Genomic DNA, 455932 nt, shown 5'->3' on the forward strand with positions numbered 1-455932 from the left:
CTGGCCGCGCTGGCCGTGCTGCTGATCCTGCTGGGCGCGCTCGGCGCGACGATGCTCGTGCTGCAGGTCGGTGACCGGGTCGAGGCGATCCAGGTGACGGCGGACATCAAGCCCGGCGCGTCCATCACCGAGGACAACATCAAGGTCGTCATGGTCAACGACGACTCCGGCGCCCACTTCGTGCCCTGGGACCAGCGGGCGAGCCTGATGAAGCTCCAGGCCAAGTCCACGATCTACAGCGGCACCGTCGTCGTCGGCGAGATGTTCGGCGCCAAGGCGCAGATGCCCGAGGGCAAGGCGTCGGTCGGTCTGGCGCTCAAGGACGGCCAGTACTACGCGGACATCAAGAGCGGTGACACGGTCGCCGCGTACCGGGTCGGCACGAGCGGTTCCAGCTCCAGCAGCTCCGACTCGTCCGACAAGGACTCGTCGTCCTCCTCCTCCGGCAACGGGTTCATCGCCAACGCCTCGGTGGAGAACGTGAAGGGGGAGGGCGACGCCACCGTGAGCACCGGCGGCAAGTCCATCACCCTCCTCGTCGACGAAGGCGACGCGGCCGCCCTCGCCTCGGCCTCGTCCGCGGGCGAGGTCGCCCTCGTGCGCATCACCGCCAAGTAGAAGGCGACCGAAGAAGCCATGGCCCTCATCGCCCTCGCCGCCGACAAGGGTTCCCCCGGCGTCACCACCGCGGCCGTCGCCCTCGCGGCGGTCTGGCCGCGCCGCGTCCTGCTCGCCGAGACCGACCCGGCGGGCGGCGACCTGGTGTACCGGTCCGCCGCCGCGCACGGCGGACCGCTGAACCCGAACACCGGCATGCTGTCGATCGCCGCGACCGCCCGCCGCGGCCTCGTGCCCGACCAGCTCTGGGACCACGTGCAGCCGCTCAGCGGCGGCCTGGAGGTGCTGGTCGGACTCGGCATCGCCGAGCAGGCCGCCGGGCTCGCGGGCCTGTGGCCCACGCTCGGCCGGGCCTTCGCCTCCCTCGCCGACTCCCCGAACGCGCCCGCCGACGTCATCGCCGACTGCGGCCGCGTCAGCGGGGACTCCCCGGTGACCGAGCTGTTCCCGCACGCCGCCCTCGTCCTCCTGCTGTCCCGCACCGAGCCGGAGGCCATCGCCCGGGTCCGCGACCGTGCCGCCGCCCTGTCCAACAAGCTGCACGGCGGACCCCGCGGCGCGTCGAGCCTCGGCCTGCCGCTGGTCGGCGTCGTCCTCGTCGCCGACACCAACAACGCCGCCAAGCTCTCCGGCCAGGTCAACGACATGCTGGTGCACGCCCAGACCGGGGCCCGCGTGGTCGGCACGATCGCCGACGACCCGGCCGGGGCCGACCAGCTGGCCGGGCGCAGGCGCGGACGGCTGGAGAAGTCGCTGCTCATCCGCTCGGCCCGCAAGGTCGCCTCGGACCTGTACCAGCAGTTCGGCGCCGCCTGGTCCCTGCCCACCGGTCCCGGCGCCGCAGGTCACGCCGGTCCCGGCCCGGCGGGTCCGGCCGGCACGTCAGGCCACGCGGGGGCCGGCCGATGACCGCTGTCGACCACTCGTTGGTCAAGCGGTTCCGGCAGGACGCCGGTGACCGCATCGCCGAGCAGCGCCGCCAGGACCAGGCCGCCGGCGTGCCCCCGATGTCCACCGAGGACGAACGGCACTACGCCCGCGCCGTCATCGCGCAGATACTCGAGGAGTACGCCCGCGCCGAGATCAACGCCGGGCGCACGCCGCCGGACGCGGAGACCGAGGAGGCGTACGCGGCGGCCGTGCACGCCGCGCTGTTCGGCGTGGGGCGCCTCCAGCCGCTGCTCGACGACCCCGAGGTCGAGAACATCGACATCAACGGCTGCGACCACGTCTTCGTCGGCTACTCCGACGGGCGCGAGGTGCGCGGCGAGCCGGTCGCCGAGACCGACGAGGAACTCATCGAGCTGATCCAGATCCTCGGCGCCTACTCGGGCCTGTCCTCCCGCCCCTTCGACTCCGCCAACCCGCAGCTGGACCTCAGGCTGCCGGACGGTTCGCGTCTGTCGGCGGTCATGGACGTCGCCCGGCGCCCGGCGCTGTCCATCCGCCGCGCCCGCCTGGGCAAGGTCTTCATCTCCGACCTGGTCGGCAACGGCACCCTCACCCCCGAGCTGGGCCACTTCCTGGCCTGCGCGGTCCGGGCCCGCAAGAACATCATGATCGCGGGCGCCACCAACGCCGGCAAGACGACGCTGCTGCGTGCCCTCGCCAACGAGATCCCGCCGAACGAACGCCTGATCACCGTCGAGCGCGCGCTGGAGCTGGGCCTCGACACCTTCCCCGAACTCCACCCCAACGTCGTGGCGTTCGAGGAGCGGCTGCCCAACTCCGAGGGCCAGGGCGCCATCAGCATGGCCGAGCTGGTCCGCCGTTCCCTGCGCATGAACCCCTCCCGCGTCATCGTCGGCGAGGTGCTCGGCGACGAGATCGTCACCATGCTGAACGCGATGTCGCAGGGCAACGACGGCTCGCTCTCCACCATCCACGCCAACAGCTCGCACGAGGTCTTCAACCGCATCTCCACGTACGCCCTCCAGGCGGCCGAGCGGCTGCCGATCGAGGCCAGCCAGATGCTGGTGGCGGGCGCCGTCAACTTCGTTGTCTTCGTCCAGCGGCGCAACGACTTCCACAACGGCGGACGCCTCCAGCGCATGGTCACCTCGGTCCGCGAGGTCAACGGCGTGGACGGGCGCGTGCTGTCCAGCGAGGTGTTCGCCGAGACCGCCGACGGCCAGGTCGTCCCGCACGCCCCCATCGCCTGCCTGGAGGAACTCATCGCCTACGGCTACCGGCCCAACGGAACGTGGGGGTGAGGGGACGGATGGAGATGACGACCCCCACGACCCCCACGACCACCACGCTCGCGGCACTGGACTCGCTCGGCTCCATGGGCGGACTGTTCTCCACCACGGTCCTGTACGCCCTCGGCTGCGGTGTCGCCGTCGGTGGCGGCCTGGCCCTGTTCCTCGTCGCCGTACGCGGACTGCCCGCCAAGCCCGAGCACGAGAAGCGGCAGGCCAGTGAGCGCGTCAACGAGCTGATCCGCTGGGCGGGCCGGCGCGGCTCCGCCGCGGTCATCGTCGGTCTCGTCGTCCTGCTGCTGACCCGCTGGGCGGTGCTCGGCATCGCGGCCGGTGTCCTCGTCTTCTTCTGGGACCGCCTCTTCGGCGGCGCCGCGGAGGAACGCGCCGCCATGAAGCGGGTCGAGGCGCTCGCCTCCTGGACGGAGTCGCTGCGCGACACCATCGCGGGCGCGGTCGGCCTGGAGCAGGCCATCCCCGCCTCGGCCCGCGCCGCGGCCCCGGTCCTCCGTCCCCACCTGGACGCCCTCGTCGACCGGCTGCGCTCGCGCACCCCGCTGCCCGACGCGCTCCAGCACCTCGCCGACGAGATCGACGACGCGTCCGCCGACATCATCGTCGCGGCGCTGATCCTCAACGCGCGGCTGCGCGGCCCGGGTCTGCGGCAGGTGCTCGGCGCGCTCGCCAAGTCGGCGCGCGAGGAGGTCGACATGCGCCAGCGCGTGATGGCCCAGCGCGCCTCGACCCGCCGCTCCGTGCAGATCGTCGTCGCGGTGTCGGTGCTCTTCGTCCTCGGCCTGTCCATCTTCAACCGCGACTTCGTCGAGCCGTACAGCTCACCCGTCGGTCAGCTCGTACTGGCCTGCGTGTGCGGCCTGTTCGCCCTCGGCTTCTGGTGGATGCGCAAGCTGTCCACCATCGAGACGCCGGACCGCTTCCTGGTCCGCGACAGCGCCGACGTCCAGTTCGTCCGGCCCCGCACGCCGGGTCAGCCGGGTCAGCCGGGACAGCCCGTACAGCGCCTGCCGCAACCGGCTCAGCCGTCGGCGGCGTCTGGGGACGAGGGGGGACGACGATGAACCTGACCATGCCGGTCCTGGTCGGTGCCGTCATCGGCCTGGGGATCTACGCCCTGGTCCGTGCTCTGATGCCGAGCAGGCGCAGCCCGATCCAGCAGGTCGCGCGGATCGACGCGATGCGGGCGCGCGGGGCGGCGTACGAGTCCTCCTCGTCGCGCACGGCACAGAGCACCGGCCGTCTGGACTCGCTGCGCGCCCAGATCGGTGCCCGGGTCGCCGAGTTGTACCTGCAGCAGGGCTGGCAGCAGCGCTCGCTGCGGGCGGACCTGGCGGTCCTCGACCGGAGCTGGGAGAAGTTCCTGGCGACCAAGGTGCTGCTGGCCGTGGGCGGTCTGTTCTTCGGCCCGCTCCTGTTCGCCATCGTCTGGCAGCTGGGCTTCGGCGACAGCCCGGTCATCCCGGTGTGGCTGGCCCTGCTCTGCGCCGCGCTCTTCTTCTTCCTGCCCGACCTGGAAGTACGCCGGGACGCCGCCGACAAGCGCCGTGACCTGCGGCGCGTGATCGGCGCCTACCTGGACCTGGTCTCCATGAGCCTGGCCGGCGGCCGGGGTCTGCCGGAGGCCCTGATGGCGGCGGCGGAGGTGTCGGACGGCTGGGCGACCCACCGCATCCGCAACGCCCTGGCCGACGCGCGCATCACGGGCATCAGCCAGTGGCAGGCGCTGGGCCAGCTCGGCGAGGACCTGGGTGTCGAGGAGCTCAAGGACCTCTCCGCCTCGCTCGCCCTGGTGGCGGACGACGGCGCCAAGGTCCGCGAGTCCCTGGCCTCCCGTGCCGAGACCATGCGCCACCGCGAACTCGCCGAGATCGAGGGCAGCGCGGGTGAGAAGTCCCAGTCGATGCTCGTGGCCCAGCTCCTGCTGTGCGCCGGGTTCCTGGTGTTCCTGATCTACCCGGCGGCGATGCGGGTGTTTCAGGTGTGACTCAGCTCTGCCAGCTCCGAGCCGCTTCCAGAATCTGATTCGAGAGGACACATCACCATGAACGGACGGAACTTCCGCACCGGTATCCCGGCCGTGGACTTCCTGGTCACCTTCCTGCAGGGCCGTGTGCAGCGTGCCCGCTCCGGCGAACTCGACCGCGGTGCGTCCGCCGTCGAGTGGGTCATCATCTCGGCGGTCGTCGTCGCGATCGTCGGCGTCGTGGCCGCCATCATCAGCCAGGCGCTGGACAAGGGCGCCACCAAGGTCGGCGACTGCATCGAGGGCGCCGACGCGAGCGGCACCTGCTGAGGCCGAGCGGACGTACGGGGTACACGGGGATGCGGGCAAGCGTGCTCGGACGGGTGCGCCGCAGGGTGGAGGCCGCGCGTGCGGCGGCGGCCACCCGCGGCGATTCCGGCATGACCGCGATCGAGTTCGTGTTTCTCACGCCGGTCCTCTTCTTCATGATCTTCGCGACGGTGCAGTTCGGTCTGTACTTCTTCGCCGACCACGTGGCCCAGGCGGCGGCCCAGGCGGGCGCCCGCAAGGCCCGCGCGACGGCGCACGACCAGCCGGGCGGCTGGCGGGGCGAGGCGCGGGACGTGGTCGACAGCTACATCCGCCAACTGGGCCCCCAACTGGTCCTGGCCCCGGACGTGAAGACGCTCCAGCCCGAACAGGACACGGTCGGCGTGGAGATCACGGCCCGGGTCCCCACCGTGTTCCCCGGCCTGGACCTGACGGTGCACGCGCAGTCGATGGGACCGGTGGAACGCTTCGTGCAGGAGGGAGGGAACTAGATGGCCGCCGTCCGCTCCCGTACCCGGCCCTCCCCCCGGGCGGCCGGCTCCGGCGACCGGGGCCTGTCCACCATCGAGGTGGTGATCCTCGCCCCGGTGATGATCCTCTTCATCCTCGTCCTGGTGGGCTTCGGCCAGCTCGTCGAAGGCCGCGGCGCCCTGGACGGCGCGGCCCGGGACGCGGCTCGCGCGGGGTCGATCCAGAAGGACCACGGCACGGCGATGGCGGAGGCGAGGAAGGCGGCCCGGGCCGACCTGGCGGACGTCTGCTCCGGTCCGGTCTCCGTCGTCCAGAAGAGCGCGGGCTTCGAACCGGACACGCTCTTCACGGTCGAGGTGAGTTGCGAGGTGCGGGGCCTGTCGATGATCGGCCTCGACATCCCCACCACCCTCTCGGCGAGCTTCAGCTCCCCGCTGGACCCGTACCGGAGGACGGCGTGAGATCCCTCGTCAGCTCCCGTGCGCGCGCGTGGTCGGCGGACCGGACGGCCCACCTGGACGACCGCGGCTCCGGCGCCGGCGCGGTCATCATCTTCGCGCTGGTCTTCCTCGCTCTCTCGGCCTTCGTCATCGACGGCGGCATGTCCATCTCCAAGCGCGAACGCGCCGCGGACATCGCCGAACAGGCCGCCCGCTACGCCGCCCAGGACATCGACCGCGAGGCCCTCTACGACGACACGGGCGGCCCCGCCCCCATCAACTACGAGAACTGCGACGCCCGGGTCAAGGCATTCGCCGCCGAGATGAACCTGACCGGCGCCGACATCGCCGCGACCCACTGCGTGGCGGCCGACGCCGCACGCGTGCAGGTCGAGGTCCAGCTCACGTACTCCCCGGTCTTCACGGGGGCGTTCTACGGCGGCGCCGTGGTGGTCCACGGCCGGGCGGTGGCGGAGAACGAGGTGGGCTGACCGATGACGCTGCGACTGCGACCGCTGTCCTTCCCCACCAACGGAGGTACGACCCCCATGCGCACACGCACGACGACCGCGACCGCTGTCGCCGCCCTGACAACGGCGGTGGCCCTGCTGCTGACCGCCTGCGGCGGCTCGGACTCGGACGACTCGGGCAAGAACGAGATCGCGGGCGCGGACACGGGTTCTTCGGCACCGGCATCGCCGTCGCCGTCCGCGAGCGGGGACGGGGTGGACCGGCCCACGGTGCGACTGCCGGAGGGCGACAACCTGGTCTTCGACCCGGAGATCACCGGGGACACCAGGACGGATGCCGTACTGAAGGACAACGCGGAGTACCTCCGTGCCATCGACGAGGCGATCGGCAAGCAGGACCCCAAGTCCGAGACGGTGGGCTTCTACAGCAAGGACGCGGCCTACCTCGGCTCTGTGGAGTGGATCAGCGGCTTCGTCAAGGACGGTGTGACCGTCACAGGAACCGTCCGCTACTTCGATCGCAAGGTCACTTTCAGCAAGGACGGTTCGGCGGGGTTGGTCTACTGCGCCGACGAGTCCAAGGGCTACACCAAGGACACCAAGACCGGGAAGGTCAACGTCACCGAGGCGACCAAGCAGTCGTACGTCCTCTACAACGACCGCCTGAGGAAGAACGAGAAGGGGGTCTGGCAGACGACCAAGAGCAGTTCCGAGCGTGGAAGCGAGGCATGCCAGCCATGAACCGTGTCACCAGGACCACCGTCCTCGGCGCCGCCGTCTCACTCCTGATCACTTTGCAGGCCGCGCCACTCGCATGGGCGGACCGCACCACCTCGAGCGGCAACAGCAAAGACGCCGACGGCGGTCGCAGCGGCCGCAACATCTACGTGCAGACCAAGGTGCAGACGACCGTCAGCGGCAGCAGTCGCACCGCGAAGAGCGGCACGCTCACGTCGGCGAACAGCAACTGGACGCCTCCCGCCTGCTGGTACGAGCCCGCGTTCTCCCCCAAGGAGATCCAGGAGACCGTCAAGCTGTGGCGGGGACTCAACGGGTTGCCGTTCGTCGGTGATGTCGGAGACCTCGTCGGCGACCTGCTGGACAGCCGTTACAAGGACGGCAAACCATACAAGGACTACAACCTCGACAAGCAGGGCGAGGGAATGTTCTGGGCCGCCGCGGTCAACCCGAACCGCAAGGACGACCCCGAGGCCAGCGCCTGCGACAAGCCCCCGTTCTGGGTGGACAACGGCACGACCCCCGACGAGCCCCTCGCCGTGTCGCCGAAGGTACTCGCCGAGTACGCCTACGACGAACTCCCGGTCCCCGGCACGGAGATCGAGATGCGTCCGGCCGGGGCGACGAAGGTGAACCTGCCCACCTGGATCTGGCTGGACAAGGCGACGTTCAAGAAGATCTCGGTCACTGCAAGCCTCCCCGGCACCGGTCTCTCCGCCACGACCACTGCCGAACCCGTCTCCCTCCGCATCGACCCCGGCACGCGCGACGCCCGTACGTACCCGGCGTCGGGCGTCTGCCGGCTGAACGCCGACGGCAGCATCGGGGCGCCGTACACGGAGGGCAGGGCGAACGACACCCCGCCCTGCGGCGTCACCTACCTGCGCTCCTCCGGCTCCGGCGGCTCGTATCCCTTGCGGGCCACCGTCACCTGGAAGATCACGTGGACCAGCACCACGGGCGAGGGCGGCACCCTTCCCGACGGCACGTTCGGTGCCACGCGGGATGTGACGGTGCAGGAGATCCAGTCGGTGAACCGCTAGAACGCGGCACTCGGGTTCGGAATCGCCGAGTGGCGGCGCGGCGGACGAATGCGGGCGGTGGCGCTATGTGCCGCCGCCCTTTCCGCCCCGCTTGTCCTCCGTCTTCACTGCGTCGTTGACCTGCTTGGTCAGTTCGTCGTCGAGCTTCTTGAACTCGCGCACAACGGCGTCGGACATGCTGGCGAGGGCGTCGAGCTGCTGACTGATGTCCTCGCGGCCGTCCTCCCAGTTGGACTCGAAGTCGTCGAGGGCGTCGTTGACGCTGCCGTCGCCGATGTCGTCCTTGTAGGACTCGAAGAGTTTCTTCGTGTGGTTCAGCCGCGTCTTGAGCGACCGCAGCCGGCGCCCGTAGTCCTCCAGCTCGGTCAACGGCAGTGCGAGGTCGCTCTTGCCCTTGCCCATGGCCCGAAGCCCCCAACCTGTCAGACGAATCGGAAGGTGCTGGTCAGCGCGTCGAAGATGCCGTGGAACGCCTCGGCGAGATCCAGCACCGGGCTGGCTCCGGAGACGAGGACCGCCTGGTCGGCGGTTCCAGGCACGGGGATGTACGTCTGCGGCAGCACCATACGAAGGGTACGGCTGTCGCCCGGGGCGACGGGCACGCCCTCCACGCCGTACATCCGTGCAGCCGAGCCATTTCAGGGACGTCGACGGTCGTCACCTTGCGCCAGGCGTCGCCTTCGCGGCGTGCGGTGATCGTGCGTAGGCTCTCGGCGATGGCGCGTAGGTCGGCGACAGGGCGAGGCTCTGCTTGTTCTTGGCCCCCAGGACGGACACGGTGACGGTGGCCGAGAGGGGGACGCCGTCGAAGTTCTCGGCCATGCAGCCCAGGTGGAGGGCACCGGAGGTCACTTCCTTCGGTAGTCAATTCCCGTCACCTCTTCCAGGACGGAGAACAACGTGTCCTGGTCAAGCTGTGGCACAACATAGTCACGTGACCTGATGGTTTGAAGAAAGTCCGCCGGTAGAACCACATGGTAGGAGTCCACGTAGTGAGGCAAATCGAGGCGCCAGACCCAGTCCCCGTCGGTTTTCAAGGATGCGCCGCCTGTGATGGGAAAGCTGTCGGCGGACAGGACATCCAGTTCCGCTCCCATCTCGCTGAAAATATCGACCCCGTTGACGAGATAGTCGACAATGTCCGCTTCATCGGCTTCACCCACTGGGCGTACAAGGTCATGGATCGAAGACTCTCGTTCGATCCCCCAACTACAAGGTTGCTCTTGGAAGAAACCGGCAGTTCTGATCATTTCATTTCCTTGCTTTCCGACACTTACAGGATAGGTAGGAAGGTTCTCCAGCTTCCCTTGTTCATGTGGCGGGTGTGAATGGCCCGTCGCCGATCGGTGATGCTCCCGCCGCGTTGTTGGGTGCCTTTACTGTGATGCCAAGAATGTTGGCCATCTCCTGGGCGGGGGACAATGCCAACGGCTCCATCGGCACCCCCACAGCAAGGGCGATGCCGAACGCACACCTCCCTGCGGGATCACGTACCTGCGGGCGAGCGACGGCGGACCGTACCGGTTGAAGGCGTCGATCACTTGGGAGATCTCCTGGGAAGGTTCCGGCGGATCCCGCGGCGACCTGCCCGACGGCACCTTCGAGGCCGCGCAGGACGTGACCGTGCGGGAGGTCCAGGCCGTCAACCGGTAGGAACCGGTGGGGCAGTACGGCGGCTTCGCGGGCAAAGGGGGATGAAGGGGGCAGGAGTTGCAGTCCCCGTCCTTCGTGGCCTTCTCCGCCGTCGGTGCCAGTCCATAAGATCTCTGTAGGCTCGACGAGCCTCCCAGCGCTCACGCAGTTGATTCCTCCCGCACTCGACACAGGACACCCGCCATGCCGCGACGCCGCTCCACCAGCTCCTCCAGCTCGACGGCTCCCCCGGCACCCTCCGCTCCGCGGAACCGCACGCCGCAGCCGGTGCGGGTGCGGCGGCGGACGTTCGGGGACTTCGTCAAGGCGTTCCTGGCCCTCGTGGTGCTGCTCGTGCTGGTCGCGGGGGTGCCGCTGGCGCTGGCGACCCAGATCGGGTGGCCGTTCCCCGACGGTGCGCCCGGGCTCGACTGGCTCCAGCGTGAGATCACGGTCCACACGTTCTTGTCCATCCTCACCGTCGTCGTCTGGCTCGCCTGGGCGCAGTTCACCGCCTGCGTGCTCGTCGAGGTCAAGGCCGCGGTCTCCGGTGTCGGCGTGCCGGGGCGGGTGCCGGGGTCGGGGCCCAGTCAGCTCCTCGCCCGGCAGCTCGTCGCCGCCCTGCTGCTCGTCGGTGCCACCGCGGCGAGCCTCACGCCGGGGCTGTCGCAGCTCGGGCAGAGCCTGGAGGGGAACCAGAAGCCGGCCGTCGCCGCGGCCCAGCAGACGCCGGGACTCTTCGCCCAGCAGCAGGAGCAGGCCGCCGCCACCGCGGGTGCCCTCGCCGAGCAGGCCGGGCAGGCGGGGCAGGCCGCGGCCCGTGCCGACGGGGGCGCGGCCGCCGCGCACGGCGACACGAAGTACTACCGCATCCAGCCGCCCGAGGGGCGTCACCACGACTCCCTCTGGGAGGTGGCCGAACGGCACCTCGGTGACGGGCGGCGGTACAAGGAGATCTTCGAGCTCAACAAGGACCGCGTTCAGCCGGACGGGTCCCGGCTGTCGGAGGCCTCCCTCATCCGTCCCGGCTGGATCATGGAGATGCCCGGCGACGCCCGCGGCGGCGAGCTGGTCGAGATGCCCGACGAGGCGCCGAACGTCTCCGAGCAGGTGCAGCAGCAGATCAGCGACTACGCGAAGACCGGTGACCACGCCCAAGGCGGCGGAGCGCAAGGCGCTGGCGACGCCCAGGTCTCCCTGCCCGAGCAGCGGCCCGCACCCGCGCCCGCCAACCCGGTCACGCCCGCCACCCCCGTCCCCGGCACGGGGCAGGAGCACGCCACCCCCGCCGCCGGACAGGCCGAGGACTCCTTCGGGCTGCCCGAGGCACTGCTCGCCTCGCCCCTCCTCGCCGCCGGTCTCCTCGGTGCCCTCGGGCGCCGGCGCCGGCAGGCGCTGTGGCAGTCGGCGCTCGGCGCGGTCGGCGGACGGCGCGGCATGGAGCCGCCCACACCGACCGGAGACGCCCAGGACGTGCAGGACGCGCTGCTCGTCGGCGCCGACCCCGAGGGCGTACGCCTGCTCGACCGGTCGCTGCGCGGGCTGGCCGCCTCCCTCACCGCCGAGTCCCGCCCGCTGCCCGTCGTGTACGCGGCCTGGATGAGCGGCAACGGCGACCTGCACCTCCAGCTCGCCCAGCCCGCCGGGAAGCCGCCCGCGCCCTGGCAGCAGGGGCAGGACCAGACCTTCTGGATGCTGGCCCGCGCCGACGCCGAGGGGTACGAGGACGCGGAGACCGCCGCGCCCTACCCGGGGCTCGTCAGCCTCGGCACCATGGACGACTCCCGCCTGCTGCTCAACCTGGAGGCCGTGCCCGGCATCGTCTCGCTCAGCGGCACCGAGGCCGACCGGGCCGCCGTGTTCGCGTCGGTCGCCGCCGAGCTGGCCACCAACGGCTGGTCGGACCGCATGACCATCACCCTGGTCGGGTTCGGGGACGACCTCACCCCCCTCGCGCCGAACCGGATCCGTCACCTCGACGGGTTCGAGGACCTCTTCGAGACCATGTCCGCCGAGACCCGGCAGCGGCGCGGCGCGCTCGGCGCCGCCGGGCACGACTCCGTGCTCACCGGCCGTACCGGGCCCGCCCAGCACACGCGTTGGGCCCCGCACCTCGTCCTGTGCGCCGCCCAGCCCTCCGACGAACAGGCCGTGCAGCTCGCGGAGCTGGCCGCCGACGCGGGCCGGCTCGGCATCGGCTACCTCGTCGGCACCGGCGGCGCCGACCTGCCCGGCGCCGCCTGGGAGATGGAGATCACCGGCGAGGGACGGCTGCTCGCGCCGCTGCTCGGACTCGAACTGGACGCCCAGTCGCTGCCCGTCGCCCAGCGGCGTGCCGTCGTCGAGCTGTTCACCGACGCCGACCCGGACTCCGGCCCCGGCTCCGGTCCCGAGGGCGGCCCCGGGCGGACGGGCCACACCCCGCCGTTCCTCGTCGACATCAGCGAGCAGGGGCGGCCCGCCGTGTACGCCCGCCTCGTCGGACCGTACGAGATCATCGGCCTGGACGCGCCCGACGGCGAGCGCAGCGCCCTGCTCCACGAGGCGCTGGCGCTGCTCCTGCTGCACCGCGAGGGCGTCCACCCGCGCGTGCTGTCCTCCGCGCTGTGGCCGCGCGGCGTGACGGCGGACGTGCGCGACGCGCTGCTGGAGCGGCTGCGGGCCTGGCTCGGCACCGACCCCGACGGCACGCCGCGGCTGGCCGACGACGCCACCGGACGGCTCGTCCTCGCCAAGTCCGTCGTCTCCGACCTCGACGTACTGCGCTCCCTCTACTACGAGGCCACGCAGGGCCGGGGCGTCGACAGCCGCCAGGTGCGCGGGCGGCTGCTCACCGACGCGCTGGTGCTGGTGCGCGGGCCGCTGCTCGCCGACCGGCCCGAGGGCCGCTACCGCTGGCTCACCCACGAGATCGTCGACGCCCAGCTCCCGCTGCTCGTCGCGGACACCGGGCTGGCGCTCAGCGAGTTCCACCTGGAGAAGAACCGCGCGGAGAAGGCCATCGAGGCGCTGAACGCGGCCCTGCGCACCGCCCCCGCCGACGAGCGCCTGTGGCACGAACTGCTGCGCGCCACCCACACCACCGGCGACCCCGGCCGGCTGCGTGCCCTCGCCGCCGACCTCGTCGCACGCAGCGGGGCGCGCGGTGTGCCGCCGCGCACCGAGGCGCTGCTCGACGAACTGCTGCCGACCTGGCGCGAGGGCGTCGCCGCCGCCGGATGAGCATCGCGACCGGCCTCGACAGCGACCTCGTGGTCGTCCTCGTCGCCGCGCTCTGGGGCGCGGCCACGGGTGCGCTGCTGCCGCTTGCCGCCTACCGGTTCTCCGCCCCCTCCGGGGAGGCGTGGCGCGAGCGGTGTCCGGGCGGTCATCCCGTACGCGGCTGGCTCGGCCGGGCGCGGTGCGGACAGTGCGCGGCCGGCGAGTCCGGGCACTCCGGAGAGTTTGGTCGCTCTGAGCAGTCCGGTCACTCCGGCGAGTCCGGTCGCTCCGGGCAGCCCGGTCACTCCGGCGAGTCCGGTCACTCCGGGGAGTCCCACCGTCCCGGCCGGTCCGGCCGGGAGCCCGGTCAGCCCCGCCGGTCCGCCGACGCCCGCTACGGCCCCCGCACCGCACCCCTCGCCCTCGTCACCGCCCTGGTCTGTGCCGCCCTCGCCGCCGCCACCGGGACCCGGCCCGAGGTCGCCGTCTGGCTGCTGCTGGCGCCGGTCGGCGTGCTGCTGGCCGCCGTCGACCTGAAGGTGCGGCGGCTGCCCGACCCGCTCACCCTCCCGCTCGCCGGCGCCGCGCTCGTCCTGCTCGGCCTGGCCGCGCTCGTGCCCGAGCACGCGGGGGAGTGGAGCACCGCCCTGCTCGGCGCCCTCGTCCTCGGCGCGGGCTACCTCGTGCTGTTCCTGGTCAACCCCGCCGGCATGGGCTTCGGCGACGTCAAGCTGGCCCTCGCCGCCGGTGCCGCCCTCGGCTGGTACGGCTGGCCCACGCTGATGCTGGGCACCTTCGCCGGGTTCCTGCTCGGGGCGCTGTACGGCGGCGCCCTCCTCGTCGCCCGGCGCGCCGACCGCAAGACGGCCATCCCCTTCGGCCCGTTCCTCGTCGCGGGCGCCTTCCTCGGCATCCTGGCCGGGGCGTACGCGGCCTGACCGCTGGCGGGCGAAACGCCTGGCGTACGCTGGGCAGGTCCGCCCACCCGTCTCCCACCACCACCCTTGCACCGAGCGCTTCGCGCGCACCTACTGATCAACCCTTACGAACCTTGCGAAAGGGACGCCGGTGACCGAGAAGGCCGACCTTCAGCCCATCCTCGACCGCGCCGCCGCCGGTGGGCGGATCACCCCCGAAGAGGCGCTCGACCTGTACCGAGACGCCCCGCTGCACGCGCTGGGCGCCGCCGCCGACGCCGTACGCCGGCGCAAGTACGCCGGTACGGAGCACATCGCGACGTACATCATCGAGCGCAACATCAACTACACGAACGTGTGCGTCACGGCGTGCAAGTTCTGCGCCTTCTACGCCGCGCCCAAGGACACCAGGAAGGGCTGGACCCGCGACCTCGACGACATCCTGCGCCGCTGCGCGGAGACGATCGAGCTGGGCGGCACCCAGATCATGTTCCAGGGCGGCCACCACCCCGACTACGGCGTCGAGTACTACGAGAAGCACTTCGCCGCCATCAAGAAGGAGTTCCCCGAGCTGGTCATCCACAGCCTGGGGGCGAGCGAGGTCGAGCACATGGCGCGGATCTCGGGTGTCTCGGTCGAGGAGGCCATCACCCGCATCCACGCCGCCGGGCTCGACTCCTTCGCCGGTGCCGGAGCGGAGCTGCTGCCCGAGCGCCCGCGCAAGGCCATCGCGCCGCTGAAGGAGTCCGGCGAGCGCTGGCTGGAGATCATGGAGATCGCGCACAACCTGGGCGTCGAGTCGACCTCCACCATGCTCATGGGCACCGGCGAGACCAACGCCGAGCGCATCGAGCACCTGCGCATGATCCGGGACGTGCAGGACCGCACCGGCGGCTTCCGCGCCTTCATCCCGTACACCTACCAGCCCGAGAACAACCACCTGAAGGGCCGTACCCAGGCCACGCTCTTCGAGTACCTGCGGATGATCGCCATCGCCCGCGTGTTCCTGGACAACGTCGCCCACATCCAGGGCTCCTGGCTGACCACCGGCAAGGAGGTCGGCCAGCTCTCCCTGCACTACGGCGCCGACGACCTCGGCTCGATCATGCTGGAGGAGAACGTCGTCTCCTCCGCCGGTGCCAAGCACCGCTCCAACCGGATGGAGATCATCGACCTCATCCGGAAGGCGGGGCGCGTGCCCGCCCAGCGGGCCACCACCTACGAGCACCTGGTCGTGCACGACGACCCGGCCAACGACCCCGTCGACGAGCGGGTCGTCTCCCACATCTCGTCCACGGCGATCGAGGGCGGCACGGCCCACCCCGAGCTGAAGCTGCTCGCCTCCAACTGAGGCCGCCGTGCTGACGATCCACGTTGCCGACGCCTCGCCCGAGGCGGCCGTCGTGGTCGACGGCGCGCAGCTCGCCGCCGTCGGCCCGTACGAGGCGCTGGCCGCCGACCACCCGCGGGCGCGGGTGCGCCGGTGGCCCGGCATCCTGACGCCCGGACTGCTCAACCCGTACGGTCCGGAACTGCTGGAGCAGGCGTATCACCCCGACCCGCGCGAAGCGGACCGGCTGGGCACCGAGCCGCTCTTCGGGGAGCGCGCGCGAGCCCTCCTCGCCGCGAACCCGTCCGCGCGGGGCGCCAGCGCCCGCCGCGGGGTGCAGCGCATGCTGGCGCACGGCACGGTCGCCGTCGCCGGAGAGCTGCGGGGCCGTGCGGCCCTGGACGCGGTGCGCGGAGCGGGGCTCGCCCTGGCGGGGCGTCCGGCCGGCCTGCCCGGGCCCGCGTCCTTCTCGCCGGTGCCGCTGGTGCTGCTTCCCGCACTCGCTCCCGGGAAGCCCGCCCGGTTCGCGGTGTTCGACGTACCCGACCGGGCCGCGCTCGTGCGGGACGGCGCGTCCACGTGCGTGGCCACCGTCGTGGGCGGCCGCCTGGTCTACCGGGGGCGCTGAGCGCGCGGCCCGCGGGGCCCGTCCGACAGGACTACGCTCCGAACGCCGACCCGAACGCCCCGTCCTCCTGCTCCACGCCGCTGCACGTGGTGAGCGCGTCGGTGGCCGACGCGTCGTCGGCGCACTGCTTGTCCCGGAAGGCCGCCCACACCGACACCCAGGCGATGCCCTTCTCCGCGGCGAACGCGCGGACCTCGGCCGCGTCGTCGAGCGTGAACGTCTCCCCGGCGACGTCGTTGACGCCGAGCATCGAGGTGAGCGCCATGCCCCGCCAGGCGTCCGCGTCGGAGGTGCCGAAGACGGTGCGGAGCTGGGCGTGCGCGGCCTTCGCCGAGGCGAGGGCGTAGTCGCCCATGTCGTCCGTGTACGACTCGCCGTAGTTCATGGTCATGAGGTCGACCGTGGCGACCCGCACGCCGTGGTCGTTGGCGGACGCCAGCAGCGCCAGGGCGTCGGAGTCCAGGCCGGAGGGCATGACCGGGAGGGTGAAGGAGACCTCCAGGTCCTCCCGTTGCTCCTGGAGCAGCGCGATCGCCTCCGAGCGCAGGGCACGCGAGTCGGCGTCGGCCAGCTCGTCGCCCTCGATGTCGAAGTCGGCCCGCGTCGAACCGGCCGCGTCCAGGGCCGCCCCGTACGCCTTCGCCAGGGCCGGGGCGCTGTCGCAGGCCGCCGCCAGCTCGGTGCCGGAGGCGCCGCCGAAGGAGACGCGGACGGCGGCGCCGGACGCCGTGAGTTTCTGGACGCGGGAGGCGACGGAGGCGTCGTCGATGTCCTGGACGCCGTTCCAGCGAGGGGTGCAGCCGTCGTCCGCGCCGGACGCGACGACGAACGCCAGGTTGTACGCCGCCGGGGAGCCCGCCGTGTCGGCGGCGGAGGCGGTGGTGGCGCTGACGTAGGGGGCGTAGGCGGTGGCGGTGGCCGGTGTGGACGTCTCGGACGACTCGGACGGCGCGGCGGGGGACGCGTCGGCGCCGGTGTCGTGTCCCGCGCAGCCCGCGGTGGCCAGGGCCAGCAACAGGGCACACCCGGCTGCCGCGTTCCGGTGAACCCTCATGAGCGCACCCTCCCGTTCTCGTCGTCGGACCAGTGAAGGTGCCACGCCTTTCTGGGACTTCGCTGAGGAAAGAGCGCCGTTTCGTGCCGTCTGCCAGGAAGCGCACAGGAACGGCCGCTTTTCACCGGGATCTCTCAAGGAACTGCCAGTTCGCGACAGGCAAGGCTCCCTAACGTCCCGGGCATGCAATCCGAGCCTGCCACCGCCTCCCGAGTCGCCCCGCGCGATCGCCGCCGCAAACGCGGCAAAGGGTCCGCCGAGGGGCCCGTGTTCGTCGACAGCACCGGCCGCCGGGCCCGGCTGCTGCGCCGGATCGGGCTCCTGCTGGGCGCCGTGTGCGTCGGCTACACGGCCGTCCTCGGCCTGGCCTTCATGGGCGTCGGCATCTCGGTCAACCCGTCCTCGCTGCTGCCCTTCGGCGCCGGCGGCGGCGGCGGACCGGAGGGCGGTCCGGGTCCCGGGGGCGGCACGCGTCCGCAGGGCGGCGTCGCTCCCACCGGCGCCCCGCCGAGCCCCGGGCCCTCCCTTTCCCCCGGCGCGGTCACCGGCACCGCCGGTTCCGCCGCCCCCACCGCAGCCCTCACCGACCGACCGGACGCCCCCGCCTCATGACCACGCCCACCCCGCCCCCCGCCCCGCCCGCGCGGGGCCGCCGCCGTGCCCCGTCCCGCATGGAACGCGCGGCCGGCCGGGCCGCCGCACTGCAACGCCCGCGCGTCCTCCTCGCCCTGCTGCTCCTGCTCGCGCTGACCTGCGTGATGCTCCTCGACGGCTACCTGCGCGCGGAGGTCGGCGGCGACGAGCGCGTCCGCACCGGCGCCTCGGCCGGCGACGTCCCCGACGACGTGCTCGACGGCGGGCCGATCCTCACCTTCCCCGGCGGACGGGCCACCACCGTCTCCGTCCCCGACAAGACGATCGTGCTGACCTTCGACGACGGCCCGGACCCCACCTGGACCCCGCAGGTGCTGAAGATCCTCGACACGTACGACGTGCCCGGCACGTTCTTCCTGGTCGGCTCGATGGTCTCGCGCCACCCGGACATCGTGCGGAACATGGTCGAGCAGGGAAACGAGGTGGGCGTCCACACCTTCACCCACGTCGACCTCTCCTACCAGAGCACGGCGCGCGTCACCCGCGAGATCGAGCAGACCCAGCTCGCGCTGGCGGGCGCGGCCGGCATCACCACCACGCTGTTCCGTGCGCCGTACTCCTCCGAGACGGACGCCATCGACGACTACAGCTGGCCCGTCTACGAGAGCCTCGGCGCGGACGGCTACACCAGCGTCTTCGTCGACACCGACAGCGACGACTGGAAGCGGCCCGGCGTCTCGAAGATCGTCGAGTGGGCCACGCCGGAGGACGGCGAGGGCGCCTCCGTCCTCTTCCACGACGCCGGGGGCGAGCGGTCCCAGACGATCGAGGCGCTGCCGAAGTACATCGAGAAGATGAAGGCGAAGGGCTACACCTTCACCACCGTCAGCGGGGCCATGGCCGAGCAGCAGTCCCCACAGCCGCAACAGTCCCCACAGCCGCAGGAGTCGCAGCAGTCGCAGCCGGCACAGCAGTCCGGTGGCGGTCTCCAGGCCGCCCACCACCGGGCCACCGGCGCCACCCTCTACGAGGGCAAGGCACTGATCGCGGCCGTCGCCGTCGCCGAGTGGACGGTGCCGGCGCTGTCGGCCGGGCTGGTGGTCGTGGGCGTGGCCGTCATGGGCCGGTTCGCGATGATGCTGGTCCTCGCCCGCCGCCACCACCGGAAGCGCAACCGACGCCGCTTCGGCTGGGGCCCGCCCGTCACCGGGCCGGTCAGCGTGATCGTCCCGGCGTACAACGAGAAGGAGTGCATCGAGGCGACCCTGAGATCGCTGGCGCGCGGTACGCACCCCGTCGAGATCATCGTCGTGGACGACGGCTCGACGGACGGCACGGCGGAGATCGCCGAGTCCCTGGGGCTGCCCGGCGTCCGCGTCGTGCGCCAGGCCAACGCGGGCAAGCCCGCCGCCCTCAACAACGGCGTCCGGCACGCCCGGTACGACATCGTCGTGATGATGGACGGCGACACCGTCTTCGAGCCCGACACCGTACGGCACCTGGTGCAGCCCTTCGCCGACCCCTCCGTCGGCGCGGTCGCGGGCAACGCCAAGGTCGGCAACCGGCGCACCCTCATCGGCGCCTGGCAGCACATCGAGTACGTGATGGGCTTCAACCTCGACCGGCGCATGTACGACCTGCTGCGCTGCATGCCGACCATCCCCGGCGCGATCGGCGCCTTCCGGCGCGAGGCGGTGCTCCAGGTGGGCGGCATGAGCGACGACACCCTCGCCGAGGACACCGACCTCACCATCGCCCTGCACCGCGCGGGATGGCGGGTGGTCTACGAGGAGCACGCCCGGGCCTGGACGGAGGCGCCCGGGTCGCTCGGCCAGCTCTGGTCGCAGCGCTACCGCTGGTCCTACGGCACGATGCAGGCGCTGTGGAAGCACCGCCGGTCCCTGGCGGACAAGGGCCCCTCGGGCCGCTTCGGACGGGTCGGCATGCCGCTGGTGGTGCTCTTCCAGGTGGTCACACCGCTCTTCGCGCCGCTCATCGACGTGTTCACCGTCTACTCGATGCTCTTCGTCGACTTCCGCGCGGCGCTCCTGGCGTGGCTGGCGGTGCTGGGCGTGCAGGTGGTGTGCGCGGCGTACGCCTTCCGGCTCGACCGGGAGAAGTACCGGTACCTGCTGATGATGCCGCTCCAGCAGCTGGCGTACCGGCAGATGATGTACCTCGTCCTCATCCACTCCTGCGTCACCGCCCTGACCGGCGGGCGGCTGCGCTGGCAGAAGCTGAAACGGACGGGCGAGGTGGGGACGCCGGCGGGGTCCGGCTGATGGGGGCGCACAGCAAGGGCGCCGGGCGTGCCGGCGCCGCGCGTGCCGTGGGTACCGTGCGCGCCGAGGGGGGTGCGCCGGGGCGGGACCGGTACTTCGACACGCTGCGCGCCCTCGCCCTCGTCCGGGTCGTCGCGTACCACGCCTTCGGCTGGCCCTGGGCCGGGCTGGTCCTCCCCTCCATGGGGATCATGTTCGGCCTGGCGGGCACCCTGATGGCCCGCTCGCTGCGGCGGCCCGCGGGCGCGGTGCTGCGGAGCCGGCTGCGCCGCCTGCTGCCGCCGTTGTGGTGCTGGGGCCTGTTCGTGGTGGGCGCGATGCTGGTGCGCGGCTGGATGCCGGGGTGGCAGATCGTCTACTGGGTGGTGCCGCTCGGCGACCCGCCGGGCAGCGCCTGGGGCGAGCAGGCCTGGGAGATCCTCTGGTACCTGCGGACCTACCTCTGGTTCGTCCTGCTCTCCCCGCTGCTGCTGCGGGTCTTCCGGCTCGCGCCCGTGCCGGTGCTGCTGCTGTCCCTCGCGCCGATCGCCGTCCTGCAGTTCCTCTGGCAGCCGCCGGACGACCGCTTCGGCACGGGGCTGCTCGACCTGGCGACGTACCTCTTCTGCTGGGTGCTCGGCTTCGCCCACCGCGACGGCGTGCTGGGGCGGCTCAAGCCGGTCGCGGTCGTCGCCCTGTCGCTCGCGGCGCTCGTGTGCGGCGCCTGGTACGCCTTCGCGCACCGGGCCGAGTACGGCACCTACGACCTCGACGACATCCCCTTCGCGCAGGCCTTCTGGTCGGCCGGGTTCGTGACGCTGCTGATGTACTCCAAGGCGCGGCTCGGCATCGACTTCTCGGGGCTGGTCCGGCTGCGGCGGCTGGACCGGCTGGTGACGGTGTTCAACGCCCGCGCGGTGACGGTCTACCTCTGGCACGAGCTGGCCCTCGTCCTGGCCGTGCCGCTGATCGACCGGTTGTGGGACGTGCCCGCCTTCGCGGCGCACCTGCCGCTGGAGAGCCAGTGGTTCCTGCTGGGCGTGGGGTGGGTCCTGATCGCGGTGTTCGTGCTGCTGTTCGGGTGGGTGGAGGACGTCGCCGCGCGGAAGCGGCCCCGGCTGCTGCCCTGAGCCCGTCCGCCGTGCCGGCGGGGGGTGCTGCAACAATGGGCCCGTGACCCGCGCTTCCCTGAACAAGCAGCCGCACGAAGTCGCCTCGATGTTCGACCACGTCGCGGAACGGTACGACCTGACGAACGCCGTGCTCTCGCTCGGCCAGGACCGGGCGTGGCGCAAGGCGGTCGCGCAGGCCGTCGACGCCCGCCCGGCGCAGAAGGTCCTCGACCTGGCGGCCGGCACGGCGACCTCGTCCCTGCCCTTCGCCCGCACCGGCGCGTACGTCGTCCCCTGCGACTTCTCCCAGGGCATGCTCCAGGTCGGCAAGGAGCGGCACTCCTGGCTGCCGTTCACCGCGGGCGACGCGACCCGGCTGCCGTTCAGGGACGACGTCTTCGACGCCGTCACCATCTCCTTCGGGCTGCGCAACGTCCAGGACACGGACGCCGCGCTCCGCGAGATGTACCGGGTGACGCGGCCCGGCGGCCGGGTCGTCATCTGCGAGTTCTCGCACCCGACCTGGGCGCCGTTCCGCACCGTCTACACCGAGTACCTGATGCGCGCCCTGCCGCCGGTCGCCCGCGCGGTGTCGTCCAACCCCGACGCGTACGTCTACCTCGCCGAGTCCATCCGCGCCTGGCCCGACCAGGCGGCGCTCGCCCGGCGGCTGGGCGGGGCCGGCTGGTCCAGGGTGGCGTGGCGCAACCTGACGGGCGGCGTGGTGACACTGCACCGGGGGTTCAAGGCGGACTGAGGGCGCGCGGCCCGCTCGTGGGCCCGCTACGGGTGCAGGGAGAGGCGGTAGCAGTGGCCCCGCCGCTCGGAGGACGGGATCGTGAAGACCTCGCCGAGCCGCATGCCCAGGCGCTCGGTGACCGCGATGGACCGGGCGTTGCGCGCGTCGACCATCGCGACCACCTCCGGCACCCCGGCCGTCCGCAGCCGCTGCACGGTCTCCCGGGCCGCCGCCGTGACGTAGCCCTTCCCCCAGTGCCCGCGCCCGAGCCGCCAGCCGATCTCGATCTCCCCCTTGGGCCCCCAGTCCCCGGGCCACGGCTGGGCGCCGGTGAACCCTATGACCTGCCCCGAGGCGTCCACCATGGTCCACAGGCAGAAGCCGTGCTCGGCGTCGTGCCGGCGCTGGCGGGCGGTCAGCTCCTCGTAGACGGACAGCTCCGCGGAGCGCCCGCCGTGGAACTCCATGACGTCCGGGTCGTCGAAGATCCGGTGCCAGGCGACGGCGTCCTCGTCGGTGGGGACGCGCAACCGTACGGCGGGGAGAGGTCGCTTCACTGGGCAGCCCTTCAGCCGGGTGATCGGTGACGCTGAATAGACTGCCCATGACCAGTGCCGGTCGGCACGCAGATTCCGAACTTGGGGAGATCCCGCCGTGACCGTCGAGACTGAGCCGCTCTCCGAGAACACCGCCGACGTCATCGTCGTGGGCGCGGGGCCGGCCGGCTCCACCACCGCGTACCACCTGGCCAGGTCGGGACTCGACGTCCTGCTGCTGGAGAAGACCGCGTTCCCCAGGGAGAAGGTCTGCGGCGACGGCCTCACCCCGCGCGCGGTCAAGCAGCTCGTCGCCATGGGCATCGACATCTCCGAGGAGGCCGGCTGGCTGCGCAACAAGGGCCTGCGCATCATCGGCGGCGGCTCGCGCCTCCAGCTGGACTGGCCGGATTTGGCCTCCTTCCCCGACTACGGGCTCGTGCGCAAGCGCGACGACTTCGACGAGCAGCTCGCCCGGCAGGCCCAGAAGGCCGGCGCCCGGCTGCACGAGCGCTGCAACGTCGGCGCCCCGATCGTCGACGACCGCACCGGCCGCATCACCGGTGTGCACGCCAAGCTGGGCGAGGACAAGCGCGAGGTCACCTTCCACGCGCCGCTGGTCGTGGCCGCCGACGGCAACTCCACGCGGCTGTCCCTGGCGATGGGCCTGCACCGCCGCGAGGACCGCCCCATGGGCGTCGCGGTGCGCACGTACTTCACCTCGCCCCGCCACGACGACGACTACCTGGAGTCCTGGCTGGAACTGTGGGACCGGCGCGGCCCCCAGGACCGCCTGCTGCCCGGCTACGGCTGGATCTTCGGCATGGGCGACGGCACCTCGAACGTCGGCCTCGGCGTCCTCAACACCTCCGCCGCCTTCAAGGAACTGGACTGGCGCGAGATCCTCAAGGCCTGGTGCGCGTCCATGCCCGAGGACTGGGGCTACACCCCGGACAACATGACCGGCCCGATCCGCGGCGCCGCCCTGCCCATGGCTTTCAACCGCCAGCCCCACTACACCAAGGGCCTGCTCCTCGTCGGCGACGCCGGCGGCCTGGTGAACCCCTTCAACGGCGAGGGCATCGCCTACGCCATGGAGTCCGGCCAGATCGCCGCCGACGTCGTCGTCCAGGCCCACGCGCGGGCCACGCCGGCCCAGCGCGAAGTCGCCCTGCAGCGCTACCCGCGCGTCCTCAAGGACACCTACGGCGGCTACTACTCGCTGGGCCGGGCCTTCGTGAAGCTCATCGGCAACCCGAAGGTCATGCAGATCGCGACCCAGCGCGGCCTCACCCACCCGGTCCTGATGAAGTTCACCCTGAAGATGCTCGCCAACCTGACGGACCCGACGGGCGGCGACGCGATGGACCGCATCATCAACGGACTGAGCAAGGTCGCGCCGAAGGCCTGACCGCCGGCCCGCCCGGGCACGGACGGGGTCCGGGCACGGGTCCGGACTTGGATCCGGGCACGGGTCCGGGCGGGCTTCGTGGCCGGTCAGGCGGTGAAGGCCGCCGCGTTGGCGGAGCGGCGCGCGAAGACCGCCTCGCGCCGGTCCGCCGACTGCCGCAGCGCCGCCTTCCGCTCCCGGCCGGAGAGCCGGTCCAGGTAGACCTGCCCGTTCACGTGGTCGGTCTCGTGGGCGAGGCAGCGCGCGAAGTAGCCGGTGCCCTCGACGAGGAGCGGCGCACCGTCCTTGTCCAGGCCCCGCACGACGGCCCGGTCCGGCCGCGGTACGGACATGACGGCACCCGGCACCGACAGGCACCCCTCGCCCTCGTCGAGCAGCCGCCGCGCGGCCGGGTCGAGGGGCTCCAGGACCGGGTTGACGACGTGCCCGACATGTCGGACACCGTCGTCGTCCGGGCAGTCGTAGACGAACAGGCGCAGGTCGACGCCGACCTGATTGGCCGCCAGTCCGGCCCCCTCCGCGACGTACATCGTGCGGAACATGTCGTCGATGAGCGCGGCGAGGTCGGGCCCGAACTCCGTGACGTCCCGGCACGGCCGGTGCAGCACTCCCTCGCCGACCTCGGTGACGCGACGCACGGTGCCGCGCCCGGCCTCGGGCGCGAACGGGGGATAGGAGGCGGTGGGCCGCCCCTGGACGAACACACTCGGCATGACGCTCTCTCCTTCGGCTCGTGGACGGACCGGAGGAACCGGTCCGCGCCCGAGCATGCCAGGAGACGCCTTAGGGCCGGGAGATCCCGCGGGGCCGCAGCCCCCGAGCGGCTGCGGCCCCGCGTGCGGACATGTCCGCGTGGAACGTGAGGTGGTGCGGTGCGGGTTACAGCACGCGCACCGCGCCGCTCGGCGGATCGTACGAGAGCGGCTTCTGGACGACACCGGTGGAGGAGTTCTGCGCGCCGACGAACATGCCGCCGCCGACGTAGACACCGACGTGGTAGGCGCTGCCCGCGCCGCCCCAGTACAGGATGTCGCCCGGCTGGAGGTTGTCCAGCCCGACCTGGGTGCCGGCCGTCGACTGGGCCTGGGAGACGCGCGGGAGGCTGATGCCGACCTGCTTGAAGGCGGCCTGTACGAGACCCGAGCAGTCGTAGGCGGACGGGCCGGTGGCGCCGGAGACGTACGCCTTGCCGACCTGGGCCTGCACGAAGGAAACCACGGCGGCGGCCGAACCGGTGGCCGTGGACGTGCTGGTGCTCGTGCTGGTGCTGCTGCCGGCACCGGTGGAGGAGGAACCGGTGTCCGCGGAGGCGCTCAGGGTGGCGCGCTCGGCGGTGCGCGAGGCGCGCTCGGCGGCCTCCTTGCGCGCGGCCTCCTCGGCCTTCTTCTTGGCTTCCGCGGCCTTCTTCTTGGCCTCGGCGAGGTCCGCCTTGGCCTGCTTGGCGGCCTTCGCGGCCGCCGCGTCACGCTCGGCCTGCAGCTGGTAGCTCGCGGCCGCCTGCTGCGTGACGTCCGCGGACTGGGCGACCTGAGCGGCCAGGTCGGCCGTCAGGGTGGGCAGTTCGAGGGTCTGCGTCACCGGTTCGGCCGCGTGGGCCGCCCCCGACGCACCGGCCACTGCCAGGGTGCTGAGGACGCCACCGGCAACTCCGGTCCGCATCGCGATCGTCGACGCGCTGCGGCGGGGCTTCCGGTGGCTGCGTATGTGAGCGGTGTGGGACATAGGGACAACCGGTATCAGTAGCTCCTCCATACCTTCAAGAAACGTGTGCTGCGCCACAGTTGTTCAACCGACCCGTCGAATCCCGGGCGTGTCGCTCTTTATTGACGCCGTAACGGACATTGCGGACGGGCCGTAACCGGCCTGTGATCACGGCCTTTGATCGTTACGCCCGAATTGCCCCGCGCTTACCACTTGTTGGGACACTTGGCCAAGCCCGGTTCTCAGACACCTCTCATGAATGTGGCGCAGGTCACGGAACGGTTACTCCGTCGCACGCGTCCGCCGTGTGCGAGGCGGCTCGTCATCGCCCACCCCGTCACCCACGCGTCGCCCGCCCGTCGCTCGTGAACGCGCGCACGTGTCCACATCGCCCCTCGGGCCTCCCTCCGATGTGTGAACGCGCCCTCTATCAAGGGCGGGCGTCCAGCGCCAATTTGCATGCAAGGGAAGCATCTTGATATGGAGACGCCCTTCGTTGAGCCTCTCTGGCCAGGGACGACGAGCGAAATTGTCACCTCTGGTGATCAGGTGAACGCTTCCTGTGTGAAGATCACTGCTCATCCGACTTCATGATCGTTCGTCAGGTGGTGGAGATCACAAAGCTTGTGCGATACCCCGTGTCGCAGATCACAGAGCGTCGGGCATAGGATGCGAGGCAGTTGGGCTTGTGACCTGCTTCACATGTTCGCGATCTTCGTCGGGACGGGCGGGGCTCGTGGGGCTGTTGGGGCGGCTGTGAGTCCAGTGCAACCGCCAGCAGTCAGTGCCGACTGAGAGGAGCGAGGAGCGGTGAACGCGTATGCGCCCATCCTCGTACTGGGAGCCCTCGGGGCAGGCTTTGCGATCTTCTCCGTGGTGATGGCCACGCTGATCGGTCCGAAGCGGTACAACCGGGCGAAGCTCGAGGCCTACGAGTGCGGCATCGAGCCGACCCCCACGCCGGCCGGCGGCGGGCGCTTCCCCATCAAGTACTACCTGACGGCGATGCTCTTCATCATCTTCGATATCGAGATCGTCTTCCTCTACCCCTGGGCCGTCACCTTCGACGCCCTGGGGATTTTCGGGCTCGTGGAGATGCTGCTCTTCGTGCTCACCGTCTTCGTCGCGTACGCGTACGTATGGCGGCGCGGCGGCCTGGAATGGGACTGAGGGGCCTTTGACATGGGACTCGAAGAAAAACTGCCGAGCGGCTTCCTGCTGACCACCGTCGAGCAGGCCGCGGGCTGGGTGCGCAAGTCGTCCGTCTTCCCGGCCACGTTCGGCCTCGCCTGCTGCGCCATCGAGATGATGACCACCGGCGCCGGCCGCTACGACATGGCGCGCTTCGGCATGGAGGTCTTCCGCGGCTCGCCACGGCAGGCGGACCTGATGATCGTCGCGGGCCGGGTCAGCCAGAAGATGGCGCCGGTGCTGCGGCAGGTCTACGACCAGATGCCGAACCCGAAGTGGGTCATCTCCATGGGGGTCTGCGCCTCCTCGGGCGGCATGTTCAACAACTACGCCATCGTCCAGGGCGTCGACCACGTCGTCCCGGTCGACATCTACCTCCCCGGCTGTCCGCCTCGGCCCGAGATGCTGCTGGACGCCATCCTCAAGCTCCACCAGAAGATCCAGAGCTCCAAGCTCGGGGTGAACGCCGAGGAAGCGGCCCGCGAGGCGGAGGAGGCGGCGCTCAAGGCCCTGCCCACCATCGAGATGAAGGGGCTGCTGCGGTGAGTGACGCCCAGAACACCCCGGGTGACGCGAATGAGGTCAACCCCGAGAAGGACCTCTCCGCGGAGAACCTCCCCGGCCAGCGGGGCCAGGGCGGCGAGGAGATCCGCGTCCAGCGCGGCATGTTCGGCGCCAACAACGGCGGCGACACGTCCGGCTACGGCGGCCTGGTCCGCTCCGTCCGGCTCCCCGGGCCGGCGAGCAGGCCCTACGGCGGCTGGTTCGACGAGGTCGCCGACGAGTTGGAGGGCGCGCTGGAGGAGCAGGGACTGCTGCCCGAGAACGCCATCGGGAAGACGGTCGTCGACCGCGGCGAGCTGACCTTCCACATCGAGCGCGAGCACCTGGTCCGCGTCGCCCGCACCCTGCGCGACGACCCGGCGCTGCGCTTCGAACTGTGCACCGGCGTCAGCGGCGTCCACTACCCGCACGACAAGGGCCGCGAGCTGCACGCCGTCTACCACCTGCGCTCGATCACCCACAACCGGATGATCCGCCTCGAAGTCAGCGCGCCCGACGCCGACCCGCACATCCCGTCGCTGTTCTCGGTCTATCCGACGAACGACTGGCACGAGCGCGAGACGTACGACTTCTTCGGCATCGTCTTCGACGGTCACCCGGCCCTGACGCGGATCATGATGCCGGACGACTGGCAGGGCTTCCCGCAGCGCAAGGACTACCCCCTCGGCGGCATCCCCGTCGAGTACAAGGGCGCCCAGATCCCGGCTCCGGACCAGCGGAGGTCGTACTCGTGAGCACTTCGCACGCATCCCCTCGCGAGACCACCGAGGGCACCGTCTACACGGTCACCGGCGGCGACTGGGACGAGGTCGTCCAGTCCGCCGCCCGCGCCGACGACGAGCGCATCGTCGTCAACATGGGCCCGCAGCACCCGTCCACGCACGGCGTGCTCCGCCTCATCCTGGAGATCGACGGCGAGACGGTCACCGAGGCCCGCTGCGGCATCGGCTACCTGCACACCGGCATCGAGAAGAACCTCGAGTACCGGAACTGGACGCAGGGCACCACGTTCGTGACGCGCATGGACTACCTGACGCCGTTCTTCAACGAGACGGCGTACTGCCTGGGCGTGGAGAAGCTCCTCGGCATCGAGGACCAGATCCCCGACCGGGCCACGGTCGTCCGGGTCCTGCTGATGGAGCTGAACCGGCTCTCCTCGCACCTGGTGGCCATCGCCACCGGCGGCATGGAGCTGGGCGCCACCACGGTCATGATCTACGGCTTCCGCGACCGTGAACTGGTCCTCGACGTCTTCGAGCTGATCACCGGCCTGCGGATGAACCACGCGTTCGTCCGCCCGGGCGGGCTCGCCCAGGACCTGCCGCCCGGCGCGGTGGACCAGATGCGCGAGCTGGTGAAGAAGATGAAGAAGAACCTCCCGGAGTACGACAAGCTCTTCACCGGGAACCCCATCTTCAAGGCCCGCCTCCAGGACGTCGGCTACCTCGACCTGGCCGGCTGCATGGCCCTCGGCGCCACCGGCCCGATCCTCAGGTCCACCGGCCTCCCGCACGACCTGCGCAAGACCCAGCCGTACTGCGGATACGAGACCTACGACTTCGACGTCCCGACCGCCGACACCTGCGACTCCTACGGCCGCTTCCTGATCCGGCTGGAGGAGATGCGCCAGTCGCTGCGCATCATCGAGCAGTGCCTGGACCGGCTGGAGCCCGGCCCGGTCATGGTCGCCGACAAGAAGATCGCCTGGCCCGCCCAGCTCGCCCTGGGACCCGACGGCCTGGGCAACTCCCTCGACCACATCAAGAAGATCATGGGCACCTCCATGGAGGCCCTGATCCACCACTTCAAGCTGGTCACCGAGGGCTTCCGGGTACCGCCGGGACAGGCGTACACGGCGGTCGAGTCGCCCAAGGGCGAGCTCGGGGTGCACGTCGTCTCCGACGGCGGCACCCGCCCCTTCCGGGTCCACTTCCGCGACCCGTCCTTCACCAACCTGCAGGCCATGGCGGCGATGTGCGAGGGCGGCCAGGTCGCCGACGTCATCGTGGCCGTGGCGTCCATCGACCCCGTGATGGGAGGCGTCGACCGGTGACCACCTCTTCTTCGGAGCGGGGCGTCAGCCTGGGCATGCCGGAACTGCCCGCTCCCGCCTACCCGGACGACGTCCGGGCCCGGCTGGAGACCGACGCGCGCGAGATCGTCGCCCGCTACCCGGACTCCCGGTCCGCCCTCCTGCCGCTGCTGCACCTCGTGCAGTCGGAGGAGGGACACGTCACGCGCACGGGAATGCAGTTCTGCGCGGACGTGCTGGGCCTCACCACCGCCGAGGTCACCGCGGTCGCCACCTTCTACACCATGTACCGGCGCGGGCCGAGCGGCGACTACCAGGTCGGCGTGTGCACCAACACGCTGTGCGCCGTCATGGGCGGCGACGCCATCTTCGAGTCCCTCCAGGAGCACCTGGGCGTCGGCAACGGCGGGACGACCGAGGACGGCAAGGTCACCCTGGAGCACATCGAGTGCAACGCGGCCTGCGACTTCGCGCCGGTCGTGATGGTCAACTGGGAGTTCTTCGACAACCAGACCCCGGCGAGCGCCAAGGCCCTCGTCGACGACCTGCGCGCGGGACGGCCGGTGACGCCCACGCGCGGTGCACCGCTGTGCACCTTCAAGGAGACCGCCCGGATCCTGGCGGGCTTCCCCGACGAGCGGGACGGCGCCGTCGCGGCCGGCGGCAGCGCGGGTCCCGCCTCCCTGGCCGGGCTCAAGCTCGCCAAGGGCGAGGTGTCCGCCGCGCGTGTGGTGCACCCGCGGGACGGCGGGCCGCACGACGTCGGAGGGGACGTGCACGACCCGTCCCCCACGGAGCACCTCAGCTCGCACGACGCGCCGCAGGACACATCGGCATCCGACCCGGCCCACCCGGCAGGGCCCACCGCCGAGGAGGGGGAGTGATGACCGTGGCAGCCGAGATCAGGGGCAGCAGCCCGGAGAAGCTGCTCGCACCCGTGCTGTCGGCCTTCTGGGACGAGGACGAGTCGTGGACTCTCGACGTCTACCGGAGGCACGAGGGGTACGAAGGGCTCCGCAAGGCGCTGGCCATGGCGCCGGACGACCTGATCGCGTACGTCAAGGAGTCCGGTCTGCGCGGACGCGGCGGTGCCGGGTTCCCGACGGGGATGAAGTGGCAGTTCATTCCCCAGGGGGACGGCAAGCCTCACTATCTGGTTGTCAACGCCGACGAGTCGGAGCCGGGGACCTGCAAGGACATCCCGCTCCTCTTCGCGAACCCGCACAGCCTCATCGAGGGCATCGTCATCGCGTGTTACGCCATCAGGTCTTCGCATGCCTTCATCTACCTGCGTGGTGAAGTCGTCCCAGTGCTGCGACGGTTGCACGAGGCCGTGCGCGAGGCCTACGCGGCCGGCTTCCTCGGCGAGAACATCCTGGGCAGCGGACTCGACCTGACCCTCACCGTGCACGCGGGCGCGGGCGCGTACATCTGCGGTGAGGAGACCGCACTGCTCGACTCGCTCGAAGGCCGCCGGGGTCAACCGCGGCTCCGTCCCCCCTTCCCTGCCGTCGCGGGCCTCTACGCGTGCCCGACTGTGGTGAACAACGTCGAATCCATCGCTTCGGTTCCCGCGATCCTGAACAAGGGCAAGGACTGGTTCAGGTCGATGGGCAGCGAGAAGTCCCCGGGCTTCACGCTCTACTCGCTCAGCGGCCACGTCGCCGGACCCGGCCAGTACGAGGCCCCGCTCGGCATCACGCTGCGCCAGCTCCTCGACATGAGCGGCGGCATGCGCCCCGGCCACCGCCTCAAGTTCTGGACGCCCGGCGGCTCGTCGACGCCGATGTTCACCGACGAGCACCTCGACGTCCCCCTCGACTACGAAGGGGTGGGCGCCGCCGGTTCCATGCTCGGCACCAAGGCGCTCCAGTGCTTCGACGAGACGACCTGCGTCGTGCGGGCCGTCACCCGCTGGACCGAGTTCTACGCCCACGAGTCCTGCGGCAAGTGCACACCCTGCCGCGAAGGCACGTACTGGCTCGTGCAGTTGCTGCGCGACATCGAGGCCGGCAAGGGACAGATGTCCGACCTCGACAAGCTGAACGACATCGCCGACAACATCAACGGCAAGTCCTTCTGCGCCCTCGGCGACGGTGCCGCCTCGCCGATCTTCTCCTCGCTCAAGTACTTCCGCGAGGAGTACGAGGAGCACATCACGGGCCGCGGCTGCCCCTTCGACCCGGCCAAGTCGACGGCCTGGGCCGACCGCACGGAGGTGAAGGCATGACCGTGACCACCAATACTCCCTCGGGAGGGGGAGCGGCGGCGGTCCCGCCGGAGGATCTGGTCACCCTGACGATCGACGGCGCCGAGATCAGCGTGCCCAAGGGCACCCTGGTCATCCGGGCCGCCGAGCAGCTCGGCATCGAGATCCCCCGGTTCTGCGACCACCCCCTCCTCGACCCGGCCGGCGCGTGCCGCCAGTGCATCGTCGAGGTCGAGGGCCAGCGCAAGCCCATGGCGTCCTGCACCATCACCTGCACCGACGGGATGGTGGTGAAGACCCAGCTCACCTCGCCCGTCGCCGAGAAGGCCCAGCACGGTGTGATGGAGCTGCTGCTCATCAACCACCCGCTGGACTGCCCGGTCTGCGACAAGGGCGGCGAGTGCCCGCTGCAGAACCAGGCCATGTCGCACGGGCAGGCCGACTCCCGCTTCGACGGCAGGAAGCGGACCTACGAGAAGCCCGTGCCGGTCTCCACGCAGGTCCTGCTCGACCGCGAGCGCTGCGTGCTGTGCGCCCGCTGCACCCGGTTCTCCAACCAGATCGCGGGCGACCCGATGATCGAGCTGATCGAGCGGGGCGCGCTCCAGCAGGTCGGCACCGGAGAGGGCGACCCCTTCGAGTCGTACTTCTCCGGCAACACCATCCAGATCTGCCCGGTCGGCGCGCTCACCTCGGCCGCCTACCGCTTCCGCTCCCGCCCCTTCGACCTGATCTCCTCGCCGTCGGTGTGCGAGCACTGCTCCGGCGGCTGCGCGACCCGCACCGACCACCGGCGCGGCAAGGTCATGCGGCGCCTGGCGGCGGACGACCCCGAGGTCAACGAGGAGTGGATCTGCGACAAGGGGCGCTTCGGGTTCCGCTACGCCCAGCAGCGCGACCGGCTCACCACGCCGCTGGTGCGCAACGCCGAGGGCGAACTGGAGCCGGCCTCCTGGCCGGAGGCGCTGCAGATCGCCGCGCAGGGACTGCTCGCCTCCAGGGGCCGCACCGGCGTCCTGACCGGCGGGCGGCTCACCGTCGAGGACGCCTACGCCTACAGCAAGTTCGCGCGCGTGGCGCTCGACACCAACGACATCGACTTCCGCGCGCGCGTGCACAGCGCCGAGGAGGCCGACTTCCTGGCCGCCCGGATCGCCGGGCGCGGCCGTGACCTCGACGGCACCGGCGTCACCTACACGTCGCTGGAGAAGGCGCCCGCCGTCCTGCTGGTCGGCTTCGAGGCCGAGGAGGAGGCGCCCGGCGTCTTCCTCAGGCTGCGCAAGGCCTGGCGCAAGCACGGGCAGAAGGTCTTCTCGCTGGCCACGCACGCCACGCGGGGCCTGGAGAAGGCCGGCGGCACCCTGCTCCCCGCCGCCCCCGGCACCGAGACCGAGTGGCTGGACGCCCTCGCCAGCGGCGTCGGCCTGGAGGACGGCGGCACGCAGGCGGCCGAGGCCCTGCGTGCCGAGGGCGCGGTGATCGTCGTGGGCGAGCGGCTGGCGTCCGTGGCCGGCGGCCTCACCTCCGCCGTACGGACCGCCGCCGCCACCGGTGCCCGGCTGGTGTGGATCCCGCGCCGGGCCGGGGAGCGGGGCGCGATCGAGGCGGGCGCGCTGCCGTCGCTGCTGCCCGGCGGGCGTCCGGCGACCGATCCGCGCGCGCGTGAGGAGGTCGCCGCCCTGTGGGGCCTGGCCGACCTCCCGCACCGCTACGGCCGCGACACCGGCGAGATCGTCGAGGCCGCCGCCCGGGGCGAACTCCAGGCGCTGCTCGTGGCGGGCGTCGAGGTCGCCGACCTGCCCGACCCCACGCGCGCGCGTGCGGCGCTCGACGAGGCCGGGTTCGTGGTGTCGCTGGAGCTGCGGCCCAGCGAGGTCACCGAACGCGCCGACGTGGTCCTGCCCGTCGCCGCGGTCGCCGAGAAGCCCGGCACCTTCCTCAACTGGGAGGGCAGGGCACGCTTCTTCGAGGCCGCGCTCAAGCCCGACCAGATGACCCGTCCTACGGTGCCCGCCGACGCCCGCGTCCTGCAGATGCTGGCCGACGCCATGGACGTACACCTCGGTCTGCCGGATCTGCGCACCGCGCGCGCGGAGATCGACCGGCTCGGTGCCTGGGACGGGCCGCGGGCCGGGGAGCCGCTGCAGACCGCGAGCGCGCTGCCCCGGCCGGCCGCCGGAGAGGCCGTACTGGCCGGGCACCGGCTGCTGCTCGACCACGGGCTGCTCCAGCAGGGCGACGAGGCGCTGGCCGGCACCCGGCACGCCGCACGCGCGCGCGTGTCGGCCGCCACGGCCGCCGAGGCGGGCGTCAAGGACGGCGACGTGCTCGCCGTGACCGGTCCCGCCGGAGCCGTCTCCTTCCCGCTGCAGGTCACCGAGATGCCCGACCGGGTGGTCTGGCTGCCGCTGAACTCGGCCGGCACCGGCGTCGCCTCCGACGCCGGGGTGCTGCCCGGAACCCTCGTCCGCATCGGTCCGGCGACGCCCGAGGGCGCCGCCCCCAAGGAGGTGGAGGCATGAGCCCGTACCTCGCCGCTGAAGACCTGTCGATGTTCGGCACCGACCCCTGGTGGCTGGTGGTCGTCAAGGCGGTGTTCTGCTTCGCCTTCCTGATGGTGACCGTGCTGTTCTCCATCGTGTGGGAGCGCAAGGTCGTCGCCTGGATGCAGTTGCGCATCGGCCCGAACCGGCACGGTCCCTGGGGCATGCTCCAGTCGCTCGCCGACGGCATCAAACTGATGCTCAAGGAAGACGTCGTCGTCAAGCGGGCCGACAAGGCGGTGTACGTCCTCGCGCCGGTCGTGGCGGCCATCCCCGCCTTCATGGCGATCGCGGTGATCCCCTTCGGACCGGCCGGCAACGAGGTCTCGATCTTCGGCCACCGCACGGCCATGCAGCTGACCGACCTGCCGATCGCCATGCTGTTCATCCTGGCGGTCGCCTCGGTCGGCATCTACGGCATCGTGCTCGCCGGCTGGAGTTCCGGATCGACGTACCCGCTGCTCGGCGGACTGCGCTCCTGCGCGCAGATGATCTCCTACGAGATCGCGATGGGCGCCGCGTTCGCCTCGGTGTTCCTCTACTCCGGCTCCATGTCCACCTCGGAGATCGTCGCCCAGCAGACCGACCGCTGGTACATCGTGCTGCTGCCGGTGTCCTTCATCCTCTACATCGTCACGATGGTCGGCGAGACCAACCGCGCCCCCTTCGACATGCCCGAGTCCGAGGGCGACCTGGTGGGCGGCTTCAACACCGAGTACTCGTCGATCAAGTTCGCGATGTTCATGCTCGCCGAGTACGTGAACATGGTGACGGTCTCGGCGGTCGCCACCACGCTGTTCCTCGGCGGCTGGCGGGCCCCCTGGCCGATCAGCACCTTCTGGGAGGGCGCCAACCACGGCTGGTGGCCGCTGCTCTGGTTCGTGGTCAAGGTCCAGCTGCTGCTCTTCTTCTTCATCTGGCTGCGCGGCACCCTTCCCCGGGTCCGCTACGACCAGTTGATGAAGCTCGGCTGGAAGGTGCTCATCCCGGTCTCCCTGGTCTGGCTGATGCTGGTGGCGACCGTGCGGGCGCTCAGGAACGAGAACTACGGCTTCGGCGACATCGCCCTCTACATCGGCGGCGGCGTCCTGGTCCTGCTGCTGTTGTCCGTCCTCGCCGACCTGTACCGCGACAAGGGCGCGAAGGCCGCCGAACGGCCGGAGGAGACCGACGGCGCGTTCGACCCGATGGCCGGCGGATTCCCCGTGCCGCCGATGCCCGGACAGCAGGTGCCGCCGGTGCCCCGGCGCCGTCCCCGCCGTGAGCGGGAGCTGATTGTCAGTGGTGGGTCCGATACTCACAGTGACGGACCCGTGGGCGGATCTACGGATGGAAAGGAGGCGTCCGATGGCTGAGGAACACAAGGAGCACAGGGAAGACACGGAACAGGTGGATCCCAAGGGGACCGAACCCGGTTTCATGAACCCGGTGGCCGGCTTCGGCGTGACCTTCAAGGCCATGTTCAAGAAGCGGCTGACCGAGCAGTACCCGGAGCAGAAGAAGACCACCGCTCCGCGGTTCCACGGACGGCACCAGCTCAACCGCCATCCGGACGGCCTGGAGAAGTGCGTCGGCTGCGAGCTGTGCGCCTGGGCCTGTCCCGCCGACGCCATCTACGTCGAGGGCGCGGACAACACCGACGAGGAGCGCTACTCGCCGGGCGAGCGGTACGGCCGCGTCTACCAGATCAACTACGCCCGCTGCATCCTGTGCGGTCTGTGCATCGAGGCGTGCCCCACGCGCGCGCTGACGATGACCAACGAGTTCGAGCTGGCCGACTCCAGTCGCGCCAACCTCATCTTCACCAAGGACCAGTTGCTCGCCGGTCTCGAGGAGGGCATGGTCGACTCGCCCCACGCCATCTACCCGGGCATGGACGAGCAGGACTACTACCGGGGCCTGGTGACCGAGGCGGCGCCCGGCACGGTCCAGCAGGTCGCCCACTCCAAGGGGGAGGTCGTCCAGGAGGGCGACTCGACCTTCGGCGGGACCGAGCCGGCCTCGGAGGAGGTGATCCGTCGATGAGCGCGCAGCTCGCCGCCTACGCGACCTCCACCGGAGAGGCCGTCCAGTTCTGGATCCTCGGCACGGTGGCGGTGATCGGCGCCCTGTGCACCGTCTTCATGAAGAAGGCCGTGCACAGCGCGCTGTGCCTCGCCGGGACCATGATCGTCCTGGCGGTCTTCTACCTCGCCAACGGCGCCTACTTCCTCGGCATCGTGCAGATCGTCGTCTACACCGGCGCCATCATGATGCTGTTCCTGTTCGTGGTGATGCTCGTCGGCGTCACCGCGGCGGACTCGCTGAAGGAGACCATCAGGGGACAGCGCTGGCTGGCCCTGCTCTGCGGGCTCGGCTTCGGCATCCTGCTGCTGGCGGGCATCGGCAACGCCTCCCTCACGCAGTTCACCGGCCTCGGCCAGGCCAACGCCAACGGCAACGTGGAGGGCATCGCGTCCCTCATCTTCACCCGGTACGTCTTCGCCTTCGAGATCACCGGCGCGCTGCTGATCACGGCGGCCGTCGGCGCCATGGTGCTCACCCACCGCGAGCGCACCGAGCGCGCCCGGACCCAGCGCGAGCTGTCCGAGCAGCGCGTCCGCGACGGCGAGTACCTGCCGCCGCTGCCGGCGCCCGGCGTGTACGCCCGGCACAACGCGGTCGACATCGCGGGTCTGCTGCCCGACGGCACCCCGTCCGAGCTGACCGTCAGCAAGACGCTGCGCGAGCGGGGCCAGATCCGCGACGTCTCGATGGAGGCGCTGAACGACCTGAAGGCGCTGGAGCAGCGGGCCGAGGAGCGGCTGGAGCGCAAGGCCGTCGGCCCCGCGGGCTCCGGGCCGGGCGAGCGGCGGCCCGAGCAGCGGTCCGACTCGAAGAGGTCCGAGGAGGCGTCGAAGTGAATCCCGTCAACTACCTCTACCTCGCGGCCCTGTTGTTCACGATCGGCGCCACCGGCGTGCTGGTCCGGCGCAACGCGATCGTGGTCTTCATGTGCGTCGAGCTGATGCTCAACGCCTGCAACCTCGCGTTCGTCGCCTTCTCCCGGATGCACGGCAACCTGGACGGCCAGATCATCGCCTTCTTCACGATGGTCGTCGCCGCCGCGGAGGTCGTGGTGGGGCTCGCGATCATCGTGTCCCTGTTCCGTTCCCGCCACTCGGCCTCGGTCGACGACGCCAGCCTGATGAAGCTGTAAGGGGCTGAAACGTGGAGAACCTGATTGCGCTGCTGGTGGCGGCGCCCCTGCTCGGAGCTGTCGTCCTGCTGTGCGGGGGACGCCGGCTGGACGCGGTCGGCCACTGGATCGGCACCCTGCTGGCCGCCGTGTCCTTCGTGATCGGCGTCGTCCTCTTCGCCGACCTGCTCGGCAGTACCGCCGACGACCGCACCCTGACGCAGCACCTGTTCAGCTGGATCCCGGTGGAGGGATTCCAGGCCGACGTCGCCTTCCGGCTCGACCAGTTGTCGATGACGTTCGTCCTGCTGATCACCGGCGTCGGCTCGCTCATCCACCTGTACTCGGTCGCGTACATGGAGCACGACGAGCGGCGCCGCCGCTTCTTCGGCTACCTGAACCTGTTCCTCGCGGCGATGCTGATCCTCGTCCTCGCCGACAACTACCTGCTGCTGTACGTCGGCTGGGAGGGCGTCGGTCTCGCCTCCTACCTGCTGATCGGCTTCTGGCAGCACAAGCCCAGCGCCGCCACCGCCGCGAAGAAGGCCTTCCTGGTCAACCGCGTGGGCGACATGGGGCTGTCCATCGGCATCATGCTGATGTTCCTGTGGTTCGGCACCTTCGCCTTCGGGCCGGTGCTCGGGAGCGAGGGGCAGGCCGGACTCGCGGCCGGGGCGGACGAGGGCAAGCTCACCGCGATCGCCCTGATGCTGCTGCTCGCCGCGTGCGGCAAGTCCGCCCAGGTGCCGCTGCAGTCCTGGCTCGGCGACGCGATGGAGGGCCCGACCCCGGTCTCCGCCCTCATCCACGCCGCGACCATGGTGACGGCGGGCGTCTACCTGATCGTCCGCTCCGCCGCGGTCTTCAACGGCGCGCCCGACGCGCAGCTGGTGGTCACCATCGTCGGCGCGGTCACGCTGCTCTTCGGTGCGATCGTCGGTTGCGCCAAGGACGACATCAAGAAGGCGCTGGCCGGCTCGACCATGTCGCAGATCGGCTACATGGTGCTGGCCGCGGGCCTCGGCCCCATCGGCTACGTCTTCGCGATCATGCACCTGGTGACGCACGGCTTCTTCAAGGCCGGGCTGTTCCTCGGCGCGGGCTCCGTCATGCACGGCATGAACGACGAGGTCGACATGCGCCGTTACGGCGGACTGCGCAGGTACATGCCGGTCACCTTCGTCACCTTCGGCCTCGGCTACCTCGCCATCATCGGCTTCCCGGGCCTGTCCGGCTTCTTCTCCAAGGACAAGATCATCGAGGCGGCGTTCGCCAAGGGCGGCACCGAGGGCTGGATCCTCGGCGCCTGCGCCCTGCTGGGCGCGGCCATCACCGCGTACTACATGACGCGCGTGATGCTGATGACGTTCTTCGGCGAGGAGCGCTGGCGCAACGCGCCGACACCGTCGCCCGCGCAGCCCGACGTGGAGCCCGCCGCCGAGACCCGCGGCGCGTACGAGCCGCCGCACCCGCACGAGTCGCCGGGGCTCATGACGGTCCCGATGATCGTGCTGGCCGTCGGATCGGTCGCGGGCGGTGCCTTCTTCAGCATCGGCGACCGCTTCCTGCACTGGCTGGAGCCCGTCACCGGGCACAGCCACGGAGACTCGCCGATCAGCGCCGGAGCGGTCACCGGGGCGACGGTGGCCTGCATGGTCGTCGGCGTCGCCCTCGCCTGGGCGCAGTACGGGCGCCGCCCGGTTCCGGCCGTCGCCCCGCGCGGGTCGCTGCTCACCCGGGCCGCCCGGCGCGACCTGCTCCAGGACGACTTCAACCACGTCGTCCTGGTCCGCGGCGGCGAGCACCTCACGCGCTCCCTGGTCTACGTCGACCACACCCTGGTCGACGGAGTCGTCAACGGCACGGCGGCCTCGTTCGGCGGCCTGTCCGGGCGGATGCGCAAGCTGCAGAACGGCTTCGCGCGCTCGTACGCGGTCTCGATGTTCGGCGGTGCGGCGGTCCTGGTCGCCGCGACCCTGCTGATGAGGGCGGTCTGATACCGATGTCCTTTCCCCTGCTGACAGTCACGGCGGCCCTCCCGGCCGTCGGGGCGATCGCCACGGCAGCCGTGCCGGCCGCGCGACGCACCGTGGCCAAGTGGCTGGCGCTGCTGGTCTCGCTGGCCACGCTCGCGCTGGCGGTCACGGTGCTGGTCCGCTTCGACCCCGGCGGCGACCGCTACCAGCTCACCGAGTCCCACTCCTGGATCGCGGACTTCGGCGTCCGCTACGAACTGGGCGTGGACGGCATCGCGGTGGCGTTGATCGCGCTGACCGCCCTGCTGATCCCGTTCATCATCCTGGCGGGCTGGCACGACGCCGACCCGCTGGAGACCGGCAACAGCCGGTGGCGGCCGACGCAGGGCTTCTTCGCCCTGATCCTGGCCGTCGAGGCGATGGTGATCATCTCGTTCGAGGCCACCGACGTCTTCCTCTTCTACATCTTCTTCGAAGCCATGCTGATCCCGCTGTACTTCCTGATCGGCGGTTTCGGGGACCGGGCCCACGAGCACGGCGAGAAGACGGCGGCGACGCAGCGGTCGTACGCGGCGGTGAAGTTCCTCCTCTACAACCTGGCCGGCGGTCTGATCATGCTGGCCGCGGTGATCGGCCTCTACGTGGTCGCCGGGAACTTCTCGCTCACGGAGATCGCCGAGGCGCGGGCCAACGGTTCGCTGGACATGGCGACCAGCACCGAGCGCTGGCTCTTCCTCGGCTTCTTCTTCGCCTTCGCGGTGAAGGCGCCGCTGTTCCCGCTGCACACCTGGCTGCCCAACGCCATGGGGGAGTCGACCGCGCCGGTCGCCGTGCTCATCACGGCGGTCGTCGACAAGGTCGGCACCTTCGCGATGCTCCGCTTCTGCCTCCAGCTCTTCCCGGAGGCCAGCAAGTGGGCGACGCCGGTCATCCTGGTCCTGGCGGTGATCAGCATCATCTACGGCGCGCTGCTCGCGGTCGGCCAGCGCGACATCAAGCGGCTGATCGCCTACGCGTCGATCTCGCACTTCGGCTTCATCGTCATGGGCATCTTCGCGATGACCAGCCAGGGCCAGTCCGGCGCCACCCTGTACATGGTCAACCACGGCATCTCGACCGCGGTGCTCATGCTGATCGCCGGGTTCCTGATCTCGCGGCGCGGTTCGCGGCTCATCGCCGACTTCGGCGGCGTACAGAAGGTGGCCCCGGTCCTGGCCGGCACCTTCCTGATCGGCGGCCTGGCGACCCTGTCGCTGCCGGGCCTCGCGCCCTTCGTCAGCGAGTTCCTCGTCCTGGTCGGCACGTTCACCCGTTATCCGGTGATCGGCATCATCGCCACCCTCGGCATCGTCCTCGCCGCGCTCTACACCCTCGTCCTCTACCAGCGGACGATGACGGGCCCGGTGAAGGCCGAGGTGACCGGGATGCCGGACCTGCGGGTGCGCGAGCTGGTGGTCGTGGCGCCGCTGGTGGCGTTGCTGATCTTCCTCGGCGTCTTCCCGAAGCCCGTGACGGACATCGTCAACCCGGCGGTGAAGCAGACCATGTCCGACGTACACAAGACGGACCCCCAGCCTGAGGTGGAGGCGGCCAAGTGAGCGCAACAGCCGTCCACAGCCTGTGGACAACGGCGGCGACGGCGGCCGACCCGATCGCCAGGATCGACGCGCCGAAGATCGAGTACGGGCAGCTGTCGCCCGTCCTCATCGTCATCGGCGCGGCGATCATCGGGATCCTGGTCGAGGCCTTCGTGCCGCGCAGGTCCCGTTACCACGCCCAGATGTTCGTGTCCGCCGTCGCCCTGATCGCGGCGTTCGCCGCGGTCGTCGCGCTCGCGGCGCGCGGGTACGGGACGACCAAGGCCGGCATCACGGCGATGGGCGCCGTCGCCGTCGACGGCCCGGCCCTGTTCCTTCAGGGCACCATCCTGCTGACCAGCCTGGTCGGCCTGTTCACCTTCGCCGAGCGGCGCCTCGACCCGGAGCAGCACGGCACCCGCGTCGACTCCTTCGCCGCGCAGGCCGCGGCCGTGCCGGGCAGCGAGAGCGAGCAGAAGGCGGTCAAGGCGGGCTTCACCACCACGGAGGTGTTCCCGCTCCTGCTCTTCGCCGTCGTCGGCATGCTGGTCTTCCCGGCGGCCAACGACCTGCTGACGCTCTTCGTGGCCCTGGAGGTCTTCTCCCTCCCGCTGTACCTGCTGTGCGCGCTGGCCCGCCGCAAGCGGCTCATGTCGCAGGAGGCGGCGGTCAAGTACTTCCTGCTCGGCGCCTTCGCCTCCGCGTTCACCCTGTTCGGCATCGCCCTGCTCTACGGCTACGCGGGCTCGATGTCGTACGGCACGATCGCCCAGGTCGTCGACGGCACCGTGCAGAACGTCACCCCGGCGCTCGCGAACACCACGGGCAACGACGCGCTGCTGCTCGTCGGCTCCGCACTGGTCGTCATGGGCCTGCTCTTCAAGGTGGGCGCGGTGCCGTTCCACATGTGGACGCCGGACGTGTACCAGGGGGCGCCGACGCCGGTGACCGGCTTCATGGCGGCGGCGACCAAGGTGGCCGCCTTCGGCGCCCTGCTCCGCATCCTCTACGTCGTCCTGCCCGGCCTGCGCTGGGACTGGCGGCCGGTGATGTGGGGCGTGGCGATCGTCACGATGCTGGCCGGTGCGATCGTCGCCATCACGCAGACCGACATCAAGCGGCTGCTGGCGTACTCGTCGATCGCGCACGCGGGCTTCATCCTCGCCGGTGTCATCGCGACCACGCCGTCGGGCATCTCGTCCGTCCTCTTCTACCTGGCCGCGTACTCCTTCGTCACGATCGGCGCCTTCGCGGTCGTCACGCTGGTGCGCGACGCGGGCGGCGAGGCGACGCACCTGTCGAAGTGGGCCGGTCTGGGCCGCAGGTCACCGCTGGTGGCGGCGGTCTTCGCGGTCTTCCTGCTGGCCTTCGCCGGCATCCCGCTGACCTCCGGCTTCGCGGGCAAGTTCGCCGTGTTCAAGGCGGCGGCGGAGGGCGGCGCGGCCCCGCTGGTCGTGATCGGTGTGATCTCGTCGGCGATCGCGGCGTTCTTCTACATCCGGGTGATCGTGCTGATGTTCTTCAGCGAGCCCCGCCCCGAGGGCCCGACGGTCGCGGTGCCGTCCCCGCTGACGATGACGGCGATCGCCGTGGGCGTGGCGGTCACGGTGGTGCTCGGTGTGGCGCCGCAGTACTTCCTGGACCTGGCGGGTCAGGCGGGGGTGTTCGTGCGCTGACGCGGCGCTGCGCCTGCGCGTCCTCGCGGCTGTGGTCCGGCACCTCTTCGACGAGTGCCGGACCACAGCCGTTCGCGGGGAGGGGGACTACTCGCCGCCGCGGCGCGGTGTGACGTCGGTCGGTGGAGACGTCGGTCAGTGGAGAAGAGTCTGCGGACTCATGAGGACGGGGCTCCCGTCGAGGGTGGACGCCTTCGGCGCGACGCTCGTCAGTGCTCCCGTGGGACGGAGTCCCGCGGGTGCCATCAGACTGTCCGCCGGAAACGGGCAGGTCACCCGCGAACGTGTGAACGATCGTCGTGTCCTTGACGGGGGCCGGGCCGGGCAGCCTGTGGATAACTCCGGCGCCGTCGGCGCGGCCCCCTATCGTTGAGGCAGTGGTCGGGGCAGGACGGACCAGACGGACCAGACGGGCGAGGCAGCAGTACGGGGGCAAGGCGATGGGCGGGACGGGCGTGATCGGCGACATGGCAGAGACGACGCAGGTGAGGGACGGGGACAGCGAGGCGCTCGCCACCCTGCACCGGGTCTTCGGGTACGACGCCTTCCGCGGCGAGCAGGAGGCGATCGTCGAGCACGTGATCGCCGGTGGTGACGCCGTCGTGCTCATGCCGACCGGCGGCGGAAAGTCGCTGTGCTACCAGATCCCGTCCCTGGTCAGGCCCGGCACGGGCATCGTGGTGTCCCCGCTGATCGCGCTGATGCAGGACCAGGTGGACGCGCTGCGGGCCCTCGGTGTGCGCGCCGGGTTCATGAACTCCACGCAGGACTTCGACGAGCGGCGCGTGGTGGAGGCCGAGTACCTCGCGGGCGAGCTGGACCTGCTGTACCTGGCGCCCGAGAGACTGCGCCTGGACAGCACCCTCGACCTGCTCTCCCGCGGCAAGATCTCCCTCTTCGCCATCGACGAGGCGCACTGCGTCTCCCAGTGGGGCCACGACTTCCGGCCCGACTACCTCGCCCTGTCGCTGCTCGGCGAGCGCTGGCCGGACGTGCCGCGCCTGGCGCTCACGGCGACGGCCACCGACGCCACCCACCGCGAGATCACCGAGCGGCTGAACATGCCGGCGGCGCGGCACTTCGTGGCCAGCTTCGACCGCCCCAACATCCAGTACCGGATCGTGCCGAAGTCCGACCCCAAGAAGCAGCTTCTGAGCTTCCTGCGCGAGGAGCACCCTGGGGACGCGGGCATCGTGTACTGCCTCTCGCGCAACTCGGTCGAGAAGACCGCCGAGTTCCTCTCGCGCAACGGCGTCGAGGCGGTGCCCTACCACGCCGGCCTGGACGCGGGCACCCGTGCGGCGCACCAGTCGAGGTTCCTGCGCGAGGAGGGCCTGGTGGTCGTCGCGACCATCGCCTTCGGCATGGGCATCGACAAGCCGGACGTGCGGTTCGTCGCCCACCTGGACCTGCCCAAGTCGGTCGAGGGCTACTACCAGGAGACCGGACGCGCGGGGCGCGACGGCCTGCCCTCCACGGCCTGGATGGCGTACGGACTCAACGACGTCGTGCAGCAGCGCAAGCTGATCCAGCTCGGCGAGGGCGACGAGGCGTTCCGCCGCCGCGCCCAGTCCCACCTGGACGCCATGCTCGCCCTGTGCGAGACCGCCCGGTGCCGCCGCGGCCAGCTCCTGGCCTACTTCGGTCAGGACCCGGACGGGGCGGGGTGCGGCAACTGCGACACCTGCCTGACCCCGCCCGAGACCTGGGACGGCACGGTGGCCGCGCAGAAGGTGCTCTCGACGGTGGTGCGGCTGAAGCGGGAGCGCGGGCAGAAGTTCGGCGCCGGGCAGATCATCGACATCCTGCTGGGCAAGCGCACCGCCAAGGTGATCCAGTTCGACCACGACCAGCTCTCCGTGTTCGGCATCGGCGAGGAGCTGACCGAGGGCGAGTGGCGGGGAGCGGTCCGGCAGCTGCTGGCGCAGGGGCTGCTCGCGGTCGAGGGGGAGTACGGCACGCTGGTCCTGACCGAGACCAGCGGCGAGGTCCTGCGCCGGGAGCGCGAGGTGCCGCTGCGCAAGGAGCCCAAGAAGGCCGCCGCGGCCAGGCCGGCGGGCGGCGGCCGGGGCGAGCGCAAGGCGAAGGCGGCGGCGGCCGAGCTGCCGGCGGAGCTGGTCCCCGCCTTCGAGGCGCTGCGGGCCTGGCGTGCGGAACAGGCGCGCGAGCAGGGCGTCCCCGCGTACGTCATCTTCCACGACGCCACCCTCCGGGAGATCGTCACCGTGTGGCCCACCTCGGTCGGTCAGCTCGGCGGCATCAGCGGGGTCGGCGAGAAGAAGCTGGCGACGTACGGCGAGGGTGTGGTCGAGGTGCTGGCGGGACTGGAGGGACCGGCTGCCGCGGCGCCGTCCGCACCGGACCCGGCGACCGGCCCGGGCACCGGCACCGCCTCCCGCTCCGACGCGGACGACTGGCCGGAGCACGAGCCGGAGCCCGAGCCCGAGGACTGGATATAGGGGCGCCGGGGGCCTCTTCGCCCCTCCCCGGGGTCACCACGCGCCGCCCCAGCGGCACCCCCTGCCGCAGCCGGACCCCCGTCAGGTCAGTGCGGTCAGGCCCGGGGCGAAGGTGATCAGGAGGGGGAGGAGGGGGACAAGGGCCGCTGTCGCCGTGGTCAGGGCGCGGTGGCGGCGGGGCAGGCGCGGCCGGGGCTCCAGGAGGCGGTCGACCCGTTCGCCCAGGAGGCGGTGGCTGGAGGCGCAGGACAGGACCCCGCGGTGCTGGTTCAGCTCGATCAGGGCCAGCGCGGTGGTCAGGTGGCCGCAGCGCCGGGACGCGGTGTCGTCGGCCGACAGCTCGACCAGGCGGTGGGTCTGGTCGCAGAAGTGGGCGAAGAGCGGGACGCTCGGGAAGCCGGTGGCCAGCGCGGTCGACAGGTGCAGCAGCCAGTCGTGGCGGGCCCGGGCGTGGCCGCGCTCATGGGTGAGGACGGCGTCGAGCTGGTGGTCGGTGAGCCGGTGGAGGGCGCCGGTGGTGACGATGAGCTGGGGCGGACTGCCCGGCATCCACCAGGCGTCCGGGTACTCGTCCTCCAGGACCAGCAGGGGGCCGCGGGCGGCGGGGAGACCGGCGGGCAGGTCGGGGGCGCGTTCGCGCAGGTGGGCGCGGGAGCGGGCGCGGCGGCGGCGGGCCTCGACGAGTTCGCGGGCCAGCATGGCGGTCGTCCAGGCGGCACCGCCCGCCAGCAGAAGGGTGAGGACGGCGGCCCAGACCGGCCCGGCGGAGAGGTTGTACGCCGCGGTCACCGCGGGCGGTGCCGGGGCGAAGAGCTGGGCGCGGACGGTGCCGAAGACGGCGGTGGCGCCGAGCACGAGCGCCGTCAGACAGCACAGCAGCACGGTGGCGACCAGGCACTGCCACACCCACAGCGCGACCACGGGATCCCGCTCGGGCCACGCGGAACGGGTCAGCGCGCGGGGCACCGGCACCGCGGCGGTCACGGCGACGGCGAACAGCAGGAGCAGGCAGACGGTCATGCCACTGGCTCCGGATCCTGGTCGAAGGATGGGCGGCTCTGGCTGTACAGGGGCTGTGCTGTGCTCAGTCGGACGGTGCGCCGGGCCCCGGACCGTCCCGGCCCGCGGGCGCACACCGCCCGACGCCAGTATGACGGGGCCGGGCGGTGCGAGTCAGGTACCGGCGGGCACCGGATGCGGAATCCGGGACGTCCGTCAGGACTCCCGGCCGGCCACCCGGCCGGTGACCTCGCCCAGGCCCACCCGGACGCCGCCCGGTCCCGGTGCCCACGCCGAGAGGGTCACCACGTCCCCGTCCTCCAGGAACGTCCGCTTGCCGTCGGGGAGTTCCAACGGCTCGCGGCCGTTCCAGGTCAGCTCCAGCAGCGACCCCCGCTCCCGCTCGGCGGGGCCGCTCACCGTGCCCGAGCCGTAGAGGTCGCCGGTGCGCAGCGAGGCGCCGTTGACCGTCATGTGGGCCAACTGCTGGGCGGCCGTCCAGTACATGGTGGAGAACGGCGGCTCGGAGACGACATGCCCGTTGACGGCGACGGAGATCCGCAGGTCGTAGCCGCCGGGTTCGTCGTGGCCGCCGTCGGTGTCGTCCAGGTAGGGCAGCAGCGGGTGCGTGCGCTCGGGCGGTGCCACCCGCGCCTCCTCCAGGGCGTCCAGCGGGGTGATCCACGCCGACACCGACGTGGCGAAGGACTTGCCGAGGAAGGGGCCGAGGGGGACGTACTCCCAGGCCTGGATGTCGCGCGCCGACCAGTCGTTGAGCAGGCACAGCCCGAAGACGTGCTCGCGGAAGTCGCCGAGCGCCACCGGGCTGCCGAGTTCCGACGGCACGCCCACGACGAAGCCGACCTCGGCCTCGATGTCGAGGCGGACGGACGGGCCGAAGACGGGAGCGGCGTCGGACGGCGCCTTGCGCTGCCCCGACGGGCGGACGACGTCCGTGCCGGAGACGACGACCGTGCCGGAGCGGCCGTGGTAGCCGATCGGGAGGTGTTTCCAGTTCGGGGTGAGGGAGTCGGCGGCGTCGGGGCGGAAGATCCGGCCGACGTTCCTGGCGTGGTTCTCGGAGGCGTAGAAGTCGACGTAGTCGGCGACCTCGAAGGGCAGGTGCAGGGTCACCGACGACAGCGGGTGGAAGAGGGGTTCGAGAACCTCGCGGTGGGAGGGCACCGTCAGCCACGCCGTCAGCGCCCGCCGCACGTCCGACCAGGCGGTGCGCCCGGCGGCCAGCAGCGGGTTGAGGGTGGGCCGTGCGAGCAGGGACGCGTACGGCGAGCCGAGCGCGTGGGCCGCCGCGCCCGCGTCGAGGACGTGGTCGCCGAGCCGGACGCCCACCGTCCGCTCCCGTGAGCCGGGGATCGAGAACACGCCGTACGGAAGGTTGTGCGGGCCGAAGGGGTCGCCCTCGGGGACATCGAAGGGGGGCATCGGGTGCTGCCTCGCTTTCGTGCTCGCCATGTGCGCCGTGCGCGCTGTGTGTCGTGCGGGCCACGTTACGGGTGAGGCACCGGTCTTGGGCAGTGCGACCGGAGGCGGCGCCCGGCGCGGCCGGAGGAGGCGCCCGGCAGTGCGCGGTGCCGCTCACCGGCGCGGAAGCCCTGAGTGGCGCCAGCCGATGATGTGTCAGGTTGTGGGCACGATCGGGCGTCTGCGTGCATCCGCGGCCGGGTTCGAAGGCACTCGCTACGTCCTCGTTCGGAAGCGGTCGCCGGTGAGTCGGAAGGGTGCGGTGTCCGTATTCTCTGATCATGGACCGCACCGCATATGCACTCGTCGCCACCGACCTGGACGGCACGCTGCTCCGTGGCGACGACACCGTCTCCGACCGGTCGCTGGCCGCGCTGGCGCGGGCCGCCGGGGCGGGTGCGCGCCACCTGGTGGTGACGGGCCGGCCGGCTCCCCGGGTGCGTTCCCTGCTCGACCGCCTCGGCTGCACGGGGCTCGCGGTCTGCGGGCAGGGCGCGCAGGTGTACGACGCCGGCGCGCACCGCATGCTGTGGTCGGTCACCCTGGACCGGGAACTGGCCGAGACCGCGCTCGGCAAGATCGAGGCGGAGGTGGGCCAGGTGTCCGCCGCCGTCGACCAGGACGGCGTCGACGGGCTGACGCTCATCGAGCCGGGCTACCTGATGCCCCACCCCACTCTGCCCGCGGTGCGCGTCGAGCGGCGCGAGGAGCTGTGGGCCACGCCGATCAGCAAGGTCCTGCTGCGCCACCCCGAGCTGACCGACGACGAGTTGGCGGCGACGGCGCGCGCGGTGGTCGGTTCCCTCGCGACGGTCGCCATGTCGGGGCCCGGCACGGTCGAGCTCCAGCCGTGCGGCATCACCAAGGCGACGGGTCTGGCGCTGGCCGCCGAGCACCTGGGCCTGGAGCGGCGGCGGACGATCGCCTTCGGGGACATGCCCAACGACATCCCCATGTTCCAGTGGGCGGCCCACGGCGTCGCCATGGCCGGCGCCCACCCCGAGCTCAAGGCGGTGGCCGACGAGGTCACCACGACGAACGAGGACGACGGCGTGGCCGTCGTCCTCGAGCGGATCTTCGGTGTCTCCTAGCCGCGCCGGCGCGGCGGCGCGGCTCAGTACGCGCTGAAGACGTTGTCCATCGAGCCGTAGCGGTCGGCCGCGTAGTTGCAGGCGGCGGTGATGTTGGCGACCGGGTCGTACGGGTCCCAGGAGGTGCCGGGCACGTGGTACGCCTGGAAGGTCGGGTCGATCACCTGGAGCAGGCCCTTGGACGGGGTGCCGTTGACGGCGTTGATGTCCCAGTTGTTGATGGCGTACGGGTTGCCGGAGGACTCCCGCATGATGTTGCGGTGGATGCCGTCGTAGGTCCCGGGAATGCCGTGCTGCGCCATGATGGCGAGCGACTCGCGGATCCAGCCGTCGAGGTTGTTCGGGTACGTCGTCGCCGCCGTGGTGGTGGTCGTGGCGGCGGCCGGGGCGGCGGAGGCGGTGGTGGCGCCGATGAGCGGCAGCGCGAGCACCGCGGCACCGGTGCCGGCCACGGCGAGCTTGCGGGCGAGGCGGCCCGTGCGGGCGTGACGGTTCAGACCGTTGGCAGACATGCTGTGTCCCTCTCCTTACGCCTGCGAGGTGAGCTGTCGGGTTCGGGCGGGGAGGTGCCCGGCCGCGCCCTGACGGGTACGGCTTCACCCCGAGCCGCTCCGGTGGTGACCGGTGCGGCGACTTACCTGGGTCCCCCGCTCCTGCCGGCGAGTGTGTTGGGTGGATGACGGTGCGACGGGCGGTGGCAGGATTCGGCGTCCGCCCGACAGGCCGGGAACGTATGCGAGAGCACATGTCCGGAACAAGTGCAGGAATCACCCAACATGCTAGTTGACCTTGGTCTGGGGTGTTTGGGGCTCTTGATCCTTTGCGGTTGCCAAGCCTCAACTGGCTTGCGGGGCAAAGGGAGGGCACAGGTTGCGGCGAGGTTGCCCGCAGGCGGATCGGAGTGAGCCAACTCACGGGCCTCAACAAGCGCGGCAAAACGGGCATTAACCTCAATCAATCCCCAACCGGCCGCGGGTCGGGAGGGCTTCGGGTGTCGAGTGCGGGAGAGGGGGAAGCGGAGTGGGGGATGCGGCCGAGGGCGGGCCCGAGGGCGACTCCGGAGGTGGGTCCGTGGGTGACTCCGAAGGCGGGCCCGCAGGGCCGCCCGATGGGGGCCCGGGGGAGGGTTCGCGAGTGCCGGAGGGGGGCGTGGCGCGGAGTGTGGGCGCGCGCGTGGGTCGGGTGACGTTCTCGGAGTGCGCGCCGTTGTGGGGAGTGGTGGGATCTTGGACGGCGGCTTCCGGCCCGCTCGCCCCGTCCGGGGTGCCACTCGTCCGGTCCGGGGTCCGGCTCACCCCTCTGGCGATATCGATCAAAATCTGCTCATATCACCTGATCAAAAACATACCGTTCATGATCTGATACCGACCGGCCTGTAACCGTGGGCGCTAGCGGTGATCGAAACGTGACCGGATACGCTGACTTGAGTGGTGGCAGCGACCTATCGACAAACCAGGTAATCGCCAGTAGACACCAGCAGACAGGAGACCCCTCGTGACCGTCGTCGGGCCGTTCGGGCTGAGCGTGCGGGACCAGGCTCTGGAAGCCGATGTCCAGGCCGGATTGGTTGCTGTCGAGGAAGGGTTGCTTGAGGCAACCAAAAGCGAGGTGCCGTTCATCACGGAGGCCGCCCAGCACCTGGTGCGGGCCGGCGGCAAACGGTTCCGGCCGCTGCTGGTGATGCTCTCGGCCCAGTTCGGCGACCCCTACGCCCCCGGCATCGTGCCCTCGGCCGTGGTCGTGGAGCTGACCCACCTCGCCACGCTGTATCACGACGACGTGATGGACGAGGCCACCGTGCGGCGCGGGGTGCCCAGCGCGAACACCCGCTGGGGCAACTCGGTCGCGGTCCTCACCGGCGACTTCCTCTTCGCCCGCGCCTCGCAGATCCTCGCCGACCTCGGGCCCGAGGCCGTCCGCGTCCAGGCCCTCGCGTTCGAGCGGCTGGTCACCGGCCAGATCCTGGAGACGGCGGGACCGCAGGACGGCCGCGATCCGGTCGACCACTACCTGGACGTCCTGGGCGGCAAGACCGGCTCGCTGGTGGCGGTCTCCTGCCGTTTCGGCGCGATGATGTCCGGCGCCGACGAGACCGTGGTCGACGTGCTCACCCAGTACGGCGAGCGGCTCGGCGTCGCCTTCCAGCTCGCGGACGACGTCCTGGACATCGCCTCCGACTCCGACGAGTCCGGCAAGACGCCCGGCACGGACCTGCGCGAGGGCATCCCCACCCTGCCCGTACTGCGGCTGCGCGAGCGGGCGGCCCGGCTGGGGCTCGCCGAGGACGTCGCCCTGTGCGAACTGCTCGACTCCGACCTGAGCGACGACGCCCGACACGCCGAGGCGCTGCGCCTGCTGCGCGCCCACCCCGCGCTGGAGCAGGCGCGCAAGGACACCGTCCGGTACGCCAAGGATGCCCGCGCCGCGCTGGCCCCGCTGCGGGAGTGCGACGCGAAGGCCGCGCTGGTGGAGCTGTGCGACGCGGTGGTCCACCGCGCGGGGTGACCGCCGCCCCGTGCCGCCCGTCCCGCGCCCGCCCGGCCCCGCCCGTCCCGGCCCCGCCCGTCCCGTGCGCGCCCGCCCTCTGCCGTCCGCCGTGTGCCGTACTCCGGCCCCTACGGGCCGGAGGAGCCGCAGCCCCTCCGTGTCATCCCGCAGGAGTAGGCGGAGTTGAGCCCGCGGTCTGACGCCTGTGCGCCGGTGATTTGGTCAGATGGACACCACGGAAACACACCGATCCTCACCGATTCGGGTGAGAATGGCGGCTCACGGGTGAACGAGTGCGAGGTCGCGAGACAGCCGCCGCCGACGACGGAGGTAGGGCACACATGGCACCGATCGATTCCGACGACAACACGACCGCCGGGGAGGGCGAGGAGCTGCGTGCCGGACGGCGCAAGGCCGCGCGGTACGTCGTCCCGGTCGCGGTGATGGGGGTGGCGGCCGCGACGATCGGCCTCGTCCCGGCGCTCGCCGACTCCGGGGACCCCGACCTGCCGAAGATCACGGCGCAGCAGCTCATCGAGAAGATTGCCACGTCGGACGTCGAGCAGATGTCCGGCACGGTGCGCATCAACACCGACCTGGGCCTGCCGGACCTCGGTGGACTGGAGAGCGGCCTGCTCTCCGGCATGTCCGCGGGTCCCGGCTCCGGCGGGGACGGCGAGGGCTCCGCCGCCGACCCCTCGGCCAAGCTCACCGAGCTGGTGTCCGGCAGTCACACGCTGCGCGTCGCGGCCGACGGCCCCGACCGGCAGAAGCTGTCCCTGCTGGAGAACGCCGCCGAGTACAGCCTCGTCCACAACGGCGAGGACGTCTGGGGCTACGACAGCAAGTCCAACGAGGTCTACCACTCCACCGCCCCCGCGGACGAGGGGCGGCCGGGCAGGGGCACGCCGGACAAGGACGTGCCGGCCACTCCGAAGGACTTCGCCGAGCAGGCGCTCAAGGCGGTCGACGACACCACGTCCGTCACCGTCCGCGGCACCGCTCAGGTGGCCGGCCGGGACGCCTACCGCCTCGTCGTCGAGCCCAAGCAGGACGGTTCCACGGTCAGCGCGATCACCGTGGCCGTGGACGCCGAGACCGGCCTGCCGCTGAAGTTCACGCTGACCCCGGCGAGCGGCGGCGCCGCCGTGGTCGACGTGGGCTTCACCCAGGTCAGCTTCGCGAAGCCGGACGCGTCGACGTTCGACTTCACGCCGCCCGAGGGGGCGAAGGTCACCGAGAGCGACACGGGCGCCAAGGCTCCCGAGCACGGGCGCCCGGCCGGGGGCGACCTCGCCGGGGAGCTGGAGGGCCTCAAGGTGATCGGTGAGGGCTGGAACTCGATCGCCACCTTCGACACCGGCGCCCGGGGCGGCCTGCCCACGGGCTCCCCGGGCGGCGACCTCGGCGGCCTCGGCGGATTCCTCGGCTCCTTCGGCGACCAGGTCAAGGGCGACTTCGGCTCGGGCACGGTCTTCAAGACCCGCCTCGTCAACGCCCTGATCACCGACGACGGCAAGGTCTACGCCGGTGCGGTCACCAAGGACGCCCTGGTGAAGGCGGCCGACGCCGCGCGGTAGGACGTCCGCGGCACGCCACCCGCACAGCGCGGAAAAGCGGGACGAGGCGAACGCGGCGAACGAGGAGAACGAGGGAAACGAGGGAGCCGATGGCCGAACCGTCCGCCACGGGGCCGGAGCGCCCGGGCCGCGCACCGGAGCGGGAGCCCGCCCGGGAAGGCGGGGAGGACGCCGTCATCGCCACCCGCGGGCTCACCAAGCGCTACCGCGGTGGACAACTCGCCGTCGACGGTCTGGACCTCACCGTCCCGGCGGGCAGCGTCTTCGGCTTCCTCGGTCCCAACGGCTCCGGCAAGACCACCACCATCCGCATGCTGATGGGGCTGATCGAACCCACCTCGGGCAGCGCCCGGGTCCTCGGCCTGCCCATGCCGCGCGCGTCGCGCACCGTACTGCCCAGGGTCGGCGCCCTCATCGAGGGCCCGGCCCTGTACGGCTTCCTCTCCGGCCGGGACAACCTGCTGCGCTACGACGCCGCCGACCCGACGGCCGATCCGCGCACCCGGCGCGAGCGCGTCGCCGCGGCGCTGGACCGGGTGGGCCTCGCGGCGGCGGGCGGCAAGAAGGCGAAGGCGTACTCGCTCGGCATGAAGCAGCGGCTGGGCCTCGCCGCGGCGCTGCTCCAGCCGCGCCGCCTGCTCGTCCTGGACGAGCCGACCAACGGGCTCGACCCCCAGGGCATGCGCGAGATCCGCACCCTCGTGCGCGAACTGGCCTCCGACGGCACCACCGTCTTCCTCTCCTCCCACCTGCTGGACGAGATCGAGCAGGTGTGCACCCACGCCGCCGTGATGGCACAGGGGCGGCTGATCACCCAGGGCGCGGTCGCCGACCTGGCGGCCGGTGCACGCGGCCGGCTGGTGGTGACCACGCCGGACGCGGGCGACGCCGCCCGGGTGCTGAAGGAGCAGGGGGCCGCGGACGTGGTGGTCGACGAGGACCGGGTGACGGCGGAGCCGCCGGAGCGGGACCTCGCCGAGGTGAACGCGGCGCTGGTCGCGGCCCGTGTCCGGGTCCGCGGCTTCACCCTGGAACGGGCCTCGCTGGAGGACGCGTTCGTGGCGCTGACCGGGGAGGGTTTCGATGTCGCGGGCTGACGTGCGGGCGGAGACCGAGGGCGCGGCGCCGGGGCGGGGCGGGACGCGGTCCCCGAGCCCGCTGTGGTCCCTCGGGCTGCTCCGCAGCGAACTGCTGACCACCTTCCGGCGCTGGCGCACCCTCGCCCTGCTGGCCGTGCTCGCCGCCGTGCCGGTCCTGGTCGGCATCGCCGTACGGATCGAGACGGGCGACGGGTCCTCGCTCGGCGGCGGGGGCGGTGGCGGCGAGGGCCCGGCGTTCATCTCGCAGATCAGCAACAACGGGCTGTTCCTGGTCTTCACCGCGCTCGCCGCCACCCTCCCGTTCTTCCTGCCCATGGCCGTCGGCGTCGTCGCGGGCGACGCGATCGCCGGCGAGGCGAGCGCGGGCACGCTCCGCTACCTCCTGGTCGCCCCGGCGGGCCGCACCCGGCTGCTGCTCACCAAGTACGCCACGGTGATCGCCTTCTGCCTCGCCGCGACCCTGGTCGTCGCGGTCTCGGCGCTCGCGGTCGGCGCGCTGCTGTTCCCGGTCGGCGACCTGATCACCATCTCCGGCACCCGGATCGGCTACGCCGAGGGCCTGGGGCGGGCCCTGCTGATCGCCCTGGTGGTGGCCGCCTCGCTCGTCGGCGTCGCGGCCCTCGGCCTGTTCGTCTCCACCCTGACGGGCAGCGGCATCGCCGCGATGGCGACCACGGTCGGGCTGCTGATCACCGTCCAGATCCTCGACCAGATCCCCCAGCTCGACGCCCTCCAGCCGTACTTCTTCTCGCACTACTGGCTGTCCTTCGCCGACCTGATGCGCGAACCGGTCTACTGGGACGACCTGGTCAAGAACCTGGGCCTCCAGGCCCTCTACGCGGCGGTCTTCGGCTCGGCGGCCTGGGCGCGGTTCACGACCCGCGACATCACTGCGTGACGGCGGCGCGGACTCAGCGGGTCCGCCGCACCGACAGGCGCAGGGCGTCGTCGTCACCCCGCCGGACGAACAACGCCCCCTTGTCCAGCGCGGCGGCAGGCACCAGGGTGCCCCCGGGCAGTGCCTCGGGCGTCCCGGTGCCCTTCGGCACCACCACGCCCGTTCCGGAGCCCGTGGTGCCGTAAGCGGTGCCGTCGTCGGCGACGGCGGTGACCGTGACGCCCGGGCGGTCGCCCTCGGCGGCCAGGCACCGGCCCGTGCCCGCCCCGACGTCGAACAGGACCGGGCCGAGGCCCAGACGGGTGCCGTTCGGCGAGGCCACCGGCACGCTCGGCGTGTCCGGGCCGTCGTCGTCGCAGACGGTGCCGGCCAGCAGCCGGCCGCTCGCCAGGTCGTGCGCCGACCAGACGTAGCCGTCGGCGGAGTCGGCCGCGCGCCAGCGGGCGACGAACATCCCGTCGCGGACGCCGACGAGGGTGCCGTTCTGTTCCCCGTCGACGAACGTCCGGCCCGTCTCGACGCCCTCGGGCGCGATGTCCTCACCGCTCCAGCCGCCCGGCACCCGGATGCCGCCCGACTCACCGCCGACCACGGGCCCCTCGGGGGTGACGGCCACCACGGCGCTGCCGGCGCACATCGCCGAGTCGCAGTCGGGGATCAGCCCGGCGGGATCGTCGTACCGCGTCACGCGGCCGGTGCCCAGGTCCACGACGGCCCGGTGGTCGCCCGCCGACCGCCAGGAGAGCAGCAGCCCGACACCGCCGTCCCGGGCCTGGACCGACCCCTCCTGCGTGTTCACGGGGATCTGGACGTCATGGAGCGGGGCGACGGAGTCACCAGAGGCGTCCAGCGGGTAGACCCCGATCCGGACGGCCTCCTTCTCGTGGGAGAGGGCGCTGTCGGTCCGTTCGCCGACGGCCCACGCGGCCAGGTAGGTGCGGTCCCCCTGCCGTACGGCGGTCAGCCCTGGCGCTCCCGGGCTGCCGGGGGCGTCCGGGTCCGTCGCCGGCACCCGGTAGGCGGCGCTGGTCCAGCGCACCTTGCCCGTCGCCGCGTCCCGGACCCGGACCACGTAGCCGTCGGCGGAGGGCTCGACGTAGGCGACGGCGCCGCCGGCCGCGACGACCGGATCGGTCCCGGCAGAGGAGGGAACCCGGCCCGGTTCCGCGTCCCAGCCCCGGCCACCGTCGAAGGCGGGGGGCACGGAGAGCCGGGGAGTGGCGTGGCCGCCGTCCGAGCCCTGCCCCGCGTCGTCCCGCTTCCCGTCGTCGCCCGAGCCGCACCCGGTGAGCAGTACCGCGGCCAGGGCAGCCGCCAGTGCGGTCCTCGTGGTGCGCATGTTCCGTTCCTCCGTGATGGCTGGTCGTCAGGTACCCCGGACGCGGATGTGCCGGGCGGCACGGCCCTCGGCCGTCACCGGGCGGGCCCGCCGCCCCCGCCGGGGCGGGGCGGTCCGGGAAGCCGGGGCGGCGTTGCCGGACCACCGGTGGCCGGCCCGGACCCGGGCGCGGTGCCCGGGCCGGACGGTCTGCGGCCGGACTGGAGGCGGGCCGCGCCCGCGACCGGGTTGGTGCCCGCTCCGGCGGCCGGGGGCGTGGTGCCGGTCCGGGCCGCCGGAGCGTGGCCGGACTGCTCCGCGCGGTGCTTGGCCAGATGGGAGCCCTGGAGGGCGGTCGCCATGAAGCCGGCCGCCACGTTGCCGCTTTCCGGCGGTGCCGTCCTGCGGTCGACGACGGCCAGCCTGGCCATGTCCTTCTCGCTGAAGACGTTGCCGGGCAGCATCCGCGAGGCGGCCCCCGTCACGTCGACGGTGTGCTGCCGGTCGCCCGCCTGGAAGTGCAGCCGGTAGCCGAGGTACTGCTCGCTCTTGTCGAAGAGCAGCTCGCCCCTGACCTGGCCGCCCTGCTGCCGGGCCCAGGCGTCGAGGGTGTCCGCGGCCTGGGGCAGCCGGGCCACCCGGCCGAGACAGGCGACGTAGGCGTCCCCTTCGACGTCGCGCGCCTTGAGCCGGACACCGCCGTCAGGGGTGCGGACCGTCTCGACGGCGCCCAGCCGCTGATTGGGCACGGTGACCAAACGTCCGTTGCCGCCGAGTTCGGCGTCGTACTGCCGGCGCATCGCCAGGTACTGGGAGTCGTTGTGGAGGACCCACGGCGCCGCGGTGCCCACCATGGTCACGCGGGCGTTCGGGTTGCCCTCCAGGATGATCTCCGTGTTGGCGATGGCGCCGCCGCCGATGCCGGCGATCACCCAGTTGTCCGCGACCGTCGGGTCGTAGGCCCCGTCGCCGACCTCGTCCCCGAGCAGGACACGCCCGGGAGCCTCGGCGCTCGCCTGCTCCCATTTCGCGGTCGCCTCGACGGTCTCCCGGGCCCGGGCGGCCGTCGAATCGTCGCCGGCCGCCCGCAGCGCGGCGGCCACCGCCGGCTCGGCCAGGATGTCCAGGGCGGCGGCGGCCCGGCCCTGGCCCTCCGGAAGCGCGGCCAGCCGGTCCCTGGCCTGCAGCGCCTCGGGCGTGCCGACCGTGCCGAGGTGGTCCCCGAGCGCCCGGGCGGCCTCGGCCATCGTCGGCACCTGCCGGTTCACGCCCGGTATGACCTCGGGGGGAACGCCCGTGGCCACCAGCGGAGTGCCGACCACCTCGACGGTGACCGGGGGCGAGCCGTCCGCCGGGGCGATCTCGGCGAGCAGCCGCCCGTCCTCGGCGAGGTTCAGCGAGGCGCTCCCGTCGACGAGCGGGCCACGAGCGGCCGCGGTGTCCTCCCACAACTGGAGCGCCGCCAGCGAGACCCGGTCCTTCGGGTCCCCGAACTGGTACGGGTCCCAGCCGACCTCACGCAGGTGCCGCACCTGGTCGGCGGACTGCACGATGCCCTTGATGGGGTCCACGTGCCAGCGGCCCCGTGAGTCGACCAGCAGGACGTCGGGGTCGCGGCCCGCGAGCGCGGCCCCGCCGCCGATCATGACCTCACGCTGCGGGTAGCGGCCCTCGGGCAGACCTGCCGCCTCGGCCCGCAGTTCCTCCAGCGTCCTCAGTCCGGTCTCGGTGCGCCGCAGGGCCGCCTCGTCCCGGGCGGCGCCGAGCTGCTCCCGGGGAATCGGGGTGCCGTCGGGGCGCAGGCCGGGCAGCGGGAAGGCGGGGGCGGAGCCCAGCGGGGTGCCGTTCGCGCGGCTCTCCGCGACCCGGGCCCGGTGCTCCTGGAGCACCTGCGCGTCGGCGGGGGCCAACTGGTCGATGGGCCTGCCCAGTTCTCGCAGGGCACGCCGGGCGTCCGTCGTCAGGTGCTGCCCCACCGTGTCGGTGCGGATCGACACCGCGTACTGCTCCAGCGCCCGGGCGGCCGCGTCGTCGGCCGGCGCGCCGACCCGCAGGCCGGTGTGGTCGATCAACTGGGACAGCTCGCCGCGCGCCTCCTGACGCTGATGCGCGGTCAGTGTCCCGTCGTGCATGCGTTCCGTGAGGTAGTTCAGCTCGCCGACCCGGCCCAGATCCTCGTCGGACAGCCGCGGCCGCTCCGGCAGCGCGGCGCCGCGGCGCAGCATGTCGTCGGCGGCGGGCGCCTCGGCGCGCTCGGCACGGTCCCGCACGGAGAGCAGCTCGTTGATCTCGTGGCTCAGCGCACGGCCGACCTGCTCCGGCGCGATGCGGTCGGAGAGCTGGACGACGTGGTTGTCGGAGGCGGTGTTCACGAAGCTGCGCGCCACGGTGCGCTCGGGCAGCGACGCGGACTCCAGCCTGACGGTGAGGGTCCTGGCGTTGTCGTCGGCCAGCGAGAAGAAGCGACGCCCGTCCTCCTCGACGATGCCGTTCACCCGCAGCCGGTCGGCGTACAGCGCCTGGACCACCACGGGCAGGGCCGCCTCCGCCTCGGCGAGGACGCGCTCCTGCGAAGGCCGGATGCCGCTGTCCGCCCGGAAGCCGGTGCCGAGGACGTCCGTGGCCGTGATGACCCTCTCCTCGGGCCGTTCCCTCTCGTCGCCCTGGTTCACTGACGTCTCCCCCCTGCGCCTATGAGCCCCGTAGAATCCTGCCATGTTGATCGCTCGTTCGTTGCAAGAGGCGCACCTCTACATCGACCTCCACCCCTGTGCGTGCGGCGCCGATCAGTTCACGCGTGAGCACCGGCTGGAGGACCACGACGGCGCCCTGACCGCGGTCTTCGAGGGCACGTGCCCGCAGTGCGGGCGCACCCGCTCGTTCGAGTTCCGCATGGCGGACGAACTTCCCCCCGCGCCGCCCGCGTTCGGGGGCGAGGAGCCCTCGCGCATCGTCGACCCGGGCGAGTTCATGTGGGTCAGCGACGAGATCTCCACCGAAACCGGCTTGCGCCTGCTCAACACGGCGCCGGCCGAGCACCGGGCGATGCGCCCGGCGACGGCGTACGCGATCGCCGCGCTGGAGGAGGTCGCCAAGTTCCTTCCCCCGGGACAGGACCGTGTCCCCGAGGACCGCTTCGTCTCGGAGCGCGGGCGGGCCCTGTACGCCAAGGACCCCGAGCGGTTCACCCGGGAGGAGATCGGTGAGGCCCTCGGGCTGAAGCGGTCCATTCTCGCCGGTATCGACCACTTCAGTCCGCCGCGGGGCTGAGGTCCAGCAGCAGTGCCATGAGGCCGACCAGCGTGGCACTGCTGACGATCTCCCGGCGGGCGATCATCGCGCCGATCCGGGAGAGCGGTATCCACTCCAGCCGGTCCGACTCGTTGCGCTCGGTCGGGTCCCCGACGCGGACGGCGTCGTCCGTGCGGAAGACGAAGTGCCGGGCGTCGGTGATGCCGGCCGCGGGTTCCGCGTAGATCAGTTCCCGTACTGTCCCCGCACGCCATCCCGTCTCCTCCTCGAGTTCGCGCGCGGCCGCCCGCGGGGCCTCCTCGCCGTCCTCGACCAGTCCCATGGGCAGTTCCCACGCCCAGGTGTCCGTGACGAAGCGGTGGCGCCACATCATCAGCACCCGCCGCCGGCCGTCGACGGCCGCCGTCACGGCGACGTCGCGCAGTCTGACCACGTGGTAGTCGGTGCGGGTGCCGTCCGGCTGCTCGACGTCCAGTGCGCGCAGACCCACCCACGGGGTGTCGTGGATGACGCGTTCGGTGTGCACGGTCCAGCGCATGAGGTCCTCCTTGGTCTGTTCGCCAGGTGTGCGATGCCGCCCGCGGGCCCTTCAGCCGTCGTACGCCTCGACCGTCGGTGCCGCCTTGGCCCGGTGACCGCCCGGCCGGCACCCGGCGAACGGGCCGTTGGGGGCCCGGAGTTCGCTCATCACGGGGCCGAGGTGGTCCCGGTGCCAGACGGCCGGGCCCGAGGCGCCCGCCACCGGATCCGTGTACTCCTGCCAGGCCAGCCACAGGGCGTGCAGCCGGGCGACGGCCTCCAGGTGCTCCCACCAGCGCGGGCACCAGGGCTGCGCGGAGGTCACCTCCCGGCCGTAGACGGGGAGCAGCAGGTCGGAGACCCACAGGGCCAGACTCCGCATCTCTGCGGCGTACTCCTCGCCGTCGAGATAGAGGATGAAGGCCGGCGCCTGCGGCTGTTCCGGCGTGGGGTCCGTGTCGTGGGCGGGGGGCATGAGGGTCACGGAAAGGCCTTCTGTGCGGCTCGGGCGGTGATGGCTCTCACTTCGGCCTGGGCGGCGGCCTGGATGCGGTCGGCGCCGGGCTCCGCGTACCAGGGGCGCAGCCGGATCAGGGCCGGCCGGACGCCGGTGGCCAGCAGCAGTGCGGTGCCCTTGGGCAGGGCGCGGATGCGGTCGGCGGGCATGATGCGCTCCAGGCGGTAGGAGGTGGAGCGGGACCGTCCGTCCCTGCTGCGGGAGACGCTGACCGTCGACACGTCGTGCTCGCCGACCAGCCGGGAGACCTTCTCGACGAAGTCGGCGTCGTCCAGTCCGGCACCCAGCAGTTTGATGGTGGCGGCGCCCCACAGCGCGTCCATCCCGGCCTCGCCCCAGACCCGTACCCCCTGCCGGTAGCTCTGCAGCAGGGTGACGATGTTGATGCCGCGCGAGCCGAGGTGGGAGTAGAGGTCGGGCAGGTCGGAGATGCGGCAGACGTTGGCGGCCTCGTCCAGTACGGCCGTCATCGGCGGGTCGAGGCGGCCGCCCAGCCGCTCGGCGGCGACCACGCCCGCGCGCAGCACCGAGTCCGCCGCCGCCGCGATGACGCCCGCCGCCGAGCCGCCGCCGTCCTTCGAGAGCAGGTACAGGGTGTCGCGCGACAGCGCGTGCTGTTCCGGGCGGAACTGCGGCACCGCCGCGTCCGGCGTCACCCAGGCGGCGATGGCCGGGTCCAGCAGGCAGGCCACGCACTGGCGGGCCGTCTCGTAGATGCCGTCCCGGGTCTCGACGGCGCCCTGGACGGTGCCCTGCAACTGGTCGGCGAGGGCCGGCATGGCGGCGTCGCGCAGCAGGTCGACGGGGGTGCGGTCGGCCGGGTCGGCCAGCCAGGACAGGACGTCGACCACCCCGCGCCCGCCGCGGTTGGCCGCGTGGAAGAGTGCCGTGAGCGTGTTCTGTGCCGCCGAGATCCAGAAGTCGCGCTTGGACGCGTCGTCGTTGACCGCGCCGACGAAGTGCCCGGCCAGACGCCGGGCGCCCTCGATGGTGGCGGCGTCGGCCAGCATGTCCCACCACATGGCGCGTGGGGTGTGCGCGATGCCCTGGGGGTCGAACACCCATACCTGGCCGGTGCGTTCGCGCTCCGCCCGGGTGACGCTGTAGACGTCGGACTTGTTGGAGGTCAGCAGGACACTGCCCTGGGCGCGCAGCACGCGGGGCACGGCGATGCCGGTGGACTTGCCCGCACGCGGAGCCATCAGGTCCAGCTCGACGTCCTCGAAACTCGAGCGCAGTTCGGGGCCGTTCGGCTCCAGGTCGCCCAGCAGGTTGCCGGTCTCGTCGGGTTCGATCCTGGCGGCCTTGGACAGGGACGGGCGCAGTTCCCTGGCCCGGGCCGCGGCGCCCTTGGGCAGCAGTCCGGCCAGTTCCTTGCGGCCGGCGAGGCCGTCGGGGCGTCGGCCGCGGCCTCGTACCAGGATCACTCCTGTGACCACGAGGGCGGCGAACACGCCGAAGACCACCGCGATGCCGGCCGTCACGGCGCCGCTCGACGCGTGGGGCCACAGGGCCTCCGGGCCGTCCTGTGCCAGGGTGGCCAGGGTGGAGAGGGTGAACGGGGGCGGGTTCCAGCCGCCGCCGGCCAGTGCCGCGCCGAGCGTGCCGCCCAGCCAGGCGCCGGCGAAGACGCCACCGACGAGGACGGCCACGGCCGGGATGATCCACGGCAGCAGGTCGTCCCCGGTGCTGTGGCCCTTGCGCGGGGGGCGCGTGCTCATCCGGGTCCTTCCCCTTGCTTGGTGAGGTTCAGCTCGTTGCCGGTCCACCGGGTGTTGGTGTCGTGCAGGGCGCGCTCGGTGTCGGTGATGGACACCTTGATGGGGATGCCGGGGCGACCGCCGACCTTGATCAGGAAACGGCCCCGTCCGGGCGGCTCCTCGTTGATGCCGGTGCCCGCCCAGCCCGGCGGGGACGACCAGGAGGAGACCAGTTCGATCTCGCGTTCCGACATGCCGACGATCTCGCCCAGCTCCCGCATCTCCGTGCGCGGCAGCCCCGCGCACACCACCATGCCGGCCCGCTCCACGAAGCCGCGTGCCTTGGCCCGGTCGGCCTCGCTGCCCAGCGCCTCGGCGTCCTTGAGCGTGTGGGTGATCTTGGCGTCGCCGAGTCCGAGGGAGCGGTTGAGGCGGGTCAGGGCGTCGATCCGCTCGACGATGCCGGAGGCGGCGCGCAGCGGTCGCCACAGCTCGTCGAGAACCGTGAAGAACCAGCGCTGCGGAGCGAGCCCGGCGTCCGCGAGCGCGTGTGCGGCGGCCACCGTGCCGAGCCCGTCGGACCAGGCGGCGAGCATCGCCGCGGCGGTGAGCTGGGTGTCGGCCTCGCCGATGCGGGAGATGTCCACGCAGACGGCCGGCGACGCCGGGTCGATGCGCGTCGAGGTCTCGGTGGCGAAGGTGTCGCCGAGCGGACCGTCCAGGATGCCGAGCAGCGAGCGGTGCAGCGGGTCGACGGCTTCCTGGTAGCGGCCGATGTCGCCCCGGTCGAGCGTGACGGCGCGCACCCGGTCGGGGCCCTCGTCCAGGACCCGCAGCAGGTCGGGCAGCAGCGGGGCGCGACCGCGCTCGGTGCGGTCCACGAGGTGGTGCAGGCAGGCGGAGAGCACCGACTGCTCGTGGTCGTCCATGGGCCGGCCGCGCACGATGGTGATGAGCGCGGCGACCATGTTGAGCACCCGGCCGTGGGCCTCGGCGGCCAGGACCCGCCCGCGCTCGCCGCCGAGCCGTACCGCCGCCTCTCCCATGGCGCCCGGGTCGAGGACGTTGATGCCGCCGACGCCGCGCCCGATGGAGATCACCTGTCCGCCCAGGGCGCGCACGGTGTCCGCGTAGTCGGGCTTCAGGTCGCCGAGCACCAACGGGGTGACGCCGGTGGCAGTGAGGCCGATGAGCATCCGGTTGATCAGCGTCGACTTGCCCAGTCCCGGCATGCCGAGCATGAACAACGAGGGGTTGGAGATGTAGCGGGCCCGGGTGAACCAGGAGATGGGGTCGCCGCAGACCGTGGCACCGGTCTGCAGGTGCTGGCCGAGCGGCACGCCGGTCATGGGGGCGCCCGATCCGGCGGCGAACGGCCACAGCCCGCAGGCCTGCACGGTGGTCGCCCGCCACATCGCGGGCGGGTCCACATGGGCGACCTGGCCGCCACCGGGGCCCGGCCAACCGCGCGCGGGCACCATGGGTGCTCGGGGCGGTTGCTTCTGCTTGCTCACAGCGCCTCCCGGATCTGGTACGGAACGAGTGTGTGTTCCCAGGGCAGCAGTCCGACGGGCAGCGTGCAGGTGAACGCCGAGGCCTGCATCCGGTCGGCGGGGCGCAGCACGATGCGGGAGGACGCCTGGAGGTTGCGCATGGTGACGGCCGCGTCCTCCAGGTCCTGCTCGGAGTCGACCGTGACCGTCGCCATCAGCGAGAACTCCACGAGCCCCGCGCCGGACGCCTCTTCGGCCGCCGTCTGCTCGGCCGCCCGCACCTCGGAGCTGGCGCGGGCCTGCACCAGTCCACCGCGTGAGCCGGCCATGAAGTGGGCGGAGCGGCGGTCGGACTCGACGATGCGGGCGGAGGTCGCCGGGTCGATCGGGCGGTAGACCAGCGAGATCCGCTTGCGGCGGGTGCCCGCCGCGGGTTCCAGCAGGCCGCGCAGCACGCTGGAGCGGACGGTGCCGCGCGGTGCCAGCGTCAGCATCCAGGTGCGGGAGACACCGGAGTCGTGCTTGTACGCGTTCACGGTCTCGACGGCGGCCGCCGGTCCGGCATCGTCCCACTCGATGCCGGTCGAGGTGTGCTCGGCGCGGGTGCTGAGCACGTCGGGGGCGACCGCGGGGTCGTAGGCGACACGCACGATCTCGGCGAGCCGTTCCGCCGAGAGCGGGTACGCGGAGCCGCCGCCCGCGGCGATCAGGCCGGACAGCAGGCCGGGCAGCCGCATGGACAGGTCGGTGATGACGTCGTCGGTGCTGCGCTTGGGCCCGGCGGTCGGGCCGTAGGTGAGGGCGACGTAGGTGTGCATCTCCGACGAGGCGGCGGGGTAGCGCTCGACGACCTCCTCCATGACGGCACGGGCCGCGGCCGGGGCGTCGGGCGTGATGCGGGGGAGGACCTCGGCCGCGAGCCGGGTGCCGGTGTCCGGCGCGGTCTCCACCACGACCTGGGCGCCGCGCAGACCGGGTTCGTGGGAGAGCCGGGCCAGCCAGTCGCCCCAGGACGCCACCCAGATGTCCACCTGCTCGGGATCGACGAGCGAGCCGCCGTCCGGGTCGCAGCCGAGGACGAGTGTGTAGAGGTTGCGGCCCGGGTGGTGGAGCACGCCGAACGGCCGGTCGTAGGCGTCCCGGCCCTCGTGCATCTTGGTGCGGGCGAGGAGACCGGGGGGTTGGAAGCGGCCGCCGGGGCGCCGCGAGAGCGGTCCGGAGACGTACGTGGTCGAGCCGTTGGCCTTGCGCTTCATCCATCCGATCCGGACGGCGAGGACCTGGTAGACGTTGCGGCCGTCGGCGGTGCGCAGCGCCAGCGGGGCCAGGAAGATCCCCACCGGGACGAGTACGGCGACGGCGAGCATCAGGGAGACCAGTGAGGCCAGCAGCGCCACCAGGAGCCCGCCGAATGCGACGACGGTGCCGAGCAGGCCCAGCGGGCCAAGACCGGGGCGGCGCGGCCGCCGCCAGTTCCCGTAGGTGGGACGCGTCATGGCGTCGGTGGACATGGGTTTCCTTCTTCCGGCTTCTGCTGTGCGGGCTACGTGGTCGGGCGGACGGAACGGTGGGACGCAGGGCGGGTGCCGGGCCGGGAGGGCTTCCCGGCCCGGTCTCCGCGACAGCGGCCGGCTACTGGTTGTGGCCCTTCATTCCGTCGTTGTCGTCGAGGGAGTTGACGACTTCCGAGGCTGCGGCGATCTGGGTCTGTGCGACGACCGCGGCGGCCTGTGCGGCCAGCGCCACTCCTCCGGTGGCCGCTCCGGCAGCCGCGCCTCCCGCGGCACCGCCCGCGCCTCCGGCGGCACCGCCCGCACCTCCGGCGCCTCCTCCTGCTCCGGCTCCCCCGCCGCCCGCTCCGGCCCCGGCGGACGGGGAACCCTGCGGGGCCGCGGAGGAGCCGCCGGCGCCGCCGGTGCCTCCGCCGCCCCCGCCGCCCACGCTTCCGCCCGCGATGGCCACGGCGCCGCTGGCGAGGTTGTTGACGGCGTTGAGGGTGACCGTGCCGCCGGAGGTGCCGCCGAGTGCCGCGGTGGCCGGGACGATGAGCTTGAGCAGCGCGGGCAGGGCGAAGACCGCCAGGATCAGCATGCCCATGCCTGCGATGGTCCGGGTGAGGTCCTTGGTGCCCCGGGCATCCTGGGTCATCGCCGTCGCCGAGAAGATGATGAGCGCGGCGGCGGGTTTGTAGAGCAGCCAGGCGGCCAGCCAGCCGATGTGCTTCTTCCACCAGCCCTCGCCCCACCCGGTCATGGAGGCGGACGCGGCCAGCGGCAGGGTGCCGATCAGCATGATCATGACGCCGATGCGGATGTACATGAGGACGATCTGGACGAACGTCGACAGCATCACCAGCAGGCCGAAGACCAGCACGAGACCGGGCTGGCCCAGTGTCATCACGCCGAGCATCTCGGCGGCCTGGCCGCCCAGGTCGGACTTGGCGTAGACCTCCTCGGCGTAGGCGTCCGAGGCCCGCATCAGCGCCCCGGCGGCCGGGACGGCGATGGCCCCGGCGAGGAGGACCTTCCACATGCCCATGAACGCCATCTTCATCGACTGGCCCCGGCGGTCCAGGGCCATCCGGATCGCCGCCATCAGCAGCGAGGCCACGGCCACGTACCCGACCAGCCAGTTGAGTTCGCCCTGGATGGTGTTGATGGGACCGCCGGTCTCGCCGGCCTTGACGCCCAGCCACACTCCGTTGAGCGACTTCAGCACTTCGGACGCGGCCTCGCCGATGGCTTTGGCGAACACCTCGACCGCACCGCTGGTGACACCCTCGCCGATCTCGCCGAGGCCCCACTTCAGGCCCTCGCCCACACAGTCGTAGACCTTCCATGTGCAGGCCATGTCATGCCTCCCAGGTGACGAAGCCCTGGGTGCCACTCACCTGTGCCATGCCGGAGTACACCGAGCCGTCGGCACCGGGCACGATCTTCCAGTCGCCCTCGTGCCACCGCACGGTGACAGAGGCCGTGCCGTACACACCCGCGTTGGGTCCGCGGAGCAGGAGCATCACTGTCGCCTCTTCCTTGTTGTAGGCCAGGATCGAGAAGCCCGCGTAACCGCCGGCGTCGGCCTTGCCCGAGGTGGGCTTGTCCTCCTCCTGCGAGCGGCTGGAGACCAGCGCGTCGCGGGCCGGACCGGGGACGACCTGCCGTTCCATCACCTCACGCCAGCCCGGGTAGCTGAAGTGGTCCGTGATGGTCTGGGCGGCGAACACCGCGCCCATCGGGGTGTGCGCATAGCAGGACCAGACGGCGCCGTCGTAGGTCAGCGGCCCGGCGGTCTTGGAGACCGGCACGAGACCCGTTCCATTGGCCTTCCACTCGAAGTCCTTGGGAACGGTGGTCGGCCTGGCCTGGTCGCTGTCGTCGGTACGGCAGCCCGCGGGCCGGGCGTCCGGCTTCCCGCTGCCGACCGGCGTGGGCGTGGCCGGCGACGGTGTCGGACCGCCGTCGGCGCGGTCCGGCGTGCCGCCGCCGCTCATCAGCGCGATCAGGCCGATGATCAGCAGTGTCGCCAGGAACCCGGCCGACAGGATCCAGCCCCGCTGCTGCCAGAAGGGCTTCTCCCACTCCCCGCTGCCCCCTCGGGATCGACCGGGGTTCACCATGTCGGTACTTCTCTCTGTTGGGACGCGGGGCGCGTCAGCCGAAGACGAAGGTGACGACGGGGCCGGCCGTGGCCACCAGGACACAGCCGCCCAGCACCATGCCGAGGCGGCCCATGTGCTCCGAACCCTCGCCGCGGCGCATGGAGATGGCCATCATGGCGCCGGTGATCAGCACGCCGGCGACGCCGGCCGCGGTACCGGCCCAGGCGAGGATGCCGAGTACGGTGTCGACCTTGCCGGTGAGCGCGCCCGGAGCGTCGCGGGTGGGGTTCGGTACGTCACCGTCCGCCAGGACTATGGTCCCGTGGGCCTTGGCGACGAGCTTGTCCAACATGGTCTCTCCCCGAAGTGGTGGGCCTGACGGCCCATCAAATGACTGTTGACAGTGGCGGGTTCGGCCGGCACCGGTGCGGGCCGGTGGCGACGACGTGAGTCTCGTGATTCCCGTGGCGTTGCGCCATGCCGTGTGACGAATCAGCACCACGGTGTGACATGCACGTGGCATTCGAGACGGGAAGGTGTCCGTCCGCGGTGCCGGTCCGGTGCCGGTGCTGGTGCTGTTGCAGGAGCTGGTGCCGGTGCCGTCGTGCCGGCCCGTTGTCCGGTCATCCGGTCCCGTTCAGGAGGAACGACACGAGCGGTCCCGCGGAGGCGCCGATGACGCAGGCGCCCATCACCATCAGGAACTCCCGCAGGTGTTCCTCCACGTCGCCCGTCTTCACGGCGAGCGCCATGCGTGTTCCGACGATGATCAGTCCCGCGACACCGGCGCAGGTGACCAGCCAGGCCATCCAGCCCAGCACCGTGTCGAGCTCGCGGGTGACGTCCGCCCCGACGGCGAGTACGGCCGTCGCTCCAGTGCTCATCGGACACTCCTCATGACATGCGTACGGGTGGGGCGGCCAGCAGGGCGGCCAGCGCGGCCGTCTCCTTGGGCGCCGGAGCGTTCAGGTCCCCGGTGCGCCATGCCGGCGTCCAGGGCACGCGGTGCACGTCCGCCGCCGAGCCGATGACCTTGATGCGCTGGTGCAGCGACCGGGGCAGGCGCCCCGGCGCGTCCGCGACCAGCACCACGGCGACGAGCTCGAGGCCCGGCGGCTGCTCCCCGCGCCGGAACACGTCCAGGGCGCGGGACACCGCCTGAAGCCCGGCGGCGTGGGTGCGGCCGACCAGGAGCACGCCGTCGGGCTCTCCCCGCTCGGGCCGGGGCCACGTGCGACCGCCGTCCAGGCCGCCGAGGACGGCCGCGAGGGTGGACGTGCCCGCCCCTCCGTGCGCGCCGACCCAGGCCAGCGGCCGTGCCGGAGACGTCGCGCGGGGGTCCGCGGGGTCGTCCTGCGGTGGGGCGTTCCCGGCGAGGGGACCGCGGGTCCAAATCTCCGGCCCCATGGGCGCGTTGCTGGGCACCGCCAACTCTCCCCCCGTGTCGGTTCAGCGGAACACCGTGTGATCCTCGCCGATGGCGGAGGGGCTGGTAACACCCTGTGAGGCTCTGGGACGCATTCGTGACGAAGTGGTGACCTGGTCGGGCACCGCCTCCGGGGACACTCAATCAGTCGCTGTGCGAACGGAGTTGGACCCGAGGGGGGTTGATGTCGCAGAACGGGGGAAGCGCGGCAGCCTGGGTGATCGGTGGCTCGGTCGCCCTGGTGCTGACACCCGTGATCATGATGGTCGCGGTCAGCGGCGGCACGAGTGCCGCAGGCGGCGGCACCGGCACCGGGGTCGGCGGAGGCCTCAAGGGCGGCGCCGTGCCCGCGGCGTACGTTCCGTGGGTGCTCAAGGCCGGCGCCCTGTGCGACGTGATCAAACCGGCCGTCGTGGCCGCACAGATCGAGGCCGAGTCCGGCTGGAACCCGAACGCCGTGTCCCCGGTGGGCGCGGAGGGCCTGTCCCAGTTCATGCCGGGCACGTGGAAGACGTGGGGCCGCGACGACGACGGCAACGGTCGCGTGTCGCCCTACGACCCCGGCGACGCGATCATGGCGCAGGGCCGCTACGACTGCGCGCTCGCCAAGCAGGTCGACGGTTACAAGAAGCGGGGCGAGGCCTCCGGCGAGACGCTCGACCTGGCCCTGGCCGCGTACAACGCGGGTCCCGGAGCCGTCCAGGAGCACCACGGCATCCCGCCCTACACGGAGACGCGCAACTACGTCGCCCGCATCAAGTCGCTGATCCCCAAGTACGAGTCGGTCGACGACCCGCCCGGCAAGGTGCCACCGGGGCAGCGGATGGCGATGCCGCTGCGCGGCAACCCGCCCGTCACCTCGCCCTACGGCATGCGCTTCCACCCGATCCTGCACGTCAACAAGCTGCACACCGGCATCGACTTCGGCGCCGCGCAGGGCACGCCGTTCCTCGCGGCCCGGGACGGCAAGGTCACGTTCGCCGGCTGGTCCAACGGCTACGGCAACCGGGTGGTCATCTCGCACGGAACCATCGACGGCAAGGAGGTATCCACCACGTACAACCACATGTCCGCCTTCAGCGTCTCGGTGGGACAGCGCGTGAAGGTGGGCCAGCAGGTCGGTGCGGTGGGCTCCACGGGCTACTCGACCGGTCCGCACGCGCACTTCGAAGTGATGCAGAACGGCGACTACGTCGATCCCGCACCATGGCTGGGATTGAAGTGATGGCGCAGGTCAGGGGGGACACGATGAGAAGAGGCTCCGCACGGGTGGTCCGCAGGTCCGTGGCCACCGCGCTCACGGTGGCCACCGGCTTCGCCCTGCTCTCGGGGTGCGGCCTGTCCGACCACCGTGAGACCGGGCCCGGGGGCGGCGGCACCGGATCGGCGCAGCCGTCGATCGCCCCGAAGGCCCCGGTGCCGCCCGGAAAGCCGCTGGGAGCCGACGCGCACGTGCCCGACACCGGTGTCGTCGACGAGGACGACGCCACAGCGGTCTCCCTGGCCTGGGCGGAGACGACGTACGGCTACGACACCAAGTACGACACGAGTCCCCAGGACGCCGTGCTGCGCGGGGTCCGGTGGTGCACGGAGCGCAAGGCAGCGGCCGAGCGCCAGTACCGGCCCGCCGGTGGCCCGGGGAACGAGTGGATCACCTGGGCCCGCCACCGGGCCTGGACCACCGTGGACGTGAGCAGCGAACTCGAGGACGATGCTCCGCCGGACGGGGAACGGGTCGCCTACCGGTCCCTGGTCGTGTCCGGCACCGCCCACGGCCGGGACGGCTGGGAGGGCACCGGGCCCCGCCTGAACGCCTACGTCAAGCTGGTGCGCGCGGCGGTCGGCGAGCCGTGGCGCGTGGACGACGTGACGGTGGTCGAGGCGGCGACACCACCCGGGCCGAACACGTCGGCGTCCGCGAGTTCACCGTCCGACGATCCGAGGCAGTGAGGGAACCGATGCCCAGATTCAGTCGCAGCGAGAACAAGCGGCGGAAGGACCAGGCCGGACGGGAGCAGGCGCCGGCCTCTGGACTCAAGCCCATCGACGTGCGCGTCACCGCCGACGGGAGAGCCACCGTGGGCGGCCTGCCGGTCGTCGCGGGCGCCGGCGAGAGTGTCCAGAGCGCCGTGCTGGACTACCTCCACCGGCTGGTGCTCGCCACCGGTCACGCCGTCGCGGCCGCCGTGCACGACGAGCGGATCGGCTACCTCACGCCGGTCCGCGTCGAGGCGGACGGGTCCAGTTCCTTCGCCGGGGAGCCCGTCCCCCTGCCCCAGGACGTGGTGGCGGCCGCACAGGCCGTGGCCGAGGAACACGTCTCCGTGCACGCGCAGGCGGGCGGCGTGCCGGTGGCCGCGGCCGTGCCGGACGGGCGCCCGGGCGCGCGTGAGCAGCCTTCCACCATGCCGCTCACGGCGGTCCCGGCGTCGGCGCAGCCGGTCCGGGACAAGTCGACGAGGGCGCTGCGCGCGGTACCGGACCCGGCTCCCGGCGCACCGCTTTCCGCAGTGCCGGAGCCCGGACCCGCCTCGGCGACGACGCCGGTCCCGGCGCCCGGGACGAAGCCGGACCCGCGGTCCGGGGCGCCGGTCGACGTGCGGGCGGAAGGCCGTTCGGGGGCGCGGTCCGAGGTGCGGCCGTCCGGGCGCACGGCGCCGGTGGACCCGGCGCAGACGGACGTGAAGACCCCGTCCCTGCTGGCGGAGCCCGTCCAGCGGATCAACGAGGCTGTGCGCATGGGCCGGATCGAGTCAGCCGCCGGCATGGCGGAGCAGGCGATCGCCTCCGCGGTGCAGCGGCTGGGCGCCGAGCACCCGGAGGTGCTGCAACTCCGCGAACTCGCGGCATACATCGCCTACTTGGCGGGAGACGCGCACCGCTCCTTCGTGCTCTCCATGGCGCTCGCACGGGTCCGCCGGGGCAGCGACGACCAGGGCGCCTTCGGCAACGTGCTGAGCGCGGCGGCCGCCTGGCGGGCACTGCGGGACCCCGCGCTGGGAGTGTCCCTCGGACACGAACTGATCGCGCTGTGGGACGAGATGGCCGCATCCGGTGGTGCCGCCGCGGCCGACCCCTCCCAACTGGCCGCCGCACGTGCCCGGATGGGGCGCCTTGTCGAGCGAGCGCGTGGTGTCGCCGACGGCCGGAGGGGGACGGAGGGAACGCATGCGCAGGAACGGTGACCCCGCCCCGGGCCCGGGCGCGGGCCTTCCCCGGACGCCGTCCCCGCCGGGCCCCGCCGTGCGCCCGGGCCCGCCGGGGCGGTCCCGGGCGGAGGCTTCTCCCGCCGAGGTCCGGCACCGGAACCGTCGGCAGGAGGCGGCCCTGAGGCGCTCGCCGCGCCCCCGTGTCGAAGTGACGGTCAACGAACTCACCGGGATCGCGAGCTGGCGTACCGTCACGCCCGGCGGTGCGTTCCGGCACTCACGGGCGCGGGCGGCCGGCGGCAGCGGGGCGTCGCCCGGTGCGTCGCGGGCCTCGGCGGCGCGCTCGCCGGGCGGCGGCGCGCACGGGGCGCCCGCCCGGGGTGCCGCACCGATCCCCGTACGGCCCGCGGCCGTGCGCGCGGTCACGAGTACGGCGGGGGTGTCCGCCGGCGCGGACCGGCAGGGCGCGCAACTGGCGCAGACCGCCCAGCTCCGTTCGCAGGTCCAGGGCGACCTGTCCCGGGCGGCGCGCATGCCCCGGGCCGTGGCGGCGCGTCTCACCACTACCGTCCCGGCCCACCTCACCGCGCTTTCCGCGGCCCGTGCGCACACCCTCCACACGGCCTCCGGGACCTCCCGCCCCGCCTCACCGGCACCCCAGTCCCCGGCCCGTCGCGGCCCGTCAGGCCGCTGATCCGCCGGGCGTCCGCAGCGGGCGGGCGTTCCCGCCGGCGGCCTCCCCGCACCTGGAACGAGCCTGTGACACCCCGGTGACGCCAGAAGGGGGAGCGAGCGGCGAGACTCGACTGTAGGTGCACGACAGGCATGACAGGCTCTGGACGGCAGGGAACGGAAACCGCCGACGGAAGCCGCCGATGAGTGGGGGAACGATGTCTCGACTCGGCCGCGACAAGCAGCGGGAGCACGAGGGCGCCGAGCGCTCGCCCGATTCCGTGGCGACGCCGATCGACGTCCGCGTACCGGAGGGCGGCCCCGGCGTGCGCGGGGCCCGCGTCGACGGCTCACTGGTCGTCGCGGCGCCGGGCGAGGAGATCCAGAACGCCGTCCTGAACCGCCTCCACCGCCTCGCCCTCGCCGCCGGCCACCCGGTCCTCGCCACCATCCACGACCGGCGCCTCGGCTACTCCGTCCCCCTCCGGGTCGACCCGGACGGCTCCAGCCACCTCGCCGGGGACCCGGCACCGACGGAACCGGGATCGGTGGCCCCGGCACCGGCGGACCCGGCTCCGGTAGCCTCCGCACCGGCGGAACCGGGATCGGTGGCCCCGGCACCGGCGGACCCGGCTCCGGTGGCCTCCGCACCGGCGGACCCGCCGTCGGCGGCCCGGGCGTCGGCCGCTCCCGCGTCGGCGGCCCCGGCATCGATGGACCCTGCGTCGGCGGCCCCGGCACCGATGGACCCGGCATCGGTGGCCCCGGCCCCGGCATCCCCCGCACCGGCCGACCCCGAGGAGACCCCCGTGCGGCACGACCTGGCCACGCACGTCCTGCGCCTGGTGACCCCGGCCGGGGACGGTGTGCCCACGTTCACGCTTCGCGCCCTGCCGGAACCGGCCGGGGACGGTGTGCCGACGTTCACGCTCCGCGCCCTGCCGGAACCGGCCGGGGGGACGCCGCCCGGCACGGTGGCGCCGCCGACCGGTGTCTTCGGACCGCCGCCCGTCATGGACACCGGTACGGCCGGCGTCCCGGAGGACCCGGAGCCGCGGCCCATGCCCACCCCCGCGCCCCGGCCGACGCCAGCCGCCCCCGACCTCGGCCCCCGTCCCGACCCCTACGCCGACCCGGACCCCAAGCCCACCCCCGCCCGCGGCTTCGACGCCGTGGCCGAGGCCGTGCTCGGGGACGCGCCGCTCACGGCGCCGGGCGACGCGACCACCCCGGCGTTGCTCGCGGAGCCGACGGCCCGTATCAACGAGGCCGTCAAGGAGGGCCGTACGCAGGACGCGGCACGGCTCGCGGAGCACACGGCGGCGGAGGCGTCGGACACGCTGGGGCCGGAGCACCCCGAGGTGCTCCGGCTCCGGGAACTCACCGCGTACATCGCCTACTTGTCCGGCGACCCGGACCGTGCCTTCCGGCTCTCCCTGGACCTGGCCCGGATACACCGGCGTGCGGGCGACGCGGAGGCCGCCTACGGCAACGTGCAGAGTGCGGCGACCGCCTGGCGCGGCGTGCGCGACCCCGCCCGGGGCCTGGAACTGGGACACGACCTGGTCGGCCTGTGGGACGAACTCGCCGCCGAGGACGGCCCGGCCGCGGAGGAGGCCGAGGAACTGGAGTCCGTCCGCGCCCGCATGGGCCGCCTCACCGCACGAGCCCGCGTCGAGGCGGGCTGACCCGAACCCCGGGCGGCGGCCCGCAGCCGGTTCCTACCGCGACAGTTCCCAGACCGCGTACGCGATCGCGTCGCTGTTGCGGTCCAGGGCCGTGTCGTCGATGTTGGCCGTCGTGTCGCAGGACGAGTGGTAGCAGCGGTCGAACGGCTGGCCCACGGTGCCGCCCCACTTGGCCGCCTGCGCGGACGTCTTGCGGTAGTCCGCGCCGCTGAAGAGGCCGCCCACGGGGACGCCCGCGTTCTTGAAGGGGGCGTGGTCGGAGCGGCCGTCGCCCTCGGTCTCGATCTCCGTGGCGATGCCGAGGCCGGCGAAGTAGTCCTTGAACGTCTTCTCGATCGTCGGGTCGTCGTCGTAGACGAAGTAGCCGGGGTTGGGGGAGCCGATCATGTCGAAGTTCAGGTAGCCGCTGATCTTCGCGCGCTCGGCCGAGCCGAGGCTGTTGACGTAGGCGCGGGAGCCGACGAGCCCGAGTTCCTCCGCGCCCCACCAGGCGAAGCGCAGGTGCTTGGCCGGCTGGTAGCCGGACCGGGCGACGGCGAGCGCGGTCTCCAGGACGGCGGAGGAGCCGGAGCCGTTGTCGTTGATGCCGGGCCCGGAGGTGACGCTGTCCAAGTGTGACCCGGCCATGACAACCGTGTTCGCGTCACCGCCGGGCCAGTCGGCTATCAGGTTGTACCCGGTGCGGCCGGAGGCGGTGAACTGCTGGAGCCGGGTGGTGAACCCGGCCGCTTCCAGCTTGGCCTTCACGTAGTCGAGCGAGGCCTGGTAGCCGGCGCGGCCGTGGGCGCGGTTGCCGCCGTTCGCCGTGGCGATCGACTGCAACTGCGCCAGGTGCGCCTTGACGTTGGCTATCGGTATGTCGGGCGCGGCGGCGGCCGCCGGGCGGGCGGGGGCGGGGGCCGCGCCGGCGACCGAACCGCCGGTCACCAGTGTGGCGACGGCGACGGCGGCGGCCGTCAGCGCGCGTGCGGAAGGCAGGAGCTGCATGTGGGGGGCTCCGAATTCCTAGAGGGTCCCCCGGTGAGGGGACTCCGCAGTGAAATGGGGTGCCTGGATGGTGCGGGCGGGACTGACCGGCCGTCAAGACCGCTATTCGGCCACCGCGTCACGCATACCGGAAGCCCTCCCGCCCCCGCCCCGGACCGGGCCGTCCTCTAGTGGACGCAGAACTCGTTCCCCTCCGGGTCCGTCATCACCACCCACTCCCCGCCCGGTTCCTTCACCTGGCGCTGCACGTCCGCCCCCAGCGCCTGGAGCCGGGCGACCTCCTCCTTGCGCCGTCCGTCCGCCGCGTGCACGTCGAGGTGGAGCCGGTTCTTGCCGGTCTTGGCCTCCGGGACGCGCTGGAACAGCAGCCGCCGCCCGAGCCCGGTGCCGCTCTCCTCCTGGAACGGGTCGTCGGGGTGCCGCACGGCGGCCAGGTCGCGCCAGGCCCGGCGCCCGTGGGCCTCGACGGTCAGCTCCGCCGGTACCGCCCCGAAGCCCAGCAGTTTCTCGATGAGCGCGCTGTTGTCCTCCACCTCGTAGTGGAGGGCCGCGGCCCAGAACTCCGCCTGTGCGTGCGGTGCGGCGGCGTCGATGACGATTTTGAAGTGCAGCGGGGCAGGCTGCGAGGTCGATGTCATGTAACCACTTATACTGGTTTCATGAGCGAGCGGACAGGGGAATCGCCGAAACGGGCGCAGAAGCGGGAAGCGGCGAAGTCGTCGTCCCCGGGGCGTCCCCCCGGACTGACGCTGGTGTCCCGCGAGGGGAGGCCGTACCGCTTCGACCCGGGCGCGCTCTGCCTCGAACTGCTGCCGACCGGGGGACCCGGCGCCTTCGCGCGCTGGGAGGTGCTGCACGAGCCCGCCGACCTGGTGGCCTGGGCGGAGCGCAGCCGGCTGCCGGACGGTCTCGACCTGAGCGTGGACCGCGCGGACGTGGCACGGGCCAGGACCCTGCGCGACGCCCTCTTCCTCCTCACCGCCGACCGCGCCCACGGACGTGCGCTCCACCCCGGCCATCTGGACGCCGTCAACGCCGCGGCGGCCGAAGCCCCGCTGGTCACCCGCCTCGAACCGGACGGCAGCCGCGGCTGGGCCCCGGAAGCCACGGGCGCCGGCCTGCTGTCCACGGTGGCGCGCGACGCGATCGAGCTGTTCACCGGCCCGTACGCGGACCGCATCCGTGAGTGCGGCGCCCACAACTGCCGTCTGCTGTTCGTCGACACCTCACGCCCCGGCCGCCGCCGCTGGTGCGCGATGGAGCACTGCGGCAACCGGGAGAAGGTCCGGGCGCACCGTGCACGACAGGCGCCGGACGGGCGCTGACCCGGCGCCCCGCGGAGCTACGGCTTGACCGCCCCGACGTCGCGCTGCCCGGGCGTGCCGGGGGCGTCGGCCGCGTTCGAGGCGTCGGAGGGAGCGGAGGACGGGGAGGACGGGGAGGACGGGGAGGAAGGGGAAGAAGGGGAGGAGAGTGAGGCCGGCATGCCGGAGGCCACGATCCCCTGCTCCCGGGCGGCGGCGTCCCCCTTGGCCGGCGGTACGCCCGCGCCCGCCCGGTCCAGTTGCTCCCGCAGCGCCCGCGCGGTCCGGCGGGCCGTGCGCAGGGCGTCCCAGGTGAGCAGCGTCAGCGCCAGCCAGACCAGCCCGAAGCCGGCCCAGCGCTCGGGCGGCATGGCCTCCCCGAAGTACAGGACGCCGAGCACGAACTGGAAGACCGGCGCCAGGTACTGCAACAGCCCCAGCGTGGACAGGGGCACCCGGATCGCCGCCGCGCCGAAGCAGACCAGCGGGATCGCGGTGACGACGCCGGTCGCGGCGAGCAGGGCCGAGTGGCCGGGGCCCTCCGTGGTGAAGGTGGACTCGCCCTGGGAGCCGAGCCACAGCAGGTAGCCGAGGGCCGGCAGGAACTGGATCGCCGTCTCGGCGGCGAGCGACTCGACGCCGCCGAGGTTGACCTTCTTCTTCACCAGGCCGTACGTGGCGAAGGAGAAGGCGAGGCAGAGGGAGATCCACGGCGGCTGCCCGTAGCCGACGGTGAGGACGAGCACGGCGGCGAAGCCGGTGGCGACCGCCGCCCACTGCGCGGGCCGCAGCCGCTCCTTGAGCAGCAGCACGCCCATCGCGATGGTGACGAGCGGGTTGATGAAGTAGCCGAGCGAGGCCTCGACGACGTGGCCGCTGTTCACCGCCCAGATGTAGACGCCCCAGTTGACGGTGATGACGGCGGCGGCCACCGCCACCAGGGCGAGCCTGCGCGGCTGCCGCAGCAGCTCGCCGGCCCAGGCCCAGCGTCGTACGAAGAGCAGGGCGACGGCGACGAAGACGAGGGACCAGACCATCCGGTGGGCGAGGATCTCACCGGCCCCGGCGGGCTTGAGCAGCGGCCAGAACAGGGGGACGAGCCCCCACATCCCGTACGCCGCGATGCCGTTCAGCAGGCCTATGCGCTGCTCACTCCTGGACGACCCGGCCACGGGCACCTCCTTCTCGCACACGGCATGCCGGGGACGGGGAGGCATGCCAGGACGAAGGTAGCGCCGCACCCGGCCGCCTGTCATGCCCGTATCGCCATACGGTCATGACAGGCGGCGGGCCGAAAGGGCGGAGGTCAGCCCTTGAGTGCCGCGGCGACGGCCTCGGAGAGCGGCGTCGTCGGGCGGCCGGTCAGCCGGGACAGGTCGCCGGTGGAGACGACCAGTTCGCCCTTGGCGATGGAGGCGTCCACGCCCGCGAAGACGTCCGCGAGCGGACCGGGGACCCCGGCGCCGGTCAGGATGCCGGTGTAGGCCTCGACGGAGACGGGGGTGTAGACGATCTCCCGGCCCGTCTGCCGGCTCAGCTCGGCCGCGTACTCGGCGAAGCTCCACGCCTCGTCGCCGCCCAGCTCGTACGTGGCGTTCTCGTGTCCCTCGCCGGTCAGGACGGCGACGGCGGCGGCCGCGTAGTCGGCGCGGGAGGCGGAGGAGACCCGTCCGTCACCGGCCGCCTGGACCACGGCGCCGTGCTCCAGGACCGGGGCGAGCTGCTCGGTGTAGTTCTCGTGGTACCAGCCGTTGCGCAGCAGCACGTACGGCACGCCCGAGCCGGTCAGCACCGCCTCGGTGGCGCGGTGGTCGTCGGCGAGCGCCGCCTTGAGGCTCTCGGGGGCGCTGGTGTAGGCGAGCAGGGCGACCCCGGCCTTCTGGGCCGCGTCGATCACGACCGTGTGCTGCCGGACGCGGCCCTTGTCGAACTCGTTGCCGGAGACCAGCAGGACCCTGTCGCCGGCGGCGAACAGGCCGTCGAAGGTCTCGGGGGCGTTGTAGTCGGCGACCGCGATCCGTACTCCGAGGGCGGCGAGGTCGGCGGCCCTGTCGCGGTCCCGGACGACCGCGGTGACCTGGTCGGCCGGCACCTTCTCCAGCAGGTTCCGCACGACGTGGCGGCCGAGGTGTCCGGTGGCTCCGGTGACGACGATGCTCATGGTTTCAGTGCTCCTGGTGGGGGTCCGTTGTCACTAACCCTACGGGCTGCGCTAACCAATGGAAAGTGCCCACTTTGAAGTAAGTACTTACCCGCACGTAATCCACGGGGGTACGCCGGAGGGGCCCGGACGGAAGTCGTCCGGGCCCCTCCGGCGTACGGTGGACGGCGCTCTCGTCAGCCGACGACCGTCCAGGTGTCGTTGCCGGCGAGCAGCGCCGCGAGGTCCCCCTTGCCGTTCTGCTCGACGGCGGTGTCGAGCTGCTCCGACATGAGCGTGTCGTAGACCGGCCGCTCCACCGACCGCAGGACGCCGATCGGCGTGTGGTGCAGGGTGTCCGGGTCGGCGAGCCGGGAGAGCGCGAAGGCCGTGGTCGGGGACGCGGCATGGGCGTCGTGGACCAGGACGTCCGCCTCGTTGTCCGCGGTCACGGTGACGACCTCCAGGTCCCCGGTGCGCGGATCCCGTACGACACCCTTGGCACCGTCGGCGCCGAAACGGATCGGCTGCCCGTGCTCCAGCCGGATCACCGCCTCCTCGGCCCGCTGGTTGTCCTTGAGGGCGTCGAAGGCGCCGTCGTTGAAGATGTTGCAGTTCTGGTAGATCTCGATGAGGGCGGTGCCCGGGTGCTCGGCGGCCTGCCGCAGCACCTCCGTGAGGTGCTTGCGGTCCGAGTCGACGGTCCGGGCGACGAAGGACGCCTCCGCGCCGAGGGCCAGCGAGACCGGGTTGAACGGCGCGTCCAGCGAGCCCATCGGGGTCGACTTGGTGATCTTGCCGACCTCGGAGGTCGGCGAGTACTGGCCCTTCGTCAGGCCGTAGATCCGGTTGTTGAACAGCAGGATCTTGAGGTTGACGTTGCGGCGCAGCGCGTGGACGAGGTGGTTGCCGCCGATGGAGAGCGCGTCGCCGTCGCCGGTGACGACCCACACGCTCAGGTCCCGGCGCGAGGCGGCGAGCCCGGTGGCGATGGCGGGGGCGCGGCCGTGGATGGAGTGCATCCCGTAGGTGTTCATGTAGTACGGGAAACGGGAGGAGCAGCCGATGCCGGAGACGAAGACGATGTTCTCCTTCGCCAGGCCGAGCTGGGGCATGAAGCCCTGCACGGCGGCGAGGATCGCGTAGTCGCCGCAGCCGGGGCACCAGCGCACTTCCTGATCGGACTTGAAGTCCTTCATGGACTGCTTGCCCTCGGCCCTCGGGACGAGCTGGAGCAGTGCGTCGGTGTCAGCCATCGATGGCCTCCTTCAGGACCGTGGCGAGCTGTTCCGCCTTGAACGGCATGCCGTTGACCTGGTTGTACGACTGGGCGTCGACCAGGTACTTCGCCCGGATCAGGGTGGCGAGCTGGCCCAGGTTCATCTCCGGCACCACGACCTTGTCGAACCGCGCGAGCACCGCGCCGAGGTTGGCCGGGAAGGGGTTGAGGTGCCGCAGGTGGGCCTGGGCGATCTCCTCGCCGGCGGTGCGCAGCCGGCGCACGGCCGCGGTGATCGGGCCGTACGTCGAGCCCCAGCCCAGCACCAGCGTCCGTGCGCCGTCCGGGTCGTCGACCTCCAGGTCGGGGACGTCGATGCCGTCGACCTTGGCCTGCCGGGTGCGGACCATGAAGTCGTGGTTGGCCGGGTCGTAGGAGATGTTCCCGGTGCCGTCCTGCTTCTCGATGCCGCCGATCCGGTGTTCGAGCCCCGGCGTGCCCGGCACCGCCCAGGGCCGGGCGAGGGTGTGCGGGTCGCGCTTGTACGGCCAGAACACCTCGGTGCCGTCGTCCAGGGTGTGGTTCGGCCCCTGCGCGAACCGCACCGCCAGGTCCGGCAGCTCGTCCGGCTCGGGGATCCGCCACGGCTCGGAGCCGTTGGCGAGGTAGCCGTCGGAGAGCAGGAAGACCGGCGTGCGGTACGTCAGCGCGATCCGCGCGGCCTCCAGGGCGGCGTCGAAGCAGTCGGCGGGAGTGCGCGGGGCGACGACCGGGACCGGTGCCTCGCCGTTGCGCCCGTACATCGCCTGCAGCAGGTCGGCCTGCTCGGTCTTGGTCGGCAGACCGGTGGAGGGGCCGCCGCGCTGGATGTCCACCACCAGCAGCGGCAGTTCCAGGCTCACCGCCAGCCCGATCGTCTCGCTCTTGAGCGCCACGCCGGGGCCGCTCGTCGTCGTCACGGCCAGCGAACCGCCGAAGGCCGCGCCGAGCGCCGCGCCGATCCCGGCGATCTCGTCCTCGGCCTGGAACGTGCGCACGCCGAAGTTCTTGTGCCTGGAGAGTTCGTGCAGGATGTCCGAGGCCGGGGTGATCGGGTACGAGCCCAGGAAGAGCGGCAGGTCCGCCTGCCGGGAGGCGGCGATCAGACCGTAGGCCAGGGACAGGTTCCCGGAGATGTTGCGGTAGGTGCCGGGCGGGAACGCCGTCGCCGCCGGCGCCACCTCGTAGGAGACCGCGAAGTCCTCCGTGGTCTCGCCGAAGTTCCAGCCCGCCCGGTAGGCCGCGATGTTGGCGGCGGCGATGGCGGGCTTCTTGGCGAACTTCGACTTCAGGAACTTCTCCGTGCCCTCGGTGGGCCGGTGGTACATCCAGCTCAGCAGCCCGAGCGCGAACATGTTCTTGGAGCGCTCGGCCTCCTTGCGGCTGAGGTCGAACTCCGTGAGCGCCTCGACGGTCAGCGTCGTCAGCGGCACCGGATGCAGCCGGTAGCCGTCGAGGGAGCCGTCCTCCAGCGGGGAGGTGGCGTAGCCGACCTTCTGCATCGCCCGCTTGGTGAACTCGTCCGTGTTGACGATGATCTCCGCGCCGCGCGGCAGGTCGCCGACGTTCGCCTTCAGCGCGGCCGGGTTCATCGCCACCAGCACGTTGGGCGCGTCGCCCGGGGTGAGGATGTCGTGGTCGGCGAAGTGGAGCTGGAAGGACGAGACGCCGGGCAGGGTGCCGGCGGGTGCCCGGATCTCGGCCGGGAAGTTCGGCAGCGTCGACAGGTCGTTGCCGAACGACGCCGTTTCCGACGTGAATCGGTCGCCGGTGAGCTGCATCCCGTCGCCCGAGTCACCCGCGAACCTGATGATCACCCGGTCGAGCCGGCGGACGTCCTTCGCCCCGACCGGTTTGCGCTGCGCTCCCACGACGGTCTCGTCGGTACCGTCGGCCTGCTCCGCTGGGCTGCTGACCTGGCTGGTCACTTACTGGACCTCCCTCGGGACGGCTGTCCGGGGACTGGTCTCCCACCGACCGATCCCGGGATCAACCCTACGTCCGCACACCATGACTTCCGGTGGACATTCGGATGATGGACACGACGTTGAGACGGAGCGCGGCCCCGGAACTCCGGGGCTCGCGAGGCGTGGGCCGCCCGTGTCAGGAATTGAGATACGTGAGCACGGCGAGCACCCTTCGGTGGTCTCCGTCGCTCGGGGACAGGCCCAGCTTCATGAAGATGTTGCTGACGTGCTTCTCGACGGCGCCGTCGCTGACGACGAGCTGCCGGGCGATCGCCGAGTTGGTCCGGCCCTCGGCCATGAGGCCCAGCACCTCCCGCTCCCGGGGGGTGAGCCCCGCCAGCACGTCCTGCTTGCGGCTGCGCCCGAGCAACTGCGCGACCACCTCCGGGTCCAGCGCCGTACCGCCCTGCGCCACGCGCACCACGGCGTCCACGAACTCCCGTACCTCGGCCACGCGGTCCTTGAGCAGATAGCCGACGCCCCGGCTGGAACCGGCCAGCAGCTCCGTCGCGTACCGCTCCTCCACGTACTGCGACAGCACCAGCACGCCGAGCCCGGGATGCGCCTTGCGCAGCCGCACCGAGGCCCGCACCCCCTCGTCGGTGTGCGTCGGCGGCATCCGTACGTCCGCCACTACGACGTCGGGCAGCTCGCCCTGCGCGTCCAGCTCGGTGATGGTCTTGATCAGCGCCTCGGCGTCGCCGACACCGGCCACGACCTCGTGCCCGCGGTCGGTCAGCAACCGGGTCAGCCCCTCTCGGAGCAGCACTGAATCCTCGGCGATGACCACCCGCACCCTGTCCTCCACGATCTCGGCCCCCCACAGCCCGTGCACCTCGCGGTCCGCGCGGCCCGCGCCGCGGCCACGAACCGTCCGTGTGACGGGTCAAGCATCCCAGCATCCGGGGCCGGACGTCCTCAGGGCTCGGGAACTCCGGGAGACCGGCCCCGGTTCGGCCGTGCGACGGCCGGTTCTGGATCACGCCGTCCCGGCCCGGGGGAGGGGGCCGGGGGCGGCGCGGGCCGGTCGGCGGTGCGGGCGCCGCCTCCTGGGCGGGTGCCCGGCCCGCCCGGGGCAGCGCTGCGACCAGGTCCGGCGCCCGGGCCACGGAGTGAGCCCCGGCGCCGGGGCGGGGGCGGAGCCTGGGACGACATCGGGCTCAGGGGCGGGGACCCGGACCGAGGGATGCCGTCGGCCCCGTGACGGCGCCCGGCTCCGTGACGGAGCCGGGCGCCGCGTCGGTCAGACGGTGACCGGACGGGTCAGACGGTGACCGGATGGGTCAGACGATGACCGGGGCGGTCAGACGATGACCGCGTGGTCAGACGGTGGCCGGGTCGCTCCGCCAGGGCAGCTCCGCCGTGATCCGCGTCGGCCCCCCGGCCGGCGAGTCCACCACGAGGATCCCGTCCACCGCGTCGAGCCGCTCCGCCAGACCGGCCAGACCCGAACCGGCCGACGCGTTCGCACCGCCCACACCGTTGTCCACGACCTGGAGCATCAGCCGGTTCTCCACCCGCCACACCTCCACCGCGGCCCACGTGGCCCGGGCGTGCTTGCTGATGTTCTGGAGCAGCTCCGAGACCGTGAAGTAGGCGATGCCCTCGATCGCCGACGCCGGCCGCTCCGCCAGGTCGACCTCCACCCGCACCGGCACCGTGCAGCGCGAGGCGACCGCCGACAGCGCCGCGTCCAGCCCGCGGTCGGTGAGGACCGCGGGGTGGATGCCCCGAGCCAGGTCCCGCAGCTCCTGGAGCGCCGTCTTCACCTCGCCGTGGGCCTCGTCCACCATGACGGCCGCGGCCCGGGGGTCCTCCTTCAGCTTCTCCTTGGCCAGCCCCAGATCCATCGCGAGGTTGACGAGGCGGGCCTGCGCCCCGTCGTGCAGGTCGCGCTCGATGCGCCGCAGGTCGGCCGCGGCCGTGTCCACCACGACCCCCCGGTCCGACTCCAGCTCCACGACCCGCGTCGCCAGCCTCGACGGCCCGAGCAGCCCGTGCACCATGACCCGGTCCACCGTGGTCAGCGCCCGCACCAGCCACGGCGTGACCAGCGTGAACAGCAGCCCGATCAGCGCCGTCACGGTGATCTCGAACGGGTTGTCCAGGTAGATCCCGTGCGTCTCGTCGCCGTAGAGCTGGAGCCCGTCCTGACCGGTGTACATCGGGAACACCCAGAACCACAGCGGGTACGTCAGCATCGCCCACCCGGTCACCCAGAAGGTCACCGACACGGCGAAGGAGAAGACCGACCAGGGGAACTGCACGATCGCGTACAGCAGGCTCCGCCAGGAGGCGCCGCTCTTGAGCACCGCCCCCATCCAGCCCATCGCCCCCTGCTTCTTCATCCGCAGCGGCTCGGGGTCGGACATCCGCAGCCCCAGCAGGGCCCGCGCCCGCACCCGCTCCATCGCCCCGAAGCCCCGGCACCCGGCGAGCGCGGCGGCCAGCACCGGCACCCCCAGGAACGTCACGAGCAGGCCCGCTCCCAGCGACACCATCGTCACCGCGAACGTGAAGAGCAGGATGCCGATCGGCAGCCCCAGCAGCACGTAGCCGAACTCGCGCAGGCTCCGCGCCTCGAACGGTGCCCGCAGCCCCGCCGGCAGGCGGTGGCGCCGCGTGCCGGTGTCCCCGGGGAAGCCGGACCCGCTCCCGAGTCCGTAACTCTGTCCGTATTCCGTGGCCATCGGTGCCGTCCCTCTCCTCGTCGCCCTGCGGCTGCGCTGTCGTACCTCCACCCTCCTGGACCGCGCCGCCCCGGCCAATGGAGCCCGTCGGCGTCCGCGAAGGGGGGTTTTCCCTACCTCCCGGGCGCGGAGCCGGCCGCGTCGGCCGGCGTGCGGTCGCGCCACGGCAGCTCGGCCGTGATCGTCGTCGGTCCGCCCTCCGGCGAGTCGACGACGAAGAGGCCGTCGACGGCGGACAGCCGGTCGGCGAGGCCCTTCATCCCCGTGCCGCCGTCGAGGCGCGCGCCGCCCCGGCCGTCGTCCTCCACCTGTATGAGCAGCCGGTCGGACGACCGCCACACCTCCACGGCGGCCGACCTCGCCCCGCTGTGCTTGCTGACGTTCTGGAGCAGCTCCGAGACCGTGAAGTAGGCGATGCCCTCGATGGCGGGCGCGGGGCGCTCCGTCAGGTCGACGGTCACCTCGACCGGCACGGTGCAGCGGGAGGCGACCGAGGAGAGCGCCGCGTCCAGACCCCGGTCGGTGAGGACGGCGGGATGGATGCCGCGGGCCAGGTCCCGCAGCTCCTGCAGGGCCAGCTTCACCTCGCCGTGTGCCTCGTCGACCATGGCCGCCGCCGCGTCCGGGTCCTCCAGGAGCTTCTCCTTCGCCAGGCCGAGCCCCATGGCGAGGTTGACGAGGCGGGCCTGCGCCCCGTCGTGCAGGTCGCGCTCGATGCGCCGCAGGTCGGCCGCGGCCGTGTCCACCACGATCCCCCGGTCCGACTCCAGCTCGGCGATCCGCCGCTCCAGCTCGTCGGACGGCGACAGCAGCCCGCGCACCATCGCCCGGTCGACGTTGGCCATGCCCCGCGCCAGGAACGGCAGCACCGGCCACAGCACGAACAACGACGTCAGCGTGACGAGGAAGGTGGCGACGCCCCAGGGAAACCGGATGACGTCATACAGCACCGTGCGCCAGCCCACCGGGTCCTTCAGCGACATCCACAACTGTGCGAAGAAGCCGCGCCCGCCCAGCCGCGGCAGCGGACTCGGTTCGTCCACCCGCACCCCGAGCAGCGCCCGGGCCCGGGCCCGCTCCAGCTTCCCCAACTGCCGCGCGCCCAGCAGACCGGCCGCCAGCAGCGGGAGCCCGACCACCGTGACCGTCAGGCCGATGCCGACGGACAGCATCGTCACGACGTAGACGAAACCGAGCAGTGCCGCCGGGAGGTTCGCCAGCAGATGGGCGATCTCCTTCCAGGTGTGCCGGTCGTAGGCGAAACGGGCCGGCGGCGGGCGGTCGTCGGCCGCCGCGCCGGTGGTCCGGGCGCGGCTCGGGGTGGAGAGGCGTTCGGTCATACCCGTCAGCGTGCCGTGCGGCGCGGCACCGCGCCATGAGGTGGGCCGCCCGGCACGCACTGAGGAAAACCCCACCCCGCGTCTCAACCCGCGACGGGCTGCTTACCGTCTCTTTATCAGGCTCTAGACTCCCGTGCGTACGGATCGTCGGACGCCGCGTCCAGGACGGTCACGACGTTCACGACAGGGAGTGAGGGGCGCACGTGCCGGAACCGACCGTCGGCGACGCGACCGCCGGCGCCGTGACCACCGCCGATGCGACCGTCGGGCTCGCCGCGGACTACTTCCGGTCCTACTCGGTCGTCGGCCTGCTCGCCGTCGTCGGGGTGCTCTTCGTCGCCGTGGCCTTCGGCGCCGGACGCCTGCTGCGACCGGTGGTCCCGACCCCCGAGAAGCTGCTCACCTACGAGTGCGGCGTCGACCCCGTCGGAGAGGGCTGGGCGCACACCCAGGTCCGCTACTACGTCTACGCCTTCCTCTACGTCGTCTTCGCGGTCGACTCGATCTTCCTCTTCCCCTGGGCGACGGTCTTCGCCGACCCTGGTTACGGGGCCACGACCCTCGTGGAGATGTTCGTCTTCCTCGGGTTCCTCGCCGTGGGCCTGTTGTACGCATACAAGAAGGGCGTCCTGTCATGGACGTGAACCCCTCCGGTCCCGCACCCGCACCCGCTCCCGGGCCCGTGCCGCTGCCCGAGCCCAAGCGTCTGGGCACGCTCGCACGCCTCGCCCCGGAGCCGATGAAGGTCGTCCTGAACTGGGGCCGCCGCTACTCGCTCTGGGTCTTCAACTTCGGCCTCGCCTGCTGCGCGATCGAGTTCATCGCCGCGTCGATGGCCCGCCACGACTTCATCCGGCTCGGCGTCATCCCCTTCGCGCCGGGCCCGCGCCAGGCCGACCTGATGGTCGTCTCCGGCACGGTGACCGACAAGATGGCTCCGGCCGTCAAGCGCCTGTACGAGCAGATGCCCGAGCCGAAGTACGTCATCTCCTTCGGAGCCTGCTCCAACTGCGGCGGCCCCTACTGGGACTCCTACTCCGTGACGAAGGGCGTCGACCAGATCATCCCCGTCGACGTCTACGTCCCCGGCTGCCCGCCGCGTCCGGAGGCGCTGCTCCAGGGGATCCTCAAGCTCCAGGAGAAGATCGCGCGCGAGTCCCTGGGGGAGCGGTACGGCGCCTCGCCCCGGCCGTCGACGGCCGCGCTGCGCAGCGGGCTGGTGCGACCGCCCGCCCCGTCCTCCGACGCGGGGGAGGGGCGATGACCGCGGCCGGCTGGCTGCCCGCCGGCGCCGAGGAACTCTTCGGCCCGGACGCCACGGCGGAGGAGGCGTACGACCTCCTGACCGTCGACGTGCCGCCCGCCTCCTGGATCACCGCTCTGGAGACGGCGCGCGACCGCCTGGGCTGCACCTACTTCGACTGGCTGAGCGCGGTCGACGAACCGGGCACCGGGTTCCGCGTCGCCGCGCACGTCGCCGCGCTGGGACCCGTACGCCGGCTGCTGCTGCGCACGACCGTCCCGCACGAGGCCCCGGTCCTGCCCACCGCCGTGGGCGTGTACGCGGGCGCCGCCTGGCACGAACGCGAGACCCACGAGATGTTCGGGGTCGCCTTCGAGGACCACCCCGCCCTCGACCACCTGCTCCTGCCGGAGGGTTTCGAGGGCCACCCGCTGCGCAAGGACTTCGTCCTCGCCGCCCGCGTCGCCAAGGCCTGGCCCGGGGCCAAGGAGCCCGGCGAGTCCGAACACGGCGGCCCCCGTCGCCGCCAGATGCTGCCGCCGGGCGTCCCCGACCCCAACGAGTGGGGCCCGTCGAAGGGCCAGCTCCCTCCCGCTCCGGCCCGCGCGGGGCGGACGGCGGGGGAGCGCCCGGCCCGGCGTACCCGTACGGCGGCCGAGGCGTCGGCGGCGGTGTCGGCGCCGGGCGGCGAGGCCCCGGCCGCGCCGCGCCGCTCCCGTACGGCGGCCGAGGGCTCGGCCGGCCAGGCCGCCCCGGAGCCGCGCCCGCCCCGGCGTGCGCGCAGCGCGAGCCAGGGTTCCGCGTCCCAGCGGGCGGCCGGGCCGACGGACGCCTCGTCCCCCGCTCCGTCGACCGCCCCGACGGACGCATCGTCCACCGTCCCGACGGACGGGCCCGCCGCCGGTGCCACCGCCGCCGACGCCGCTGCCGGGCGGCGGGACGTCGGCGGTACCGCCCGCCCCCGGCGCAACCGGAGCGCGTCCCAGGGCTCGGCGAGCCGGCGGGAGGCACCGGAGTCCCGGCAGCAGGACGACGCGGGTTCCGGCGGCGCCCCCCGCAGCGGCGACGGGACCGGCACCCCGCCGGCGCCCGCCGAAAAACCGGCGCCGAAGCCGACGCCCTCGGCACCGCGCAGCCCGGACGCCCCGTGGCACCACGCCCGCCCGGCGTTCGACGAGCCCGGGGCCGCCCCCGAGGAGCCGGACGACGCCGAGGCGCCCGAGGCCCACCCGGACCCCGACACCGCCGACGACACCGACGTCCCCCGTGACCCCCCGAACCCCCCAGGAGGCCCGCAGTGAACGACGTGCTCGACGTCACCCTGCGCCTCCTGATCGTCTTCGTCGTCTTCCTCACCTTCCCCCTGATAGTCGGTCAGACGGAACACAAGGTGATGGCGCACATGCAGGGCCGCCTCGGCCCGATGTACGCGGGCGGCTTCCACGGCTGGGCCCAGCTCGTCGCGGACGGCGTGAAGTTCGCGCAGAAGGAGGACGTGGTCCCCGCCGACGCGGACCGCCGCATCTTCCAGCTCGCCCCGGCCGTGGCCCTGCTGCCGTACCTCCTCGTCCTTCTGGCCGTTCCCGTCGGTCCCGGGGAGGGCGCCGTCGGGCAGGTCGTCGACGCGGGCGTCTTCTTCGTCCTGGCCGTCATGGGCGTGGGCGTCCTCGGCTCGCTCATGGCCGGCTGGTCCTCGGCCAACAAGTTCTCCCTCCTCGGCGGCCTGCGCACCGCCGCCCAACTCCTCGCCTACGAACTCCCGATGCTGCTCACCGCCGCCTCCGTGGCGATGGCGGCCGGCACCGTCTCGCTCGTCGGCATCCTCGACGCCTTCGAGTGGTGGTGGCTGCCCTGGCAGATCGTCGGCGCGGTCGTCTTCTTCGTCGCCGGTCTGGCCGAGCTGCAGCGGCCCCCGTTCGACATGCCGGTCGCCGACTCGGAGATCATCTTCGGCGCCTACACCGAGTACACCGGCCTGCGCTTCGCCCTGTTCCTCCTCGCCGAGTACGCCGGGATCGTCGTCCTGTGCGGTCTGACCACCGTGCTCTTCCTGGGCGGCTGGCACGGCCCCTGGGGCGCCGACGGCCTGGGCTGGGTGTGGACCCTGCTCAAGGCGGCCGTCCTGGCCTTCGTCGTGATCTGGCTGCGCGTGACCTACCCCCGCCTGCGCGAGGACCAGCTCCAGAAACTGTCCTGGACGCTCCTCGTCCCCCTCTCCCTCGCCCAGATCGCCCTCACCGGCGTCGTCAAGGTGGTGATCCAGTAACCATGCCCCCCGTCCCCGGCTCCGGCCTGGCCAAGGGCCTGGCCGTCACCCTGCGCACGATGACGCGGAAGACCGTCACCGAGCAGTACCCGGACGCCCAGCCGGAACTGCCGCCCCGCACCCGCGGCGTGATCGGCCTGTTCGAGGAGAACTGCACGGTCTGCATGCTGTGCGCCCGCGAGTGCCCCGACTGGTGCATCTACATCGACTCCCACAAGGAGACGGTCCCGGCGGCCGCCCCCGGCGGACGCGAGCGCAGCCGCAACGTCCTCGACCGCTTCGCCATCGACTTCGCCCTGTGCATGTACTGCGGCATCTGCATCGAGGTCTGTCCTTTCGACGCCCTGTTCTGGTCCCCGGAGTTCGAGTACGCCGAGACCGACATCCGCGACCTCACCCACGAGCGCGACAAGCTGCGCGAGTGGATGTGGACCGTGCCGGCCCCGCCCGCCCTCGACCCCGGCGCGGAGGAGCCCAAGGAACTCGCCGCCGCCCGCAAGGCCGCCGACAGACTCGCCGCGCAGCAGCAGGCGGAGGACCGGACGGGGCAGGAGGACGGGTCATGACCCTCGCCGCCGCGTCCCACGGATTCCTGTCCCCGACCGGCGTGGAGATCGCCTTCCTCCTCGTCGGCCTCGTCACCTTCGGAGCCGCCGTCCTCACCGTCACCACCCGCCAACTCGTGCACGCGGCGCTGTGGCTGGTGGTGGCCCTCGGCGGCCTGGCCGTCGAATACCTGCTGCTCACCGCCGAGTTCATCGCCTGGGTCCAGGTCCTCATCTACGTCGGTGCCGTCGTCGTCCTCCTCCTGTTCGGCCTGATGCTCACCAGGGCACCCGTCGGCCGGTCCCCGGACGCCGACTCCGGCAACCGCTGGGCCGCCCTCACCGTGGCCGCGGCCTCCGCGGCGGCCCTGGTGTGGGTCGTCGTCGACGCCTTCCGCGCCACCTGGATCGACCTGGACGGCCCGGCCGCCGGCTCCACCGCCGTCACCGGGGCGAGCCTCTTCCAGAACTGGGTCCTGCCCTTCGAGGCCCTCTCCGTCCTCCTCCTCGCCGCCCTGGTCGGCGCCATCGTCCTGTCCCGCAGGGCCAAGGCGGAGCGCACCGCCGGCCCGCCCGCCGCCGGCCCGCCAGCCGCCCACGGTGCCGACAAGGGCGGTGTCCGCTGATGCACCTCGCCTATCCAGCCGTCCTGTCCGCCCTCCTCTTCTGCACCGGCCTCTACGGCGTCCTCGCCCGCCGCAACGCGATCCTCGTCCTGATGTCCGTCGAGCTGATGCTCAACGCCGTCAACCTCAACCTGGTCGCCTTCGACGTCTGGCTCAGCAAGGCCGCCGAGGAGACCCTGCACTCCGGCCAGGCCCTCACCCTGTTCACCATCGCCGTCGCGGCCGCCGAGATCGGCATCGGCCTGGCGATCGTCCTCGCCGTCCACCGCAACCGCGGCACCTCGGACATCGACCGGCTCCGCGACACCGCCGAGGGCCGCGAGCCGGACGGCCCCGACACCGACACCCTCGCGACCGGGGCGGCCGGCGAGAAGGCTGAGGCCACCGCGTGACCACGACCACCCTCGCCGTACTCGTCCCCCTCCTTCCCTTCCTCGGGGCAGCCGCGGGCCTCCTGCTGGGCCGGTCGGCGCCCGGATTCGTCCGTCCCCTCGCGGTCCTGCCCACGCTGGCGGCCCTCGTCCTCGCCGTCCTCGTCATGGCCCGCCAGGGCGGCGGCCGGGCCGTCGACGCCGTCACGGAACTGACGCCCACCGGCTCGGTCCCCGTCGAACTCGCCCTGCACATCGACGGCTTCGCCGCCCTCGTCGCCGTCCTGGTCGGCACCGTCGCCACCTGCGTGCAGATCTACTCGACGGGCTACCTGCGCGACGACCCGCGCTACGCCTCGTACGCCGCGCTCGTCTCCCTGTTCACCTCCGCCATGTTCCTCGTCGTCTACTCCGGCGACCTGATGGTGCTGCTCGTCGGCTGGGAAGTCATGGGCATCTGCTCGTACTTCCTGGTCGGCCACTACTGGGAGACCCCGGAGGCCCGCGCCGCCTCCCTCAAGGCCTTCCTGGTCACCAAGCTCGGCGACGTCCCCTTCCTGATCGGTCTGCTGGCGCTGGCCACCGAGGCGGGCTCCTTCCGCATCACCGAGATCCTCGGCGCGGTGGCCGGCGGATCGGTCGGCCACCCGACGGTGATCGCGCTGCTGCTCCTGGCCGGTGTGGCGGGCAAGTCCGCGCAGTTCCCGCTGCACACCTGGCTCCCCGACGCGATGGCGGGCCCGACGCCCGTCTCCGCGCTGATCCACGCGGCGACCATGGTCGCCGCCGGCGTGTACTTCGTCGCCCGGCTCCTTCCGCTCTTCGAGGCCTCGCGGGCCGCGATGGTCGTCCTCGCCGTCATGGCCGCCGTCACGATGGTCGGCTCCGCCCTCGCCGCCCTCGCCCAGGACGACATCAAACGCGTCCTGGCCTACTCGACGATCGGACAGCTCGGGTACATGACCGGCGCCCTCGCCACGGGCGACCGGGGCGCCGCCGTCTTCCACCTCCTGTCCCACGGCGCCTTCAAGGCGCTCCTGTTCCTGGCCGCCGGCGTGATCATTCACGCCGCCGGCACCAACTCGCTGGCCGCCATGTCCCGCATGCGGGGCCTGCGCGACCGTGTCCCGGACGCCTTCTGGACGATGACCGTGGCCCTGCTCGCGCTCGCCGCGATCCCGCCCTTCAGCGGCTTCTTCTCCAAGGAGTCCGTCCTCGGCGCCGCGGAGCACGTGGCCACCGGCCACACCGGGCACGCACCCGCCGCCGCGGGCTGGACCGTCCTCGTCGCCGCCCTGATCACGGCCCTGCTCACCGCCGCGTACGCGACCCGTCTGTGGCTGCTGGCCTTCCGCGGCACAGGTGCCGAGGCCCCCGACCACGGCCGGCAGCCGGTGGCCATGAACGCCGTGCTCTGGGTGCTCGCCGTCCCCTCACTCGCGCTGGGCGGACTCACCTTCCGGCTGCTGCCCGACTGGTTCGACGACAACGACCTCACCCCCGCCCTGACCACGTCCGTGCTCGGCACGGGAGTGGCCCTGGTGGGCGGCATCGTCACCTACGCCGCCTGGCGGCACACCACGGCGCTCGCGGACCGCACCCCGCTCGGCGCGGTCGCGGCCCACCCCGAGGGCGACGCCGCCCTGGTGGAGGCCGAGGTCATCGCCAGCCACCGGCCCGCCTACGGCAACCTCGCCTCTGCCCCCGACCCGTCCGACCCGGGACGGCTCCTGCTGGGCCCGGTGCACCGGCACGCGGCCGCCGGCTTCCACCTGGACGCGGTGTACTCGGCCCTCTTCGTCCGCCCGGTCCTGGCCGGAGCGAGCCTCGTCCGGTTCCTCGACCGGGAGGTCGTCGACACCTACGTCCGCGCGGCGGGCGCCCTGCCGAGGCTGCTCGGGGCCGCCGTACGACGTGCCCAGACCGGCAATGTGCAGACCTATGTGAGCGCGCTGCTCGCCGGCACCGTCGTCCTCGCGGTCGCCGCCGTCCTCGTCGCCACGGGAGCGTGAGCAGGCGTGATCGATATCAACGAGTCCGTGATGCGGGTCCTTCTCGCGTTCCTCGTCGTCGGCCCGCTCCTCGGTGCCGTCGCCGCCCTTCTGCCGGCCCCGCCCGGACTGAAGGGGAAGTCGCCCGAGCAGGCCGTGCTGCGGCACGGCGTCACCGTCACCGGCGCGGTCCTCGCCGCCGCGGTCGTCCTCGTCCTCGGCTTCGACCACGACCACCCGTCGAGGATGCAGGCGAGCACGGACATCAGCTGGATCCCCGCACTCGACGTGCGCATCCACCTCGGCATCGACGGCATCTCCCTCCCCCTCCTGGTCCTGACCGCGCTGCTGACCTTCCTCTGCGCGCTCTACTCGTACTCCAAGCAGCGACACGAGCCGACGCCGCGGGCCTCCGGGCCGAGCCCGAAGGCGTTCGTCGCGCTGCTGCTCGTCCTCGAGTCCGGCACCCTCGCCACCTTCGCCGTCCTCGACCTGATCCTCTTCTTCCTCGCCTTCGAGACGGTCCTCATCCCGATGTACTTCCTCATCGCCCGCTGGGGCGGCGCGGGACGGGCCGGGGCCGCCTGGAAGTTCATCCTCTTCACGCTCCTCGGCTCCGTCGTCATGCTGCTCGGCCTGCTCCTGATCGGGATCAAGGCGGGCACTTTCGACATGGTGGCACTCGCCACTGACAACGGCCGGTCGCTGACCACGTCCGTGCAGGTCACCGCCGTTCTGGCGATCGGGATCGGGCTCGCGGTGAAGACCCCGATGTGGCCGCTGCACAGCTGGCTGCCCGACGCCCACACCGCCGCGCCGACCGTCGGCTCGGTCCTGCTGGCCGGCGTCCTGCTCAAGATGGGTACGTACGGGTTCGTCCGCATCCTGCTGCCGGTGGCCCCGGACGGCTTCCGCACCTTCGCGCCCTACCTCGCCGCCTTCGCCGTCGTCGGCATCGTCTACGGCTCCCTGGCCTGCCTGGCCCTTGCCAGGAGAGGCGCGAAGGGCGACCTCAAGCGCCTCATCGCCTACTCCTCCGTCGGCCACATGGGCTTCGTCCTGCTCGGCATCGCGACCATGACACCGACCGGCGTCAACGGCGCCCTCTTCGCCAACATCGCCCACGGCCTGATCACCGGCCTGCTCTTCTTCGTGGTCGGCGCGCTCAAGGAGCGCACCGGCACCACCGACCTCGACACCCTCGCCGAGGAGTCCGGCCACGCCCTGTACGGCAAGGCTCCCCGGCTCGGCGGACTGCTCGCCTTCGCCGCGGTCGCCTCGCTGGGCCTGCCGGGGCTGGCCGGGTTCTGGGGGGAGATGCTCGCCCTGTTCGGTGCCTTCGACCCGCACGACGGCCTCAGCCGCCCCGCCTTCCTCACCTTCATGGCGATCGCCGCCTTCGGCACCCTGCTGACGGCCGCGTACATGCTGATCGTGGTCCGCCGCGTCTGCATGGGCGCGGTACGGCAGGACGCCCCGCAGCCGACGTTCGCCGACGTGCGCACGTACGAGTTCGCCGCCTGGACCCCGCTCGTCGCCCTCACCGTCGTCGCGGGACTGTGGCCCAGAACCCTGCTCGGGCTGACCGACCCGGCCGTGCAGCAGCTCCTCTCAGGAGGCACCCGATGAGCTTCCCGGCCCAGCCCCTGGCCCAGAGCGTCGTCCAGTCCGTCGACTGGCTCGCCATCGCGCCGCCCACCATCACGGCGGTCGTGGCACTCGTCGTCCTCGTCGCCGACCTGTTCGTCAAGGACGCCCGCAAGGGCCTGCTCGGCTGGATCTCGGTCGCCGGACTCGCGGCCGCCGCCCTCATGCTGCTGCCCCTGGTGAACGACGACCGCTCGACGTTCTGCCAGAGCGGAGAGGCCGGCGTCTGCAGCTACACCGCGGACACCTTCGCCCTCGCCATCCAGTTCCTGGTCCTCGGCGGCGCCCTGCTCACCGCCCTGCTGTCGGTCACCGCGGTGAAGGACGCCGACCGGCGGCTGCCCGAGGGCGAGTTCTGGTTCCTGCTGCTCTCCTCCGCGGCCGGCGCCGCCCTCCTGCCCGCCTCCCGCGACCTCGCGACCCTGATCGTCGCCCTGGAGGTCGCCTCCCTGCCCGCCTTCGCCCTCGTCGGCCTCCGGCAGGGCGACCGCAGGTCCTCCGAAGCGGCCCTGAAGTTCTTCCTGTCCTCGGTCACCGCGACCGCGGTCAGCCTCATGGGCATCAGCTTCCTCTACGCCACCACCGGCACCCTCTACCTCACCCAGGTGGCCGAGCGCATCCAGCACGTCGACGGGCAGTTCACCACCCTGGCCCAGACCGGCGTCGTCCTCACCCTCGTCGGCTTCGCCTTCAAGACGGCCGCCGTGCCCTTCCACTTCTGGGTGCCCGACACCTACGTGGGCGCACCCCTGCCGATCGCGGCCTACCTGTCCGTGATCGGCAAGGCGGTCGGCTTCTCGGGCCTCATCCTCGTCACCGTCGTCGCCCTGCCGTCCTACGCCGACGCCTGGGGCCCCGCGCTCGCGGCACTGGCCGCCCTGACCATGACCGTCGGCAACGTCGGCGCCCTCCGGCAGCAGGCCACGCGCGCGTACAGCGCGGTACGCCTGCTCGCGTGGTCGTCCGTCGGCCAGGCCGGCTACCTCCTGGTGCCGATCGCCGCCGCCGCGTACTCCGACGACCCCGAACGCTCGGTCGGCTCCACCGTCGCCTACGCGCTCATGTACGCGGCGGTGAACCTCGGAGCCTTCGCGGTGGCCGCCCTCGTGGGCCGCACCCGGGCCGCGAACCGTGTCGAGGACTACCGCGGCCTGTACGCGGCCAACCCCCTCACCGCCCTGCTCCTGGCCTTCTTCCTGCTCTGCCTCGCCGGACTGCCGCCCGGCGTCATCGGGCTCTTCGCCAAGGTCACGGTGTTCTCCGCGGCCGTCGACGCCGGACTCGGCTGGCTGGCCGTCGTCATGGCCGTCAACGTCGCGATCGCGCTCTTCTACTACCTCCAATGGACGGCACTGCTGTTCCGGGCACCCGAGGAGGCGACCGCCGGGCACCGTGTCCCGGCCCCCCTCACCGCCGCGATCACCGTGACAGCGGTGGTGGCCGTCGCCCTCTCCGGAGCGCCCCAGCTCATCCTGCGGTTCGCCGGCACCGGACTCTTCTGAGCGCCGCCGCCGGGCACGCGCGCGTACGGCACCCGGCCTCCACACGCGCGGGGAGCCCGCCACGGCGGTCACCCGTACGGCCCACACGCCCCGCGCGGGGCGCCGGGGAACTGGTGGCCCTCGCCTGGCGTTGACCAGTACGGAAGGGTCCACTGGACATGTCACCACGGCACCGGTGGCATCCGGAGACCAGGAAGCAACCACAGCGAGCGAGACCAGCAAGCAAAGGGTTCCCCTGCTGCACGACTTGGAGGGCGTACCGTGCACCGCCGGCACAACGGGCTCAGGACCGCAGTACTCCTCGGGGGACTGTCCGCGCTCATCATCGTCATCGGCAGCTTCTTCGGCCGAGCGGGGCTCGTCGTCGCCGTCCTCGTCGCCCTGGGCACCAACGCGTACGCGTACTGGAACAGCGACAAGCTCGCCCTCCGCGCGATGCGCGCCCGGCCGGTGAGCGAGTTCGAGGCCCCGGCGCTGTACCGCATGGTCCGCGAGCTCTCCACCCAGGCCCGCCAGCCGATGCCCCGCCTGTACATCTCGCCCACGGAGGCGCCGAACGCCTTCGCGACCGGCCGCAACCCGCGCAACGCGGCCGTGTGCTGCACCGAGGGCATCATGCGTCTGCTCGACGAGCGGGAGCTGCGCGGCGTCATCGGGCACGAGCTCAGCCACGTCTACAACCGGGACATCCTGATCTCCTCCGTCGCCGGTGCCCTCGCCTCCGTGATCATGTTCCTGGTCAACTTCGCCTGGCTCATCCCCGTCGGCCGGTCCAACGACGACGACGGACCCGGCCTGCTGGGCATGCTCCTCATCATGCTGCTCGGTCCGCTCGCCGCCACCGTCATCCAACTGGCCATCAGCCGCTCCCGGGAGTACGAGGCCGACGCCTCCGGCGCCCAGCTGACCGGCGACCCGCTCGCCCTGGCCGGCGCCCTGCGCAAGCTGGAACTGGGCACCAAGCAGCTCCCGCTCCCCCCGGAGCCCCGGCTCGAGACCGCCAGCCACATGATGATCGCCAACCCCTTCCGCCCGGGGCAGGGACTGTCCAAGATGTTCTCCACCCACCCGCCGATGGCGGAGCGAATCGCCCGGCTCGAAAACATGGCAGGTCGTCAGCAGTGAAGACCATCCTCAACGTCATCTGGCTCGTGCTCAGCGGCTTCTGGCTGTTCCTCGGCTACCTGTTCGCGGGCGCGCTGCTCTGCATCACGATCATCGGCATCCCCTTCGGCATAGCGGCCTTCCGCATCGGCGTCTACGCCCTGTGGCCCTTCGGGTACACGACGGTCGAGCGGCGCGACGCGGGAGCCCCCTCCTGCATCGGGAACGTGCTGTGGCTCGTCCTCGCCGGCTGGTGGCTGGCGCTCGGCCACATCGTCACCGGCATCGCGCTGTGCGTCACGATCATCGGCATCCCGCTCGGCATCGCCAACTTCAAGCTGATCCCCGTCTCGCTGCTCCCGATGGGCCGCGAGATCGTGCGCACGGACCAGCCCTTCACGGCGGGACCGACGCAGCGCACCGGTTGGTGACGAAGCGGTCGCCCGGGGCGGGAGCAATCCCGGCCCCGCCCCGGTGCCGTGTGCCCCGCCTGCCCCGCCCCGCCGACGGGCGCAACCACCCGGCCCGGTCGGAACGTCCTCTCCGGCAGAGGACATGAACATCACGGAGGAACTGGCCCGCAGCACTGGCACAGTGTGGGCACAGCGAGAAAGGGCAGGGTCACGGCATGACCGTCATCGGCTGGATCATCCTCGGACTGTTGGCCGGAGCCATCGCCAAGTTCCTGCTGCCGGGCCGCGACCCCGGCGGGATCGTCGGCACCACCCTCATCGGCATCGCCGGTGCGTTCATCGGCGGCTGGATTTCGGCCCGCTGGCTGGACCACCCGGTCAGCAAGGACTTCTACGACGGCGCGACCTGGGCCGCGGCGATCGGCGGTTCGCTGGTGCTCCTGGTCGCCTACCGGCTCCTGTTCGGCAACTCGCGCAACTGAACACACGGGCACCGGACGAAACAGAACGGGAGAGGGCGGACACCACAGGTGTCCGCCCTCTCCCGTTCTCTCCGCCGACGCGGCCCGCTCGCAGGCCCCGCGTCACCGGCTCAGCGCGTCACCGGCAGTGCCTCACCGGTAGTTCACGAACTGCAGAGCGAAGTCGAAGTCCTGGCCCTTCAGCAGCGAGATGACGGTCTGCAGGTCGTCCCGGCTCTTCGAGGAGACGCGCAGCTCGTCGCCCTGCACCTGGGCCTTCACACCCTTGGGCCCCTCATCGCGGATGATCTTGGCCACCTTCTTCGCGTTCTCCTGGGAGATGCCCTCCTCGATCGACGCGAAGATCTTGTACTCCTTGCCGGAGAGCTGCGGCTCGCCCGCGTCCAGAGCCTTGAGCGAGATGCCGCGCTTGATCAGCTTGGACTGGAAGACGTCGAGGATGGCGCTCACCCGGTCCTCGGAGTTGGCCTCCATGAGGATCTTCTCCCCGGACCACGAGATCGAGGCGCCCACACCCTTGAAGTCGTAGCGCTGCGAGATCTCCTTGGCGGCCTGGTTGAGGGCGTTGTCGACCTCCTGCCGCTCGACCTTCGAGACGATGTCGAAACTGGAGTCGGCCATGTCCTGTGGCTCCTTGTATCTGGGTGCGTGTCGGGCCGCGTATCGGCTCCGTACCGGCATACGTCGGCGGCCGCCGGGCCCGGCAGGGTCCTCGACCGCATCCGCCCAAGCCTAGCCACCCGGCGCTGCCCCGGCCGCGATCAATCGGGTGGCGAAGCACCCCTCCACATCGGGTATTGTTTACGTCGTTGCCACGGAGCACCGCCCCAAAGCGGTACGACGAGCAGCGAACCCCGGCGGTGTGCCCGAGCGGCCAAAGGGAGCAGACTGTAAATCTGCCGGCTCAGCCTTCCCAGGTTCGAATCCTGGCGCCGCCACACGGGAACGAAAGGGCCCCGTGACCTGCCCGAACAGCAGGTCACGGGGCCCTTCGTCATGAGTGGGTCCGTGGGCCGGGGGCGGCGGGGCAGACTGGGGTCATGGCCTCGTCCTCCCGCCGCAGAACCTGCCCCGAGTGCCGTCGCGAGATCGCCGTGGTCGCGGGGCGGTACGCGCGCCACGACCCGCCCGGCACACGGGGGAACGGCGAACTGGTGTCCTGTCCCGGTTCGCGCCGGCCGGCGCAACTGGGAGCGGTGCAGCCGTCCTTGGACGGGTACGTCGTCCCCGACTTCCCCGGACAGCTCCCCCTTTTCTGATTGCCGGCCCCCGCCCTCAGTTCCCGGCCACCGCCTTGACCGCCACCGACACGGGCGCCGAACCGCTGATCAGCTCCAGGGTCAGGCCGTTGGTGGCCGGGGTGTCGATCAGTTCCGCCAGGACGGCGGCGACGTCGTCGCGCGGGACCGGGCCCCGGCCGGTGCGCGCCTCCAGGCGTACGAGGCCCGTGCCCGCGTCGTCCGTCAGGGCGCCGGGGCGCAGGACCGTCCAGTCCAGGGCGTCCAGCGAGCTGACGTAGGCGTCGGCCTCGCCCTTGGCGCGCAGGTAGACGTCGAAGATCTCGTCCCCCTGGTGGCGGGGATCGGCGCCCATCGACGACACGATCAGGAAGCGCCGTACGCCCGCCCGGACCGCCGCGTCCGCGAAGAGGACCGCGGCCGCCTTGTCCACCGTGTCCTTGCGGGCCGCCCCGCTGCCGGGGCCCGCCCCCGCCGCGAAGACCGCCGCGTCGGCGCCCCGCAGCCGCTCCGCCACCTCGTCGACCGAGGCCGATTCCAGGTCCAGCACGACCGGTTCGGCGCCCGCCGCACGCAGGTCGTCGGCCTGCTCCGCCTTGCGGATGATGCCCGCCACCTCGTCACCGCGCCCGGCGAGCAACCGCTCCAGCCGCAGCGCGATCTGACCATGACCACCAGCGATGACAATGCGCATGTCTTCGACCGTACGCCCCGACGGCCGCCCCCGCCCCACGACTTCGCCCCCGGGCCCCGGCCGGCCCTCAGGCCGTGTCGCCGGGCCCGCCCTGTCCGCCGAGCCCGTCCGGCCGTCCGCGCCCGCTGCGCCCCTGCCGGGGCAGCCCCAGGTCGGGCGCGGTGCTGGAGTCGCCGTACTCCCGTACCGCGCTGGTCCGCGCCACCACGCGCCCCTGGTGCACGACGATCCGGCTGTACGCCAGCGACAGCGCGCCCGCCAGCCGGTCCCCGCGTACGGCGACGAGTTCGGCCGGGAAGCCCGCCTCCACCCGCACCTCGGGCAGGCCGAGGGCCGCCCGTGCCGCCGCGCTCACCGCGTCGTACGCCTCCCCGGGGCGCAGCCCGTGCCGTGAGGCCAGCAGGTACGCGGCCTCCAGGGGGTCGCCCCGCCCGACCGGGTTGGACACGTCCCGCAGCGCGCCGCTCCCCGCGGTGACCCGCACCCCGGCCGCCCGCAGCAGCCGTACCGGAGCCGTGCCGTCGGGGCGGTCGGAGGCCCCGCAGGCGCCCTGCGGCAGACAGACCACCGTCACCCCGGCCGCCGCGAGCTGGTCCGCGGCCCGGGAGACCACCTCGGCGGGGAGCCGGCCCAGGCCGTCGCAGGGGCCGACGGCCACCCCGGGCCGCAGCCCGCCCGCCATCGCCGCGAGCCGGGCCAGCCGCGCCGGGTCGGCGGCGTCCGTGTGCAGGTCGACCGGGCAGCCGTGCTCGGCGGCGACCTCCAGGACGGCCTCCACGTACCCCGTCGGATCGGGGTCGAGGTCCGGGCACCCGCCCACCACGTCCGCGCCCATCTTGACGGCGTCGCGCAGGATCGCCAGGCCGTCGGCACCGGCCACCCCGGTGAGCACCCGCGGCATCGCCACCGCGGTCAGCCCGGTGAGCCCGCGCAACGAGCGCCGGGTCCGCAGCACGGCGGTCAGCGCGCCGAGCCCGGCGACGTCGCCCACCCGCACGTGCGCCCGGAGCGCGGTGGCGCCGTGTCCGAGCTGGAGCAGGGCCGCCTCGGTGACCCGGCGCTGGACGTCCTCGGGGTCGTAGGAGACGGGGCCCGGGACGTCGGCCGTGAGCGCCGTGTCGGCGTGGACGTGCGGATCGGCGGGGGCGGGCAGGAGCAGGTAACCCCCCAGGTCCAGGTGACCGCCCGTCTCCGCCCGGCCGGCGGGGCCGGGCACGCGGTGTGGGGTCAGGCTGCCGGCCGTGCCCACCGCCTCGATACGCCCGCCGTGGAGCCGTACGTCCACGCTCCGGCCGTCGGCCAGCCGGGCCCCGGTGAGCAGGAGCGAGCCGCGGCCGGCGGAGCCCGAGGAGGAGGGCGAGTGGAAGGGCTGCGGCTGACTGTCGGGCATCGCGCTCTCCTCTGGGCTCGGGGCTGCGCAGTGGGGGACGCAAGATCACGCAGAGTGAGTCGAAGCCTAGGACGGTGATCAGCCCGTGGCGCGGAGGAGCGCAATAGTCGTACCGGCGCCGTCCGTCCCGTCTCAGCCCGTCCCGGCCCGTCCGGAAGCGGCCGGGACGGGACGGGGCAGGGTCGGCGAAACGGATTTGGGCGAACGGCGGGCGACCGTGTAATGTCTTCATCGCTCGCCCCAATAGCTCAGTCGGCAGAGCGTCTCCATGGTAAGGAGAAGGTCAACGGTTCGATTCCGTTTTGGGGCTCTGGTGTGAGAGGTTCCCGTCGCGAGGCGGGGCCCGATCGCATCACAGCGGTGTAGCTCAGTCGGTAGAGCAAGCGGCTCATAATCGCTGTGTCACCGGTTCAAGTCCGGTCACCGCTACTCTCAGTAGCCGATTGCGGGGTCGGTCCTTCAATCGGCTACTCTTTCCTGCGTTAATACCATCAATCCGTTCGTCAAGGAGCACTCACGTGGCTGCCACCGACGTCCGCCCGAAGATCACGCTGGCCTGCGTGGAGTGCAAGGAGCGGAACTACATCACCAAGAAGAACCGGCGTAACAACCCGGACCGACTGGAGATGAAGAAGCACTGCCCGCGTTGCAACGCGCACACCGCGCACCGCGAAACGCGATAAATCAGGCTCGTACACGAGGCCGTCCCCGAAACCTGGGGGCGGCCTCGTGTCGTTGTCACACGTACGAAGAGCAGTAGCAACAGCAGGAGGTTGCGAGGTCCATGGCGCTCGACCAGTCGTTCGTGGGGCGGAGTTACCCGCCCACCGCGCCCTATGAGGTGGGCCGGGAGAAGATCCGTGAATTCGCGGAGGCCGTGGGGGACGCCAATCCCGCGTACACCGACCCGGAGGCCGCGAAGGCGCTCGGTCACCCGGACGTGATCGCTCCGCCGACCTTCGTGTTCTCCATCACGTTCAAGGCGGCCAGTCAGGTCATCGCGGACCCGCAGCTCGGGCTGGACTACAGCCGGGTGGTGCACGGCGACCAGAAGTTCGCCTACGTCCGCCCGGTGCGGGCCGGTGACCGGCTCACCGTCACCTCGACCATCGAGGCGGTCAAGTCGATGGCCGGCAACGACATCCTGGACGTCCGCGGCGAGGTCCACGACGAGGCCGGGGAGCGCGTCGTGACCGCCTGGACCAAGCTCGTGGCCCGCGCGGCCGAGGAGGCCTGAGGACCCATGACGGAATCCGTGACGCGCCCCGTGCCGTCGAAGGTCGCCTACAGCGACGTCGAGGTCGGCACCGAACTGCCCGCGCAGAGTTTCCCCGTGGACCGCGCCACGCTCGTGCGGTACGCGGGTGCCTCCGGCGACTTCAACCCGATCCACTGGAACGAGAAGTTCGCCAAGGAGGTGGGCCTGCCGGACGTCATCGCGCACGGCATGTTCACCATGGCCGAGGCCATCCGCGTGGTCACCGACTGGACCGGCGACCCGGGCTCGGTCGTGGAGTACGGCGTCCGCTTCACCAGGCCCGTCGTCGTCCCCAACGACGACCGGGGTGCCGTGATCGAGGTCAGCGGCAAGGTGGCGGCCAAGCTCGACGACAACACCGTCCGCGTCGACCTCCTGGCCACCAGCGCGGGCCAGAAGGTCCTCGGCATGTCCCGGGCGGTCGTACGCCTGGCCTGACGGCCGCGGCGCCGCAGCCCGCGCTTCCCGCTGCGCCGGGCTGTCGGCGCCGTCTCGTAGTCTTGAGCGCGTGCAGGAACTCCACGACGCCCCCCTCGCCCCGCTGACCACCTTCCGTCTGGGCGGGCCCGCGACCCGGCTGGTCACGGCCACGACCGACGCCGAGGTGATCGCCGCCGTCCGCGAGGCCGACGACACCGGGACCCCGCTGCTGCTCATCGGCGGCGGGTCCAACCTGGTCATCGGCGACAAGGGCTTCGACGGCACCGCCCTGCACATCGCCACGCGCGGCTTCCGCCTCGACGGCACGACGCTCGAACTGGCCGCCGGCGAGATCTGGACCGACGCGGTCGCCCGCACCGTCGAGGCGGGCCTGGCGGGCGTCGAGTGCCTGGCCGGCATCCCCGGCTCGGCCGGCGCGACCCCGATCCAGAACGTCGGCGCGTACGGCCAGGAGGTCTCCGCCACGATCACCGAGGTCACGGCGTACGACCGCCGCAACCGTGAGACCGTCGCCCTCTCCAACGCCGACTGCGCCTTCTCCTACCGCCACAGCCGCTTCAAGGCCGAGCCCGAGCGGTACGTCGTGCTGCGGGTCCGCTTCGGGCTGGAGGACGCCGGGGGCCTCTCCGCGCCGCTGCGCTACGCCGAGACGGCCCGCGCCCTCGGCGTCGAGGCCGGCGACCGGGTGCCGCTGGCGACCGCACGGGAGACGGTGCTGAAGCTGCGGGCGGGGAAGGGGATGGTGCTGGACCCCTCGGACCACGACACCTGGTCGGCCGGGTCCTTCTTCACCAACCCGATCCTCACGGACGAGGAGTTCGCGGTGTTCCGCTCCCGCGTCGCCGAGCGTCTCGGTGACACCGCCGAGCCGCCCGCCTTCCCGGCCGGTGAGGGCCGCGTCAAGACCTCCGCGGCCTGGCTGATCGACAAGGCGGGCTTCACCAAGGGCTACGGTGCCGGTCCCGCGCGCATCTCCACCAAGCACACCCTCGCCCTGACCAACCGCGGTGAGGCGACCACGGAGGACCTGCTGGCGCTGGCCCGCGAGGTCGTCGCCGGCGTCCACGAGGCCTTCGGGGTGACGCTGGTCAACGAGCCGGTGACGGTGGGCGTCGCCCTCTAGGGCGGTGGCGCGTCCCGGCGTCGACCGGTGCCGCGGGGTGTGTGCGGGCGCGGGGAGAGCGCGGCCCGGCGCCGGCGGGGTGCCGCTGCGCCCACCCGTGCCGCCCCAGCGGCACGACTGCCCGCAGCTGGGGGGCGTGGCGACTGCCCGCAGCTGGCAGAGGGCGACGCGGCGGGGCAGCCGCGTACGGCGAGAAGGGGACGTGTCGGGGGGTGTCCGCCCGCAGCGGTTGGCGCGTCAACGGAGTCCACTTCTGTGGCCGACCGATTCCGCGCCGTTCCGAGGACGGACACCCCCCCCCGGCGCGGCCCCGACCCACCCACCACGCACGGCGCTACGCGCACCCCCACCCACCCCGCACAGGCGCCGCAGGCAATCGCACCCGCACCCCCACCGAACCCGCACCCCCACCGAACCGCACAGCCGCCGCAGGCCTACGCCGCGAGCCAGTCGTCCACCCCCGCCAGCAGCTCCGCCTTGGTCTTCTCCGGTGCCGCCGAGCCCCGTACCGACTGGCGTGCCAGTTCCGCCAGTTCCGCGTCCGTGAACCCGTGGTGCTCGCGCGCGATCTCGTACTGGGCCGCCAGCCGCGCCCCGAACAGCAGCGGATCGTCCGCGCCCAGCGCCATCGGCACCCCCGCCTCGAACAACTTCCGCAGCGGCACGTCCTCCGGCTTCTCGTACACGCCCAGCGCGACGTTCGACGCCGGGCACACCTCGCACGTCACCTGCCGGTCCGCCAGCCGCTTCAGCAGCCGCGGATCCTCCGCCGCCCGCACCCCGTGCCCGATCCGGTCCGCCTCCAGGTCGTCCAGGCAGTCCCGCACCGACGACGGCCCGGTCAGCTCACCCCCGTGCGGCGCGCTCAGCAGCCCCCCGTCCCGCGCGATCGCGAACGCCCGGTCGAAGTCCCGGGCCATACCGCGCCGTTCGTCGTTCGACAGCCCGAAGCCCACCACGCCCCGCTCCGCGTACCGCACCGCCAGCCGCGCCAGCGTCCGCGCGTCCAGCGGGTGCTTCATCCGGTTCGCGGCGACCAGCACCCGCATCCCGATCCCGGTGTCCCGCACCGTCGTCTCGACCGCGTCCAGGATGATCTCCAACGCCGGGATCAGCCCACCCAGCCGCGGCGCGTACGACGTCGGATCGACCTGGATCTCCAGCCACCCCGAGCCGTCCCGCAGATCCTCCTCCGCGGCCTCCCGCACCAGCCGCTGGATGTCCTCCGGCGTCTGCAGGCACGACCGCGCCGCGTCGTACAGCCGCTGGAAGCGGAACCAGCCCCGCTCGTCCGTCGCCCGCAGCTTCGGCGACTCCCCGCGGCCCAGCGCCTCGGTCAGCGCCTCGGGCAGCCGCACGCCGTGCTTGTCGGCCAGTTCCAGCAGGGTGGTGGGCCGCATCGACCCGGTGAAGTGCAGGTGGAGATGGGCCTTGGGCAGTTCAGAGACATCACGTACACGCTCCATTCCGTGATCCTGCCGTACGACACGCCCGGCCGGACAGCACTTTCCCCGTACGTGGTCTTGCTCGCACAAACAAACAGGGCCACCCCTCGACGTGGAGAGGTGGCCCCGCGAAGCGGACGCGGCCGTCAGTCCCGCGCCTCCGCCAGCAGCTTCTGGATCCGGCTCACGCCCTCGACGAGGTCCTCGTCCCCGAGCGCGTACGACAGCCGCAGGTACCCCGGCGTGCCGAACGCCTCGCCCGGCACCACCGCGACCTCGGCCTCCTCCAGGATGAGCGCGGCCAGCTCGACCGAGTCCTGCGGACGCTTGCCGCGGATCTCCTTGCCGAGCAGCGCCTTCACCGACGGGTAGGCGTAGAACGCGCCCTCCGGCTCGGGGCAGAGCACGCCGTCGATCTCGTTGAGCATCCGCACGATGGTCTGGCGGCGCCGGTCGAAGGCCTCGCGCATCTTCGCCACGGCGTCCAGGTCGCCGGAGACCGCGGCCAGCGCCGCCGCCTGGGAGACGTTGGACACGTTGGACGTCGCGTGCGACTGGAGGTTGGTCGCCGCCTTGACGACGTCCTTCGGGCCGATGACCCACCCGACCCGCCAGCCGGTCATGGCGTACGTCTTCGCCACGCCGTTGACCACGATGCACTTGTCGCGCAGCTCGGGCAGCAGCGCCGGCAGGGACACCGAGACGGCGTCGCCGTAGACGAGGTGCTCGTAGATCTCGTCGGTCAGCACCCACAGGCCGTGCTCGACGGCCCACGTGCCGATGGCCTCGGTCTCGGCCTCGCTGTACACGGCCCCCGTCGGGTTCGACGGCGACACGAAGAGGACGACCTTGGTCTTCTCGGTGCGCGCGGCCTCCAGCTGCTCCACCGTCACGCGGTAGCCGGTCGTCTCGTCGGCGACGACCTCGACCGGGACACCGCCGGCCAGCCGGATCGACTCCGGGTACGTCGTCCAGTACGGCGCCGGGACGATGACCTCGTCGCCCGGGTCGAGGATCGCGGCGAAGGCCTCGTAGATGGCCTGCTTGCCGCCGTTGGTGACGAGGATCTGCGACGGGTCGACCTCGTAGCCGGAGTCGCGCAGCGTCTTCGCGGCGATGGCGGCCTTCAGCTCGGGCAGCCCGCCCGCCGGCGTGTAGCGGTGGAACTTCGGGTTCTTGCACGCCTCGACGGCGGCGTCGACGATGTAGCCGGGCGTCGGGAAGTCGGGCTCGCCCGCGCCGAAGCCGATCACGGGACGCCCGGCGGCCTTGAGGGCCTTGGCCTTGGCGTCCACGGCGAGGGTCGCGGACTCGGAGATCGCGCCGACTCGGGCGGAGACCCGGCGCTCGGTGGGAGGGGTTGCAGCGCTCATGACCCCCATCGTTCCAGACCGGAAACCTCCCGGGCACAGGGGTTTCACGGACTGAACCGGACCGGTCCACGCCCTGAACGCCAGTCCGCTCCACGGCCTGAACATCAGTCCGGACGTGCTTTCTGTTCGACGCCCGGCCCGTGAGCACGTACACTCTCACCTCGTTGGCCTTCAGCGGCCGCGATCATCCGGTGCACACCAAGCACTCGGGCGGATGCGGTACGTTGGGGGACGAACAAAGGGTCGTAGCTCAATTGGTAGAGCACTGGTCTCCAAAACCAGCGGTTGGGGGTTCAAGTCCCTCCGGCCCTGCTACACACTCCATCGCCAGGATGTGTGCGCATGTACGTACAGCAATGCACCGCCGTGCGGCTCCAACCGGGCGCGGCACGGCCACGACCCGGAATCAGGTGAGGACGAGTGACGGACGCCGTGGGCTCCATCGACATGCCTGATGCCCAGGACGAGGCGCCGGACTCCAAGAAGAAGTCCCGCAAGGGCGGCAAACGAGGCAAGAAGGGCCCGCTCAAGCGGCTCGCGCTCTTCTACCGCCAGATCGTCGCGGAACTGCGCAAGGTCGTCTGGCCGAGTCGCAACCAGCTCACGACGTACACCACCGTGGTGATCATCTTCGTGGTCATCATGATCGGCCTGGTGACTCTGATTGACTATGGCTTCTCTCACGCCGCCAAGTACGTCTTCGGCTGAGTCGAGAGCGAAGGGCGCCGAGGTACCCGGCGCCCCTTTCGCGTGTTCCACCCCTATGTATCCAGGAAGAAGCAGCCACAGTGTCTGACCCGAACGTGAACGACGCCATCGAGCCGGTCGAGTCCGTCGAGGACGAGCTCGGCACCGTCGAGGGCGCCGACAACGAGGACACCGGGGCCTCCGCCGAGGCCGAGGCTGCCGACGACGCCGTCGTCGCCAAGGCGACGGAAACGGACGAGACGGACGAGGCGGACGCGGAAGCGGACGAGACCGCCGAGCCGGCCGCCGAGACCGATGCCGATGCCGAAGCCGGTGCGGACGAGGCCGAGGCCGAGGCCGACGAGCCCGATGTCGACCCGATCGAGAAGCTCCGCCAGGAGCTGCGCGTCCTGCCCGGCGAGTGGTACGTCATCCACACCTACGCCGGTTACGAGAACCGCGTGAAGACCAACCTCGAGCAGCGCGCCGTCTCGCTCAACGTCGAGGACTACATCTTCCAGGCCGAGGTGCCGCAGGAAGAGGTCGTCCAGATCAAGAACGGCGACCGCAAGACGATCCGGCAGAACAAGCTGCCCGGTTACGTCCTGGTCCGCATGGACCTCACCAACGAGTCGTGGGGCGTCGTCCGCAACACCCCCGGCGTCACCGGCTTCGTCGGCAACGCCTACGACCCGTACCCGCTGACGCTGGACGAGATCGTCAAGATGCTCGCCCCGGAGGCCGAGGAGAAGGCCGCCCGCGAGGCCGCCGAGGCCGAGGGCAAGCCCGCTCCGCAGCGCAAGGTCGAGGTCCAGGTCCTGGACTTCGAGGTCGGCGACTCGGTCACCGTCACCGACGGCCCGTTCGCGACGCTGCAGGCCACGATCAACGAGATCAACGCCGACTCGAAGAAGGTCAAGGGCCTCGTCGAGATCTTCGGCCGCGAGACCCCGGTCGAGCTGAGCTTCGACCAGATCCAGAAGAACTGACACCACTCCTTCTGGACGTACTGCTTCCGAGCAGGTCAGGCGGGCGTTCGCGCCCTGCCTGACCTGCTCGGTTTTTGGCCGCGCATCTATACCCGTTATCGTTGTGCGGTATGCCTGTGTCCGGGTAGCTCCCGAACGCGGGCAGGACCCGAATCGAAAGGACCCGGAGAGCTATGCCTCCCAAGAAGAAGAAGGTCACGGGGCTCATCAAGCTCCAGATCCAGGCCGGTGCCGCGAACCCGGCCCCGCCGGTCGGCCCCGCGCTGGGTCAGCACGGCGTCAACATCATGGAGTTCTGCAAGGCCTACAACGCCGCGACCGAGTCGCAGCGCGGCTGGGTCATCCCGGTGGAGATCACGGTCTACGAGGACCGCTCCTTCACCTTCATCACCAAGACGCCGCCGGCCGCCAAGATGATCCTCAAGGCCGCGGGCGTGGAGAAGGGCTCCGGCGAGCCGCACAAGACCAAGGTCGCGAAGATCACGCGTGACCAGGTCCGTGAGATCGCCACCACCAAGATGCCCGACCTCAACGCCAACGACCTGGACCAGGCGGAGAAGATCATCGCCGGTACCGCGCGTTCCATGGGCGTCACGGTCGAGGGCTGACCCTCCACCCCCGTAAGTCAAGCAGTAGTGGCAGGGCCTGCTCGGCCCGCACCACGACTCCTCAGAAGCCACAGGAGCAGTAGTGAGCAAGCGCAGCAAGTCTCTCCGCGCTGCGGACGCCAAGATCGACCGGGACAAGCTCTACGCCCCGCTCGAGGCCGTCCGTCTCGCCAAGGAGACCTCCACGAGCAAGTTCGACGGCACCGTCGAGGTTGCCTTCCGTCTGGGTGTCGACCCGCGCAAGGCCGACCAGATGGTCCGTGGCACCGTGAACCTCCCGCACGGCACCGGTAAGACCGCCCGGGTCCTGGTCTTCGCGACCGGTGACCGTGCCGAGGCCGCGCGTGCCGCGGGCGCCGACATCGTCGGCGCCGACGAACTGATCGACGAGGTGTCGAAGGGGCGTCTGGACTTCGACGCCGTCGTCGCCACCCCGGACCTCATGGGCAAGGTCGGCCGCCTCGGCCGCGTGCTCGGTCCCCGTGGTCTCATGCCGAACCCCAAGACCGGCACCGTGACCCCGGACGTCGCCAAGGCTGTCAACGACATCAAGGGCGGCAAGATCGAGTTCCGCGTCGACAAGCACTCGAACCTGCACTTCATCATCGGCAAGACGTCGTTCGACGACACCAAGCTGGTGGAGAACTACGGCGCGGCGCTGGAGGAGATCCTCCGTCTGAAGCCGTCCGCCGCCAAGGGCCGCTACATCAAGAAGGCCGCCATCAGCACCACGATGGGCCCCGGCATTCCGCTCGACTCCAACCGCACCCGCAACCTCCTCGTCGAGGAGGACCCGGCCGCGGTCTGAGCGAGCAGCTCGCCCCACCGGTTCAGGGGCCCCGCACCTTTCGAGGTGCGGGGCCCGTCCCTTTTTCCCCCGCCCTGGGTTAGCGTGCGGGCACCGGCCTCGCGCATGGGGCGCAGGAGCCGCACGGGGCGCAAGGGGTGGGCGGATGACGGGCACGAGGGCACGCCGTACGGTCGTCTCGGTCGTGGTGTCGGCCGTGCTGGCGTGCGGCACGGCGTGCACCGCCGGTGAGGGGCCCGCGCCCCGGCAGTCCGCCTCCGCGCCGCCGGGTCCGGCCGCGCGGACGTCCCGGCCGCCGGCTCTCACCGGTCCGTCGGCGGACGCCCTGCGGTCCGTCGAGCGGGCCACCGGACGGGCGGGTTCGGCCCGGGTGGAGTCCACGACCGTGATGGGCGGGGAGCTGTCCCTGGAGGCCGCGGGCGCCCTCGGCTGGCGCGACGACGGCCTCACCGGCACCCTGACGATCACCTACACGGGCGGAACGACCGCCGAGACCATGCGCAGCCTCGGCACCACCGCGATGGAGGCCCGCTACCTCCCCGACGCCTACTACGCCAGGATGGGCGACGAGTTCGCCGACCGGGTGGGCGGCCGGCACTGGATCAAGTACGTGTACGAGGACCTGGAGGACCTCGGCGGCGGGGCGGGCGCCGGGTTCGCCGACCAGATGCGCAAGACCACGCCCCACCAGGCGGTGAAGGCGCTGCTGACGGCGGAGGACGTGCGCAAGGTGGGCGAGGAGACGACGCGGGGTCGGCGCACCACGCACTGGTCCGGCACGGTGGGCGGGGAGACCGCCCAGACCGTCGACATCTGGGTCGACGACCGGAACCTGCTGGTCAAGAAGGTCGAGCGGGGACGGACGAAGACCGGGGAGCTGACCCAGACCGCCTACTACAGCGACTACGGCGTCCCGGTCTCCGCCCGGCGCCCGCCGGCCGGGGACACGGCGGACTTCAAGGAGCTGCTGGCGTCGCAGTCGGGCTGAGGCTCCCGCCGCCACGGAAATCACAAGATCGTTCGAACCGATTCGGTTACGCTCGCGTCCTTGTTGTGGAGAACTCCTGTGGAGCAGCGGTGGGTTTCCTGTGCCGCCCGCGCCCCTGTGCTCCCTGAATCCCGTGGGGGGATACCGATGAAGACGTCCGTACGTGTGCCCGTGGGCGCCGGCCTCGCCGCACTGCTGCTCGCCGCCGGGGCGGTGGGCTGTTCCAAGGAGGACAAGGCCTCCGAGTCCCCCGGGATGACCCCCGCGGCCGCCGTCGCCAAGGCCGCGAAGAACTCGGAGGAGATCGACTCCCTCCACTACCGCATGACCGGCAAGGTCCCCGTGGAGGGCCGGATCGAGGCGGAGGCGGAGATGCAGATCAAGCCGACGCTCGCGATGAGCATGAAGATGAAGGCGCTCGACCAGGGCGCCGACGGCACCGCGGAGATCCGGCTCGTCGACAAGGCCCTGTACCTCGGTGGCGGCCCCGAGGCGGCCAAGGAGATGGACGGCAAGAGCTGGATCAAGTTCGACCTGTCCGCGGGCGGCGCCGACGAGGAGCTGAACAAGCTGGGCGGCGCGTCCCAGGCCGAGAAGAACCCGGCCACGGAGTCCACCTTCCTCACCGGGGCCAAGGACGTCGAGAAGGTCGGCACCGAGACCGTCGACGGCGTGAAGACCACCCACTACAAGGGCACGGTCACCCTCGCCGACCTGGAGAAGACCATCGGGGACGAGGGCGAGGCCACCCGCAAGCAGCGGCAGAAGAGCCTCGAGCAGTACGAGAAGCTGGGCGTCGACAAGCTCAACATGGACATGTGGGTCGACGGCGACGACCGGACCAAGCAGTTCCGCATGCGGGCCGACGCGGAGCAGGGCCCGATGGACATCACCTTCACCTTCCTCGGCGTCAACGAGCCCGTGAAGGTCGCCGCGCCGCCGGCCGCGGAGGTCGCCGACCTGGCCGAGATGATGAAGGAGGCCCAGCAGGGCTGAGACGCCGCGCCCGGCCCGCCCGGGTCGCCGCGGGGGCGGATTTGCTCGACACTGCCCCGTTCACGTACGCTCTCCCAGAAGCCAAAGACCGCTGGTCGTTGCCGTGTGTTCGCAAGAGGACACGGTGGCCGAAGGATCCGCTGAACTGCGGACGACCCGCGCAGGTGACTGTGGATGAGCTCCCGGAAGTCCCCGCCCCGTGCGGATGACGATCGGTCGAGCCACGCCCCGTGCGCCTGCGCCGGGGCGTTTCGTTTTCCCCAGTCCTCCTTCGGGTCCGCGCGGTCAGAATCACCCGGAAGGAGGCCGAGGCTCTATGGCGACGCCCGAAAAGGCTGCCGCGGTTGCCGAGCTGACGGACAAGTTCCGCAGCTCCAACGCCGCCGTGCTGACCGAGTACCGCGGTCTCACCGTGGCGCAGCTCAAGACGCTGCGCCGGTCGCTCGGTGAGAACGCCCAGTACGCCGTGGTGAAGAACACGCTGACCAAGATTGCGGCCAACGAGGCCGGGATCACGCTCGACGACCAGCTCTTCGCTGGTCCGACGGCCGTCGCCTTCGTCACCGGTGACCCGGTGGAGTCGGCGAAGGGTCTGCGCGACTTCGCCAAGGACAACCCGAATCTCGTCATCAAGGGCGGTGTCCTTGACGGCAAGGCGATGACCGCCGACGAGATCAAGAAGCTTGCGGACCTCGAGTCCCGCGAGGTTCTGCTCTCCAAGCTGGCCGGTGCCTTCAAGGCGAAGCAGTCCCAGGCTGCCTCCGTCTTCCAGGCGCTGCCCTCGAAGCTCGTCCGCACCGTGGACGCGCTCCGTGCCAAGCAGGACGAGCAGGGCGGTGCCGAGTAACTCGGCTCGCTTTCTGATCCGGGCCGCCTGAGCGCGGCGCGGGTCGCAGCGGGCCGACGTACGCCCGCCACACCCCGTACATCCGGCACCTGCCGAATTAGTGGAAGGACCGCCATCATGGCGAAGCTCAGCCAGGACGACCTGCTCGCCCAGTTCGAGGAGATGACCCTCATCGAGCTCTCCGAGTTCGTGAAGGCCTTCGAGGAGAAGTTCGACGTCACCGCCGCCGCGGCCGCCCCGGTCGTCGTCGCCGGTGGCGGTGCCGCCGCCGGTGGCGCCGAGGCCGCCGAGGAGAAGGACGAGTTCGACGTCATCCTCACCGGTGCCGGCGACAAGAAGATCCAGGTCATCAAGGTCGTGCGCGAGCTGACCTCCCTGGGTCTGAAGGAGGCCAAGGACCTCGTGGACGGCGCCCCGAAGCCCGTCCTCGAGAAGGTCGCCAAGGACGCCGCGGACAAGGCCAAGGAGTCCCTCGAGGGCGCCGGCGCCTCCGTCGAGGTCAAGTAAGACCGCACCGGCACCACGGATCCGTCAGGGTCTGTAACGCCGTAGCACCGAGGAGCGATCATCCATCCGGGTGGTCGCTCTTCGGCGTATCCGGGGTCCGGCGGCGGCTGCCTTGCACCTGTGACGGTGGAGAGTAGGGTGATCTTCGTCGTGCCGTCTCCGGGGCCCTGAGAGCCGCTGGAGGCAACCGGTTCGGGCCAAGGGGGGCCTTGACGAACCGCACGCAGCGCGCAATTCTCAGGGCGTCGTCAAAGGATCCGAATCCGAGGCATGGATCGACGGCGAAGAGGGCAGTATCTGGGTGCGTTGAGGGCGAGGCCTTGCCGCACAGGTGGTGAGAACAACGAGGAGCGAACACGGTCCCCGAGAACCGCACTGGACATCAGTGGGCCAAGTGGCTACACTGACCCTTTGCGCTGCCTGTTAGCTGCCCCCTGCCCGTCACCAGGGGTCTGCCCTCGCCCGAGCACTGACGATCAGAGCCTGCCTGACCTGGCCTTTTAGCCACATCAGGCGCCCCCTGTCTCCGTGCAAGGAAGAGGGGCCGGTACGCGCGTAGTGAGTCCGAGCCCTCGGAAGGACCCCCTCTTGGCCGCCTCGCGCAATGCCTCGACCGCGAATACGAACAACGCTGCCAGCACCGCCCCGCTGCGCATCTCCTTTGCAAAGATCAAGGAGCCCCTCGAGGTTCCGAACCTCCTGGCGCTGCAAACCGAGAGCTTCGACTGGCTCCTCGGCAACGACGCCTGGAAGGCTCGCGTCGAGTCGGCTCTGGAGTCCGGTCAGGACGTCCCCACCAAGTCCGGTCTGGAGGAGATCTTCGAGGAGATCTCCCCGATCGAGGACTTCTCCGGGTCGATGTCGCTGACGTTCCGCGACCACCGTTTCGAGCCCCCGAAGAACAGCATCGACGAGTGCAAGGACCGCGACTTCACGTACGCGGCCCCGCTCTTCGTCACCGCCGAGTTCACCAACAACGAGACCGGCGAGATCAAGTCCCAGACGGTCTTCATGGGCGACTTCCCGCTCATGACCAACAAGGGCACCTTCGTCATCAACGGCACCGAGCGTGTCGTGGTCTCGCAGCTGGTCCGTTCGCCCGGCGTCTACTTCGACTCCTCCATCGACAAGACGTCCGACAAGGACATCTTCTCCGCCAAGATCATCCCGTCCCGGGGTGCCTGGCTGGAGATGGAGATCGACAAGCGCGACATGGTCGGTGTGCGCATCGACCGCAAGCGCAAGCAGTCCGTGACCGTCCTCCTCAAGGCCCTCGGCTGGACCACCGAGCAGATCCTCGAGGAGTTCGGCGAGTACGAGTCCATGCGCGCCACCCTGGAGAAGGACCACACCCAGGGCCAGGACGACGCGCTGCTCGACATCTACCGCAAGCTGCGTCCGGGCGAGCCCCCCACGCGTGAGGCCGCGCAGACGCTGCTCGAGAACCTCTACTTCAACCCGAAGCGCTACGACCTCGCCAAGGTCGGCCGCTACAAGGTGAACAAGAAGCTCGGCGCGGACGAGCCGCTGGACGCCGGCGTGCTCACCACCGACGACGTCATCGCCACCATCAAGTACCTGGTGAAGCTGCACGCCGGTGAGACCGAGACGGTCGGCGAGTCGGGCCGGGAGATCGTCGTCGAGACCGACGACATCGACCACTTCGGCAACCGCCGCATCCGCAACGTCGGCGAGCTGATCCAGAACCAGGTCCGCACGGGTCTCGCCCGTATGGAGCGCGTCGTGCGCGAGCGCATGACGACCCAGGACGTCGAGGCGATCACGCCGCAGACCCTGATCAACATCCGGCCGGTCGTCGCCTCCATCAAGGAGTTCTTCGGCACCAGCCAGCTGTCCCAGTTCATGGACCAGAACAACCCGCTGTCGGGGCTGACGCACAAGCGTCGTCTGAACGCCCTCGGCCCGGGTGGTCTCTCCCGTGAGCGGGCCGGCTTCGAGGTCCGCGACGTGCACCCGTCGCACTACGGCCGCATGTGCCCGATCGAGACGCCCGAAGGCCCGAACATCGGTCTGATCGGCTCGCTCGCCTCGTACGGCCGGATCAACCCGTTCGGCTTCATCGAGACGCCGTACCGCAAGGTCGTCGACGGCCAGGTCACCGACGAGGTGGACTACCTGACCGCCGACGAGGAGGACCGCTTCGTCATCGCGCAGGCCAACGCCACGCTCAACGACGACATGCGGTTCGCCGAGGGCCGCGTCCTGGTCCGCCGCCGCGGCGGCGAGGTCGACTACGTCCCCGGCGACGACGTCGACTACATGGACGTCTCGCCGCGCCAGATGGTGTCCGTCGCCACCGCGATGATCCCGTTCCTGGAGCACGACGACGCCAACCGTGCCCTCATGGGCGCGAACATGATGCGCCAGGCCGTGCCGCTCATCAAGAGCGAGTCCCCGCTCGTCGGCACCGGCATGGAGTACCGCTCCGCCGCCGACGCCGGTGACGTGGTCAAGGCCGAGAAGCCGGGTGTGGTCCAGGAGGTCTCCGCGGACTACATCACGACGACCAACGACGACGGCACGTACATCACGTACCGCCTGGCCAAGTTCTCCCGGTCCAACCAGGGCACCTCGGTCAACCAGAAGGTCATCGTCTCCGAGGGCGACCGCGTCATCGAGGGCCAGGTCCTCGCCGACGGTCCCGCCACCGAGAACGGCGAGATGGCGCTCGGCAAGAACCTGCTGGTCGCGTTCATGCCGTGGGAGGGTCACAACTACGAGGACGCGATCATCCTGTCGCAGCGCCTCGTGCAGGACGACGTCCTCTCCTCGATCCACATCGAGGAGCACGAGGTCGACGCCCGTGACACCAAGCTCGGCCCCGAGGAGATCACCCGGGACATCCCGAACGTCTCCGAGGAGGTCCTCGCCGACCTCGACGAGCGCGGCATCATCCGCATCGGTGCCGAGGTCGTCGCCGGCGACATCCTGGTCGGCAAGGTCACGCCCAAGGGCGAGACCGAGCTGACCCCGGAGGAGCGCCTGCTCCGTGCGATCTTCGGTGAGAAGGCCCGCGAGGTCCGCGACACCTCCCTGAAGGTCCCGCACGGCGAGATCGGCAAGGTCATCGGCGTCCGCGTCTTCGACCGTGAGGAGGGCGACGAGCTGCCGCCCGGCGTGAACCAGCTGGTCCGCGTCTACGTCGCGCAGAAGCGCAAGATCACCGACGGTGACAAGCTCGCCGGCCGCCACGGCAACAAGGGCGTCATCTCCAAGATCAACCCGATCGAGGACATGCCGTTCCTGGAGGACGGCACGCCCGTCGACATCATCCTGAACCCGCTGGGTGTCCCGTCCCGAATGAACCCGGGACAGGTCCTGGAGATCCACCTCGGCTGGCTCGCCAGCCGCGGCTGGGACGTCTCCGGCCTCGCGGAGGAGTGGGCGCAGCGCCTCCAGGCCATCGGCGCCGACAAGGTCGAGCCCGGCACCAACGTCGCCACCCCGGTCTTCGACGGTGCGCGCGAGGACGAGCTGGCCGGCCTGCTCCAGCACACCATCCCGAACCGCGACGGCGAGCGCATGGTGCTCCCCTCCGGCAAGGCGCGGCTGTTCGACGGCCGCAGCGGTGAGCCGTTCCCGGACCCGATCTCGGTCGGGTACATGTACATCCTCAAGCTCCACCACCTGGTCGACGACAAGCTGCACGCCCGTTCGACCGGCCCGTACTCGATGATCACCCAGCAGCCGCTGGGTGGTAAGGCCCAGTTCGGTGGCCAGCGCTTCGGTGAGATGGAGGTGTGGGCGCTGGAGGCTTACGGCGCCGCGTACGCCCTCCAGGAGCTGCTGACGATCAAGTCCGACGACGTGACCGGCCGCGTGAAGGTCTACGAGGCCATCGTCAAGGGCGAGAACATCCCTGAGCCCGGCATCCCCGAGTCCTTCAAGGTGCTCATCAAGGAGATGCAGTCCCTGTGCCTCAACGTGGAGGTGCTGTCCAGCGACGGCATGTCCATCGAGATGCGTGACACCGACGAGGACGTCTTCCGCGCTGCGGAGGAGCTCGGCATCGACCTGTCGCGGCGCGAGCCGAGCAGCGTCGAAGAGGTCTGACGGGAGTCAGGCGGGGCCTTCCACCCGAAGGCCCCGCCGATCCCGCGACCCCCGTTTCAGACCACAGACTTACAACCCTGAGAGGGATTGACGCATAGTGCTCGACGTCAACTTCTTCGACGAGCTCCGGATCGGTCTGGCCACCGCTGACGACATCCGTCAGTGGAGCCACGGCGAGGTCAAGAAGCCCGAGACCATCAACTACCGCACCCTCAAGCCCGAGAAGGACGGACTCTTCTGCGAGAAGATCTTCGGTCCGACCCGGGACTGGGAGTGCTACTGCGGCAAGTACAAGCGCGTCCGCTTCAAGGGCATCATCTGTGAGCGCTGCGGCGTCGAGGTCACTCGCGCCAAGGTGCGCCGTGAGCGGATGGGCCACATCGAGCTGGCCGCTCCCGTCACCCACATCTGGTACTTCAAGGGCGTCCCGTCGCGCCTGGGCTACCTGCTGGACCTGGCGCCGAAGGACCTCGAGAAGGTCATCTACTTCGCCGCGTACATGATCACCTTCGTGGACGAGGAGCGCCGCACGCGCGACCTGCCCTCGCTGGAGGCCCACGTCTCCGTCGAGCGCCAGCAGATCGAGCAGCGCCGCGACTCCGACCTGGAGGCCCGCGCCAAGAAGCTCGAGACGGACCTCGCCGAGCTGGAGGCCGAGGGCGCCAAGGCCGACGTGCGCCGCAAGGTGCGCGAGGGCGCCGAGCGCGAGATGAAGCAGCTGCGCGACCGCGCCCAGCGCGAGATCGACCGCCTCGACGAGGTGTGGAACCGGTTCAAGAACCTCAAGGTCCAGGACCTGGAGGGCGACGAGCTGCTCTACCGCGAGCTGCGCGACCGCTTCGGCACCTACTTCGACGGTTCGATGGGCGCCGCCGCGCTGCAGAAGCGCCTGGAGTCCTTCGACCTGGAGGAGGAGGCCGAGCGCCTCCGCGAGATCATCCGCACCGGCAAGGGCCAGAAGAAGACCCGTGCGCTCAAGCGCCTCAAGGTCGTCTCGGCGTTCCTGCAGACCAGCAACAGCCCCAAGGGCATGGTGCTCGACTGCGTGCCGGTCATCCCGCCGGACCTGCGTCCGATGGTGCAGCTCGACGGTGGCCGCTTCGCGACCTCCGACCTGAACGACCTGTACCGCCGTGTCATCAACCGCAACAACCGCCTGAAGCGGCTTCTCGACCTCGGCGCGCCCGAGATCATCGTGAACAACGAGAAGCGCATGCTCCAGGAGGCCGTCGACGCGCTCTTCGACAACGGCCGCCGCGGCCGCCCGGTCACGGGCCCCGGCAACCGTCCGCTGAAGTCGCTGTCCGACATGCTCAAGGGCAAGCAGGGCCGCTTCCGTCAGAACCTGCTCGGCAAGCGAGTCGACTACTCGGCGCGTTCCGTCATCGTCGTCGGCCCGCAGCTCAAGCTGCACCAGTGCGGTCTGCCCAAGGCCATGGCGCTGGAGCTCTTCAAGCCGTTCGTGATGAAGCGCCTGGTCGACCTGAACCACGCGCAGAACATCAAGTCGGCCAAGCGCATGGTCGAGCGCGGCCGCACGGTCGTGTACGACGTGCTCGAAGAGGTCATCGCGGAGCACCCGGTCCTGCTGAACCGCGCTCCCACCCTGCACCGCCTCGGCATCCAGGCCTTCGAGCCGCAGCTGGTCGAGGGCAAGGCCATCCAGATCCACCCGCTCGTGTGCACCGCGTTCAACGCGGACTTCGACGGTGACCAGATGGCCGTGCACCTGCCGCTGTCCGCGGAGGCGCAGGCCGAGGCCCGCATCCTGATGCTGTCCTCGAACAACATCCTCAAGCCGGCCGACGGCCGTCCGGTGACGATGCCGACCCAGGACATGGTCCTCGGTCTGTTCTTCCTCACCACCGACGGAGAGGGCCGCGACCTCAAGGGCGAGGGCCGTGCCTTCGGTTCCGCCGCCGAGGCGATCATGGCGTTCGACGCGGGCGACCTGTCGCTCCAGTCGAAGGTCGACATCCGCTTCCCGGTGGGCACCATCCCGCCCCGCGGCTGGGAGCCCCCGGCCCGCGAGGAGGGTGAGCCGGAGTGGCAGCAGGGCGACACCTTCACCCTGAAGACCACGCTGGGCCGCGCGCTCTTCAACGAGCTGCTGCCCGAGGACTACCCCTTCGTCGACTACGAGGTCGGCAAGAAGCAGCTCTCCGAGATCGTCAACGACCTCGCCGAGCGCTACCCGAAGGTCATCGTGGCGGCGACGCTCGACAACCTGAAGGCGGCCGGCTTCTTCTGGGCGACCCGTTCCGGCGTCACCGTGGCCATCTCCGACGTCGTCGTTCCCGAGGCGAAGAAGGAGATCGTCAAGGGCTACGAGGCGCAGGACGAGAAGGTCCAGAAGCAGTACGAGCGCGGTCTGATCACCAAGGACGAGCGCACGCAGGAGCTCATCGCGATCTGGACCAAGGCGACCAACGAGGTCGCCGAGGCGATGAACGACAACTTCCCGAAGACCAACCCGATCTTCATGATGGTGAACTCGGGTGCACGAGGCAACATGATGCAGATGCGTCAGATCGCCGGTATGCGTGGTCTGGTGTCGAACGCGAAGAACGAGACGATCCCGCGTCCGATCAAGGCGTCCTTCCGTGAGGGCCTGTCCGTGCTGGAGTACTTCATCTCCACGCACGGTGCCCGCAAGGGTCTGGCGGACACCGCTCTGCGTACCGCCGACTCGGGTTACCTCACGCGTCGTCTGGTCGACGTCTCCCAGGACGTCATCATTCGCGAGGAGGACTGCGGCACCGAGCGCGGTCTCAGGCTGCGGATCGCCGAGCGCGGCGCGGACGGCGTGCTGCGCAAGGCGGACGACGTCGAGACCAGCGTCTACGCCCGCATGCTCGCCGAGGACGTCGTCATCGACGGCAAGGTCATCGCGCCGGCCAACGTCGACCTCGGTGACGTGCTGATCGACGCCCTGGTCGCCCACGGCGTCGAGGAGGTCAAGACCCGCTCGATCCTGACCTGCGAGTCCCAGGTCGGCACCTGCGCCATGTGCTACGGCCGCTCGCTGGCCACCGGCAAGCTGGTCGACATCGGTGAGGCGGTCGGCATCATCGCCGCCCAGTCCATCGGTGAGCCCGGCACCCAGCTGACGATGCGTACCTTCCACACCGGTGGTGTGGCCGGTGACGACATCACGCAGGGTCTGCCGCGTGTCGTCGAGCTCTTCGAGGCCCGTACCCCGAAGGGTGTCGCCCCGATCTCCGAGGCCTCCGGCCGCGTCCGGATCGAGGAGACCGAGAAGACCAAGAAGATCGTCGTCACCCCCGACGACGGCAGCGACGAGACGGCGTTCCCGATCTCGAAGCGCGCCCGTCTGCTGGTGGGCGAGGGCGACCACGTCGAGGTGGGCCAGAAGCTCACCGTGGGTGCCACCAACCCGCACGACGTGCTGCGCATCCTGGGTCAGCGTGCCGTCCAGGTCCACCTGGTCGGCGAGGTCCAGAAGGTCTACAACTCGCAGGGCGTGTCGATCCACGACAAGCACATCGAGATCATCATCCGGCAGATGCTGCGCCGCGTGACGATCATCGAGTCCGGCGACGCCGAGCTGCTGCCCGGCGAGCTGGTCGAGCGGACCAAGTTCGAGACCGAGAACCGTCGTGTGGTCCAGGAGGGCGGTCACCCGGCCTCCGGTCGTCCGCAGCTGATGGGTATCACCAAGGCCTCGCTGGCGACGGAGTCCTGGCTGTCGGCCGCCTCCTTCCAGGAGACGACCAGGGTCCTGACGGACGCGGCGATCAACGCCAAGTCCGACAGCCTCATCGGCCTCAAGGAGAACGTCATCATCGGTAAGCTCATCCCGGCCGGTACGGGTCTGTCCCGCTACCGCAACATCCGGGTGGAGCCCACCGAGGAGGCCAAGGCCGCGATGTACTCGGCCGTCGGCTACGACGACATCGACTACTCGCCGTTCGGCACGGGCTCCGGCCAGGCCGTTCCGCTGGAGGACTACGACTACGGTCCGTACAACCAGTAGGCGAGTGGCCTGACGGTCCGAAGGGCGGTCACCCCGTGCGGGTGGCCGCCCTTCGGCGTGCCCGGAGCGTGCCGGGCAAAGCGGGGCGAACCGGGCGGCGGGGCCGCTGTCGCCCATTTGTTTTGACCGCAGCGAATGCGATAGGTACGCTCAGACCTTGTGCCTGGGGTGTGCCCTGGCTCCGTGCGTGCCTACAACCGCACCGGGGCCGCATGTGGCCACCGCATCTCGCGTCTCCTACCGCCTCGCGGGCGGAGCTCGCGGTTTCGACACACCCGACCGCGTGGGTCGGTGACGTTCCAGGTTAGCTTCACCATTCGGCACACAGAAACCGGAGAAGTAGTGCCTACGATCCAGCAGCTGGTCCGCAAGGGCCGGCAGGACAAGGTCGAGAAGAACAAGACGCCCGCACTCGAGGGTTCCCCTCAGCGTCGTGGCGTCTGCACGCGTGTGTTCACGACCACCCCGAAGAAGCCGAACTCGGCCCTGCGTAAGGTCGCGCGTGTGCGTCTGACCAGTGGCATCGAGGTCACCGCTTACATTCCGGGTGAGGGGCACAACCTGCAGGAGCACTCCATCGTGCTCGTGCGCGGCGGCCGTGTGAAGGACCTGCCGGGTGTTCGTTACAAGATCATCCGCGGCTCCCTCGACACCCAGGGTGTCAAGAACCGCAAGCAGGCCCGCAGCCGCTACGGCGCCAAGAAGGAGAAGTAAGAATGCCTCGTAAGGGCCCCGCCCCGAAGCGCCCGGTCATCATCGACCCGGTCTACGGTTCTCCTCTGGTGACCTCCCTGATCAACAAGGTGCTGCTGAACGGCAAGCGCTCCACCGCCGAGCGCATCGTCTACGGCGCCATGGAGGGCCTGCGCGAGAAGACCGGCAACGACCCGGTCATCACGCTCAAGCGCGCTCTCGAGAACATCAAGCCGACCCTCGAGGTCAAGTCCCGCCGTGTCGGTGGTGCGACGTACCAGGTGCCGATCGAGGTCAAGCCCGGCCGCGCCAACACCCTCGCGCTGCGCTGGCTCGTCGGCTACTCCCGCGCCCGTCGCGAGAAGACCATGACCGAGCGTCTGCTCAACGAGCTCCTCGACGCCTCCAACGGCCTGGGTGCCGCTGTGAAGAAGCGCGAGGACACGCACAAGATGGCCGAGTCCAACAAGGCCTTCGCGCACTACCGCTGGTAGTCGCTACCCACATCGAGACCGAGAGAAGACTGAAGCCTCATGGCTACCACTTCACTTGACCTGGCCAAGGTCCGCAACATCGGGATCATGGCCCACATCGACGCGGGCAAGACGACCACTACCGAGCGGATCCTGTTCTACACCGGCGTGTCGTACAAGATCGGTGAGGTCCACGACGGCGCCGCCACGATGGACTGGATGGAGCAGGAGCAGGAGCGTGGCATCACGATCACGTCTGCTGCGACCACCTGTCACTGGCCGCTCGAGGACAACGACTACACGATCAACATCATCGACACCCCGGGGCACGTCGACTTCACCGTCGAGGTGGAGCGTTCCCTGCGTGTGCTCGACGGTGCCGTGACCGTGTTCGACGGTGTCGCCGGTGTCGAGCCGCAGTCCGAGACGGTGTGGCGTCAGGCCGACCGTTACGGCGTGCCCCGCATCTGCTTCGTGAACAAGCTGGACCGCACCGGCGCCGAGTTCCACCGCTGCGTGGACATGATCTCGGACCGCCTGGGCGCCCAGCCGCTCGTCATGCAGCTCCCCATCGGCGCCGAGGCCGACTTCCAGGGCGTCGTGGACCTGGTCCGCATGAAGGCGCTCGTGTGGTCCGCCGACGCGGCCAAGGGCGAGATGTACGACACCGTCGACATCCCGGCCACGCACACCGAGGCCGCCGAGGAGTGGCGCGGCAAGCTGGTCGAGGCCGTCGCGGAGAACGACGAAGAGGTCATGGAGCTCTTCCTGGAGGGACAGGAGCCCACCGAGGAGCAGCTCTACGCCGCGATCCGTCGCATCACCATCGCGTCCGGCAAGTCCGACGAGACCACGGTCACCCCCGTGTTCTGCGGCACCGCGTTCAAGAACAAGGGCGTCCAGCCCCTGCTCGACGCGGTCGTGCGCTACCTGCCGACCCCGCTCGACGTCGAGGCCATCGAGGGCCACGACGTCAAGGACCCCGAGGTCGTCGTCAAGCGCAAGCCGTCCGAGGACGAGCCGCTGGCCGCGCTCGCGTTCAAGATCATGAGCGACCCGCACCTCGGCAAGCTCACCTTCGTCCGGGTCTACTCGGGCCGCCTGGAGTCCGGCACCGCGGTGCTGAACTCCGTCAAGGGCAAGAAGGAGCGCATCGGCAAGATCTACCGCATGCACGCCAACAAGCGTGAGGAGATCGAGTCGGTGGGCGCCGGCGACATCGTCGCCGTCATGGGCCTGAAGCAGACCACCACCGGTGAGACGCTGTCCGACGACAAGAACCCGGTCATCCTGGAGTCCATGGACTTCCCGGCGCCGGTCATCGAGGTCGCGATCGAGCCCAAGTCCAAGGGCGACCAGGAGAAGCTGGGTGTGGCCATCCAGCGTCTCGCGGAGGAGGACCCCTCCTTCCAGGTGCACACCAACGAGGAGACCGGCCAGACCGTCATCGGCGGCATGGGCGAGCTTCACCTCGAGGTGCTGGTCGACCGGATGAAGCGCGAGTTCAAGGTCGAGGCCAACGTCGGCAAGCCCCAGGTCGCGTACCGCGAGACGATCCGCAAGACCGTCGAGCGCGTGGACTACACCCACAAGAAGCAGACCGGTGGTACCGGTCAGTTCGCCAAGGTGCAGATCGCGATCGAGCCGATCGAGGGCGGCGACGCCTCGTACGAGTTCGTGAACAAGGTCACCGGTGGCCGCATCCCGAAGGAGTACATCCCTTCGGTGGACGCCGGTGCGCAGGAGGCCATGCAGTTCGGCATCCTGGCCGGCTACGAGATGACGGGCGTCCGCGTCACGCTCATCGACGGTGGCTACCACGAGGTCGACTCCTCCGAGCTCGCCTTCAAGATCGCCGGTTCGCAGGCCTTCAAGGAGGCCGCGCGCAAGGCTTCGCCCGTGCTTCTGGAGCCGATGATGGCCGTCGAGGTCACCACGCCCGAGGACTACATGGGCGAGGTCATCGGCGACATCAACTCCCGCCGTGGCCAGATCCAGGCCATGGAGGAGCGTGCGGGTGCCCGCGTCGTCAAGGGGCTCGTGCCCCTGTCGGAGATGTTCGGCTACGTCGGCGACCTCCGCAGCAAGACGTCGGGTCGCGCAAGCTACTCGATGCAGTTCGACTCCTACGCCGAGGTTCCCCGGAACGTCGCCGAGGAGATCATCGCGAAGGCCAAGGGCGAGTAACGGGCTACTCCGTTTAACGGACCCCGTTCTCACGCTTTAGGCTTGACCCCGGAGCCTGCATGGGGCATTCCGCCGCGAACCCGGTGGAATGCCCCCGGCACCCGGGCTTTCCAGCAAAGATCACCTGGCGCCGATGAGTAAGGCGTACAGAACCACTCCACAGGAGGACCCCAGTGGCGAAGGCGAAGTTCGAGCGGACTAAGCCGCACGTCAACATCGGCACCATCGGTCACATCGACCACGGTAAGACGACCCTCACGGCCGCCATTACCAAGGTGCTGCACGACGCGTACCCGGAGCTCAACGAGGCCTCGGCGTTCGACCAGATCGACAAGGCTCCCGAGGAGCGCCAGCGCGGTATCACCATCTCCATCGCGCACGTCGAGTACCAGACCGAGACGCGCCACTACGCGCACGTCGACTGCCCCGGTCACGCGGACTACATCAAGAACATGATCACGGGTGCCGCGCAGATGGACGGCGCCATCCTCGTGGTCGCCGCCACCGACGGCCCGATGCCGCAGACCAAGGAGCACGTGCTCCTGGCCCGCCAGGTCGGCGTTCCGTACATCGTCGTCGCCCTGAACAAGGCCGACATGGTGGACGACGAGGAGATCCTGGAGCTCGTCGAGCTCGAGGTCCGTGAGCTCCTCTCCGAGTACGAGTTCCCGGGCGACGACGTTCCCGTCGTCAAGGTCTCCGCCCTGAAGGCCCTCGAGGGCGACAAGGAGTGGGGCAACTCCGTCCTCGAGCTCATGAAGGCCGTGGACGAGGCCATCCCGGAGCCCGAGCGCGACGTCGACAAGCCGTTCCTGATGCCGATCGAGGACGTCTTCACCATCACCGGTCGCGGTACGGTCGTCACCGGCCGCATCGAGCGTGGTGTCCTCAAGGTCAACGAGACCGTCGACATCATCGGCATCAAGCAGGAGAAGACCACCACCACGGTCACCGGCATCGAGATGTTCCGGAAGCTCCTCGACGAGGGCCAGGCCGGTGAGAACGTCGGTCTGCTCCTCCGTGGCATCAAGCGCGAGGACGTCGAGCGCGGCCAGGTCATCATCAAGCCGGGCTCGGTCACCCCGCACACCGAGTTCGAGGCCCAGGCCTACATCCTGTCCAAGGACGAGGGTGGCCGCCACACGCCGTTCTTCAACAACTACCGTCCGCAGTTCTACTTCCGTACGACGGACGTGACCGGCGTCGTGACCCTCCCCGAGGGCACCGAGATGGTCATGCCGGGTGACAACACCGAGATGAAGGTGGAGCTCATCCAGCCCGTCGCCATGGAAGAGGGCCTGAAGTTCGCCATCCGCGAGGGTGGCCGGACCGTGGGCGCCGGCCAGGTCACCAAGATCAACAAGTAAGTTCCGCTTGCTTGTCGGTCGGTCCGACCTGACATGGGCTGATGCCTGAGAGGGCCCGTACGACTTCGGTCGTACGGGCCCTTTCCGCGTTGCCGGGGTCACTCCCGTGTGCCGGCCAGTTCCGTCGGTCGCCTGCGCAGGGCCAGGGCGGTGGGGAGGAGGGACGCGGTCGTCGCCAGTGCCGCGCAGATGGCGGTGACCGCGGCGAGGGGCGTCCACGGCAGCCCGGGGGTGCCGTGGACGGACAGCAGGCGCAGCGCGGCCCACATCCCGGTGAGGTTGAGGGCGGCCACCGCCAGTCCCAGCACCGCGCCGACGGCGACCACCGTCAGCGACTCCGCGCCGGTCAGCCGCAGCACCTGCCACCGGGTGGCGCCCGCCAGCCGCAGCGCGGCCAGGTCGCGCACGCGGCCGGAGGCCGCCGTCACCGTGGTGTTGACCAGAAAGATGCCGGTGTACAGCAGGGCGATGCCGAGGACCAGCAGAAGGCCGGCGCGGGTCGTGCGGTCGGTCCGGGGGTGGGTGGCCGTGAGCCACGCGTCCCGGTCCGACACCTGGGCGCCGGCCGGTCCGGCCGCGCCGCGCAGCGCCCGGGCCACCGTGCCCGCGTCCGCGCCGTCCGCGACGGTGACGTCCACCCGGCCGACCGGGGAGCCGGGAGCGTTGGCCGAGGTGACGTAGACGCCGTTGTCACCGGTGCCGGTGGTCATCACGGCGGCGATGCGCAGGGTCTTCTCGGTGCCGTCGCCGAGCCACACCCGGACGCGGTCGCCGACGGTGTGCCGCTCCCACTCCTCGTTGACGACGATCGAGCCGTCGTCGAGACCGGTCACCGAGCCCGCCGCGAGCGGCAGCCGCGCGGTGGCCGCCAGCGCGGCGGGGTCGGCGACGGCGTGCGCGTCGGACTTGATCAGGGCCACGCCCTCCTCCAGGACGTACACGGCGGTGGAGGAGACCGGGGAGACGGCGGCCGTCCCGGGTACCGCCCGCAGCCGGTCCACGGTCGCCGCGTCGAAGCCGGTCCCGTCGGGCGCCGTGACCACGAGGTCGGCGGCGGTCCGCTCGCGCGCCTCGGTGGCGCCCGCCTCGTTGAGCGTCGCGGTGGCGCCGAGCAGCGAGCCCGCGAGGGCGACCGTCACCAGTACGGGTGCCGCGAGCGCGGCCGTGCGGCGTGTCCCGGCGGCGGTGTTCTCCCGCACCAGCATGCCCGTCGCCCCCGGGAGCCGGGCGGGCAGCCACGTCAGCAGCCGGGTCAGCGGACGGACCACGACGGGGGCGAGCAGCGCGGCCGCGCTGATCAGCAGCATCGGCCGGCTCACGTACGTCTTGCGGTGCAACAGGTCCGCGGGGTCGCCGGCCAGGGCGACGGCGAGCGTCACCAGCGCGGCCAGCAGCAGGCCCCCGCCCCACAGCCACCGCCCGCGGGTCATGGCCCCGGTGTCCACGGACGCCTCGCGCAGTGCCTGCGTGGGCGCGGTCCGGCCGGCCCGCCAGGACGCGGTGACCACGCCGCACAGGGCGACGAGCAGACCGGTCCAGAAGGCCACGTGGTACGGCCAGGTGTGGGCGCCGATCGTGAACCAGGCCGGTGCCAGGCCCTCGTCGGCCGCCCGTGCCGCCAGGTGCGGGGCGCCGTACGAACCGAGCACGCAGCCGGTCGCCGAGGCGAGCGCGCCCACCGCCGTCCCCTCGGCCAGCACCGTGCGGCGGACCTGGCCGGGCGTCGCCCCGGCGGTGCGCAGCAGCCCGAACTCCCGGCGCCGCTGCGCCACCGCGAAGGCGAAGGTGGACGCCACGACGAACACCGACACGAACGCGCAGACGCCGCCGGCCGTGCCGAACAGGGCGTTCATCGCGGTCGTCGCCTCGCGGTCCCGCTCGTGACCGGCGTCGGCGTACCGGCGGTCGCCGCCGGTCAGCACCCGTACCCCCGCACTGTCGCGCACCGCCTCCCGCACCGCCGCCGGGCCGGCGTCGACGACGAGCTGGAGGCTGACGGGGGAGAGCCGGGCGGCCTGGGCGTCGGTGTAGAAGACGGCGTTCTCGAAGCCGCGGTCGGGCACGGTGCCCACGACCTCCACGGCGCCCCGGTCGGTGCGCAGCCGTTCGCCGGGTGCGGCCCAGGCGCCGCTGACGACGACCTCGCCGTCGGCGCGCGGGGCGCGGCCCGCGTCGATCCCGTACGGGGCGAACGCGGCGGTGGACCACGGGTGGCCCACCAGGTCACCGGGCGCGCCCTCGGCGCGCACCGGGAAGGACCGGTCCTCGACGACCCGGCCGAGGTGCCTGAGCCGGGCGACGGTCTTGGCGGGCACCGCACGCGGCTGGGCGAGCGGCTTCGTACGGTCGCCGTTCGGCGTGCTCACCCGCAGCGTGTCCGGCCCCCGGACCACGACCGGTGCGGCGGCGAACCGCTGCGGCGCGCGGGCCGGGGCGTCCGACGAGGAGGCGAGCGCCAGCCCCGTCACCGTCAGCAGCGCCACCCCCAGGGACAGGGCGACGAAGCTGCCGGTGAAGGTGATCCATCGGGTGCGCAGCGTCTGGAGGGCGACCGTCAGCACGGGACCGCCTCCAGCCGGGTCATGCGGGTGGCGATGGCGTCGGCGCCCGCCCCGGCCAGCTCGCCGTCCGGGCGGCCGTCGACGAGGAAGACCACGCGGTCGGCGAAGGACGCGGCCACCGGGTCGTGGGTGACCATGACGACCGTCTGGCCCTCGCGGTCGACCATGCCGCGCAGCAGGGCGAGCACCTCGCGGCCGGTACGGGAGTCCAGCGCCCCCGTCGGCTCGTCGGCGAACAGCACCTCCGGGCGGGTGATCAGCGCGCGGGCCAGGGCGACGCGCTGCTGCTGGCCGCCCGAGAGCTGTGTGGGCCGGTGCCGGGCGCGGTCGGCCAGGCCGACCTGGGCCAGCGCCTCGCGCACCCGGGACCGGGAGGGGCGGTGGCCGGACAGCCGCAGGGGGAGCGCCACGTTCTGCGCGGCGGTCAGGGACGGCAGCAGGTTGAACGCCTGGAAGACGAAGCCGACGTGCTCCCGGCGCAGCAGGGTCAGCCGCCGCTCGCTCAGTCCGGTCAGCTCCGTGCCGCCGACGACGACCGATCCCGACGTGGGGCGGTCGAGGCCGGCCGCGCACTGCAGGAGGGTCGACTTGCCGGAGCCGGAGGGGCCCATGACGGCGGTGAAGGTGCCGCGCCCGAAGGCGAGGGAGACCTCGTCGAGTGCCGTCACGGCGTTGGCTCCCAGGCCGTACCGTCTGCTGACGGAACGCAGTCGGATCGCGTCGTCGCCGGTCATGTCCCCACCTCTCCTCTGCCCCCGCCGCCGGGTCGGTGGCGCGGTGCCGCCACGAAACCGCGGGAGAGGGCTCCGGCGCAGTGCGGCAGGGGCGAGAACAGGGGTAGGGCGGGCCATACCCCCGGGACGCCCACTGGGCCGATGGCCCCTCCGTGCACCCGGGTTCTACGGTGATCCGCATGCACCCCCGTCCCCGCACCGTGTGGCAGGCCATGTCCGCCCCCGGCTTCCTGCTCTCGCCGTGGCCCTGGCGCGCCGCCGCCTACCTCGTCACCGGGGCCTTGGCCGGCGCCCTGACCCTGGTGGGCCTGGTGGCCGCGGTCGCCCTCGGGGGCGTTCTCGCCGTCGTCCTGGTGGGGCTGCCGCTGCTGGTGCTCACCGCTCTCGCCGGCATCCCCGTGGCCCGCCTCGAACGGCACCGGCTGCGCCTGGTCGAGGGCGGCCCCGCTCCCGCTCGGCCCGTACGGCAGCCGCCCGCCACCGGACCGTGGCCCTGGCTGACCACGCGGCTGAGGGAGCGGGCGACCTGGCGGGAGCTGGGCCACGCCCTGCTGTTCGCCCTGGTGCTCTGGCCGCTGGACGCCCTGGCCGTCACGTTCGCCCTGGCCGCGCCCCTCTCGCTCGCCGCCACCCCGCTGCTGATGGCCACGGTCGGCGGCGGCGAGGAGGCGAAGGTGCTCAAGCAGTGGACGGTCACCACCTGGCCCGCCGCCTGGGGCGTCGCCGTGCTCGGGCTGCTGCTCCTCGCCCTCGGCGGCTACGCGCTGGGCCTGGCGGCGGGCGCGCGGGCCGAACTGGGCCGGGTGCTCGTGGGCGCCCCGCGCGGGGGCGACCAGACGGCGCGGGTCGTCGAACTCACCCGCTCCCGGGTGCGGTTGGTGGACGCCTTCGAGGCCGAACGGCGCCGGATCGAACGCGACCTGCACGACGGCGCCCAGCAGCGTCTGGTCGCCCTGACGATGACTCTCGGCCTGGCCCGCCTGGACGCGCCGCCCGGGCCGCTGGCCGACCAGCTCGCCAAGGCGCACGGGGAGGCGGGCAGGGCGCTGGAGGAACTGCGCGAGCTGATCCACGGCATCCACCCCAAGGTCCTCGCCGACTACGGCCTGCCCGCGGCCGTCGCCGACGCCGCCGACCGCTCCGCCGTCCCCGTCGACGTCGCCCTGGAGGTGCCCGGACGGCTGCCCCAGGCGGTGGAGGCCGCCGCCTACTTCGTGGTCCGCGAGGCCCTCGCCAACATCGGCCGGCACAGCGGTGCCGCCCGCGCGGAGATATCCGGCGGCCACCGCGAGGGGCGGCTCGTCCTGCGGATCCGCGACGACGGCCGGGGCGGGGCCGACGCCGCCGCGGGCAGCGGGCTGACCGGACTCGCCGACCGGGTGTCCGTCCTGGATGGCAGACTCTCCCTGTCCAGCCCGCCGGGCGGACCGACCCTGCTGAGCGTGGAGATCCCGTGCGAGCCCTGCGACCCCTCGGAGCCGGCCGAGCCCTGCGCGTAGTGCTGGCCGAGGACAGCGTCCTGCTGCGGGACGGACTGACCGGCCTGCTCACCCGCTTCGGCCACGAGGTCGTGGCCGCCGTCGGCGACGCGGAGGCCCTCGTCGCGGCCGTGACGCGGCACGCCCCGGACATCGTCGTCACCGACGTCCGGATGCCGCCCGGCTTCCAGGACGAGGGCCTGCAGGCGGCCGTGCACCTGCGCGCCGAGCGGCCCGCGCTGCCCGTCCTCGTCCTCAGCCAGTACGTGCAACGGACGTACGCCTCCGAGCTGTTGGACTCCGGCGACGGCACCGGCGTCGGCTATCTGCTCAAGGACCGCGTCGGCCAGGTCGAGGAGTTCGTCGACGCCCTGGCCGAGGTCGCGGGCGGCGGGACCGTCGTCGACCCGGAGGTCGTACGGCAGTTGCTGCGCCGCCGCCGGGACCCGCTGGAGCGGCTGAGCCCGCGGGAGCGGGAGGTGCTGGCGCTGGTCGCGCAGGGGCGGTCCAACGCGGCCGTCGCCCGCGAGCTCGTCGTCTCCGAGGCGGCCGTGGGCAAGCACATCGGCAGCATCCTCGCCAAGCTCGACCTGCCCCCGGCGACCGAGACCCACCGCCGGGTGCTGGCGGTGCTGGCGTATCTGCGGGGCTGACGCGGGCCGGGTGGGTGCACCGGTGTTCGGGTTTGGTCACAAGTCCCGCTCGGCCCGGCACATGTCCCGTGCGCGGCGGCACGATGGGCGCCGGAAGTCCGCGACCGCGCCGCGATCCAGAAAGTGAGCCCGTGAGTTCCGTCCCGCCTCCCGAGCGTTCCGACGACGAATCCGCCCCCTCGATCTCCGACGAGCAGTTGGAGTCGTTCCTGCGGGAGGCCGCCGAAGGCGGGGGCGCCCCCGCGCCCAAGGAGCCGTCGGCGCGGGCGCGGATGGTGGCCGCGCGGCTGCGGGACCAGGAGGAGCCGGCGCCCTGGCGCGGCGGCCCGCAGAGCACCCCGGCGCGCGGGAGCCGGGACCGCCGGCGCCGGGCGGGCGCGGTCGCCGGCGTGCTGGTGCTGGCGGCGGTCGCGGTGGTCGCCCTGCGGCCCTCCCTGGTCCTGGACCGGCTGCCCGGCGACGACGCCTCCGCGCAGCCGACGCTCGCGGCCGAGACGGCGCGGCCGACCGGCGCTCCCGCGAACGCCGCCGGGTCACCACAGGCCACCCGCGAGCACCCGTTCGCCGGTTCCCCCGCCGAGCGGTGGGCCGAGGGCGCCGACGCCATCGTGGTGCCGGAGGCGAAGGCACTGTCCGGCCTGGGCAAGGACGACGTGGCCTTCGCCCTGCGCCGCGCCAAGGAACTCCTGGTCGCCGCCAACCTGGACCCGGCCGTACTGCGCGGGGAGCGGCCGGACGAGGCGCTGGACGTCCTCGACCCGAAGCAGCCGGAACTGCTGCCGAAGCTGCGCCGCTCCCTGAGCGCCCCGGACGCGGACCACGACCCGCTGCGCCTGTTCACCCGCTTCGACCCGGAGGAGACCCGGCTGGCCGGCGACGTCGTCAAGGTCCGCGGGCGCATGACGCTCGCCGCCGGCGAACCCGGCGTGGTGAAGGTCGACGCGGACTACACCTTCGTCTACCCGCTGGTGCGGGTGAACGACGAGGACGGGCCGGTCGCGCGCACCATCATCCGCCGCGAGATCACCCTCACCCTGAACGACCCGGCCCGGTGGAACGTGACCGAGGGCAAGCTCCTGATGGAGAAGTACTTCTCGGAGTACGGCAACACCGACTGCGACGTCCACGACGGCTACCTGCACCCCGGCTTCCCCGACGACGACGGCCCCGGCGGCGCGCGGCCCACCGGCCCCTCGACCGACCCGTACGACCGCAGCCGGCCCGTCACCGGCTCGGAGCCGGGGGACTGCGGGCAGGTCACCCGCACCTGACGGACCGGGAACGACGTGACCGGGCCCGGGCGCTCTCCCTCACGCACGCCCGGACCCGTCCCCCGTTGTCCCCCTGTGGGGGGTCAGTGGGGCGTCACACCGTCACACCCGCTGCCACAGCGCGGGAACGTTCGGCGGCTCCCAGCCCGCGTAGGCCTGGTGGCCCTGCAGGCAGCGGTAGGTGGCGCCGCCGTAGGTCACGGTGTCGCCCGGCTGGTAGACGGTGCCGGCCGCCCAGGTGCCGCCGGGCTGCTGCCCGCCGTCGTCACCGCCGCCGTCGTTGCCGCCGGTGGTCTTGAGCGTGAGCCCGTAGTTCTGGAGCAGGGCGTTGACCGGCTGGAAGAAGGTCTCGCCGCCGGACCGGCAGTCGCCGGATCCGCCCGAGGTGACACCCTGCGCCTGGCTGCCGGAGATGTAGGAGCCGCCCGAGTCGCCGGGCTCGGCGCACACCGTGGTCCTGGTGACCGGGGAGACGGTGCCCTCCTGGTAGGTGACGCTGGTGTTGAGCTGCGTGACGGTGCCGCAGTGCCAGCCGGTCGTCGAGCCGGAGCGGCACACGGACGCGCCGACCGCGGCGGCCGTGGACCCGGTGACCTGGACGTTCTGCCCGCTGGCGCCGTTGACGTACGGGGTCGCCGTCCAGTTGGAGTTGGTGGCCACCCACGCCATGTCGCGGCCGGGGAAGACCGAGCCCTGGAAGGTGCCCTGGGCCACCTGGTTGGAGCCCGTCGTGCTGGAACCGGCCCGGCCGCAGTGGCCCGCGGTGGCGAAGCCCTGCTGGGTGCCCTTGGTGACCGGGAAGCCGATCGAGCAGCGGCTGCTGTTGTTGATGTAGTACGCTTCGCCGCCGCGCAGGTCGTAGAAGGTGCGGGGCCGCTCGGTGCGGCTCTCCACGCGGGCGAGGGAACGGTCGACACCGGCCGCCGCCAGCAGCGAACGCGCCGCGGCCGGTCGTATCGCCTCGACGACGACGGTGTTGGTGCGGGTGTCGACGTACCAGACGGGCGCGTCGGCGGTGTCGAGACCGGCCGCCGCCTTGTCCATGCGGGCCTTGGCCGCGTCCAGGTCGGCGAGCGAGTGGCGTACGACCCTGGCCTCGGCGCCCCGGGCCTCGATGGCGGCGACGTCATCGGCGTCCGTCGTCGCCACCGTCAGGGTGCCGGACTCGGCACCGTCCACCCACGCGCCCGCGAAGTCGCCGCCGAGCGCGGCCCGCAGCAGGCCCGCGGTGGCGCCCGCCTCGGCCTCGTTGGCGAGGCGGCGCTCCGCCTGCTGACGGTCGAGGCCGAGGTCCCGCTGCATCGCCTTGAGCAGAGCGGGCGGCGCGGCGTCGGTGCGCAGGGACTCCGCCGCGGTGGGGGTGCGGTCGGCGGGTGCCGTCCCGGCGCTCGCGGAGCCGCTGAGCCCGGCCACGAGCAGGGCGGCGGTCGCCGCGACGGCGGCACCCATGGCTCTGCGGTGTCGGTGTCGGTGGTGCATGGGGGATCTCCTCGGTCTCGGTGGGAGGTGCCGAAACCGTAGGGAGGGGCGAGCGGCCGCCATAAGAGCTCAGTCGTCCCTCTCCCCGGCGTTATGGAAGACGTACGGGCCGGGGCGGAGGGCTCAGGGGACCCGGTGGGCCGACAGCCACTCCGTGTAGCTGTCGCTGTTCGCCGCCACGCTCGCGTGCGCCATGCGGGCCTGGGAGAGCACGGCGCCCGCGGTGTCCTGCCGCTGGGTCGCCGCGTGCCAGCCCAGCAGGTGCCGCCAGGTCAGCGGGGTGCCGGTGAGCGGGCGGGTCACGGCCCGGGGCGTGGTCGGAAAGGTCGCCCGGCACAGCCCGACCGCCCGCCCCACCTGCACCAGGTGCACGACGGAGGCGGTGTCCGTCTCGTACATGCGGCGCGGGGTGAAACCGGCGCGGGCGCAGGAGGCGGTGAAGCAGTCGCCGAAGCAGCCGTCGCCCGGTACGCAGGCCCACTCCTCGTCGGCCAGCTCGGTCAGGTCCACCTCGGCGCGGTCGGCCAGCGGGTGGCCCTCGGGCATCATCACGAACACCGGGTCCACGGCGACCTCCCGCCACACCAGCCCCTCGCCCGCGGGCGGCGGCGCGGTGCCGCAGGTCCCGGCGAGCGCGAAGTCCAGGCGTCCTTCGCTGAGTTGTCCGGCCAGCTCCCGTTCGGACCAGGAGGTGCAGGTCGTCATCCGGGCGTCGGGTGCCACTCCGGCCAGCCGGTCGAGGAGGGCGCCCAGCAGGGGCCCGTGGGTGCCGCCGATCCGCAGCCGCTCCGCCGTGCGCGGCGCGCGGGCGAACCGGGCCGCCTCCTGCTGCAGCTCGGTCACCGCGGGCAGCACGATCCGGCTGCGTTCCAGCACCAGTTCGCCCAGCGCGGTGGCCCGTACGCCGTGCCGTCCCCGGACGAACAGCGCTCCGCCCAGGGCCCGTTCGATCCGCTTGAGCTGTGCGCTCAACGCGGGCTGTGCGAGCCCGAGAGCCGTCGCCGCCCTGGTGAGACTGCCGGCGTCGGCGATGGCCCGGACCGTCTTGAGATGCCGCAACTCCAGCTCCATGAGGGGAGCTTGCGACGCGGGGAGGACCGGGGCAAGGGGTTGGTACGGACCTGTGGAGGAAACTTCAAGTACTCGCGTCCTCGTTCGCGGCGAGCACCTCACGCGTCAGGCGCAGCAGCGCCTCCCGTACGGAGTCGGGCGCCAGCACGCGCAGCGGCGTACCGAGGCCCAGCAGATATGCGGCCAGCATCTCCGCGCTGGACCCGCCGACCTCCACGACGGTGGCGTCCGGACCGTCGGCGCGGTGCAGTCCGACCGTGGCGGGAATCAGCCGCAGCGCCTGCTCCCCGGGCACCGGCAGGCGGACGGTGGCCAGCACCGCGTACGGTCCGGTCGCGGTGGCGCGGGACACGAGGAGCGCCGGATCGGGCAGCGGGCCGGTGAACTCGACGGCCCGCCCGGTCGGCTGCACCCGCTCGACCCGGTCGGCCCGGAACGTCCGCCACTCGTCCCGCTCGACGTCCCGTGCCACGAAGTACCAGCGCCGCCCGGTGTGCACGAGCCGGTACGGATCGACGTCCCGCACACTGGCCCGCCCCGCCCAGTCCCGGTACGCCATCCGCGCCCGCTCGCCCCGCCGGCACGCGCCCGCCAGCTCCAGCAGCATCCCCGCCGCGACCTGCGGTTCCCCGGCCGCCCTCGGCGTCTGCACGAACGCGGAGTCCATCTCCGCGAGCCGCTCCGCCACCCGCCGCGGCAGCACCTGCCGCAGCTTCAGCAATGCCGACAGCGCGGCCTGGTCCCCGCCGAGCGCCCCGCTCAGCGCGGCCTCCCGCAGCCCGACGGCCACGGCGAGGGCCTCCTCGTCGTCCAGGATCAGCGGCGGCGTACGCGTCCCCGGCCGCAGCCGGTACCCGCCCCAGGGCCCCGGGTCGGAGTCGACGGCGTACCCCAGCTCCCGCAGCCGGGCGACGTCCCGCCGCACGGTCCGCTCCGTCACCTCCATCCGCTCGGCCAGCTCGGCGCAGGTCCAGGCGGGACGGACGGCGAGCAGCGAGACCAGCCGCAGCAGCCGGGCGGAAGTACTGAGCACGGTGGGCAAGTCTGCCACCGAAGGATGAGCGACCAGGACCGAACCTGTCCTGGTCACGCTCTACGGTCCTCCCATGACGACAACGGAGAACACCCCCGAGACCACGCTCCCGGCCTTCCGCTACTCGGCCGTCACCTTCGACTGCTCCGACCCCGTCGAGCTCGCCCGCTTCTGGGGCGACGTCCTCGGCCTCTCCGTCACCTTCCAGACGGACGACTTCTGTTTCCTCGGCGGCAAGGACGGCGCCCCCGGCCTCGGCTTCAACCGCCTCCCCGACTACCGCCCGCCGACCTGGCCGGGCACCGACCAGGAGAAGCAGGCCCACATCGACGTCGGCACCGACGACCTGGACGCGGGGGAGGCCCGGCTGCTCGCCCTGGGCGCGGTGAAGCCCGACTTCCAGCCCCAGCCGGACCGCTGGCGCGTGCTGCTGGATCCGGCGGGGCACCCGTTCTGCGTCACCACGCTGGCGTGAGCCGGGAGGGCTACTCGCCCTCGAAGACGTCCTCGGCGGTGGGCGCGGTGACGGCTCGTGCGAGCCAGTGGCGGAGCACCTCGGGGTCGCCGCACTCCGTCACGCGCCTACGGATGTCGTCGGAGACGGCCAGACCGCGCTGTTCGAGGACCAGCAGGACGTCCTGGGCACCCTGCTGGACGCGGCCTTGTTCACGGCCCTGTTCGCGGCCTTCGTCGCGGATCTCTTCGGAGATGTACGACTTGTAGAAGGAGAGGTCCACGGCCACCAGATTCCTCCAGAGGTGCCTGACCGGGCGGTTGCCCAGCCCGTGTGCGGTGAATTCGACGATGGGGGCGGCGATGTCTTCGGGCACGTCCCGCAATGCGGTGGACAGGGCCTTCAGTATCGCATTGACGACCGGCTCCGCAGCATGTGTGATGGCCGCCAGACTGGCCAGGACGAGGTCGGCCCGGGCCTCGTCCGGCTCCGTGATCACCGGCATGTTGTGGGGGCCGGCGACCAGGGGGCGCAGAGTAAGGGTGGGCAACTCGGGCGGTCCGCTGGTCACGGCCCGCTGCGCCCATCTCGCCGTGGCGTGGTCCTGGCAGACGACCAGGAGCGCTGCGGGCAGCCGGTACTTCGTCCACAGGTACGAGACGTAGTACGCCCAGCTCGCCGGCTTGTCAGGGTCCTTCCTTCCCTGGGCCTCGACCGCGAGGAGGAACGGCCCCCGCTCCTCGGTTTCGAAGCGCAGGAGCGTGTCCACCCGGCGCTCGACGGGGCTGGCCTCGGTGAGGTCGGTCGGCAGCGCCGTCGCCCCGGTGGGCCTGGGAAGGTCGACTCCGAGGAAGTGCGTGACGCGGCTGAACAATCCCGGGTCGTGCTGGAAGATGCGGTGCATCGCCTCGTGGGGCGGACTGACCATGGGGTTCCTTGCTTCGGTTACGGGAGGGCGGTTGCGCGGCAGTCGCGGCAGCGGTCTTCGGTCTCGGGGGCGCGGAAGCCGCGGTCGCAGCCGTCGCAGTTGCGCACCTCGTACCGCCGTGGTGGCGGACCGGCCGGCGTTCTGAGCGGCGGCGGGGGCGGCAGCCGGTCGGCGAGTCGGTGGGCCAGAAGGGCGGCCGGGCGGCGAAGGGGCTCGTCGGGGAGCCCGTCGCTCAGGGCGTGGCGTACGGCGCGGGTGCCGACGTCACGCTCCAGCCAGGCCGCGACGCCCGGTGCCAGGTGGGCCGTCTCGGCCGCGGACAGCAGCAGCCGTGGGTCGCGTCGTCGCAGGTCGGTCAGGAGGTCGAGGGCCGCCTCAAGGAGGCCGGGGGCGGTGCTGCTCGGGCGCGGTACCGCGGGCAGCGCCTTGGGCGCCGTACGACGCGGTGGTGCGGGCGTGCGCTTCGCGGGCGGGCACCCCGTGTCGGCCGGTTCGCGGCGGCGGCCCGCCTGCGGCTGGTTGCAGGAGACGGTGCGGGTGACGATGCGGCCGGTCTCCGTGCGGTGGCGCTCGCGGCGCAGGTAGCCGTGGGCCTCCAGTTCGCGCAGGGCGGCGGCGATACGGGTCGGGCCTTCCGGGAAGCGGGCGGCGAGCGACTTGATGTCGGCGCCCGCACCGGTCGGCAGCGACTGGAGGTGGCAGCTCAGACCGATCGCCAGGAGCGACAGTTCCTTGTGCTGGACCAGGTGGCTGCCGATCACCACGAAGCCGGTGGTGTGGCGGACGTTGTCGTGGGTGAGGCCGCAGCCGTGGCGACGCGTACGGGACGGATTGTCAGCAGGGGCTGACTCGGCGCGCGGGGGCGCGCTAGTGTTTTGGGTATCCATCGGGAAGTTCCTTGGGTATTGCTTCCTTGGTGGTTAGGCCCTCGTCCGGGATGCCAGTCCCAGCGGGGGCCGATGTCTTTTCGGTTGTTTGCGCTGAGAGTAGGGGAGTTGGGGACCCTGAAATCCAGCCGAGCCGGTGATGTTCACCCGCCCGGGTGATGACGCGCTCCGGGCGGGAGGGGTGGGGCTTGGCGGGGGTCATTCTCCCGGGTTCTTTGTCTTGGTAGGGCACCGGCGGCACCGGAACCTCAGGACGTGGGTTCCGGTGCCGTACAGCGCAGTTCCGCCCAGACCGTCTTGCGCGGGAAGCGTCCCTCGGTCACTCCCCAGCGGTGCGCCAGCGCCTCCACCAGGAGCAGGCCACGGCCCGATTCGGCGTCGGAGGCCGGCTTCCGGGGGGCGGGAAGTTCCTGGCCCCGGGTGTCGGTGACCTCGATGCGGAGGATGTCGCCGACGACGTAGAGGGCGAGCCGGAAATCGCGGCCGGGGACGCGCCCGTGGTCCGCCGCGTTGTTGGCCAGCTCGGCGACGAGGAGGCGCGCCGGGTCCAGGGGCAGGCCCCAGGCGCGGAGCTGTTCGGTCGCGAGTAGGCGGGCGAGGCGGGCGCCGCGTGGCGTGGGGGAGAGCTGGACGCCGAAGGTGCGGATGGACGCGGTGAGTTCGGTGGTGGATTCCTGATTCACGTCACTCAGCGTGGCGGTGTGTGCGTACCGTGAGAAGTGACTCAGCAGGTACGTACGGTGACTGTCCGGTGCTTGTCCAGTGGTGTCGGTGCTGTCGGGGAAGGGGTGGGGGATGCCGGTCGAGACGGACGAGTCGGGGTGGGAGGTCGACCCCGACGACGAGTGGGGCGTCGCGGTCATCACCACGGTGGGGCGGCAGTTGAAGCTCCGGCGCGAGGCGGCGGGCCTGCGGGCCGGCGACTTCGGGGTGGCGGTCGGGTACGGCGAGGACCTGGTCTACAAGGTCGAGGGCGGCAAGCGGATTCCCCGGCAGGAGTATCTGGACAGGGCCGACGAGGTGCTGGGAGCCGGTGGGCTCATCTCGGCGGCGTGGGAGGACGTGAAGAAGGTCCGGTACCCGAAGAAGGTCCGGGAGCTGGGGAAGTTGGAGGGCAAGGCCGTCGAGATCGGCATCTACGAGTGCAACAGCGTCCACGGGCTCTTGCAGACGCCGGAGCACGCTCGCGCGCTGATGGAGGCGGCCCAACCGCCGTACTCCGCAGACGACGTACAGCGCATGGTGGCTGCCCGCCTGGCTCGACAGTCGGTCTTCGAACGCGATCCGGCACCGTCGATCCACTTCGTCCTGGAAGAGGCGCCGCTGCGACGGCCGGTTGGCGGCACAATGGTGTGGCGGCAGCAGCTCGAACGCCTGTTGGAGGTGGGATCGTTGAACCACGTCTCGCTTCAGGTGATGCCGACGAACACTGACGCCCACCCGGGTGTGGACGGCAAGATCGAGCTACTGAAGTTTCCGGACGGCACGGCGGTGGGGCGTAGCGATGGTGCGTTCAACGGTCGGCCGACTGCTGAGCCCAGGGAACTGCGCATCCTCGAGCTGCGGTATGGCACCATCCGGGCGCAGGCTCTCCCACCGAGAGAGTCACGCGCCTTCATCGAAGAACTGCTGGGAGAAACATGATCCGCGAGACCGAACTGGTGTGGTTCAAGAGCAGCTACAGCAGCGGTACGGACGGCAACTCCTGCGTCGAGTTGGCCCTCACCCCCGGCACCGTCCACGTCCGCGACTCCAAGACCGCCGACGGACCGCGCCTCACGCTCACCCCCGCCGCCTGGGCGACGTTCCTGCCGTACGCGTCGCAGCGCTGACCGTCGGCTCGACGACCTCCTGCGTGCCGACCACCGACAGCAGCTCCAGCAACCCCGCGCTGTCCGTCCCCACCGCCGGAGTGAACCAGAGGAGCCGCTGACGCCCGTCTTCGCTGAAGAGGTGGAGGCAGTTGACCTCGATCAGGCCCAGCGTGGGATGGACGAGGCGCTTGCGGTCCTCGCGCCGTCGGAAGGCCACGTCGTGGTCGGCCCACAGCGCGGCGAACTCGGGGGAGACGCGGAGCAGCGTGCGGATCAGCGCGCCGGCCTCCGCGTCGTCCGCGTCCCTGCGCCCGGCGGCGGCCCGCAGGTCGGCGACGAAGGAGCGGGACTTCTCCTCGTGGTCGTCCTCCGGGTACAGGCGCCGGGCGTCGGGTTCGGTGAACCACCGGTGGACGAGGCTGGCCCGGGGCCCCCGGAAGCCGGAGTGGTCCCCGAGCAGCGCCACCGCCAGCGGATTCTGTACGAGGGTGACGTGCAGGTCGGTGATCACCTGCGCCGGGGTCGAGTCCAGTCGCCCCAGCAGGTCCAGCATGCCGGGGTGGACGTGCGACGCGGCCCCGCCCTGCACGGGCACCGGCCGGTCGGCGATCCGGTACAGGTAGTCCCGCTCGTCGCCGGACAGCCGCAGCGCACGCGCCAGCGCGGCGAGCATCTGCTCGGACGGCTGGGACCCGGCGCCGCGCTCCAGCTCGTTGTAGTAGTCCACGGACGCCCCGGCGAGATGGGCGACCTCCTCGCGGCGCAGCCCCGGCACGCGGCGGCGCGGCCCGGCCGGGAGCCCGACGTCGGCCGGGCGGATCCGCTCCCGCCGCGACCGCAGGAACGCTCCCAGCTCGGCGTACTTCACAGCGCTCATGCCGTTCATTGTGCGCCGGGCCGGGCCCGTGACCCAGGGGACGGCATCCCCTGGCTGCGCGGGGCGGCCGGGTCCATCGTGGACCCATGACCACGAACGCGAACACCACCACCGATACGCCGGCGGGCCCCCGCACGGCGATCGTGACCGGCGGCTCGCGCGGCATCGGCCGGGCCGTGTCGCGCAAGCTCGCCGAGGACGGCCTGGCCGTCGTCGTGAACTACGCCCGGGACGCCTCGGCCGCCGACGAGACCGTGGCGGCGATCACCGGGGCCGGCGGACGTGCCGTCGCCGTACGGGCCGACGTGGCGGAGGAGAAGGAGACCGCCGCGCTGTTCGACCGGGCGGAGCAGGAGTACGGCGGCGTCGACGTCGTCGTGAACTCGGCCGGCCGCATGAGCCTGTCGACCATCGCCGACCTGGACCTGTCCGACCTGGACGCCATGCACCGCACCAACATCCGCGGCACCTTCGTCGTCGCGCGGGAGGCGGCCCGCCGCCTGCGGGCCGGGGGCTCCTTCGTGGGCTTCTCGACGTCCGTCGTCGGCACGCAGTTCCCGACCTACGGCGCGTACGCGGCGAGCAAGGGCGCCGTGGAGGCGATGACGATGATCCTGGCGCGGGAGGTGCGCGGGCGGGACATCACCGTCAACACGGTCGCCCCCGGTCCGACGGCCACGGACCTGTTCCTCACCGGCAAGACCGAGGAACAGATCGACCGGCTCGCCAAGACCCCGCCCCTGGAGCGACTGGGCACCCCCGAGGACATCGCCGAGGTGGTCGCCTTCCTGTCCAGCCCCGCCGGGCACTGGGTGAACGGCCAGATTCTGCGCGCCAACGGAGGAATGATCTGAGATGCCTTTTGCCCACTTCAAGGTCCCCGCGCACACGCTCACGGCCGAGGACAAGAAGAAGATCATCGAGCGCACCACCGACCTCTACGCGGAGATCTACGGCGAACGGGCCCGCCCCACGACCGTCGTCCTCGTCGACGAGGTGCCCGACGGCGGCTGGGGCGTCGCGGGCAACGTCCTCACCGCCGAGATGCTCAACGGCGGGGGAGACTGACGCCACGCCCCCGGATGGTGGCGCTCCGTGCTCACTATCACCCGTTATGCGAAAACTGGGTCTCACATAGTGGTCGCACCCTGCGCCGGGTGCTGGCGTGGATGTTTACATGCGCGTAACACTTAAGTGTCCCGCGCGCGGCAACGGCGCCGAGCGCCCACCACCGGACCCGACCGGACAGGCGTGCCACCCCCGTGCACGACGCGGGTGCACCCAGCGCATCCCGTGGACGTGTGCACCCGCGCCCCCGTCCGGTCTCCGGTGTCCAGCCGTGCCAGAAAGGGCCCCCGTGACGACGCGAAGCGAGACGCAGACCACCCTCGACCACCTGCTCACCGAGATCGAGCACCGCAACCCGGCCCAGCCCGAGTTCCACCAGGCAGCCCACGAGGTCCTGGAAACCCTCGCCCCGGTGATCGCGTCCCGCCCCGAGTACGCGGAGCCGGGCCTCATCGAGCGCCTGGTCGAGCCGGAGCGCCAGGTGATCTTCCGGGTGCCGTGGCAGGACGACCAGGGCCGGGTCCACGTCAACCGGGGCTTCCGCGTCGAGTTCAACAGCGCGCTGGGCCCGTACAAGGGCGGTCTGCGCTTCCACCCGTCCGTCAACCTGGGCGTCATCAAGTTCCTGGGCTTCGAGCAGATCTTCAAGAACGCGCTGACCGGCCTCGGCATCGGCGGCGGCAAGGGCGGCAGCGACTTCGACCCGCACGGGCGCAGCGACGCGGAGGTCATGCGGTTCTGCCAGTCCTTCATGACGGAGCTGTACCGGCACATCGGCGAGCACACCGACGTCCCGGCCGGTGACATCGGCGTCGGCGGCCGGGAGATCGGCTACCTCTTCGGCCAGTACCGCCGGATCACCAACCGCTGGGAGGCCGGTGTCCTCACCGGCAAGGGCGCGGGCTGGGGCGGCTCGCTGATCCGCCCGGAGGCGACCGGCTACGGCAACGTGCTCTTCGCGGCGGCGATGCTGCGCGAGCGCGGCGAGGACCTGGAGGGCCAGACCGCGGTCGTCTCGGGCTCCGGCAACGTGGCGATCTACACCATCGAGAAGCTGACCGCCCTCGGCGCCAACGCCGTCACCTGCTCGGACTCCTCCGGCTACGTCGTCGACGAGAAGGGCATCGACCTCGACCTGCTCAAGCAGATCAAGGAGGTCGAGCGCGGCCGGGTCGACGCGTACGCCGAGCGCCGGGGCGCCTCGGCCCGCTTCGTCGCCGGCGGCAGCGTCTGGGACGTCCCCGCCGACCTGGCCCTCCCGTCGGCCACGCAGAACGAGCTGGACGAGAAGGACGCCGAGACCCTGATCCGCAACGGCGTGAAGGCGGTCTCCGAGGGCGCGAACATGCCGGCGACCCTCGAGGCCGTCCACCTCCTCCAGAAGGCCGGTGTCGCCTTCGGCCCCGGCAAGGCGGCCAACGCGGGCGGCGTCGCGGTCAGCGCGCTGGAGATGGCGCAGAACCACGCCCGTACGTCGTGGACGTCGCAGCGCGTGGAGGAGGAGCTGGCGTCGATCATGACCAGCATCCACACCACCTGCCACGACACCGCCGAGCGCTACGGCGCCCCCGGCGACTACGTCACCGGTGCGAACATCGCCGGCTTCGAGCGGGTGGCCGACGCGATGCTGGCGCAGGGCGTCATCTGACGGACGTGTCCGCGAGCACGTGCGTGGGTGAGGACGTGCGTGGGTGAGGTGTGCCCCGTATGGCCCTGGTGGCCGTCCGGGGCGCACGGCGACACTGGCGCCCATGCGGAAACTCTCCCTCGACGCCCTCGCCCGCGAACACCTCGAACGCGCCGCCGCCTCCTCCAGCGGCCGCAGCGCCACCACGGTCCACGGCGGCCACGAACTGGTGCTGCGCCAGACCCTGCTCGCCCTGACCGCCGGTACGACCCTCGCCGAGCACGAGAACCCCGGTGAGGCGACCGTCCAGGTTCTGCGCGGGCGGGTCCGCCTCACCAGCGGCGACGACTCCTGGGACGGCCGCACGGGCGACCTCGTCCTGATCCCCCCGGCCCGCCACGGCCTGGAGGCGCTGGAGGACTCGGTGGTGCTGCTGACGGTCGCGAAGCGCGACTGAGTCCTCCGGGCAGGGCGTCGCCGGGGCGTCGGCTGAACCGGAAGCGAACGGTCCGCGAACAGGTCGCGGAGTCCGGGCGGCGGTTGGCCGAACCCCCTACCGTTCGGGTGAGCACTGTTCTTGTCTGTTCGAATGGTGCGCGCAGTGGACAACGGAACATCGGTGCGAGAGGGGACGGAGGCCCGGCCGGAACAAGCCCGGGGCGGGCCGGGGCAAACCCAGGGCCGTCCGGGACAGGCCGAGGGCCGTCCGGGACAAGCCCGGGGCCGGCTGAGAGAACCGCTCCCGCCGCTCGCCGTGCCACCGTCGTCGGACCCCGCCCCCGCGGGCCGCAAGCGCACGGGCGGCCGGCTGTACGTCCTCGACGGCATCCGCCTGCTGGCCGCCCTGATGGTGGCCGCGCACCACTACGCCGGCACCTGGCGCACCGACCAGCCCGGGAACCTGATCTGGGACCGCCCGGTGTCCGAGATCATGCCCACGGTCTTCCGCCTCGCGTCCTACGGCTGGATAGGCGTCGAGATCTTCTTCGTCATCAGCGGCTTCGTGATCTGCATGTCCTGCTGGGGCCGCACCCCGCGCCAGTTCTTCGTCTCCCGGGTGATCCGGCTCTACCCGGCGTACTGGTTCGCGGTCCTGTTCACCACGGCCGTGCTGGTCGCCGTACCCGGCGTGTGGGAGCGGCTGCAACCGCGCGAGGTGCTGCTCAACCTGACCATGCTCCAGGCCGGTTCCGGCGTGCCCAACGTCGACGGCGTCTACTGGACCCTCTGGTCCGAGCTGCGCTTCTATCTCCTCTTCCTGGTCGTCGTCGCGATGGGCCTGACCTACCGCAGGGTCGTGGTCTTCTGCTGCGTGTGGGGCGCGGTCGCGATGCTCGCGCCGGCCGCCGGCCTGCCCCTGCTCGAACTGGTCGCCAACCCGGACGGCGCCTGGTACTTCATCGCCGGTCTCGCCCTCTACCTCATGCACCGCTTCGGCCAGGACCTGCTCCTGTGGGGCATCCTCGCCATGGCGTGGCTGATGGGGCAGATGGAGCTGGGCAAGCGCATCGAGGAGGTCGAGCACGTCTCCGGCTGGCGCGGCAGCGTGGCGATCTTCACCGTCTTCCTGCTCCTCATGGTCGCCGTCGCGCTCGGACACACCGACCGGATCCGCTGGAAGTGGCTGGTCACGGCGGGCGCCATGACGTACCCCCTCTACCTGGTCCACTACGCCGCCGGCACGTCCCTCATCGCCCGCCTCCGCGACACGACGGACGCCCGCCTGCTGGTCGTCGCGGTGATCACGGCCTTCCTGCTGCTGAGCTACCTGATCCACCGCTGGGTGGAACGCCCCGTGTCGCGCATGCTGAAGAAGGGCCTGGACGCGTCGTTCGCGCGGCTTCGCGAGTGACGGGCCCGTCGATCGGTGGGACCATGTCGGAACACCGGTGCGAGTGACGAACGGGGAGGCCGGGCGCGACATGGCCCGTTACACGGAGGCTCTGACCGTCGAGCGGGGCGGTTTCCGGATCAAGGTCCCGGAGTCCTGGTGGGAGTTCGACGTACGCCCGGAGTCCCGGGACGACTCCATCCGCCGCATGGTCGACGACCGCGTCCGCCGGTACCCGGAGCTGGCCCCCTCCCGCTCCGCCTACGTCACCTTCCTCCAGAAGGCGGCGTCCGACGCGTGGAAGTCGGGCGCGCTGTACTGCGGTTGCATGGCGGAGAGCTTCGGCGGCGACACCCCGATCACCGGCTCGGTCACCGTCTCCCTGGTCGGCGGCCGCACGTCCTCCGGGGACCCGCTCCCCACCGACCCGGCCGCCGTCGCGGGCCAGTTGGCCGTCAAGGAGGCGAGGAAACCCGGCGACTCCTGGCGCAAGGTCACCACCGTCGACATCCCCGGCGTGGGCCCCGCCGCCCGCACCCAGGGCGTGGAGGACGTCCCGGTCCCGGGCGACGCCCTCAACCGCACGGTCCGCGCGGTGCTGATGCAGACCTACATCCCCGTCCCCGGCCAGGAGGGCAAGGTCGCCCTGGTGGCGGGCAGCAGCCAGGTCCTGGACCTGGCGGACTCCTTCTTCGACATCTTCGACGCGATCACGTCCACGTTCCGGTTCGTGGGCTGAGGGGGCGGGGGAGCGGTGACCGCGGAGTTCGTCCTCGACCTGGACGAGGGAATGCTGGAGTACTTCCGGGACATGGCCGACGTACTCGTGGACCGCTGCGGCATCTCCCGCCCGGAGGCGGTGGCGAGGATCAACCGCCAGTACGCGGACCTGGAGATCGCCCCGTACCCGGACCTCATGTGCCACGAGGCACCGGAGTTCTGGGCCCTGTCCGCCTACTACGGCCGCGGCGACCACCTGCTCCCCCCGACCGGCGACCCGGACGCCGACGCCCACATCGACTTCTCCCGCCTGCCGGTCCATCCGGCACCTGCCCGGGACTCGCGCTTCTGGACGCTGCCGCAGTGACCGCGGCGCGGCGCGAGGGCGTGGGTGACGAGCCCGCGACAGTCGGTCAGGCACTCACGCCGGAGGCAGAGGCGGCTTCGTGACCCACGCGTCGCGGAGCTGACGGCAGGAGAGTCTTTCCTCAGCGGGTGCGCACGCTCGCGAAGACGCTGCACGACTCCGCCGGCGACGTCTCGGAGGCCTTGCGTCTGGTGAAGGGCATGGCCGGGGAGTCGGCCCTGGCCGAGTGGGCGGGGAAGTCGGCGACGGTCTTCAAGGACGAGTCCTCGGGTGTGCCGAAGAACTTGAGGAAGCTGGAGAAGCCGTACGGGTGCGGCGACGCGCTCGCGGACTTCTAGCCGAAGCTGGAGCGGGCGCAGGCGTTGGCGGACCGGGCGCCGGCGAAGGCGAGGGAAGCCGCCAGAACCTGTCCTCGGCGCAGTCGAAGCTGTCCTCGGCGGACGCGTCGCATAACGTCATGGACCGATCGCCACATGCAAAGACTGAACATGGGAGGAGGAGAAGACGGTCATGGCGTTCGAGTGGGACTGGGAAAGTGGCGATGGGCTGCTGGGTATCGACGACCCCGCCGAGGTGGATGCGGCATTCGACCGCGGTGAGTCCTGGCTCGGGACGGCGGTGATCGGGCTGGCCTTCAACTGTTCCCTGGAGGAGGCATCGCCTCGAATCGTCCGGGCGACGCAGTTGGAGGACGTCGCACAGCGGGGATTCGCCTTCACGGCGGCGGGCACCGCGGCGCGACTCAATGGCGCGCTGACCCCGGAACTGTACGCCGTGCTGCGGGCGGAAGGTCACGGCCGCAGAAGCATCGCCGTGAACGCCATCGACGACACCTTGACCTTCGTGCCGTTCAGGCAACTGCCCCTGTGGTTCAAGTGGCGGGAGATCGTGTCGCGGGTACAGGACAAACTGGAGACTCGGCGGCTGGAGGCCACGTACGCGGTCAGCGACCTGTGGAATGCCTTGCGTCGACGGCGCTGACGGGACGTCGCCGGACCGCCTGCTGACGGCGGCGTCACCGGTCACGGGGGAGGGCGAGGGGTGGTGTTCCGGCGGGTCCGGTCCCCGCCTCGGCCGGTGGTGAATGCAGGTTGTCCGCGCGTACTTCCGCAGCGAGACTCGGTGATTCAACGCATGGTCGGCCAATGTCAGAAACTCGTGAGGAGCGCGGTAGTGGCCGGTTGGACCGACATGGCCTCGCGCGGACACGGAAGCACGAATTAATGGTTGACGTCAGCGCGGAAGTGGGTCAGCTGGCCGGGCTCGACGAGCTCACGGGACGGGCGGCGGCGGCCGTTCTCGACGCTGCGGGCTGGATGGGCGAGCGCAGGAATCCGGCGAAGGAGTGGGCGACGACGTGGCGGCGAGCCGACGCCCATGCGTGGATCCAGGGCGACGGGCCCTCGGTGCAGGTGGAGTTCACACTCTGGCACCGAGACGTCGATGAGGAGTGGTCGGATCCGGACACTTACATCGACGAGCTCCACGATGCGGCCACCGCAGAGCTGCCGAACCTTGTTGCCCAGTTGGAAGCCGGTGTCTTCGGGGGACGGTCGCAGAGCGTCGAAGAGGACCTGACCGACGGCGCGGACTACATCGACCACACCGCGTGGCGCATCCTGGACAAGGTCGTCCTGGCCGCAGTCAAGCACGACGACACGGACGCGCCGGTGCGGCTGGTCGTGGTCGTGCGCGACGGCTCGGCCGACGCTCAGGACGACGACGGAGAGTGGTTGTAGCGGAGCCCGGCGGATACTCGTGCACCTGATCATGGCGGGAACATGGACGGGCGCCGCTTCGATGCCGTCGTGGCCATCGCGCCCCAGGTGCACCGCTTCTACCGTGCGGAGAAGCCGGAGCCGACGGAACACGTACGGCTGACGTATCCCGCCTACGCCTGCGAATTCTCCGGAGAGGAAAGCGTGGACGAGGCGGTCACGCGCTACCGCATGCTCGGGTTGACGGACCTGGACCGGGCGCCGGTGCCGTTCCTCAGAATGAGGTTCGCCAACACGCGTACCCGTGGCCGGAGCACCAACAAGGGAGGTGGCCTCACCGACCCGCAGCGCCTGCTCGGCGAATTGCGAGCCATCGGGGGCGTTCGTCGAGACCCGCCACGGCACGGTGTGGCGCGTCGAGTGGCACGGCGCCTGGTACCTGGCGGACTGGACCACGCAGAACGGCGCACGCGAGAGATAGGCATCAAGGAGCTGATCCAGTTCGCTGTGGCACGACTGCACCGGCCCCACAGCGGCGAACCGGAATCCGGAAGTGCCTGAGTTTGATCTCCGCCACCCCCGGGGTATTCTCTCCGGCCCGATTGGCCACCCCGATGCCCCGTATGGCAGACTAGCGGGGTTGCTCGGTCGAGTGCCGATGCTGCGCGCCTCCCGCCGGGGGGACCGGAAGCGAGTCCCACAGTACTCGTCGTCCCTGTTCAGGGGCGGACGTACGGGAATCTTCCGGGAAGCGTCAGCGGGGTGCCGGCCAGGCGCCCGGTGGGCCTCTCGCCCCCGGTCCGCGGTTCCGGAAGGGCCCGCACTCCCCGGCAGGGAAGTCCTGAAAAGGGACATCTGTGTCAGCGGGAGCGCGACACGCCCGACCGCGTGGGTCGGAGGGGGAGCGGAATGGACAAGGACCACCGGGTCCAGAGCGTTACGAGAGACAGGACTACTGAGTAGCCATGGCGGGACAGAAGATCCGCATCCGGCTCAAGGCCTACGACCACGAGGTCATCGACTCCTCGGCGAAGAAGATCGTCGAGACGGTGACCCGCACTGGTGCGTCGGTCGCGGGCCCGGTGCCGCTGCCCACTGAGAAGAACGTGTACTGCGTCATCAAGTCGCCGCACAAGTACAAGGACTCGCGCGAGCACTTCGAGATGCGCACGCACAAGCGCCTGATCGACATCCTCGACCCGACCCCCAAGACCGTTGACTCTCTGATGCGACTCGACCTCCCGGCCGGTGTCGACATCGAGATCAAGCTCTGAAGGCCGGTGATCTGAGAATGGCTAAGCAGATCAAGGGCATCCTGGGCGAGAAGCTCGGCATGACGCAGGTGTGGGACGCGAACAACCGCGTTGTTCCGGTCACCGTCGTCAAGGCCGGCCCCAACGTCGTCACCCAGGTCCGCACGAACGACGTCGACGGCTACGAGTCCGTCCAGATCGCGTTCGGCGAGATCGACCCGCGCAAGGTGAACAAGCCCCTCAAGGGCCACTTCGCCAAGGCCGACGTCACTCCCCGCCGCCACCTCGTCGAGATCCGTACGGCCGACGCCGCCGAGTACACCCTCGGTCAGGAAGTCACCGCCGAGGTCTTCGAGGCCGGCATCAAGGTGGACGTGACCGGCAAGAGCAAGGGCAAGGGCTTCGCCGGTGTCATGAAGCGTCACAACTTCAAGGGCCTCGGCGCCGGACACGGCACCCAGCGCAAGCACCGCTCGCCCGGTTCCATCGGTGGCTGCGCCACCCCGGGCCGCGTGTTCAAGGGCCTCCGCATGGCCGGCCGCATGGGCAACGAGCGGGTCACCACCCAGAACCTGACCGTCCACGCCGTTGACGCGGAGAAGGGTCTGCTGCTCATCAAGGGCGCGGTTCCCGGTCCGAACGGCGGCCTCGTCCTGGTCCGCACCGCGGCCAAGGGGGCCTGAGGTAACCGATGAGCACTGTTGACATCCTTTCGCCGGCCGGCGAGAAGACCGGAAGCGTCGAGCTGCCCGAGGGCATCTTCGGCGTGGAGAAGGTCAGCATTCCGCTGATCCACCAGGTCGTCGTCGCGCAGCTGGCCGCTGCCCGCCAGGGCACGCACAAGACCAAGACCCGCGGCGAGGTCCGTGGTGGCGGCAAGAAGCCGTACCGCCAGAAGGGCACCGGCCGCGCCCGTCAGGGTTCGACCCGTGCGCCGCAGTTCGCCGGCGGTGGCGTCGTCCACGGCCCGCAGCCGCGTGACTACTCGCAGCGGACCCCGAAGAAGATGAAGGCCGCGGCCCTGCGCCACGCCCTCACCGACCGGGCCCGCCACAACCGCATCCACGTCGTCACCGGCGTCATCGAGGGCGAGACCCCGTCCACGAAGGCCGCCCGGACGCTGTTCGGCAAGATCTCGGAGCGCAAGAACCTGCTCCTGGTCGCCGACCGCACCGACGAGGCCGCGTGGCTGTCCGCCCGCAACCTGCCCCAGATCCACATCCTGGAGCCGGGCCAGCTGAACACGTACGACGTTCTCGTCTCGGACGACGTGGTCTTCACCCAGGCCGCCTTCGAGTCCTTCGTGTCCGGCCCGAAGGCCAATGACACCGAAGGGAGCGAGGCCTGATGGCTACGCGTCACCCGAGCATCGCCTCCAAGGCGGCCAAGGCCGCCAAGGCCGCGCGCGTCGCCAAGGCGCGCCGCCACGAGGCCGAGGGCAAGAACACCGTCGTCACCCCGGCCAGCAAGGCGTTCACGGACCCCCGTGACGTGCTGCTGAAGCCGGTCGTGTCCGAGAAGAGCTACGCGCTCCTCGACGAGAACAAGTACACGTTCATCGTCGCGCCGGGCTCCAACAAGACCCAGATCAAGGAGGCCGTCCAGGCGGTCTTCTCGGTCAAGGTCACCGGGGTCAACACGATCAACCGCCAGGGCAAGCGGAAGCGGACCCGCACGGGCTTCGGCAAGCGTGCCGACAGCAAGCGCGCGATCGTGACCCTCGCCGAGGGCGACCGTATCGACATCTTCGGCGGTCCGACCTCCTGACGGAGGTCCGGATCGTCCGGAATCGGACGAGGACTGAGAAATGGGAATCCGCAAGTACAAGCCGACGACGCCGGGCCGCCGTGGCTCCTCCGTCGCCGACTTCGTCGAGGTCACGCGGTCCACGCCGGAGAAGTCGCTGGTCCGCCCCCTGCACAGCAAGGGCGGCCGTAACAACGCCGGTCGTGTGACCGTTCGCCACCAGGGTGGCGGACACAAGCGCGCCTACCGCGTCATCGACTTCCGTCGGCACGACAAGGACGGCGTGCCGGCGAAGGTCGCGCACATCGAGTACGACCCCAACCGCACCGCGCGCATCGCGCTGCTGCACTACGCCGACGGCGAGAAGCGCTACATCCTCGCCCCGCGCAACCTGCAGCAGGGCGACCGCGTCGAGAACGGTCCCGGGGCCGACATCAAGCCGGGCAACAACCTGGCGCTCCGCAACATCCCGGTCGGTACCACGATCCACGCGATCGAGCTCCGTCCCGGTGGCGGCGCCAAGTTCGCCCGCTCCGCCGGTGCCTCCGTGCAGCTGCTCGCGAAGGAGGGCTCGATGGCCCACCTGCGCATGCCGTCCGGAGAGATCCGCCTGGTCGACCAGCGCTGCCGCGCCACGGTCGGCGAGGTCGGCAACGCCGAGCAGAGCAACATCAACTGGGGCAAGGCGGGCCGCAAGCGGTGGCTGGGCGTTCGCCCGACCGTCCGTGGTGTGGTCATGAACCCGGTGGACCACCCGCACGGTGGTGGTGAGGGCCGGACCTCCGGTGGTCGTCACCCCGTGTCCCCGTGGGGCAAGAAGGAAGGCCGTACTCGTTCGCCCAAGAAGGCGTCGAACAAGTACATCGTCCGCCGCCGCAAGACGAACAAGAAGCGCTAAGGACGGGTTGAGATGCCTCGTAGCTTGAAGAAGGGACCCTTCGTCGACGACCACCTGATCAAGAAGGTGGACACGCAGAACGAAGCCGGTACCAAGAACGTCATCAAGACCTGGTCCCGTCGCTCGATGATCGTCCCGGCGATGCTCGGCCACACGATCGCGGTGCACAACGGCAAGACCCACATCCCGGTGTTTGTCACCGAGTCCATGGTCGGCCACAAGCTCGGCGAGTTCTCGCCGACGCGCACCTTCCGGGGTCACGTCAAGGACGACCGGAAGTCGAAGCGCCGCTAACAGCGGGGTGGAATGACCATGACAAACACTGAAGGGACAACCATGGAAGCCAGGGCCCAGGCGCGGTACATCCGCGTCACGCCCATGAAGGCCCGCCGCGTGGTGGACCTCATCCGTGGCATGGATGCCACGGAGGCTCAGGCGGTCCTGCGTTTCGCCCCGCAGGCCGCGAGCGTGCCGGTCGGCAAGGTGCTGGACAGCGCCATCGCCAACGCCGCGCACAACTACGACCACACCGACGCCGACAGCCTCTACATCTCCGAGGCGTACGTCGACGAGGGCCCGACCCTGAAGCGGTTCCGTCCGCGCGCCCAGGGCCGCGCCTACCGGATCCGCAAGCGGACCAGCCACATCACCGTGGTCGTCAGCAGCAAGGAAGGAACCCGGTAATGGGCCAGAAGGTAAACCCGCACGGGTTCCGGCTCGGTGTCACGACCGACTTCAAGTCGCGTTGGTACGCCGACAAGCTGTACAAGGACTACGTCAAGGAAGACGTCGCCATCCGTCGGATGCTGACGTCCGGCATGGAGCGCGCCGGCATCTCCAAGGTCGAGATCGAGCGCACCCGTGACCGCGTCCGCGTGGACATCCACACGGCTCGTCCGGGCATCGTCATCGGCCGCCGCGGTGCGGAGGCCGACAAGATCCGCGGTCAGCTCGAGAAGCTCACCGGCAAGCAGGTCCAGCTGAACATCCTCGAGGTCAAGAGCCCCGAGACCGACGCCCAGCTGGTGGCCCAGGCCGTCGCCGAGCAGCTCTCCTCCCGCGTCTCCTTCCGTCGCGCCATGCGCAAGAGCATGCAGGGCACGATGAAGGCCGGCGCCAAGGGCATCAAGATCCAGTGCGGTGGCCGCCTCGGTGGCGCCGAGATGTCCCGCTCGGAGTTCTACCGCGAGGGCCGTGTGCCCCTGCACACGCTCCGCGCGAACGTGGACTACGGCTTCTTCGAGGCCAAGACGACCTTCGGCCGCATCGGCGTGAAGGTCTGGATCTACAAGGGCGACGTCAAGAACATCGCCGAGGTCCGCGCCGAGAACGCCGCCGCCCGCGCCGGCAACCGTCCGGCCCGTGGCGGCAGCGACCGCCCGGCCCGCGGTGGCCGCGGTGGCGAGCGTCGTGGGCGCAAGCCGCAGCAGCAGTCGGCTCCGGCCGCCGAGGCCCCCAAGGCCGAGGCGCCCGCCGCTGCCGCTCCGGCTGAGAGCACCGGAACGGAGGCCTGACCGTCATGCTGATCCCCCGTAGGGTCAAGCACCGCAAGCAGCACCACCCCAAGCGCCGCGGCATGGCCAAGGGCGGTACGCAGGTTGCGTTCGGCGAGTACGGCATCCAGGCCCTCACGCCGGCGTACGTGACCAACCGCCAGATCGAGGCCGCCCGTATCGCGATGACCCGCCACATCAAGCGTGGCGGCAAGGTCTGGATCAACATCTACCCGGACCGCCCGCTCACGAAGAAGCCGGCCGAGACCCGCATGGGTTCCGGTAAGGGTTCTCCCGAGTGGTGGATCGCGAACGTGCACCCGGGCCGGGTCATGTTCGAGCTGTCCTACCCCAACGAGAAGATCGCCCGTGAGGCGCTGACCCGTGCGGCCCACAAGCTGCCGATGAAGTGCCGGATCGTCAAGCGCGAGGCAGGTGAAGCGTGATGTCGGCCGGTACCAAGGCGTCCGAGCTGCGCGAGCTGGGCAACGAGGAGCTTCTGGCGAAGCTCCGCGAGGCCAAGGAAGAGCTGTTCAACCTCCGCTTCCAGGCGGCGACGGGTCAGCTCGAGAACCACGGTCGGCTCAAGGCCGTCCGTAAGGACATCGCGCGGATCTACACCCTGATGCGTGAGCGCGAGCTGGGCATCGAGACGGTGGAGAGCGCCTGATGAGCGAGAGCAACGTGACTGAAGAGACGAAGGCCGCGCGCGGCTTCCGCAAGACCCGCCAGGGTCTGGTCGTCAGCGACAAGATGGACAAGACCGTCGTCGTCGCCGTCGAGGACCGCGTGACCCACGCCCTGTACGGCAAGGTCATCCGCCGTACCGAGAAGCTCAAGGCGCACGACGAGCAGAACGCCGCGGGTGTCGGCGACCGCGTCCTCCTCATGGAGACCCGGCCGCTCTCCGCGACGAAGCGCTGGCGCGTCGTCGAGGTCCTCGAGAAGGCCAAGTAAGAAATCTCCTGCGGGGCATTCCTCGCAGGACAGTTCCGCCAGGCTCCGGGAGTCGTTCACCCAGGTGACCGACTCCCGGGGAACCGGCAGACATTCAGGAGATAGACGTGATCCAGCAGGAGTCGCGGCTGCGTGTCGCCGACAACACGGGTGCGAAGGAAATCCTGACCATCCGTGTGCTCGGTGGCTCGGGCCGCCGCTACGCGGGTATCGGTGACGTCATCGTCGCCACCGTCAAGGACGCGATCCCCGGTGGCAACGTGAAGAAGGGTGACGTCGTCAAGGCGGTCATCGTTCGCACCGTCAAGGAGCGCCGCCGTCCGGACGGCTCGTACATCCGCTTCGACGAGAACGCCGCCGTCATTCTGAAGAACGACGGCGACCCTCGTGGCACCCGTATCTTCGGCCCGGTGGGCCGTGAGCTGCGCGAGAAGAAGTTCATGAAGATCATCTCCCTCGCGCCGGAGGTGCTGTGAGCATGAAGATCAAGAAGGGCGACCTGGTCCAGGTCATCACCGGCAAGGACAAGGGCAAGCAGGGCAAGGTCATCGCGGCCTTCCCCCGTGAGGACCGTGTCCTGGTCGAGGGTGTCAACCGGGTCAAGAAGCACACCAAGGCCGGGCCGACCGCTCGCGGTTCGCAGGCCGGCGGCATCGTGACCACCGAGGCCCCGATCCACGTCTCCAACGTCCAGCTGGTCGTGGAGAAGGACGGCAACAAGGTCGTCACGCGCGTCGGTTACCGCTTCGACGACGAGGGCAACAAGATCCGCGTTGCCAAGCGGACGGGTGAGGACATCTGATGGCTACCACCACCACTCCGCGTCTCAAGACGAAGTACCGCGAGGAGATCGCGGGCAAGCTGCGTGAGGAGTTCTCCTACGAGAACGTCATGCAGATCCCCGGCCTCGTGAAGATCGTGGTCAACATGGGTGTCGGCGACGCCGCCCGTGACTCGAAGCTGATCGAGGGCGCGATCCGCGACCTGACCACCATCACCGGTCAGAAGCCGGCCGTCACCAAGGCCCGCAAGTCCATCGCGCAGTTCAAGCTGCGTGAGGGTCAGCCGATCGGTGCCCACGTCACGCTCCGTGGCGACCGCATGTGGGAGTTCCTGGACCGCACCCTGTCGCTCGCGCTGCCGCGCATCCGCGACTTCCGCGGTCTGTCCCCCAAGCAGTTCGACGGCCGTGGCAACTACACCTTCGGTCTCACCGAGCAGGTCATGTTCCACGAGATCGACCAGGACAAGATCGACCGCACCCGGGGTATGGACATCACCGTGGTGACCACGGCGACCAACGACGCTGAGGGCCGCGCGCTCCTCCGTCACCTCGGCTTCCCCTTCAAGGAGGCGTGAGCGAGATGGCGAAGAAGGCTCTGATTGCCAAGGCTGCTCGCAAGCCCAAGTTCGGTGTCCGCGGCTACACGCGCTGCCAGCGCTGCGGCCGTCCGCACTCCGTCTACCGCAAGTTCGGCCTGTGCCGCGTGTGCCTTCGTGAGATGGCTCACCGTGGCGAGCTGCCGGGCGTGACCAAGAGCTCCTGGTAATCCGGTAATTCCGGGTTATTCAGACTCTCGGTAAGCATCTGGGTCGGCAGAGGCCCGCCCTCGCATGCCTTAGGCTTGCGGGGTTGGGCGTCTGCCGCCCGTACGACTTACTACGCCGTAGGTCCACCGCGCCGCACCCGTCCCGTCTCGGATCGGGGAGAGGGATGGCGCACCAGGAAACCCCGGCGAGAGAGGCCGAAGGCCAATTCATGACCATGACTGATCCGATCGCAGACATGCTTACGCGTCTGCGGAACGCGAACTCGGCGTACCACGACTCCGTGACGATGCCGGCGTCCAAGATCAAGTCTCACATCGCGGAGATCCTCCAGCAGGAGGGCTTCATCACGGGCTGGAAGACCGAGGACGCCGAGGTCGGCAAGAACCTCGTCCTCGAGCTGAAGTTCGGCCCGAACCGTGAGCGCTCCATCGCGGGCATCAAGCGGATCTCCAAGCCCGGTCTCCGGGTGTACGCGAAGTCCACCAACCTGCCCAAGGTGCTGGGCGGCCTCGGCGTGGCGATCATCTCCACGTCGCACGGGCTCCTCACCGACAAGCAGGCCGGCAAGAAGGGCGTAGGCGGAGAAGTCCTCGCCTACGTCTGGTAACGGAAGGGAACGGAGGAAACAGCTATGTCGCGCATCGGCAAGCTCCCCATCGCGGTTCCCGCCGGCGTGGACGTCACCATCGACGGCCGTACGGTCTCGGTCAAGGGCCCCAAGGGCTCGCTGACCCACACCGTCGTGGCGCCGATCGACATCGCCAAGGGTGAGGACGGCGTGCTGAACGTCACCCGCCCCAACGACGAGCGTCAGAGCAAGGCCCTGCACGGCCTGTCCCGCACGCTGGTGGCGAACATGATCACCGGCGTGACCCAGGGTTACGTGAAGAAGCTCGAGATCAGCGGTGTCGGTTACCGCGTTGTCGCCAAGGGCTCGAACCTGGAGTTCTCCCTGGGCTACAGCCACCCGATCACGGTCGAGGCTCCCGAGGGCATCACCTTCAAGGTGGAGAACCCGACCCACTTCTCGGTCGAGGGCATCGACAAGCAGAAGGTCGGCGAGGTTGCGGCCAACATCCGCAAGCTGCGCAAGCCCGACCCGTACAAGGCCAAGGGCGTCAAGTACGAGGGCGAAGTCATCCGCCGCAAGGTCGGAAAGGCGGGTAAGTAAGCCATGGCATACGGACAGAAGATCCTCAAGGGCGACGCCTACAAGCGCGCCGCGATCAAGCGCCGTCACATCCGGATTCGCAAGAATCTCTCGGGTACGGCGGAGCGTCCCCGTCTGGTCGTTACCCGCTCGAACCGCCACATCGTGGCCCAGGTGATCGACGACCTCAAGGGTCACACCCTTGCGTCGGCGTCCACGCTGGACACCTCGATCCGTGGTGGCGAGGCCGACAAGTCCGCGCAGGCCAAGCAGGTCGGCGCCCTGGTCGCCGAGCGCGCCAGGGCCGCCGGCATCGAGGCCGTCGTGTTCGACCGTGGTGGCAACCAGTACGCCGGGCGCATCGCCGCCCTGGCGGACGCCGCCCGCGAAGCCGGTCTGAAGTTCTGAGCCGGTTCCGTAACGCTAGCGGAAACAGAGAGAGGTAATTCCAATGGCTGGACCCCAGCGCCGCGGCAGCGGTGCCGGTGGCGGCGAGCGGCGGGACCGGAAGGGCCGTGACGGTGGCGCAGGTGCCGCCGAGAAGACCGCTTACGTTGAGCGCGTCGTCGCGATCAACCGCGTCGCCAAGGTTGTGAAGGGTGGTCGTCGCTTCAGCTTCACCGCGCTGGTCGTGGTGGGCGACGGTGACGGCACCGTGGGTGTCGGATACGGCAAGGCCAAGGAGGTGCCGGCCGCCATCGCCAAGGGCGTTGAGGAGGCCAAGAAGCACTTCTTCAAGGTCCCCCGCATCCAGGGCACCATCCCGCACCCCATCCAGGGTGAGAAGGCTGCCGGCGTCGTGCTGCTCAAGCCCGCGTCCCCCGGTACCGGTGTGATCGCCGGTGGTCCGGTGCGCGCCGTGCTCGAGTGCGCCGGTATCCACGACGTGCTGTCGAAGTCGCTCGGCTCCGACAACCAGATCAACATCGTGCACGCGACCGTGGAGGCCCTCAAGGGCCTGCAGCGTCCCGAGGAGATCGCGGCCCGCCGTGGTCTGCCGCTCGAGGACGTCGCCCCCGCGGCTCTTCTCCGTGCGCGTGCCGGGGCGGGTGCGTAATCATGGCGCAGCTCAAGATTACGCAGGTCAAGTCCTACATCGGCAGCAAGCAGAACCACCGTGACACCCTGCGTTCCCTCGGTCTCAAGGGGATCAACACGCAGGTCGTCAAGGAGGACCGCCCCGAGTTCCGCGGCATGGTGCACACCGTCCGCCACCTCGTGACGGTCGAGGAGGTCGACTGATCATGGCGGAGCAGAACCCGCTCAAGATCCACAACCTCCGTCCCGCCCCGGGCGCCAAGACCGCCAAGACCCGTGTCGGTCGTGGTGAGGCGTCGAAGGGTAAGACGGCCGGTCGTGGTACCAAGGGCACGAAGGCCCGTTACCAGGTTCCGGAGCGCTTCGAGGGTGGCCAGATGCCCCTCCACATGCGTCTCCCGAAGCTGAAGGGCTTCAAGAACCCGTTCAAGACCGAGTTCCAGGTCGTGAACCTCGACAAGCTGGCCGCGCTGTACCCCGAGGGTGGCGAGGTCACCGTCGAGGGTCTCGTGGCCAAGGGTGCCGTTCGCAAGAACAGCCTCGTCAAGGTCCTCGGCCAGGGCGAGGTCTCCGTGGCGCTGCAGGTGACGGTCGACGCCGTCTCCGGCTCCGCCAAGGAGAAGATCACCGCCGCCGGCGGTACCGTCACCGAGCTCGTCTGAACCTTTCAGGCGCCTCGATGACTTGAGCGATCCCGACCGGGGATGCCCCACAAAAGGGGTATCCCCGGTTGGTCGTTCCAAGGGGAGTACTCCCGCCGGTAAGGTGGCCTGCGCTGCCCTCTTTCCCGGGTGTCTCGCATGAGGCACTCTGGGCGGCGGTCCAGCGTTAGTCACTTAGCCGTCCACTTATCAGTCGTCAGTCGAACCTCAAGACCGTCACCCTTGACGCAGTAGCGCGGGGGTCGCAGGAGGCACCGTGCTCACCGCGTTCGCCCGGGCGTTCAAGACGCCCGACCTGCGCAAGAAGCTGCTCTTCACGCTCGGCATCATCGTGGTGTACCGGCTCGGTACCCACATTCCCATTCCAGGCGTCGACTACAAGAACGTCCAGGAGTGCGTGGACCAGGCGTCCGGCAACCAGGGTCTCTTCGGCCTGGTCAACATGTTCAGCGGTGGCGCCCTGCTGCAGATCACGGTCTTCGCGCTCGGCATCATGCCGTACATCACGGCGAGCATCATTCTGCAGCTCCTGACCGTCGTGATCCCGCGTCTGGAAGCCCTCAAGAAGGAGGGCCAGGCCGGCACGGCGAAGATCACGCAGTACACCCGTTACCTGACCGTCGCGCTCGCCATCCTCCAGGGCACCGGCCTGGTGGCCACCGCCCGCAGCGGCGCCCTGTTCTCCGGCTGCACCGTCGCCGGACAGATCGTGCCCGACCAGGCGATCTTCACGACCGTCGTCATGGTGATCACCATGACCGCCGGTACGGCCGTCGTCATGTGGCTCGGCGAGCTGATCACCGACCGCGGCATCGGCAACGGCATGTCGATCCTGATGTTCATCTCGATCGCCGCGACCTTCCCCTCCGCCCTGTGGGCCATCAAGAAGCAGGGCGACCTGGCGGGCGGCTGGATCGAGTTCGGCACCGTCATCCTCGTCGGCCTGGTCATGGTCGGCCTGGTGGTCTTCGTGGAGCAGGCCCAGCGCCGCATCCCGGTGCAGTACGCCAAGCGCATGATCGGCCGCCGCTCCTACGGCGGAACCTCGACGTACATCCCGCTCAAGGTGAACCAGGCGGGTGTCATCCCCGTCATCTTCGCCTCGTCGCTGCTCTACATTCCGGCGCTGATCGTCCAGTTCTCCGGCTCGACCGCGGGCTGGGCCACCTGGATCCAGAAGAACCTCGCCGACACGGCCGCGACGCCGCACATCATTCTGTACTTCCTCCTGATCGTGTTCTTCGCCTTCTTCTACGTGGCGATCTCGTTCAACCCCGAGGAAGTCGCGGACAACATGAAGAAGTATGGTGGCTTCATCCCGGGCATCCGGGCTGGCCGACCGACCGCTGAGTATCTGAGCTACGTACTCAACCGGATCACCTGGCCGGGTTCGCTGTACTTGGGTCTGATCGCTCTCGTCCCGACAATGGCGTTGGCTGGTTTCGGGGCAAACCAGAACTTCCCGTTCGGCGGCACCAGCATCCTGATCATCGTGGGTGTCGGTCTCGAGACGGTGAAGCAGATCGAGAGCCAGCTCCAGCAGCGCAATTACGAAGGGTTCCTCCGCTGATGCGAATCGTCCTCGTCGGGCCTCCGGGTGCCGGAAAGGGAACGCAGGCCACCCGCCTTGCCGAGACGCTGCACATTCCGCACATCTCGACGGGCGACCTGTTCCGCGCGAACATCAGCCAGCAGACCGAACTGGGCAAGCTCGCGAAGTCCTACATGGACGCCGGCAATCTCGTGCCGGACGAGGTCACCATCGCCATGGCGAAGGACCGCATGGAGCAGCCCGACGCCGAGGGCGGCTTCCTGCTGGACGGTTTCCCGCGCAACGTCTCCCAGGCCGAGGCACTGGACGAACTGCTCGAGACCGAGGACATGAAGCTCGACGCGGTGCTGGACCTGGAGGCCCCGGAGGACGAGGTCGTCAAGCGCATCGCCGGACGGCGCGTCTGCCGCAACGACTCGGCCCACGTCTTCCACGTGACGTACACCCCGCCGAAGCAGGAAGGCGTCTGCGACGTCTGCGGCGGCGAGCTGTACCAGCGGGACGACGACTCCGAGGAGACGGTCCGCAAGCGGCTGGAGGTCTACCACACGCAGACCGAGCCGATCATCGACTACTACAAGTCGCAGGGCCTGGTCGCCACCATCGCGGCGACGGGCCCCGTGGACGAGGTCACCCGCCGTGCGCTGGAGGCGCTCAAGCGCGACCAGTAGTACTCCGCCCGGCGTGCAGCCGCGGTCCCCGGCTCAGGGGGCCGCGGCTGTGTCGTGGGGCGGCACGGCTCCGCCCCGTATCGTGGGAACCGTTCCCCGCCCGCCCCTCCTCACCGGTCCGTCCCGTCCAGAAAGGCCGCAGCCCCCATGGTGCAGATCAAGAACCCCGAGCAGATCGCCAAGATGCGCGAGGCGGGGCTGGTCGTCGCCGCCATCCACGCGGCCACCCGCGAGGCGGCCGTCCCCGGCGCGACCACGAAGGACCTGGACCAGGTCGCCCGCAAGGTCCTCGCGGAGCACGGCGCCAAGCCCAACTTCCTCGGCTACGGCGGCTTCCCCGCCACGATCTGCACCTCGGTGAACGAGGTCGTCGTCCACGGCATCCCCTCCGACGACGTCGTCCTCAAGGACGGCGACGTCATCTCGATCGACTGCGGCGCGATCATCGACGGCTGGCACGGCGACGCCGCCTACACGGCCTTCGTCGGCTCCGGCCACTCCCCGGAGCTGATCGAGCTGTCCCGGGTGACCGAGGAGTCCATGTGGGCCGGGATCGCGGCCATGAAGCAGGGCAACCGCCTGGTGGACGTCTCCCGCGCCATCGAGACCTACATCCGCCGCCAGCCCAAGCCCGGCGGCGGCAAGTACGGGATCATCGAGGACTACGGCGGCCACGGCATCGGCACCGAGATGCACATGGACCCGCACCTGCTGAACTACGTCGACCGCAAGCGCGGCAAGGGGCCCAAGCTCGTCCCCGGCTTCTGCCTCGCCATCGAGCCGATGGTCTCCCTCGGCACCCCCCGCACCAAGGTCCTGTCCGACGACTGGACCGTGATCACCACCGACGGCACCTGGTCCTCCCACTGGGAGCACTCGGTGGCCCTGACGGAGCAGGGCCCGTTGGTGCTGACGGCTCCCGACGGCGGCAGGGCGAAGCTGGCGGAGCTGGGGATCACGGCGGCGCCGGACCCGCTGGCGTGACGCGAGCCCGCGCCGCGACCGCCGGTCGGAGGCCGGCGCGGCCGCTCGAAGCTTGTGAGGCGCCCCTGGCGCCGAGCCCGCGAGAGGGGCGTGAAGGACTGGTCGACTGGACCGTGATCACCACCGACGGCACCTGGTCCTCCCACTGGGAGCACTCGGTGGCCCTGACGGAGCAGGGCCCGTTGGTGCTGACGGCTCCCGACGGCGGCAGGGCGAAGCCGGCGGAGCCGGGGATCACGGCGGCGCCGGACCCGCTCGCATAACGATCTCGCATCCGGGGCAGACTTCCTCGTTTCGCCTTTCCGGGTTTGCTGACGTAGACTGACTCGTCGGCTCACGTGTGCCTGCATGTCTTGAGGTGCGTCGCACACGGAAGCCGATCAAGGTAGTCGATTCGAAGGGCGAAGCGTGGCCAAGAAGCAAGGTGCCATCGAGATCGAGGGCACTGTCGTCGAGTCTCTTCCGAACGCCATGTTCAAGGTCGAGCTCCAGAACGGCCACCAGGTCCTGGCACACATCAGCGGCAAGATGCGCATGCACTACATCCGCATCCTCCCTGACGACCGGGTCGTGGTGGAGCTGTCTCCGTACGACCTGACGCGTGGCCGGATCGTCTACCGGTACAAGTAGATCTTGCCCACGTCCCGCGTGCCCCGCGCGCGGGTCCGCCGGCAACTGACCCGGAGAACCTCACACCCATGAAGGTCAAGCCGAGCGTCAAGAAGATCTGCGACAAGTGCAGGGTGATCCGCCGTCACGGTCGGGTCATGGTCATCTGCGACAACCCGCGCCACAAGCAGCGCCAGGGCTGACGCCTGACCGTTCCCTCCGCGATTCGCATGACTTCGCGCGACGCGAGCTGAATATGTTCATACGCAGGGCCCGGGCGAGCGATCGCCTGACACCCCCGGTTCGGAGGCCGGGGACCCAGTTCGTACCTGGTACGGCGGCTGGGAGCCGGTCCTGTGGAAGACCTCCGACAATCAACTGGAGCCATTGAATGGCACGCGTTTCCGGTGTTGACATCCCGCGCGAAAAGCGCGTGGAGATCGCCCTCACCTACGTGTTCGGCATCGGCCGGACCCTCTCGCAGCAGACGCTCGCCGCGACCGGCGTGGACCCGAACACCCGTGTTCGTGACCTCTCCGAGGAGCAGCTCGTCGCGATCCGCGAGTACGTCGACAACAACATCAAGACCGAGGGTGACCTCCGTCGCGAGATCCAGGCCGACATCCGCCGCAAGGTCGAGATCGGTACCTACCAGGGTCTCCGTCACCGTCGCGGTCTGCCCGTCCGCGGTCAGCGCACCAGCACCAACGCTCGCACCCGCAAGGGCCCGCGTCGCGCCATCGCCGGCAAGAAGAAGCCGGGCAAGAAGTAGTCCGCAGCGGACTCGCCGTCCAGCGGTCTTCGCTGTAGGACCGACCACCTCCCGTAGGAGAACGACATGCCCCCCAAGGGACGTCAGGGCGCGACCAAGAAGGTGCGCCGCAAGGAAAAGAAGAACGTCGCTCACGGCCACGCGCACATCAAGAGCACGTTCAACAACACGATCGTGTCCATCACGGACCCGACCGGCAACGTGATCTCCTGGGCCTCCGCCGGCCACGTCGGCTTCAAGGGCTCCCGGAAGTCCACGCCGTTCGCCGCGCAGATGGCCGCCGAGTCGGCTGCCCGCCGCGCGCAGGAGCACGGCATGCGCAAGGTCGACGTGTTCGTCAAGGGCCCGGGTTCCGGTCGTGAGACCGCCATCCGCTCCCTGCAGGCGACCGGCCTCGAGGTCGGCTCCATCCAGGACGTCACGCCCACCCCGCACAACGGCTGCCGTCCGCCGAAGCGCCGTCGCGTCTGATCTCGCTTCAGCGCTTCACCAGGGTTTCCGGGCGGTACGGCTCCATCGGGCCGTATCGCCCGTACCCTTGCAGTACTGGTCGGGCGTCAAATAGCGGGCGCCCCTGACTGAAGGATCACCACATGCTGATCGCTCAGCGTCCCTCGTTGACCGAAGAGGTCGTCGACGAGTTCCGCTCCCGGTTCGTCATCGAGCCGCTGGAGCCGGGCTTCGGCTACACCCTCGGCAACTCCCTCCGCCGGACCCTCCTGTCCTCGATCCCGGGTGCGGCGGTCACGTCGATCCGCATCGACGGTGTCCTGCACGAGTTCACCACCGTGCCGGGCGTCAAGGAGGACGTCACCGACCTGATCCTCAACATCAAGCAGCTCGTGGTCTCCTCGGAGCACGACGAGCCGGTCGTGATGTACCTGCGCAAGCAGGGCCCGGGTCTGGTCACCGCCGCCGACATCGCGCCCCCGGCCGGTGTCGAGGTGCACAACCCCGACCTCGTCCTGGCCACGCTCAACGCCAAGGGCAAGCTGGAGATGGAGCTGACCGTCGAGCGCGGTCGCGGCTACGTCTCCGCCGTGCAGAACAAGCAGGTCGGTCAGGAGATCGGGCGCATCCCGGTCGACTCGATCTACTCGCCGGTTCTCAAGGTCACCTACAAGGTCGAGGCCACGCGTGTCGAGCAGCGCACCGACTTCGACAAGCTGATCGTCGACGTCGAGACCAAGCAGGCGATGCGTCCCCGCGACGCCATGGCCTCCGCGGGCAAGACGCTGGTCGAGCTGTTCGGTCTCGCCCGCGAGCTGAACATCGACGCCGAGGGCATCGACATGGGTCCGTCCCCGACGGACGCCGCGCTCGCTGCGGACCTGGCTCTTCCGATCGAGGAGCTGGAGCTGACCGTCCGGTCGTACAACTGCCTCAAGCGCGAGGGCATCCACTCCGTGGGTGAGCTGGTCGCGCGCTCCGAGGCGGACCTGCTCGACATCCGCAACTTCGGTGCGAAGTCCATCGACGAGGTCAAGGCCAAGCTCGCGGGTATGGGGCTGGCGCTGAAGGACTCGCCTCCCGGGTTCGACCCGACCGCCGCCGCCGACGCGTTCGGCGCGGACGACGACGCGGACGCGGGCTTCGTGGAGACCGAGCAGTACTGAGCGCTCGGGTTCACGGTTCGTTTTCGGCTGCCGGCCGGCTGTGGCCGGTCGCGCAGTTCCCCGCGCCCCTTCGGGCGGGGACCCTCCGGGGCGTGTGAAAAGACGCCCCGGATCTCCGACAGGCGGCCGCCTGCTCGGATACTGACCTCGGTACCTGATACGGCCGGGGCAGACACCTAGGAGAAACACCATGCCGAAGCCCACCAAGGGTGCCCGTCTGGGCGGCAGCGCCGCGCACGAGAAGCTGCTCCTCGCCAACCTGGCGAAGAGCCTCTTCGAGCACGGCCGCATCACCACCACCGAGGCGAAGGCGCGCAAGCTGCGTCCGTACGCCGAGCGTCTGGTCACCAAGGCGAAGAAGGGCGACCTTCACAACCGCCGTCAGGTGCTCCAGGTGATCACGGACAAGAGCGTCGTCCACACGCTCTTCACCGAGATCGGCCCGCGCTACGAGAACCGTCCCGGTGGCTACACCCGGATCACCAAGATCGGCAACCGCCGTGGCGACAACGCGCCCATGGCCGTCATCGAGCTGGTCGAGGCGCTGACCGTGGCGCAGCAGGCCACCGGCGAGGCCGAGGCCGCGACGAAGCGTGCCGCCAAGGACGCGGAGGGCTCCGCCGAGGCTTCCGAGGCCAAGGTCGACACGACCAAGGCCGACGACGAGGCCGCGGCCGAGGAGTCCAAGGACGCGTAAGCGTCTGCCGGGGGCCGTGCGACGGCGGCTGCGGCTTCGTCGTGGCTAGTCGCACAGTTCCCCGCGCCCCTGAAAGCAGGGCGTTGGCGGGCCCGTTCCTTTCCAGGAGCGGGCCCGCTTTCGTGTGGGTGAGAGGATTTCTGGGTGAGTGACGAAGTGCAGCCCGGTCATGTCCGTATCCGTCTCGATCTCTCGTACGACGGGAGCGAGTTCTCCGGGTGGGCCAAGCAGGCCGGGGGCAGGCGGACCGTGCAGGGGGAGGTCGAGGACGCGCTGCGGACGGTGACCCGGTCGCGGGAGACGTACGAGCTGACGGTCGCCGGCCGGACCGACGCCGGCGTGCACGCGCGGGGGCAGGTGGCGCACGTCGATCTGCCGCGCGAGGTGTGGGCCGAGCATCACGTGAAGCTGCTCAAGCGGCTCGCGGGGCGGCTGCCCAAGGACGTGCGGGTGTGGGCGCTCCGTGAGGCGCCGAGCGGCTTCAACGCGCGGTTCTCCGCGGTCTGGCGGCGCTACGCCTACCGCGTCACGGACAACCCCGGCGGCGTCGACCCGCTGCTGCGCGGGCACGTGCTGTGGCACGACTGGCCCCTCGACGTGGACGCCATGAACGAGGCCGCCCGCGGACTGCTGGGCGAGCACGACTTCGCCGCCTACTGCAAGAAGCGGGAGGGGGCCACCACCATCCGGACGCTGCAGGAGCTGAGTCTGGTGCGGGGCGAGGACGGGATCGTCACGGCGACCGTGCGGGCCGACGCCTTCTGCCACAACATGGTGCGCTCGCTGATCGGGGCGCTGCTGTTCGTCGGCGACGGGCACCGCGGCCCCGACTGGCCGGCGAAGGTGCTGGCCGCGGGCGTACGGGACTCCGCGGTGCACGTCGTACGGCCGCACGGGCTGACGCTGGAGGAGGTCGGCTACCCGGCCGACGAGCTGCTGGCGGCCCGGAACAAGGAAGCGCGCAACAAGCGGTCGCTGCCCGGGGCCGGCTGCTGCTGAGGGGGAGCGTCAGCCCTCCGCCGCCGCCGACGCCTGGGCCTCGCCGCGGCGGCGGATCTGCCGGAAGGCGAACTCGGCCAGGTCGTCACCGGCCCGGAAGACGCCGGTGGACTTCTCCGTGACGTCCTTGCCGTCCGTGAAACCCGCGACGGTGAAGTAGGCGTACCGGCCGTAGGAGTTGGTGGTGGAGCGGCAGACGGCGCCGGTGCAGAAGGACGTGACGCCGCCTCCGGACAGCGAGCGCACGATGCTCTTCTTGTCGGCTTCCTTCTTCGCCTTCTCGGCCTGGGCCTCGGTGTCGAAGACGGCCACGCCGACCGTCACGGCGGTGTCGCCCTTGGTGTAGGTCACGCGGAGCAGGCGTGTGCACTCGTTGGTGTCGAGGACCTTCGGCAGGGTGCCCTGGGCGGCGGAGCCGCAGGTGCGGGTGTCGGCCGTCGGGCCCTTCTTGTACACCGTCTCGCCCATGGTCAGTTGGGTGCCGGGGAAGAGCAGGTCCGGGCCGAGCGGGGCCTTGTCCTTCTCGGCGCTGGAGACGAAGTCCTTCGGGTCCAGCGGCGGCGGGGCGCTGGTCGGGGCGAAGGACGGCCGGGTGGCCGTGGCGCTCGGTATGTCCGCCGTCGAGGGGAGCTGCGAGGAGGGGCTGTCGGAGGCCTGGCCGGAGCCGTTCGCCGAGACGACGGCCACGGCGACGGCCCCGGCTATCGCCACGGTGGCCAGCGCGCCGCCGCCGATGAACAGCAGCCGGCGCCGCTTGGCGCGGGCCTCGGAGGCCTCGGCGAGGGCGGCCCAGTCCGGCGTGCCGTCACTGTTCCCGCTGTTCCACGGCTGCTGCGACTGCTGCGGCTGCTGCTGCGATTGCGGTGTCCAGGGATCCCACTGCGACTGAGGTCCCCCCTGCCCAAAGCTCATGGGCGGCATCTTAGACGGGCCGATGGGCGTGCTGGTGCGCGTACTTGGGGGCCCCAGGCCCTAGCGTTCCGTGCATGCGGACGGGCAAAAGCGACATCTCCGGGTGGTTGGTGCGGCCGGCGGGAGGGCACCTGTGGGCGGTCCTCGTGACGGTGCTGGCGGCCTCGGCCGCGCACGCGGCGCGGACCGTCCCGGGCGGCGGAATGGACAACGCGATCGTCGTACGGGCCGCCCGCACCTGGCTGGCCGGCGGTTCCCCGTACGACGACCCGCACTTCCTCTACCTGCCGAGCGCCGTCCTGGCCGCCGTGCCGCAGGCGCTGCTGCCCGGGGCGGTGCTGCGGGTGCTGGTGCCGTGCGCGGTGACCGTCCTGCTGGCGCTGGCCTGGGCCTGCGCGCTGCTCCTGCACCGGGTGCCGCTCGGCAGCCGGCTCGCGGCCCTCGGGCTGACCGGGCTGGCGCTGGGCTTCGCGCCGTTCGGGCACCTGGTGCTGCTCGGCAACTGGACCGTGACGGCGACGGTGGCGCTGCCGCTGGCCCTGCTGCTGGCGAGCCGGGGGCGCTGGACGGGCGCGGGGGCCGTCATCGGGGCGGCCGTGGCGCTCAAGCCGCTGCTCGCGCCGGTCGTCCTGCTCTTCCTCTTCGCCGGGCGCCGGCGGGCGCTGATGGCGGCCGTCCTGGTGCCCGCGCTGGCCTCCGGGGCGGCGGCGCTGGCGATGCCCGACCCGGCGGGCTTCTTCACCCGCACCCTGCCCTTCCTGCTGCACGGCGACGACGGCTTCGTACGGCTCTACGAGGCGTCCCCGGCGGCCGTGCTGCCCCGGCTCGGGGTGCCGCCGGCGCTCGCGCAGGGGCTGGCGGCGGTGGCGGCCTGCGCCGGGGTGCTGTGCGCGTACCGGCGCTGGCGGCGGGCCGACCCCGGCCCGCTGCGGCTCGCGGAGACCGGCGCGGGGCTGATGCTCTCGGCCTTCCTCGTCTCCCGGCCGTCCTACGACCACTACCTCCTGGTCGCCCTGCCGCTGCTGCTCGCCGGGCTGCCGTACGCCGGGTCGGTGGCCCGCGGGGTGTGGTTCTGGATCGCGCTGGTGCCCCAGGTACCCGGGCTGACCTGGCCCTGGCTGGAGTCGGAACGGCGCCGGGCCTTCCGGGACGCGTTCACGCTGTGCGTCCTGGCGGTGACGGTCGCCCGGCAGGCCCTGACCGGTCCGGGGGACGCCGGGGGGCGCGTGCCGCCGGGGCGGGCGCCGGAGCCGGAGCGTGCCCCGGCGGCACCGTTTTGACCGGCCCGGCGGGGCCCGGGTATCCTTCCCAGTCGTATGTGTATTGGCTTGCTCATTCTCACGTGAGGGGCCCTTACACCGGTCCACCGGGACCGATGACCAGCGACCAGCACGCGGTTTGCGTCACCGCAGTGCGGTCAGGGCTGTCGTGATCGTCTTCGGTGACCATGTCAGGACCACTCACTGAAGAAGCGAAGGCTACGAACCGTGCGTACGTACAGCCCCAAGCCCGGCGATGTGACGCGCCAGTGGCACGTCATCGACGCTCAGGACGTCGTCCTGGGTCGTCTCGCCACCACCGCCGCCACCCTGCTGCGCGGCAAGCACAAGCCGATCTACGCGCCGCACGTCGACGCTGGTGACTTCGTCATCATCATCAACGCCGACAAGGTGCACCTCTCCGGCAACAAGCGGACCCAGAAGATGGCCTACCGCCACTCCGGCTACCCGGGCGGTCTGCGCTCCGTGCGCTACGACGAGCTCCTGGACAAGAACCCGGAGAAGGCCATCGAGAAGGCCGTCAAGGGCATGCTCCCGAAGAACTCCCTGGGCCGTCAGATGCTCTCGAAGCTGAAGGTCTACAAGGGTGACCAGCACCCGCACGGCGCGCAGCAGCCGCAGCCGTTCGAGATCACCCAGGTCGCGCAGTAAGTCCGGCCACCCCCAAGACTGAAGAGAATCTGAGGAGCATCGTGGCCGAGACCACTGCCGAGCAGCCGCTCGAAGAGCTTGACATCGACAGCTACACCACCGAGTCCGAGGTCCCCGTCGAGGGCGAGTACACCTCGGAGTCCCTGGCCTCCGCGTTCGGCGAGCCCCAGCCGGCCGCCGGCCTGGGCCGTCGCAAGAACGCCATCGCCCGTGTCCGGATCGTCCCGGGCACCGGCAAGTGGAAGATCAACGGCCGCACCCTCGAGGACTACTTCCCGAACAAGGTGCACCAGCAGGAAGTCAACGAGCCCTTCAAGGTGCTCGAGCTCGAGGGCCGTTACGACGTCATCGCCCGCATCGCCGGTGGCGGTGTCTCCGGCCAGGCCGGTGCGCTCCGTCTCGGTGTCGCCCGCGCCCTGAACGAGGCCGACGTCGACAACAACCGCGGCCCGCTCAAGAAGGCCGGCTTCCTGACCCGTGACGACCGCGCGGTCGAGCGGAAGAAGGCCGGTCTGAAGAAGGCCCGCAAGGCTCCGCAGTACAGCAAGCGCTAAGCCGTACCGGCTGGTCCGGCTGTACTCCGAACGCCCCGGCGGCACGCCACTGTGCTGCCGGGGCATTCGTTTATCCCTGCCGTTGGGCGTATAACGGCACAAGACGTTCTAAGGCTTATGTGATCGATGGTCGGGTGCTGCACGCCCGGGCCTTCGGGAGCCGACTGCGCGGGCCGCTGCGTGGGCCGCATCATCGCCAGCCGCTTCCGGAATTGACGTTTCCTCAGGAGGACAAGTGGGACGACTCTTCGGCACGGACGGCGTGCGCGGCGTCGCCAACGCGGATCTGACGGCCGAGCTGGCGCTGGGCCTCTCCGTCGCCGCGGCGCACGTACTGGCCGAGGCGGGCACCTTCGCCGGGCACCGGGCGACCGCGGTGGTCGGCCGGGATCCGCGCGCCTCCGGGGAGTTCCTGGAGGCCGCGGTGGTCGCGGGCCTGGCCAGCGCCGGTGTGGACGTGCTGCGGGTCGGCGTGCTGCCGACGCCCGCGGTCGCCCACCTCACCGGCGCGCTCGGCGCCGACCTCGGCGTGATGCTGTCCGCCAGCCACAACGCCATGCCCGACAACGGCATCAAGTTCTTCGCCCGCGGCGGCCACAAGCTCGCCGACGAGCTGGAGGACCGCATCGAGGCCGTCTACGCCGAGCACCGCACCGGTGCCCCCTGGGACCGTCCGACCGGTGCCGGCGTCGGCCGCGTCCGGGACTACGACGAGGGGCTCGACCAGTACGTCGCCCACCTCGTCGGCGTGCTCCCCAACCGCCTCGACGGACTGAAGATCGTCCTCGACGAGGCGCACGGCGCGGCCTCCCGGGTCTCCCCGGAGGCGTTCGCGCGGGCCGGTGCCGAGCTGGTCACCATCGGCGCGGTGCCCGACGGCCTCAACATCAACGACGGCTGCGGCTCCACCCACCTCGACCTGCTCAAGGCCGCCGTCGTCGAGCACGGCGCCGACCTCGGCATCGCCCACGACGGCGACGCGGACCGCTGCCTGGCCGTGGACCACACCGGTGCGGAGGTCGACGGCGACCAGATCCTCGCCGTGCTCGCCCTCGCGATGCGGGAGCGGGAGGCGCTGCGCTCGGACACCGTCGTCGCGACGGTCATGTCCAACCTGGGCTTCAAGCTCGCCATGGAGCGCGAGGGCATCCGGTTCGTGGCGACCTCGGTCGGCGACCGGTACGTCCTGGAGGAGATGAAGGAGCACGGCTACGCCCTGGGCGGCGAGCAGTCCGGGCACGTCATCATCCTCGACCACGCCACCACCGGCGACGGCACGCTGACCGGCCTGATGCTGGCGGCGCGGGTCGCGCAGACCGGCCGTACGCTGCGGGACCTCGCGTCGGTGATGGAGCGGCTGCCGCAGGTGCTGGTGAACGTGCCGGACGTGGACAAGTCGCGGGTGACGAGCTCGGCCGAGCTGGCCACGGCGGTGGCCGAGGCGGAGCGGGCGTTGGGCAGCACCGGGCGGGTGCTGTTGCGTCCCTCGGGGACGGAGCCGTTGGTCCGGGTGATGGTGGAGGCGGCGGACATCGAGCAGGCGCGGTCCGTGGCGGGCCGGCTGGCCGATGCGGTGAAGTCCGCGCTGGGGTAGGCCCGCGGTGGCGGGCCGGGGCGGGGGCCCGTGCGATGCGGGCCGCGGCGTCGTCGTGGCCCGTCGCGCCGCGCGGCAAGGCCGCGGACCGGCGGAGCCCCGCGCCCCTCAGGTGGGTTTGCTCATCCGGCCCCGCTGGGTTGACCACAGGGCCTTCTGGGTCAGCAGGGTCAACGTCCCGGCGACCACGATGCCCGCCAGGTTGAGGACGAGCTGTTCGGTGGAGCCCACCGTCTGTTTCATGTCGCCGAAGCTCAGGGCCACCGCCGCGTTCGCGGCCGCCGGGACCGTGGTCACCGAGATGGCGACGCCCACCAGGGCGCCGGACTTCGCCGAGGTCAGGGAGAGCGTGCCCGCGATGCCGGCGAGGATCGCCACCACGAAGGAGAAGGCGTCCGGTGCGTAGACGAAGCCGGTGTTGGGCCGGTCGCCCTCCAGCCGGCCCTCGCTGAACAGGCCGAACCGGCTCATGATCCAACTGAATCCCACTGTCACCGCCATCGCCACCGCGAAGCCCACCAGCAGGGCGATCAGCGACCGCAGGGCGAGGCGCGGGGCCCGCTGGACGATCGCCGTGCAGACGCCGGCGAGCGGGCCGAACTCGGGGCCGACCGCCATCGCGCCCACGATCAGGATCGCGTTGTCGAGGACCACGCCGCAGGCCGCGATCATCGTGGCCAGGGTGATGAAGGCGACGTAGGTGACGGAGAGGGTCGACTCCTCGTGGGTCGCCTCCTCCAACTGCTCCCACAGCACGGCGTCGGCGGCCTCGCCGGGCGCGTCCCGCTCGGCCTGGTCGGCGCGGGAGGACAGCGACAGGTCGATGTTCTCGGCGGTGACGGCGCCGCAGTCGGGGATGTCCAACGCCCGCAGGCGGTTGATGAGTTCGTCGCCCGCCTCACGGGCGACGTCGCACATGACGACGTCGCCCTCGGGTTCGCGGGCGACGCCCGGCAGCACCACGAGGTGGGTGGTGCCGACCGTCCCGTCGATCAGGCGGACCACCTCGTCGGTCCGGTCGGCCGGGGTGATCAGGCGCAGATGCAGCATCCGGTATTTCTACAGGCCGCGGACGGCGGGCGTCACAGCTTGCGCAGGCTCAGGCGCTGCACCTTGTGGTCGGGTCCCTTGCGCACCACCAGGGTGGCCCGGCCCCGGGTGGGGGCCACGTTCTCCACCAGGTTGGGCTTGTTGATGGTGCGCCAGGTGGTGCGGGCGTAGTCGAGGGCCTCCTCCTCCGAGACCTGCGTGTACTTGCGGAAGTACGAGGAGGGGTTCTGGAAGGCGGTGGCGCGCAGCTTGCGGAAGCGGTTGAGGTACCAGCGCTCGATGTCCTCGGTGCGCGCGTCGACGTACACGCTGAAGTCGAAGTAGTCGGCCAGACCGACCCTGGTGCGGCCGTCCTTGCCGGGCAGCGCGGGCTGGAGCACGTTGAGTCCCTCGACGATCAGGATGTCGGGGCGGCGGACGACGAGCCGCTGGTCCGGGACGATGTCGTAGATCAGGTGGGAGTAGACCGGCGCGGTCACCTCGGCCTTGCCCGCCTTGATGTCGGCGACGAACCGGGTCAGCGCCCGGCGGTCGTACGACTCGGGGAAACCTTTCCGCGACATCAGGCCCCGTGCCTCCAGCTCCCGCGTCGGCAGCAGGAAGCCGTCGGTCGTCACCAGTTCCACGCGCGGGTGCTCGGGCCAGCGGGACAGCAGCGCCTGGAGCAGACGGGCGACCGTGGACTTGCCCACCGCGACCGAGCCGGCCACCCCTATGACGAAGGGGGTGCCGGACTGGGAGCCCTGCTCGCCGAGGAAGGTGTTGAGCGCGCCGCGCAGACCGTCGGTGGCGCCGACGTAGAGGTTGAGCAGCCGGGAGAGCGGGAGGTAGATGTCCCGCACCTCGTCGAGGTCGATGACGTCGCCGAGGCCGCGCAGCTTCTCGACCTCCTCGGCGGTCAGCGGCAGCGGCGTCTTGTCGCGCAACGCGCTCCACTCGGAACGGGTGAGGTCGACGTAGGGAGTCGCCTCCGGCCGATGCCGGTGGGCGCTCCGGGGGATCGAAGAGACCGGAGAGATCACAGTCCATTGTTAACGGAGTACGAACGGGGCGGCAGGTGGGCTGTGTCACGTCGCACGGCCCGACGAGGCCGGTGAGCCCTGAGGGCCCGTCGGAGCCCGCCGAGATCACGGTCGGGTTTCGGGTGGCCTGTTTTCGATCGTACGTGCGATTGCCGTGAGTATCGTGCGGTCGAAGTCGACCGGAATCCCACGCCGGTCGTGACGCGATGCGTCAGACTCCGACGCGATCGGACGTCTTCCGACGCAACCGCCTCCCCTTCCGCGCATCCCGACGAAAGAGTGCCGCCGTGAGTCCGACCGTTGTCCGCCGTACCGCCCTCGCCGCCTCGGCCGCCGTCCTGGCGCTGCTCGCCACCGCGTGCGGCGGCTCCTCCGACGACGACGGCGCGGCCGGCGACGGCGAGGCGAAGGCGGAGCGGTCCGCCCCGGCGGGCGACGCCGGCCAGTCCGCCCCGGCGGGCGACGCGCCGACCGCCGCCGACCTGGAGAAGGCCGCCCTCGCGCCGGCCGACGTCAAGAACGGCGAGGTCACCACCAAGGTCCCGGCGAAGGACGACGTCGCCAAGGATCAGGTCTCGGCGGACGACGCGGCCTGTCTGCCCCTCGCCCTCGCCCAGTCCGCGGTGGCCCAGGGCGAGCCGGCGGCGAGCGTGAAGCGTTCCTGGCAGGGCCAGACGGAGGCGCCCTCCGACAGCAAGGGCCCGGACGGCCAGGACATGACCACCGTCAACGTCGACAAGATCATGCTGAACCTCGCCTCCTACGCGGACGGCGGCGCCGAGCAGGCGCTGAAGGGGCTGAGCACCGCCGCCGAGAAGTGCTCCGGGGGCTTCGTCGCGTCGGCGGGCGGCGACAAGCTGAAGATCACCGAGGTCGGCACGGCCACCGCCCCCGAGGGCGGGGACGAGGCGGTCGCCGTCAACCTCGGCGTGGACGTCGGCAAGGACGCCGACGGGCTGATGAAGCTGGTCGTGGTCCGCAAGGGCGCCACCCTGGTCACCTTCAGCGCCGTCAACCTCTCCTCGATGATGACCGGCGCGGAGTTCGAGGTCCCCGCGGAGGTCGTCGACGCGCAGGTCGCCAAGCTCGGCTGACGCCCGGGAGACCGCGGACGGCGTTCGTACCCCGGTGGGAATTTCCGAATTCGGGCACAGAAAGCCCTTTTCTGGATCGCTTCGCGGCCGATCTTGCTCGTAGGCTGCCGCCTATGTGCGGAATCGTGGGATACGTAGGGCCTCAGTCGGCACTCGACGTCGTGATGGCCGGACTGAAGCGGCTCGAGTACCGGGGGTACGACTCGGCGGGTGTCGCCGTGCTCGCGGACGGCGGTCTGGCCACCGCCAAGCGGGCCGGCAAGCTCGTCAACCTCGACAAGGAACTGTCCGAACACCCGCTGCCGTCCGCCGCCACCGGCATCGGCCACACCCGCTGGGCCACCCACGGCGGGCCCACCGACGCCAACGCCCACCCGCACCTCGACAACGCGGGCCGGGTCGCCGTGGTCCACAACGGCATCATCGAGAACTTCGCGCCGTTGCGGGCCGAGCTGGAGGAGCGCGGCCACGCGTTGGGCTCGGAGACCGACACCGAGGTCGTCGCCCATCTGCTCGCCGAGGAGTACTCGTCCTGCGCCGACCTCGCCGAGGCGATGCGGCTGGTGTGCCGGCGGCTGGAGGGCGCGTTCACGCTGGTCGCGGTCCACGCGGACGCGCCGGACGTGGTGGTGGGCGCCCGCCGCAACTCGCCGCTCGTGGTGGGGGTGGGGGAGGGCGAGTACTTCCTGGCCTCGGACGTCGCGGCCTTCATCGCGCACACCCGCGACGCCGTCGAGCTGGGCCAGGACCAGGTCGTGGAGCTGCGCCGGGACGGCGTGAGCGTCACCGGCTTCGACGGCACCCCGGCGGACGTCCGCTCGTACCACGTCGACTGGGACGCCTCGGCCGCCGAGAAGGCCGGTTACGCCTCCTTCATGCTCAAGGAGATCGCCGAGCAGCCCAAGGCCGTCGCCGACACCCTCCTCGGCCGCATCGACGGCTCCGGCACGCTGAGCCTGGACGAGGTCCGCATCCCCGCCGCCGTGCTCCGCGAGGTCGACAAGGTCGTCGTCGTCGCCTGCGGTACGGCCTTCCACGCCGGGCTGATCGCCAAGTACGCCATCGAGCACTGGACGCGGATCCCCTGCGAGGTGGAGCTGGCCAGCGAGTTCCGCTACCGCGACCCGATCCTCGACCAGCGGACCCTGGTCGTCGCGATCTCCCAGTCCGGCGAGACCATGGACACCCTCATGGCCCTGCGCCACGCCCGTGAACAGGGCGCCCGGGTCCTCGCCATCTGCAACACCAACGGCTCGACGATCCCCCGCGAGTCCGACGCCGTGCTCTACACCCACGCCGGCCCCGAGGTCGCCGTCGCCTCCACCAAGGCCTTCCTGACCCAGCTCGTCGCCTGCTACCTGGTCGCCCTCTACCTGGGCCAGGTGCGCGGCACCAAGTACGGCGACGAGATCCGCGACGTCGTCCGCGACCTGTCCGGCATCTCCGGCGCGGTCGAACGGGTGCTGACGACCATGGACCCCGTACGGGAACTGGCCCGCTCCCTCGCGCACAAGAACACGGTGCTCTTCCTCGGCCGGCACGTCGGCCACCCCGTCGCCCTCGAAGGCGCCCTCAAGCTGAAGGAGCTGGCGTACATGCACGCCGAGGGCTTCGCGGCGGGCGAGCTGAAGCACGGGCCGATCGCGCTGATCGAGGACGACCTGCCGGTCGTGGTCGTGGTGCCGTCCCCGCGCGGACGGTCGGTCCTCCACGACAAGATCGTGTCCAACATCCAGGAGATCCGCGCCCGCGGCGCCCGCACCATCGTCATCGCCGAGGAGGGCGACGAGGCGGTCGTCCCCTACGCCGACCACCTCGTCCGCGTCCCGGCCACCCCGACCCTGCTCCAGCCGCTGGTGGCCACGGTGCCGCTGCAGGTCTTCGCCTGCGAACTGGCGACCGCCCGGGGCAACGAGGTGGACCAGCCGCGCAACCTCGCCAAGTCGGTGACGGTGGAGTAGCCCGCGCCCGGGCCCCGGATCACCGCCCCCGTACGTCCCGCCAGGCCCGCGGGACCGCCTCCGCCACGTCGTGCGCGCCCGCCGGTGCGCCCCGTGCCGCGAAGCGGCCCGCGAGGCCGTGGAGGTACGCGCCCGCGCTGCCCGCGTCCACCGCCGACAGGCCCGCCGCGAGCAGCGAACCCGCCAGGCCGGACAGCACGTCCCCGCTCCCGGCCGTGGCGAGCCACGACGTCCCCGTCGCGTTGACCCGGACGGGGCCGCCCCGCGCGGCGGCCACCAGCGTCGTCGAACCCTTCAGCAACACCGTCGCCCCGTACCGCGCCGCCAGCTCGCGCACCGCGGCCAGCCGCGCGCCCTCGACCTCCTCCCGGCCCACCCCGAGCAGCGCCGCCGCCTCCCCGGCGTGCGGGGTCATCAGCGTCGGTGCCCTGCGCGCCCGTACGGCGTCCGCGTCGGCCAGCCTGAGGCCGTCCGCGTCGATCAGCACCGGGACCTCGGCCGCCAGCACCTGGTCCACCGTCGCCGCGTCGTCACCGGCGCCCGGCCCGACCACCCACGCCTGCACCCGCCCCGCGTGCTCCGGACCCCGGTCGGAGACCAGCGTCTCGGGGAAGCGGGCGATCACCGCGTCCCCCGCCGGACCGACGTACCGCACCGCCCCGGCCCCGCCCCGCAGCGCGCCCGAGACGGCCAGTACGGCCGCGCCGGGGTAGCGGGCCGAGCCGGCGGCGATGCCCACGACCCCGCGCCGGTACTTGTCGCTCTCGGCCGCGGGCACCGGCAGCAGCCGGGCCACGTCCGCGTGCTGCAATGCCTCCAGCTCCGCCGCCTCGGCGGGCAGCGGCAGGCCGATGTCCACCAGGCGCACCGACCCGGCGTACTCCCGCGCCGGATCGATCAGCAGCCCCGGCTTGTGCGCCCCGAACGTCACCGTCAGGTCGGCCCGCACCGCGTCCCCCCGCACCCGGCCGGTGTCCGCGTCGATCCCGCTCGGCAGGTCGACGGCGACCACGGCGGCCCGGGAGCGTGCGGCCGCGTCCGCCAGCGGCACGGCCTCCTCGCGCAGCCCGCCCCTGCCGCCGATCCCGACGATGCCGTCGAGGACCAGGTCGGCCCGCGCGATCCGCTCCGACGCCGCGTCCGGCTCCGCCCCGGCCCCCAGTGTCCGTCCGCCCGCCCGTCGCAGCGCCTCCAGCCCTCCGCCGTGCGCCCGCTCCGGCGCCAGCAGCACCGCCGTCACGCCCGCGCCCCGCCGGGCCAGCCGCGCGCCCGCGTACAGGGCGTCGCCGCCGTTGTCGCCGCTGCCGACCAGCAGCACCACCCGGCTGCCGTAGACCCGCCCGGCCACTCGGCCCAGCACCTCCGCGCAGGCGGCGGCCAGCCCCGCCGCCGCCCGTTGCATCAGCGCCCCCTCCGGCAGCCGTGCCATCAGCTCCCGTTCGGCGTTCCTGACCGTCTCCACGCTGTACGCAGTCCGCATGCCGTCGAGTCTTCCCCGTACGCCCGGAACACGCACGGCCCGCCCCGTCGGCGACTCCCCCCACCCGGCCTCGTCACCGTCCGACGCCCGCACCGGCCGTCCCGGCCCGCAACGCTCCCGACCCCCGGCCCCGGCCCGCCGTCCGCGGGGACGCGCGGGATGGGGGACAGTTGTCCCATGAGCGGCGGTGACGACGAGACGGTGCGGGTGATGGCCTCGCTCGGGGCCCGCCTGCGCGCCATCCGGCAGGCCCGCGGGCTCACCCTGGCCCGGCTCGCCGCCGTCACCGGCATCTCCGTGAGCACCCTGTCCCGGCTGGAGTCCGGGCAGCGCGAGCCGGGGCTGCGGCACCTGCTGCCGCTGGCCCGGGCGCACCGGCTGCCCCTGGACGACCTCGTCGGCTCGCGCACCGGCGACCCCCGCGTCCACCCCCGCCCCTTCACCCGGCACGGACAGACCTGGGTCCCGCTCACCCGGAACCCCAACGACGGGCTGCACGCCTACAAGCAGATCCTCCCCGCCCCGGCCGCCCCGCGGAACGAGTGGACCGCGCGCCCGGAGCAGGGGACGCACGAGGGCCACGAATGGCTCTACGTCCTGTCCGGCAAGCTGCTCCTCGCCCTCGGCGAGCACGACCTCGTCCTGACGGCCGGGCAGACGGCGGAGTTCGACACCCGCGTCCCGCACGGCATCGCCAACGCCGGCGACGAGCCCGTCGAGTGGCTCGCCCTCTACGGCGCCCAGGGCGAGCGCATGCACATCCGCGTCCGGCCGGCCACCGACGCGGCGTCCGGCCCCCCGTGAGCGCCGGCACGCCCCGGCCGTCGGCGTCAGCCCTCCGCGATCACCACCGCCGACGCGATCCCCGCGTCGTGGCTCAGCGACACGTGCCACGACGCCACGCCCAGCTCCGCGGCCCGCGCCGCCACCGTCCCCGTCACCCGCAGCCGGGGCCGCCCGCTGTCCTCGACGTACACCTCGGCGTCCGTCCACAGCAGCCCCGCCGGTGCGCCCAGCGCCTTGGCCAGCGCCTCCTTCGCCGCGAAGCGGGCGGCGAGCGAGGCGACGCCCCGGCGCCCGCCGCCGGGCAGCAGCAGCTCGCTCTCCAGGAACAGCCGCCCGGCCAGGGCCGGTGTGCGCTCCAGCGACGCCCCGAACCGCTCGACCTCGGCCACGTCGATCCCGACCCCGATGATGCTCATGCCGGGAACCCTAGTCATCCCCGGGCGGCGCCGGGCGGGGGCGGCCCCGTGCTCTGAGAGACTGGGGGAACGATGAGCGAGACACCTGCCCGGCCGGACGCGGCTCTGCGCGCCCGGGCCGAGATCGACCTGGCCGCCCTGCGGGCCAACGTCCGCGCCCTGCGCGAACGGGCCCCCGGGGCGGCTCTCATGGCCGTCGTCAAGGCGGACGCCTACGGCCACGGCGCGATCCCCTGCGCCCGCGCCGCCGTCGAGGCCGGCGCGACCTGGCTCGGCACGGCCACCCCGCAGGAGGCCCTCGCCCTGCGCTCGGCGGCGGCCGGGCTGCCGGACGACGTACGGATCATGTGCTGGCTGTGGACGCCCGGCGGGCCCTGGCGGGAGGCGGTCGAGGCCCGTCTCGACGTGTCGGTGAGCGCCCCGTGGGCCCTGACGGAGGTCGTCGAGGCGGCACGGGCGGCCGGAGTGCCCGCCCGCGTGCAGCTCAAGGCCGACACCGGCCTCGGACGCAACGGCTGCCAGCCCGGCGCCGACTGGGACGAACTGGTCGCGGCCGCGCTGCGGGCCGAGGCGGAGGGCCTGCTGCGGGTCACCGGACTCTGGTCCCACTTCGCCCGCGCCGACGAACCCGGCCACCCCTCCATCGCCGCCCAGCTCACCCGCTTCCGGGAGATGACGGCCCAGGCCGAGCGGCAGGGCCTGCGCCCCGAGGTGCGGCACATCGCCAACTCGCCGGCCACCCTCACCCTGCCCGACACCCACTTCGACCTCGTACGCCCCGGCATCGCGATGTACGGCGTCTCGCCCAGCCCCGAGATCGGCACCCCCGCCGACTTCGGGCTGCGCCCCGTGATGACGCTGGCCGCCTCCCTGGCCCTGGTCAAGCAGGTCCCCGGCGGCCACGGCGTCAGCTACGGGCACCACTACACCACCCCGGGCGAGACCACCCTCGGCCTCGTCCCGCTCGGCTACGCGGACGGCATCCCGCGCCACGCCTCCTCCACCGGCCCCGTCCTGGTCGACGGCAAGTGGCGCACGGTCGCGGGGCGGATCGCGATGGACCAGTTCGTCGTCGACCTGGGCGGGGACCGGCCCGGGCCCGGCGCCGAGGCCGTGCTGTTCGGCCCCGGCGACCGCGGCGAGCCCACCGCCGAGGACTGGGCCCAGGCGGCGGGCACCATCGCGTACGAGATCGTCACCCGGATCGGAAGCCGCGTCCCGCGCGTCTACGTCAACGAGTGACGGGTCGCGGCGACCGCACGTCCAGGTGAAACGGTGATCGGCGGCGGGCAGGCGCACAGCGGCCCGGCGCATCCGGCGGAGAGGAGCCGTGCACGTGAGCGAGAGCAGCGGGGAGGCCGTGGCGGCGGCCGTCGCCTCCGCCACGGAGGCCGGCGGCTGGCGCCGGGCGACCGGCATCGCCGGGGTCGCGATAGGCGTGGTCGCGGCGGGTGCCGCGGCCGGAGTGGCGATAGAGCGGCTCACCGTCGGCCGCGGGATGCGCCAGAAGGCCCGCCTCGCCCTCGACTCGGCGGGCCCGTACGGCGGACTGCGCGGCACCCCCGGCACGGCGTACGCCGAGGACGGCACCGCGCTGTACTACGAGGTCGACGACCTCGACCCGGAGACCGGGGCCGAGGCCGACCGCGCCCCGCGCCGCAGGCGGCTGTTCGGCCGCAGGACGCCCGCGCCGGTCACCGTCGTCTTCAGCCACGGCTACTGCCTCAACCAGGACTCCTGGCACTTCCAGCGCGCGGCCCTCAGGGGCGTGGTCCGCACCGTCCACTGGGACCAGCGCAGCCACGGCCGGTCCGGACGGGGCGTGACCCAGACCCGGGACGGCAGGCCGGTCAGCATCGACGAGCTGGGCCGCGACCTGAAGGCCGTCATCGACGCCGCCGCGCCCGAGGGGCCGCTGGTGCTGGCCGGGCACTCCATGGGCGGCATGACCGTGATGGCCCTGGCCGACGCCTTCCCCGACCTGGTCCGCGAGCGCGTCGTCGGCGTCGCCCTCGTCGGCACGTCCTCCGGGCGGCTCGGCGAGGTCAACTTCGGGCTGCCGTCGGCCGGTGTCGAGGCGGTGCGGCGGGTGCTGCCGGGCGTGCTTCGGGCGCTCGGGCAGCGGGCCGAGCTGGTGGAGCGGGGGCGGCGGGCGACGGCCGACCTGTTCGCCGGGATCATCAAGCGGTACTCGTTCGCGTCCCGGGACGTCGATCCCGCCGTGGCCCGGTTCGCCGAGCGGATGATCGAGTCGACGCCGATCGACGTCGTCGCCGAGTACTACCCGGCCTTCAACGACCACGACAAGACCGCGGCCCTCGCCCACTTCGCGGACCTGCCCGTGCTCGTGCTGGCCGGGGTGCGGGACCTGGTGACGCCGAGCGAGCACAGCGAGGCCGTCGCCCGCCTGCTGCCGGACGCGGAACTGGTGCTGGTGCCCGACGCCGGGCACCTGGTGATGCTGGAGCACCCCGAGCTGGTCACCGACCGCCTCGCCGATCTGCTCGCCCGCGCGGGCGCGGTGCCCGCAGCGACTACCGTGGACGGCTATGGAAGCACCAGCAGCACAGGGCCCGGCTGAGCCCGCCCCCGCCGTCGAGATCACCGTCACCTCCCCGGAGCAGATGCGGGAACTGGGCCGCAGGCTCGCCAAACTGCTGCGCGCCGGTGACCTGGTCATGCTCAGCGGCGAGCTGGGCGCCGGCAAGACGACGCTGACCCGGGGCCTCGGTGAGGGCCTGGGCGTGCGCGGCGCCGTCACCTCCCCGACCTTCGTGATCGCCCGCGTGCACCCCTCGCTCGGTGACGGGCCGCCGCTCGTCCACGTGGACGCCTACCGGCTGTCCGGCGGACTGGACGAGATGGAGGACCTCGACCTCGACGTCTCCCTGCCCGACTCGGTGATCGTGGTCGAGTGGGGCGAGGGCAAGGTCGAGGAGCTGACCGAGGACCGGCTGCGGGTCCGGATCGACCGCGCCGTCGGCGACACCACCGACGAGGTACGGCACGTGACCGTGACCGGGCTCGGCGAGCGGTGGGCCACGGCCGACGTGAGCGTCCTCGCCGGCTGAACGGCCCCGGCGCCCGTCCGTGCGGGATGTTCCGACAAAGCGTCGGCAAAAGATTGCGTTCGGGGTCTTGCCCGTGGTCACATGGTACTCAGCTCGTAGTTAGGCATGCCTTACTGCGCCCGCCCCCGAGCTTCAGGAGGCGTCCATGTCGTCCATGTCCCAGGCCCGGCCGCAGGGCCGTCCGCGGCCCGAGCCGCCCGTGTCCGCCGGGGTGCCGATGCGCGACCTGCTCGCCTCCTGCGCCGCCGCGAAGGCGGTCTCGACGCCGCCCCGCGCCCCCGAGCCGGAGACCCGCCGGCCGCTCCGCGACCGGCACGGGCACCTCGACGGTCATGACGGCAATGACGGTCATGGCGGCCACGACGGCCGTGACCACCGCGAGGCGGCCTGACCGCCGCGCCCGCGCCCGGCATGCGTGTGTCCACGCGCGCCGGGCGTTCGCCCGCCGTGCGTCCGCGGTCCGTCAGCGCACGACGACGACCGGGCGTCCGATCGTCGCGAACTCCCACATCGCGTCCCCGTCCGCGCGTGACTCGCGGATGCCGCCGGTGGGCCGGTCCGGGTCGGGCTTGGCGGCCGCGTCGTCGACCGCCGCGCTGAACCCGACGGCCACGCCCCCGGCGCTGGTGAAGCGCACCACGTGCTCGACCAGGACGCCGTCGGACCCGGTGATCCGGCTGGACCGGGACGTGACCGTGTAGGCGCCCGGCGCCGGGTCGACCGAGCCGGGGGTCACCGCGAAGGTGTGCCGCACCTTGTTCCCGGGGCCGACCAGCCACACGCGGTCGTCGTCCACCGAGTACACCACCCGTTCACCCGTCCCGGACCCCGCGGGAAGCGCGTCCGGGTGCCGCCGGTCGCGCGGGGCCTTGACGGCGCCCGGGGCGGGGCTGACGGTCGCGTGGGCCGGGCCGAGGTCGGCCGGGGCGGTGACGGAGGCCTGGTGGGCCAGGACGCCGATCGTCACGAAGGCCGCCGCGACGAGGCCGGTGACGATACCGGCGCTGCTGCTTGCCACGGGCGACCACCTCGTCGTCGTACTTGTGCGTGCTGCGTGCTGCGTGCTGCGTGTTGCGTGCTGCGTGCTGCGTGCTGCGTAACGCGTGCCGCGTTCTGTCTACCGGGGCGACGGTAGCAGTAGGTGAGCGGGTGAACACGGTGTGCGACACGTGGTGGCTGCTCGGAGCGGCCGGGCGCGCCCGGGGTCGTCCCCGGGGCGTCCGGTGCGGGCCGTGGGGCGCCGTAGGCTGTTTGCGTGCTCTTGCTCGCTCTGGATACCGCCACGCCCGCCGTGACCGTCGCGCTGCACGACGGTACGGACGTCATCGCCTCGTCGAGCCAGGTGGACGCCCGCCGCCACGGTGAGCTGCTGCTGCCCGCCGTCGACCGGGTGCTCACCGAGGCCGGCCTGCGGCTCGACGCCGTCACCGGCATCGTCGCCGGCACCGGCCCCGGCCCGTACACGGGGCTGCGCGTCGGCCTGATGACCGCGGACGCCTTCGGGCTCGCGCTCGGGGTGCCCGTGCACGGTGTGTGCACGCTGGACGGCCTCGCGTTCGCCGCCGACCTGGAGGGTCCCTTCGTGGTGGCGACCGACGCCCGCCGCAAGGAGGTCTACTGGGCGCGGTACGCCGACTCCCGCACCCGCCTCACCGACCCGGCCGTCGACCGGCCCGCCGACATCGCCGGGCAGGTGGCCGGGCTCCCGGCGGTCGGCGCGGGCGCGCTGCTCTACCCGGACACCTTCCCCCGGGCCCACGAACCGGAGCACGTGTCCGCCGCCGCGCTGGCCCGGCTGGCCGCCGAGAAGCTCGCGGTGGGGGAGGAGCTGCCCGCCCCCCGGCCGCTGTACCTGCGCCGGCCCGACGCCCAGGTCCCCAAGAACTACAAGGTGGTCACCCCCAAGTGACCGAGCCAGCCACCGCCGAGCCCGCACCCGCCGTGCTGCGCGAGATGCGCTGGTGGGACATCGACCCCGTGCTCCGCATGGAGCGGGAGCTGTTCCCGGAGGACGCCTGGTCGCGGGGGATGTTCTGGTCCGAGCTGGCGCACGCGCGCGGCCCCGGGGCGACCCGGCGCTACCTCGTCGCCGAGGAGGACGGCCACGTCGTCGGCTACGCGGGCCTGGTCACCTCCGGCGAGCAGGCCGACGTGCAGACCATCGCCGTCGCCCGCGACCACTGGGGGACCGGTCTCGGGGCGCGGCTGCTGACCGAGCTGCTGCGGGCCGCGACCGCCTTCGAGTGCACCGAGGTGCTGCTCGAGTGCCGGGTGGACAACACCAGGGCCCAGCGGCTGTACGAGCGCTTCGGCTTCGAGCCCATCGGCTTCAGACGCGGCTACTACCAGCCGGGGAACGTGGACGCCCTGGTGATGCGCCTGACCGACCCGTCCACCTCCGTACCGGGAACCGAACGAGGAACCGACCACCATGGCTGACTCACGCGACGAGCCCCTCGTCCTCGGGATCGAGACCTCCTGCGACGAGACCGGCGTCGGTGTCGTCCGCGGCACCACCCTGCTGGCCGACGCCGTCGCGTCCAGCGTCGACGAGCACGCGCGCTTCGGCGGCGTCGTCCCCGAGGTGGCCAGCCGCGCCCACCTGGAGGCGATGGTCCCCACCATCGACCGCGCCCTCAAGGAGGCGGGGGTGAGTCCCCGCGACCTCGACGGCATCGCCGTCACCGCGGGACCCGGCCTGGCGGGCGCGCTGCTGGTCGGCGTCTCGGCGGCCAAGGCGTACGCCTACGCGCTCGGCAAGCCCCTGTACGGCGTCAACCACCTCGCCTCGCACATCTGCGTCGACCAGCTCGAACACGGCGCGCTGCCCGAGCCGACGATGGCGCTGCTGGTCTCCGGCGGGCACTCCTCCCTGCTCCTGTCCATGGACATCACCTCCGACGTCCGTCCGCTGGGCGCCACCATCGACGACGCGGCCGGCGAGGCCTTCGACAAGATCGCCCGCGTGCTGAACCTGGGCTTCCCCGGCGGCCCGGTCATCGACCGGTACGCGCGCGAGGGCGACCCGGACGCGATCGCCTTCCCGCGCGGTCTGACCGGCCCGCGCGACCCCGCGTACGACTTCTCCTTCTCCGGCCTGAAGACGGCCGTGGCCCGCTGGATCGAGGCGAAGCGGGCGGCGGGGGAGGAGGTGCCGGTGCGCGACGTGTCGGCCTCCTTCCAGGAGGCGGTCGTGGACGTGCTGACCCGCAAGGCGGTGCGGGCCTGCAAGGACGAGGGCGTCGACCACCTGATGATCGGCGGCGGCGTGGCCGCCAACTCCCGGCTGCGGGCCCTGGCCCAGGAGCGTTGCGAGGCGGCCGGCATCCGGCTGCGGGTACCGCGCCCCAAGCTGTGCACGGACAACGGCGCGATGGTGGCCGCCCTCGGCGCCGAGATGGTCGCCCGGAACCGGGCCGCCTCCGACTGGGACCTGTCGGCCGACTCCTCCCTCCCGGTGACGGACCCGCACGTGCCGGGACAGGGGCACCCGCACGGCCACGGCCACGGCCACCACGGTCACGACCACGTGCACGAGGTCAGCAAGGAGAACCTGTACTCGTGACCGTCGCGCTGATGTGGGAGGCACGGGCGGTTCCCGGCCGGGGCGGGGAACTGCTGGCCTGGGCACGGGCGCAGCCGCTCGCCGGCGCCCCGGTCCGCCGCGAGACCCTCCGGGCCCCGCAGGACCGCGTCCTCGTCATCACCTGGTGGGACGCCGCCTACGACGCCGAACTCCCGGAGCTGCCCGAACCGGACGCGGGTCTGGTGACGCGTGCGGTCCACCGGTGGCGGTTCGAGTCCGTGGGTGAGTGACCGCGGCGGTGCGCGACCGGTACGGTGACGGATTCCGCACGCAATGCATCGATCCCGTAACCGAGTGGGGAGAGATCGCCGCCCAAGTCGCCGCCGACGACGACAATATGAGGCGTGTCCACTACACCTGACCTCACGCTAGACGACGGCAGCCCGGTCCGGTTCCTGCTCGCGCCCGCCGACGGCACGCCCGGGGCGCCGTCCGACGACGACCTGCCGGAGGGCATGGGGCGGGCGGTGCCCGTGGCGCGCGGGACGGCCTCCGTGGCCCGGTTCGCGGCCGGGGCCCTGCGCGGCGCGCTGAGCCCGCTGGGACCGCTGCTCCAGGAAGTCCACGACGCGGCCACGGCCGTGCCCGACCCGCCCACCGAACTGAGCGTCACCTTCGGCGTCCAGGTCGGCCAGGACCTCAAGCTCGGGATCGTGGGGGGCACGGGAACGGCCCACCTCACCGTCACCGCGAGCTGGAGCCCGACGGCGCCCGCGGCCGGTCCGGCAGCCACGGGGGAGTGAGGCGTGGGGTGGTTCGGGACCGCGGCGAGCGATGTCGAAGACCCCGTCCGCCACGTGGTGTCCGTACGCGGGGCCGAGAACGGCAAGATCGTGGGCGCGGGCTTCCTGCTCGGCTCCGCGACCGTGCTGACCTGCGCCCACGTCGTCAACGCCGCACTGGACAGGCCGATGCTGGAGCCGCGGTCGCCCGGCCTGGGACAGGTCGTCGTCGAGATCCTCGACGACGCCGGCGGCGCACGGCGCTTCCACGCGGGCGTGGCCCACTGGATCGCCCCGCGCACCCGGGACGGCGGGCCGGTGCCGCCGGGGACCGACGAGTGGTTCGGCGACCTCGCCGTGCTCCGGATCGCGGGCTCTCCCGGCGGCCTGCCCGCGGCGCCCCGGCTGACGGCGATGGCGTCCGGCCAGCGGGTGAAGGCCTGGCACGGCAGCGGCGAGGCGGCCACGTACGCCCGGCTGACGGTCCACGGACCCGTCGGCGCCCGCGCCTACCTGGACGGCGCGCCCACGGGGATGGCGGTGGGCCCCGGGTACAGCGGCGGCCCGCTGTGGTGCGCCACGGAGCAGGCCGTGGTCGGGCTGGTCGTCGCCCACTTCATGCCGCCGCGGGACCGGGCCACCGGCGCCGCGCTCCCGCACAGCCCCCAGCACCTGGTGCGGCGCAGCTGGGGCGTGCCCTGGCAGCGCGTCCAGGACGAACTGCGTCCCCTGGGCGTCCTGGAGGACGAGGCGCCCGCCGCACCCGACCCCGACGATCCCGCCCTCCTGCTGCTGACGGAGGCGATCGAGGACGCCTTCCCCTCGTCGAGCAGCCTCGTGGCCGGTGCGCAGCGGCTGGCCCGGGCCTGCGGCGTCACGTACGGCAGCGACGTGGTCCCGCCCACGCCGGAGGAGTTCGCGCTGTTCCTGCTCAGCCACCCGCGGGCCCTGGCGGCGCTGTCCGGCACCCTGCGGCGCGGCGCCCCCCAGGACGCCGACCGCGTGCTGGCCGCCGGCGGACTCTCGCACATCCCCAAGCTGCTGTCCCCGCAGGAGCACACCGCCCTGCGCGGACACCTGCGCACGATGCCGGCCGAGGTGCTCGCCCGGTTCCCGGAGGCGGTCCGCGCCGCCCTCCCGCACCTGGCGGCGCTGCCCGGCGGGGAGAGCGCGGAGGCGCTGCTCGACCACCTGGAGACGCTGCCCGGCGACGGCCGCGCACCCAGCGGCGAACGCCGGGTCCCCGCGCTGCTGCGGGTGATGGAGTACGTCGCCGCGCTGTGCGGTCCCCGCCGGGCCGCCCTGCGGCTGTGGTCGGACGGAGTGGCGGCCCGGCTCGGCATCGAGCGCGCCGCCCTCGGCGAACGCCGCTTCGACGCCCAGGAGTGGGCGCGGTCCCTGCGCGCCCGCGTCCTCCGCGTCCGCGTCCTGGTCCAGGTGAACCCCGCGGGGCAGGGCCGCCACCGGCTGCGCATCTGGTGCGACGAGGGCGCCGGACCGCGGCAGGTCTCCACCGACAGCGTGCGCTCGTACTCCGCGCCGGAGGCGGCCCGCGAGGTCCTGCGCGTGCTGGACTCCCTCACCCCGCCCGCCGAGGACGAACGGCCTCCCCTCGTCGAGGTGCTGGTGGACCGCGCCGGGCTCAACCTGCCCGTCGACGAGTGGACCGTCCGGGATCCGGACGCGCTGGTGCCCGGGGTGCTCGGCGTGGAGTTCCCGCTGGTGGTGCACTGTCCCGAACTCCTGCGCCGGCACGGACGGTTCATGTCCCACTGGCGCAGCCGCTGGAACCGGCTCGACTCGGGCAAGACCTTCGTGGTCTCCGAGGCCATGGACCGGGACACCATCTACTCCCGGCTGGTCAACCAACTGGACACCGTGCGCGTCTGTGTGGACGTACCGCCCGGCCCGCGGGACGGCATCGTGCAGACCTGCCTCGCCCTGGGCATACCGGTAGTGGTGTGGGACCGGGGCCGGGACGGTGCCGCGCACACCGTCCGCCACATGGCTCAGGTGGCCACCCGCGAACTGCCCGACGGTGTGCGCGACTACCGCGCGGGTGCCAAGGCCAGCCCGCCCGACTACCCCGGCCGTCCGGTCCTCGCCTGGGCGGACGCCGACCGCACCGTGCCCCGTCTGCGCCTGACCGAACCCCAGGAGAGCTCATGACCTCCGCTGCCGACGCCGAGTGGCGCCTCTTCCGCGGCGACGGCGCGCCCCGGCCCGTCGCCCTGCCCCCGGCACCTCCGTGGCGACGCTTCGTCCCCACCCGCTCGACGCGCCCCGAACTGCCCTACGTGATCGCCCCGCAGCACGCCGACGTCGTCAACGCCGCGCTGCACCTGCGCCGTCCGCTGCTGGTGACCGGGCCGGCCGGTACCGGCAAGTCCTCCCTGGCCCGGGCCGTCGCCCACGAACTGAGCCTGGGCGAACTGCTGCGCTGGCCCGTCAACAGCCGCTCCACCGTCAAGGACGCGCTCTACCAGTACGACGCGATCGGCCGGCTGCGCGAGACCACCCTCAGCCGGGACCGCGGCGAGGTCGAACCGTCCATCGGCACCTTCATCCGGCTCGGTCCGCTCGGCACCGCGCTGGTGCCGTCGGCCGCGCCGCGCTGCCTGCTCATCGACGAGATGGACAAGGGCGACGTCGACCTGCCCAACGACCTGCTCACCGTCTTCGAGGAGGGCTTCTTCGACATCCCCGAACTGACCCGGCTGCCCGAGGACATGGCCGACGTCGACGTCCAGACCCACGACCACCGGGGCACCGTACGGGTGCACCAGGGGCTGGTGCAGTGCGCGGAGTTCCCCGTCGTCGTCATCACCAGCAACGGCGAGCGGGACTTCCCGCCGGCGTTCCTGCGCCGCTGCCTGCGCCTGGACCTGCCGCTGCCCGACGAGGAGCGGTTGCGCACCATCGTCGTCGCGCACCTCGGCGAGGAGGCCATGCGGGAGGCGGACGACCTGATCGGGGCGTTCCTGCGCCGCCGTGCCCTGGGCGAACTCGCCACCGACCAGCTCCTCAACGCGGTGTTCCTGCGCGCCGGGGGCGTCGACCTGGACGCGGAGGGCCTGCTGGACGCCGTCCTGCACCAGCTCACCGGGGCGATGTGACCGTGCCCGCCGGCGGAGAGCGGCTCGCCGAGATGCTGCGGCTCCTCGGCGCCTGCCGGGTGGACCTGGACGCCGACCAGGTCCTCGACGTGCTGTGGCTGGCCCGGCGACTGCCCGCGGGCCCCGAGGCACCCCTCCACCGGCAGGCACCCGCCCGCACCCCGGGGCCCGCGCCGTCCGACGGCCCCGGGAACCCCGAGCGGTCCGCGCCGCGACGTCCGCCGCCCGAACCCGGCGACCCGGACCTGCCCGACCTGACCAGCCCCGCCACCCTGCACGCGGGCGCCCGGACCGCCCCCGAGCCCCCGCCCCGGTTCGCCGCCACCGGCCACGAGCCCCGCAGGGCGCTGCCGGTGCGCGTGCCCGAGGAGAAGGCACTCGACGGCGAGCTGGCGCTCGGACGGTCGCTGAGGCCGTTGCGCCGCCGCCACGACAGCCGCCACCGCACGGAGATCGACGAGGACCGCACGGCCGCCCAGCTCGCCGAGACCGACCTGCCCGACGTGGTGGAGCGGCCGGTGCGGGAACGCTGGCTCAACCTCACGCTGCTCGTCGACGACGGCCTGTCGATGCTGCTCTGGCACCGGCTCGCCACCGAGCTGCGCACCCTCCTGGAACGCCTGGGGGCCTTCGCGGTCACCCGCGTCCTGGGCCTGGACACGGGCGACGCGGCGGGACCGCGCCTGCACGCACGGCCGTTCGCCCCGGCCGGTACCGAGCTGCCGCTGACCACCGTCAACGACCCCTCCGGCCGCTCCCTGCTGCTGGTCGTCAGCGACGGCATGGGCCCGGCCTGGCGCTCGGGCGCCGTACACGCGCTGCTGGCCGAGCGGGCGGCGCGCGGTCCCGTCGCGGTCCTGCACACCCTGCCGCCCGACATGTGGGAGGCCTCCGGGATCGCCGCCGAACGCTGGCAGGCCACCACCCGGCGCGTGGGCGGGGCCAACACCTCCTGGAAGGTCGTCGACCCCGTACTGCCCCCGGAGCTGAGCCGTTTCGACGACATCCCGGTCCCCGTCCTGGAACCCACCGTCGGCTCCCTCGGCGTGTGGGCCCGGCTGCTCGCCTCGCCGGGCGCCACCGTCGAGCTTCCGCTGCTGGCCAGCCCCGACCGGCACGCGGCCGTCGCCCCCGCCCGGGACCCCGGCGGCGCCCAGCACTTCCGGGACGCGGCGACCCCCGAGGCGTACCGGCTGGCCGCCCACCTCGCGGCGGTCGCCCCGCTGTCCGTGCCCGTGATGCGGCTGGTGCAGAGCGCGGTGCCCTGGGCCGCCACCACCTCCCACCTCGCGGAGGTGTTCCTCGGCGGCCTGATCCGGCCCCACCCGGCGCCCGTGTCGGGTCCGCTGCCCGCCAAGCACCGGGTCTTCGACTTCTCCGACACCTCCAAGGCCGTCCTGCTCGACGCGGTCCCGCAGGCCGAACTGCTGCGCACCGGCCGCCGGATCGGACGACGGCTGGAGGAACTCGCCGGCAACTCCCCCGACTTCCCGGCCTGGCTGCTCCATCCCGACGGCTCCGACAGCCTGCCCGGCTCCCAGCAGCCCTTCACCAGCGTCGAACGCAGGCTGCTCGCCCGGTTCGGGGTGTCCGTCGGCAGGGCGTCACCCTCCCTCGGCCGCGGCCGGGCGGGCACGGCCGGTACCGGAACCCGGACCGGCGGCGGCTTCTGGGAGCCGCTCACCGACAACGACCCGGCCCGCCTCGGCGGCTACGAGCTGCGCGGCCGCCGGCGCGGCCGGCGCACCCTGCTCTACCGGGGCGTCGACGGCCGTGGCAACGCGGCCGTCCTGAGGGTGCCGCGCCCCGACCTGCCCGCCGTCAACGCCCAGCTCGTCACGGTGGAGGCGGAGGCGCTGCGCCGCCTCCAGGGACAGCACGCGCCGGTCCTGCTCGCCACCGGGCTCCAGGACTCCCCGCCCTGGCTCGCCATGACCCCGATCGCGGACGAGGGGGACCTCGACGTCCAGCCCACCCGGCTCACGGAACTCTTCGACCGGGCCCTGACCGACGGCACCGCCCCCTTCGACACCCTGCGGGGCCTGCTGGTCTCCTGCTACCTCGCCAACGCGGTGGCCCTGTGCCACCTCAACAACCTGGTGCCCGCCGCCCTGGACGCCGACAGCGTGTACGTCCTGCGGCGCACCGTCGTCCTGGGCGACCTGTCGGACTGCGCCGTCGACGGCGCGTACCTGGGCTCGGGCGCCGCGCCCACCCGCGAGGACAACGTACGGGCGCTGGGGGAGCTGCTCCAGATCATCAGCAGCAAGGCCGGGTGGGACCTGCCGTCGCTGCCGGAGGGCATGCACCTGTGGCAGGGCGACACCTGGGAGCAGTTGCGGCGGCTGGTGCTGCGCTGCGTGGACCCGGACCCCTCCGGGCGGCCCACCGCGAGCGAGGTCGCCGAGGTCCTCGCCCGGTACGTGGCCCGCACCCGGCTCCAGCTGGCCGGCACCGGCCCGGCCGCCGAGGGGGAGAGCCGGGCCCCGCGCGGTCCGCTCGCCCCGCCCGCAGCGGACGCCGACGCCCCGCGCCCGGAGCTGCGGCTGCCGCGCTTCGGGACCGCCCGCAGGCAGGCCCTGCACCGTCTGGACCGGCTGCGGGCGCCCATGCCGCGCAGCAGGCGCCTGACGCTGATCGGCGCCTACCACTACAGCGGACGCGCCACGACCACGATGGTGCTCGGCTCCCTCCTGGCCGCGGTGCGCGGCGAGCCGGTCCTGGCCCTCGACGGGTCCCCCTCCGAGGGTTCGCTGGACGCCTTCCTCACCGGCCGCAACCCGGCCGTCGTACGGGACCTGGCGGCCCTGCCCGCCGACGTTCCCTACGAGGAGATCCGCGCCCGCACCACCCGGCTGCCCTCCGGCCTGGAGGTGGTCGCCCACCGCAGCGGGCACTTCAGCCCCAACCCGGCGCACCAGCAGGAATACGTGCGCGTCCTGGCGCAGACGGCGCACTACTACCCCTTCGTCCTCACCGACTGGGCCCCGCTGCGGCTCGACGGGTCGGCCGCCGCCGTCCTCGACCACACCGACCGGCTGATCCTGTGCTGCGGCACCGCCGACTGGTTCCTGGACGCGGCCGTGCGCGTCCTCGCCCTCGTCCGGGGCGCCGGCCGGGAGCACCTCGCGCGCACCGCCCTCGTCGTAGTCACCGACACCGGCGGGCCGTCCGGACGGGAGCTGCCGGAGTCCTTCGCCCCACGGCTGCGCGTCGAGCCCGAGCAGGTGGTGCGCGTGCCCTTCGACGGGGCCCTGCAGTCCCCGGGCTGGGAGCTGCGCAGGCTGCGTCCGGCCACCACGGAGGCGTACCTGAAGCTCGCCGACCTGGCGGCGCGCGACGACTGAGTCGCCGAATGTTTCGAATGCATCACCTAATGTTGTGACGGTCCTGAGCGGTCGACGTCTTCGTCAGAGAAGCGCGTGGGGTTACGATCGCCGCCATGACATCCCCGCAGCCTGCTGAGACTCCGACGCGAAAGCGGTCCGCGCAGACCGCGACCCTCGCCGAGATCGCGCGTGAGGCCGGTGTGTCGGCGCCGACTGTTTCGAAGGTGCTCAACGGCCGCGCCGACGTCGCCCCGTCGACCAGGGCCCGCGTCGAGGAACTGCTGCGCGTGCACGGCTACCGGCGCAGGCGGGCCGAGTCGACCCGCTCGCCCCTGATCGACCTGGTCTTCCACGAGCTGGAGAGCGCCTGGGCGATGGAGGTCATCCGGGGCGTGGAGAACGTGGCCCGGGACACCGGGCTCAGCGTCGTGCTCTCCGAGAGCGCGGGCCGCCTCACGCCCGGCCGGACCTGGGCCGACCAGGTCGCCGCCCGCCGCCCGCACGGCGTGATCCTCGTCCTGTCCGGCCTCGACGAGTCCCAGCGGGCCCTGCTCACCAGCCGCTCCATCCCGTTCGTGGTGATGGACCCGGCCGGCGACCCGGGCGCCGACGTGCCGTCCATCGGCGCGACCAACTGGCAGGGCGGGCTCGCCGCCACCCGCCACCTGGTCGACCTCGGCCACACCCGCATCGGCGCGATCAGCGGCCCCACCCGCATGATGTGCAGCCGCGCCCGCGTCGACGGCTACCGCGCCGCCCTGGAGACCGCCGGGCTGCCCGTCGACCCCGGCCTGATCGTGACCGGCGACTTCCACCACGAGGCCGGCTACCGGCAGGGCCTGGAGCTGCTGCGCCGCCCGGACCGGCCGACCGCCGTCTTCGCCGGCAACGACCTCCAGGCGCTCGGCCTGTACGAGGCGGCGCGCGAGCTGGGGCTGCGCATCCCGCAGGACCTGAGCGTGGTCGGGTTCGACGACCTGCCGGTGGCCCGCTGGGTGGGGCCGCCGCTGACGACCGTACGGCAGCCGCTGATGGAGATGGCCGAGGCGGCGGCCCGGCTGGTCCTGAACCTCGGCCGGGACGACGGCTCCCCGGCGGCGACCCGCGTGGAGCTGGCCACCAGCCTGGAGGTGCGCAGCAGCACGGCACCGCCCCGGGAGGGATGAACCGCCACGGGCCCAACCGGCCCCCTGTCTGAGAATTTCCGCAGAAACCCGGCCCACCTGTTCCGGTTTCCATAATTCGGACTTACGTTCCTTCCGGCGGGGCATCCGAGTGGGGACGCGGACGGCACGGGCGGGGCGGGGGCTGACGCATGGCGGTGCGGGGCGGGCAGGACGGCCGGGACGGCCGCCGCAAGGGGCTGAGGGCGGCCGCCCTCGCCCTGACCGCCGCGCTGCTGCTCGGCGCGGGGGCGGCGGGCTGGGCCTACTGGCACCTCAACGGCAACATCAGGAGCGTCGACATCAACGGCGCGCTCGGCGACGACCGCCCCGCCCGCCCCGCGACCGTCCCCTCCGCCTCGCCCGCCGCGTCCCCGGTGCCCACCGGCGCCCTGAACCTCCTCGTCCTCGGCTCCGACTCGCGCGGCGGCGAGGCCAACCGGGAACTCGGCGGCGGCGACAGCGGGGGCGCCCGCTCGGACACCGCGATGGTCGTCCACCTGGACGCGGGCCGCACCGCCGCCACCGTCGTCAGCATCCCGCGCGACACGCTCGTCGAGCGGCCCTCCTGCCCGCTGCCGTCCGGCGGCACGACCAGGGCGGCGAGCGGTGCGATGTTCAACACCGCCTACGAACTGGGCGGCCCGGTCTGCGCCGTCAAGACCGTCGAGTCGCTCACCGGCGTCCGCATGGACCACTACGTCGAGGTCGACTTCTCCGGCTTCGCCGACCTGGTCGACGCGCTCGGCGGGGTCACCGTCACCACGGACGTGGACATCGACGACGACAAGAGCCACCTGCACCTGGACGCCGGCACCCATCACCTCGACGGCACCGAGGCCCTCGGCCTGGCCCGCACCCGGTACGGACTGGCCGGCGGCAGCGACCTCGCCCGGATCGAGCTCCAGCACAAGCTGGTCAAGGCGCTGCTGGAGCAGGTCTCCGCCACCGACCTGCTCACCGACCCCGCCCGCCTCTACCAGGTCGCCGACGCCCTCACCGGCAGCCTCACCACCGACACCGGCCTGGACTCGCTGGGCGAGCTGATGAACCTGGGCCGCAGCCTCGGGAACCTGCACGCCGACGACGTACGCACCCTGACGATGCCGGTCCTGCCCGCGCCCTCCGACCCCAACCGGGTCGTGCCCGACGAGCCGGACGCCGGTGACCTGTGGGAATCGCTGCGCTGAGGCATCGCCGGGAAAACTCCTCGGAAAACTCCGCGGCGGGTGTCGATCCGGGGCCCGCCCGTTCGACGCAAGGGGTGAGAGGCCGGGAGGAGCCCCGGCCGCCGAACCGACCACCCCGAGGAGTCACCATGCCCCGCTACCTGTCGCTGGTCCGCATCGAGGAGACCGACGCCCCCGCCGGCCCCAGCCCCGAACTGGTGCAGCGGATGGAGAAGCTGATGGACGAGATGACCAAGGCCGGCGTCCTGCTCGACACGGCCGGTCTGACCCCGACCGCCCAGGGCACCCGCGTCCACTACGAGGGCGGCAAGATCTCCGTCACCGACGGGCCGTTCACCGAGTCCAAGGAGGTCATCGGCGGCTACGCCCTCCTCCAGGCCAAGGACCGGGCCGAGGCGGTCGAGTGGACCAAGCGCTTCCTGAAGGTGCACGAGGAGTACTGGACGGTGACCTGCGAGGTCCGGGAGCTGATGGAGGGCTGAGGCGCCGCGGGCCGGGTTCCGTTGTGCCCCGGCGGCCCCAGGGTGTTGCATGGTGGGCTGTGGAAGCGCAGCCCGCCGCGGCCCTCGAAACCGTCTTCCGGCTGGAGTCGCCCCGCGTGATCGCCGGCGTGGCCCGGCTCGTCCGGGACGTCGGCATCGCCGAGGAACTCACGCAGGACGCCCTGGTCGCCGCCCTGGAGCAGTGGCCCAGGGACGGCGTGCCCGACAACCCCGGCGCCTGGCTCATGGCCACCGCCCGCCGCCGCGCCGTCGACCTGATCCGGCGCCGGGAGACCTACGCCCGCAAGCTCGCCGAGATCGGCCGGGACCTGCCCGACTCGGCTCCCGCCCCCGAGGACCCCGCAGGCCCCGACGACATCGACGACGACCTGCTCCGGCTGGTCTTCACCGCCTGCCACCCGGTGCTGTCCGCCGAGGCCCGCATCGCCCTCACCCTGCGCCTGCTCGGCGGCCTGACCACCCCCGAGATCGCCCGCGCCCGCCTCGTCCCCGAACCCACGGTCGCGCAGCGCATCGTCCGCGCCAAACGCACCCTGGCCAGGAAGAACGTCGCCTTCGAGGTGCCGTACGGACCGGACCGCGAGGCCCGTCTCGGCTCGGTCCTCGAGGTCATCTACCTGATCTTCAACGAGGGGTACGCGGCCACCGCCGGAGACGACTGGCTCCGCCCCGCCCTGTGCGAGGACGCCCTGCGCCTGGCCCGCGTCCTCTCGGCCCTGATGCCGAAGGAACCCGAGGTCCACGGCCTGACCGCGCTGCTGGAGTTCCAGTCCTCGCGCACCGCCGCCCGCACCGGCCCCGACGGGGAGCCGGTGCTGCTGCGGGACCAGAACCGCCACCGCTGGAACCGCCTGCTCATCGCCCGCGGCGTCACCGCCCTCGGCCGGGCCCACGCCGCCACCGGCTCCGCCGCCCCGGGCCCGTACGCCCTCCAGGCCGCGATCGCCGCCTGCCACGCCACGGCCCCCGCCTACGAGGAGACCGACTGGCCGCGCATCGCCACGCTCTACGGCCTGCTCGCGGCCCGCGCCCCGTCGCCGGTCGTCGAACTCAACCGCGCGGTCGCCGTCTCGATGGCCGAGGGCCCGGCCCCCGCCCTGGCCCTCGTGGACGCCCTCGCCGCGGAACCCGCCCTGCGCGACTACCACCTGCTCCCCAGCGTGCGGGGCGACCTCCTGCTCCGCCTGGACCGGCCCGCGGAGGCCCGCGCGGAGTTCGAACGGGCGGCGGACCTGACCCGCAACGCCCGCGAACGCGCGCTCCTGCTGCGCCGGGCACGGGAGGCGCGGACCCGCTAACGCACCGGATGCCCGATCAGCATCGTCGGCGCCCCCGCGACCCGCGTCAGGAACACGGTCGCGGCGTTCGGACCCTGCGGCTTGACCTTCCTGCGCAGCTCCTCCGGCTCGACCGCCGAGCCCCGCTTCTTCACGGTCAGCGTGCCGACCCCGCGCTCGCGCAGCAGCGCCTTCAGCCTCTTGACGTGGAACGGAAGCCGGTCGGTGATCTCGTACGCCGTGGCGTACGGCGTCGGCCGCAGCCCGTCCGCGGTGACGTACGCGATCGTCGCGTCGAGCAGCCCGCCGCCGACCTGTTCGGCGACCTCGGCGACCAGGTGGGCGCGGATGACGGCGCCGTCGGGCTCGTACAGGTACCGGCCGGGCGTGCGCACCTCCGGGTCGGGCAGACCGGCGCCGGGCAGGGTGCGGGGCCCGGGGAGCAGCGTGGCGCGCACGGCCCCCGCCGGCGCCCCGGTGCCGAACCACAGCACGGCCTCCTTCACGTCCCCGCCGTCGGAGACCCACTCCGCCTCGGCGTCCTCGGGCACCGCCTCGTGCGGGATGCCCGGCGCGACCTTGAGCGCGGCGGCACGGGAGGCCGTACGGGCGGCCCCCACGGCCCAGGACAGCGGCGGCGCGTACGCCTCGGGGTCGAAGATCCGGCCGCGCCGGGAGGACCGCCGGGCGGGGTCGACGAACACGGCGTCGTATCCGGCCGTGTCCACCTCCGTCACGTCGGCCTCGCGCACCTCGATCAGGCCGGCGAGGCCGAGCGCCTCGGCGTTGGCGCGGGCCGCCTCGCAGGTCAGCGGGTCCCGGTCGACGGCGAGCACCCGGATCCCGGCCCGTGCCAGCGCGAGCGCGTCGCCGCCGATCCCGCAGCACAGGTCGGCGACGGAGGTCACGCCCAGCGCCGCGAAACGCTCCGCCCGGTACGCCGCCACGCTCGCCCGCGTCGACTGCTCGACCCCGTTGGGCGTGAAGAACATCCGCCCGGCGTCCGCCGCCCCGAACTTCGCCACCGCCCGCTGCCGCAGCCGCGCCTGCCCCAGCGCCGCCGAGACCAGCTCGGCCGGGTGCGTGCGCCGCAGCCGGGTGGCGACCGCCAACTCCTGTGCGGGGTCGGTGTCCCGCACCTCGTCGAGCAGCGCGCGGCCTTCGGGGGTGAGCAGGGTACGGAGGGAATCGACGTCGTTCACCGGGTCATTGTGGGCCAGTCGGTGGACCGTCTGCCTCCGGCGCGGTGTCGGACCGGGTTCGGCGGCCGGGGGCTGCGAGGATCCCGCACCATGCGAGCAGTCGTACAAAATGACAAAATTCGGGCGTCGCGTCGCGTCTCCCGGGCATCGCGTCCCGCGCTCCGCGGTGTGTTCCGCCGCCGCGCGGCCGCCGCCACCGCCGTCCTCGCCGTCGCCGCCCTGGCCGGAGGCTGCGCGCAGGACGACTCCTCCGACGTGCGGGGCGCCGCCGGCCAGCAGGCCCCGAAGGCGCCCCCGGCCCGCGAGGTCGACGGCGCCGCCAAGGCGCGCGAGGCCAGGGCCGCCCTGGTCGCCGCCGCCAAGCGCTGGAACCTCGAGAAGGTCCCGCTGGCGGCCCCCGCGCCCCCCGGGAAGAAGCCGGAGATCAAGGCCCGTGAGGGCTTCGAGGTCGACGGGCAGGAGGAGGACGCCCTCCCGCCGGTCTTCACCACGGTCCCCACCAAGGAGAAGATCGTCTTCCTCACCATCGACGACGGCGCCGAGAAGGACCCGGCGTTCCTGAGGATGATGAGCGAGCTGAAGATCCCGTACACCGTCTTCCTCACCGACGACGAGATCGGCGACGACTACGGCTACTTCAAGAAGATGCAGGCCCGGGGCATCACCCTCAACAACCACACCCTGAGCCACCCCTACCTCCCCGGGCTCTCCTACGAGGAGCAGAGGCGCGAGATCTGCGGCATGCAGGACGTGATGGAGAAGCACTACGGCGAGCGTCCCGCCCTCTTCCGGCCGCCCTACGGCAACTACAACCGCGACACCCTGGTCGCCGCCAAGTCCTGCGGCATCAAGTACGCCCCGATCTGGAGCGAGGAGGTGTACGTCGACCACTGGGAGTACCGCGAGTGGGACCAGGACCTGCACCCCGGCGACATCGTCCTCACCCACTTCCGGGGCAGGAACGACTGGGACGGCACCATGACCGACATGGTCCGCCGCTTCCTGGACCGGATCACCGCCGACGGGTACGCGGTGGCCCGCCTGGAGGACTACCTGTGAGGCGAGGGCGGTCCCGTCCGGCCGGCGCCGCCCTGGCCGCCCTCCTGCTCCCGCTCCTCCCGCTCACCGCCTGCGACCGGCCCGCCGCTCCCGCCGGTCCCGCGGCGGCGGCCGGGGACCCCGTCCCGGACGGCGACCAGGCCGGTGACCGGGCCGGCGGACCGGGCCGGCCCCTGCCGCCCGTCGTGGACCACGTCCGCACCACCGACCGGGTCGTCTTCCTCACCTACGACGACGGGGCCGAACGCGACCCCGCCCTCGCCGGCCTGATCCGCGAACGGCGGCTCCCGGTCACCCTGTTCCTCACCGACACCGTCGCCGGACCGGCCTACGGCGACCTCGCCCGGCTGCGCTCGGTCGGCGCGGGCCTGCAGAACCACACCCTGGACCACCGCTTCCTGCGCGGCCTGCCCTACGCCGGCCAGCGCGCCGAGATCTGCGGCCAGCAGACCAAGCTCACGTCCCGCTTCGGCGTCCGCGCCCGCCTCTTGCGCCCGCCGCACGGCACGTACGACACCACGACCCTGCGCGCCGCCGCCGACTGCGGCATCACCGCCCTGGTCCTGTGGCGCGCCGCCCTCGACGCCGACGGCGGCCTCACCTACACCCGCGGCGAGCACCGCCTCCACCCCGGCGACATCATCGCCGTGGACCCGGACCACCCGGCGGCCACGAACATGACGGCCCGCACGGAACGTCTGCTGAAGACGATCGAGGAGCAGGGCCTGAGGGTGGCCCGCATGGAGGACTACCTCTGACTCCTCGACGCCGGTCGGGATCATCGGCCCGCTTCACGAACCGGTGTTCACCTGAAAACTCCGCCGACGCGCCGCCGGCATTGGCACTCCGCTTGACCGAGTGCTAACCGCGGTCATAGTCTCGGCTCTGGCACTCCCCACCGGAGAGTGCCAACAAAGCGACGGGCAGGTCCGGCACCCGCGACGACGGATCGACCTGGTCGCCACCTCAGACAGTTAACCCCGTGAGATCTCCGAAGGGGGAGGTCGGATCGTGACGACCGCCAGCTCCAAGGTTGCCATCAAGCCGCTCGAGGACCGCATCGTGGTCCAGCCGCTCGACGCCGAGCAGACCACGGCTTCGGGCCTGGTCATTCCGGACACCGCCAAGGAGAAGCCCCAGGAGGGCGTCGTCCTGGCCGTGGGCCCGGGCCGCTTCGAGGACGGCAACCGTCTTCCGCTCGACGTCAGCGTCGGCGACGTCGTGCTCTACAGCAAGTACGGCGGCACCGAGGTGAAGTACAACGGCGAGGAGTACCTCGTCCTCTCGGCCCGCGACGTGCTCGCGATCGTCGAGAAGTAGTTCACCGAAGCACCTTGCTTTCCTGCTGCGCCCCTGGCTCCCGCGACCATAAAAAGCCGGGCGTCGGGGGCGCAGTTGCCGTTTAACCCCAAGATTTCCGGAAGAGGGCTCACGCTCCCATGGCGAAGATCCTGAAGTTCGACGAGGACGCCCGTCGCGCCCTCGAGCGCGGCGTCAACAAGCTTGCCGACACGGTGAAGGTGACGATCGGCCCCAAGGGCCGCAACGTCGTCATCGACAAGAAGTTCGGCGCCCCCACCATCACCAACGACGGCGTCACCATCGCCCGCGAGGTCGAGGTCGAGGACCCGTACGAGAACCTCGGCGCCCAGCTCGTGAAGGAGGTGGCGACCAAGACCAACGACATCGCGGGTGACGGCACCACCACCGCCACCGTGCTCGCCCAGGCGCTGGTGCGCGAGGGCCTGAAGAACGTCGCCGCGGGTGCCTCCCCGGCGCTGCTCAAGAAGGGCATCGACGCGGCCGTCGCCGCCGTGTCCGAGGACCTCCTCGCCACTGCCCGCCCGATCGACGAGAAGTCCGACATCGCCGCCGTGGCCGCGCTGTCCGCCCAGGACCAGCAGGTCGGCGAGCTGATCGCCGAGGCGATGGACAAGGTCGGCAAGGACGGCGTCATCACCGTCGAGGAGTCCAACACCTTCGGTCTGGAGCTGGACTTCACCGAGGGCATGGCCTTCGACAAGGGCTACCTGTCGCCGTACTTCGTGACGGACCAGGAGCGCATGGAGGCCGTCCTCGACGACCCGTACATCCTGATCAACCAGGGCAAGATCTCCTCCATCGCGGACCTGCTGCCGCTGCTGGAGAAGGTCATCCAGGCCAACGCCTCCAAGCCGCTGCTGATCATCGCCGAGGACCTGGAGGGCGAGGCGCTCTCCACCCTCGTCGTCAACAAGATCCGCGGCACCTTCAACGCGGTGGCCGTCAAGGCCCCCGGCTTCGGCGACCGCCGCAAGGCGATGCTGCAGGACATGGCCGTCCTCACCGGCGCCACGGTCATCTCCGAGGAGGTCGGCCTCAAGCTCGACCAGGTCGGCCTGGACGTGCTCGGCACCGCCCGCCGCGTCACCGTCACCAAGGACGACACCACGATCGTCGACGGTGCCGGCAAGCGCGACGAGGTCGAGGGCCGCATCAACCAGATCAAGGCCGAGATCGAGGCCACGGACTCCGACTGGGACCGCGAGAAGCTCCAGGAGCGCCTCGCGAAGCTGGCCGGCGGCGTGTGCGTGATCAAGGTCGGCGCCGCCACCGAGGTGGAGCTGAAGGAGCGCAAGCACCGTCTGGAGGACGCCATCTCCGCGACCCGCGCCGCGGTCGAGGAGGGCATCGTCTCCGGTGGTGGCTCCGCGCTGGTCCACGCCGTCAAGGTGCTCGAGGACAACCTCGGCAAGACCGGCGACGAGGCCACCGGTGTCTCGGTCGTCCGCCGCGCCGCCGTCGAGCCGCTGCGCTGGATCGCCGAGAACGCCGGCCTGGAGGGTTACGTCATCACCTCCAAGGTCGCCGAGCTCGACAAGGGCCAGGGCTTCAACGCCGCCACCGGCGAGTACGGCGACCTGGTCAAGGCCGGCGTCATCGACCCGGTGAAGGTCACCCGCTCCGCCCTGGAGAACGCCGCCTCCATCGCCTCCCTCCTGCTGACGACCGAGACCCTGGTCGTCGAGAAGAAGGAAGAGGAAGAGCCGGCCGCCGCGGGCCACGGCCACGGGCACGCCCACTGAGCGCTGCGCTGAGCTGAGCCGATCCCGACGGTGCCCGGTCCCCCCGCGGGGGGACCGGGCACCGTCGCGTCGGGGCACCGGGGCCGGACCGGTGTGCCTGCCCACCGGGTTCTCGTGCCGGACGCCGCGCCGTCGTGGCCGGCCGCGCAGTAGTCCCCCCCGGGGGATTCCGTCACCCGGAAGCCGTCACAGCAGGCCGCTCAGCGGCAGGACGCGCTCGGCGAGCCGCCCCCGCAGCCGTCCCCCGGAGACGTCGGCCTCCTCCGCGAGCCAGCCGGCGGCGCACAGCAGTCCGGCGTGCTCGGCGACCTCCTCGGGCCGCAGACCGCAGAACTGGGCGACCGCGTCCAGCGCGAGGCCGTCCTCCCCGCCCGCGCCTCCCAGACTCCCGTCGGGACGGCTGTGGCCCGCCGTGTACACCGCGAGGAGCCTGGCGGCGGCGCCCGCCTTCTTCTTCCGCAGCTTCCGGTCGCCCACCACCTTCTGCGCCCAGCCCGAGAGCCTCGCCCGGGTCACCTTGCCGAAGTGGAACGGTCGGGGCGCGGTGGGCACCAGCGTGGTGATCGTGACCCGGGCGGGCTCCTCGGGGCGGGACAGCAGCGTCTCCTCGGCGGTGGCGTCCTGCGGCAGCCGCAGCCAGCCGGCGTCGACCAGCGCCTGGAGCACCCGCTCGGCGTCCGCCCCGAGCCAGCCGACGAGGTCCTGCCCGGTGACGTTCCCGGTACCGGCGCGGGCGGCCCGCAGGGTGAGCATCAGCACCGCGAGCCGCGCCTCGGCCCCGGGGAGCGGGGAGTCCACGCGGACGTGCTCCAGCACCCGGCGGGCATGCGCGCCCTGACCGCGCGTCAGCAGCCGCTCGACCACCGTCTCCCCGTCCACGGGGACGCCCCGGCGGTTGAGGTCCATCTCGCGGGTGGTCCGCGCGGCCGTGGCGGCCCGGTCCGCCTCCTCGCGCAGCGACGGGTCGCCGGTGACGTCGGCCCACCGGGCGAAGGCACGCGCCTTGCGGTCGTGCAGTGCGGCGAGGACGGCGAGATCCGGCTCGGGCCGCCGCTGGTACGCGCGGAACGCGTCCCCCAGCTCGGTCAGCTCCACGCGCAAGGACTCGGGCCGGAGATCGTCCGGCACGATCCGCTGCGCGACCTTCGCCCATCGCCCCGCCTTCCGGGACCGGGCCGGGGCAGCGCCGGGCCGGGGCCGCGGGGCGGGCCGGGCGTGCGGGACGGGAGCGGCCCCGGAGCGGGGCGAGGCCGGGACCGCCGACGGCACCCCGCCGGGAGCGTCCGAGAACAGCACCGTCCCTCCGCCGCCTGTGGCCCCCCGCCCCCTTGTCACCCGCTCCGTACGCCCCCCGCCGGTGCCGTCCATGAACAGCCCGCCCCGGTCACCAGTGCCCGCACTCACGCGATGCCGCCCTCTCCCCAGCCGAACCTGCGACCTCCCGCCCGCCGCGGGCGCAGCCATCCGACGCTATGCCGCCCGTCCGCCCGGCCGGGGAGGGATCCGGCTGGTCCACACGTTCGGGTGACGAGCCCCTCCGTGATCCGGGGTTGGGCCATCCGGGCGAAACCCGTCCTAAGATCCGTGCCGTGCCGGTGAATTCAGAAGAACACCACTTCGCCCACGCAGCCCTGCGTCACTACGAGGACGCTGTCTTCCTGATGGACGGTGCGCGGCTGCCGAACGCCGACCACCACTTCGGCGTCGCTGTGGAATGTGCTCTCAAGAGCCTGCTGCTCCGCTTCACGGCCGTCACCATGGACCCCGATAAGCCGGGTGGCAAACGGTCGAACAGGCCCTATCTCAAGGATCCGAAGACCGGCAAGACGCGTTACTACAGCCACCTGCCCTGGGTCGCCACCGACATCGCCCTCCTCACCCACGGCAGGACGGCCTCCCCGCTGACCACGGCCCTTAGCGGCCTGTCCGCCTTCGACACCTGGCGGGTCGAGCACCGCTACCTCGACGGCAGCGAGGTCGTCGAGGCTGATGTGGGCCGACGGCGTACCGTGGCACAGAACCTACTGGCCCTGCACGAACAGGCACTGATCACCGGAAGGCTGCCGTGACTATCGCCCTCGAACCGGTCGGCGGACCCATCCGTTTCGCCGAGGCGCGCCCACGCGCTCTCTCCCTCGCCCACGAGATGGCGGCGGGCGGGGCCGAGGTGCTGGCCGTTCGCGATGTCCTGGGCCGGTTCACTCTCCTCGTCGACGACCGCACGCAGCCGCTCCCGCCGCCCCTGGAAAACCTGGAAGCGGAATACGGGCCCCGGCTCGCACAGGCTCTCGGTCCCTACGCCTCCGAGCGGCCCCTCCTTCGCGCCTCTGGACTCTTTTCGGCCGACGTCCTGTTGGACTCCGCGCGTGCAGTACCCGACCCGCAGCGACCCACCGGCAGGGTCCGCATCCTTGACAACACCGTGGTGGGCGAGGAATGGGCGCAGGTCTCCACCCCCGCTCCCGAAGCGGACGGCTCCCGCACCCACCGCACCGCGCTCTACGGCTTCAAGGGCGGCGTTGGCCGGAGTACAGCCACCGCGGTGCTGGCCCGCCACCTCGCCGACCAGGGACACATCGTCCTCGTTGTCGACCTGGACCTGGAGTCCCCAGGCGTCGGCACACTGGTGGCCGCCGGGGCCGACCTGCCTCCCCACGGCGTGATCGATTACCTCGTCGAGTCGGCCGTGAGCAATGCCGACGGCCTGGACCACGTCATCCGCTCCGGCTACACACCGCAAGGCGGTCGGGGCGAGCTGTGGGTGGCACCGGCCCGCGGCTGTGGCACGCCCGGTGTCCCCTACGCCTACGTCGACAAGCTCAGCCGCGCCTATGCCGGTGTGCCGGGCGCGGACTTCGCCGACCGGCTGGAGCAGGCCGTCCGCGCCTGCGAGGACGTGGTCGCCCGAGAAAGCGAAAGCGGACGCCGCCCCGATGTTGTCCTCCTCGACAGCCGCGCCGGCATCCATGACATCGCTGCAGTCGCCATCTCCCGCCTGTGCGACCTCGCCCTGCTGTTCGGCACGGACAACGAGCAGTCCTGGCAGGGATATGGGGATCTCTTCGCGGCTTGGCTCTCCTCCGGGCAGGCACCAGCCGTGCGCGAGAAGCTGCGCATGGTTGCATCAATGGTTCCGGACTCGCCCGAGGGTGCCTACCTCCAGTCGTTCCGGGATCACGCCTGGGAGTGCTTCGCTCAGCTTTATGACGACGTCCCCGCTGGAGTCGACGAGTTCGTCTCCGACGCGTTCTCCCCTTCCCTCGAGGACGAGGCGGCACCGCACCACCCTGTTCCGATCCTCTTCGAACCGGGTCTGGTCGGGCTCGACCTGGTCACCTCCCCTGGATGGCAGGGTCGGGCCTTCGTACAGGCGGCGTACCGGGAGTTTCTCCCCACCGCTACGCTCCTGATCACCGCCGACCCGCAGACCAGCGAAGGACCGAGATGACCGCCCCCCTGAGCGTCGAGGAATACCGCGAGTTGCTGGCCGGCGCCCTCCCGGAGGCCTCGGATGCCGACACGGTGGAGCCGAGGGTCGAGAGCCTGTTCACCCCGGACACCCACCGGGCGGCTCTGTACGTCGACAGCACGGTGGTCCGCGGCGGCCGCGGCGTCGGCAAGACGTTCTGGTACCGCTCGCTCCTCAACGAGTCGCTGCGCAAGGTGGCCGCGCAGGAGTATGGCATCGAGCGGCTGCGGCGGGTGACCGTGTCGCAAGGCTTCGGAGCCGCCCTGCGGCATGACCTCTATCCCGGCCCGGGCACACTGCGGCAACTGGTCGAGGAGGGCGTCCGGCCCTACGACCTCTGGTACGCCGTCGTGCTGACTGCTTTCGGCCAGCCGGAGCTGCGAAAGCTGCCCGAGTGGCGGGACAAGGCTCATTGGGTGCGCGCCAATCCCGGCGCGGCTGAGCGCACCGTGCAGAACGCGGACCATGAAGCACAACGGCAGGGCGTCACGCATCTCATCCTCTTCGACGCCTTGGAACACCTGCACCGGGTGCGGGCTCAGGCCGACCGCCTGGTGGGAGGCATCATGGAACTGGCTCTCGCCATGCGCTTGGGCACGCGCAGCATCCGCTTCAAGGTGTTCATCCGTCCGGACATGTACGACGGCGCGTTGCTGCACTTTCCGGACGCTTCCAAGCTGACTTCCAACGCGGCGGCACTGACCTGGTCACGCGCCAACCTCTATGGCCTTCTCTTCCACACCCTCGGCAACCACGACAGCGAGTCGGCGTCCCGTTTCCGGCAGCTGACGGGCGGCTGGCAGAGTGAGGCGGACGGCCGGCGTCATGTCCCGCCCGCGCTGCTGAGCGGCGACGAGCAGTTCCAGGCGGAACAGTTCACGCTGATCGCGGGGCCTTACATGGGCTCGAACTTCCGCAAGGGCCACACCTTCACATGGTTGCCCAACCACCTCATGGACGGCGTGGAGCAGGTCAGCCCGCGCAGCTTCCTCAGTGCCTTGCAGAAGGCTCTGTCGGAGACCCGGGGTCAGTACGCCGGGCACGAGTACGCGCTGCACCACGAGGGCATCCGACGCGGAGTGCAGAAGGCTTCCGAGACTCGCGTCACCGAGGTCAGCGAGGACATGCCGTGGGTGATGTCGGCCATCGGGCCACTTGCCGGGCATCAGGTGCCCATCGAGCAGGCGAAGGTCGAGGCACTCTGGCAGGAGTCCCATCTCGCGGATGAACTGCGCAAGCTGGCCGAGCGGCACGAGCCCCACGCGGATGAGGACGACATCAGAGTTCGGACCGGTCCCCGCTACCCCGAGGACCCCAAACTGCTGATCGAGGAACTGATCGCGCTGGGCGTGATGCGCCGCCGCCGGGACGATCGCATCGACCTCCCGGACGTCTACCGCATCGCCTTCGGTGTGGGCCGCAAGGGAGGTGTGCCCCGGGTCGCCACGTGATGCCTGCTGTAGTGGCGACACAGGCAGCGGCTGCTCAAGCGTTCTGCTATTTCACGCCCAACGAAACGTAGTCATAGCGACTGTAGTAGGAGTCCGCCGTATACGCGTTGGTCAATCGGGGGCCACGCCACATGAGGATCTTCTCGTAGGTGATGGGCAGGTACACCGCATTGTCGGAGACTTTCGGTTGATCTGCTGGTAGATGCCTCCCGCCTTGATCGGATCCTGCTCGGCGATCGCGTCGCCGAACAGGGCGTTGGTCTCCGGGTCGTTGAGCTCGGGTGTAGTTGTTGTTGCCCTCCTATAGGATGAAGCGCCCGTCGACCAAGGGCCGAAGGAACCCCTGGCCCGTGGGGAAGTCTGCTGCGAACCCCATGAGGACGATGCCGTAGCCCCTGTCCTTCACCGCCTGGGCCGACTCGATGACATCAAAGGGCGCGGACCCGTCGATCCGGTCGATCGTGGTGCTGATGTTGACTTCCTTCAACTGCTTTTGCAAGGCTAGGACGGTGTCAACCTCTACCGGTATGTTTTTGCGCACGGCAATGGTCGTAGAAAAGCCGTTCGGCTTGCCGCACGCCCGGAGTTCCTTCCTGGCTTTCTCCAGGTCCGGTTTTCCCTTCTTCTCGAGCGCACCGTAAGGATCGTCGGAAGGATCGGATCCTATGATGGACGGAGGGAGCATGTTGGGGGCGATGTCGCCACCGACGATCGGCCCGCCCCGGGCAGTTTGAAGCTCCCCGTTGTCTGCGGCGAAGATGACGGCCTTGCGGCAATGGATGTTTTCCATTGGCGCGACCGACTGTGGGAGGGCTGCATACCGGATGTACCCGGTGCTCGGGTTGTCCAGATGTCCCTTGAGATCGGCACTTCCCTGTGCCTTGGATATGGCGGACCGGCTGAGACCCGTTCCGTTCAGGGCGAGGTCGATTCTCCACTGAGGAGTCGCTTGTCCATGTCGTTCGCATTGGGTACGAAGGTCACATCGATGCGATCGGGAAGCGCTGGCCGGATCCGGTCCGACTCCTCGTTCCAATGTTCGTTGCGGACGAGGACCAGCTCGTGGTGAGGGTCGTACGAATCGAGTTTGTACGGGCCCGAGGAAAAAGGTCTCAGCTCGTACACGCTGCCGGTGCCACGCTCCCTTTTGACGGGGGACGCCATCGGCAGAGCCAGCATCTCCTCGAAGTCGCCGTTCGGCTCGGGCAGGTGGAAGACGATCGTCTTGCTGTCAGGGGTCTCGACGGCCCGGAGGCCCAACTTCTGCGGATCCTGGTCCTTGGTCTTCTGTGGGTCGAGGACCGTTTGGAGGCGGGCAGGGCCGCCGGAGACGACATCACTGGCCCAGTTCCGCTCGATGCCGTACTTGATGTCCTGTGACGTGATCGGCGAGCCGTCCTCCCACGTGATGCCGTCACGAAGTGTGTAGGTGTAGGTCGTGCCACCGTCCGACACTTTGGCCAGCCCTGCGGCAAGGTCGGGCACCAGAGTGGTGCTTCTGCTCCCCGGCTGGGGAGCGAAGGTGACCAATTGGCGGGTGTAGTAACGGGCGAAGTTCTCCACACGAACGCGTAGTAGGAGCGCTGAGGGTCCCAGGAGTCGGCCTCCTGGGTGGCGCCGAACCGCAGCGTGCCGCCCTTGGCGACCGACGTGTTGACGACTCCCTCCGTGGCGGCGTTGTATCCGGCGCCGGAGGTGGCGGTCCCCTCCGGCGATTCGTGCAGTCAGTTCAGCGCCGCGGGGACCCCGGCGGCCAGCAGGCCGACGGCCGCGAGTCCGGACGTGAGGACACGGGTGAGACCGCGTTTGCTGCGCCGCAGGTGGCGCGTGCCGGCCGGACTCGGGTCCGTCGTGTCCTGCGCCGTACGGGTGGTGCGGCGACCGTGCGCCACGGCAAGCAGTTCATCCGGGGTGGGTCGAGAGGCCGGGTTCTTGTCCAGGCACCTTTCGACGACGTCCCGCAGGGGATCGGGCAGGGAGCCCAGGTCGGGTTCGTGATGGACGATCTGGTAGGCGGTACGTAAGGGTGATCCGCGTCGAAGGGCCCGTGTCCGGTGGCCGCGTAGACCAGGAGGGAACCGAGCGCGAAGACATCGGTGGCCGGGCTGATCGTCGGCGGGACCTGCCACTGCTCGGGAGCCATGAATGGCGGTGTTCCGATCACCTGGCCGGTTTGAGTGCGAATCTCGCTCGCATTGCGGCCAATGGCCTTGGCGATACCGAAATCGATGATCCCTGGGCCGTCATCGGTAATGAGTACATTGCTGGGCTTTATATCCCGGCGGATCATCTCGGTGTGATGAATGTCACGCAAGGCTTCGGCCAGCCCGGCAAAGAGTCGCCACAGATCTTCCGCGGGCATGGGGCCGTTGTTCTGAATGTGTTTCGAAAGGGTCGGGGAAGGGACGTAAACAGTGGCCATCCAGGGTTATTGAGCATCTGGATCGGCATCGACCACCAGGGCGGTGAAAGCCCCGCTGACGCGCCGTGCGGCCGCCACCTCTTGCCGGAAGCGAGCCCGGAATTGAGGATCCTCCGCCAACTGTGAGTGCACCGCCTTTACGGCCACACGGCGACCCGACGGGGAGTGGGCCAAGTAGACCTCTCCCATGCCTCCTGGGCCAAGTCGGGAAAGCAGTCGATAGATGCCGATTGCGCGATTTTCAATGCGATCGGCATCGTTGTCCGAAATTGACATGTCCTCCCCTGCCCCCAGGCCTGTCGTCGGACAGATTACGGCGCACGGGAGCCCGATCACCGTGGGTCGACAGCCCCCGTTACAGAAAGCGGAAATGTGTTGCCCGCGGGCCGCCGACCGACGGCTCTTCGGAGAGCGAGCCGTCAGGCCGAGGGCGGTGCCGCCGGTGAACGGCTGGACGCTCCGGCAAGCATGTGGTGCAAGGGCACCGCGAACGCGACGACGAACAGGCCGAAGGCGGTGATGGGCAGCAAGCGAACCAACTGCGCGGGAGCGTCCGTCAGCCAGTGCCGGTTGCCCCACCAGTTCGCGCCGACGTCCAATGCCATCACGGCACCCGCCAGCCAGACTCCTCCCCGCCGCACAAGCCCCAACAACACGGCGGTCAGAGGATCGAGGACCACCAGGCTGATGAAGAACGTCTGCAGCGCGATCTGAGGAAACGCCGCATAGGCGTGGATGCCGCCACGGACCAGGTCCACGGTGTGAGCACCCGTGCCCTCCAGGAAGCCGGTCACGTAGGCCGTGAGAACCCATCTCGTCCACGACGGCAGCGCGCTCCACCGTCCCCGCAGCCCGCACTCCATCGCCTCTCACCCTCACTGCGGCCCGTACTTCCGCCCCGTCCGCGACGTGATCCCGCCCAGCAGGCCGCGCGGCACCAGCTTCGCCGCGCCCATCAGGGTCTTGTAGCGGGGGTCCGGGACCGACAGGGACTTGCCGCGGGAGAGGTCGGTGAGGGCCGCCGCGACGACCTTGTCCGCGTCGAGCCACATCCAGTTCGGGATGTTGTCCGTGCCCATGCCGGCGCGCTGGTGGAACTCCGTGCGCACGAAGCCCGGGGCCAGGGCCATCAGGCGTACGCCGCTGCCGGCCAGGTCCTTCGCCACGCCCTGGGTGAACTGCACGACCCACGCCTTGGAGGCGCCGTAGGTGCCGCGCGGGACGAAGGCGGCGACCGAGGCCACGTTGACGACGCCGCCGCGGCCCCGTTCCCGCATCGCCGCCGCCGCGGCCGAGGTCAGCCGGAGCACCGCCTCGCAGTGCACCTTGAGCATGGTCAGTTCGTCGGCCATGGGGACATCGAGGAAACGGCCCTTGTTGCCGAAGCCGGCGTTGTTGATCAGCAGGTCGACGGGGTTCCTGCCGTCTCCCAGCCGGGCGGCGACCGCGTCGATGCCGGCGTCCGTCGACAGGTCCGCCGTCAGCACCTCCGCCTCGATGCCGTGCCGGTCGTGCAGCTCGGTGGCCTGTTCCCGCAGCCGCTTGGTGTCGCGGGCCACGAGCACCAGGTCGTGTCCGTCGGCCGCCAGCCGGCGCGCGAACGCGGCACCGAGGCCCGCCGTCGATCCCGTAATCAATGCCGTTGTCATGGCGCAAGGTTAGGGCGCCGGACCACGGGGGCGGACCGAGTACCTCCGCTTCGCTCAGGCGCCGTACTCCGCCACGTACTTCCGCGCCGACGCCAGCGCCTCCGGGTGCAGCGCGTCGCCCGCCGCGAGCAGCCGGGGGAGCAGCTCCCGCTGGGTCGTCACCGCGCGGAACTGCACGGCCACCGTCACCTCGTGCGCGGGCCGGTGCACGATCCGCACCGGGTCGCCCGCGCGGATCTCACCGGGTTCGAGGACACGGAAGTAGGCGCCCGGCCGTCCCTTCTCCGTGAAGCGCTTCACCCAGCGCCGCTCACCCATGTGGCCCTGGAAGGTACGGCAGGGAATGCGCCCGGACGTCACCTCCAGGAGCAGCTCCGGGCCGATCCGCCAGCGCTCGCCGATGAGAGCGCCGGCCAGGTCCAGGCCCGTGGTGGTGAGGTTCTCGCCGAACGAGCCGTCCGGCAGGTCCCGGCCCAGTTCGCGCTCCCAGGCGTCCAGGTCCTCGCGCGCCATCGCGTACACCGCCTGGTCGTCGCCGCCGTGGTGCCGCGTGTCGCAGACGCTGTCGCCGGCCAGGCCGCTCGCGCCGAAGCCCTTCGTCCCGGGCGCCGCCACCCGCACGGGCCCGTCGGCGGGCCGCTTGTCGATGCCGGTGACGCCCTCGGGCTGGTCCGTGTACGGCACGGCCTTCGCGCGGCCCAGGTTGACGGAGAGGAGCCTCATGGCGGGAAGGTGCATGCGAGCACGGTAGGTCATGCACGGTCAAAGCGTCGACGCGTTATTCGGCGTCCGGTCAAAGGGTCGCTTATCCTCGGGGGTGTGATCGAGGCTCGTCATCTCCGCGTGCTGCGCGCCGTGGCATCGACCGGTTCCTTCTCCGCCGCGGGGCGTGAGCTGGGCTGCACGCAGCCCGCCGTCAGCCAGCAGATGAAGGCCCTGGAGGCCTCCGTCGGCACCCCCCTGCTCGTGCGCACCGGGCGCGAGATGCGGCTGACCCAGGCCGGCGAGGCGCTGGTGCGGCACGCCGCGGGGATCATCGCCGGGCTCACGGCGGCCGAGGAGGAGGTCGCCGCGATCGCCGGGCTGCGCGCCGGGCGGGTGCGGCTGGTCTCCTTCCCCAGCGGCAGTTCCACCCTCGTGCCCACCGCCCTGGCCGCGCTGCGCGCCGCGCACCCCGGCACCCGGGTCTCCCTGGAGGAGGCCGAGCCGCCGAAGTCCGTCGAGCTGCTGCGCGAGGGCGACTGCGACGTGGCGCTCGCCTTCCGCTACGAGGGCGCGGCCGGCGCGGAGGAGTGGGACGACCTCGTCGTACGGCCGCTGCTGACCGACCGGCTGGTGGCGCTGGTCCCCGAGGGGCACCGGCTCGCCCGTACCGAGGGGGCCGTCGCCATCGGGGAGCTGGCCCGGGAGTCCTGGATCGCGGGCTGCCCGCGCTGCCGCGGCCAGTTGGTGGAGGTGTGCGAGGGGGCCGGTTTCACCCCCCGCATCGACTTCGCCACCGACGACTACCCGGCGGTGGTCGGTCTGGTCGGCGCCGGGCTCGGCGTGGCCGTGCTGCCCCAGCTCGCCGTCGAGTCCGTACGGCCCCGGGGCGCCCGGACGGTCGCGCTGGAGCCGGCCGTGCGGCGGGAGATCGTCGCGCTCACCCTGCCCGACCTGGCCCAGGTGCCGGCCGTGACGGCGACCCTGGACGAGCTGGCCCGGGCGGGCGCGCGCCAGCCGGCGGCGCGCTGACCGCGTCGGGAGCCCCACGGCCTCCGGAGTTCACCGGAGAAACGTTCCTTCAGTGAGGTGAGGCCGCCTCCCCGCCGGCCGACGCCGAGGCCGCCGCCACCAGGCGGTTGCGGGCCCGTCCCATGAGCTCCTCGCGCTCGTCCTCGGTCAGGCCGCCCCACACGCCGTACGGCTCACGCACCGCCAGCGCGTGCGCCGCGCACTCGGCACGGACCGGGCACCTCATGCAGACCTCCTTGGCCGAGTTCTCGCGAGCACTCCGTGCCGCACCGCGTTCGCCTTCCGGATGGAAGAAGAGCGAGCTGTCCACCCCGCGGCACGCAGCCAGGAGCTGCCAGTCCCACAGGTCCGCGTTCGGTCCGGGAAGGCGGGAGAAATCTGCCATTGCGTGACCCCTTGTAGCCGTTCTGGGTGGATACGGTGTCCACGACCGTACAACTACGATCTAAGGAGATGAAAATATGACTCATTGCGAATCTAGCCGCAGACACCAGCCAAGTGGAAGAAAAGCGGCTAAATGGGGCACTGCTTGTGATGAAACGGCGCGGGTCCGACGCGCATGTCTGCTGCGTGGCCGCCCCCTCACGTAGAGTGCCGAAGACGACACTCAGCCCCGTAACTCTTTCGAGTGACCATCGTTGAGAGTGCGGAGGCGGTTGAAGGAACAAGTGCTCGGGCGGGCGTCCGGGACGGTCGACCGCACAGGTGACGATTTCGTACCAGCCTGGAGGCTCAACGTGACGCGCAAGAGCTGCGGAGGACGGCCATGACTTCCGTCCTCGTCTGCGACGACTCCCCGCTTGCCCGAGAGGCGCTCCGCCGCGCGGTCGCGACCGTGCCCGGCGTCGAGCGCGTGACGACGGCTGCCAACGGCGAGGAAGTCCTCCGCCGCTGGGGAGCCGACCGCTCGGACCTGATTCTGATGGACGTGCGCATGCCCGGCCTGGGCGGCGTCGAGACCGTCCGGCGGCTGCTGTCCGCCGACCCCGGCGCGCGCATCATCATGCTCACCGTCGCCGAGGACCTGGACGGCGTGGCCCTCGCCGTCGCCGCCGGTGCCCGCGGCTACCTGCACAAGGACGCCTCGCGCGCCGAACTGCGCGCCACCGTCACCCAGGCCCTCGCCGACCCGACCTGGCGGCTCGCCCCGCGCCGGCTGCGCTCGGCCGAGATGGGCGCCGCGCCCACGCTCACCGCGCGTGAGATCCAGGTCCTGGAGGGCATGAGCCACGGCCGTTCCAACGCGGAGATCGGCCGCGAGCTGTTCCTCTCCGAGGACACCGTCAAGACCCACGCCCGTCGGCTCTTCAAGAAGCTCGGCGCCTCGGACCGGGCACACGCCGTGGCGCTCGGCTTCCGTTGGGGCCTGGTCCGCTAGGGGCACCCCCGTGCGATGGAGTCCGGCAGGGCCCGTCGGGGACGTGAGGATCCCCGCTTATCGCGAGGTGAGCGGGGGTGACAAGGCGACCCGCCGGATGCCCGCTGCTCGTTTCGCCGCGGATGACGCATCCTTGAGGTGTGGAGTTCCTCGGGGACGAGTCGGTCGAGCGGAAGGGGAGGGCGCAGGGGATGAGTTCCGGCGCACCTGCTCATAACGCTTCGGTGCACAACAACGGGCACGGAGCCACGGATCGGACGGCCGCAAGGCACCATGGACCGATGCGTGACGACGAGGCGCCCCCGGACCAGGGGACGGTCGGTGGGCTCGTCCACCGCGCCGTAGACGGGGACGAGCAGGCCACGCACGACCTGCTCGCCCATGTCCACCCCCTCGCGCTGCGCTACTGCCGCACGCGGCTGTCCCGGCTGCCCGGCGACGCCCGGCACTTCGTCGAGGACCTCGCCCAGGAGGTCTGCGTCGCGGTGCTGCTCGCACTGCCCCGGTACAAGGACACCGGACGCCCCTTCGAGGCGTTCGTCTTCGCCATCGCCGCCCACAAGGTCGCCGACCTCCAGCGCGCCGCGATGCGCCACCCCGGCTCCACGGCCGTCCCCTCCGACGAGATGCCCGAGCGCCCGGACGACTCGCTGGGCCCCGAGGAGCGGGCGCTGCTCAACAGCGACGCCGCCTGGGCCAAGAAACTGCTGGCCAACCTCCCCCAGAACCAGCGCGAACTGCTCCTGCTCCGCATCGCGGTCGGGCTCACGGCCGAGGAGACCGGGCAGATGTTGGGAATGTCACCGGGGGCCGTGCGGGTCGCCCAGCACCGGGCGCTGAGCCGGCTGCGGGCGCTGGCGGAGCAGTAGACCGCGCGGCGGCACTGCGCGGCGGCACCCACCCGGTCGCGGCCCGCTCCGCGCGGAAGCACTTCTCGTACGAAGGGCGGAAGCACTCCTCGTACGAAAACACGAAGGTCGCACGCTTCCTTGATCGTGGAATGAGCCACGTCCACTTCCCGTTAGCATGGACATCCGCACCGATCAAGGCCATTTGGGGAAGGTGTCATGACTGCCAACGTCGACGGAGTGCCCGAGAAATTCGCGACACTCGGGCTGACCTACGACGACGTGCTGCTGCTGCCGGGCGCCTCCGCGGTGCTTCCGAACGCGGTCGACACCTCGTCCCGCATCTCCCGCAACGTGCGGGTCAACATCCCGCTGCTCTCCGCGGCCATGGACAAGGTGACCGAGTCCCGGATGGCCATCTCCATGGCCCGCCAGGGCGGCGTCGGCGTCCTGCACCGCAACCTGTCCATCGAGGACCAGGCCAACCAGGTCGACCTGGTCAAGCGCTCCGAGTCCGGCATGGTGGCCGACCCCATCACCATCAACCCGGACGCCACCCTCGGCGAGGCAGACGCCCTGTGCGCCAAGTTCCGCATCAGCGGCGTCCCGGTCACCGACGGCGCGGGCAAGCTGCTCGGCATCGTCACCAACCGCGACATGGCCTTCGAGACCGACCGTGCCCGGCGGGTGCGCGAGGTCATGACGCCGATGCCGCTGGTCACCGGCCAGGTCGGCATCTCCGGCGTGGACGCCATGGAGCTGCTGCGCCGGCACAAGATCGAGAAGCTTCCGCTGGTCGACGGCGACGGCGTCCTCAAGGGCCTGATCACGGTCAAGGACTTCGTCAAGGCCGAGCAGTACCCGCACGCCGCCAAGGACGCGAAGGGGCGGCTGCTCGTCGGCGCCGCAGTGGGCGCCAGCCCCGAGGCCCTCGACCGCGCCCAGGCCCTCGCCGAGGCCGGGGTGGACTTCCTCGTCGTCGACACCTCGCACGGCCACAACAGCAACGCGCTCAGCTGGATGTCGAAGATCAAGTCCAGCGTCGGCGTCGACGTCGTCGGCGGCAACGTCGCCACCCGTGACGGCGCCCAGGCCCTGATCGACGCCGGTGTCGACGGCATCAAGGTCGGCGTGGGCCCCGGCTCCATCTGTACGACCCGTGTGGTGGCCGGCATCGGCGTCCCGCAGGTCACCGCGATCTACGAGGCGTCCCTCGCCGCCCGTGCCGCCGGCGTGCCCCTGATCGGCGACGGCGGCCTGCAGTACTCCGGCGACATCGGCAAGGCGCTCGCCGCCGGTGCCGACACCGTGATGCTGGGCAGCCTGCTGGCGGGCTGCGAGGAGTCGCCGGGCGAGCTGCAGTTCATCAACGGCAAGCAGTTCAAGTCGTACCGCGGCATGGGCTCGCTGGGCGCCATGCAGTCCCGCGGCCAGGGCAAGTCGTACTCGAAGGACCGCTACTTCCAGGCCGAGGTCGCCTCCGACGACAAGCTCGTGCCCGAGGGCATCGAGGGCCAGGTCCCCTACCGGGGCCCGCTCGCCAACGTCCTGCACCAGCTCGTCGGCGGTCTGCGCCAGACCATGGGCTACGTCGGTGCCGCCACCATCGCCGAGATGGAGACCAAGGGCCGCTTCGTCCGGATCACCTCCGCGGGCCTCAAGGAGAGCCACCCGCACGACATCCAGATGACGGTCGAGGCGCCGAACTACAGCCGCAGCAAGTAAGCCACAGCAGGCAGCGGCCTCCGAGGGCGGCTCCGGACCGTCCGGGGCCGCCCTCTGCGGTGCCCCGGCGGGACCGTCGGGGATACTGGAAGGCGCTGCAACGCATCAGGGAAAGGCCACAGACGTGACTGAGATCGAGATCGGGCGCGGCAAGCGCGGCCGCCGGGCGTACGCCTTCGACGACATCGCCGTCGTCCCCAGCCGCCGTACCCGGGACCCGAAGGAGGTCTCGATCGCCTGGCAGATCGACGCCTACCGCTTCGAGCTGCCGTTCCTGGCCGCTCCCATGGACTCGGTCGTCTCCCCGGCCACCGCGATCCGCATCGGTGAGCTGGGCGGCCTCGGCGTCCTCAACCTGGAAGGGCTGTGGACCCGGCACGAGGACCCGCAGCCGCTGCTCGACGAGATCGTCGGCCTCGACGCGGACACCGCGACCCGCCGGCTCCAGGAGATCTACGCCGCTCCCATCAAGGAGGAGCTGATCGGGCAGCGCATCAAGGAGGTGCGCGACTCGGGCGTGGTCACCGCCGCCGCGCTCTCCCCGCAGCGCACCGCCCAGTTCTCCAAGGCCGTCGTGGACGCGGGCGTCGACATCTTCGTCATCCGCGGCACCACCGTCTCCGCGGAGCACGTCTCCGGCTCGCACGAGCCGCTGAACCTGAAGCAGTTCATCTACGAGCTGGACGTCCCGGTGATCGTCGGCGGCTGCGCCACCTACACCGCGGCCCTGCACCTGATGCGCACCGGCGCCGCGGGCGTCCTCGTCGGCTTCGGCGGCGGCGCGGCGCACACCACGCGCAACGTGCTGGGCATCCAGGTGCCCATGGCGACCGCGGTCGCGGACGTGGCGGCGGCCCGCCGGGACTACATGGACGAGTCCGGCGGCCGGTACGTCCACGTCATCGCCGACGGCGGCGTCGGCTGGTCCGGCGACCTGCCCAAGGCGATCGCCTGCGGCGCCGACTCCGTGATGATGGGCTCCCCGCTGGCCCGCGCGACCGACGCGCCGGGCAAGGGCCACCACTGGGGCATGGAGGCCGTCAACGTGGAGCTGCCGCGCGGCCAGAAGGTCGACCTCGGCACGGTCGGCACCATCGAGGAGGTGCTCACCGGCCCGTCCCGCACCCCCGACGGTTCGATGAACTTCTTCGGCGCCCTGCGCCGCGCGATGGCCACCACCGGCTACAGCGAGCTGAAGGAGTTCCAGCGCGTCGAGGTGACGGTCGCGGACTCGCAGCACCGGCGGTAGTCACCCGTATGCCGTACCGAGGGGCCCGGAGCGCACGCTCCGGGCCCCTCGCGTGTCCGGGCGGCGCGGTCAGAGCCGGTGCGCCGCCCCCGTGGGCGTGGCCCCCCGCGTGTCCAGGAGGAGCTGGGCCTTGACCGACAGGCCCTGGAGGTCGTACGTGCGGTGCTGCTGGAGGAGGATCGTGAGGTCGGCGTCGGCGGCGGCCTCGTAGAGGGAGTCGGCGCGGGGCACGGGGCGGTCGGCGACGTTCCAGGACGGGATGTGCGGGTCGTGGTAGCTGACGGCGGCCCCCATCGACATCAGGCGGGTCGCGATCTCCTCGGCCGGGGTGGCCTGCTGGTCGGCGAGGTCGGCCTTGTAGGTGACGCCGAGGAGGAGGGCGCGGGCACCGCGCGCGGACTTGCCGTGCTCGTTGAGGAGGGCGGCGGCGCGCTGGACCACGTAGCGGGGCATCTGGGCGTTGACCTGCTGGGCCAGTTCCACCATGCGCAGGCTGTGCGGGGCCCGTCCGGTCAGGTCCTGGGGGACGGAGTGGCCGCCGACGCCGGGACCGGGACGGAAGGCCTGGAAGCCGAACGGCTTGGTCTCCGCGCAGCGCAGGACGTCCCACAGGTCGACGCCGAGGTCGTCGCAGAGCACGGCCATCTCGTTGACCAGGGCGATGTTCACGTGCCGGAAGTTCGTCTCCAGGAGCTGGACCGTCTCCGCCTCCCTCGGGCCCCGGGCGCGGACCACCTTGTCGGTGAGGCGGCTGTAGAAGGCGGCGGCCGACTCGGTGCAGGCCGGGGTGAGGCCGCCGATGACCTTCGGGGTGTTGGCCGGGGTGAAGTCGCGGTTGCCGGGGTCCACGCGGCTGGGGGAGTAGGCGAGGTGGAAGTCGCGGCCGGCGCGCAGCCCCGAACCCCGCTCCAGGAGCGGGCGCAGGAACTCCTCCGTCGTCCCGGGCCGCACCGGCGATTCCAGGATGACCGTGGTGTGGGGGCGCATGTGGGCGGCCAGGGTGCGTGCCGCGGCCTCCACCTGGCCGAGGTCCAGGCCGCCGTCGGGGGAGGGCGGGGTCGGCGCGCAGATGACGGCGGTGCGTACGCGGCCCAGCTCGGCCGGTCCGCTCGGGGTGCGGAAGCCCGTGGCGAGCATCCGGCGCACCTCGGCGGGCGTGAGCGGGTCGGCCTCGGGGCCGGTGCGGTAGCCGAGGGTGGGGATGCCGGCGGCGACGGCGGCCTGGGCCAGGGGCAGGCCGTACGGGCCGAGTCCGATGACGGCGAGATCTGCGGGCATGGCGTGGGCCGTCCTTCCCAGTAGCCGAAGCGGGACAGGTGCGCAAGCCCGGTGGACAGGATGGGCGAGCACAACGTCAGACTAGGAGTAAATATGACCGATATGCGGGATTGATCCGCCGAGTCCCGGCGAGTGTCGACGGGTCGGCGCAGGTCGGAGGCCGGTCGAGGAGTGGCCGGTGGGGTCGGCGCTCGACGGCCCGCGGGTTGTCCACAGGCGAGGGCGGGGTGCGGCCCGGGGTTGTCCACAGGTTGAGGCGTGCGGCTGCCGAAGTCGGGCAGGCGGGTCAGAATCTGGGCATGGTGGGTACCAGGAACCGGGCTCGCCCGACGGGTGCGGCCGACGCGACCGACAGCGGGAGGCAGCAGTGAGGACAGCGACCCTTGGGCCGGCGCAGCGCGCCGAGTCGCTCGCCGCCATGGCCGAGCGCGAGCTCAACGTACTCGTGGTGGGCGCCGGAGTCGTCGGTGCGGGCACCGCGCTCGACGCCGTGACGCGCGGCCTGTCCGTCGGACTGGTCGAGGCGCGGGACTGGGCCTCGGGCACCTCCAGCAGATCCAGCAAGCTGATCCACGGCGGCCTGCGCTACCTGGAGATGCTCGACTTCGTGCTCGTGCGGGAGGCGCTGAAGGAGCGCGGCCTCCTCCTCGAACGGCTCGCGCCGCACCTGGTGAAGCCGGTGCCGTTCCTGTACCCGCTCCAGCACAAGGGCTGGGAGCGGCTGTACGCGGGCTCCGGCGTCGCGCTCTACGACGCCATGTCCATGGCCCGCGGCCACGGCCGGGGCCTGCCCCTGCACCGGCACCTGACCCGCCGTCACGCCCTGCGCGTAGCGCCCGCGCTGAAGAAGGACGCGCTGGTCGGCGCGTTGCAGTACTACGACGCCCAGATGGACGACGCCCGCTTCGTGGCCACGCTGGTGCGCACCGCGGCGGCGTACGGCGCCAGGGTCGCCAACCGCGCGCGGGTCACCTCCTTCCTCCGCGAGGGCGAACGGGTGGTCGGTGCCCGGGTGCAGGACGTCGAGGCGGGCGGCGAGTACGAGGTCCGCGCGAAGCAGGTGGTGAACGCGACGGGGGTGTGGACCGACGACACCCAGGCGATGGTGGGCGAGCGCGGCCAGTTCCACGTGCGGGCCTCCAAGGGCATCCACCTGGTCGTGCCCAAGGACCGCATCCACTCCACCACCGGCCTGATCCTGCGCACCGAGAAGTCCGTGCTGTTCGTCATCCCCTGGGGCCGGCACTGGATCATCGGCACCACGGACACCGACTGGGACCTGGACAAGGCCCACCCGGCCGCGTCCAGCGCCGACATCGACTACTTGCTGGACCACGTCAACTCGGTGCTGTCGGTGCCGCTCACGCGCGACGACGTCGAGGGCGTGTACGCCGGGCTGCGTCCGCTGCTGGCCGGCGAGTCGGACGCCACCAGCAAGCTGTCGCGCGAGCACACCGTCGCCCATCCGGTGCCCGGCCTGGTCGTCGTGGCGGGCGGCAAGTACACGACGTACCGGGTGATGGCCAAGGACGCCGTGGACGAGGCCGTGCACGGGCTCGACCTGCGGGTCGCCGACTGCGTCACCGAGGAGACCCCGCTGCTGGGCGCGGAGGGCTACCACGCGCTGTGGAACGCGCGGGCGCGGATCGCCGCGCGCACCGGCCTGCACGTCGTACGCGTGGAGCATCTGCTCAACCGCTACGGCGCGTTGGCGGAGGAACTGCTCGAACTCGTCGCCGCCGACCCCTCCCTGGGCGAGCCGCTCACCGGCGCCGAGGACTACCTGCGCGCCGAAGTCGTCTACGCCGCCTCGCACGAGGGCGCGCGGCACCTCGACGACGTACTGACCCGGCGCACCCGCATCTCCATCGAGACCTTCGACCGGGGGACGCGCTGCGCCCAGGAGGCCGCCGAGTTGATGGCCCCGGTGCTCGGCTGGGACAAGGGCCAGGTCGAACGGGAGGTCCAGCACTACGAGAAGCGGGTCGAGGCCGAGCGGGAGTCGCAGCGTCAGCCGGACGACCTGACGGCCGACGCGGCCCGGCTGGGGGCGCCGGACATCGTGGCACGGTAGGACGGGCGGAGCGGGAACCCTGCGGGCACCCTGGGCGTAGAGCACTTGTCGGGTGAGGGACAATGAAGGCTCTGTCAGGGCGGGTTGCATGAGGGGACGCATGTCGGAGGCGGAGCGGGCGGGGACATCCCGTACGGACAAGAGCGCACGTCTCCTCGCCGGGCGGTACCGGCTGGGAGACGTGCTCGGCCGCGGCGGCATGGGGACGGTGTGGCGCGCGGAGGACGAGACCCTCGGACGCACGGTCGCCGTCAAGGAGCTGCGGTTCCCGGGGAACATCGACGAGGAGGAGAAGCGGCGCCTGATCACGCGCACGCTGCGCGAGGCCAAGGCGATCGCGCGGATCCGCAACAACGGCGCCGTCACCGTCTACGACGTGGTCGAGGAGGACGACCGGCCGTGGATCGTGATGGAACTCGTCGAGGGCAAGTCGCTCGCCGAGGCCATCCGTGAGGACGGTCTGCTGGAGCCGAAGCGGGCCGCCGAGGTCGGCCTGGCCATCCTGGACGTGCTGCGCTCCGCGCACCGCGAGGGCATCCTGCACCGCGACGTGAAGCCGTCGAACGTACTGATCGCCGAGGACGGCCGGGTCGTGCTCACCGACTTCGGCATCGCCCAGGTCGAGGGCGACCCCTCCATCACCTCCACGGGCATGCTCGTCGGCGCCCCCTCCTACATCTCGCCCGAGCGGGCCCGCGGCCACAAGCCCGGCCCGGCCGCCGACCTGTGGTCGCTGGGCGGGCTGCTGTACGCCGCCGTCGAGGGCACCCCGCCCTACGACCGGGGTTCGGCGATCGCGACGCTCACCGCGGTGATGACGGAGAACCTGGAGGAGCCGAAGAACGCCGGCCCGCTGCGGGACGTCATCTACGGGCTGCTCAACAAGGACCCCGCCCAGCGGCTCGACGACGCCGGCGCCCGCGCGATGCTCAACAAGATCATCCATGCCCCCGAGCAGGGGGTGGGGAGCGAACCGCTCGACGCCACCAAGGTCGTGCCGCTGCCCCCGCAGCCGGACGGGCGCGGGCGTCGCGGCGGCGGCGCGGGCACGGGGGCCAAGCGGGCCGAGGAGGCCGGGGAGAAGCTTCGCGGAGCGTTGCGGTCGGTACGCAAGGCCGCCGTGGGGGCCGGTGGCGCCGGTGCCGCGACCGCCTCGCGGCCCCAGCCGGGCGGTGGCGCACCGACGGGTCCCGCGCGGGCGGCTTCCACCCCGCCCGCACCGCGGGTGGGCTCGGGCGCCGGTGCGCGTCCCGGCGCCGTCGGCAGCGGGGCCGGCGGGGCGGCCGGTGCGCCGCACGCCGCCGGGGGGACGAAAAGCTCCGGCTGGCCCGTCGTGCCGCCGCCGGACCTGCCCGCCCGGTCCGTGCCCCGGGCGCCGCTCACCGACGTGGTGCCGCGCCGGACGCTGATCGTCATCGCGGTGGTCGTGGCACTGGCCGTGCTCGGCACCGTGCTGGCCCTCACGCTCGGCGGGGGCGACGACAAGGGCGCCGAAGGCGGCAGCGGCGGCAAGGCGGTCGCCTCCGCCGGCGCGAGCGGCGACACCGAGCAGGACCGGGAGAGCGGCACCGGCACCGACGGCTCCGCCTCCGACCCGGCGGTGACCGGGGACGCGAGCGGCGCCCCGAACTCCGGAGCGAGCGCGTCCGGCGAGACGGACGACGCCGGGAAGTCCGACGACGACGAGGACGTGGCCGCCACCCATCAGGGCAGCCAGGGCTACCGCATCGGGCTGCCCGAGGGCTGGAAGTTCACCACCACGGGCACCTCGGGCGACCGGTTCACCGGGCCCCGGGGACAGAAGCTGCTGGTCGCCTGGACCTCCACGCCCAAGGGCGACCCCGTCGCGGACTGGAAGAACCAGGAGCGGTACATGGTCCGCTCGAACTACAAGAAGGTCCGCATAGAGAAGGTGGGCTACCGCGGCTGGAACGCGGCCGACTGGGAGTTCACCTACACCGACGGCGGCACCAAGTACCGCACCGTGGACCGGGGATTCGTCGTCAACGACCACCAGGGCTACGCGCTGATGTACACCGCGAAGGCCGACGACTGGGGCGACGACGTGCGCCGGGACACCTGGCGGACCCTGTCGAAGACCTTCGAACCCAAGTCCTGAGCCGAGGGGAACGGGACCCGGGGCGCCGCGTCCCGGGTTTGACCCGCCCGATATCTGGCATCAGCTCATTGCGGGTTGCCTCCGGCACGTATCGTGAGTGCTTGCGGACCGTACGCAGCCGGAACGGCCCGCCGGACGAACGGAATTGACCGACGGCTGCCGGGGGTGGCGACGTGGACGACTACGCGGGACGGGTGCTCGCCGACCGCTACCGCCTGCCGCTGCCGCCGTCCGACGAGTACGAACTCACCGAGAGCCGGGCCTTCGACACCTACAGCGGACAGGAGGTCCTGGTCCGCCAGGTGCCGTTGCCGGAGGTCGTCGAGGCCGAGGTGATCGACGCGGACGGCCTGCCCGACGGCTTCACGGCCCGGGACGGCGGCGCCCGGCACCCCGGCCGGCGGACACCGGCCGCGGGCGGCGGACCCAGGCGGCCGGCCGACCCGGTGGTCCGGCGTGCCGTCGAGGCCGCGCAGGCCGCGGCGGCGGTGCCCGACCACCCGCGCCTGGACCAGGTCTTCGACGTCTTCGCCGAGGGCGGCTCGCTGTGGATCGTCAGCGAGCTGGTGGCCGCGAGGCCGCTGGCCGCGCTGCTCGCCGAACAGACCCTGACGCCCTACCGGGCGGCCGAGGTGGCCTCCGACGTCCTGCTGGCGCTGCGGGTGCTGCACACCTACGGCTGGGTGCACCGCAACATCACCGCGCGCACCGTGCTCGTCTGCGACGACGGGCGCGTCGTGCTGACCGGCCTGGCGGTCGGGGCGGCGGAGGAGGCGCTGTGCGGGTACGACCCGGTGCCGCCGCCGCCCGACGCGGAGCCCGGCCCCTCGGCCGACCCGGTCGCCCCGGACGGGACCTTCGGCCCGGGCGGAGGCGTCACCCGGACCGCCGTCTTCGGGCCCGGGGACGCCGACCCCGAGGCCGCCCGGCGGGCCGCCATCGAGGCGCGGGGCGTCGGTGCTCTCCCGGTGCCCGAGGCCCCCGGCCCCGGCGGCACCCCCGCCGGGCTCGCGCCCGCGTCGCTCGCTCCCGGCGGGGACGCGCGAGCCGCTCGCGCCGGTGCGATCGCCGCCTACCGCGCGGGAGCCAGGGCCGCGGCCCGCGTCCAGGAGGCCCAGAACGGCCGTGCGGCCCTGCCCGGCGCCCGCTCGGCTCCCGCCGCGGGCCCGCGTCCCGAAGAGTCCGGTCCCCGTCCCCTTGAGGAGGGGGCCGCTCACGTCGCCGGTGCGGGCGGGGCCGGTGGCGGAGGCGGGCGGCAGGGTTCCGTCGCCGGTGCGGGTTCCGCGTACGGCGACGGCTGGTCTCCGTACGGTGCCGCGCCGGAGGCGGCGGGTCCCGCGCAGGGGGCCGACGCGGACGGGGTGGAACAGGGGGCCGGGGCCGGCACGGAAGGCGGGTGGCCGGGCGCCGCCGCCGGTCCGGGGCGGGCCCCGTATCCCGGCGAGCCCGGGGCCGGGAGCGACGCGGTGAGCGGGTGGCCGGGCAGCGGCGGCGCCGGCCGGGAAGCGCACGCCGCGGGGACCGGTGCGGTGTCCGGCGGTCCGGGCGAGGACGGCGACCCCGCGTCGGCGGGTGAGCCTGCCCCGCCCGGTCGGATCGCCGACCCCTACGGCGTACGCACCACCTCCTGGCACGGCGCCACGCCCCGCACACTGGGCGACCCGGCGTTCCCCGCTCCCAGGCCGGGCGACGAGCCGACGGCCGGACGGGCCCTGCCCGCCGCGCGCCGGGAAGGCGCCCCGGGGGCCGCCGCCCGGCCGGATGCCCCGCAGCGGCAGGCCGGTTCCGGGCCGTACGCCTCGCCGCAGGAGACCGATGCCGAGCGGCACGCCCCGTCGCGGGACGCCGGAACCCCGTCCGCCGCGGGGTGGGACGACCGGGCCGCCCGGATTCCCGTGCCGCGCGGGCCGGGCAGCGCGCTCGCCGCCGAGCGGGCCCGGCAGACGCGGATGGCCGTGGTCGGGCCCGTGACCGAGCGCTGGGCGCCGGAACAGGCCGGACCCGTGCACGAGAACTGGCAGTTGGCCGCGCCCATCGGCCCCGCCACCGACCTGTGGGCGCTGGGCGCGCTGCTCTTCCGCGCCGTACAGGGTCACGCGCCCTACCCGGAGGAGTCGACCGCCGAGCTGGTGCAGATCGTGTGCGCCGAGCCGCCGGCGTTCGCCGAGGAGTGCGGGCCGCTGCGGCCGGTGGTGGAGTCGCTGCTGCGTCAGGACCCCACCGAGCGCATCGAGTTCGAGGAGCTGAGCGGCTGGCTGCGTTCCCTCGTACGGTCCGCGCCCGAGCCGGAGGCCGGGCTGCACGTCGTCTCGGCGCCGCCCGTAGAGACCGGCCGGCTGCCCATCGTGCGCCGCCGGGGCGAACTGGTGCGCAGGCGGCGTGCCGGACTGCCGGCGCACCACGGACGGCACAAGCGCGGCAGACCGGAGACCGGCCGCTCCCCGCGCAGCCTCGGCCGGACCCTGCTCCTGCTGATACTCCTCGCACTGGCCGGCGCGGTCGCGTACGCCATGTTCTTCATGCCCAGGAGCGACACGAGCGGCGCCGGAGCCGCCGACCGGACCGGCGCCGCCGGGGAGGCGAGCCAGGCGCCGCCCGCGAAGTCGCCGGAGGCCGACGGCGAACCGGGACCGGACGGTACGTCGCCGAAACCCGACCCCGGGGCCTCGCGGACGGCGGGCGGCCCCGAGACGCAGTCCAACGTCGCCGACGGGTTCACCCTGCGCAAGGACCCGGAGGGCTTCCACGTCGCCGTCGCCGAGGGCTGGAACCGCACGCCCCGCAACGGCAGCGGCCAGGTCGTCTACGGCAAGGGCGACTTCGAGCTGATCGTCGTGCCCGGCCGCGACCGCGCCTCCGAGTTCGGCGACGACCCGATGACGTACCAGCGCGACGGCGAACCCGAGCTGGCCTCGTACCGCGCCTCCAGCTGGGCCACCTCCAGCGGCCTGAAGACCATCGAGGTCGGCGGACGGACCATGGCCGAGGGGCAGTTCACCTGGACCGGCGCCGCCGGCGAGCTGTACGTGCGCAACGTCGCCATGCTGATCGACGGGCGCTACCACGTGGTGCAGGTCCGCGGCCCGGAGGCGGAGCGGGACGAGGTGTCCCGGCTGTTCGAGCAGGCCATGGCGACCTACCGGTCCACCGGCTGACGGCAGTTCGGCCCGGTGGTTGCCTCCCTTCACGGAAAGCGACAACCGTCACAGAGCGGTTTCCGTGCCACCCCGGCCGTTCCCCGAGGAGGGGCCGGTCCCTAGTCTGGCCCTGACAAGACCATTGCGGGGCAACGTGAATCAGATGCAGGGCCTGCTCGTTTCGGGACGCTACCGGCTCGGGGAAGCCATCGGCAGCGGCGGCATGGGCCGGGTGTGGCGCGCACACGACGAGGTGCTGCACCGGACGGTCGCCATCAAGGAGTTGACCGCCGCGCTCTACGTCTCGGAGAGCGACCAGGCCATCCTCCTGGCACGCACCCGGGGCGAGGCGCGCGCGGCGGCACGGATCAACCACTCGGCCGTCGTCACCGTGCACGACGTACTCGAACACGACGGCCGGCCGTGGATCGTGATGGAGCTGGTCGAGGGACGCTCGCTGGCCGACGCGGTCAAGGAGGAGGAGCGGGTCGAGCCGCGCGAGGCGGCCCGGATCGGCCTGTGGGTGCTGCGCGCCCTGCGCGCCGCCCACACCGCCGGAGTCCTGCACCGCGACGTCAAACCGGGCAACGTGCTGCTCGCGGACGACGGACGCGTCCTGCTCACCGACTTCGGCATCGCGCAGATCGAGGGCGACTCCACCATCACCCGGACCGGAGAGGTCGTCGGCTCCGTCGACTACCTCGCGCCCGAGCGCGTCCGCGGCCACGACCCCGGCCCGTCCTCCGACCTGTGGGCGCTCGGCGCGACGCTGTACACGGCGGTGGAGGGCAGATCGCCGTTCCGCCGCACCTCCCCGCTCACCACCATGCAGGCGGTCGTCGAGGAGGAGGCCACCGAGCCACGGCACGCCGGAGCGCTCGCGCCCGTCATCAGCGCCCTGCTGCGCAAGGATCCGGCCGATCGGCCCGACGCCACCGAGACCGAGCACCTGCTCGCCCAGGCGGCCGAGGGGCGGCGCCCGGACGCGGCACAGGCCTACGTGCCGACCACCCGGTACGCGGGACCGCCGTCGCGCTCCGGCGACACGGTCCACCAGGAGATGTCCGGAGCGCCAGGGGCCCCCGGGCCCGCGAACGGGTCCACGGCCACGCCGTACCCGCCGGTGACCGGCCCCACCGCGGTCGCCCCCGCGACGCCCGGTCACCCGGCCGCCGGAGCGACCGGCGCCGTGGGCGGCGCCGCCGCGTCCGCCACCGCTCCCCGGCGCCCACGGCGGACGCGGATGCGCACGCTCGCCGGGGTCGTCGCCGTCGCCGCGCTCATCGGCGCGGGCACCGCCGTGGTGCTGCAACAGCGCGACGGGGGTGGGACGTCGGCCGGCTCCGACCCCACCCCCGGGCCGTCCGGTTCCGCCTCCCCGGACCCCTCCGCCTCCGCCACCACCGGCCAGGGCCCCGGCGGCGCCGTCCCGGCCGGCTGGGCACGCCGTGACGACCCGCTGGGTTTCAGCCTCTCCCTGCCCGAGAACTGGCAGCGCAGGGACTTCGACGGCGACAGCGGCGACCTCCGGCAGATCGACTACACCCCCGACGGCGGCGACCACGTCCTGCGCATATCCGTCGACACCGCCCCCGACTACAACGACCCGTACGTCCACCAGCAGGACCTGGACGCGCAGCTCGGCGGGCGGCTGGTCGACTACCGGCGCGTCGCCCTGGAACGCGTCGGCTACCGCGACCTCGACAGCGCCCGCTGGGAGTACACCTGGACCGCGCTGGCCAAGGACACCGAGTTCCCGGGACCGCGCCGGGCCGTGTCGCAGATGTACCTCTCCCGCGACGGCGTCGAGTACGCACTCAACATGTCCGGGCCGGCGAGCGACTGGACGGCCACCCAGCAGCGGTTCAGGGCGGTGCTGCAGAGCTGGCAGGAGAAGACCGGCTAACCGTGCCGGGCCGCAACGGCGTGCCCGTACCCGTCGGTTGTCGGCCACCCGTGTGACAGCGGCCCGGAGCCGGTGCGTCCGGTGGGGCATGATGGGACGCATGGTGACCGAGGGGGCGGGCGGGCGTGTCATCGCGGGCCGGTACCGGCTCCACGAGCGGCTCGGCAGCGGCGGCATGGGCATCGTGTGGCGGGCCACCGACCAACTGCTCGGCCGTGAAGTGGCCGTGAAGGCGCTGCCCCTCGACGAGTCCCTCTCCGCGGCCGAGGCCCGGCGGCGCCGTGAGCGCACCCTGCGCGAGGCCCGCGCGGTCGCGCAGTTGCGGCATCCGCACGTCATCGTCGTGCACGACGTGGTCGAGGACGACGCACGCGCGTACATGGTCATGGAACTGGTCGACGGCGGCTCGCTCGCCGACCGCGTGCTCGGCCTCGGCCCCGTCGACGCCGCCGAGGCGGCCCGCATCGGCATCGCGCTGCTCGACGCCCTGGACACGGCCCACGCGGCGGGGATCCTGCACCGGGACGTGAAGCCGTCGAACGTGCTGCTGGCCGAGGACGGCCGGGTCGTCCTCACCGACTTCGGCGTGGCGCAGGTCGCGGGCTCCACCACGCTCACCGAGAACGGTTCGTTCGTCGGTTCCCCCGAGTACACCGCCCCGGAGCGGATGTCCGGGGCCGGGACCGGCCCGGAGTCCGACCTGTGGTCGCTGGGTGTGCTGCTGTGCGCGGTCCTCAGCGGCGCCTCGCCCTTCCACCGCGACTCGCTGGGCGGTGTCCTGCACGCCGTGGTCACCGAGGAGATCCGCCCGCCCGCGCAGGCCGGACCGCTCCTGCCGGTCGTACGGGGCCTGCTGGAGCGCGATCCGCGGCGGCGGCTGGACGCGGTGTCGGCGCAGCGGATGCTGCGCGCCTTCCTCAGCACCGGCCGTACGCCCGCGACCCCGGCGGCGGCAGCGGCGGCCGGCGGGCCCCCGCGTGCGCGGTGGAGCGCGAAGCGGACCGTGCTCACGGCCGCGCTGCTGGTCGTCGCCGCGGCGGGCGCCGGGGTGTCGGCCGCCGCGCTGCTGGCGGACCGGGGCGGCGACGGGGGCGGTGCACCGGCGACCACGGTGCCGGTGACGCCGACGGCGGAGCCGACGCCCGCGCCGACCGGGACGCCGACGACGGGACCGGTGTCCCCGTCCGCGCCCGGATCCGGCACCTAAAAGGGAGATAAGCGGCAACCCGCGTCACGGGTCTGTGACCGCGCGCACCCACGGTGGAAAGTAGCGCGTCCGGCGCGATATGGATGGACCCATGAGCAGCAACGGGGGACCGCGCAGAGGCCCGGACGAGCCGACGAGTTTTGACCTGCAACCGCCGAACCGGGCTGCCGCCGTGCCCCGTCCGGGCCATCCGTACGCGGCGCCGACCCAGGTCGTGCCGTCGCCCTCGCCGGCCCCGCCCGGGGGACCGTCCGGAGCCGGGGCTCCGTCGCCCGCTCCGGCGGCGCCCCCCGCCGCCGTGCGGGAGCCGGGGGCCGGGCGGCTCATCGCCGGACGGTACCGGCTGATCTCCAAGCTCGGGCACGGCGGCATGGGCACGGTGTGGCGGGCCAAGGACGAGACCGTGGACCGCGAGGTGGCCGTCAAGGAACCCCGCGTCCCCGACCACCTTCCCGAACGCGAACGGGACAACGCGTTCGAACGGATGCGCCGTGAGGCACGCGCCGCCGCCCGGCTCGACCATCCCGCGGTGGTCGAGGTGCACGACGTGGCGGTCGTGGACGGGCAGCCGTGGATCGTGATGGAGCTCGTGCACGGGCGTTCGCTCGGCGACGTCCTCCAGGAGGGCACCCTGGGCGCGCGCGAGGCCGCCCGGATCGGCCTGGAGGTGCTGGGCGCGCTGGAGGCCGCGCACGCCGCCGGTGTCCTGCACCGGGACGTGAAGCCGGACAACGTGCTGCTCGGCCGGTACGACCGGGTCGTCCTCACCGACTTCGGCATCGCCCAGATCGAGGGCGAGACCAGCCTGACCGACACCGGCGGCTTCGTCGGTTCGCCCGAGTACATCGCCCCGGAGCGGGTGCTGGGCCAGCGCCCGGGACCGGCGAGCGACCTGTGGTCGCTGGGCGTGGTGCTGTACGCGGCGACGGAGGGCGTCTCGCCGTTCCGGCGCAGCAACACCCCCGCCACGCTCCAGTCGGTGCTCAACGCCACGCCCGCGCCGCCCGCCTCCGCGCAGGGTCCGCTGGCCGAGGTGATCACCGGCCTGCTGGACAAGGACCCGGCGCGCCGCCCGGACGCCGCCCGGGTCCGCGCCCTGCTGGACGCCGCCGCGAACCCGCCCGCGCCGCAGCCCACCCAGGTGGTCCGGGCCGAGGGTCCCCAGGGAGCCCAGGGAGCCCAGGGAGCCCAGGGAGCCCAGGGAGCCCAGGGAGCCCAGGGGCCGGGGGCGGCGCCCGCCTCCCGCTGGAGCGTGCGGCTGGGCCGCAACGCCTGGATCACCCTCGGCGCGGTCGTCGTCGCGGCGGCGGTGGCGTCGTACCTCGTGGTCGCCGACCCCTTCGCGGGCTCCCTGCCCAAGGGCTGGGAGCAGCACGAGCTCGACGGCAAGGTGGGCATGAGCCTCGCGGTGCCCGCCGAGTTCGTGAAGGTGAAGCACCCGGACGACTGGGACGGCACCAACGAGACGTTCACCGACCCGAGCGGCGCCGTCACCGTCCTCGTGGACCGGGACGTCAAGGCCGACGACGTGGACGACAAGATCCCGGACACCGCCGGCGCCAACGCCTGGGCGGACTGGGAGACGCTCAAGGACGGCGACTACTCCCTGGGCTTCGCCGCCGACCCCGCGCCCAAGGGCGAGCCGAGCGAGACGGAGTACAAGGGCGAGAAGGCCGCCGAGAACGTCATCGAGTACACGACCGCGGACACCCAGAACCCCCGCGCCCGCGAGTTCCACATCCTGTACTACCGGACCGGCAACGGCGACATGTGCAAGGTGTCCGTCGACTACCCGCGCGAGGGGTACTTCGCCGACGAGGCACGGGAGATCGCCCGGACGGTGATCGCCAACTGGGAGGTCGACAAGGCCGTCGGTCCTTCGGCGTAACGCCCTGATCAGCGGGTTTGTTGCCAGCGATCACTGGCGTCGTGTGAGCGCTCGGTGAAGCACGGTGAATCCCTGTTACCGACGGGTACACAAAGTGCGCCCGACGTCATACCCTGCGGCCATGACGGACGCGCAGGCCCCGGAACTCACCGGCACGAATCCCCTCGCCCCCGCCCCGGAGGGCGCCCGCACCGCTGCCGACGTGGTCACGCCCGAGCTGGTCGCCCGGCTCACCAAGGGCGTGGCCGGGTCCGGCCGCACCGCCAACCACACCCCCTTCACCGGCGAGAAGCTGGCCGACCTGCCCGAGTCGACGCCCGAGGACGTGGCCGGCGCCTTCGAGCGGGCCCGCGCCGCGCAGGCCGTCTGGGCCCGCACTCCGGTACGGCAGCGCGCCGCCGTCCTGCTCCGCTTCCACGACCTGGTCCTCGCACGCCAGGCCGAGGTCCTCGACCTCATCCAGCTGGAGACCGGCAAGGCCCGCCTGCACGCCCACGAGGAGGTCCAGGCCGTCGCCGTCGCCGCCCGGCACTACGGCCGCAAGGCCCCCGCGTACCTGCGACCCAAGCGTCACACGGGCGCCGTGCCGACCCTCACCAAGGTCACCGAGCTGCGCCACCCGCGCGGCGTCGTCGGCCAGATCGCCCCCTGGAACTACCCCCTGGAGCTGTCCGTCGGCGACGCGCTCCCGGCCTTCGTCGCGGGCAACGCGGTCGTCATGAAGCCCGACACCGAGACCTGCCTCACCGCCCTGTGGGCCCGTGACCTGCTCGTCGAGGCAGGTCTGCCCGCCGAGGTCTTCCAGGTCGTCCTCGGCGAGGGGCCCGTGGTCGGCCCCGAGGTCGTCAAGCACGCCGACTACGTCTCCTTCACCGGCTCCACCCGCACCGGCCGCGAGGTCGCCCAGGGCGCCGCCGCCCGCCTGGTCGGCGTCTCCCTCGAACTCGGCGGCAAGAACGCCATGCTGGTCCTCGAGGACGCCGACGTCGAGAAGGCCGCGGCGGGCGCCGTCCGCGCCTGCTTCTCCTCCGCCGGCCAGCTCTGCATCTCCATCGAGCGGCTCTACGTCCACGAGTCCGTCGCCGACGCCTTCCTGGACCGCTTCGCCGCCCGCACCAGGGCCATGCGGCTGGGCACCTCCCTCGCCTACGGCGCCGACATGGGCTCGCTGGTGGGGGAGCGGCAGCTGGAGACCGTCAAGGCGCACGTGGCCGACGCCGTGGAGCGGGGCGCCAAGCTGGTCGCCGGGGGCGTCGCCCGCCCGGACATCGGCCCGTACTTCTACGAGCCGACCATCCTCGACGGCGTCACCGCGCCCATGACCGTGTGCACCGAGGAGACCTTCGGCCCGGTCGTCTCCGTGTACCGCTTCACGACCGAGGAGGAGGCCGTCGAGCACGCCAACTCCACGCCGTACGGGCTGAACTCCTCGGTCTGGACGAAGGACGCCCGGCGCGGCCGCGAGGTCGCCGCCCGGCTGCGCACCGGCACCGTCAACATCAACGAGGGCTACGCACCCGCCTACGGCAGCGTCCAGTCCCCGATGGGCGGCATGAAGGAGTCCGGCCTCGGCCGCCGGCACGGCTCCGAGGGCATCCTCAAGTACACCGAGGCCCAGACGGTCGCCCACCAGCGCCTGCTGCCGATGGCGCCGTCGCTGGGGATGGACGACGAGAAGTACGCGGCGTTCATGAGCCGGAGCCTGCGGCTGATGAAGGCGTTCCGCCTCCGCTGAGCCGACCCGAGCAGCCGCCACCCGTACCCGTTCTCAACGAGGAGAGCACGTGTCGCAGGAGAAGTCCGTCCAGACCCGGGACGAGAACGGGTACGACTACGACGTCGTCGTCGTGGGCTCAGGCTTCGGAGGCTCCGTCTCCGCCCTCCGCCTCACCGAGAAGGGCTACCGCGTCGGCGTCCTGGAAGCCGGGCGCCGCTTCACCCGGGCCTCCCTGCCCAAGAACTCCTGGGACCTGAAGAACTACCTCTGGGCGCCACGGCTGGGCATGTTCGGCATCCAGCGCATCCACCTGCTCGGGAATGTCATGGTCCTGGCAGGCGCGGGCGTCGGCGGCGGCTCCCTCAACTACGCCAACACCCTCTACGTGCCGCCGAAGCCCTTCTTCGACGACCCCCAGTGGCGCGACATCACCGACTGGCACGAGGAGCTGACGCCGTACTACGACCAGGCCCGGCGCATGCTCGGCGTCCGGCTCAACCCGACGACGACCCCCTCCGACGTCCACCTGAAGGCCGCCGCCGAGAAGATGGGCTGCGGCGACACCTTCCACATGGCGCCGGTCGGCGTCTTCTTCGGCGACGGCGAGGACGGCGACGGCAGGGCGAAGGCCCGGCCCGGGGAGCGGGTGCCCGACCCGTACTTCGGCGGAGCGGGCCCCGACCGCAGGGCCTGCAACGAGTGCGGCGAGTGCATGACCGGCTGCCGGCACGGCGCGAAGAACACCCTCAACGAGAACTACCTGTACCTCGCCGAGAAGGCCGGCGCGGTCGTCCACCCGATGACCACGGTCGTCTCCGTCACCGAGGACTCGCGCGGCGGGTTCGCGGTCGCCACGCTCCCCACCGACCGCAGGAACCGCCGGAAGAAGGACGCGGGCCGCACCTTCACCGCCCGCCGCGTCGTCATAGCCGCCGGCACCTACGGCACCCAGACCCTGCTGCACCGCATGAAGGCGGGCGGACAACTGCCCCACATGTCCGACCGGCTCGGCGAGCTGACCCGCACCAACTCCGAGGCGCTGGTCGGCGCCCAGACCGACGACCGGCGCTACCGCAGCGCCACCGGCGAGGCACGGGCCGACTTCACGCGCGGCGTCGCCATCACGTCCTCGATCCACCCCGACGCCAACACCCACATCGAACCGGTGCGTTACGGCAAGGGCTCCAACTCGATGGGCGGCCTGTCCATCCTCCAGGTCCCCTACGCCGGGCAGACCGCCTCGGGCGCCTCGCGCGTCCTGGGCTTCCTCGGCCACGCGGCCAAGCACCCGCTGCTGGTCCTGCGTTCGCTGTCCAACCGCAAGTGGTCCGAGCGGACCATCATCGGCCTGGTCATGCAGTCCCTGGACAACTCCCTGACCACGCACCTGAAACCGACGGGGGTCGGCAAGGGCCTGCTCACCGCCCGCCAGGGCCACGGCGCGCCCAACCCCAAGCAGATCAGGGCCGCGACCGAGGGCGCCTCCGCGCTCGCCGCCGAGATCAACGGCTTCGCCGGCTCCAACGTCGGGGAACTCATGGGCACTCCGCTCACCGCGCACTTCCTCGGCGGCTGCCCCATCGGCGCCTCGCGCGAGACCGGCGTCATCGACCCGTACCACCGGCTCTACGGCCACCCCGGCATATCCGTCGTCGACGGCGCCGCCGTATCGGCCAACCTCGGCGTCAACCCGTCCCTGACCATCACGGCGCAGGCCGAGCGGGCGATGTCGTACTGGCCCAACAAGGGCGAGCGCGACCCGCGTCCCGCGCAGGGCACCGGGTACGAACGTCTCGCCGCCGTCGCGCCCCGCTCCCCGGCCGTCCCGGAGAAGGCCTTCGGCGCGCTGCGGCTGCCGCTCCTGGACGTGCCCGCGGTGCCGCCCAAGAAGTAGCCGCTCGTCGGCGGCTCGTCGGCGGCCCGTCGGCGGGCTTCCGGAGCAACGAAAAGGTGAGTGGGACCCGCACCCCCCTCCGAGCGCGGGTTCCACCCACCCAGCCTGTGCCGTGCCGCCGTCGCGGCCGTTACGCGTCCGAGCCGGCCCTGCGCCGCCGCACCACGAACACCGCGCCGCCGCCGACGAGTACGGCGAGCCCGCCGGCGAGGCCGATCACCGGCAGCGCCGAGCTGGAGCCGGTCGAGGCGAGGCTCCCGGTGACCTGCGGGACGCCGGCGGCCGGCTTCTCGCGGACGTCGACCGGCGCGACGGGTGCCTTGCCGCCCTCCTGCGGCCTGGTGCCCTCCGTGTCCGTGCCGGGGGCCACGATCCGGAACTCGTAGGCGACGTCGCCGAAGCCGGTGCACGCGCCGTCCGCGTCGCCGTAGATCGTCGCGCCGAGCGTGAAGCCCGCGCCGACCGGAGCGCCGGCCCGCACGTCGATCCGCATCGGGATCTCGACCTCGTAGTCGGGGGCCAGTTCGTCGGTGTAGCCGATGTATCCGACCGCGTAGCCGAGTTCACTGAGGTCCTGCCAGGACTCGTCCTCGGGGTTCCAGGCCTGGAGGGCGACCTTCTCGCTCTCGAACAGCTCCTCGCCGTCGACGTCGGCGGAGGCGCCGGCCAGGTACTCGAGGTTCTTCAGCGTCGAACCGGAGTTGTTCGCCACGGTCAGCGAGAACTCGTGCCAGCCGCTGCCCGCCGCGATCTCGCCGGGCAGGCCCTCGATGTCGACGTCGACCTTGGTGTCCTCGCACACGGACGGCTCGGGGTCCGGGGACTCCGACTCCTCCGGGCTCCCCGTCGTCTCCGGAGCCTCCGGCGCGGTGGTGGCCGGTGCCGCGTCCGCGGGGGCGGACGTGGTCGGCTCCGTGCCGTCGGGGGCGGGGGGCTCCTCCTCGTCCGTCCCCTCCGTCGCGCTCGGGGAGCCCGTCGGGCTGCTCGTCGTGTCGCCGGGAGCGGGGTCGGTGGTGGTCCCGTTCGCGGGTTCGTCCGTCTCGTCCGCGCCGTCCGTGCCGGGCGACGGGGCGGAGGAGGACGGGGACACGGACGGGGACGCCGACGCGTCATCGGCCGCATGGGCGGACGGGGCCGCGAGGAGCGCGGCGGGGGCGACCACCGCCGTGACGGCGGCTGCGGCCAGGGCGCGACGAAGCTTCATGCCTGATGTGATCAGCGAAAGCTGTGAATGGTTGTCCTCGTTTTCACAGAATCCTTATGTGGCCTGCGTCACTGCCGCGGCATGTGTGACTGCTGCGACTCGTGTGACTTGCTGCGGCCCATGTGACTTCTGTGCCCGTATGACGGTTGTGGCCGGTACCACTGCTGCGACGGCGGTGACGCACCTGCGGGCCGGACGGCACGGCGAAGGGCCCCGCGGAACCGTGGCCCGCAGGGCCCTCCCTCTCGGCCGGCGCCGGCGGCAGGGCGGCCGCCGACGCCGGGGGAGCGGCGCCGGGGGGTCGCGCCGCTTGCCTTGGATGCCTGTGTTGTCCGGTCGCCCGTGGTGCCCGGACGCCGGTGCTGAACGTGGGACCCGTTCCCGTCGGCCGGCCCCGGGCGTCCCCGGGGCCGGCCGTTCTCTTGGGTGACCGGGCTGCTGTCCCCTGCCGTCCGGTCACTTCCTGGAGCGAGGTCCCACGACGCACGGCACGATCCGTACGTCTCATCGCTCCAGCGAGCCACGCGTGGTTCTTTCGGGCCCGCCCCTGGCTGACACGGACACCGGGACCAACGAAGCCGCTCGTCCACCGGTCACGCGCCGTACGGGTGAGAAGACGCCGAACTCAGATGCGACCCCCGGTCGCACCGTCGCCCCGGGACGGGTCACACGCGCCCGCGGCACAGCTCCAGCATCGTCATGGCCAGCGCCGTGCCCGGCTTGCCCAGCGCCTGCCGGTAGTGGTCGAGCACCTCCATCTCGCGCGAGAGGTTCACCCGCCGGCCGCCGGAGGTGATCCGCGCCTCCTGGATGACGGCGGAGACGGCCATCCGTTCCTGGATGAGCCCGATGATCCGGTCGTCCAGGGAGTCGATGCGCTCCCGGGCGCCGGTGATCACGTCCGCGGCCTCGGAGGTGTGGGCGCCGGTCTTGTCTGCTGCGGTGACGGTCATGTCGGTGGCTCCTCGCCGAAGGGTGGCGGCACCCGGGACCGGCACGGTCCGTCAACGCCAGGCGCCCCGGACCTTGTCGGCCCGGGGCGCCTGGGAAGTCGCTTGTCAGTTGCTCAAGCAGCACGACCATGGCAGCCGGTGGGCCGGTTGCCATAGGTAAACAGGAAGGTCTGGTGCTTGCGCATGGGGCCCAGTATGCCCCGGCGACGGTCGGTGTCCAAGCCGGTTCGCATGGTGAGACCCGTCGGCCGGACCCGGCGGCGGGCCGGGGCACCCGCCCACCTCGGTAGAATCGGGGGCACAAGCCCCCCGCCCGACCGCCGGAAGGCACCCCGTGTCATCAGCGACTCCCGCTGCCGCCGCCCCCGACACCGTCCTGGTCGTCGACTTCGGCGCGCAGTACGCCCAGCTCATCGCCCGCCGTGTCCGCGAGGCGCGGGTCTACAGCGAGATCGTGCCGAGCTCCATGCCGGTCGAGGAGATGCTCGCCAAGAACCCGGCGGCCATCATCCTCTCGGGCGGCCCCTCCTCGGTGTACGAGCCGGGCGCCCCGACCCTCGACCGCTCCCTGTTCGAGGCCGGTGTCCCCGTCTTCGGCATGTGCTACGGCTTCCAGCTCATGGCGCAGACCCTCGGCGGCACCGTCGACAACTCCGGCGCCCGTGAGTACGGCCGTACCGACCTCGTGGTCTCCAAGCCGTCCTCCACCCTCTTCGAGGGCACCCCGGCCGAGCAGGCCGTGTGGATGTCGCACGGCGACGCCTGCTCCGCCGCCCCCGAGGGCTTCACCGTCACCGGCTCCACGGACGTCGTCCCGGTCGCCGCCTTCGAGAACGACGAGAAGAAGCTCTACGGCGTCCAGTACCACCCGGAGGTCATGCACTCCACGCACGGACAGCAGGTGCTGGAGCACTTCCTGTACCGCGGCGCCGGACTGAGCCCCGACTGGACCACGGGCAACGTGATCGAGGAGCAGGTCGCGGCCATCCGCGAGCAGGTCGGCGACAAGCGCGCCATCTGCGGCCTGTCCGGCGGCGTGGACTCCGCGGTCGCCGCGGCCCTGGTCCAGAAGGCCATCGGCTCCCAGCTCACCTGCGTCTACGTCGACCACGGCCTGATGCGCAAGGGCGAGACCGAGCAGGTCGAGAAGGACTTCGTGGCCGCGACCGGCGTCCAGCTGAAGGTCGTGGACGCCGAGGAGCGGTTCCTCAAGGCGCTCGCCGGGGTGTCCGACCCCGAGGAGAAGCGGAAGATCATCGGCCGCGAGTTCATCCGGGTCTTCGAGCAGGCGCAGCTGGAGATCATGAAGGAGGACGGCCCGGAGGTCGCCTTCCTCGTCCAGGGCACGCTCTACCCGGACGTCGTCGAGTCCGGCGGCGGCACCGGCACCGCCAACATCAAGTCCCACCACAACGTGGGCGGACTCCCCGACGACATCGAGTTCGAGCTGGTCGAGCCGCTGCGCCAGCTGTTCAAGGACGAGGTCCGGATGGTCGGCCAGGAGCTGGGCCTGCCGGACGAGATCGTCCAGCGCCAGCCCTTCCCGGGCCCGGGTCTCGGCATCCGCATCGTCGGCGAGGTCACCAAGGAGCGGCTGGACCTGCTCCGCGAGGCCGACGCCATCGCCCGCGAGGAGCTGACCGCGGCCGGTCTCGACCGCGACATCTGGCAGTGCCCGGTGGTGCTGCTGGCCGACGTCCGCTCCGTCGGCGTCCAGGGCGACGGCCGCACCTACGGCCACCCGATCGTCCTGCGCCCGGTCTCGTCCGAGGACGCCATGACCGCCGACTGGTCCCGGCTGCCGTACGACGTGCTCTCCAAGATCTCGACCCGCATCACCAACGAGGTCAAGGACGTCAACCGCGTCGTCCTCGACGTGACGTCGAAGCCGCCGGGGACGATCGAGTGGGAGTAGGTCCTAGGCGCGCCTGACGGTGCGCAGGGGCTTTCCGGGCTGCCAGATCTCCAGGACGAGGTGCGCGTCGTCCTCGACGAAGGTCCGCACGACCTCCGTCAGCTCGGTTCGGAAGAGGTGGAACGGCTCCGGCGGTTCCACCTCTTTCACGTACCCGGCCTTGGTCTCCGGGTCCTCCACCTCGACCGCCCGCCCGGTGATCCGCACGTCCCCGCCGCCCATGCCGGTGCCGTCCCCCGGGTTCGCCTGGAGCGCGAAGCGGGCGTCCCGGCGCAGGTCGAGCGCCTTGAGCGAGCCCGGCATCATGCCGAGCCACAGCTCGCCGCCCAGGAAACGCACCTCCAGACCGGTGGTGCGGGGCGAGCCGTCCTTGCGGAGGGTGGCGAGGACGTGGTGCGTGTAGGCGGCGAAGCGGGCCTCGGCGGTGCGGGCCAGCGCGGGTTCGGCGGCGGCGAAACCGGCCCAGTTCACGGGTGCGCCCACGGGTGCGCTCACAGGTGTTCCTGACGTCATACGGCGAGTGTGGCCCCGAAAACCGACACCTTCTGTCGGGTAACCGCCCGCCGGGTGCGCCGTGCCGTGCGGGACCCGGGTACGGGCGGGTCAACACGGCGATGCGCGTGTCACCCGCGTTGAGCACCCGTAGGGCGGGGCAACGGGCGACGGCGGGCCGGGGTACGGCACAATTCGCTTGCGTCCCAAGGGACTTAGCGGCTCCCACGGCCCTCTGCTCCCGGGTTTCCGGACGGTTTCTTTCACAGGGTGCGGGAAGGCGGGCGTCGGGCGTGGCGGTGCAGGAGGCCAGAGGCGGGAGCGGCTCGGACAAGGGCGCGTACGAGGCGGCGCACGGCGGTGGCTGCACCTGCGGGGACTGCCCGCACGGCGCCCGCGAGGGGCACCGCCGGGCGGTCGCCGCGTTCCTGCTGCGGCGGGAGGAGTTCGCGGCCGGGCAGGGGCTGCCGGCCGCCGTGGCCCACTCGGCCTCCGCCTCCCGCCAGTGGGTCTCGGAGGAGCTGACCCAGTCCGCGGAAGCCGTCGCCGAACGCGGCCGTGCCGAGGGCGACGCCTGGCTCGCGGGGCTGGGCCGGCGCACCACGGCCGCCGTGTGGGCGGCGGTCGTCCTGCTGCTGCTCGGGCAGGCCCTGACCGCGGTCGGCGCGGGCTGGTCGGCGGCGCGCACCGCCGGGCTCGCGGCGGCCGTGGTGGTCGCCGGCGCGCTGACCGCGGCGTCCTGGTTCCACCGGGCGCGGGGCGGGGCGCTGGCCCCGGTCATCGGCGAGGACAACCGCCTGTCCACCTCACGTGCCGTGGCGGCGGCCTGGGTCCTCTTCGTCGCCTACGCGGTGCTCGTCCTGGCCGGGCAGCTGGCCGTCGCCTCCGGCCACGACCGGCGGGACGCGCTGATCTCCGGCCTCGAACTCGCCCGGGGCGCGGGTGCCGTGACCGTCCTCGCGGTGGTCTGCGGGATCGCGGTCCTGGTGCGGCGGGTGGTCGGACTCCGCGTGCTGGGACAGCGGCTGCAGAAGGTACGGGCCGACCGGCCGGGCGCCTCCGACCTGCTGACCGACGACGCGGGCCGCGGGACCTTCGCCGACATCCAGTACGTCGTGATCAGCGCCGTGGCCCTGGCGTTCGCGGCGGTACGGCTGGCCCGGCGCCCGGAGCAACTGCCCGACCTGCCGTGGGGCCTCGCGGTGGTGGTCCTCGTGTCGGCGGCGACGTACCTGGCCGGGAAGTACTCCGAGGGCGGCCGGCCGGTGATCCTCTCCGTGGTCCGGGCCCGGGAGGCCGGTGACCTGGACGCCCCGATCCGCACCGGCGACGACATCGAGATCCGCGGCGCGGGCTTCGTGCCGCCGGGCGCCCAGCGGGCGGACCGGCTCTCCCGGATGGTCGTCCGCATCGGAGCGGTCAACGTCCACGTCCCCCTGGTGCCGGTGACGGGCGGCTTCAGCAACCCCTCGGACGACCTGCTGACGGTCCCCGTCCCGGCGGACGTCGAACCGGGCCGGGTGGAGGTCCAGGTGGTCACCGGCGCGGGCGCGGAGACCAACCGCTACGCGATCGACGTGACGGACTGACGCCTCGCACCGCCCTCCGGGCGCGGCCGGCCGAACCGGCAACCTGTCGGAACCGACAGCAAGAAACCGGCTGTGCAGGCTTGAGCGGCGCCCACCCTTCGTACGTATGGTCTGGTGAGGGGGCTGGGTCCGGGCACGCGTGGCGAGAGGCGGCTGGCAGTGATGACGCACGGGATGCGGACGGATGTCCACACCTCACCCGGGACCCGGGGCGGAGGGGACCGGCGGGACGGCGCCGCCCGGTACGCCCTCCTCCCGCTGCGGATCTTCCTCGGTGTCACCTTCGTCTACGCCGGTCTGGACAAGCTCTTCGACGGCGCCTTCATGAAGGACGCGGGCGCCGGTTCCGTCGGCGACACGATGCGCGCGGTCCGTGACTCCTCGGCCGTCCCCGCCCTGGTCGACCTGGCCCTGAAGAGCCCCGCCGGTTTCGGCTACGCCATCGCCCTGGGCGAGCTGGCCGTGGGCATCGGTGCCCTGCTCGGTCTCCTCACCCGCCTCGCGGCGCTCGGCGGTGCGCTGATCTCGCTCAGCCTGTGGCTGACGGTGAGCTGGGCATCCGACCCCTACTACTACGGCAACGACCTCCCCTACCTCATGGCCTGGCTCCCCCTCGTCCTGGGCGGCGCCCCGCTGCTGTCCCTGGACGCCGTGCTGCGCGCCCGGCGCCGGGAACGGACGGGCGGGTACCGGTAGTCCGAGGGGCGCCGGGCCGTCAGCGGGGGACGTCCGCCCGGGGTTCGCCGGGCAGTCAGCGGGGGACGTCCGCCCGGGGTTCGCCGGGGGCCGGGGCGCCCGGGGCGCCGCGGCGCCGGTGTGCGGCACGGGCCACCATCCCGACCACGGCCGCGATGCAGAGCCCGCCGTTGACGAGGGGGATCAGCACGTACCACGGCGTCTCCCACAGACCGCTCCCGTCGCCGGCGTAGACGACCCCGGCCAGCATCAGGAAGACACCGGCCACCAGGCGTCCCGGCTGGAACCTATGACGCAGCACGGGCCACCTCCGCCTGGCCGAGGCCGACCTGGAGGTCCAGGTCGAGGGTGCCGGCGTCCTTGCCGCCCTTGGCGGGGGGCAGGGTGATCTCCTTGTGCTTGCCCGGTGCCACGTCCACGTCCTTCCCGTCGTCGCCGGGGAGCTGGATGTCGCCCACGCCCACCTCGACGCTCAGCAGCACGGTCACGTCCTGCGGCACGACGACCCGTATGCGGCCCATGCCCACCTCCGCCCGGGTGGTCACCGTCTGCCCCTCGGCGAGGTCCAGCCGGGACAGGTCGAGGGTGCCGCTGCCCGCGCCCACCTCGTACTGGTCGCGTACGTCGGCCGCCACCAGGGGCTTCCAGGTGGTCCGCACCCATTCGGTGCCGACGTTCTCCGGCACCGCGGTCGACGCGGCCAGCAGGCCCGCCGTGACGATCGCCAGGAAGACCGAGCCGGCTCCCGTACGTCCGAGGAAGGCGCTGACCGCGATACCGAGGCCGAAGACGGCGAGCGCGCACGCCAGGCCGGTCTGCAGACTGGCGCCGAGCGGGTGCTGGTCCCAGGTCAGCCGGGTCCCGAGGAACCCGGCGAGCAGGGCGAGGAGGAACACCCAGCCGCCGATGCCGTGGGGGCCGCGTGTCCGCGCGGATGGGGAGCACCGGTCGTCCGCGAGCTTGTGGTCGCGGCGGCCCGGGATGCCGCGACCGATGTTGACGGCCGCCGCGACGTCCCGCTCCAGGGGGTCCGGCGGGCCCCACATGTATCCGGTGCCGCCGTCGTGGGTGCCGTCCTTGACGATCGGGTCGCGCCACCAGGAGGGCCAGGTGTACATGATCGGGGGCGCCTTGGCCTCGGGCGGCGCGTCGGCGGCGGCCTGGGCCGCGAGCGGGTCCGGTTCCGGCGTCCTGCGCTGCCGCGACCAGTAGCCCGCGCCCGCGAGGAGGAGCGAGAGGACCACGGCGAAGGTCAGCACCCCGCCGTTGCGCAGCATGGTGAGGAAGATCCCGCAGCCGACCAGGGCGAAGAGCACGGCCGCCAGTGCCTGGCCGTCGACCCGGCCGGTCAGCAGCTTGCGCACCTCGTTCTCCTCCTCGTCGTCGTAGGGGACGAAGAGCCAGACGAAGCCGTAGAAGATGAGGCCGATGCCGCCGGTCGCGGAGAGCACGGCGAGCGTGATCCGGAAGATCACCGGATCCAGGTCGCACTGCCGCCCGAGGCCGGCGCACACACCGGCGAGCGACTTGTGCCGCCGGTCGCGCCGGAACCGGTGCGGCGGCCCGGGGGCGTCCGCGCCGCCCGCGGTGCCCGCGTCGGACGGGGAGCCCGAGCCGCCCGCGCCGGCGTCCGCGGCGGGCGCGGCATCCCGCGGCCCGGCGCCCTGCGCGGGGCGCGGGCCGGAGCCGGGTCCCGGACCCGTCGCGGCGTGCTCGTGATCTGTCATGAGTCCATGGTGACGGGCGCGGCGCCGTGACGGCAGTCGGTTCGACCCTGGTCGGACCCTGATATCGGCCCTGACTCCGGGCCCGGGAGGCGTTCGAGCCCCCGGCCGTCCTCCGCGGCTCGAAGATCAGGGGAGAGTGGGGGAACGACCCTGATGCCCCGGCTCCCGCACCCGTGTGAGTATCGATGTCATGCCGGAAGCCGCAGCAGCACCCGTCGTCGAACCGCGGCCGCCGCGCAAGCTCTACCGCAGCAGCGACGGACGCTGGCTCGGTGGCGTGGCGCGGGGGCTCGCCGGGCATCTCGGGCTGCCCGTCATCTGGGTCCGGTTCGCCTTCGTCGGGCTGTTCATGGCCGACGGTCTGGGCGCGCTGCTGTACGCGGCCTTCTGGTTCTTCGTGCCGCTGGGCGTCGGGGGCGTGGAGGCGCGGAAGCCCCCGTCCCTCGTCACCTCCGAGACCGCGCCCGACGGCCGCCGCCGGCTCGTCGCCCGCAAGCCGGACAAGGGGCAGATGGTCGCCCTGCTCCTCATGGTCGTCGTGGCCCTGGTCTTCGTGGGCAACGTCGACCTCGGCGGCGGGGCCAAGGCCTACCTCTGGCCGACCGTGCTCGTCGGCGCCGGCGTCGCCCTCGTCTGGCGCCAGGCGGACAACGCGCGCCGGGCCCGCTGGGCCGAGGTGGGGCGTCACCGCCGCACCGTCACCCTGCTGCGTTCCGTGGCAGGCGTCCTGCTGGTGACGGCCGGCGTCACCGGCATCTTCGTCCTCCAGGGATCCGCCGCCCACCTCGGCTCGGTCCTCCAGGCGGCCCTCGCCGTCCTCGTCGGGATAACGCTCCTGGCCGGTCCCTACCTGGTGCGGATGACGCAGGACCTCTCCGAGGAGCGGCTGATGCGCATCCGTGCGCAGGAGCGCGCCGAGGTCGCCGCCCACGTCCACGACTCGGTGCTGCACACCCTGACCCTGATCCAGCGCAGCGCGGAGAACGCGGGGGAGGTGCGCCGCCTGGCCCGGGCCCAGGAGCGCGACCTGCGCGCCTGGCTCTACAAGCCCGAGGGCAACGGCAAGGACGAGGACGACGAGCCCACCACCCTCGCCGAGGCCGTCCGGCGCAACGCCGCGGAGGTCGAGGACAAGCACGGCGTCCCCCTCGAGGTGGTCGTCGTCGGCGACTGCCCGCTCGACGAGAGGACCAGCGCACAGATGCAGGCCGCGCGCGAAGCGATGGTGAACGCGGCCAAGTACGGTGGCGAGGGCGGCGCCGTACAGGTCTTCGCCGAAGTCGAGGGCAGGACGGTCTTCGTGTCCGTCCGGGACCGCGGCCCCGGCTTCGACCTCGACTCGATACCCGCCGACCGCATGGGCGTCAGAGAATCGATCATCGGCCGCATGGAGCGCAACGGCGGTACGGCGCGGCTGCGCGCCGTGCCGGACGGCGGCACGGAGGTCGAACTGGAAATGGAGAGGGCGGAGAAGACGTCATGAGCGACCCGACCGAGGCGAACGGAACGGCGGGAGCGGGCGAGGCGGCCCGGCCCGCGCAGCCTGCCGGAGACGGCGCGGGGGAGCGCCGGGTGCGCGTGGTGCTCGTCGACGACCACCGCATGTTCCGCACCGGCGTCCAGGCCGAGATCGGCCAGACCGCCGAGACCGGCGTCGAGGTCGTCGGCGAGGCCGCCGACGTCGACCAGGCGGTCACCGTCATCACCGCGACCCGCCCCGAGGTCGTACTCCTCGACGTCCACCTCCCCGGCGGCGGCGGGGTCGAGGTGCTGCGCCGCTGCGCCCCCCTGATGAGCGACACCGAGCGGCCCGTCCGCTTCCTCGCCCTCTCCGTCTCGGACGCGGCGGAGGACGTGATCGGGGTCATCCGCGGCGGCGCCCGCGGCTACGTCACGAAGACCATCACCGGCACGGACCTGGTCAACTCGGTCTTCCGGGTCCAGGAGGGCGACGCCGTCTTCTCCCCGCGCCTGGCCGGCTTCGTCCTCGACGCGTTCGCCTCCACCGACGCCCCTCCGGTCGACGAGGACCTCGACCGGCTCACCCAGCGCGAGCGCGAGGTGCTGCGCCTGATCGCCCGCGGCTACGCGTACAAGGAGATCGCCAAGCAGCTCTACATCTCGGTGAAGACGGTCGAGTCCCACGTCTCGGCGGTCCTGCGCAAGCTCCAGCTCTCCAACCGGCACGAGCTGACACGGTGGGCGACGGCCCGACGGCTGGTGTGACCGGTGCCGCGGCCGGCGCCTCTCACACCACCCGCGCAGCTCCCTCGAACGGCATCTCGTCGACCGGGGCGACGCGCACCGGTGCCGACGGGTTCGGGGCGTGGATCATCCGGCCGTTGCCGACGTAGATGCCGACGTGGCTGATGCCGGAGTAGAAGAAGACCAGGTCGCCGGGGAGGAGTTCGGACCGGGAGACGCGGCGGCCCGCGCCGATCTGGGCGTAGGTCGTGCGGGGGAGGGAGACGCCCGCGGCGCGGTAGGCGGCCTGGGTGAGGCCCGAGCAGTCGAAGGCGTTCGGGCCGGTGGCGCCCCACACGTAGGGGCTGCCGAGCTTCTGGTAGGCGTAGGCGACGGCCGCCGCCGCGCGGGAGTTGGGGGCCTGGGCGGAGGCGGACAGACCCTCCCTGGGGCCGGGTGAAGAGGCGCGGGAGGCACGGTTGCCTGCTCCCTCACCGGCGCCGGTGCGTTCCTGGACGGTCAGCCGGGACAGCAGGCGGCGGGCCTCGGCCAGCTTGCCGGTGACGGTCTCGCGGTGGCGTTTCAGCTCCGCACGGCGCGACTTCAGCGAGGTCACCTCGATGCGGGCGGCGCCGCGCAGTTGCTGGATGTCGCGGAGTTCCTCGCGCACGTGGCCCACCGTCGCCTTCTGCCGGCTGCCCGCGCGCTCGGCGAAGGCGGCGCCGTCGAGATACCGGTCCGGGTCGGAGGAGAGTGCCAGTTGCAGCGCCGGGTCCAGGCCGCCGCTGCGGTACTGCGCCGCCGCGACCGAACCGAGCGCCTCCCGCGCCGAGTTCAGCCGGTCCTCCTTGCGGGCGGCCTCGTCCCGCAGCTTCTCCAGGCGCCGTTCGGCGGCGTCGGCCTTCTCCTTCGCGCCGTTGTACTTCTCCGTGGCCGCCTCGGCCTCCTGGTAGAGCTGGTCCACTTTGGCCCGGACCTGCGCCGCCGTCGGCTGCGGATCGGCGTGCACGGTCCCGCCCAGCCCCGTCGCGGTGGCCGCGCCCGCGAGGGTGATCGTGGCCGCCGTACGGGCTCTGCCGCCGCCCGTCGCGCGCCGTCGGGGCCTGCGGTGCGTTCCCACCTGCGATCCACGTCCTTCCGTACGACTCGACTCCGGCGCCCGCCGGGTCGGCTCCGGTCCGCTCCGGCTGCCTGGGCCAGGACGCTAGGCGGGTCGGTAACGGTCCGGTGACGGGATGCGCGGAAGTGGCGGGACCAGATCGCGCGGCGACCGCAAGTGATCGCCGGCTGCTCCAGGGCCCGCCCTCTTCACACAGGGTGATGACCGATGTGCCGGACCGTGGGCGCGCGGGGCGCGGGAGCTGTTATGGGGGTGCCGGGGCAGGCCGGTGTCCGGGCGCTTTCCGGCGCTCATTAGGCTCCGGCCCCATGGACGTACTCATCCACATCTTCGTCGGTCTGCACATCATCGGCATCGCCGCCCTGCTCGGCGGCTTCCTGACCCAGATGAAGGCGATGGGCCGGGGCGCGGCCCGGTTCACCCCCGCGATGCTGCACGGCGCGCTGACGATGCTGGTCACCGGGGCGGTCCTGGTCGGCCTCAACCAGGCCCAGGACTACTCCGTCGACAACGTCAAGATCGGCGTGAAGCTCGCCGTGCTGATCGTGATCCTCGGCCTGGTCTACGTGAAGCGCGACGAGGAGAAGGTGGACAAGCCGCTGTTCGGCCTGGTGGGCGTGCTGACCCTGGTCAACGTCTTCATCGCGGTGCTGTGGACCTGACCGCTCCCGCGTCCGCCCGCGCGGACCGCAGCTCGGTCCGGGCCCGTACGGCCGCCCCCGCCGCGACCGCCAGCCACCCGGCCACCGCGATCCACGTCAGCGCCCGGCCGGGCGCGTCCAGCCACGGGACGTCGACGGCGGCGGCCACCGACAGCGTCGCCGCCGCCGTCATGCCGAGCGGGAAGACCGTCGACCAGCGGCGTACGTCGTAGCGCGGACGGGGCCAGGCGATCTCGGCGGCCAGGAGCACGGCGTACCAGGCCAGGTCGAGGGCGAGCAGGAACACGGTCAGGTCGTGCAGGACGGCCTGGTCGTCGCCGTTCCACAGGTACATGCCGGTCCCCGCCGCCGCGAGCAGCTTGGCCCCGGCGAGGGCCGAGATGGCGAGCGCGCCGCCGGCCACCCAGTGGTCCCCGGAGCCCCGGGCCACCTGCCGCAGGTCGAAGCGGAACAGCGCGATCAGATAGAGCACGATCCCCAGCCAGAACGGCAGCAGCGCCGCGTGCGCCAGCCACGGCGTCGAGGTGGCCGCGGACAGCGTCGCGGCGAGCACGGCGAGCCCCTCCGTGGCCACGCAGCCCAGGAACACCGCCCCGGGCATCCGCCGCCCCCAGTGCCGCACCACCAGGAACAGCAGCCACGGCCACAGCAGGGCCGCCAGCCCCAGCAGCACCGCCGCCAGGAGCGACCAGCCGAGCAGCGAGAAACGGGTGCCGACCACGGTCGTCGCGGCGACGGCGGTCAGCGCACCCGGCGTCCCGGCCCGCTCCGTCCACTGCGTCCGGTCCGCGAGCAGCAGGTGGACGAAGTTCGCCGCCAGGGTCAGCCAGGCGACACAGGCCAGGGCCAGGGCGATCCGGGACAGGACCTCGTGGCCCGTCAGATGCAGGGCGACCGACACGATGCCGGTCGCCATCACCGCGGCACCGGCCGCCGGTGGACGCTGCGCCCACCAGGTGCGCAGCGCGGAGGGATGGGTGGCCGATGACATGCCGCCGATGCTAGAGACCCGTACCGATCAGGCCGGGCGCACCACGCTGTAGATGGACGACTCCCCGTCGTAGAAGATCGACTCCTCGCGGACGTACGCGCCCGGCTTCGGGGCGTGGATCATCATGCCGTCGCCGATGTACAGGCCGACGTGGCTGATGTCGTCGTAGAAGAAGACGAGGTCACCGGGTTGTGCCTGGGAGACGGGGACGGTCGTGCCGGCGTTGACCTGGTCGTAGGTGACGCGCGGCAGCGTCACGCCCGCGGCCTTCCAGGCGGCCTGGGTCAGGCCCGAGCAGTCGTAGGAGCCGGGGCCCGTGGCGCCCCAGACGTACGGTTTGCCGATCTGGGCGCGGGCGAAGGCGATCGCCTTCTCGGCCTGGGTGCCGTTCGAGGTCTCCGGCGTCGACGGGCCCGAGGAACCCGTGCCGGTGGAGGTTCCCGGGGATCCGGTGCCGCTCTCCTGCTTCCGGGCGGCCTCCGCCTGCCGTTCGCGCTCGGCCTCCTGCTTCTTCGCCAGCTCGGCGGCCTTGCGTTCGGCCTCCTCCTGCTTCTTCTTCTCGATCGCCGCCAGCCGGGCCTTCTCCTCGGCGGTCAGCTCCGACAGCAGCTCCCGCGCGGTGGCCAGCTTCTTCTGGACGGTCGCCTTGGCCGTCCTCAGGTCGTTCTGCGAGGCGGTGAGCGTCTCGAGGCTCTCGGTGGCCTCCCGCCGCTTCTTCATCGTCTCGGACTGCTGGGTGACGTAGTCGTCGACGGCGCTCTTCTGCCGGCCGGTGAGCCGGTCCATGAGCTGGTTCTGGTCGAAGTAGTCCTGCGGCGAGTCCGCGAGCAGGAGGGTCGCGGTCTCCGGGACCGAGGCGCCCGTGCGGTACTGGGCGGACGCGAAGGAACCCAGCTCGTCGCGCGCGTCGTTGAGCTTCTGGGTGCGCCGGGCCACGTCGTCGAGGAGGTCGTCGACCTTCTTGCGCTGCTTGGAGGTCTTCTCCTTGGCCGCGTTGTACTTCTCGGTCGCCGAACCGGCCTGGCGGTAGAGGTCGTCGACCTTCTTCTGGACCTCTTCGAGGGTCGGCCGGTCGTCCGAGGGCGTGGCGTGGGCCGTCTGGGACAGCAGGGCGACGGAGGTGAGGGCCGCGGTGGCGAGGGCCGGGGTCCGTATGCCCGCCACGCGGACACCGGTGGGACGCGACTTGCGGTGCGACGCCAAGGAGGCGACTCCTTCCAGTGGTCCGCCTACCGGGTTAGCTGTCGGGTTCGGGCGGTGGGTCGGAAGGGTTGCCCTACGGCGGCCCGCCCTCGCGTCTCGCCGAGGGCGGTGCGGCCGATTCACCCCAAGGTCTCGGTGGGTCCCCGGCTCCGGGTGCCGCGCGGGCAGGGCCGGACTCGGCGGAGGCCGCACGGCCCGGCGGGGTTCGCCGGTGGGGGTCGGGCGGCCTGCCCCGCACCGTAGCCAACGCGTGTGGCCGCTGTGAAGGTTGGTGGGTGATATGCCCGATACATTTTCGTGACCTTCCGTGCGGGCGTCCCGGGGCCGGCCGTCGGCGTCACTCTTCGTGTCCCGGCCGGTCGCGGGGCGTGCCCGGCCAGGGAACGCCGGGCATTTTCCGGGGTGGCACCGGGTTGTCGGTGGGGCGCCCTAGACTCGGAGAGCGATGAGCAGCCTCTTTGACGACAGCTTCCTGGCGAGCCTCCAGACCCCCCGCGGTCACGAGGAGGAACCCCCGCCGCCGCCCGAGGACGATCACGGACCGGAGCAGGTTCCGCACGATCTGTTCGGCGGGAAGTTCGACGTGCCTCCGGACCGCGACACCCACTACCGGGACGGCGCCCCGCGCCCCGCCCTGGACCCGGCCGCGCTCCTGGAGGGGCTGAACGAGAACCAGCGGGCCGCCGTCGTCCACTCCGGCTCCCCGCTGCTCATCGTGGCCGGCGCCGGTTCGGGCAAGACCCGCGTCCTCACCCACCGCATCGCCCACCTGCTGGCCGAGCGCGGTGTCCACCCCGGCCAGATCCTCGCGATCACCTTCACCAACAAGGCCGCGGGCGAGATGAAGGAGCGCGTGGAGCAGCTCGTCGGCCCGCGGGCGAACGCGATGTGGGTGATGACCTTCCACAGCGCGTGCGTCCGCATCCTGCGCCGCGAGTCGAAGAAGCTCGGCTTCACCTCGTCGTTCTCGATCTACGACGCCGCCGACTCCAAGCGGCTCATGGCGCTGGTCTGCCGCGACCTGGACCTGGACCCCAAGCGCTTCCCGCCGAAGTCGTTCAGCGCGAAGATCAGCAACCTGAAGAACGAGCTGATCGACGAGGAGGACTTCGCCGCCCAGGCCGCCGACGGTTTCGAGAAGACCCTCGCCCAGGCCTACGCCATGTACCAGTCGCGGCTGCGCGAGGCCAACGCCCTCGACTTCGACGACCTGATCATGACGACGGTCAATCTGCTCCGCGCCTTCCCGGACGTCGCCGAGCACTACCGCCGCCGCTTCCGGCACGTCCTGGTCGACGAGTACCAGGACACCAACCACGCCCAGTACGCCCTGGTGCGCGAGCTGGTCGGCGTCCCCTCGGAGCACCCCGTCGACGTGCCGCCGGAGGCCGAGGTGCCGCCCGCCGAGCTGTGCGTGGTGGGCGACGCCGACCAGTCGATCTACGCCTTCCGCGGCGCCACCATCCGCAACATCCTCCAGTTCGAGGAGGACTACCCGGACGCGACCACGATCCTGCTCGAGCAGAACTACCGCTCCACGCAGACCATCCTCAGCGCCGCCAACGCGGTCATCGAGCGCAACGAGTCCCGCCGCCCCAAGAACCTGTGGACCAACCAGGGCAACGGCGCCCGGATCACCGGGTACGTCGCCGACACCGAGCACGACGAGGCGCAGTTCGTCGCCGACGAGATAGACCGCCTGTCCGACGCGGGCGAGGCGAAGGCCGGTGACGTCGCCGTCTTCTACCGGACCAACGCCCAGTCCCGTGTCTTCGAAGAGGTCTTCATCCGCACCGGCCTGCCCTACAAGGTCGTCGGCGGCGTCCGCTTCTACGAGCGCAAGGAGGTCCGGGACGTCCTGGCCTACCTGCGGGTGCTGGCCAACCCGGAGGACTCGGTGCCGCTGCGCCGCATCCTCAACGTCCCCAAGCGCGGCATCGGCGACCGTGCCGAGGCGATGATCGACGCCCTTTCCCAGCGGGAGAAGATCAGCTTCCCGCAGGCGCTCAGGCGCGTCGACGAGGCGTACGGCATGGCCGCCCGCTCCGCGAACGCCGTCAAGCGGTTCAACACGCTCATGGAGGACCTCCGCACCGTCGTCGAGTCCGGCGCCGGGCCGGCGACCGTCCTGGAGGCCATCCTCGAACGCACCGGTTACCTGGCGGAGTTGCAGGCCTCCACCGACCCGCAGGACGAGACCCGCATCGAGAACCTCCAGGAACTCGCCGCCGTCGCCCTGGAGTTCGAGCAGGAGCGTGCCGAGGGAGAGGAGGCCGGCACCCTGGCCGACTTCCTGGAGAAGGTCGCGCTCGTCGCCGACTCCGACCAGATCCCCGACGAGGAGGACGGTGACGGGGTCGTCACCCTCATGACCCTGCACACCGCCAAGGGCCTGGAGTTCCCGGTCGTCTTCCTCACCGGCATGGAGGACGGCGTGTTCCCGCACATGCGCGCCCTCGGCCAGACCAAGGAGCTGGAGGAGGAACGGCGCCTCGCCTACGTCGGCATCACGCGCGCCCGCGAGCGCCTCTACCTGACCCGGTCGACGCTGCGCAGCGCCTGGGGCCAGCCCTCGTACAACCCGCCCTCGCGGTTCCTGGAGGAGATCCCGGCCCCGCACCTGGAGTGGAAGCGCACCGGGGCCAACGGGCCCGCGTCCTCCGCGCCGGTCTCGGGGGTGGCGGCCTCGCTGTCCTCGTCCCGTTCCCGCTCCTCGGCGTCGGGCGCGTCCGGCTTCGCCACCCGCAGGGCGGCCGGGGCCGAGAAGCCGACGGTCGCGCTGGCGGTCGGCGACCGCGTCACGCACGACCAGTTCGGGCTCGGCACGGTGGTCGGGGTCAAGGGCACCGGCTCCAACGCCGAGGCCACGATCGACTTCGGGGACACCAAGCCGAAGCGGCTCCTGCTGCGGTACGCGCCGGTGGAGAAGCTCTGAGGGAGCGGCGGGGACGGGGGCGGACCCGGGCGACGACCCGGGTCCACGGCCTGGTCTGCTGAGACGTTACGGCATCAGGTCGGGCTGATGCCGTGGCTGCGCAGCCACGGGAGCGGGTCGATCGACGAGCCGCCCCCGGGGCGCACCTCGAAGTGCAGGTGCGGACCGGTGGAGTTGCCCGAGTTGCCGGAGAACGCGATCGCGTCGCCCGCCTTCACGGTCGTACCGGAGGGGACCTGATAGCTGGAGAGGTGGCAGTACCACGTCTCCGTGCCGTCCTTCGCGGTCACGATCATCATGTTGCCGTACGCGCTGTTGTACTGCGTCCGCACGGTGCCGTCGGTCGCCGCCATCACCTTCGTCCCGTACGACACGGGGAAGTCGATGCCGGTGTGGACGGACATCCAGTTGATGCCGGCCTGCCCGTAGTACGCGCTGAGGCCGTGCTGCTCCACCGGGAGCGCGAACTTGGGGCGCAGCCGCTCCTTGCGGGCCGCCTCCTCCGCCGCCCGCCGCTTCTCCGCGTCCTGCTCGGCCTTGAGGTCGATGCGCTCCTGCGTCCGGCTGGCCCGGTCCGCGAAGTCGTCGGCTCCGGCGGCCAGGCTCGTGAGCTGGGTGTCCAGCTTGTTGTTGGCGGTGGACGGCTTCACCGGCGCGGCCTTCGCGTTGCCCGGATCGGGTGCGGAGGCCGCGGCGTCCGTGCCCTCGTCGCCGGTCAGGCTGCCGACGGAGGCGGCCGCGATACCGGCGACGCTCATCACGCAGGCCGAGGGCACCGCGATGGTCAGCAGCGCGGAGCGCTTGGCGGGCTGGCGGCGACGGGAACGCGCCCCGGCGCGGGAGCCGGTGCGCGCGGCCGGGACCGGCGCGGCCGCTGTGACCTCTTCCTGGTCGTCCAGGAGGGCGGTCACGGTGGGAAGCTCACCGGTGGCGGCCGGTTCGGCGTCGTCCGGCACGGGGTGCTCGGCCGGTCCGGCCTGTCCGGCCGGGTCCTCCGACGGGCCGGTGGCGGTGCCGTCCGTGTTCCACTGCGTGGCGTCGTAGGCGCCGGTGTCCACGGGAGCGCCCGCGAACGCGCCGGTGTGGAAGGTGCCGGTGGCGAAGGAGTTCGTCTCGAAGGCGCCGGTGTCGTGCGTGCCGGTCGCGAAGGCGCCGGTGTCGTGCGTGCCGGTGTCGTGCGTACCGGTCGGGAAGGTGCCGGTCGCGAAGGCACCGGTGTCGAACGTGCCGGTGTCGAAGGTCTGCGTGCCCCAGTGCCACTGCTGGGTGCCGTCGGCCGGGTCGCCCAGCTGGTCCGGTGCGCTCCAGGCGCCGGTGTCCCACTGGCCGCCGGCCTCGGGGCCGGGCTGCTGGCGGCCGGTCGTCCACGTCGTCGTGTCGTAGGCGCCGGTGTCGTAGGCGGCTTGGTGCTGGGCCGGGTAGGCGTCGTAGGGGAGGGTCTGCGCCCCGCCGGTCGACCACTGGGTCGTGTCGTACGAGCCCGTGGCCTCGTGGGCGGCGCCGCCGTGGCCCGGCATGCTGCCGAACAGGGGGTCCGCGTCGTAGGCCGAGGTACCGGAAGTGCCGGTGGAGAAACCGGTGGCGTCGTAGCCGCCGTACGTGGTGAGGTCGCCGTACTGGGCCTCCCCTGTGCCGTACGACGCGTAGTGCGCCGAAGCGGCGTCGGAAGCCGAAGCCGGGGTGTTCACGGTCCCCGACGGGTGACGGTCGTTCACCAACTTCTCTTTCGCCTCGACAACAGGGGCTGCGAGAGCAGTGCGGTGACTGTACCCGGCGGTATACGGACACGACAATCTTCGGCAGGTTTCACGCGCGAAGGAAACGGGCAATCGGCCGTGTTTTGGCGGAGGGCGGGCGCGGGCTTGGCCTTGTGTTCGACTTCTGTTCGAGTCCGAACGGGTTGCTTCGGTCTCAGGCCACGGTGAGTCCGTCGGTGTGTGTGCCCGAGCCCGGGTCGGTGCGGGTGCCCGCTTCCGTCTCGGCGCCGGACGTGTCGAGTGCCTGCCGTATCCCCGTGGCCACGGCGGGGTGCACGGGCAGGGCGAGGTGGCCGATGCCGCTCACCCGTACGTTCTCGGTGTCCAGGTCGGGATGGGCGAGGCAGGCCGTCTCCAGCGGGTCCATCACGTGGTCCAGGTCGCTCCAGAAGCTGACGAAGCGCGTACGGCAACCGGGCGCCGGGCGGGTCAGCTCCTCGATCACCGCGGATCCGGGGCGCATCTGGCGCACGATCGGGTGCGCGTTCGCCAGGGGGACCACCTTGGTGCCGGCGTGCGGGGTGCCGAGCGTCACGAGGGTGCGGACCCGGCGGTCGCCACCGAGGCGCTGTACGTAGTAGCGCGCGATCAGGCCGCCGAGGCTGTGCCCGACGACGTCGACGCGCTCGCTGCCCGTGCGCTCGCAGATCTCCTCGACGTGCCGGCCGAGCAGCTCGGCGGCGGTGCGGATGTCGCAGGTCAGCGGGGAGTAGTTCAGCGACTCGATCGCGTGCCTGCCGTGCTGGGCCAGGCTGCGGCGCAGCAGCAGGAAGACGGAGCGGTTGTCGATGAAGCCGTGCAGCAGGACGACCGGGGGGCGGGCCGGGGCCGGCAGCCTGGGAGCGGCCCCGGGTGACGGCCGCGGGTCCGGGGCGTCCTCCGGCCGCAGGGCCCGGGCGGCCGGGCGGCGCTCCTGCACGATCCCCGAGGGGTAGAGGAGGACGTGTCCGGCGAAGATCGCCGCTTCGAGCGCGCTCGCCTTCAGGAGGGTCAGGGAGAGCCCGGTCAACCGGCCGGGCAGGGCCGCCACGTCGGAGAGTCCTGGCAGCGACGCGATCCCGGGAATCCCAGGGATCCCGGGAAGTCCCGGCAGGCCGGGCAGGAGACGCTGAACGAGCGGGAGAAGGGGCAGTGCTGCCGTGGTGACCTTCATGGGCCGACCTCCTGTCGGCACGCGCAGGGACGCCTCTGTCCCCCGTGTGCCCTCGTGGAGCGCCGTGACACCAGTGAGGGGTGATGTTCGGGAGGTTTATGCAGGTAAGAACGGTCGTATGGGGCTGGACGGGCCTGCGAGGCCCCTGGTGCGACGTGGGCTGCGGCGCTCCGTGCGCAGAGTGCCGCCACGCCCGGAGGGGGCGCGGCGAACATGTCCCACCGTGTGATTTCCCCCTCTGTATTCACCGCGAAACTGCCGGTTGCGGGATGCTGGCGATAACGTTCGTTCACTTCCCCGGACGCTGTGGTGCGGGGTCTCCGCGCCACGAGGCACGAAGTGTGCGGTACTTGTCGGTACGGATGGATGTAGTCGCTTCATGGAGGCAGTGATGGGTGTGGCAGCCGGTCCGATCCGCGTGGTGGTGGCCAAGCCGGGGCTCGACGGCCACGATCGCGGGGCCAAGGTGATCGCGCGGGCCCTGCGCGACGCCGGTATGGAGGTCATCTACACCGGGCTCCACCAGACTCCCGAGCAGATCGTCGACACCGCGATCCAGGAGGACGCCGACGCGATCGGGCTGTCCATCCTCTCCGGGGCGCACAACACGCTCTTCGCCGCCGTGATCGAACTGCTCCGGGAGCGGGACGCGGCCGACATCCTGGTCTTCGGCGGCGGGATCATCCCGGAGGCGGACATCGCCCCGCTGAAGGAGAAGGGCGTCGCGGAGATCTTCACGCCCGGCGCGACCACGGCATCGATCGTGGACTGGGTCCGGGCGAACGTGCGGGAGCCCGCGGGGGCCTGACCCGGCCGCCCCGCTGCCGTGCCGCTGCGGGTCCCGCACCGGCACGGCGGGAACGGCCGCGACCGCGACGGCGCGTTCCGTGCGGGCGTGGCGCCACGCCTACCCCGCCCGGAGTTCCCCGTCCATCTCCGCACGCAGCCGCAGCGTCCTGACCAGCCGGTGGAACGCCTCCGCCCAGTACCCTCCGGCCCCCGGCGACGCGTCCTCCGGCTCGTCCGGTATCGCCAGCAGGCCGTCGAGACGGCCCGCCTCCGAGGGGTCGAGGCAGCGTTCGGCCAGGCCCATGACGCCGCTGAAGCTCCATGGATAGCTCCCGGCGTCGCGGGCGATGTTGAGCGCGTCGACCACCGCACGGCCGAGCGGCGCGGCCCACGGCACCGCGCACATGCCGAGCAGCTGGAACGCCTCGGACAGGCCGTGCGTCGCGATGAACCCGGCGACCCACTCGGCGCGTTCGGCCGCGTCCAGGGTGCCGAGCAGCTTCGCCCGCTCCGCCAGGGACACCGCGCCCGGACCGCCGGCCTCGGGCGCCGTGGGCGCTCCCAGCAGCGCCCGGGCCCAGGCGCCGTCGCGCTGCCGTACCGCCGCGCGGCACCACGCGGCGTGCAGTTCGCTCTGCCAGCCGTCCGCCACCGGCAGGGCGACGATCTCCTCGGGAGTCCGTCCTCCGAGCCGGTCCGCCCAGGTGGTGAGCGGGGCCGCCTCCACCAACTGGCCGAACCACCACGACCGTTCACCCCGCCCGCCCGGTGGCCTGGCCGTCACGCCGTCCCGCTCCATGCCCGCGTCGCACTCGTGGGGGGCCTCGACGACGATCGCCGGTGGACTGAGGGTGCGGTCGAGGGACACGCACGTCGCGGCGCGCGCCGCCATCCGCGCGGCCAGTGCCGAGCGCGGCAGTGCCGACAGCAACTCCGCCGCCGTGGCCCGGACGTTGCGACTGCGGTCGGTCAGCGCCTGCTCCAGGAACGGCTCGTCCTCGGCCTCCAGTCCCGTCCGCAGTGAGTCGCAGAACATCAGCCGGTCCTCGGCCCGCTCCGTCGCCCAGGTCGACGCGAGCAACTCGCGCGCGCCGGCGGGATCGCGGGCGCGCAGGGACGCCAGGAGAGCGACCCGTTCGGCGAACAGTCCCTCGTCCCAGAGCTGCCGTACCCGCTCCGCGGCACCAGGCCCGGACAGCTCGGCAACACCGCCCTGCGCCGCCCGCAGGGCGAACCGCCAGTCCGGATTGAGCCGGGCCAGCCACAGGGCACGGGGTCCCGCGAACGTCAGCGCCGCCGGCCGCAGGTCCGTACGGCCCCGCGCCGCGTCCAGCAGCGCCGGAAGTGCCTGGGGCGGCGCCGCGAAACCGCGCGCGTTCGCCGTCGCCAGCCACTGGGGCAGCAACTCCATCAGGTCGGGCGCGCTGCCCCTGCGCCCGCCGCCCGCCGGGCCCGGGCGGTCGGTGAGCAGCATCGTGAGCCGGCGGGCGGCCGGGCCGGGCAGCGGCGGCCGGTGATCCTCGGGCGCGGGGACGGGGCGCCGGGCTGCGCGGGCCGGGCGCAGTCCGGCGCGACGGCGGACGGTCTCCGCGGCCGCCGCGTCCAGCAACGCGGCCGCGGCGCCCGGCCCGCGCTCGCCACCCGGTGGAGTACGTCGGTCGGTGCCCAGCAGCGCCGAGGTGACTAGCCCCTCCCACGCGCCGGGCTCGGCTGCCGGTACCACGGGGGGTGCCGGGAGCGTGGGCCGCGAGGCCGACTCCCGTACGGTGGCCGCCGCCGGGGCGGGTGTGTCCGTGAAGGCCGGTGTCCTGGTCATGCCGTTCCCCCTCTGGTTCCGGTCCGGACCCGTCGTCCGGGGCGGGTCAGCACAGCGGCACCGCCGGTCCCGGTCCGGCCGGCCAGGCCGTCAGCGGTGTGAAGCCCCGGTGGCCGCACTCACCGAAGACCGTGACGGGCGCTCCGCCCGCCAGGGCGACCAGCCGCCACAGTCCCGACCCGCTTCCGGCGGTGCGGGTGAGCGGCAACGCCGTGTCCCCGTCGGCGTCCGCCAGTTGCCAGCCGTCGCCGTCCGGTACGGGGACCACCCGGTCCAGGGTCACCGGCACCGAGTCCAGCCACGGGTCGTCGCGGAGGGCGTCGCCGTAACGGGCGGCCGCCTGCGAGGTCGTGAGCCCTCCCGGGCGGGTCCGCGCGGGCCGGGGCGGCGCGAACCGCCGCCCCAGGGCCGCTCGCCGCCGTCCCGCGCCGCCCGGGTACGCCGAGACCTCCGCGTCCAGGGCCAGCCCCACCGGCAGCGTCAGCTCCGGTGCCCGTCCCGCGGCCCCGTAGGAGAGGAGCAGCACCGTGCGGTCCGACTCCGGGCCGTACAACCAGACGCGACGGGTCGTCAGCCGGGCGTCCGCGGTGTCGTACTGGGCGAGGACCAGCCAGTCGTCCCGCACCGGCGGGCCGTCCGCGGTGGCCTGCAGGCCCACGCGCGCACGGACCGTCGCCGCCAGGCCGTCCGGCAACTCCTCGCGGCGCAACCAGCCCTGGTCGAGCAGGTGGAGCAGCGCGCACTCCTCGAGCAGCCGCACCGGCCAGCCGGGGCCCGACGACGGTATGGACCCCAGCTCCCTTGCGCGCGCGGCCAGTCCGGGTGCCTGGGCGTCGACCATGCGGGCCGCCGTCTCCTCCCAGAGGGCGTCCCCCGCCTGTCCGGCACCGGCCAGGCCGCCGCGCAGGAGATCCACGAGGCGCTGCTCCAGCTCCGTCGCGCCCGCGGTGATGCGCTCGGCCCGCCGCTGTGCCCGGCGCCGCGCCGCCTCGGCGTCACCGGTCACGGCGGTGGCAGCGGAGGCGGACGGGACCGCCGTCCCCTCCTCCGCCCGCTCGTGCCGTCCGGCGATCCACCGCTTCCCCCGGACCGGCGCTTCCGCCTCCGGCGCCTCGGCCTCCGGCGTCGCACCCTCCCCGCTCGGTCCCTGCACGGCCCTCACACCTCCCCCTCGTCCTCGTCGCACTTCCCGCCCCGGGCCCGGCCCGGACCCGGCCCGCGACGGGACGCACCTGCCGCCGCTCTGCGTGACGTCGCGTCAGGAACTGGTCCCCGGCACCTGGTCCGTGGTCCGTGCACCTGCCGCCGAGCCATGCCATCGAAGGTAGATCCCGCCACTGACAATGGCCCCGCCGCGAGCGTTTGTGCAGGTCAGAGTGATTGTCAGTGGCGTGGTGCACCGTGGACGGCAGATCGAACCGGCCCAGCTGGAGGGGGACTCAGCCATGCCCGTATGCGTAGCGGAGACGTCCGGGACCGAGGTGTTGCGTCCGCACGCCGAGCACGCGTTCGCGGCCGAACTGGCCGCGCTCGCCGCGCAGGACGACCGTCCGCGTCCGGACCGCTGGAAGCTGTCGCCGTGGGCCGTCGCCACCTACCTGCTCGGCGGCACCCTGCCGGACGGCACGCTGGTCACCCCGAAGTACGTGGGCCCGCGCCGCATCGTCGAGGTCGCCGTCTCCACGCTCGCCACCGACCGGGCGCTGCTCCTGCTCGGGCTGCCCGGCACGGCGAAGACCTGGGTGTCCGAGCATCTCGCCGCGGCCGTCAGCGGCGACTCGACCCTGCTCGTGCAGGGGACGGCCGGCACCCCGGAGGAAGCGATCCGCTACGGCTGGAACTACGCACAGCTCCTCGCCCACGGCCCCGGCCGGGACGCCCTGGTGCCCAGCCCGGTCATGCGGGCCATGGCGGAGGGCATGACCGCACGGGTGGAGGAGCTGACCCGTATCCCGGCCGATGTCCAGGACACCCTGATCACCGTCCTGTCGGAGAAGACCCTGCCCATACCGGAACTGGGCCAGGAGGTGCAGGCGGTTCCCGGTTTCAACCTGATCGCCACCGCCAACGACCGCGACCGGGGGGTCAACGACCTGTCCAGCGCCCTGCGCCGCCGCTTCAACACCGTGGTGCTGCCGCTGCCGGAGAGCGCCGAGGCCGAGGTCGACATCGTCACGCGCCGCGTCGACCAGATCGGCCGTTCCCTCGACCTGCCGTCGCTGCCCGACGGCACCGAGGAGATCCGCCGTGTCGTCACCGTCTTCCGCGAGCTGCGCGACGGTCTGACGAGCGACGGCCGTACGAAGGTCAAGTCCCCCAGCGGCACGCTGTCCACGGCCGAGGCGATCTCCGTCGTCACCGGCGGGCTCGCGCTGTCGGCCCATTTCGGCGACGGGGTGCTGCGGCCCGGCGACGTCGCGGCGGGTGTCCTCGGCGCGGTCGTCCGCGATCCGGGGAACGACCGTGTCGTGTGGCAGGAGTACCTCGAGACGGTCGTGCGTGAGCGCGACGGCTGGGGGGACTTCTACCGGGCCTGCCGGGAGGTGTCGGCGTGAGGGGCGCAGGGCTGTGGACGCTGTGGACGCGACGCGGGACGGAGGCGGCGGTGGCCGGTACGACGGGGGAGGACGGGGACTCGACCTGGAGCCGACGGCGGCGGGCGCGGCGAGGAGGACGGCGTGCCGGGCGCTGACCGGGCGGGGGCGGGCCGCCCGGTCAGCGCGTCCGGTGGGGCAGCCGGTGCCGGTGCCGGTGTCCCGGGGGAAGGGCCGCTGCTGCTGGGCGTCCGTCACCACGGACCCGGATCGGCCCGGGCGGTACGGGCCGCGCTGGAGGCGGCCCGGCCGGGTGTCGTGCTGGTCGAGGGGCCGCCGGAGGCCGACGCGCTGATCCCGCTCGCCGCCCATGCCGACATGCGGCCGCCGGTCGCGCTCCTCGCCCATGCGGTGGACGAGCCCGGCCGCTCGGCGTTCTGGCCGCTGGCCGAGTTCTCCCCGGAGTGGGTGGCGGTCCGCTGGGCGCTGGAACACGACGTCCCGGCCCGCTTCATCGACCTTCCCGCCGCCCACACGCTGGCCTGGCGAGCAGCGGACGAGGACGAGGGCGAGAGCGCGCACGCGGACGTGGACGCGGACAGGGAGGGGCAGGCGGGCGGGCGGGGGAGAGGCGCCGGACGCGGCACGCCCCCTCCCGACGTCCGGGACGGACCCGGTACGGCCTTCCCCGACGTCCGGGGCGATCCGCTCGCCGTCCTCGCCGCGGCCGCGGGGCACGACGATCCCGAGCGCTGGTGGGAGGACGTGATCGAGCACCGGGGCGTGGCAGAGGGGGACGCGGTCGCTCCGTTCGCGGCGCTGGAGGAGGCCATGACGGCCCTGCGGGAGACCGGGGAGGACGGCGAGGGTGGTGACGAAGGGGGTGGTGCTCACGGACGGGACCTCGTGCGGGAAGCCTGGATGCGCCTTCGGATCCGGGCAGCGGGACGGGAGTTCGTGCAGGGAGTGGCGGTGGTCTGCGGCGCCTGGCACGTGCCCGCGCTGCGGCGCCGGGTCGCCGTCGCCGCCGACCGGGCCCTGGTGAAGGGGCTGCCCAGGACCAAGGTGGACATGACCTGGGTGCCCTGGACCCACCGCAGACTGTCGAGAGCCGGCGGGTACGGGGCGGGCATCGAGTCGCCGGGCTGGTACGGGCATCTGTTCGCCGCGGCCGACCGGCCCGTCGAGCGCTGGCTGGCCGGAGTGGCCCAACTGCTGCGGGAGGAGGACAGGGTCGTCTCCCCGGCCCACGTCATCGAGGCGGTCCGGCTGGCCGAGGCGCTCGCGGCGGTCCGTGGACGGCCGCTGCCCGGACTGACCGAGGTGACGGACGCCGCGCGGGCGGTGCTGTGCGACGGCTCGGACGTGCCGCTGGCGCTGGTCCACGACCGGCTCGTGGTGGGGGACGTGCTGGGCGAGGTCCCCGCGGGGGCGCCCGCGGTGCCGTTGCAGCGGGACCTCGCCCGGAGCCAGCGGCGGCTGCGGCTCAAGCCCGAGGCGCCGGAGCGCGAGCTGGAACTCGACCTGCGCAAGGAGACCGACGCCGGGCGCAGCAGACTCCTGCACCGGCTGCGGCTGCTCGGCATCGGCTGGGGGGCGCCGGCCGCCTCGCGCAGCACGGGCACGTTCCGGGAGACGTGGCGACTGCGCTGGGAGCCGGAGCTGTCGGTGCGGGTCGCCGAGGCCGGGGTGTGGGGCACCACCGTGCTCTCCGCCGCCACCGCCAGGGCCGAGGCGGACGCCGTCGCCGCGCGGGACCTCGCCGAGGTCACCGCGCTCGCCGAACGCTGCCTGCTGGCCGGCCTTCCGGACGCGCTCTCCCCGGTGATGCGGATACTCGCCGACCGGGCCGCGCTCGACACGGACGTCGGTCACCTCGCCGAGGCCCTGCCCGCCCTCGTGCGTGCGCTGCGGTACGGAGACGTGCGCGGCACGGACACCGCGGCGTTGTCCGAGGTCGCCGCGGGTCTCGCCGAGCGCGTCTTCGTCGGACTGCCCGCGGCCTGCGCCGCCCTGGACGCGGACGCGGCCGAGGAGATGCGCCGCCACGTGGACGCCGTGCACATCGCCGTGGGCCTGCTCGGCGGCACGCCCGCGCCGGGCCACGGCGACCCGCGGCCCCGCTGGCGGGCCGTACTGCGGACCCTCTCCGCACGGGACACCGTGCCCGGCGTGGTGCGCGGGCGCGCCGTACGGCTCCTGCTGGACGACGGCGAGCTTGCACCGGACGAGGCGGCGCGGCTCATGGGCCTGGCGCTGTCCCCGGGGACAGCGCCGGCGGACGCGGCGGCCTGGGTCGAGGGCTTCGTCGGCGGCGGCTCGGGCGGCGGCATGCTCCTCCTGCACGACGAGCGGCTGCTCGCCCTGATCGACACCTGGCTGACCGGCGTGCCGGCGGAGGCGTTCACGGACGTCCTGCCGCTGCTGCGCCGCACCTTCTCCGCGCACGAGCCGGGCGTGCGCCGCGGCGTCGGCGAGCTGGTCAGGCGCGGACCGGGGGCGCGGGGGAGCGTGACGGGGGCCGGTTCCGGCATACCGGGCTTCGCGGCCGGCCTCGACACCGCGCGGGCCGACGCGGTGCTGCCGGTGGTCCGGCTGATCCTGGGCCGGGACCGGGCGGGGGACGACGACCTGACGGGGGTGGACACGGCATGACCGGACACGTGATCCGGCAGACGCACGGACACATGAGTGGGCACGCGACCGAGCACACGACCGGACCTGCGCCCGGACCTGTGACCGGACCCGCGCCCGGGCAGGTGGCCGGGTCCGTGGGCGCGCGCACGACCGGAGGCGTGTCGTCGGCCGGTTTGGAGGACGACGGGGCGGCACAGGAACGGCTGCGGCGGTGGCGTCTCGTCCTCGGTGGTGATCCGGCCGACGGCACCGGCCACGTGCTCTCCGGACGGGACGCCGGGATGGACGGCGCGCTCAACGCCCTCTACGGGAGGGGAGACACGCCCACCCGGCCCGGGAAGGACCGTGCGGCCGGGCTCGGGGCCTCCGCACCCGCCGTGGCGCGCTGGCTGGGGGACATCCGGACCTACTTCCCCTCCTCCGTCGTCCAGGTCATGCAGCGGGACGCGATCGACCGGCTCGGCCTCGCCACCCTTCTGCTGGAGCCGGAGATGCTCGAGGCCGTCGAGGCCGACGTGCACCTGGTCGGCACCCTGCTCTCCCTGCACCAGGCGATGCCGGACACGACGAGGGAGACGGCCCGGTCCGTCGTGCGCAAGGTCGTCGAGGATCTGGAGAAGCGGCTCGCCGCCCGCACCCGTGCCACGCTGACCGGAGCACTGGACCGCAGCGCCCGTACCGGCCGGCCCCGTCACCACGACATCGACTGGAACCGCACGATCGCCGCCAACCTCAAGCATTACCTGCCGGAGCACCGCACGGTCGTGCCCGAGCGGCTCGTCGGCCACGGCCGGTCGGCCCGCGCGGTGAAGAAGGAGGTCGTCCTCTGCGTCGACCAGTCCGGGTCGATGGCGGCGTCGGTGGTCTACGCGTCGGTGTTCGGCGCGGTGCTGGCGTCCATGCGCTCGCTCGACACCCGGCTCGTCGTCTTCGACACGGCGGTCGCCGACCTCACCGACCAGCTCGACGACCCGGTCGACGTGCTCTTCGGCACCCGACTGGGCGGCGGTACGGACATCAACCGCGCCCTGGCGTACTGCCAGTCGAGGATCACGAGACCCGCTCGGACGGTGGTCGTGCTGATCAGCGACCTGTACGAGGGAGGCATACGCGACGAGATGCTCAAGCGGGTCGCGGCGATGAGGTCGGCGGGCGTGGAATTCGTGGCGCTGCTGGCCCTGTCGGACGAGGGGACGCCCGCGTACGACCGTGAACACGCGGCGGCGCTCGCCGCGCTCGGCGTACCGGCGTTCGCGTGCACGCCCGGTCACTTCCCGGAGGTGATGGCGGCGGCGATCGAGAGGAGGCCCCTGCCGATACCGGACGCCGGCTGACGACGCGTTGCTCCCGGTGCCCCGGTTCCCCTGGGCGAATCGGATAGGACGGCCCATCGGCGGGAGGGGGCTTGCGCAACCCGAGGATCCCCGTGCGAGTATCGCGCGGCGCGTCGATGCGTTGCCCGACGTTCGACGCGCGGTCCGTTCCGTCGCACGGGAGGTACCTCCCCCTCTTGGTCTCGTCAGCAGTCCTGCCCGGTGCCGCTCTGCGCGTCCTGCGCACGGCGGCCGGGCGGCGTGCGCTGTACGGGGCGCTGCTGCTGGGCGGGTTGTGCGTGCTGGGCCTGCTCTGCGGAGGGCGGGCGCAGGCGGCCGACGGAGCGCCGGGCCCCTCGACGGACACGGTCGGCCGCGTCCTCGACGCCCCCTCGCGGCTGCAGGGCCCGCAGGACACCCGATCCGTGCAGGCGGCCGGAACCGGTCCGGGAGCGGATTCCGGCACGGTGCCCGTGGACCTCCGTCCCGTCTCGGGGGACGCCGTCCGGACCGTGGCCGACCGGGTCGTACGGCCGGTCGGTGACGTGGTCGAGACGGTGACCGAGGGGCTGGAGGCGGTCGCGGGGACCGTCGGTCCGGCCGAGGTGCCGCCCCTGCGGGTGCTTCCCGGCCCGTCGGGGATCGACGTCGGCGACACGTCCGGTCGTTCAGGCCCGGCCGCTCCCGGGCCCCGGCCCGCGGCCGAGCCCGCATCCCCGCCGGCGGCACCGGACGTCTCCGGCACCGCCGCCCCGCCGCGTACCGCCGACGCCCGAGTCGTCGAGGGAGCAGGAACCCCGGCACTCACCGTCACGTACGGTCCGGAGCCCGCTCCCGGCCAGGCACTCACCGCACCCACCGCACCGGCCGCGACCGCCGACGAGCACCGAGCCGCGCCCGGGCACACCGCGCCCACCGCACACGCCCCCGCCGGTTCCGCCCGCCCCGCGCCCACCGGCGACCCCGACGGCGCCCTCGGCACCGCGTCCGGCGCCGACCAGGCGACGCCGCGCCACGGGGACGCACGCGCGGTCGGCCCGCCGTTCGGGATCACGTTCCGCCTCGTGCCCGGCGCTCCGGAGCGGACCGAGGCGGCCGGGGTCAGGGAGCCGTACCGGGACATCCCCGTCTCCCCCGCCTAGAACGCCCGCCCCTCCGCCACGCCCGCGCCAGGCACCCCACTCGCCGCGAGCCCCACGCCCACGTGCCACGCCCACGTGCCACGCGCCGCGCGCCGCGCGCCGCACCAGCGTGCACCCCGCCCACCGGACGCCCTCACGGGGACCCCGCGCCCGGCATCCGGCCCTGGCACTCGCACTGACGTCGGCACCGGCACCGGCACCCACAAGCCCGGCGTACAGCCCGGCCGCACCCGCACCGCACCGCGGCGCACGCACCCGCACCGCACCGCACCGCGGCGCACACGGCGCGGCGCACCCGGCGCGGCGCACCCGGCACAGCGCACCCGGCGCGGCGCACGCCCCCGTCACCTCGTGGCCCGGGTCCGCCGGGCACGTACCGACACCGCCAGACTCCGCGGGGCGGCAGGCCCCGGACGGCCGAAAGCCGTCGGCCTCCGTCCGGCCGTACCCCCGCGGTCCGGGCCGGGCGGTCCCCATTGGGGTGGGGACCGCCCGGCCCGCACCCCGGCGGCCCGCACGCACGCGGCCCGCCGGGGGAGCCACGGGCCTCACCGGGCCAACCCCAGCCCGGTGAGGCCCCCCACCTGGAGCGAAGCGGCCGCTTGCCCGCTCACGCCCGGCACCGCGTGCCAGTGAGCGCGGCATCATGTGACAGGCATCACCGCTCAGGTGTGACCCACGATTTAGAGACCCCCCGCAAGCGGCGATAACCTGCGAGACGGACATGCCGCGCGCTCGGACACCGTGTGCGCCCCCCTTGTGACCTCACGGCGGACGTCACGTTGCCCTTCGCGGCACGCCCACGCATCCAACGAACCGCGAGATCACTGATAGGGACGGAAGCGCGTGGACCTGTTCGAGTACCAGGCGAGGGACCTCTTCGCCAAGCACGATGTACCGGTGCTGGCCGGTGAAGTCATCGACACGCCTGAGGCGGCGCGCGAGATCACCGAGCGTCTGGGCGGCAAGTCCGTCGTCAAGGCCCAGGTGAAGGTCGGTGGCCGCGGCAAGGCCGGTGGCGTGAAGCTGGCCGCCTCGGCGGACGAGGCCGTCGCCCGCGCGACGGACATCCTCGGCATGGACATCAAGGGCCACACGGTCCACAAGGTGATGATCGCCGAGACCGCCCCCGAGATCGTCGAGGAGTACTACGTCTCCTTCCTCCTCGACCGTGCCAACCGCACCTTCCTCTCCATCGCCTCCGTCGAGGGCGGCATGGAGATCGAGGAGGTGGCGGCCACCCGCCCGGAGGCCGTCGCCAAGACCCCGATCGACGCGATCGACGGTGTGACGCCGGAGAAGGCGCGCGAGATCGTCGAGGCCGCGAAGTTCCCGGCCGAGGTCGCCGACAAGGTCGCCGACATCCTGGTCAAGCTGTGGGACACCTTCATCAAGGAGGACGCCCTCCTGGTCGAGGTCAACCCGCTGGCCAAGGTCGCCTCCGGCGACGTCCTCGCCCTCGACGGCAAGGTGTCGCTGGACGACAACGCCGAGTTCCGTCACCCCGACTTCGAGGCCCTCCACGACAAGGCCGCGGCCAACCCGCTCGAGGCCGCCGCCAAGGAGAAGAACCTCAACTACGTCAAGCTCGACGGCGAGGTCGGCATCATCGGCAACGGCGCGGGTCTCGTCATGAGCACCCTGGACGTCGTCGCGTACGCCGGTGAGAAGCACGGCAACGTCAAGCCCGCCAACTTCCTGGACATCGGCGGCGGCGCCTCCGCCCAGGTCATGGCGAACGGCCTGGAGATCATCCTCGGCGACCCGGACGTCCGCTCCGTGTTCGTCAACGTCTTCGGCGGCATCACCGCCTGCGACGAGGTCGCCAACGGCATCGTCCAGGCGCTGAAGCTCCTGGAGGACCGCGGCGAGAAGGTCGAGAAGCCGCTCGTCGTCCGTCTCGACGGCAACAACGCCGAGCTGGGCCGCAAGATCCTCACCGACGCCAACCACCCGCTGGTCCAGCGCGTCGACACCATGGACGGCGCGGCCGACAAGGCCGCCGAGCTGGCTCACGCCGCCGCCAAGTAAGCACTCAGGACGAGGACACCAACACACCATGGCTATCTGGCTCAACAAGGACAGCAAGGTCATCGTCCAGGGCATGACCGGCGCCACCGGCATGAAGCACACCAAGCTCATGCTCGGTGACGGCACCGAGGTCGTGGGCGGCGTGAACCCGCGCAAGGCGGGCACCACCGTGGACTTCGACGGCACCGAGGTACCGGTCTTCGGCACCGTCAAGGAGGCCATCGAGAAGACCGGCGCCAACGTCTCCGTCATCTTCGTGCCGGAGAAGTTCACCAAGGACGCCGTCGTCGAGGCCATCGACGCCGAGATCCCGCTGGCCGTCGTCATCACCGAGGGCATCGCCGTGCACGACTCGGCCGCCTTCTGGTCCTACGCCGGCAAGAAGGGCAACAAGACCCGGATCATCGGCCCGAACTGCCCCGGCATCATCACCCCGGGCCAGTCCAACGTCGGCATCATCCCGGGCGACATCACCAAGCCGGGCCGCATCGGCCTGGTCTCGAAGTCCGGCACGCTGACGTACCAGATGATGTACGAGCTGCGTGACATCGGCTTCTCGACCGCCGTCGGCATCGGTGGCGACCCGATCATCGGCACCACGCACATCGACGCGCTCGCCGCGTTCGAGGCCGACCCCGAGACCGACCTGATCGTCATGATCGGCGAGATCGGCGGCGACGCCGAGGAGCGTGCGGCCGAGTACATCTCGAAGAACGTGACCAAGCCGGTCGTCGGCTACGTCGCGGGCTTCACCGCGCCCGAGGGCAAGACCATGGGCCACGCCGGCGCCATCGTCTCCGGTTCGTCCGGCACCGCCCAGGCGAAGAAGGAGGCCCTGGAGGCCGCCGGTGTCAAGGTCGGCAAGACGCCGACCGAGACGGCGAAGCTCGCCCGCGCCATCCTGGCCGGCTGACACAGCCGTCCCACCGGCCCGTTCCGCACCGAGTGGCCCGCCCTCCGTTCACAGGGGGCGGGCCGCTCGGCGTTCCGGGCTTCGGTGTTCCGGGCGCCGGGCGCCGGGCGCCGGGCCGCGGGGCGGGCCGCCTCATTCAAGCCCCGGGCGCAGCCGTTCCGGCCCGCCCTGCCACTGGTCCCGCAGCTTCCGCCGCAGCTCCTGCTCCTCGTCCGACAGGGAGCCCTGGGCCACCCTGGGCGGCACCCCCCGCACCGCCTGCCCGGGGGACACGGGCGGTTCGTAGTGCGTGGGCGCGGTGCGCAGGGTCAGGGCCGTGGTCCCGATGAGGGCGACCGTGAAGGCGATCGCGGCCCGGGTGCGGAACCTGGCCCGGCGTTCGCCGCCCCTGCGCACCGACGGCGGCCGTGCCGCGCCCAGCCGTTCGTTCGACGCCAGTTCGGCCAGCCGCCGGTGCAGCACCTGCGGGTCGGCCAGCGCGGGCAGCCGGTCGGCGACGGCCTCGCGGGCGTGCAGCAGCCGGTGCGCCGCCGCCGGGGTGCTCGCCTCCGTCTCCGCCGCCGTCTCCGGCAGGTCCAGGCCCACACCGTCGTACAGCACGAGGGTGCGGCGGTGCCTGGGCGGGAGCCTGAGCAGGGCGTTCAGCAGGGTGCGGTCGCCGGGGTCGGCGGGGGGCGGCTCCGGGCGGCGGTGGCGCGGGCGCAGCCGTTGCCAGGGAGAGAGCGCGTACTCGTACGCCGCCGCCCGCACCCAGCCCACCGGGTCCCGGTCGCGCGCCACCTCCGGCCAGTGTTCCCAGGCCGTCTGGAAGGCCCGTTCCACCGACTCGCGCGCCTGCTCGCGACGGCCGGTCAGCAGGTAGGTCTGCCGGACGAGGGCGGGGGCGCCGAACTCGTACAACGCGTCGAAGGCCTGAGCGGGCGTCAGCGCGACGGGGGCGGGGCGCGGCTCGGGAAGCGGCTCGGACGCGGGCTCGGGGAGGGGCTGCGGGTGCCCCTCGGGTTCCGGGTGCCCCTCGGGTTCCGGGCGCGGATCGGGCTCCGGGTGTGGCGCGGGCTGGGGGTGTGGCGCGGGCTGCGGGTGCGCCTCCGGCTCCGGGTGGGCCTCCGGCTCCGGCCCCGTCCTGTTCGCCCCTGCGGCGTTCCGCGGTTCTGACGCCGGGTCACGCGCTGCCCGCCCGGCTGCCGCTTCCTCGGCCAGCGTCTTCAGCAGCTTCGCGTACGCCTCCCGTTTCCGCCCCCGCGGAGTCGTGCGGCCGCTCTCCCACGCGCGGACCGTCCCGGGGGCGACGCCCACCCGTTCCGCGAGCTGAGCCTGCGTCAACGCGGCGCTCTCCCGCAGGTGTCGGCGTTCCTTGGGAGGGGGGAGCGGGGTCGCGGGGCGGCGGGTCACTGGGCACCCCTTCGTACGAAAAAGTACATAAACATATATTGAGCGACACAACGGGGCTTCGCTCGTTACGCCGGGAAAGCGCGTGTCGTTGGGAGCATGGCGGGCGTGATCCAGACGACCGCCCGTCCAGCCCCGCTCTCCCGACTGCGCACCCGGTGGCGCGACCGGTCGCCCGGGCTGGCCGCCGGTCTCCTGGGGGGCGTGTTCGCGGCGCTGTTGGGACTGGCGGCGTGCGCCGCGCTCGTGACGCTGCTGTGGATCAGCTCGCCGTACCCCGACAGCGGGCCCGGCGGCGCCCTCCGCGTCGCCGCGGCCCTGTGGACGCTGGCGCACGGGGCGGAACTGGTGCGGGCCGACACGCTCTCCGGCACCCCCGCGCCCGTCGGCGTCACCCCGCTGCTGTTCCTCCTCCTGCCGGTGTGGCTGCTGCACCGCGCCGCCCGGGACGCCACGGACCCCGGGGACGGCGTGGGCGTGGCCGTCGGCGCGGCCCCGAGGGCGGGAGCCGGCGTACGCCCGGCGTGGCTGGCGGGCGCGCCGGACTCCGGGCCGCCGCCCGTCTCCGCGCGCGTGGCCTGGAGCGGGGTCGTCCTCGGCTACCTCGGCGTCGCCGCGCCCGTCGTCCTGTACGCCCAGGGCGGCGCGCTGCGGCCCTCGCCGTGGTGGGCGGCGGTGTGTCTGCCGCTGGTCGCCATGGGCGCGGCGGGCGCCGGCGTGTGGACGGCGTTCGGCCGCCCGGGCGGGCCGGTGGGGCGGGCGCTGCGCGTCCTGCCCCGGACACTGCGCGAACTGGTGGTGGAGCCGGACGCGCGCCTGGGCGCCGCGACGCGCGCCGCGGGCGCCGGTGCGGCGGTGCTCGTCGGCGGCGGTGCGCTGCTGCTCGCGGTGTCGCTCCTGTGGCACGGGGCCGCCGCGGCCGAGTCGTTCCTGCGGCTGACCGACGGGTGGTCGGGGCGGTTCGCCGTGCTGCTGCTCTGTCTGGCGCTGGTGCCGAACGCGGCGGTGTGGGCGGCGGTCTACGCCCTCGGCCCCGGCTTCGTGCTCGGCGCCGGGCACGTCGTGGCCCCCGCCTCCTCCGCTCCGGCACCGCTGCTGCCGCCGTTCCCGCTGCTGGCGGCGGTGCCGGACGCGGGACCCGGTACGCCGCTGCACTGGGCGGCCGGGGCGGTGCCGCTGGCCGCCGGGGCGGCGGTGGGGTGGTTCACGGCGCGGGCGGCGACGGGGGGCGCGGCCGGTGTGCGGGGCGTCGCGCCGGGGGCCGTGGGTGCGCCGGGCGCGCGGGGACCGGCCGGCGCCCTGTGGTCGTGGCGGCGGACGGCCGGTGCCGCCGCGGTGGCCGCCGTGCTGTGCGCGGCCTTCGTCGCGCTGCTGGCCGCCTTCGCCGGCGGGCCGCTCGGGAGCGCCGCGCTGGCCCGGTTCGGGCCGGTGTGGTGGCAGGCCGGTGGCGCGACGCTGGCGTGGGCCGGGGCGGTGGCGGTGCCGGTGGCGGTCGTGGGGCGGGCGTGGCGGGGGCGGGGAACTGCCGCCCGGGCGGCCGACGGCGGTGGGGGAGGGCGGCCGTGGGCGCGGGTGCCGGTGCCCTCCGCGGGGCGGTGGTGGAGGCGGGGCGAGGCGGAGCCGGGGCAGCGGAAGAGCGACGGGGGTGCGGTGCCGGCCGGGTTGTTCGACGCGGGCGACGCCGTCGGGGGAAGCGACGCCTACGACCTTCTGCCGGCCGACGGTTTTCCCGGGGAGAAGGCCCGGGGCGGGGAGTGACGGGCGGGGTGTGGAGGAGGGGCGTCGCCCCCGCCACCCCTCCCCTTTCCCGTCCCCGGGGCTGCCGCCCCCGGCCCCCGCTTCCGGCCCTGCACGCGCCTCGTCCTCACCCGCCGGACGGGCTAGTTGGAGCCGAGCAGGTCCCGGAGTTGTTCCGGCAGGTGGCGCTCGCAGGACTTGTCCGCCGCGTGGGTCAGGGCGTCCTCGCGGCAGGTGTAGTAGTCGCTGTAGACCAGCTGGGCGCCGAACGACGCGGCGACCAGGAGGATGGCCAGGGACGCGGTGACCAGGCCGCTGATCGCGGCGGTGCGCTGCGGGCGGGCGGTCTGCTCGGGGGGCGGGGCCGGGGTGTCCGGGTCGGAGGACGTGCGGGGCTTGGCCCGCAGCGCGCTGATGCCCCAGTACAGGGCCAGGGCGCCGAGCAGCAGGGCCACGTACGGCCAGGTGAAGAGGGCGAAGAAGAGGGCCCACATACCGCTCAGCAGGGCGTAGCGGGCACGCCGCTGGGCGGGGTCCGTCGGGTCCCAGCGCGGGCCGGGGCCGCCGCCCGGTCCCTCGGGGCCGCCCGAACCGCCGGGCCGCTCGCCGAAGCCGCCGGAGGACCGGCCGGGCTGCCGGTCGCTCCACCGCCCGCCCCAGGGGGAGCGCTCGCCGTCGCCCCGGGAGTCGTCGTCGCCCGACGGGTGCCGCGGCTGCCAGGGGCGGTCCGGGGTGCCCTCCGGGGGCGGGGCGAAGGGGTTGTCCTGGTCGGTGGCGCCGTCCCGCCCGCCGCCGCTGCCCCGGTCCGGGGAGGAGTCGGGCGGTGACGAGGGGCGCTCCCGCAGCAACACGGTGCTGCGCTCCCCTGGCTGCGCCGACTGCTGGGGGAGGGTGAGCAGTCGCAGGCTGCGGTCCGGCATCAAGTGAGCGTCTTCCCCTTGGCGACGATGGACGGGCGGCTGGTGGAACGGGCGGACTCGTGGAGTACGCGAACCGGTCGGTACGTCTGGTGAACGTGTGACGCGCGGGCGGCGTTCCCGCTCCGGCTCCACGCAGACGCTACCTCCCGGTCACGCCCCCGTCCCGAGGGGGCCGTCCGGTGTGCCGGTATCGTTGCTGACGGTCGGCCGCTTCGTAGACTTCCCCGTATCCAGGGACGCGAAGCATTCGTACGACCGTACAAAGAGATCGCTTCCCGAGAAAGGCCCCCACCGTGGCCGCCAAGCCCGTGGACCGGCGAGCCAAGCGCCTCGTCGTGCTGGTCTCCGGATCCGGCACCAACCTCCAGGCGCTCCTCGACGAGATCGCCGCCGCCGGCGCCGAGGCCTACGGGGCCGAGATCGTGGCCGTCGGCGCCGACCGCGACGGCATCGAGGGGCTCGCCCGCGCCGAGCGTGCCGGGGTGCCGACCTTCGTCCGCAAGGTCAAGGAGTACGGGACCCGCGAGGAGTGGGACGCGGCGCTCACCGAGGCCGTCGCCGCCCACGAACCGGACCTCGTCGTCTCGGCCGGGTTCATGAAGATCGTGGGGAAGGAGTTCCTCGCGCGGTTCGGCGGGCGGTTCGTCAACACCCACCCCGCGCTGCTCCCCAGTTTCCCGGGGGCCCACGGCGTGCGGGACGCGCTCGCCTACGGCGCCAGGGTCACCGGCTGCACCGTCCACTTCGTCGACGACGGCGTCGACACCGGGCCGATCATCGCGCAGGGCGTGGTGGAGGTCCGGGACGAGGACTACGAAGACGAAGGTGCCGCTCTGCACGAGCGCATCAAGGAAGTCGAGCGAAGGCTGCTCGTCGATGTCGTGGGGCGGCTCGCCCGCAACGGCTATCGCATTGAGGGACGAAAGGTAGTTATCCAGTGACCGCCACCGCCACCGCCGGGAGCACCAAGCGGGCCATCCGCCGCGCGCTCGTCAGCGTCTACGACAAGACCGGGCTCGAGGACCTCGCCCGCGGGCTGCACGAGGCGGGCGTCGAACTCGTCTCCACCGGATCCACCGCCGGGCGCATCGCCGCCGCCGGCGTCCCCGTCACCAAGGTCGAGGAGCTGACCGGCTTCCCCGAGTGCCTGGACGGCCGGGTCAAGACGCTGCACCCCAAGGTGCACGCCGGCATCCTCGCCGACCTGCGCCTGGACAGTCACCGGCAGCAGCTCGACGAGCTGGGCGTGGCCCCGTTCGACCTGGTCGTGGTCAACCTCTACCCGTTCCGCGAGACCGTCGCCTCGGGCGCCACCGCCGACGAGTGCGTCGAGCAGATCGACATCGGCGGCCCCTCCATGGTGCGCGCCGCCGCCAAGAACCACCCCTCCGTCGCCGTCGTCACCAGCCCCGCCCGGTACGCCGACGTGCTCTCCGCGGTCAAGGACGGCGGCTTCGACCTCGCCGCCCGCAAGCGGCTGGCCGCCGAGGCCTTCCAGCACACCGCCGCCTACGACGTGGCCGTCGCCTCCTGGTTCGCCTCCGACTACGCCCCGGTCGACGAGTCGCGGTTCCCCGACTTCCTGGGAGCGACGTACGAGCGCGCCCACACCCTGCGCTACGGCGAGAACCCGCACCAGCCGGCCGCGCTCTACACCTCCCCCGACGGCGGCGGCCTCGCGCAGGCCGAGCAGTTGCACGGCAAGGAGATGTCGTACAACAACTACACGGACACGGACGCCGCCCGCCGTGCCGCGTACGACCACGCCGAGCCCTGCGTCGCGATCATCAAGCACGCCAACCCGTGCGGCATCGCGGTGGGCGCGGACGTCGCCGAGGCGCACCGCAAGGCGCACGCCTGCGACCCGCTCTCCGCGTTCGGCGGCGTCATCGCGGTCAACCGCCCGGTCTCCAAGGAGATGGCCGAGCAGGTCGCCGAGATCTTCACCGAGGTCGTCGTCGCGCCGGACTACGAGGACGGCGCCCTCGAAGCCCTCACCAAGAAGAAGAACATCCGCGTGCTGCGCGCCCCCGAGGCACCCGCCGCCCCGGTCGAGGTCAAGCCCATCGACGGCGGCGCCCTCCTCCAGGTCACCGACCGTCTCCAGGCCGACGGCGACGACCCCGCCACCTGGACCCTCGCCACCGGCGAGGCCCTGTCCGAGGCGGAGCTGGCCGAGCTGGCCTTCGCCTGGAAGGCGTGCCGGGCGGTCAAGTCCAACGCGATCCTGCTGGCCAAGGACGGCGCGTCCGTCGGCGTCGGCATGGGCCAGGTCAACCGGGTCGACTCCGCGAAGCTCGCGGTGGAGCGGGCCGGCGCCGAGCGCGCGCAGGGGGCGTACGCCGCCTCCGACGCCTTCTTCCCCTTCCCGGACGGCCTGGAGATCCTCACCGGCGCCGGCGTGAAGGCCGTGGTCCAGCCCGGCGGTTCGGTCCGCGACGAGCTGGTCGTCGAGGCCGCGCGCAAGGCCGGCGTCACCATGTACTTCACGGGGACGCGGCACTTCTTCCACTGACGGACGCGGCGGACGCCGGACGGCCCCGGTGCCCTCCGTGGCGGAGGGCACCGGGGCCGCCGTTTCGCCGGCTCGGTGGGCGGATCAGCAGGGGCGCAGCGACCAGATCGGGTCCCAGGACGCGGTGCCCGCCTCGTAGGCGGTCGACGTCCAGCGGACGCTGCCGTCCTTGTTGAAGAACTTGGCGACGGTGCCCGGCGTCTGGTTGTTGGTGAACGGGCCGTTGCCCGTCCAGTTGGTCAGGTTCCACGTCTGGCACTTGTAGAAGTCGAACTTCGTGCCGTTGACGAGCATGCAGAGGTGGCCGTAGCCGCAGGCCAGGTCCTGGGCGCCCTTGGTCACGGGCGCGTTCGTCACGGTCAGGCCCTCGTACTCGACCGCGTCGGCGGTCACGCGCAGGGGCTTCGGGGCGTCGGCCAGCACCTGGCCCGCCTTCTGCTGGAGGCTGGTGACGCGGGTGCCGTCCGGGCTGTCGGCCGCCGTGGCCGCGACCGTGGAGCCGGCGGCCAGCGCGGTGGCCGCGAGGAGGAGAGCTGCGGGCTTGACGAGGTTCATCGTGGTTCCCCCGTGATGGTCGGTGTCGTACCGGTCGCACCGCCGAGGCGGTGTGCTCACACCGTGCCCCCGGACGCCCGCCGCCCGGTACCTCGGAACTCTCAGGGTCACGTCCCGCCCCGGGGCGTGTACTCCTGGAGTCGGTGAGCGACGCGGTCGGCGTAGTCGCGGTACTTCGGGGGAACCCCGCCCGCGTCGTTCACCTTCTTGTACGACGTCCGGTACGCGACGGCGACCAGCACCCTGCGGTCGCCCCGCAGTCCGGCGTCGAGGCGGGGCGTGATCCAGCACAGGTAACGGCCCATCGCCGGGACGGACTCGGCGGGCGGGAACGGCGGCTGGGGCACGGTCTCGCCCGGTGTCCCGTCCGCGTTCATCCACCAGCGCAGCACGCTCGGGGTCCAGCGGGCGATGCCGTACTCGTCCCTGGCCGGGTCGGCGAGGTCCGGGTCGAAGTCGCTCTCGACCTTCAGCATGGCCGCGATCAGGGCCGGGCTGACCTCCGCGTGCCCGCAGTCGTGCGCCGTCTCCACGATCAGCAGGCGGTACGCGGGCGGCACGTCCCGGTCGGTGCGCAGCTCGGCCGCGCCGTAGGAGGCGGCGGCGACGGCGCTCGCGGTGCCGCCGGGGCGCGCCACGGGGTCCCGGCCCTCGCCGGCCCAGCGGGCGACGCCGTGGCCGAGCGCGGCGAGGGCGAGGAGTCCCGTGACAGCGGCGGCCACGAGCCGCGGCCGGGCGCGGGTCCGGAGCGACGGCCTCGCCGGACCGCCCGCGCTCCCCGTCGCGTCCGCCACCCGGCGCAGCAGGGCGTCGGTGCCGATCCGGTCGGCGTGCGTACGGGTCAGGCAGGCCCGTACGATCTCCCGCCACGGCGAGGGCAGTTCGGGGGACAGGCGCAGCTCGTGGGAGCCGCGGGAGTACGCGACGGCGGCGTCGCGGCGGGCCGTCGGGGTGCCGCCGGGCAGCGGGAAGGACCCGGTCAGCACCAGGTGGGCCAGGACACCGAAGGCCCACACGTCGGCGGAGGGGCGGATCCGCCGGCCCCGTTCGCCGATCTCGGACCACAGCAGCTCGGGCGGTGTGTAGTCGGGGGTGGAGAAGGCGGGCGTGTAGGCGTGGGTGCCCTCCAGTTCGGCGGCCATGTTGAAGTCGGCGAGCCGTACCGAACCGTCCTTCATCAGCAGGACGTTGGCCGGTTTCAGGTCGCCGTGGACCCAGCCGGCGTGGTGCAACTGGTGCAGGCCCTCGCAGATCTGCGCGAGCAGCACGGGCCCGGACCGCGGGCGGGGCGTGGCGGAGAGCAGGGCGGACAGCGAACCCTCGGCCCGCTCCAGGACGAGCACGGTGGCGCCGTCGAGCCGGGGCCGGCCGGGATCGTCAACGGTGAGGGTCTCGTACATCCGGATCAGCCGGGGCCGTCGCAGCCTGCGCAGCAGCTCGACCTCACGCTCGACCAGGTCCCGCAGGTGGGAGAGCTGCCGCGGGGTGCCGGTACCGGTGGGCAGGAACTTCAGCGCGACCTCGCCCGGCGGGCCCGCGCCGGGGGCGACGCCGCCGGGGGTGTCCTCGGCGGGACGGAGGGCGCGGTCCGCGGGGTCGGGGGCATCCGCGGCGGTGAGGCCGGTGCCGGTCCCGGTGCCGGTCCCGGTGTCAGTGCGGGTGCCGGTGCCGGTGTTCGTGCGCCTCGTGCCGTCCGGGCGGCCGCCGTCGTGTTCCGCGTCGGCCGCGGTGCGGCCCGTGTCGTCCGGGGCACCCGGGCCGGGGAGCACGCGGCGGGCCGCGTACACGCTGCCGAAGGCGCCGGTCGCGATCGGCTCGCGTACCTCCCAGGCGCCCACCCGGTACCCCCTGGGCACCGGAACGGCGTACGGCTCGGTCATCGCGGTGCCCGGCCGGACGGTGGCGCGAGGACCACCAGATCGTCCTCGCGGACCAGGTCGAAGCGGAGCGCCAGCGAGACCAGCGACTCCTTCTTGCCGTTCAGCCGGGGACCCGGCTCGGCGGTCTCCGGGCCGGGCTTCAGCCGGAGCTTCACGGCTAGGTAGTCGATGTTCCACTGCACCGACGTGCGCGAGGCGGCCGGCCAGACGGGGCGGAGCCGCTCGACGACCTGGTCCACGGTCGGCAGCGGTGCGTGCGGTTCCCCCCGCAGCCGCGGCTCGCACAGCGCGGCCAGCACCGCGAAGTACCGCTTGGTGCGGTCGACGGAGAAGGCCGGGGCGGTCGGCTCGCCGTCGGTGCCGTCCTCGCCGCGCAGGTAGTCGTGGCGCGGCGCCCACACCTCGACCGGCAGCAGGTCGCCGGCGGCGGGCAGCACGATCCGCGAGAACTCGAACGGCACCGGCGCGTCCAGGCGGCCCGGCGCCACCTTGATGTGCTCGCCCGCGCCCTCGGGGTTCTCCACCACGTAGGTCTGGTGGGCGGAGAGGTTGCTCACGGTCCAGAAGGTGCCCTGCGCCGTGATCTCACCGGCTCTGCGCGACACCCCGTCGTGCCCGATCAGCAGCCCGCCCTCGGGCACGGACCGTCCGAAGACGAGCCGTTCGCCGGGCGCGAGCCGGAACTGGGTACTGGTGCCGGCGTCCTCCGTGGTCGGCGGAGGTACCACGATGATGCTGTACAAGGTGCGTCTCCCCGTGCCTGACGGCTACCCGGGCCAGACTAGGGCGACGCGACAGGGCCGTGCCCCCCTCGTACGGGTGAGACACGGCCCTGCGCGGTGATTGGCGTGAAGTGTTCAGTCGCCGGTGCCCGGCGCCCGGACCTCAGTAGCGGGGACGCTTGTACCAGGCCGCTCCGTTCGCGTTGCCGACGAACACGGCGACCAGGATGGCGAGCACCGTGTGGACCAGGCCCACCACGATGAACGGGTACAGGCCGAGGATCGCGGTGATGATGGCGAAGATCATGGTGGCTATGCGGACGCCGTTGCCGCCGCTGCCGACCTTGATCGCCATCACTAGCGCGATCACACCCCACACCAGCGCGAAGGCCACGAGGCCCCAGAGCATGCCGGACGAGTAGTCGGCCAACTGCTGGAAGGCGGCGTCGTCCTTGAGCTGGTCGTCGTTCTTCGCGGCGTCCACGCTCGCGGCGCTGAGGGCGAACAGGACCACGCCGACGAGCTGGAGGCCGAAGATCACCCACAGCATGACGCGGGCCGCGCTGACCGTGCCGGGCATCGAGGTCGGGGCGGCCGGGTGGCCGTAACCGGCCGACACCGGGGGAGCCTGCGGGTAGCCGTATCCGGGCTGGCCCTGGGGCTGCTGCTGCGGGTAGCCGTAGTTCGGCTGCTGGCCGCCCTGCGGCGGGCCGTAGGGGTTGTTCGGGTCGCCGAAACTCATGGCGGGTCTTCCTCCGTCGCTGTCAAGTGCGGGGACGACGCGTGGCGCGACTCGGAGGAAGATTCTTCGTAAGCGGTTCGTCCCCCCGGTACGGCCCCGCGGCACTGTGCTGCCCAATCGTTCTTGACCGAACTCTTACTTGTCCAGCCCGTCCGCAATGCGTTGTGCAAGTGCAACACCGCCGATCACGAGCGGACAGGGGCGGACGTGTCCGACGGCGTCCGAAAGCCTCCCGCGCGGTGCCCGCACACCGACCTGATTGGAACCGGGGGCCGGTCATCCGCGAGGATGGGGGCATGACCGCCCAGATTCTCGATGGCAAGGCCACCGCAGCCGCGATCAAGTCCGAACTGACCGCCCGCGTGGCGGCGCTGAAGGAGAGGGGTGTCACACCCGGTCTCGGCACCGTCCTGGTCGGCGACGACCCGGGCAGCCAGAAGTACGTCGCCGGCAAGCACCGCGACTGCGCCCAGGTCGGCATCGCCTCCATCCAGCGCGAACTGCCGGCCACGGCGACGCAGGAGGAGATCGAGGCGGTCGTCCGCGAGCTGAACGAGGACCCCGCCTGCACCGGGTACATCGTCCAGTTGCCGCTGCCCCGCGGCATCGACGAGAACCGCATCCTCGAACTGATGGACCCGGACAAGGACGCGGACGGCCTGCACCCGATGAACCTGGGCCGCCTGGTCCTGAACGAGCCGGCCCCGCTGCCCTGCACCCCCAACGGCATCCTCACCCTCCTGCGCCGCTACGGCGTCGAGATCAAGGGCGCCGAGGTCGTGGTCGTCGGCCGCGGCGTCACCATCGGCCGCCCGATGCCGCTGCTGCTCACCCGGCGCAGCGAGAACGCCACCGTGACCCAGTGCCACACCGGCACCCGGGACCTGGCCGCCCACCTCAAGCGCGCCGACATCGTCATCGCCGCGGCCGGCTCCCCGCACCTGGTCCGCCCCGAGGACGTCAAGCCGGGCGCGGCCGTCCTCGACGTCGGCGTCTCCCGCAACGCCGAGGGCAAGATCATGGGCGACGTCCACCCCGGCGTGGCCGAGGTGGCCGCGTGGATCTCCCCGAACCCCGGCGGCGTCGGCCCCATGACGCGGGCCCAGCTCCTGGTCAACGTGGTGGAGGCGGCGGAGCGCAGTGCCGGCTGAGGACACCAACTCCCCCGAGCGGTCGGGCGACGCGGGAACCAGGGAGGAAGCGCGTCCTGCACGCGCCTCGGCGACCTCGGCAGCCCCGGACGCTCCGGCAGTCCCGGACGCCTCGGACGTCTCCGGCAAGGCCGGCACCCCGAAGGCGTCGAAGGCATCGAAGGCATCGAAGACGTCGAAGCCCTCGAAGACATCACAGCCCTCGGAGCCCTCGAAGCCCTCGGCGGGCGACGGTGAACCGGACGGCCTCACCGTCCGTGACCCCGTCAGCGCGCCCGACGCCAAGGGGCGGCCGCGACGCGTCACGCGCCGTTTCCCGCTCTTCACCCGGGACACCGCGCGCCCCGAGGGCGGTGGCCGGGCCGCGGCCCGCGACGCCCCGGCACCCGCCCGGCAGTGGCCGGTGCTCGCGGTGGTGCTGCTGGTCGGACTCGGCCTGCTGCTGACCGCCCTGGACGTCTTCCGCTGGGGGACGCTGCTGGTCGGCGCCGCGCTGCTGGCGGGAGCCGCTCTGCGCTGGGTGGTGCCCGACGTCGGGATGCTCGCCGTGCGTTCGCGCTTCACGGACATCACGACCTACGGCGTCCTCGGCCTCTCCATCGTCCTGCTGGCGCTGATGGCCCAGCCGAAGCCGGTGCTGGAGATCCCGTTCCTCAAGGACACCCTGCACTTCACGGTCAGCTAGCGGGACGCCCTCCCGGTACGACGGCCCGTCCCCACCCCCGTGGAAGGACGGGCCGTCGCCGCGACCAACCCTCCTGCACGGGGAACGCCCTGTTCAACGCCTGTCAGGGCGCTGTGGCACGGAAGTGACCGTTCCGCTACTCCGTCACGCGGTGCCTTTCCCGGGGGTTCCGTACGGGGCGGGGCCGCGCCGGTGGGACACTGGACCACGGGTCGGCGGGCGTGCGAGTGTGCACGCCCACGGCCTCTGTGCACCTGTGCGCCCCCACCCCGGGAACTGAGATCCTGACCGGGCGCATCCCTGTGGGTAGCCAGAACCGGGTACCGCGCACCGGACGCCGAGCGCGGAGACCAGCGGGGGAACGACCAGCACGTCACCGGGGGAAGAGGGGGAAGCAGTGCCTCGTTGGAAGGCCTTGCCGGATGAACTCGATCCGCAGATCAGGGAGTTCACCAGCCAGTTGCGCCGGCTCGTGGACCGCAGCGAGCTGAGCGTGGCGTCGGTGGCCGACGCCACGGGCTACAGCAAGACGTCCTGGGAGCGCTACCTGAACGGCCGCCTGCTGGCGCCCAAGGGTGCCATCGTGGCGCTGGCCGAGGTGACGCGGACCAACCCGGTTCACCTGACCACCATGTGGGAGCTGGCCGAGCGCGCCTGGAGCCGCTCGGAGATGCGCCACGACATGACCATGGAGGCCATCCGGATCTCCCAGGCGCGCGCCGCGCTCGGTGAGCTGGGCACGCCCGCGGCCACCTCGGGCACCGGGGACCGCAGCGGCACCAGGAGCCACCGGGGGAGCCGCTCCGGCCGCCACGGCGGCGGATCCCCGGCCACCCCCGGGGTCGCCGGGCCGGCCGGTGTGTCGCCCACCCTGCCGCCGACGGTCCCGGCCCAGCCGACCGCCGCCGACAGCCCCGACTCCGTACTCGGCGCCCTCCGGGACCGGGCCCCCGACACCTCCTCCGCCCCGTCCCCCGGCGGAGCGACCGAGGGCAACTCCTGGGGGCTCGCCGGATACCGGGGGCCCGCGCCGACCGGTGACCGCGCGGGCCGCGCCCGGACCGGCACCGGAGCCGCGGTGAGACCGGCCGGGCCCGACGAGACGAGCGTGCTCGGCCCGGTCGCCGCCCCCGCGGGCGCCTACGGCGAGCCTCCGCACGACGACCGCCCCCGTTCGTCCGGCCGGTCCCCGGGCGGCGGCACCAAGCGGATGGCGGCGCTGGCCGCGGGCGTCGTCGGCGTGCTCGTCGTGGCGGCGGGCGCCTTCTTCCTCCTGAACGGCGGCGACGACAAGGCGGACGAGGGAGCCAAGCCCTCCCCGTCGCCCACCGTGACCAGCGAGGCCGAGCTGCCGCCGGGCGTGAAGTGCAGCGGCGACGCCTGCACCGGCAAGGACCCGGAGGCCATGGGCTGCGGCGGCGAGCTGGTGACCACCGGCGCGACCACCGTCGTCGGCACGGCGGCCGTCGAGGTCCGCTACAGCAAGGTCTGCGGCGCCGCCTGGGCCCGTGTCACCCAGGCCGCACAGGGCGACGAGGTCCAGGTGAACGCGGGCGGTGCGAACGAGCAGCGGGCGACGATCGGCACCGCCGGGACCACCGCGGCGTACACCGCCATGGTCGCCGTGGACTCCGCGGCCGACGCCACCGCGTGCGCGACGCTGGCATCGGGCACCCAGGGCTGCACGAAGTGACGTAGGGGCACAAGGGCGCAAGGGGGTGCGGCGAGGGCACGCGGGGGTGCGTGGGAGGCGGACCGAGAAAGTTCGCCGCCGGCAGGCATGGCCCGCTGCGTCCCGGGCACGCGAGTAGTACCCCCACGGGAGTCCGGCAACGGTATCCCCGAGCGGCGGTCGCCTTCGTCCCCCCTCTCCCGGACAGGCGGCCGCCCCTTTTTCATGGGCCCGCACTCCCTCGCGTGGGCGCGCGCTCCTTTCCGTCTGCCCGCACCCGTTCGAGGGTGTCCTGTGGGCCGGGCCACACCGACCCGGACGTGCCGGACAGCACGGGCGCGATAGCCTGACCGCTGGATCGATCTCTTGATACCAAGAGATCGATCAGACGCCCGGGGCCGGGACGCCCCACCGCCAGCCTGTCCTACGGAGAACGCCATGACTCGCACTCCCGTGAACGTCACCGTCACCGGCGCGGCCGGCCAGATCGGTTACGCCCTGCTCTTCCGCATCGCCTCCGGCCAGCTGCTCGGCGCGGACGTGCCGGTCAAGCTGCGCCTCCTGGAGATCACTCCGGCGCTCAAGGCCGCCGAGGGCACCGCGATGGAGCTGGACGACTGCGCGTTCCCGCTCCTGCAGGGCATCGAGATCACCGACGACCCGAACGTCGCCTTCGACGGCTCCAACGTCGCCCTCCTCGTCGGCGCCCGCCCCCGCACCAAGGGCATGGAGCGCGGTGACCTCCTCGAGGCCAACGGCGGCATCTTCAAGCCGCAGGGCAAGGCCATCAACGACCACGCCGCGGACGACATCAAGGTCCTCGTCGTCGGCAACCCCGCCAACACCAACGCCCTGATCGCCCAGGCCGCGGCCCCGGACGTACCGGCCGAGCGCTTCACCGCCATGACCCGCCTGGACCACAACCGCGCGCTGACCCAGCTCGCGAAGAAGACGGGCTCGACGGTCGCCGACATCAAGCGTCTGACCATCTGGGGCAACCACTCCGCCACCCAGTACCCGGACATCTTCCACGCCACCGTCGCCGGCAAGAACGCCGCCGAGGTCGTCAACGACGAGAAGTGGCTGGCCGACGAGTTCATCCCGACCGTCGCCAAGCGCGGCGCCGCCATCATCGAGGCCCGCGGCGCCTCCTCGGCCGCCTCCGCCGCCAACGCGGCCGTCGACCACGTGTACACCTGGGTCAACGGCACCGCCGAGGGCGACTGGACCTCCATGGGCATCCCGTCGGACGGCTCCTACGGCGTCCCCGAGGGCATCATCTCCTCCTTCCCGGTCACCACGAAGGACGGCGCCTACGAGATCGTCCAGGGCCTGGACATCAACGAGTTCTCCCGCGCCCGCATCGACGCCTCCGTCAAGGAGCTGTCGGAGGAGCGCGAGGCGGTCCGCGGTCTCGGCCTCATCTGAGCCGCCCCCGACGCCCGCACGGGCCCCGTTCCGGTTCACGCCGGGACGGGGCCCGTGCCCGTTCCCGCACCCCCGTATGTCCCTGTCGCCCCTTTCCTTCGTGACACGCCGCACGTTCGGCCCCCGATCCGGCATGCAAACGGGGCAGCGGGGCAGGGGCTCACGGTCCCCGAGAGTGACACGCGGGTGACACAGGGGGACCGGACAGGAACGGAAGGCAACACCGACCATGGCGAACAGCACGCACAGCCCTGCGGAGCAGGCGCACCGGACCATTCACGCGGGAGGCGAGTGGCTCGCGGCGTCCTCCGGCGCCACGCGCGAGATCCTCGACCCCGCGGACGCCCTGCCGTTCGCCGTGGTCGCGGAGGGCGACGAGAAGGACACCGACCTCGCGGTGGCCGCCGCCCGCCGCGCCTTCGACACGGGCGACTGGCCGCGCACCCCGGTCGCCGAACGCGCCGCCCTGCTGCGCCGCGTCGCCGGCCTGCTCGTACGCGACCGCGAGAAGCTGGGCCAGCTGGAGAGCCGCGACGCGGGCAAGACCGTCGAGGAGGGGCGCGTCGACATCGACTGCGTCGCCGACGCCTTCCGCTACTTCGCCGACCTCGTCGCCGGCGAGGCCCCGGGCCGGGTCGTAGACGCGGGCTCGCCCGACGTCCACAGCGTCGTCGTGCACGAACCCGTCGGCGTCTGCGCGATGATCACGCCCTGGAACTACCCGCTGCTCCAGGCCAGTTGGAAGATCGCCCCGGCCCTCGCCGCCGGCAACACCTTCGTGGTCAAGCCCAGCGAGATCACCCCGATGACCACCGTCGCCCTGATCGGCCTGCTCGTCGAGGCCGGCCTGCCCACCGGCGTCGCCAACATCGTCACCGGTCCCGGCCACACCGTCGGCGCCCGCCTCGCCGAACACCCCGACGTCGACCTGGTCTCCTTCACCGGCGGCCTGGTCAGCGGCACCAAGGTCGCGCAGGCCGCCGCCGTCACCGTCAAGAAGGTCGCCCTCGAACTCGGCGGCAAGAACCCCAACGTCGTCTTCGCCGACGCCTGCGAGACCGAGGCGGGCTTCGACACCGCCGTCGACCAGGCCCTCAACGCCGCCTTCATCCACAGCGGCCAGGTCTGCTCCGCCGGCGGCCGCCTCATCGTCGAGGAGTCGGTCCGCGAACGCTTCGTCGCCGAACTCGCCCGCCGCGCCCGGAAGATCCGCCTCGGCCGCGGCACCGAGGAGGGCGTCGAGTGCGGCCCGCTCGTCTCCGAGCAGCAGCGCGCCCGGACCGAGGACTACGTCGCCTCCGCGCTCGCCGAGGGCGCCGAACTCCGCTGCGGCGGCAGGCGTCCCGATCCCTCGCCCGAGCGTCCGGAGTCCGGCTACTTCTACGAGCCGACCGTCCTCGACCACTGTCACCGCGGGATGCGGGTGGTGCGGGAGGAGGTCTTCGGGCCGGTCCTCACCGTCGAGACCTTCCGCACCGAGGACGAGGCCGTAGCCCTCGCCAACGACACCGAGTACGGTCTGGCCGGTGCCGTCTGGACCGCCGACGCGGGACGGGCCCGCCGGGTCGCGGGCCGGCTGCGGCACGGCACCGTGTGGATCAACGACTTCCACCCCTACCTCCCGCAGGCGGAGTGGGGCGGCTTCGGCAAGAGCGGCGTCGGCCGCGAACTCGGCCCCGCCGGCCTGGCCGAGTACCGCGAGACCAAGCACGTCTACCAGAACCTCGCGCCCGCGCCCGTCCGCTGGTTCGCCGGCTGACCCCACCCGCGTCCCCGCACGTCCCCACCCTCCTCCTCAGCACCTTCACCCGTCCGCTCGCCCCACTGGAGTACCCCCATGTCCGAAACCACGCATGTCTACGACTACGTCGTCGTCGGCGGCGGCACGGCAGGCTCCGTGATCGCCTCCCGGCTCACCGAGAACCCCGACGTCACCGTCGCCGTCATCGAGGGCGGCCCCAGTGACGTCGGCCGCGACGACGTGCTGACGCTGCGCCGCTGGATGGGCCTGCTCGGCGGCGAACTGGACTACGACTACCCCACCACCGAGCAGCCGCGCGGCAATTCGCACATCCGGCACAGCCGCGCCCGCGTCCTCGGCGGCTGCTCCTCGCACAACACCCTGATCGCCTTCAAGCCGCTGCCGTCCGACTGGGACGAGTGGGAGGCCGCCGGCGCCAAGGGCTGGGGCGCGGTGCAGATGGAGGCGTACTTCGCCCGGCTGAAGAACAACATCGTCCCGGTCGACGAGAAGGACCGCAACGCCATCGCCCGCGACTTCGTCGACTCCGCGCAGAAGACGCTGGGGGTCCCCCGCGTCGAGGGCTTCAACAAGAAGCCGTTCACCGAGGGCGTCGGCTTCTTCGACCTCGCCTACCACCCCGAGAACAACCAGCGGTCCTCGGCGTCCGTGGCCTACCTGCACCCCGTGATGGACGAGCGCCCCAACCTCACGATCATGCTGGAGACCTGGGCCTACAGGCTCGAACTCGACGGCACCCGCGCCGAGGGCGTCCACGTCCGCACCCAGGACGGCGAGGAGATCCTGGTCAAGGCCCGGGGCGAGGTCGTGCTGTGCGCCGGCGCCGTCGACTCCCCGCGCCTGCTGCTGCACTCGGGCATCGGACCCAAGGACCAGCTGGAGGCCCTCGGCATACCCGTCGCGCTCGACCTGCCCGGCGTCGGCGAGAACCTGCTCGACCACCCCGAGTCGGTGATCGTGTGGGAGACCGAAGGCCCCATCCCGGACAACTCCGCGATGGACTCCGACGCCGGCCTGTTCGTGCGCCGCGACCCCGGACACGCGGGACCCGACCTGATGTTCCACTTCTACCAGATCCCGTTCACGGACAATCCGGAGCGACTGGGCTACGAGCGCCCCGAGTTCGGCGTCTCCATGACCCCGAACATCCCCAAGCCCAAGTCCCGCGGCCGCCTCTACCTCACCAGCGCCGACCCGTCCGTCAAGCCCGCCCTCGACTTCCGCTACTTCACCGACGAGGACGACTACGACGGCCGCACCCTCGTCGACGGCATCCGCATCGCCCGCGAGATCGCGAGCTCCCAGCCGCTGGCGGGCTGGCTCAAGCGCGAGGTCTGCCCCGGCCCGGACGTCACCGGCGACGAGGAGCTGAGCGAGTACGCCCGCAAGGTCGCCCACACCGTCTACCACCCGGCGGGCACCTGCCGCATGGGCGCCGCCACCGACGAACGGGCCGTCGTCGACCCCGAACTGCGCATCCGCGGCCTGCGGGGCATCCGCGTCGCCGACGCCTCGGTCTTCCCGACCATGCCCGCCGTCAACCCGATGATCGGCGTCCTCATGGTCGGCGAGCGCGCCGTCGAGCTGATCGGAAGTGACGCCCGATGAACACGACCGCCAAGGACACCGCCGCCGCCACCGACACGGTGGCCGAGCGCCCCCCGGTCTTCTCCGTCGACGGCCTGTGGAAGGTCTTCGGCCCCAAGGCCGCCCGCGTCCCCGCCGACCCCGGACTCGCCGCGCTCGGCCCGGCCGAGCTGCGCTCCCGCACCGGCTGCACCGCCGCCGTCGCCGACGTCTCCTTCGACGTGCGCCAGGGCGAGGTCTTCGTCGTCATGGGCCTGTCCGGCTCCGGCAAGTCCACCCTCGTACGCTGTCTGACCCGCCTCGTCGAGCCGACGGCCGGGTCCATCACCATCGACGGCGAGGACGTCCGCGCGATGGACCGGTCCCGGCTGCGCGCCCTGCGCCGCCACCGGGCCGCGATGGTCTTCCAGCACTTCGGCCTGCTCCCGCACCGCACCGTCCTGGACAACGTCGCCTACGGCCTGGAGGTCCAGGGCATGGGCCGCGCCGCACGCCGCGAGCGCGCCGCCGCCGTCGTCGCCAAGGTCGGCCTGGAGGGCCTGGAGCAGCGCCGCCCCGGCCAGCTCTCCGGCGGCCAGCGCCAGCGCGTCGGCCTCGCCCGCGCCCTCGCCGTCGACCCCGAGGTGCTGCTCTTCGACGAGCCGTTCAGCGCGCTCGACCCGCTGATCCGGCGGGACATGCAGGAGGAGGTCGTCCGGCTGCACCGCGAGGAGGGCCGCACGATGGTCTTCATCACCCACGACCTCCAGGAAGCCCTCAGGCTCGGCGACCGCATCGCCCTGATGCGCGACGGGCGCGTGGTCCAGCTCGGCACCCCGGAGGAGATCGTCGGCTCGCCCGCCGACGACTACGTCCGCGAGTTCGTCCGCGACGTCCCCCGCGAGCAGGTCCTCACCGTCCGCACGGCGATGCGCCCCGCCGCCGATGCCGACGAGGCGGGCACGGGCCCGGCGATCCGCCCCGGCGCCACGGTCTCCGAGGCCATCGAGGCGGTGGCGAGGGCGGGCTCGGCGGCCCGCGTCATGGACGAGGGGCGCTGCCTGGGCGTGGTCGACGCGACCGACCTGCTGTCGGTGGTGGCGGGCACCGCCGACGGCGCCGCGCCGGCCGGCCCCGCCGCGGTCCGTCGTACCGCTGGGGCGGCACGGCTGGGCGCGGCGGCAACCGGCGAGCGCCGCGCGCCGGCCGACCCCCGCCCGGCCACCACCGAGGAGCCGGCGTGATGGCAACGATCACCGCACCGGCCGCGCGGAAGACCGCCCCGCCGGGCATCCTCGCCCGCCCCGCTGCCCGCAAGCTCCTCGCCCTGGCGGTACTCGCCGCGATCCTCACTCCCGTAGCCGTCACGCAGTGGCCCGGCACCGCCTGGCCCACCGCCCTCACCGTCGACGTCTCCGCACCCCTCGGCAGGGCCAGCGACTGGATCATCGACAACCGGGACAGCCACCCCCTGTTCCTCTACTTCTTCGGCCACGTCAGCAACGCCGTCGTCGTCGCCGTACGCGCCGTCTACCTCGCCCTCCTCGCCGTCGGCTGGGCCGGGGTCACCGCGATCGGCGCCCTGGTCGCCTGGCGCGTGGCCGGGGTGAGGCTCGCGACCGGCACCGCCGCCGCGTTCCTGGCCTGCGGCCTGCTCGGCATGTGGGTGCCGACGATGCAGACCCTCGCCCTGATGGTCGTCGCCGTCCTCGCGTCGGTCGCCGTCGGCGCCCTGCTGGGCCTCGCCGCGGGCCTGTCCGACCGGATGGACCGCGTCCTGCGCCCGGTCCTCGACACCATGCAGGTGCTGCCCGCCTTCGCCTACCTCCTCCCCGTCGTCCTGGTCTTCGGCATCGGCGTCCCCGCCGCCGTCCTGGCCACCGTCGTCTACGCCGCCCCGCCCATGGCCCGGCTCACCTCGCTCGGCCTGCGCGGTGCGGACAAGGAGGTCCTGGAGGCCGTCGAGTCCCTCGGCACCACCGCCCGCCAGCGGCTGCTGACCGCCCGTATCCCGCTGGCCCGCAAGGAACTCCTCCTCGGCGTCAACCAGACGATCATGATGGCGCTGTCCATGGCCGTCATCGCCTCCGTCATCGGCGCCGGCGGCCTCGGCGACCGCGTCTACCAGGCGCTCGCCTCGGTCGACGTCGGCGCCGCCCTCGCGGCCGGCATCCCGATCGTGCTGCTCGCCGTCGTCCTGGACCGGGTGACGAGCGCGGCGGGGGAGCGGCTCGGCGAGGCCGGGACGTCCCCGGTGACCTGGCTGTACGCCCTCGTCGTCGCCGCGGCCGTCGCGCTCGCCGGGCGCCTGGCGGGCTTCCTGGACTGGCCCGACGGGTGGGGGCTGAACATCGCCGAGCCCGTCAACCGGGCCGTCGACTGGATGACCGCCCACCTCTACTCCGGCGTCCCCGTCGTCGGCGGCACCGCCGACTGGGCCGCGCACTTCACCAGCGGGGTCCTCAACCCGCTGCGGGACGGCCTGCAGTGGCTGCCCTGGTGGTCCGTGCTCCTGATCGTCGCCGCCCTGGCCTGGCTGATCGGCACGTGGCGCACCGCGCTCACCGCCGTCCTCGCGATGGCCGCGATCGGCGTGCTCGGCGTGTGGAAGCCGTCCCTGGACACCCTCTCCCAGGTGCTCGCCGCCGTCGCCGTGACCCTGGCCGTCGGCTTCGCCACCGGCGTCGCCGCCGCCCGCAGCGACCGCTTCGAGCGGCTGCTGCGCCCCGTGCTCGACGTCTTCCAGACGATGCCCCAGTTCGTGTACCTGATCCCGGTCGTCGCCCTGTTCGGCGTGGGCCGCGCGCCCGCCGTGGCCGCCGCCGTCGTCTACGCCCTCCCGGCCGTCGTCCGCATCACCGCCCAGGGCCTGCGCCAGGTCGACCCGGCCGCGATGGAGTCGGCCCGCTCGCTCGGCGCGACCGGCGGCCAGCAACTGCGCCAGGTCCAGCTCCCGCTGGCCCGCCCGGCGCTGCTGCTCGCCGTCAACCAGGGCGTCGTCCTGGTCCTGGCGGTCGTCATCATCGGCGGCCTCGTCGGCGGCGGCGCCCTCGGCTACCAGGTCGTCTTCGGCCTCGCCCAGGGCGACCTGGCGACCGGCCTGGTCGCGGGCGCCGCGATCGTCTGCCTCGGCCTGATGCTCGACCGCGTCACCCAGCCCACCGAACGCCGTACGACCCGGAAGGGAGCCTGACATGCGACCGCGTACGACATCCGTGCTCGCGGGGGCGGCCGCGCTGGCGCTGCTGACCGGCTGCGGCGCCGCCGACATGACGCAGCAGGCGTCCCCCTTCGCCAACGCCCGGGGCGCGAGGACGGTCACCCTCTCCGTGCAGTCCTGGGTCGGAGCGCAGGCCAACGTGGCCGTCGCCCAGTACCTGCTGGAGCACGAGCTGGGCTATCGCGTCGACACCGTCCAGGTCGACGAGGTCCCCGCCTGGGACGCGCTCAGCCAGGGCCGCGTCGACGCCATCCTGGAGGACTGGGGCCACCCCGAGCAGGAACAGCGCTACGTCGAGGACAAGAAGACCATCACCGCGGGCGGCGACCTCGGCGTCACCGGGCACATCGGCTGGTTCGTCCCGACCTACTTCGCGAAGGAGCACCCGGACGTCACCGACTGGAAGAACCTCGACAAGTACGCCGACCTGCTGCGCACCGCGGAGAGCGGCGGCAAGGGCCAGCTCCTGGACGGCTCCCCGTCCTACGTCACCAACGACCGGGCCCTGGTGAAGAACCTGAACCTGGACTACCAGGTCGTCTTCGCCGGTTCCGAGGCCGCCCAGATCACGCAGATGCAGCAGTTCGCCAAGGAGAAGAAGCCCTTCCTGAGCTACTGGTACACCCCCCAGTGGCTGATGGAGAAGGTCCCGATGACCGAGGTGAAGCTGCCGCCGTACGAGGAGGGCTGCGACGCCGACCCGGAGAAGGTCGACTGCGCCTACCCGGTCACCCCGCTGCAGAAGTACCTCAACGCCGACTTCGCGAAGGACGGCGGGCAGGCGGCGGAGTTCCTGAGGAACTTCACGTGGACGACCGAGGACCAGAACCAGGTCTCCCTGATGATCGCCGAGAAGAAGATGCGGCCCCAGGAAGCGGCAGAGAAGTGGGTGGACAGCCACCGGTCCGTCTGGAAGAAGTGGCTGCCCTGACCGTCACGTCGACAGGCCTGCCGCCTGCTCCCGCACCGCCCGCTCGGCGGCCCGCTGGAGCCCCGGCCCGAACGTGATCCGGGTGGCCCCGAGCCCGCCGAGTTCGGCGGGCGAGGGGCCCTCCCCGGGACGCGCGAGCACGTTCACCGGCCCCTGGATCCCGGCCCGCAGCAGCGGCAGTACGGCGACGGGGGCGGCGATCGGGTACACGCAGTCAGCACCCGCGGCGACGTACGCGGCGGCCCGCCCGACCGCCGCACCCGGATCGTCCACGCCCCGGAGGAACGTGTCGATGCGGGCGTTCAGGAAGAGCCGGTCACCGGCCGCCTCCCGCACCGCGGCCAGCCACTCGGCGTGCTCCGCCGGGTCCTTGAGCACCCCGTCGGCGGAGTCCTCCAGGTTGCAGCCGACGGCACCCGCGTCGAGCAGCCGCTCCACCAGCTCCTCGGGCGCCAGCCCGTACCCGTCCTCCACGTCCGCCGACACGGGCACGTCCACGGCGCGCGCGATCCGGGCGACCGCCGCGAACATCTCGTCGGCCGGGGTCGCCCCGTCGGCGTACCCGAGCGAGGCCGCCACCCCGGCGCTCGGGGTCGCGAGCGCCGGGAACCCGGCCGCGGCGAACACCCGGGCGCTCGCCGCGTCCCAGGGCCCGGGCAGGACCAGGGGGTCCTCCGGAGTACGCCCGTGGTGCAGGGCGCGGAACCGCGCGGCGCCGTCCGCCGCGCTCACCACTCGGTGCTCCCCGCGGGGATCCGCCGGGTGACCATCAGCCGGTTCCAGGCGTTGATCGTCGCGATCAGCGCCAGCAAGTGGGCCAGCCCGTCGGCGCCGAAGTGCCGGGCGGCCTCCTCGTACACCGCGTCGGGCACGAAGCCCTCCGTCAGCACCGTCACCGCCTCGGTCAGCGCCAGCGCGGCCCGTTCGCGCGCGTCGAAGACGTCACCGGCCTCCTCCCACGCGGTCAGCAGGTCGAGCTGCCGCTCACTCACGCCCTGCTCGCGCGCGATGCCCAGGTGCAGGTCGAGGCAGAACGCGCAGTGGTTGAGCTGCGAGGCACGGACCTGCACCAGCTCCGCCAGGCCCGCGTCCCCCAGCCCCCGCTTGGCGGCGGCGCCCACCGCCTGCAGCGAGGCGCGGACGCGGTCGTCCAGAAAGGTCGTACGGGCCGTCATCCGTGCTGCCCCGGGTGGTAGTGGCCCGGCGCCATGCGGAAGGTCACGCCGAAGCGGTTCCAGGTGTTGATCACCGCGATGGCGGAGACCAACTGCGCCAGCTCCGCCTCCTCGAAGAGGGCCGCGGCCCTCCCGTACACCGCGTCCGGCACGAAACCGTCCGTCAGCACGGTGACCGCCTCGGTCAGCTCGATCGCCGCCAGCTCCTTCTCCGTGTAGAAGTGCCGCGACTCCTCCCACGCGCCGAGCTGCACGATCCGCTCCACGCTCTCGCCGGCCGCGAGCGCGTCCTTGGTGTGCATGTCGAGGCAGAATGCGCAGTGGTTGAGCTGCGAGGCGCGGATCTTCACCAGCTCGTAGAGCTTCGGGTCCAGGCCCCGCCTGGCGGCGGTGTCGAGCCGGAGCATCGCCTTGTAGACCTCGGGCGCGTGCTCGGACCAGTTCAGCCGGGCGGGCTGCTCGGGCGCGTACGCGCCGGTCGTCGTGTCTTCGGTGGTCGTCGTCATGCCGTCGAGCCTAGGAACGAAGCAGCCCACGGGTATGGTCCACTTCCATGGCGAAACCCTGGGCCACTCTCGGCATCGACCTCCACCTGGAACCGGCCGGTCCGGGCCTGCGCCGCGGCCTGACCGACGCCCTGCGCGAGGCCGTCCGCACCGGCCGCCTGATCCCCGGCACCCGTCTGCCCTCCTCCCGCGCCCTCGCCGCCGACCTCGGCATCGCCCGCAACACCGTCGCCGACGCCTACGCCGACCTGGTCGCCGAGGGCTGGCTCACCGCCCGCCAGGGCTCCGGCACCCGTGTCGCCGACCGCGCCGTCGTACCGCCCGCCGACACGGCCCCCCGCCCCCGCGCCCCGGCCCGCCCCGCCCACGACCTGCGCCCCGGCTCCCCCGACCTGGCCTCCTTCCCGCGCGCCGAGTGGCTGAGGGCCGCCCGCCGCGCCCTCACCGCGGCCCCCAACGAGGCCCTCGGCTACGGCGACCCGCGCGGCCGCCCCGAGCTGCGCGGCGCGCTGGCCGACTACCTCGCCCGGGCCCGCGGCGTCCGCGCCGACCCCGAGCGGGTGCTGGTCTGCGGCGGCGTCGCCCACGGCCTGACCCTGCTGGCCGCCGTGCTCCGGGCCCGAGGCGTGCACACCGTCGCCGTCGAGTCGTACGGGCTGCACGTCCACCGCGACCTGCTGGCCGCCGCCGGACTGCGCACCGTCCCGCTGCCCCTGGACGCGCAGGGCACCGACCCCGACGTCCCCCCGGGCACCGGCGCCGTGCTGCTCACCCCGGCCCACCAGTTCCCGCTCGGCATGACCCTGCACCCCGACCGGCGGGCGGCGGTCGTCGACTGGGCACGGCGCACCGGCGGCCTGGTCCTGGAGGACGACTACGACGGCGAGTTCCGCTACGACCGCCAGCCCGTCGGCGCCCTCCAGGGCCTCGACCCCGACCGCGTGGTGCACCTCGGCACCGCCAGCAAGTCCCTCGCTCCCGGTCTGCGGCTGGCCTGGATGGTGCTGCCGCCCGGCCTCGCCGACGACCTCACGGCCACCCGCGGCGGCATGGACACCAGCGGGGTCCTGGACCAGCTCACCCTGGCCGAGTTCCTGACCTCCGGCGCCTACGACCGCCACGTCCGCTCCGCCCGCCTGCGCTACCGGCGCCGCCGCGACGCCCTGGTCGCACACGTCGCCGCCCACGCGCCGGAGGTGCGGGTGACCGGCATCGCGGCCGGCCTGCACGCCGTGCTGCGCCTGCCGCCGGGCACCGAGCAGTCGGTCGTCCGCGCGGCGGCCTGGCAGGGCCTGGGCCTGCACGGCCTGTCGGTCTTCCGCCACCCCGACGCCACCGCCGACCCCGTGGACGCCGTCGTCGTCGGCTACGGCACCCCGCCGGACCACGCCTGGGCGGGGGCCCTGGAGGCCCTGTGCCGGACGCTGCCGTAGAGTCCGTGCGCGACGCCCGCCGTACACTCGATCAGCCCAACCGACGTACGGGAAAGCGGAAGAGCGCACCACGGGGGAGACACGGAACATGGCGGAGACGCGGCGACGGCTGCGGTCGAGCACGGTGGTGCTCGGCGGCATGGGAGTACTGGCGGCGGCCCTCAGCGCGTGCGGATCGGACCCCGACCGCCGCTGCGTGGACCGCAACAGCTACGACTACCTCAAGGGCTACAAGGTCGTCGCCGACAAGAACTGCAAGTCCGGTTCGTCCGCGGGCTCTTCGGGCGGCTCGTCCGGCAGGGGCGGCAAGCAGGGCACGTCGAAGTCCGGGGGCAACGCGGACTGGTACTACGACGCCGACGTCAGCGGCGGCTGGGCCGACTACGGCACCTTCAGCAAGTCCGAGGCCGTCGACCGGGGCGGCTTCGGCTGCTCGGGCTCCGGCAGCGGCGGCGGCTGAGGGCGGCCGGCCGTGGAACGCCGCACCATACGGCCCCGCCCGGACTGGCAGCGGACCGTGGAGGAACAGGGGCTGATCTACCCCCTGACCCGCTACCCCGACGACTCCCTGCGCCCCTACTGGGACGAGAGCGCCTACTACGTCTTCTCCCTGCCGGAGGTCGAGGCCCTGGAGGAGGTCGTCGGGGAACTCCACCACATGTGCCTGGCGGCCGCCGCGCACATCGTCGCCGCGGACCGCTTCGCCGACCTCGGCATCACCGACCCGCGCGTCGTCCGCGCCGTCACCGAGGCCTGGCACCGGCGCGCCGAACTCCCCTCGGTCTACGGCCGCTTCGACCTGCGCCACGACGGCACGGGCCCCGCCAAGCTCCTGGAGTACAACGCGGACACCCCGACCTCACTCGTCGAGGCGGCGTCCCCGCAGTGGTTCTGGATGGAGGAGCGCTTCCCCGGCGCCGACCAGTGGAACAGCCTCCACGAACGGCTCGTCGACGCCTGGAGGAAGCAGGCGGCGCTCCTGCCGCCCGGCAACCCGCTGTACTTCGCGCACTCCTCGGAGGACGAACTCGGCGAGGACCTGATGACGGTCGCCTACCTCAAGGAGACCGCCGAGCAGGCCGGCCTGGAGACCGACTGGATCTCCATGGAGGAGATCGGCTGGGACCGTCTGTCGGGCCGCTTCGTCGACAACCGGCTCCGCTTCATCCGCAGCCTCTTCAAGCTCTACCCCTGGGAGTGGCTCACCACCGACCGCTTCGCCGGCCACGTCCTGGACACCCTCGACAACGGCGGCGGCACCGGCAGCACCCTGTGGATCGAGCCCGCCTGGAAGATGTTGCTGAGCAACAAGGCCCTGCTGGCGATCCTCTGGGAGCTGTACCCCGGCCACCCGAACCTGCTGCCCGCCTACCTGGACGGCCCGCGCGGCACGGCGGCCACCACCGGCTGGGTCGCCAAGCCCCTCCTGGGCCGCGAGGGCGCCGGCGTCACGATCCACCCGCCCGGCACCGACCCGGCGCCCCGCCCCGAAGCCTGCTGCTACCAGGAGCTGGCCCCCCTCCCCGTCTTCGACGGCAACCACGTCGTCCTGGGCGCCTGGGTGGTGGAGGACGAGCCGGCGGGCCTGGGCATCAGGGAGTCGAGCGGCCCGGTGACGGACGAGTACGCCCGCTTCGTGCCCCACGTGATCCTCTGACGGCGCTCCGACGCGGTCAGGACGCGGGCGGGAAGACGAAGAAGCCGTTCACCTTCCCGCCCGGCCCCGCGTTGTACGCGCCGACCCAGCCGTACCCGGTGGACGCGTTGAAACGGGGCACGAGACGGTCGGAGAGGTCCTTGGCCAGCACCTTCTTGGTGCGGGCATCCACGGCGAGCAGGGTTTCGGCCTCCAGGGTCCTCCCATACAGGACGGTGCCGTCACCCGAGAACCACAGGGGCACCAGGGCGTGCTCGTCCTCGCCCTGGGCCCACAGCTCCTTGCCGTCGGCGACCCGGACGACCGAGGCCACGTCGTCGGTGAAGACGGCCGCCAGGTCGCCCCGAGGGCTGAACACCGGGTCCTCGTCGCCCTTGAAGGAGGAGAGGGCCTCGGGACCGCCCGCCAGGTCGTACGTGGCGAGGACCCGGGTACGGGCCCAGGGGTTCAGGTGCCACGAGGTGAGCACCTTGCCGTCGGAGACCCGCAGCACGGACAGCTCACCGGTCTTCCCGTCGTCCTCCCGGACCCAGACGCCCTTGGGCGGTGTCACCTTCGCGCTGTCCCAGACCTTCTTCCCGTCTGCCAGGTCGTAGAGGCCGACCCGCGGGGAGAGACCGGTGCTGTCGAAGCCCGGGTAGTAGCCGTCGGTGATCAAGGGTGCGAACAGGTGGTTGCCGCCGGCGGCGAGGACCGTCGCCGTGCTCGGCACGAACCCGCAGCCGCTCTCGAAGCCCTCGCAGGGGACCGTACGGGCCGTGCCGCCGTCGACGGGGGTGAGCCGGAGGGTGTCCCCGCTCGTCTCGACCAGATGGCCCTGGGCCAGGAAGCTCCGGCCGGTGACCGGCCCCGAGTCCGAGGCGTCCTCCTCCTGCGTCCGCTGCTCGGGCAGCTCCGCCTTTCCGAGCGGGCGGCCCGCGCTGTCGTACAGGGTGGCGGTCGTGCTGGTGCTCGCCTTGGTCAGCCCGTCGGAAGCGGTCGTCGTCGAGGTCGTCACCGCGACGGCGGCCCTGCCCTCGTGCCAGGTGGTGAGCGTGACGGAATCGGTCTTCACCCGCAGTTCCTTGCGGACGGTGCCGGTCTTGACGTCCCTGAACTCCAGGACGAGGTCCTCGGGCGTGTCCGAGCCGTACAGCGACTGCGCCGGCCCGTCCTCGACGTCCGGGGTCTCGTCGGACAGGTACGCGCCCCGGGCGTCCTTGGCGAAGAGGAGCGTGTCGCCGAGGTCCAGCACCACGGGGACGCTCATGGGACCCTCGACCGGCAGACTCCAGGCGGCCTGCCGGGCGAGCCCCGGCAGTGCCGGTCCCTCGTAGGCGGGGCCCTTCCGGGCCGCCCCGCCGCCCGTCCCGGCGTCGGTCCTCCCGCGGGCCCCGCCGCCCCCGGCACCCCCGCCGGCTCCGTCGTCGCCGTCGGACGAGCTGCATCCGGCCAGCAGCCCCGCCGTCAGCGCCAGACCCGCCAGCGCGGTCACCGTCCGCCGGCGCCGCAGACCGGACCGTCCCCCGCCGACCGCCGTCTGGTCGTCCCTCACCCGCATGTGCCCGATTCCCCCGTCGTCGAGCCCGTCCACCCGGCGCACGGAAGCACGCGCACCGCGTACGCGTGCGCGCCGGACGGTTGATCGAAAGCGCATCCTACCGACGGGGGTTGCCCGAACCCCACGCCTTTTCCCCCCTTCCCCGCCCTTCTCGGTCGGTGGACGGCGGCGCCTCCTTGCCGGCGCGCCCGGTAGGCTGGCCGCGGGCCGTGACTGGCGCGCTGGGATGGGATGGACCATCGGGGAGCGGTCCCGGAGCAGACAGTGCCGTGCGCCTGGGCCGAACCGTGAACCGTGTACGCCGCGAGCCACGCCATCCGGAGGCCGTCATGTCCGACCAGCAGCCCCTGTCCACCGAGTCCACCGCCTTCCGCGCGGCGCTCGACGTCATCCGCGCGGTCGAACCCGGCGTCGCCGACGCCATCGGCCAGGAGGTCGCCGACCAGCGCGAGATGCTCAAGCTGATCGCCTCGGAGAACTACGCCTCCCCGGCCACGCTCCTCGCGATGGGCAACTGGTTCAGCGACAAGTACGCCGAGGGCACCATCGGCCGCCGCTTCTACGCCGGCTGCCGCAACGTCGACACCGTCGAGTCCCTCGCCGCCGAGCACGCGAAGGCGCTCTTCGGCGCCCGCCACGCCTACGTCCAGCCGCACTCCGGCATCGACGCCAACCTGGTCGCCTTCTGGGCGGTCCTCGGCGCCCGCGTCGAGGTGCCCTTCCTGGAGAAGGCCGGCGCCCGCCAGGTCAACGACCTCACCGACGCCGACTGGGCCGAGCTGCGCCGGGCCTTCGGCAACCAGCGGATGCTCGGCATGTCCCTGGACGCCGGCGGCCACCTCACCCACGGCTTCCGGCCGAACATCTCCGGCAAGATGTTCGACCAGCGCTCCTACGGCACCGACCCGGCCACGGGCCTCATCGACTACGAGGCCCTGCGCGCCTCCGCCCGCGAGTTCAAGCCGCTGATCATCGTGGCGGGCTACTCCGCCTACCCCCGGCTGGTGAACTTCCGGATCATGCGCGAGATCGCCGACGAGGTCGGCGCGACCCTCATGGTCGACATGGCGCACTTCGCGGGCCTCGTCGCGGGCAAGGTGCTCACCGGCGACTTCGACCCGGTCCCGCACGCCCAGATCGTGACGACGACCACCCACAAGTCGCTGCGCGGCCCGCGCGGCGGCATGGTCCTGTGCGACGACTCCCTCAAGGACCAGGTCGACCGCGGCTGCCCGATGGTCCTCGGCGGCCCGCTCCCGCACGTCATGGCCGCCAAGGCCGTCGCCCTCGCCGAGGCCCGGCAGCCCGCCTTCCAGGACTACGCCCGGCGCATCGTCGACAACGCCCGCGCCCTCGCCGAGGGCCTGACCCGGCGCGGCGCCACCCTGGTCACCGGCGGCACGGACAACCACCTCAACCTGATCGACGTGGCCTCCTCCTACGGCCTGACCGGGCGCCAGGCCGAGGCCGCGCTGCTCGACTCCGGCATCGTCACCAACCGCAACGCCATCCCGGCCGACCCGAACGGCGCCTGGTACACCTCGGGCATCCGCATCGGCACCCCGGCACTGACCACGCGCGGTCTGGGCACCGCGGAGATGGACGAGGTCGCGGGCCTGATCGACCGCGTCCTGACCACGACCGAGCCCGGCACCACCAAGTCCGGCGCCCCCTCCAAGGCCTCCCACGTCCTCGACGCCAAGGTCGCCGACGAGATCGCGCAGCGCGCGACCGACCTGGTGGCCGGCTTCCCGCTGTACCCGGAGATCGACCTCGGCTGAGCCCGCCCGCGGGCCGGGCTACCGGTCGATCAGCTCCTGACGCGGCTCCCCGCGCGGCGGTCCGGCACGGTACCGGTCCGCCGCGCGGCGCACCAGCAGCGTCCCCGCGACGCCCGCCCCGAGCCCGGCGGCGGCCCACCACGCCCCGGACCGCCCGCCGTCGGCCTTCCGGGCGCCCGGCCCGTCCGCCGTGAGGAAGCCCTCGGCGGTCAGCCGCTCGTAGGCGTCCCGCGGGACCCGGTGCCAGCGGATGTCGTCGTCCGTCAGGTCCGGCGCCGGGTCCGTGCGCACCCACGGGGTGCCGTCCCCGGCCACGAAGAACTGGTCCTGACGCAGCATCGCCACGTCCCCGCCCGGCGCCCGCAGGGTCTGCGGCCACCCCCCGACGCCGGTCAGCCCCCACAGCACCGTGAACCGCACCGGGGGCCGCCGGTCCCGCGTCCAGTCCTCCGGGACCCGCTCCGTGCCCGTGCGGCCCGGGTCGAGCAGCCAGCGCAGCCGGTCGAAGTCGGCCTCGCCCGCGTGCCAGGACGCGGTCCGCCCGGAGTCCGCCCACACGACCACCGCCACATCCGGTTCCTCCACGGCCCGGCCCCCGTCGCTGGCCGCGGCCGCCCCCGTCACACCCGCCCACCACGCCGCCGCGGCCACCGCCGCGCACACCCACCGTCGCCCCACCGCGGCCCCCTCCCGCCCGTCCCTCCCTTGTTACACCCCCGGGAACGGAATGGAGCCCCCCTGTGCCGAACCCGTGCCCGACCGTCCCGCGAAGCCTGAGAGAATGGTGAACATGGCCTCTGAACGCCCACCCGTCTCCCACCACCACCCTCGGGGGAATGGCTCCGCCGTGCAGCGTCGTCCGCGCGTGCTCTCCGGTATCCAGCCGACCTCCGGCTCGTTCCACCTCGGCAACTACCTCGGCGCCGTCCGCCAGTGGGTCGACATGCAGGACACCCACGACGCGTTCTACATGGTCGTCGACCTGCACGCGATCACGGTCCCGCAGGATCCGAAGGAGCTGCGCGAGAACACCCGCGTCGCCGCCGCCCAGCTCCTCGCGGCCGGCCTCGACCCGGACCGCTGCACCCTGTTCGTGCAGAGCCACGTGCCCGAGCACGCGCAGCTCGGCTGGCTGATGAACTGCATCACGGGGTTCGGCGAGGCCTCCCGGATGACGCAGTTCAAGGACAAGTCCGCCAAGCAGGGCAACGACCGCACCACCGTCGGCCTGTTCACGTACCCGATGCTGATGGTCGCCGACATCCTGCTCTACCAGGCCGACCAGGTCCCCGTCGGCGAGGACCAGCGCCAGCACCTGGAGCTGACCCGCGACCTCGCGGACCGCTTCAACCAGACCTACGGCGACGCCTTCACCGTCCCGAGCGCCTACATCCTCAAGGAGACGGCGAAGATCTACGACCTCCAGGACCCGACCGCCAAGATGAGCAAGTCGGCGGCCACCCCGAAGGGCCTGATCAACCTCCTCGACGAGCCGAAGGCCACCGCGAAGAAGGTGAAGAGCGCGGTCACGGACACCGACACCGTGGTCCGCTTCGACCGCGAGCACAAGCCCGGCGTCAGCAACCTCCTGACCATCTACTCCACCCTCACCGGCGCCGAGATCGCCGAGCTGGAGCGGAAGTACGAGGGCAAGGGCTACGGCGCGCTGAAGACGGATCTCGCCGACGTCGTGGTGGAGTTCGTCACGCCCTTCCGCGAGCGCACCCAGCAGTACCTGGACGACCCGGAGACGCTCGACGCGATCCTCGCCAAGGGCGCGGAGAAGGCCAGGGCCGTCGCCGCGGAGACCCTCGCCCGGGCGTACGACGCGGTGGGCTTCCTGCCCGCCAAGCACTGACCCGCCGCACCGCCCGCCGCACGCCCACGACCTGCCCGGAACCCCGGGACCGGGCTCCGTCCGTGCGCCCCGGCATGCCGCCGTAGCGCTGCACATCACTCCGGTTGCGCCTGCCGGGGGCGCGGCGGTGGCCGTACAGTCGATATCCGGGTGTCCGGCCGAAGGACACACAACGACAGGAGACGAAGTGGGGACCGTAACGATCGGCGTGTCGATCGCGGTCCCGGAGCCTCACGGCAGCAAGCTCCAGAAGCTGCGCGCGGGCTTCGGCGACGCCGCCGCACACGGCATCCCCACGCACGTCACCCTGCTGCCGCCGACCGAGGTCGACGGCGCCGCGCTGCCCGCGGTCGAGGCCCACCTGGCGGAGGTGGCGGCGCGCGGCCGGCCCTTCCCGATGCGGCTGTCCGGCACCGGGACCTTCCGCCCGCTCTCGCCCGTCGTCTTCGTCCAGGTGGTCGAGGGCGCCGCGGCCTGCTCCTGGCTGCAGAAGCGGGTGCGCGACGCGTCCGGCCCCGTCCCGCGCGAACTGCAGTTCCCGTACCACCCGCACGTCACCGTGGCGCACGGCATCGACGAGGCGGCGATGGACCGCGCCTACGAGGAGCTGTCCGACTACGAGGCCCAGTGGCCCTGCACCGGCTTCGCGCTGTACGAGCAGGGCGCCGACGCGGTGTGGCGCAAGCTGCGCGAGTTCCCCTTCGGCAGCGCCACGGTGCCCCCGCAGGCCCCACGCGTGGAGACCGGCTCCCTGCCCACCCGCTAGCCGCGCCTCACACCGGCAGCCGCCGGAACACCGCCCGCGGCAGGTGCCGCACCGCCGCCATCACCACCCGCAGCGCCCCCGGCACCCACACCGTCTCCGAGCGCCGCCGCAGCCCCAGCTCGATGGCCCCGGCGACCGCCTCGGGCGTCGTGGCGAGCGGCGCCTCCTCCATCCCCTCGGTCATCCGCGACCGCACGAACCCCGGGCGTACGACCATGACGTGCACGCCCGTCCCGTGCAGCGCGTCGCCCAGCCCCTGCGCGAAGGCGTCCAGACCGGCCTTGCTGGAGCCGTAGATGAAGTTGGCGCGGCGGGCGCGCTCCCCGGCGACGGAGGAGAGCACCACCAGCGAGCCGTGCCCCTGCGCCTGCAGCGAGCGGGCGGCGACCAGCCCGGCCGAGACCGCGCCGGTGTAGTTGGTCTGCGCGACGCGCACGGCGTTCAGCGGCTCGCGCTCGTCGTGCGCCTGGTCGCCCAGGATGCCGAAGGCGAGCAGCACCAGGTCGACGTCGCCCTCCGCGAACACCTTGCCGAGCGCCGCCTCGTGGCCCTCGGGGTCCAGCGCGTCGAAGGCGACGGTGCGCACCTCGGCGCCCAGGCCGCGCAGCTGCCCGGCGGCCTCCTCCAGGGCGGGGGAGGGGCGGCCGGCCAGCCACACCGTGCGGGTGCGGCGGGCCACCAGACGGCGCACGGTGGCGAGCGCGATCTCGGACGTACCGCCGAGGACGAGGAGGGACTGGGGGAGGCCGAAGGCGTCCTTCACGGCTGCTCCAGACAGGTCGGTGGGGCGGGGGGCGTCACAGGGCGAGGCGGCGTGCCAGGTCGGAGACGAACACCCCGCGCGGGTCCAGCTCCGCGCGCAGGGTGCGGAAGTCGTCCAGGCGGGGATACATCGCGGCGAGCAGTTCCGGGCGCAGCCGGGAGTCCTTGGCGAGGTAGACCCGGCCGCCCGCCCCCGCGACCTCCTCGTCCAGCTCGTCCAGGAAGGCGCCGAGGCCGGGCAGGCCCGCCGGGACGTCCAGGGCGAGCGTCCAGCCGGGCACGGGGAAGGAGAGCCAGCCCGGATCGGCCTCGCCGAAGCGCTTGAGGACGGCCAGGAAGGACGGGCAGCGGCGCTCGGAGATGCGCCGCACGATCGAGCGCAGGGCCTCCTCCCGGCCGTGCCCGACGACGAACTGGTACTGCACGAAACCGCCCCGGCCGTAGACCCGGTTCCAGTGCGGGACGCCGTCCAGGGGGTGGAAGAAGGTGGAGATCCGCTGGAGCCTGCCCCGGCTCTCCCGGGGGGCCTTGCGGTACCAGACCTCGTTGAACAGCCCCACCGTCGTCCGGCTGAGCAGCCCGCCCGGCAGGAAGTCGGGGGTCGCGGGGAGGCGGGAGGTGCGGAAGGCCAGCGGCGCGCGCCGGGCGCGCGAGCGGGCGGGCAGCGCGGCCAGCGGCGCGTGGTCGCCGCGGGTGAGCACCGCGCGGCCCGTCGCCCCGCCGCGCGCGAGGAGGTCGATCCAGGCGACCGAGTACCGGTAGCGGTGGTCGGTGGCGGTCAGCCGGGCCATCAGGTCGTCCAGGTCGGCGGCCCGTTCCGTGTCGACCGACATCAGGGCCGTCTCGACCGGCTGGAGCCGCAGCGTCGCGGTGAGGATCACCCCGGTCAGCCCCATGCCGCCCGCGGTCGCGTCGAACAGGGGCGTGCCAGGGGCGACGGTGCGGACCCGGCCGTCGGCGGTGAGCAGCTCCAGGGAGACCACGTGCCGCGAGAAGGACCCCGACACGTGGTGGTTCTTGCCGTGGATGTCGGCGCCGATCGCGCCGCCGACCGTCACGTACCGGGTGCCGGGCGTCACCGGCACGAACCAGCCCAGCGGCAGCAGCACCTCCATCAGCCGGTGCAGCGAGACCCCCGCGTCGCACAGCACGGTGCCGCCGGCGGCGTCCACGGCGTGCACGCGGTCCAGGCCCGTCATGTCGAGGACGGCGCCGCCGGCGTTCTGCGCCGCGTCCCCGTACGCCCGCCCCAGCCCCCGCGCGATGCCGCCGCGCACCCCGCAGTCCCGCACGGCGGCCGCCGCCTCCTCGTACGTCCGCGGACGGACGACGAGCGCCCCGGTGGGGGCCGTACGGCCCCAGCCGGTCACGGTGTCCCAGTCGGCGTCGGGAAGGGTGTCGGCAGACATGGCGGTGACCGTATCGCCCCGTCCGCCACTGAGTGAATGATTAGTTCAAAAACATTCAGAGCATCCCTGAAACGGGTGATTAATGGTATGTCGCTCCGGCGTGTCCGGCTTCCCGTGCCGCGGGCGTGAACAGTGAGTCCACATGGACGACCTCGACGACATGGACCACCGGATCGTCACCGCGCTCAGAGCCTGCGGCACCGACCCGCGCGTCGCGGGTGCCGCGCGCGCCCTGTCCTGGGCCGGGGAGCACGGCGCGCTGTGGCTCGCGGGCGGCCTCGCCGCGGCCGCCGTGGACCCGCCCCGGCGCACCGCCTGGCTGCGCGGCACCGCGCTCACCGCCGGCGCCCACGTCGTCAGCATGGGCGTCAAGCGGATCGTGCGCCGCCCCCGGCCCGCGCACGTCGTCCCCCTGGTGCGTACCGCGGGCCGGCACTCCTTCCCCAGCTCCCACGCCACCTCGGCCGCCGCGGCCGCCGTCGTCTTCGGCGGGCTCGGAGTGCGGGCCGCCTGGCCGCTCGCCGCCGCCGTGTGCGCCTCCCGGCTGGTCGCCGGCGTCCACTACCCCTCCGACGTCGCGGCGGGCGCCGCCCTCGGCGCGCTCACGGCCCGTCTCGGCACCCACTGGATGCGCGGAGGCTCCCGTGACTGACACCGCCGTCACCGGCACCGGCACCGCGGTCCTGCGCCCACGCGCCCCGGAACAGGGGAAGGAGCCCGCACGGCCCCGCGCGCGCGGCGTCCTCGCCGGGCTGCTGCGCACCGCACGCCCCCGGCAGTGGATCAAGAACGTCCTGGTCGTCGCCGCCCCGGCCGCCGCCGGCGAGCTGTTCTCCCGCCACGCCCTCGGCCGGCTCGCGCTGGTCTTCGCCCTGTTCACCGCCTGCGCCGCCGCCGTCTACCTCGTCAACGACGCCCGCGACGCCGAGGCCGACCGGGCCCACCCCGTCAAACGGCACCGCCCGGTCGCCGTCGGAGACGTCCCGGTGCCGCTCGCCTACGCCGTCGGGTGCTTCCTGGGCGTCCTCGCGCCCGTCCTCGCGGCCTGGCTGTGCCCGCCGCCCGTCGCGGCCCTGCTCACCGCCTACCTGGTGATGCAACTGGCGTACTGCGTCAGCCTCAAGCACGTCCTGGTCGTCGACCTCGCCGTCGTCACCACCGGCTTCCTGATGCGGGCCATGGTCGGCGGACTCGCGCTCGGCATCCCCCTGTCGCGCTGGTTCCTCATCACGACCGGCTTCGGCGCCCTGTTCATGGTCGCCGCCAAGCGCTACTCCGAAGCCCTGCAGATGGCCGGGAAGAAGGGCGCCACCCGGGCGCTGCTCACCGAGTACACCACCGGCTACCTCCGCTTCGTCTGGCAGCTCGCCGCCGGTGTCGCCGTCCTCGGCTACTGCCTGTGGGCCATGGAGGAGGGCGGCGTCCCGCACACCAGCGTGCTGCCCTGGCGCCAGCTCTCCGTGATCCCCTTCGTCCTCGCCGTCCTGCGCTACGCCGTCTTCGCCGACCGCGGCACCGCCGGCGAACCCGAGGACGTGGTGCTGCGCGACCGCGCCCTCGCCCTGATCGGCCTGGTCTGGCTCGCCATGTACGGCCTGGCGGTGGCCAATTGGTAGCCGGCCGACGCGAACTGCTGGGCTTCGCCCTCGCCGGACTGCTCGCCTACGCCGTCGACCTCGGCCTCTTCACCTGCCTGCGCGGCCCGGCCGGACTCGGCCCGCTCACCGCCAAGGCCCTCTCCTTCGTCGCCGGGTGCTCCGTCGCCTACGCGGGCAACGCGCTGGGCACCTACCGCCACGTGAGCCGCCCCCGGGGCCTGCGCCCCTGCGCCGTGTTCTTCGCCGTGAACGCCGCCGGCGCCGCCGTGCAGCTCCTCTGCCTGGCCGTCAGCCACTACGGGCTCGGCCTCACCTCGCAGCGCGCCGACACCGTCTCCGGCGCCGGGGTCGGGATGGTCCTGGGCACGATCCTGCGCTTCTGGGGCACAAGGACACTGGTCTTCCGGTCCGGCGAGGAACCGGCCGGCCGGACGGGATCATGGAACGGGACGAGCGGGGGCAGGGTCGGATCATGGACTGGCTGAAGAAGCTCCCCGTCGTGGGGCCCTGGACCGCCCGCCTGATGACCACGCACGCCTGGCGCTCGTACGAGCGGCTCGACCGGGTGAAGTGGTCCCGGCTGGCCGCCGCCATGACCTTCACCAGTTTCGTCGCGCTCTTCCCGCTGCTCAGCCTCGCCGCCGCGCTCGCCGCCGCCACGCTCGACAAGCAGCAGCAGACCAAGCTCCAGGACAAGCTCGCCGAGCAGATCCCCGGCATCTCCGACCAGCTCGACATCCAGGGCCTCGTCGACAACGCCGGCACCGTCGGCGTCATCGCCGCCCTCCTGCTGCTGTTCACCGGCATGGGCTGGGTCGAGGCCACCCGGGGCTGTCTGCGGGCCGTGTGGGAGCTGCCCGACGAGGAGGAGAACCCGGTCCTGCGCCGGGCCAAGGACGCGGGTGTCCTCGTCGGCCTCGGCGGCGCGCTGCTGATCACCGTCGGCATCTCCACCGTCGCCTCGGCGCTGGTCGGCTGGATCATCCGCACCCTCGGCCTCGCCCAGGGCGGTGTCGGCGGTGTCCTGCTCTACGTCGCCGCCTTCGCCGTCGCCGTGCTCGCCGACTTCCTGCTGCTGCTGTACGTGCTGACCCTGCTGCCCGGCGTCCAGCCCCCACGCCGCCGCCTGGTGGTGGCCGCGCTGATCGGCGCCGTCGGCTTCGAGCTGCTCAAGCTGCTGCTCAGCGGCTACATCCAGGGCGTCGCCGCGAAGAGCATGTACGGCGCCTTCGGCGTCCCCGTCGCCCTGCTGCTGTGGATCAACTTCACCACCAAGCTGGTGCTGTTCTGCGCCTCCTGGACGGCGACGGGCAGCAAGGAGCAGGAGCTGGGCGGCGAAGGCGTCACGGACGGGTCCGGCGGCGCACCAGGTCCGGCAGCGGCCACTTCCGGTTGATCAGGAACACGCCGCCCGCGAGCAGCACCAGCACCCCGGCCGTGATGCCGGCCGCGACGCCGACCCCGCTGGAGCCGCCCGGAGCCGTGGCACCCGCCACCGGCTTCGTGCCGCCCGTGCCCTTCCCGGTGCCGCCGGCCTCGCCGGAGGACCCGGCCGAGGGGCTCGCCGCGGCGGCGCTCCGGGGAGGCACGAGCTGCCCCACCGGACGCGCCTTGCCGGACGCCTTGAAACCCCAGTCGAACAGGCGGGCGGTCTCCTTGTAGACCTCGTTGTGGTCGTCCTTGGCCGGGTTCATCACGGTGACGAGCAGCACCCGGCCGTCCCGCTCGGCGACGCCCGTGAAGGTGGATCCCGCGTTGGTGGTGTTGCCGTTCTTCACGCCCGCGATGCCCGGGTAGACCTCGACGTCGTAGTCGCCGGCCAGGAGCCGGTTGGTGTTCTGGATCTCGAAGGGCTTGCGGCTCGTCTTCCCCTTCTTGTCCTTCGTCGTCTCGCCCGGGAACTTCGCCCGGACGGTCGAGGCGTACTCGCGGAAGTCCTTCTTCTGCAGCCCCGAACGGGCGAACAGCGTCAGGTCGTACGCGGAGGACACCTGCCCCGGCATGTCGTAGCCGTCGGGGCTGGCCACGGTGGTGTCGAGGGCCTGCAGTTCCTCGGCGTGCGCGTTCATGTCCGCGACGGTCTTGTCGACACCGCCGTTCATCGCGGACAGCACGTGCACCGCGTCGTTGCCGGAGCGCAGGAAGACGCCGAGCCACAGGTCGTGGACGGTGTACGTCTCCTCCTCCTTGATGCCGACCAGGCTGGAGCCGGCACCGATGCCCGCGAGGTCGGACACCTCGACCTTGTGCTTCGTGGTCTTCGGCCACTTCGGCAGCAGCGTGTCCGCGAACAGCATCTTCAGCGTGCTCGCCGGGGCCAGCCGCCAGTGCGCGTTGTGCGCGGCCAGCACGTCGCCCGACTCGGCGTCCGCCACGATCCACGACCGGGCGGTGAGGTCCTTCGGCAGCACCGGCGCCCCGCCCGCCAGGTCCACCTGCGTCCCGGGCCTGCCGAGCCGGGCGCCGCCCACCGTCGACATCGACGCCGGAGGAGTGGCCGACGGACTCGCCGACGGTCCGGGGGCGGCGAGTGCGGCGGGGGAGAGGAGGGCGAGGGCGGTCAGGGCGGCGGCGGTGACCGTCAGGGAGCGCCTGAGGGCCTTCTTGGGAGCGGGCACGAGCGGAAACGTACCCCCCTCGATCGGATCGGTCCCACTCCCCTCCCCACCCCGCGCACGGATCCGGACAGCGGACGGCGATACTTGACGCATGAAGCTCAGCCGCCCCGTCTCCTGGTTCCTGCTCGCTTTCGGGGTGTGGAGCTGGATCATCTGGATCACTTTCGTCAAAAACCTGGTCAAGGACGGCAGCGGGCTCGCCTTCGAGGACGGCGACCCGACGGCGTACTTCTGGGTGCACCTGCTGCTCGCGATCGTCTCCTTCGTATTGGGGACGGTCGTCGGGGTCATCGGGTTGCGCGGGGTGCGCGCACTGCGCCGAACGTCATAGGCGTCGAGGACGTCACAACCGAGGGGATACGACGGCATGGTGGTCGTCTTCGTGCTGGTCGCGTTGCTGATGGTGGGCGTCCTCGTGACGGCCAACTGGTACGTGTGGCGGCGCCTGTTCCGCGACACGACCCGTGCTCCGGGACCGGTGCGCCGGATCGGCGCGGCGGTGATCGCCGGGGGCTGGCTGCTGGCCGTCGGCGCGCTGGTCGCGGAGCGCACGGGCGCCCCGTTCTGGCTCCAGCGGGTCCTGGCCTGGCCCGGCTTCCTGTGGCTGGCCCTGTCGATCTACCTGCTTCTCGCGGTACTCGCGGGCGAGGTCGTCCGGCCGCTGCTGCGGCGGTTCCTGGAGCGCGGGGCGCACGCACGGCGCACCGAGGAGGCGGCGGAGCCGGCGGTCTCCCCGGCGGCGGACACCTCGCGCATACCGGCCGGGACGGCCCCGCCGAAGGCGCCCGAGACGCCTCAGGCGCCCGAGGCGCCCGGGACGCCTCAGGCGCCCGAGGCTTCCGGGGGGTCCGGGGCTTCGGCCCCGAGCCCCCTCGCCGTCCCCTCCCGCCGCCTCTTCGTCTCCCGCGTCGTCGCCGGTGCCGCGGCCGCGGCGGCCGTCGGGACGGTCGGCTACGGCACGTACGGCGTGCTGAGCGGACCCAAGGTGAAGCGCGTCACCGTGCCGCTCGCCAAGCTTCCCCGCGCGGCGCACGGTTTCCGCATCGCCGTCGTCAGCGACATCCACCTGGGCCCGGTGCTCGGCCGGGGCTTCGCGCAGAAGGTCGTCGACACGATCAACTCCACGCAGCCCGACCTGATCGCCGTCGTCGGCGACCTGGTCGACGGCAGCGTGAAGGACCTCGGCCCGGCCGCCGCCCCGCTGGCCGGGTTGAGGGCCCGGCACGGGGCCTACTTCGTCACCGGCAACCACGAGTACTTCTCCGGCGCCGAGCAGTGGGTCGCCGAGGTGCGGCGGCTCGGCCTGCTGCCGCTGGAGAACGCCCGCACCGAACTGCCCCACTTCGACCTCGCCGGCGTCAACGACGTGGCGGGCGAGGACGAGGGCCAGGGTCCCGACTACGGCCGGGCCCTCGGCGACCGGGACCGCTCCCGCGCCTGCGTGCTCCTCGCCCACCAGCCGGTACAGATCCACGACGCCGTCGACCACGGCGTCGACCTCCAGCTCTCCGGCCACACCCACGGCGGCCAGCTCTGGCCCGGCAACCTCATCGCGGGCGCCGCCAACCCCACGCTGGCCGGCCTGGAGCGCTACGGCGACACCCAGCTCTACGTCAGCCGCGGCGCGGGCGCCTGGGGCCCGCCCACGCGGGTGGGGGCGCCCTCGGACATCACCGTGATCGAGCTGGCGTCCCGTCAGGCCTGACCGTCGGGCCCGCCGGACCCGGTGGTCCCGCCGGGCTTGCGGGCGGCCGGGTCGGGCATCACCTTCGTCATGCCCGGCAGGAAGTCCGTGAACAGCTCGTGCACCTCGCGCACCAGCGGGCGCAGCACCCGGAAGCGGGCCAGCACGACGCCCCGCGCGGTGAGCCGGGCGCCGCGTTCGGCGAGGCGGTAGCTGCGCTCGCGGCCCTCGGTGCGGTCGAAGATCCAGTACAGGACGAGACCCATCTGGGAGAGCCACATCAGCTCGGGCAGCACGTCCCGCAGCTCCTCGGGCACCTTGGTCTTGGCCCCGGCGAGCACCGCGCGGTGGATGCTGATGGCCTCCACGCGCGCGTGCTCCGACTCCGGGGAGAAGGGACTGAGCGGGCTGTCCGGGTCGGCCGCGTTCTTGAAGAACTGCACCGCGAACTCGTGGTACGGCGTGGCGATGTCCAGCCACACCTTCAGCACGCCCGCCAGCCGTGCCTCCAGGTCGCTCTCCCTGGCCAGGACGTCACGGACCGCCGCCTGGTGCTCGGCGGCGATCCGGTCGTAGAAGCCCTGGATCAGGTGCTCCTTGCCCGCGAAGTAGTAGTACGCGTTGCCGACGGAGACCCCGGCCTCCTGGGCGATGGCCCGCATCGTCGTCCGGTCGTAACCGCGTTCCTGGAACAGCCGCATGGCCGTCTCCAGGATCAGGGCGCGGGTCTGCTCGGACTTGCTGAGGTGGGCGCCGTCGTCGGCGCCGTCGCGGGTCGCAGGCACGGGTCCAGAGCCTATCCAGTGGCGCAGGCGCCGTCGTCACAGCCCGGCCCGGTGTAGATCCACCCCACCTGCGGCTCGTAGGTCCACCCGTCCGCGCGGAGGTACCCGCCGCCACCCCACTGCCGCTGCCCGGCGCGCCACTGGGCGGCGGCCAGGACGGCCCCCCGGGCCAGCACCGCGCCCTTGGGCGTACTGAGCCGGTGGGCGAGCCCGCGGTACCGGCGCAGCGCCCACAGGACGACGACCCAGGCGGCGGCGCCGCGGTAGACCTGCCCGGCGTCGCCGACGGCGGTGACCTCGTCGAGGGTGGCCCCGTGGTCGAGCCCGGGGAAGCGCCGGCGGGCCTCGTCGGAGGCGGCCGGGACCAGGTCCAGCGGTACCAGCCGGGGCTGGCGCAGCAGCCAGTCCCGCACATGGGTGCACAGGGCGCATTCGGCGTCGTAGAGGACGGTGAGCCGGCGCACGGGGGCGCCGGCCGTCGTCCCGGGGGCGGGAGCCACCGGCTCAGGCCCCGGCCGTCGGGGCCACCCAGCCCTGCGGCGGCACCGGGGGCACCTGCTCCCGCTCCATCAGGCCGCGGCGCCGGATCCTGTTGAGCACGTACACGTTGCCCAGGTGCATCACGCCGAGCACCAGCAGCACCACGCCGAGCTTGGTCGAGAGCGCCTCGAAGATGCCGCGGGTGTCGGCGATGGTCTCGTCGCCGCTCAGGTAGAGGGCGACGAAGCCGAGGTTCACCAGGTAGAAGCCGACCACCAGGAGGTGGTTGACGGCGTCCGCGAGCTTCTCGTTGCCGTGCAGCACGTCGGAGAGGAAGACCCGTCCGTTGCGGCTGAGCGTGCGGGCCACCCAGACGGTCAGACCGATGCTGACGACCAGGTAGATGACGTAGGCGATGACGGTGCGGTCCATGCCCCACCCCTTCTTGAACGCGTTCAAAACGCTGACGGGGATGACTGTAGACCTGTTTTTGAACGCGTTCAAGCGGGATGCGGGAGAGCCTGGGGCTCAGGGACGACGGCCCAGTTCCGGGCGCTTGGAGTAGTCCGTGAGGCCGATGACGTTGCCCCACGGGTCGGCGAACTCGACGGTCCAGCCGGTGGCCACGGGGAACGGCTCGTCGAGCGGCGGCACCCCCGCCTCGCGCAGCGCACGGGCGGCCAGGCGGGCGTCGGTGACCTCCAGCCACACCCGCGCGGAGGGCCACATCGGCGGCTGGCGCCCGAACTCCTCCTCCACCCGCAGCAGCAGCCCCGGCGTCTCGACGCCCACCTTCAGCAGGGCGATCCCGGCCTCGTCGAGCCGGTAGGCGACCGGGAACCCGGCCCGCTCGTAGAACCCGACGGCCTCGGCGAGGTCCCCGACGGGCAGCAGTACGTTGTCGAACCCGAGCAGTTCGTACGACTCGTCATCTGACATGGCGTCAGGCTAGGACGGTCATCGCCCGGATCGGCCGATTGTCAGCCCTCGTCGGGCGTGCTCTTCGGCCGTCCGGCGGCAAGGATCGCGCCGACGTCCAGCGTGACCTCGGCCCCGAGCGAGTCGGGGAGGGTGACGGTCTCACCGGGGGAGTGGACGCGGTGGGTGGAGTAGTCGGCGCAGTCCGGGTCGGTCAGGACGTGGAGGCGCTGGTGCTTGCGGTCGACGATCACGTAGACGGGCACCATGGCGGCGGCGTAGGCGGTCACCTTCGTCTTCAGGTCGTTTCTCCAGTTGCTGGAGGTGACTTCGAGGACGAGGCGGAAGCAGACCGGGTCGTAGCAGTTGTTCTCGACGAGGTGGTCGTCGACGTCGGCGTCCACGACCGCCAGGTCCGGGACCGCGTAGTCCTCGGCGTCCATGGGCAGCCAGAGGCCGATGCCCTGGTGCACCTCGGTTCCTCCGTCGTCAAGCCCTGCGGCGATGAACGGGCGCATGAGTCTGGTCAGGGCCCGCGAGTGCGGAACGTCCGGTGGCGGGGTCACGAGGAGCTGGCCTCCGATGATCTCGACGCGGTAGCCCGGGAGCCGGTCCATGATGCGGTTCGCCTCCGCGATCAGCGGAAGGTCGCCGTGGGGCAGCTCTACGGATGCTGCGGACATCGCGTGCCTCCTAGGGGCTGGTGTCGAGGCCATCATCGTAGGACGGAGGGGAGCCGTACGGCCCGTCGCGGACGGGTTCACCCGATGGTGTGGCATATGCCAGAGGGCCCCGCTTCCAGGGGAAACGGGGCCCTCGCGGCCGTGAACCGGCGTACACCGGCGGAGTCAGAAGCGGCGCGTGATCAGCGCTCGCTTCACCTCCGCGATGGCCTTGGTGACCTCGATGCCGCGCGGGCAGGCGTCCGTGCAGTTGAAGGTCGTCCGGCAGCGCCACACGCCGTCGCGGTCGTTCAGGATCTCCAGCCGCTGCTCGCCGGCCTCGTCGCGCGAGTCGAAGATGAAGCGGTGGGCGTTGACGATCGCGGCCGGGCCGAAGTACTGGCCGTCGTTCCAGAACACCGGGCACGAGGACGTGCAGGCGGCGCACAGGATGCACTTGGTCGTGTCGTCGAAGCGCTCGCGGTCCTCGGCGGACTGCAGGCGCTCACGCGTCGGCTCGTTGGTGTCCTTCGTGATCAGGAAGGGCATCACGTCCCGGTACGCCTGGAAGAACGGCTCCATGTCGACGACCAGGTCCTTGAGGACCGTCAGGCCCTTGATGGGCTCGACCGTGATCGGCTTCTCGGGGCTGAGGTCCTTGATCAGCGTCTTGCAGGCGAGGCGGTTCTTGCCGTTGATCCGCATGGCGTCCGAGCCGCAGATGCCGTGCGCGCAGGAACGGCGGAAGGTCAGGCTTCCGTCCAGGTCCCACTTGATCTTGTGCAGCGCGTCGAGGACACGCTCCTTCGGGTCGATCTCCAGCTGGAAGTCTTCCCAGGTCGCCTCGGCCGCGACCTCCGGGTTGAACCGGCGGACGCGGAAGGTGACCGTGATGTACGGGGAGTCGGCGAAGCCGGGCTCGGGGGCCGAGTCGTTCTTCTCCATGACAGGGGTAGCCATCAGTACTTACGCTCCATCGGCTGGTAGCGGGTCTGGACGACCGGCTTGTAGTCGAGCCGGATGGACTCGGTGCCGTCGTCGCCCACCTCGCGGTACGCCATGGTGTGGCGCATGAAGTTGACGTCGTCGCGGTTGGGGAAGTCCTCGCGGTAGTGACCGCCGCGCGACTCCTTGCGGGCGAGCGCGGACACCGCCATCACCTCGGCCAGGTCGAGCAGGTTGCCCAGCTCGACGGCCTCCAGCAGGTCGGTGTTGAAGCGCCGGCCCTTGTCCTGGATCGACACGTTCTTGTAGCGGGCGCGCAGCTCGGCGATCTTCTCGACGGCCGTCTTGATCGTCTGCTCGGTGCGGAACACCATGACGTTGGCGTCCATGCACTCCTGCAGCTCGCGGCGGATCGTCGCCACGCGCTCGGTGCCGGTGGAGGAGCGCAGCCGCTCGATCTGCTCGACGACCTGGGCCTCCGGGTCCTCGGGCAGCTCGACGAAGTCCGCCTTGTGGGCGTACTCCGCGGCGGCGATGCCCGCGCGGCGGCCGAAGACGTTGATGTCGAGCAGCGAGTTGGTGCCCAGGCGGTTGGCGCCGTGCACGGACACGCAGGCGACCTCGCCGGCCGCGTACAGGCCGGGGACGACGGTGGTGTTGTCCGCGAGGACCTCACCCTCGACGTTGGTCGGGATGCCGCCCATGGCGTAGTGCGCGGTCGGCTGGATCGGGATCGGGTCCGTGTAGGGCTCGATGCCGAGGTAGGTCCGCGCGAACTCCGTGATGTCGGGCAGCTTGGCGTCGAGCTGCTCCGGCGGGAGGTGGGTGAGGTCCAGGTAGACGTGGTCGCCCTCGGGACCGCAGCCGCGGCCCTCGCGGATCTCCGTGTAGATGGAGCGCGAGACGACGTCGCGGGAGGCGAGGTCCTTCATGACCGGCGCGTACTTCTCCATGAAGCGCTCGCCGTCCTTGTTGCGCAGGATGCCGCCCTCACCGCGGGCGCCCTCCGTCAGCAGGATGCCCATGCGCCAGATGCCGGTCGGGTGGAACTGGAAGAACTCCATGTCCTCCAGCGGCAGTCCGCGCCGGTACACCGCCGCCTGGCCGTCACCGGTCAGCGTGTGGGCGTTCGACGTCACCTTGAAGAACTTGCCGGTGCCGCCGGAGGCGTAGATCACGGACTTTGCATGGAAGACGTGGATCTCGCCGGTCGCCAGCTCGTAGGCCACCACGCCGGCGGACTTCTTGACGCCGTCGACCTCGGTGATCAGCTGGTCCAGGACGTAGAACTCGTTGAAGAACTCCACGCCCTCCTTCACGCAGTTCTGGTACAGCGTCTGGAGGATCATGTGACCGGTGCGGTCGGCCGCGTAGCAGGAGCGGCGGACCGGGGCCTCGCCGTGGTTGCGGCTGTGACCGCCGAAGCGGCGCTGGTCGATCGTGCCGTTCGGCGTGCGGTTGAACGGCAGGCCCATCTTCTCCAGGTCGAGGACCGAGTCGATGGCCTCCTTCGCCAGGATCTCGGCGGCGTCCTGGTCGACCAGGTAGTCACCGCCCTTGACCGTGTCGAAGGTGTGCCACTCCCAGTTGTCCTCCTCCACGTTGGCCAGCGCGGCGGCCATGCCGCCCTGCGCGGCGCCCGTGTGGGAGCGGGTGGGGTAGAGCTTCGTCAGCACGGCGGTGCGGCTGCGCTTGGTCGACTCGATGGCCGCGCGCATGCCGGCGCCACCGGCGCCGACGATGACGGTGTCGTACTTGTGTACCTTCATGATTTTCGCAGCCCCGTGCCTAGCGGATGTTCGGGTCGAAGGTGAAGATCACCAGCGTGCCCAGCAGGATGGTGAACACCGTGGCGGTGTAGAGCAGGCCCTTGAGCCACAGGCGGGTGTTCGTGCGCTCCGCGTAGTCGTTGATGACCGTGCGCAGGCCGTTCGCGCCGTGCAGCATCGCGAGCCAGAGCATCGCGAGGTCCCAGACCTGCCAGAACGGCGAGGCCCAGCGGCCCGCCACGAAGGCGAAGCCGATCTTCGAGACGCCGCCGTCGAGGACGAGCTGGATCAGCAGGTGACCGAGGACCAGGACGACCAGCACGACGCCGGACAGGCGCATGAAGAGCCAGGCCACCATCTCGAAGTTGCCCCGGGTGGACTTCGGGGTCTTCTTCGTGCGGGCGCGGGGCGGCTCGATGAGCGGCGCCGGGTTGTCGGGCGTGTACAGGGACGCGCCCTCGACGGGGCCGATCCCGGAAGCGGGGGATTCAGTCGTGGACATTGGCGTCAGCTCCCGAACAGTTCACGAGCGGCGTGGCCGAGGACGGGGTAGATCGCCCCGAGCATCAGCACGACCCACAGGGCGACGACGGTCCAGAGCATCTGCTTCTGGTAGCGGGCGCCCTTGACCCAGAAGTCGACGGCGATGACACGCAGGCCGTTGAGCGCGTGGAAGAGGATGGCGGCGACGAGGCCGTACTCCAGCAGCGCGACGATCGGCGTCTTGTACGTGGCCACGACGGTGTCGTAGGCCTCGGGGGACACCCGCACGAGAGCGGTGTCCAGCACGTGAACGAACAGGAAGAAGAAGATGAGGACGCCGGTGACTCGGTGAGCCACCCAGGACCACATTCCTTCCCGGCCGCGGTACAGCGTTCCAGCCGGCACGGAAATTTCCTCCGGGAGCGGGGATTGGGGCCGCGCCGGCTTTCCTTGTCGGTCGGGCCCGGCCGGGTACGGTCCACCGGCCCCCAGCATGGTAGCGACGGTTGCCTGCGGCGCTTACGGGGGGCCTGGTTGTGTGATCAAAGTTGCACTCAAAGGAGCAGTGGGGCGGAGCGGGGGCGGCTGCGGGGGTGGGGTTTGCCCTGAATGCCGGGTGCGCGCCGTCCGTGACCGGTCGCGCCCCGCGCCGAAGGCGCTGACGTCACCTCAGGGTGGTGCTCAGCCGTGTCCTTGCCAGGCGCCGGAGTTCCTCCGCCGCCACCAGGCGCTCCTCGTCCAGGTCGTTGCTCAAACGTGACCGGATGGCCGTCAGGACGTGGTTCAGGGTCTCGTCCGGGCTCACGGTGGCCAGGCTGATGACGAACGCGTGTCCGAAGCGGGATGCGTAGGCGGCATGGGCCGCGCTCAGTGCCGTATGGGCCGCCGCGTAGGTGCCCTCCGGCAGGGCGGGCGGCGTCTCCGCGGTCAGGGCCTCGGCCAGGTCCTCCGGGGTGAGGTCGTAGGCGGCCTCGTCCGCTGCCGCCAGGAGGGCGGTGAGGTCCGGGTAGGGGCGGTGGGCGGTGAGGCGGTGGGCCCAGGCGGGGCTGTTCAGGCAGGCGAGGAGGGTGCGGGTGGCCTCCTCGGCCGGGGCCGCGTTGAAGCGGTCCAGCGGGGTGGCCGTTGCCGGTGTGGCGCGTGTTTGCACCGGTACCGGTATGGCCACTCGGCGGGGGAGGTCTGGGAGACGGTGCGCAGGCAGCGTGTGTCCTCGTGGGCTTCACGTGTGTGTCGGCAGGGGATTGTGCGAAAGATGTGGCGTCACGTTATCGAGTGACGGCAACACGTGTCCGTCCGATGCCCGAATTTCACCCGAACGGGAGAGTTTCAGAACATGTGGTGGACGCATGACGGCAACGGCGGCCCTAGGTTGGCGCTGTGAGCCAGCACGGAAGCCGGACACCGGCGCACAAGGTGAGACAGCGGGCCGTGATCGCCGGCGCGGTGGTCGCCGCCCTCGGCGTGGGAGTGGGCCTGTGGGCCACCGGCGAGGGTGGTGACGGCGGCGGCCGGGAAGGGCCGGCGACCCGCTCGGACGAGGCGGCCGCGCCCAGTCCCAGCCGGACCTACCCGCTGTCGAAGGCACCGCGCACCATACCCGCCGTACGGGAGCACACCGCGGCCCGGGGCCCGGGGTGGCAGCCGGCGAAGGGGCACCGGGTCGTCGTCGCCGACGCCGGTCTCGCCGACGAGGGGAAGCTGGTCGCCGGCGAGCTGGGGATGACGTACGCGGGCCAGAAGGGCGACGCACGCGCCGGGGACCTGCTGCTCGACGTCAAGGCCGACAAGGGCGCGAATCCGGAGTCGTACACCATGACCGTGCGCGACGGGCGCGTCACCGTCACCGGGCCCGCCGAGGCCGGCGTCTACTACGGCACCCGCACCCTGAAGCAGGAGGTGGACGGCGGCGGCACCGCGCCGGAGGGCGTGGTGAAGGACGAGCCGGCCAAACCGAAGCGCGGCTTCTCGCTCGACATCGCCCGCAAGCACTACAGCGCCGACTGGATCAAGGACCGGATACGCGAGCTGGGCGACCTCAAGTTCAACGAGCTGGGCCTGCACTTCTCCGACGACCAGGCCTTCCGCATCGAGTCCGACTCGCACCCCGAGATCGTCTCGGACGAGCACCTGACCAAGGCCGAGACGAAGGAGATCGTCGATCTCGCCGCCTCGCGCCACATCACCGTCGTCCCCGAGATCGACTCGCCCGGCCACCTCGGCGCCGTGATCGCCGCCCACCCCGACCTCCAGCTGCGCAACGCGCAGGGCAAGGCGACGCGCGGCGCCATCGACATCTCCAAGCCGGAGGCCGCGAAGATCGTCGACGACCTGCTGAACGAGTACGCCGACCTCTTCCCCGGCTCCCAGTTCCACCTCGGCGCCGACGAGTACCAGGCGCTCGTCGTGCCCGACCCCGAGGCGTCCTACCCCACGCTGGCCGCCGCCGCCCGCAAGGCCTACGGCTCCGGCGGCACCGTCGCCGACCTCACCACCGGCTGGCTCAACGGCCGCGCCAAGACGGTCATGGCCCACCACCGCACCCCGCGCGCCTGGAACGACGGCTTCTTCAAGGACACGTCCGTCGAGCCGCTGAAGGACATCAAGGTCGCCTACTGGACCGGCAAGGAGATCGGCGCCCGCCCGCCCACGCAGTACCTGGGCGAGGGCCGCCAGGTCATCAACTACAACGACGAGTTCCTCTACTACGTGCTCGGCGAGCCGCAGACCTTCGTCTACCCCACCGGCCAGCGCATCTACGAGCAGTGGACCCCGCGCGTCCTGCGCGGCACCACGGCCGTCGACGCCAAGTACGACAAGCAGATACTCGGCGGGAGCTTCGCCGTCTGGGGCGACTTCCCGAACGCCCAGACCCAGGCCCAGGTCGCCGAGGGCATCCGGCTGCCGCTGGCCGCGACGGTCCAGAAGCTGTGGGACCCCGGCAAGCCCGAGTTGTCCTGGGCGGACTTCAAGTCGCTGGCCGACCGCCTCGACTGACGCCCCGGGCCCGGCCCACCGGCGCCGATTGGCCGATCCGGCTGCGAACGGCCGTACGGCTGTGGTGGTCTTTTGACCGAGCCGAACCGACACGCCGGGGGGAGCCGGGACATGGGCTACTGGGGGTACTTCGTCGTCGGCCGCGCCGAGCGGCCGCTCGCGGAGCTGGCGGCGCCGGCCGTCGCCGCCGACATGACCCTGCGCCGGAGTGCGCCGGGCGGGTGGCAGGTGTGGGAGTTCCCGGGCGGTGACGGAGACATCGGGAACATGAACGACCTGGCCGGGCAGACCGGCGCGCCCGCGCTGTTCGGGTACGTGATGGACAGCGACTGCGTGGTCGTGGAGGCGGCGGCGCCCGAGAGCGGGGCCTGGACGACCTGCCTGGCGCGGACCGCGATGGCCGGGTACCTGGGCGCCGAACGGGACGGGCTCACCCTGGAGGACTACTTCCTGGAGCCCCGCGACGCCGCCGAGCGCGCCGTCGCCTGGGCCGCGGAGGCCGGGTGCGCCGCGAGCGCCGGGGAGCTGGCGGAGGTGCTGGCGGACGACCCGGACGCCGGGGAGGGGGCGGACGGGGCCCCCGGGCCCGGGGGCGAGCGCGGTCCCGTGGCCGAGGACCTCTTCTTCCGCCTCCTCGACCGCCTGGGCGTCGTACCGCTGTGACCCGGGGGCGCCGTGGCGCCCGGGGTTTTCCTGTGACACTTCCGTCCGTGCGGACGCTGATGACCTTGGGGGGCGGGCTCACCCGAGCACGCGGAGGACTCGGTACGGACGAGGACGGTTCTTGGGCCAGCGAGGGGAACCGCGCCGCGTGCAGGCGCACGACGGGGAACTGGGCGCGGCGGTCGCGCGGGCCCAGGACGGTGACGAGGCCGCCTTCGCGGTCGCCTACCGGTTCGTGCAGCCCGGCCTGCTGGGCTACCTGCGCGGGCTGGTCGGGGACGACGCCGAGGACGTGGCGGCGGACGCGTGGCTGGAGATAGCCCGTGACCTGCGGCGCTTCCGGGGCGACGGCGCCGGCTTCCGGGGCTGGACGGCGACGATCGCCCGGCACCGGGCCCTGGACCACCTGCGGCGCCTGAAGGTGCGGCCCCGCTCCACGGCGACGGAGCAGGACGTCCTCGACCTGCCGGGCCCGCACTCCACGCACGAGCAGGCCCTGGAGACGCTCTCCACACGGACCGCGCTGGACCTCGTCGCCGGGCTGCCGCGGGACCAGGCCGAGGCCGTACTGCTGAGAGTCGTCGTCGGCCTCGACGGGCCGTCCGCCGCCCGTGTGCTCGGCAAGCGGCCGGGCGCGGTCCGCACGGCGACGTACCGGGGGCTGAGGCGGCTGGCCCGGCAGCTCGGCGCCGACGGTGTGACGGATGACGGCCCCGGCACGCTGGGGGAGTCGACATGAGGGACGCCGAGCACGGCGGCCCGGCGGACCGGGCGGGAGCGGAGGCGGACATGGCCGTACGGCACGGGCGGGGCCGCGGCGCCGGTCCCCGGCCCGCCCCCGGCGACGCCCCGGAGGCGGAGGTACTGCTCGCCGCGGCGCTGCGCGAGGAGGGCGCCGACGCCGAGGGCGAGCGGCGTGCCGTGGCCGCCTTCCGGGCCGCCCGGGACGCGGAACCGGGGCGGGCCGCGCGGAGGCGGCGCCGGGACGACTGGCGCCCGCGCAGCGGGTGCCGCCCGGGACGCTCGCTGAAGACCGTCCTCTCGGTCCTGCTGGCGAGCCTCACCCTGGGCGGTGCCGCCTACGCGACCATGGGCGGGGGCGGCTCGACCGCGCACGACGGCGGCCCGGTCCGCACACATCCGGCCACCGCCACGGCCACCGCCACAGCCACCGCATCCCCCGACACCCCCGCCTCCGACGGCGCCTCCGCCGAGGTCCCGGTCCGGCCGGACGCCGCCCCGTCCGCCGCCACGCCGCCTCCCGCGCGGGAGACCGCCACGCCTCCCGCGTCCCCGGACCGTCCGGCCCCCGCCCGGGACACCGAGGCCCACTGCCGTGCCTACGAGCGGGTGGCGGGCCGCGGCGGGGCACTGGACGCCACGGCCTGGCAGCGGCTGGTCACGGCGGCGGGCGGCGCGGAGCACGTCGGGGCCCACTGCGCCGGGCGGCAGACCCGGCCGGGTGCGCCGGGAAGCCCGAACGCCGCGGGCGGGAGCACGGGCGGCAACGCCACGGGACAGATGCCCGGCCGGGACCAGTAGTCCCCTGCCGGGGGCGATCGCGGCGGCCGAGGCAACGGCCGGGGCCGCCACCCCCCACAGGAGAGGCCCCGGCCGTCGCGCGGCACGGGCCGCGCGGCGGCCCGTACTCCCTTCAGCGCCGTGCCCGCGATTTGTGTCACACCCCGCCGCGTCACGGGTTAGTTGCATCTTGTACGGCAAGGCGATGAGGACGTGGACGAGTGGCGGTTTCAAGACGTAACGTGCCATTCGCGCCGATGCAGCGGGGGGCTCGCTCCCGCGACGGGGTTGCGGGCGACCACCGCGGTCCTCGGCCGGGCAACCACCACGACGGCGAGGACCACGTCCGCGAGAGCGGCGCCGGTACAGGCGCAGAAAGGCCTTCTCGGTGCTGGGGGACGACGCGGAGCTGACCGCCGCGGTGCGTGCGGCACAGGCCGGGGACGAGACCGCGTTCCGGGCCGTGTACCGCGCCGTGCATCCGCGACTGCTGGGGTACGTGCGCACGCTCGTCGGCGATCACGACGCCGAGGACGTGGCGTCGGAGGCCTGGCTGCAGATCGCCCGCGACCTGGAACGGTTCGACGGCGACGCCGACCGGTTCCGTGGCTGGGCCGCCCGCATCGCCCGCAACCGCGCGCTCGACCACATCCGCATGCGCGGTCGCCGGCCGGTGATCGGCGGCGACGAGACGGAGCTGACCGGCAGGCCCGCGGAGTCCGACACCGCGGGCGAGGCCATGGAGGCACTGGCCACCGGCAGCACGCTCTCCCTCATCGCCAGGCTGCCCCAGGACCAGGCCGAGGCCGTCGTCCTGCGCGTGGTGATGGGCCTCGACGCCAAGAGCGCCGCCGAGACGCTGGGCAAGCGGCCCGGGGCCGTCCGCACGGCGGCGCACCGCGGGCTGAAGCGCCTGGCCGAGCTGCTCGGCGGCGATCCGGAATCGGACGGCGGGCTGGACGCCCTGCCGCCGCAGCGAGAACCGCGCGGCCGCGCGGTGACGTCCGCGAGTGTGACGCATACGCGTGCGCGGACGCAGAAGGACATGTGATGGCCGACGAGCAGGACGAGTGGCTGGACCGCGAAACGGCGGAGATCTTGCTGCGCGGAGAGCCGCTGGAGGCCCTGGAGGGCACCGACCCCGCGGCCCGCGACCGGGCCGGACGACTCGTCGCCGCCCTGGGTGCGCTGGCCGTCCCACCGGCTCCGACCGGCGAGGAACTCCCCGGCGAGGCCTCGGCGTTGGCGGCCTTCCGCAAGGTGCAGGCCGAGCGGGCCGACGCGTCGGCGGGTGCGCGGGCCGCCCTCGGACGCGGCACCGCCACCGGCGCCTCCGACGCCGGACTCGTCCGCATCGGCCCGCCCGGCGACGGCACCCGGCGTGCGCGCTGGAGCCGTCCCCTGCGCTTCGGGCTGGCCGCCGCGCTGACCGTCGGCATGGTCGGCGGGGTGGCGGTGGCGGCCGGAACCGGAGTACTGCCGACGCCGTTCGACGGCACCGATCCGGAACCCGCCGCGACCGTCTCGGCCGCCGCCTCCCCCGACCGTCCCTCCGCTCCGCCCTCGCCGCTGGACGGCGTGCAGGGCGGGGCGGAATCCGGCTCCCCCTCGGGCGGGCCCGGCGGGGAGACCGCCCGGGACGGCGACGGCACCGAGGACCGCGGCGCCGACGGCCGGGACCGGGACGGCTCGGAGGGACGGCGTTCGAACCTGGCCGCGTCCTGCCGCAAGGTCCGGGCCGGCCAGCAGCTCGACGCCGCCCACCGGCGCGCGCTGAAGGAGGCGGCCGGGGGAGCGTCGCGGGTCGGGAAGTACTGCGGCAACCTCCTCGCCGGAACGCCCGCCGGTACCGGCACCCGGGACGGCGCGGACCACGGCGACTCCGGAGCGGCGACCTACGAGGGCGAGCTCCGCAAGGACACCGGCGAGGGCCAGGACGGCAAGGGCGACAACGGCAAGGGGAACAGCGGCAACAGCGGCAACGGGAACAAGGGCGGCAAAGGGAACAAGAGCAACAGCGGCAGCAGTGGGAACACGGTCGACAAGGGGAACAAGGGCGGCAAGGGCAACGGCGGCCAGGGAAACCAGGACGACGACGGTGACGACGGCGGCAACGGCAACGGCGATGACGACGACGCCGACATAGCCCCGCCCGCCCACGGCCCCTCCCGGCCCCACGGCCCGCACGCCCCGTCGTCCCACGAGCCCCGCCCGCAGCAGCCGGCGCCCGCCTACGCACCCCGCGCCGCGTCCTCCACGACGGCCGCCTGACCTGCGCTTTCGTACATGCCGAAGATTCCCTCGCCGAGGGTGTGACACTTTCGGACGCCGCAACGCAGTAATGAGTGAAGCCGACTGGTCATCGGCTTTCTGCACCGAGCCGGGGTTCCCCCCGTACCTGCGGCTCGTGCACCTCGGCGCGGGCGGGACACGTTCCCCCGGTCCCGCCCGCGCCCCCTTCGCCTCATCGGTACACGACGACCTTGTCGCCGTTCCTCACCTGCGCGTAGAGGCCGGCGATCGCCCCTTCGTCCCGCACGTTGACGCAGCCGTGCGAGGCACCCGCGTAGCCCCGGGCCGCGAAGTCGTAGGAGTAGTGCACGGCCTGGCCGCCGCTGAAGAACATGGCGTAGGGCATGGCCGAGTCGTAGAGCGTCGACCAGTGGTGGCGGGACTTCCAGTAGACCTGGAAGACGCCCTCCCTGGTCGGCGTGTGCATGGAGCCGAAGCGCACGGACATCGTCGACACGGTCCGCCCGTCGATCATCCAGCGCAGTGTCCGGCTGGACTTGCTGATGCACAGCACCCGGCCGGTCGTGCAGCGCGGGTCGGGCGCGGCGGCGGGCTGGCCGCCCATCAGGTACAGCTCCCACGTGCCCGGTTCGTGCGACATCGCGAGCAGCCGCTGCCAGGTGACGGTGTCCGTCCGGCCGGTGCGGGGCAGTCCGCGCTTGCCCTGGAAGCCGCTGACCGCGCGCTCGGTCAGGTCGTCGTACGTCCCGGTCGGTCCGTCCACGAGCCACTCGACCTGCCGCAGCCGGGCCTGCAGCTCACGGACGTCCCGGCCGGAGTCGCCCCGCTTCCACAGCACCCTGGCCGCCTTCGACGGCGCGGGCGGCGGCGGGCCCGAGGAGCGGCGGTCCCCGGGCGGCGTGCTCCCGGGCGGGGCCGCGGTGGTGACGTCGATGCGCACCGGCGCGTGCCCCGTGCCGTCCGGCCCGGTGCCCTGCACGGTGCAGCCGCCCGCCAGCAGTACGGTCCCCAGGGCGACCGCGGCCGCCCGACCCGTGTTCCCCGTGTCCCTCACGCGCATCACGGCCCCCCTGCCGTCCCACGGCCCCGCACCGACGTCCTCCTGAGTGGTTCCCCCGGATGACGCGCCGCGAACGGAGGGGCATCGTTGTGACCGGGACCGCACGGAGGTTGTGAGGAAGGTCCCAGCGTGCGCCTCTCCACCGGGTGCACGCGCGCGGATACAGTCCGTCGAAGTGCCGGACTGTACCGGCGGGTAAAGGGCGGGCAGTTCGAGCAGTACGACCATGTGCTCAGCGGGAGGCATCACACATGACGCGCGAGTCCGAGTCCGGGCTGCCCATCGAACCGGTCTACGGGCCCGACGCCCTGACGGACTGGGACGCGGCCGAGAAGCTGGGCGAGCCCGGGGCCTATCCCTTCACCCGGGGTGTCTATCCGACGATGTACACGGGCCGGCCGTGGACGATGCGCCAGTACGCCGGTTTCGGCACGGCGACCGAGTCCAACGCCCGCTACAAGCAGCTCATCGCCAACGGCACCATGGGCCTGTCGGTCGCCTTCGACCTGCCCACCCAGATGGGCCACGACTCGGACGCGCCGATCGCGAGCGGCGAGGTCGGCAAGGTCGGCGTCGCCATCGACTCCATCGACGACATGCGCGTGCTGTTCGGCGGGATCCCGCTGGACAAGGTCTCCACGTCCATGACGATCAACGCCCCCGCCGCCCTGCTGCTCCTGCTCTACCAACTCGTCGCCGAGGAGCAGGGCGTGAGCGCCGACCGGCTCACCGGCACGATCCAGAACGACGTGCTGAAGGAGTACATCGCGCGCGGGACGTACATCTTCCCGCCCAAGCCCTCCCTCCGTCTGATCGCGGACATCTTCAAGTACTGCCGGGCCGAGATCCCGAAGTGGAACACCATCTCGATCTCCGGCTACCACATGGCCGAGGCGGGTGCCTCGCCCGCGCAGGAGATCGCGTTCACCCTCGCGGACGGCATCGAGTACGTGCGCACCGCGGTCGCGGCGGGCATGGACGTGGACGACTTCGCGCCGCGCCTGTCCTTCTTCTTCGTGGCGCGCACGACGATCCTGGAGGAGGTCGCCAAGTTCCGCGCGGCCCGCCGGATCTGGGCGCGGGTGATGAAGGAGGAGTTCGGCGCGAAGAACCCCAAGTCGCTGATGCTGCGCTTCCACACCCAGACCGCCGGCGTGCAGCTCACCGCCCAGCAGCCCGAGGTCAACCTGGTTCGCGTCGCCGTGCAGGGCCTGGGCGCGGTCCTCGGCGGGACGCAGTCCCTGCACACCAACTCCTTCGACGAGGCCATCGCGCTGCCGACCGACAAGTCGGCCCGCCTGGCCCTGCGCACCCAGCAGGTCCTCGCCTACGAGACGGACGTGACGGCGACCGTCGACCCCTTCGCGGGTTCCTACGTCGTGGAGAGGATGACCGACGACGTCGAGGCCGCGGCCCTGGAGCTGATGGGCAAGGTCGAGGACCTCGGCGGCGCGGTCAACGCCATCGAGCACGGCTTCCAGAAGAGCGAGATCGAGCGCTCCGCCTACCGCATCGCCCAGGAGACCGACTCCGGCGAGCGGGTCGTCGTCGGCGTCAACCGCTTCCAGCTCGACGAGGAGGAGCCCTACGAGCCCCTGCGCGTCGACCCGGCCATCGAGGCCCAGCAGGCCGAGCGCCTGGCCCGGCTTCGCGCGGAGCGCGACCGGGCGGCGGTGGACTCGGCACTGGCGGCCCTGAAGAAGGCCGCCGAGGGCGAGGACAACGTCCTGTACCCGATGAAGGACGCCCTGCGCGCCCGCGCGACGGTCGGCGAGGTGTGCAACGCGCTGCGGGAGGTGTGGGGGACGTACGTGCCCTCGGACGCGTTCTGACGGCTGCCGGGCCGGGCCGCCGCCGGTCCGGGTCTCAGGCGCCCTGCCCGAAGCGGTCCAGGTAGGAGCCGAGACCCTCCGGTGTGTCCCCGGCCCAGCCGACGTAGCCGTCCGGCCGTACGAGGAACAGCCCCGTGCCGTACGCCCCGTGCGGGCCGCCGCGCACCACCCGTACCGCCGGCCCCACGGCGGCGTCGGGCGCGTCGGCGCCGAGGGCCAGCAGCGTCCAGTGCGGTCCCCGGAAGGCGTCGAAGAGCCGTACGCCGTTCACCCGGCCGTCGGGGGCGCGGTCCCCGGCCCGTATCGCGTCCTCGGCGACGGCGTCCCGCGTCTCCCGCGTCAGCGACGAGTCCCGGTAGCCGATCCCGAGCTGCCGGGTCGCCCCGCCGCGCCGCACCTCGCCGCGGTGGACGGCGGTCGACAGGTCGAGCATCTGCGCGGCGACCGGGCGCCGTTCCTCCTCGTAGCTGTCCAGGAGTGCGGCCGGGGCGTCGCCCCTGAGCACCGCGTCGAGCTTCCAGCCCAGGTTGTAGGCGTCCTGGACGCTGGTGTTGAGTCCCTGGCCGCCCGCGGGGGAGTGCACGTGCGCCGCGTCCCCGGCGAGGAAGACCCGGCCCGCCCGGAACCGGTCGGCCAGCGCCGCCCGGGGCCGGAAGTCGGAGGTCCAGCGGACCTCGGTCACGTCCTCGGCGGCGAGGTGCGAGCGCTCGGCGACGACCTTGCGGACGCCGTCCGGCGAGGTGTCCACCTCCGCGCCCTCCGGGAACCGCGCCATCACCTGGAAGTCCTCCGTGCCGGCCAGCGGGCAGACGGCGAGGAGGCCGACCCCCTCGCGCGGCGGGAAGACGTGCCAGTTGTCCCGGTCCAGGCCGCTGATCCGGACGTCCGCCACCAGCGTCGGGCTCGGGTCGACGGTCTCGCCGGTCATGCCGATGCCGAGCGCGCGCCGCACCGCCGAGCGGCCGCCGTCCGCCGCGACCAGGTAGCGGGCGCGCAGGGACCCGCCCGAGGAGAGGTGCGCGGTGACGCCCTTCGCGTCCTGTGCGACCCCGGCGACCTCGTGGTGGAAGGCGACCCGGCCGCCCAGTTCCGCGAGCCGCGCGGCCAGGATCTCCTGCGTGCGCCACTGCGGCACCATCCACGCCCGGTTGTACGGCGAGTCCTCGCTCGGCTCGGCCGGCTCGAACATGTGGTGCTCACCGACCCGCTCGCCGTCCCGCCAGATCATGCCGACCGGGTAGGGGGCGCCCACCGCGTGGATCGCGTCGACGACGCCGAGGTCGTCGAGCACCTCCATCGTGCGGGGCTGGAAGCCCTTGCCCCGAGAGCCCGGGAACAGCGCGCCGGCGCCCTCCAGCACCAGCGCGTCCACCCCGCGCCGGGCGAGGTCGACGCCCAGGGCGAGACCGGTGGGGCCCGCGCCGACGATCAGTACATCCGTGTCCAAGGCATGCGTTTCCATGACTTTCACGGCAACTCTCCTTAACGTCGTTAAGTTCCGTACGGCTCCGAGGATGGACTTAACGCCGTTAAGCTGTCAAGCGTGAGTACGGAACGACGCGCCCCCCTCGACCGCCGACGGGTCGCGGACACGGCGCTGAAGCTGCTGAACGAGACCGGCCTGGACGGCCTGAGCCTGCGCACCATCGCCAGGGAGCTGGACGTCAAGGCGCCCGCCCTGTACTGGCACTTCAAGGACAAGCAGGCCCTGCTCGACGAGATGGCCACCGAGATGTACCGCCGGATGGTGGCCGGGACCCCGCTCGACCCGGCCGACACCTGGCGGGAGCGGCTGCTCAAGGCCAACCACGGCCTGCGCACGTGTCTGCTCGCCTACCGCGACGGCGCCAAGGTGTTCAGCGGCTCACGCTTCACCGGCGCGGTGCACGCCGAGTACATGGAGGGCACCCTGCGGCTGTTCACCGCCGCCGGGTTCACCCTCGCGCAGGCGGTGCGGGCGACCACGACGACGTACCAGTTCACGCTCGGCTTCGTCACCGAGGAGCAGGGCGTCGAGCCGCTGCCCGGCGAGCGCCGGGAGGGCTACGACATGGACGAACGCGCCCGCCTGCTGGCCGACTACCCGCTGGCGGCCGCGGCGGGCGCGGAGATCTTCACGGACTGGGACCGGCACTACGAGGAGTCGCTGGACCTGGTGATCGCGGGCATCGCGGCGGCCTACGGCCTCGACTGAGCCGCCCCCGCCGTGCCGCCCGTGCCGCCCGCCTTCGCCCGGCGCGCCGCCCGGCGGCGGCGCACGGCCCGTGTGACGAGGGGTGGCAGCAGGTCCAGGGCGAGCCGCCGGGTGCGCTCCCGGGGGACCGAAGCGCGCGCCGCGCGGACCGCGCGGGCCGCCGGACGGGCCTGTGCGGCCTGCCCCGGCACCGGCGCGGTGGTGTCCGGCCGGCCCGCACCCGGCGCCGGGACGGACGCGGCGGCGGGCGCCGGGTGCCGCGAGGACGGCAGGGAGGGCGGCCGCAGCCGCTTGCTCCGGGCGCGGGTGCGCACCAGCCGGTGACCGGCGGCGTGCTCCACCGTCACGGAGATGTCGTCGCGCCCGTGCAGCGCCGCGAGCAGCTCCTCCTGCGCGGGCTCCGGGTCGCCCCACGTGCCGTACAGCTTCTGGCTGCTCAGGCAGACCGGGCGCAGGCCGCGGTTGAGCACCGCCTCCCAGGCCGCGACGGCGACGCCCGGGGTGTGCTCGCTGCGGAAGTCGTCCAGGACGACGATGCCCTCGGGCACCAGCAGCTCCTTGGCCGCTCCGATGTCGCCCTCGACGTGCTCGTACAGGTGCGAGGCGTCGACGTGCACGAAGCGGCAGGTGCCCGGCGCGACCTCGTCGACGACCGCGGAACTGGGCGCCTGGACGATCGTCGGCAGGGTGTCGTGGAAGGAGAGGTAGTTCCGTTCGAAGGCCTGGCGAGTGAGGGAGGAGTACGACTTCGCCGCCTCCGCCCGGTTGGCCGCGTCCGGCGGCTCCGCACCGAACAGGTCGCAGACGGTGAGTCTCTCGCCGTCCCGCAGCCGGTGCCCGAGCAGGATCGCGCTCTTGCCCAGGTAGGCGCCCAGTTCCAGCAGGTCGCCGCGGGTGCCCAGCCGCTCCTGCCGCTCCAGGAACCAGGAGAACAGCACCTGGTCGAGCGGCCAGAACCAGCCGGGCACGTCGTTCAGCTCGCCGGGGTACTCGTGCGTCTCTTGCGCAGTGGCCATGAGGCGAGGATGCCCCCTGGGCGGCCGAAAGTAAGGGGGCACGCGCGATCCGACGGTCGGAAAATCGCACGAATCGCCCAACGTGTCCGCCCGGGCACGCCGCGCAGCCCGCTCAGGCCGCCCGCAGGAACGCCGAGCGGGCCGCCTTGCCCAGGAAGACGAACCGGGTCGTCGTGCCCTTCAGGCGGTCGTCCAGGGCGTCCTTGATGCCCGGCCAGCGGGGGTCGCCGTAGTCGTCAAGGACGACGATCCCGCCGGGCGCGGCGATCTCCTCGGCCCACTCCAGGTCCCGGGCGACGCCCTCGGCCGAGTGGTCGCCGTCCACGACGATCACGCCGTAGTCGCGGTCCGAGACGGCCGCCCGGGTCTCGGGGTCCTCGGAGAAGCCCTGCCGGATGCGCGCCGCCGCGCCCGCCGGACCGGCGAGGGCCAGGTTGGTGCGCACGGCGTGCTCGTCGACCGGCGCGCCCGTGGGGTCCGGACGCCGGTCGGTGCCGGGCTGGAGCTGCACGCCGGCGAACGGGTCGACGATGGTCAGGGCCGGGCTGCGGCCGTCGCGCTCCATCATCCGGACGAGCCCGGCGGAGAACATGCCGTAGAGGGTGCCGATCTCCAGGATCTCGTCGTTCGGCGGGTCCAGCAGGGGGATCGTGCCGAGCTTGCCGCAGATGTTCATGGTGCCGCCCGCGATCCGGCCGACGCCCAGCGACTCCAGCGCCACCAGCAGGCGGAAGGCGGCGGCGACGTTGCGCTCCGCCGCCTCGCGGTCGCCGCACAGGGCCTCGACCTCGGCGTACAGGTGCTCCAGTGAAGCCTCGCCCACCATGCGGGATATGCCGCGGCCGCCGGGGCCGAGCAGCAGCTCGATGGTGAGCTGCCGGTGCCTCAGTTCCTCGACGTCGCGGACCAGTCGGCCGGTGTCCGGGACGGGCGGTGCCGACGGGGCGCCGGTGCGGCGGACCGCCGAGCGGACCTGTCGCTCGATGCGCTGGTCGATGAGGTCGGCGACGGGGCGCAGCAGACGCCGGGACACCGGGCTGCGGAGCAGGGAGCGGCTGTTCATGGGGAGGGGGCCTCTTATCCGTCATGGGGACGCACGGCAGTGCGGGAGCACGTGGGAGGTGGCGCAGGGGCCAGCCTAGGAAAAAGGCCGCCGAATTGTGCCGGCCGGCCGTCGTGAAAGACGGAATTAACCTCTGCTTCATTTCTGCTGTGCATTCCCTCTCCCCCCGGTTCGGCGGCGATCGGCCGGAATTGACTGCTCCGGCGGGGCAGGCGCGCATTCGGCCATCAACCATTCGCCCGTTGTTCACCGGCGATTGCCCAACCAAGACGGAATGCCCCCGGTCTAATCGATTGGACCGGCGCACGGGGGATTCGCCTCCCCGCACGCGACGCATACTGCTTGGGGCCCGCCGAGAATGAAACGCTCAATCCTGCGCGGCACACCGCGACGGGCCGCCGCGCTGCTCGCCGCGGCCCTCACCGTCACCGCGTTCTGCGCGGCCGACGCCGTCGCCCGCAGCTATCCCTTCGGTCCGCGCACCCGCGCGGTCAACGACCTGGGCAACCAGTACGTGCCGTTCCACGCCCACCTGTGGGACCTGCTGCACGGCCGCTCCGACGGCGGCCTGCTCGTCAACTGGCAGTCCGGGTTCGGCTCCAGCTTCCTGCCCGACCTCGGGACCTATCTGAGCAGCCCGTTCGCCCTGCTCGTGGTCGTGTTCCCGAGGGACGAGATCGACCTGGCCGTCTACGTGATCACCGTCCTGAAGACCGCCTGCGCCGGTGCCGCCATGGCCTGGCTGCTGCTGCGGCTGCGTCCCGGCCGCTGGTGGGCGGCGGGACTGCTGGGTGCCGCGTACGCCCTGTGCGGCTGGTCGCTCGCCGACGCCTCGTACAACCCGATGTGGCTCGACGGCCTCGTCGCCCTGCCCCTGCTGTGCCTGGTCGGGGAGTGGGCGCTCGACGGACGGCGCCGGCTGCTCGGCGTGCTGGTCGTGGCGCTCGCCTGGATCGCCAACTTCTACACCGCCTACATGGCCACCCTCGGCGCCGGTCTCTTCCTGCTGCTCCGGCTGTGGCTCTCCGGCCTCCCGCGCCGCCGGGCCCTGGCGGCGGCCGGCCGGGCCACGGCCACCGTCGCCCTGGGCGTCGGCCTGGCCGCCCCGTTGGTCACGGTCGTCTACTTCGGCACGAAACACGCCTACCCGGGGCGGGTCACGCACTTCACGCCGGTCGCGACGCAGGACCTGCTGGCGCGGCTGCTGCCCACCACGTACGGGTTCGCCAGCCCCGCGCTCTTCGTCGGCACCACCGCGCTGCTGCTGGCCCTCGCCCTGCCCTTCCACCGGGCCGCCCCCGTGCGGGTGCGCGCCGGGTGGAGCCTGCTGGTGGCCGCCGTCGCGCTCTCGCTCCAGTGGACACCGACCCACCTCGCCTGGCACGCCTTCGCCACGCCCAACGGCAGCCCCTACCGCCAGACGTTCGTGCTCTGCGCGCTGCTCGTCGTCGCGGCCTGGCACACCCTGTCCTACGGCGTCCCCGCCCCGCGCGCCCTGGCCGCGGCCACCGCGCTGCTCGCCCTGGTCGCCGCCGTCGCGAGCCGGAGCGGCCTGGTGCACGCCTACGCCTGGCCCGTCCTGCTGCTGTCCACCGCGGGAGCACTCACCGGCCTCCTTCTGCTGCGCCGTGCGGAAGCGGCGGAAGCGGCGGAGGCCGCGGGAGCCGGGGGAGTCACGGTCCCCGAAGCCGGGGACGGCCGCGGGGCGGAGGCGGGCGACACGACCGGCGACACGACCGGCGACACGGGCGCGGCCCGCCGCCCGGGGCTCGCGGGGCTCGCCGTGCGCGTGCGCCGTGCGGAGGCCGTCCGGTCCGGTGCCGCCGCCACGGCTTCCGGCGGGGGGAGCGGCCGCGCCGCCGGGAGTTCCGCCGACGTCGACGACGGCCGCGAAGCCGACCACGGCCGCGAAACCGGGGACGGACCCGGCGACGGACGTGGTCGAGGCGTCGGGGCGGACCCCGCACCCGCCGGGGAGGATCCCGCCCCCGCCGGGGAGGACCCCGCCACCGCCGGCAGGGGCGAGCCCCGGGCCGGACGGGCGGGGGCGCGTCGGCGGGTCGGACTGGCCGGGCTCGCCGTCGTCGTCCTGGTCGGCGCGCAGCTCGGCGAGGCCGCCGCCACCTCCGCCGTGGCCACCCGGCTGCGGCTCAACCACCTGGACGACTACGCGTCCTGGGGGGACCGGCAGCGCGAGCAGGCGAAGGCCGTGTCCGAGGCCGACGGCTGGCCCGCCCACCGCACCGACCCGGGTCGGGAGCAGACCGTGGGCAACGACCCCATGGTGGTGGGCGGCCAGGGCGCCCAGTACTACAGCAGCCTCACCGCCGACGTCCTCAGCCGTACCCTCACGGCCCTCGGCGGCGGCTGGACCTCGCGCGGCCGCAACGTACAGAGCCTGGACAACGCCGTCACCGACGCGGTCTTCTCCGTGGGCGCCCGGGTCCACTCCCCGCCCGACCAGCACCAGCGGTGGAACCCCCGCGACCGCGGCCCCGTGACCGTGTCCCGGCAGGACGTACCGCCCCTGGTCACCGTCCGGCCGGCCACCGCGCCCGACGCCCGCACCGGCGTCTCCGCCTTCGGCCCGTCGCCCTACCGCAACCAGGAACTGCTGCTGGGCAGCCGCGTCTACACCGTGCCCGCGCTGACCGTCCGCACCGGCGACGGCGCGCGCCCCGCACGGGCGCCCGGCGACCGGCCCGGCACCCTGGTCGAGGCCCCCCGCGCGAAAGCGGCCGCACACCGGCCCACGATCGACGCCCAGTGCCCGGCCCGCAGCGAGGTCTACCTCTGGGCGCCGCACTACTCGGGCACCGCCCGCCTCACCGACTCCCCGGCCAAGCCGCTGACCGGCCGGTTCACCTCCGACGCCGCCAAGATCGCCGCGATGCAGCGGCTCGGCACCGCCCCGGTCTCCGGCCACGTGCGGATCGAGCTGGCGCCGACCCGCACCGGCACCGTCCCGGACGGCGCGGTCGGCTGCCTGGACACCGCGCGGCTGCGCACCGCCGTGCGGGGGCTGAAGGCCACCGGCGCCGAGGAGGTGACCGTCTCCGACGGCACCGTCCGGGCCCGGCTCCCGGCCGGCAGCACGGGCACCGCCGTGATCGCCGCCCCCCGCATCGCCGGCTGGCGGTGCGCGGCGGACGGTGCCGCGGCCGAGCCCGCCCGGACCCACTTCGGGCTGATCGCCGTCCCCCTGGACGGCTCCGCGACCAGCGTCACCTGCACCTTCCACCCGCCCGGCCTGCGGCTGGGCGCGGCCGTCGGAGGGGCCTCCCTCCTGACCCTCGTCCTGCTCGGCACCCTCACCGCGGTCCGCCGCCGGCGGACCGCACGGCACCCCGCGCTCCACCCCGCCACCCGCCCGCGCGAGCGCATCACCAGCGCCCTCTGACCGCGCCCCGGAGACCACCATGCTCATATCGATCGTCGCCCCCTGCTACAACGAGGAAGACGTCGTCGAACGCTTCCACGCCGCCGTGCAGAAGGTCGCCGACGACCTGCTGCCGCTCGGCCACGACATGGAGTTCGTCTACGTCGACGACGGCAGCCGCGACCGTACGCTCCCCCTCCTGGAACAGCTCGCCGCGCGCGACCCGCGCGTCCGCTACGTCTCCTTCAGCCGCAACTTCGGCAAGGAGGCCGCCCTCCTCGCCGGCCTGCGCCACGCCTCCGGCGACTCGGTGGTGGTCATGGACGCCGACCTCCAGCACCCGCCGGAGCTGATCCCCCGCATGGTCGAGCTGCGCGACCAGGGCCACGACCAGGTCCTCGCCCGGCGCAGCCGCAGCGGCGACCGCTTCACCCGCACCCTCACCGCCCGCCTGTACTACCGGCTGGTCAACCGGCTCGTCGACGTCGAACTCGTCGACGGCGTGGGCGACTTCCGGCTGCTGTCGCGGCGCGTGGTGGACGCGGTGCTGGCCCTGACCGAGTACAACCGCTTCTCCAAGGGCCTGTTCGCGTGGGTGGGGTTCCCCAGCACCACCTTCGAGTACGAGAACGCCGTACGCGAGCACGGCCGCAGCTCCTGGACCCTGAAGTCCCTGCTCAACTACGGCCTCGACGGGCTGCTGTCGTTCAACAACCGGCCGCTGCGCGCCGCCCTCCACCTCGGCATGACCCTGCTGACCTGCGCCGGGCTCTACACGGCGTGGATCGTGGGCGCCGCCCTCGTCAACGGCGTGGAGACACCCGGGTACGTCACCATCGTCACCGTCGTCACCGCGCTCGCGGGGGTGCAGATGGTGATGCTGGGCGTCGTCGGGGAGTACACGGGCCGCATCTACTACGAGGTCAAGGGGCGCCCGCACTTCCTGGTGAAGGCGACCAACGTGGAACGGACGAAGGACCTCGTCCGCTGATGCGCACCGCACCGGCCCCTTCGGCCACGACCCGGCCGACGGCGAGGCAGATCACGGTCTTCGCCGTGGTCGGCGTCGTCAACACCGGCACGTACTACGGCCTCTACCTGCTGTTCCTGCTGCGCCTGCCGTATCTCCTCGCGCACGTTCTCGCGTTCCTGCTCAGCATGGTCGGGTCCTTCTTCCTGAACGCGCGCTTCACCTACCGGACCCGGCCGACCTGGCGGAAGTTCCTGCTGTTCCCGCTGACGAACGCCGCCAACTTCGCGATCACCACGGCCGGCGTGTACCTGATCGTCGACGTGCTGCGGGCGGGCAGCCGGTTCGCCCCGCTGCTCGCCTCCGCGGCGGCGATCCCCGTGACGTTCGTGGTCTCCCGCTGGATCATGCTGCCGCGGGCGGGGGACCAGTCCGCCCCCGGGGGACGGCGGGGCGGAGGCCCGCCCGGCCGCTCCCCGGCGGACACCGGGGACCACCTCACCGTGTGATCGAGCGCCGGATGGCCCGCGCCCGCCGCACCACCCTGCGTGCCGCGGCGTTGCGCGGGAGGAAGGCCAGCCGCTCGGGCACCCCGCCGGGCAGGCCCAGCGCCGTCAGCCGGCGCTTCTTGAAGTACCGGCGGGTGCGGGCGTCGAGATGGCTCCGCAGATACTCCTCGGCCGCCGGGCGCAGCTCCGGCAGGATCCTCGGCTGCATGGCGAACCCGACGGCGCGCACCAGCGCGTTGAGGGCCTCGGTGTCCAGGCCCGGCCGCCCCTCGGCGACGGCGTCCGGGTCGGACGGTCCCGGCAGCAGCGCGTCGACGACGGTGACGGGCACGCGGTTGCTGTTCTCGTACGGCGTCAGGCGGTCCAGCAGGGTCTCCGTGCCGACCCGGGCGACCGGCAGCCCGTACAGCGCGGACGCGGTCAGCAGGGCCGTGGAGAAGCAGCCGACGACCAGCGCCGGGCGCATCCGCCGGTACAGCACCTCCGCCAGGACCGGCGTGTCCAGCACGGTGAGTTCGACGCCGAGCCGCTCCGCCTCCTGCTCCAGGGTGCGGGCGAAACGGGCCGGGGCCGAGGGGTGCGGCTTGAACACCACCCGGGAGTGACCGAGCCCGACGGCGCCCGCCAGCATCTGCACGTGCAGGTCCTCCTCCTCCTCGGCGGAGAGGATGCCCAGCGCCGACAGGTACTGGCCGAGCAGCAGCGCCGGCTCCTCGACCCCGGGGAGCGCGGCGTCGGTGTCCGCCAGTTCGGCCAGCACCTTCGTGAACGCCGGGGTCGGCACGAGCTGCGCCGGGACGTCGAACTCGGTCAGCAGCAGAGGCGTCAGGCCCGGGACCAGGTCGAGGTGGAGCAGGCGTTCCACCCGGGTGCCGACCAGCGGGTCGAGCTTGTTGCGGGTGGGGCCGTAACTCATCAGCCCGTCGGCGTACACCGTCAGCGGCGCGTCGGTGAAGATCTGCGCCACGCCGAGCGCGGGGTGCACCTGGATCGACTCGACGGCCAGGGCGACGTCGTCCTCGCCCAGGTCCCACAGCAGCCGCAGGTGCCGCTCCCACAGGGGCGCGTCGTCCACCCGCGGCGACCAGCCGCCGGGATGGAAGGGGAAGATCGCCTCGTTCCAGGACACGACGTCGTCGAAGCGCGACCGCAGCCGCTCGAACCCGGGCATCCGGTCCGGGGACGGCGTCGTCTCGGGCGTCGCCGCGTTGTTGGAGACCAGCAGGATCCGCCGGTCGGCCGGGGCGAAGCAGCCCGCGTCCAGGGCCGCGGCGAGCGTGGCCGTGCCGTACAGCGTCGACGCCAGGAAGATCTGCGTGCTCACGCCGCCACCTCCGCACCCTGCACCCCGCGGCGGCGCAGCCGGCGCAGCAGCGTGGCCCGCTCGGTGTCCATCGAGGCGAGCACCTCGTCGAGCGCGTCCTGCGGCATCCGGCGCAGGGCGGCGGCGCTCATCGCCTTCAGTTTGCGGGCCACGGCAGGCTCGAACCTTTCGACGGAACCGAGATGGTGGGAGATGATCGCGCAGTACGTGCGCACGGCCTTCGGCAGCAGCCGCGCGGCGTCCGCGTCGGCGGCCGCCCCCGCGACGACCTCGTCGAAGGCGCGGATGAAGTCCAGTTGGCGGACGTCGCCGATCTGGGTGAGCGAGGACGCCACCCCGCGCCGGTAGAAGACGCCGAGCAGCCCCGTGACCGCGAACGACTCCGCCTCCCGGTGCAGCTTCCAGATCCAGGGCCGGTCCTCGGCCGTGCGCAGGCCGTCGGTGAAGTGCAGCAGCCCCCGCTCCACCAGCCGGCGGTGGTAGACGCCGGCCCACGCGTAGGCGTAGTCGACGGAGGTGGACCGGTGGGCGGGCAGGATCGCGTCGCGCGGGCGCAGCACGACGCCCCGGCGGCCGTGCGGCACCCGGTGCACGACGCGGGCCCGTGCCGTGCACTGGACGTGGTCGGTGCGCACGAAGTCGCAGCCCAGCCCCTCGATCGCGGCGACCAGCCGCGCGTAGTGGCCGGGGGCCAGCCAGTCGTCGCCGTCCAGGAACGTCAGGTACTCGCCGCGCGCCCGGTCGATGCCGGTGTTGCGGGCGGTGGCCAGACCGCCGTTCTTCTCGTGTCGGACCAGCACCGCCCCCGGCAGCTCGGACTCGGCCCGCGCGAGCAGGTCCGCGGTTCCGTCGGACGAGCAGTCGTCGACGAGAATGAATTCGAAGTCGTCCCGCGCGTTGGCGCGCAGACTCCGCAGGGTGTCGGGTGCGTATTGCCGCACGTTGTAGAACGGCACGATGACGGAGAGCTTTGGCACGTGAATGACGTTAGGTGCCGGTCCGGCACCGGGCTTTACCTCAACCTTGACATGCGGTGAACGAGGCGTGGCGAAGCGGTGAAGCGCGCGCTGTCCGGGACGCGGAACGGCTCGATTTCCCCTTCGGCGATGTGCTGTTCACCATCTGTTGGATTCCGGTTGGGCGGTTCCTAGAAAAGCCTTTTTAACGTCTACGGCGTGCCAGCAAGTGCAAAGAATTCCCTGCGGGTCGCCGTTCTGGCGGACTCCGACACCCGGTGGAAATGGGGCGCGCTCACCGCGAGCCGCCTCGGCCCCGGGGACACGGAGATCCACCTCGACGGCTACCTCCTGCGCGGCCGCGCCACCCCCACCGCCCGCCAGCTCCGGGAGGTCGGGGTCGACGCGGACTCGCTCCGCGAGGTGACCGCCGGCGAGTTCCTGCGCGCCATGGAGGGGGCCGGGGACGGGAAGCCGTACGACGTCCTGGTCCTCGCCCTGGTCGGCGGCGGCGTGCAGGCGATGCTGCACGGGCTCGGCCGCCTCTGGCGGGACCGCGCCGAGCGGCCCGTGGTCGTCACCGGCTACGTCGGCGTCGTCTACGAGAAGCTCGCCGACGGCCTGCTGCTGCGCCACGGCGCCGACCTCGTCCTCGCCAACTCCCGCCAGGACGCGGAGCGCTTCCGCGCGGTGTACGAAGGGGTCGGCGCCGACGCCTCGGCGGTGACGGAGGTCGCGCTGCCGTTCCTCGGCGGAGCCGCCCGCACCGGTGAGCACGACCCGTACACGGTCGTCTTCGCCGCCCAGCCCTCCGTCCCGGACAGCCGCAAGGACCGCGCCTACCTCCTCGAGAGGCTGATCCGGCACGCCCGCCTCCACCCCGAGCGGGAGGTGCTGCTCAAGCTGCGCTCCCGGCCCGGCGAACACACCACGCACATCGAGGAGCTGCCCTACCAGAAGCTGGTGCAGCGGGCCGACCCGCCGCCCAACTTCCGCCTGGTCTACGGCCACATGGGCGAGGTCCTCGACCGCACCGACCTGCTGGTCACCGTCAGCTCCACGGCGGCCCTGGAATCCCTGCACCGCCGCATCCCCACCGCCGTCCTGACCGACCTCGGGGTGCGCGAGGCGCTCGGCAACCACCACTTCGTGGGCTCCGGCTGCCTCGTCTCCTGGGACCGGCTCGACGCGGGCCACCGCCCGGAGCCCGACCCCGAGTGGGTCGCCCGGCAGGGCGTGGCGGCCGACGGCGGCTACGACACCGCCTTCGACGAGGCCCGCACGCGCATCGCCGCGCTCCTCGCCCGGCCCGGCGGACTGCCCCCGCTCGCCCCCTACTACACACCGGTCACCGCCCCCGGCTACCTGCCCGGCATCCTCGCCCGCCACCACCTCGCCCCGGACGGCAGCCCGCTGCCCGGCGCGCCCGCCGCCGACCGCGACCCCGGCCCGGTGCGGCAGATCGTGCGCCGCGCGGCGCGCGGCGCCTACCGGCACGGCGTCCAGCGGGTCGCCCCGGTGATCCGGCGGATGGGGGAGCTGTGACCGGCCCGAACCGTCTCCGAGGAGTACCGTCCATGTCCCCACCGCAAGCGGGCCGGAGCGCCGACGTGCGCCGCGTGCTCGCCGTGATCCCCGCACGCGGCGGCTCCAAGGGAGTGCCCGCGAAGAACCTCGCCCCCGTCGGCGGGGTCCCCCTGGTGGTCCGCGCGGTGCGCGCCTGCCGGGCCGCCCGCCACGTGACGGACGTCGTCGTCTCCACCGACGACCGCGCCATCGCCGCCGCGGCCCGCGAGGCCGGCGCCGAGGTCGTCCTGCGGCCCGCCGCCATCGCCGGGGACACGGCCACCTCCGAGGCCGCCGTCCTGCACGCCATGGACACCCACGAGGCCCTGCACGGCACCGCCGTCGACGTGGTGCTGCTGGTCCAGTGCACCAGCCCCTTCCTGGACCGCGAGGACATCGACAAGGTGGCCGGCGCGGTCGCCGAGGACGGCGCGGACACCGCCGTCACCGTCGCCCCCTTCCACGGCTTCGTCTGGCGGGACGGCGACGCCCCGGCCGACGGCGGCCACGGCGTCAACCACGACAAGGCGTACCGGCCCCGCCGCCAGGACCGTCCCCAGGACCTGCTGGAGACCGGCGCCGCCTACGCCATGGCCGCCCCCGGCTTCCGCGAGCACCGGCACCGGTTCTTCGGCCGCACCGAACTGGTCCGCACCGACCCGGCGCGCGTCCTGGAGATCGACGACCCGCACGACCTGGCCCGCGCCCGCGCCCTGGCCCCGCTCCTCGACGCGGCCCGGCCCGGCGCCCTGCCGACCGCCGACGACGTCGACGCCGTCGTCCTCGACTTCGACGGCACCCAGACCGACGACCGGGTGCTGATCGACTCCGACGGACGGGAGTTCGTCTCCGTGCACCGCGGCGACGGGCTCGGCATCGCCGCCCTGCGCCGCAGCGGCCTCGCGATGCTGATCCTGTCCACGGAGGTGAACCCGGTCGTCGCCGCCCGCGCGCGCAAGCTCCGGCTGCCCGTGCTGCACGGCATCGACCGCAAGGACCTCGCCCTCAAGCAGTGGTGCGAGGAACAGGGCATCGCGCCCGAGCGCGTCCTCTACGTCGGCAACGACGTCAACGACCTCCCGTGCTTCGCCCTCGTCGGCTGGCCCGTGGCGGTCGCCGGCGCCCACGACGCCGTACGCGGCGCGGCCCGCGCGGTCACCACCGTCCCCGGCGGCGAAGGCGCCGTACGGGAGATCGCGACCTGGCTCCTGGGCCCGTCGCTCGACGTCCCCTCAGCCCCCGCCCCCACCCCCACCCCGTCCACGTAAGGAACCCCCAGCCATGAGCACCGACTCCCGCATCCGCACCTTCGGCACCCGCGAGGCCGGACCCGGCCGCCCCGTCTACATCACCGGCGAGATCGGCATCAACCACAACGGCGACCTCGAGAACGCCTTCAAGCTGATCGACGTGGCCGCCGAGGCCGGCTGCGACGCCGTCAAGTTCCAGAAGCGCACCCCGGAGATCTGCACCCCGCGCGACCAGTGGGACATCGAGCGGGACACCCCCTGGGGCCGGATGACGTACATCGACTACCGCCACCGCGTGGAGTTCGGCGAGGACGAGTACCGGCAGATCGACGACTACTGCAGGTCCAAGAACATCGACTGGTTCGCCTCCCCGTGGGACACCGAGGCCGTCGCCTTCCTGGAGAAGTTCGACGTCCCCGCCCACAAGGTCGCCTCCGCCTCCCTGACCGACGACGAGCTGCTGCGCGAACTGCGCGCCACGGGCAGGACGGTCATCCTCTCCACCGGCATGTCCACCCCGAAGCAGATCCGCCACGCGGTCGAGGTGCTCGGCAGCGACAACATCCTCATGTGCCACGCCACCTCGACCTACCCGGCGCAGGCCGAGGAGCTGAACCTCCGCGTCATCAACACCCTCCAGCAGGAGTACCCGAACGTCCCGATCGGCTACTCCGGCCACGAGACCGGCCTGCAGACCACGCTCGCGGCCGTCGCGCTCGGCGCGACCTTCGTCGAACGGCACATCACCCTCGACCGCGCCATGTGGGGCTCCGACCAGGCCGCCTCCGTCGAGCCGCAGGGCCTGACCCGCCTGGTGCGCGACATCCGCACCATCGAGGCCTCCCTCGGCGACGGCGTCAAGAAGGTCTACGACTCGGAGCTGGGCCCGATGAAGAAGCTGCGCCGCGTCACCGGCGTCGTCGCCGAGGCGGAGATCGCCGCCGCCGCGGGCGAGCCCGTCTCCGTCTGACCACCGCCCACCGAGTCACTCACGACGGGACGGTCCCCCACCGATGAGCCCCCGCGCCGGGAACGCCGGCCCCCGCACTCTCGCCTTCGTCGAGAGCCCGGTACAACTGCTGAACGTGCTGGAGTGGGCGCACACCCGCGCACCCGGCGCGGAGCTCACCCTCGTGGTCCTCTCGCCCGTCGACCCGATGACCCGCGGCCAGCTGCGCCGCATGGCGGAGCTGGCCCGCCAGGAGGGCCACGAGATCCGCTGGGAGGAGGCACGCGGCGGTGCCACCGCCCCCTTCCGCACGGTCGGCGGCCTGACGGCCCTGCTGCGCCAGGCGGAACGGATCGTGCTGGGCGACCCGTTCTCCCGCTACGTGCAACTGCTCCTCACCATCACCCGCGCCCACGACCTCGTCGTCGTCGACGACGGCACGGCCACCATGGAGTTCGTCACCCAGCTGGCCCACGGCGAACGGCTGGTGCGCTGGCACCGCAAGGGCAGCCGCCCCGGCCCGCGCGACCTGCTCTTCGCCCCCGTCTCCCGCTCCGCCCGCCACCGCCTCACCCCGGCCCCGGACCGGCAGGTCTCGGTCTTCTCCTCGATGCCCATCGAGGACGTCCCCGACGGCGTGACCGTCACGGCGAACGACTTCACCTGGACCAGGGCCCGCTTCGGGCCGCCCCGCATCACCAAGGGCGCCGACATGGTCGGCACCTCCCTGGTGGAGACCGGCGTCGTCGACGCCGACCGCTACGTGGCCGCCGTACGCGGCCTGGCGCACGGACACGGGGCCGCCCGCTACTTCGCCCACCGCCGCGAGAGCGCCGAGAAACTCCACCGGCTGGCCGTGGAGACGGGCCTGCAGATCGTCCGCCCCGACCTCCCCCTGGAGCTGATCGCCCGCCGGGGCCCGATCGGCCGCACCGTCCTCAGCTTCCCCTCCACCGTCGTCCACACCCTCCCGCTGGCCCTCGCCGGCACCGAGGTCCGCGTCGCGGTCTGCGACATCGACCCCGCCTGGCTCACCGCATCGGCCTCACCGAGGGCCGGCGGATTCCTGAACGGCGTCACCCACTCCGCACGCGACGTGCACCGGCTGTCCGCGGTGGCGGGCGCGGGGTAGACGGGCCCGCCACGCGCTCCCGCCGGGCCGGGTCCGAGCCGGCGCGGCAGGTCATGCGGGAGACGGCTCCGGCGTGGCTCGGCCGAGGCGTGGTATGCGTGAGGGGAGCAAGTACACACAGGAGAGACGGAACCGGGTGCCGAGGCCGGAAACGGGTGAGCGTACCCAGCCCCGTCGGGAGCCATGCGCCGAGCGGCCAACTTTCTTCCCCTAACGGGCTGAAATTTTGTTGATCGAGGGGCAGTTGACTACTGCGGCGTCCTACCCTTCAGAGGGTGAACGTGTTGATGTCCCCAGAGTCCGAGGCCGACACTCCCGGTGAAGCCGTGCTGCCCGGCACCTTGCCGGACGCGCTGCGCGCGGAGCTCGTGGCCTTCCGCCGCGACCTCCACATGCACCCCGAGCTGGGCAACCAGGAGTTCCGCACCACCGCCGCGATCAAGGAACGGCTGGAGCGGGCCGGTCTGACACCGCGTGTGCTGCCCATCGGCACCGGGCTCGTCTGCGACATCGGCACCGGCACCGAGTCGGGACAGTGGTCCGGCGGGCCGCGCATGCTCGCTCTGCGGGCCGACATCGACGCCCTGCCCATCCCGGACAGCAAGACCGACTGCGCCTACCGCTCCCAGGTGCCCGACCGCGCCCACGCCTGCGGGCACGACGTGCACACCGCCGTCGTCCTCGGCACCGGCCTCGTCCTCGCGGCCCTGCACGACCAGGGCCTGCTGCCCCGGCCCGTGCGGCTGGTCTTCCAGCCGGCCGAGGAGGTGCTGCCCGGCGGCGCCGCCGACGCCATCGAGGGCGGCGCGCTGGAGGGGGTGCGACGCATCCTCGCCGTGCACTGCGACCCGCGCGTGGACGCCGGGAAGATCGGGCTCAGGGTCGGCCCCATCACCTCCGCCTGCGACCGCATGGAGATCGCCCTGAACGGCCCCGGGGGCCACACCGCCCGCCCCCACCTCACCACCGACCTGGTCACCGCGGCCGCCCGCGTGGTCACGGACGTGCCCGCGCTCGTCGCCCGGCGGGTGGACAGCCGCAGCGGGCTCGCGCTGACCTGGGGACGCATCGAGTCCGGCCATGCGCCGAACGTCATCCCGCAGCACGCCGAACTCGCCGGGACCGTGCGCTGCCTCGACCTCGACGCCTGGCGGCAGGCGCCCGACCTGGTCATGGGCGCCATCGACGAGATCGCCAACCTCTACCGGGCCAAGTCCGAGATCACCTACGTCCGCGGCGTCCCCCCGGTCGTCAACGAGGTCACCAGCACCGAGCTGCTCCAGGCCGCCATGGCCGCCCGGCGCGGCACCGACGCCGTCGAGGGCACCGAGCAGAGCCTCGGGGGCGAGGACTTCTCCTGGTACCTGGAGCACGTGCCCGGCGCCATGGCCCGACTCGGCGTCCGCCCGCCCGGCGAGCGCACGGTCCGCGACCTCCACCAGGGCGACTTCGACGTGGACGAGCACGCCATCACGGTCGGCGTGGAGCTGTTCACCGCGGCGGCGCTCATCGACGCCGTGCAGTAGGGGGTGCGGTAGGCGGTGCAATAGGCGGTGCGGAGGGTGACGCGGCGGTGCGGTGCGGCGGTACGTCCCCCTTCGATCCGGTCGTTAACAGGGGGGTAACCGGCCAGCGGCACGAATGGATAACGGCGCCCCACAACCCCGTTCCCAGGAGTTTCTACGCGCGTTAATGTGCGCCGAACCGAGCGCCCGCTGCGGGGCTTTGGAGAATGGGGAACTTCAGATGCGTCGGATATCGAGACTCACCCGCGTCGCGGTGGGGGTCGCCTCGCTCGCCCTCGCCGCCACGGCCTGCGGCGGCACCAGCAGCGAGGGCGGCGACGGCGGCGGTGACGACAAGGGCCTCGCCATCGCGTACGACGTCGGCGGCAAGGGCGACCAGTCCTTCAACGACGCGGCGTACGCCGGTCTGGAGAAGGCCAAGAAGGAGTTCGGCTACAAGACCGCCGACATCGAGCCCACCGACGGCGAGACCGACGCCGACAAGGAACAGCGCCTGACCTCCCTGGCCAAGCAGGGCTACAACCCCGTGATCGGCGTCGGCTTCGCCTACGGCCCGGCGATGAAGGCGGTCGCCGCCAAGTACCCGGACACCACCTTCGGCATCGTCGACTCCGTGGTCGAGGGCAAGAACGTGGCCTCCCTCGTCTTCGCCGAGAACGAGGCGTCCTACCTGGCCGGAGTCGCCGCCGCCAAGGCCACCAAGACCAAGACGGTCGGTTTCGTGGGCGGTGTGGACGTCCCGCTGATCCACAAGTTCCAGGCCGGCTACGAGCAGGGCGTCAAGGACACCGACCCGAAGGTCAAGGTCGTCTCGCAGTACCTGACGCAGACCGCGGAGGAGGGCGGCTTCGCCAGCCCCGACAAGGGCAAGGCCGCCGCCGAGGGCCAGATAGAGAAGAAGGCCGACGTCGTGTACGCGGCGGCCGGTCTCTCCGGCCAGGGCGTGATCGAGGCCGCCGCCAAGGCGAAGATCTGGGCGATCGGCGTCGACTCCGACCAGTACAAGCAGGAGGCCCTCGCGGCCTACAAGGACTCCATCCTGACCTCCGCCCTCAAGGACATCCAGGGCGCGGTCTTCGCGCTGGCCAAGTCCGTCGAGGACGACAAGCCGCTCACCGGCACCCACACCTTCGACCTGAAGTCCGACGGCGTGGGCCTGTCCGACAGCAACCCCGCCTTCGCCGGGATCGCGGGTGCCGAGGAGGCCGTGGAGAAGGCCAAGACGGGCATCGTCGACGGCTCCATCAAGGTCGCCGCCGAGTAGCCGCCGCCGCGGCACGCAACCCGACGAAGCGGACGGGCGCCCCCGGGCACCCGTCCGCTTCGTCGGGTCGCGGCTCCCCGGGGTCCGACGCGTCCCCGCGCACCGCCTCCCGGTCCGTTCCGGCGTCACCCTCCGCCACCCTCCGTTCGCTTCCGGCAAGCCCCGCACCCCCGTTCGCCTCGCCTTGCTCACGGGCGGATAACAAGGTGGACAGAAGGGGTTTTCAGGCAGGTCTACGCGCGTTAATCTGCGGCGAAAGCCAGCGCCGCAGCCGAACCGTCCCCGGCGCTTGTACGACAGGAGCACCAGACATGCGCCGGATTTCCCGGATCACGGTCGCAGGCGCAGCGACCGCCTCCCTGGCCCTCGCCCTCGCCGCCTGCGGTGGCACCTCGACCGACTCCGGCTCGGAGTCCAAGGGTGACAAGGGCCTCGCCATCGCGTACGACGTCGGCGGCAAGGGCGACCAGTCCTTCAACGACGCGGCGTACGCCGGTCTGGAGCAGGCCAAGAAGGAGTTCGGCTACGACACGGCCGACGTCGAGCCCACCGACGGCGAGACCGACGCCGACAAGGAGCAGCGCCTGACCTCCCTGGCCAAGCAGGGCTACAACCCGGTCGTCGGCGTCGGCTACGCGTACGCCGCCGCCATGAAGAAGGTGGCGGAGAAGTACCCGGACACCACCTTCGGCATCGTCGACGACGCCACGATCGAGGCGAAGAACGTCGCGGACCTGGTCTTCAACGAGCAGGAGGCGTCCTACCTGGCCGGTGTCGCCGCCGCCAAGAGCACCAAGACCAAGACGGTCGGTTTCGTGGGCGGTGTGGACGTCCCGCTGATCCACAAGTTCCAGGCCGGCTACGAGCAGGGCGTCAAGGACACCGACCCGAAGGTCAAGGTCGTCTCGCAGTACCTGACGCAGACCGCGGAGGAGGGCGGCTTCGCCAGCCCCGACAAGGGCAAGACCGCCGCCGAGGGCCAGATAGAGAAGAAGGCCGACGTCGTCTACGCGGCGGCCGGTCTCTCCGGCCAGGGCGTGATCGAGGCCGCCGCCGCCAACAAGATCTGGGCGATCGGCGTCGACTCCGACCAGTACAAGCAGGAAGCCCTCGCCAAGTACAAGGACTCCATCCTCACTTCGGCCACCAAGGACGTCGCCAAGGCCGTGTACAGCCTCGCGAAGTCGGTCGAGGACGGCAAGCCGGAGACCGGTATCGTTCGGGGCGATCTGAAGTCCGGCGAGGTCGGTCTCTCGGACTCCAACCCGAAGTTCGCGGACGACGCCGAGCTCCAGGCAGCCATCAAGTCGGCCAAGGAGAAGATCATCAGCGGCGAGATCAAGGTCAAGGACACCCCCTGACACCCGCACCACCTCGCACTGCGTGCAACCGCGCCGGCCCAGCCGCTCGGCGGGGTACGGGGAGAGCGCCCTCCGGGGCGTGTCTCCCCGTACCCCGTCGTGTCGATGTGCCGCCGCCGCTTTGAGATGCCGTAGGGGCGCTACGCGCGTAGACGGCCCCCGTCCCCAGGAGAGTGCGCCATCAACGCGTCCAGCAGCCCTCCGGCCGGAGCGGCGGTCAACGAACCGGTGACCGCCGTCGAACTCGCCGGGATCACCAAGCGCTTCCCCGGCGTCGTGGCCAACCACGACATCCACCTCACCGTCCGCAAGGGCACCGTCCACGCCCTCGTCGGCGAGAACGGCGCCGGCAAGTCGACGCTGATGAAGATCCTCTACGGCATGCAGAAGCCGGACGAGGGCACCATCGCGATCGACGGCGAGCAGGTCTCCTTCTCCTCGCCCGCCGACGCCATCGCCCGCGGCATAGGCATGGTCCACCAGCACTTCATGCTCGCCGACAACCTCACGGTCCTCGAGAACGTGGTCCTCGGCAGCGAGAAGCTCCACGGCATCGGCTCCAGGGCCCGCCGGAAGATCAAGGAGATCTCCGAGCGCTACGGCCTCGGCGTGCGCCCCGACGTCCTGGTCGAGGAGCTCGGCGTCGCCGCCCGCCAGCGCGTGGAGATCCTCAAGGTCCTCTACCGCGGCGCCCGCACGCTGATCCTCGACGAGCCCACGGCCGTCCTGGTGCCGCAGGAGGTGGACGCCCTCTTCGACAACCTGCGCGAGCTGAAGGCCGAGGGCCTCTCCGTCATCTTCATCTCCCACAAGCTGGGCGAGGTCCTCTCGGTCGCCGACGACATCACCGTCATCCGCCGCGGCACCACCGTCGGCACGGCCGTCCCCGCCGAGACCACGCCCCGTCAGCTCGCCGAGCTGATGGTGGGCAGCGAGCTGCCGACGCCGGAGACGGCGGAGTCCACGGTCACCGACCGCGCGGTCCTCACCGTCGAGGCGCTGCGGCTGTCCGCGCCGGGCGGCAAGGCCCTGCTCGACGACATCTCCTTCACCATCCACGCCGGTGAGGTCCTCGGCATCGCCGGTGTCGAGGGCAACGGGCAGACCGAGCTGGTCGACGCGCTCATCGGCCTGCGCCACGCCGACTCCGGCACCATCCGCTTCCTCGACCAGGACATCACCGCGCTGCCCACCCGCAAGCGCCGCGAGCAGGGCGTCGGCTACATCCCCGAGGACCGCCACCGCCACGGGCTGCTCCTGGAGGCCCCCCTCTGGGAGAACCGCATCCTCGGCCACGTCACCGAGAAGCCCAACAGCAAGGGCGTCTGGCTGGACCTGAAGAACGCCCAGCAGGACACCCGCCGCATCGTCGAGACGTACGACGTCCGCACCCCCGGCATCGACGTCACCGCCGCCTCCCTGTCCGGCGGCAACCAGCAGAAGCTGATCGTCGGCCGCGAGATGAGCCACCACCCGCGCTTCCTCATCGCCGCCCACCCCACGCGCGGCGTGGACGTCGGCGCGCAGGCCGCGATCTGGGACCACATCCGCGAGGCCCGCCGCGAGGGCCTGGCCGTGCTGCTGATATCCGCGGACCTGGACGAGCTGATCGGCCTGTCCGACACCCTCCGCGTGATCTACGACGGCAAGCTGGTCGCGGACGCCGACCCGGCCACCATCACCCCCGAGGCTCTCGGCTCGGCGATGACCGGCGCCGCATCCGGCCACCTGGAAGACGAAGAGATCCCCGAGACCCCGGCCGGCGCGACCGACTCCCCGAAGTCCGCGGCGTCCCCCGAGTCTTTGGAAGACGAGGCCCGCTGATGAAGAAGTTCGACAAGGAGCGCGTGCTCCTCGCGGTGGCCGGACCGGTCATCGCGCTCGCCGTGGCCTTCGTGCTCAGCGCGATCGTCCTGGTCGCGTCGGGCAAGAGCCCGGTCGAACCGTTCGCCCTGATGTTCGAGCAGGCCGGTTTCTCGGACATCCAGGTCCTGATCGTCAACCAGGCGTCGATGTACTACATCGCGGCCCTCGCGGTGGCCATCGGCTTCCGGATGAACCTGTTCAACATCGGCGTGGACGGCCAGTACCAGCTCGCCGCCATGACGGCCGCGATCGTCGGCGCCCACGCCGACCTGCCGGCCGCCCTCCAGGTCCCGCTGCTGCTGCTGACCGCCGTCCTCACCGGCGCGTTCTGGTCCGGCATCGCCGGCGTCCTGAAGATCACCCGCGGTGTCAGCGAAGTCGTCGCGACGATCATGCTCAACTCCATCGCCACCGCCGTCATCGGCTACCTCTGGCTGCCCGACGTCTTCGGCGTCAAGATCGGCAACAACAACACCACCGGCGAGATGCACGAGTCCGGCTGGATCCCCGGCATCGACATGGGCGCCTCCGGCGAGATCTACGGCCTGGTGATCCTCGCCGTCCTCCTCGGCATCGGCTACTGGCTCGTCCTCAACCGCACCCGCTTCGGCTTCGACCTGCGCGCCTCCGGCGCCTCCGAGTCCGCCGCCGCGGCCAGCGGTGTCGACCCCAAGCGCATGGTGCTCACCGCGATGCTGATCTCCGGCGGCCTCGCCGGTCTCGCGGGCCTGCCCATCCTGATGGGCGACACGCACACCTACAGCCTCAACTTCCCCACCGGCATCGGCTTCCTCGGCATCGGCATCGCCCTGCTCGGCCGCAACAGCCCGGTCGGCATCGCCTTCGCCGCCCTGCTGTGGGCCTGGCTCGACAAGGCCTCGCCCGAGCTGGACTTCCACGGCTACGACAAGGAGATCGCGGTCATCATGCAGGGCCTGATCGTCCTCTCGGTCGTCGTCTCCTACGAGGCCGTCCGTGAGTGGGGCCTGCGCCGCCAGCAGCGCCGGGTCGGCGCGGAGCTGGCCGCCGGCCACGTCCTCGGCGCCACCGACAACTCGAAGAAGGAGGTGGCCGGCCGATGACCGCTCCGACCACAGCGACCGACGTCAACCAGCCCTCGCTGCAGCCCACGGCGCCGACCGGTCGCCGCATGTCGCTGCCCGTGCTGATGCTGGTCATCGCCGGAGCCCTGGCGCTGACCTCGATCGTCCGCCTCATCACCGGCGCCAACGGCATCACCAACGTCAGCCAGATGTCCACCGCGCTCCAGCTCGCCGTACCGATCGGCCTCGCCGGTCTGGGCGGTCTGTGGGCCGAGCGCGCGGGCGTCGTCAACATCGGCCTCGAGGGCATGATGATCCTCGGCACCTGGTTCGGTGCCTGGGCCGGCTTCCAGTGGGGTCCGTGGACCGGCGTCCTCGTCGGCATCGTCGGCGGCTGCCTGGGCGGCCTGCTGCACGCCATCGTGACGATCACCTTCAACGTCAACCACATCGTCTCCGGCGTGGCCATCAACATCCTCGCCCTCGGCGCCACCCGCTACCTCGCCCCGCTCGCCTTCGAGGGCCACCAGGGCGGCTCGGCCAAGCAGTCCCCGCCCGTCGACTCCCTCGGGCACTTCTCGATCCCGGGGCTGTCGGACTGGCTGGAGAGCCTCAACAACCAGCACTGGTTCTTCGTCTCGGACATCGCCGGCCTGCTCGGCGGCCTGGTCACGAACGTCTCCTGGCTGACCCTGCTCGCGGTCGCGCTGATCCCCGCCACCTGGTGGATCCTGTGGCGCACCCCGTTCGGCCTGCGTCTGCGCTCCTGCGGCGAGAATCCCATCGCGGCCGAGTCCCTCGGCGTCAACGTCTACAAGTACAAGTACCTCGCCGTGATCATCTCCGGCGGTCTGGCCGGCCTCGGCGGCGTCTTCCTCTCCATCGTGGCCAACCCCTTCTACCTGGAGGGCCAGACCAGCGGCCGCGGCTACATCGGCCTCGCCGCGATGATCTTCGGCAACTGGATGCCGGGCGGCCTCGCCATCGGCGCCGGTCTCTTCGGCTACACCGACAGCCTCAACCTGCGCGGCGGCTCCGCCAACGTGCACGCCCTGCTGCTGCTCGGCGCGCTGCTGCTCCTCGTCGGCGCCATCTGGCTGGCGGTCCGCAAGAAGTACGTCAAGGCCGCGATCACCTTCGTCGTCGGCGCCCTGGTCTTCGCCTGGTACGCCGGCACCAACGAGGTCCCCAACCAGGTCGTCTCCGCCACGCCGTACGTCGTCACGCTCGTCGTCCTCGCCCTGTCCGCGCAACGGCTGCGGATGCCCAAGGCGGACGGCATGCAGTACCGCAAGGGCCAGGGCAAGTGACCGGGCCCGACTGGGAGGCGCTGCGCACGGCGGCCCGGGACGCCATGTCCCGGGCGTACGCCCCCTACTCCGGGTACGCCGTGGGCGCGGCCGCGCTGGTCGACGACGGCCGGACCGTCACCGGCTGCAACGTGGAGAACGCCAGCTACGGCGTCGGCCTGTGCGCCGAGTGCGGGCTGGTCTCCCAGCTGCAGCTGACCGGCGGGGGCCGGCTGACGCACTTCGTCTGCGTGGACGGCCAGGGCGAGGTACTCGTCCCGTGCGGCCGCTGCCGGCAGTTGCTGTTCGAGTTCGGCGGCCCGGAGCTGCTGCTGGAGACCCCGGAGGGGATCCTGCCGCTGTCCCGGATGCTCCCGCAGGCCTTCGGCCCCGACCACCTCACCAAGTAGTAACTCTCGTAAGGACAGCCCGACATGGCCATGGACGTCATCTCCGTCATCCGCACCAAGCGGGACCGCGGCGCACTCAGCGGGGAGCAGATCGACTGGGTCGTCGACGCGTACACGCGCGGCGAGGTGGCCGACGAGCAGATGTCCTCGCTCGCGATGGCGATCCTGCTCAACGGCATGAACCGCGGCGAGATCGCCCGCTGGACGGCCGCGATGATCGCCTCGGGCGAGCGCATGGACTTCTCGTCCCTGTCCCGCCCGACCGCCGACAAGCACTCCACGGGCGGCGTCGGCGACAAGATCACGCTGCCGCTGGCCCCCCTGGTGGCGGCCTGCGGCGCGGCCGTCCCGCAGCTCTCCGGCCGCGGCCTCGGCCACACCGGGGGCACGCTCGACAAGCTGGAGTCGATCCCCGGCTGGCGCGCCCTGCTCTCCAACGAGGAGATGCTGAACGTCCTGGAGGGGGTGGGCGCGGTGATCTGCGCGGCCGGTGACGGCCTGGCCCCCGCCGACAAGAAGCTCTACGCCCTCCGGGACGTCACCGGCACGGTCGAGGCGATCCCGCTGATCGCCTCCTCCATCATGTCCAAGAAGATCGCCGAGGGGACCGGCTCCCTGGTCCTGGACGTGAAGGTGGGCTCCGGCGCCTTCATGAAGACGATCGAGGACGCCCGCGAACTGGCCTCCACGATGGTCGGCCTCGGCACCGACCACGGCGTGAGGACGGTCGCGCTCCTCACCGACATGGCCACCCCGCTCGGCCTGACCGCGGGCAACGCCCTGGAGGTCCGCGAGTCGGTCGAGGTCCTGGCCGGCGGCGGCCCCGCCGACGTGGTCGAGCTGACCCTCGCCCTGGCCCGCGAGATGCTCGACGCGGCCGGCCTGAAGGACGCCGACCCGGCCAAGGCGCTGGCCGACGGCTCCGCGATGGACGTCTGGCGCCGCATGATCAGCGCCCAGGGCGGCGACCCGGACGCGCCCCTGCCCACGTCGAAGGAGCAGCACGTCGTCAAGGCCGCTTCCTCGGGCGTCCTGACCCGCCTCGACGCCTACGACGTCGGCGTCGCCGCCTGGCGCCTGGGCGCGGGCCGCGCCCGCAAGGAGGACCCGGTGCAGGCCGCCGCGGGCGTCGAACTGCACGCCAAGCCCGGCGACACGGTCAGCGAGGGCCAGCCCCTCCTCACCCTCCACACGGACACCCCGGACCGCTTCGCGTACGCGCTCGCGGCGGTGGAGGGCGCGTACGACGTGGCTCCGGCGGGCACGGCCTTCACCGCCTCGCCGGTGGTGCGGGAGCGTATCGCCTGACCTGCGGTTTCATCTTTCGGGTGAACGGGATCGGAGACCAGTGCCGGTCCCGTTCGGCATGCTGGGATCGGTGACGCACCGATAGGAGAACTCGCCATGGGCGCACTCACCGTGAGCCAGGAGCCCGACCAGAACTGGGACGACCTCGTCCGGTTCTGGGAGGAGATGGATTGGCCCGAGGGCAGCAAGGTGGGGATCATCGAGGGGATCATCACCGTGTCACCGGCTCCGGGACTGCCTCACAATGTGATCGCCGCACGCATTCAGCGACGTTTTACCCGGTGATCCCGGAGGACCGGGAGATCTTTCAGACACTGGCGATCGCCGTTCCGTCCCGCCTCGGGATGCTCTTCCCGGATCTCGTGGTGACGCGGTTGCCGGACCGTACGGAGTCCGACGCCCACATTCCCGCCGCGCTCGCGGAACTGGTCGTCGAGGTCACCTCCAAGTCCAACGCCCGGCACGACCGCGTCAGCAAGCCCGCCGCCTACGCCACCGCGGGGATCCCCCTCCACCTCCTCGTCGACCGCTGGGCACCCGGCGGCCCCACCGCGACGCTGTACGGCGAACCGAAGGGTGACGTCTACCGGGTGCTGGGCGCCGCGAAGTTCGGCGACCCCCTCACCCTCCCCGCACCCTTCGACCTGACCATCGACACCAGCGAGTTCCCCGAGGCCTGACTCAGCCGAGGACCGTCGCCACCCCCACCAGCACCGGCACGGACACCACCGTCGAGACCAGGATCGCGTCGCGGGCCAGGCGTTCGCCGACCCCGTAGGTCGACGCGTACGTGTACAGGTTCTGCGCCGCCGGCAGCGCCGACGTCACCACCACGTCGAGCAGTTGGGCACCCCGCAGACCGAAGACCCCCGATGCCAGCGCCCAGGCCACCGCCGGCTGGCCCACCGCCTTCAGGGCGACCGCGAGCAGCACGGGCCGCCGTTCCACGCCCCGCAGCGGCATCGTGGAGCCGCACAGCCCGATGCCGAAGGCCAGCAGCACCGCCGGGACCGACATGTTGCCGATCAGGGTGATCGGGTCCATGACCGCGCCCGGAACCTCGAAGCCGCTCGCGGCGACCGCGACCCCGGCGAGCGAACCCAGCGCGATCGGGTTGCGCAGCGGCGTCAGCACCCGCCGCCACAGGGAGCCCTGCGCACCCCCGCGCGACAGGTCCAGGATCGTCACCGCCACCGGCGTCACCAGCACCAGCTGGAACAGCAGCACCGGTGCCACCAGCGAGGCGTCGCCCAGCACGTACACGGCGATCGGGATGCCGAGGTTGCCGGAGTTGACGTAGCCGGAGCAGAGCGCGCCGATCGTCGTACGGCCCACGCCCCAGCCGCGTACGACGCCCACCGCCACGAACGCACCGGCCACCGCCAGCGTGGACAGGGCCGTCACCAGGAGCCGGGCGGAGAAGACCACCGACAGGTCGGCCGTCGCGAGGGTCGTGAACAGCAGGGCCGGTGACGCCACGTGGAAGGCGAGCTTGGTCAGCACCTCGCGGCCCTGGGGCCCGAGGTGGCCGCGCAGGCCGAGCACATAGCCGACGCCGATGACGACCGCGATGACCGCGAACCCGGTCAGCACCCCCTGCACGGCGCCCCCTCTCGCGCGAAGGGGCGCAGGCCGGGCGGCGCGGCGGAGACGGGACCAGGTATGTGGGGCATACAGCGAACCCTCTGCTGGAGGGCCCGCGCAGGTCAATGTGATCCCCGGCGGCCCCGGCACCGATGAGTTCCGCCGGCCCGCCGGGTCTACCGCACGTGGACGCCGTGACACCCGCCGTGCTCGTGCTGCCGGGGCCCGTCTCCCGAGGGGAGACGGGCCGGTTCTGCAACGAGGTGCGCGCGCTGCTGGAAACCACCCGGGCCGGGGTGGTCGTCTGCGACGTCGGCGGACTGGGCCCGCCCGGGCTCGCAGTCGTCGACCTGCTGGCCCGGCTGGAACTCACCGCCCGCCGGGCCGGGGGCCGGATCAGGCTGCGCGACCCCGACCCGGCCCTGCACGCCCTACTGGACCTCGTCGGCCTCCGCTTCGAGACGGAGCGGCAGGTCGAACAGCGGGAACCACCGCTTGGTGTCGAGGAAGCAGTGGAACCCGGTGATGCGGCCGTCTGAGATCTCCAGCACCTGGACCGCCCACGGCGCGAAGCCGCCCGCCTCCGGGTCCGGCTTGTAGTGCGCGAAGGCCGGCAGCCCGTTGGCCTCCACCCGCACCAGCCGGGAGCCCGCGCACGCGGCGCCGAGCGTGGTCATGAAGCCGGTGATGTCCGCCGGACCGGCCAGCCACAGGTCGAACGGCGGCATCGTCATGACCGCGTCCTCGTGCAGCAGCGCCGTCAGCGCCGTCATGTCGTACCCCTCGAAGGCCGCGACGTAGCGCTCCAGGAGCTTTTGCTGCTCCTCGTCCAGCGGGTCCGAGACCGCCGCGTCGGCCCCCCGGTCCGCCCGCTCGGCGAGGGTGGCGCGGGCACGCTGCAGGGCGCTGTTGACGGAGGCGACCGACGTGCCGAGCAGCTCGGCGACCTCGCTCGCCCTCCACGCCAGCACCTCGCGCAGGATCAGCACCGCCCGCTGCTTGGGCGGCAGCTGCTGCAGGGCGGCCATGAAGGCGAGCCGCACGGACTCCTTGGCGACCGCGGCCTCGGCCGGGTCCGCGGTCTGCGGCAGCACGCGCGCGTCCGGCATCGGCTCCAGCCAGGTGTGGTCTGGACGGGGGGACAGGGCGGCCTGGGCGAGCGGCGTCGACTCCGTCAGGTCCATCGGACGCGCCCGCTTGTTGCCCGCGCTCAGCATGTCCAGGCAGACGTTGGTCGCGATGCGGTACAGCCACGAGCGCAGGCTGGAGCGGCCCTCGAACTTGTCGTAGCTCCGCCAGGCACGCACCAGGGTGTCCTGCACCGCGTCCTCGGCCTCGAAGGAGGAGCCGAGCATCCGGTAGCAGTACCCCGTCAGCTCGGGCCGGTGCTTCTCCAGCACGGAATCCAGCTCCGTGGTCACGGTGCCGTTGGTCATCGTCCACCCACCCCTGTGGCGTCCCGTCGTGCGCGTCTTCGCGCCTCGCACTCCGGAAGCTACCGCAGGGGACTGACAATGGCCTGTGCAGTCAAAGAAGGCGCAGGTCGCAGAGGGTGTGTGGAGACCTCAGCGGGACAGCCCGAGCGCCTTCACCGGGACCTCGCCGGTCTGCCGGCGGGCGGCCAGCGAGCCGGAGACCGTGATCACCACGACCCCCAGCACGGCGAGGACCCCCACCGCGACCGTCCCGGCCCAGCCGCCGGAGTGGAAGGCCACCGCGCCGACCGTGCTGCCCGCGCTGGAGCCGACGTAGTACGCGGACTGGTACAGCGCCGACGCCTGGGCACGGCCGTGCTGGGCGGTCTTGCCGACCGCCGAGGAGGCCACCGCGTGCCCGGCGAAGAAGCCCGCCGTGATCAGCACCAGGCCCAGCAGGACCAGCGGCAGCGACGGCGCCAGGGACAGCAGCAGGCCCGCCGCCGTCGTGCCCGCGCCCAGGTACAGCGCCCCGCGGCGGCCGAGGCGGCCCACCAGGCGGCCCGCCGTCGACGCCGAGACCGTGCCGACCAGGTAGACCAGGAAGATCGAGCCGATGAGTCCCTGCGGGAGCGAGAAGGGCGCCTCGGTCAGGCGGTAGCCGATCACCGTGTAGACGCCGCCGAACACCGTCATGAACAGCGCGCCGATCGCGTACAGCCGGCGCAGCAGCGGGTTGGCGAGGTGGTCGCGCACGGTGCGGACCAGGACCCGCGGGCGCAGCGAGCCCGGCGTGAAGTGCTTCGGCGCCGGCAGCAGCAGCCGGAAGGCCACCGCGCACGCCACCGCGACGAGGCCGATCACCCCGACCGCGACCCGCCAGCCCCACTCCTGGGCGACCCAGCCGGTGATGATCCGGCCGCTCATCCCGCCCACGCTGTTGCCCGCCACGAACAGGCCGATCGCGGTGACCAGCGCCCGCGGGCGCACCTCCTCGGCGAGGTACGCCGTCGCCGAGGCCGGCAGTCCGGCGAGCGCCGCGCCCTGCACCGCCCGCAGCGCGACCAGCGCGGGCAGCGAGGGCGCGAAGGGCACCAGCAGCCCGACGGTCACGGCGAGGGCCAGCGAGGCCGTCATGACCGTACGCCGTCCGAACCGCTCCGACAGCGCGCTCATCGGCAGCACGAACACCGCGAGGCCCCCGGTCGCGGCGGCCACCGTCCAGCTCGCGTCGCTCGCCGTGACGCCCAGGTCGCCCGAGATCAGCGGCAGCAGGGCCTGGGTGGAGTAGAGGAGCGCGAAGGTCGCGACGCCCGCCAGGAACAGCGCGAGGCTCATCCGGCGGTAGCCGGGGCCGCCCGGCGCCACGCGCGTGTCGCAGGAGGCGGGGTCGTCGGGGGCGGTGACTGCGGTCGCGGCGTCCACGCTGGTGGACGCCCCGGTATCGGCGGGAGTCATGCCCCGAAGGTACGAAGCCCCTTACTCATCCGTCCAATGCATGGAATGGCCATAATCGTTCCCATGGTGCATCAGCAAAGCTCACGGCCCCGCGTGTCACCGTCCGGTGACACGGAAGACATCGTCGCGCTGCTCGCGCCCCGCCTCGCGCACTTCGCCGGCGTGGCCCGCACCGAGCACGTCACCCGCGCCGCGCAGGAGATGAACGTCCCCCAGTCGACCCTCTCGCGCGCCCTCGTGCGCCTCGAAGAGGACCTCGGCGTCGACCTGTTCGTGCGCCGCGGCCGCACCCTCGCGCTGACTGTCGCCGGGCGCACCTTCCTCGGCTCCGTCGAACGCGCCCTCGCCGAGGTCGAGCGCGCCGCCGACGAGGTCCGTGCCGACGCCGACCCGGCCACCGGCAAGGTCGCCTTCGGCTTCCTGCACACCATGGGCGCCGAGACCGTCCCCGGCCTGCTGCACGCCTTCCGCGCCGACCACCCCCGCGTCCGCTTCAGCCTCGTGCAGAACTACGGCGAGGCCATGCTGGAACGCCTGCGCGCGGGGGAACTTGACCTGTGCCTGACCTCCCCGGTCCCCGACGCCCCCGACCTGGTCGCCCGCCGCCTCGACGAGCAGAAACTGCGCCTGGTCGTCCCGGCCGACCACGCCCTGGCCGGACGCAGGCGCATCCGCCTCGCCGAGGCGGCCGACGAGATCTTCGTGACCCTGGAGCCCGGCTACGGCCTGCGGCGCATCACCGACGCCCTGTGCAAGGAGGCCGGCTTCCGGCCCAGGGTGGCCTTCGAGGGGGAGGAGGCGGAGACGCTGCGCGGTCTGGTCGCCGCCGGGCTCGGCGTCGCCCTGCTGCCGCCGCCCGCCGTGCCCCGCCCCGGCGTGGTCGAACTGACGGTCACGGCCCCGCGCGCCGCCCGCGAGATCGGCGTGGCCTGGCTGGCGGGACGCACGGACACGCCGCCCGTCGCGGCGTTCAAGAGGTTCCTGCTGTCGCGGCGGGGGAACCTGCTGCCGTCCTGATCTCCCGGCCGCCGGGCACGGGACTACCGCCGCAACGACTTCCCGAACCCCGCCGCGAGCGGCATCCGCAGCCCCAGCGGCGGGGGAGCGGCCAGGGCGTCCTCCACCGGGCGCGAGAAGGACTGCCCGAACAGCGCGCCCATCACGAAGTCCTCGGCCAGCGCGGCGACTTCGTCCCGGTACTGGCGCAGCCCGTGCCCGTCGGAGTGCACCTCGAACCGGCACACGGAACGGTTCGCCTTCTTCGCCCGGGAGGCGAGCCGGAACGACAACTCCGGGTCGCTGTGCCCGTCGTTCGTGCCGTGCACGATCAGCACCTGCCGCCCGGCGAGCTGCTTCACCGGTTCGGGTGGCGCGGCCATGTCGTCCTCCGGCAGCCAAGGGGCGATCGCCAGCACCGAGTTGACGGCCTCGTGCCCGGCCGCCCGCAGTGCCGCCCGGCCGCCCATGCCGATGCCGAGCAGGCACAGCGGCACGTCGCCGTAGCGCCGCACGGCTTCGTCCGCGGCCCATGCGGCGTCCCGGGCGAGATGCGCCTCGGCGCCGTTCCAGCCGCGGTAGCGGTAGTGCACGGCATGCGCGGCCAGCCCCTCCTCCCGCCCCGCGTGTGCCAGCCGGCGCCCCAACGCGCGTACGGACGCGGCCGCGAGCAGCGCGGAGGGCCTGCGGTCGGAGACCTCCTCGCCGCCGGGGAGCAGCAGCACCGCACCGCTCACCCCCGCCCCCACCGGACCGGGCGTCCGTCCCAGCCGGGCCCGACGGACCGGCGTCGCTTGCTGTGCCATGACAGAACATTCTCAGAAGACCGGGTGTACGGAACCCGTCCAGGCCATCACCGTTACATATCGGCCGGTCCGTGAAGCCGGGTGCCCGTTCCACGCGTCCGGCCGTTCGCCCGGTGCTCTACGCGCGTAGGAGTTAGAGTGCGGAAATGACGAGCCAGAGCACCGCGCAGACCAGTGCGAGGACGCCGACGCCGGACCACGTCCGCCGCGCGCCGAAGGTTCTGCTGCACGACCACCTCGACGGCGGGCTGCGTCCCGGCACGATCGTCGAACTCGCCCGCGAGACCGGCTACCCGGACCTGCCGGAAAGCGACGCCGGCCGGCTCGGCACCTGGTTCCGGCAGGCCGCCGACTCCGGGTCCCTGGAGCGGTACCTGGAGACCTTCTCCCACACCGTCGGCGTCCTGCAGACCCGCGACGCCCTGGTCCGGGTCGCCGCCGAGTGCGCCGAGGACCTCGCCGAGGACGGCGTGGTCTACGCCGAGGTGCGCTACGCCCCCGAGCAGCACCTGGAGCGGGGGCTGACCCTGGAGGAGGTCGTCGAGGCCGTCAACGAGGGCTTCCGGGAGGGGGAGCGGCGCGCGCGGGAGAACGGCCACCGCATCCGGGTCGGCGCCCTGCTCACCGCGATGCGGCACGCCGCCCGCTCCCTGGAGATCGCCGAACTCGCCAACCGCTACCGCGACCTCGGCGTCGTCGGCTTCGACATCGCGGGAGCCGAGGCCGGGTACCCGCCCACCCGGCACCTGGACGCCTTCGAGTACCTGAAGCGGGAGAACAACCACTTCACCATCCACGCCGGCGAGGCCTTCGGGCTGCCGTCCATCTGGCAGGCCCTCCAGTGGTGCGGCGCCGACCGGCTCGGCCACGGGGTGCGCATCATCGACGACATCCAGGTCCACGAGGACGGCTCGGTCGAGCTCGGCCGGCTCGCCTCCTACGTCCGGGACAAGCGGATCCCGCTGGAGCTGTGCCCCAGCTCCAACCTCCAGACCGGAGCCGCCGACTCCTACGCCGAGCACCCCATCGGGCTGCTGCGCCGACTGCACTTCCGGGTCACCGTCAACACGGACAACCGGCTGATGTCCCACACCAGCATGAGCCGCGAATTCGAGCACCTGGTCGAGGCGTTCGGCTACACGCTCGACGACATGCAGTGGTTCTCCGTCAATGCGATGAAATCAGCGTTCATTCCTTTCGATGAACGACTGGCCATGATCAATGACGTCATCAAGCCCGGGTACGCCGAGCTGAAGTCCGAATGGCTGTTCCAGCAGACCGCTTCCACCAGCGGTAATGCGGAGGGCGAGGGCTGACCGGGCGGGGACGGTAATACAGAATCGCGGCCGGGCTTTCACAATCCGTCCGCATTTCGATGTTTGCCGCCGGGGGTGGGGCGTGTTTACCGTCGAGCACCGCTCACATCCCCGTCACCCCATTACGAGGACGCATTTCCATGAAGCAGTCTGCTGCCAAGACCCTCGGTGTCGCCGCCCTCGGTGCCGCCTTCGCCGCCGCCGGCGCCGGCGCGGCCACCGCGGCCCCCGAGCTCCCGGACGCCGCGCAGACGGTGGACTCCGTCGCCCGAACCCTCCCCGCGGAGACCGTCTCCCAGGTCGCGCCCGGCGCGGGCAACGTGCTGGAGCAGGGCCGCAAGGTCTCCCACACCGGTCTGACCGTCGCGCAGCCGGTCGCCGAGCAGCTCGTCGCAGAGCAGGTCGCCGAGGGCCCGACCAAGCCGGTCGCCAAGCTGCTCGGCGGAGTGCCGCTGGAGGGCCTGCCCACCCAGGGCCTGCCGGTCAACGGCCTGCCGATCGGCGGCTGACCCGCCCCCCTGCACGCGCCGAAGGGGCGCACCCGGACACCGGGTGCGCCCCGTCGGCGTACCAGAGGGGAGGTACGTCGTCACCAGGCCGTGCGGGCGGCCTTCTCCTCGGACGGGAGCAGGATCCACAGGGCCAGGTAGAGCAGGAACTGCGGGCCGGGCAGCAGGCAGGAGACCAGGAAGATCACCCGCATCGTGCCGTTGGAGGTGCCGAAGCGCCGGGCCAGCGCGGCGCACACTCCGCCGATCATGCGGCCGTGGGTGGGGCGGGCGAGGCTGGACATCGCGGCTCCTTCGTGAGCGTGTGGGCGGGGCTGCCCTCCGGCTTCCCCTTCATCTGCCCTCCACGCTACGGAGACGAACGGCGCAAAGCGTCGCTCTACGGGGCGATACCGACCCTGGGAATCGTCGGGGTCCGACCCTGAGCCGGCTCCTCCTGGGGTACGTCCGGCCGCCCCTCCAGCCGGTACCGGCGACGGAGCCGGGCCCGGCCCGCAGGGACGACGGCGAGGTGCGCGAGAGCCGCGCCCACCGTGCTCAGCAGCACCGAGTCGATGTCGACGACCTGACCGGGCACCCCGGTCTGCAGCAGTTCGACGCCCAGCGCCAGCAGGGCGGCCGCGGCCAGGGTGCGCAGCAGGGAGGCCAGCGGCGAGACGGCCAGCCGCCCGCCGGCCATCGGCAGCAGGACCCCCAGCGGCGCCAGCAGCGCCAGGTCGCCGCCGAGCGAACGCGCCGCCTCGGCCGCGCCCAGCGCCAGGTCCGCACGGATCCCGGCGAAGGGTTCGAGGTTGGGGGGCAGCACCCAGGGGACGTCCAGCGGCCGCAGCGCGTACCAGGCGACGAACGCGAGATGTGCGACGAGGAGAACGCTCCCTGTCACACGGATGCGGAGCGCGACGCTGCCGCCGAGGAACCCATGACGCTGCACGCCCCCCTAGACGCGACCCGCGCGGCGCGTGGTTCCGGCCCGTGCCCCGAAGGGGTGAGTCCTGCGCCACACGGCCCCGCCCGCGCCTCAGCCGGCCCGGACCTCCTCGGCCGGCGGTTCGTTGCTGCCGGGCCGGGAACGGACCTCGTCCGTGCAGGTGTAGCGGCGCGCGGACCGGTCGGCGGGGCCGGCCAGGACCACGGAACCGTCGCCCTCGGCCGCGGCGGAGTCGGAGAAGGTGCACACGACCTGCGCGAGGGAGTACGAGGTGAGGTCGTCGGGGTCGGTGCTCAGCCGCAGCGTGTCCTCCGGGTCGCCGGAGCGCGGTCCCGTCACGGTGATCCCGCGGCGCACGTCCGAGGTGTACCCGGCCTCCTTCTCCGCGGCCGAGGGCTGCTGCGCCAGTTCGTTCAGCAGTCCCTGGGCCACCAGCACCCGCCGCCCCGAGTCCGACGTGCCGTCCGGCACCCGCACCGTGCGGTCCACGGCCACCAGCGAGGAGCCGCACAGCAGGAACACCCGCGCCGGCAGCCCGCCGGCCGGCCGCGTGGCCACGTCCGGCTCGGAGAGCGAACAGCGCACCCGCGAGGGCGCGGGACCGTAGTCCGTGGGCACTTCGGTGGCGCGGATGCCGCACCCGGTCAGCAGCACGGCCAGTGCCACGAGCCCGGTCGGGGCCGAGAGCCGGCGTACGGTCATCAGACCTGTCCCTTCGCGTCCTTGCCCTGGTCGTCGCCGCCCGCACGGTCCTCCCCGGCGGGCGGGGACGGATCCTGCGGCAGCCTCAGCGTGAACACCGCGCCGCCCTCCGGAGCGTTCTCCGCGGTGATCTCACCGCCGTGGATGTGCGCGTTCTCCATGGCGATGGACAGGCCCAGCCCGCTGCCCTCGGAGCGCGGCCGGGAGGCGCTCGCCTTGTAGAAGCGGTCGAAGACGTGCGGCAGGACGTCCTCGGGGATCCCGGGCCCGTTGTCCCGCACCCGGATGACGATCTCGTCGTCGGCCCGCGCCACGGACACCCTGACCGGCGACCCGCCGTGCTTGAGGGCGTTGCCGATCAGGTTGGCGAGGATGACGTCCAGACGGCGCGGGTCGAGCCGGGCGTGGATGCCGCGCTCGGCCTCCAGCTCGACGGCGTCCAGCCAGGCCCGGGCGTCGATGCAGGCGGTGATCTGGTCGGCGACGTCGACGTCGTCCAGGACCAGGCGGGCGGTGCCCGCGTCGAAGCGGGTGACCTCCATCAGGTTCTCCACCAGGTCGTTCAGCCGCCGTGTCTCGCTCACCACCAGGCGTACGGCCGGCTCGACCATCGGGTCGAAGCTCCCGCCCTCGCCCTCGCCCGCGAACTCCAGCTCCTCCTCCAGCACCTCCGTCACCGCGGTGAGCGCCGTCAGCGGGGTGCGCAGTTCGTGGCTCATGTCGGCGACGAAGCGCCGGGATGCCTGCTCGCGGCCCGCCATGTCCGCGACCCGCTTCTCCAGGTTCTCGGCGGCGTTGTTGAACGTGCGGGACAGGTCGGCCAGTTCGTCCGTGCCGGACACCCGCAGCCGGGTGTCCAGCTTCCCCTCGCCCAGCCGCCGCGCCGCGACCCCGAGCCGGTGCACGGGCTTGAGCACGGTCGTCGCCAGGGCCTGCGCGAGCAGTGCGGAGCCGAGCAGGGCGAGCGCGGTGGCGATCCCCAGCGACCAGGCGAGCGAGTTCAGGTCCTTGGCCTCCGGCTCCAGCGACTTGAGCATGTAGCCGGTCGGCCCGCCGCCGATCACCCGGGTGCCGGCTATGAGGTACGGGGTGCCGTCGTCGGTGATCCGCTGCCAGTACAGGTGGTACGGGTGCTTGTTGGCCGAGGTGAGCTTCTGCTCCTTGTTCACCGCCGTGCGCAGCGACTGGGGCACGTCGGACAGCGCGAAGCCGCCCAGGCCGCCCGAACTGCCGTACATCGTCGTGCCGTCGGCGCCCTCGGCGACCAGCAGCACCGCGAACCGCTGGCTGCTGTTGGCCATCTGCCCCGCGGTGTGCTGCAGCTCGTCCTGCGTGGGGTGCTCGGGCAGCGCGCCCGCCCGGCTCTGCATCTCCTGCTCGAAGTCGCGCAGCACGGCGTCCTGGGTGCGGGTGAGCACCGCCTCCCGGTTCAGCCAGTACGCGATGCCGGACGCGGACACGGCCGCGGTGAGCGCGACCAGACCGAAGACGAGGACCAGCCGCAGGCGCAGGCTGGTGAAGCGCAGCCAGGACCAGACGCCCTTGCGAGCCGCGGCCAGGCCGCGCGAACCCCCCTGGTGTTCCTTGGTCACTGAGGCGGATCCAGCCGGTAGCCGACACCCCGCACGGTGCGGATCAGGGTCGGGGACGACGGTACGTCCTCGACCTTGGCGCGCAGCCGCTGCACGCACGCGTCCACCAGCCGGGAGTCACCGAGGTAGTCGTGCTCCCACACCAGCCGCAGCAACTGCTGCCGGGACAGCGCCTGTCCGGGCCGCCGGCTCAGCTCCAGCAGCAGCCGCAGTTCGGTCGGCGTCAGCTGGAGGTCCTCGCCGTTCTTCGTCACGGTCATCGCCGAGCGGTCGATGACCAGGCTGCCGAAGCTCGCCGAGTCCGTCGACTCCCGCTCCCCGCGCCGCAGTACGGCCCGGATCCGGGCGTCGAGGACCCGGCCCTGGACGGGTTTGACGACGTAGTCGTCGGCGCCCGACTCGAGGCCGACGACCACGTCGATGTCGTCGTTGCGCGCGGTCAGCAGGATGATCGGCAACTGGTCGGTGCGCCGGATGCGACGGCACACCTCGAAGCCGTCGATGCCGGGCAGCATCACGTCCAGCACGATCAGGTCCGGCCGCTGCTCGCGCAGCAGCTTCAGACCGTCCTCACCACTGGCAGCGGTGGCCACCCGGTGGCCCTGGCGGGTCAGGGAGAGCTCCAGGGCCGTGCGGATGGCGTCGTCGTCCTCGATCAGCAACAGGGAAGGCACGCGCTCATTCTGGCCCATGAGGGGGTGGGTGTTCGACCTGTGGGTGCGGATGGGGTCCCACCGCACCGCCGGACCCTGTGAAGGAACGGTGGTGCGACGGTGACGGACCCCTGTGACAGCTCTGTGACAGTCGGCGGACACGGCCATGAAGTCACCGGGGCAAGCTTTTCGTCACAAGCAACCGGCAGTCCACGACGGGGGGCGCGAGATGAACACGCTGAAGGGCACCAACACCAGCGCAGTGCTCACGCGTCTGCACGACGTGCACGCACACCGGGGTTCCGAGAAGTCCGGTGCCGTGAGCGGGCGGGGGTGCGCTCGCGGCACCGGGCGTCAGCACACCGCGTACATGACGGTGGTTGACGCGAACACGGGGGAAACGGGGAAGGCGGGGAAGACGGGGAAGGCGGGGAAGACGGGGGACCAGGGGGAGCGCCGCTCCCTGTCGGAGGCGGAGTTCACCGCCTACGTGCAGGAGCGCCGCTCGTCCCTGTACGCGACCGCCTACCACCTGACCGGCGACCGCTTCGAGGCCGAGGACCTGCTGCAGAGCGCGCTGTTCTCGACCTACCGGGCGTGGGACCGGATCAGCGACAAGGCGGCGGTCGGCGGATACCTCCGCCGCACCATGACCAACCTGCACATCAGCGCCTGGCGGCGCCGCAAGCTCAACGAGTACCCGACCGAGGAACTGCCGGAGACGCCCGGCGACACGGACGCGATGCGCGGCACCGAACTGCGCACGGTCCTGTGGCAGGCGCTGGCCCGGCTCCCCGAACTCCAGCGCACCATGCTGGTCCTGCGCTACTACGAGGGCCGGACCGACCCGGAGATCGCGGACATCCTCGACATCAGCGTCGGCACGGTGAAGTCCAGCATCTGGCGGTCGCTCCGCCGGCTGCGCGAGGACGAGGTCCTCAGCTTCGGCCGTGACCGTGAGGACGCCTTCGGCGAACTGGTCGCCTGAGGGCAGGGGGCGGGGCCCCGTGAAAAAAGTACGAGCCGGGGTGTATCAGGGGGCGGGGCCCGGACTCTTACTCACGGGGAAGCACCACGGGGGAACGACGGGGGACACGGGGGACGGGGATCACGGGGGATCCACGGGGGAGTGGAAAGGGAGCGGGACTGGAGGGCCGGGGGGTCCGTCCAGTCCCGCTTCCGCGTGTTCAGGCCGCCGTTCCCGCTTCCGCGTGTTCAGGCCGCCGTACGGCTGGTGGCGCACCGGCCCGCCGCCGCTGCGGCGAGGCGGCCCATCGCCTCGTCCCGGTCGCACACGTGGGCGCCCAGGGCGGACTGCCGGGCGATGACCGACCGCTCCTGCCGCATCAGCCGCCAGCCCCTGCGCAGCAGGAACGGCACGGACTTGCGGCCCTCGCGCAGGTCCCGCAGGAAGCGCCGGCGGAAGGTCGTCACGGGACCCCGGCTCAGGCACAGCGCGTCGGCCAGTACGCCCAGTTCGCGGCAGCGGCCCACCAGCTCGGCGGCGAAGATGCCCTCCGCGAGGAACAGGGGCGTCCGCCCGATGTCGACCGCCTCCTGGCCGGTGCGGGCGCTCAGCGAGAGGTCGTAGACGGGCACGTCGGTACGGCCCGTGCGGCACAGCTCCCCGATGGCGGCGACCGCCGCGTCCGCGTCCCACGAGGCCGGGTGGTCCCAGTCGATGTCGGAACTCAGCGGCACGGTCGGCAGCGTCGGGTCGGTGCCCTCCTTGTAGAAGTCGTCGAGGCGCAGCACCGGGAGGCCGGAGTGCGCGGCGAGGAGGGACTTGCCGGAGCCGGAGGGGCCGCAGAGCAGCACGACTCGCGTCGGTATGGGCGGATGGGAGCTCACGGGACACCAGTCTGAGGCATCGGACGCCCGTCGTACGACCCCGCGGGTGGACTTTGCAGTCGGCATCACATCTCGGTGGCGCCGTGCGGTGACCTGATCCCGGTGTGCGCTGTTGTCAGGGCAGTCCGTAGCAATCCACACCAAGAGGTGGCAGCAGCGATGGCCCGACACGCGTCCCCCCGTACCCCGCACGCACAGCGCGCCCTGGTCGCCCTCGCGACCGCCGGGGCCGCCCTGGCCGCAGGGGCGGCCACGGCCTCCGCGGCGGACGGCGGCGAAACGATCGCCGGCCTGGCCCACACCCGCCCCACGTCCCTGGGCAACATCGACCCCCAGGCCGGCCTGGCGGCCGTCACCGGCACGGTCGGTTACGTCACCGGCCCGGTCGCCGACCTCAAGCCCAACCCGCTGGCCGGCACCGGCGTCGACCCGCTGGACAACGGGGTCGGCACCAAGGTCGCCGACTTCCAGCCCCTGACCTCGACGGCCCTGACGGGACCGGTCGCCCAGGCCGAGTCCCTCGGCAGCGTGCCGGTGCTGGGGCAGGTGACGGAGCTGCTGCGCTGAGGCAGCGCGTGCGGGTCGGGCCGCGGTCCTCGCGAGGGGGCCGCGGCCCGCCTTCGTCGCCGTGCCCCACGGGACCGGCGTGCCGCGCCGGTTCGCCGTGGCCGCTCGTCACGGGGGCTCCGCGGGGCGGCCGTCTAATCTGTGTGCTTCACGTTTCGGGTAAGAGGTGCAAGGGGGGCCGTGTGCACGACGACGACGGATTCAGCGGGGCCGACGGCGGCACCGACGGGCAGCCCGAGGACCGGCGGACGGCCGGCCCCACCGTGATCGAGGGCCGCTACGAACTGCTGGAGCCCATCGGCAGCGGCGGCATGGGCGAGGTCTGGAAGGCCCACGACCGGCGGCTGCGCCGGTTCGTCGCCGTGAAGGGGCTCCTCGACCGCAGGGCCACGACGGCGGAGACGCAGAAGGCGGCGATGCAGCGGGCCCGTCGCGAGGCCGAGGCGCTCGCCAAGATCGAGCACCAGAACGTGGTGACGGTCCACGACCAGATCGAGACCGCCGACCAGGTCTGGATCGTGATGAAGCTGCTGGAAGGCCGGTCGCTGGCCGACCAGTTGCGCCGCGACGGGGTCCTCGGCGTACCCAGGGCCGCGGACATCGGTCTCCAGATGGCTCAGGGCCTCAGGGCGGTCCACGAGGCGTCGGTGCTGCACCGCGACGTCAAGCCGGGCAACGTCCTGGTGCGGGACGGCGGCCAGGTGGTCCTGGTGGACTTCGGCATCGCCACCTTCGAGGGCGCGGACCGGGTCACCCGGTACGGCGGAGTCATCGGCACGCCCCCCTACCTGGCGCCCGAACTCTTCGCCCCCGCCAGCCCCGGCCCCACGCCCGCCTCCGACCTGTGGGCGCTGGGCGTCACCCTGTACGAGATGGTCGAGGGACGCCTGCCCTTCGGCGGCAGCGAGGTCTGGGAGGTGCAGGCGAGCATCCAGCAGTCGCCGGACCCGGTGCTCCGGTACGCCGGTCCCCTCGGCCCCGTCATCCAGGGGCTGCTGGCCACGGACCCCGGCAGCCGCCTGGACGCGGCCACGGCGGAGGCGATGCTCCGGGAGGTCCTCGCGGAGCCCGGCCCACCGGCCCCCACCCGGGCCGCCACCCCCGTCCCCCGGCCCGAGCCCCGGCCCACGCCGGCGGCGGCCGTACCGGCACCCGCCGCCTCCGCCCCGGCCGTCCCCTCCGCGCCGGCGCCGGAGGCGTCGGAGGCGTCGCGGGGAGGGCGCCGCGGCCGGTTCCGGGCCTGGAAAGTGGCGGCGGCCGCGGCGTGCGTCGTGCTGCTGGCCGGGGGCGGCTGGCTCCTCTCGCAGGGCGACCTCGGGGGCAGGCAGGACGACGCCTCCGGTGAGCAGGGCGGCGGACCCGCCGGGGGCGACCCGGCGAAGGCATGGGAGCAGTGGAAGGACGCCAAGAAGAGGCTGACGATCGGCGCCAAGGAGGATCAGCCCGGACTGAGCTTCTACAACAAGGACACCGGCGTGTGGAGCGGATTCGACGTCGACATCGCCTACGCCCTCGCCGGAAAACTGGGCTACGACAGGGAACACGTCGACTTCTACGGGGTGACCACGGCCAACCGGGCGAGCAAGCTGAAGAACGGGGAAGTGGACCTGGTCGTCGCCTCGTACAGCATGACGCCCGAGCGCGAGAAAAAGGACGGCATCCTTTTCGTCGGCCCCTACTACAACGCGGGCAGCAGTCTCCTCGTGCGCAAGAACTCCGCGAAATACGATCTCAACGTGGCCGCCGACGTGGAGGAGAAGCAGGTCGAGGTGTGCACGGCACGGGACTCCACGTACGCGGACCGGTTGCAGAAGGAGGGCTACACCACCGGGAAGTGGCAGCCCGACACCTACAAGGAGTGCGTGGAAAGGCTGCTGGACAAGCGCTCCACCGTCTACGCGGTCGCCTCGGACGACGTACTCCTCGCCGGGTACGCCCAGAATGACCCGACGCACTTGAAACTGCTGCCCAGCGGCGCGGGCACGGAACCCTACGGGGTGGCGATGCGGAAGGGCGACCCCCTCCTGAAGAGCAAGGTGTGCTCGGGGCTCCAGGAGATCCTGGCCGGAAAAGAGTGGTCGGAGATGTACATGAAGGATCTGTCTCCGCTGACGGGACGGAAGACCGCGCCGAGAAAGCCCGAACTGATGCCGTGCTCGGGCGAGTGAGCGGAGTGGGTGAACCCGGCGGGCCGCGGCTCCTCCGGACGGGGAGGAACCGCGGCCCTGTCGGTGGCCCCGCCGCCGGCGGCGGGGCCGGGTGACGGTGCCGGGAGCCGGGGGAGGCGTCAGTACGACGAACCCGACGCGCCCAGCGCGCCCGTCGGGTGCCAGACCGTCTTCGTCTCCAGGAACGCCGTCATGCGCTCGGTGCCCGGGGTCGCCGACCAGTCGGCCTCGTCCACAGGCTGTGGACGCAGGACGCGCTTCAGGTTGTCCGCCGCCGCGATCTCCAGCTCCTTCGCCAGCGCCTCGTCGGCGCCCGCGAGGTCGATCGCGTTGACGTCCTGGTGGGCGGCGAGCGGGGCGGCGATCTCCGCCGTACGGCCGGAGAGGATGTTGACCACGCCGCCGGGAAGGTCGGAGGTGGCCAGGACCTCGCCGAGGGAGAGGGCGGGGAGGGGGGACCTCTCCGACGCGATCACCACCGCCGTGTTGCCCGTCGCGACGACCGGGGCGACCACCGAGACCAGGCCCAGGAAGGACGACTTCTGCGGGGCCAGGACGGCGACGACGCCGGTCGGCTCCGGGGAGGAGAGGTTGAAGAACGGGCCCGCGACCGGGTTGCCGCCGCCGACCACCTGGGCGATCTTGTCGGTCCAGCCCGCGTACCAGACCCAGCGGTCGATCGCGGCGTCCACCTGGGCCGCCGCCTTCGCCTTCGACAGGCCCTCCGCGTCGGCCACCTCCGCGAGGTACTGGTCGCGCCGGCCCTCCAGCATCTCGGCGATGCGGTAGAGGACCTGACCGCGGTTGTACGCCGTCGCGCCGGACCAGCCGCCGAACGCCTTGCGCGCGGCGACCACCGCGTCACGGGCGTCCTTGCGGGAGGAGAGGGGGGCGTTGGCCAGCCAGTTCTGCTTCGAGTCCGTCACCTCGTACACCCGGCCGCTCTCGGAACGCGGGAACTTCCCGCCGACGTACAGCTTGTAGGTCTTCAGTACGGAAAGTCGTGCGTCAGACATCGAGGTACGCCTCCAGGCCGTGGCGGCCGCCCTCGCGGCCGAAGCCCGACTCCTTGTACCCGCCGAACGGCGAGGTCGGGTCGAACTTGTTGAACGTGTTGGACCAGATCACACCCGCGCGGAGCTTGTTCGCGACCGCCAGGATGCGCGAGCCCTTCTCCGTCCAGATGCCCGCCGACAGGCCGTACGGCGTGTTGTTGGCCTTGGCGACCGCCTCGTCCGGCGTGCGGAAGGTCAGCACGGACAGGACCGGGCCGAAGATCTCGTCGCGGGCGATGGTGTGCGCCTGGGTGACGTTCGTGAAGAGCGTCGGGGCGAACCAGTAGCCGTTCTCCGGGAGTTCGCAAACCGGGGACCAGCGCTCGGCGCCCTCCGCCTCGCCCTGGTCGGCGAGGGCGGTGATCCGGGCCAGCTGCTCGGCGGAGTTGATCGCGCCGATGTCGGTGTTCTTGTCCAGCGGGTCGCCCAGGCGGAGGGTGGTGAGCCGGCGCTTGAGGGAGTCGAGGAGTTCGTCGTGGACCGACTCCTGCACCAGGAGGCGGGAGCCCGCGCAGCAGACCTGGCCCTGGTTGAAGAAGATGCCGTTGACGATGCCCTCGACGGCCTGGTCGATCGGGGCGTCGTCGAAGACGATGTTGGCGCCCTTGCCGCCCAGCTCCAGGGTGAGCTTCTTGCGGGTGCCCGCCACGGTGCGCGCGATCTGCTTCCCCACGGCCGTGGAGCCGGTGAAGGCGACCTTGTTCACGTCCGGGTGGGCGGTCAGCGCGGCTCCGGCGCGGCCGTCGCCGGTGACGATGTTGACGACGCCCTTGGGGAGCCCGGCCCGGCGGCAGATGTCCGCGAAGAACAGGGCGGAGAGCGGGGTCGTCTCGGCGGGCTTGAGGACCACCGTGTTGCCCGTCGCGAGCGCCGGGGCGATCTTCCACGCCAGCATCAGGAGCGGGAAGTTCCACGGGATGACCTGGCCCGCGACGCCCAGCGGGCGCGGGTCGGGGCCGTAGCCGGCGTGGTCGAGCTTGTCGGCCCAGCCCGCGTAGTAGAAGAAGTGCGCCGCCACCAGGGGGAGGTCGGCGTCGCGGGTCTCCCTGATCGGCTTGCCGTTGTCGAGGGTTTCGAGAACGGCCAGTTCGCGGCTGCGCTCCTGGATGATGCGGGCGATGCGGAACAGGTACTTCGCGCGCTCCGCGCCGGGCAGCGCCGACCACTTCTCGAAGGCCCTGCGGGCGGCCTTCACGGCGCGGTCGACGTCCGCCTCGCCGGCCTCGGCGACCTCGGAGAGGACCTCCTCGGTGGACGGCGAGACGGTCTTGAAGACCTTGCCGTCGGCCGCCTCGGTGAACTCGCCGTCGATGAACAGGCCGTAGGAGGGGGCGATGTCGACGACCGCGCGGGACTCGGGGGCCGGGGCGTAGTCGAAGGCGGGCGCGGGCGCGGGGGTGGCCGCGCGGGTGGCCGCGGGGTCGGGCGTGGATGCGGGTGCGGGTGCGGGTGCCATGGGGATCAGTCCACCGTCACGTAGTCGGGGCCGGAGTAACGGCCTGTGGCCAGCTTCTGGCGCTGCATCAGCAGGTCGTTCAGCAGCGAGGAGGCGCCGAAGCGGAACCAGTGGTTGTCCAGCCAGTCCGCGCCCGCGGTCTCGTTGACCAGGACCAGGAACTTGATCGCGTCCTTCGCGGTGCGGATGCCGCCGGCCGGCTTCACGCCGACCTGGACACCGGTCTGCGCGCGGAAGTCGCGGACCGCCTCCAGCATCAGGAGGGTGTTGGCGGGCGTCGCGTTGACCGCCACCTTGCCGGTCGAGGTCTTGATGAAGTCCGCCCCGGCCAGCATGCCGAGCCAGCTCGCGCGGCGGATGTTGTCGTACGTCGACAGCTCGCCGGTCTCGAAGATCACCTTCAGGCGGGCCGACGTGCCGCAGGCCTCGCGCACGGCGACGATCTCGTCGTACACCTTCATGTAGGCGCCCGCGAGGAAGGCCCCGCGGTCGATGACCATGTCGACCTCGTCCGCGCCCGCCGTCACGGCCTCGCGCACGTCGGCCAGCTTGACGGCGAGCGAGGCGCGGCCGGCCGGGAACGCCGTGGCCACCGAGGCGACCTTCACACCGGACCCGGCGACGGCCTCCTTCGCGGTGGGCACCATGTCGGGGTACACGCAGACGGCGGCGGTGGCGGGTGCCGTGCGGTCGGTCGGGTCGGGACGGACCGCCTTCGCGCCGAGCGCCCGGACCTTGCCCGGCGTGTCCGCGCCTTCCAGCGTCGTCAGGTCGACCATCGAGATGGCCAGGTCGAGGGCGTACGCCTTCGCGGTGGTCTTGATGGAACGGGTGCCGAGCGAGGCGGCGCGCGCCTCCAGGCCGACCGCGTCGACGCCGGGCAGCCCGTGGAGGAAGCGGCGCAGCGTGCTGTCGGACGCGGTGAGGTCGGCGAGTCCGTGTGCGGGGCCGTTCGCGGGGCCCTGTGCGGCGGGTGCAGTGGTGGGCATGGTCACCAGGTGAGCATATCTACGCGCGTAGCGGTCTGTACAGCCCCGGGGTGGGTTCGGGGGAGGTGGGCGTTGGCTGAGGGGGGCGGGGGCTTCGGGGGGTGGGAGTGGTGGGTGCGGCGTGTGGTGGTGCGGGGCGGTGCGGTGCGGTGGGGGTGGGTGCCGGTGCGGGGACGGTCGCGGTTTCGGGCACAATCGGCTGCATGACGACCCCCGAGCCGCAGTCGCCCTCGCCGCAGCCGTCGGCACCCGTGTCCAAGGACCGGGTCTACCGCTCGCCCGCAGGCATCGCCGGAGGCGTGCTGGTGCTCGCCCTCGCTCTGTGGCTCGGCATCGACGCCCTGGTCGCGGGCGAGGGGAACACCCGCTGGAAGGCGCTCGCGGCGCTGGTCTTCCTCGTGCCGCTCGTCGCCGCCTACACCGTGCGGCCCGCCGTCTTCGCGAACGAGGACCGGCTGCGGGTGCGCAATCCGTTCCGCGTGATCGTGCTCCCCTGGGCGGAGGTCGAGTCCTTCCGGTCCGCCTACTCCAACGAGGTCTTCGCCGAGGACGGCGCCAAGTACCAGCTCTGGTCCATTCCCGTCTCGCTGCGGGGGCGCAAGAAGGCCGCGCGGCAGGAGGACCGGCGGGCGGCCGGTGACACCGGGCGCAGGCGCGGCGGTCTGTTCGGGGGGCCGGGACAGCTCGGTTCCGCCGCCGCCGTGACGGACGGGCCCGTGCGGGCCCAGGGCGACAAGACCATGGACGAGCTGCGCGAACTGTGGGAGGCGCGGAAGGACGCCGCCGGCTCCAAGGGCGACGTGACCGTGCGGTGGGCCTACGAGATCGTCGTGCCGGTGCTCGCCGGGGCGGTGGCGCTGGCGGTGCTGCTCGGCGTGGGGTGACGACGGGCCGCGTCTCCGCGTCGGCGGACTCGGGTGGTTCCGCGTTCGGGGAGTCGGGTGAGTTCTGTCCGGGGGCCCTCGCGGGCCCCCGGTGGTGTCAGATGCCGGCTGCTGTCGACAGGTCCTGCTTGAGGGCCGTCAGGAGGTCCGTCGCCTTGGTGCGGGCCGACGGGAGGTCGGCGTGCGCGGCGACCGGGACGACCACCTCCAGGTAGCACTTCAGCTTGGGCTCCGTACCGCTCGGGCGGACGATCACCCGGGCGCCCTCGAGCGTGTAGCGCAGGCCGTCCGTCGGCGGCAGCGTGTCCGTGCCCCGGCTGAGGTCCTCGGCCCTCGTGACCGGGAGGCCCGCGAGGGCCGTCGGGGGCTGTTCGCGCAGGCGGTGCATCGCGGCGGCGATGAGGGAGAGGTCCTCCACGCGGACCGACAGCTGGTCGGTGGCGTGCAGGCCGTGCTCCACGGCGATGTCGTCCAGAAGGTCGAGGAGGGTGCGGCCCTCCGACTTCAGGGCCGAGGCCAGTTCCGTGATCAGGAGGGCCGCGGTGATGCCGTCCTTGTCGCGGACGCCCTCCGGGTCGACGCAGTACCCGAGAGCCTCCTCGTAGCCGTAGCGGATGTCTTCCACGCGGGCGATCCACTTGAAGCCGGTGAGGGTCTCGACGTGGGGGACGCCGGCCTGCGCGGCGATGCGGCCGAGGAGGGAGGACGACACGATCGACTCGGCGAACGTGCCCCGCGCTCCGCGGGTGACCAGGTGGGCCGCGAGGAGGGCGCCCACCTCGTCGCCGCGGAGCATGCGCCAGCCCGCTGCGGCGGTGGGGTCGGGTACGGCCACCGCCAGGCGGTCGGCGTCCGGGTCGTTGGCGATGACCAGGTCGGGGGCGGGGGTGGTGGCGCGGGCCGTCGCGAAGGCGAGGTCCATCGCGCCGGGCTCCTCCGGGTTGGGGAAGGCGACGGTGGGGAAGTCCGGGTCGGGGTCGGCCTGCTCGGCGACGAGGACCGGCTGCGGGAAGCCGGCGCGTTCGAAGGCGGCGAGGAGGGTGTCCTTGCCGACGCCGTGCATCGCGGTGTAGACGGTGCGGGCGGTGCGGGGGGAGTGCTCGGCGAGGACGGCGTCCGTGCGGGTGAGGTAGGCGTCGAGGACGTCGTCGGTCAGGGTGCGCCAGCCGGTCGCGGGGCGGGGGACGTCGTGGAGGGAGCGTACGGCGTCGATCTCCGCGGCGATCTCGGCGTCGGCGGGGGGCACGATCTGGGAGCCGTCGCCGAGGTACACCTTGTAGCCGTTGTCGCGGGGCGGGTTGTGGCTGGCGGTGACCTCCACGCCGGCGACGGCGCCGAGGTGGCGGATCGCGAAGGCGAGGACGGGGGTGGGGAGGGGGCGGGGGAGCACGGCGGCCCTGAGGCCGGCGCCGGTCATCACGGCGGCGGTGTCGCGGGCGAAGTCCTCGGACTTGTGGCGGGCGTCGTAGCCGATGACGACCAGGCCGTTGGTGTGGCCCTGCTTCTTCAGGTACGCGGCGAGGCCGGCGGCGGCGCGGATGACGACCGAGCGGTTCATGCGCAGGGGGCCGGCGCCGAGTTCGCCGCGGAGGCCCGCGGTGCCGAACTGGAGGGTGCCGGAGAAGCGGGCGGTGAGCTGGGCGTGGTCCTCGGCGTCGATGAGGCGGGCGAGTTCGGCGCGGGTGTCCGGGTCGGGGTCCTCGGCCAGCCATGCCTTGGCTCGTGCGAGGAGGTCGTCGTCGGTTGCGTCTTGCACGTCGGTCAGCCTCTCGGGGTCGGTGGTGTGCGGTGCGTTTGCCTGCGGCGCCTGGGTGGGGTGGGTGGGGTGTGTTTGCCTGCGGCGCCTGTGCGGGTTCGGTGGGGGTGCGCGGTGCGCGGTGCGGTGCGTTGGGGGTCGGGGCCGCGCCGGGGGGTGTCCGTCCTCGGAACGGCGCGGAATCGGTCGGCCACAGATCTCTCCGGCGTTGACGCGCCAACCGCTGCGGGCGGACACCCCCCGACACGTCCCCTTCTCGCCGTACGCGGCTGTCCCGCCGCGTCGCCCAGTCGTGCCTCCCCCAGTGCCTGAACGGCCTGGGAGGTACCCCCAGGCGGCACGGGTGGGCGCAGCGGCACCCCGCTGCGCCGGGCTCGCGACCCGACCCCGCGCCCACCCCGGGCACCGGTCAACGCCGGCGCCCGGGGTGGGTGCGTCACCCGCGTCGGGGGCGGACGCCGGACCGGGGGCGTCGTTACAGGCGGCCCAGGACCTGGGTCAGCAGCGTTCCCATGCGGGCGGCGGAGTCGCGGCCCGCCTGGAGGACCTCCTCGTGGTTGAGGGGCTCGCCCGTCATGCCCGCGGCGAGGTTGGTGACCAGGGAGATGCCCAGCACCTCCGCGCCGGCCTCGCGGGCCGCGATCGCCTCCAGGACCGTGGACATGCCCACCAGGTCGGCGCCGATGACGCGGGCCATGCGGATCTCGGCCGGGGTCTCGTAGTGCGGGCCGGGGAACTGGGCGTAGACGCCCTCCTCCAGCGTGGGGTCGACCTCCTTGCACAGCGCGCGCAGGCGCGGGGAGTAGAGGTCGGTGAGGTCGACGAAGTTGGCGCCGACGATGGGGGAGGTGGCGGTGAGGTTGATGTGGTCGCTGATCAGGACCGGCTGGCCGGGGCGCATGCCCTCGCGCAGGCCGCCGCAGCCGTTGGTCAGGATGATCGTCTTGGCGCCGGCGGCGACGGCGGTGCGGACGCCGTGGGAGACGGCGGCCACGCCGTGGCCCTCGTAGTAGTGGGTGCGGCCCAGGAAGACCAGCGCGCGCTTGTCGCCGATGGAGTACGAGCGGATCTTGCCGCCGTGCCCCTCCACCGCCGGCTTGGGAAAGCCCGGCAGGTCGGTGACCTGGAGATCGGCCTCGGGCGCGCCCAGGGCGTCCACGGCCGGTGCCCAGCCGGAGCCCATCACGAGGGCGACGTCGTGGGTCTCGGCGCCGGTGAGTTCACGCAGGCGGGCCGCGGCGGCGTCGGCGGCGGCGTAGGGGTCGCCCTGGATGTCGTCCGGAAGAAGAGATGCGTTCACGCCGATGAGGGTAGCCGGTTTGCGGCTACGCGCGTAGATGGCAGAGGTCACGGGATGGTGGTTTTTGGGTTGGAGGTTGTGACGGGAGGTGCCCTCAGCAGGGGCGCTTGCGCAGTTCCATGACGTAGTCGTGGGGGGCGCCGGCCGATTCGGCGGCGTCCGCGATCTCGCCCAGGTAGCGGGCCGAGGGCAGGCCGCCCTCGTAGGCGTTCAGGACGTAGGTCCAGGCCCCCTCCTCGCCGTCGAGGGTGTGGGCGCGGACGCGGGTGCGGCGGTAGATGTCCAGGCCCACGCCCTCCCAGCGGTCGAGGGAGTCCTCGTCCATGGGTGCGATGTCGTAGAGGGAGACGAAGACCTGGGAGATCGGGTCCTCGACGAGGGTCGCCAGGGCGCCCTCCCAGCCCATGTGCTCTCCCCCGAAGGTCAGCCGCCACCCGTTCAGCCAGCCGGTGGCACGCAGCGGCGAGTGGGGGGCGCGGCGGGTCATCAGCCGCGCGTCGAGGTTGCCGGCGTAGGCGGCGTAGAGCGACATGAGGGGAAGGGTACGCGGCGTTCCGGTAACGGTGGCGGCCCCGGGCGGCCGGTCGTTGAAGGGTGCGGGACAATGGAGTACGTGACTCGGATCGTGATCATTGGCGGCGGACCCGGCGGATACGAAGCGGCGCTGGTGGCCGCTCAGCTCGGCGCGGAGGTGACCGTCGTCGACTGCGACGGTCTGGGCGGGGCGTCGGTGCTGACCGACTGCGTGCCGTCCAAGACCCTCATCGCCACGGCTGAGGTGATGACCACCTTCGATTCCTCCTACGAGGAATTGGGGATCATCGTCGCCGACGACACTCCCCCCATGGAGCAGGCCGCCCGGGTGGTGGGTGTCGATCTGGGCAAGGTCAACCGGCGGGTGAAGCGGCTCGCGCTGGCGCAGTCGCACGACATCACCGCCTCCGTGACCCGGGCGGGTGCGCGGGTCGTGCGCGGGCGCGGGCGGCTGGAGGGCATGCAGGGGCTCGACGGGTCCCGCAAGGTCGTGGTGCGGGCCGCCGACGGGAGCGAGGAGACGCTCACCGCGGACGCGGTGCTCATCGCCACGGGCGGCCATCCGCGGGAGCTGCCGGACGCGCGGCCCGACGGGGAGCGCATCCTGAACTGGACCCAGGTGTACGACCTGGAGGAGCTGCCCGAAGAGCTGATCGTCGTCGGGTCCGGTGTGACCGGTGCCGAGTTCGCCGGGGCGTACCAGGCGCTCGGGTCGCGGGTCACCCTCGTGTCGTCGCGCGACCGGGTGCTGCCGGGCGAGGACCCGGACGCCGCGGCCGTGCTGGAGGATGTGTTCCGGCGGCGCGGGATGAACGTCATGTCGCGGTCCCGGGCCCAGTCCGCCAAGCGGGTGGGCGACCGGGTGGAGGTGACGTTGTCGGACGGTCGGGTCATCAGCGGGTCGCACTGTCTGATGGCCGTCGGCGCCATTCCCAATACGCAGGGGATGGGGCTGGAGGAGGCGGGAGTCGTGCTCAAGGACTCCGGGCACATCAGGACCGACCGGGTCTCGCGGACCTCCGCCCCCGGTGTGTACGCCGCCGGTGATGTCACCGGTGTCTTCGCGCTCGCCTCGGTGGCCGCGATGCAGGGGCGGATCGCCATGTACCACTTCCTCGGGGACGCGGTCACCCCGCTGAACCTGAAGACCGTCTCCGCCAACGTCTTCACCGACCCCGAGATCGCCACCGTCGGCTACTCGCAGGCCGACGTGGACGCGGGCAGGATCGACGCCCGCGTGGTGAAGCTGCCGCTGCTGCGCAACCCGCGCGCCAAGATGCAGGGCATCCGGGACGGCTTCGTCAAGATCTTCTGCCGGCCCGGCACCGAGATCGTGGTGGGCGGCGTCGTCGTGGCGCCGCGCGCCTCGGAGCTGATTCATCCGATCTCGATCGCCGTCGACAACAACCTGACGGTCGAGCAGATCGCCAACGCCTTCACCGTCTACCCCTCGCTGTCCGGGTCGATCGCCGAGGTGGCGCGGCAGTTGCACACCCGCAAGGCCGGCGGAGAGGGCTGACCCGGCGGTCGCGGCCGGAAACGGCTCCCCGTCGGTCACGGGGAGTCGCGGCCCTTGCGGGCGGCATAGGCGGGCGGGGTAGGCCCGTATACCACTTCCCGTGGTGGCATGCGAACAACTTCTGTTATTCGGCGCATACTGCTGAAAGCAGACGGTCGTTGGGGTTACTGTCAGTTTCGTGTTCGCTGCAGAACGTCGCCAATTGATCCTCGAAATGGTGCGAGCGAACGGAGCCGTGTCGCTCCGTGAGCTCGCCCGCGTCGTCCAGACCTCCGAAGTGACCGTACGGCGGGACGTGCGCGCACTGGAGGCAGAAGGACTCCTCGACCGCCGGCACGGCGGTGCGGTACTGCCGGGCGGGTTCACGCGAGAGTCCGGCTTTCCGCAGAAGTCCCATCTCGCGACCGCCGAGAAGACGGCCATCGCCGATCTCGCCGCGAGCTTCGTCGAAGAGGGCGAAGCCATCGTGGTGGGCGCGGGCACCACGACGCAGGAGCTGGCCCGCCGGCTCGCGCGGGTGCCCGGGCTGACCGTCGTCACCAACTCGCTGCTGGTGGCCCAGGCCCTGGCCCACGCCAACCGGGTCGAGGTCGTGATGACCGGTGGCACGCTCAGGGGGTCGAACTACGCCCTGGTGGGCTCGGGCGCCGAGCAGTCGCTGCAAGGGCTGCGGGTCTCCAAGGCCTTCCTGTCCGGGAGCGGGCTCACCGCGGAGCGGGGGCTGTCCACCTCCAACATGCTGTCGGCGTCCGTCGACCGGGCACTGGTCCAGGCCGCCGCCGAGGTCGTCGTCCTCGCCGACCACTCCAAGCTGGGCACGGACACCATGTTCCAGACCGTGCCGACCGACGTCATCACCCGTCTGGTCACCGACGAGTCGCCGGGCCACGACGACCGCGCCGCCACCGAGCTCCAGGCCCTGGCCGACCAGGGCGTCCAGATCGCCGTGGCCGGGTCCTCGGGGGGTGGTGCGGCGAACAGCAGCGGGACACCGGGGGCCTCGGGGGGTGAGCCCGTGGCGCGTCAGCAGCGCCGGGACGTGCCGCTTCCGGGGCCGCGCCGACAGGTTCCGGGTGCGGGCGCGGGGCTGCGGCCGGCCTCCGCCCTGGGCGAGCAGAACGGCGGGGTGGAGCGGGCGCGCGTCGCCGATCTGCGCCGCCGGTAGCCGGGCGGCGGCTTGCGTCCGCCGGGCAGATGGCAGGGGCGCCCGGCGGACCGGATCGGTCCGCCGGGCGCCCCTGGCGTGTGCGGGTGCCGTTCAGTCCTTGATCTCGCAGATCGCGGCGCCGGAGGTGACGGAGGCGCCGACCTCCGCGCCCAGACCCTTGACGGTGCCGGACTTGTGGGCGTTGATCGGCTGTTCCATCTTCATCGCCTCGAGCACGACGACCAGGTCGCCCTCCTGGACCTCCTGGCCCTCCTCGACGGCGATCTTGACGATGGTGCCCTGCATGGGCGAGGCGAGGGTGTCGCCGGAGACCGCGGGGCCGGACTTCTTGGCCGCGCGGCGCTTGGGACGGGCGCCGGCCGCCAGGCCGGTGCGGGCCAGCGACATGCCGAGCGAGGACGGGAGGGAGACCTCCAGGCGCTTGCCGCCCACCTCGACGACGACGGTCTCGCGACCGCTCTCCTCGTCCGCCTCGGTGTCGGCGGGCGCGGTGAAGGGCTTGATCTCGTTGACGAACTCGGTCTCGATCCAGCGGGTGTGGACCGTGAAGGGGTCGGCCGAGCCGGTGAGTTCGGGGGCGAACGCGGGGTCGCGGACGACCGTGCGGTGGAAGGGGATGGCCGTGGCCATGCCCTCGACGGTGAACTCGTCCAGGGCGCGGGCGGCACGCTCCAGCGCTTCCTTGCGGGTGCGGCCGGTGACGATCAGCTTCGCCAGCAGGGAGTCCCACGCCGGGCCGATGACCGATCCGGACTCGACGCCCGCGTCCAGGCGGACGCCCGGCCCGGCCGGCGGGTCGAAGCGGGTGACGGCGCCGGGGGCGGGCAGGAAGCCGCGGCCCGGGTCCTCGCCGTTGATGCGGAACTCGAAGGAGTGGCCGCGCAGGACGGGGTCGTCGTAGCCCAGTTCCTCGCCGTCGGCGATGCGGAACATCTCGCGGACCAGGTCGATGCCGGCGACCTCCTCGGTGACCGGGTGCTCGACCTGCAGGCGGGTGTTGACCTCCAGGAAGGAGATCGTGCCGTCCATGCCGACGAGGAACTCCACCGTGCCGGCGCCGACGTAGCCGGCCTCCTTCAGGATCGCCTTGGAGGCCGAGTACAGCTCCTCCATCTGGGCGTCGGAGAGGAAGGGGGCGGGAGCCTCCTCGACCAGCTTCTGGTGGCGGCGCTGCAGGGAGCAGTCGCGGGTGGAGACGACGACCACGTTGCCGTGCTGGTCGGCCAGGCACTGGGTCTCCACGTGGCGGGGCTTGTCGAGGTAGCGCTCGACGAAGCACTCGCCGCGGCCGAAGGCGGCCACGGCCTCGCGGACGGCGGAGTCGTACAGCTCGGGGACCTCGTCCAGGGTGCGGGCGACCTTCAGACCGCGCCCGCCGCCGCCGAAGGCGGCCTTGATCGCGATCGGCAGGCCGTGCTCCTCGGCGAAGGCCACGACCTCGTCCGCGCCGGAGACCGGGTCCGGGGTGCCGGCGACCAGGGGCGCGCCGGCGCGCTGGGCGATGTGGCGGGCGGCGACCTTGTCGCCCAGGTCGCGGATGGCGTGCGGGGGCGGGCCGATCCAGATCAGACCGGCGTCCAGGACCGCCTGCGCGAACTCCGCGTTCTCGGAGAGGAATCCGTAGCCGGGGTGGATGGCGTCCGCGCCCGACTCGCGCGCGGCTTTCAGGACCTTCTCGATGTCCAGATAGCTGGTCGCGGGGGTGTCACCACCCAGGGCGAACGCCTCATCAGCGGCGCGGACATGCAATGCGTCCCGGTCCGGGTCCGCGTAGACGGCCACGCTCGCGATCCCGGCGTCCCGGCAGGCCCGGGCCACGCGGACAGCGATTTCGCCACGGTTGGCGATGAGCACCTTGCGCACGATTGAGGCTCCCTCCTTGAAACAAGCCGAGTTTAGGGACTGCCGACACGGCACTTCGACCCGTCCCCAGTGGTGAGCTTGCCCACACGGAGCGTGATTCGAGGCCCGCTCGACCCGCGAGAACCCTTGGTAGCACCGCCCTGCGCAGGTCTCCTGGGCAAACCCTAGTCCTCCCGTGTGGTCAAGGTCTCTGTAAGGGCGTGCTGCGGGCCACTTGGTTTCTTTGTGGAGTCCCTACTAATGGCCCAATGATTCTTTGCTCGCGCCCGGACCCTTGTGGCGAGGTTTACCCGTTAGTAGCGTTCGGGGCGTCTCGAACGTACTTGGGGTAACGGCTGTCCTGTGCGGCAGTGGTCGAAAGTGGGTGGGGACCGGTGTCAGTGCGCAGGCCGGTGGCGTGGACCGTGGCGGTCGTGTTCCTCGTGGAGGCGGTCGGCGTCGCGGCGCTGAACTGGTTCCTGGGGACGGTCGTCGACCGACAGGAGATGTCCCTGGCCGGTCTCGACCCGGACATGATGTCCCTCTCCTCGAAGATCGGCGGAGTCGTCTTCGGGCTGTACTTCGCGCTGTGCGGCCTGGTCGCGCTGCTCGTGGCGGTGCGCGACCGCGCGCCCGCGGGGCTCGGCCGGATCCTGCTGATCAGCGCCGCCGTGGTGCACGGCCTGCTCGGCGCCTTCGCCTGGGGGCTGGTCGGACCCGGCGCCTTCCTCTTCATGATCGTCGTACTGGGGCTCGTCGTGCTGCTGCTGATGACGTACGACGTCCGGGAGGAGCCCGCCGCCGGCGGGCGGCCCGAGGACGGCAAGGGCGACGACGGCTCCCCGGTCACTCCGCCGCCGGCGCCCACAACTCCGTGATGCCGGTGCCCAGCTCGGCCAGGAGCCGCCGCAGCAGGGGCAGGCTGAGGCCGATGACGTTCCCGTGGTCGCCCTCGATGCCGTCGATGAACGGCGCCGAGCGGCCGTCCAGGGTGAACGCCCCCGCGACGTACAGGGGCTCCCCGGAGGCCACGTAGGCGGCGATCTCGTCGTCGGTCGGCTCGCCGAAGCGGACGACGGTGGACGCGGTCGCCGAGACGTGGCGTCCGGAGGCGGTGTCCCAGACGCAGTGGCCGGTCTGCAGCGTGCCCGCCCGGCCGCGCATCGCCTTCCAGCGCGCCGTGGCCTCCTCGGCGTCGGCCGGCTTGCCGAGCGCCCGGCCGTCCAGGTCGAGCACCGAGTCGCAGCCGATCACCAGGGCGCCGCGCACCTCGGGCCTGGCGGCCACCACGGACGCCTTGGCCTCGGCCAGGGCGAGGGCCAGCTCGGCGGGGGTGGGGGCGGTGACGGCCTCCTCGTCGACGCCGCTCACCAGCACCTCGGGGGCGAGACCGGCCTGGCGCAGCAGGCCGAGCCGGGCCGGGGACTGGGAGGCGAGGACGAGCCGGCGGCGGGGCTGAGCAGTCATGGGGTCAGGTTAGCCACCCGGGCGGGCCGGGCTCACTTCAGGCCGAGCACGATCATCGCGAGGACCATGGCCAGTGCCAGGAAGACGCTCAGCCGCCGCAGCATGTCCTGCATGTCGCGCAGTTCCTCGGGCGGCTCGTCGTCGGGATCGGACCAGAGCATGCCACCAGCGTGGGGCTCGGCAGGGGCCGGCGACTTGAGTACGGGTACTCAAATCGGGGCGCGGGTTGCACGGGCGTGCGCTCACGCGACGGAGCGCACACCGGCACGGCCCCGCGCCCCTGGGCACTCCGTCCTCAGCCCGGCCAGTACGTGCGGGACCAGGCGGCCGGGCCCGGGTGGGGCAGGCGGGTCGCCGCGATGCGGGACGGGTCCGACCAGGCGTCGCGCGGGCCGGCGGGGGACGGCTCCGCGGCCGCCGTCGCCGCGCGGGCCCTGACCACCGTCAGGGCCGCGGCCAGTTCTTCCGGGGTGGGGTTGCCCCGTACGACCTTGATGGTCACAGCGGCTCCTTACAGGGGGATGTTGCCGTGCTTCTTCGGGGGCAGGTTCTCCCGCTTGGTGCGCAACTGGCGCAGACCGCGGACGATGTGGCGGCGGGTGTCGGACGGCATGATCACCGCGTCGACGTAGCCGCGCTCGGCCGCCGTGTAGGGGTTGAGGAGGGTGTCCTCGTACTCCTGGATCAGGCGGGCGCGGGTGGCCTCGGCGTCGTCACCCGCCTCGGCGATGGTGCGGCGGTGCAGGATGTTGACCGCGCCCTGGGCGCCCATCACCGCGATCTGGGCGGTGGGCCAGGCCAGGTTGAGGTCGGCGCCCAGGTGCTTGGAGCCCATGACGTCGTAGGCGCCGCCGAAGGCCTTGCGGGTGATGACCGTGATGAGCGGGACCGTGGCCTCGGCGTAGGCGAAGATCAGCTTGGCGCCGCGCCGGATGATGCCGTCGTGCTCCTGGTCCACGCCCGGCAGGAAGCCGGGCACGTCCACGAAGGTGAGGACGGGGACGTTGAAGGCGTCGCAGGTGCGCACGAAGCGGGCCGCCTTCTCGGAGGCGGTGATGTCCAGGCACCCTGCGAACTGCATCGGCTGGTTGGCGACGATGCCGACCGGTCGGCCCTCGACCCGGCCGAAGCCGGTGAGGATGTTCGGCGCGAACAGCGGCTGCGTCTCGAAGAACTCGGCGTCGTCGAGGACGTGCTCGATGACCGTGTGCATGTCGTAGGGCTGGTTCGCGGAGTCCGGGACGATCGTGTCCAGCTCGGCGTCCTCGTCCGTGACCGCGAGGTCGGCCTCCTCGGGGAAGGCGGGGGGCTCGGAGAGGTTGTTGGACGGCAGGTACGACAGGAGCTGCTTGACGTACTCGATCGCGTCCTTCTCGTCGCCGGCCATGTGGTGGGCCACGCCCGAGGCGGTGTTGTGGGTGCGGGCGCCGCCCAGCTCCTCGAAGCCGACGTCCTCGCCGGTGACGGTCTTGATGACGTCGGGTCCGGTGATGAACATGTGACTGGTCTGGTCGACCATCACCGTGAAGTCGGTGATCGCGGGGGAGTACACCGCGCCGCCCGCGCACGGGCCGACGACCAGGCTGATCTGCGGGATCACGCCCGAGGCGTGGGTGTTGCGGCGGAAGATCTCGCCGTACGCCCCGAGCGAGGCCACGCCCTCCTGGATGCGGGCGCCGCCCGAGTCGTTGATGCCGACGACCGGGCAGCCGGTCTTCAGCGCGAAGTCCATCACCTTGACGATCTTCTGGCCGTAGACCTCGCCCAGCGCCCCGCCGAAGACGGTGAAGTCCTGGGAGAAGACGGCGACGGGGCGGCCGTCGACGGTGCCGTAGCCGGTGACGACGCCGTCGCCGTAGGGGCGGTTGGCGTCCAGGCCGAAGTTGGTGGAGCGGTGCCGGGCGAACTCGTCCAGCTCGACGAAGGAACCCTCGTCCAGCAGGAGGTCGATGCGCTCACGAGCCGTCAGCTTGCCCTTGGCGTGCTGTTTCTCGACGGCGCGTGCGGAACCGGCGTGCGTCGCTTCCTCGATACGGCGCCTGAGATCCGCGAGCTTGCCCGCGGTCGTGTGGATGTCGGGCTGCTGCTCTTCCGGCTCGGACATCGGGATGCGGCTCCCTGCCTGCTCAAAAGGGGGGACGGTTACTCGTTCGTAGAGTAGTAGGGGGCCTTCCGATCGGCAGTGCGGTGTTTCCCACACCTAGGGTGGGTTGCATGACGCCCCGCGAATCCCCCGACTCCCCGAACGACGCCCGCCACAGCCGGTGGTCCGACCTGGACCGGCCGCCCCTCAGCCGTACGTCGCTGCGCCGGGGCCTGGTACGGGAGGGCGGGCTGTGGCGGCAGGTGGACGTGGTGCAGCGCACCGGGTCCACCAACTCCGACCTCGTGGCGCGGGCCGCCGAGGGGGACCTGGCGGAGGGCGTGGTCCTCGTCGCCGAGGAGCAGAGCGCCGCGCGGGGGCGCCTGGACCGGCAGTGGACGGCGCCGCCGCGCTCCGGGCTGTTCTTCTCCGTCCTGCTGCGGCCCGCCCAGGTCCCCGTGGCCCGCTGGGGCTGGCTGCCGCTGCTCACCGGCGTCGCCGTGGCGACCGGACTGTCCCGCGTCGCGGGCGTCGACACCGCCCTGAAGTGGCCCAACGACCTGCTGGTGACCGTCGGCGACGAGGAGCGCAAGGCCGGCGGCATCCTCGCCGAGCGGGCCGGAGACGACGGCGTCGTCATCGGCGTCGGCATCAACGTCTCGCTCCGCGCCGAGGAGCTGCCGGTCGCCCGGGCCGGTTCGCTGGCGCTGGCCGGGGCCGAGAACACCGACCGGGACCCGCTGCTGCGCGGGGTGCTGCGGTCGCTGGAGGACTGGTACGGGCGCTGGTGCGGGGCCGGGGGCGACCCGGCGGCCAGCGGGCTCCAGGAGACGTACGCGGCGGGCTGCGCGACCCTCGGGCGGCTGGTGCGGGCGGAGCTGCCGGGCGACCGGTCGCTCGTCGGGGAGGCGGTGGCCGTGGACGGCGACGGACGGCTGGTGATCGCGACGGAGGCGGGGGTGCAGGAGCCCGTGGGAGCGGGCGACATCGTGCACCTGCGGTTGGCGTGAGCGCGGTCCCGGGGCACCCTCGGAGTACGGGACGCACGGGAGTGAGCTGGGGCACACCTGACGTAAAGTTGGGGCCGGTCGAACCTGACCGCGGCAGATCGGAAAGGCAACAGGCGTGACCGTCGACGACACCGGCTCCGGCGCGGACGGGGACGGCCGGGTGGACCCCGAGCCCGACCCGGACTCCGCCGACCCCGGCGATGACCCGCTCGCGCTGCGCCTCGAAGGGCTGATCCTGGGCGCCGAGCGCCGCTACACCCCCTTCCAGGCCGCCCGCAGCGCGGGCGTCTCCATGGAACTGGCCTCCCGTTTCTGGCGGGCCATGGGATTCGCCGACATCGGCCAGGCCAAGGCGCTCACCGAGGCCGACGTCCTCGCCCTGCGGCGGCTGGCCGGTCTGGTGGAGGCGGGGCTGCTCAGCGAGGCGATGGCCGTCCAGGTCGCCCGGTCCACGGGGCAGACCACCGCCCGGTTGGCCGAGTGGCAGATCGACTCCTTCCTGGAGGGCCTGACCGAGCCCCCCGAGCCCGGGATGACGCGCACCGAGGTGACGTATCCCATCGTCGAGCTGCTCCTCCCCGAGCTGCAGGAGTTCCTCGTCTACGTCTGGCGGCGCCAGCTCGCCGCCTCGGCCGGCCGGGTCGTCCAGGCCGGGGACGACGAGGAGATGGTCGACCGGCGGCTCGCGGTCGGTTTCGCGGACCTGGTCGGTTTCACGCGGCTGACCCGGCGGATGGAGGAGGAGGAACTCGGCGAGCTGGTCGAGGCGTTCGAGACCACCTCCGCCGACCTGGTGGCCGCACGCGGCGGACGGCTGGTCAAGACCCTCGGCGATGAGGTGCTCTACGCCGCCGACGACGCCGGCACGGCCGCCGAGATCGCGCTGCGCCTCATCGAGACGATGGCCCACGACGAGACCATGCCGGAACTGCGCGTCGGCATCGCCTTCGGCACGGTCACCACCCGGATGGGCGACGTCTTCGGCACCACCGTCAACCTCGCCTCCCGGCTCACCTCGATAGCCCCGAAGGACGCCGTCCTCGTCGACTCGGCCTTCGCCGAGGAACTGATCCGCACCGGGGACGCCCCCGCCTCGGAGGCCGCGGCCGCCGAGGAAGCGGCCGCCGCGGAGAAGGAGGGCGAGGAGCCGCCGGTCTACCGCTTCGCGCTCCAGCCGATGTGGCAGCGTCCGGTGCGCGGTCTGGGCGTGGTCGAGCCGTGGCTGCTCACGCGCCGGGGCGACGGCGGCGGCGAGTCGTAGGCCGCCGGAAGGCGGCGGTTCAGCCGGTGAACAGGCCGACGCACAGGCCGATGACCGGTACGCACAGGCCCGGATCGGCGGGCTCCGGCGCCGGCGGCGTGCTGGGGGGCCGTGGCGTCGGTGTGGTCGGCGCGGGGTGGGGCGCGGGCCGGTCGGAGTGCTGCGGCCGGGCGGTGTCCGGGGCGGGGGCGCGAGGCCGGTCCCCTTCCTTCCCCCGCTCGTGATCCTCTTCGCGCTCGTGCCGTTCTCCGGGCTTCCCGTTCTCGGGGGTGTCCGGGCCCTCCGGGGTGCCGGCGGCCGGGGTGCCGCTCGCGGACGGGCCCCGTACGAGGCCGGGTATGCCGGGTATGAGGCCCGGCCCCGGGGAGCCGCTGAGGCCGCCCATGACGGACGTCGCGGAAGGGGCCGGCCCGGGAGCCCCGCCTCCCGCGTCCGCGGCGCCGGACGGCGTCGCCCGGACATCGGCGGCCGTGTCCCCGCCTCCGCCCTCCACGCGCGGCGCCGCCCCGGCGCGGACGCCGTCGCCCGCGTCACCGGGCGGCTCGGGCAGCAGCCGTACGAGACTCAGGGCGCCGGCCGCCAGCGCGAGGCCGCCGACGACCAGCAGCACCTTGCGGGGGCGGGGCCTGCGGTGCCGGCCGCGGCGGCACCACGCGTACCGCGGCCCCGGCCGCACGTCGGTGGTCGTGCCCGCGGCCGGACCGCGGGTCGTCGGTGTGCCGGTCGTCGTCATGGTCCCTCCCCGGTGCGCACGCGCCCCCGCTGCGCCGTGGCGGTGTGAGGCTACGGTCTGCCGTCGGCGGGGGCGGGCGGTCGGTCGTATGTCACTCGAACGGGGGGCGGGGCCGGTGCGGGGAGCGGGCGCGTCCGGTCTTCCCCCGCGCGGGACCGCCTGCGATGATCGTGCGGTCGACTTGTTAACACACGTTAACCGGAGGGTGTCATGAGCGAGGAGCGGTTCGGAGAGTTCGTCCTGGTGCGGCGGCACGGGGACGGGCATGTCGCGGAGCTCGCGCTCGACCGGCCGAAGGCCATGAACGCCGTCTCGACCGCCATGGCCCAGTCTCTGGGCGCGGCCTGCGCGGCGCTGGCCGAGGACCGCGGCGTCCGCGTGGTGGTGCTGACCTCGACCCACGAGCGGGCGTTCTGCGTCGGGGCGGACCTGAAGGAGCGCAACTCCTTCTCCGACGCCGACCTGCTGCGCCAGCGTCCGGTGACGCGGGGGGCGTACACGGCGGTGCTCGAGCTGCCGCAGCCGACGGTCGCGGCCGTGCACGGCTTCGCGCTGGGCGGCGGGTTCGAGCTGGCGCTGTCCTGCGACGTGATCGTGGCCGACCGTACGGCCGTGGTGGGGCTGCCGGAGGTGTCGGTGGGCGTGATCCCGGGCGGCGGCGGTACGCAGTTGCTGCCGCGCCGGGTGGGGGCGGCGCGGGCGGCCGAGCTGGTGTTCACGGCGCGGCGGGTGGCGGCCGAGGAGGCGCGCGAGCTGGGGCTGGTGGACCAGTTGGCCGACGAGGGCCGGGACCGGGAGGACGCGCTGGAGCTGGCCTCCCGGATGGCCGCGAACTCGCCGGTGGGCCTGCGCGCGGCCAAGCGGGCGCTGCGCCTGGGGCACGGTCTCGATCTGCGGGCGGGTCTGGAGGTCGAGGACGCGGCGTGGCGGTCGGTGGCGTTCTCGGGGGACCGCGCGGAGGGCGTGGCGGCGTTCAACGAGAAGCGGGCGCCGCGCTGGCCGGGCGAGTGAGCCGACGGGACCGGCGTGGTCGCCGTACGGCGTGGGGCTCGGGGTCCTCCGCCGGGCGCGGCCCGGGGCGGCTGCGGTCGGGTGTGCCCGGTGCCCGGTGCCCGGTGCCCGGTACTCGGCGCTCGGGCACGGTCCCGGACCTCGGAGTCGCCGGACACTCGCCCGGTTCGACCCGTTTGAGTAACGTTTCTTCTGGAATCTCCCTAGCCTGGAGTGATGGGTGACGACAGGCGGCTCGCGGCCGTGGTGGGCCTTGCGCAGGGGATGGCGGCTGCGCAGAGTGCGCGTGAGGCGTGGCGGGCGGCCGCCGTGGGCGGGTGCCTGGCGCTGGGAGGCAGCTTCGCCGCGCTGTCGGTGTGGGAGCGGGAGCTGGGACGGCTCCGGGTGCTGGTCAACGTCGGCCGTCGGGCCGAGGACGAGGAGGAGTTCCCGGAGGACGAGTCCTATCCGGTGCACCAGTTCGCGGAGATCACCGAGTTCCTGCACGAGCGCTGGGCCGGCGGCGGGGAGCCCGACGCCTGGGTCGAGACGGCCGAGGGGCCGGCCGCCGGGCGCCCCGGATACGTCCACCAGCGCGTCGCCGCCCTGCGTCGCCGGGGCCGCGGCTGCTGCGTCGTCGCGCCGATCGTGCTGCACGGGCGGGCGTGGGGCGAGCTGTACGTGGCCCGGCCGGTGGGGGAGCGGGTCTTCGAACGGGCCGACGCCGACTTCGCCACCGTCCTGGCCTCCGTCGTCGCCGCCGGGATCGCGCAGAGCGAGCGGCTGGAGGAGGTCAAGCGGCTCGCGTACACCGACGCCCTCACCGGGCTGGCCAACCGCCGCGCCGTCGACTCCGCTCTGGACGAGGCCGTCGAGCGGCACCGTCGGGAGGGCGTCGCCGTCAGCCTCGTCGTCTGCGACCTCAACGGCCTCAAGCAGGTGAACGACACGCACGGTCACGCCGTGGGGGACCGGCTCCTGGAGCGGTTCGGTTCGGTGCTGTCGCTGTGCGGGGCGATGCTGCCGGGAGCGCTCGCCGCGCGGCTCGGCGGCGACGAGTTCTGCCTGCTCGCGGTCGGGCCGCCCGTCGACGCGGTGGTCAAGGCGGCCGAGGAGCTGTGCCACCGGGCGGCCGAACTGGAGCTGGGCGACGGCGTGGCCTGCGGGGTCGCGTCCACGGAGGGCCCGGTCGGGCCGGTCCGCTCCGCCCGGCGCCTGTTCCGCCTCGCCGACGCCGCCCAGTACCGGGCCAAGGCGGACCGCGCGGCCGGGCCGGTGGTCGCGGGGCGGGAGGGGCCCGGCGATCCCGTCGTACGGCTCGCGGACGAGCCCTCACGTGAGGAGGACGGGGAGCGCAGGCGGTTCCGTGGGCGGCACTCGCCGTGACGGCCGGTCCGGTAAGGGGCGCAACCCGGACGCAGCTGTGACGTACCCCCTCGGTACCGCCCCGTGACATCATCGAATTCACTGCGTACGCTCCTGAATATGGATATGCACACTGTGGTGGTGGGGACGACCGGGGTCACCGCGTCCGACGTCCTCGCCGTGGCGCGCGCGGGCGCCCGGATCGAGCTTTCCGAGGAGGCGGTGGCGGCCCTCGCCGCGGCCCGCGGCATCGTGGACGCGCTGGCCGCCAAGCCGGACCCCGTGTACGGCGTGAGCACCGGCTTCGGCGCCCTGGCGACCCGGCACATCAGCCCCGGCCTGCGGGCGCAGCTCCAGCGCAACATCGTCCGCTCGCACGCCGCCGGGATGGGGCCGCGCGTCGAGCGCGAGGTGGTCCGCGCGCTGATGTTCCTGCGGCTGAAGACCGTCTGCTCCGGACACACCGGGGTGCGCCCCGAGGTCGCGCAGACCATGGCCGACGTGCTCAACGCCGGGATCACCCCGGTCGTGCACGAGTACGGCTCCCTCGGCTGCTCCGGCGACCTCGCCCCGCTGTCGCACTGCGCGCTCACCCTCATGGGCGAGGGCGACGCCGAGGGCCCCGACGGCACCGTCCGCCCGGCCGGCGAACTGCTCGCCGAGCACGGGATCACCCCGGTCGAGCTGCGCGAGAAGGAGGGCCTCGCCCTCCTCAACGGCACCGACGGCATGCTCGGCATGCTGGTCATGGCCCTCGCCGACCTCGACACCCTCTACAAGTCCGCCGACATCACCGCCGCGCTGACCCTGGAGGCCCTGCTCGGCACCGACAGGGTGCTCGCCCCCGAGCTGCACGCGATCCGCCCGCACCCCGGGCAGGCCGCCAGCGCCGCCAACATGGCCGCCGTGCTCAAGGGCTCGGGCCTGACCGGGCACCACCAGGACGACGCCCCCCGCGTCCAGGACGCGTACTCGGTGCGCTGCGCCCCGCAGGTCGCGGGTGCCGGCCGCGACACCATGGCCCACGCCGGCCTGGTCGCCGAGCGCGAGCTGGCCGCGGCCGTCGACAACCCCGTCGTGCTGCCCGACGGCCGGGTGGAGTCCAACGGCAACTTCCACGGCGCCCCGGTCGCCTACGTCCTGGACTTCCTCGCCGTCGCCGTCGCCGACCTCGGCTCCATCGCCGAGCGCCGCACCGACCGGCTCCTGGACAAGAACCGCAGCCACGGACTGCCGCCGTTCCTCGCCGACGACGCGGGCGTCGACTCCGGCCTGATGATCGCCCAGTACACGCAGGCCGCGCTGGTCGGCGAGCTGAAGCGGCTCGCCGTACCGGCCTCGGCCGACTCCATCCCGTCCTCCGCCATGCAGGAGGACCACGTGTCGATGGGCTGGTCGGCGGCGCGCAAGCTGCGCACGGCCGTCGACAACCTCACCCGCGTGATCGCCGTCGAGCTGTACGCCGCCACGCGCGCGATCCAGCTCCGCGAGGGCCTCACCCCGGCCCCGGCCTCGCAGGCCGTCATCGACGCCGTACGGGCGGCAGGCGTCGAGGGCCCCGGGCCGGACCGCTTCCTGGCGCCCGACCTCGCCGCGGCGGACGCCTTCGTGCGCGCCGGGCACCTGGTCGCGGCGGCGGAGACGGTCACGGGGCCGCTGCGCTAGCGGACGGCGGCGGCATGGCGCAGGGGGTCCGGCGTCGCGCCGGGCCCCCCGCGGCCGTCCGTGGACGCACCGGCCGGCCGGGCGGACCCTCCGGCGGGTCTCCCGATGGTCAAGAGAGCCAAAAGAACGTCAAGTACTGCTAAAGGCCGAGGCGTTCCCGGCGGACCGAGTAGCCCACGAAGCCGACGCCCAGACCGAGGCAGAGGGTGCCGCCCACGACGTACGGCGTGCTGTCGAAGCTGCCGGTGTCGGCCAGCCGGGTCGAGCCCTCGCCGGTCGCCGCCGAGTCCGTGGCGGTGCCCGTGGACGCCGCTCTCGCCTGGGCCGTGACCTGCGGAGACGGGGTCGCGGCGGCGGATTCGAGGACGGGTGTCTCGGGGGTCGCGTTGGCCGACGGGACGAACCACAGGGCACACAGCAGGCCGCCGGCGGCGGTGGCGGTCAGCAAGGAACGGCGAGCGGATGACACGGAATATCGATCCCCTTGTGGCGCTGGCGAATTGGCCGTGTGGGGCGATGTTAGTGAAAGGCGCGGGTCACAGGAAAGTCACGGGAGCGGTCGGCCTTACGCTCCGGGCATGAACACTCCTGAGACATCACGGTTTGTACGGATTCGCGTCGACCTGGTCCTCGAGATCGACGACGAGGAGGCCGTCACCGGCGCCGCGCTGCAGGCCCTCGCCGACGGCTCCGGCCTGTCCGGCGCCGAACGGGCCGACTCCGAACGGGCCGTGACGGAGGACACCGCCGAGGCCCTGGCGCATCTGGTGGACCCGTTCGACCTGGTCGGCACGGTGCCCGGGGTCGAACTCCGGCAGGCCTCCTGGAGCAGTGAGCAGATCGACTACGACCCCGACTCGCCCGAGTGGGAACTGGACGAGGATGATGGCGGCGAGAACGACCCGGAAGACGATGAAATGACGGTCGGCTGACGCGGTGTGGGGAAAATCCCGGCCCCGGACGGCAACCGCCGTCCGGGGTTTCGTCGTCTCACGGTGCGCACGGACCGACACCTCCCCGCACCGCCTCCGCCCGCTGCGGCGAAACGTGGTATGCCCCACACCCGCGAGCGATGTGGAACGGGACGAACCGGTCGTAGCGTTGAAAGTTATTGACGGGGCATCTCGGGGTTTCGGGAATAGGCAACGATGGAGAAGCGTGTGATGACGGACGGTAAGCGGCGCAAGGGCCTGGCGGCCGCGTCCGCACTGCTCGGCGGTGTGCTGGTACTCACGGCATGTTCCAGTAGCAACGCCGACACCTCCGGGGGTGGGGACGGCAAGACCTCGCAGGCCGAGGTCGACGAAGCGGCGGCCAAGAAGACGTCCGAGGCACAGATCAAGATCACCCCCAAGGGCGGCTCGGACAACGCCTCCATCAACAACTCCGCCGGCGTCACCGTGGCCAAGGGCACGCTCACCGAGGTGAAGATGACCGCCTCGGACGGCACCGTGGTCAAGGGTGAGATATCCGCCGACAAGACCAGCTGGAAGCCCAGCGGCCAGCTGGAGCGCGCCACCAAGTACCAGATCTCGGCGACCGCGCAGGACTCCGAGGGCCGCGCCGCCCACGAGAACAGCTCGTTCACCACGGTCTCGCCGCAGAACAGCTTCATCGGGACCTTCACCCCGGACGACGGCAAGACCGTCGGCGTCGGAATGCCCGTGTCGATCAACTTCGACAAGGCGATCACCGACAAGGCCGCCGTCCAGAGGGGCATCACGGTCAACAGCAGCAGCGGCCAGGAGGTCGCCTGCCACTGGTTCTCCACCCAGCGCATGGACTGCCGCCCCAAGGACTACTGGCAGGAGGGCTCGACCGTCACCCTCAAGCTGGCGCTCGACGGGGTCGAGGGCGCCGCCGGCGTCTACGGCGTCCAGCAGAAGTCGGTCACCTTCAAGATCGGCCGCAACCAGGTCTCCTACGTCGACGCGAAGACCAAGCAGATGCGGGTCACGCAGGACGGCAAGACCGTCAAGACCATCCCGATCTCGGCCGGCTCCCCGGAGAACAAGACCTACGAAGGCCAGATGGTGATCTCCGAGAAGTACAAGGAGACCCGGATGGACGGCTCGACCGTCGGCTTCACCGACGACGACGGCAAGGGCGAGTACGACATCAAGGACGTGCCGCACGCCATGCGGCTGAGCACCTCCGGCACCTTCATCCACGGCAACTACTGGGGCAAGGGCATCTTCGGCAGCGTCAACACCAGCCACGGCTGCGTGGGCCTGGAGGACGCCAAGGGCGCGAACGACCCGAACACGCCGGGCGCCTGGTTCTACAACAACTCCATCATCGGTGACGTGGTCGTCGTCCAGAACACCGGCGACAAGACCATCGCCCCGGACAACGGCCTCAACGGCTGGAACATGGACTGGGCCCAGTGGAAGGCGGGTTCGGCGGTCTGACGCCGACTCCCTCCGGGCCGACCGCACTTCGCACGGGCGCCCGCCGCTCCCCCGCACGGGAGCGGCGGGCGCCCGCGCATTTCACGGCTTCTCATCCTTCTCTTACGCGGGCCTTATCCCTCCATCACGGGCCGTCCCTACTTTGCGGCCATGTTCTTCACCTACCTGAGGCGCGAGCTGCGCCGCCGCAGAAAGGCGGCCCTCGTCGTCGCCTCCGGACTGGCCCTGGGTATCGCGCTGGTCATCGTCGTCGACTCGGTCTCCTCCGGCATGGGCCGGGCCCAGGACAAGGTCCTGCAGTCCCTCTACGGGCTCGGCACGGACATGACGGTCACCAAGGCCGCGGAGGCGCCCTCCGGAAGCACCGCCGAACGGCCGCGCTTCCGCTTCGACGCGCAGGACGACGGCGCCGAGGAGGAGCAGAGCACCGACCGCGTCATGGTGCAGGGCTTCCAGACGCTGGCGAGTTCCACCGTCGGCAAGGTCGCCGGCCAGAGCGGTGTCGCCGACGCGGTGGGCGGTCTGAGCCTCCAGGTCGTCAAGGTCAGCGGCGAGTTCTCGCGCGGCCAGTTCAAGCAGGACGCCTCCGGCGGCGGCGCGGGCCGGGGCGGCGGTCCGGGCGGCGGCCAGTCCCAGCAGGGCCGCGTCCAGGGCGGCGGCGCCGACTTCGACGTCAACAGCTACTCCGTCTACGGCACCGACGTCACCGAGCCCGCCCTCGGCCCGCTGACCACGTCCACCATCACCAGCGGACGCACCTTCAAGGAGTCGGAGACCGACGCCAAGGTGGCCGTCGCCGACTCGGCGTACGCCAAGGAGAAGAAGCTCAAGACCGGCAGCACGGTCACCGTCAAGGACACGAAGTTCGAGATCGTCGGCATCGCCACGGCGGACAGCGGTGACGCGGCGGCCAACCTCTATCTGCCGCTGAAGCAGGCCCAGACGCTGGGCGACGCGAAGGACAAGGTCACCACGATCTACGTCAAGGCGACCGACTCGCAGCGGATCGACGGCGTCAAGTCCGCGATCCAGAAGAACATCTCGGGTACGACGGTCACCACCTCCGCCGACCTCGCCGACACCGTTTCCGGCTCGCTGTCCACCGCCTCCTCGCTCGCGACCGGCGTCGGCAAGTGGCTGTCGGTCGTCGTCCTGGCGGCGGCCTTCCTGGTCGCCGGTCTGCTCACCTCCTCCGCCGTCTCCCGCCGGGTGCGCGAGTTCGGCACGCTCAAGGCGCTCGGCTGGCACTCGGGGCGGGTCACCCGGCAGGTGATCGGCGAGGCCGTCGTCAACGGCCTGGTCGGCGGCGCCCTCGGCATCGCGCTGGGTCTCGCGGGCGCCTACGCCGTCACCGCCGTCAGCCCGACGCTGGAGGCCCAACTGGGCGGCGGCACGGGCGGCGGCGGTGGTGCGGGCGGGCCCGGCGGCCTCGGCGGGGGCGGCATGGGCGGGCCCGGCCGGCAGGCCGCCGCCAAGACCCTGGACATCGCGCTGACCGCACCCGTCAGCCTCACCACCATCGCCCTCGCGGTGGGCCTCGCCGTGGCCGGCGGACTCGTCGCCGGGGGCTTCGGCGGCTGGCGCGCCTCGCGACTGCGCCCGGCGGACGCCCTGCGCCGCGTCGAGTAGCGCCCCCCTTCCCCGTACTCCAGGAGTTGCACCATGTACGAACTCAGCGGCGTCACCAAGCACTACACCCGCGGCAAGGCTACCGTGCACGCCCTCGACGGCGTCGACCTGACCATCGCCGACGGCGACCGGCTCGTCATCCAGGGCCCCACCGGCGGCGGCAAGTCCACCCTGCTCCAGATGCTGGGCGCCCTCGACCGGCCCAGCTCGGGCCGGATCGTCCTCGACGGCACCGACCTCGCCACGCTCCCCGAGGCCAGGCTGACCCGGGTGCGCAGCGAGAGCATCGGCTTCGTCTTCCAGTCCTTCAACCTGATCCCGACCCTGACCGCCCAGGAGAACGTCGAGACCGCCCTGGTTCCGCTCGGCGTCAAGGCGAAGGAGCGGCGCGAGAAGGCCGCCGAGGCCCTGGCCTCCGTCGGCCTGGGCGAACGCCTCGGCCACCTCCCCGGCGAGATGTCCGGCGGCCAGCAGCAGCGCGTCGCCATCGCCCGCGCCCTGGTGAAGCAGCCCAAGGTGCTCCTCGCCGACGAACCCACCGGAAACCTCGACGAGTCGACCCGCGACGAGATCATGGACGTACTCGACCGCATGTGGAAGGAGCTGGGCCTCACCTTCGTCATGGTCACCCACGACTCGGCGATCGCGCGGAAAGCCCCCCGCGTGGCCACCATCCGCAAGGGCCGCATCACCGTCAAGGAGAACGCTTCGGCGTGACGGTGTGCGGTGACCGTTGATCCGCCGGGCTGCGGGGCGTCGGCGGGCCGCACGCGCCCGGCCGAGGAGGCGGGTGCCTCTCAGGCCCCCGAGTCGTGTGTGAACTCGTTGAGTTCACACACGTCAGGGTCGGTCAGGTAGTCGTAGAGCCGTAGGTCTCCGGCGGATCCGGTCACGTACAGCGTCACCCCGTAGGTCCCGCCGCCTTCGATGGTCCAGGCCGAGGGAGGGGACCTCGTCGCCGCGCTGAGCCGGGGCACGCTCACGGCGTGACCGCGGCCGCCGCCGCGTCCGTCCCCCAGCTCGCCAGCAGCCGCAGCGCGTCCGCCGACGGGGAGCCGGGTTCCGCGTGGTAGGTGACGAAGGCCTGCTCGTCGTCGTCGACCAGGCGGAACGTCTCGAAGGACAGGGTCAGGTCGCCGACCAGCGGGTGCCGCATCCGCTTGACGCCGTAGGTCTTCTCCTTGACGTCGTGCGTGGCCCACAGGCGGCGGAACTCCTCGCTCTTCACCGAGAGCTCACCGACCAGCGCGGACAGTCGCGGGTCGTCCGGGTGCCGACCCGCGTCCATGCGCAGGAAGCTGACCATGTCGTACGCCTTCTGGTCCCAGTCGACGAACAGCTCGCGGTAGTCCGGGTTCAGGAAGACCAGCCGCGCCCAGTTCCGCTCGGCGGCCGGCAGCCTGCCCCAGTCGCCGAAGAGGGCCGCGGCCATCCGGTTCCAGGCGAGGATCTCGGAGCGGCGGCCCGTCACGTACGCGGGCACCGTGTCGATCGACTCCAGGAGCTGGAGCAGCGCCACCCGCACCGGCTGCTTGCCCCGTGGGGCCCCGGCCCGCCGGCGCTGCTGCTTCGGCTTCGCCAGATGCGTCAGGTGCGCCTGCTCCGCGTCGGTCAGCCGCAGCGCCCGGGCGATGGCGTCCAGGACCTCCGCCGACACGTTCTGCCCGTTGCCCTGTTCGAGGCGGGTGTAGTACGCCACCGAGACCCCGGCTAGCTGCGCCAGCTCCTCGCGCCGCAGCCCGGGCACCCGGCGCTGCCGCCCGTACGACTCCAGGCCCACGTCCTCCGGCTTGAGCCGGGCCCGCCGGGTGCGCAGGAACTCGCTCAGTTCGGCCCGACGGTCAAGCTGTCCATCCATGTTTCCAGTATCGCCGGACCTATTCCCGGTCGTACGCACACGAGCCTGTCCCCGTCAGTGGTACGCACGCCGGACGTACGCAAAGCCGTGGTCTGGGTGGACCGGCGGACCCCAGGCAGGGTGGAAGCATCACCCGTCACGCCAAGAGAAACCCGGAGAACCCCGGCATGACCACTGTCGCCGCGTACGCAGCACCCGCCGCCAAGGCGCCGCTGGAGCGCACCACCATCGAGCGGCGCGAGGTGCGGGAGCACGACGTCCTGATCGACATCAAGTTCGCCGGCATCTGCCACTCCGACATCCACCAGGCCCGTGAGGGCTGGGGCGAGGCCATCTTCCCGATGGTCCCCGGCCACGAGATCGCGGGCATCGTCTCCGCGGTCGGCCCCGGCGTCACCAAGTTCGCCGTCGGCGACCGGGTGGGCGTCGGCTGCATGGTCGACTCCTGCCGCGAGTGCGAGAACTGCAGGGCCGGCCGGGAGCAGTACTGCGCCGAGGGCAACACCGGCACCTACAACGCCGTCGGCAGGGACGGCGAGGTCACCTACGGCGGCTACTCCGAGAAGGTCGTCGTCGACGAGAACTTCGTCCTCGGCATCCCCGAGGGCATCTCCCTGGACGAGGCCGCGCCCCTGCTGTGCGCCGGCATCACCACGTACTCCCCGCTCAAGCGCTGGAACGCGGGCCCCGGCAAGAAGGTCGCCGTCATCGGCCTGGGCGGCCTCGGCCACATGGCCGTCAAGCTCGCGCACGCCCTGGGCGCCGAGGTGACCGTGCTGTCGCAGTCCCTGCGCAAGAAGGACGACGGCCTGAAGCTGGGCGCCGACCACTACTACGCCACCAGCGACCCGGCCACCTTCCAGGAGCTGGCCGGCAGCTTCGACCTGATCGTCTCCACGGTCTCGGCCCCGCTCGACTTCGCCGCCTACCTGGGACTGCTGAAGACGGAGGGCACGCTGGCCAACGTCGGCGCCCCCGAGGAGCCGGTCTCCCTCAACCTGTTCGCGCTGCTCGGCGGCGGCAAGTCCCTGACCGGCTCCATGATCGGCGGCATCGCCGAGACCCAGGAGATGCTGGACTTCTGCGCGGAGCAGGGCATCGGCGCCGAGATCGAACTGATCGCCGCCTCCGAGATCAACGAGGCATACGAGCGGGTCGTGAACAGCGACGTGCGCTACCGCTTCGTGATCGACACCGCGACGATCTGATCCGGGGGCGCGTCCCGGGAACGCCGGGCGCGCGGACCGCTGACCGCTGTGGCCGGAAGGCCACCCCGTACGTCACGCCGGTCGGCAGGGCGAAGGCCACGGCCGACGCCGCCGGCCGGCTTCGGCGGTGCGGGGGCCGGGCGCCGGGCGCCCCGGGGGCTGAGCGCTCAGCGGGCCGACGGGTGGCGTCGGCGGCGCAGCGCCGGGTCGAGCAGGGCGGGCGTGGCGTCGAACTTCTCGTGGGCGGCCAGGTCCGTGCCCGGGGCGACGACGGCGTCGATCGCGTCGAGGACGTCGTCGGAGAGCACGGTGTCGGCGGCGGCCAGCTGGGAGCGCAGGTGGTCCAGGGTGCGCGGCCCGACGAGCGCGCCGGTCACGGCCGGGTGCGCGGTCACGAAGCCGAGCGCGAGCTGGATCAGGGTGAGCCCGGCCTCGTCGGCGATCGCGGCCAGCTTCTCGACGGCGTCGAGCCGGGCCCGGTTGGCGGGCAGCGCCGGGTCGAAACGCTCGGGCAGGACGACGGACCGGTGCGTGGCGACCTCGCGCCCCGCCCGCACCGCGCCCGACAGCCATCCCGAGGCCAGCGGGCTCCACACCAGCACGCCGAGCCCGTACCGCTCGGTCACGGGCAGCACGTGGCTCTCGATCCCGCGCTGGAGGATCGAGTAGCTGGGCTGCTCGGTGACGTACCGGCTCAGCCGGTGCTCGCGTGCGGCCCACTGGGCCTCGACGATGCGGTAGGCGGGGAAGGTCGAGGACCCGAAGTACCGGATCTTCCCGGCGCGCTGGAGGTCGGTGAGCGCGGACAGCGTCTCCTCGTCGCTCGTGTTCGGGTCCCACCGGTGGATCTGGTAGAGGTCGACGTGGTCGACGCCGAGGCGGCGCAGGCTGTTGTCCAGCTCGGTGACCAGCCAGCGGCGCGAGGAGCCCTGGTGGTTGGGCTCGTCGCCCATCGGCATGTTCGCCTTCGTGGCCAGCACGATGTCGTCGCGGCGCCCGGCGATCGCCTTGCCGACCATCTCCTCGGACTCGCCGGCGCCGTACCAGTCGGCGGTGTCGACGAGGTTGATCCCGGCCTCCAGCGCGGCGTCGACGATGGCCGTGGCCTCGTCCTGCGTGGTGCGTCCGATGCTGCCGAAGTTCATGGCGCCGAGCGCCAGCGAGCTGACCTGTACACCGGTGCGGCCCAGGGTGCGGTACTGCATGACGTGTTCCTCCACTGCGGGTGGTGCGTGACGAGGCGCGACTTGGTGGCGGGTGCGACGCTCTGGCATCATGGAGAAGCCAAGCGGAACGCAGTCCCGTTTACTCGTCCGACGATACGGAACAGTGTCCCGTTTATCAACCGGTGAAGGGATCGGCACGGTGAAGGACGGCGAAGCGGCGACGGGACGGGCGGCCTCCCGGCCCAAGCGGTCGGACGCCCGGCGCAACGAGAAGGCCCTGCTCGACGCGGCCGCCGCGGTGTTCGTCAGGTCGGGCGTGGAGGTTCCCGTACGCGACATCGCGGCCGAGGCCGGCGTCGGCACGGCAACGATCTACCGGCACTTCCCGACCCGGGCGGACCTCATCATCGGCGTCTACCGGCACCAGGTGGAGGCCTGCGCCGAGGCCGGCCCCGCCCTGCTGGCGAGCGGCCCGACCCCGTACGCCGCGCTCGCGGCCTGGATCGACCTCTTCGTCGACTTCCTGGTCACCAAGCACGGCCTCGCCGCGGTCCTCCAGTCCGACAACGCCGGCTTCGAGACCCTCCACGCGTACTTCCTCGACCGCCTCGTCCCCGTCTGCTCCGACCTCCTCGCCGCCGCGACCGCCTCCGGCGAGATCCACACCGACGTCGAGGCCTACGCCCTCATGCGCGGCGTCGGCAACCTCTGCATCGGCGCGGAAACCCCCAGCCCGCACTACGACGCGCGGGAACTGGTGCGGGTCCTGATCGCGGGGTTGCGGGGGACCGGCTGATCGCGCCTGCCGGTGAGAGGCGGCGAGTGGATGTGCGCGGCGGGGATTGCTGGATAAAGTCGTCCCGCTACAACTGGTTGTGGGGACAACCATTGCTGGGGGGAGGGCTGACAACCCATGAGTCGTCGCACCACGGGGCCCGTCGGGGTCTGGGCCGAGATGCAGCGGCAGCGCCAGCGCCAGCTCGAAGAAGAGGCGCGGCAGCGCCGCCAGGAGGCCCGGCAGGCGCGGGCCTACGAGCGGCGCGCGGCCCAGAGCTACCGCGGATACAAGCAGGCCGAGGCGATCCGCCGTACGGAGGAGCTGGACGCGCGGGTCGTGGCGCTCCAGGACCTGCTGGCCTCGGGATGCCGGGCCTCGGCCTTCCGGCCCTCCGCGCTCATGCGCGCCGAAGAGCTGCCGCCCCTGGCCGCGGTGGTCGAAGGCGTCCGGCGCCGGGATCCCGACCCCGTGGTCGAGTACTTCTCCGCGGCCCTCTACACCTCGACGGCGTGGCCCGAGGGGTTTCCGCGGTGGGTCGCGATGACGTACGACCCCGCAGCCCGGCAACTGGTGCTGGACTGGGAGCTGCCCGCGGTCGACGTCGTCCCGCAGTCCAAGTACGTCCGGTACATGTACGCGGCCGACCAGTACCGGGAGACTCCCCGCCCGCCGGGGCAGCGCAGGGCGCTCTACAAGGAAGTCCTCGCGCAGTGCATGCTGCTCGTGCTGCACGAACTGTTCGCGGCCGACGAGTACGGAGCGCTGGACTCGGTGGCCCTCAACGGCTTCGTCGACGGACACGACCCCACGACGGGCAGGCGTGAGCACATCTTCCTGGCCACCGTCATGGCCGAGGGCTCCTCGTTCCGCGAACTGCACCTGGCCCAGGTGGACGCGGAGAGCTGTCTGACGGACGCGCTGCGCGGGCAGGTGTCGCCCCGTCCGGACCACCTCGTCGCGATCAGGCCGGGCCGACGGCCCGACGAGGTCGGCCACCCCGTCGCCACCCACGGCGACGACGAGGAGCCCGACCTGTACGAGATGGACCCGATCGCCTTCGAGGGACTGGTGGCCGAGCTGTTCGGGGCCATGGGGATGCGGGCGGTGACCACCCGGCGTTCCCACGACGGCGGTGTCGACGTCCACGCGCTGGACCCGACACCGATCCGGGGCGGAAAGATCGTCGTCCAGGTGAAGCGGTACCGGAACACGGTGCCGCCCACCGCCGTCCGCGACCTCTACGGGACCGTCCAGGACGCCGGGGCGAACAAGGGGGTCCTCGTCACCACGTCCGGCTTCGGCCCCGGTTCGCACGCCTTCGCCAACGGCAAGCCGCTGGAACTGATCGCGGGCACCGAACTCGTCGACCTGCTGCGCCGCCACGGCCTGCGCGGCCGTCTGGGCGACGGCGGCCGCCGGGACGCGCCTTCGCCCCTCGCACCCGCCCCGGAACCTTCACTGCCCGACGCGTACAACATCCTCGGCCTGTCCTGGACCGGGAGCGTCGCCCTGGACGTGTGCGCCCTGGTGTGCCGCGGCAACCGCATCCTGACCGACGAGCACTTCGTCTTCTACAACAACCCGCAGACCCCGGACGGCTCCGTCCGGACCCTGCCCGCCACCGCGCCCGACAAGGCCGCGGTCTGCGCCTCGTTCGACACCCTGCCGGAGGAGGCCGACCGCCTGGTGCTGGTGGCCGCCGTCGACCCGGAGACCAACCCGGACGCCGACCTGTCCGGTTTCACGGACGCGCGCATGCGCCTTCTCGACCCGGGCCTCGCGGAACTGGGCCGGCTCCAGGTCTCCGACGGCCGCCCGCACGAGACCGCGCTCGTCCTCGGCTCCTTCCGCCGCAGGGCCAACGACGACTGGGACTTCGTCGTGGGCGGAAGGGGCTACGCGGGCGGACTGGAGGAGCTGCTGCGCGACTTCGGCGTGGAGGTGGACTGACGGTCCCGCATCGCTCGCCGGTACGTCGAGAGGTGCGGCTCGTGCTCGGACGGCTCGGTGGGAGCCGACTCCTTCGCCCGGAACATCGCCGGTCGCGCTCCGTGGGTGGGGTCGCAACGACGTCCGCGCCGCGCCGCCGTCGTACGGGTGGTGGGCACAGCGGAACTCCGTGTCCGTGACGAACACCCCGACGAGCACCTCGTCGGCCACCGCGCGCGGCAGGGCGCCGACGCAGCCGTGTCGCGGTCACGACGTACACGTCGCGGAACGTGTGCGCGACGGGCGGTACCGACGGGTGCCGGGCCCGCCACAGGGCGGCGAGGGTGTCGGGGGAGAGGTCCGTCACGGTCGCAGGGCGCCCAGGAGTTCGTCCCCCGCGGGGTACGGACGCTCCCTGGGCAGCAGGCGCCGGGCCGTGTCGAGGTCGCCGGCCCGTACGAGGGCGTGGATCTCGTGGGCGAGCGGGGTCACGTCGCGGACGGTGAGCGTCCATTCGTCGGCGTACCGGCGGGCCGCCTCGCCGGTGAGGCCGAGCTGGAGGGAGCGGTACGGCAGGGGGCGCAGACGCAGGTCGCGCTCGGGGTCCCACTGGACGCGGGTGGGCGAGCGTCTCAACTCGCGTTGCCAGGACGCCTGGTCGGTGTGCACGCCGGGCACGTAGCTCGACAGGCATGCCCGGCGCAGGGCCCACTCGAAGCCCTCGCGGCTGATCTCGACGGCCAGGACGGTCTGCTGGCCCTCCTTCGCCGCCCAGCCGCAGCGGTACATCATCCACAGGAACGACGGCTTGATCCACGTCATCCGGTCCCGCTTCCAGGCGGCGGGAAAACGCCCCTCGCGGGCGGCGGGGAGGCCGATCTCCGGGGAGTACGCCTGGTAGACGGTGACGGTGGTCGCCGTGTGGGCCGCCCGGATCTCGCGCTGCGCTGCGTGCATGCCGTACAGCTTGGGACGGCGGGCCGTGCCCGGGCCACCGGATTTCCCGTGGAATCGTCGGGGGGCCTCGTGCGTTGCACACAGGGTGGGCATGGAAGGCCGGTCGTGTGCGGGCCGAGCAGCCCGAGTGATCGAGCCGAGAGAGACATTGGAGGGCCGCTATGGCTGCGCAGACGCAGAGGGCCGTGCTGGCGGGCGGATGCTTCTGGGGGATGGAGGAGCTGATCCGCCGGCTCCCGGGCGTGACCGCGACCCGCGTCGGATACACCGGGGGTGACGTGCCGAACGCGACCTACCGCAACCACGGCACGCACGCGGAGGCCATCGAGATCCTCTTCGACCCCGAGGTGACCGACTACCGCGCGATCCTGGAGTTCTTCTTCCAGATCCACGACCCGAGCACCAAGAACCGCCAGGGCAACGACATCGGCCTCAGCTACCGCTCGGCGATCTACTACGTGGACGACGAGCAGAAGCGGATCGCCGAGGACACCATCGCCGACGTGGACGCCTCCGGACTGTGGCCCGGCAAGGTCGTCACCGAGGTGGAGCCGGTCGGCCCCTTCTGGGAGGCCGAGCCCGAGCACCAGGACTACCTGCAGCGTTACCCGGACGGGTACACCTGCCACTTCCCGCGTCCGGGCTGGCGGCTGCCCGCCCGCACCGAGGGCTGAGGCACTCCGGGAGAGGCGCTGAGGAAGAGGCGGTCCGGCCGGGTCCACGGCCGGACCGCCTCGTCGTACGGCGAGGACGTCGTACGACGAGGACGTCGTGCGGCGGTGAGTCAGTGCGGCAGCGTGGCCGGGCTGCCGCCGTTCGCCTCGTAGCCCGCCACCGCGAGCGCGCGGTAGACCGCGAACTCCGCTGCCGGGTCGGCCGACAGGGTCCACGGCAGCGCGCCGACGTGGCCGTCTATGACCATGAGCTGGTTCATGGCCTCCGCCCAGCGCTCGCCGCGGACCAGGAAGAAGACCAGCAGATGGCGGACGTGCGCCTGCGTCGGGTCGTCCGGGGCGGCCGAGTGGACCGCGTGCAGCGCGCCGTGGACGGCCTTGGTGACGACCCCGCTCTGGTAGAAGCCGCTGACCAGGTTGACCTCGGGCAGGTGCTCGAAGACCGCGAAGAGCGGCATCGCCGCGAGCAACGAGCCCCGCGGGGCCCGCGCGGCCGCCGCCTCCGCGAAGGAGTAGGCCAGCTCCCGCGAGCCGTGCCACTTCTCGCACCAGTACTGCAGGGCGGCCAGGTGCGCCCCCATGTGGTGGGGAGCGCGGTCCAGGATCTTCAGCCAGAGCTGCTCGAACTCCTCGCGCGAGTACCCGAGGCCACGGGCCACCGACAGCTCGACGATGTACGGGACCGGGTCCCCGGGGGCGAGGAGGGCCGCCGTGCCGCAGGCCGCCTTCGCCTCCTCCATGATGATCCGGAACTCGTCCGTGCCCGGCGTCGCCGTCCGCCACGCCTGCTGCACCAGGAACTCGGCCTGCACCGCCGCGCCGCCCGCGTCCTTGGGGGCCTCGGCCCGCCACACCCGCAGCCACTGTCCGCCCGGCGTCTCCCCGACGCCGCCGGGCCGCTGCCGCAGCTCCAGCGACGCGGCGCCCGCGAAGGCCTGCACGCGCTGCCAGCGCCGCTCGCCCTCCGCCTCCGTGCCGGCGAGGAGCTGCTGCGCCCCCCGGTAGTCCTGGGTGCGCTGGACCAGGTCGAGGACGTCCAGCAGGTCCTGGTCGGGACCGGGCATGCGGACGTCCAGCTCCTCCTCGCGGGCGAAGCCGTAGTTCGCGGGGTCGGCGGCGTCCGGGTGACCGGCATCGACCAGGCCGACCGCGCCCCGCCGGCGCCGCGAGATTTGGAGCAGCACGAAGCCGAGCATGACCAGTGCCATCAGGACCCAGAGAATCTCCATGTCTCAAGCGAACCAGACGCCGCCGACAATTGGCCAACCTGTCCCCCTGCCCCGGGGGAAACGCGCGAGGCGTTCCGCACGGCTACCCTCGGTGCCCATGAGCGACAGGCACATCAGTCAGCACTTCGAGACGCTCGCGATTCACGCGGGCAACACCGCCGATCCCCTGACGGGCGCGGTCGTCCCGCCGATCTATCAGGTGTCGACGTACAAGCAGGACGGCGTCGGCGGGCTGCGCGGCGGCTACGAGTACAGCCGCAGCGCCAACCCGACCCGTACGGCCCTGGAGGAGAACCTCGCCGCCCTGGAGGGCGGCCGTCGTGGTCTCGCGTTCGCGTCCGGACTGGCGGCCGAGGACTGCCTGTTGCGCACGCTGCTGCGCCCCGGCGACCACGTGGTGATCCCCAACGACGCGTACGGCGGCACCTTCCGCCTCTTCGCGAAGGTCGCCACCCGGTGGGGCGTGGAGTGGTCGGTGGCCGACACCGGCGATGCCGCCGCCGTACGGGCCGCCCTCACCCCGAAGACCAAGGCGGTGTGGGTGGAGACGCCCTCCAACCCGCTGCTCGGCATCACCGACATCGCGCAGGTCGCGCAGGTCGCCCGGGAAGCCGGAGCCCGGCTCGTCGTCGACAACACCTTCGCCACCCCCTACCTCCAGCAGCCGCTGGCGCTCGGCGCGGACGTCGTCGTGCACTCCCTGACCAAGTACATGGGCGGCCACTCCGACGTGGTCGGCGGCGCGCTGATCGTCGACGACCAGGAGCTGGGCGAGGAACTGGCGTTCCACCAGAACGCGATGGGCGCGGTCGCCGGGCCCTTCGACTCCTGGCTGGTGCTGCGCGGCACCAAGACCCTCGCCGTGCGCATGGACCGCCACAGCGAGAACGCGACCAAGGTCGTCGACATGCTCTCGCGGCACGCGCGCGTGACGAGCGTGCTGTACCCGGGGCTGCCCGACCACCCGGGGCACGAGGTCGCCGCCAAGCAGATGAAGGCGTTCGGCGGCATGGTCTCCTTCCGCGTGGAGGGCGGGGAGCAGGCTGCGGTCGAGGTCTGCAACCGCGCGAAGGTCTTCACGCTCGGCGAGTCCCTCGGTGGCGTCGAGTCGCTGATCGAGCACCCGGGCCGGATGACGCACGCCTCCGCGGCGGGCTCGGCCCTGGAGGTCCCCGCCGACCTGGTGCGGCTGTCGGTCGGCATCGAGAACGCCGACGACCTGCTGGCCGACCTCCAGCAGGCGCTCGGCTAGGACGGGGGCTCACCAGCCCTCCCAGCCGGTCACGGGTGGGGTCGTCTCCGAGGGCGGCTCCACCCACGGCTGTGCGGTCAGCGCCCACACCGTGAACGCCACGGCGGCGGCGCCCAGGAGCAGCCACAGCAGGCGCCGGGCGGCCCTCCTGCGGCGCAGGATGCGACCGCCCCGGCGGACGGCCTCCGCGCAGAGGTCGGGCGGCACCCGGGGCGGCGACTCCTCCATGATCCGCCGTGCGGCGGCCTCGCGCGCGGGGCGGTTCACCGGCACCTCCGGGCGCGCCACGCGCGCGTGCCGGGCGCGGTGCGGGGCATGGCGCCGCGCGTCGCACCCGTCGGCGTGGCCCTGGCACCGCGAGTCGCACCCGTAGGCGTGGCCGCGGCCGTGAGGGTGCCCGTCCTGCGGTCGTCCCTCCCGCCCGTCACGGCGTCGCCGCCTTCGCGGCCACCGGCGGGGCCGGCGCGGGCGGCGGGCGCAGGAGGGTGGCCGTCGCCCGGTCGCAGATCGTCCGGACGCGGTCCACGGGCAGCCCCAGCAGCGCGGACGCCTGTTCCTCGGCGACACCCTCGTAAAGCCTCAGGACGAGGATCAGGCGTTCGTGCGGGGCGAGCACGCCCAGGGCGCCCGCGGGGCGTCGGCGGGCGCGGCCGAGGAGGCCGTAGCGGTGCCAGATCTCGCGGGCGAAACGGGTGGCCAGGTACTGGCGGGTGCGGTCGTACGGGTCCTCCCCGTGCAGCCGGTCCCAGCACGCGTACGTGTGGGCCAGGCTCAGCGCGAGCAGGCGCCTCGCGCGGGGGTTGGCGTCCGGGGTCTCGGCGGTGAGCAGCGTCGCGGCATGCAGCAGCCGCCCTGCCGCACCCGCGACGAACGCCTCGAACTCGCGGGCCCGGCGGGCCTGGTGGGACGCATGCCGTGCTCGCACCGCGCCTCCCGCCCCGACGGCGACGACCCCTGAGGTCTCATATCAGGCCAGGGACGGCCCGTCGGTCAAGGGTTCGGTCGAACCCCGGCCCCGGAAGGCCGTTCAGGACCCCGACGGCGCGTCCGTGGCCGCCGCGTGGGAGGGGGCCATACGGGCGGACAGGGCGCCGTTGAAGCGCGCCAGGAGCGTGCAGAACGTCTCGCGCTCCTCCGGCGCCCAGTCGCGGGTCAGCTCGGCCATGAGCTGACGCCGGGAGGAGCGGACCTCTTCGAGCCGGGCCGCGCCGCGCGGGGACAGCTGGAGGACCACCGCGCGGCCGTCCTCGGGGTGGGAGGTGCGCTTGACCAGTCCGGTGTCGACGAGCGGGGCCACCTGCCGGGTGACCGTCGAGGAGTCGATCCCCATGCTCGCGGCGAGCGCCTTCACACCCATCGGGCCCTCTGTGTCGAGGCGGTTGAGCAGCAGGTAGGCGGCGCGGTCCATGGAGTTGCGCACCTGCCCGACCCCGCCGAGCCGGGTCTGTTCGGCGCGGCGGGCGAAGAGCGCGACCTCGTGCTGGAGCGTCTCGAGAAGACCGGTGTCACCGGCGGTCGTCATGTCCATCGACATATCAGGCGTTGTGGGCATGGCCGGGGGCTCACTTCGTGGAGGGCTGCTAATTGGGGGACAGGGTACGCGGCCGGGCGGCAAGGCGTACCGGCGCGGGACAAAGCGGGTCTCGCGGACTGGTCACAACGGTGCGCGGCGTCCGGGAACTGCGATGCTGGAGGCTATGAGCTACAGCACAGCCCCCCGCGTCGCTCCCGTCACCCTCGACGACGTGCGCGGAGCCCAGAAGATGCTCTCGGGCGTGGCGCGCGTGACGGCGATGGAGGGCAGCAGGCACCTGTCGCAGCTGGTGGGCTCGCCGGTGCACTTCAAGTGCGAGAACCTCCAGCGGACCGGCTCCTTCAAGCTGCGCGGCGCCTACGTGCGGATCGCCGGGCTGCTGCCCGAGCAGCGGGCGGCGGGCGTGGTCGCGGCCAGCGCGGGCAACCACGCCCAGGGCGTGGCGCTGGCGTCGTCGCTGCTGGGTGTGCGGTCGACGGTGTTCATGCCGAAGGGGGCGCCGCTGCCGAAGATCAGCGCGACCCGGGAGTACGGCGCCGAGGTGCGGCTGCACGGCCAGGTGGTGGACGAGACGCTGGCCGCCGCGCAGGAGTACGCCGAGCGGACCGGCGCGGTGTTCATCCACCCCTTCGACCACCCGGACGTGATCGCGGGCCAGGGCACGGTCGGGCTGGAGATCCTGGAGCAGTGCCCCGAGGTGCGGACCGTCGTGGTCGGCATCGGCGGGGGCGGGCTCGCGGCCGGCATCGCGGTGGCGGTGAAGGCGCTGCGGCCGGACGTGCGCATCGTGGGCGTGCAGGCGGAGGGCGCGGCGGCGTACCCGCCCTCGCTGGCCGCGGGACGCCCGGTGGCCGTCGAGAATCCGGCGACGATGGCCGACGGCATCAAGGTGGGGCGGCCCGGTGACGTGCCGTTCGGGATCGTGGGAGAGCTGGTGGACGAGGTCCGCACGGTCTCCGAGGACGCCTTGTCGACCGCCCTGCTGCTGTGCCTGGAACGGGCCAAGCTGGTCGTGGAACCGGCCGGGGCGAGTCCGGTGGCGGCGCTGCTGAGCGCGCCGGACGCCTTCGCGGGTCCGGTGGTGGCCGTCCTGTCCGGCGGCAACGTGGACCCGGTGCTGATGCAGGGCGTGCTGCGGCACGGCATGGCCGCGCAGGGCCGTTACCTGGCGGTCCGGCTGCGGCTGACGGACCGGCCCGGCGCCCTCGCCACGCTCCTGGGGGTGTTGTCGGTGGTCGACGCCAACGTCCTCGACGTGAGCCACGTCCGGACCCATCCGCGGCTCGGGCTCACGGAGGCCGAGGTCGAACTGCACCTGGAGACCAAGGGACCCGAGCACTGCGTCGAGGTCGGCCGCGCGCTGCGGGAGGCGGGCTACACCGTCATCGCCTGATTCCGGCCGGGGGCCGTCGGCCGCTGCCTGCTCGTCAGCCCCTGCCTGTTCATCGACATCTGTCTGCTCGTCCCCCGTTCGTCCGTCACTCGTTCGTGCACCTGCATTGTGGGACGCGATACATCGCGTTATGGTGTGTCGTAAATCGCTCGCGGAGCGCGGCGAAACGCACAAACCTAGGCTTTCCGAAGAATCCCCGACGACGTGGAGACTCATATGCCAGGCGCCATCTACGCCGAAGGTCTGGTGAAGACCTTCGGTGACGTAAGGGCTCTGGACGGCGTCGACCTCGACGTTCCCGAGGGCACGGTCCTCGGCCTGCTCGGGCCGAACGGCGCGGGCAAGACCACCGCCGTCCGCTGCCTCACGACCCTGCTGCGCCCCGACAGCGGCAAGGCGGTCGTCGCGGGCATCGACGTCCTCAGGCAGCCCAACGAGGTACGGCGTTCCATCGGCCTCTCCGGCCAGTTCGCCGCGGTCGACGAATACCTGACCGGCCGGGAGAACCTGCACATGGTCGGCCAGCTCTACCAGATGAAGAGCAAGGTCGCGAAGGCCCGCGCCGCCGAGCTGCTCGACCAGTTCCACCTCTCGGACGCCGCCGACCGTCCGACGAAGACCTACTCGGGAGGCATGCGCCGCCGGCTCGACCTGGCGGCGGCCCTGGTCGTCTCCCCGCCCGTCATGTTCATGGACGAGCCCACCACCGGCCTCGACCCCCGCAACCGGCAGGAGCTGTGGGAGGTCATCAAGCAGCTGGTCGCCGGCGGCACGACCCTCCTGCTGACCACGCAGTATCTGGAGGAGGCCGATCACCTGGCGCACGACATCGCGGTCGTCGACCACGGCCGCGTCATCGCCCGCGGCACCTCCGACCAGCTCAAGGCCCGCACCGGGGGAGAGCGCGTCGAGGTCGTCGTCCACGAGCGCCACCACATGGGGACGGCCTCCGAGGTCCTCGCCGGGTTCGGCAAGGGCGCGACCACGGTCGAACAGCACACCCGCAAGCTGACCGTCCCCGTCACCGGCGGCGCGAAGCTGCTCGCCGAGGTCATCCGCGAGCTCGACGCCCGCGGCATCGAGATCGATGACATCGGCCTGCGCCGCCCCACCCTCGACGACGTCTTCATCTCCCTCACCGGCCACGCGGCCGAGGTGCGGGACGAGGAGAACGGCTCGGCGGACGACGCCGGCCGCGAGCAGGAGAAGGAGACCGCCAAGTGAGCGCCGCCACCGACGCGGTGCCGGCCACGGCGCCCGGCAACCGCATCGCCCAGTCCCTGCGGGACTCGCTGGTCATCGCCCGAAGAAACCTGATCCGGATGACCCGGATCCCCGAGATGGTCCTCTTCGGGGTCATCCAGCCCGTGATGTTCGTGGTCCTGTTCACGTACGTCTTCGGTGGTTCCATCAAGGTCGGCAGCACCACCGACTCGGGTGTCTACAAGGACTTCCTGATGGCGGGCATCTTCGCGCAGACCGTCACCTTCGCCACCGCGGGATCGGCGGCCGGTATCGCCGACGACATGCAGAAGGGGCTCGTCGACCGGTTCCGCTCCCTGCCGATGGCCCGGGGCGCGGTCCTGACCGGGCGCACCGTGGCCGACCTCGTGCAGACGGCCATCACCCTGCTCGTCCTGGCGATCGTCGCGCTGATCGTGGGCTGGCGCACCGGCTCCGCCGACCCGACCAACGCCGCCCGGATCCTCACCGGCTTCGCCCTGCTGCTGCTCCTGGGCTACGCCTTCACCTGGATCGGCGCGCTGATCGGCCTGTCCGTGCGCACCCCGGAGGCGGCGACCTCGGGAGGGATCATCTGGCTCTTCCCGGTGACGTTCATCTCGAACGCCTTCGTGGACCCCACGCAGATGACGCCTTGGCTCCGGCACGTCGCCGAATGGAACCCGTTCAGCGCCACGGTGCAGGCCTGCCGCGAGCTGTTCGGCAACCCGGGCGTCGTGCAGTCGGACGCCTGGCCCATGCAGCACCCGGTCTGGGCCTCGCTGCTCTGGTCCGTGCTGATCATCGCGGTCTTCCGGACGCTGGCGGTGCGCAAGTACCGGTCGGCGGCCACCTGACGACGCGGGAGGACCGGACCGCAGGAGGAGGACAGGACGGGAAGGAGCGGACAGGACGGCAAGGAGCGGGCAGGACGACGACGGGCCCCGGTGTCACGGGGACACCGGGGCCCGTCGGCGGTGGGCGGCGCGTCAGCCGTTGTACGGCTCGGCCTTGAGGATCTTCACCGACGCCATCTTGCCGTTCGGCAGCTCGTACTCGGCGTCCTCGCCGACCTTGTGGCCGCTGACACCCGAGCCGAGAGGGGACTGCGGGGAGTACGTCTCGATGTCCGAGCTCGCGTACTCGCGCGAGGCGAGCAGGAAGGTCAGCGTGTCGTCCTCGTCGCCGTCGAAGGCGATCGTGACGACCATGCCGGGCGCCACCACGCCGTCGGCGGCCGGGGCCTCGCCCACCTTGGCGCTCTCCAGGAGCTGGGTCAGCTGGCGCACGCGGAGCTCCTGCTTGCCCTGCTCCTCCTTCGCCGCGTGGTACCCGCCGTTCTCACGCAGGTCCCCCTCCTCACGAGCCGCGGCGATCTTGGCAGAGATCTCGGTGCGCGCAGGACCAGTAAGGTATGCAAGCTCCTCCTTGAGCTTGTTGTACGCCTCCTGGGTCAGCCAGGTGACGTTCTCGCTGGTCTGGGTCACGGGTGCTCCTCGTTGGTACTGGGAATACAAATCAACGCCCTACCCAGAAGGATGTTCCTTCATGGAAGGGCGAAACCACGAGCCTAACAATTGAGTGGCCAAAGGGGGAGGACATAAGCGACCAGATTCATGTCACCGCAGGTCACGCGGGACGAATCGGCGCCAGGGGGCCTCGCCGGATCACTCCGGGTGGCAGCCGAGCAGCTCGGCCGTCGTCCCCGCCGCCTTGGTCCGGAGGGTGACGACCTTGTCGATGCGGGTGCCGTCGCCGTCGAAGCGGAAGTCGGCCCGGCCCACCTCGTCGCCGTCCTCCGCCTGGGAGCGGACCGTGCAGTAGCCGGTGACGCCGGAGTCCTTGCGGACCTCCAGGTGCACCTGCACCGAGTCCTCGGCGAGCTCGAACCCGATCAGCTCGCCGCTGATCTTGTTCTGGCCGACGTAGTGGTAGCCGAACCAGCCGATCAGTGCGAGCAGGAGCGCGCCGAGTACGGCGCCGACGACCTTGAGCGTGCGGTCGGCCTGCTCGTCCGAGGAGCGGCCGTACCGACCCCGGGGGGTCTGCGTGCTCGCCGTACTCATGATCGTCCTCTCGGCGGGCCCGGTCTTCCCGGGCTCCGGAATTTTTCGCCCTCCGATTCGGTCACTATAGAAGCGCCGATCGCGCCGCTGTACACCGGGCGCCGACTGACTTGAGGATTGAGTCTTGACTGACCAGTTGCGACTGATGGCCGTCCACGCCCACCCCGACGACGAGTCGAGCAAGGGCGCGGCCACCATGGCGAAGTACGTGTCCGAGGGGGTGGACGTGCTGGTGGTGACCTGCACGGGCGGGGAGCGCGGCTCCATCCTCAACCCGAAGCTCCAGGGCGACGCGTACATCGAGGAGAACATCCACGAGGTGCGCAGGAAAGAGATGGACGAGGCCCGGGAGATCCTGGGCGTGAAGCAGGAGTGGCTCGGCTTCGTCGACTCCGGCCTGCCCGAGGGCGACCCGCTGCCGCCGCTGCCGGAGGGCTGCTTCGCCCTGGAGGACGTCGACAAGGCGGCCGGTGAGCTGGTGCGCAAGATCCGCTCCTTCCGGCCCCAGGTGATCACCACCTACGACGAGAACGGCGGCTACCCGCACCCCGACCACATCATGACCCACAAGATCACGATGGTGGCGTTCGAGGGTGCGGCCGACACCGAGAAGTACCCGGAGAGCGAGTACGGACCGGCGTACCAGCCGCAGAAGGTCTACTACAACCAGGGCTTCAACCGGCCCCGCACCGAGGCGCTGCACCACGCGCTGCTGGAGCGCGGCCTGGAGTCGCCGTACCACGACTGGCTCAAGCGCTGGACCGAGTTCGAGCGCAAGGAGCGCACCCTCACCACGCACGTGCCCTGCGCGGACTTCTTCGAGACCCGCGACCGGGCGCTGATCGCGCACGCCACGCAGATCGACCCCGAGGGCGGCTGGTTCCGGGTGCCGATGGAGATCCAGAAGGAGGTCTGGCCCACCGAGGAGTACGAGCTGGCCAAGTCCCTCGTGGAAACCTCCCTCCCCGAGGACGACCTCTTCGCGGGCATCCGGGACAATGCCTGACATGAGTGCAAGCGCAAGCCTGGCAATGACGCACCTCGTCACTCTCGCCGAACTCGACGAGGACAAGGTCACCCCCGGCGTCCTCGGTTTCATCGTGTTCGCGGTGATGGCCCTGGCGGTGTGGGGACTGATGAAGTCCATGAACCGGCACATGGGCAGGGTCGAGTTCAAGGAGGCGGCCGAGCCGGACGCCTCCGGCGGCCCCGAGGCGAAGCCTCAGCGGGGCTGACCCGGGCGGGCGGCGCGGCCGGTCTCAGGCCGTGACCGCCACGCCCATCACCTCCCTGGCCTGGCGGCCCGGAACCATGCCCAGGCGCCAGGCCTGCCACCCCGCCTCGAGCTGCACGCCGCGCTCCAGGAGGAGCTGGTAGGCGTCCACGTAGTCGTCCAGCTTGGCATCGCGGGCGGGATGGCGGGACCGGGACAACTGGGCCAGCTCCTCCTGCGCCACCGCCGTGCCGACCTCCACCCCGCCGGGGGCGGCGTACGGCAGCAGCGTGCAGCGCAGGAAGCGGGCCCAGTCCTCGCCCCGCCGGTCGCCGTACCCGGCGAACAGGGCGGCGGCCTCGTCGCACAGGGCCAGGGCCTGCGGCGTACGGGCGTTGCCCGCGTCCACGACCGCCAGTTCCAGGCACGTCCACGCCTCGCCGTGGCCGACGCCGATGCGCTGGAAGTCGGCGCGGGCGTCGACCAGGAGCTGACGGGCGAAGCCGGAGTTGCGCAGCGAGCCGGTCTGGGCGGCCCGCTGGTCGCGGGTGACGCGCGCCGAGTGGTGCCGGGCGCAGGCCAGGCCGTACACGTCCCGCATGCGCGAGAACATGGTGCGGGAGCGTTCCAGCTCGCGCACGGACTGGTCCAGGTCGCCGGTCTCCTCCAGCGCCTGGCCCAGGTAGTAGACCGTCCAGGCCTCGCCGCGGGCGTCCTCGTTCTCGCGGTGCCGGGCCGCCGCCCGCCGCAGTTCCTCCACCGCCTCCGAGGCGTCGCCGTCCACCAGCCGGGCCCGGGCGAGCTGGGTCAGCGCCCAGGCCTCGCCGCGCGCGTCCTGGGTGCGGCCGTACAGGTCCAGGGCGGCCCGCAGGTCCGCCTCCGCGCCGGGCACGTCGCCCCTGCGCAGGTGGAGCTGGCCGAGCTGGAAGTGGGCCCACGCCTGGCCGTGCACCGACTCGCCCGCCCGGTGCAGCACCAGCGACTCGGTGAGCAGCTCCAGCGCCTCGGACAGCCGGGCCCGGTCGCGCTGCACCGCCGCCAGCGCGTGCAGCGTCCACGCCCGGTCCGTGGCCAGCTCCGGCGCGGCCTGGAGGTCCAGCGCCTCCTGGAGCTTGGCCGCCGCGTCGGTCAGATTGCCCTGGTGGTGCAGCGTGATCCCCAGCGAGCACAGGGCACGCGCCGCGCCGGCGTCGTGGTGGGCGTCGCGGTACAGGTCCACGACGGAGGCCAGCGTCGTACGCGCCTTGTCCAGCTCGCCGAGCTGCCGGGCCGCGATGCCGGTGCGCCACTGCACCGAGCGCACCAGCAGCCCCTGGTCCACGGACTGCGCCAGCTCGCTGATCTCCCCGAGCCGGTACAGGTCACCGCGCAGCAGGCAGTAGTCGCACAGCGCGCCCAGCAGGTTCAGCACCGTCCCCTGGTCGACGCCCTCCGCGTGCCTGAGTGCCGCCGTGATGAAGCTCGACTCGTCGTCCAGCCAGCGCAGCGCCTCGTCCAGGGACGTGAAGCCGTACTGCCCGAACTGGTTCGAGCGGGTCGACATGTTGCCGTCGACCAGGCGCAGCACGGAGTCGGCCAGCTCGGCGTAGTTCGCGATGAGCCGTTCCTGCGCGGCCGTCCGCTCGCCGGGCTCCTCCTCGTCGGCGAGCCGGGCGCGGGCGAAGGCGCGCACCACGTCGTGCAGGCGGTAGCGGCTGCCCCGGACGTGGTCGATCAGACCCGCCCGCGACAGCGCCGCCAGCTGCCGGGCCGCCTCCGTCTCGTCCGTGGCCAGCAGCGCGGCGGCGGCCGCGGCACCCAGCGAGGTGCGGCCCGCCAGCGCCAGCCGGCGCAGCAGCCGCCGGGCGGGCTCCGACTGGTCGGTGTAACGCAGCCACAGCGCCCGCTCGACCGGCTCCACGGGGCCGTAGGCGCCCAGATCGGTCGCCAGCGCGCGCGCCGAACGCGGGCCCAGCGCCGACCCGGCGATCCGCAGCGCCAGCGGCAGCCCGCCGCACAGCTGCCGGATCAGCTCGCTCGACTCGGCGTCGTACGGCCCCGAAGCGTCCTCGGCGGCGGCGCCCAGCAGCTCCTCCGCGCCCGCCGCGTCCAGCGCCTCGACGGGCAGGTCGTACACGCGGGCGGGCAGGTCGGGCGGGAGCCGCAGCGCCTCCCGCGCGGTGACCAGCACCAGGCTGTCCGACCGCTCCGGCACCAGCGCCCGCACCTGCTCGGCATCCCAGGCGTCGTCCAGGACGACGGTGACCGGGACGCCGGTCAGGTGCTGGTGGTACAGCTCGCTCAGCCGCTTGACCTGCTGGTCCGCCGAGGAACGCTCCCGGAACAGCAGTTGCTCGCGCGGCGCCCCCAGCCGGTTCAGCAGGTGCAGCAGGGCGTCCCGGGTGCTCAGCGGTGCCCCGCCGCCCGTCCCCGACCCGACCGCCCTGGACCCGGCCCCGCGCAGGTCGACCAGGCAGGCTCCGCGGAAGTAGTCCCGCAACTCGTGGACGGCCCGCACCGCCAGCGTCGTACGGCCGCTGCCCGGCGGACCGTGCAGCACCACCACCGTCGGCTTCGTCTCCGTGCTCGCGCGGGCCGCCTGTACCCACTGCCGCAGCTTCGCCATCTCCTGCCGTCGGCCCGCGAAGGGCCCCTCGGCCACCGGAAGCTGCCCGAACGACTGCTCCAGCGCGCTGCGCCCCCGCGCCGCCGCGCTCTTGTCGGCACCCCGCAGCTTCGGCCCGCTCTTGGCCGGCCCGGTGGACGCGGCGAGCATCCGCTGCTGATCCAGGAACGGGCGGATGCCGCGCACCTCCAGCGCGGTCAGCCACTGCAGCCGCAACTGCTCGGGGCCGCCGGGCTGGCTGACCGCCCCCGCGCGGTGATGGGCGGCCGGCACATGGGTCCCGGCCACCTTCAGCACGGTCGCCGCCGCGCCCACCGCGCCCACCGCCACGCCCGCGCCCACCGCGGTGCCGGTCCCCGTGCCGAGCGCCACGTCGGCCACCACCGCGGCGACCGCCGCCACGGCGGCCACCAGCAGGGGTGTGCCGGCACCCTCGCGGGCGTAGCGCTCGCGGAAGGTGAGCTGTCCGGCGGCGGCCTCGTCGAGGGCGTGGGTGTAGGCCGCGTACTCCTCGCCGGCCGTCCCCGCCATCGCGTCCAGTGCCGCGCGGGCCCGGGAGAGCAGTACGTTCCCGTCCGTACGCCCGCCCGAGCGCCGTACCTCCTCCTCCACGGCCCGTCTGAGCAGGCCCTCGGCCTCCGCCCGATGACTGTCCCGCATGTCGCGCCCCCTCCGGCGGCATCGGTGTCCTGCCGGTCGGCCCGGGCGCCCCGGTGCCCCCGGGCGTCCCAGGGCCCTCCGGCCCGTTCCCGGGTCCTTCCCCGGTTGTGCGCCACTCAAGTGTCCTTGGGTGGGGAGACCCTGGGGAGGGGTGACCGGCGCCGGTTTCGCCTCCGCGCCGCTTCGGCCGGGGAAATTCGACGAATTCCTCTCTTGACCCCGGTGACGGAAGCCACTAATTTGCCAGGGAAGCGGACCCATGACTACCGACAGGAGGCGATCACGGATGTACACCAACTCCGATCTGAGTCGCCTCGCCCGCCGCACCGTGTGGGTTTCGGGCCGGGTCGCGCACGGCTGCTGACACGCCGTTTCGCCGTGCCCTCGCGTGGCACGTGCCGGAATTTTCCTTTTACCTCTTCACCCCTTCACGGCATGCCCCTGTCGCGTGCCGATCTGCGCCCGCTTTTCCCGCGCGGCGCGTCCGAGCAGAGAAGGCTGCCTGAAATTGGCGAACATGATGAATCGACGTGTCCCGAAGCGAAATGAAGGTCGGTCATGACAGCGGCACGGATCACCGTCAACGGAAAAGAAGCGCCGATCGCACCGGCCGCGCCCCACACCACGGTCCTCGACTTCCTGCGCGAGCGCGGCCTGACCGGCACGAAGGAGGGCTGTGCCGAGGGCGAGTGCGGCGCCTGTTCGGTCCTGGTGGCCCGCCCCGGGGTGAACAAGCCGACCGACTGGGTTCCGGTCAACGCCTGTCTGGTTCCGGTCGCCGCGCTCGACGGCCAGGAGGTCGTCACCTCCGAGGGACTCGCCACCGTCGAGGCGCCGGGCACGGCGCCGGTCCTGCACCCGGTGCAGGAGGAGATGGCGGTCCGCGGCGGCTCCCAGTGCGGCTACTGCACGCCGGGGTTCGTCTGCAGCATGGCGGGCGAGTACTACCGGCCCGACCGCTGCGCGGCCGCGGACTGTGGTGCGGGTGCTGGTGCGGGTGCGGGCGAGGGGGCCGAGGCCGGTGACGCCGAGCACGGCCCGAACGGCTTCGACCTGCACGCGCTCAGCGGCAACCTGTGCCGCTGCACCGGCTACCGGCCGATCCGCGACGCCGCCTTCGCCGTCGGCGCGCCCGCCGACGAGGACCCGCTGGCCCGTCGCCGCGACCAGGCCCCGCCCGCGCCGGTCGCCACCGACTACCGCCAGGACGACCGCGCCTTCGTCCGCAGGAACACCCTGGCCGAGACGCTGCGGCTGCTGCGCGAGCGGCCCGACGCCGTGGTGGTCGCCGGAAGCACCGACTGGGGCGTCGAGGTCAACATCCGCTCGCGCCGGGCGGATTGCGTGGTCGCCGTCGACCGGCTGCCCGAACTGCGGGACCTGCGCGTCGAGTCCGACCACATCGAGATCGGGGCGGCGCTGACCCTCACCGAGATCGAACGCCGCCTCGACGGCACCGTCCCGCTGCTGGCGGAGCTGTTCCCGCAGTTCGCGTCCCGGCTCATCCGCAACGGCGCGACCCTGGGCGGCAACCTGGGGACCGGCTCGCCCATCGGCGACAGCCCGCCGGTGCTGCTCGCGCTGGAGGCGTCGCTCGTGCTCGCCGACGCCGACGGGGAGCGCGTGGTCCCGCTGGCCGAGTACTTCACCGGCTACCGGCAGAGCGTGCGCCGCCCCGGCGAGCTGATCCGCGCGGTCCGTCTGCCGCTGCCGCTGTCGCCGGTCACCGCTTTCCACAAGATCGCCAAGCGGCGCTTCGACGACATCTCCAGCGTGGCGGTCGCCTTCGCGCTCGACGTCGAGGGCGGCACCGTCCGCAAGGCGCGCATCGGCCTGGGCGGCGTGGCCGCCACCCCGGTCCGCGCGCTCGCCACCGAGGCCGCCCTGGAGGGCCGGCCGTGGACCGCCGAGACCGCCGGGGCCGCGGCCGAGGTGCTGCGGGGCGAGGGCACGCCGATGAGCGACCACCGCGCCAGCGCCGGCTACCGCTCCGCGATGCTCGGCCAGTCCCTGCTGAAGCTGTACGCACAGACCACCGAGGCGGTGCCGTCATGAGCCACCTGTCCGAGCGTCCCGAGAAGCCCGTCGTCGGCGTCTCGATGCCGCACGAGAGCGCCGTCCAGCACGTCACCGGCACCGCGCTGTACACCGACGACCTGGTGCAGCGCACCAAGGACGTCCTGCACGCCTACCCGGTCCAGGTCATGAAGGCCCGCGGCCGGGTCACCGCGGTGCGCACCGGCGCCGCCCTCGCCGTGCCCGGCGTGGTGCGCGTCCTGACCGGCGCGGACGTCCCCGGCGTCAACGACGCCGGCATGAAGCACGACGAGCCGCTCTTCCCCGACGAGGTCATGTTCCACGGCCACGCGGTCGCCTGGGTGCTCGGCGAGACGCTGGAGGCGGCCCGGCTCGGCGCGGAGGCCGTCGAGGTGGACCTCGACGAACTGCCCTCCCTGATCACCCTCCAGGACGCCATCGCGGCCGACAGCTACCACGGCGCGCGCCCCGTGATGACGCACGGCGACGTCGACGCGGGCTTCGCCGACTCCGCGCACGTGTTCACCGGCGAGTTCCAGTTCTCCGGGCAGGAGCACTTCTACCTGGAGACCCACGCGGCGCTCGCCCAGGTGGACGAGAACGGGCAGGTGTTCATCCAGAGCAGCACCCAGCACCCCTCCGAGACCCAGGAGATCGTCGCGCACGTGCTCGGGGTGCCCGCCCACGAGGTGACCGTGCAGTGCCTGCGGATGGGCGGCGGCTTCGGCGGCAAGGAGATGCAGCCGCACGGCTTCGCGGCCGTCGCCGCGCTCGGCGCCAAGCTGACCGGCCGTCCGGTGCGGTTCCGGCTCAACCGGACCCAGGACCTGACCATGTCCGGCAAGCGGCACGGGTTCCACGCCACCTGGCGGATCGGCTTCGACGCCGAGGGCCGCATCCAGGCCCTCGACGCCACGCTGACCGCGGACGGCGGCTGGAGCCTGGACCTGTCCGAGCCGGTCCTGGCCCGGGCGCTGTGCCACATCGACAACACGTACTGGATCCCCAACGCCCGCGTCGCCGGCCGCATCGCCAGGACCAACACGGTCTCCAACACCGCCTTCCGCGGCTTCGGCGGACCCCAGGGCATGCTGGTGATCGAGGACATCCTGGGCCGCTGCGCGCCGCAGCTCGGCCTGGACCCGCGGGAGCTGCGGGAACGCAACTTCTACCGGCCGGACCAGGGCCAGACCACCCCGTACGGGCAGCCGGTCACCCAGCCCGAGCGAATCACCGCCGCCTGGCAGCAGGTCCTGGACGAGGCGCACTTCACCGACCGCGAGCGCGAGATCGCCGCGTACAACGCCGCGCACCCGCACACCAAGCGGGCCCTGGCGATCACCGGCGTGAAGTTCGGCATCTCGTTTAACCTCACCGCCTTCAACCAGGGCGGCGCGCTGGTGCTGATCTACAAGGACGGCTCCGTCCTGATCAACCACGGCGGCACCGAGATGGGCCAGGGCCTGCACACCAAGATGCTCCAGGTGGCCGCGACCACGCTGGGCATCCCGCTGCACAAGGTGCGCCTCGCCCCCACCCGCACCGACAAGGTCCCCAACACCTCCGCCACCGCGGCCAGTTCCGGCGCCGACCTCAACGGCGGCGCGGTGAAGAACGCCTGCGAGCAACTGCGCGCACGGCTGCTGCAGGTGGCCGCGAGCCGGCTGGGGTCCAACGCCTCCGACGTACGCATCGTGGACGGCGTCGCGCGCAGCCTGGGCAGCGATGAGGAGCTGGCCTGGGACGACCTCGTGCGCACCGCGTACTTCCAGCGGGTCCAGCTCTCCGCGGCCGGTTACTACCGGACCGAGGGTCTCCACTGGGACGCGCGTGCGTTCCGGGGGTCGCCGTTCAAGTACTTCGCCATCGGCGCCGCCGCGACCGAGGTCGAGGTGGACGGCTTCACCGGCGCCTACCGGATCCGGCGGGTCGACATCGTCCACGACGTGGGCGACAGCCTCTCCCCGATGATCGACATCGGTCAGATCGAGGGCGGCTTCGTGCAGGGCGCGGGCTGGCTGACACTGGAGGACCTGCGCTGGGACACCGGCGACGGCCCCCACCGCGGCCGGCTGCTCACCCAGGCGGCCAGCACGTACAAGCTGCCGAGCTTCTCGGAGATGCCCGAGGAGTTCAACGTCACCCTGCTGGAGAACGCCACGGAAGAGGGCGCCGTCTTCGGGTCCAAGGCGGTGGGCGAGCCCCCGCTGATGCTGGCCTTCTCGGTGCGCGAGGCGCTGCGGCAGGCGGCGGCCGAGTTCGGGCCGAAGGGCACCGGCGTCGAGCTGGCCTCGCCCGCGACGCCGGAGGCGGTGTACTGGGCGATCGAGTCGGCGCGGCAGGGCGGCACCGCCGGGAACGGCGGCGTCCGCGGCGCGGCGGTCTCCGACGGCGGCAGGGCCCGCTCCGGTGCGAAAGCGCTGAGCGGTGCCTGACATGACCTGGGTCGCCGCGGTCGCGCGGTTGCGGGCACGCCGGGAGTCCGGCGTGCTGGTGACCGTCGCGACCGTGCGCGGCCACGCCCCGCGCGACGCCGGTGCCAAGCTCGTCGTCGGACACACCGGGACGTGGGGCTCGATCGGCGGCGGCAACGTGGAGGCGGTGGCGGTCGACCGGGCCCGGGAGATGATCGCCGCGGCCGCGGCGGAACCGGAGCTGCTCGACTTCGCCCTGAACGACAAGGTGACCAACCGGCACGGCGTGCAGTGCTGCGGGGGCACCGTCTCCGTGCTGCTCGAACCGCTGCCGGTGGTCCGGGCGGTGGCGGTCTTCGGCGTCGGCCACGTGGGTCTCGAACTGGCGCGCATCCTGGCCCGCCAGGACATCGACCTCCACCTCGTCGACAACCGCGCCGACATGCTCACCGAGGAGCGCCTGGGCGTGCTCGGGGACGCGGTGGCGCAGGTGCACACGCACCACACGCCCCTGCTGCCCGAGGAAGTGCTCGCGCGGCTGCCGCGCGGCACGCACGTCCTGATCATGACGCACGACCACGCCGAGGACGCCGCCCTGTGCGACGCGGCCCTGCGCACGGATCACCTGGGGTCCATCGGTCTGATCGGGTCGGCCGCCAAGTGGGCGCGGTTCCGCAAGCGTCTGGCCACCGAGGGCGGCCACGAGGAAGCCGCCATCGACCGGATCAAGACGCCGATCGGGCTGGCCGGCATCACCGGAAAGGAGCCCGCGACCATAGCCGTCAGCGTCGCGGCCGACCTGCTGCGCACCTTCGAGGCCGAGGGGAACTGACACCACCCGGGCCGGCGGGGGCCTTTGTGGGAATCTACGAAGCGTCGGTCGCAGCCTGCTCGTAGTTCATGTCTTCGGACCCTGGCCGGGCGTCGCCGACGACCTGTCTACTGCTCCTACGCATCCTCCCCGCGCAGTACACCGGCCCGCACGCCGCCCTCCCTCACGCCGCATGCCCAAGAAGGAGCACGCATGACGACCGACACCCTCGAGACCGGTATCCGCGAGTTCGAGCGCGCCTGGATGGAGAAGGCCATCGAACTGGCCACCACCAGCGTCCAGAACGGCGGCGGCCCCTTCGGTGCACTCATCGCCAGGGGCGGCGAGATCGTCGCCCTCGGCAACAACCAGGTCACCGCCGGCCTCGACCCCACCGCGCACGCCGAGGTCAGCGCCATCCGAGCCGCCTGCAAGACGCTGGGCTCCTTCAGCCTGGAGGGCTGCACCCTCGTCACGTCCTGCGAGCCCTGTCCGATGTGCCTCTCCTCGGCCCTGTGGGCCCGCGTCGACCGCCTGGTCTTCTCCGCCGACCGCCACGACGCGGCCGTGGCCGGCTTCGACGACCGCAAGTTCTACGACCTGTTCGAGAAGCGGCCCCAGGCGAACTGGCCGATGACCGTGGAGCACCTCGACCTGCCCCACCGCACCCAGCCGTTCGACGCCTGGATCGCCAAGTCCGACCGCGTCGACTACTGAGAACGAGCCTCCCCGCGGTACCGGCTGCCCCGTCCGTGCGCCCCTCCCACCGTGGCGCACGTGGCGGGGCAGTACCGTCGCCGGCTGCCCCGAAGGACGGAAGCCCCGCGCAACGTCACCAGGGCGGGTTCCGTGTTCGCCACGACCTGCTCCGGCTTCTCCCGGAGCAGGAGGCACTCACTCAGGAGCGCGGGCACCTGGTCGGGCGGCACCTCCAAGTCCCTCTCGGCCAGGTCCGGGAGAAGGACGGCTCCGAGCGAACGCACCACCGGCGACCCCCACACGCGTGTGCGCCGGTTCTCGAAGCCGGCGGACTCGTCACGGTCGTCCGGCGCGTCGAGTATGCGTCTCCTTCCGTCCGCGTCCACCACGAGGACGTGCACCGTGAGGCTCGTGCGCCGAGTGGAGCACACGGGCGAGCGGGCGGGCCACGGGACATCCGCGCCGCCCCTGTGGCGCACGGACGGGGCGGAGGGGATGTGCGCGAGGATGGAGGCATGCCGAACCGACTTGCGCAGGCCACGTCCCCGTACCTCCTCCAGCACGCGGACAACCCCGTCGACTGGTGGCCCTGGGAGGCCGAGGCGTTCGAGGAAGCCCGTCGGCGCGACGTCCCGGTCCTGCTGAGCGTCGGCTACAGCGCGTGCCACTGGTGCCACGTCATGGCGCACGAGTCCTTCGAGGACGGACCCACCGCCGAGTACCTCAACGCGCACTTCGTGAGCGTCAAGGTCGACCGCGAGGAGCGCCCCGACGTCGACGCCGTCTACATGGAGGCCGTGCAGGCGGCCACCGGGCAGGGCGGCTGGCCCATGACCGTGTTCCTCACCCCGGACGCCGAGCCGTTCTACTTCGGCACCTACTTCCCGCCCGAGCCCCGGCACGGCATGCCCTCCTTCCGCCAGGTGCTCCAGGGCGTCCAGCAGGCCTGGGCGGAGCGGCGCGACGAGGTGAGCGAGGTCGCCGGGAAGATCGTGCGGGACCTCGCCGGGCGGGAGATCTCCTACGGCGACGCCGAGGCGCCCGGCGAGGAGCAGCTCGGGCAGGCGCTGCTCGGCCTGACCCGGGAGTACGACGCGCAGCGGGGCGGGTTCGGCGGGGCGCCGAAGTTCCCGCCGTCCATGGCGATCGAGTTCCTGCTGCGCCACCACGCCCGCACCGGCGCCGAGGGCGCGCTGCAGATGGCGCGGGACACCTGTGAACGCATGGCCCGCGGCGGCATCTACGACCAGCTCGGCGGCGGCTTCGCCCGCTACTCCGTGGACCGCGAGTGGACCGTGCCCCACTTCGAGAAGATGCTTTACGACAACGCCCTGCTGTGCCGGGTCTACACCCACCTCTGGCGTGCCACCGGCTCGGACCTCGCGCGCCGGGTCGCCCTGGAGACCGCCGACTTCATGGTGCGGGAACTGCGCACCCCGGAGGGCGGGTTCGCCTCCGCGCTGGACGCCGACAGCGACGACGGCACGGGCCGGCACGTCGAGGGCGCCTACTACGTGTGGACGCCCGCCCAGCTCACCGGGGTCCTCGGCGCCGAGGACGCGGAACTGGCCGCGCAGTACTTCGGGGTGACCGAGGAGGGCACCTTCGAGCACGGCGCCTCGGTCCTGCAACTGCCGCAGCAGGAGGGCGTCTTCGACGCGGACCGGATCGCGTCGGTCAGGCAGCGGCTGCTGGCCGCCCGGGAGGGCCGCCCCGCGCCCGGCCGGGACGACAAGGTGGTCGCCGCCTGGAACGGCCTGGCCGTCGCCGCGCTCGCCGAGACCGGCGCCTGCTTCGAGCGTCCCGACCTGGTCGAGGCCGCCGTGGCCGCCGCCGACCTGCTGGTCCGCGTGCACCTCGACGAGCAGGTCCGGCTCACCCGCACCAGCAAGGACGGCCGGCCGGGGACCAACGACGGGGTGCTGGAGGACTACGCCGACGTGGCCGAGGGTTTCCTCGCGCTGGCGTCGGTGACGGGGGAGGGCGTCTGGCTGGACTTCGCCGGCTTCCTGCTCGACCACGTCCTCACCCGCTTCACGGACGAGTCCGGCTCGCTGTACGACACCGCGGCCGACGCCGAGCGGTTGATCCGCCGCCCGCAGGACCCCACCGACAACGCCACCCCGTCCGGCTGGAGCGCCGCCGCGGCCGCCCTGCTGACCTACGCCGCCCACACCGGCTCCGCCCCGCACCGCACCGCCGCCGAGCACGCCCTGGGCGTGGTGAAGGCGCTCGGCCCGCGCGTCCCGCGCTTCGTCGGCTGGGGCCTGGCCGCCGCCGAGGCGCTGCTCGACGGCCCGCGCGAAGTCGCCGTCGTCGCACCGGCGCCCGCCGACCCCGCCGCCCGCGGGCTGCACCGCACGGCGCTGCTGTCCACGGCGCCCGGCGCGGTCGTGGCCTTCGGCCCCGAGGGCGACGACGAGTTCCCGCTGCTCGCCGACCGGCCCCTGGTGAACGGGGCGGCGGCCGCCTACGTCTGCCGGAACTTCACCTGCGACGCGCCGACCACCGACCCGGGGCGGCTGCGGGCCGCGCTGGGCGACTGAGGCGGAGCGCGAGCACGTCACCTCCGGCTAGGCAGGGGCCGTCACGTCGGGCCCGGCGGGGCCGGTGCCACGACGCCCGAGGGCGGTCGCGGCCCGGAAGCGGACCCGCGGGGCGCCGCCGGGGCAGGAGCGCTCAACCGCCCTGAGCGCTCCTGCTCACGGCGCGCTCCACGATCGCCTCCAACTGCTCGTGGTGCGCGCCCCGCCAGTAGGCGCGACCGCACGCGGTGCACTGGGCGAAGACGTCGTACGAGCGCTGCGTCCCGCCCTTGAGCTGCTGTGCCACCTCGTCCTTGGTGGCGGACCGCAGCAGTCCGTTGCAGGCGGTGCACCGGGTCCACGGGTGCAGGTCGGGGCGGAAGCGGTCCAGGACCTCCTGGAGCTGTTCGTCGGGGCGGGTGCTGTAGACGTAGGCGCCGGCCCACAGCTCGCGGCGGCGCAGCAGGCCCCGGTCGCGGCTGAGCATGACCCGCTTGTCGGCCGCCGACAGCGCCGCGAGCGCCGGGTCGCCGGGATCCGCCGACTCGTACGCCGTGTCCACGCCGAGCAGCCGCAGCCGGCGGGCCAGGGTGCCCAGGTGCACGTCGAGCAGGAACCGCAGGGGAGCGCCGGGGACGCGCTGGGGGTGCCCGACGGGCCGGACGCGCACCGACTCGCCGCCCGCCGGGACGTGCCCGGGCGGGACCTCGACGCCGTCGACGAGCAGGGCGCCGACCTCGGTGAGCGGAACGCCGAGGGACTCGACGAGGTGGCCGAGGGTGGAGACCCCGTCGGTGGCCGCGCGGACGGCGCCGCCGGAGCGGGCGCGCGGGACGAACAGGTGCAGTTCGGGGGCGAACTCGACGTGGATATCGGGACCGTTCACCAGGTCAGGATGCCACGGGGGCCGCGCCCGGGCCCGGCCCTTTTCCGTGCGTGCGGGCGCCTAGTAGGCGACCAGCGAGATGCCCACGTAGTGCGCGATGAAGGCGGCCAGCGTGAAGGAGTGGAAGACCTCGTGGAAGCCGAACCAGCGCGGTGACGGGTTGGGGCGCTTGAGGCCGTAGATCACTCCGCCCGCGCTGTAGAGCACGCCGCCGACGATCACCAGGACCAGCACGGCGATGCCCCCGGCCCGCATGAACTCCGGCAGGTAGAACACGGCCGCCCAGCCCATGGCGAGGTAGCAGGGGGTGTAGAGCCAGCGTGGGGCGCCGACCCAGAAGACCCGGAAGACGATGCCGGCCGCGGCGGCGGCCCAGATGCCCCACAGCAGCCACTCGCCCTTGGCACCGGGCAGCAGCAGCATCGTGAGCGGGGTGTAGGTGCCCGCGATGATCAGGAAGATGTTCGCGTGGTCGAGACGGCGCAGGACGCCGTCCATGCGGGGGCTCCAGTTGCCCCGGTGGTACAGCGCGCTGACGCCGAACAGCAGGCACGCCGTCAGTACGTAGACACCGCAGGCTATGCGGGCCTCGGGCGACTCGGCGAGGGCGGTGAGCACCAGACCGGCGATCAGGACGGCGGGGAACATGCCCAGGTGCAGCCAGCCGCGCAGCTTGGGCTTCACGGGGTGCGGGAGGGAGCGCGCGACAGGGCCGCGGCCGGCGGCCGGCGAGTCCTTGGGCGCGGCGGGGACGGACGCAGTCATGGCCGCATCGTACCTACGGTTCCGTAAGTTACGCATCAGTACGGGCGCCTGCCGTCCGGCGAGTGGTCATCGTCTCACGGGGACCCGGCGGGCGCACCCCCGGTTCGGGCACGTGGCGATGCTCACGCCGCTCAAGTGTGACGCCCTCTGGACAGATGGGCGCTCGCGTCGGATGATCAAATGAGTGCGGTCGACACCGGATGAGCGCCCACGAGGCACACGTCACGCGTCCGGGTCGCAGCCCCCACGGGGCCTCCAACAAAAAACCCCTCATTTAGGAGCAATCGTGGCGCGCGACATCGCGGCTCCCCCCGTCCCCACCCACCACCAGGAACTGATCTCGTGGGTCAACGAGATCGCCGAACTGACCCAGCCGGACTCCGTGGTCTGGTGCGACGGATCCGAGGCCGAGTACGAGCGCCTGTGCGGGGAGCTCGTCGAGAAGGGCACCTTCCGCAAACTCGACCCGATCAAGCGCCCCAACTCCTACTACGCGGCCTCCGACCCCTCCGACGTCGCCCGCGTCGAGGACCGGACCTTCATCTGTTCCGCGAAGGAGGAGGACGCCGGCCCGACCAACCACTGGAAGGACCCCGCCGAGATGCGGGAGATCTTCACCGGTGAGCAGGGCCTGTTCCGCGGTGCGATGCGCGGCCGGACCATGTACGTCGTGCCCTTCTGCATGGGCCCCCTCGGCTCCCCGCTCTCCGCGCTCGGCGTCGAGATCACCGACTCCGCCTACGTCGCCGCCTCCATGCGCACCATGACCCGCATGGGGCAGGCCGTCCTGGACGAGCTGGGCGACGAGGGCTTCTTCGTCAAGGCCGTGCACTCCGTCGGCGCCCCGCTGGAGCCCGGCCAGGCGGACGTCCCCTGGCCCTGCAGCAGCACCAAGTACATCTCGCACTTCCCCGAGGACCGCGAGATCTGGTCCTACGGCTCCGGCTACGGCGGCAACGCCCTGCTCGGCAAGAAGTGCTACGCCCTGCGCATCGCCTCCGTCATGGCCCGCGACGAGGGCTGGCTCGCCGAGCACATGCTGGTGCTGAAGCTGACGCCGCCCACCGGCGAGCCCAAGTACGTCGCCGCCGCCTTCCCCTCGGCCTGCGGCAAGACCAACCTCGCCATGCTGGAGCCCACCATCTCCGGCTGGACCGTGGAGACCATCGGCGACGACATCGCCTGGATGCGCTTCGGCGAGGACGGCCGCCTGTACGCCATCAACCCCGAGGCCGGCTTCTTCGGCGTCGCGCCCGGCACGGGTGAGCACACCAACGCCAACGCGATGAAGACCCTGTGGGGCAACTCCGTCTTCACCAACGTCGCCCTCACCGACGACGGCGACGTGTGGTGGGAGGGCATGACCGAGGAGATCCCGGCCCACCTGACCGACTGGAAGGGCAACGACTGGACCCCCGAGTCCGGCACCCCCGCCGCGCACCCCAACGCCCGCTTCACCACGCCCGCCGCGCAGTGCCCGATCATCGCGCCGGAGTGGGAGGACCCCAAGGGCGTGCCGATCTCGGCGATCCTCTTCGGCGGGCGCCGCGCCACCGCCGTACCGCTGGTCACCGAGTCCTTCGACTGGAACCACGGCGTCTTCCTCGGCGCCAACGTGGCCTCCGAGAAGACCGCCGCCGCCGAGGGCAAGGTCGGCGAGCTGCGCCGCGACCCCTTCGCCATGCTGCCGTTCTGCGGCTACAACATGGGCGACTACATGGGGCACTGGATCGACGTGGCCAAGGACAAGGACCAGTCCAAGCTGCCGAAGATCTACTACGTCAACTGGTTCCGCAAGGACGACGACGGCCGGTTCGTGTGGCCCGGCTTCGGTGAGAACGGCCGCGTCCTGAAGTGGATCGTGGAGCGCCTGGAGGGCCGGGCGGACGGCGTCGAGACCCCGATCGGCGTGCTGCCGACCAAGGAGTCCCTGGACACCGACGGCCTCGACCTCGCCGACGCCGACCTGGAGTTCCTGCTCAGCGTGGACAAGGAGGTCTGGCGCGAGGAGGCGGCACTCGTCCCCGAGCACCTGAACACCTTCGGCGACCACACGCCCACCGAGCTGTGGGACCAGTACCGGGCCCTGGTGCAGCGCCTGGGCTGATCACCGTCCCCACCCCAAGCTCCGTGGCCGGTCCGGCTAGCCCTGACCCGCGAAGTCGTCACGAAGGCCGGCCACGAGGGGGGTCTCCCCGCGCTCCAGTAGCTCGATGTCCCGGAGCGGGGGGAGACCCGTTCGGGCCGGGTCCCCGCACAAAGGCGTGCGACGGACCCGGCCCTTCGACGTCTCGACCCCGGTCGTACGTGCGCCCCGAGGGGGAGCGGGGCCGTGTCGCTGTGCGGCTCCGCCGCGTGGGCGCGAGAACCGCCCGCGACGGAGAGCCGCCGATGGGCGAGATCGCCCGAGGGTGCCGATGCGCGGTGCCGTCCAGCCCCCGTGCGGTGAGCGGCACCCGGCCCGCGCGTCGCTGCGGGTGCGCGCGGGCCGGGGCCGTAGGGGGAGCCCGGAGGGCTCAGCGGGACGCGAGTTCGCGCGGCTCCAGGGCCGCCGCGTGCGCGTCCATGCGCTCGGCGGTCAGGATGGCGGCCGCCGTGTCGGCGCGGGAGGCCGCGACGACCAGGGCGCGGGCCGCCAGCTTGTGCGCCCGCCGGTGCAGGGCCGCGGGGCACGGCTTCGGGTCGGCGGCGGCCACCTGCAGCCGGACCGGCGCCTGGCCTCCCCGCAGCCGGGCGACCTGCTCGGCGAGCCGGTCGGCGGCGGTGTCCAGGCCGGTGCCGGGCTCCAGCGCGTGCAGCTCGTCCGTGACGGCGAGCAGGGCCGCGAGGTGGCCCGCGAGCTGGATGTCCAGCTCCTCGTCCCGCGACCGGTGGGGAAAGTCCGTGGTGCTGCCGGCCATCGTGCTGTGGACCGACTTGCTGCGGATCGGCTCGTACATGGGATGGCCTCCTGTTGCTTCAGGAAGTCATCCTACATTAGATCCAATCTAAAGTTGACGCCGTTCAGGGCATACGCCGGAGTCCCGGTGGAGCGGGGGCTCAGGGCTGGCCGTACCCGTCCAGGAAGTTCCCGATCCGGTCCACCGCCTCGCGCAGGTCCGCGGCCGTCGGCAGGGTCACCACCCGGAAGTGATCGGGCTCGGGCCAGTTGAAGCCGGTGCCCTGGACGACCATGATCTTCTCCTGGCGCAGCAGGTCCAGGACCATCCGGCGGTCGTCCTTGATCTTGAAGACCTTGGGATCGAGCCGTGGGAAGAGGTACAGCGCGCCCTTCGGCTTCACGCAGGTCACGCCCGGGATGCTGGTCAGCGCCTCGTGGGCGGCGTCCCGCTGCTCGCGCAGCCGTCCGCCGGGCAGGACCAGCTCGTTGATGGTCTGCCGCCCGCTGAGCGCCGCGACCACGCCGTGCTGCCCCGGCATGTTGGCGCACAGCCGCATGTTCGCCAGGACCGTCAGACCCTCGATGTAGGACTCGGCGTGGGCGCGCGGCCCGGAGATCGACATCCAGCCGACGCGGTAGCCGGCCACCCGGTACGCCTTCGACATGCCGTTGAAGGTGAGGGTGAGCAGGTCGGGGGCGATCGCGGCGGTCGGGGTGTGCGTGGCGTCGTCGTAGAGGATCTTGTCGTAGATCTCGTCGGAGCAGACCAGCAGGTTGTGCCGGCGGGCGATGTCCGTCAGCCCGCGCAGCATCGCGTCGTCGTAGACGGCGCCCGTCGGGTTGTTCGGGTTGATGATCACCAGCGCCTTGGTGCGGTCGGTGATCTTCCGCTCGACGTCGGCGAGGTCGGGCATCCAGTCGGACTGCTCGTCGCAGCGGTAGTGCACCGCCGTACCGCCGGAGAGCGAGACGGCGGCCGTCCACAGGGGGTAGTCGGGGGCCGGGACCAGCACCTCGTCGCCGTCGTCGAGCAGGCCCTGCATCGCCATCACGATCAGCTCGGAGACGCCGTTGCCGATGAAGACGTGCTCGACGTCCGTCTCGACGCCGAGGGTCTGGTTGTGCATGACGACCGCACGGCGCGCCGCCAGCAGGCCTTTCGCGTCGCCGTAGCCGTGTGCCGTGGAGACGTTGCGGAGGATGTCCTCCAGGATCTCCGGCGGGCACTCGAAGCCGAACGCGGCCGGGTTGCCCGTGTTCAGCTTCAGGATGCGGTGTCCGGCCGCTTCCAGCCGCATCGCCTCCTCGAGCACCGGGCCCCGGATCTCGTAACAGACGTTGGCGAGCTTGGTCGACTGGATCACCTGCATGTCCGCGAGCTTACGACCCGGTTACGACCCATGGGCCGTGTTTTCCACCACGTGAGACGCGCGCGTCCGGGTGGTCGCCGCCGCCTCCGGGCGTGCTCCGGGGGCCGGATCGCGCCAACTGGCGGCCGGTTACCGGCCCTTGTCCGCACCCCCTCTCCGTCATGAGAATGCGCATGACAAAAACGGCGCCGTCCGGACGATCTCCGGCCGGTGCCCTCCATAGAGGGGACCCCCACATGAACAAGCCTCTCCTTGCCGCGCTCGCCACCCTGGCCGTCACCGGGGTCGGCGTGGCACCGGCGGCCGCGTCACCCGCGGCCCCCGCCGCCCGCGCCGTCTCCTTCGCCGGAACCGTCGCGCTCAGCAACTGCTCCGGCTCGGTCGTCCGCCTGCCCGCCTCCGCGGACGACGACCCGGCGCTGGTCATGTCCAACGGCCACTGTCTGGAGACCGGCTTCCCGGCGGCCGGCGAGGTGGTCGTGGACCGGCCCTCCAGCCGCACCTTCGGGCTGCTCAACGCCTCCGGCACCCGCGTCGCCACCCTGCGGGCCGTCAAGATCGCCTACGGGACCATGACCGACACGGACGTCTCGCTCTACCAGCTCAGCAGCACGTACGCCCAGATCCGCGGCTCCTACGGCATCAGCCCGCTCACCCTCAACGACACCCGCCCCGCGGCAGGCACCGCGATCACCGTCGTCTCCGGCTACTGGAAGCGCACCTACGCCTGCAACGTCGACGGGTTCGCCTACCGCCTGAAGGAGGGGGAGTGGACCTGGAAGGACTCGGTCCGCTACACCTCCGCCTGCCAGACCATCGGCGGCACCTCCGGATCGCCCGTCGTCGACAACGCCACCGGCAAGGTCGTCGCCGTCAACAACACGGGCAACGAGGACGGCGGACGCTGCACCGACAACAACCCCTGCGAGGTCGCGGAGGACGGCACCGTGACGGTCCGCGAGGGCATCAACTACGCCCAGCAGACCTACGGGATCCCCGCCTGCTTCGGCCCCGGCAACAAGCTCGACCTCTCGCGCGCCGGCTGCGCCCTGCCCAAGCCGTAGTGCCGGTCCGGCGGGCCGGCGCCACGGCCTGCCGTGCCGGACCGGCCCCCGGCTCAGCGCGGGACCCGGCGCACCGACCGTCCGGCCAGCACGTCGGTGCGCCGCCCGTCCTCCATCACGAACCGCCCGTCCACCAGCACGTACGGGATGCCCGTCGGCAGCACCCGCGGCTCCTCGAAGGTGCTGCCGGCCGCGACCGTCGCCGGGTCGAAGAGCACCAGGTCGGCCCGGTACCCCTCGCGCACCAGACCCCGGTCCGGCAGCCGCAGCCGGGCCGCCGGGCGCGAGGTGAGGTGGGCGACGCACTCCTCCAGCGACAGCACGCCCAGCTCGCGCACGTAGTGCCCGAGGTAGTGCGGGAAGGTGCCGTAGGCGCGCGGGTGCGGCTTGGCGCCCTGGAGGATGCCGTCCGAGCCGCCGGTGTGCACCCGGTGCCGCATGATCGCGCGGACGTTCTCCTCGTGGCCGACGTGCTGGAGGATGGTCGGCGCCAGCCGGTCGGCGAGCAGCAGGTGCCGGGCGACCGTCCACGGGCTCTCGCCGCGCAGCCGCGCCGACTCCAGCACCGTACGGCCCACGTACGGGGCGAGCGCCGGGTCGCCCGTGCCGGAGATCTCGATCGTCTCCCACTCCATGGGCACCCCGTGGGAGCCGTCGGAGCCGATCTCCTCCATGTGGTGGCGGATCCGCTCGGCGGTCTCGTCGTCCGCCAGCCGCTCGAGGATCCGCTCCGGGCCGCCCTCGCTCGCCCAGCTCGGCAGCAGCGCCACCAGGGTGGTGCAGCCGGGGGTGTAGGGGTAGGTGTCGAGCGTGATGTCGGCGCCGCCGGCGAGTGCGTCGTCGAGCAGGGTCAGCAGCTCGGGGGCCCGGCCCTTGTTGACGCCGAAGTTCATCGTGGCGTGGGCGAGGTGGAGGGCGCAGCCCGCCTCACGCGTCAGCTCCACCATCTCCTCGTACGCCCGGAGCGCCCCGGCGCCGTACGAGCGGTGGTGCGGGCAGTAGTAGCCGCCGTACGACGCCACCACCCGGCACAGCTCGGTCAGCTCGGCGTCCTTGGCGTACATGCCGGGCGTGTACGTCAGCCCGGACGACATGCCGACCGCGCCCTGCTCCAGGCCCTCGGCGACCAGGCGCCGCATGTGCTCCAGCTCCGCCTCGGTCGCCTCCCGGTCGTCCCAGCCGACGGCGAGGGCGCGCACCGTGCCCTGCGGGATCAGGTACGCGGCGTTCACGGCGATGCCGCGGTCGAGCCGGTCGAGGTACTCGCCGACCGAGCGCCAGTCGAAGTCGACGTCGTCACCGGGGCCGTTCCACCCGGCGATCGCCCGGCGCACCTCGCCGAGGGTGCGGTCGTCGACCGGCGCGTACGACAGCCCGTCCTGGCCGATCACCTCCAGGGTGACGCCCTGCGCGGCCTTGGCGCCGTGGTCCGGGTCCCGCAGCAGCGCCAGGTCGCTGTGGGCGTGCATGTCGATGAAACCGGGGGACAGGACCAGTCCCTCGGCGTCCAGTTCCCGGCGCGCCCTGGGGCGCTGGCAGCCGGCGGCCGCCGCCTCCTTGACGATCGAGACGATCCGGCCGCGGTCGACCACCACGTCGGCGCGGTAGGAGTCGCCGCCGGAACCGTCCACGACGTCGGCGTCCCGGATGACCAGCTCTTCCATGCTGACTCCTCCTGGCTTCTCTAGAAGAACGTGCGGATGTAGTCGACGACCGTCCCGTCCGCCTCGGCGACCGGGATGAGCTGCCACTTGTCGAAGGACGTGCACGGGTGGGACAGCCCCAGGCCCAGCCAGTCCCCGACCTCCAGCTCCGCCTCCGGGGCAGTGCGCAGCCAGGCGTGCTGGTCGGACAGGCCGCTCACCGCGATGCCGGTCGCGGGGCGCTCGGCGCCGCCGCCGGCCGGGCGCACGGCCTGGGCGAAGGGCAGGTCGAGGTCGTACGCGGCGTCCCGCTTGCCCGCGTTGGCGAAGGCCTGCCCGGGGGAGGGGCGGGAGACCACCTGGGCCCACAGCCGGAACGCGGGCTGCAGGGCGCCCTCGGCGGGGACGCGGTTGAAGGGGGTCACCTCCCGGTAGTGCCCGTCGTCGTGGGAGACGTACGCCCCCGAGCGCAGCAGCTTGAGGACGGGCCGGGAGAGGGCGGGCACCTCGGCGAAGACGTCGGCCACCGCGTCGAACCAGGCGCTGCCGCCCGCGCTCAGCACGATCTCCTCCAGGCCCTCGAACCGCCCGGCCCCGTCGAAGCCGACCGCCAGCGCGACCAGCCTGCGCAGCCACGCGTGCACGCGCTCGGGGTCGGCGTCCGGCACCTCGCCCTCGTACCCGGCGACACCCACCAGCCGCAGCGTCCGCGTCCCGGCCACCGCGTCGGCGACCGCCGCGCACTCGGCCTCCGTGCGCGCCCCGGTCCGAGCGCCCTCGCCGGCGCCCAGTTCGACCACGACGTCCACCGGGCGGCCGGCGCCCGCCGCGGTCAGGGCCGCGTCCATCAGCTCGACGCCGCGCACCGAGTCGACGTAGCAGACGAAGCGGAACTCCGGGTCGGCGTCCAGTTCCGCCGCGAGCCGGCGCAGGGCGGCGGCGTCGACCAGCTCGTTGGCCAGGAAGATCCGCCCGATGCCGAAGGCCCGCGCCACCCACACCTGGTGCGGCACCGCGAGGGTGATGCCCCAGGCGCCGTGCTCGATCTGGCGGTGGAAGAGCTGGGGTGCCATGGAGGTCTTGCCGTGCGGCGCGAAGGCGAGGCCGTGCCGGGCGGAGTACGTCTCCATGAGCTTCAGGTTGTGCTCCAGGCGCTCGGCGGACAGCGCGAGGACGGGAGTGGCGAAGCCGTCGGTGAAGAGGTTGCGGCGCTGTGCGGCCAGCTCGGCGAGGGTGAGGCCGTACGCGTCCGGGGGGAGGCCCTTGAAGCGGTGGTCGACGCGCTCCTGCGCCAGCTCGGCGAGGGCTTCGCGGCCGCTCACGGGGCCGTTGTCGAGGGCCATGGAGCCTCCCTGATCCGTTCCGTTGCAAATCTTGCAACAGGCGTTGCGTATATCGCTTACTGCTGTCTAACATCTCGGCGAACGCGGGGTCAACGGAGCCGCCGCCCGCGAGACGCGAAGAGGAGTCAGGACCATCGTGACCGTCGACGGACCCCGCAGCACCGCCCCCGACGTCGTGGACGTCGTCGCGCTCGGCGAGTCCATGGTCACCTTCCTCCCCTCCGTACCCGGCCGCCTCGCCGACGTCCCCTCCTTCGAGAGGACCATCGGCGGCGCCGAGTCCAACGTGGCCTGCGTCCTCGCCGCCGCCGGACACGCCGTCCGCTGGGTCGGCCGGGTCGGCGCCGACGGTTTCGGCGACCACCTCGTCGAGGCGATCGGCGCCTACGGCGTCGACGTCTCCGCCGTCCGCCGCGACCCCGCCCGCCCGACCGGCATCTACTTCCGCACCGCGGGCGACCGGGCCACCGACGCCCACGAGGTCGCCTACTACCGGGCGGGCTCGGCCGCCTCCGCGATGTCCACCGGCACCATGGACCTCGACGCCGTCCGCTCCGGCCGCGTCCTGCACCTGTCCGGCATCACGCCCGCGCTCTCCGCCGACTGCCTCGGCCTCGTGCGCGAACTGACCGCCCGCCGCCCCGGCCGCCCCCTCGTCTCCTTCGACGTCAACCACCGCCCCGGCCTGTGGCGGGACGCCGGTCACGGCCACGGACCCGAGGTGCTCCTCGACCTGGCCCGCGGCGCCGACCTCGTCTTCGTCGGCGACGACGAGGCGCGGGACGCCTGGGGACTCACCGGACCCGAGGCCGTACGCGCGGCGCTGCCCGAGCCGGAGCTGCTCGTCGTCAAGCAGGGCGCGAGCGGGGCCACCGCCTTCCACGGGGACCGCGCCACCTCCGTCCCCGCCCTGCACGTCGACGTCGTCGCCGCCGTCGGCGCGGGCGACGCCTTCGCCGCCGGGTTCCTCTCCGCCACCCTGCGCGAGCTGCCCGTACGCGAGCGGCTGCGTCACGGCCACCTCATGGCCGCCGCCGCCCTCACCGTCCCCGGCGACCTCGCCGCACCCCCCGCCCGCGACCACGCCGACCGCCTGGCCGCCCTGGACGACACCGCGTGGGGGAGACTGCGACTCGGCCCCGGCTGGACACAGGCCGACGCGAGGGCCGAGGAGGAGGTACGCACCCCATGAGCCAGACCGTCGACCGCGCGCTCAGCATCCTGCCGCTGCTCGCCGAGGGGCCCGCCGACCTGGGCCGGGTCGCCGACCGCCTCGGCGTGCACAAGTCCACGGCCCTGCGCCTGCTGCGCACCCTCCACGACCACGGTTTCGTCTACCGCCAGGCCGACCAGCGCTACCGCCTCGGCGCCCGGCTCATCTCCCTCGCCCAGGAGGCGATGGAGAACCTCGACGTCCGCGAGATCGCCCACCCCCACCTCGTGCGCCTCAACGAGCAGGTCGGCCACACCGTCCACCTCGCCGTCCACGAGGAGGACGAGGTCCTCTACATCGACAAGGTCGAGAGCCGCTACCCGGTCCGCATGTACTCCCGGATCGGCAAGCCCGTCGCCATCACGGTGGCGGCCGTCGCCAAGCTCCTGCTCGCCGACCTCCCCGAGAACGAGCGCCGTGCCGTGGCCGAGCAGCTCGACTACCCCATGTACACGGCCCGTTCGACACCGAACGCCGACGGGTTCCTCAAGGAACTCGCCAAGGTGCGCGAACAGGGCTGGGCCACCGACCTCGGTGGCCACGAGGAGTCCATCAACTGCGTCGCCGCGCCCATCCGGGGCGCCGACGGCCGGGTGGTCGCCGCCATGTCGGTCTCCGCGCCGAACGTCGTCGTCACCGCCGACGAACTCCTCACCCTGCTCCCGCTGGTGCGCCGTACGGCGGACGCCATCAGCGGCGAGTACTCCGGCAGGACCCCAGTCAAGGAAGTCACCGCATGACCGACAAGATCGCTCTCACCCCCGCGACCCACACCGTCCCCCCGGCGAAGTTCTCCCACGGCGTGAAGAAGGGCAACATCCTCCAGGTCGCCGGCCAGGTCGGCTTCCTCCCCCACGAGGAGGGCAAGGCCCCCACCCCGGCCGGCCCGACCCTGCGCGAGCAGACCCTCCAGACCCTCGCCAACGTCAAGGCGATCCTGGAGGAGGGCGGCGCCTCCTGGGACGACGTGATGATGATCCGCGTCTACCTCACGGACGTCGGCCACTTCGCCGAGATGAACGAGATCTACAACACCTACTTCGAGGAGCAGGGCCTCACCCAGCCGCCCGCCGCCCGCACGACCGTGTACGTCGGTCTGCCCGCCGGCCTCCTCATCGAGATCGACGCGCTGGCCGTCCTCGGCTGACCGTCCCCTCCCCGCCTGTCTGAACCGCTTGTGAACGGCACGGCGCCCCCCACCCCACGGGGCGCCGTGCCGTGCTCCGCCCTGCCCGAAAGCTCCATGTACTTATCCAGAGGACCCCCGAATGTCCCACCCGTCCCTCCAGTTCGCCGCCGCCTCCGAGGCCCCACCGCACACCGGCGGCCTGCTCACCCTGATCGACGGCACGGCCGGCCTGCTGACCGTCGCCGCCATCGGCATCGCGCTCCTGCTCTTCCTCATCATCAAGGTGCGGCTGCAGCCCTTCGTCGCGCTGCTCGCCGTCTCCATAGCCGTCGGCCTGCTCGCCGGCCTGTCGGTCACCGAACTCTTCGGCACCGTCCAGAAGTCCGACGCCGTCTCGACCATCGAGTCCGGCATGGGCGGCATCCTCGGCCACGTCGCCATCATCATCGGCCTGGGCACCATGCTCGGCGCGATCCTCGAAGTCAGCGGCGGCGCACAGGTGCTGGCCTCGCGGCTGCTCGGCCTCTTCGGGGAGAAGCGTGCCCCGCTCGCCATGGGCCTCACCGGCCTGATCTTCGGCATCCCGGTCTTCTTCGACGTGGGCATCTTCGTCCTCGCGCCCATCGTCTACGCCGCCGCCAAGCGCTCCGGCAAGTCGATCCTGCTCTACTGCCTGCCGCTGCTGGCCGGCCTGTCGATGACCCACGCCTTCCTGCCGCCGCACCCCGGCCCGGTGGCCGCCGCCGGACTGCTGAACGTCAAGCTCGGCTGGATCATCCTCATGGGCATCGTCTGCGGCATCCCCGCCGTCCTCGCCGCCTGGGCGTTCTCCGCGTGGATCGGCCGCCGCATCTTCGTGCCCGTGCCGCAGGACATGGTCGAGGCCGCCGAGGAGGCCAAGCAGGCCGTCGTCGAGGAGCAGCGCAAGGCCGGCGTCGCGCCCACCGAGAGCCCCGTCGCGCTCGGCACGGTCCTCGGCATCATCGGCACCCCGCTGGTGCTGATCCTGGCCGCGACCTTCTCCTCCATCGCCCTGGACCCGTCCACCCTCCGCTCGGTGATCGAGTTCTTCGGCAACCCGTTCGTCGCCCTGACCATCGCCCTGCTCCTCGCCTACTACCTGCTCGGCATCCGGCGCGGCTGGTCCCGCAAGTCCCTGGAGACGGTCTCGACCGCCTCGCTGAAGCCGGTCGGCAACATCCTGCTGGTGGTCGGCGCCGGCGGCGTCTTCGGCGCGGTCCTCAAGGCCAGCGGGGTCGCCCAGGCCCTCTCCGACACCTTCAACGACGTCGGCCTGCCGGTGATCGTCCTGTCCTACCTGATCTCCGTGGTGCTGCGGGTCGCGCAGGGCTCGGCGACGGTGGCGATCGTGACGACGGCGGGCATCGTGGCGCCGCTGCTGTCCGAGGGCGACCACTCGCAGGCGTTCGTCGCCCTGGTCATCATGGCCATCTCGGCGGGCTCCATCTTCGCCTCGCACGTCAACGACGGCGGCTTCTGGATGGTCGCCAAGTACTTCGGCATCAGCGAGCGGGACACGCTCAAGACGTGGACCGTCCTGGAGAGCGTGCTCTCGGTCGCCGGGTTCGTGGTGGCGGCGGTGGTGAGCCTGTTCGTGTAGGCGGCTCATGTAGGCGTCTGATAACGAAGTCGGGGCTGGCTGTGCCCGGCACAGGATCGTCGACCATACTGCCCGCGTGGAGCAGCGCAGAGGATCGACGAGCCAGCCCCTGGAAGGCGCCGGATTCGACCCGGCCTTCATCCCCGGGCTCACCGCACCCGTGTCCGGTGGGCCGAAGGACGCAAGACGCGAAGAGGCGGGGGAGGACGCCGCCACGGAGCCCGAGGAGCCCTCGGCCGCCGGGGAACCGTCCGCCGTGGACGCCTTGGACGCCGAGGACGCCACGGACGCCGAGGAACCGGAGGACGAAGCCCCCGTGGACGGCCCGGTGTTCGAGGCGTCCGACCGCCGCGCCCGGATCGTCGCCGACCACAGGGGCGTACGCCTCTCCCTCGACGACCAGAGCTGCGACTTCCGCTGGGACGAGGTCGGCGCCGTCGAGACGGAGACCGGCCGCTTCGGCAAGCGGTTCACGGTGACGGTGCACACGCCGGACCGCCGCTGGTACCCGATCGAGATCGAGGCCACGTCCCGCAGCCGTTTCCCGGAGTGGGAGTCGGCCCTGGACGAGGTCCTCGACGCGTACTTCGAGGACGGCGAGGCGCAGAGCGCGGACGAACCGGAACCGGAGAAGGAGTCCGCGGCCGGGGACGCCGCCGGGGAGACCAAGGACGAGAAGGACGCCGAAGAGGCCACCGCACGCGCGGAGTAGGCGCATCGGGTGAAGATCGGTGCACGCCCTCTTGCCGCACCGGCGGTCATGGGCTTTCTTGACCCCCATGGCGGACACCACGGGCAACACCTCGGGCACAGGCGTGACGGGCGGTGCCGACGCGGCCCCCCGCAAGTCCAGTTGGCGCTCCATCGGTCCCGGCATCGTCGTCGCGGCGACCGGTGTGGGCGCCGGCGACCTCGTGGCCACCCTCATCGCGGGCAGCAACTTCGGCTACACCCTGCTGTGGGCCGCGGTGATCGGCTGCCTCGTGAAGATCTCCCTCGCCGAGGCGTGCGGCCGCTGGCACCTCGCCACCGGCCGCACGCTCTTCGACGGCTGGGCCAGCATCGGCCCCTGGACCACGTGGTTCTTCGCGGTCTACGCCGTGATCTGGGGCTTCGTCTACGGCGCCGCGGCGATGTCGTCCAGCGCCCTGCCCCTGCAGGCCCTCTTCCCGGACGTGATGGACCTCGAATGGTGGGGCATCGCCTGCGGCCTGGTGGGCCTGGTCTTCGTCTGGTTCAACAAGTACGACGTCTTCGAGAAGGTCATGACGGTCCTGGTGGGCGTCATGTTCGTCGTGACCGTCTACCTGGCCATCCGCGTCACGCCCCACCTGGGCGACGCCTTCGCGGGCCTCCTCCCGGTCCTCCCGGACGAGAAGGACTCGGTCCTCAACACCCTGGGCCTGATCGGCGGCGTGGGCGGCACCATCACGCTGGCCGCGTACGGCTACTGGGTCAACGCCAAGGGCTGGACCAGCACCGGCTGGATGAAGGTCATGCGCCTGGACAACCGGGTCGCCTACGCCACGACCGGCATCTTCGTGATCGCCATGCTCTTCGTCGGCGCGGAACTGCTGCACTCGGCGAACATCGCCATCGCGAGCGGCGACAAGGGCCTGATCCAGCTCGGCGGCATCCTGGAGCAGGAGTACGGCACGGCCACCGGCAAGCTCTTCCTGATCGGCTTCTTCGCCACCTCCTTCACCTCCCTGATCGGCGTCTGGCACGGCGTGAGCCTGATGTTCGCCGACTTCCTGGCCCGCCGGCGCGGCGAACGCGAGGCCAGGGCGGACGAGTTGGCCTCCGGCCGCCGCGAGCGCTCCTGGGCCTTCCGCGCCTACCTGCTCTGGCTCACCTTCCCGCCCATCATCCTGCTCTTCCAGGACGAGCCCTTCCGCCTGATCATCATCTACGGCGTCCTGGGCGCCGCCTTCATGCCCTTCCTCGCCCTCACTCTGATGTGGCTGCTCAACTCCTCACGCACACCCCGCGAGTGGCGCAACGGCGGCGTCAGCAACGGGATGCTGACCGTCGCGGGGCTGCTGTTCCTGGTCCTGTGCGTGAAACAGATCTGGGACCAGCCGTGGGGGGAGTTCTTCTGACCTCCGGGCAGGTCCGAACGGGCACCGCCGGCTGACTCGAAGGGCAGGAACGCGCGAACGCACCGTGCCCGAACCGCTCTGGCCCGCAGTCTTCCGGCGCGGTACGAAGAAGAGGACCGTCCCGGGTCCCGAGAGGATTCCCATTGCGCGCGCACGACCTGCCCGAAGCACTCGGCAAGGAAACCCGCAAGGGCGCACCGGCAGTCGGCAGACCGGCAATCGGGCGTCCGGAGCTGCAGCCCGGCCACCCGTCCGCTCCTTCGGCTGCCCTGGCTCTTCAGCGCGCGATCGGGAACACCGCGACGACCCGTGTGGTCGAGGAGTCAAGGCACCGGCACGGCGCAGGGAGCGGTCACGGCCGCACGGGCGCGGGTGCCGCCGCTTCGGGCACTCCGACGGTCCAGCGGGCGCCCGCCCCCGGCGGCGCGGGGCCGAAGGAGGAGGCGAAGCCGACCGAGTGGTTCAACGCGACCACCGGCAAGTGGCAGGGCGGGCAGCCCGACCCGGAGACGATGCGCCCCGCCCACGGTGGGGAACGCCTCCTCCTGAAGCCGAAACTCGAGGCGGAGTACGCCGCCAAGCACTACACCGATGTCGGCCAGGTTCCCGTGTTCAAGGCCCGGGCGTACCGCAGGAAGAAGGGTCCGGGCCCGGCTTCGACAGGTCGCTCTCCCGAACTGCGGATGCTCGACCGGCTGGGGCGCCTCGGGATGAGCCAGATCCGGCCCGAAGGCACGCCGCACCTGGCGACCTCCGTCATGCCGAACGGCCGGTTGGGCATTGCCGGCAATACCGGCCGGTCCCATGTCACCGGGGCCGAACGGGACAATGTCAACCAGGAACTGGCGGACGTACAGGACGAGTCCGTAGAGCCCTACGGACAGAGGCGGATGGACAAGGACCTCCACAAGGTCCGCGCGATGCAGGCCGGCGACTACTTCGAGGGCGCGTACAACAGGCCGCAGCTGGGCGCAGTGGCCAAAGCCCTGAAGAACCCGGACTGGAGCGGCTCCGGTGTCGGGGACAACAACGGCGGCCAGCCCGGCTCGCAGCACGGCGAAATGACACTGCTCGGTCAGCACATCGCCGACTGGAAGGCCAATCCGCGACAGCGCGAGCAGGGAATGAAGACCGTGGACATGGGCGGCGTCAAGCTGGCCTGCGCGGCTTGCCAGTGGGCCTTCGAGGCCGCGAACCAGTTCATCGGCAGCAAGTACGGCTACCGAGTGGCCGCCTCGGGCGGACACGGCATGCTCTTCCGCAACTGGATCATGCCGAAGTGGCTGGCCGAGGTCCCGGAGGCCCGCAAGTACGTGGAAAGCAAGATCAAGGCCAAGGCCCCCGGCGCCAGGTTCTACGAAGGAAGTTCCGGTGCCCTCGTGCTCTACCTTCCGAAGGACTACAAGAGTGCGGACGCCGACCAGGACCCGGCGGAGTCCGAGTCCGAGTGGGAGCCGATCTAGCGTCCCGGTCCGCGGCACCGCGCCCTCCGCGTCCTGGCCCGCGTCAGCCCCGCGACATGCGGAGGCCCCTTGCCGTACGCGGTACGGGTGAACGGGCCGGTGGCCCGCCTCATGACGGGTGGTCCGTCTTCTACGTTCGGTGACGGCATGCGCGGGCCACGGGGAGGGCCCTCGGGAGCAGGACCGGCGAAAGGCTCACCCGATGTCGGGGCTGGAGAGCGCGGTGGCGCGGACGGTGTCCTTCGGGCCGTCCGTCGGCTGCTGTCTGCTGGCGGCCTCGCTGGCCCTGCGCGCGCGGTGGGCCGGCGGACGGGTGCGGACGCGACTGCTGCTGCTCGCGGGCTCGGCGGTGGCCGGGGGCGCCTACCGGCTGCTGGCCGACGCGCTGTCGACGGACCCCTCGGCCGCCGGGCCTGACGGGCGACCGCTGCCGGGGCCGGTGGTGGCCGTCGGAGCGCCGCTGGCGGTCGGCCTGGCGGCGGCCGGTCTGGTTCTCGCGGCGGACGCCGGCGCCGGGCGTCCCGAGTTGCTGCGGAGGGTGTGCGACGGGTTCGTCGCGGCGGGAGCCCTGTTCATGGCGGGGTGGGTCCTGCTGCGCGGGGCCGGCGGCGGCTGGCGGCTGGGGGAGGGGATGGTGGGGTTCCTGTGGGCCGCCGAGCTGGTCTTCCTCAGCTTTCTGCTGGCCCTGTGCCGCCTCGTGCGCAGTGACCGGAGGGCCACCGTGTGGGCGGGGGCCGCCGGACTCTCCCTCATACTGCTCGGCGACACCATGCGGCTGTGGGCGGTCGGCCCGCACCGGCTCGGGGCGGACGCCGCCGAGGTGGTCGCCGGCTGCAAGACCGTGGGCCTGCTGGTGATCGCCGTCGGCCCGTGGCTGCCCGGCGGGGCCGGCGTCCTCGGGACCGCCCGGCCGACGCTGCGCTGGGGGATGGAGGGCGCCGCGGCGTTCGTTCCCCTGACGGTCTGCACGGTCATGGCACTGGGGCACGTCCTGACCCCCGACGCCCGGGACCCGGTACCGCTGCTGGTGGGCGGGACGGTGCTGCTGAGTCTGTGGGCGCGCCAGAAGTTCCTGCCGGGCGAGCCCGTGGAGAGAGGCGGCTGAGCCTCGTGCGGCCGCCCTTCCCGCCGTCGCCGCGGTGGGGAAGGGACGGGCGCACGAGGCCCCGGGCCCCGGCTACGGCAGCGCGTGCACGTGGGCCCCCACCGCGCTAGACCACGCGTTGCCCGCCGTCGCGTCCCAGTTGGTGGACCAGGTCATCGCGCCCCGCAGGTCGGGGTACGTCTTCGACGGCTTGAAGGAACCGCAGTTGGTCGCCTTGGTGAGGCAGTCCAGCGCGGCGTTGACCACCGACGGGGCGACGTAGCCGCCGCCCGCCGCACGGGTCGAGGCCGGCAGGCCCAGGCCGACCTGGGACGGGGCGAGCCCGCCCTCGAGCTGGATGCAGGCCAGGGCGGTCAGGAAGTCGACCGTGCCCTGGGCGTACACCTTGCCGTCACAGCCCAGCATCGTGCCGCTGTTGTAGTACTGCATGTTGACGACCGTGAGGATGTCCTTCACGTTCAGCGCCGTCTGGAAGTAGCCGCCCTGCGTCGACTGCATGTCGATCGTCTGCGGGGCCATGGTCAGGATCATGCCCGGGCCCGCCTTCGCCGACAGGGCGCGCAGGGCCTGGGTCATGTAGGTCGGGTTGAGACCGTTCTCCAGGTCGATGTCGACGCCGTCGAAGCCGTACTCCTGCATGAGGGAGTACACGGAGTTGGCGAAGTTCGTCGCGGAGGCGGCGCTGTTCACCGAGACGGTGCCCTTCTCGCCGCCCACCGAGATGATGACCTTCTTGCCCGCGGCCCGCTTGGCCCGCACGTCCGCCTTGAACTGGTCGACCGTGTAGCCGCCGAGCCCGGCCGAGTCGAGGTTGAAGGTCACCGCGCCCGGCGTCGTGGTCGCGTCGGCGAAGGAGACCGCGATGATGTCGTACGCGGAGGGCACGTCGGAGATCTTCTGGACGGTCGCCCCGTTGTTGAAGTTCTGCCAGTAGCCGGTCACCGCGTGCTTGGGCAGGGTGCCGCTGCCTCCGCCGTCGTCCGGCGCCGTGGTGCGGGCCGTGACCGCCGCCGACTTCGCCGACTCACCGGCCGCGTTCACGGCCGTGACCTGGAAGGAGTACGACGTCGAGGCCGCCAGGCCGGTCACCGTCGCCGAGGTGCCGGTCACCGCGGTCACCTTGGTGCCGTCGCGGTAGACGTGGTAACCGGTGGCGCCCGAGACCGTGTTCCAGGTGAGGGAGGCCGAGTTCGGCGTCGTGCCCGAGACGCTCAGGCCGGCCGGGGTCGCGGGGGCCGTGGGGTCGGGGTTGCCGCCGTCGCCGCCACCGCCGTCGGGGCCGAAGACGGACAGGTCGTCGACGTAGTACGCCGCCTGCCCGTACCAGCCGTGCGTGTACACCGTCACCGAGGTCGTCGAGGAGCCGGTGCTGAAGGTGGTCTTGAGCTGCTTCCAGGAGGCCGAGTCCGGCGTCCAGGTCGACACGTCGGTCGTGCCGGTGCCCGTCACGCCCAGGTAGGAGTAGCCGCCCTGCACCCACGCGCTCAGCGTGTAGGTCGAGTTGGGCTTCACCGCGACACTCTGGGAGCAGCGGGCGGTGTCCTGCCCCGCCGGGGTGGCCTTCAGGGCCGCCGAGCCCGCGTGCACCGGGGAGGCGACGGTGGCGCCGCTGTTCGCGGAACAGGTCCAGTTGCTCAGACCGGACTCGAAACCGGCGTTCTTGGCGTTGTTGACGTCGGCGGCCGATGCCGGGCCGACCGCCGTGAACGCGAGCGCCAGTGCGGCGGTGACGGCGCCCGAGAAGGTGCCGAGACGTCTGCCGCGCCGTCTGCGTACGGGGTCCACTGCTGCCTCCGGTGGGGAAGTGGGGCGGGATGGGGGACGGTGGCCACCGCTGAACTACAAGGTGGTCCAGACCAATTGAAGGTGTCAAGAGGTAGGTACGGACCAAGTTCGCGGCCCGCTCGTGGTGAGCGAGGTGTCCTCGAAAATGCTCAACCTGTCCTGTTTTGGCGCACCTTGTGCAACACAAGTTGTTCCAGAGCTGTAGAAACGCTGTTCTCCGGTCACAGACGCGTGGATACAGTGCTCACGTAGTCACGCAGTGAAGTCATCCGGGGTGCCGGAGCAACGCCGGCGGACCGACGGGCATGGGAGACGGGGAGCCGCGCGTGCCAACTGCCATCGCCGTGACCAGTGCCGACCTGGCACTGCCGCCGCAGGACGAACGGACGCTGCCCGCGGCCGTGCTCCAGGACGTCGACCGGCGCCCCCTGGACCAGGTGCTGGCCGAGCTCCAGGCCCTGGCCGACCAGTGCGGCCACGTGATCGTGGTGTGCTCCCAGGCCGTCCCGGCGGGCGTCGAGCGGCGCCTGCACACCGTCCGCGCCCTCCTGGAGACCGATCGCATCGCCCTGTTCCGGCCGCCCCTGCCACCGCTCGGCATCGCCGTGCTGGCCCGCCAGCTGCGCCAACTGGCCTCCTGCGACCTCGGCCCCGGCGTCCTCGCCTCCGCCGGCCGCCTGCTCACCCACTACATCCACGCCGGTGCCCTGCTCGGCTCCGTCACCCGGCTCGACCGCGTGCCGGTGGACCTCAAGGCGCACGCGAGGTCCTGGGTGCCCGGCAGCCAGTTCGGCGTCGTGGCCCACCCCGAGCCGCAACTGGTGCGCATCGGCCCCGAAGCCGCCCTGACCGGACCGGAGTTCGGCACCTCGCTGCTGGTCGCCAAGGGGCAGCTCCCGTCCGACTGGGTCACCGGCACCCTCGCCCCGTCCTGGCGGGTGCAGGCGCTGCGTGAGACGCCGCTGCCCGCGGAGTCCCCGGACTGGTGGGGGACGGGGCGGCTGACCGAGTTCTGCGCCTACCTCCCCGACCTCTCGGTCCTCTACCAACTGGTCACGTCGGTACGGCAGAGCGCCTGCCACTGGTGCGGCCTCGACGTCATCGGCGACCGCTGCGTGTTCTGCTCCGCGACACCACCGCTCTACGACGACCACGGCGGCGACGCCTCGGGCGGCCCCGCCGGCGGCGGCCGGGACCGCGCGCTGGACCACCGCCGTGACCCCGCCCTGGGCCGCCGGCGTGAGAGACGCGCCCTGACGGGGTAGGCCGCTACCGCCCCCGCCCGCCAGCCCCCGTCCGCCCGGACGTCCGACCACCCCAATGAGGTTGCACGGCCCATGAACTCCCGTCAGCGCCGCGGCATCGTCCTGCTGATCCTGTCGGTCCTCTGCGCCCTCGGCGCGTTCGCCGGCGTGCTGTCCGTCGTCAACGACGTGAAGTCCAAGGTCGGCCCCGAGGTGACCGCGTACCGGCTGAAGTCCGACATCGAGCCCTACACGGAGCTCGGGGCCGCGCAGTTCGAGAAGATAGAGATGCCCGAGCGCTGGCTGTCCGACAACGCCGTCACCGACCTGTCCCAGGTCCGCGGCAAGACGGCCGTGACCAGGCTGAAGGCGGGGTCGCTGCTCCAGACCGACATGATCGTCGACACGCCCGCGCTGCGGCCCGGGCAGCAGGAGGTCGCCATCATGATCGACGCGGCGACCGGCGTCGCCGGGAAGATCACCCCGGGTGCCACCGTCAACGTGTACGCCACCTTCGAGGGACAGCGCGAGAGCGACCCCGACCAGTCCAAGATCGTCGTGACCAACGCCAAGGTCATCGACGTGGGTGAACTCACCTCGCTGGAGCCCGAGGCGGACAGCCGCGACCGCCGGAGCACCGACGCCGTCCCCATCACCTTCGCCCTGTCCACCATCGACGCCCAACGCCTCACCTACGCCGAGTCGTTCGCGCGGCGCGTCCGGCTCGCGCTGGTGGCCCCCGGCGGCGACACCACGGTCCCGGACAAGGACCGGACGTACGAACTCGCGAAGGACAAGTGAGAGCCGCATGGCCACGAGGATCCTCCCGGCAGTCGGCGACCCGGACGCCGTACGGTCCCTCACGTCGCTGCTCGGCCAGCTCCCGGACGCCGAACCGGTCACGCCGGTCGCCGACTCCACCCAGCTCGTCGACACCCTCGCCCGCCTCGCCGCCGAGTCGGTCGACGAACTGCCCGAGGTCGTGATCGTCCACGAGCGCATCGGTCCGGTCCCGGCCCTGGAGCTGATCCGCGAGGTCGCCCTGCGCTTCCCGGCCGTCGGCGTCATCCTCGTCACCTCCGACCCCGGCCCCGGCCTCTTCCAGGCCGCCATGGACTACGGCGCCCGCGGCCTGGTCGCCCTCCCGCTCGGCTACGAGGAACTCGCCAGCCGCGTCCAGGCGGTCGCCCAGTGGTCGGCGGGCGTACGCCGGCACCTGGGCAGCGCCGTCGACGTGTTCACCGGAACCGGCGGCACCGTCGTCACCGTCAGCGGCGCCAAGGGCGGGGTGGGCACCACGCTCACCGCCATCCAACTGGCCCTGGCCGCACGGGCGTCGGGCCGCTCCACCGCCCTGCTCGACATGGACCTCCAGAGCGGCGACGTCGCCTCCTACCTGGACGTCCGGTTCCGCCGGTCCGTGGCCGACCTGGCCGCCATCACCGACCTCTCCCCGCGCGTCCTGGCCGACGCCGTCTTCCGCCACGACAGCGGCCTCGCGCTGCTGCTCGCCCCCGGCGAGGGCGAACGCGGCGAGGAGGTCACCGACCGCGCCGCCCGCCAGGTCGTGGGCGCCCTGCGCTCCCGCTACGAGGTCCTCGTCGTCGACTGCGGCGCCCAGCTCGGCGCCGCCGGCGCCGCCGCCGTGGAGACGGCCGACACGGCACTGCTGGTCACCACCCCGGACGTGCTCGCCGTACGGGGGGCCAAGCGGGCGGTGCGGATGTGGGACCGGCTGCAGATCCGCAAGGCGGAGGAGACCACCGTGGTCGTCAACCGGCACACCCGGGGCACGGAGATCCAGCCCCCGCTGATCCAGAGGATCACCGGCACGGCGATCGCCGCCACCACGGTCCCGGCCAACTACAAGGAACTCCAGGGCGCCGTGGACGCGGGCCGCGTGCACGAACTGGACGCCAGGAGCACCGTGAAGCAGGCCCTGTGGGCGCTCGCGGGCGAACTGGGCCTGGCCGGCGTGCCCGAGGGGGGCCGCAAGGGCCACGGGCGCCTGCGCGGGGACCGGGGTGCCCGGGGCGACCGCGGTGCCCGGGGCACGGCCGGCTTCCGGCGGCGGAAGGACGGTGCGGGGTGAGCGCGTTAGGCGGCCGGGCACCGGCCCGGGACCGGGAGAGCGGCCAGGTCACCGTCGAGTTCCTCGGCATGACCCCGGTGATCGTCGCGACGCTGGTGGTGCTGTGGCAACTCGTGCTCGTGGGATACACGTACACGCTCGCGGGGAATGCTGCCGACGAAGCGGTACGGGCGGCGACGGCCGCGGAGCGCGGGGCGCGGCAGGGGGCCTGCCGGGAGGCGGGCCTGGACAAGCTCCCGGGCTCCTGGGAGGGAGGCGCCGAGGTGAACTGCGGCAGCGCGGGCGGGTACGTCACCGCCGACGTGCGCATCAAGGTCCCCCTCCTGTTCCCGGGCACCCTCAGCGTCCCGTTCACCGTGCACGGCCACGCGGGGGCCGTGGAAGAGGAGGACGACTGAGATGCCGTACACCCGCGGGGGGCGCGCCCGGGACCGGGGCCAGGCGGCCATCGAGTACCTCGGCTTCCTCCCGATCCTGGTCCTCGTCGGCATGGCCGTCGTCCAGCTCGGCCTCATCGCCTACACCGCCCAGCAGGCCGGCACCGCGGCCCGGGCGGGAGCGCGCAGCGCCTCGCTCCGGGAGAGCGCCGACGCGGCGTGCGCGGCGGCCGTCAGCGGCCGGCTGGCCGGCGGCACGCACTGCACGCCGTCGTACGGCGGGGACGAGGTGACGGTCGTCGCCACCGTCGACATCCCGTCGATCGTGCCGGGCTGGGACTTCGACCCGGCCCGCAAGTCCGCCACCATGCCGCTGGACCACTGACCGAGGAGCCGAGGACGCATGAGCCTGCGCGCACGCATCCACTCGCCCGAGGAGCACGGCAGCCGGGGCGAGGACGGACACCTGGTCGCCTCCTACCGGGCCAAACTCCTGGAGGAGATCGACCTCGCCGAGATGGGCGCGCTCGCGACGGCCGAGCGCCGGGCCCGCCTGGAGCGCGTCCTCGGGCACATCATCAGCCGCGAGGGCCCGGTCCTGTCGACCGTCGAACGCTCCCAGCTGATCCGCCGGGTCGTCGACGAGGCGCTCGGCCTCGGCATCCTCGAACCCCTCCTCGAAGACGCGTCGATCACGGAGATCATGGTCAACGGACCCGACGCCATCTTCGTGGAACGCGCGGGCCGCGTCGAGCAGTTGCCGCTCCGCTTCGCCTCCCACGACCAACTGATGCAGACCATCGAACGCATCGTCTCCACGGTCAACCGCCGCGTGGACGAGTCGAACCCGATGGTCGACGCCCGCCTGCCCTCCGGCGAGCGCGTGAACGTCATCATCCCCCCGCTCTCCCTGACCGGAGCCACCCTCACCATCCGCCGCTTCCCGCGCTCCTTCACCCTCCAGGAGCTGATCGGCCTCGGCTCGCTCGACGAGAACATGCTCTACCTGCTGGCCGGCCTGGTGCAGGCCCGCTTCAACATCATCGTCTCGGGCGCGACGGGCACCGGCAAGACCACGCTGCTCAACGCCCTCTCCGGTCTGATCCCCGAGTCCGACCGCATCATTACCATCGAGGACTCGGCCGAACTCCAGCTCCAGCAGTCCCACGTCATCCGCCTGGAGTCCCGCCCCCCGAACGTCGAGGGCCAGGGCCGGATCACCATCCGCGACCTGGTCCGCAACTCGCTGCGCATGCGCCCCGACCGCATCGTCGTCGGCGAGGTGCGCGGCGGCGAGTCGCTGGACATGCTCCAGGCCATGTCCACGGGCCACGACGGCTCGCTGGCCACCGTCCACGCCAACAGCGCCGAGGACGCGCTGATGCGCCTGCAGACCCTGGCGTCGATGTCGGACGTGGAGATCCCCTTCGTCGCCCTGCACGACCAGATCAACAGCTCCGTCGACGTCATCATCCAGCTCACCCGCTTCGCCGACGGCGCCCGCCGCATCACCGAGATCGCCCTGCTGGCCAGCCACGGCGGCGAGCCGTACCGCCTGGCCACCGTCGCCCGTTTCAACGCCCGCCCGATGGGCGCCGACGGCCGTGTCGTCGGCGCGTACGAATACCACCCCCTCCCGCAGCGCACCGCCGAGCGCCTCTACATGGCGGGCCAGCCCATCCCGCAGGCCTTCGGCGTGGCCCACGCACCGGACCAGCTCACCACCCGAGAAGCCAGGTAGGACCGCCCGATGGAACCGGAACTCGACACGCTCGTCACGCTCACCACCGGCATCACGCTGCTGACCTGCGTCCTGGCGGTCATGGGCCTGCACTCCTACGCCGCCGGCAAGGCCCAGCGCGCGGCCCTGGTCGACCGCCTCACCGCGGCCGGACAGACCCCGGTCACGGGACGCCGGCGCCGCTTCCCGGGCCTGGACCGCCGCCTGCGCCGCACCAGGCTCGGCCGCGACCTGGAACGCCGCCTGGCGGCCACCGGCCTGGACGTCACCCCCGGCGAGTTCTTCGCCTGCATGGTGGCCACGGTCGCGGGCCTGTGGCTGATCGGCCAGGCGGCCCTGGCCCCCTTCTTCGGCCCCCTCGCGGGCCTGCTGGGCATCGGCGTGGCGATCCAGTTCCTCAACTGGCAGCGCCAGAAGCGCATCGAGAAGTTCATCAACCAACTCCCCGAACTCGCCCGCATCCTCGCCAACGCCACCCAGGCCGGCCTCGCCCTGCGCACCGCCATCGGCATGGCGGCGGAGGAACTGGAGGCCCCGGCCGGCGAGGAACTGGGCAAGGTGGCCGACCAGCTCGCCATCGGCGCCTCCATGGACGACGCCCTCGGCGAACTCGCGGGCCGCCTCCCCTCCCGCGAACTGGTCGTCCTGGTCACCACCCTCGTGCTCGCCAACCGCGCGGGCGGCCAGGTGGTCGGCGCCCTGCGCAACCTCACGGAGACGCTGGAGGAGCGCAAGGAGACCCGGCGCGAGATCCGCACCCAGCTCTCCCAGGTCACGATGACGTCCTACGCCGTCCCCGTCCTGGGCGTCGGCTCGTTGCTGCTGATGAACGGGGTGAAGGACGGCGCCCTGGAACGCATGACGGGCTCCCCGGCCGGCCAGGCCGCGGTGATCACCGCCTTCGCGCTGTACGCCGTCGGGTTCGTCCTCATCCGCCGCATGTCCCGCATCGACGTCTGAGAGGAGGCGGAGACACCGATGACCATCCCCTTCCCCGGCCTCCTCCTGGCCCTCTTCATGGCCCTGGGCGTCTGGGGCGTCTTCGCCGGGATCCGCATGTACCGGGCGGAGGCCAAGCTCCCCGACGACCTCGCCCTCGCGCTGGAGGTCGGCGCCACCCGCACCGGCGCGGCGCACTCCCTCATCGACCGCATGGGCATGCGCTACGCCCCCGCCGTACTGCGCCTGATGGGCCCGGCCCTGGTCGCCCGGTACCGCCGCAGGATCGACCTCGCCGGCAACCCCGGCGGCCTCACCATCGACCGCTACGCCGCCCGCCGCGCGGTCTACGGCGCCCTGGGCGCCGTGGGGTTCCTGGTCTTCCTCCTGCGCGGCCAGTACGTGGTCGCCCTCCTGCTGCTGGCCTTCGGGGCGTTCTGGACGGAGGTGGGCCTCTGGTCGGCGGTCCGCATCCGCAGGGACGTCATCGAACGCACGCTGCCCGACTTCCTGGACGTCCTGGCGGTGGTGGTCAGCGCGGGCCTCGGCTTCCGCCAGGCCCTGGACCGGGTGTCGACACGGTACGAGGGTCCCTGGGCCGACGAACTGCGCATCACGCTCCGCCAGATGGACCTCGGCATGAGCCGCCGGGAGGCCTTCACGGAGCTGCGCCGGCGCAACGACTCGGAACAGGTCGCGATGTTCGTGACGGCACTCCAACAGGGCGAGGAACTGGGCGCCCCCATCGTCGAGACCCTGGTCTCCCTGGCCAAGGACATGCGCCGCACCGACGCCCAGAACGCCCGCCGCAAGGCCGCCCGCGCGGTCCCCA

428 protein-coding genes, 4 tRNA genes, 4 pseudogenes and 3 riboswitches (2 of these 439 running past the window's edge) are annotated in these 455932 nt (G+C 72.3%); of the genes and pseudogenes, 291 read left to right on the forward strand and 145 right to left on the reverse strand.

Features of this window, described 5'->3' with window-relative positions:
* The 11 genes in view from Sdi02f_RS07420 to Sdi02f_RS07470 are tightly spaced (at most 57 nt apart) and all read left to right on the forward strand, a layout consistent with a single transcriptional unit that may run on beyond the window.
* A protein-coding gene (locus Sdi02f_RS07420; protein ID WP_053638121.1) for a hypothetical protein crosses the window boundary here: on the forward strand, positions 1-618 show its 3' portion. Its footprint begins 108 nt before the window's first position; 618 of the gene's 726 nt are visible here — the last part of the coding sequence; its start codon lies beyond the left edge, outside the window; it ends in the stop codon at positions 616-618.
* An 18-nt stretch (positions 619-636) separates the two neighbouring features.
* A complete protein-coding gene (locus Sdi02f_RS07425) occupies positions 637-1527 on the forward strand; it encodes a hypothetical protein (RefSeq protein WP_030401700.1) in 891 nt (296 codons plus the stop codon).
* Positions 1524-2831 (forward strand): TadA family conjugal transfer-associated ATPase, encoded by a 1308-nt coding sequence (locus Sdi02f_RS07430; protein WP_030401701.1) that lies wholly within the window; start codon positions 1524-1526, stop codon positions 2829-2831. Before Sdi02f_RS07425 ends, Sdi02f_RS07430 begins: the two co-directional genes overlap by 4 nt.
* A gap of 14 nt (positions 2832-2845) precedes the next feature.
* Positions 2846-3898, forward strand: coding sequence for a type II secretion system F family protein (locus Sdi02f_RS07435; protein WP_053664971.1), 1053 nt, complete (start codon positions 2846-2848; stop codon positions 3896-3898).
* Entirely contained in the window at positions 3895-4821 is a 927-nt protein-coding gene (locus Sdi02f_RS07440; protein ID WP_030401703.1) for a type II secretion system F family protein, read from the forward strand. The genes Sdi02f_RS07435 and Sdi02f_RS07440 overlap by 4 nt, the downstream gene beginning before the upstream one ends.
* A 57-nt stretch (positions 4822-4878) precedes the next feature.
* Entirely contained in the window at positions 4879-5130 is a 252-nt protein-coding gene (locus Sdi02f_RS07445) for a hypothetical protein (RefSeq protein WP_030401704.1), read from the forward strand.
* A gap of 29 nt (positions 5131-5159) precedes the next feature.
* Positions 5160-5621 (forward strand): TadE family protein, encoded by a 462-nt coding sequence (locus Sdi02f_RS07450; protein WP_053638120.1) that lies wholly within the window; start codon positions 5160-5162, stop codon positions 5619-5621.
* Complete coding sequence (locus Sdi02f_RS07455; RefSeq protein ID WP_108932977.1) at positions 5622-6062, forward strand: TadE/TadG family type IV pilus assembly protein; 441 nt, start codon at positions 5622-5624, stop codon at positions 6060-6062.
* Positions 6059-6532, forward strand: a complete 474-nt coding sequence (locus Sdi02f_RS07460) for a pilus assembly protein TadG-related protein (protein ID WP_031083395.1) — start codon at positions 6059-6061, stop codon at positions 6530-6532. Before Sdi02f_RS07455 ends, Sdi02f_RS07460 begins: the two co-directional genes overlap by 4 nt.
* Positions 6533-6589: 57 nt before the next feature.
* Positions 6590-7252 (forward strand): hypothetical protein, encoded by a 663-nt coding sequence (locus Sdi02f_RS07465; protein WP_108933267.1) that lies wholly within the window; start codon positions 6590-6592, stop codon positions 7250-7252.
* Positions 7240-8292 (forward strand): hypothetical protein, encoded by a 1053-nt coding sequence (locus tag Sdi02f_RS07470; protein ID WP_108932978.1) that lies wholly within the window; start codon positions 7240-7242, stop codon positions 8290-8292. The genes Sdi02f_RS07465 and Sdi02f_RS07470 overlap by 13 nt, the downstream gene beginning before the upstream one ends.
* A 63-nt stretch (positions 8293-8355) precedes the next feature.
* Here the strand turns inward: Sdi02f_RS07470 and Sdi02f_RS07475 are convergent, their stop codons facing one another.
* From Sdi02f_RS07475 to Sdi02f_RS07490, 4 genes are read right to left on the reverse strand one after another with little or no spacing between them, the layout of a single operon-like run.
* Positions 8356-8694 carry a hypothetical protein gene (locus tag Sdi02f_RS07475; RefSeq protein ID WP_053638117.1) on the reverse strand — a complete coding sequence of 113 codons (339 nt, stop codon included), beginning with the start codon at positions 8692-8694 and terminating at the stop codon, positions 8356-8358.
* Between the two features lie 20 nt (positions 8695-8714).
* Positions 8715-8912, reverse strand: a complete 198-nt coding sequence (locus Sdi02f_RS07480) for a hypothetical protein (protein WP_079007774.1) — start codon at positions 8910-8912, stop codon at positions 8715-8717.
* A 37-nt stretch (positions 8913-8949) separates the two neighbouring features.
* Positions 8950-9144 (reverse strand): hypothetical protein, encoded by a 195-nt coding sequence (locus Sdi02f_RS07485; protein ID WP_108932979.1) that lies wholly within the window; start codon positions 9142-9144, stop codon positions 8950-8952.
* Positions 9141-9542, reverse strand: a complete 402-nt coding sequence (locus Sdi02f_RS07490; protein ID WP_159107638.1) for a hypothetical protein — start codon at positions 9540-9542, stop codon at positions 9141-9143. The genes Sdi02f_RS07485 and Sdi02f_RS07490 overlap by 4 nt, the downstream gene beginning before the upstream one ends.
* Positions 9543-9712: 170 nt before the next feature.
* Here Sdi02f_RS07490 and Sdi02f_RS07495 point away from each other — a divergent pair.
* The 5 genes and pseudogenes from Sdi02f_RS07495 to Sdi02f_RS07515 form a co-directional block, all read left to right on the forward strand.
* Positions 9713-9945, forward strand: a pseudogene (locus tag Sdi02f_RS07495) (hypothetical protein); the annotation flags it as partial.
* A gap of 183 nt (positions 9946-10128) precedes the next feature.
* Complete coding sequence (locus Sdi02f_RS07500; protein WP_108932981.1) at positions 10129-13146, forward strand: bacterial transcriptional activator domain-containing protein; 3018 nt, start codon at positions 10129-10131, stop codon at positions 13144-13146.
* Positions 13143-14063 carry a prepilin peptidase gene (locus Sdi02f_RS07505; protein WP_108932982.1) on the forward strand — a complete coding sequence of 307 codons (921 nt, stop codon included), beginning with the start codon at positions 13143-13145 and terminating at the stop codon, positions 14061-14063. The genes Sdi02f_RS07500 and Sdi02f_RS07505 overlap by 4 nt, the downstream gene beginning before the upstream one ends.
* A gap of 130 nt (positions 14064-14193) precedes the next feature.
* Positions 14194-15393 (forward strand): cyclic dehypoxanthinyl futalosine synthase, encoded by a 1200-nt coding sequence (gene mqnC, locus Sdi02f_RS07510; protein WP_108932983.1) that lies wholly within the window; start codon positions 14194-14196, stop codon positions 15391-15393.
* Positions 15394-15400: 7 nt separating this feature from the next.
* Positions 15401-16000, forward strand: coding sequence for a hypothetical protein (locus tag Sdi02f_RS07515; RefSeq protein ID WP_030401720.1), 600 nt, complete (start codon positions 15401-15403; stop codon positions 15998-16000).
* Between the two features lie 31 nt (positions 16001-16031).
* Here the strand turns inward: Sdi02f_RS07515 and Sdi02f_RS07520 are convergent, their stop codons facing one another.
* Positions 16032-17054: a chitinase gene (locus Sdi02f_RS07520; RefSeq protein ID WP_108932984.1), complete on the reverse strand. Its 1023-nt coding sequence runs from the start codon at positions 17052-17054 to the stop codon at positions 16032-16034.
* Positions 17055-17237: 183 nt separating this feature from the next.
* Here Sdi02f_RS07520 and Sdi02f_RS07525 point away from each other — a divergent pair, with 183 nt between their 5' ends.
* From Sdi02f_RS07525 to Sdi02f_RS07540, 4 genes are read left to right on the forward strand one after another with little or no spacing between them, the layout of a single operon-like run.
* Complete coding sequence (locus Sdi02f_RS07525) at positions 17238-17666, forward strand: hypothetical protein (protein ID WP_108932985.1); 429 nt, start codon at positions 17238-17240, stop codon at positions 17664-17666.
* On the forward strand, positions 17663-19930 hold the full coding sequence (locus Sdi02f_RS07530; protein ID WP_108932986.1) for a bifunctional polysaccharide deacetylase/glycosyltransferase family 2 protein: 2268 nt from the start codon (positions 17663-17665) through the stop codon (positions 19928-19930). The genes Sdi02f_RS07525 and Sdi02f_RS07530 overlap by 4 nt, the downstream gene beginning before the upstream one ends.
* Entirely contained in the window at positions 19930-21039 is a 1110-nt protein-coding gene (locus tag Sdi02f_RS07535) for an acyltransferase family protein (RefSeq protein WP_108932987.1), read from the forward strand. The genes Sdi02f_RS07530 and Sdi02f_RS07535 overlap by 1 nt, the downstream gene beginning before the upstream one ends.
* A 43-nt stretch (positions 21040-21082) precedes the next feature.
* Positions 21083-21778, forward strand: coding sequence for a demethylmenaquinone methyltransferase (locus tag Sdi02f_RS07540; RefSeq protein ID WP_030401725.1), 696 nt, complete (start codon positions 21083-21085; stop codon positions 21776-21778).
* A gap of 26 nt (positions 21779-21804) precedes the next feature.
* On the opposite strand, the gene Sdi02f_RS07545 is transcribed toward Sdi02f_RS07540, so the two are convergent.
* Positions 21805-22317 carry a GNAT family N-acetyltransferase gene (locus tag Sdi02f_RS07545; protein ID WP_030401726.1) on the reverse strand — a complete coding sequence of 171 codons (513 nt, stop codon included), beginning with the start codon at positions 22315-22317 and terminating at the stop codon, positions 21805-21807.
* A gap of 97 nt (positions 22318-22414) precedes the next feature.
* Between Sdi02f_RS07545 and Sdi02f_RS07550 the strand changes: the two genes are divergently transcribed.
* Positions 22415-23707: a geranylgeranyl reductase family protein gene (locus Sdi02f_RS07550; protein ID WP_030401727.1), complete on the forward strand. Its 1293-nt coding sequence runs from the start codon at positions 22415-22417 to the stop codon at positions 23705-23707.
* A gap of 86 nt (positions 23708-23793) precedes the next feature.
* Here Sdi02f_RS07550 and def read toward each other — a convergent pair whose 3' ends face one another.
* On the reverse strand, positions 23794-24420 hold the full coding sequence (gene def, locus Sdi02f_RS07555) for a peptide deformylase (RefSeq protein WP_030401728.1): 627 nt from the start codon (positions 24418-24420) through the stop codon (positions 23794-23796).
* A 166-nt stretch (positions 24421-24586) separates the two neighbouring features.
* Positions 24587-25429 (reverse strand): C40 family peptidase, encoded by an 843-nt coding sequence (locus Sdi02f_RS07560; protein ID WP_108932988.1) that lies wholly within the window; start codon positions 25427-25429, stop codon positions 24587-24589.
* Positions 25430-26218: 789 nt separating this feature from the next.
* On the opposite strand from Sdi02f_RS07560, the gene Sdi02f_RS07565 reads away from it, so the two are divergent.
* The 15 genes from Sdi02f_RS07565 to recQ all read left to right on the forward strand — a co-directional run bounded on the left by Sdi02f_RS07565 (position 26219) and on the right by recQ (position 44813).
* Positions 26219-26578 carry an NADH-quinone oxidoreductase subunit A gene (locus Sdi02f_RS07565; protein WP_003974383.1) on the forward strand — a complete coding sequence of 120 codons (360 nt, stop codon included), beginning with the start codon at positions 26219-26221 and terminating at the stop codon, positions 26576-26578.
* A 12-nt stretch (positions 26579-26590) separates the two neighbouring features.
* Positions 26591-27145: a NuoB/complex I 20 kDa subunit family protein gene (locus Sdi02f_RS07570; RefSeq protein WP_007387566.1), complete on the forward strand. Its 555-nt coding sequence runs from the start codon at positions 26591-26593 to the stop codon at positions 27143-27145.
* On the forward strand, positions 27142-27897 hold the full coding sequence (locus Sdi02f_RS07575) for an NADH-quinone oxidoreductase subunit C (protein ID WP_030401730.1): 756 nt from the start codon (positions 27142-27144) through the stop codon (positions 27895-27897). Before Sdi02f_RS07570 ends, Sdi02f_RS07575 begins: the two co-directional genes overlap by 4 nt.
* Entirely contained in the window at positions 27894-29216 is a 1323-nt protein-coding gene (locus Sdi02f_RS07580) for an NADH-quinone oxidoreductase subunit D (RefSeq protein WP_030401731.1), read from the forward strand. The genes Sdi02f_RS07575 and Sdi02f_RS07580 overlap by 4 nt, the downstream gene beginning before the upstream one ends.
* Positions 29213-30079: an NADH-quinone oxidoreductase subunit NuoE gene (nuoE, locus tag Sdi02f_RS07585; protein ID WP_108932989.1), complete on the forward strand. Its 867-nt coding sequence runs from the start codon at positions 29213-29215 to the stop codon at positions 30077-30079. Before Sdi02f_RS07580 ends, nuoE begins: the two co-directional genes overlap by 4 nt.
* Positions 30076-31425: an NADH-quinone oxidoreductase subunit NuoF gene (nuoF, locus tag Sdi02f_RS07590; protein ID WP_171987339.1), complete on the forward strand. Its 1350-nt coding sequence runs from the start codon at positions 30076-30078 to the stop codon at positions 31423-31425. Before nuoE ends, nuoF begins: the two co-directional genes overlap by 4 nt.
* A complete protein-coding gene (locus Sdi02f_RS07595) occupies positions 31422-33926 on the forward strand; it encodes an NADH-quinone oxidoreductase subunit G (RefSeq protein ID WP_108932990.1) in 2505 nt (834 codons plus the stop codon). Before nuoF ends, Sdi02f_RS07595 begins: the two co-directional genes overlap by 4 nt.
* On the forward strand, positions 33923-35302 hold the full coding sequence (gene nuoH / locus Sdi02f_RS07600; protein WP_030401734.1) for an NADH-quinone oxidoreductase subunit NuoH: 1380 nt from the start codon (positions 33923-33925) through the stop codon (positions 35300-35302). The genes Sdi02f_RS07595 and nuoH overlap by 4 nt, the downstream gene beginning before the upstream one ends.
* Positions 35295-35972 (forward strand): NADH-quinone oxidoreductase subunit NuoI, encoded by a 678-nt coding sequence (nuoI, locus tag Sdi02f_RS07605; protein WP_051783423.1) that lies wholly within the window; start codon positions 35295-35297, stop codon positions 35970-35972. Before nuoH ends, nuoI begins: the two co-directional genes overlap by 8 nt.
* Positions 35969-36850, forward strand: coding sequence for an NADH-quinone oxidoreductase subunit J (locus Sdi02f_RS07610; RefSeq protein WP_030401736.1), 882 nt, complete (start codon positions 35969-35971; stop codon positions 36848-36850). The genes nuoI and Sdi02f_RS07610 overlap by 4 nt, the downstream gene beginning before the upstream one ends.
* Positions 36847-37146 carry an NADH-quinone oxidoreductase subunit NuoK gene (nuoK, locus tag Sdi02f_RS07615; RefSeq protein ID WP_030401737.1) on the forward strand — a complete coding sequence of 100 codons (300 nt, stop codon included), beginning with the start codon at positions 36847-36849 and terminating at the stop codon, positions 37144-37146. The genes Sdi02f_RS07610 and nuoK (Sdi02f_RS07615) overlap by 4 nt, the downstream gene beginning before the upstream one ends.
* An 11-nt stretch (positions 37147-37157) precedes the next feature.
* Positions 37158-39122: an NADH-quinone oxidoreductase subunit L gene (nuoL, locus tag Sdi02f_RS07620; protein ID WP_031083356.1), complete on the forward strand. Its 1965-nt coding sequence runs from the start codon at positions 37158-37160 to the stop codon at positions 39120-39122.
* A gap of 5 nt (positions 39123-39127) precedes the next feature.
* On the forward strand, positions 39128-40699 hold the full coding sequence (locus Sdi02f_RS07625; protein WP_108932991.1) for an NADH-quinone oxidoreductase subunit M: 1572 nt from the start codon (positions 39128-39130) through the stop codon (positions 40697-40699).
* A complete protein-coding gene (gene nuoN, locus Sdi02f_RS07630) occupies positions 40696-42354 on the forward strand; it encodes an NADH-quinone oxidoreductase subunit NuoN (RefSeq protein WP_030401740.1) in 1659 nt (552 codons plus the stop codon). The genes Sdi02f_RS07625 and nuoN overlap by 4 nt, the downstream gene beginning before the upstream one ends.
* Before the next feature lie 440 nt (positions 42355-42794).
* Complete coding sequence (gene recQ / locus Sdi02f_RS07635; protein ID WP_108932992.1) at positions 42795-44813, forward strand: DNA helicase RecQ; 2019 nt, start codon at positions 42795-42797, stop codon at positions 44811-44813.
* An 81-nt stretch (positions 44814-44894) separates the two neighbouring features.
* Here the strand turns inward: recQ and Sdi02f_RS07640 are convergent, their stop codons facing one another.
* Positions 44895-45833, reverse strand: coding sequence for a M56 family metallopeptidase (locus Sdi02f_RS07640; protein WP_030401742.1), 939 nt, complete (start codon positions 45831-45833; stop codon positions 44895-44897).
* Between the two features lie 195 nt (positions 45834-46028).
* A complete protein-coding gene (gene fahA / locus Sdi02f_RS07645; RefSeq protein ID WP_031185251.1) occupies positions 46029-47255 on the reverse strand; it encodes a fumarylacetoacetase in 1227 nt (408 codons plus the stop codon).
* 320 nt (positions 47256-47575) lie between these two features.
* Here fahA and Sdi02f_RS07650 point away from each other — a divergent pair, with 320 nt between their 5' ends.
* A complete protein-coding gene (locus Sdi02f_RS07650) occupies positions 47576-48385 on the forward strand; it encodes an HAD family hydrolase (RefSeq protein ID WP_108932993.1) in 810 nt (269 codons plus the stop codon).
* Between the two features lie 23 nt (positions 48386-48408).
* On the opposite strand, the gene Sdi02f_RS07655 is transcribed toward Sdi02f_RS07650, so the two are convergent.
* Positions 48409-48897 (reverse strand): transglycosylase SLT domain-containing protein, encoded by a 489-nt coding sequence (locus Sdi02f_RS07655; RefSeq protein WP_030405006.1) that lies wholly within the window; start codon positions 48895-48897, stop codon positions 48409-48411.
* Between the two features lie 4 nt (positions 48898-48901).
* Positions 48902-49057: riboswitch (cyclic di-AMP (ydaO/yuaA leader) on the reverse strand.
* Positions 49058-49879: 822 nt separating this feature from the next.
* On the opposite strand from Sdi02f_RS07655, the gene Sdi02f_RS07665 reads away from it, so the two are divergent.
* The 4 genes from Sdi02f_RS07665 to Sdi02f_RS07680 all read left to right on the forward strand — a co-directional run bounded on the left by Sdi02f_RS07665 (position 49880) and on the right by Sdi02f_RS07680 (position 54450).
* Positions 49880-50890, forward strand: a complete 1011-nt coding sequence (locus Sdi02f_RS07665) for a polyprenyl synthetase family protein (RefSeq protein WP_031185253.1) — start codon at positions 49880-49882, stop codon at positions 50888-50890.
* Between the two features lie 323 nt (positions 50891-51213).
* Positions 51214-52452, forward strand: a complete 1239-nt coding sequence (locus tag Sdi02f_RS07670; protein WP_108932994.1) for a LolA family protein — start codon at positions 51214-51216, stop codon at positions 52450-52452.
* An 89-nt stretch (positions 52453-52541) separates the two neighbouring features.
* Positions 52542-53549 carry an ABC transporter ATP-binding protein gene (locus Sdi02f_RS07675; protein WP_108932995.1) on the forward strand — a complete coding sequence of 336 codons (1008 nt, stop codon included), beginning with the start codon at positions 52542-52544 and terminating at the stop codon, positions 53547-53549.
* On the forward strand, positions 53536-54450 hold the full coding sequence (locus Sdi02f_RS07680) for an ABC transporter permease (protein ID WP_031083351.1): 915 nt from the start codon (positions 53536-53538) through the stop codon (positions 54448-54450). Before Sdi02f_RS07675 ends, Sdi02f_RS07680 begins: the two co-directional genes overlap by 14 nt.
* Before the next feature lie 13 nt (positions 54451-54463).
* Here Sdi02f_RS07680 and Sdi02f_RS07685 read toward each other — a convergent pair whose 3' ends face one another.
* On the reverse strand, positions 54464-55789 hold the full coding sequence (locus Sdi02f_RS07685) for a hypothetical protein (protein WP_030405011.1): 1326 nt from the start codon (positions 55787-55789) through the stop codon (positions 54464-54466).
* A gap of 74 nt (positions 55790-55863) precedes the next feature.
* Entirely contained in the window at positions 55864-58440 is a 2577-nt protein-coding gene (locus Sdi02f_RS07690) for a hypothetical protein (RefSeq protein ID WP_055467505.1), read from the reverse strand.
* A gap of 43 nt (positions 58441-58483) precedes the next feature.
* On the opposite strand from Sdi02f_RS07690, the gene Sdi02f_RS07695 reads away from it, so the two are divergent.
* Entirely contained in the window at positions 58484-59038 is a 555-nt protein-coding gene (locus Sdi02f_RS07695; RefSeq protein WP_031083349.1) for a hypothetical protein, read from the forward strand.
* On the opposite strand, the gene Sdi02f_RS07700 is transcribed toward Sdi02f_RS07695, so the two are convergent.
* The 10 genes from Sdi02f_RS07700 to Sdi02f_RS07745 form a co-directional block, all read right to left on the reverse strand.
* On the reverse strand, positions 59019-59558 hold the full coding sequence (locus Sdi02f_RS07700; protein WP_030405014.1) for an NUDIX hydrolase: 540 nt from the start codon (positions 59556-59558) through the stop codon (positions 59019-59021). The two genes, Sdi02f_RS07695 and Sdi02f_RS07700, sit on opposite strands and share 20 nt — an antisense overlap.
* Positions 59559-59609: 51 nt before the next feature.
* Positions 59610-60014 (reverse strand): DUF4913 domain-containing protein, encoded by a 405-nt coding sequence (locus tag Sdi02f_RS07705; RefSeq protein ID WP_030405015.1) that lies wholly within the window; start codon positions 60012-60014, stop codon positions 59610-59612.
* 5 nt (positions 60015-60019) lie between these two features.
* On the reverse strand, positions 60020-61777 hold the full coding sequence (locus Sdi02f_RS07710; RefSeq protein WP_108932996.1) for a type IV secretory system conjugative DNA transfer family protein: 1758 nt from the start codon (positions 61775-61777) through the stop codon (positions 60020-60022).
* Positions 61774-63237, reverse strand: a complete 1464-nt coding sequence (locus tag Sdi02f_RS07715; RefSeq protein ID WP_234319850.1) for a putative type IV secretion/conjugal transfer ATPase — start codon at positions 63235-63237, stop codon at positions 61774-61776. The genes Sdi02f_RS07710 and Sdi02f_RS07715 overlap by 4 nt, the downstream gene beginning before the upstream one ends.
* Before the next feature lie 29 nt (positions 63238-63266).
* Positions 63267-64760 (reverse strand): SCO6880 family protein, encoded by a 1494-nt coding sequence (locus tag Sdi02f_RS36690; RefSeq protein WP_030405018.1) that lies wholly within the window; start codon positions 64758-64760, stop codon positions 63267-63269.
* Between the two features lie 121 nt (positions 64761-64881).
* Positions 64882-66099, reverse strand: a complete 1218-nt coding sequence (locus Sdi02f_RS07725) for a hypothetical protein (RefSeq protein WP_030405019.1) — start codon at positions 66097-66099, stop codon at positions 64882-64884.
* 1 nt (position 66100) lies between these two features.
* Positions 66101-66865, reverse strand: coding sequence for a DUF8175 domain-containg protein (locus tag Sdi02f_RS07730; RefSeq protein WP_030405020.1), 765 nt, complete (start codon positions 66863-66865; stop codon positions 66101-66103).
* A 34-nt stretch (positions 66866-66899) separates the two neighbouring features.
* Positions 66900-67199, reverse strand: coding sequence for a hypothetical protein (locus Sdi02f_RS07735; RefSeq protein ID WP_030405021.1), 300 nt, complete (start codon positions 67197-67199; stop codon positions 66900-66902).
* Between the two features lie 271 nt (positions 67200-67470).
* Complete coding sequence (locus Sdi02f_RS07740; RefSeq protein ID WP_030405022.1) at positions 67471-67731, reverse strand: hypothetical protein; 261 nt, start codon at positions 67729-67731, stop codon at positions 67471-67473.
* A gap of 10 nt (positions 67732-67741) precedes the next feature.
* On the reverse strand, positions 67742-68254 hold the full coding sequence (locus Sdi02f_RS07745) for a DUF6668 family protein (protein ID WP_051783778.1): 513 nt from the start codon (positions 68252-68254) through the stop codon (positions 67742-67744).
* Between the two features lie 203 nt (positions 68255-68457).
* On the opposite strand from Sdi02f_RS07745, the gene Sdi02f_RS07750 reads away from it, so the two are divergent.
* The 5 genes from Sdi02f_RS07750 (at position 68458) to Sdi02f_RS07770 (ending at position 73782) form a co-directional block, all read left to right on the forward strand.
* Positions 68458-69498, forward strand: coding sequence for a peptidoglycan DD-metalloendopeptidase family protein (locus tag Sdi02f_RS07750; protein WP_030405024.1), 1041 nt, complete (start codon positions 68458-68460; stop codon positions 69496-69498).
* A 23-nt stretch (positions 69499-69521) separates the two neighbouring features.
* Entirely contained in the window at positions 69522-70223 is a 702-nt protein-coding gene (locus tag Sdi02f_RS07755; RefSeq protein ID WP_174843318.1) for a hypothetical protein, read from the forward strand.
* Between the two features lie 8 nt (positions 70224-70231).
* Positions 70232-71458 (forward strand): hypothetical protein, encoded by a 1227-nt coding sequence (locus Sdi02f_RS07760; protein ID WP_051908984.1) that lies wholly within the window; start codon positions 70232-70234, stop codon positions 71456-71458.
* Positions 71459-71630: 172 nt separating this feature from the next.
* The gene (locus Sdi02f_RS07765; RefSeq protein WP_108932997.1) at positions 71631-72116 is read left to right on the forward strand and encodes a hypothetical protein; all 486 of its coding nucleotides are present in this window, start codon (positions 71631-71633) and stop codon (positions 72114-72116) included.
* A 196-nt stretch (positions 72117-72312) separates the two neighbouring features.
* On the forward strand, positions 72313-73782 hold the full coding sequence (locus Sdi02f_RS07770; RefSeq protein ID WP_167458140.1) for a tetratricopeptide repeat protein: 1470 nt from the start codon (positions 72313-72315) through the stop codon (positions 73780-73782).
* 33 nt (positions 73783-73815) lie between these two features.
* Here the strand turns inward: Sdi02f_RS07770 and Sdi02f_RS07775 are convergent, their stop codons facing one another.
* Together Sdi02f_RS07775 and Sdi02f_RS07780 are read right to left on the reverse strand one after the other, a co-directional pair.
* Positions 73816-74769: a M28 family metallopeptidase gene (locus Sdi02f_RS07775; RefSeq protein ID WP_108932999.1), complete on the reverse strand. Its 954-nt coding sequence runs from the start codon at positions 74767-74769 to the stop codon at positions 73816-73818.
* 167 nt (positions 74770-74936) lie between these two features.
* Entirely contained in the window at positions 74937-75407 is a 471-nt protein-coding gene (locus tag Sdi02f_RS07780; protein WP_108933000.1) for a VOC family protein, read from the reverse strand.
* Positions 75408-75428: 21 nt separating this feature from the next.
* On the opposite strand from Sdi02f_RS07780, the gene Sdi02f_RS07785 reads away from it, so the two are divergent.
* Positions 75429-76094: a CGNR zinc finger domain-containing protein gene (locus tag Sdi02f_RS07785; protein ID WP_174843319.1), complete on the forward strand. Its 666-nt coding sequence runs from the start codon at positions 75429-75431 to the stop codon at positions 76092-76094.
* Positions 76095-76111: 17 nt separating this feature from the next.
* Here Sdi02f_RS07785 and rarD read toward each other — a convergent pair whose 3' ends face one another.
* From rarD to Sdi02f_RS07820, 7 genes are all read right to left on the reverse strand, one after another.
* Complete coding sequence (gene rarD, locus Sdi02f_RS07790; protein ID WP_051783235.1) at positions 76112-77245, reverse strand: EamA family transporter RarD; 1134 nt, start codon at positions 77243-77245, stop codon at positions 76112-76114.
* A 134-nt stretch (positions 77246-77379) separates the two neighbouring features.
* Entirely contained in the window at positions 77380-78234 is an 855-nt protein-coding gene (locus Sdi02f_RS07795; protein WP_030400159.1) for an SDR family oxidoreductase, read from the reverse strand.
* Between the two features lie 176 nt (positions 78235-78410).
* On the reverse strand, positions 78411-79469 hold the full coding sequence (locus Sdi02f_RS07800; protein WP_030400160.1) for a 2-oxoacid:ferredoxin oxidoreductase subunit beta: 1059 nt from the start codon (positions 79467-79469) through the stop codon (positions 78411-78413).
* Positions 79462-81399 (reverse strand): 2-oxoacid:acceptor oxidoreductase subunit alpha, encoded by a 1938-nt coding sequence (locus Sdi02f_RS07805; RefSeq protein WP_030400161.1) that lies wholly within the window; start codon positions 81397-81399, stop codon positions 79462-79464. The genes Sdi02f_RS07800 and Sdi02f_RS07805 overlap by 8 nt, the downstream gene beginning before the upstream one ends.
* 175 nt (positions 81400-81574) lie before the next feature.
* Positions 81575-82234 (reverse strand): response regulator transcription factor, encoded by a 660-nt coding sequence (locus Sdi02f_RS07810; protein ID WP_281262862.1) that lies wholly within the window; start codon positions 82232-82234, stop codon positions 81575-81577.
* A gap of 526 nt (positions 82235-82760) precedes the next feature.
* Entirely contained in the window at positions 82761-84128 is a 1368-nt protein-coding gene (locus tag Sdi02f_RS07815) for a sensor histidine kinase (protein WP_053665137.1), read from the reverse strand.
* A 113-nt stretch (positions 84129-84241) separates the two neighbouring features.
* On the reverse strand, positions 84242-85468 hold the full coding sequence (locus Sdi02f_RS07820; RefSeq protein ID WP_030400164.1) for a sensor histidine kinase: 1227 nt from the start codon (positions 85466-85468) through the stop codon (positions 84242-84244).
* A gap of 203 nt (positions 85469-85671) precedes the next feature.
* Between Sdi02f_RS07820 and Sdi02f_RS07825 the strand changes: the two genes are divergently transcribed.
* The 13 genes from Sdi02f_RS07825 (at position 85672) to Sdi02f_RS07885 (ending at position 97658) form a co-directional block, all read left to right on the forward strand.
* Positions 85672-86112, forward strand: a complete 441-nt coding sequence (locus Sdi02f_RS07825; protein ID WP_030400165.1) for an NADH-quinone oxidoreductase subunit A — start codon at positions 85672-85674, stop codon at positions 86110-86112.
* Complete coding sequence (locus Sdi02f_RS07830; RefSeq protein WP_030400166.1) at positions 86103-86732, forward strand: NADH-quinone oxidoreductase subunit B; 630 nt, start codon at positions 86103-86105, stop codon at positions 86730-86732. Before Sdi02f_RS07825 ends, Sdi02f_RS07830 begins: the two co-directional genes overlap by 10 nt.
* Positions 86729-88012, forward strand: coding sequence for an NADH-quinone oxidoreductase subunit C (locus Sdi02f_RS07835; RefSeq protein WP_108933001.1), 1284 nt, complete (start codon positions 86729-86731; stop codon positions 88010-88012). Before Sdi02f_RS07830 ends, Sdi02f_RS07835 begins: the two co-directional genes overlap by 4 nt.
* Complete coding sequence (locus Sdi02f_RS07840) at positions 88009-88977, forward strand: complex I subunit 1/NuoH family protein (RefSeq protein ID WP_030400168.1); 969 nt, start codon at positions 88009-88011, stop codon at positions 88975-88977. The genes Sdi02f_RS07835 and Sdi02f_RS07840 overlap by 4 nt, the downstream gene beginning before the upstream one ends.
* A 2-nt stretch (positions 88978-88979) precedes the next feature.
* Positions 88980-89543, forward strand: a complete 564-nt coding sequence (locus tag Sdi02f_RS07845) for a NuoI/complex I 23 kDa subunit family protein (protein ID WP_030400169.1) — start codon at positions 88980-88982, stop codon at positions 89541-89543.
* Positions 89540-90148, forward strand: a complete 609-nt coding sequence (locus Sdi02f_RS07850; protein WP_055467494.1) for an NADH-quinone oxidoreductase subunit J family protein — start codon at positions 89540-89542, stop codon at positions 90146-90148. Before Sdi02f_RS07845 ends, Sdi02f_RS07850 begins: the two co-directional genes overlap by 4 nt.
* Positions 90148-90540 (forward strand): NADH-quinone oxidoreductase subunit NuoK, encoded by a 393-nt coding sequence (gene nuoK / locus Sdi02f_RS07855; protein WP_108933002.1) that lies wholly within the window; start codon positions 90148-90150, stop codon positions 90538-90540. The genes Sdi02f_RS07850 and nuoK (Sdi02f_RS07855) overlap by 1 nt, the downstream gene beginning before the upstream one ends.
* The gene (locus tag Sdi02f_RS07860) at positions 90537-92531 is read left to right on the forward strand and encodes an NADH-quinone oxidoreductase subunit 5 family protein (RefSeq protein WP_030400172.1); all 1995 of its coding nucleotides are present in this window, start codon (positions 90537-90539) and stop codon (positions 92529-92531) included. The genes nuoK (Sdi02f_RS07855) and Sdi02f_RS07860 overlap by 4 nt, the downstream gene beginning before the upstream one ends.
* A 6-nt stretch (positions 92532-92537) precedes the next feature.
* Positions 92538-94139 carry an NADH-quinone oxidoreductase subunit M gene (locus Sdi02f_RS07865; protein WP_108933003.1) on the forward strand — a complete coding sequence of 534 codons (1602 nt, stop codon included), beginning with the start codon at positions 92538-92540 and terminating at the stop codon, positions 94137-94139.
* Entirely contained in the window at positions 94136-95659 is a 1524-nt protein-coding gene (locus Sdi02f_RS07870) for an NADH-quinone oxidoreductase subunit N (protein ID WP_108933004.1), read from the forward strand. Before Sdi02f_RS07865 ends, Sdi02f_RS07870 begins: the two co-directional genes overlap by 4 nt.
* Before the next feature lie 261 nt (positions 95660-95920).
* Entirely contained in the window at positions 95921-96784 is an 864-nt protein-coding gene (gene htpX, locus Sdi02f_RS07875) for a zinc metalloprotease HtpX (protein ID WP_030400175.1), read from the forward strand.
* The gene (locus Sdi02f_RS07880; RefSeq protein WP_030400176.1) at positions 96781-97194 is read left to right on the forward strand and encodes a YccF domain-containing protein; all 414 of its coding nucleotides are present in this window, start codon (positions 96781-96783) and stop codon (positions 97192-97194) included. The genes htpX and Sdi02f_RS07880 overlap by 4 nt, the downstream gene beginning before the upstream one ends.
* Positions 97195-97391: 197 nt before the next feature.
* Positions 97392-97658: a GlsB/YeaQ/YmgE family stress response membrane protein gene (locus tag Sdi02f_RS07885; RefSeq protein ID WP_030400177.1), complete on the forward strand. Its 267-nt coding sequence runs from the start codon at positions 97392-97394 to the stop codon at positions 97656-97658.
* 132 nt (positions 97659-97790) lie between these two features.
* Here Sdi02f_RS07885 and Sdi02f_RS07890 read toward each other — a convergent pair whose 3' ends face one another.
* Positions 97791-98279, reverse strand: coding sequence for a YajQ family cyclic di-GMP-binding protein (locus Sdi02f_RS07890; protein WP_030400178.1), 489 nt, complete (start codon positions 98277-98279; stop codon positions 97791-97793).
* 235 nt (positions 98280-98514) lie between these two features.
* Here Sdi02f_RS07890 and Sdi02f_RS07895 point away from each other — a divergent pair.
* Positions 98515-98596 (forward strand) — tRNA-Tyr (locus Sdi02f_RS07895).
* Positions 98597-98698: 102 nt separating this feature from the next.
* Positions 98699-98917: a hypothetical protein gene (locus Sdi02f_RS07900; RefSeq protein WP_030400179.1), complete on the forward strand. Its 219-nt coding sequence runs from the start codon at positions 98699-98701 to the stop codon at positions 98915-98917.
* A gap of 16 nt (positions 98918-98933) precedes the next feature.
* On the opposite strand, the gene Sdi02f_RS07905 is transcribed toward Sdi02f_RS07900, so the two are convergent.
* Complete coding sequence (locus tag Sdi02f_RS07905) at positions 98934-99590, reverse strand: NAD(P)H-binding protein (RefSeq protein WP_031083321.1); 657 nt, start codon at positions 99588-99590, stop codon at positions 98934-98936.
* 67 nt (positions 99591-99657) lie between these two features.
* Complete coding sequence (locus tag Sdi02f_RS07910) at positions 99658-100980, reverse strand: amidohydrolase family protein (RefSeq protein ID WP_053638088.1); 1323 nt, start codon at positions 100978-100980, stop codon at positions 99658-99660.
* A 237-nt stretch (positions 100981-101217) separates the two neighbouring features.
* Between Sdi02f_RS07910 and Sdi02f_RS07915 the strand changes: the two genes are divergently transcribed.
* The 6 genes from Sdi02f_RS07915 to Sdi02f_RS07940 all read left to right on the forward strand — a co-directional run bounded on the left by Sdi02f_RS07915 (position 101218) and on the right by Sdi02f_RS07940 (position 103802).
* Positions 101218-101290 (forward strand) — tRNA-Thr (locus tag Sdi02f_RS07915).
* 46 nt (positions 101291-101336) lie between these two features.
* Positions 101337-101409, forward strand: a tRNA-Met gene (locus Sdi02f_RS07920).
* A gap of 89 nt (positions 101410-101498) precedes the next feature.
* Positions 101499-101663 carry a 50S ribosomal protein L33 gene (rpmG, locus tag Sdi02f_RS07925; protein ID WP_003948671.1) on the forward strand — a complete coding sequence of 55 codons (165 nt, stop codon included), beginning with the start codon at positions 101499-101501 and terminating at the stop codon, positions 101661-101663.
* A 101-nt stretch (positions 101664-101764) separates the two neighbouring features.
* Entirely contained in the window at positions 101765-102217 is a 453-nt protein-coding gene (locus Sdi02f_RS07930) for a MaoC family dehydratase N-terminal domain-containing protein (protein WP_030400182.1), read from the forward strand.
* 6 nt (positions 102218-102223) lie between these two features.
* Positions 102224-102676, forward strand: coding sequence for a MaoC family dehydratase (locus tag Sdi02f_RS07935; RefSeq protein ID WP_370592288.1), 453 nt, complete (start codon positions 102224-102226; stop codon positions 102674-102676).
* Positions 102677-102746: 70 nt separating this feature from the next.
* The gene (locus tag Sdi02f_RS07940) at positions 102747-103802 is read left to right on the forward strand and encodes a UDP-N-acetylmuramate dehydrogenase (protein ID WP_031083316.1); all 1056 of its coding nucleotides are present in this window, start codon (positions 102747-102749) and stop codon (positions 103800-103802) included.
* Positions 103803-104236: 434 nt separating this feature from the next.
* Here Sdi02f_RS07940 and Sdi02f_RS07945 read toward each other — a convergent pair whose 3' ends face one another.
* Both Sdi02f_RS07945 and Sdi02f_RS07950 read right to left on the reverse strand, forming a co-directional pair.
* The gene (locus Sdi02f_RS07945; protein ID WP_030400185.1) at positions 104237-105268 is read right to left on the reverse strand and encodes an adenosine deaminase; all 1032 of its coding nucleotides are present in this window, start codon (positions 105266-105268) and stop codon (positions 104237-104239) included.
* Positions 105269-105393: 125 nt separating this feature from the next.
* Entirely contained in the window at positions 105394-106620 is a 1227-nt protein-coding gene (locus tag Sdi02f_RS07950; RefSeq protein WP_108933005.1) for a pyridoxal phosphate-dependent aminotransferase, read from the reverse strand.
* 239 nt (positions 106621-106859) lie between these two features.
* Between Sdi02f_RS07950 and Sdi02f_RS07955 the strand changes: the two genes are divergently transcribed.
* The 15 genes from Sdi02f_RS07955 to tuf all read left to right on the forward strand — a co-directional run bounded on the left by Sdi02f_RS07955 (position 106860) and on the right by tuf (position 125841).
* Positions 106860-106932, forward strand: a tRNA-Trp gene (locus Sdi02f_RS07955).
* 108 nt (positions 106933-107040) lie between these two features.
* Positions 107041-107328 carry a preprotein translocase subunit SecE gene (secE, locus tag Sdi02f_RS07960; RefSeq protein ID WP_007443916.1) on the forward strand — a complete coding sequence of 96 codons (288 nt, stop codon included), beginning with the start codon at positions 107041-107043 and terminating at the stop codon, positions 107326-107328.
* A gap of 80 nt (positions 107329-107408) precedes the next feature.
* Positions 107409-108296: a transcription termination/antitermination protein NusG gene (nusG, locus tag Sdi02f_RS07965; RefSeq protein ID WP_030400188.1), complete on the forward strand. Its 888-nt coding sequence runs from the start codon at positions 107409-107411 to the stop codon at positions 108294-108296.
* Between the two features lie 173 nt (positions 108297-108469).
* Entirely contained in the window at positions 108470-108904 is a 435-nt protein-coding gene (gene rplK, locus Sdi02f_RS07970; RefSeq protein WP_003974315.1) for a 50S ribosomal protein L11, read from the forward strand.
* A gap of 82 nt (positions 108905-108986) precedes the next feature.
* Positions 108987-109712, forward strand: a complete 726-nt coding sequence (gene rplA, locus Sdi02f_RS07975; protein WP_030145437.1) for a 50S ribosomal protein L1 — start codon at positions 108987-108989, stop codon at positions 109710-109712.
* Between the two features lie 145 nt (positions 109713-109857).
* Positions 109858-110700, forward strand: a complete 843-nt coding sequence (locus tag Sdi02f_RS07980; RefSeq protein ID WP_031083311.1) for an SCO4651 family lipoprotein — start codon at positions 109858-109860, stop codon at positions 110698-110700.
* A gap of 147 nt (positions 110701-110847) precedes the next feature.
* On the forward strand, positions 110848-111696 hold the full coding sequence (locus Sdi02f_RS07985) for an SCO4651 family lipoprotein (RefSeq protein WP_108933006.1): 849 nt from the start codon (positions 110848-110850) through the stop codon (positions 111694-111696).
* Between the two features lie 316 nt (positions 111697-112012).
* Positions 112013-112543, forward strand: a complete 531-nt coding sequence (gene rplJ / locus Sdi02f_RS07990; RefSeq protein WP_030145440.1) for a 50S ribosomal protein L10 — start codon at positions 112013-112015, stop codon at positions 112541-112543.
* A gap of 117 nt (positions 112544-112660) precedes the next feature.
* Positions 112661-113050: a 50S ribosomal protein L7/L12 gene (rplL, locus tag Sdi02f_RS07995; RefSeq protein WP_030400191.1), complete on the forward strand. Its 390-nt coding sequence runs from the start codon at positions 112661-112663 to the stop codon at positions 113048-113050.
* A gap of 588 nt (positions 113051-113638) precedes the next feature.
* Positions 113639-117124, forward strand: a complete 3486-nt coding sequence (gene rpoB / locus Sdi02f_RS08005; RefSeq protein WP_030400192.1) for a DNA-directed RNA polymerase subunit beta — start codon at positions 113639-113641, stop codon at positions 117122-117124.
* Positions 117125-117221: 97 nt separating this feature from the next.
* Positions 117222-121121 carry a DNA-directed RNA polymerase subunit beta' gene (locus tag Sdi02f_RS08010; RefSeq protein WP_030400193.1) on the forward strand — a complete coding sequence of 1300 codons (3900 nt, stop codon included), beginning with the start codon at positions 117222-117224 and terminating at the stop codon, positions 121119-121121.
* Positions 121122-121463: 342 nt separating this feature from the next.
* A complete protein-coding gene (gene rpsL / locus Sdi02f_RS08015; RefSeq protein WP_003948652.1) occupies positions 121464-121835 on the forward strand; it encodes a 30S ribosomal protein S12 in 372 nt (123 codons plus the stop codon).
* A gap of 2 nt (positions 121836-121837) precedes the next feature.
* A complete protein-coding gene (rpsG, locus tag Sdi02f_RS08020) occupies positions 121838-122308 on the forward strand; it encodes a 30S ribosomal protein S7 (RefSeq protein WP_003974303.1) in 471 nt (156 codons plus the stop codon).
* Between the two features lie 39 nt (positions 122309-122347).
* Entirely contained in the window at positions 122348-124474 is a 2127-nt protein-coding gene (gene fusA, locus Sdi02f_RS08025) for an elongation factor G (RefSeq protein WP_030400194.1), read from the forward strand.
* A gap of 173 nt (positions 124475-124647) precedes the next feature.
* Positions 124648-125841 (forward strand): elongation factor Tu, encoded by a 1194-nt coding sequence (tuf, locus tag Sdi02f_RS08030; RefSeq protein ID WP_030400195.1) that lies wholly within the window; start codon positions 124648-124650, stop codon positions 125839-125841.
* A gap of 98 nt (positions 125842-125939) precedes the next feature.
* Here tuf and Sdi02f_RS08035 read toward each other — a convergent pair whose 3' ends face one another.
* Positions 125940-128402 carry an FtsX-like permease family protein gene (locus Sdi02f_RS08035; RefSeq protein WP_108933007.1) on the reverse strand — a complete coding sequence of 821 codons (2463 nt, stop codon included), beginning with the start codon at positions 128400-128402 and terminating at the stop codon, positions 125940-125942.
* Positions 128396-129136 (reverse strand): ABC transporter ATP-binding protein, encoded by a 741-nt coding sequence (locus Sdi02f_RS08040; protein WP_031185270.1) that lies wholly within the window; start codon positions 129134-129136, stop codon positions 128396-128398. The genes Sdi02f_RS08035 and Sdi02f_RS08040 overlap by 7 nt, the downstream gene beginning before the upstream one ends.
* 212 nt (positions 129137-129348) lie before the next feature.
* Between Sdi02f_RS08040 and Sdi02f_RS08045 the strand changes: the two genes are divergently transcribed.
* The 3 genes from Sdi02f_RS08045 (at position 129349) to Sdi02f_RS08055 (ending at position 132538) form a co-directional block, all read left to right on the forward strand.
* Entirely contained in the window at positions 129349-130635 is a 1287-nt protein-coding gene (locus Sdi02f_RS08045; protein ID WP_167458160.1) for a sensor histidine kinase, read from the forward strand.
* Entirely contained in the window at positions 130635-131267 is a 633-nt protein-coding gene (locus tag Sdi02f_RS08050) for a response regulator (RefSeq protein ID WP_108933009.1), read from the forward strand. Before Sdi02f_RS08045 ends, Sdi02f_RS08050 begins: the two co-directional genes overlap by 1 nt.
* 131 nt (positions 131268-131398) lie before the next feature.
* Positions 131399-132538: a hypothetical protein gene (locus Sdi02f_RS08055; protein WP_031083298.1), complete on the forward strand. Its 1140-nt coding sequence runs from the start codon at positions 131399-131401 to the stop codon at positions 132536-132538.
* A gap of 102 nt (positions 132539-132640) precedes the next feature.
* On the opposite strand, the gene Sdi02f_RS08060 is transcribed toward Sdi02f_RS08055, so the two are convergent.
* From Sdi02f_RS08060 to Sdi02f_RS08070, 3 genes are all read right to left on the reverse strand, one after another.
* Positions 132641-134017, reverse strand: coding sequence for an alpha-lytic protease prodomain-containing protein (locus tag Sdi02f_RS08060; protein WP_108933010.1), 1377 nt, complete (start codon positions 134015-134017; stop codon positions 132641-132643).
* A gap of 123 nt (positions 134018-134140) precedes the next feature.
* On the reverse strand, positions 134141-135088 hold the full coding sequence (locus Sdi02f_RS08065; RefSeq protein ID WP_030400202.1) for a LysR family transcriptional regulator: 948 nt from the start codon (positions 135086-135088) through the stop codon (positions 134141-134143).
* A 64-nt stretch (positions 135089-135152) separates the two neighbouring features.
* Complete coding sequence (locus Sdi02f_RS08070; protein WP_031083292.1) at positions 135153-136121, reverse strand: helix-turn-helix transcriptional regulator; 969 nt, start codon at positions 136119-136121, stop codon at positions 135153-135155.
* Positions 136122-136194: 73 nt separating this feature from the next.
* On the opposite strand from Sdi02f_RS08070, the gene Sdi02f_RS08075 reads away from it, so the two are divergent.
* Positions 136195-136596, forward strand: coding sequence for a VOC family protein (locus Sdi02f_RS08075; protein ID WP_108933011.1), 402 nt, complete (start codon positions 136195-136197; stop codon positions 136594-136596).
* 10 nt (positions 136597-136606) lie between these two features.
* Here the strand turns inward: Sdi02f_RS08075 and Sdi02f_RS08080 are convergent, their stop codons facing one another.
* The 3 genes from Sdi02f_RS08080 to Sdi02f_RS08090 all read right to left on the reverse strand — a co-directional run bounded on the left by Sdi02f_RS08080 (position 136607) and on the right by Sdi02f_RS08090 (position 139073).
* Positions 136607-137503 carry an RpnC/YadD family protein gene (locus Sdi02f_RS08080; protein WP_108933012.1) on the reverse strand — a complete coding sequence of 299 codons (897 nt, stop codon included), beginning with the start codon at positions 137501-137503 and terminating at the stop codon, positions 136607-136609.
* A gap of 17 nt (positions 137504-137520) precedes the next feature.
* Positions 137521-138390, reverse strand: coding sequence for a helix-turn-helix domain-containing protein (locus Sdi02f_RS08085; protein ID WP_108933013.1), 870 nt, complete (start codon positions 138388-138390; stop codon positions 137521-137523).
* A gap of 248 nt (positions 138391-138638) precedes the next feature.
* Positions 138639-139073 carry an ATP-binding protein gene (locus Sdi02f_RS08090; RefSeq protein WP_108933014.1) on the reverse strand — a complete coding sequence of 145 codons (435 nt, stop codon included), beginning with the start codon at positions 139071-139073 and terminating at the stop codon, positions 138639-138641.
* A gap of 112 nt (positions 139074-139185) precedes the next feature.
* Between Sdi02f_RS08090 and Sdi02f_RS08095 the strand changes: the two genes are divergently transcribed.
* Together Sdi02f_RS08095 and Sdi02f_RS08100 are read left to right on the forward strand one after the other, a co-directional pair.
* The gene (locus Sdi02f_RS08095; RefSeq protein ID WP_031185276.1) at positions 139186-140034 is read left to right on the forward strand and encodes a helix-turn-helix domain-containing protein; all 849 of its coding nucleotides are present in this window, start codon (positions 139186-139188) and stop codon (positions 140032-140034) included.
* Positions 140031-140222 carry a DUF397 domain-containing protein gene (locus Sdi02f_RS08100; RefSeq protein WP_031185277.1) on the forward strand — a complete coding sequence of 64 codons (192 nt, stop codon included), beginning with the start codon at positions 140031-140033 and terminating at the stop codon, positions 140220-140222. The genes Sdi02f_RS08095 and Sdi02f_RS08100 overlap by 4 nt, the downstream gene beginning before the upstream one ends.
* Here the strand turns inward: Sdi02f_RS08100 and Sdi02f_RS08105 are convergent.
* On the reverse strand, positions 140173-141090 hold the full coding sequence (locus Sdi02f_RS08105; protein WP_174843320.1) for a helix-turn-helix transcriptional regulator: 918 nt from the start codon (positions 141088-141090) through the stop codon (positions 140173-140175). The genes Sdi02f_RS08100 and Sdi02f_RS08105 overlap by 50 nt on opposite strands.
* Positions 141091-141167: 77 nt before the next feature.
* On the opposite strand from Sdi02f_RS08105, the gene Sdi02f_RS08110 reads away from it, so the two are divergent.
* The 43 genes and pseudogenes from Sdi02f_RS08110 to truA all read left to right on the forward strand — a co-directional run bounded on the left by Sdi02f_RS08110 (position 141168) and on the right by truA (position 167060).
* Complete coding sequence (locus Sdi02f_RS08110; RefSeq protein WP_030400211.1) at positions 141168-141935, forward strand: SDR family oxidoreductase; 768 nt, start codon at positions 141168-141170, stop codon at positions 141933-141935.
* Position 141936: 1 nt separating this feature from the next.
* Positions 141937-142149, forward strand: coding sequence for a 4-oxalocrotonate tautomerase family protein (locus Sdi02f_RS08115; protein ID WP_030400212.1), 213 nt, complete (start codon positions 141937-141939; stop codon positions 142147-142149).
* A 289-nt stretch (positions 142150-142438) separates the two neighbouring features.
* Entirely contained in the window at positions 142439-143797 is a 1359-nt protein-coding gene (gdhA, locus tag Sdi02f_RS08120) for an NADP-specific glutamate dehydrogenase (protein ID WP_030400213.1), read from the forward strand.
* Between the two features lie 103 nt (positions 143798-143900).
* Entirely contained in the window at positions 143901-144233 is a 333-nt protein-coding gene (locus tag Sdi02f_RS08125) for a cupin domain-containing protein (protein WP_030400214.1), read from the forward strand.
* A 297-nt stretch (positions 144234-144530) separates the two neighbouring features.
* A complete protein-coding gene (locus Sdi02f_RS08130; protein ID WP_245962163.1) occupies positions 144531-145628 on the forward strand; it encodes an acyltransferase family protein in 1098 nt (365 codons plus the stop codon).
* A 70-nt stretch (positions 145629-145698) separates the two neighbouring features.
* Positions 145699-146346, forward strand: a complete 648-nt coding sequence (locus Sdi02f_RS08135) for a hypothetical protein (protein WP_053638575.1) — start codon at positions 145699-145701, stop codon at positions 146344-146346.
* Positions 146347-146361: 15 nt separating this feature from the next.
* Positions 146362-146694 (forward strand): hypothetical protein, encoded by a 333-nt coding sequence (locus Sdi02f_RS08140; RefSeq protein WP_037824520.1) that lies wholly within the window; start codon positions 146362-146364, stop codon positions 146692-146694.
* Positions 146695-146822: 128 nt separating this feature from the next.
* Positions 146823-147032 carry a hypothetical protein gene (locus Sdi02f_RS36830; protein WP_368668280.1) on the forward strand — a complete coding sequence of 70 codons (210 nt, stop codon included), beginning with the start codon at positions 146823-146825 and terminating at the stop codon, positions 147030-147032.
* 172 nt (positions 147033-147204) lie between these two features.
* Entirely contained in the window at positions 147205-147675 is a 471-nt protein-coding gene (locus tag Sdi02f_RS08150) for a hypothetical protein (RefSeq protein ID WP_108933016.1), read from the forward strand.
* Positions 147676-147917: 242 nt separating this feature from the next.
* Entirely contained in the window at positions 147918-148433 is a 516-nt protein-coding gene (locus Sdi02f_RS08155) for a hypothetical protein (protein WP_108933017.1), read from the forward strand.
* A 42-nt stretch (positions 148434-148475) separates the two neighbouring features.
* Entirely contained in the window at positions 148476-148973 is a 498-nt protein-coding gene (locus tag Sdi02f_RS08160) for a hypothetical protein (protein WP_108933018.1), read from the forward strand.
* 404 nt (positions 148974-149377) lie between these two features.
* Positions 149378-149686, forward strand: coding sequence for a 30S ribosomal protein S10 (rpsJ, locus tag Sdi02f_RS08165; protein WP_003948644.1), 309 nt, complete (start codon positions 149378-149380; stop codon positions 149684-149686).
* A 17-nt stretch (positions 149687-149703) separates the two neighbouring features.
* Positions 149704-150348, forward strand: coding sequence for a 50S ribosomal protein L3 (gene rplC / locus Sdi02f_RS08170; protein ID WP_030400223.1), 645 nt, complete (start codon positions 149704-149706; stop codon positions 150346-150348).
* 8 nt (positions 150349-150356) lie between these two features.
* Complete coding sequence (gene rplD, locus Sdi02f_RS08175; protein ID WP_030400224.1) at positions 150357-151013, forward strand: 50S ribosomal protein L4; 657 nt, start codon at positions 150357-150359, stop codon at positions 151011-151013.
* On the forward strand, positions 151013-151432 hold the full coding sequence (gene rplW, locus Sdi02f_RS08180) for a 50S ribosomal protein L23 (protein ID WP_007443985.1): 420 nt from the start codon (positions 151013-151015) through the stop codon (positions 151430-151432). Before rplD ends, rplW begins: the two co-directional genes overlap by 1 nt.
* A 40-nt stretch (positions 151433-151472) precedes the next feature.
* Positions 151473-152309: a 50S ribosomal protein L2 gene (gene rplB, locus Sdi02f_RS08185; RefSeq protein WP_030400225.1), complete on the forward strand. Its 837-nt coding sequence runs from the start codon at positions 151473-151475 to the stop codon at positions 152307-152309.
* A gap of 12 nt (positions 152310-152321) precedes the next feature.
* On the forward strand, positions 152322-152603 hold the full coding sequence (rpsS, locus tag Sdi02f_RS08190) for a 30S ribosomal protein S19 (RefSeq protein ID WP_003974263.1): 282 nt from the start codon (positions 152322-152324) through the stop codon (positions 152601-152603).
* Positions 152604-152645: 42 nt separating this feature from the next.
* On the forward strand, positions 152646-152993 hold the full coding sequence (rplV, locus tag Sdi02f_RS08195; protein WP_019329637.1) for a 50S ribosomal protein L22: 348 nt from the start codon (positions 152646-152648) through the stop codon (positions 152991-152993).
* Positions 152993-153823, forward strand: coding sequence for a 30S ribosomal protein S3 (gene rpsC / locus Sdi02f_RS08200; RefSeq protein ID WP_030400226.1), 831 nt, complete (start codon positions 152993-152995; stop codon positions 153821-153823). Before rplV ends, rpsC begins: the two co-directional genes overlap by 1 nt.
* Positions 153824-153828: 5 nt before the next feature.
* Positions 153829-154248 (forward strand): 50S ribosomal protein L16, encoded by a 420-nt coding sequence (gene rplP, locus Sdi02f_RS08205; protein WP_003974260.1) that lies wholly within the window; start codon positions 153829-153831, stop codon positions 154246-154248.
* On the forward strand, positions 154248-154472 hold the full coding sequence (gene rpmC / locus Sdi02f_RS08210) for a 50S ribosomal protein L29 (protein WP_003974259.1): 225 nt from the start codon (positions 154248-154250) through the stop codon (positions 154470-154472). The genes rplP and rpmC overlap by 1 nt, the downstream gene beginning before the upstream one ends.
* Entirely contained in the window at positions 154472-154759 is a 288-nt protein-coding gene (gene rpsQ / locus Sdi02f_RS08215) for a 30S ribosomal protein S17 (protein ID WP_003974258.1), read from the forward strand. Before rpmC ends, rpsQ begins: the two co-directional genes overlap by 1 nt.
* A gap of 107 nt (positions 154760-154866) precedes the next feature.
* The gene (gene rplN, locus Sdi02f_RS08220; RefSeq protein WP_003974257.1) at positions 154867-155235 is read left to right on the forward strand and encodes a 50S ribosomal protein L14; all 369 of its coding nucleotides are present in this window, start codon (positions 154867-154869) and stop codon (positions 155233-155235) included.
* Positions 155236-155237: 2 nt separating this feature from the next.
* Entirely contained in the window at positions 155238-155561 is a 324-nt protein-coding gene (gene rplX, locus Sdi02f_RS08225) for a 50S ribosomal protein L24 (protein WP_003992365.1), read from the forward strand.
* Positions 155561-156118, forward strand: coding sequence for a 50S ribosomal protein L5 (gene rplE / locus Sdi02f_RS08230; protein WP_003974255.1), 558 nt, complete (start codon positions 155561-155563; stop codon positions 156116-156118). Before rplX ends, rplE begins: the two co-directional genes overlap by 1 nt.
* A 5-nt stretch (positions 156119-156123) precedes the next feature.
* Positions 156124-156309 carry a type Z 30S ribosomal protein S14 gene (locus Sdi02f_RS08235; protein WP_003948630.1) on the forward strand — a complete coding sequence of 62 codons (186 nt, stop codon included), beginning with the start codon at positions 156124-156126 and terminating at the stop codon, positions 156307-156309.
* A 209-nt stretch (positions 156310-156518) separates the two neighbouring features.
* On the forward strand, positions 156519-156917 hold the full coding sequence (rpsH, locus tag Sdi02f_RS08245) for a 30S ribosomal protein S8 (RefSeq protein WP_026248232.1): 399 nt from the start codon (positions 156519-156521) through the stop codon (positions 156915-156917).
* A gap of 24 nt (positions 156918-156941) precedes the next feature.
* Positions 156942-157481: a 50S ribosomal protein L6 gene (rplF, locus tag Sdi02f_RS08250; protein WP_030400227.1), complete on the forward strand. Its 540-nt coding sequence runs from the start codon at positions 156942-156944 to the stop codon at positions 157479-157481.
* 3 nt (positions 157482-157484) lie between these two features.
* A complete protein-coding gene (gene rplR, locus Sdi02f_RS08255; RefSeq protein WP_030400228.1) occupies positions 157485-157868 on the forward strand; it encodes a 50S ribosomal protein L18 in 384 nt (127 codons plus the stop codon).
* A 43-nt stretch (positions 157869-157911) separates the two neighbouring features.
* Positions 157912-158517 (forward strand): 30S ribosomal protein S5, encoded by a 606-nt coding sequence (gene rpsE, locus Sdi02f_RS08260; RefSeq protein WP_003974251.1) that lies wholly within the window; start codon positions 157912-157914, stop codon positions 158515-158517.
* Positions 158518-158519: 2 nt separating this feature from the next.
* Positions 158520-158702: a 50S ribosomal protein L30 gene (rpmD, locus tag Sdi02f_RS08265; protein ID WP_003974250.1), complete on the forward strand. Its 183-nt coding sequence runs from the start codon at positions 158520-158522 to the stop codon at positions 158700-158702.
* 2 nt (positions 158703-158704) lie between these two features.
* Positions 158705-159160 carry a 50S ribosomal protein L15 gene (gene rplO / locus Sdi02f_RS08270; RefSeq protein WP_030400229.1) on the forward strand — a complete coding sequence of 152 codons (456 nt, stop codon included), beginning with the start codon at positions 158705-158707 and terminating at the stop codon, positions 159158-159160.
* A 256-nt stretch (positions 159161-159416) separates the two neighbouring features.
* A complete protein-coding gene (gene secY, locus Sdi02f_RS08275) occupies positions 159417-160730 on the forward strand; it encodes a preprotein translocase subunit SecY (protein ID WP_030400230.1) in 1314 nt (437 codons plus the stop codon).
* The gene (locus Sdi02f_RS08280; RefSeq protein ID WP_030400231.1) at positions 160730-161383 is read left to right on the forward strand and encodes an adenylate kinase; all 654 of its coding nucleotides are present in this window, start codon (positions 160730-160732) and stop codon (positions 161381-161383) included. The genes secY and Sdi02f_RS08280 overlap by 1 nt, the downstream gene beginning before the upstream one ends.
* Before the next feature lie 147 nt (positions 161384-161530).
* On the forward strand, positions 161531-162367 hold the full coding sequence (gene map / locus Sdi02f_RS08285; RefSeq protein WP_030400232.1) for a type I methionyl aminopeptidase: 837 nt from the start codon (positions 161531-161533) through the stop codon (positions 162365-162367).
* Between the two features lie 104 nt (positions 162368-162471).
* A pseudogene (locus tag Sdi02f_RS08290) lies at positions 162472-162630 on the forward strand (type I methionyl aminopeptidase); the annotation flags it as partial.
* Between the two features lie 145 nt (positions 162631-162775).
* A complete protein-coding gene (gene infA / locus Sdi02f_RS08295; RefSeq protein WP_003948620.1) occupies positions 162776-162997 on the forward strand; it encodes a translation initiation factor IF-1 in 222 nt (73 codons plus the stop codon).
* A gap of 68 nt (positions 162998-163065) precedes the next feature.
* Positions 163066-163179 (forward strand): 50S ribosomal protein L36, encoded by a 114-nt coding sequence (gene rpmJ, locus Sdi02f_RS08300; protein WP_003974245.1) that lies wholly within the window; start codon positions 163066-163068, stop codon positions 163177-163179.
* Positions 163180-163367: 188 nt separating this feature from the next.
* Positions 163368-163748 (forward strand): 30S ribosomal protein S13, encoded by a 381-nt coding sequence (gene rpsM, locus Sdi02f_RS08305; RefSeq protein ID WP_004984507.1) that lies wholly within the window; start codon positions 163368-163370, stop codon positions 163746-163748.
* A 66-nt stretch (positions 163749-163814) separates the two neighbouring features.
* Complete coding sequence (gene rpsK / locus Sdi02f_RS08310; protein ID WP_007443997.1) at positions 163815-164219, forward strand: 30S ribosomal protein S11; 405 nt, start codon at positions 163815-163817, stop codon at positions 164217-164219.
* 122 nt (positions 164220-164341) lie between these two features.
* On the forward strand, positions 164342-165364 hold the full coding sequence (locus Sdi02f_RS08315) for a DNA-directed RNA polymerase subunit alpha (RefSeq protein WP_004946635.1): 1023 nt from the start codon (positions 164342-164344) through the stop codon (positions 165362-165364).
* Between the two features lie 190 nt (positions 165365-165554).
* Positions 165555-166061, forward strand: a complete 507-nt coding sequence (rplQ, locus tag Sdi02f_RS08320; RefSeq protein WP_030400233.1) for a 50S ribosomal protein L17 — start codon at positions 165555-165557, stop codon at positions 166059-166061.
* 144 nt (positions 166062-166205) lie between these two features.
* Complete coding sequence (truA, locus tag Sdi02f_RS08325; protein WP_031083272.1) at positions 166206-167060, forward strand: tRNA pseudouridine(38-40) synthase TruA; 855 nt, start codon at positions 166206-166208, stop codon at positions 167058-167060.
* Between the two features lie 9 nt (positions 167061-167069).
* On the opposite strand, the gene Sdi02f_RS08330 is transcribed toward truA, so the two are convergent.
* Positions 167070-167972 (reverse strand): hypothetical protein, encoded by a 903-nt coding sequence (locus Sdi02f_RS08330; RefSeq protein ID WP_031083269.1) that lies wholly within the window; start codon positions 167970-167972, stop codon positions 167070-167072.
* Positions 167973-168046: 74 nt separating this feature from the next.
* On the opposite strand from Sdi02f_RS08330, the gene Sdi02f_RS08335 reads away from it, so the two are divergent.
* The 4 genes from Sdi02f_RS08335 (at position 168047) to glmM (ending at position 172051) form a co-directional block, all read left to right on the forward strand.
* A complete protein-coding gene (locus Sdi02f_RS08335) occupies positions 168047-169252 on the forward strand; it encodes a glycosyltransferase family 87 protein (protein WP_234341978.1) in 1206 nt (401 codons plus the stop codon).
* 207 nt (positions 169253-169459) lie between these two features.
* Positions 169460-169903: a 50S ribosomal protein L13 gene (rplM, locus tag Sdi02f_RS08340; RefSeq protein WP_019329618.1), complete on the forward strand. Its 444-nt coding sequence runs from the start codon at positions 169460-169462 to the stop codon at positions 169901-169903.
* 41 nt (positions 169904-169944) lie between these two features.
* The gene (gene rpsI, locus Sdi02f_RS08345; RefSeq protein ID WP_030400237.1) at positions 169945-170457 is read left to right on the forward strand and encodes a 30S ribosomal protein S9; all 513 of its coding nucleotides are present in this window, start codon (positions 169945-169947) and stop codon (positions 170455-170457) included.
* Positions 170458-170692: 235 nt separating this feature from the next.
* Positions 170693-172051 (forward strand): phosphoglucosamine mutase, encoded by a 1359-nt coding sequence (gene glmM, locus Sdi02f_RS08350; RefSeq protein ID WP_030400238.1) that lies wholly within the window; start codon positions 170693-170695, stop codon positions 172049-172051.
* 108 nt (positions 172052-172159) lie between these two features.
* Here glmM and Sdi02f_RS08355 read toward each other — a convergent pair whose 3' ends face one another.
* A complete protein-coding gene (locus Sdi02f_RS08355) occupies positions 172160-173101 on the reverse strand; it encodes a DUF389 domain-containing protein (protein WP_108933019.1) in 942 nt (313 codons plus the stop codon).
* 32 nt (positions 173102-173133) lie between these two features.
* The gene (gene coaA / locus Sdi02f_RS08360) at positions 173134-174123 is read right to left on the reverse strand and encodes a type I pantothenate kinase (protein ID WP_030400240.1); all 990 of its coding nucleotides are present in this window, start codon (positions 174121-174123) and stop codon (positions 173134-173136) included.
* A 287-nt stretch (positions 174124-174410) separates the two neighbouring features.
* Between coaA and Sdi02f_RS08365 the strand changes: the two genes are divergently transcribed.
* Both Sdi02f_RS08365 and glmS read left to right on the forward strand, forming a co-directional pair.
* On the forward strand, positions 174411-175217 hold the full coding sequence (locus tag Sdi02f_RS08365) for a hypothetical protein (protein WP_031185286.1): 807 nt from the start codon (positions 174411-174413) through the stop codon (positions 175215-175217).
* Between the two features lie 113 nt (positions 175218-175330).
* Positions 175331-177178, forward strand: coding sequence for a glutamine--fructose-6-phosphate transaminase (isomerizing) (gene glmS, locus Sdi02f_RS08370; RefSeq protein ID WP_031083263.1), 1848 nt, complete (start codon positions 175331-175333; stop codon positions 177176-177178).
* Between the two features lie 19 nt (positions 177179-177197).
* Here the strand turns inward: glmS and Sdi02f_RS08375 are convergent, their stop codons facing one another.
* On the reverse strand, positions 177198-178658 hold the full coding sequence (locus Sdi02f_RS08375; RefSeq protein ID WP_055467475.1) for a bifunctional ADP-dependent NAD(P)H-hydrate dehydratase/NAD(P)H-hydrate epimerase: 1461 nt from the start codon (positions 178656-178658) through the stop codon (positions 177198-177200).
* A gap of 177 nt (positions 178659-178835) precedes the next feature.
* Here Sdi02f_RS08375 and Sdi02f_RS08380 point away from each other — a divergent pair, with 177 nt between their 5' ends.
* Complete coding sequence (locus tag Sdi02f_RS08380; protein ID WP_108933020.1) at positions 178836-179462, forward strand: helix-turn-helix domain-containing protein; 627 nt, start codon at positions 178836-178838, stop codon at positions 179460-179462.
* 26 nt (positions 179463-179488) lie between these two features.
* On the opposite strand, the gene Sdi02f_RS08385 is transcribed toward Sdi02f_RS08380, so the two are convergent.
* Positions 179489-179860 carry a holo-ACP synthase gene (locus Sdi02f_RS08385; protein ID WP_030400245.1) on the reverse strand — a complete coding sequence of 124 codons (372 nt, stop codon included), beginning with the start codon at positions 179858-179860 and terminating at the stop codon, positions 179489-179491.
* A gap of 72 nt (positions 179861-179932) precedes the next feature.
* Between Sdi02f_RS08385 and alr the strand changes: the two genes are divergently transcribed.
* The 4 genes from alr (at position 179933) to Sdi02f_RS08405 (ending at position 183322) form a co-directional block, all read left to right on the forward strand.
* On the forward strand, positions 179933-181102 hold the full coding sequence (alr, locus tag Sdi02f_RS08390; protein ID WP_030400246.1) for an alanine racemase: 1170 nt from the start codon (positions 179933-179935) through the stop codon (positions 181100-181102).
* A 94-nt stretch (positions 181103-181196) separates the two neighbouring features.
* Positions 181197-182441 (forward strand): alpha/beta fold hydrolase, encoded by a 1245-nt coding sequence (locus tag Sdi02f_RS08395; RefSeq protein ID WP_167458141.1) that lies wholly within the window; start codon positions 181197-181199, stop codon positions 182439-182441.
* Positions 182410-182931 (forward strand): tRNA (adenosine(37)-N6)-threonylcarbamoyltransferase complex ATPase subunit type 1 TsaE, encoded by a 522-nt coding sequence (gene tsaE, locus Sdi02f_RS08400; protein WP_030400248.1) that lies wholly within the window; start codon positions 182410-182412, stop codon positions 182929-182931. Before Sdi02f_RS08395 ends, tsaE begins: the two co-directional genes overlap by 32 nt.
* 145 nt (positions 182932-183076) lie before the next feature.
* Positions 183077-183322, forward strand: coding sequence for a hypothetical protein (locus Sdi02f_RS08405; protein WP_167458137.1), 246 nt, complete (start codon positions 183077-183079; stop codon positions 183320-183322).
* Between the two features lie 72 nt (positions 183323-183394).
* On the opposite strand, the gene Sdi02f_RS08410 is transcribed toward Sdi02f_RS08405, so the two are convergent.
* Positions 183395-183949, reverse strand: coding sequence for a hypothetical protein (locus tag Sdi02f_RS08410; RefSeq protein ID WP_031185287.1), 555 nt, complete (start codon positions 183947-183949; stop codon positions 183395-183397).
* 237 nt (positions 183950-184186) lie between these two features.
* Between Sdi02f_RS08410 and tsaB the strand changes: the two genes are divergently transcribed.
* From tsaB to Sdi02f_RS08475, 12 genes are all read left to right on the forward strand, one after another.
* Positions 184187-184840 (forward strand): tRNA (adenosine(37)-N6)-threonylcarbamoyltransferase complex dimerization subunit type 1 TsaB, encoded by a 654-nt coding sequence (gene tsaB, locus Sdi02f_RS08420; RefSeq protein WP_108933023.1) that lies wholly within the window; start codon positions 184187-184189, stop codon positions 184838-184840.
* Between the two features lie 44 nt (positions 184841-184884).
* Positions 184885-185370, forward strand: coding sequence for a ribosomal protein S18-alanine N-acetyltransferase (gene rimI / locus Sdi02f_RS08425; RefSeq protein ID WP_051783254.1), 486 nt, complete (start codon positions 184885-184887; stop codon positions 185368-185370).
* Positions 185363-186496, forward strand: coding sequence for a tRNA (adenosine(37)-N6)-threonylcarbamoyltransferase complex transferase subunit TsaD (gene tsaD / locus Sdi02f_RS08430; protein WP_108933024.1), 1134 nt, complete (start codon positions 185363-185365; stop codon positions 186494-186496). Before rimI ends, tsaD begins: the two co-directional genes overlap by 8 nt.
* Positions 186493-186747: a hypothetical protein gene (locus tag Sdi02f_RS08435; RefSeq protein WP_030400253.1), complete on the forward strand. Its 255-nt coding sequence runs from the start codon at positions 186493-186495 to the stop codon at positions 186745-186747. The genes tsaD and Sdi02f_RS08435 overlap by 4 nt, the downstream gene beginning before the upstream one ends.
* A gap of 114 nt (positions 186748-186861) precedes the next feature.
* A complete protein-coding gene (locus Sdi02f_RS08440; RefSeq protein WP_031083253.1) occupies positions 186862-187260 on the forward strand; it encodes a CU044_2847 family protein in 399 nt (132 codons plus the stop codon).
* A gap of 3 nt (positions 187261-187263) precedes the next feature.
* Positions 187264-189408 carry a VMAP-C domain-containing protein gene (locus tag Sdi02f_RS08445; RefSeq protein WP_108933025.1) on the forward strand — a complete coding sequence of 715 codons (2145 nt, stop codon included), beginning with the start codon at positions 187264-187266 and terminating at the stop codon, positions 189406-189408.
* Positions 189405-190355 (forward strand): AAA family ATPase, encoded by a 951-nt coding sequence (locus tag Sdi02f_RS08450; RefSeq protein ID WP_030400256.1) that lies wholly within the window; start codon positions 189405-189407, stop codon positions 190353-190355. Before Sdi02f_RS08445 ends, Sdi02f_RS08450 begins: the two co-directional genes overlap by 4 nt.
* 2 nt (positions 190356-190357) lie before the next feature.
* The gene (locus tag Sdi02f_RS08455; protein ID WP_159107639.1) at positions 190358-193702 is read left to right on the forward strand and encodes an SAV_2336 N-terminal domain-related protein; all 3345 of its coding nucleotides are present in this window, start codon (positions 190358-190360) and stop codon (positions 193700-193702) included.
* A gap of 95 nt (positions 193703-193797) precedes the next feature.
* Positions 193798-194850 (forward strand): LacI family DNA-binding transcriptional regulator, encoded by a 1053-nt coding sequence (locus Sdi02f_RS08460; protein ID WP_030400258.1) that lies wholly within the window; start codon positions 193798-193800, stop codon positions 194848-194850.
* Positions 194851-194999: 149 nt separating this feature from the next.
* Positions 195000-196037 carry an LCP family protein gene (locus tag Sdi02f_RS08465; RefSeq protein WP_031083237.1) on the forward strand — a complete coding sequence of 346 codons (1038 nt, stop codon included), beginning with the start codon at positions 195000-195002 and terminating at the stop codon, positions 196035-196037.
* Positions 196038-196165: 128 nt separating this feature from the next.
* Positions 196166-196519, forward strand: coding sequence for a YciI family protein (locus Sdi02f_RS08470; RefSeq protein ID WP_031083235.1), 354 nt, complete (start codon positions 196166-196168; stop codon positions 196517-196519).
* Between the two features lie 59 nt (positions 196520-196578).
* Complete coding sequence (locus Sdi02f_RS08475; RefSeq protein WP_108933027.1) at positions 196579-197838, forward strand: RNA polymerase sigma factor; 1260 nt, start codon at positions 196579-196581, stop codon at positions 197836-197838.
* On the opposite strand, the gene Sdi02f_RS08480 is transcribed toward Sdi02f_RS08475, so the two are convergent.
* Positions 197835-199019 carry a THUMP-like domain-containing protein gene (locus Sdi02f_RS08480; RefSeq protein ID WP_030400262.1) on the reverse strand — a complete coding sequence of 395 codons (1185 nt, stop codon included), beginning with the start codon at positions 199017-199019 and terminating at the stop codon, positions 197835-197837. The two genes, Sdi02f_RS08475 and Sdi02f_RS08480, sit on opposite strands and share 4 nt — an antisense overlap.
* Positions 199020-199109: 90 nt before the next feature.
* Here Sdi02f_RS08480 and Sdi02f_RS08485 point away from each other — a divergent pair, with 90 nt between their 5' ends.
* The 4 genes from Sdi02f_RS08485 (at position 199110) to groL (ending at position 203143) form a co-directional block, all read left to right on the forward strand.
* Entirely contained in the window at positions 199110-200078 is a 969-nt protein-coding gene (locus Sdi02f_RS08485; protein ID WP_174843321.1) for a polysaccharide deacetylase family protein, read from the forward strand.
* The gene (locus Sdi02f_RS08490) at positions 200075-200836 is read left to right on the forward strand and encodes a polysaccharide deacetylase family protein (RefSeq protein WP_030400264.1); all 762 of its coding nucleotides are present in this window, start codon (positions 200075-200077) and stop codon (positions 200834-200836) included. Before Sdi02f_RS08485 ends, Sdi02f_RS08490 begins: the two co-directional genes overlap by 4 nt.
* Positions 200837-201089: 253 nt before the next feature.
* Positions 201090-201398: a co-chaperone GroES gene (gene groES, locus Sdi02f_RS08495; protein ID WP_019329594.1), complete on the forward strand. Its 309-nt coding sequence runs from the start codon at positions 201090-201092 to the stop codon at positions 201396-201398.
* 119 nt (positions 201399-201517) lie between these two features.
* Positions 201518-203143 carry a chaperonin GroEL gene (gene groL, locus Sdi02f_RS08500; RefSeq protein WP_030400265.1) on the forward strand — a complete coding sequence of 542 codons (1626 nt, stop codon included), beginning with the start codon at positions 201518-201520 and terminating at the stop codon, positions 203141-203143.
* A 186-nt stretch (positions 203144-203329) separates the two neighbouring features.
* On the opposite strand, the gene Sdi02f_RS08505 is transcribed toward groL, so the two are convergent.
* Positions 203330-204271 carry a hypothetical protein gene (locus Sdi02f_RS08505; protein WP_245962164.1) on the reverse strand — a complete coding sequence of 314 codons (942 nt, stop codon included), beginning with the start codon at positions 204269-204271 and terminating at the stop codon, positions 203330-203332.
* A gap of 461 nt (positions 204272-204732) precedes the next feature.
* On the opposite strand from Sdi02f_RS08505, the gene Sdi02f_RS08510 reads away from it, so the two are divergent.
* Genes Sdi02f_RS08510 through Sdi02f_RS08520 form a run of 3 tightly spaced genes read left to right on the forward strand, consistent with a single transcriptional unit; the run spans position 204733 to position 208063 of the window.
* Entirely contained in the window at positions 204733-205212 is a 480-nt protein-coding gene (locus tag Sdi02f_RS08510; protein WP_053662843.1) for a hypothetical protein, read from the forward strand.
* On the forward strand, positions 205209-206591 hold the full coding sequence (locus Sdi02f_RS08515; protein ID WP_234436646.1) for a KGGVGR-motif variant AAA ATPase: 1383 nt from the start codon (positions 205209-205211) through the stop codon (positions 206589-206591). Before Sdi02f_RS08510 ends, Sdi02f_RS08515 begins: the two co-directional genes overlap by 4 nt.
* Positions 206588-208063 (forward strand): hypothetical protein, encoded by a 1476-nt coding sequence (locus Sdi02f_RS08520; RefSeq protein WP_053662845.1) that lies wholly within the window; start codon positions 206588-206590, stop codon positions 208061-208063. Before Sdi02f_RS08515 ends, Sdi02f_RS08520 begins: the two co-directional genes overlap by 4 nt.
* Positions 208064-208364: 301 nt before the next feature.
* On the opposite strand, the gene Sdi02f_RS36695 is transcribed toward Sdi02f_RS08520, so the two are convergent.
* The 7 genes and pseudogenes from Sdi02f_RS36695 to Sdi02f_RS08545 form a co-directional block, all read right to left on the reverse strand.
* Positions 208365-208994, reverse strand: coding sequence for an ABC transporter substrate-binding protein (locus Sdi02f_RS36695; RefSeq protein ID WP_267888320.1), 630 nt, complete (start codon positions 208992-208994; stop codon positions 208365-208367).
* The gene (locus Sdi02f_RS36700) at positions 208979-209626 is read right to left on the reverse strand and encodes an ABC transporter substrate-binding protein (RefSeq protein ID WP_267888319.1); all 648 of its coding nucleotides are present in this window, start codon (positions 209624-209626) and stop codon (positions 208979-208981) included. Before Sdi02f_RS36700 ends, Sdi02f_RS36695 begins: the two co-directional genes overlap by 16 nt.
* A 161-nt stretch (positions 209627-209787) precedes the next feature.
* Positions 209788-209955, reverse strand: coding sequence for a hypothetical protein (locus Sdi02f_RS36335; protein WP_234436649.1), 168 nt, complete (start codon positions 209953-209955; stop codon positions 209788-209790).
* Positions 209956-210761, reverse strand: a pseudogene (locus tag Sdi02f_RS08530) (serine/threonine-protein kinase); the annotation flags it as partial. It abuts the gene before it with no gap.
* Positions 210762-210904: 143 nt separating this feature from the next.
* Positions 210905-211279, reverse strand: coding sequence for a hypothetical protein (locus Sdi02f_RS08535; protein ID WP_234436647.1), 375 nt, complete (start codon positions 211277-211279; stop codon positions 210905-210907).
* A gap of 81 nt (positions 211280-211360) precedes the next feature.
* Complete coding sequence (locus tag Sdi02f_RS08540) at positions 211361-212134, reverse strand: SDR family NAD(P)-dependent oxidoreductase (RefSeq protein WP_030400267.1); 774 nt, start codon at positions 212132-212134, stop codon at positions 211361-211363.
* A gap of 54 nt (positions 212135-212188) precedes the next feature.
* Entirely contained in the window at positions 212189-212857 is a 669-nt protein-coding gene (locus Sdi02f_RS08545; protein ID WP_174843335.1) for an MOSC domain-containing protein, read from the reverse strand.
* A 96-nt stretch (positions 212858-212953) separates the two neighbouring features.
* On the opposite strand from Sdi02f_RS08545, the gene Sdi02f_RS08550 reads away from it, so the two are divergent.
* Positions 212954-213868 (forward strand): LysR family transcriptional regulator, encoded by a 915-nt coding sequence (locus Sdi02f_RS08550; protein ID WP_030400269.1) that lies wholly within the window; start codon positions 212954-212956, stop codon positions 213866-213868.
* Between the two features lie 49 nt (positions 213869-213917).
* Here Sdi02f_RS08550 and Sdi02f_RS08555 read toward each other — a convergent pair whose 3' ends face one another.
* Positions 213918-214253 (reverse strand): WhiB family transcriptional regulator, encoded by a 336-nt coding sequence (locus Sdi02f_RS08555; RefSeq protein ID WP_030400270.1) that lies wholly within the window; start codon positions 214251-214253, stop codon positions 213918-213920.
* 381 nt (positions 214254-214634) lie between these two features.
* Here Sdi02f_RS08555 and Sdi02f_RS08560 point away from each other — a divergent pair, with 381 nt between their 5' ends.
* The 4 genes from Sdi02f_RS08560 to Sdi02f_RS08575 all read left to right on the forward strand — a co-directional run bounded on the left by Sdi02f_RS08560 (position 214635) and on the right by Sdi02f_RS08575 (position 219068).
* Entirely contained in the window at positions 214635-215246 is a 612-nt protein-coding gene (locus Sdi02f_RS08560; RefSeq protein ID WP_003948568.1) for a response regulator transcription factor, read from the forward strand.
* 281 nt (positions 215247-215527) lie between these two features.
* Complete coding sequence (locus tag Sdi02f_RS08565) at positions 215528-216115, forward strand: sigma-70 family RNA polymerase sigma factor (RefSeq protein WP_030400271.1); 588 nt, start codon at positions 215528-215530, stop codon at positions 216113-216115.
* 198 nt (positions 216116-216313) lie between these two features.
* The gene (guaB, locus tag Sdi02f_RS08570; protein WP_030400272.1) at positions 216314-217819 is read left to right on the forward strand and encodes an IMP dehydrogenase; all 1506 of its coding nucleotides are present in this window, start codon (positions 216314-216316) and stop codon (positions 217817-217819) included.
* Positions 217820-217943: 124 nt separating this feature from the next.
* Positions 217944-219068, forward strand: coding sequence for a GuaB3 family IMP dehydrogenase-related protein (locus tag Sdi02f_RS08575; RefSeq protein ID WP_030400273.1), 1125 nt, complete (start codon positions 217944-217946; stop codon positions 219066-219068).
* A 69-nt stretch (positions 219069-219137) separates the two neighbouring features.
* Here the strand turns inward: Sdi02f_RS08575 and Sdi02f_RS08580 are convergent, their stop codons facing one another.
* Positions 219138-220346, reverse strand: a complete 1209-nt coding sequence (locus tag Sdi02f_RS08580; protein WP_108933031.1) for a nucleotide sugar dehydrogenase — start codon at positions 220344-220346, stop codon at positions 219138-219140.
* Positions 220347-220713: 367 nt separating this feature from the next.
* Between Sdi02f_RS08580 and Sdi02f_RS08585 the strand changes: the two genes are divergently transcribed.
* The 8 genes from Sdi02f_RS08585 to Sdi02f_RS08620 all read left to right on the forward strand — a co-directional run bounded on the left by Sdi02f_RS08585 (position 220714) and on the right by Sdi02f_RS08620 (position 236288).
* Positions 220714-222420, forward strand: coding sequence for a glycerol-3-phosphate dehydrogenase/oxidase (locus Sdi02f_RS08585; RefSeq protein WP_108933032.1), 1707 nt, complete (start codon positions 220714-220716; stop codon positions 222418-222420).
* Between the two features lie 100 nt (positions 222421-222520).
* Complete coding sequence (locus Sdi02f_RS08590; protein WP_108933033.1) at positions 222521-224539, forward strand: serine/threonine-protein kinase; 2019 nt, start codon at positions 222521-222523, stop codon at positions 224537-224539.
* A gap of 173 nt (positions 224540-224712) precedes the next feature.
* Positions 224713-227694 (forward strand): serine/threonine kinase C-terminal domain-containing protein, encoded by a 2982-nt coding sequence (locus Sdi02f_RS08595; RefSeq protein WP_108933034.1) that lies wholly within the window; start codon positions 224713-224715, stop codon positions 227692-227694.
* A gap of 145 nt (positions 227695-227839) precedes the next feature.
* The gene (locus Sdi02f_RS08600; protein WP_167458161.1) at positions 227840-229582 is read left to right on the forward strand and encodes a serine/threonine-protein kinase; all 1743 of its coding nucleotides are present in this window, start codon (positions 227840-227842) and stop codon (positions 229580-229582) included.
* A gap of 91 nt (positions 229583-229673) precedes the next feature.
* Positions 229674-230789, forward strand: a complete 1116-nt coding sequence (locus tag Sdi02f_RS08605; RefSeq protein ID WP_051783255.1) for a serine/threonine-protein kinase — start codon at positions 229674-229676, stop codon at positions 230787-230789.
* A 91-nt stretch (positions 230790-230880) separates the two neighbouring features.
* Positions 230881-232677, forward strand: a complete 1797-nt coding sequence (locus Sdi02f_RS08610; RefSeq protein WP_167458142.1) for a serine/threonine-protein kinase — start codon at positions 230881-230883, stop codon at positions 232675-232677.
* 121 nt (positions 232678-232798) lie between these two features.
* Positions 232799-234412 carry a succinic semialdehyde dehydrogenase gene (locus Sdi02f_RS08615; RefSeq protein ID WP_053638547.1) on the forward strand — a complete coding sequence of 538 codons (1614 nt, stop codon included), beginning with the start codon at positions 232799-232801 and terminating at the stop codon, positions 234410-234412.
* Between the two features lie 49 nt (positions 234413-234461).
* The gene (locus tag Sdi02f_RS08620) at positions 234462-236288 is read left to right on the forward strand and encodes a GMC family oxidoreductase (protein WP_108933036.1); all 1827 of its coding nucleotides are present in this window, start codon (positions 234462-234464) and stop codon (positions 236286-236288) included.
* A gap of 130 nt (positions 236289-236418) precedes the next feature.
* Here the strand turns inward: Sdi02f_RS08620 and Sdi02f_RS35835 are convergent, their stop codons facing one another.
* Together Sdi02f_RS35835 and Sdi02f_RS08635 are read right to left on the reverse strand one after the other, a co-directional pair.
* Positions 236419-237492, reverse strand: a complete 1074-nt coding sequence (locus Sdi02f_RS35835) for an LPXTG cell wall anchor domain-containing protein (protein ID WP_167458143.1) — start codon at positions 237490-237492, stop codon at positions 236419-236421.
* A gap of 665 nt (positions 237493-238157) precedes the next feature.
* Positions 238158-238445: a chorismate mutase gene (locus Sdi02f_RS08635; RefSeq protein ID WP_031083202.1), complete on the reverse strand. Its 288-nt coding sequence runs from the start codon at positions 238443-238445 to the stop codon at positions 238158-238160.
* A gap of 334 nt (positions 238446-238779) precedes the next feature.
* Between Sdi02f_RS08635 and guaA the strand changes: the two genes are divergently transcribed.
* The gene (guaA, locus tag Sdi02f_RS08640) at positions 238780-240360 is read left to right on the forward strand and encodes a glutamine-hydrolyzing GMP synthase (RefSeq protein ID WP_030400285.1); all 1581 of its coding nucleotides are present in this window, start codon (positions 238780-238782) and stop codon (positions 240358-240360) included.
* A gap of 3 nt (positions 240361-240363) precedes the next feature.
* Here guaA and Sdi02f_RS08645 read toward each other — a convergent pair whose 3' ends face one another.
* Entirely contained in the window at positions 240364-240831 is a 468-nt protein-coding gene (locus Sdi02f_RS08645; RefSeq protein ID WP_030400286.1) for a pyridoxamine 5'-phosphate oxidase family protein, read from the reverse strand.
* A 314-nt stretch (positions 240832-241145) separates the two neighbouring features.
* Between Sdi02f_RS08645 and Sdi02f_RS08650 the strand changes: the two genes are divergently transcribed.
* Positions 241146-242441, forward strand: a complete 1296-nt coding sequence (locus Sdi02f_RS08650; RefSeq protein WP_108933038.1) for a hypothetical protein — start codon at positions 241146-241148, stop codon at positions 242439-242441.
* A gap of 162 nt (positions 242442-242603) precedes the next feature.
* Entirely contained in the window at positions 242604-243137 is a 534-nt protein-coding gene (locus Sdi02f_RS08655; RefSeq protein ID WP_174843322.1) for a DoxX family protein, read from the forward strand.
* Between the two features lie 55 nt (positions 243138-243192).
* Here the strand turns inward: Sdi02f_RS08655 and Sdi02f_RS08660 are convergent, their stop codons facing one another.
* Positions 243193-243438, reverse strand: coding sequence for a hypothetical protein (locus Sdi02f_RS08660; protein WP_108933039.1), 246 nt, complete (start codon positions 243436-243438; stop codon positions 243193-243195).
* The gene (locus Sdi02f_RS08665) at positions 243425-244864 is read right to left on the reverse strand and encodes a PspC domain-containing protein (RefSeq protein ID WP_053662869.1); all 1440 of its coding nucleotides are present in this window, start codon (positions 244862-244864) and stop codon (positions 243425-243427) included. Before Sdi02f_RS08665 ends, Sdi02f_RS08660 begins: the two co-directional genes overlap by 14 nt.
* Before the next feature lie 190 nt (positions 244865-245054).
* On the opposite strand from Sdi02f_RS08665, the gene Sdi02f_RS08670 reads away from it, so the two are divergent.
* Both Sdi02f_RS08670 and Sdi02f_RS08675 read left to right on the forward strand, forming a co-directional pair.
* Positions 245055-246347 carry an ATP-binding protein gene (locus Sdi02f_RS08670; protein ID WP_031083199.1) on the forward strand — a complete coding sequence of 431 codons (1293 nt, stop codon included), beginning with the start codon at positions 245055-245057 and terminating at the stop codon, positions 246345-246347.
* Positions 246344-247090 carry a LuxR C-terminal-related transcriptional regulator gene (locus Sdi02f_RS08675; RefSeq protein WP_108933040.1) on the forward strand — a complete coding sequence of 249 codons (747 nt, stop codon included), beginning with the start codon at positions 246344-246346 and terminating at the stop codon, positions 247088-247090. The genes Sdi02f_RS08670 and Sdi02f_RS08675 overlap by 4 nt, the downstream gene beginning before the upstream one ends.
* 22 nt (positions 247091-247112) lie before the next feature.
* Here the strand turns inward: Sdi02f_RS08675 and Sdi02f_RS08680 are convergent, their stop codons facing one another.
* The gene (locus Sdi02f_RS08680; protein WP_108933041.1) at positions 247113-248168 is read right to left on the reverse strand and encodes a C40 family peptidase; all 1056 of its coding nucleotides are present in this window, start codon (positions 248166-248168) and stop codon (positions 247113-247115) included.
* 308 nt (positions 248169-248476) lie between these two features.
* Here Sdi02f_RS08680 and Sdi02f_RS08685 point away from each other — a divergent pair, with 308 nt between their 5' ends.
* Entirely contained in the window at positions 248477-248830 is a 354-nt protein-coding gene (locus Sdi02f_RS08685) for a membrane protein (protein WP_030400294.1), read from the forward strand.
* Here the strand turns inward: Sdi02f_RS08685 and Sdi02f_RS08690 are convergent.
* Both Sdi02f_RS08690 and Sdi02f_RS08695 read right to left on the reverse strand, forming a co-directional pair.
* Complete coding sequence (locus Sdi02f_RS08690; protein WP_030400295.1) at positions 248808-249821, reverse strand: tellurite resistance/C4-dicarboxylate transporter family protein; 1014 nt, start codon at positions 249819-249821, stop codon at positions 248808-248810. The genes Sdi02f_RS08685 and Sdi02f_RS08690 overlap by 23 nt on opposite strands.
* Before the next feature lie 27 nt (positions 249822-249848).
* Positions 249849-251024, reverse strand: a complete 1176-nt coding sequence (locus tag Sdi02f_RS08695) for a C40 family peptidase (protein WP_030400296.1) — start codon at positions 251022-251024, stop codon at positions 249849-249851.
* Positions 251025-251030: 6 nt separating this feature from the next.
* Positions 251031-251216: riboswitch (cyclic di-AMP (ydaO/yuaA leader) on the reverse strand.
* Between the two features lie 253 nt (positions 251217-251469).
* Here Sdi02f_RS08695 and pcrA point away from each other — a divergent pair.
* Positions 251470-253959: a DNA helicase PcrA gene (pcrA, locus tag Sdi02f_RS08700; RefSeq protein ID WP_030400297.1), complete on the forward strand. Its 2490-nt coding sequence runs from the start codon at positions 251470-251472 to the stop codon at positions 253957-253959.
* Positions 253960-254033: 74 nt separating this feature from the next.
* Here pcrA and Sdi02f_RS08705 read toward each other — a convergent pair whose 3' ends face one another.
* Positions 254034-255674 carry a M23 family metallopeptidase gene (locus Sdi02f_RS08705; protein WP_031083192.1) on the reverse strand — a complete coding sequence of 547 codons (1641 nt, stop codon included), beginning with the start codon at positions 255672-255674 and terminating at the stop codon, positions 254034-254036.
* A 196-nt stretch (positions 255675-255870) separates the two neighbouring features.
* The gene (locus tag Sdi02f_RS08710; protein WP_108933042.1) at positions 255871-256869 is read right to left on the reverse strand and encodes an esterase/lipase family protein; all 999 of its coding nucleotides are present in this window, start codon (positions 256867-256869) and stop codon (positions 255871-255873) included.
* A gap of 391 nt (positions 256870-257260) precedes the next feature.
* On the opposite strand from Sdi02f_RS08710, the gene icmB reads away from it, so the two are divergent.
* Positions 257261-257677, forward strand: a complete 417-nt coding sequence (gene icmB, locus Sdi02f_RS08715; protein ID WP_003974171.1) for a coenzyme B12-dependent isobutyryl CoA mutase small subunit — start codon at positions 257261-257263, stop codon at positions 257675-257677.
* A gap of 99 nt (positions 257678-257776) precedes the next feature.
* On the opposite strand, the gene Sdi02f_RS08720 is transcribed toward icmB, so the two are convergent.
* Complete coding sequence (locus Sdi02f_RS08720; RefSeq protein ID WP_108933043.1) at positions 257777-259474, reverse strand: DUF5691 domain-containing protein; 1698 nt, start codon at positions 259472-259474, stop codon at positions 257777-257779.
* A gap of 46 nt (positions 259475-259520) precedes the next feature.
* The gene (locus Sdi02f_RS08725; RefSeq protein ID WP_438363740.1) at positions 259521-260627 is read right to left on the reverse strand and encodes an SWIM zinc finger family protein; all 1107 of its coding nucleotides are present in this window, start codon (positions 260625-260627) and stop codon (positions 259521-259523) included.
* Positions 260628-260919: 292 nt separating this feature from the next.
* On the opposite strand from Sdi02f_RS08725, the gene Sdi02f_RS08730 reads away from it, so the two are divergent.
* From Sdi02f_RS08730 to sucD, 6 genes are all read left to right on the forward strand, one after another.
* Positions 260920-262029 (forward strand): ATP-binding protein, encoded by a 1110-nt coding sequence (locus Sdi02f_RS08730; protein ID WP_108933044.1) that lies wholly within the window; start codon positions 260920-260922, stop codon positions 262027-262029.
* A gap of 123 nt (positions 262030-262152) precedes the next feature.
* Complete coding sequence (locus tag Sdi02f_RS08735) at positions 262153-264663, forward strand: DUF5682 family protein (protein WP_108933045.1); 2511 nt, start codon at positions 262153-262155, stop codon at positions 264661-264663.
* Between the two features lie 116 nt (positions 264664-264779).
* Complete coding sequence (locus tag Sdi02f_RS08740; RefSeq protein ID WP_438363741.1) at positions 264780-265979, forward strand: vWA domain-containing protein; 1200 nt, start codon at positions 264780-264782, stop codon at positions 265977-265979.
* Between the two features lie 176 nt (positions 265980-266155).
* Positions 266156-267100: a hypothetical protein gene (locus Sdi02f_RS08745; RefSeq protein ID WP_108933046.1), complete on the forward strand. Its 945-nt coding sequence runs from the start codon at positions 266156-266158 to the stop codon at positions 267098-267100.
* 846 nt (positions 267101-267946) lie between these two features.
* The gene (sucC, locus tag Sdi02f_RS08755; RefSeq protein ID WP_030400306.1) at positions 267947-269131 is read left to right on the forward strand and encodes an ADP-forming succinate--CoA ligase subunit beta; all 1185 of its coding nucleotides are present in this window, start codon (positions 267947-267949) and stop codon (positions 269129-269131) included.
* Between the two features lie 28 nt (positions 269132-269159).
* Positions 269160-270044, forward strand: a complete 885-nt coding sequence (gene sucD / locus Sdi02f_RS08760) for a succinate--CoA ligase subunit alpha (protein WP_030145560.1) — start codon at positions 269160-269162, stop codon at positions 270042-270044.
* A gap of 132 nt (positions 270045-270176) precedes the next feature.
* On the opposite strand, the gene Sdi02f_RS08765 is transcribed toward sucD, so the two are convergent.
* A complete protein-coding gene (locus tag Sdi02f_RS08765; RefSeq protein WP_167458144.1) occupies positions 270177-271436 on the reverse strand; it encodes a helix-turn-helix domain-containing protein in 1260 nt (419 codons plus the stop codon).
* Between the two features lie 96 nt (positions 271437-271532).
* Between Sdi02f_RS08765 and Sdi02f_RS08770 the strand changes: the two genes are divergently transcribed.
* A complete protein-coding gene (locus Sdi02f_RS08770) occupies positions 271533-273191 on the forward strand; it encodes a cell division protein PerM (protein WP_108933047.1) in 1659 nt (552 codons plus the stop codon).
* 122 nt (positions 273192-273313) lie between these two features.
* Here the strand turns inward: Sdi02f_RS08770 and Sdi02f_RS08775 are convergent, their stop codons facing one another.
* Entirely contained in the window at positions 273314-274090 is a 777-nt protein-coding gene (locus tag Sdi02f_RS08775) for a hypothetical protein (RefSeq protein ID WP_030400309.1), read from the reverse strand.
* A gap of 293 nt (positions 274091-274383) precedes the next feature.
* Between Sdi02f_RS08775 and purN the strand changes: the two genes are divergently transcribed.
* Both purN and purH read left to right on the forward strand, forming a co-directional pair.
* A complete protein-coding gene (gene purN / locus Sdi02f_RS08780; RefSeq protein ID WP_030400310.1) occupies positions 274384-275031 on the forward strand; it encodes a phosphoribosylglycinamide formyltransferase in 648 nt (215 codons plus the stop codon).
* Positions 275028-276605 carry a bifunctional phosphoribosylaminoimidazolecarboxamide formyltransferase/IMP cyclohydrolase gene (gene purH / locus Sdi02f_RS08785; protein WP_030400311.1) on the forward strand — a complete coding sequence of 526 codons (1578 nt, stop codon included), beginning with the start codon at positions 275028-275030 and terminating at the stop codon, positions 276603-276605. The genes purN and purH overlap by 4 nt, the downstream gene beginning before the upstream one ends.
* A gap of 84 nt (positions 276606-276689) precedes the next feature.
* Here the strand turns inward: purH and Sdi02f_RS08790 are convergent, their stop codons facing one another.
* The 4 genes from Sdi02f_RS08790 to Sdi02f_RS08805 form a co-directional block, all read right to left on the reverse strand.
* On the reverse strand, positions 276690-277160 hold the full coding sequence (locus Sdi02f_RS08790) for a hypothetical protein (protein ID WP_030400312.1): 471 nt from the start codon (positions 277158-277160) through the stop codon (positions 276690-276692).
* Between the two features lie 107 nt (positions 277161-277267).
* A complete protein-coding gene (locus Sdi02f_RS08795) occupies positions 277268-279040 on the reverse strand; it encodes a serine/threonine protein kinase (protein WP_108933048.1) in 1773 nt (590 codons plus the stop codon).
* Positions 279037-279783: an FHA domain-containing protein gene (locus tag Sdi02f_RS08800; RefSeq protein ID WP_030400314.1), complete on the reverse strand. Its 747-nt coding sequence runs from the start codon at positions 279781-279783 to the stop codon at positions 279037-279039. Before Sdi02f_RS08800 ends, Sdi02f_RS08795 begins: the two co-directional genes overlap by 4 nt.
* 142 nt (positions 279784-279925) lie before the next feature.
* On the reverse strand, positions 279926-280504 hold the full coding sequence (locus Sdi02f_RS08805; protein WP_030400315.1) for a membrane protein: 579 nt from the start codon (positions 280502-280504) through the stop codon (positions 279926-279928).
* 296 nt (positions 280505-280800) lie between these two features.
* On the opposite strand from Sdi02f_RS08805, the gene Sdi02f_RS08815 reads away from it, so the two are divergent.
* The 9 genes from Sdi02f_RS08815 (at position 280801) to Sdi02f_RS08855 (ending at position 292919) form a co-directional block, all read left to right on the forward strand.
* Positions 280801-281655 (forward strand): bifunctional methylenetetrahydrofolate dehydrogenase/methenyltetrahydrofolate cyclohydrolase, encoded by an 855-nt coding sequence (locus Sdi02f_RS08815; protein WP_003974148.1) that lies wholly within the window; start codon positions 280801-280803, stop codon positions 281653-281655.
* Entirely contained in the window at positions 281645-282340 is a 696-nt protein-coding gene (locus Sdi02f_RS08820; protein ID WP_031185311.1) for a DUF3017 domain-containing protein, read from the forward strand. The genes Sdi02f_RS08815 and Sdi02f_RS08820 overlap by 11 nt, the downstream gene beginning before the upstream one ends.
* 415 nt (positions 282341-282755) lie before the next feature.
* Positions 282756-284033, forward strand: coding sequence for a helix-turn-helix domain-containing protein (locus tag Sdi02f_RS08825; RefSeq protein ID WP_031185312.1), 1278 nt, complete (start codon positions 282756-282758; stop codon positions 284031-284033).
* A 417-nt stretch (positions 284034-284450) separates the two neighbouring features.
* On the forward strand, positions 284451-285440 hold the full coding sequence (locus Sdi02f_RS08830) for a malate dehydrogenase (RefSeq protein WP_031086938.1): 990 nt from the start codon (positions 284451-284453) through the stop codon (positions 285438-285440).
* A 229-nt stretch (positions 285441-285669) separates the two neighbouring features.
* Positions 285670-287199, forward strand: a complete 1530-nt coding sequence (locus tag Sdi02f_RS08835; RefSeq protein ID WP_031086936.1) for an aldehyde dehydrogenase family protein — start codon at positions 285670-285672, stop codon at positions 287197-287199.
* A 78-nt stretch (positions 287200-287277) separates the two neighbouring features.
* Positions 287278-288810 carry a GMC family oxidoreductase gene (locus Sdi02f_RS08840; RefSeq protein WP_031086935.1) on the forward strand — a complete coding sequence of 511 codons (1533 nt, stop codon included), beginning with the start codon at positions 287278-287280 and terminating at the stop codon, positions 288808-288810.
* Positions 288807-290012, forward strand: a complete 1206-nt coding sequence (locus Sdi02f_RS08845; RefSeq protein WP_108933049.1) for a quaternary amine ABC transporter ATP-binding protein — start codon at positions 288807-288809, stop codon at positions 290010-290012. Before Sdi02f_RS08840 ends, Sdi02f_RS08845 begins: the two co-directional genes overlap by 4 nt.
* A complete protein-coding gene (locus Sdi02f_RS08850) occupies positions 290012-291961 on the forward strand; it encodes an ABC transporter permease (RefSeq protein WP_031086931.1) in 1950 nt (649 codons plus the stop codon). The genes Sdi02f_RS08845 and Sdi02f_RS08850 overlap by 1 nt, the downstream gene beginning before the upstream one ends.
* Position 291962: 1 nt before the next feature.
* A complete protein-coding gene (locus Sdi02f_RS08855) occupies positions 291963-292919 on the forward strand; it encodes an ABC transporter substrate-binding protein (protein ID WP_030400323.1) in 957 nt (318 codons plus the stop codon).
* Between the two features lie 3 nt (positions 292920-292922).
* Here Sdi02f_RS08855 and Sdi02f_RS08860 read toward each other — a convergent pair whose 3' ends face one another.
* Genes Sdi02f_RS08860 through Sdi02f_RS08870 form a run of 3 tightly spaced genes read right to left on the reverse strand, consistent with a single transcriptional unit; the run spans position 292923 to position 294600 of the window.
* Positions 292923-293651: an isocitrate lyase/PEP mutase family protein gene (locus Sdi02f_RS08860; protein ID WP_055467568.1), complete on the reverse strand. Its 729-nt coding sequence runs from the start codon at positions 293649-293651 to the stop codon at positions 292923-292925.
* Positions 293648-294094 (reverse strand): carboxymuconolactone decarboxylase family protein, encoded by a 447-nt coding sequence (locus tag Sdi02f_RS08865; RefSeq protein WP_031086925.1) that lies wholly within the window; start codon positions 294092-294094, stop codon positions 293648-293650. The genes Sdi02f_RS08860 and Sdi02f_RS08865 overlap by 4 nt, the downstream gene beginning before the upstream one ends.
* Positions 294091-294600, reverse strand: a complete 510-nt coding sequence (locus Sdi02f_RS08870) for a carboxymuconolactone decarboxylase family protein (RefSeq protein ID WP_030400326.1) — start codon at positions 294598-294600, stop codon at positions 294091-294093. The genes Sdi02f_RS08865 and Sdi02f_RS08870 overlap by 4 nt, the downstream gene beginning before the upstream one ends.
* A gap of 47 nt (positions 294601-294647) precedes the next feature.
* On the opposite strand from Sdi02f_RS08870, the gene pdxR reads away from it, so the two are divergent.
* From pdxR to Sdi02f_RS08885, 3 genes are all read left to right on the forward strand, one after another.
* Positions 294648-296033, forward strand: coding sequence for a MocR-like pyridoxine biosynthesis transcription factor PdxR (gene pdxR, locus Sdi02f_RS08875; RefSeq protein ID WP_108933050.1), 1386 nt, complete (start codon positions 294648-294650; stop codon positions 296031-296033).
* Between the two features lie 88 nt (positions 296034-296121).
* Positions 296122-296493, forward strand: a complete 372-nt coding sequence (locus tag Sdi02f_RS08880) for a hypothetical protein (protein WP_031086922.1) — start codon at positions 296122-296124, stop codon at positions 296491-296493.
* A 12-nt stretch (positions 296494-296505) separates the two neighbouring features.
* A complete protein-coding gene (locus Sdi02f_RS08885; RefSeq protein WP_108933051.1) occupies positions 296506-297690 on the forward strand; it encodes a glutathionylspermidine synthase family protein in 1185 nt (394 codons plus the stop codon).
* A 16-nt stretch (positions 297691-297706) separates the two neighbouring features.
* Here Sdi02f_RS08885 and Sdi02f_RS08890 read toward each other — a convergent pair whose 3' ends face one another.
* Positions 297707-299230 carry a hypothetical protein gene (locus Sdi02f_RS08890; RefSeq protein ID WP_159107640.1) on the reverse strand — a complete coding sequence of 508 codons (1524 nt, stop codon included), beginning with the start codon at positions 299228-299230 and terminating at the stop codon, positions 297707-297709.
* 199 nt (positions 299231-299429) lie between these two features.
* Positions 299430-299518, forward strand: a riboswitch (ZMP/ZTP riboswitch).
* A 41-nt stretch (positions 299519-299559) separates the two neighbouring features.
* Here Sdi02f_RS08890 and Sdi02f_RS08895 point away from each other — a divergent pair.
* Positions 299560-301011, forward strand: coding sequence for a glycine hydroxymethyltransferase (locus Sdi02f_RS08895; RefSeq protein ID WP_030400331.1), 1452 nt, complete (start codon positions 299560-299562; stop codon positions 301009-301011).
* 18 nt (positions 301012-301029) lie between these two features.
* Here the strand turns inward: Sdi02f_RS08895 and Sdi02f_RS08900 are convergent, their stop codons facing one another.
* Positions 301030-301689: a hypothetical protein gene (locus Sdi02f_RS08900; RefSeq protein WP_108933053.1), complete on the reverse strand. Its 660-nt coding sequence runs from the start codon at positions 301687-301689 to the stop codon at positions 301030-301032.
* 112 nt (positions 301690-301801) lie between these two features.
* Between Sdi02f_RS08900 and trpS the strand changes: the two genes are divergently transcribed.
* Together trpS and Sdi02f_RS08910 are read left to right on the forward strand one after the other, a co-directional pair.
* Positions 301802-302869 (forward strand): tryptophan--tRNA ligase, encoded by a 1068-nt coding sequence (gene trpS / locus Sdi02f_RS08905; RefSeq protein WP_203714801.1) that lies wholly within the window; start codon positions 301802-301804, stop codon positions 302867-302869.
* Positions 302870-303056: 187 nt separating this feature from the next.
* Positions 303057-303635: a 2'-5' RNA ligase family protein gene (locus tag Sdi02f_RS08910; RefSeq protein ID WP_030400334.1), complete on the forward strand. Its 579-nt coding sequence runs from the start codon at positions 303057-303059 to the stop codon at positions 303633-303635.
* A gap of 7 nt (positions 303636-303642) precedes the next feature.
* Here the strand turns inward: Sdi02f_RS08910 and dprE2 are convergent, their stop codons facing one another.
* Both dprE2 and dprE1 read right to left on the reverse strand, forming a co-directional pair.
* A complete protein-coding gene (dprE2, locus tag Sdi02f_RS08915) occupies positions 303643-304398 on the reverse strand; it encodes a decaprenylphospho-beta-D-erythro-pentofuranosid-2-ulose 2-reductase (RefSeq protein ID WP_030400335.1) in 756 nt (251 codons plus the stop codon).
* Positions 304399-304432: 34 nt separating this feature from the next.
* Entirely contained in the window at positions 304433-305806 is a 1374-nt protein-coding gene (dprE1, locus tag Sdi02f_RS08920; protein ID WP_053639096.1) for a decaprenylphosphoryl-beta-D-ribose oxidase, read from the reverse strand.
* A 142-nt stretch (positions 305807-305948) separates the two neighbouring features.
* On the opposite strand from dprE1, the gene Sdi02f_RS08925 reads away from it, so the two are divergent.
* The 4 genes from Sdi02f_RS08925 to Sdi02f_RS08940 are packed head-to-tail and all read left to right on the forward strand — an operon-like array spanning position 305949 to position 308800.
* Entirely contained in the window at positions 305949-306458 is a 510-nt protein-coding gene (locus tag Sdi02f_RS08925) for a phosphatase PAP2 family protein (RefSeq protein ID WP_030400337.1), read from the forward strand.
* Complete coding sequence (locus tag Sdi02f_RS08930) at positions 306451-307422, forward strand: decaprenyl-phosphate phosphoribosyltransferase (protein WP_108933054.1); 972 nt, start codon at positions 306451-306453, stop codon at positions 307420-307422. The genes Sdi02f_RS08925 and Sdi02f_RS08930 overlap by 8 nt, the downstream gene beginning before the upstream one ends.
* Positions 307416-307889, forward strand: coding sequence for a GtrA family protein (locus Sdi02f_RS08935; RefSeq protein ID WP_030400339.1), 474 nt, complete (start codon positions 307416-307418; stop codon positions 307887-307889). The genes Sdi02f_RS08930 and Sdi02f_RS08935 overlap by 7 nt, the downstream gene beginning before the upstream one ends.
* Complete coding sequence (locus tag Sdi02f_RS08940) at positions 307877-308800, forward strand: YihY/virulence factor BrkB family protein (RefSeq protein ID WP_275404464.1); 924 nt, start codon at positions 307877-307879, stop codon at positions 308798-308800. Before Sdi02f_RS08935 ends, Sdi02f_RS08940 begins: the two co-directional genes overlap by 13 nt.
* Here the strand turns inward: Sdi02f_RS08940 and Sdi02f_RS08945 are convergent.
* A complete protein-coding gene (locus Sdi02f_RS08945) occupies positions 308748-310022 on the reverse strand; it encodes a D-alanyl-D-alanine carboxypeptidase family protein (RefSeq protein WP_368668281.1) in 1275 nt (424 codons plus the stop codon). The two genes, Sdi02f_RS08940 and Sdi02f_RS08945, sit on opposite strands and share 53 nt — an antisense overlap.
* Before the next feature lie 91 nt (positions 310023-310113).
* On the opposite strand from Sdi02f_RS08945, the gene Sdi02f_RS08950 reads away from it, so the two are divergent.
* Entirely contained in the window at positions 310114-310353 is a 240-nt protein-coding gene (locus Sdi02f_RS08950) for an SCO4848 family membrane protein (protein ID WP_003974124.1), read from the forward strand.
* A gap of 36 nt (positions 310354-310389) precedes the next feature.
* Positions 310390-311727: a metallophosphoesterase gene (locus Sdi02f_RS08955; protein WP_030400342.1), complete on the forward strand. Its 1338-nt coding sequence runs from the start codon at positions 310390-310392 to the stop codon at positions 311725-311727.
* Here the strand turns inward: Sdi02f_RS08955 and Sdi02f_RS08960 are convergent.
* The 10 genes from Sdi02f_RS08960 to Sdi02f_RS09005 all read right to left on the reverse strand — a co-directional run bounded on the left by Sdi02f_RS08960 (position 311718) and on the right by Sdi02f_RS09005 (position 318895).
* Complete coding sequence (locus Sdi02f_RS08960) at positions 311718-312491, reverse strand: TetR/AcrR family transcriptional regulator (RefSeq protein ID WP_030400343.1); 774 nt, start codon at positions 312489-312491, stop codon at positions 311718-311720. The two genes, Sdi02f_RS08955 and Sdi02f_RS08960, sit on opposite strands and share 10 nt — an antisense overlap.
* Positions 312492-312502: 11 nt before the next feature.
* Entirely contained in the window at positions 312503-312991 is a 489-nt protein-coding gene (locus tag Sdi02f_RS08965; protein WP_108933056.1) for a thiol-disulfide oxidoreductase DCC family protein, read from the reverse strand.
* Positions 312992-312995: 4 nt separating this feature from the next.
* Positions 312996-313403: a hypothetical protein gene (locus Sdi02f_RS08970; RefSeq protein WP_030400345.1), complete on the reverse strand. Its 408-nt coding sequence runs from the start codon at positions 313401-313403 to the stop codon at positions 312996-312998.
* A 96-nt stretch (positions 313404-313499) separates the two neighbouring features.
* Positions 313500-313910 carry a VOC family protein gene (locus Sdi02f_RS08975; protein ID WP_030400346.1) on the reverse strand — a complete coding sequence of 137 codons (411 nt, stop codon included), beginning with the start codon at positions 313908-313910 and terminating at the stop codon, positions 313500-313502.
* A 41-nt stretch (positions 313911-313951) separates the two neighbouring features.
* Positions 313952-314572, reverse strand: coding sequence for a Uma2 family endonuclease (locus tag Sdi02f_RS08980; protein WP_030400347.1), 621 nt, complete (start codon positions 314570-314572; stop codon positions 313952-313954).
* Positions 314573-314737: 165 nt separating this feature from the next.
* Complete coding sequence (locus Sdi02f_RS08985) at positions 314738-315511, reverse strand: succinate dehydrogenase iron-sulfur subunit (protein ID WP_030400348.1); 774 nt, start codon at positions 315509-315511, stop codon at positions 314738-314740.
* Complete coding sequence (gene sdhA / locus Sdi02f_RS08990; protein ID WP_030400349.1) at positions 315511-317265, reverse strand: succinate dehydrogenase flavoprotein subunit; 1755 nt, start codon at positions 317263-317265, stop codon at positions 315511-315513. The genes Sdi02f_RS08985 and sdhA overlap by 1 nt, the downstream gene beginning before the upstream one ends.
* Positions 317266-317284: 19 nt before the next feature.
* Entirely contained in the window at positions 317285-317767 is a 483-nt protein-coding gene (locus tag Sdi02f_RS08995) for a succinate dehydrogenase hydrophobic membrane anchor subunit (protein WP_030400350.1), read from the reverse strand.
* A gap of 5 nt (positions 317768-317772) precedes the next feature.
* Complete coding sequence (gene sdhC, locus Sdi02f_RS09000) at positions 317773-318153, reverse strand: succinate dehydrogenase, cytochrome b556 subunit (RefSeq protein WP_003974113.1); 381 nt, start codon at positions 318151-318153, stop codon at positions 317773-317775.
* A 259-nt stretch (positions 318154-318412) separates the two neighbouring features.
* Positions 318413-318895, reverse strand: a complete 483-nt coding sequence (locus Sdi02f_RS09005) for a 2-oxo-4-hydroxy-4-carboxy-5-ureidoimidazoline decarboxylase (protein WP_037824538.1) — start codon at positions 318893-318895, stop codon at positions 318413-318415.
* A gap of 230 nt (positions 318896-319125) precedes the next feature.
* On the opposite strand from Sdi02f_RS09005, the gene Sdi02f_RS09010 reads away from it, so the two are divergent.
* The 6 genes from Sdi02f_RS09010 to Sdi02f_RS09035 all read left to right on the forward strand — a co-directional run bounded on the left by Sdi02f_RS09010 (position 319126) and on the right by Sdi02f_RS09035 (position 325197).
* Entirely contained in the window at positions 319126-320742 is a 1617-nt protein-coding gene (locus Sdi02f_RS09010; RefSeq protein ID WP_234319847.1) for a beta-N-acetylhexosaminidase, read from the forward strand.
* Between the two features lie 111 nt (positions 320743-320853).
* Positions 320854-321405, forward strand: coding sequence for a hypothetical protein (locus tag Sdi02f_RS09015; protein WP_030400353.1), 552 nt, complete (start codon positions 320854-320856; stop codon positions 321403-321405).
* 121 nt (positions 321406-321526) lie between these two features.
* A complete protein-coding gene (locus Sdi02f_RS09020) occupies positions 321527-322144 on the forward strand; it encodes an RNA polymerase sigma factor (protein ID WP_063829936.1) in 618 nt (205 codons plus the stop codon).
* Positions 322141-322947 (forward strand): hypothetical protein, encoded by an 807-nt coding sequence (locus tag Sdi02f_RS09025; protein ID WP_053639098.1) that lies wholly within the window; start codon positions 322141-322143, stop codon positions 322945-322947. The genes Sdi02f_RS09020 and Sdi02f_RS09025 overlap by 4 nt, the downstream gene beginning before the upstream one ends.
* A gap of 367 nt (positions 322948-323314) precedes the next feature.
* Positions 323315-323977, forward strand: a complete 663-nt coding sequence (locus Sdi02f_RS09030; RefSeq protein WP_031086899.1) for an RNA polymerase sigma factor — start codon at positions 323315-323317, stop codon at positions 323975-323977.
* Positions 323977-325197, forward strand: coding sequence for a hypothetical protein (locus Sdi02f_RS09035; protein WP_108933057.1), 1221 nt, complete (start codon positions 323977-323979; stop codon positions 325195-325197). The genes Sdi02f_RS09030 and Sdi02f_RS09035 overlap by 1 nt, the downstream gene beginning before the upstream one ends.
* A gap of 193 nt (positions 325198-325390) precedes the next feature.
* On the opposite strand, the gene Sdi02f_RS09040 is transcribed toward Sdi02f_RS09035, so the two are convergent.
* Positions 325391-326239 carry a L,D-transpeptidase family protein gene (locus tag Sdi02f_RS09040; RefSeq protein WP_108933272.1) on the reverse strand — a complete coding sequence of 283 codons (849 nt, stop codon included), beginning with the start codon at positions 326237-326239 and terminating at the stop codon, positions 325391-325393.
* 251 nt (positions 326240-326490) lie between these two features.
* Between Sdi02f_RS09040 and Sdi02f_RS09045 the strand changes: the two genes are divergently transcribed.
* The gene (locus Sdi02f_RS09045) at positions 326491-328071 is read left to right on the forward strand and encodes an acyl-CoA mutase large subunit family protein (protein ID WP_030400359.1); all 1581 of its coding nucleotides are present in this window, start codon (positions 326491-326493) and stop codon (positions 328069-328071) included.
* Between the two features lie 34 nt (positions 328072-328105).
* Here the strand turns inward: Sdi02f_RS09045 and Sdi02f_RS09050 are convergent, their stop codons facing one another.
* Positions 328106-329518 (reverse strand): FAD-dependent oxidoreductase, encoded by a 1413-nt coding sequence (locus Sdi02f_RS09050; RefSeq protein ID WP_031185329.1) that lies wholly within the window; start codon positions 329516-329518, stop codon positions 328106-328108.
* Between the two features lie 96 nt (positions 329519-329614).
* Between Sdi02f_RS09050 and Sdi02f_RS09055 the strand changes: the two genes are divergently transcribed.
* Complete coding sequence (locus tag Sdi02f_RS09055) at positions 329615-330265, forward strand: TetR/AcrR family transcriptional regulator (RefSeq protein WP_030400361.1); 651 nt, start codon at positions 329615-329617, stop codon at positions 330263-330265.
* On the opposite strand, the gene Sdi02f_RS09060 is transcribed toward Sdi02f_RS09055, so the two are convergent.
* On the reverse strand, positions 330250-331281 hold the full coding sequence (locus Sdi02f_RS09060) for a class I SAM-dependent methyltransferase (RefSeq protein WP_108933059.1): 1032 nt from the start codon (positions 331279-331281) through the stop codon (positions 330250-330252). The genes Sdi02f_RS09055 and Sdi02f_RS09060 overlap by 16 nt on opposite strands.
* Positions 331282-331393: 112 nt before the next feature.
* Positions 331394-332344: a class I SAM-dependent methyltransferase gene (locus Sdi02f_RS09065; RefSeq protein ID WP_031086891.1), complete on the reverse strand. Its 951-nt coding sequence runs from the start codon at positions 332342-332344 to the stop codon at positions 331394-331396.
* A gap of 358 nt (positions 332345-332702) precedes the next feature.
* Here Sdi02f_RS09065 and Sdi02f_RS09070 point away from each other — a divergent pair, with 358 nt between their 5' ends.
* Genes Sdi02f_RS09070 through Sdi02f_RS09080 form a run of 3 tightly spaced genes read left to right on the forward strand, consistent with a single transcriptional unit; the run spans position 332703 to position 337202 of the window.
* Positions 332703-335744, forward strand: coding sequence for a YfhO family protein (locus Sdi02f_RS09070; RefSeq protein ID WP_108933060.1), 3042 nt, complete (start codon positions 332703-332705; stop codon positions 335742-335744).
* Between the two features lie 19 nt (positions 335745-335763).
* Entirely contained in the window at positions 335764-336714 is a 951-nt protein-coding gene (locus Sdi02f_RS09075) for a glycosyltransferase family 2 protein (protein ID WP_031185332.1), read from the forward strand.
* Entirely contained in the window at positions 336714-337202 is a 489-nt protein-coding gene (locus tag Sdi02f_RS09080; protein WP_078869314.1) for a GtrA family protein, read from the forward strand. Before Sdi02f_RS09075 ends, Sdi02f_RS09080 begins: the two co-directional genes overlap by 1 nt.
* Here Sdi02f_RS09080 and Sdi02f_RS09085 read toward each other — a convergent pair.
* Both Sdi02f_RS09085 and Sdi02f_RS09090 read right to left on the reverse strand, forming a co-directional pair.
* Positions 337192-338526 (reverse strand): polysialyltransferase family glycosyltransferase, encoded by a 1335-nt coding sequence (locus tag Sdi02f_RS09085; RefSeq protein ID WP_030400366.1) that lies wholly within the window; start codon positions 338524-338526, stop codon positions 337192-337194. The genes Sdi02f_RS09080 and Sdi02f_RS09085 overlap by 11 nt on opposite strands.
* Positions 338523-339503, reverse strand: coding sequence for a glycosyltransferase family 2 protein (locus Sdi02f_RS09090; protein WP_031185333.1), 981 nt, complete (start codon positions 339501-339503; stop codon positions 338523-338525). Before Sdi02f_RS09090 ends, Sdi02f_RS09085 begins: the two co-directional genes overlap by 4 nt.
* A gap of 198 nt (positions 339504-339701) precedes the next feature.
* Here Sdi02f_RS09090 and Sdi02f_RS09095 point away from each other — a divergent pair, with 198 nt between their 5' ends.
* The 13 genes and pseudogenes from Sdi02f_RS09095 (at position 339702) to Sdi02f_RS09155 (ending at position 355126) form a co-directional block, all read left to right on the forward strand.
* Positions 339702-341027 carry a DUF6716 putative glycosyltransferase gene (locus tag Sdi02f_RS09095; protein WP_030400368.1) on the forward strand — a complete coding sequence of 442 codons (1326 nt, stop codon included), beginning with the start codon at positions 339702-339704 and terminating at the stop codon, positions 341025-341027.
* 32 nt (positions 341028-341059) lie between these two features.
* Positions 341060-342316, forward strand: coding sequence for an acylneuraminate cytidylyltransferase (locus Sdi02f_RS09100; RefSeq protein ID WP_031086884.1), 1257 nt, complete (start codon positions 341060-341062; stop codon positions 342314-342316).
* 13 nt (positions 342317-342329) lie between these two features.
* Entirely contained in the window at positions 342330-343268 is a 939-nt protein-coding gene (locus Sdi02f_RS09105) for an N-acetylneuraminate synthase family protein (RefSeq protein ID WP_030400370.1), read from the forward strand.
* A 43-nt stretch (positions 343269-343311) separates the two neighbouring features.
* Entirely contained in the window at positions 343312-344379 is a 1068-nt protein-coding gene (locus Sdi02f_RS09110) for a hypothetical protein (protein ID WP_030400371.1), read from the forward strand.
* Positions 344380-344666: 287 nt separating this feature from the next.
* A complete protein-coding gene (locus Sdi02f_RS09115; RefSeq protein ID WP_030400372.1) occupies positions 344667-345905 on the forward strand; it encodes a M20 family metallopeptidase in 1239 nt (412 codons plus the stop codon).
* A 220-nt stretch (positions 345906-346125) separates the two neighbouring features.
* Positions 346126-347169: a BMP family lipoprotein gene (locus Sdi02f_RS09120; RefSeq protein ID WP_055467432.1), complete on the forward strand. Its 1044-nt coding sequence runs from the start codon at positions 346126-346128 to the stop codon at positions 347167-347169.
* A gap of 311 nt (positions 347170-347480) precedes the next feature.
* Positions 347481-348530, forward strand: coding sequence for a BMP family lipoprotein (locus Sdi02f_RS09125; protein WP_108933061.1), 1050 nt, complete (start codon positions 347481-347483; stop codon positions 348528-348530).
* 228 nt (positions 348531-348758) lie between these two features.
* Positions 348759-350354: an ABC transporter ATP-binding protein gene (locus tag Sdi02f_RS09130; RefSeq protein WP_030400373.1), complete on the forward strand. Its 1596-nt coding sequence runs from the start codon at positions 348759-348761 to the stop codon at positions 350352-350354.
* Positions 350354-351478, forward strand: coding sequence for an ABC transporter permease (locus Sdi02f_RS09135; protein WP_030400374.1), 1125 nt, complete (start codon positions 350354-350356; stop codon positions 351476-351478). The genes Sdi02f_RS09130 and Sdi02f_RS09135 overlap by 1 nt, the downstream gene beginning before the upstream one ends.
* Positions 351475-352749, forward strand: coding sequence for an ABC transporter permease (locus Sdi02f_RS09140; RefSeq protein ID WP_108933062.1), 1275 nt, complete (start codon positions 351475-351477; stop codon positions 352747-352749). Before Sdi02f_RS09135 ends, Sdi02f_RS09140 begins: the two co-directional genes overlap by 4 nt.
* Positions 352746-353138 (forward strand): cytidine deaminase, encoded by a 393-nt coding sequence (locus Sdi02f_RS09145; protein WP_030400376.1) that lies wholly within the window; start codon positions 352746-352748, stop codon positions 353136-353138. The genes Sdi02f_RS09140 and Sdi02f_RS09145 overlap by 4 nt, the downstream gene beginning before the upstream one ends.
* 30 nt (positions 353139-353168) lie before the next feature.
* Positions 353169-354446 carry a thymidine phosphorylase gene (locus Sdi02f_RS09150; RefSeq protein WP_174843337.1) on the forward strand — a complete coding sequence of 426 codons (1278 nt, stop codon included), beginning with the start codon at positions 353169-353171 and terminating at the stop codon, positions 354444-354446.
* Between the two features lie 96 nt (positions 354447-354542).
* Positions 354543-355126: pseudogene (locus Sdi02f_RS09155) on the forward strand (Uma2 family endonuclease).
* Position 355127: 1 nt separating this feature from the next.
* Here the strand turns inward: Sdi02f_RS09155 and Sdi02f_RS09160 are convergent.
* Positions 355128-356048: an AEC family transporter gene (locus Sdi02f_RS09160; RefSeq protein ID WP_030400379.1), complete on the reverse strand. Its 921-nt coding sequence runs from the start codon at positions 356046-356048 to the stop codon at positions 355128-355130.
* Between the two features lie 134 nt (positions 356049-356182).
* Here Sdi02f_RS09160 and Sdi02f_RS09165 point away from each other — a divergent pair, with 134 nt between their 5' ends.
* Positions 356183-356569, forward strand: a complete 387-nt coding sequence (locus tag Sdi02f_RS09165) for an STAS domain-containing protein (protein WP_078869318.1) — start codon at positions 356183-356185, stop codon at positions 356567-356569.
* On the opposite strand, the gene Sdi02f_RS09170 is transcribed toward Sdi02f_RS09165, so the two are convergent.
* Both Sdi02f_RS09170 and Sdi02f_RS09175 read right to left on the reverse strand, forming a co-directional pair.
* On the reverse strand, positions 356462-357466 hold the full coding sequence (locus Sdi02f_RS09170; RefSeq protein WP_108933063.1) for a sigma-70 family RNA polymerase sigma factor: 1005 nt from the start codon (positions 357464-357466) through the stop codon (positions 356462-356464). The genes Sdi02f_RS09165 and Sdi02f_RS09170 overlap by 108 nt on opposite strands.
* A gap of 129 nt (positions 357467-357595) precedes the next feature.
* On the reverse strand, positions 357596-358903 hold the full coding sequence (locus Sdi02f_RS09175) for an MFS transporter (protein WP_030400382.1): 1308 nt from the start codon (positions 358901-358903) through the stop codon (positions 357596-357598).
* A gap of 63 nt (positions 358904-358966) precedes the next feature.
* Here Sdi02f_RS09175 and Sdi02f_RS09180 point away from each other — a divergent pair, with 63 nt between their 5' ends.
* Entirely contained in the window at positions 358967-359920 is a 954-nt protein-coding gene (locus Sdi02f_RS09180; protein ID WP_030400383.1) for a LysR family transcriptional regulator, read from the forward strand.
* A gap of 23 nt (positions 359921-359943) precedes the next feature.
* On the opposite strand, the gene Sdi02f_RS09185 is transcribed toward Sdi02f_RS09180, so the two are convergent.
* Positions 359944-360705: an alpha/beta hydrolase gene (locus tag Sdi02f_RS09185; protein WP_030400384.1), complete on the reverse strand. Its 762-nt coding sequence runs from the start codon at positions 360703-360705 to the stop codon at positions 359944-359946.
* A gap of 146 nt (positions 360706-360851) precedes the next feature.
* Between Sdi02f_RS09185 and Sdi02f_RS09190 the strand changes: the two genes are divergently transcribed.
* Both Sdi02f_RS09190 and Sdi02f_RS09195 read left to right on the forward strand, forming a co-directional pair.
* Positions 360852-362021 (forward strand): adenosine deaminase, encoded by a 1170-nt coding sequence (locus Sdi02f_RS09190; RefSeq protein ID WP_030400385.1) that lies wholly within the window; start codon positions 360852-360854, stop codon positions 362019-362021.
* A gap of 140 nt (positions 362022-362161) precedes the next feature.
* On the forward strand, positions 362162-362530 hold the full coding sequence (locus Sdi02f_RS09195) for a hypothetical protein (protein ID WP_030400386.1): 369 nt from the start codon (positions 362162-362164) through the stop codon (positions 362528-362530).
* Positions 362531-362610: 80 nt separating this feature from the next.
* Here the strand turns inward: Sdi02f_RS09195 and Sdi02f_RS09200 are convergent, their stop codons facing one another.
* From Sdi02f_RS09200 to afsQ1, 5 genes are all read right to left on the reverse strand, one after another.
* Positions 362611-362814: a PspC domain-containing protein gene (locus Sdi02f_RS09200; RefSeq protein ID WP_030400387.1), complete on the reverse strand. Its 204-nt coding sequence runs from the start codon at positions 362812-362814 to the stop codon at positions 362611-362613.
* A gap of 95 nt (positions 362815-362909) precedes the next feature.
* Positions 362910-363461, reverse strand: coding sequence for a VanZ family protein (locus Sdi02f_RS09205; protein WP_030400388.1), 552 nt, complete (start codon positions 363459-363461; stop codon positions 362910-362912).
* An 87-nt stretch (positions 363462-363548) separates the two neighbouring features.
* Complete coding sequence (locus Sdi02f_RS09210) at positions 363549-364160, reverse strand: hypothetical protein (RefSeq protein WP_030400389.1); 612 nt, start codon at positions 364158-364160, stop codon at positions 363549-363551.
* Positions 364160-365752 (reverse strand): ATP-binding protein, encoded by a 1593-nt coding sequence (locus Sdi02f_RS09215; RefSeq protein WP_030400390.1) that lies wholly within the window; start codon positions 365750-365752, stop codon positions 364160-364162. Before Sdi02f_RS09215 ends, Sdi02f_RS09210 begins: the two co-directional genes overlap by 1 nt.
* Positions 365749-366426 carry a two-component system response regulator AfsQ1 gene (gene afsQ1 / locus Sdi02f_RS09220; protein ID WP_003974066.1) on the reverse strand — a complete coding sequence of 226 codons (678 nt, stop codon included), beginning with the start codon at positions 366424-366426 and terminating at the stop codon, positions 365749-365751. Before afsQ1 ends, Sdi02f_RS09215 begins: the two co-directional genes overlap by 4 nt.
* A 208-nt stretch (positions 366427-366634) precedes the next feature.
* Between afsQ1 and Sdi02f_RS09225 the strand changes: the two genes are divergently transcribed.
* On the forward strand, positions 366635-367393 hold the full coding sequence (locus tag Sdi02f_RS09225; RefSeq protein WP_167458145.1) for a SigE family RNA polymerase sigma factor: 759 nt from the start codon (positions 366635-366637) through the stop codon (positions 367391-367393).
* 227 nt (positions 367394-367620) lie between these two features.
* On the opposite strand, the gene Sdi02f_RS09230 is transcribed toward Sdi02f_RS09225, so the two are convergent.
* Positions 367621-368223, reverse strand: a complete 603-nt coding sequence (locus tag Sdi02f_RS09230) for a uridine kinase (RefSeq protein ID WP_030400392.1) — start codon at positions 368221-368223, stop codon at positions 367621-367623.
* A 192-nt stretch (positions 368224-368415) separates the two neighbouring features.
* Here Sdi02f_RS09230 and Sdi02f_RS09235 point away from each other — a divergent pair, with 192 nt between their 5' ends.
* The gene (locus tag Sdi02f_RS09235; RefSeq protein ID WP_030400393.1) at positions 368416-368823 is read left to right on the forward strand and encodes a hypothetical protein; all 408 of its coding nucleotides are present in this window, start codon (positions 368416-368418) and stop codon (positions 368821-368823) included.
* Between the two features lie 182 nt (positions 368824-369005).
* Positions 369006-370991: a bifunctional serine/threonine-protein kinase/glutamate ABC transporter substrate-binding protein gene (locus Sdi02f_RS09240; RefSeq protein ID WP_108933064.1), complete on the forward strand. Its 1986-nt coding sequence runs from the start codon at positions 369006-369008 to the stop codon at positions 370989-370991.
* A 119-nt stretch (positions 370992-371110) separates the two neighbouring features.
* Here the strand turns inward: Sdi02f_RS09240 and Sdi02f_RS09245 are convergent, their stop codons facing one another.
* The 3 genes from Sdi02f_RS09245 to deoC are packed head-to-tail and all read right to left on the reverse strand — an operon-like array spanning position 371111 to position 374491.
* Entirely contained in the window at positions 371111-372007 is an 897-nt protein-coding gene (locus Sdi02f_RS09245; RefSeq protein ID WP_108933065.1) for an aldehyde dehydrogenase family protein, read from the reverse strand.
* A complete protein-coding gene (locus tag Sdi02f_RS09250; RefSeq protein ID WP_245962165.1) occupies positions 372000-373502 on the reverse strand; it encodes an aldehyde dehydrogenase family protein in 1503 nt (500 codons plus the stop codon). The genes Sdi02f_RS09245 and Sdi02f_RS09250 overlap by 8 nt, the downstream gene beginning before the upstream one ends.
* A 5-nt stretch (positions 373503-373507) precedes the next feature.
* Complete coding sequence (gene deoC, locus Sdi02f_RS09255) at positions 373508-374491, reverse strand: deoxyribose-phosphate aldolase (RefSeq protein WP_031086858.1); 984 nt, start codon at positions 374489-374491, stop codon at positions 373508-373510.
* A gap of 203 nt (positions 374492-374694) precedes the next feature.
* Between deoC and Sdi02f_RS09260 the strand changes: the two genes are divergently transcribed.
* Positions 374695-375375: a PH domain-containing protein gene (locus Sdi02f_RS09260; RefSeq protein WP_031088344.1), complete on the forward strand. Its 681-nt coding sequence runs from the start codon at positions 374695-374697 to the stop codon at positions 375373-375375.
* A 97-nt stretch (positions 375376-375472) separates the two neighbouring features.
* On the opposite strand, the gene Sdi02f_RS09265 is transcribed toward Sdi02f_RS09260, so the two are convergent.
* From Sdi02f_RS09265 to Sdi02f_RS09280, 3 genes are all read right to left on the reverse strand, one after another.
* Complete coding sequence (locus Sdi02f_RS09265) at positions 375473-377131, reverse strand: phospho-sugar mutase (protein WP_108933066.1); 1659 nt, start codon at positions 377129-377131, stop codon at positions 375473-375475.
* Positions 377132-377606: 475 nt separating this feature from the next.
* Positions 377607-378431 (reverse strand): purine-nucleoside phosphorylase, encoded by an 825-nt coding sequence (locus tag Sdi02f_RS09275; protein ID WP_030400902.1) that lies wholly within the window; start codon positions 378429-378431, stop codon positions 377607-377609.
* Between the two features lie 94 nt (positions 378432-378525).
* Positions 378526-378963 (reverse strand): gamma-glutamylcyclotransferase family protein, encoded by a 438-nt coding sequence (locus Sdi02f_RS09280; protein ID WP_030400901.1) that lies wholly within the window; start codon positions 378961-378963, stop codon positions 378526-378528.
* Positions 378964-379035: 72 nt separating this feature from the next.
* Here Sdi02f_RS09280 and Sdi02f_RS09285 point away from each other — a divergent pair, with 72 nt between their 5' ends.
* The gene (locus Sdi02f_RS09285) at positions 379036-380484 is read left to right on the forward strand and encodes an NAD(P)H-quinone dehydrogenase (protein ID WP_030400900.1); all 1449 of its coding nucleotides are present in this window, start codon (positions 379036-379038) and stop codon (positions 380482-380484) included.
* Between the two features lie 178 nt (positions 380485-380662).
* Positions 380663-381649, forward strand: a complete 987-nt coding sequence (locus Sdi02f_RS09290; RefSeq protein WP_037798614.1) for a DeoR/GlpR family DNA-binding transcription regulator — start codon at positions 380663-380665, stop codon at positions 381647-381649.
* Between the two features lie 93 nt (positions 381650-381742).
* Here the strand turns inward: Sdi02f_RS09290 and Sdi02f_RS09295 are convergent, their stop codons facing one another.
* The gene (locus Sdi02f_RS09295) at positions 381743-383515 is read right to left on the reverse strand and encodes an acetyl/propionyl/methylcrotonyl-CoA carboxylase subunit alpha (RefSeq protein WP_030400898.1); all 1773 of its coding nucleotides are present in this window, start codon (positions 383513-383515) and stop codon (positions 381743-381745) included.
* Positions 383516-383889: 374 nt separating this feature from the next.
* Here Sdi02f_RS09295 and Sdi02f_RS09300 point away from each other — a divergent pair, with 374 nt between their 5' ends.
* Positions 383890-384372: a hypothetical protein gene (locus Sdi02f_RS09300; protein WP_030400897.1), complete on the forward strand. Its 483-nt coding sequence runs from the start codon at positions 383890-383892 to the stop codon at positions 384370-384372.
* Here the strand turns inward: Sdi02f_RS09300 and Sdi02f_RS09305 are convergent.
* The 4 genes from Sdi02f_RS09305 to Sdi02f_RS09320 form a co-directional block, all read right to left on the reverse strand.
* The gene (locus Sdi02f_RS09305) at positions 384341-384961 is read right to left on the reverse strand and encodes a nucleoside triphosphate pyrophosphatase (RefSeq protein ID WP_030400896.1); all 621 of its coding nucleotides are present in this window, start codon (positions 384959-384961) and stop codon (positions 384341-384343) included. The genes Sdi02f_RS09300 and Sdi02f_RS09305 overlap by 32 nt on opposite strands.
* A 32-nt stretch (positions 384962-384993) precedes the next feature.
* Positions 384994-385122 (reverse strand): morphogenic membrane protein MmpB, encoded by a 129-nt coding sequence (mmpB, locus tag Sdi02f_RS36705; protein ID WP_037798612.1) that lies wholly within the window; start codon positions 385120-385122, stop codon positions 384994-384996.
* Positions 385123-385256: 134 nt separating this feature from the next.
* On the reverse strand, positions 385257-385463 hold the full coding sequence (locus Sdi02f_RS09315) for an acyl-CoA carboxylase subunit epsilon (protein WP_030400895.1): 207 nt from the start codon (positions 385461-385463) through the stop codon (positions 385257-385259).
* A gap of 9 nt (positions 385464-385472) precedes the next feature.
* Complete coding sequence (locus tag Sdi02f_RS09320; RefSeq protein ID WP_031086426.1) at positions 385473-387065, reverse strand: acyl-CoA carboxylase subunit beta; 1593 nt, start codon at positions 387063-387065, stop codon at positions 385473-385475.
* A 110-nt stretch (positions 387066-387175) separates the two neighbouring features.
* Between Sdi02f_RS09320 and Sdi02f_RS09325 the strand changes: the two genes are divergently transcribed.
* Both Sdi02f_RS09325 and Sdi02f_RS09330 read left to right on the forward strand, forming a co-directional pair.
* Complete coding sequence (locus Sdi02f_RS09325) at positions 387176-388054, forward strand: biotin--[acetyl-CoA-carboxylase] ligase (RefSeq protein WP_030400893.1); 879 nt, start codon at positions 387176-387178, stop codon at positions 388052-388054.
* A gap of 115 nt (positions 388055-388169) precedes the next feature.
* Positions 388170-389315 carry an adenylate/guanylate cyclase domain-containing protein gene (locus tag Sdi02f_RS09330; protein WP_030400892.1) on the forward strand — a complete coding sequence of 382 codons (1146 nt, stop codon included), beginning with the start codon at positions 388170-388172 and terminating at the stop codon, positions 389313-389315.
* A 19-nt stretch (positions 389316-389334) separates the two neighbouring features.
* Here Sdi02f_RS09330 and Sdi02f_RS09335 read toward each other — a convergent pair whose 3' ends face one another.
* On the reverse strand, positions 389335-390048 hold the full coding sequence (locus Sdi02f_RS09335) for a hypothetical protein (protein ID WP_245962166.1): 714 nt from the start codon (positions 390046-390048) through the stop codon (positions 389335-389337).
* A gap of 210 nt (positions 390049-390258) precedes the next feature.
* Between Sdi02f_RS09335 and Sdi02f_RS09340 the strand changes: the two genes are divergently transcribed.
* The 3 genes from Sdi02f_RS09340 to hutH all read left to right on the forward strand — a co-directional run bounded on the left by Sdi02f_RS09340 (position 390259) and on the right by hutH (position 394068).
* Positions 390259-391059, forward strand: a complete 801-nt coding sequence (locus tag Sdi02f_RS09340; protein WP_031086430.1) for an enoyl-CoA hydratase/isomerase family protein — start codon at positions 390259-390261, stop codon at positions 391057-391059.
* 216 nt (positions 391060-391275) lie between these two features.
* Positions 391276-392424, forward strand: coding sequence for a GGDEF domain-containing protein (locus Sdi02f_RS09345; protein ID WP_030400889.1), 1149 nt, complete (start codon positions 391276-391278; stop codon positions 392422-392424).
* A 105-nt stretch (positions 392425-392529) separates the two neighbouring features.
* Positions 392530-394068, forward strand: a complete 1539-nt coding sequence (hutH, locus tag Sdi02f_RS09350) for a histidine ammonia-lyase (RefSeq protein ID WP_030400888.1) — start codon at positions 392530-392532, stop codon at positions 394066-394068.
* Positions 394069-394207: 139 nt separating this feature from the next.
* Here hutH and Sdi02f_RS35840 read toward each other — a convergent pair whose 3' ends face one another.
* Positions 394208-394537, reverse strand: coding sequence for a hypothetical protein (locus tag Sdi02f_RS35840; protein ID WP_174843323.1), 330 nt, complete (start codon positions 394535-394537; stop codon positions 394208-394210).
* 109 nt (positions 394538-394646) lie between these two features.
* Here Sdi02f_RS35840 and Sdi02f_RS35845 point away from each other — a divergent pair, with 109 nt between their 5' ends.
* From Sdi02f_RS35845 to Sdi02f_RS09370, 4 genes are all read left to right on the forward strand, one after another.
* Positions 394647-395000, forward strand: a complete 354-nt coding sequence (locus Sdi02f_RS35845) for a hypothetical protein (RefSeq protein WP_167458146.1) — start codon at positions 394647-394649, stop codon at positions 394998-395000.
* A 231-nt stretch (positions 395001-395231) separates the two neighbouring features.
* Positions 395232-396479: a L,D-transpeptidase gene (locus Sdi02f_RS09360; RefSeq protein ID WP_030400885.1), complete on the forward strand. Its 1248-nt coding sequence runs from the start codon at positions 395232-395234 to the stop codon at positions 396477-396479.
* A gap of 150 nt (positions 396480-396629) precedes the next feature.
* A complete protein-coding gene (locus tag Sdi02f_RS09365; RefSeq protein ID WP_108933067.1) occupies positions 396630-398108 on the forward strand; it encodes an ABC transporter permease in 1479 nt (492 codons plus the stop codon).
* A gap of 33 nt (positions 398109-398141) precedes the next feature.
* On the forward strand, positions 398142-398825 hold the full coding sequence (locus tag Sdi02f_RS09370) for an ABC transporter ATP-binding protein (protein WP_030400883.1): 684 nt from the start codon (positions 398142-398144) through the stop codon (positions 398823-398825).
* Positions 398826-399087: 262 nt separating this feature from the next.
* Here Sdi02f_RS09370 and Sdi02f_RS09380 read toward each other — a convergent pair whose 3' ends face one another.
* Complete coding sequence (locus Sdi02f_RS09380; protein ID WP_030400881.1) at positions 399088-399966, reverse strand: helix-turn-helix domain-containing protein; 879 nt, start codon at positions 399964-399966, stop codon at positions 399088-399090.
* Positions 399967-400133: 167 nt separating this feature from the next.
* On the opposite strand from Sdi02f_RS09380, the gene Sdi02f_RS09385 reads away from it, so the two are divergent.
* Positions 400134-401174, forward strand: coding sequence for an NAD(P)-dependent alcohol dehydrogenase (locus Sdi02f_RS09385; RefSeq protein ID WP_108933068.1), 1041 nt, complete (start codon positions 400134-400136; stop codon positions 401172-401174).
* 167 nt (positions 401175-401341) lie between these two features.
* On the opposite strand, the gene Sdi02f_RS09390 is transcribed toward Sdi02f_RS09385, so the two are convergent.
* Positions 401342-402379 carry an aldo/keto reductase gene (locus Sdi02f_RS09390; RefSeq protein ID WP_031086445.1) on the reverse strand — a complete coding sequence of 346 codons (1038 nt, stop codon included), beginning with the start codon at positions 402377-402379 and terminating at the stop codon, positions 401342-401344.
* Between the two features lie 160 nt (positions 402380-402539).
* On the opposite strand from Sdi02f_RS09390, the gene Sdi02f_RS09395 reads away from it, so the two are divergent.
* Both Sdi02f_RS09395 and Sdi02f_RS09400 read left to right on the forward strand, forming a co-directional pair.
* A complete protein-coding gene (locus tag Sdi02f_RS09395) occupies positions 402540-403136 on the forward strand; it encodes a TetR/AcrR family transcriptional regulator (protein WP_030400878.1) in 597 nt (198 codons plus the stop codon).
* Between the two features lie 117 nt (positions 403137-403253).
* The gene (locus Sdi02f_RS09400; RefSeq protein WP_108933069.1) at positions 403254-405068 is read left to right on the forward strand and encodes a restriction endonuclease; all 1815 of its coding nucleotides are present in this window, start codon (positions 403254-403256) and stop codon (positions 405066-405068) included.
* A gap of 342 nt (positions 405069-405410) precedes the next feature.
* On the opposite strand, the gene Sdi02f_RS09405 is transcribed toward Sdi02f_RS09400, so the two are convergent.
* Positions 405411-406004, reverse strand: a complete 594-nt coding sequence (locus Sdi02f_RS09405) for a DUF4291 domain-containing protein (protein WP_108933070.1) — start codon at positions 406002-406004, stop codon at positions 405411-405413.
* A gap of 161 nt (positions 406005-406165) precedes the next feature.
* Between Sdi02f_RS09405 and msrA the strand changes: the two genes are divergently transcribed.
* Positions 406166-406678 (forward strand): peptide-methionine (S)-S-oxide reductase MsrA, encoded by a 513-nt coding sequence (gene msrA, locus Sdi02f_RS09410; RefSeq protein ID WP_030400875.1) that lies wholly within the window; start codon positions 406166-406168, stop codon positions 406676-406678.
* 110 nt (positions 406679-406788) lie between these two features.
* Here the strand turns inward: msrA and Sdi02f_RS09415 are convergent, their stop codons facing one another.
* Positions 406789-407907, reverse strand: a complete 1119-nt coding sequence (locus tag Sdi02f_RS09415; protein ID WP_108933071.1) for a hypothetical protein — start codon at positions 407905-407907, stop codon at positions 406789-406791.
* A 97-nt stretch (positions 407908-408004) separates the two neighbouring features.
* Between Sdi02f_RS09415 and Sdi02f_RS09420 the strand changes: the two genes are divergently transcribed.
* The gene (locus Sdi02f_RS09420) at positions 408005-409159 is read left to right on the forward strand and encodes a cystathionine gamma-synthase (RefSeq protein ID WP_108933072.1); all 1155 of its coding nucleotides are present in this window, start codon (positions 408005-408007) and stop codon (positions 409157-409159) included.
* Between the two features lie 9 nt (positions 409160-409168).
* Here Sdi02f_RS09420 and Sdi02f_RS09425 read toward each other — a convergent pair whose 3' ends face one another.
* The 3 genes from Sdi02f_RS09425 to Sdi02f_RS09435 all read right to left on the reverse strand — a co-directional run bounded on the left by Sdi02f_RS09425 (position 409169) and on the right by Sdi02f_RS09435 (position 410687).
* The gene (locus Sdi02f_RS09425; protein ID WP_030400872.1) at positions 409169-409426 is read right to left on the reverse strand and encodes a hypothetical protein; all 258 of its coding nucleotides are present in this window, start codon (positions 409424-409426) and stop codon (positions 409169-409171) included.
* A 157-nt stretch (positions 409427-409583) separates the two neighbouring features.
* Positions 409584-410084, reverse strand: coding sequence for a sigma factor-like helix-turn-helix DNA-binding protein (locus Sdi02f_RS09430; protein WP_030400871.1), 501 nt, complete (start codon positions 410082-410084; stop codon positions 409584-409586).
* Between the two features lie 102 nt (positions 410085-410186).
* Positions 410187-410687, reverse strand: a complete 501-nt coding sequence (locus tag Sdi02f_RS09435; RefSeq protein WP_031086450.1) for a MarR family winged helix-turn-helix transcriptional regulator — start codon at positions 410685-410687, stop codon at positions 410187-410189.
* Between the two features lie 169 nt (positions 410688-410856).
* Here Sdi02f_RS09435 and ilvA point away from each other — a divergent pair, with 169 nt between their 5' ends.
* The 3 genes from ilvA (at position 410857) to Sdi02f_RS09450 (ending at position 414164) form a co-directional block, all read left to right on the forward strand.
* Positions 410857-412086, forward strand: coding sequence for a threonine ammonia-lyase (ilvA, locus tag Sdi02f_RS09440; RefSeq protein WP_030400869.1), 1230 nt, complete (start codon positions 410857-410859; stop codon positions 412084-412086).
* A 216-nt stretch (positions 412087-412302) separates the two neighbouring features.
* Positions 412303-413310 (forward strand): ATP-binding cassette domain-containing protein, encoded by a 1008-nt coding sequence (locus Sdi02f_RS09445; RefSeq protein ID WP_053666253.1) that lies wholly within the window; start codon positions 412303-412305, stop codon positions 413308-413310.
* A complete protein-coding gene (locus Sdi02f_RS09450; RefSeq protein WP_030400867.1) occupies positions 413307-414164 on the forward strand; it encodes an ABC transporter permease in 858 nt (285 codons plus the stop codon). The genes Sdi02f_RS09445 and Sdi02f_RS09450 overlap by 4 nt, the downstream gene beginning before the upstream one ends.
* 132 nt (positions 414165-414296) lie before the next feature.
* On the opposite strand, the gene greA is transcribed toward Sdi02f_RS09450, so the two are convergent.
* Together greA and Sdi02f_RS09460 are read right to left on the reverse strand one after the other, a co-directional pair.
* Positions 414297-414794, reverse strand: a complete 498-nt coding sequence (gene greA / locus Sdi02f_RS09455) for a transcription elongation factor GreA (protein WP_030400866.1) — start codon at positions 414792-414794, stop codon at positions 414297-414299.
* 180 nt (positions 414795-414974) lie between these two features.
* Positions 414975-415373, reverse strand: coding sequence for a DUF4307 domain-containing protein (locus Sdi02f_RS09460; protein ID WP_031086455.1), 399 nt, complete (start codon positions 415371-415373; stop codon positions 414975-414977).
* Positions 415374-415518: 145 nt separating this feature from the next.
* Here Sdi02f_RS09460 and mca point away from each other — a divergent pair, with 145 nt between their 5' ends.
* Both mca and Sdi02f_RS09470 read left to right on the forward strand, forming a co-directional pair.
* Complete coding sequence (gene mca / locus Sdi02f_RS09465; RefSeq protein ID WP_030400864.1) at positions 415519-416379, forward strand: mycothiol conjugate amidase Mca; 861 nt, start codon at positions 415519-415521, stop codon at positions 416377-416379.
* Complete coding sequence (locus Sdi02f_RS09470; protein WP_174843324.1) at positions 416372-416608, forward strand: hypothetical protein; 237 nt, start codon at positions 416372-416374, stop codon at positions 416606-416608. The genes mca and Sdi02f_RS09470 overlap by 8 nt, the downstream gene beginning before the upstream one ends.
* A gap of 24 nt (positions 416609-416632) precedes the next feature.
* Here Sdi02f_RS09470 and Sdi02f_RS09475 read toward each other — a convergent pair whose 3' ends face one another.
* Complete coding sequence (locus tag Sdi02f_RS09475) at positions 416633-419851, reverse strand: tetratricopeptide repeat protein (protein ID WP_108933073.1); 3219 nt, start codon at positions 419849-419851, stop codon at positions 416633-416635.
* Positions 419852-420409: 558 nt separating this feature from the next.
* Between Sdi02f_RS09475 and Sdi02f_RS09485 the strand changes: the two genes are divergently transcribed.
* From Sdi02f_RS09485 to Sdi02f_RS09510, 5 genes are all read left to right on the forward strand, one after another.
* Positions 420410-421906 carry a xanthine dehydrogenase small subunit gene (locus Sdi02f_RS09485; protein ID WP_031184804.1) on the forward strand — a complete coding sequence of 499 codons (1497 nt, stop codon included), beginning with the start codon at positions 420410-420412 and terminating at the stop codon, positions 421904-421906.
* Entirely contained in the window at positions 421903-424323 is a 2421-nt protein-coding gene (gene xdhB, locus Sdi02f_RS09490; protein ID WP_108933074.1) for a xanthine dehydrogenase molybdopterin binding subunit, read from the forward strand. The genes Sdi02f_RS09485 and xdhB overlap by 4 nt, the downstream gene beginning before the upstream one ends.
* Position 424324: 1 nt before the next feature.
* Positions 424325-425134, forward strand: a complete 810-nt coding sequence (xdhC, locus tag Sdi02f_RS09495; protein ID WP_031086459.1) for a xanthine dehydrogenase accessory protein XdhC — start codon at positions 424325-424327, stop codon at positions 425132-425134.
* A gap of 192 nt (positions 425135-425326) precedes the next feature.
* Positions 425327-425830 carry a nucleoside deaminase gene (locus Sdi02f_RS09500; RefSeq protein WP_031086460.1) on the forward strand — a complete coding sequence of 168 codons (504 nt, stop codon included), beginning with the start codon at positions 425327-425329 and terminating at the stop codon, positions 425828-425830.
* A gap of 497 nt (positions 425831-426327) precedes the next feature.
* On the forward strand, positions 426328-428358 hold the full coding sequence (locus Sdi02f_RS09510; RefSeq protein WP_167458147.1) for a thioredoxin domain-containing protein: 2031 nt from the start codon (positions 426328-426330) through the stop codon (positions 428356-428358).
* A gap of 133 nt (positions 428359-428491) precedes the next feature.
* Here the strand turns inward: Sdi02f_RS09510 and Sdi02f_RS09515 are convergent, their stop codons facing one another.
* Together Sdi02f_RS09515 and trhA are read right to left on the reverse strand one after the other, a co-directional pair.
* Positions 428492-429223 carry a Mut7-C RNAse domain-containing protein gene (locus Sdi02f_RS09515; protein WP_030400855.1) on the reverse strand — a complete coding sequence of 244 codons (732 nt, stop codon included), beginning with the start codon at positions 429221-429223 and terminating at the stop codon, positions 428492-428494.
* Between the two features lie 60 nt (positions 429224-429283).
* On the reverse strand, positions 429284-429988 hold the full coding sequence (gene trhA / locus Sdi02f_RS09520) for a PAQR family membrane homeostasis protein TrhA (RefSeq protein ID WP_031184802.1): 705 nt from the start codon (positions 429986-429988) through the stop codon (positions 429284-429286).
* Between the two features lie 286 nt (positions 429989-430274).
* On the opposite strand from trhA, the gene Sdi02f_RS09525 reads away from it, so the two are divergent.
* Positions 430275-432095, forward strand: coding sequence for a phosphoenolpyruvate carboxykinase (GTP) (locus Sdi02f_RS09525; RefSeq protein ID WP_030400853.1), 1821 nt, complete (start codon positions 430275-430277; stop codon positions 432093-432095).
* 409 nt (positions 432096-432504) lie between these two features.
* Here the strand turns inward: Sdi02f_RS09525 and Sdi02f_RS09530 are convergent, their stop codons facing one another.
* Both Sdi02f_RS09530 and Sdi02f_RS09535 read right to left on the reverse strand, forming a co-directional pair.
* Entirely contained in the window at positions 432505-432927 is a 423-nt protein-coding gene (locus tag Sdi02f_RS09530) for an SCO4983 family protein (RefSeq protein ID WP_031086463.1), read from the reverse strand.
* 100 nt (positions 432928-433027) lie between these two features.
* Complete coding sequence (locus Sdi02f_RS09535; protein ID WP_030400851.1) at positions 433028-434239, reverse strand: pyridoxal phosphate-dependent aminotransferase; 1212 nt, start codon at positions 434237-434239, stop codon at positions 433028-433030.
* A gap of 236 nt (positions 434240-434475) precedes the next feature.
* On the opposite strand from Sdi02f_RS09535, the gene Sdi02f_RS09540 reads away from it, so the two are divergent.
* Positions 434476-435303: a S1 family peptidase gene (locus Sdi02f_RS09540; protein WP_030400850.1), complete on the forward strand. Its 828-nt coding sequence runs from the start codon at positions 434476-434478 to the stop codon at positions 435301-435303.
* 53 nt (positions 435304-435356) lie between these two features.
* Here Sdi02f_RS09540 and Sdi02f_RS09545 read toward each other — a convergent pair whose 3' ends face one another.
* Both Sdi02f_RS09545 and Sdi02f_RS09550 read right to left on the reverse strand, forming a co-directional pair.
* Positions 435357-436967, reverse strand: coding sequence for an N-acyl-D-amino-acid deacylase family protein (locus Sdi02f_RS09545; RefSeq protein WP_031086465.1), 1611 nt, complete (start codon positions 436965-436967; stop codon positions 435357-435359).
* A 20-nt stretch (positions 436968-436987) separates the two neighbouring features.
* Entirely contained in the window at positions 436988-438289 is a 1302-nt protein-coding gene (locus tag Sdi02f_RS09550) for an amino acid deaminase (protein ID WP_031086467.1), read from the reverse strand.
* 136 nt (positions 438290-438425) lie between these two features.
* On the opposite strand from Sdi02f_RS09550, the gene Sdi02f_RS09555 reads away from it, so the two are divergent.
* The 8 genes from Sdi02f_RS09555 to Sdi02f_RS09590 all read left to right on the forward strand — a co-directional run bounded on the left by Sdi02f_RS09555 (position 438426) and on the right by Sdi02f_RS09590 (position 446922).
* Entirely contained in the window at positions 438426-439481 is a 1056-nt protein-coding gene (locus tag Sdi02f_RS09555) for a sugar kinase (RefSeq protein WP_108933077.1), read from the forward strand.
* Positions 439478-440242 carry an IclR family transcriptional regulator gene (locus Sdi02f_RS09560; protein ID WP_030400846.1) on the forward strand — a complete coding sequence of 255 codons (765 nt, stop codon included), beginning with the start codon at positions 439478-439480 and terminating at the stop codon, positions 440240-440242. Before Sdi02f_RS09555 ends, Sdi02f_RS09560 begins: the two co-directional genes overlap by 4 nt.
* Entirely contained in the window at positions 440239-440649 is a 411-nt protein-coding gene (locus tag Sdi02f_RS09565) for a RidA family protein (protein ID WP_030400845.1), read from the forward strand. Before Sdi02f_RS09560 ends, Sdi02f_RS09565 begins: the two co-directional genes overlap by 4 nt.
* Positions 440650-440770: 121 nt before the next feature.
* Complete coding sequence (locus Sdi02f_RS09570; RefSeq protein WP_108933078.1) at positions 440771-442252, forward strand: GntP family permease; 1482 nt, start codon at positions 440771-440773, stop codon at positions 442250-442252.
* A gap of 76 nt (positions 442253-442328) precedes the next feature.
* A complete protein-coding gene (locus Sdi02f_RS09575; protein WP_108933079.1) occupies positions 442329-442964 on the forward strand; it encodes a hypothetical protein in 636 nt (211 codons plus the stop codon).
* A gap of 67 nt (positions 442965-443031) precedes the next feature.
* Positions 443032-444354: an Nramp family divalent metal transporter gene (locus Sdi02f_RS09580; RefSeq protein WP_167458148.1), complete on the forward strand. Its 1323-nt coding sequence runs from the start codon at positions 443032-443034 to the stop codon at positions 444352-444354.
* Between the two features lie 143 nt (positions 444355-444497).
* On the forward strand, positions 444498-445817 hold the full coding sequence (locus tag Sdi02f_RS09585) for a hypothetical protein (RefSeq protein WP_159042865.1): 1320 nt from the start codon (positions 444498-444500) through the stop codon (positions 445815-445817).
* A gap of 202 nt (positions 445818-446019) precedes the next feature.
* Complete coding sequence (locus Sdi02f_RS09590; protein WP_234319772.1) at positions 446020-446922, forward strand: hypothetical protein; 903 nt, start codon at positions 446020-446022, stop codon at positions 446920-446922.
* 72 nt (positions 446923-446994) lie between these two features.
* On the opposite strand, the gene Sdi02f_RS09595 is transcribed toward Sdi02f_RS09590, so the two are convergent.
* Positions 446995-448707 (reverse strand): chitinase, encoded by a 1713-nt coding sequence (locus Sdi02f_RS09595; protein WP_030400839.1) that lies wholly within the window; start codon positions 448705-448707, stop codon positions 446995-446997.
* Positions 448708-449012: 305 nt separating this feature from the next.
* On the opposite strand from Sdi02f_RS09595, the gene Sdi02f_RS09605 reads away from it, so the two are divergent.
* The 8 genes from Sdi02f_RS09605 to Sdi02f_RS09640 form a co-directional block, all read left to right on the forward strand.
* The gene (locus Sdi02f_RS09605; protein ID WP_108933081.1) at positions 449013-449972 is read left to right on the forward strand and encodes a hypothetical protein; all 960 of its coding nucleotides are present in this window, start codon (positions 449013-449015) and stop codon (positions 449970-449972) included.
* 72 nt (positions 449973-450044) lie between these two features.
* Positions 450045-450752: a Flp pilus assembly protein CpaB gene (gene cpaB / locus Sdi02f_RS09610; protein WP_108933082.1), complete on the forward strand. Its 708-nt coding sequence runs from the start codon at positions 450045-450047 to the stop codon at positions 450750-450752.
* 7 nt (positions 450753-450759) lie between these two features.
* Complete coding sequence (locus tag Sdi02f_RS09615) at positions 450760-452043, forward strand: CpaE/TadZ family protein (protein ID WP_108933083.1); 1284 nt, start codon at positions 450760-450762, stop codon at positions 452041-452043.
* On the forward strand, positions 452040-452441 hold the full coding sequence (locus Sdi02f_RS09620; RefSeq protein ID WP_030400835.1) for a TadE/TadG family type IV pilus assembly protein: 402 nt from the start codon (positions 452040-452042) through the stop codon (positions 452439-452441). Before Sdi02f_RS09615 ends, Sdi02f_RS09620 begins: the two co-directional genes overlap by 4 nt.
* Position 452442: 1 nt before the next feature.
* Positions 452443-452805 carry a TadE/TadG family type IV pilus assembly protein gene (locus Sdi02f_RS09625; protein ID WP_030400834.1) on the forward strand — a complete coding sequence of 121 codons (363 nt, stop codon included), beginning with the start codon at positions 452443-452445 and terminating at the stop codon, positions 452803-452805.
* 18 nt (positions 452806-452823) lie between these two features.
* Entirely contained in the window at positions 452824-454161 is a 1338-nt protein-coding gene (locus tag Sdi02f_RS09630) for a TadA family conjugal transfer-associated ATPase (RefSeq protein ID WP_030400833.1), read from the forward strand.
* A gap of 9 nt (positions 454162-454170) precedes the next feature.
* Positions 454171-455121, forward strand: a complete 951-nt coding sequence (locus Sdi02f_RS09635; protein WP_030400832.1) for a type II secretion system F family protein — start codon at positions 454171-454173, stop codon at positions 455119-455121.
* Between the two features lie 18 nt (positions 455122-455139).
* Positions 455140-455932: the 5' portion of a DUF5936 domain-containing protein gene (locus Sdi02f_RS09640; RefSeq protein ID WP_108933084.1), read on the forward strand. 110 nt of this gene lie beyond the right edge of the window; 793 of the gene's 903 nt are visible here — the first part of the coding sequence; the start codon lies at positions 455140-455142; its stop codon lies off the right edge, out of view.

This window comes from Streptomyces ardesiacus, from assembly GCF_003112575.1.
GTDB lineage: Bacteria > Actinomycetota > Actinomycetes > Streptomycetales > Streptomycetaceae > Streptomyces > Streptomyces ardesiacus.

Coding starts and splice junctions, on each gene's coding strand:
- Sdi02f_RS09170 (WP_108933063.1), bottom strand. CDS start 357,466: ATGACCAACGGCACCGTGACCACGGAGCTGGATTCCGTGCTGGAGAAG.
- Sdi02f_RS09485 (WP_031184804.1), top strand. CDS start 420,410: ATGACAGCGGCACGGATCACCGTCAACGGAAAAGAAGCGCCGATCGCA.
- Sdi02f_RS08790 (WP_030400312.1), bottom strand. CDS start 277,160: ATGAACCTCGTCAAGCCCGCAGCTCTCCTCCTCGCGGCCACCGCGCTG.
- Sdi02f_RS08880 (WP_031086922.1), top strand. CDS start 296,122: ATGGCGGAGACGCGGCGACGGCTGCGGTCGAGCACGGTGGTGCTCGGC.
- Sdi02f_RS09140 (WP_108933062.1), top strand. CDS start 351,475: ATGACCGCTCCGACCACAGCGACCGACGTCAACCAGCCCTCGCTGCAG.
- Sdi02f_RS08980 (WP_030400347.1), bottom strand. CDS start 314,572: ATGTCCGCAGCATCCGTAGAGCTGCCCCACGGCGACCTTCCGCTGATC.
- rimI (WP_051783254.1), top strand. CDS start 184,885: ATGCGCTGGTGGGACATCGACCCCGTGCTCCGCATGGAGCGGGAGCTG.
- Sdi02f_RS09260 (WP_031088344.1), top strand. CDS start 374,695: ATGACGACCCCCGAGCCGCAGTCGCCCTCGCCGCAGCCGTCGGCACCC.
- Sdi02f_RS09535 (WP_030400851.1), bottom strand. CDS start 434,239: ATGCAGGTGATCCAGTCGACCAAGCTCGCCAACGTCTGTTACGAGATC.
- Sdi02f_RS07530 (WP_108932986.1), top strand. CDS start 17,663: ATGACCACGCCCACCCCGCCCCCCGCCCCGCCCGCGCGGGGCCGCCGC.
- Sdi02f_RS08100 (WP_031185277.1), top strand. CDS start 140,031: ATGATCCGCGAGACCGAACTGGTGTGGTTCAAGAGCAGCTACAGCAGC.
- Sdi02f_RS09405 (WP_108933070.1), bottom strand. CDS start 406,004: ATGCACGCAGCGCAGCGCGAGATCCGGGCGGCCCACACGGCGACCACC.
- rpsM (WP_004984507.1), top strand. CDS start 163,368: ATGGCACGCGTTTCCGGTGTTGACATCCCGCGCGAAAAGCGCGTGGAG.
- Sdi02f_RS08940 (WP_275404464.1), top strand. CDS start 307,877: ATGGACTGGCTGAAGAAGCTCCCCGTCGTGGGGCCCTGGACCGCCCGC.
- Sdi02f_RS07695 (WP_031083349.1), top strand. CDS start 58,484: ATGTTGATCGCTCGTTCGTTGCAAGAGGCGCACCTCTACATCGACCTC.
- Sdi02f_RS08850 (WP_031086931.1), top strand. CDS start 290,012: ATGGCAACGATCACCGCACCGGCCGCGCGGAAGACCGCCCCGCCGGGC.
- Sdi02f_RS08855 (WP_030400323.1), top strand. CDS start 291,963: ATGCGACCGCGTACGACATCCGTGCTCGCGGGGGCGGCCGCGCTGGCG.
- Sdi02f_RS07755 (WP_174843318.1), top strand. CDS start 69,522: ATGAGAAGAGGCTCCGCACGGGTGGTCCGCAGGTCCGTGGCCACCGCG.
- Sdi02f_RS08565 (WP_030400271.1), top strand. CDS start 215,528: ATGCGTGACGACGAGGCGCCCCCGGACCAGGGGACGGTCGGTGGGCTC.
- Sdi02f_RS07725 (WP_030405019.1), bottom strand. CDS start 66,099: ATGGCCTGCACATGGAAGGTCTACGACTGTGTGGGCGAGGGCCTGAAG.
- Sdi02f_RS08830 (WP_031086938.1), top strand. CDS start 284,451: ATGACTCGCACTCCCGTGAACGTCACCGTCACCGGCGCGGCCGGCCAG.
- Sdi02f_RS09365 (WP_108933067.1), top strand. CDS start 396,630: ATGTTCTTCACCTACCTGAGGCGCGAGCTGCGCCGCCGCAGAAAGGCG.
- rplO (WP_030400229.1), top strand. CDS start 158,705: ATGGCGGAGCAGAACCCGCTCAAGATCCACAACCTCCGTCCCGCCCCG.
- Sdi02f_RS08150 (WP_108933016.1), top strand. CDS start 147,205: ATGGCGTTCGAGTGGGACTGGGAAAGTGGCGATGGGCTGCTGGGTATC.
- Sdi02f_RS07505 (WP_108932982.1), top strand. CDS start 13,143: ATGAGCATCGCGACCGGCCTCGACAGCGACCTCGTGGTCGTCCTCGTC.
- Sdi02f_RS07845 (WP_030400169.1), top strand. CDS start 88,980: ATGCCCCCCGTCCCCGGCTCCGGCCTGGCCAAGGGCCTGGCCGTCACC.
- Sdi02f_RS08135 (WP_053638575.1), top strand. CDS start 145,699: ATGGCCCGTTACACGGAGGCTCTGACCGTCGAGCGGGGCGGTTTCCGG.
- Sdi02f_RS08730 (WP_108933044.1), top strand. CDS start 260,920: ATGCCCGTATGCGTAGCGGAGACGTCCGGGACCGAGGTGTTGCGTCCG.
- Sdi02f_RS07950 (WP_108933005.1), bottom strand. CDS start 106,620: ATGAGCGCTGCAACCCCTCCCACCGAGCGCCGGGTCTCCGCCCGAGTC.
- Sdi02f_RS07710 (WP_108932996.1), bottom strand. CDS start 61,777: ATGAGCACGCGCCCCCCGCGCAAGGGCCACAGCACCGGGGACGACCTG.
- Sdi02f_RS08520 (WP_053662845.1), top strand. CDS start 206,588: ATGACCGCCCCCCTGAGCGTCGAGGAATACCGCGAGTTGCTGGCCGGC.
- Sdi02f_RS08280 (WP_030400231.1), top strand. CDS start 160,730: ATGCGAATCGTCCTCGTCGGGCCTCCGGGTGCCGGAAAGGGAACGCAG.
- Sdi02f_RS08450 (WP_030400256.1), top strand. CDS start 189,405: ATGACCTCCGCTGCCGACGCCGAGTGGCGCCTCTTCCGCGGCGACGGC.
- rpsH (WP_026248232.1), top strand. CDS start 156,519: ATGACCATGACTGATCCGATCGCAGACATGCTTACGCGTCTGCGGAAC.
- rpsS (WP_003974263.1), top strand. CDS start 152,322: ATGCCTCGTAGCTTGAAGAAGGGACCCTTCGTCGACGACCACCTGATC.
- Sdi02f_RS07930 (WP_030400182.1), top strand. CDS start 101,765: ATGGCGCTCGACCAGTCGTTCGTGGGGCGGAGTTACCCGCCCACCGCG.
- Sdi02f_RS07715 (WP_234319850.1), bottom strand. CDS start 63,237: ATGGTGCCCGCGCGCGGTTGGCCGGGCCCCGGTGGCGGCCAGGTCGCC.
- Sdi02f_RS07785 (WP_174843319.1), top strand. CDS start 75,429: ATGAGCGAGCGGACAGGGGAATCGCCGAAACGGGCGCAGAAGCGGGAA.
- Sdi02f_RS09380 (WP_030400881.1), bottom strand. CDS start 399,966: ATGGATGGACAGCTTGACCGTCGGGCCGAACTGAGCGAGTTCCTGCGC.
- trpS (WP_203714801.1), top strand. CDS start 301,802: ATGGCCTCTGAACGCCCACCCGTCTCCCACCACCACCCTCGGGGGAAT.
- Sdi02f_RS07520 (WP_108932984.1), bottom strand. CDS start 17,054: ATGAGGGTTCACCGGAACGCGGCAGCCGGGTGTGCCCTGTTGCTGGCC.
- Sdi02f_RS08975 (WP_030400346.1), bottom strand. CDS start 313,910: ATGTCAGATGACGAGTCGTACGAACTGCTCGGGTTCGACAACGTACTG.
- Sdi02f_RS09070 (WP_108933060.1), top strand. CDS start 332,703: ATGAAACGCTCAATCCTGCGCGGCACACCGCGACGGGCCGCCGCGCTG.
- mmpB (WP_037798612.1), bottom strand. CDS start 385,122: ATGCTCTGGTCCGATCCCGACGACGAGCCGCCCGAGGAACTGCGCGAC.
- Sdi02f_RS08775 (WP_030400309.1), bottom strand. CDS start 274,090: ATGCCGGACCGCAGCCTGCGACTGCTCACCCTCCCCCAGCAGTCGGCG.
- Sdi02f_RS07890 (WP_030400178.1), bottom strand. CDS start 98,279: ATGGCCGACTCCAGTTTCGACATCGTCTCGAAGGTCGAGCGGCAGGAG.
- Sdi02f_RS08470 (WP_031083235.1), top strand. CDS start 196,166: ATGCCCCGCTACCTGTCGCTGGTCCGCATCGAGGAGACCGACGCCCCC.
- ilvA (WP_030400869.1), top strand. CDS start 410,857: ATGAGCTACAGCACAGCCCCCCGCGTCGCTCCCGTCACCCTCGACGAC.
- Sdi02f_RS09190 (WP_030400385.1), top strand. CDS start 360,852: ATGACGAGCCAGAGCACCGCGCAGACCAGTGCGAGGACGCCGACGCCG.
- Sdi02f_RS09545 (WP_031086465.1), bottom strand. CDS start 436,967: ATGGAAGAGCTGGTCATCCGGGACGCCGACGTCGTGGACGGTTCCGGC.
- msrA (WP_030400875.1), top strand. CDS start 406,166: ATGGCTGCGCAGACGCAGAGGGCCGTGCTGGCGGGCGGATGCTTCTGG.
- Sdi02f_RS09280 (WP_030400901.1), bottom strand. CDS start 378,963: ATGTCGCTCTACGCCGCCTACGCCGGCAACCTCGACGCGCGGCTGATG.
- Sdi02f_RS09420 (WP_108933072.1), top strand. CDS start 408,005: ATGAGCGACAGGCACATCAGTCAGCACTTCGAGACGCTCGCGATTCAC.
- rplV (WP_019329637.1), top strand. CDS start 152,646: ATGGAAGCCAGGGCCCAGGCGCGGTACATCCGCGTCACGCCCATGAAG.
- Sdi02f_RS09080 (WP_078869314.1), top strand. CDS start 336,714: ATGCGCACCGCACCGGCCCCTTCGGCCACGACCCGGCCGACGGCGAGG.
- Sdi02f_RS09625 (WP_030400834.1), top strand. CDS start 452,443: ATGCCGTACACCCGCGGGGGGCGCGCCCGGGACCGGGGCCAGGCGGCC.
- Sdi02f_RS09110 (WP_030400371.1), top strand. CDS start 343,312: ATGAGCCCCCGCGCCGGGAACGCCGGCCCCCGCACTCTCGCCTTCGTC.
- Sdi02f_RS09615 (WP_108933083.1), top strand. CDS start 450,760: ATGGCCACGAGGATCCTCCCGGCAGTCGGCGACCCGGACGCCGTACGG.
- Sdi02f_RS08995 (WP_030400350.1), bottom strand. CDS start 317,767: ATGTCCACGACTGAATCCCCCGCTTCCGGGATCGGCCCCGTCGAGGGC.
- Sdi02f_RS08600 (WP_167458161.1), top strand. CDS start 227,840: ATGCAGGGCCTGCTCGTTTCGGGACGCTACCGGCTCGGGGAAGCCATC.
- Sdi02f_RS08405 (WP_167458137.1), top strand. CDS start 183,077: ATGTCGTCCATGTCCCAGGCCCGGCCGCAGGGCCGTCCGCGGCCCGAG.
- Sdi02f_RS08925 (WP_030400337.1), top strand. CDS start 305,949: ATGGACGACCTCGACGACATGGACCACCGGATCGTCACCGCGCTCAGA.
- Sdi02f_RS08985 (WP_030400348.1), bottom strand. CDS start 315,511: ATGGCTACCCCTGTCATGGAGAAGAACGACTCGGCCCCCGAGCCCGGC.
- rpmD (WP_003974250.1), top strand. CDS start 158,520: ATGGCGCAGCTCAAGATTACGCAGGTCAAGTCCTACATCGGCAGCAAG.
- Sdi02f_RS08685 (WP_030400294.1), top strand. CDS start 248,477: ATGGACGTACTCATCCACATCTTCGTCGGTCTGCACATCATCGGCATC.
- Sdi02f_RS09180 (WP_030400383.1), top strand. CDS start 358,967: ATGGTGCATCAGCAAAGCTCACGGCCCCGCGTGTCACCGTCCGGTGAC.
- Sdi02f_RS07500 (WP_108932981.1), top strand. CDS start 10,129: ATGCCGCGACGCCGCTCCACCAGCTCCTCCAGCTCGACGGCTCCCCCG.
- rpsQ (WP_003974258.1), top strand. CDS start 154,472: ATGAGCGAGAGCAACGTGACTGAAGAGACGAAGGCCGCGCGCGGCTTC.
- Sdi02f_RS09510 (WP_167458147.1), top strand. CDS start 426,328: ATGCCGAACCGACTTGCGCAGGCCACGTCCCCGTACCTCCTCCAGCAC.
- Sdi02f_RS08060 (WP_108933010.1), bottom strand. CDS start 134,017: ATGCACCACCGACACCGACACCGCAGAGCCATGGGTGCCGCCGTCGCG.
- Sdi02f_RS07680 (WP_031083351.1), top strand. CDS start 53,536: ATGTCGCGGGCTGACGTGCGGGCGGAGACCGAGGGCGCGGCGCCGGGG.
- Sdi02f_RS07625 (WP_108932991.1), top strand. CDS start 39,128: ATGTCCTTTCCCCTGCTGACAGTCACGGCGGCCCTCCCGGCCGTCGGG.
- Sdi02f_RS07885 (WP_030400177.1), top strand. CDS start 97,392: ATGACCGTCATCGGCTGGATCATCCTCGGACTGTTGGCCGGAGCCATC.
- Sdi02f_RS07430 (WP_030401701.1), top strand. CDS start 1,524: ATGACCGCTGTCGACCACTCGTTGGTCAAGCGGTTCCGGCAGGACGCC.
- Sdi02f_RS09175 (WP_030400382.1), bottom strand. CDS start 358,903: ATGACTCCCGCCGATACCGGGGCGTCCACCAGCGTGGACGCCGCGACC.
- Sdi02f_RS08845 (WP_108933049.1), top strand. CDS start 288,807: ATGAACACGACCGCCAAGGACACCGCCGCCGCCACCGACACGGTGGCC.
- Sdi02f_RS08160 (WP_108933018.1), top strand. CDS start 148,476: ATGGACGGGCGCCGCTTCGATGCCGTCGTGGCCATCGCGCCCCAGGTG.
- rpsG (WP_003974303.1), top strand. CDS start 121,838: ATGCCTCGTAAGGGCCCCGCCCCGAAGCGCCCGGTCATCATCGACCCG.
- Sdi02f_RS08580 (WP_108933031.1), bottom strand. CDS start 220,346: ATGCCCGCAGATCTCGCCGTCATCGGACTCGGCCCGTACGGCCTGCCC.
- Sdi02f_RS07450 (WP_053638120.1), top strand. CDS start 5,160: ATGCGGGCAAGCGTGCTCGGACGGGTGCGCCGCAGGGTGGAGGCCGCG.
- Sdi02f_RS09250 (WP_245962165.1), bottom strand. CDS start 373,502: ATGGCACCCGCACCCGCACCCGCATCCACGCCCGACCCCGCGGCCACC.
- rplL (WP_030400191.1), top strand. CDS start 112,661: ATGGCGAAGCTCAGCCAGGACGACCTGCTCGCCCAGTTCGAGGAGATG.
- Sdi02f_RS09565 (WP_030400845.1), top strand. CDS start 440,239: ATGACCGACAAGATCGCTCTCACCCCCGCGACCCACACCGTCCCCCCG.
- Sdi02f_RS07475 (WP_053638117.1), bottom strand. CDS start 8,694: ATGGGCAAGGGCAAGAGCGACCTCGCACTGCCGTTGACCGAGCTGGAG.
- Sdi02f_RS07980 (WP_031083311.1), top strand. CDS start 109,858: ATGACGGGCACGAGGGCACGCCGTACGGTCGTCTCGGTCGTGGTGTCG.
- cpaB (WP_108933082.1), top strand. CDS start 450,045: ATGAACTCCCGTCAGCGCCGCGGCATCGTCCTGCTGATCCTGTCGGTC.
- Sdi02f_RS09630 (WP_030400833.1), top strand. CDS start 452,824: ATGAGCCTGCGCGCACGCATCCACTCGCCCGAGGAGCACGGCAGCCGG.
- Sdi02f_RS07835 (WP_108933001.1), top strand. CDS start 86,729: ATGACCGCGGCCGGCTGGCTGCCCGCCGGCGCCGAGGAACTCTTCGGC.
- Sdi02f_RS07425 (WP_030401700.1), top strand. CDS start 637: ATGGCCCTCATCGCCCTCGCCGCCGACAAGGGTTCCCCCGGCGTCACC.
- nuoI (WP_051783423.1), top strand. CDS start 35,295: ATGGCTGAGGAACACAAGGAGCACAGGGAAGACACGGAACAGGTGGAT.
- Sdi02f_RS07735 (WP_030405021.1), bottom strand. CDS start 67,199: ATGTTGGACAAGCTCGTCGCCAAGGCCCACGGGACCATAGTCCTGGCG.
- Sdi02f_RS08690 (WP_030400295.1), bottom strand. CDS start 249,821: ATGTCATCGGCCACCCATCCCTCCGCGCTGCGCACCTGGTGGGCGCAG.
- Sdi02f_RS09335 (WP_245962166.1), bottom strand. CDS start 390,048: ATGACGACGACCGGCACACCGACGACCCGCGGTCCGGCCGCGGGCACG.
- nuoH (WP_030401734.1), top strand. CDS start 33,923: ATGAGCCCGTACCTCGCCGCTGAAGACCTGTCGATGTTCGGCACCGAC.
- Sdi02f_RS09305 (WP_030400896.1), bottom strand. CDS start 384,961: ATGACTGCTCAGCCCCGCCGCCGGCTCGTCCTCGCCTCCCAGTCCCCG.
- Sdi02f_RS09475 (WP_108933073.1), bottom strand. CDS start 419,851: ATGCGGGACAGTCATCGGGCGGAGGCCGAGGGCCTGCTCAGACGGGCC.
- Sdi02f_RS09120 (WP_055467432.1), top strand. CDS start 346,126: ATGCGTCGGATATCGAGACTCACCCGCGTCGCGGTGGGGGTCGCCTCG.
- Sdi02f_RS08665 (WP_053662869.1), bottom strand. CDS start 244,864: ATGACAGATCACGAGCACGCCGCGACGGGTCCGGGACCCGGCTCCGGC.
- rplX (WP_003992365.1), top strand. CDS start 155,238: ATGAAGATCAAGAAGGGCGACCTGGTCCAGGTCATCACCGGCAAGGAC.
- Sdi02f_RS08465 (WP_031083237.1), top strand. CDS start 195,000: ATGGCGGTGCGGGGCGGGCAGGACGGCCGGGACGGCCGCCGCAAGGGG.
- Sdi02f_RS09605 (WP_108933081.1), top strand. CDS start 449,013: ATGGGAGACGGGGAGCCGCGCGTGCCAACTGCCATCGCCGTGACCAGT.
- Sdi02f_RS09060 (WP_108933059.1), bottom strand. CDS start 331,281: ATGGCCACTGCGCAAGAGACGCACGAGTACCCCGGCGAGCTGAACGAC.
- Sdi02f_RS08355 (WP_108933019.1), bottom strand. CDS start 173,101: ATGCTGCATCTGCGCCTGATCACCCCGGCCGACCGGACCGACGAGGTG.
- pcrA (WP_030400297.1), top strand. CDS start 251,470: ATGAGCAGCCTCTTTGACGACAGCTTCCTGGCGAGCCTCCAGACCCCC.
- alr (WP_030400246.1), top strand. CDS start 179,933: ATGAGCGAGACACCTGCCCGGCCGGACGCGGCTCTGCGCGCCCGGGCC.
- Sdi02f_RS08085 (WP_108933013.1), bottom strand. CDS start 138,390: ATGGATACCCAAAACACTAGCGCGCCCCCGCGCGCCGAGTCAGCCCCT.
- Sdi02f_RS09370 (WP_030400883.1), top strand. CDS start 398,142: ATGTACGAACTCAGCGGCGTCACCAAGCACTACACCCGCGGCAAGGCT.
- mca (WP_030400864.1), top strand. CDS start 415,519: ATGGCCGTCCACGCCCACCCCGACGACGAGTCGAGCAAGGGCGCGGCC.
- Sdi02f_RS08330 (WP_031083269.1), bottom strand. CDS start 167,972: ATGAGCTTTGGGCAGGGGGGACCTCAGTCGCAGTGGGATCCCTGGACA.
- Sdi02f_RS09165 (WP_078869318.1), top strand. CDS start 356,183: ATGAGTTCCGCCGGCCCGCCGGGTCTACCGCACGTGGACGCCGTGACA.
- Sdi02f_RS07795 (WP_030400159.1), bottom strand. CDS start 78,234: ATGAGCATCGTCGTCACCGGAGCCACCGGACACCTCGGCCGCCACGTC.
- Sdi02f_RS07850 (WP_055467494.1), top strand. CDS start 89,540: ATGACCCTCGCCGCCGCGTCCCACGGATTCCTGTCCCCGACCGGCGTG.
- rplE (WP_003974255.1), top strand. CDS start 155,561: ATGGCTACCACCACCACTCCGCGTCTCAAGACGAAGTACCGCGAGGAG.
- Sdi02f_RS07465 (WP_108933267.1), top strand. CDS start 6,590: ATGCGCACACGCACGACGACCGCGACCGCTGTCGCCGCCCTGACAACG.
- Sdi02f_RS08040 (WP_031185270.1), bottom strand. CDS start 129,136: ATGACCGGCGACGACGCGATCCGACTGCGTTCCGTCAGCAGACGGTAC.
- Sdi02f_RS08110 (WP_030400211.1), top strand. CDS start 141,168: ATGACCACGAACGCGAACACCACCACCGATACGCCGGCGGGCCCCCGC.
- Sdi02f_RS09390 (WP_031086445.1), bottom strand. CDS start 402,379: ATGCAGTACCGCACCCTGGGCCGCACCGGTGTACAGGTCAGCTCGCTG.
- Sdi02f_RS09540 (WP_030400850.1), top strand. CDS start 434,476: ATGAACAAGCCTCTCCTTGCCGCGCTCGCCACCCTGGCCGTCACCGGG.
- rpsJ (WP_003948644.1), top strand. CDS start 149,378: ATGGCGGGACAGAAGATCCGCATCCGGCTCAAGGCCTACGACCACGAG.
- Sdi02f_RS08870 (WP_030400326.1), bottom strand. CDS start 294,600: ATGACGACGACCACCGAAGACACGACGACCGGCGCGTACGCGCCCGAG.
- Sdi02f_RS08815 (WP_003974148.1), top strand. CDS start 280,801: ATGACCGCCCAGATTCTCGATGGCAAGGCCACCGCAGCCGCGATCAAG.
- Sdi02f_RS07670 (WP_108932994.1), top strand. CDS start 51,214: ATGGCACCGATCGATTCCGACGACAACACGACCGCCGGGGAGGGCGAG.
- hutH (WP_030400888.1), top strand. CDS start 392,530: ATGCACACTGTGGTGGTGGGGACGACCGGGGTCACCGCGTCCGACGTC.
- Sdi02f_RS07820 (WP_030400164.1), bottom strand. CDS start 85,468: ATGACCGAACGCCTCTCCACCCCGAGCCGCGCCCGGACCACCGGCGCG.
- Sdi02f_RS09635 (WP_030400832.1), top strand. CDS start 454,171: ATGGAACCGGAACTCGACACGCTCGTCACGCTCACCACCGGCATCACG.
- deoC (WP_031086858.1), bottom strand. CDS start 374,491: ATGCCCACCACTGCACCCGCCGCACAGGGCCCCGCGAACGGCCCCGCA.
- Sdi02f_RS08065 (WP_030400202.1), bottom strand. CDS start 135,088: ATGGAGCTGGAGTTGCGGCATCTCAAGACGGTCCGGGCCATCGCCGAC.
- Sdi02f_RS09320 (WP_031086426.1), bottom strand. CDS start 387,065: ATGTCCGAGCCGGAAGAGCAGCAGCCCGACATCCACACGACCGCGGGC.
- rpsE (WP_003974251.1), top strand. CDS start 157,912: ATGGCTGGACCCCAGCGCCGCGGCAGCGGTGCCGGTGGCGGCGAGCGG.
- Sdi02f_RS07480 (WP_079007774.1), bottom strand. CDS start 8,912: ATGTACGGCGTGGAGGGCGTGCCCGTCGCCCCGGGCGACAGCCGTACC.
- rplJ (WP_030145440.1), top strand. CDS start 112,013: ATGGCGACGCCCGAAAAGGCTGCCGCGGTTGCCGAGCTGACGGACAAG.
- tsaD (WP_108933024.1), top strand. CDS start 185,363: ATGGCTGACTCACGCGACGAGCCCCTCGTCCTCGGGATCGAGACCTCC.
- Sdi02f_RS08950 (WP_003974124.1), top strand. CDS start 310,114: ATGAAGCTCAGCCGCCCCGTCTCCTGGTTCCTGCTCGCTTTCGGGGTG.
- fahA (WP_031185251.1), bottom strand. CDS start 47,255: ATGCCCCCCTTCGATGTCCCCGAGGGCGACCCCTTCGGCCCGCACAAC.
- Sdi02f_RS09500 (WP_031086460.1), top strand. CDS start 425,327: ATGACGACCGACACCCTCGAGACCGGTATCCGCGAGTTCGAGCGCGCC.
- Sdi02f_RS07560 (WP_108932988.1), bottom strand. CDS start 25,429: ATGTCCCACACCGCTCACATACGCAGCCACCGGAAGCCCCGCCGCAGC.
- Sdi02f_RS09105 (WP_030400370.1), top strand. CDS start 342,330: ATGAGCACCGACTCCCGCATCCGCACCTTCGGCACCCGCGAGGCCGGA.
- Sdi02f_RS07870 (WP_108933004.1), top strand. CDS start 94,136: ATGAGCTTCCCGGCCCAGCCCCTGGCCCAGAGCGTCGTCCAGTCCGTC.
- Sdi02f_RS08895 (WP_030400331.1), top strand. CDS start 299,560: ATGTCCGACCAGCAGCCCCTGTCCACCGAGTCCACCGCCTTCCGCGCG.
- Sdi02f_RS08380 (WP_108933020.1), top strand. CDS start 178,836: ATGAGCGGCGGTGACGACGAGACGGTGCGGGTGATGGCCTCGCTCGGG.
- Sdi02f_RS08540 (WP_030400267.1), bottom strand. CDS start 212,134: ATGACAACGGCATTGATTACGGGATCGACGGCGGGCCTCGGTGCCGCG.
- Sdi02f_RS09385 (WP_108933068.1), top strand. CDS start 400,134: ATGACCACTGTCGCCGCGTACGCAGCACCCGCCGCCAAGGCGCCGCTG.
- Sdi02f_RS09340 (WP_031086430.1), top strand. CDS start 390,259: ATGAGCGAGGAGCGGTTCGGAGAGTTCGTCCTGGTGCGGCGGCACGGG.
- recQ (WP_108932992.1), top strand. CDS start 42,795: ATGGGCGGGACGGGCGTGATCGGCGACATGGCAGAGACGACGCAGGTG.
- Sdi02f_RS09550 (WP_031086467.1), bottom strand. CDS start 438,289: ATGGCCCTCGACAACGGCCCCGTGAGCGGCCGCGAAGCCCTCGCCGAG.
- Sdi02f_RS09015 (WP_030400353.1), top strand. CDS start 320,854: ATGGGCTACTGGGGGTACTTCGTCGTCGGCCGCGCCGAGCGGCCGCTC.
- map (WP_030400232.1), top strand. CDS start 161,531: ATGGTGCAGATCAAGAACCCCGAGCAGATCGCCAAGATGCGCGAGGCG.
- guaB (WP_030400272.1), top strand. CDS start 216,314: ATGACTGCCAACGTCGACGGAGTGCCCGAGAAATTCGCGACACTCGGG.
- Sdi02f_RS08635 (WP_031083202.1), bottom strand. CDS start 238,445: ATGACCGTCACCGCAGCAGACAAGACCGGCGCCCACACCTCCGAGGCC.
- Sdi02f_RS09200 (WP_030400387.1), bottom strand. CDS start 362,814: ATGTCCAGCCTCGCCCGCCCCACCCACGGCCGCATGATCGGCGGAGTG.
- icmB (WP_003974171.1), top strand. CDS start 257,261: ATGGGTGTGGCAGCCGGTCCGATCCGCGTGGTGGTGGCCAAGCCGGGG.
- rplC (WP_030400223.1), top strand. CDS start 149,704: ATGGCTAAGCAGATCAAGGGCATCCTGGGCGAGAAGCTCGGCATGACG.
- Sdi02f_RS08710 (WP_108933042.1), bottom strand. CDS start 256,869: ATGAAGGTCACCACGGCAGCACTGCCCCTTCTCCCGCTCGTTCAGCGT.
- Sdi02f_RS09530 (WP_031086463.1), bottom strand. CDS start 432,927: ATGTACGAGCCGATCCGCAGCAAGTCGGTCCACAGCACGATGGCCGGC.
- rpsC (WP_030400226.1), top strand. CDS start 152,993: ATGGGCCAGAAGGTAAACCCGCACGGGTTCCGGCTCGGTGTCACGACC.
- Sdi02f_RS09065 (WP_031086891.1), bottom strand. CDS start 332,344: ATGAACAGCCGCTCCCTGCTCCGCAGCCCGGTGTCCCGGCGTCTGCTG.
- groL (WP_030400265.1), top strand. CDS start 201,518: ATGGCGAAGATCCTGAAGTTCGACGAGGACGCCCGTCGCGCCCTCGAG.
- Sdi02f_RS08115 (WP_030400212.1), top strand. CDS start 141,937: ATGCCTTTTGCCCACTTCAAGGTCCCCGCGCACACGCTCACGGCCGAG.
- Sdi02f_RS07470 (WP_108932978.1), top strand. CDS start 7,240: ATGCCAGCCATGAACCGTGTCACCAGGACCACCGTCCTCGGCGCCGCC.
- Sdi02f_RS09235 (WP_030400393.1), top strand. CDS start 368,416: ATGGCCCGACACGCGTCCCCCCGTACCCCGCACGCACAGCGCGCCCTG.
- rplF (WP_030400227.1), top strand. CDS start 156,942: ATGTCGCGCATCGGCAAGCTCCCCATCGCGGTTCCCGCCGGCGTGGAC.
- Sdi02f_RS09185 (WP_030400384.1), bottom strand. CDS start 360,705: ATGGCACAGCAAGCGACGCCGGTCCGTCGGGCCCGGCTGGGACGGACG.
- Sdi02f_RS07455 (WP_108932977.1), top strand. CDS start 5,622: ATGGCCGCCGTCCGCTCCCGTACCCGGCCCTCCCCCCGGGCGGCCGGC.
- Sdi02f_RS08610 (WP_167458142.1), top strand. CDS start 230,881: ATGAGCAGCAACGGGGGACCGCGCAGAGGCCCGGACGAGCCGACGAGT.
- rplP (WP_003974260.1), top strand. CDS start 153,829: ATGCTGATCCCCCGTAGGGTCAAGCACCGCAAGCAGCACCACCCCAAG.
- Sdi02f_RS09045 (WP_030400359.1), top strand. CDS start 326,491: ATGACGCGCGAGTCCGAGTCCGGGCTGCCCATCGAACCGGTCTACGGG.
- rplQ (WP_030400233.1), top strand. CDS start 165,555: ATGCCGAAGCCCACCAAGGGTGCCCGTCTGGGCGGCAGCGCCGCGCAC.
- Sdi02f_RS07830 (WP_030400166.1), top strand. CDS start 86,103: ATGGACGTGAACCCCTCCGGTCCCGCACCCGCACCCGCTCCCGGGCCC.
- Sdi02f_RS07705 (WP_030405015.1), bottom strand. CDS start 60,014: ATGCCCCCCGCCCACGACACGGACCCCACGCCGGAACAGCCGCAGGCG.
- Sdi02f_RS09100 (WP_031086884.1), top strand. CDS start 341,060: ATGTCCCCACCGCAAGCGGGCCGGAGCGCCGACGTGCGCCGCGTGCTC.
- Sdi02f_RS09460 (WP_031086455.1), bottom strand. CDS start 415,373: ATGAGTACGGCGAGCACGCAGACCCCCCGGGGTCGGTACGGCCGCTCC.
- Sdi02f_RS09245 (WP_108933065.1), bottom strand. CDS start 372,007: ATGTCTGACGCACGACTTTCCGTACTGAAGACCTACAAGCTGTACGTC.
- Sdi02f_RS08235 (WP_003948630.1), top strand. CDS start 156,124: ATGGCGAAGAAGGCTCTGATTGCCAAGGCTGCTCGCAAGCCCAAGTTC.
- Sdi02f_RS09400 (WP_108933069.1), top strand. CDS start 403,254: ATGAGTCGTCGCACCACGGGGCCCGTCGGGGTCTGGGCCGAGATGCAG.
- Sdi02f_RS07760 (WP_051908984.1), top strand. CDS start 70,232: ATGCCCAGATTCAGTCGCAGCGAGAACAAGCGGCGGAAGGACCAGGCC.
- rpmJ (WP_003974245.1), top strand. CDS start 163,066: ATGAAGGTCAAGCCGAGCGTCAAGAAGATCTGCGACAAGTGCAGGGTG.
- Sdi02f_RS09445 (WP_053666253.1), top strand. CDS start 412,303: ATGCCAGGCGCCATCTACGCCGAAGGTCTGGTGAAGACCTTCGGTGAC.
- Sdi02f_RS08545 (WP_174843335.1), bottom strand. CDS start 212,857: ATGAGGCTCCTCTCCGTCAACCTGGGCCGCGCGAAGGCCGTGCCGTAC.
- Sdi02f_RS09415 (WP_108933071.1), bottom strand. CDS start 407,907: ATGGAGATTCTCTGGGTCCTGATGGCACTGGTCATGCTCGGCTTCGTG.
- Sdi02f_RS08080 (WP_108933012.1), bottom strand. CDS start 137,503: ATGGTCAGTCCGCCCCACGAGGCGATGCACCGCATCTTCCAGCACGAC.
- Sdi02f_RS07935 (WP_370592288.1), top strand. CDS start 102,224: ATGACGGAATCCGTGACGCGCCCCGTGCCGTCGAAGGTCGCCTACAGC.
- Sdi02f_RS09125 (WP_108933061.1), top strand. CDS start 347,481: ATGCGCCGGATTTCCCGGATCACGGTCGCAGGCGCAGCGACCGCCTCC.
- Sdi02f_RS07750 (WP_030405024.1), top strand. CDS start 68,458: ATGTCGCAGAACGGGGGAAGCGCGGCAGCCTGGGTGATCGGTGGCTCG.
- Sdi02f_RS08375 (WP_055467475.1), bottom strand. CDS start 178,658: ATGCGGACTGCGTACAGCGTGGAGACGGTCAGGAACGCCGAACGGGAG.
- Sdi02f_RS07685 (WP_030405011.1), bottom strand. CDS start 55,789: ATGCGCACCACGAGGACCGCACTGGCGGCTGCCCTGGCCGCGGTACTG.
- Sdi02f_RS08155 (WP_108933017.1), top strand. CDS start 147,918: ATGGTTGACGTCAGCGCGGAAGTGGGTCAGCTGGCCGGGCTCGACGAG.
- Sdi02f_RS07595 (WP_108932990.1), top strand. CDS start 31,422: ATGACCGTGACCACCAATACTCCCTCGGGAGGGGGAGCGGCGGCGGTC.
- Sdi02f_RS08335 (WP_234341978.1), top strand. CDS start 168,047: ATGCGGACGGGCAAAAGCGACATCTCCGGGTGGTTGGTGCGGCCGGCG.
- xdhC (WP_031086459.1), top strand. CDS start 424,325: ATGACCTGGGTCGCCGCGGTCGCGCGGTTGCGGGCACGCCGGGAGTCC.
- Sdi02f_RS07730 (WP_030405020.1), bottom strand. CDS start 66,865: ATGGTGAACCCCGGTCGATCCCGAGGGGGCAGCGGGGAGTGGGAGAAG.
- Sdi02f_RS09345 (WP_030400889.1), top strand. CDS start 391,276: ATGGGTGACGACAGGCGGCTCGCGGCCGTGGTGGGCCTTGCGCAGGGG.
- Sdi02f_RS07675 (WP_108932995.1), top strand. CDS start 52,542: ATGGCCGAACCGTCCGCCACGGGGCCGGAGCGCCCGGGCCGCGCACCG.
- Sdi02f_RS07700 (WP_030405014.1), bottom strand. CDS start 59,558: ATGCGCTGGACCGTGCACACCGAACGCGTCATCCACGACACCCCGTGG.
- Sdi02f_RS09590 (WP_234319772.1), top strand. CDS start 446,020: ATGTCGGGGCTGGAGAGCGCGGTGGCGCGGACGGTGTCCTTCGGGCCG.
- sdhA (WP_030400349.1), bottom strand. CDS start 317,265: ATGAAGGTACACAAGTACGACACCGTCATCGTCGGCGCCGGTGGCGCC.
- Sdi02f_RS08890 (WP_159107640.1), bottom strand. CDS start 299,230: ATGCGGGTGAGGGACGACCAGACGGCGGTCGGCGGGGGACGGTCCGGT.
- Sdi02f_RS08865 (WP_031086925.1), bottom strand. CDS start 294,094: ATGACGGCCCGTACGACCTTTCTGGACGACCGCGTCCGCGCCTCGCTG.
- Sdi02f_RS08615 (WP_053638547.1), top strand. CDS start 232,799: ATGACGGACGCGCAGGCCCCGGAACTCACCGGCACGAATCCCCTCGCC.
- Sdi02f_RS09360 (WP_030400885.1), top strand. CDS start 395,232: ATGACGGACGGTAAGCGGCGCAAGGGCCTGGCGGCCGCGTCCGCACTG.
- nuoK (WP_108933002.1), top strand. CDS start 90,148: ATGCACCTCGCCTATCCAGCCGTCCTGTCCGCCCTCCTCTTCTGCACC.
- Sdi02f_RS07650 (WP_108932993.1), top strand. CDS start 47,576: ATGGACCGCACCGCATATGCACTCGTCGCCACCGACCTGGACGGCACG.
- Sdi02f_RS07525 (WP_108932985.1), top strand. CDS start 17,238: ATGCAATCCGAGCCTGCCACCGCCTCCCGAGTCGCCCCGCGCGATCGC.
- Sdi02f_RS09115 (WP_030400372.1), top strand. CDS start 344,667: ATGTCCCCAGAGTCCGAGGCCGACACTCCCGGTGAAGCCGTGCTGCCC.
- Sdi02f_RS07775 (WP_108932999.1), bottom strand. CDS start 74,769: ATGCAGCTCCTGCCTTCCGCACGCGCGCTGACGGCCGCCGCCGTCGCC.
- Sdi02f_RS09135 (WP_030400374.1), top strand. CDS start 350,354: ATGAAGAAGTTCGACAAGGAGCGCGTGCTCCTCGCGGTGGCCGGACCG.
- Sdi02f_RS09285 (WP_030400900.1), top strand. CDS start 379,036: ATGGAGTACGTGACTCGGATCGTGATCATTGGCGGCGGACCCGGCGGA.
- Sdi02f_RS09150 (WP_174843337.1), top strand. CDS start 353,169: ATGGACGTCATCTCCGTCATCCGCACCAAGCGGGACCGCGGCGCACTC.
- Sdi02f_RS35835 (WP_167458143.1), bottom strand. CDS start 237,492: ATGAAGCTTCGTCGCGCCCTGGCCGCAGCCGCCGTCACGGCGGTGGTC.
- Sdi02f_RS07535 (WP_108932987.1), top strand. CDS start 19,930: ATGGGGGCGCACAGCAAGGGCGCCGGGCGTGCCGGCGCCGCGCGTGCC.
- Sdi02f_RS09570 (WP_108933078.1), top strand. CDS start 440,771: ATGTCCCACCCGTCCCTCCAGTTCGCCGCCGCCTCCGAGGCCCCACCG.
- Sdi02f_RS08770 (WP_108933047.1), top strand. CDS start 271,533: ATGGCGGGCGTGATCCAGACGACCGCCCGTCCAGCCCCGCTCTCCCGA.
- Sdi02f_RS08970 (WP_030400345.1), bottom strand. CDS start 313,403: ATGGACCGCACCGTCATCGCCTACGTCATCTACCTGGTCGTCAGCATC.
- Sdi02f_RS07905 (WP_031083321.1), bottom strand. CDS start 99,590: ATGCGCATTGTCATCGCTGGTGGTCATGGTCAGATCGCGCTGCGGCTG.
- Sdi02f_RS09035 (WP_108933057.1), top strand. CDS start 323,977: ATGGCCGACGAGCAGGACGAGTGGCTGGACCGCGAAACGGCGGAGATC.
- Sdi02f_RS09560 (WP_030400846.1), top strand. CDS start 439,478: ATGAGCCAGACCGTCGACCGCGCGCTCAGCATCCTGCCGCTGCTCGCC.
- pdxR (WP_108933050.1), top strand. CDS start 294,648: ATGGCGAAACCCTGGGCCACTCTCGGCATCGACCTCCACCTGGAACCG.
- Sdi02f_RS08315 (WP_004946635.1), top strand. CDS start 164,342: ATGCTGATCGCTCAGCGTCCCTCGTTGACCGAAGAGGTCGTCGACGAG.
- rplW (WP_007443985.1), top strand. CDS start 151,013: ATGGCTACGCGTCACCCGAGCATCGCCTCCAAGGCGGCCAAGGCCGCC.
- glmS (WP_031083263.1), top strand. CDS start 175,331: ATGTGCGGAATCGTGGGATACGTAGGGCCTCAGTCGGCACTCGACGTC.
- Sdi02f_RS08835 (WP_031086936.1), top strand. CDS start 285,670: ATGGCGAACAGCACGCACAGCCCTGCGGAGCAGGCGCACCGGACCATT.
- def (WP_030401728.1), bottom strand. CDS start 24,420: ATGCCGAGTGTGTTCGTCCAGGGGCGGCCCACCGCCTCCTATCCCCCG.
- Sdi02f_RS07740 (WP_030405022.1), bottom strand. CDS start 67,731: ATGAGCACTGGAGCGACGGCCGTACTCGCCGTCGGGGCGGACGTCACC.
- Sdi02f_RS07900 (WP_030400179.1), top strand. CDS start 98,699: ATGGCCTCGTCCTCCCGCCGCAGAACCTGCCCCGAGTGCCGTCGCGAG.
- Sdi02f_RS07985 (WP_108933006.1), top strand. CDS start 110,848: ATGAAGACGTCCGTACGTGTGCCCGTGGGCGCCGGCCTCGCCGCACTG.
- rplK (WP_003974315.1), top strand. CDS start 108,470: ATGCCTCCCAAGAAGAAGAAGGTCACGGGGCTCATCAAGCTCCAGATC.
- rplR (WP_030400228.1), top strand. CDS start 157,485: ATGGCATACGGACAGAAGATCCTCAAGGGCGACGCCTACAAGCGCGCC.
- Sdi02f_RS08795 (WP_108933048.1), bottom strand. CDS start 279,040: ATGACCGAGCCGTACGCCGTTCCGGTGCCCAGGGGGTACCGGGTGGGC.
- Sdi02f_RS08105 (WP_174843320.1), bottom strand. CDS start 141,090: ATGAACGGCATGAGCGCTGTGAAGTACGCCGAGCTGGGAGCGTTCCTG.
- tsaE (WP_030400248.1), top strand. CDS start 182,410: ATGGAAGCACCAGCAGCACAGGGCCCGGCTGAGCCCGCCCCCGCCGTC.
- Sdi02f_RS09225 (WP_167458145.1), top strand. CDS start 366,635: ATGAACACGCTGAAGGGCACCAACACCAGCGCAGTGCTCACGCGTCTG.
- Sdi02f_RS09210 (WP_030400389.1), bottom strand. CDS start 364,160: ATGACCGTACGCCGGCTCTCGGCCCCGACCGGGCTCGTGGCACTGGCC.
- Sdi02f_RS07815 (WP_053665137.1), bottom strand. CDS start 84,128: ATGGCCACGGAATACGGACAGAGTTACGGACTCGGGAGCGGGTCCGGC.
- rplD (WP_030400224.1), top strand. CDS start 150,357: ATGAGCACTGTTGACATCCTTTCGCCGGCCGGCGAGAAGACCGGAAGC.
- fusA (WP_030400194.1), top strand. CDS start 122,348: ATGGCTACCACTTCACTTGACCTGGCCAAGGTCCGCAACATCGGGATC.
- Sdi02f_RS07440 (WP_030401703.1), top strand. CDS start 3,895: ATGAACCTGACCATGCCGGTCCTGGTCGGTGCCGTCATCGGCCTGGGG.
- Sdi02f_RS08590 (WP_108933033.1), top strand. CDS start 222,521: ATGTCGGAGGCGGAGCGGGCGGGGACATCCCGTACGGACAAGAGCGCA.
- Sdi02f_RS08720 (WP_108933043.1), bottom strand. CDS start 259,474: ATGACCAGGACACCGGCCTTCACGGACACACCCGCCCCGGCGGCGGCC.
- Sdi02f_RS07800 (WP_030400160.1), bottom strand. CDS start 79,469: ATGGCTGACACCGACGCACTGCTCCAGCTCGTCCCGAGGGCCGAGGGC.
- Sdi02f_RS07780 (WP_108933000.1), bottom strand. CDS start 75,407: ATGACATCGACCTCGCAGCCTGCCCCGCTGCACTTCAAAATCGTCATC.
- rpmC (WP_003974259.1), top strand. CDS start 154,248: ATGTCGGCCGGTACCAAGGCGTCCGAGCTGCGCGAGCTGGGCAACGAG.
- Sdi02f_RS08560 (WP_003948568.1), top strand. CDS start 214,635: ATGACTTCCGTCCTCGTCTGCGACGACTCCCCGCTTGCCCGAGAGGCG.
- Sdi02f_RS08075 (WP_108933011.1), top strand. CDS start 136,195: ATGACGACAACGGAGAACACCCCCGAGACCACGCTCCCGGCCTTCCGC.
- Sdi02f_RS09025 (WP_053639098.1), top strand. CDS start 322,141: ATGAGGGACGCCGAGCACGGCGGCCCGGCGGACCGGGCGGGAGCGGAG.
- Sdi02f_RS08555 (WP_030400270.1), bottom strand. CDS start 214,253: ATGGCAGATTTCTCCCGCCTTCCCGGACCGAACGCGGACCTGTGGGAC.
- Sdi02f_RS08675 (WP_108933040.1), top strand. CDS start 246,344: ATGAGCGACCCGACCGAGGCGAACGGAACGGCGGGAGCGGGCGAGGCG.
- Sdi02f_RS07570 (WP_007387566.1), top strand. CDS start 26,591: ATGGGACTCGAAGAAAAACTGCCGAGCGGCTTCCTGCTGACCACCGTC.
- Sdi02f_RS09580 (WP_167458148.1), top strand. CDS start 443,032: ATGGCGGACACCACGGGCAACACCTCGGGCACAGGCGTGACGGGCGGT.
- Sdi02f_RS36690 (WP_030405018.1), bottom strand. CDS start 64,760: ATGTCCACCGACGCCATGACGCGTCCCACCTACGGGAACTGGCGGCGG.
- Sdi02f_RS08045 (WP_167458160.1), top strand. CDS start 129,349: ATGTCCGCCCCCGGCTTCCTGCTCTCGCCGTGGCCCTGGCGCGCCGCC.
- Sdi02f_RS07490 (WP_159107638.1), bottom strand. CDS start 9,542: ATGATCAGAACTGCCGGTTTCTTCCAAGAGCAACCTTGTAGTTGGGGG.
- Sdi02f_RS08655 (WP_174843322.1), top strand. CDS start 242,604: ATGACGCACGGGATGCGGACGGATGTCCACACCTCACCCGGGACCCGG.
- Sdi02f_RS09040 (WP_108933272.1), bottom strand. CDS start 326,239: ATGCGCGTGAGGGACACGGGGAACACGGGTCGGGCGGCCGCGGTCGCC.
- Sdi02f_RS08670 (WP_031083199.1), top strand. CDS start 245,055: ATGCCGGAAGCCGCAGCAGCACCCGTCGTCGAACCGCGGCCGCCGCGC.
- Sdi02f_RS08840 (WP_031086935.1), top strand. CDS start 287,278: ATGTCCGAAACCACGCATGTCTACGACTACGTCGTCGTCGGCGGCGGC.
- Sdi02f_RS07655 (WP_030405006.1), bottom strand. CDS start 48,897: ATGTCTGCCAACGGTCTGAACCGTCACGCCCGCACGGGCCGCCTCGCC.
- Sdi02f_RS08605 (WP_051783255.1), top strand. CDS start 229,674: ATGGGACGCATGGTGACCGAGGGGGCGGGCGGGCGTGTCATCGCGGGC.
- Sdi02f_RS08095 (WP_031185276.1), top strand. CDS start 139,186: ATGCCGGTCGAGACGGACGAGTCGGGGTGGGAGGTCGACCCCGACGAC.
- Sdi02f_RS08385 (WP_030400245.1), bottom strand. CDS start 179,860: ATGAGCATCATCGGGGTCGGGATCGACGTGGCCGAGGTCGAGCGGTTC.
- Sdi02f_RS08460 (WP_030400258.1), top strand. CDS start 193,798: ATGACATCCCCGCAGCCTGCTGAGACTCCGACGCGAAAGCGGTCCGCG.
- xdhB (WP_108933074.1), top strand. CDS start 421,903: ATGAGCCACCTGTCCGAGCGTCCCGAGAAGCCCGTCGTCGGCGTCTCG.
- Sdi02f_RS09325 (WP_030400893.1), top strand. CDS start 387,176: ATGACGCCCCGCGAATCCCCCGACTCCCCGAACGACGCCCGCCACAGC.
- sucD (WP_030145560.1), top strand. CDS start 269,160: ATGGCTATCTGGCTCAACAAGGACAGCAAGGTCATCGTCCAGGGCATG.
- Sdi02f_RS35845 (WP_167458146.1), top strand. CDS start 394,647: ATGAACACTCCTGAGACATCACGGTTTGTACGGATTCGCGTCGACCTG.
- Sdi02f_RS09075 (WP_031185332.1), top strand. CDS start 335,764: ATGCTCATATCGATCGTCGCCCCCTGCTACAACGAGGAAGACGTCGTC.
- rplB (WP_030400225.1), top strand. CDS start 151,473: ATGGGAATCCGCAAGTACAAGCCGACGACGCCGGGCCGCCGTGGCTCC.
- Sdi02f_RS09470 (WP_174843324.1), top strand. CDS start 416,372: ATGCCTGACATGAGTGCAAGCGCAAGCCTGGCAATGACGCACCTCGTC.
- Sdi02f_RS07435 (WP_053664971.1), top strand. CDS start 2,846: ATGACGACCCCCACGACCCCCACGACCACCACGCTCGCGGCACTGGAC.
- dprE1 (WP_053639096.1), bottom strand. CDS start 305,806: ATGTCTGCCGACACCCTTCCCGACGCCGACTGGGACACCGTGACCGGC.
- Sdi02f_RS07945 (WP_030400185.1), bottom strand. CDS start 105,268: ATGGAGCGTGTACGTGATGTCTCTGAACTGCCCAAGGCCCATCTCCAC.
- Sdi02f_RS08125 (WP_030400214.1), top strand. CDS start 143,901: ATGCGGAAACTCTCCCTCGACGCCCTCGCCCGCGAACACCTCGAACGC.
- Sdi02f_RS07910 (WP_053638088.1), bottom strand. CDS start 100,980: ATGCCCGACAGTCAGCCGCAGCCCTTCCACTCGCCCTCCTCCTCGGGC.
- Sdi02f_RS08805 (WP_030400315.1), bottom strand. CDS start 280,504: ATGAGTTTCGGCGACCCGAACAACCCCTACGGCCCGCCGCAGGGCGGC.
- rpsK (WP_007443997.1), top strand. CDS start 163,815: ATGCCCCCCAAGGGACGTCAGGGCGCGACCAAGAAGGTGCGCCGCAAG.
- Sdi02f_RS07610 (WP_030401736.1), top strand. CDS start 35,969: ATGAGCGCGCAGCTCGCCGCCTACGCGACCTCCACCGGAGAGGCCGTC.
- Sdi02f_RS07640 (WP_030401742.1), bottom strand. CDS start 45,833: ATGACCGTCTGCCTGCTCCTGCTGTTCGCCGTCGCCGTGACCGCCGCG.
- Sdi02f_RS07445 (WP_030401704.1), top strand. CDS start 4,879: ATGAACGGACGGAACTTCCGCACCGGTATCCCGGCCGTGGACTTCCTG.
- Sdi02f_RS07745 (WP_051783778.1), bottom strand. CDS start 68,254: ATGGGGCCGGAGATTTGGACCCGCGGTCCCCTCGCCGGGAACGCCCCA.
- Sdi02f_RS08955 (WP_030400342.1), top strand. CDS start 310,390: ATGGTGGTCGTCTTCGTGCTGGTCGCGTTGCTGATGGTGGGCGTCCTC.
- Sdi02f_RS09435 (WP_031086450.1), bottom strand. CDS start 410,687: ATGGACATGACGACCGCCGGTGACACCGGTCTTCTCGAGACGCTCCAG.
- Sdi02f_RS07770 (WP_167458140.1), top strand. CDS start 72,313: ATGTCTCGACTCGGCCGCGACAAGCAGCGGGAGCACGAGGGCGCCGAG.
- Sdi02f_RS09195 (WP_030400386.1), top strand. CDS start 362,162: ATGAAGCAGTCTGCTGCCAAGACCCTCGGTGTCGCCGCCCTCGGTGCC.
- Sdi02f_RS08485 (WP_174843321.1), top strand. CDS start 199,110: ATGCGAGCAGTCGTACAAAATGACAAAATTCGGGCGTCGCGTCGCGTC.
- trhA (WP_031184802.1), bottom strand. CDS start 429,988: ATGACTGCGTCCGTCCCCGCCGCGCCCAAGGACTCGCCGGCCGCCGGC.